The 446,709-nt window shown below is 65.2% G+C and carries 442 protein-coding genes, 13 tRNA genes and 7 pseudogenes (2 of these 462 running past the window's edge); 178 read left to right on the top strand and 284 right to left on the bottom strand.

Going from position 1 to position 446,709, the window contains the following annotated elements:
* Both GGR03_RS03390 and GGR03_RS24565 read right to left on the bottom strand, forming a co-directional pair.
* Window positions 1–23 carry the beginning of a D-alanyl-D-alanine carboxypeptidase family protein gene (locus GGR03_RS03390; RefSeq protein ID WP_183206137.1) on the bottom strand. It extends 1,159 nt beyond the left edge of the window, so 23 of the gene's 1,182 nt are visible here — the first part of the coding sequence; the start codon lies at window positions 21–23; the stop codon falls past the left edge of the window.
* Between the two features lie 101 nt (window positions 24–124).
* Window positions 125–1,246, bottom strand: a complete 1,122-nt coding sequence (locus GGR03_RS24565) for a septal ring lytic transglycosylase RlpA family protein (protein WP_281378950.1) — start codon at window positions 1,244–1,246, stop codon at window positions 125–127.
* 694 nt (window positions 1,247–1,940) lie between these two features.
* Between GGR03_RS24565 and GGR03_RS03380 the strand changes: the two genes are divergently transcribed.
* The 4 genes from GGR03_RS03380 to GGR03_RS03365 all read left to right on the top strand — a co-directional run bounded on the left by GGR03_RS03380 (window position 1,941) and on the right by GGR03_RS03365 (window position 3,649).
* Window positions 1,941–2,165 (top strand): hypothetical protein, encoded by a 225-nt coding sequence (locus tag GGR03_RS03380; protein WP_183206136.1) that lies wholly within the window; start codon window positions 1,941–1,943, stop codon window positions 2,163–2,165.
* A gap of 110 nt (window positions 2,166–2,275) precedes the next feature.
* Window positions 2,276–2,566: a hypothetical protein gene (locus GGR03_RS03375; RefSeq protein WP_183206135.1), complete on the top strand. Its 291-nt coding sequence runs from the start codon at window positions 2,276–2,278 to the stop codon at window positions 2,564–2,566.
* A gap of 304 nt (window positions 2,567–2,870) precedes the next feature.
* Window positions 2,871–3,335: a hypothetical protein gene (locus GGR03_RS03370; protein WP_183206134.1), complete on the top strand. Its 465-nt coding sequence runs from the start codon at window positions 2,871–2,873 to the stop codon at window positions 3,333–3,335.
* Window positions 3,336–3,379: 44 nt separating this feature from the next.
* Window positions 3,380–3,649, top strand: coding sequence for a helix-turn-helix transcriptional regulator (locus GGR03_RS03365; protein WP_183206133.1), 270 nt, complete (start codon window positions 3,380–3,382; stop codon window positions 3,647–3,649).
* Window positions 3,650–3,671: 22 nt separating this feature from the next.
* On the opposite strand, the gene GGR03_RS03360 is transcribed toward GGR03_RS03365, so the two are convergent.
* Window positions 3,672–4,112: a helix-turn-helix domain-containing protein gene (locus GGR03_RS03360; protein WP_183206132.1), complete on the bottom strand. Its 441-nt coding sequence runs from the start codon at window positions 4,110–4,112 to the stop codon at window positions 3,672–3,674.
* A 181-nt stretch (window positions 4,113–4,293) separates the two neighbouring features.
* On the opposite strand from GGR03_RS03360, the gene GGR03_RS03355 reads away from it, so the two are divergent.
* Window positions 4,294–4,650: a hypothetical protein gene (locus GGR03_RS03355; protein WP_252920103.1), complete on the top strand. Its 357-nt coding sequence runs from the start codon at window positions 4,294–4,296 to the stop codon at window positions 4,648–4,650.
* Between the two features lie 32 nt (window positions 4,651–4,682).
* Here the strand turns inward: GGR03_RS03355 and GGR03_RS03350 are convergent, their stop codons facing one another.
* On the bottom strand, window positions 4,683–4,937 hold the full coding sequence (locus GGR03_RS03350) for a hypothetical protein (protein ID WP_183206131.1): 255 nt from the start codon (window positions 4,935–4,937) through the stop codon (window positions 4,683–4,685).
* A 214-nt stretch (window positions 4,938–5,151) separates the two neighbouring features.
* On the opposite strand from GGR03_RS03350, the gene GGR03_RS03345 reads away from it, so the two are divergent.
* Complete coding sequence (locus GGR03_RS03345) at window positions 5,152–5,412, top strand: hypothetical protein (protein WP_183206130.1); 261 nt, start codon at window positions 5,152–5,154, stop codon at window positions 5,410–5,412.
* A 387-nt stretch (window positions 5,413–5,799) separates the two neighbouring features.
* The gene (locus GGR03_RS24165; protein ID WP_183206129.1) at window positions 5,800–6,159 is read left to right on the top strand and encodes a MarR family transcriptional regulator; all 360 of its coding nucleotides are present in this window, start codon (window positions 5,800–5,802) and stop codon (window positions 6,157–6,159) included.
* A gap of 1,063 nt (window positions 6,160–7,222) precedes the next feature.
* Here the strand turns inward: GGR03_RS24165 and GGR03_RS03335 are convergent.
* Complete coding sequence (locus GGR03_RS03335) at window positions 7,223–7,882, bottom strand: SOS response-associated peptidase (protein WP_183206128.1); 660 nt, start codon at window positions 7,880–7,882, stop codon at window positions 7,223–7,225.
* Window positions 7,883–8,469: 587 nt separating this feature from the next.
* Between GGR03_RS03335 and GGR03_RS03330 the strand changes: the two genes are divergently transcribed.
* From GGR03_RS03330 to GGR03_RS03320, 3 genes are all read left to right on the top strand, one after another.
* A complete protein-coding gene (locus GGR03_RS03330) occupies window positions 8,470–8,706 on the top strand; it encodes a DUF6894 family protein (protein WP_183206127.1) in 237 nt (78 codons plus the stop codon).
* 221 nt (window positions 8,707–8,927) lie between these two features.
* A complete protein-coding gene (locus tag GGR03_RS03325; protein ID WP_183206126.1) occupies window positions 8,928–10,484 on the top strand; it encodes a PAS domain-containing sensor histidine kinase in 1,557 nt (518 codons plus the stop codon).
* 351 nt (window positions 10,485–10,835) lie between these two features.
* The gene (locus GGR03_RS03320; protein ID WP_183206125.1) at window positions 10,836–11,084 is read left to right on the top strand and encodes a hypothetical protein; all 249 of its coding nucleotides are present in this window, start codon (window positions 10,836–10,838) and stop codon (window positions 11,082–11,084) included.
* Window positions 11,085–11,124: 40 nt separating this feature from the next.
* Here the strand turns inward: GGR03_RS03320 and GGR03_RS03315 are convergent, their stop codons facing one another.
* Window positions 11,125–11,388: a WGxxGxxG family protein gene (locus GGR03_RS03315; RefSeq protein ID WP_183206124.1), complete on the bottom strand. Its 264-nt coding sequence runs from the start codon at window positions 11,386–11,388 to the stop codon at window positions 11,125–11,127.
* Between the two features lie 131 nt (window positions 11,389–11,519).
* On the opposite strand from GGR03_RS03315, the gene GGR03_RS03310 reads away from it, so the two are divergent.
* The gene (locus GGR03_RS03310; protein ID WP_183206123.1) at window positions 11,520–11,849 is read left to right on the top strand and encodes a hypothetical protein; all 330 of its coding nucleotides are present in this window, start codon (window positions 11,520–11,522) and stop codon (window positions 11,847–11,849) included.
* 712 nt (window positions 11,850–12,561) lie between these two features.
* On the opposite strand, the gene GGR03_RS03305 is transcribed toward GGR03_RS03310, so the two are convergent.
* The 4 genes from GGR03_RS03305 to GGR03_RS03290 all read right to left on the bottom strand — a co-directional run bounded on the left by GGR03_RS03305 (window position 12,562) and on the right by GGR03_RS03290 (window position 15,452).
* Complete coding sequence (locus GGR03_RS03305; protein WP_183206122.1) at window positions 12,562–12,918, bottom strand: hypothetical protein; 357 nt, start codon at window positions 12,916–12,918, stop codon at window positions 12,562–12,564.
* A gap of 229 nt (window positions 12,919–13,147) precedes the next feature.
* On the bottom strand, window positions 13,148–13,801 hold the full coding sequence (locus tag GGR03_RS03300; protein WP_183206121.1) for a DUF1236 domain-containing protein: 654 nt from the start codon (window positions 13,799–13,801) through the stop codon (window positions 13,148–13,150).
* Window positions 13,802–14,090: 289 nt separating this feature from the next.
* Window positions 14,091–14,498 carry a hypothetical protein gene (locus tag GGR03_RS03295; protein WP_183206120.1) on the bottom strand — a complete coding sequence of 136 codons (408 nt, stop codon included), beginning with the start codon at window positions 14,496–14,498 and terminating at the stop codon, window positions 14,091–14,093.
* A 69-nt stretch (window positions 14,499–14,567) separates the two neighbouring features.
* Entirely contained in the window at window positions 14,568–15,452 is an 885-nt protein-coding gene (locus tag GGR03_RS03290) for a lysozyme family protein (protein WP_183206119.1), read from the bottom strand.
* A gap of 203 nt (window positions 15,453–15,655) precedes the next feature.
* Between GGR03_RS03290 and GGR03_RS03285 the strand changes: the two genes are divergently transcribed.
* Complete coding sequence (locus GGR03_RS03285) at window positions 15,656–15,931, top strand: hypothetical protein (RefSeq protein WP_183206118.1); 276 nt, start codon at window positions 15,656–15,658, stop codon at window positions 15,929–15,931.
* 433 nt (window positions 15,932–16,364) lie between these two features.
* Here the strand turns inward: GGR03_RS03285 and GGR03_RS03280 are convergent, their stop codons facing one another.
* The 26 genes from GGR03_RS03280 to GGR03_RS03155 all read right to left on the bottom strand — a co-directional run bounded on the left by GGR03_RS03280 (window position 16,365) and on the right by GGR03_RS03155 (window position 35,680).
* The gene (locus tag GGR03_RS03280; protein ID WP_183206117.1) at window positions 16,365–16,718 is read right to left on the bottom strand and encodes a hypothetical protein; all 354 of its coding nucleotides are present in this window, start codon (window positions 16,716–16,718) and stop codon (window positions 16,365–16,367) included.
* Window positions 16,715–17,893 (bottom strand): hypothetical protein, encoded by a 1,179-nt coding sequence (locus tag GGR03_RS03275; protein ID WP_183206116.1) that lies wholly within the window; start codon window positions 17,891–17,893, stop codon window positions 16,715–16,717. The genes GGR03_RS03280 and GGR03_RS03275 overlap by 4 nt, the downstream gene beginning before the upstream one ends.
* Before the next feature lie 37 nt (window positions 17,894–17,930).
* Complete coding sequence (locus GGR03_RS03270) at window positions 17,931–18,287, bottom strand: hypothetical protein (protein WP_183206115.1); 357 nt, start codon at window positions 18,285–18,287, stop codon at window positions 17,931–17,933.
* A complete protein-coding gene (locus tag GGR03_RS03265; protein WP_183206114.1) occupies window positions 18,284–18,694 on the bottom strand; it encodes a hypothetical protein in 411 nt (136 codons plus the stop codon). The genes GGR03_RS03270 and GGR03_RS03265 overlap by 4 nt, the downstream gene beginning before the upstream one ends.
* Entirely contained in the window at window positions 18,691–19,086 is a 396-nt protein-coding gene (locus GGR03_RS03260; protein ID WP_183206113.1) for a hypothetical protein, read from the bottom strand. Before GGR03_RS03260 ends, GGR03_RS03265 begins: the two co-directional genes overlap by 4 nt.
* Window positions 19,083–19,559 (bottom strand): hypothetical protein, encoded by a 477-nt coding sequence (locus GGR03_RS03255; protein WP_183206112.1) that lies wholly within the window; start codon window positions 19,557–19,559, stop codon window positions 19,083–19,085. Before GGR03_RS03255 ends, GGR03_RS03260 begins: the two co-directional genes overlap by 4 nt.
* A complete protein-coding gene (locus GGR03_RS03250; protein ID WP_183206111.1) occupies window positions 19,560–19,982 on the bottom strand; it encodes a hypothetical protein in 423 nt (140 codons plus the stop codon).
* Window positions 19,983–20,007: 25 nt separating this feature from the next.
* Entirely contained in the window at window positions 20,008–22,671 is a 2,664-nt protein-coding gene (locus GGR03_RS03245; RefSeq protein ID WP_183206110.1) for a phage tail protein, read from the bottom strand.
* 3 nt (window positions 22,672–22,674) lie between these two features.
* Window positions 22,675–23,079 carry a DUF6950 family protein gene (locus tag GGR03_RS03240; RefSeq protein ID WP_183206109.1) on the bottom strand — a complete coding sequence of 135 codons (405 nt, stop codon included), beginning with the start codon at window positions 23,077–23,079 and terminating at the stop codon, window positions 22,675–22,677.
* The gene (locus GGR03_RS03235) at window positions 23,076–23,648 is read right to left on the bottom strand and encodes a DUF2163 domain-containing protein (protein ID WP_183206108.1); all 573 of its coding nucleotides are present in this window, start codon (window positions 23,646–23,648) and stop codon (window positions 23,076–23,078) included. The genes GGR03_RS03240 and GGR03_RS03235 overlap by 4 nt, the downstream gene beginning before the upstream one ends.
* On the bottom strand, window positions 23,645–23,956 hold the full coding sequence (locus tag GGR03_RS03230; RefSeq protein WP_183206107.1) for a hypothetical protein: 312 nt from the start codon (window positions 23,954–23,956) through the stop codon (window positions 23,645–23,647). The genes GGR03_RS03235 and GGR03_RS03230 overlap by 4 nt, the downstream gene beginning before the upstream one ends.
* A 302-nt stretch (window positions 23,957–24,258) precedes the next feature.
* Window positions 24,259–26,037 carry a phage tail tape measure protein gene (locus GGR03_RS03225; RefSeq protein WP_183206106.1) on the bottom strand — a complete coding sequence of 593 codons (1,779 nt, stop codon included), beginning with the start codon at window positions 26,035–26,037 and terminating at the stop codon, window positions 24,259–24,261.
* 339 nt (window positions 26,038–26,376) lie between these two features.
* On the bottom strand, window positions 26,377–26,586 hold the full coding sequence (locus tag GGR03_RS03220; RefSeq protein ID WP_246367571.1) for a hypothetical protein: 210 nt from the start codon (window positions 26,584–26,586) through the stop codon (window positions 26,377–26,379).
* Between the two features lie 80 nt (window positions 26,587–26,666).
* A complete protein-coding gene (locus GGR03_RS03215) occupies window positions 26,667–27,020 on the bottom strand; it encodes a hypothetical protein (protein WP_183206105.1) in 354 nt (117 codons plus the stop codon).
* On the bottom strand, window positions 27,020–27,448 hold the full coding sequence (locus GGR03_RS03210) for a phage tail tube protein (RefSeq protein WP_183206104.1): 429 nt from the start codon (window positions 27,446–27,448) through the stop codon (window positions 27,020–27,022). The genes GGR03_RS03215 and GGR03_RS03210 overlap by 1 nt, the downstream gene beginning before the upstream one ends.
* 2 nt (window positions 27,449–27,450) lie before the next feature.
* Window positions 27,451–27,846 carry a DUF3168 domain-containing protein gene (locus GGR03_RS03205; protein ID WP_183206103.1) on the bottom strand — a complete coding sequence of 132 codons (396 nt, stop codon included), beginning with the start codon at window positions 27,844–27,846 and terminating at the stop codon, window positions 27,451–27,453.
* A 2-nt stretch (window positions 27,847–27,848) separates the two neighbouring features.
* Window positions 27,849–28,310: an HK97-gp10 family putative phage morphogenesis protein gene (locus tag GGR03_RS03200; protein ID WP_183206102.1), complete on the bottom strand. Its 462-nt coding sequence runs from the start codon at window positions 28,308–28,310 to the stop codon at window positions 27,849–27,851.
* The gene (locus GGR03_RS03195) at window positions 28,310–28,645 is read right to left on the bottom strand and encodes a phage head closure protein (RefSeq protein ID WP_210291984.1); all 336 of its coding nucleotides are present in this window, start codon (window positions 28,643–28,645) and stop codon (window positions 28,310–28,312) included. The genes GGR03_RS03200 and GGR03_RS03195 overlap by 1 nt, the downstream gene beginning before the upstream one ends.
* Window positions 28,642–29,190 (bottom strand): head-tail connector protein, encoded by a 549-nt coding sequence (locus GGR03_RS03190; RefSeq protein WP_183206101.1) that lies wholly within the window; start codon window positions 29,188–29,190, stop codon window positions 28,642–28,644. Before GGR03_RS03190 ends, GGR03_RS03195 begins: the two co-directional genes overlap by 4 nt.
* A 2-nt stretch (window positions 29,191–29,192) precedes the next feature.
* On the bottom strand, window positions 29,193–29,354 hold the full coding sequence (locus tag GGR03_RS03185; RefSeq protein WP_183206100.1) for a hypothetical protein: 162 nt from the start codon (window positions 29,352–29,354) through the stop codon (window positions 29,193–29,195).
* 57 nt (window positions 29,355–29,411) lie between these two features.
* Window positions 29,412–30,623 carry a phage major capsid protein gene (locus GGR03_RS03180; RefSeq protein ID WP_183206099.1) on the bottom strand — a complete coding sequence of 404 codons (1,212 nt, stop codon included), beginning with the start codon at window positions 30,621–30,623 and terminating at the stop codon, window positions 29,412–29,414.
* An 18-nt stretch (window positions 30,624–30,641) separates the two neighbouring features.
* Window positions 30,642–31,505, bottom strand: a complete 864-nt coding sequence (locus GGR03_RS03175) for a head maturation protease, ClpP-related (RefSeq protein WP_183206098.1) — start codon at window positions 31,503–31,505, stop codon at window positions 30,642–30,644.
* Window positions 31,502–32,713 (bottom strand): phage portal protein, encoded by a 1,212-nt coding sequence (locus GGR03_RS03170; RefSeq protein ID WP_183206097.1) that lies wholly within the window; start codon window positions 32,711–32,713, stop codon window positions 31,502–31,504. Before GGR03_RS03170 ends, GGR03_RS03175 begins: the two co-directional genes overlap by 4 nt.
* Window positions 32,713–34,422 carry a terminase large subunit gene (locus GGR03_RS03165; protein ID WP_183206096.1) on the bottom strand — a complete coding sequence of 570 codons (1,710 nt, stop codon included), beginning with the start codon at window positions 34,420–34,422 and terminating at the stop codon, window positions 32,713–32,715. The genes GGR03_RS03170 and GGR03_RS03165 overlap by 1 nt, the downstream gene beginning before the upstream one ends.
* Window positions 34,391–34,786 carry a P27 family phage terminase small subunit gene (locus GGR03_RS03160; protein WP_183206095.1) on the bottom strand — a complete coding sequence of 132 codons (396 nt, stop codon included), beginning with the start codon at window positions 34,784–34,786 and terminating at the stop codon, window positions 34,391–34,393. Before GGR03_RS03160 ends, GGR03_RS03165 begins: the two co-directional genes overlap by 32 nt.
* Window positions 34,787–35,287: 501 nt before the next feature.
* Entirely contained in the window at window positions 35,288–35,680 is a 393-nt protein-coding gene (locus GGR03_RS03155) for a hypothetical protein (RefSeq protein WP_183206094.1), read from the bottom strand.
* A gap of 152 nt (window positions 35,681–35,832) precedes the next feature.
* Between GGR03_RS03155 and GGR03_RS03150 the strand changes: the two genes are divergently transcribed.
* Both GGR03_RS03150 and GGR03_RS03145 read left to right on the top strand, forming a co-directional pair.
* A complete protein-coding gene (locus GGR03_RS03150; RefSeq protein WP_183206093.1) occupies window positions 35,833–36,021 on the top strand; it encodes a hypothetical protein in 189 nt (62 codons plus the stop codon).
* A gap of 94 nt (window positions 36,022–36,115) precedes the next feature.
* Window positions 36,116–36,400 (top strand): hypothetical protein, encoded by a 285-nt coding sequence (locus GGR03_RS03145; protein ID WP_183206092.1) that lies wholly within the window; start codon window positions 36,116–36,118, stop codon window positions 36,398–36,400.
* 443 nt (window positions 36,401–36,843) lie between these two features.
* On the opposite strand, the gene GGR03_RS03140 is transcribed toward GGR03_RS03145, so the two are convergent.
* Window positions 36,844–37,020 carry a hypothetical protein gene (locus GGR03_RS03140; RefSeq protein ID WP_183206091.1) on the bottom strand — a complete coding sequence of 59 codons (177 nt, stop codon included), beginning with the start codon at window positions 37,018–37,020 and terminating at the stop codon, window positions 36,844–36,846.
* Between the two features lie 116 nt (window positions 37,021–37,136).
* On the opposite strand from GGR03_RS03140, the gene GGR03_RS03135 reads away from it, so the two are divergent.
* The 3 genes from GGR03_RS03135 to GGR03_RS03125 all read left to right on the top strand — a co-directional run bounded on the left by GGR03_RS03135 (window position 37,137) and on the right by GGR03_RS03125 (window position 38,913).
* Complete coding sequence (locus GGR03_RS03135) at window positions 37,137–37,322, top strand: hypothetical protein (RefSeq protein ID WP_183206090.1); 186 nt, start codon at window positions 37,137–37,139, stop codon at window positions 37,320–37,322.
* Window positions 37,323–38,065: 743 nt separating this feature from the next.
* Complete coding sequence (locus tag GGR03_RS03130) at window positions 38,066–38,479, top strand: hypothetical protein (protein WP_183206089.1); 414 nt, start codon at window positions 38,066–38,068, stop codon at window positions 38,477–38,479.
* Between the two features lie 293 nt (window positions 38,480–38,772).
* On the top strand, window positions 38,773–38,913 hold the full coding sequence (locus tag GGR03_RS03125) for a hypothetical protein (protein WP_183206088.1): 141 nt from the start codon (window positions 38,773–38,775) through the stop codon (window positions 38,911–38,913).
* A 164-nt stretch (window positions 38,914–39,077) separates the two neighbouring features.
* Here the strand turns inward: GGR03_RS03125 and GGR03_RS03120 are convergent, their stop codons facing one another.
* The 7 genes from GGR03_RS03120 to GGR03_RS03090 form a co-directional block, all read right to left on the bottom strand.
* Window positions 39,078–39,617 (bottom strand): DUF6456 domain-containing protein, encoded by a 540-nt coding sequence (locus GGR03_RS03120; protein WP_183206087.1) that lies wholly within the window; start codon window positions 39,615–39,617, stop codon window positions 39,078–39,080.
* Window positions 39,618–39,697: 80 nt separating this feature from the next.
* Window positions 39,698–41,464 (bottom strand): DnaB-like helicase C-terminal domain-containing protein, encoded by a 1,767-nt coding sequence (locus GGR03_RS03115; protein ID WP_183206086.1) that lies wholly within the window; start codon window positions 41,462–41,464, stop codon window positions 39,698–39,700.
* A 17-nt stretch (window positions 41,465–41,481) separates the two neighbouring features.
* A complete protein-coding gene (locus GGR03_RS03110) occupies window positions 41,482–41,703 on the bottom strand; it encodes a hypothetical protein (RefSeq protein WP_183206085.1) in 222 nt (73 codons plus the stop codon).
* Between the two features lie 76 nt (window positions 41,704–41,779).
* Window positions 41,780–42,235, bottom strand: coding sequence for a DUF1376 domain-containing protein (locus GGR03_RS03105; protein ID WP_183206084.1), 456 nt, complete (start codon window positions 42,233–42,235; stop codon window positions 41,780–41,782).
* Window positions 42,232–42,447 carry a hypothetical protein gene (locus tag GGR03_RS03100; RefSeq protein ID WP_183206083.1) on the bottom strand — a complete coding sequence of 72 codons (216 nt, stop codon included), beginning with the start codon at window positions 42,445–42,447 and terminating at the stop codon, window positions 42,232–42,234. The genes GGR03_RS03105 and GGR03_RS03100 overlap by 4 nt, the downstream gene beginning before the upstream one ends.
* On the bottom strand, window positions 42,444–43,055 hold the full coding sequence (locus tag GGR03_RS03095) for a hypothetical protein (RefSeq protein WP_183206082.1): 612 nt from the start codon (window positions 43,053–43,055) through the stop codon (window positions 42,444–42,446). Before GGR03_RS03095 ends, GGR03_RS03100 begins: the two co-directional genes overlap by 4 nt.
* An 86-nt stretch (window positions 43,056–43,141) precedes the next feature.
* Complete coding sequence (locus GGR03_RS03090; protein ID WP_183206081.1) at window positions 43,142–43,348, bottom strand: MerR family transcriptional regulator; 207 nt, start codon at window positions 43,346–43,348, stop codon at window positions 43,142–43,144.
* Window positions 43,349–43,665: 317 nt separating this feature from the next.
* Here GGR03_RS03090 and GGR03_RS03085 point away from each other — a divergent pair, with 317 nt between their 5' ends.
* From GGR03_RS03085 to GGR03_RS03075, 3 genes are all read left to right on the top strand, one after another.
* On the top strand, window positions 43,666–44,073 hold the full coding sequence (locus GGR03_RS03085; protein WP_183206080.1) for a hypothetical protein: 408 nt from the start codon (window positions 43,666–43,668) through the stop codon (window positions 44,071–44,073).
* Window positions 44,070–45,218 (top strand): tyrosine-type recombinase/integrase, encoded by a 1,149-nt coding sequence (locus GGR03_RS03080; RefSeq protein WP_183206079.1) that lies wholly within the window; start codon window positions 44,070–44,072, stop codon window positions 45,216–45,218. The genes GGR03_RS03085 and GGR03_RS03080 overlap by 4 nt, the downstream gene beginning before the upstream one ends.
* Before the next feature lie 79 nt (window positions 45,219–45,297).
* Window positions 45,298–45,387, top strand: a tRNA-Ser gene (locus GGR03_RS03075).
* Window positions 45,388–45,499: 112 nt separating this feature from the next.
* Here GGR03_RS03075 and GGR03_RS03070 read toward each other — a convergent pair.
* Window positions 45,500–45,871, bottom strand: a complete 372-nt coding sequence (locus tag GGR03_RS03070; protein ID WP_183206078.1) for a hypothetical protein — start codon at window positions 45,869–45,871, stop codon at window positions 45,500–45,502.
* Window positions 45,872–46,243, bottom strand: coding sequence for a hypothetical protein (locus tag GGR03_RS03065; protein ID WP_183206077.1), 372 nt, complete (start codon window positions 46,241–46,243; stop codon window positions 45,872–45,874).
* 241 nt (window positions 46,244–46,484) lie between these two features.
* Here GGR03_RS03065 and crcB point away from each other — a divergent pair, with 241 nt between their 5' ends.
* Genes crcB through GGR03_RS03050 form a run of 3 tightly spaced genes read left to right on the top strand, consistent with a single transcriptional unit; the run spans window position 46,485 to window position 47,708 of the window.
* Window positions 46,485–46,895 (top strand): fluoride efflux transporter CrcB, encoded by a 411-nt coding sequence (crcB, locus tag GGR03_RS03060; protein ID WP_183206076.1) that lies wholly within the window; start codon window positions 46,485–46,487, stop codon window positions 46,893–46,895.
* Entirely contained in the window at window positions 46,892–47,380 is a 489-nt protein-coding gene (locus GGR03_RS03055; protein WP_183206075.1) for a fluoride efflux transporter FluC, read from the top strand. Before crcB ends, GGR03_RS03055 begins: the two co-directional genes overlap by 4 nt.
* Window positions 47,367–47,708, top strand: a complete 342-nt coding sequence (locus GGR03_RS03050) for a DUF190 domain-containing protein (RefSeq protein ID WP_183207005.1) — start codon at window positions 47,367–47,369, stop codon at window positions 47,706–47,708. The genes GGR03_RS03055 and GGR03_RS03050 overlap by 14 nt, the downstream gene beginning before the upstream one ends.
* On the opposite strand, the gene GGR03_RS03045 is transcribed toward GGR03_RS03050, so the two are convergent.
* The 4 genes from GGR03_RS03045 to GGR03_RS03030 all read right to left on the bottom strand — a co-directional run bounded on the left by GGR03_RS03045 (window position 47,705) and on the right by GGR03_RS03030 (window position 52,252).
* A complete protein-coding gene (locus tag GGR03_RS03045; protein WP_183206074.1) occupies window positions 47,705–47,983 on the bottom strand; it encodes a hypothetical protein in 279 nt (92 codons plus the stop codon). The two genes, GGR03_RS03050 and GGR03_RS03045, sit on opposite strands and share 4 nt — an antisense overlap.
* Window positions 47,984–48,156: 173 nt before the next feature.
* Window positions 48,157–50,409, bottom strand: a complete 2,253-nt coding sequence (glgX, locus tag GGR03_RS03040) for a glycogen debranching protein GlgX (RefSeq protein ID WP_252920144.1) — start codon at window positions 50,407–50,409, stop codon at window positions 48,157–48,159.
* A 134-nt stretch (window positions 50,410–50,543) separates the two neighbouring features.
* Entirely contained in the window at window positions 50,544–51,518 is a 975-nt protein-coding gene (locus GGR03_RS03035; protein WP_183206072.1) for a quinone oxidoreductase family protein, read from the bottom strand.
* On the bottom strand, window positions 51,515–52,252 hold the full coding sequence (locus tag GGR03_RS03030) for a CDP-alcohol phosphatidyltransferase family protein (RefSeq protein WP_183206071.1): 738 nt from the start codon (window positions 52,250–52,252) through the stop codon (window positions 51,515–51,517). Before GGR03_RS03030 ends, GGR03_RS03035 begins: the two co-directional genes overlap by 4 nt.
* A 150-nt stretch (window positions 52,253–52,402) precedes the next feature.
* Here GGR03_RS03030 and GGR03_RS03025 point away from each other — a divergent pair, with 150 nt between their 5' ends.
* Window positions 52,403–53,617, top strand: coding sequence for a UbiH/UbiF family hydroxylase (locus GGR03_RS03025; protein WP_252920105.1), 1,215 nt, complete (start codon window positions 52,403–52,405; stop codon window positions 53,615–53,617).
* On the opposite strand, the gene GGR03_RS03020 is transcribed toward GGR03_RS03025, so the two are convergent.
* Window positions 53,585–54,547, bottom strand: coding sequence for an AEC family transporter (locus GGR03_RS03020; RefSeq protein WP_183206069.1), 963 nt, complete (start codon window positions 54,545–54,547; stop codon window positions 53,585–53,587). The genes GGR03_RS03025 and GGR03_RS03020 overlap by 33 nt on opposite strands.
* A gap of 124 nt (window positions 54,548–54,671) precedes the next feature.
* Here GGR03_RS03020 and hspQ point away from each other — a divergent pair, with 124 nt between their 5' ends.
* On the top strand, window positions 54,672–54,995 hold the full coding sequence (hspQ, locus tag GGR03_RS03015) for a heat shock protein HspQ (RefSeq protein WP_183206068.1): 324 nt from the start codon (window positions 54,672–54,674) through the stop codon (window positions 54,993–54,995).
* Between the two features lie 94 nt (window positions 54,996–55,089).
* Here the strand turns inward: hspQ and GGR03_RS03010 are convergent, their stop codons facing one another.
* Window positions 55,090–55,737 (bottom strand): invasion associated locus B family protein, encoded by a 648-nt coding sequence (locus GGR03_RS03010; protein WP_183207004.1) that lies wholly within the window; start codon window positions 55,735–55,737, stop codon window positions 55,090–55,092.
* 220 nt (window positions 55,738–55,957) lie between these two features.
* Between GGR03_RS03010 and GGR03_RS03005 the strand changes: the two genes are divergently transcribed.
* Window positions 55,958–57,811: an extracellular solute-binding protein gene (locus GGR03_RS03005; protein ID WP_246367570.1), complete on the top strand. Its 1,854-nt coding sequence runs from the start codon at window positions 55,958–55,960 to the stop codon at window positions 57,809–57,811.
* A 114-nt stretch (window positions 57,812–57,925) separates the two neighbouring features.
* On the opposite strand, the gene GGR03_RS03000 is transcribed toward GGR03_RS03005, so the two are convergent.
* From GGR03_RS03000 to GGR03_RS02990, 3 genes are all read right to left on the bottom strand, one after another.
* Window positions 57,926–58,675, bottom strand: coding sequence for a hypothetical protein (locus tag GGR03_RS03000; protein ID WP_183206067.1), 750 nt, complete (start codon window positions 58,673–58,675; stop codon window positions 57,926–57,928).
* A 102-nt stretch (window positions 58,676–58,777) separates the two neighbouring features.
* Entirely contained in the window at window positions 58,778–62,143 is a 3,366-nt protein-coding gene (gene mfd / locus GGR03_RS02995; protein ID WP_246367676.1) for a transcription-repair coupling factor, read from the bottom strand.
* Window positions 62,144–62,280: 137 nt separating this feature from the next.
* Window positions 62,281–62,577: an FAD assembly factor SdhE gene (locus GGR03_RS02990; protein ID WP_183206065.1), complete on the bottom strand. Its 297-nt coding sequence runs from the start codon at window positions 62,575–62,577 to the stop codon at window positions 62,281–62,283.
* A gap of 93 nt (window positions 62,578–62,670) precedes the next feature.
* Between GGR03_RS02990 and recG the strand changes: the two genes are divergently transcribed.
* Window positions 62,671–64,773 carry an ATP-dependent DNA helicase RecG gene (gene recG / locus GGR03_RS02985; RefSeq protein WP_183207002.1) on the top strand — a complete coding sequence of 701 codons (2,103 nt, stop codon included), beginning with the start codon at window positions 62,671–62,673 and terminating at the stop codon, window positions 64,771–64,773.
* Between the two features lie 23 nt (window positions 64,774–64,796).
* Here recG and GGR03_RS02980 read toward each other — a convergent pair whose 3' ends face one another.
* Together GGR03_RS02980 and GGR03_RS02975 are read right to left on the bottom strand one after the other, a co-directional pair.
* The gene (locus GGR03_RS02980; RefSeq protein WP_183206064.1) at window positions 64,797–65,495 is read right to left on the bottom strand and encodes a DUF502 domain-containing protein; all 699 of its coding nucleotides are present in this window, start codon (window positions 65,493–65,495) and stop codon (window positions 64,797–64,799) included.
* A 139-nt stretch (window positions 65,496–65,634) separates the two neighbouring features.
* Window positions 65,635–66,375, bottom strand: coding sequence for a cytochrome c biogenesis CcdA family protein (locus GGR03_RS02975; RefSeq protein ID WP_183206063.1), 741 nt, complete (start codon window positions 66,373–66,375; stop codon window positions 65,635–65,637).
* A gap of 180 nt (window positions 66,376–66,555) precedes the next feature.
* On the opposite strand from GGR03_RS02975, the gene GGR03_RS02970 reads away from it, so the two are divergent.
* Together GGR03_RS02970 and GGR03_RS02965 are read left to right on the top strand one after the other, a co-directional pair.
* Window positions 66,556–66,631, top strand: a tRNA-Lys gene (locus tag GGR03_RS02970).
* 371 nt (window positions 66,632–67,002) lie between these two features.
* Complete coding sequence (locus tag GGR03_RS02965; protein WP_183206062.1) at window positions 67,003–67,704, top strand: VIT1/CCC1 transporter family protein; 702 nt, start codon at window positions 67,003–67,005, stop codon at window positions 67,702–67,704.
* 126 nt (window positions 67,705–67,830) lie between these two features.
* Here the strand turns inward: GGR03_RS02965 and GGR03_RS02960 are convergent, their stop codons facing one another.
* Together GGR03_RS02960 and GGR03_RS02955 are read right to left on the bottom strand one after the other, a co-directional pair.
* Window positions 67,831–69,201 (bottom strand): ATP-binding protein, encoded by a 1,371-nt coding sequence (locus GGR03_RS02960; RefSeq protein ID WP_183206061.1) that lies wholly within the window; start codon window positions 69,199–69,201, stop codon window positions 67,831–67,833.
* A complete protein-coding gene (locus tag GGR03_RS02955) occupies window positions 69,198–69,863 on the bottom strand; it encodes a response regulator transcription factor (protein ID WP_183206060.1) in 666 nt (221 codons plus the stop codon). The genes GGR03_RS02960 and GGR03_RS02955 overlap by 4 nt, the downstream gene beginning before the upstream one ends.
* A gap of 110 nt (window positions 69,864–69,973) precedes the next feature.
* Here GGR03_RS02955 and dsbD point away from each other — a divergent pair, with 110 nt between their 5' ends.
* The 7 genes from dsbD (at window position 69,974) to GGR03_RS02920 (ending at window position 75,644) form a co-directional block, all read left to right on the top strand.
* Window positions 69,974–71,851, top strand: a complete 1,878-nt coding sequence (dsbD, locus tag GGR03_RS02950; protein WP_183206059.1) for a protein-disulfide reductase DsbD — start codon at window positions 69,974–69,976, stop codon at window positions 71,849–71,851.
* A gap of 1 nt (window position 71,852) precedes the next feature.
* The gene (locus GGR03_RS02945) at window positions 71,853–72,653 is read left to right on the top strand and encodes a TlpA disulfide reductase family protein (RefSeq protein WP_183206058.1); all 801 of its coding nucleotides are present in this window, start codon (window positions 71,853–71,855) and stop codon (window positions 72,651–72,653) included.
* Between the two features lies 1 nt (window position 72,654).
* Window positions 72,655–73,335 (top strand): L,D-transpeptidase, encoded by a 681-nt coding sequence (locus GGR03_RS02940; protein WP_246367569.1) that lies wholly within the window; start codon window positions 72,655–72,657, stop codon window positions 73,333–73,335.
* A gap of 34 nt (window positions 73,336–73,369) precedes the next feature.
* Window positions 73,370–74,077, top strand: coding sequence for a L,D-transpeptidase (locus GGR03_RS02935; protein WP_183206057.1), 708 nt, complete (start codon window positions 73,370–73,372; stop codon window positions 74,075–74,077).
* Window positions 74,078–74,079: 2 nt separating this feature from the next.
* Window positions 74,080–74,688 carry a DsbA family protein gene (locus tag GGR03_RS02930; protein WP_183207000.1) on the top strand — a complete coding sequence of 203 codons (609 nt, stop codon included), beginning with the start codon at window positions 74,080–74,082 and terminating at the stop codon, window positions 74,686–74,688.
* Between the two features lie 247 nt (window positions 74,689–74,935).
* Window positions 74,936–75,166: a hypothetical protein gene (locus tag GGR03_RS02925; RefSeq protein ID WP_183206056.1), complete on the top strand. Its 231-nt coding sequence runs from the start codon at window positions 74,936–74,938 to the stop codon at window positions 75,164–75,166.
* Between the two features lie 160 nt (window positions 75,167–75,326).
* A complete protein-coding gene (locus tag GGR03_RS02920) occupies window positions 75,327–75,644 on the top strand; it encodes a DUF1236 domain-containing protein (RefSeq protein ID WP_183206055.1) in 318 nt (105 codons plus the stop codon).
* 94 nt (window positions 75,645–75,738) lie between these two features.
* Here the strand turns inward: GGR03_RS02920 and tgt are convergent, their stop codons facing one another.
* From tgt to coaD, 5 genes are all read right to left on the bottom strand, one after another.
* On the bottom strand, window positions 75,739–76,869 hold the full coding sequence (gene tgt, locus GGR03_RS02915; protein ID WP_183206054.1) for a tRNA guanosine(34) transglycosylase Tgt: 1,131 nt from the start codon (window positions 76,867–76,869) through the stop codon (window positions 75,739–75,741).
* The gene (queA, locus tag GGR03_RS02910; RefSeq protein WP_183206053.1) at window positions 76,866–77,945 is read right to left on the bottom strand and encodes a tRNA preQ1(34) S-adenosylmethionine ribosyltransferase-isomerase QueA; all 1,080 of its coding nucleotides are present in this window, start codon (window positions 77,943–77,945) and stop codon (window positions 76,866–76,868) included. The genes tgt and queA overlap by 4 nt, the downstream gene beginning before the upstream one ends.
* 106 nt (window positions 77,946–78,051) lie before the next feature.
* Window positions 78,052–78,522: a peptidylprolyl isomerase gene (locus GGR03_RS02905; RefSeq protein WP_183206052.1), complete on the bottom strand. Its 471-nt coding sequence runs from the start codon at window positions 78,520–78,522 to the stop codon at window positions 78,052–78,054.
* Between the two features lie 133 nt (window positions 78,523–78,655).
* On the bottom strand, window positions 78,656–79,210 hold the full coding sequence (locus GGR03_RS02900) for a peptidylprolyl isomerase (RefSeq protein WP_183206051.1): 555 nt from the start codon (window positions 79,208–79,210) through the stop codon (window positions 78,656–78,658).
* A gap of 39 nt (window positions 79,211–79,249) precedes the next feature.
* Entirely contained in the window at window positions 79,250–79,720 is a 471-nt protein-coding gene (coaD, locus tag GGR03_RS02895; protein WP_183206050.1) for a pantetheine-phosphate adenylyltransferase, read from the bottom strand.
* 165 nt (window positions 79,721–79,885) lie between these two features.
* Here coaD and GGR03_RS24560 point away from each other — a divergent pair, with 165 nt between their 5' ends.
* On the top strand, window positions 79,886–80,014 hold the full coding sequence (locus GGR03_RS24560; protein WP_281354618.1) for a hypothetical protein: 129 nt from the start codon (window positions 79,886–79,888) through the stop codon (window positions 80,012–80,014).
* 141 nt (window positions 80,015–80,155) lie between these two features.
* Here GGR03_RS24560 and gyrA read toward each other — a convergent pair whose 3' ends face one another.
* Window positions 80,156–82,906 (bottom strand): DNA gyrase subunit A, encoded by a 2,751-nt coding sequence (gene gyrA, locus GGR03_RS02890; protein ID WP_246367672.1) that lies wholly within the window; start codon window positions 82,904–82,906, stop codon window positions 80,156–80,158.
* 335 nt (window positions 82,907–83,241) lie between these two features.
* Between gyrA and GGR03_RS02885 the strand changes: the two genes are divergently transcribed.
* On the top strand, window positions 83,242–83,889 hold the full coding sequence (locus GGR03_RS02885; RefSeq protein WP_183206999.1) for a MarC family protein: 648 nt from the start codon (window positions 83,242–83,244) through the stop codon (window positions 83,887–83,889).
* A gap of 104 nt (window positions 83,890–83,993) precedes the next feature.
* Here GGR03_RS02885 and ssb read toward each other — a convergent pair whose 3' ends face one another.
* On the bottom strand, window positions 83,994–84,524 hold the full coding sequence (ssb, locus tag GGR03_RS02880) for a single-stranded DNA-binding protein (RefSeq protein ID WP_183206048.1): 531 nt from the start codon (window positions 84,522–84,524) through the stop codon (window positions 83,994–83,996).
* 281 nt (window positions 84,525–84,805) lie between these two features.
* Between ssb and uvrA the strand changes: the two are divergent.
* The 3 genes and pseudogenes from uvrA to GGR03_RS02865 all read left to right on the top strand — a co-directional run.
* Window positions 84,806–87,655: pseudogene (gene uvrA, locus GGR03_RS02875) on the top strand (excinuclease ABC subunit UvrA); the annotation flags it as partial.
* A 74-nt stretch (window positions 87,656–87,729) separates the two neighbouring features.
* The gene (locus GGR03_RS02870) at window positions 87,730–88,356 is read left to right on the top strand and encodes a glutathione S-transferase family protein (protein WP_183206046.1); all 627 of its coding nucleotides are present in this window, start codon (window positions 87,730–87,732) and stop codon (window positions 88,354–88,356) included.
* Window positions 88,357–88,376: 20 nt separating this feature from the next.
* Window positions 88,377–89,186 carry a DUF72 domain-containing protein gene (locus tag GGR03_RS02865; protein ID WP_183206045.1) on the top strand — a complete coding sequence of 270 codons (810 nt, stop codon included), beginning with the start codon at window positions 88,377–88,379 and terminating at the stop codon, window positions 89,184–89,186.
* Between the two features lie 22 nt (window positions 89,187–89,208).
* On the opposite strand, the gene GGR03_RS02860 is transcribed toward GGR03_RS02865, so the two are convergent.
* Window positions 89,209–90,744 (bottom strand): NAD(P)H-hydrate dehydratase, encoded by a 1,536-nt coding sequence (locus GGR03_RS02860; protein ID WP_183206044.1) that lies wholly within the window; start codon window positions 90,742–90,744, stop codon window positions 89,209–89,211.
* 288 nt (window positions 90,745–91,032) lie between these two features.
* On the opposite strand from GGR03_RS02860, the gene GGR03_RS02855 reads away from it, so the two are divergent.
* The 4 genes from GGR03_RS02855 to GGR03_RS02840 all read left to right on the top strand — a co-directional run bounded on the left by GGR03_RS02855 (window position 91,033) and on the right by GGR03_RS02840 (window position 95,780).
* Window positions 91,033–91,371 (top strand): P-II family nitrogen regulator, encoded by a 339-nt coding sequence (locus GGR03_RS02855; protein WP_163044999.1) that lies wholly within the window; start codon window positions 91,033–91,035, stop codon window positions 91,369–91,371.
* Between the two features lie 52 nt (window positions 91,372–91,423).
* Window positions 91,424–92,833: a type I glutamate--ammonia ligase gene (gene glnA, locus GGR03_RS02850; RefSeq protein WP_183206043.1), complete on the top strand. Its 1,410-nt coding sequence runs from the start codon at window positions 91,424–91,426 to the stop codon at window positions 92,831–92,833.
* 315 nt (window positions 92,834–93,148) lie between these two features.
* On the top strand, window positions 93,149–95,173 hold the full coding sequence (gene parE, locus GGR03_RS02845; RefSeq protein ID WP_183206042.1) for a DNA topoisomerase IV subunit B: 2,025 nt from the start codon (window positions 93,149–93,151) through the stop codon (window positions 95,171–95,173).
* Window positions 95,174–95,219: 46 nt separating this feature from the next.
* Window positions 95,220–95,780, top strand: coding sequence for a hypothetical protein (locus tag GGR03_RS02840; RefSeq protein WP_183206041.1), 561 nt, complete (start codon window positions 95,220–95,222; stop codon window positions 95,778–95,780).
* On the opposite strand, the gene GGR03_RS02835 is transcribed toward GGR03_RS02840, so the two are convergent.
* Window positions 95,753–96,502, bottom strand: a complete 750-nt coding sequence (locus GGR03_RS02835; protein ID WP_425486696.1) for an alpha/beta fold hydrolase — start codon at window positions 96,500–96,502, stop codon at window positions 95,753–95,755. The two genes, GGR03_RS02840 and GGR03_RS02835, sit on opposite strands and share 28 nt — an antisense overlap.
* 143 nt (window positions 96,503–96,645) lie before the next feature.
* Here GGR03_RS02835 and GGR03_RS02830 point away from each other — a divergent pair, with 143 nt between their 5' ends.
* Window positions 96,646–98,187, top strand: coding sequence for a DEAD/DEAH box helicase (locus GGR03_RS02830; protein ID WP_183206039.1), 1,542 nt, complete (start codon window positions 96,646–96,648; stop codon window positions 98,185–98,187).
* A gap of 88 nt (window positions 98,188–98,275) precedes the next feature.
* Here GGR03_RS02830 and hflX read toward each other — a convergent pair whose 3' ends face one another.
* The 8 genes from hflX to dusB all read right to left on the bottom strand — a co-directional run bounded on the left by hflX (window position 98,276) and on the right by dusB (window position 108,907).
* Window positions 98,276–99,664, bottom strand: a complete 1,389-nt coding sequence (hflX, locus tag GGR03_RS02825; protein ID WP_183206038.1) for a GTPase HflX — start codon at window positions 99,662–99,664, stop codon at window positions 98,276–98,278.
* Window positions 99,665–99,913 (bottom strand): RNA chaperone Hfq, encoded by a 249-nt coding sequence (gene hfq / locus GGR03_RS02820; RefSeq protein ID WP_163044993.1) that lies wholly within the window; start codon window positions 99,911–99,913, stop codon window positions 99,665–99,667.
* A gap of 197 nt (window positions 99,914–100,110) precedes the next feature.
* Window positions 100,111–101,487: a Trk system potassium transporter TrkA gene (gene trkA, locus GGR03_RS02815; protein WP_183206037.1), complete on the bottom strand. Its 1,377-nt coding sequence runs from the start codon at window positions 101,485–101,487 to the stop codon at window positions 100,111–100,113.
* A 102-nt stretch (window positions 101,488–101,589) separates the two neighbouring features.
* Entirely contained in the window at window positions 101,590–102,954 is a 1,365-nt protein-coding gene (ntrX, locus tag GGR03_RS02810; RefSeq protein WP_183206036.1) for a nitrogen assimilation response regulator NtrX, read from the bottom strand.
* 18 nt (window positions 102,955–102,972) lie between these two features.
* The gene (locus GGR03_RS02805) at window positions 102,973–105,192 is read right to left on the bottom strand and encodes a sensor histidine kinase NtrY-like (protein WP_183206035.1); all 2,220 of its coding nucleotides are present in this window, start codon (window positions 105,190–105,192) and stop codon (window positions 102,973–102,975) included.
* Window positions 105,193–105,270: 78 nt separating this feature from the next.
* Window positions 105,271–106,713: a nitrogen regulation protein NR(I) gene (gene ntrC / locus GGR03_RS02800; RefSeq protein ID WP_183206034.1), complete on the bottom strand. Its 1,443-nt coding sequence runs from the start codon at window positions 106,711–106,713 to the stop codon at window positions 105,271–105,273.
* A 10-nt stretch (window positions 106,714–106,723) separates the two neighbouring features.
* On the bottom strand, window positions 106,724–107,866 hold the full coding sequence (locus GGR03_RS02795) for a two-component system sensor histidine kinase NtrB (protein WP_183206033.1): 1,143 nt from the start codon (window positions 107,864–107,866) through the stop codon (window positions 106,724–106,726).
* 3 nt (window positions 107,867–107,869) lie between these two features.
* Window positions 107,870–108,907, bottom strand: a complete 1,038-nt coding sequence (dusB, locus tag GGR03_RS02790; protein WP_183206032.1) for a tRNA dihydrouridine synthase DusB — start codon at window positions 108,905–108,907, stop codon at window positions 107,870–107,872.
* Window positions 108,908–109,031: 124 nt separating this feature from the next.
* Between dusB and GGR03_RS02785 the strand changes: the two genes are divergently transcribed.
* Both GGR03_RS02785 and GGR03_RS02780 read left to right on the top strand, forming a co-directional pair.
* On the top strand, window positions 109,032–110,261 hold the full coding sequence (locus GGR03_RS02785; RefSeq protein WP_183206031.1) for a bifunctional 2-C-methyl-D-erythritol 4-phosphate cytidylyltransferase/2-C-methyl-D-erythritol 2,4-cyclodiphosphate synthase: 1,230 nt from the start codon (window positions 109,032–109,034) through the stop codon (window positions 110,259–110,261).
* Window positions 110,258–110,752 carry a nicotinamide-nucleotide amidohydrolase family protein gene (locus GGR03_RS02780; protein ID WP_183206030.1) on the top strand — a complete coding sequence of 165 codons (495 nt, stop codon included), beginning with the start codon at window positions 110,258–110,260 and terminating at the stop codon, window positions 110,750–110,752. The genes GGR03_RS02785 and GGR03_RS02780 overlap by 4 nt, the downstream gene beginning before the upstream one ends.
* Here the strand turns inward: GGR03_RS02780 and GGR03_RS02775 are convergent.
* The 16 genes and pseudogenes from GGR03_RS02775 to tpiA form a co-directional block, all read right to left on the bottom strand.
* Window positions 110,749–111,225, bottom strand: a complete 477-nt coding sequence (locus GGR03_RS02775) for a type II toxin-antitoxin system RatA family toxin (protein ID WP_183206029.1) — start codon at window positions 111,223–111,225, stop codon at window positions 110,749–110,751. The two genes, GGR03_RS02780 and GGR03_RS02775, sit on opposite strands and share 4 nt — an antisense overlap.
* A gap of 24 nt (window positions 111,226–111,249) precedes the next feature.
* A complete protein-coding gene (lipA, locus tag GGR03_RS02770) occupies window positions 111,250–112,224 on the bottom strand; it encodes a lipoyl synthase (protein ID WP_183206998.1) in 975 nt (324 codons plus the stop codon).
* Window positions 112,225–112,262: 38 nt separating this feature from the next.
* A complete protein-coding gene (locus tag GGR03_RS02765) occupies window positions 112,263–112,529 on the bottom strand; it encodes a GlsB/YeaQ/YmgE family stress response membrane protein (protein WP_183206028.1) in 267 nt (88 codons plus the stop codon).
* Window positions 112,530–112,653: 124 nt separating this feature from the next.
* A complete protein-coding gene (gene lpdA, locus GGR03_RS02760; protein WP_183206027.1) occupies window positions 112,654–114,108 on the bottom strand; it encodes a dihydrolipoyl dehydrogenase in 1,455 nt (484 codons plus the stop codon).
* 135 nt (window positions 114,109–114,243) lie between these two features.
* Window positions 114,244–114,891: an SGNH/GDSL hydrolase family protein gene (locus GGR03_RS02755; RefSeq protein WP_183206026.1), complete on the bottom strand. Its 648-nt coding sequence runs from the start codon at window positions 114,889–114,891 to the stop codon at window positions 114,244–114,246.
* A gap of 3 nt (window positions 114,892–114,894) precedes the next feature.
* Window positions 114,895–116,298, bottom strand: a complete 1,404-nt coding sequence (locus tag GGR03_RS02750; protein WP_183206025.1) for a pyruvate dehydrogenase complex dihydrolipoamide acetyltransferase — start codon at window positions 116,296–116,298, stop codon at window positions 114,895–114,897.
* A 12-nt stretch (window positions 116,299–116,310) separates the two neighbouring features.
* Entirely contained in the window at window positions 116,311–116,814 is a 504-nt protein-coding gene (locus GGR03_RS02745) for an SRPBCC family protein (protein ID WP_183206024.1), read from the bottom strand.
* Between the two features lie 4 nt (window positions 116,815–116,818).
* On the bottom strand, window positions 116,819–118,243 hold the full coding sequence (locus tag GGR03_RS02740; RefSeq protein WP_183206023.1) for a pyruvate dehydrogenase complex E1 component subunit beta: 1,425 nt from the start codon (window positions 118,241–118,243) through the stop codon (window positions 116,819–116,821).
* A gap of 10 nt (window positions 118,244–118,253) precedes the next feature.
* Window positions 118,254–119,372, bottom strand: a complete 1,119-nt coding sequence (pdhA, locus tag GGR03_RS02735; protein ID WP_418885042.1) for a pyruvate dehydrogenase (acetyl-transferring) E1 component subunit alpha — start codon at window positions 119,370–119,372, stop codon at window positions 118,254–118,256.
* 199 nt (window positions 119,373–119,571) lie between these two features.
* Entirely contained in the window at window positions 119,572–119,892 is a 321-nt protein-coding gene (locus GGR03_RS02730) for an FtsB family cell division protein (protein WP_183206022.1), read from the bottom strand.
* A gap of 118 nt (window positions 119,893–120,010) precedes the next feature.
* On the bottom strand, window positions 120,011–121,285 hold the full coding sequence (eno, locus tag GGR03_RS02725) for a phosphopyruvate hydratase (RefSeq protein WP_183206021.1): 1,275 nt from the start codon (window positions 121,283–121,285) through the stop codon (window positions 120,011–120,013).
* Between the two features lie 595 nt (window positions 121,286–121,880).
* Window positions 121,881–122,720 carry a 3-deoxy-8-phosphooctulonate synthase gene (kdsA, locus tag GGR03_RS02720; RefSeq protein ID WP_183206020.1) on the bottom strand — a complete coding sequence of 280 codons (840 nt, stop codon included), beginning with the start codon at window positions 122,718–122,720 and terminating at the stop codon, window positions 121,881–121,883.
* The gene (locus tag GGR03_RS02715) at window positions 122,717–123,586 is read right to left on the bottom strand and encodes a VOC family protein (RefSeq protein ID WP_183206019.1); all 870 of its coding nucleotides are present in this window, start codon (window positions 123,584–123,586) and stop codon (window positions 122,717–122,719) included. The genes kdsA and GGR03_RS02715 overlap by 4 nt, the downstream gene beginning before the upstream one ends.
* Window positions 123,587–123,675: 89 nt before the next feature.
* Window positions 123,676–125,304 (bottom strand): CTP synthase, encoded by a 1,629-nt coding sequence (gene pyrG / locus GGR03_RS02710; protein WP_183206018.1) that lies wholly within the window; start codon window positions 125,302–125,304, stop codon window positions 123,676–123,678.
* Between the two features lie 306 nt (window positions 125,305–125,610).
* Window positions 125,611–126,078: pseudogene (gene secG / locus GGR03_RS24710) on the bottom strand (preprotein translocase subunit SecG); the annotation flags it as partial.
* Window positions 126,079–126,175: 97 nt separating this feature from the next.
* Window positions 126,176–126,937 (bottom strand): triose-phosphate isomerase, encoded by a 762-nt coding sequence (gene tpiA, locus GGR03_RS02700; protein ID WP_183206016.1) that lies wholly within the window; start codon window positions 126,935–126,937, stop codon window positions 126,176–126,178.
* A gap of 173 nt (window positions 126,938–127,110) precedes the next feature.
* Between tpiA and GGR03_RS02695 the strand changes: the two genes are divergently transcribed.
* From GGR03_RS02695 to lexA, 6 genes are all read left to right on the top strand, one after another.
* The gene (locus GGR03_RS02695) at window positions 127,111–128,991 is read left to right on the top strand and encodes a peptidylprolyl isomerase (protein ID WP_183206015.1); all 1,881 of its coding nucleotides are present in this window, start codon (window positions 127,111–127,113) and stop codon (window positions 128,989–128,991) included.
* Entirely contained in the window at window positions 128,988–130,019 is a 1,032-nt protein-coding gene (trpD, locus tag GGR03_RS02690) for an anthranilate phosphoribosyltransferase (protein WP_183206014.1), read from the top strand. Before GGR03_RS02695 ends, trpD begins: the two co-directional genes overlap by 4 nt.
* Complete coding sequence (gene trpC, locus GGR03_RS02685; RefSeq protein WP_183206013.1) at window positions 130,016–130,831, top strand: indole-3-glycerol phosphate synthase TrpC; 816 nt, start codon at window positions 130,016–130,018, stop codon at window positions 130,829–130,831. The genes trpD and trpC overlap by 4 nt, the downstream gene beginning before the upstream one ends.
* Window positions 130,828–131,319 (top strand): cyclic pyranopterin monophosphate synthase MoaC, encoded by a 492-nt coding sequence (moaC, locus tag GGR03_RS02680; protein ID WP_183206012.1) that lies wholly within the window; start codon window positions 130,828–130,830, stop codon window positions 131,317–131,319. Before trpC ends, moaC begins: the two co-directional genes overlap by 4 nt.
* Window positions 131,316–132,527, top strand: a complete 1,212-nt coding sequence (locus GGR03_RS02675; RefSeq protein ID WP_183206011.1) for a molybdopterin molybdotransferase MoeA — start codon at window positions 131,316–131,318, stop codon at window positions 132,525–132,527. Before moaC ends, GGR03_RS02675 begins: the two co-directional genes overlap by 4 nt.
* A gap of 65 nt (window positions 132,528–132,592) precedes the next feature.
* Window positions 132,593–133,324, top strand: a complete 732-nt coding sequence (gene lexA, locus GGR03_RS02670) for a transcriptional repressor LexA (RefSeq protein ID WP_183206010.1) — start codon at window positions 132,593–132,595, stop codon at window positions 133,322–133,324.
* Here the strand turns inward: lexA and GGR03_RS02665 are convergent.
* On the bottom strand, window positions 133,315–135,639 hold the full coding sequence (locus tag GGR03_RS02665) for a ComEC/Rec2 family competence protein (RefSeq protein WP_183206009.1): 2,325 nt from the start codon (window positions 135,637–135,639) through the stop codon (window positions 133,315–133,317). The genes lexA and GGR03_RS02665 overlap by 10 nt on opposite strands.
* Before the next feature lie 222 nt (window positions 135,640–135,861).
* Between GGR03_RS02665 and gltX the strand changes: the two genes are divergently transcribed.
* Entirely contained in the window at window positions 135,862–137,280 is a 1,419-nt protein-coding gene (gene gltX / locus GGR03_RS02660; RefSeq protein WP_183206008.1) for a glutamate--tRNA ligase, read from the top strand.
* 149 nt (window positions 137,281–137,429) lie between these two features.
* Window positions 137,430–138,719, top strand: a complete 1,290-nt coding sequence (gene gltA, locus GGR03_RS02655; protein ID WP_183206007.1) for a citrate synthase — start codon at window positions 137,430–137,432, stop codon at window positions 138,717–138,719.
* Window positions 138,720–138,773: 54 nt separating this feature from the next.
* On the opposite strand, the gene lpxB is transcribed toward gltA, so the two are convergent.
* The 14 genes from lpxB to GGR03_RS02585 form a co-directional block, all read right to left on the bottom strand.
* On the bottom strand, window positions 138,774–139,934 hold the full coding sequence (gene lpxB / locus GGR03_RS02650; RefSeq protein WP_183206006.1) for a lipid-A-disaccharide synthase: 1,161 nt from the start codon (window positions 139,932–139,934) through the stop codon (window positions 138,774–138,776).
* Window positions 139,931–140,800, bottom strand: a complete 870-nt coding sequence (locus tag GGR03_RS02645) for an LpxI family protein (protein ID WP_183206005.1) — start codon at window positions 140,798–140,800, stop codon at window positions 139,931–139,933. The genes lpxB and GGR03_RS02645 overlap by 4 nt, the downstream gene beginning before the upstream one ends.
* 2 nt (window positions 140,801–140,802) lie before the next feature.
* The gene (lpxA, locus tag GGR03_RS02640) at window positions 140,803–141,609 is read right to left on the bottom strand and encodes an acyl-ACP--UDP-N-acetylglucosamine O-acyltransferase (protein WP_183206004.1); all 807 of its coding nucleotides are present in this window, start codon (window positions 141,607–141,609) and stop codon (window positions 140,803–140,805) included.
* Between the two features lie 3 nt (window positions 141,610–141,612).
* Window positions 141,613–142,080, bottom strand: a complete 468-nt coding sequence (gene fabZ, locus GGR03_RS02635) for a 3-hydroxyacyl-ACP dehydratase FabZ (RefSeq protein WP_183206003.1) — start codon at window positions 142,078–142,080, stop codon at window positions 141,613–141,615.
* Window positions 142,073–143,131 carry a UDP-3-O-(3-hydroxymyristoyl)glucosamine N-acyltransferase gene (gene lpxD / locus GGR03_RS02630; protein WP_183206996.1) on the bottom strand — a complete coding sequence of 353 codons (1,059 nt, stop codon included), beginning with the start codon at window positions 143,129–143,131 and terminating at the stop codon, window positions 142,073–142,075. The genes fabZ and lpxD overlap by 8 nt, the downstream gene beginning before the upstream one ends.
* 40 nt (window positions 143,132–143,171) lie before the next feature.
* Window positions 143,172–145,628 (bottom strand): outer membrane protein assembly factor BamA, encoded by a 2,457-nt coding sequence (bamA, locus tag GGR03_RS02625; RefSeq protein WP_183206002.1) that lies wholly within the window; start codon window positions 145,626–145,628, stop codon window positions 143,172–143,174.
* Between the two features lie 207 nt (window positions 145,629–145,835).
* Window positions 145,836–146,975 carry an RIP metalloprotease RseP gene (rseP, locus tag GGR03_RS02620; protein ID WP_183206001.1) on the bottom strand — a complete coding sequence of 380 codons (1,140 nt, stop codon included), beginning with the start codon at window positions 146,973–146,975 and terminating at the stop codon, window positions 145,836–145,838.
* Window positions 146,976–147,092: 117 nt separating this feature from the next.
* Entirely contained in the window at window positions 147,093–147,944 is an 852-nt protein-coding gene (locus tag GGR03_RS02615) for a phosphatidate cytidylyltransferase (protein ID WP_183206000.1), read from the bottom strand.
* Between the two features lie 4 nt (window positions 147,945–147,948).
* Window positions 147,949–148,635, bottom strand: a complete 687-nt coding sequence (locus GGR03_RS02610; protein ID WP_210292020.1) for an isoprenyl transferase — start codon at window positions 148,633–148,635, stop codon at window positions 147,949–147,951.
* 88 nt (window positions 148,636–148,723) lie between these two features.
* Entirely contained in the window at window positions 148,724–149,281 is a 558-nt protein-coding gene (frr, locus tag GGR03_RS02605; RefSeq protein ID WP_183205998.1) for a ribosome recycling factor, read from the bottom strand.
* A gap of 35 nt (window positions 149,282–149,316) precedes the next feature.
* Entirely contained in the window at window positions 149,317–150,036 is a 720-nt protein-coding gene (gene pyrH, locus GGR03_RS02600) for a UMP kinase (RefSeq protein ID WP_183205997.1), read from the bottom strand.
* Window positions 150,037–150,240: 204 nt separating this feature from the next.
* Window positions 150,241–151,167, bottom strand: a complete 927-nt coding sequence (tsf, locus tag GGR03_RS02595) for a translation elongation factor Ts (RefSeq protein ID WP_183205996.1) — start codon at window positions 151,165–151,167, stop codon at window positions 150,241–150,243.
* Window positions 151,168–151,302: 135 nt separating this feature from the next.
* Window positions 151,303–152,160 carry a 30S ribosomal protein S2 gene (gene rpsB, locus GGR03_RS02590; RefSeq protein ID WP_183205995.1) on the bottom strand — a complete coding sequence of 286 codons (858 nt, stop codon included), beginning with the start codon at window positions 152,158–152,160 and terminating at the stop codon, window positions 151,303–151,305.
* Between the two features lie 213 nt (window positions 152,161–152,373).
* Complete coding sequence (locus tag GGR03_RS02585; protein ID WP_183205994.1) at window positions 152,374–153,153, bottom strand: EipB family protein; 780 nt, start codon at window positions 153,151–153,153, stop codon at window positions 152,374–152,376.
* Between the two features lie 177 nt (window positions 153,154–153,330).
* On the opposite strand from GGR03_RS02585, the gene GGR03_RS02580 reads away from it, so the two are divergent.
* From GGR03_RS02580 to GGR03_RS02565, 4 genes are all read left to right on the top strand, one after another.
* Window positions 153,331–153,798 carry a RidA family protein gene (locus tag GGR03_RS02580; protein WP_183205993.1) on the top strand — a complete coding sequence of 156 codons (468 nt, stop codon included), beginning with the start codon at window positions 153,331–153,333 and terminating at the stop codon, window positions 153,796–153,798.
* Window positions 153,798–154,523: a glycerophosphodiester phosphodiesterase family protein gene (locus GGR03_RS02575; protein WP_183205992.1), complete on the top strand. Its 726-nt coding sequence runs from the start codon at window positions 153,798–153,800 to the stop codon at window positions 154,521–154,523. The genes GGR03_RS02580 and GGR03_RS02575 overlap by 1 nt, the downstream gene beginning before the upstream one ends.
* A gap of 39 nt (window positions 154,524–154,562) precedes the next feature.
* The gene (locus GGR03_RS02570) at window positions 154,563–155,804 is read left to right on the top strand and encodes a GNAT family N-acetyltransferase (protein WP_183205991.1); all 1,242 of its coding nucleotides are present in this window, start codon (window positions 154,563–154,565) and stop codon (window positions 155,802–155,804) included.
* Between the two features lie 69 nt (window positions 155,805–155,873).
* Window positions 155,874–156,296, top strand: coding sequence for an HIT family protein (locus GGR03_RS02565; RefSeq protein ID WP_183205990.1), 423 nt, complete (start codon window positions 155,874–155,876; stop codon window positions 156,294–156,296).
* Window positions 156,297–156,338: 42 nt separating this feature from the next.
* Here the strand turns inward: GGR03_RS02565 and GGR03_RS02560 are convergent, their stop codons facing one another.
* The 5 genes from GGR03_RS02560 to GGR03_RS02540 all read right to left on the bottom strand — a co-directional run bounded on the left by GGR03_RS02560 (window position 156,339) and on the right by GGR03_RS02540 (window position 161,016).
* Window positions 156,339–156,701, bottom strand: coding sequence for an AzlD domain-containing protein (locus tag GGR03_RS02560; RefSeq protein ID WP_183205989.1), 363 nt, complete (start codon window positions 156,699–156,701; stop codon window positions 156,339–156,341).
* Window positions 156,698–157,435 carry an AzlC family ABC transporter permease gene (locus tag GGR03_RS02555; protein ID WP_252920109.1) on the bottom strand — a complete coding sequence of 246 codons (738 nt, stop codon included), beginning with the start codon at window positions 157,433–157,435 and terminating at the stop codon, window positions 156,698–156,700. Before GGR03_RS02555 ends, GGR03_RS02560 begins: the two co-directional genes overlap by 4 nt.
* A 65-nt stretch (window positions 157,436–157,500) precedes the next feature.
* The gene (clpA, locus tag GGR03_RS02550; RefSeq protein WP_183205987.1) at window positions 157,501–159,999 is read right to left on the bottom strand and encodes an ATP-dependent Clp protease ATP-binding subunit ClpA; all 2,499 of its coding nucleotides are present in this window, start codon (window positions 159,997–159,999) and stop codon (window positions 157,501–157,503) included.
* Between the two features lie 8 nt (window positions 160,000–160,007).
* Entirely contained in the window at window positions 160,008–160,373 is a 366-nt protein-coding gene (clpS, locus tag GGR03_RS02545) for an ATP-dependent Clp protease adapter ClpS (protein WP_183206995.1), read from the bottom strand.
* A gap of 235 nt (window positions 160,374–160,608) precedes the next feature.
* Window positions 160,609–161,016: a phasin family protein gene (locus tag GGR03_RS02540; protein ID WP_183205986.1), complete on the bottom strand. Its 408-nt coding sequence runs from the start codon at window positions 161,014–161,016 to the stop codon at window positions 160,609–160,611.
* Window positions 161,017–161,350: 334 nt separating this feature from the next.
* Here GGR03_RS02540 and GGR03_RS02535 point away from each other — a divergent pair, with 334 nt between their 5' ends.
* Together GGR03_RS02535 and GGR03_RS02530 are read left to right on the top strand one after the other, a co-directional pair.
* Window positions 161,351–162,850, top strand: coding sequence for an SPOR domain-containing protein (locus GGR03_RS02535; protein WP_252920110.1), 1,500 nt, complete (start codon window positions 161,351–161,353; stop codon window positions 162,848–162,850).
* Window positions 162,851–162,919: 69 nt separating this feature from the next.
* Window positions 162,920–163,192 (top strand): hypothetical protein, encoded by a 273-nt coding sequence (locus GGR03_RS02530; protein ID WP_183205984.1) that lies wholly within the window; start codon window positions 162,920–162,922, stop codon window positions 163,190–163,192.
* A gap of 9 nt (window positions 163,193–163,201) precedes the next feature.
* Here the strand turns inward: GGR03_RS02530 and GGR03_RS02525 are convergent, their stop codons facing one another.
* Together GGR03_RS02525 and GGR03_RS24555 are read right to left on the bottom strand one after the other, a co-directional pair.
* Window positions 163,202–163,639 carry a DUF1489 family protein gene (locus GGR03_RS02525; RefSeq protein ID WP_183205983.1) on the bottom strand — a complete coding sequence of 146 codons (438 nt, stop codon included), beginning with the start codon at window positions 163,637–163,639 and terminating at the stop codon, window positions 163,202–163,204.
* A 140-nt stretch (window positions 163,640–163,779) separates the two neighbouring features.
* Complete coding sequence (locus GGR03_RS24555) at window positions 163,780–163,905, bottom strand: hypothetical protein (protein WP_281354616.1); 126 nt, start codon at window positions 163,903–163,905, stop codon at window positions 163,780–163,782.
* Between the two features lie 255 nt (window positions 163,906–164,160).
* Between GGR03_RS24555 and GGR03_RS02520 the strand changes: the two genes are divergently transcribed.
* Window positions 164,161–164,838 (top strand): DUF599 domain-containing protein, encoded by a 678-nt coding sequence (locus GGR03_RS02520; RefSeq protein ID WP_183206994.1) that lies wholly within the window; start codon window positions 164,161–164,163, stop codon window positions 164,836–164,838.
* 28 nt (window positions 164,839–164,866) lie between these two features.
* On the opposite strand, the gene GGR03_RS02515 is transcribed toward GGR03_RS02520, so the two are convergent.
* Together GGR03_RS02515 and GGR03_RS02510 are read right to left on the bottom strand one after the other, a co-directional pair.
* On the bottom strand, window positions 164,867–165,481 hold the full coding sequence (locus tag GGR03_RS02515) for a YdcF family protein (RefSeq protein WP_246367568.1): 615 nt from the start codon (window positions 165,479–165,481) through the stop codon (window positions 164,867–164,869).
* Window positions 165,482–165,698: 217 nt separating this feature from the next.
* Window positions 165,699–166,529: an aldo/keto reductase gene (locus GGR03_RS02510; protein WP_183205982.1), complete on the bottom strand. Its 831-nt coding sequence runs from the start codon at window positions 166,527–166,529 to the stop codon at window positions 165,699–165,701.
* Window positions 166,530–166,624: 95 nt separating this feature from the next.
* Between GGR03_RS02510 and GGR03_RS02505 the strand changes: the two genes are divergently transcribed.
* Window positions 166,625–167,596 (top strand): heparan-alpha-glucosaminide N-acetyltransferase domain-containing protein, encoded by a 972-nt coding sequence (locus GGR03_RS02505; RefSeq protein WP_252920111.1) that lies wholly within the window; start codon window positions 166,625–166,627, stop codon window positions 167,594–167,596.
* 35 nt (window positions 167,597–167,631) lie between these two features.
* On the opposite strand, the gene GGR03_RS02500 is transcribed toward GGR03_RS02505, so the two are convergent.
* The 3 genes from GGR03_RS02500 to GGR03_RS02490 all read right to left on the bottom strand — a co-directional run bounded on the left by GGR03_RS02500 (window position 167,632) and on the right by GGR03_RS02490 (window position 169,799).
* Window positions 167,632–168,033 (bottom strand): MerR family transcriptional regulator, encoded by a 402-nt coding sequence (locus GGR03_RS02500; protein WP_163044942.1) that lies wholly within the window; start codon window positions 168,031–168,033, stop codon window positions 167,632–167,634.
* Window positions 168,034–168,134: 101 nt separating this feature from the next.
* Window positions 168,135–169,547: a magnesium transporter gene (gene mgtE, locus GGR03_RS02495; protein ID WP_183205981.1), complete on the bottom strand. Its 1,413-nt coding sequence runs from the start codon at window positions 169,545–169,547 to the stop codon at window positions 168,135–168,137.
* Window positions 169,548–169,619: 72 nt separating this feature from the next.
* Window positions 169,620–169,799 carry a hypothetical protein gene (locus GGR03_RS02490; RefSeq protein WP_183205980.1) on the bottom strand — a complete coding sequence of 60 codons (180 nt, stop codon included), beginning with the start codon at window positions 169,797–169,799 and terminating at the stop codon, window positions 169,620–169,622.
* Between the two features lie 63 nt (window positions 169,800–169,862).
* Between GGR03_RS02490 and GGR03_RS02485 the strand changes: the two genes are divergently transcribed.
* Window positions 169,863–170,975: a DUF475 domain-containing protein gene (locus GGR03_RS02485; RefSeq protein WP_183205979.1), complete on the top strand. Its 1,113-nt coding sequence runs from the start codon at window positions 169,863–169,865 to the stop codon at window positions 170,973–170,975.
* Window positions 170,976–170,988: 13 nt separating this feature from the next.
* Here GGR03_RS02485 and GGR03_RS02480 read toward each other — a convergent pair whose 3' ends face one another.
* Together GGR03_RS02480 and GGR03_RS02475 are read right to left on the bottom strand one after the other, a co-directional pair.
* A complete protein-coding gene (locus tag GGR03_RS02480) occupies window positions 170,989–171,900 on the bottom strand; it encodes a lipid kinase (RefSeq protein ID WP_183205978.1) in 912 nt (303 codons plus the stop codon).
* A gap of 658 nt (window positions 171,901–172,558) precedes the next feature.
* Complete coding sequence (locus tag GGR03_RS02475; RefSeq protein ID WP_183205977.1) at window positions 172,559–172,882, bottom strand: hypothetical protein; 324 nt, start codon at window positions 172,880–172,882, stop codon at window positions 172,559–172,561.
* 124 nt (window positions 172,883–173,006) lie between these two features.
* Between GGR03_RS02475 and GGR03_RS02470 the strand changes: the two genes are divergently transcribed.
* Window positions 173,007–173,567, top strand: coding sequence for a phosphatase PAP2 family protein (locus tag GGR03_RS02470; protein WP_183206991.1), 561 nt, complete (start codon window positions 173,007–173,009; stop codon window positions 173,565–173,567).
* 41 nt (window positions 173,568–173,608) lie between these two features.
* Here the strand turns inward: GGR03_RS02470 and GGR03_RS02465 are convergent, their stop codons facing one another.
* Window positions 173,609–174,823: a GNAT family N-acetyltransferase gene (locus tag GGR03_RS02465; RefSeq protein WP_210291982.1), complete on the bottom strand. Its 1,215-nt coding sequence runs from the start codon at window positions 174,821–174,823 to the stop codon at window positions 173,609–173,611.
* Between the two features lie 422 nt (window positions 174,824–175,245).
* Here GGR03_RS02465 and GGR03_RS02460 point away from each other — a divergent pair, with 422 nt between their 5' ends.
* Window positions 175,246–176,103, top strand: a complete 858-nt coding sequence (locus tag GGR03_RS02460; RefSeq protein ID WP_246367567.1) for a tyrosine-type recombinase/integrase — start codon at window positions 175,246–175,248, stop codon at window positions 176,101–176,103.
* Between the two features lie 80 nt (window positions 176,104–176,183).
* On the opposite strand, the gene GGR03_RS02455 is transcribed toward GGR03_RS02460, so the two are convergent.
* Window positions 176,184–176,268: transfer RNA gene (locus tag GGR03_RS02455), tRNA-Leu, on the bottom strand.
* Window positions 176,269–176,433: 165 nt separating this feature from the next.
* On the opposite strand from GGR03_RS02455, the gene lipB reads away from it, so the two are divergent.
* The gene (lipB, locus tag GGR03_RS02450; RefSeq protein ID WP_183206990.1) at window positions 176,434–177,210 is read left to right on the top strand and encodes a lipoyl(octanoyl) transferase LipB; all 777 of its coding nucleotides are present in this window, start codon (window positions 176,434–176,436) and stop codon (window positions 177,208–177,210) included.
* Here the strand turns inward: lipB and GGR03_RS02445 are convergent.
* On the bottom strand, window positions 177,194–179,206 hold the full coding sequence (locus GGR03_RS02445) for an acetyl-CoA carboxylase biotin carboxylase subunit (protein ID WP_183205974.1): 2,013 nt from the start codon (window positions 179,204–179,206) through the stop codon (window positions 177,194–177,196). The two genes, lipB and GGR03_RS02445, sit on opposite strands and share 17 nt — an antisense overlap.
* 170 nt (window positions 179,207–179,376) lie before the next feature.
* Between GGR03_RS02445 and GGR03_RS24160 the strand changes: the two genes are divergently transcribed.
* Window positions 179,377–179,733 carry a helix-turn-helix domain-containing protein gene (locus GGR03_RS24160; RefSeq protein ID WP_252920114.1) on the top strand — a complete coding sequence of 119 codons (357 nt, stop codon included), beginning with the start codon at window positions 179,377–179,379 and terminating at the stop codon, window positions 179,731–179,733.
* A 9-nt stretch (window positions 179,734–179,742) separates the two neighbouring features.
* Here GGR03_RS24160 and GGR03_RS02435 read toward each other — a convergent pair whose 3' ends face one another.
* Entirely contained in the window at window positions 179,743–180,696 is a 954-nt protein-coding gene (locus GGR03_RS02435) for a DMT family transporter (RefSeq protein WP_281378949.1), read from the bottom strand.
* An 81-nt stretch (window positions 180,697–180,777) separates the two neighbouring features.
* Here GGR03_RS02435 and GGR03_RS02430 point away from each other — a divergent pair, with 81 nt between their 5' ends.
* Together GGR03_RS02430 and GGR03_RS02425 are read left to right on the top strand one after the other, a co-directional pair.
* The gene (locus GGR03_RS02430) at window positions 180,778–181,227 is read left to right on the top strand and encodes a YaiI/YqxD family protein (RefSeq protein ID WP_183205971.1); all 450 of its coding nucleotides are present in this window, start codon (window positions 180,778–180,780) and stop codon (window positions 181,225–181,227) included.
* A 246-nt stretch (window positions 181,228–181,473) separates the two neighbouring features.
* Window positions 181,474–182,436, top strand: a complete 963-nt coding sequence (locus GGR03_RS02425; protein WP_246367666.1) for a sensor domain-containing diguanylate cyclase — start codon at window positions 181,474–181,476, stop codon at window positions 182,434–182,436.
* Window positions 182,437–182,452: 16 nt separating this feature from the next.
* On the opposite strand, the gene GGR03_RS02420 is transcribed toward GGR03_RS02425, so the two are convergent.
* From GGR03_RS02420 to GGR03_RS02180, 50 genes are all read right to left on the bottom strand, one after another.
* On the bottom strand, window positions 182,453–183,985 hold the full coding sequence (locus GGR03_RS02420; protein WP_183205970.1) for an acyl-CoA carboxylase subunit beta: 1,533 nt from the start codon (window positions 183,983–183,985) through the stop codon (window positions 182,453–182,455).
* Window positions 183,986–184,075: 90 nt separating this feature from the next.
* The gene (locus tag GGR03_RS02415; RefSeq protein WP_183205969.1) at window positions 184,076–184,801 is read right to left on the bottom strand and encodes an ATP12 family chaperone protein; all 726 of its coding nucleotides are present in this window, start codon (window positions 184,799–184,801) and stop codon (window positions 184,076–184,078) included.
* A 66-nt stretch (window positions 184,802–184,867) separates the two neighbouring features.
* The gene (locus GGR03_RS02410; RefSeq protein ID WP_183205968.1) at window positions 184,868–185,575 is read right to left on the bottom strand and encodes an HAD-IA family hydrolase; all 708 of its coding nucleotides are present in this window, start codon (window positions 185,573–185,575) and stop codon (window positions 184,868–184,870) included.
* Window positions 185,575–186,555, bottom strand: coding sequence for an RluA family pseudouridine synthase (locus GGR03_RS02405; protein WP_183205967.1), 981 nt, complete (start codon window positions 186,553–186,555; stop codon window positions 185,575–185,577). Before GGR03_RS02405 ends, GGR03_RS02410 begins: the two co-directional genes overlap by 1 nt.
* A gap of 224 nt (window positions 186,556–186,779) precedes the next feature.
* Entirely contained in the window at window positions 186,780–188,387 is a 1,608-nt protein-coding gene (locus GGR03_RS02400) for a BCCT family transporter (protein WP_183205966.1), read from the bottom strand.
* A 244-nt stretch (window positions 188,388–188,631) separates the two neighbouring features.
* A complete protein-coding gene (locus GGR03_RS02395; protein ID WP_183205965.1) occupies window positions 188,632–189,981 on the bottom strand; it encodes a replication-associated recombination protein A in 1,350 nt (449 codons plus the stop codon).
* A gap of 1 nt (window position 189,982) precedes the next feature.
* Window positions 189,983–191,545 (bottom strand): Do family serine endopeptidase, encoded by a 1,563-nt coding sequence (locus tag GGR03_RS02390; RefSeq protein ID WP_183205964.1) that lies wholly within the window; start codon window positions 191,543–191,545, stop codon window positions 189,983–189,985.
* A 118-nt stretch (window positions 191,546–191,663) separates the two neighbouring features.
* Window positions 191,664–191,795 (bottom strand): hypothetical protein, encoded by a 132-nt coding sequence (locus GGR03_RS24550; RefSeq protein ID WP_255696820.1) that lies wholly within the window; start codon window positions 191,793–191,795, stop codon window positions 191,664–191,666.
* A 289-nt stretch (window positions 191,796–192,084) separates the two neighbouring features.
* Window positions 192,085–193,149, bottom strand: coding sequence for an NAD-dependent epimerase/dehydratase family protein (locus GGR03_RS02385; protein ID WP_252920115.1), 1,065 nt, complete (start codon window positions 193,147–193,149; stop codon window positions 192,085–192,087).
* A 44-nt stretch (window positions 193,150–193,193) separates the two neighbouring features.
* On the bottom strand, window positions 193,194–193,616 hold the full coding sequence (gene rplQ / locus GGR03_RS02380; RefSeq protein WP_183205963.1) for a 50S ribosomal protein L17: 423 nt from the start codon (window positions 193,614–193,616) through the stop codon (window positions 193,194–193,196).
* Window positions 193,617–193,757: 141 nt separating this feature from the next.
* Window positions 193,758–194,786 (bottom strand): DNA-directed RNA polymerase subunit alpha, encoded by a 1,029-nt coding sequence (locus GGR03_RS02375; RefSeq protein ID WP_183205962.1) that lies wholly within the window; start codon window positions 194,784–194,786, stop codon window positions 193,758–193,760.
* A 205-nt stretch (window positions 194,787–194,991) separates the two neighbouring features.
* A complete protein-coding gene (gene rpsK / locus GGR03_RS02370) occupies window positions 194,992–195,381 on the bottom strand; it encodes a 30S ribosomal protein S11 (RefSeq protein WP_163044851.1) in 390 nt (129 codons plus the stop codon).
* 80 nt (window positions 195,382–195,461) lie between these two features.
* Window positions 195,462–195,830, bottom strand: coding sequence for a 30S ribosomal protein S13 (gene rpsM / locus GGR03_RS02365; RefSeq protein WP_183205961.1), 369 nt, complete (start codon window positions 195,828–195,830; stop codon window positions 195,462–195,464).
* Window positions 195,831–196,028: 198 nt separating this feature from the next.
* Window positions 196,029–196,676: an adenylate kinase gene (locus GGR03_RS02360; RefSeq protein WP_183205959.1), complete on the bottom strand. Its 648-nt coding sequence runs from the start codon at window positions 196,674–196,676 to the stop codon at window positions 196,029–196,031.
* Window positions 196,673–198,016: a preprotein translocase subunit SecY gene (gene secY, locus GGR03_RS02355; RefSeq protein WP_183205957.1), complete on the bottom strand. Its 1,344-nt coding sequence runs from the start codon at window positions 198,014–198,016 to the stop codon at window positions 196,673–196,675. The genes GGR03_RS02360 and secY overlap by 4 nt, the downstream gene beginning before the upstream one ends.
* A 142-nt stretch (window positions 198,017–198,158) precedes the next feature.
* Window positions 198,159–198,629 carry a 50S ribosomal protein L15 gene (gene rplO, locus GGR03_RS02350; RefSeq protein ID WP_183205955.1) on the bottom strand — a complete coding sequence of 157 codons (471 nt, stop codon included), beginning with the start codon at window positions 198,627–198,629 and terminating at the stop codon, window positions 198,159–198,161.
* A gap of 121 nt (window positions 198,630–198,750) precedes the next feature.
* Window positions 198,751–198,954, bottom strand: coding sequence for a 50S ribosomal protein L30 (gene rpmD, locus GGR03_RS02345; protein ID WP_163044856.1), 204 nt, complete (start codon window positions 198,952–198,954; stop codon window positions 198,751–198,753).
* A 51-nt stretch (window positions 198,955–199,005) separates the two neighbouring features.
* On the bottom strand, window positions 199,006–199,563 hold the full coding sequence (gene rpsE, locus GGR03_RS02340; RefSeq protein ID WP_183205952.1) for a 30S ribosomal protein S5: 558 nt from the start codon (window positions 199,561–199,563) through the stop codon (window positions 199,006–199,008).
* A gap of 107 nt (window positions 199,564–199,670) precedes the next feature.
* Window positions 199,671–200,033: a 50S ribosomal protein L18 gene (rplR, locus tag GGR03_RS02335; RefSeq protein ID WP_183205950.1), complete on the bottom strand. Its 363-nt coding sequence runs from the start codon at window positions 200,031–200,033 to the stop codon at window positions 199,671–199,673.
* 8 nt (window positions 200,034–200,041) lie between these two features.
* Window positions 200,042–200,575 carry a 50S ribosomal protein L6 gene (gene rplF / locus GGR03_RS02330; RefSeq protein ID WP_163044859.1) on the bottom strand — a complete coding sequence of 178 codons (534 nt, stop codon included), beginning with the start codon at window positions 200,573–200,575 and terminating at the stop codon, window positions 200,042–200,044.
* A gap of 44 nt (window positions 200,576–200,619) precedes the next feature.
* Window positions 200,620–201,018, bottom strand: a complete 399-nt coding sequence (gene rpsH, locus GGR03_RS02325; RefSeq protein ID WP_163044860.1) for a 30S ribosomal protein S8 — start codon at window positions 201,016–201,018, stop codon at window positions 200,620–200,622.
* A 12-nt stretch (window positions 201,019–201,030) separates the two neighbouring features.
* Window positions 201,031–201,336: a 30S ribosomal protein S14 gene (gene rpsN, locus GGR03_RS02320; protein ID WP_183205948.1), complete on the bottom strand. Its 306-nt coding sequence runs from the start codon at window positions 201,334–201,336 to the stop codon at window positions 201,031–201,033.
* 25 nt (window positions 201,337–201,361) lie between these two features.
* Window positions 201,362–201,925 carry a 50S ribosomal protein L5 gene (gene rplE / locus GGR03_RS02315; RefSeq protein WP_163044862.1) on the bottom strand — a complete coding sequence of 188 codons (564 nt, stop codon included), beginning with the start codon at window positions 201,923–201,925 and terminating at the stop codon, window positions 201,362–201,364.
* Window positions 201,918–202,232 (bottom strand): 50S ribosomal protein L24, encoded by a 315-nt coding sequence (gene rplX, locus GGR03_RS02310; RefSeq protein ID WP_183205947.1) that lies wholly within the window; start codon window positions 202,230–202,232, stop codon window positions 201,918–201,920. The genes rplE and rplX overlap by 8 nt, the downstream gene beginning before the upstream one ends.
* A gap of 13 nt (window positions 202,233–202,245) precedes the next feature.
* The gene (gene rplN / locus GGR03_RS02305) at window positions 202,246–202,614 is read right to left on the bottom strand and encodes a 50S ribosomal protein L14 (protein ID WP_163044864.1); all 369 of its coding nucleotides are present in this window, start codon (window positions 202,612–202,614) and stop codon (window positions 202,246–202,248) included.
* Window positions 202,615–202,678: 64 nt separating this feature from the next.
* Window positions 202,679–202,927 carry a 30S ribosomal protein S17 gene (gene rpsQ, locus GGR03_RS02300; RefSeq protein ID WP_163044865.1) on the bottom strand — a complete coding sequence of 83 codons (249 nt, stop codon included), beginning with the start codon at window positions 202,925–202,927 and terminating at the stop codon, window positions 202,679–202,681.
* A 10-nt stretch (window positions 202,928–202,937) separates the two neighbouring features.
* Window positions 202,938–203,138 carry a 50S ribosomal protein L29 gene (gene rpmC, locus GGR03_RS02295; protein WP_163044866.1) on the bottom strand — a complete coding sequence of 67 codons (201 nt, stop codon included), beginning with the start codon at window positions 203,136–203,138 and terminating at the stop codon, window positions 202,938–202,940.
* A 12-nt stretch (window positions 203,139–203,150) separates the two neighbouring features.
* Window positions 203,151–203,564, bottom strand: coding sequence for a 50S ribosomal protein L16 (gene rplP, locus GGR03_RS02290; protein ID WP_163044867.1), 414 nt, complete (start codon window positions 203,562–203,564; stop codon window positions 203,151–203,153).
* A 25-nt stretch (window positions 203,565–203,589) separates the two neighbouring features.
* The gene (gene rpsC, locus GGR03_RS02285) at window positions 203,590–204,297 is read right to left on the bottom strand and encodes a 30S ribosomal protein S3 (protein WP_163044868.1); all 708 of its coding nucleotides are present in this window, start codon (window positions 204,295–204,297) and stop codon (window positions 203,590–203,592) included.
* Window positions 204,297–204,686, bottom strand: a complete 390-nt coding sequence (rplV, locus tag GGR03_RS02280; RefSeq protein ID WP_183205944.1) for a 50S ribosomal protein L22 — start codon at window positions 204,684–204,686, stop codon at window positions 204,297–204,299. The genes rpsC and rplV overlap by 1 nt, the downstream gene beginning before the upstream one ends.
* Before the next feature lie 2 nt (window positions 204,687–204,688).
* Window positions 204,689–204,967: a 30S ribosomal protein S19 gene (rpsS, locus tag GGR03_RS02275; RefSeq protein WP_183205942.1), complete on the bottom strand. Its 279-nt coding sequence runs from the start codon at window positions 204,965–204,967 to the stop codon at window positions 204,689–204,691.
* 11 nt (window positions 204,968–204,978) lie between these two features.
* The gene (gene rplB, locus GGR03_RS02270) at window positions 204,979–205,815 is read right to left on the bottom strand and encodes a 50S ribosomal protein L2 (RefSeq protein WP_183205940.1); all 837 of its coding nucleotides are present in this window, start codon (window positions 205,813–205,815) and stop codon (window positions 204,979–204,981) included.
* A gap of 21 nt (window positions 205,816–205,836) precedes the next feature.
* Entirely contained in the window at window positions 205,837–206,130 is a 294-nt protein-coding gene (locus GGR03_RS02265; protein ID WP_163044872.1) for a 50S ribosomal protein L23, read from the bottom strand.
* The gene (gene rplD / locus GGR03_RS02260; RefSeq protein WP_183205938.1) at window positions 206,127–206,747 is read right to left on the bottom strand and encodes a 50S ribosomal protein L4; all 621 of its coding nucleotides are present in this window, start codon (window positions 206,745–206,747) and stop codon (window positions 206,127–206,129) included. The genes GGR03_RS02265 and rplD overlap by 4 nt, the downstream gene beginning before the upstream one ends.
* Entirely contained in the window at window positions 206,747–207,475 is a 729-nt protein-coding gene (gene rplC / locus GGR03_RS02255; protein ID WP_183205936.1) for a 50S ribosomal protein L3, read from the bottom strand. The genes rplD and rplC overlap by 1 nt, the downstream gene beginning before the upstream one ends.
* Window positions 207,476–207,500: 25 nt before the next feature.
* Complete coding sequence (gene rpsJ / locus GGR03_RS02250; protein WP_007066362.1) at window positions 207,501–207,809, bottom strand: 30S ribosomal protein S10; 309 nt, start codon at window positions 207,807–207,809, stop codon at window positions 207,501–207,503.
* A gap of 168 nt (window positions 207,810–207,977) precedes the next feature.
* The gene (gene tuf / locus GGR03_RS02245) at window positions 207,978–209,153 is read right to left on the bottom strand and encodes an elongation factor Tu (RefSeq protein ID WP_183205902.1); all 1,176 of its coding nucleotides are present in this window, start codon (window positions 209,151–209,153) and stop codon (window positions 207,978–207,980) included.
* Between the two features lie 63 nt (window positions 209,154–209,216).
* On the bottom strand, window positions 209,217–211,307 hold the full coding sequence (gene fusA / locus GGR03_RS02240; RefSeq protein ID WP_183205935.1) for an elongation factor G: 2,091 nt from the start codon (window positions 211,305–211,307) through the stop codon (window positions 209,217–209,219).
* Window positions 211,308–211,338: 31 nt separating this feature from the next.
* A complete protein-coding gene (rpsG, locus tag GGR03_RS02235) occupies window positions 211,339–211,809 on the bottom strand; it encodes a 30S ribosomal protein S7 (protein ID WP_183205933.1) in 471 nt (156 codons plus the stop codon).
* A gap of 32 nt (window positions 211,810–211,841) precedes the next feature.
* Complete coding sequence (rpsL, locus tag GGR03_RS02230; protein ID WP_183205931.1) at window positions 211,842–212,213, bottom strand: 30S ribosomal protein S12; 372 nt, start codon at window positions 212,211–212,213, stop codon at window positions 211,842–211,844.
* Between the two features lie 306 nt (window positions 212,214–212,519).
* Window positions 212,520–213,071 carry a GNAT family N-acetyltransferase gene (locus GGR03_RS02225; protein WP_183205929.1) on the bottom strand — a complete coding sequence of 184 codons (552 nt, stop codon included), beginning with the start codon at window positions 213,069–213,071 and terminating at the stop codon, window positions 212,520–212,522.
* Between the two features lie 96 nt (window positions 213,072–213,167).
* A complete protein-coding gene (gene rpoC, locus GGR03_RS02220; protein ID WP_183205927.1) occupies window positions 213,168–217,364 on the bottom strand; it encodes a DNA-directed RNA polymerase subunit beta' in 4,197 nt (1,398 codons plus the stop codon).
* A gap of 136 nt (window positions 217,365–217,500) precedes the next feature.
* Window positions 217,501–221,643: a DNA-directed RNA polymerase subunit beta gene (gene rpoB / locus GGR03_RS02215; protein ID WP_183205925.1), complete on the bottom strand. Its 4,143-nt coding sequence runs from the start codon at window positions 221,641–221,643 to the stop codon at window positions 217,501–217,503.
* A gap of 304 nt (window positions 221,644–221,947) precedes the next feature.
* A complete protein-coding gene (gene rplL / locus GGR03_RS02210; RefSeq protein ID WP_163044882.1) occupies window positions 221,948–222,322 on the bottom strand; it encodes a 50S ribosomal protein L7/L12 in 375 nt (124 codons plus the stop codon).
* Between the two features lie 51 nt (window positions 222,323–222,373).
* Entirely contained in the window at window positions 222,374–222,892 is a 519-nt protein-coding gene (gene rplJ / locus GGR03_RS02205; protein ID WP_183205923.1) for a 50S ribosomal protein L10, read from the bottom strand.
* Between the two features lie 364 nt (window positions 222,893–223,256).
* Window positions 223,257–223,958, bottom strand: a complete 702-nt coding sequence (gene rplA / locus GGR03_RS02200; protein ID WP_183205921.1) for a 50S ribosomal protein L1 — start codon at window positions 223,956–223,958, stop codon at window positions 223,257–223,259.
* A 4-nt stretch (window positions 223,959–223,962) separates the two neighbouring features.
* Entirely contained in the window at window positions 223,963–224,391 is a 429-nt protein-coding gene (gene rplK, locus GGR03_RS02195) for a 50S ribosomal protein L11 (protein WP_183205918.1), read from the bottom strand.
* A gap of 140 nt (window positions 224,392–224,531) precedes the next feature.
* Window positions 224,532–225,062, bottom strand: coding sequence for a transcription termination/antitermination protein NusG (gene nusG, locus GGR03_RS02190; RefSeq protein ID WP_163044886.1), 531 nt, complete (start codon window positions 225,060–225,062; stop codon window positions 224,532–224,534).
* Window positions 225,063–225,093: 31 nt separating this feature from the next.
* Window positions 225,094–225,291 carry a preprotein translocase subunit SecE gene (gene secE, locus GGR03_RS02185; RefSeq protein WP_163044887.1) on the bottom strand — a complete coding sequence of 66 codons (198 nt, stop codon included), beginning with the start codon at window positions 225,289–225,291 and terminating at the stop codon, window positions 225,094–225,096.
* Window positions 225,292–225,430: 139 nt separating this feature from the next.
* Window positions 225,431–225,506: transfer RNA gene (locus GGR03_RS02180), tRNA-Trp, on the bottom strand.
* 250 nt (window positions 225,507–225,756) lie between these two features.
* On the opposite strand from GGR03_RS02180, the gene GGR03_RS02175 reads away from it, so the two are divergent.
* The 3 genes from GGR03_RS02175 to GGR03_RS02165 all read left to right on the top strand — a co-directional run bounded on the left by GGR03_RS02175 (window position 225,757) and on the right by GGR03_RS02165 (window position 227,931).
* The gene (locus tag GGR03_RS02175; protein ID WP_183205916.1) at window positions 225,757–226,395 is read left to right on the top strand and encodes an HAD family hydrolase; all 639 of its coding nucleotides are present in this window, start codon (window positions 225,757–225,759) and stop codon (window positions 226,393–226,395) included.
* Between the two features lie 11 nt (window positions 226,396–226,406).
* Window positions 226,407–227,144 carry a 3-deoxy-manno-octulosonate cytidylyltransferase gene (gene kdsB / locus GGR03_RS02170; protein ID WP_183205914.1) on the top strand — a complete coding sequence of 246 codons (738 nt, stop codon included), beginning with the start codon at window positions 226,407–226,409 and terminating at the stop codon, window positions 227,142–227,144.
* Window positions 227,145–227,217: 73 nt separating this feature from the next.
* Complete coding sequence (locus GGR03_RS02165) at window positions 227,218–227,931, top strand: hypothetical protein (RefSeq protein ID WP_183205913.1); 714 nt, start codon at window positions 227,218–227,220, stop codon at window positions 227,929–227,931.
* Window positions 227,932–227,949: 18 nt separating this feature from the next.
* Here GGR03_RS02165 and GGR03_RS02160 read toward each other — a convergent pair whose 3' ends face one another.
* From GGR03_RS02160 to tuf (GGR03_RS02140), 5 genes are all read right to left on the bottom strand, one after another.
* Window positions 227,950–228,783: a 3-deoxy-manno-octulosonate cytidylyltransferase gene (locus GGR03_RS02160; protein WP_246367564.1), complete on the bottom strand. Its 834-nt coding sequence runs from the start codon at window positions 228,781–228,783 to the stop codon at window positions 227,950–227,952.
* 48 nt (window positions 228,784–228,831) lie between these two features.
* Entirely contained in the window at window positions 228,832–229,524 is a 693-nt protein-coding gene (locus GGR03_RS02155) for a glycosyltransferase (protein ID WP_183205908.1), read from the bottom strand.
* 131 nt (window positions 229,525–229,655) lie between these two features.
* Window positions 229,656–230,327 carry a hypothetical protein gene (locus GGR03_RS02150; RefSeq protein ID WP_183205905.1) on the bottom strand — a complete coding sequence of 224 codons (672 nt, stop codon included), beginning with the start codon at window positions 230,325–230,327 and terminating at the stop codon, window positions 229,656–229,658.
* Window positions 230,324–231,274 carry an ELM1/GtrOC1 family putative glycosyltransferase gene (locus GGR03_RS02145; RefSeq protein WP_183205904.1) on the bottom strand — a complete coding sequence of 317 codons (951 nt, stop codon included), beginning with the start codon at window positions 231,272–231,274 and terminating at the stop codon, window positions 230,324–230,326. Before GGR03_RS02145 ends, GGR03_RS02150 begins: the two co-directional genes overlap by 4 nt.
* A gap of 216 nt (window positions 231,275–231,490) precedes the next feature.
* On the bottom strand, window positions 231,491–232,666 hold the full coding sequence (gene tuf / locus GGR03_RS02140; RefSeq protein WP_183205902.1) for an elongation factor Tu: 1,176 nt from the start codon (window positions 232,664–232,666) through the stop codon (window positions 231,491–231,493).
* Window positions 232,667–233,236: 570 nt separating this feature from the next.
* Between tuf (GGR03_RS02140) and GGR03_RS02135 the strand changes: the two genes are divergently transcribed.
* From GGR03_RS02135 to GGR03_RS02110, 6 genes are read left to right on the top strand one after another with little or no spacing between them, the layout of a single operon-like run.
* A complete protein-coding gene (locus tag GGR03_RS02135; RefSeq protein ID WP_183205900.1) occupies window positions 233,237–233,326 on the top strand; it encodes a potassium-transporting ATPase subunit F in 90 nt (29 codons plus the stop codon).
* Window positions 233,327–233,336: 10 nt separating this feature from the next.
* A complete protein-coding gene (gene kdpA, locus GGR03_RS02130) occupies window positions 233,337–235,046 on the top strand; it encodes a potassium-transporting ATPase subunit KdpA (RefSeq protein ID WP_183205898.1) in 1,710 nt (569 codons plus the stop codon).
* A gap of 10 nt (window positions 235,047–235,056) precedes the next feature.
* Window positions 235,057–237,093: a potassium-transporting ATPase subunit KdpB gene (gene kdpB / locus GGR03_RS02125; protein ID WP_183205896.1), complete on the top strand. Its 2,037-nt coding sequence runs from the start codon at window positions 235,057–235,059 to the stop codon at window positions 237,091–237,093.
* Window positions 237,094–237,104: 11 nt separating this feature from the next.
* The gene (gene kdpC, locus GGR03_RS02120; protein WP_183205894.1) at window positions 237,105–237,722 is read left to right on the top strand and encodes a potassium-transporting ATPase subunit KdpC; all 618 of its coding nucleotides are present in this window, start codon (window positions 237,105–237,107) and stop codon (window positions 237,720–237,722) included.
* A 5-nt stretch (window positions 237,723–237,727) separates the two neighbouring features.
* Window positions 237,728–240,445 (top strand): sensor histidine kinase, encoded by a 2,718-nt coding sequence (locus GGR03_RS02115; protein WP_183205892.1) that lies wholly within the window; start codon window positions 237,728–237,730, stop codon window positions 240,443–240,445.
* The gene (locus tag GGR03_RS02110; RefSeq protein WP_183205890.1) at window positions 240,442–241,131 is read left to right on the top strand and encodes a response regulator; all 690 of its coding nucleotides are present in this window, start codon (window positions 240,442–240,444) and stop codon (window positions 241,129–241,131) included. Before GGR03_RS02115 ends, GGR03_RS02110 begins: the two co-directional genes overlap by 4 nt.
* 95 nt (window positions 241,132–241,226) lie before the next feature.
* On the opposite strand, the gene GGR03_RS02105 is transcribed toward GGR03_RS02110, so the two are convergent.
* A tRNA-Gly gene (locus GGR03_RS02105) sits at window positions 241,227–241,300 on the bottom strand.
* 22 nt (window positions 241,301–241,322) lie between these two features.
* Window positions 241,323–241,407: transfer RNA gene (locus tag GGR03_RS02100), tRNA-Tyr, on the bottom strand.
* A 161-nt stretch (window positions 241,408–241,568) separates the two neighbouring features.
* Between GGR03_RS02100 and GGR03_RS02095 the strand changes: the two genes are divergently transcribed.
* On the top strand, window positions 241,569–242,414 hold the full coding sequence (locus GGR03_RS02095) for a TrmH family RNA methyltransferase (RefSeq protein ID WP_183205888.1): 846 nt from the start codon (window positions 241,569–241,571) through the stop codon (window positions 242,412–242,414).
* Window positions 242,415–242,468: 54 nt separating this feature from the next.
* Here the strand turns inward: GGR03_RS02095 and GGR03_RS02090 are convergent.
* Window positions 242,469–242,543 (bottom strand) — tRNA-Thr (locus GGR03_RS02090).
* Between the two features lie 274 nt (window positions 242,544–242,817).
* On the opposite strand from GGR03_RS02090, the gene GGR03_RS02085 reads away from it, so the two are divergent.
* Together GGR03_RS02085 and GGR03_RS02080 are read left to right on the top strand one after the other, a co-directional pair.
* A complete protein-coding gene (locus GGR03_RS02085; RefSeq protein ID WP_183205886.1) occupies window positions 242,818–243,690 on the top strand; it encodes a hypothetical protein in 873 nt (290 codons plus the stop codon).
* Window positions 243,691–243,840: 150 nt separating this feature from the next.
* Complete coding sequence (locus GGR03_RS02080) at window positions 243,841–244,614, top strand: NAD kinase (RefSeq protein ID WP_183205883.1); 774 nt, start codon at window positions 243,841–243,843, stop codon at window positions 244,612–244,614.
* 11 nt (window positions 244,615–244,625) lie between these two features.
* On the opposite strand, the gene GGR03_RS02075 is transcribed toward GGR03_RS02080, so the two are convergent.
* The 3 genes from GGR03_RS02075 to GGR03_RS02065 all read right to left on the bottom strand — a co-directional run bounded on the left by GGR03_RS02075 (window position 244,626) and on the right by GGR03_RS02065 (window position 247,089).
* On the bottom strand, window positions 244,626–245,765 hold the full coding sequence (locus GGR03_RS02075; protein ID WP_183205881.1) for a DUF2336 domain-containing protein: 1,140 nt from the start codon (window positions 245,763–245,765) through the stop codon (window positions 244,626–244,628).
* A gap of 116 nt (window positions 245,766–245,881) precedes the next feature.
* Entirely contained in the window at window positions 245,882–246,502 is a 621-nt protein-coding gene (locus GGR03_RS02070) for a flavin reductase family protein (RefSeq protein WP_183206987.1), read from the bottom strand.
* Window positions 246,503–246,504: 2 nt separating this feature from the next.
* A complete protein-coding gene (locus GGR03_RS02065) occupies window positions 246,505–247,089 on the bottom strand; it encodes a nitroreductase family protein (protein ID WP_183205879.1) in 585 nt (194 codons plus the stop codon).
* 184 nt (window positions 247,090–247,273) lie between these two features.
* On the opposite strand from GGR03_RS02065, the gene GGR03_RS02060 reads away from it, so the two are divergent.
* Window positions 247,274–248,419 (top strand): hypothetical protein, encoded by a 1,146-nt coding sequence (locus GGR03_RS02060; protein ID WP_252920117.1) that lies wholly within the window; start codon window positions 247,274–247,276, stop codon window positions 248,417–248,419.
* Window positions 248,420–248,431: 12 nt separating this feature from the next.
* Here the strand turns inward: GGR03_RS02060 and GGR03_RS02055 are convergent, their stop codons facing one another.
* Both GGR03_RS02055 and thrS read right to left on the bottom strand, forming a co-directional pair.
* Window positions 248,432–249,268 carry a lysophospholipid acyltransferase family protein gene (locus GGR03_RS02055; RefSeq protein ID WP_183205877.1) on the bottom strand — a complete coding sequence of 279 codons (837 nt, stop codon included), beginning with the start codon at window positions 249,266–249,268 and terminating at the stop codon, window positions 248,432–248,434.
* Between the two features lie 107 nt (window positions 249,269–249,375).
* A complete protein-coding gene (gene thrS / locus GGR03_RS02050) occupies window positions 249,376–251,352 on the bottom strand; it encodes a threonine--tRNA ligase (RefSeq protein WP_183205875.1) in 1,977 nt (658 codons plus the stop codon).
* A gap of 146 nt (window positions 251,353–251,498) precedes the next feature.
* On the opposite strand from thrS, the gene GGR03_RS02045 reads away from it, so the two are divergent.
* On the top strand, window positions 251,499–251,990 hold the full coding sequence (locus GGR03_RS02045) for a LysM peptidoglycan-binding domain-containing protein (protein ID WP_183205873.1): 492 nt from the start codon (window positions 251,499–251,501) through the stop codon (window positions 251,988–251,990).
* 24 nt (window positions 251,991–252,014) lie between these two features.
* Here GGR03_RS02045 and yidD read toward each other — a convergent pair whose 3' ends face one another.
* Window positions 252,015–252,377, bottom strand: a complete 363-nt coding sequence (yidD, locus tag GGR03_RS02040) for a membrane protein insertion efficiency factor YidD (RefSeq protein WP_183205871.1) — start codon at window positions 252,375–252,377, stop codon at window positions 252,015–252,017.
* Window positions 252,378–252,390: 13 nt separating this feature from the next.
* Window positions 252,391–252,837: an iron-sulfur cluster assembly scaffold protein gene (locus GGR03_RS02035; RefSeq protein WP_183205869.1), complete on the bottom strand. Its 447-nt coding sequence runs from the start codon at window positions 252,835–252,837 to the stop codon at window positions 252,391–252,393.
* Between the two features lie 243 nt (window positions 252,838–253,080).
* On the opposite strand from GGR03_RS02035, the gene folE reads away from it, so the two are divergent.
* The 3 genes from folE (at window position 253,081) to GGR03_RS02020 (ending at window position 255,211) form a co-directional block, all read left to right on the top strand.
* Window positions 253,081–253,701 (top strand): GTP cyclohydrolase I FolE, encoded by a 621-nt coding sequence (gene folE, locus GGR03_RS02030; protein WP_183206985.1) that lies wholly within the window; start codon window positions 253,081–253,083, stop codon window positions 253,699–253,701.
* A complete protein-coding gene (gene hisI, locus GGR03_RS02025) occupies window positions 253,698–254,129 on the top strand; it encodes a phosphoribosyl-AMP cyclohydrolase (RefSeq protein WP_425486695.1) in 432 nt (143 codons plus the stop codon). The genes folE and hisI overlap by 4 nt, the downstream gene beginning before the upstream one ends.
* 86 nt (window positions 254,130–254,215) lie before the next feature.
* The gene (locus GGR03_RS02020; protein WP_183205865.1) at window positions 254,216–255,211 is read left to right on the top strand and encodes a patatin-like phospholipase family protein; all 996 of its coding nucleotides are present in this window, start codon (window positions 254,216–254,218) and stop codon (window positions 255,209–255,211) included.
* A 25-nt stretch (window positions 255,212–255,236) separates the two neighbouring features.
* Here GGR03_RS02020 and GGR03_RS02015 read toward each other — a convergent pair whose 3' ends face one another.
* Window positions 255,237–255,665, bottom strand: a complete 429-nt coding sequence (locus tag GGR03_RS02015) for a CBS domain-containing protein (RefSeq protein ID WP_183205864.1) — start codon at window positions 255,663–255,665, stop codon at window positions 255,237–255,239.
* A gap of 75 nt (window positions 255,666–255,740) precedes the next feature.
* On the bottom strand, window positions 255,741–256,490 hold the full coding sequence (locus GGR03_RS02010; RefSeq protein WP_183205862.1) for a rhomboid family intramembrane serine protease: 750 nt from the start codon (window positions 256,488–256,490) through the stop codon (window positions 255,741–255,743).
* Window positions 256,491–256,858: 368 nt separating this feature from the next.
* Here GGR03_RS02010 and GGR03_RS02005 point away from each other — a divergent pair, with 368 nt between their 5' ends.
* The gene (locus tag GGR03_RS02005; RefSeq protein ID WP_183205861.1) at window positions 256,859–257,467 is read left to right on the top strand and encodes a PilZ domain-containing protein; all 609 of its coding nucleotides are present in this window, start codon (window positions 256,859–256,861) and stop codon (window positions 257,465–257,467) included.
* A gap of 348 nt (window positions 257,468–257,815) precedes the next feature.
* Window positions 257,816–258,418 carry a transglutaminase-like cysteine peptidase gene (locus GGR03_RS02000; protein WP_183205859.1) on the top strand — a complete coding sequence of 201 codons (603 nt, stop codon included), beginning with the start codon at window positions 257,816–257,818 and terminating at the stop codon, window positions 258,416–258,418.
* Window positions 258,419–258,555: 137 nt separating this feature from the next.
* Here the strand turns inward: GGR03_RS02000 and GGR03_RS01995 are convergent, their stop codons facing one another.
* The 3 genes from GGR03_RS01995 to GGR03_RS01985 form a co-directional block, all read right to left on the bottom strand.
* Window positions 258,556–258,765 carry a DUF3126 family protein gene (locus GGR03_RS01995; RefSeq protein ID WP_183205858.1) on the bottom strand — a complete coding sequence of 70 codons (210 nt, stop codon included), beginning with the start codon at window positions 258,763–258,765 and terminating at the stop codon, window positions 258,556–258,558.
* Between the two features lie 71 nt (window positions 258,766–258,836).
* Window positions 258,837–259,661, bottom strand: a complete 825-nt coding sequence (cysE, locus tag GGR03_RS01990) for a serine O-acetyltransferase (RefSeq protein ID WP_183205856.1) — start codon at window positions 259,659–259,661, stop codon at window positions 258,837–258,839.
* 161 nt (window positions 259,662–259,822) lie between these two features.
* Window positions 259,823–260,581, bottom strand: a complete 759-nt coding sequence (locus GGR03_RS01985; RefSeq protein WP_183205854.1) for an alpha/beta fold hydrolase — start codon at window positions 260,579–260,581, stop codon at window positions 259,823–259,825.
* Window positions 260,582–260,720: 139 nt separating this feature from the next.
* On the opposite strand from GGR03_RS01985, the gene GGR03_RS01980 reads away from it, so the two are divergent.
* The 3 genes from GGR03_RS01980 (at window position 260,721) to GGR03_RS01970 (ending at window position 264,397) form a co-directional block, all read left to right on the top strand.
* Window positions 260,721–260,966, top strand: a complete 246-nt coding sequence (locus tag GGR03_RS01980) for a zinc-finger domain-containing protein (RefSeq protein ID WP_183205852.1) — start codon at window positions 260,721–260,723, stop codon at window positions 260,964–260,966.
* On the top strand, window positions 260,854–262,131 hold the full coding sequence (locus tag GGR03_RS01975; RefSeq protein WP_183205850.1) for an FAD-dependent oxidoreductase: 1,278 nt from the start codon (window positions 260,854–260,856) through the stop codon (window positions 262,129–262,131). The genes GGR03_RS01980 and GGR03_RS01975 overlap by 113 nt, the downstream gene beginning before the upstream one ends.
* A 229-nt stretch (window positions 262,132–262,360) precedes the next feature.
* Window positions 262,361–264,397, top strand: coding sequence for an OmpA family protein (locus tag GGR03_RS01970; RefSeq protein WP_183205848.1), 2,037 nt, complete (start codon window positions 262,361–262,363; stop codon window positions 264,395–264,397).
* 316 nt (window positions 264,398–264,713) lie between these two features.
* Here GGR03_RS01970 and GGR03_RS01965 read toward each other — a convergent pair whose 3' ends face one another.
* The 5 genes from GGR03_RS01965 to GGR03_RS01945 all read right to left on the bottom strand — a co-directional run bounded on the left by GGR03_RS01965 (window position 264,714) and on the right by GGR03_RS01945 (window position 270,628).
* On the bottom strand, window positions 264,714–265,886 hold the full coding sequence (locus tag GGR03_RS01965; protein ID WP_210291979.1) for an AI-2E family transporter: 1,173 nt from the start codon (window positions 265,884–265,886) through the stop codon (window positions 264,714–264,716).
* Between the two features lie 121 nt (window positions 265,887–266,007).
* The gene (locus GGR03_RS01960) at window positions 266,008–266,793 is read right to left on the bottom strand and encodes an amino acid ABC transporter ATP-binding protein (protein ID WP_183205846.1); all 786 of its coding nucleotides are present in this window, start codon (window positions 266,791–266,793) and stop codon (window positions 266,008–266,010) included.
* A gap of 11 nt (window positions 266,794–266,804) precedes the next feature.
* Window positions 266,805–268,298 (bottom strand): amino acid ABC transporter permease, encoded by a 1,494-nt coding sequence (locus GGR03_RS01955; RefSeq protein ID WP_183205844.1) that lies wholly within the window; start codon window positions 268,296–268,298, stop codon window positions 266,805–266,807.
* Window positions 268,299–268,316: 18 nt separating this feature from the next.
* Window positions 268,317–269,507, bottom strand: a complete 1,191-nt coding sequence (locus GGR03_RS01950) for an amino acid ABC transporter permease (protein WP_183205842.1) — start codon at window positions 269,505–269,507, stop codon at window positions 268,317–268,319.
* Between the two features lie 101 nt (window positions 269,508–269,608).
* On the bottom strand, window positions 269,609–270,628 hold the full coding sequence (locus GGR03_RS01945) for an amino acid ABC transporter substrate-binding protein (RefSeq protein ID WP_183205839.1): 1,020 nt from the start codon (window positions 270,626–270,628) through the stop codon (window positions 269,609–269,611).
* 259 nt (window positions 270,629–270,887) lie between these two features.
* Between GGR03_RS01945 and metC the strand changes: the two genes are divergently transcribed.
* A complete protein-coding gene (gene metC, locus GGR03_RS01940) occupies window positions 270,888–272,030 on the top strand; it encodes a cystathionine beta-lyase (RefSeq protein WP_183205838.1) in 1,143 nt (380 codons plus the stop codon).
* 168 nt (window positions 272,031–272,198) lie between these two features.
* Here the strand turns inward: metC and queF are convergent, their stop codons facing one another.
* The 4 genes from queF to GGR03_RS01920 form a co-directional block, all read right to left on the bottom strand.
* Entirely contained in the window at window positions 272,199–272,666 is a 468-nt protein-coding gene (gene queF, locus GGR03_RS01935) for a preQ(1) synthase (protein WP_183205836.1), read from the bottom strand.
* Window positions 272,667–272,799: 133 nt separating this feature from the next.
* A tRNA-Arg gene (locus GGR03_RS01930) sits at window positions 272,800–272,875 on the bottom strand.
* 43 nt (window positions 272,876–272,918) lie between these two features.
* Complete coding sequence (locus GGR03_RS01925) at window positions 272,919–273,224, bottom strand: ETC complex I subunit (protein ID WP_183205833.1); 306 nt, start codon at window positions 273,222–273,224, stop codon at window positions 272,919–272,921.
* 45 nt (window positions 273,225–273,269) lie between these two features.
* Window positions 273,270–273,346 (bottom strand) — tRNA-Pro (locus GGR03_RS01920).
* Window positions 273,347–273,711: 365 nt separating this feature from the next.
* On the opposite strand from GGR03_RS01920, the gene GGR03_RS01915 reads away from it, so the two are divergent.
* The gene (locus tag GGR03_RS01915) at window positions 273,712–274,386 is read left to right on the top strand and encodes an OmpW/AlkL family protein (protein ID WP_183205831.1); all 675 of its coding nucleotides are present in this window, start codon (window positions 273,712–273,714) and stop codon (window positions 274,384–274,386) included.
* A gap of 260 nt (window positions 274,387–274,646) precedes the next feature.
* Window positions 274,647–275,669: an alcohol dehydrogenase AdhP gene (adhP, locus tag GGR03_RS01910; protein ID WP_183205829.1), complete on the top strand. Its 1,023-nt coding sequence runs from the start codon at window positions 274,647–274,649 to the stop codon at window positions 275,667–275,669.
* 332 nt (window positions 275,670–276,001) lie between these two features.
* Here the strand turns inward: adhP and GGR03_RS01905 are convergent, their stop codons facing one another.
* Both GGR03_RS01905 and GGR03_RS01900 read right to left on the bottom strand, forming a co-directional pair.
* A complete protein-coding gene (locus GGR03_RS01905; RefSeq protein WP_183205827.1) occupies window positions 276,002–276,466 on the bottom strand; it encodes a DUF192 domain-containing protein in 465 nt (154 codons plus the stop codon).
* Window positions 276,467–276,481: 15 nt separating this feature from the next.
* Complete coding sequence (locus tag GGR03_RS01900) at window positions 276,482–277,054, bottom strand: cold-shock protein (protein WP_183205825.1); 573 nt, start codon at window positions 277,052–277,054, stop codon at window positions 276,482–276,484.
* A 234-nt stretch (window positions 277,055–277,288) separates the two neighbouring features.
* Between GGR03_RS01900 and GGR03_RS01895 the strand changes: the two genes are divergently transcribed.
* From GGR03_RS01895 to GGR03_RS01825, 15 genes are all read left to right on the top strand, one after another.
* Complete coding sequence (locus GGR03_RS01895; RefSeq protein WP_183205823.1) at window positions 277,289–277,729, top strand: VOC family protein; 441 nt, start codon at window positions 277,289–277,291, stop codon at window positions 277,727–277,729.
* Between the two features lie 201 nt (window positions 277,730–277,930).
* Window positions 277,931–278,983 (top strand): YcbK family protein, encoded by a 1,053-nt coding sequence (locus GGR03_RS01890; RefSeq protein ID WP_246367563.1) that lies wholly within the window; start codon window positions 277,931–277,933, stop codon window positions 278,981–278,983.
* A gap of 141 nt (window positions 278,984–279,124) precedes the next feature.
* Window positions 279,125–279,199, top strand: a tRNA-Glu gene (locus GGR03_RS01885).
* Between the two features lie 670 nt (window positions 279,200–279,869).
* The gene (locus GGR03_RS01880; protein ID WP_183205820.1) at window positions 279,870–280,772 is read left to right on the top strand and encodes a substrate-binding domain-containing protein; all 903 of its coding nucleotides are present in this window, start codon (window positions 279,870–279,872) and stop codon (window positions 280,770–280,772) included.
* Window positions 280,772–282,223 (top strand): sensor histidine kinase, encoded by a 1,452-nt coding sequence (locus GGR03_RS01875; protein ID WP_183205817.1) that lies wholly within the window; start codon window positions 280,772–280,774, stop codon window positions 282,221–282,223. Before GGR03_RS01880 ends, GGR03_RS01875 begins: the two co-directional genes overlap by 1 nt.
* Window positions 282,213–283,520: a sigma-54-dependent transcriptional regulator gene (locus GGR03_RS01870; protein ID WP_183205815.1), complete on the top strand. Its 1,308-nt coding sequence runs from the start codon at window positions 282,213–282,215 to the stop codon at window positions 283,518–283,520. Before GGR03_RS01875 ends, GGR03_RS01870 begins: the two co-directional genes overlap by 11 nt.
* A gap of 173 nt (window positions 283,521–283,693) precedes the next feature.
* The gene (locus tag GGR03_RS01865; RefSeq protein WP_183205813.1) at window positions 283,694–284,221 is read left to right on the top strand and encodes an arsenate reductase (azurin) small subunit; all 528 of its coding nucleotides are present in this window, start codon (window positions 283,694–283,696) and stop codon (window positions 284,219–284,221) included.
* A gap of 12 nt (window positions 284,222–284,233) precedes the next feature.
* Window positions 284,234–286,780: an arsenate reductase (azurin) large subunit gene (locus GGR03_RS01860; protein ID WP_183205811.1), complete on the top strand. Its 2,547-nt coding sequence runs from the start codon at window positions 284,234–284,236 to the stop codon at window positions 286,778–286,780.
* 62 nt (window positions 286,781–286,842) lie between these two features.
* Window positions 286,843–288,123 (top strand): molybdopterin molybdotransferase MoeA, encoded by a 1,281-nt coding sequence (locus GGR03_RS01855; protein WP_183205809.1) that lies wholly within the window; start codon window positions 286,843–286,845, stop codon window positions 288,121–288,123.
* A 265-nt stretch (window positions 288,124–288,388) separates the two neighbouring features.
* Complete coding sequence (gene phnD / locus GGR03_RS01850) at window positions 288,389–289,354, top strand: phosphate/phosphite/phosphonate ABC transporter substrate-binding protein (protein ID WP_183205808.1); 966 nt, start codon at window positions 288,389–288,391, stop codon at window positions 289,352–289,354.
* A 130-nt stretch (window positions 289,355–289,484) separates the two neighbouring features.
* Complete coding sequence (gene phnC / locus GGR03_RS01845) at window positions 289,485–290,324, top strand: phosphonate ABC transporter ATP-binding protein (protein ID WP_183205806.1); 840 nt, start codon at window positions 289,485–289,487, stop codon at window positions 290,322–290,324.
* The gene (phnE, locus tag GGR03_RS01840; protein ID WP_183205804.1) at window positions 290,321–291,136 is read left to right on the top strand and encodes a phosphonate ABC transporter, permease protein PhnE; all 816 of its coding nucleotides are present in this window, start codon (window positions 290,321–290,323) and stop codon (window positions 291,134–291,136) included. The genes phnC and phnE (GGR03_RS01840) overlap by 4 nt, the downstream gene beginning before the upstream one ends.
* A complete protein-coding gene (gene phnE / locus GGR03_RS01835; RefSeq protein WP_183205802.1) occupies window positions 291,136–291,951 on the top strand; it encodes a phosphonate ABC transporter, permease protein PhnE in 816 nt (271 codons plus the stop codon). The genes phnE (GGR03_RS01840) and phnE (GGR03_RS01835) overlap by 1 nt, the downstream gene beginning before the upstream one ends.
* 257 nt (window positions 291,952–292,208) lie before the next feature.
* A complete protein-coding gene (locus tag GGR03_RS01830) occupies window positions 292,209–292,385 on the top strand; it encodes a hypothetical protein (protein WP_183205800.1) in 177 nt (58 codons plus the stop codon).
* Between the two features lie 57 nt (window positions 292,386–292,442).
* A tRNA-Cys gene (locus tag GGR03_RS01825) sits at window positions 292,443–292,516 on the top strand.
* A 175-nt stretch (window positions 292,517–292,691) separates the two neighbouring features.
* Here GGR03_RS01825 and GGR03_RS01820 read toward each other — a convergent pair.
* The 10 genes from GGR03_RS01820 to GGR03_RS01775 all read right to left on the bottom strand — a co-directional run bounded on the left by GGR03_RS01820 (window position 292,692) and on the right by GGR03_RS01775 (window position 302,964).
* The gene (locus GGR03_RS01820) at window positions 292,692–292,871 is read right to left on the bottom strand and encodes a hypothetical protein (RefSeq protein ID WP_183205798.1); all 180 of its coding nucleotides are present in this window, start codon (window positions 292,869–292,871) and stop codon (window positions 292,692–292,694) included.
* Window positions 292,872–293,114: 243 nt separating this feature from the next.
* Window positions 293,115–294,758, bottom strand: coding sequence for an MFS transporter (locus tag GGR03_RS01815; protein WP_183205796.1), 1,644 nt, complete (start codon window positions 294,756–294,758; stop codon window positions 293,115–293,117).
* Entirely contained in the window at window positions 294,755–295,207 is a 453-nt protein-coding gene (locus GGR03_RS01810; protein ID WP_425486694.1) for a DoxX family protein, read from the bottom strand. The genes GGR03_RS01815 and GGR03_RS01810 overlap by 4 nt, the downstream gene beginning before the upstream one ends.
* Window position 295,208: 1 nt before the next feature.
* Complete coding sequence (locus tag GGR03_RS01805) at window positions 295,209–297,161, bottom strand: amidohydrolase (protein ID WP_183205792.1); 1,953 nt, start codon at window positions 297,159–297,161, stop codon at window positions 295,209–295,211.
* 10 nt (window positions 297,162–297,171) lie between these two features.
* A complete protein-coding gene (locus GGR03_RS01800) occupies window positions 297,172–297,444 on the bottom strand; it encodes a DUF1427 family protein (protein ID WP_183205790.1) in 273 nt (90 codons plus the stop codon).
* 97 nt (window positions 297,445–297,541) lie between these two features.
* The gene (locus tag GGR03_RS01795; RefSeq protein WP_183205788.1) at window positions 297,542–298,471 is read right to left on the bottom strand and encodes an alpha/beta fold hydrolase; all 930 of its coding nucleotides are present in this window, start codon (window positions 298,469–298,471) and stop codon (window positions 297,542–297,544) included.
* Between the two features lie 68 nt (window positions 298,472–298,539).
* A complete protein-coding gene (locus GGR03_RS01790; protein WP_183205786.1) occupies window positions 298,540–299,193 on the bottom strand; it encodes a hydrolase in 654 nt (217 codons plus the stop codon).
* A 262-nt stretch (window positions 299,194–299,455) separates the two neighbouring features.
* Window positions 299,456–300,067 carry a response regulator transcription factor gene (locus GGR03_RS01785; RefSeq protein WP_183205784.1) on the bottom strand — a complete coding sequence of 204 codons (612 nt, stop codon included), beginning with the start codon at window positions 300,065–300,067 and terminating at the stop codon, window positions 299,456–299,458.
* On the bottom strand, window positions 300,060–301,649 hold the full coding sequence (locus tag GGR03_RS01780; protein WP_183205782.1) for an MASE4 domain-containing protein: 1,590 nt from the start codon (window positions 301,647–301,649) through the stop codon (window positions 300,060–300,062). Before GGR03_RS01780 ends, GGR03_RS01785 begins: the two co-directional genes overlap by 8 nt.
* A 271-nt stretch (window positions 301,650–301,920) precedes the next feature.
* Window positions 301,921–302,964: a helix-turn-helix domain-containing protein gene (locus tag GGR03_RS01775; RefSeq protein ID WP_252920120.1), complete on the bottom strand. Its 1,044-nt coding sequence runs from the start codon at window positions 302,962–302,964 to the stop codon at window positions 301,921–301,923.
* Window positions 302,965–303,086: 122 nt separating this feature from the next.
* Between GGR03_RS01775 and GGR03_RS01770 the strand changes: the two genes are divergently transcribed.
* The gene (locus GGR03_RS01770) at window positions 303,087–303,698 is read left to right on the top strand and encodes a TetR-like C-terminal domain-containing protein (RefSeq protein WP_183205780.1); all 612 of its coding nucleotides are present in this window, start codon (window positions 303,087–303,089) and stop codon (window positions 303,696–303,698) included.
* Window positions 303,699–304,179: 481 nt separating this feature from the next.
* Here the strand turns inward: GGR03_RS01770 and GGR03_RS24150 are convergent.
* The 9 genes and pseudogenes from GGR03_RS24150 to GGR03_RS01725 form a co-directional block, all read right to left on the bottom strand.
* Window positions 304,180–304,420 (bottom strand): annotated as a pseudogene (locus GGR03_RS24150) (thiamine pyrophosphate-binding protein); the annotation flags it as partial.
* Window positions 304,389–305,987, bottom strand: a complete 1,599-nt coding sequence (gcvPB, locus tag GGR03_RS01760; protein ID WP_183205776.1) for an aminomethyl-transferring glycine dehydrogenase subunit GcvPB — start codon at window positions 305,985–305,987, stop codon at window positions 304,389–304,391. The gene gcvPB and the pseudogene GGR03_RS24150, both read right to left, overlap by 32 nt.
* Window positions 305,984–307,360 carry an aminomethyl-transferring glycine dehydrogenase subunit GcvPA gene (gene gcvPA / locus GGR03_RS01755; RefSeq protein WP_210291977.1) on the bottom strand — a complete coding sequence of 459 codons (1,377 nt, stop codon included), beginning with the start codon at window positions 307,358–307,360 and terminating at the stop codon, window positions 305,984–305,986. Before gcvPA ends, gcvPB begins: the two co-directional genes overlap by 4 nt.
* Before the next feature lie 55 nt (window positions 307,361–307,415).
* A complete protein-coding gene (locus tag GGR03_RS01750; protein ID WP_210291976.1) occupies window positions 307,416–308,525 on the bottom strand; it encodes an ATP-NAD kinase family protein in 1,110 nt (369 codons plus the stop codon).
* Between the two features lie 529 nt (window positions 308,526–309,054).
* Entirely contained in the window at window positions 309,055–310,026 is a 972-nt protein-coding gene (locus tag GGR03_RS01745; RefSeq protein WP_183205770.1) for a zinc-binding dehydrogenase, read from the bottom strand.
* Between the two features lie 283 nt (window positions 310,027–310,309).
* Window positions 310,310–310,768 (bottom strand): nuclear transport factor 2 family protein, encoded by a 459-nt coding sequence (locus tag GGR03_RS01740; RefSeq protein ID WP_210291975.1) that lies wholly within the window; start codon window positions 310,766–310,768, stop codon window positions 310,310–310,312.
* Window positions 310,765–311,049, bottom strand: a complete 285-nt coding sequence (locus GGR03_RS01735) for a MoaF-related domain-containing protein (protein ID WP_183205768.1) — start codon at window positions 311,047–311,049, stop codon at window positions 310,765–310,767. Before GGR03_RS01735 ends, GGR03_RS01740 begins: the two co-directional genes overlap by 4 nt.
* Before the next feature lie 238 nt (window positions 311,050–311,287).
* Window positions 311,288–311,638 carry a nuclear transport factor 2 family protein gene (locus GGR03_RS01730; protein ID WP_183205766.1) on the bottom strand — a complete coding sequence of 117 codons (351 nt, stop codon included), beginning with the start codon at window positions 311,636–311,638 and terminating at the stop codon, window positions 311,288–311,290.
* Window positions 311,639–311,722: 84 nt separating this feature from the next.
* Window positions 311,723–312,376 (bottom strand): hydrolase, encoded by a 654-nt coding sequence (locus GGR03_RS01725; RefSeq protein WP_183205764.1) that lies wholly within the window; start codon window positions 312,374–312,376, stop codon window positions 311,723–311,725.
* A 378-nt stretch (window positions 312,377–312,754) separates the two neighbouring features.
* Here GGR03_RS01725 and GGR03_RS01720 point away from each other — a divergent pair, with 378 nt between their 5' ends.
* The 3 genes from GGR03_RS01720 (at window position 312,755) to GGR03_RS01710 (ending at window position 316,099) form a co-directional block, all read left to right on the top strand.
* Window positions 312,755–313,690 carry a pirin family protein gene (locus GGR03_RS01720; RefSeq protein ID WP_183205762.1) on the top strand — a complete coding sequence of 312 codons (936 nt, stop codon included), beginning with the start codon at window positions 312,755–312,757 and terminating at the stop codon, window positions 313,688–313,690.
* Window positions 313,691–313,714: 24 nt separating this feature from the next.
* Window positions 313,715–314,986 carry a DUF5996 family protein gene (locus GGR03_RS01715; RefSeq protein WP_183205760.1) on the top strand — a complete coding sequence of 424 codons (1,272 nt, stop codon included), beginning with the start codon at window positions 313,715–313,717 and terminating at the stop codon, window positions 314,984–314,986.
* A 108-nt stretch (window positions 314,987–315,094) separates the two neighbouring features.
* Window positions 315,095–316,099, top strand: coding sequence for a zinc-dependent alcohol dehydrogenase family protein (locus GGR03_RS01710; protein WP_183205758.1), 1,005 nt, complete (start codon window positions 315,095–315,097; stop codon window positions 316,097–316,099).
* Window positions 316,100–316,667: 568 nt separating this feature from the next.
* Here the strand turns inward: GGR03_RS01710 and GGR03_RS01705 are convergent.
* Window positions 316,668–317,477: a c-type cytochrome gene (locus tag GGR03_RS01705; protein WP_183205756.1), complete on the bottom strand. Its 810-nt coding sequence runs from the start codon at window positions 317,475–317,477 to the stop codon at window positions 316,668–316,670.
* The gene (locus tag GGR03_RS01700; RefSeq protein ID WP_183205753.1) at window positions 317,474–318,181 is read right to left on the bottom strand and encodes a c-type cytochrome; all 708 of its coding nucleotides are present in this window, start codon (window positions 318,179–318,181) and stop codon (window positions 317,474–317,476) included. Before GGR03_RS01700 ends, GGR03_RS01705 begins: the two co-directional genes overlap by 4 nt.
* 428 nt (window positions 318,182–318,609) lie before the next feature.
* Here GGR03_RS01700 and GGR03_RS01695 point away from each other — a divergent pair, with 428 nt between their 5' ends.
* Both GGR03_RS01695 and GGR03_RS01690 read left to right on the top strand, forming a co-directional pair.
* Window positions 318,610–319,119, top strand: a complete 510-nt coding sequence (locus GGR03_RS01695; RefSeq protein WP_210291974.1) for a DUF2306 domain-containing protein — start codon at window positions 318,610–318,612, stop codon at window positions 319,117–319,119.
* Between the two features lie 243 nt (window positions 319,120–319,362).
* The gene (locus GGR03_RS01690) at window positions 319,363–319,500 is read left to right on the top strand and encodes a hypothetical protein (RefSeq protein WP_183205751.1); all 138 of its coding nucleotides are present in this window, start codon (window positions 319,363–319,365) and stop codon (window positions 319,498–319,500) included.
* Between the two features lie 93 nt (window positions 319,501–319,593).
* Here GGR03_RS01690 and GGR03_RS01685 read toward each other — a convergent pair whose 3' ends face one another.
* Window positions 319,594–320,520: a LysR substrate-binding domain-containing protein gene (locus GGR03_RS01685; protein ID WP_183205749.1), complete on the bottom strand. Its 927-nt coding sequence runs from the start codon at window positions 320,518–320,520 to the stop codon at window positions 319,594–319,596.
* A gap of 144 nt (window positions 320,521–320,664) precedes the next feature.
* On the opposite strand from GGR03_RS01685, the gene GGR03_RS01680 reads away from it, so the two are divergent.
* Window positions 320,665–320,946: a hypothetical protein gene (locus GGR03_RS01680; protein ID WP_183205748.1), complete on the top strand. Its 282-nt coding sequence runs from the start codon at window positions 320,665–320,667 to the stop codon at window positions 320,944–320,946.
* Window positions 320,947–321,304: 358 nt separating this feature from the next.
* On the opposite strand, the gene GGR03_RS01675 is transcribed toward GGR03_RS01680, so the two are convergent.
* Window positions 321,305–321,643, bottom strand: a complete 339-nt coding sequence (locus tag GGR03_RS01675; RefSeq protein ID WP_183205747.1) for a hypothetical protein — start codon at window positions 321,641–321,643, stop codon at window positions 321,305–321,307.
* Between the two features lie 173 nt (window positions 321,644–321,816).
* On the opposite strand from GGR03_RS01675, the gene GGR03_RS01670 reads away from it, so the two are divergent.
* The 5 genes from GGR03_RS01670 to GGR03_RS01650 all read left to right on the top strand — a co-directional run bounded on the left by GGR03_RS01670 (window position 321,817) and on the right by GGR03_RS01650 (window position 327,538).
* Window positions 321,817–321,891 (top strand) — tRNA-Asn (locus GGR03_RS01670).
* Window positions 321,892–322,019: 128 nt separating this feature from the next.
* On the top strand, window positions 322,020–323,480 hold the full coding sequence (locus tag GGR03_RS01665; RefSeq protein WP_183205746.1) for a cryptochrome/photolyase family protein: 1,461 nt from the start codon (window positions 322,020–322,022) through the stop codon (window positions 323,478–323,480).
* A 170-nt stretch (window positions 323,481–323,650) separates the two neighbouring features.
* Complete coding sequence (locus GGR03_RS01660) at window positions 323,651–323,923, top strand: hypothetical protein (protein ID WP_183205745.1); 273 nt, start codon at window positions 323,651–323,653, stop codon at window positions 323,921–323,923.
* Between the two features lie 85 nt (window positions 323,924–324,008).
* Entirely contained in the window at window positions 324,009–324,197 is a 189-nt protein-coding gene (locus GGR03_RS01655; protein ID WP_183205744.1) for a hypothetical protein, read from the top strand.
* A gap of 143 nt (window positions 324,198–324,340) precedes the next feature.
* The gene (locus GGR03_RS01650) at window positions 324,341–327,538 is read left to right on the top strand and encodes an ATP-binding protein (RefSeq protein WP_343058604.1); all 3,198 of its coding nucleotides are present in this window, start codon (window positions 324,341–324,343) and stop codon (window positions 327,536–327,538) included.
* Here the strand turns inward: GGR03_RS01650 and GGR03_RS01645 are convergent.
* Together GGR03_RS01645 and GGR03_RS01640 are read right to left on the bottom strand one after the other, a co-directional pair.
* Window positions 327,521–328,234, bottom strand: coding sequence for a methyltransferase domain-containing protein (locus tag GGR03_RS01645; protein ID WP_252920123.1), 714 nt, complete (start codon window positions 328,232–328,234; stop codon window positions 327,521–327,523). The genes GGR03_RS01650 and GGR03_RS01645 overlap by 18 nt on opposite strands.
* A gap of 9 nt (window positions 328,235–328,243) precedes the next feature.
* Window positions 328,244–328,711, bottom strand: coding sequence for a hypothetical protein (locus GGR03_RS01640; RefSeq protein WP_183205742.1), 468 nt, complete (start codon window positions 328,709–328,711; stop codon window positions 328,244–328,246).
* A 322-nt stretch (window positions 328,712–329,033) separates the two neighbouring features.
* Between GGR03_RS01640 and GGR03_RS01635 the strand changes: the two genes are divergently transcribed.
* From GGR03_RS01635 to GGR03_RS01610, 6 genes are all read left to right on the top strand, one after another.
* Window positions 329,034–330,077 (top strand): cysteine synthase A, encoded by a 1,044-nt coding sequence (locus GGR03_RS01635; protein WP_183205741.1) that lies wholly within the window; start codon window positions 329,034–329,036, stop codon window positions 330,075–330,077.
* Window positions 330,078–330,115: 38 nt separating this feature from the next.
* On the top strand, window positions 330,116–330,820 hold the full coding sequence (locus GGR03_RS01630) for an alanyl-tRNA editing protein (RefSeq protein ID WP_183206979.1): 705 nt from the start codon (window positions 330,116–330,118) through the stop codon (window positions 330,818–330,820).
* A 118-nt stretch (window positions 330,821–330,938) separates the two neighbouring features.
* The gene (gene sseA / locus GGR03_RS01625; RefSeq protein WP_183205739.1) at window positions 330,939–331,784 is read left to right on the top strand and encodes a 3-mercaptopyruvate sulfurtransferase; all 846 of its coding nucleotides are present in this window, start codon (window positions 330,939–330,941) and stop codon (window positions 331,782–331,784) included.
* Window positions 331,785–331,788: 4 nt separating this feature from the next.
* The gene (locus GGR03_RS01620) at window positions 331,789–332,334 is read left to right on the top strand and encodes a GNAT family N-acetyltransferase (RefSeq protein ID WP_183205738.1); all 546 of its coding nucleotides are present in this window, start codon (window positions 331,789–331,791) and stop codon (window positions 332,332–332,334) included.
* The gene (locus GGR03_RS01615) at window positions 332,331–333,269 is read left to right on the top strand and encodes an ornithine cyclodeaminase family protein (protein WP_183205737.1); all 939 of its coding nucleotides are present in this window, start codon (window positions 332,331–332,333) and stop codon (window positions 333,267–333,269) included. Before GGR03_RS01620 ends, GGR03_RS01615 begins: the two co-directional genes overlap by 4 nt.
* A 95-nt stretch (window positions 333,270–333,364) precedes the next feature.
* The gene (locus GGR03_RS01610; protein WP_183205736.1) at window positions 333,365–334,345 is read left to right on the top strand and encodes an alpha/beta fold hydrolase; all 981 of its coding nucleotides are present in this window, start codon (window positions 333,365–333,367) and stop codon (window positions 334,343–334,345) included.
* A gap of 6 nt (window positions 334,346–334,351) precedes the next feature.
* Here the strand turns inward: GGR03_RS01610 and GGR03_RS01605 are convergent, their stop codons facing one another.
* The 4 genes from GGR03_RS01605 to GGR03_RS01590 all read right to left on the bottom strand — a co-directional run bounded on the left by GGR03_RS01605 (window position 334,352) and on the right by GGR03_RS01590 (window position 339,170).
* Complete coding sequence (locus GGR03_RS01605; RefSeq protein ID WP_183205735.1) at window positions 334,352–335,527, bottom strand: MFS transporter; 1,176 nt, start codon at window positions 335,525–335,527, stop codon at window positions 334,352–334,354.
* Between the two features lie 60 nt (window positions 335,528–335,587).
* A complete protein-coding gene (gene ilvA, locus GGR03_RS01600) occupies window positions 335,588–336,841 on the bottom strand; it encodes a threonine ammonia-lyase IlvA (protein WP_183205734.1) in 1,254 nt (417 codons plus the stop codon).
* A gap of 300 nt (window positions 336,842–337,141) precedes the next feature.
* Window positions 337,142–338,884, bottom strand: a complete 1,743-nt coding sequence (gene ade / locus GGR03_RS01595) for an adenine deaminase (protein ID WP_183206978.1) — start codon at window positions 338,882–338,884, stop codon at window positions 337,142–337,144.
* A 200-nt stretch (window positions 338,885–339,084) separates the two neighbouring features.
* Window positions 339,085–339,170: transfer RNA gene (locus tag GGR03_RS01590), tRNA-Leu, on the bottom strand.
* Window positions 339,171–339,316: 146 nt separating this feature from the next.
* Here GGR03_RS01590 and GGR03_RS01585 point away from each other — a divergent pair.
* A complete protein-coding gene (locus tag GGR03_RS01585; RefSeq protein WP_183205733.1) occupies window positions 339,317–339,520 on the top strand; it encodes a hypothetical protein in 204 nt (67 codons plus the stop codon).
* Between the two features lie 115 nt (window positions 339,521–339,635).
* Here the strand turns inward: GGR03_RS01585 and wrbA are convergent, their stop codons facing one another.
* The gene (wrbA, locus tag GGR03_RS01580; RefSeq protein ID WP_183205730.1) at window positions 339,636–340,235 is read right to left on the bottom strand and encodes an NAD(P)H:quinone oxidoreductase; all 600 of its coding nucleotides are present in this window, start codon (window positions 340,233–340,235) and stop codon (window positions 339,636–339,638) included.
* A gap of 224 nt (window positions 340,236–340,459) precedes the next feature.
* Between wrbA and GGR03_RS01575 the strand changes: the two genes are divergently transcribed.
* Window positions 340,460–341,215, top strand: a complete 756-nt coding sequence (locus GGR03_RS01575; protein ID WP_246367562.1) for a competence/damage-inducible protein A — start codon at window positions 340,460–340,462, stop codon at window positions 341,213–341,215.
* 10 nt (window positions 341,216–341,225) lie between these two features.
* On the opposite strand, the gene GGR03_RS01570 is transcribed toward GGR03_RS01575, so the two are convergent.
* The gene (locus GGR03_RS01570) at window positions 341,226–341,996 is read right to left on the bottom strand and encodes an LssY C-terminal domain-containing protein (RefSeq protein ID WP_425486702.1); all 771 of its coding nucleotides are present in this window, start codon (window positions 341,994–341,996) and stop codon (window positions 341,226–341,228) included.
* 152 nt (window positions 341,997–342,148) lie between these two features.
* Between GGR03_RS01570 and gpt the strand changes: the two genes are divergently transcribed.
* The 3 genes from gpt to GGR03_RS01555 all read left to right on the top strand — a co-directional run bounded on the left by gpt (window position 342,149) and on the right by GGR03_RS01555 (window position 350,154).
* Window positions 342,149–342,646: a xanthine phosphoribosyltransferase gene (gpt, locus tag GGR03_RS01565; protein ID WP_183205726.1), complete on the top strand. Its 498-nt coding sequence runs from the start codon at window positions 342,149–342,151 to the stop codon at window positions 342,644–342,646.
* A 468-nt stretch (window positions 342,647–343,114) separates the two neighbouring features.
* Window positions 343,115–346,990, top strand: coding sequence for a vitamin B12-dependent ribonucleotide reductase (locus GGR03_RS01560; protein ID WP_425486701.1), 3,876 nt, complete (start codon window positions 343,115–343,117; stop codon window positions 346,988–346,990).
* 287 nt (window positions 346,991–347,277) lie between these two features.
* The gene (locus GGR03_RS01555) at window positions 347,278–350,154 is read left to right on the top strand and encodes a TrlF family AAA-like ATPase (RefSeq protein WP_183205722.1); all 2,877 of its coding nucleotides are present in this window, start codon (window positions 347,278–347,280) and stop codon (window positions 350,152–350,154) included.
* A gap of 49 nt (window positions 350,155–350,203) precedes the next feature.
* Here GGR03_RS01555 and GGR03_RS24860 read toward each other — a convergent pair whose 3' ends face one another.
* Together GGR03_RS24860 and GGR03_RS01545 are read right to left on the bottom strand one after the other, a co-directional pair.
* Window positions 350,204–350,413 (bottom strand): integrase core domain-containing protein, encoded by a 210-nt coding sequence (locus GGR03_RS24860; RefSeq protein ID WP_183206976.1) that lies wholly within the window; start codon window positions 350,411–350,413, stop codon window positions 350,204–350,206.
* Window positions 350,414–350,439: 26 nt separating this feature from the next.
* Window positions 350,440–351,165, bottom strand: coding sequence for a hypothetical protein (locus tag GGR03_RS01545; RefSeq protein ID WP_183205720.1), 726 nt, complete (start codon window positions 351,163–351,165; stop codon window positions 350,440–350,442).
* A gap of 15 nt (window positions 351,166–351,180) precedes the next feature.
* Here GGR03_RS01545 and GGR03_RS01540 point away from each other — a divergent pair.
* Window positions 351,181–352,370 (top strand): IS3 family transposase gene (locus tag GGR03_RS01540; RefSeq protein ID WP_425486693.1). Its coding sequence is split into 2 segments (ribosomal slippage): window positions 351,181–351,430 and window positions 351,430–352,370, totalling 1,191 coding nucleotides; the frame shifts between segments, so codons are not numbered across the junction.
* Window positions 352,371–352,385: 15 nt separating this feature from the next.
* Here the strand turns inward: GGR03_RS01540 and GGR03_RS01535 are convergent.
* The 3 genes from GGR03_RS01535 to GGR03_RS01525 form a co-directional block, all read right to left on the bottom strand.
* A complete protein-coding gene (locus GGR03_RS01535) occupies window positions 352,386–353,444 on the bottom strand; it encodes a hypothetical protein (protein WP_183205716.1) in 1,059 nt (352 codons plus the stop codon).
* A 129-nt stretch (window positions 353,445–353,573) separates the two neighbouring features.
* Window positions 353,574–359,189: a DUF3320 domain-containing protein gene (locus GGR03_RS01530; RefSeq protein WP_183205714.1), complete on the bottom strand. Its 5,616-nt coding sequence runs from the start codon at window positions 359,187–359,189 to the stop codon at window positions 353,574–353,576.
* 601 nt (window positions 359,190–359,790) lie between these two features.
* Entirely contained in the window at window positions 359,791–360,183 is a 393-nt protein-coding gene (locus GGR03_RS01525; protein ID WP_183205712.1) for a hypothetical protein, read from the bottom strand.
* A gap of 622 nt (window positions 360,184–360,805) precedes the next feature.
* Between GGR03_RS01525 and GGR03_RS01520 the strand changes: the two genes are divergently transcribed.
* From GGR03_RS01520 to GGR03_RS01500, 5 genes and pseudogenes are all read left to right on the top strand, one after another.
* Window positions 360,806–361,189 (top strand): hypothetical protein, encoded by a 384-nt coding sequence (locus GGR03_RS01520; protein WP_183205710.1) that lies wholly within the window; start codon window positions 360,806–360,808, stop codon window positions 361,187–361,189.
* A 72-nt stretch (window positions 361,190–361,261) separates the two neighbouring features.
* Window positions 361,262–361,606 (top strand): hypothetical protein, encoded by a 345-nt coding sequence (locus tag GGR03_RS01515; RefSeq protein WP_183205708.1) that lies wholly within the window; start codon window positions 361,262–361,264, stop codon window positions 361,604–361,606.
* Between the two features lie 137 nt (window positions 361,607–361,743).
* Complete coding sequence (locus GGR03_RS01510) at window positions 361,744–363,723, top strand: AAA family ATPase (RefSeq protein WP_183205706.1); 1,980 nt, start codon at window positions 361,744–361,746, stop codon at window positions 363,721–363,723.
* Between the two features lie 79 nt (window positions 363,724–363,802).
* Window positions 363,803–364,189 (top strand): hypothetical protein, encoded by a 387-nt coding sequence (locus GGR03_RS01505; RefSeq protein ID WP_183205704.1) that lies wholly within the window; start codon window positions 363,803–363,805, stop codon window positions 364,187–364,189.
* Between the two features lie 189 nt (window positions 364,190–364,378).
* A pseudogene (locus GGR03_RS01500) lies at window positions 364,379–364,806 on the top strand (NmrA/HSCARG family protein); the annotation flags it as partial.
* Between the two features lie 42 nt (window positions 364,807–364,848).
* On the opposite strand, the gene GGR03_RS01495 reads toward GGR03_RS01500, so the two are convergent.
* From GGR03_RS01495 to GGR03_RS01480, 4 genes and pseudogenes are all read right to left on the bottom strand, one after another.
* On the bottom strand, window positions 364,849–365,154 hold the full coding sequence (locus GGR03_RS01495) for a DUF7673 family protein (protein ID WP_246367561.1): 306 nt from the start codon (window positions 365,152–365,154) through the stop codon (window positions 364,849–364,851).
* 35 nt (window positions 365,155–365,189) lie between these two features.
* Window positions 365,190–365,566: pseudogene (locus tag GGR03_RS01490) on the bottom strand (SOS response-associated peptidase family protein); the annotation flags it as partial.
* 270 nt (window positions 365,567–365,836) lie between these two features.
* Window positions 365,837–366,841, bottom strand: coding sequence for an IS110 family RNA-guided transposase (locus GGR03_RS01485; RefSeq protein ID WP_210292012.1), 1,005 nt, complete (start codon window positions 366,839–366,841; stop codon window positions 365,837–365,839).
* A gap of 102 nt (window positions 366,842–366,943) precedes the next feature.
* A complete protein-coding gene (locus GGR03_RS01480; RefSeq protein WP_183205700.1) occupies window positions 366,944–367,357 on the bottom strand; it encodes an ion channel in 414 nt (137 codons plus the stop codon).
* Between the two features lie 248 nt (window positions 367,358–367,605).
* Between GGR03_RS01480 and GGR03_RS01475 the strand changes: the two genes are divergently transcribed.
* Window positions 367,606–368,913: a cation:proton antiporter gene (locus GGR03_RS01475; RefSeq protein WP_183205698.1), complete on the top strand. Its 1,308-nt coding sequence runs from the start codon at window positions 367,606–367,608 to the stop codon at window positions 368,911–368,913.
* A gap of 55 nt (window positions 368,914–368,968) precedes the next feature.
* Here the strand turns inward: GGR03_RS01475 and GGR03_RS01470 are convergent, their stop codons facing one another.
* A complete protein-coding gene (locus tag GGR03_RS01470) occupies window positions 368,969–369,769 on the bottom strand; it encodes a diguanylate cyclase (protein ID WP_252920125.1) in 801 nt (266 codons plus the stop codon).
* Between the two features lie 392 nt (window positions 369,770–370,161).
* Between GGR03_RS01470 and ligD the strand changes: the two genes are divergently transcribed.
* Complete coding sequence (ligD, locus tag GGR03_RS01465; protein WP_183205694.1) at window positions 370,162–371,298, top strand: non-homologous end-joining DNA ligase; 1,137 nt, start codon at window positions 370,162–370,164, stop codon at window positions 371,296–371,298.
* A gap of 200 nt (window positions 371,299–371,498) precedes the next feature.
* Here the strand turns inward: ligD and GGR03_RS01460 are convergent, their stop codons facing one another.
* Window positions 371,499–371,891, bottom strand: coding sequence for a GFA family protein (locus tag GGR03_RS01460; RefSeq protein WP_183205692.1), 393 nt, complete (start codon window positions 371,889–371,891; stop codon window positions 371,499–371,501).
* Between the two features lie 188 nt (window positions 371,892–372,079).
* Between GGR03_RS01460 and GGR03_RS01455 the strand changes: the two genes are divergently transcribed.
* Window positions 372,080–372,397 carry a hypothetical protein gene (locus tag GGR03_RS01455; RefSeq protein ID WP_183205690.1) on the top strand — a complete coding sequence of 106 codons (318 nt, stop codon included), beginning with the start codon at window positions 372,080–372,082 and terminating at the stop codon, window positions 372,395–372,397.
* A gap of 168 nt (window positions 372,398–372,565) precedes the next feature.
* Here the strand turns inward: GGR03_RS01455 and GGR03_RS01450 are convergent, their stop codons facing one another.
* Entirely contained in the window at window positions 372,566–373,675 is a 1,110-nt protein-coding gene (locus GGR03_RS01450; RefSeq protein WP_183205688.1) for an SDR family oxidoreductase, read from the bottom strand.
* Window positions 373,676–374,079: 404 nt separating this feature from the next.
* Window positions 374,080–374,466, bottom strand: coding sequence for a helix-turn-helix transcriptional regulator (locus GGR03_RS01445; RefSeq protein ID WP_252920150.1), 387 nt, complete (start codon window positions 374,464–374,466; stop codon window positions 374,080–374,082).
* Window positions 374,467–374,640: 174 nt separating this feature from the next.
* On the opposite strand from GGR03_RS01445, the gene GGR03_RS01440 reads away from it, so the two are divergent.
* Window positions 374,641–375,081: a MarR family winged helix-turn-helix transcriptional regulator gene (locus GGR03_RS01440; protein ID WP_183205687.1), complete on the top strand. Its 441-nt coding sequence runs from the start codon at window positions 374,641–374,643 to the stop codon at window positions 375,079–375,081.
* A 69-nt stretch (window positions 375,082–375,150) separates the two neighbouring features.
* Complete coding sequence (locus tag GGR03_RS01435; protein ID WP_183205685.1) at window positions 375,151–376,836, top strand: FAD-dependent monooxygenase; 1,686 nt, start codon at window positions 375,151–375,153, stop codon at window positions 376,834–376,836.
* Window positions 376,837–376,884: 48 nt separating this feature from the next.
* Here GGR03_RS01435 and GGR03_RS01430 read toward each other — a convergent pair whose 3' ends face one another.
* The 3 genes from GGR03_RS01430 to GGR03_RS01420 form a co-directional block, all read right to left on the bottom strand.
* Complete coding sequence (locus GGR03_RS01430; protein WP_183206974.1) at window positions 376,885–377,361, bottom strand: response regulator; 477 nt, start codon at window positions 377,359–377,361, stop codon at window positions 376,885–376,887.
* Window positions 377,362–377,411: 50 nt separating this feature from the next.
* Window positions 377,412–378,506, bottom strand: a complete 1,095-nt coding sequence (locus tag GGR03_RS01425; RefSeq protein WP_252920126.1) for an HWE histidine kinase domain-containing protein — start codon at window positions 378,504–378,506, stop codon at window positions 377,412–377,414.
* 326 nt (window positions 378,507–378,832) lie between these two features.
* On the bottom strand, window positions 378,833–379,009 hold the full coding sequence (locus tag GGR03_RS01420; protein ID WP_183205683.1) for a hypothetical protein: 177 nt from the start codon (window positions 379,007–379,009) through the stop codon (window positions 378,833–378,835).
* Window positions 379,010–379,143: 134 nt separating this feature from the next.
* On the opposite strand from GGR03_RS01420, the gene GGR03_RS01415 reads away from it, so the two are divergent.
* On the top strand, window positions 379,144–379,353 hold the full coding sequence (locus GGR03_RS01415; RefSeq protein ID WP_183205681.1) for a cold-shock protein: 210 nt from the start codon (window positions 379,144–379,146) through the stop codon (window positions 379,351–379,353).
* Between the two features lie 366 nt (window positions 379,354–379,719).
* Here the strand turns inward: GGR03_RS01415 and GGR03_RS01410 are convergent, their stop codons facing one another.
* The 7 genes from GGR03_RS01410 to GGR03_RS01380 all read right to left on the bottom strand — a co-directional run bounded on the left by GGR03_RS01410 (window position 379,720) and on the right by GGR03_RS01380 (window position 387,409).
* Entirely contained in the window at window positions 379,720–380,061 is a 342-nt protein-coding gene (locus tag GGR03_RS01410; protein ID WP_246367649.1) for a MarR family winged helix-turn-helix transcriptional regulator, read from the bottom strand.
* 254 nt (window positions 380,062–380,315) lie between these two features.
* On the bottom strand, window positions 380,316–381,344 hold the full coding sequence (gene lov, locus GGR03_RS01405; RefSeq protein WP_183205679.1) for a blue-light-activated histidine kinase: 1,029 nt from the start codon (window positions 381,342–381,344) through the stop codon (window positions 380,316–380,318).
* A 308-nt stretch (window positions 381,345–381,652) separates the two neighbouring features.
* Entirely contained in the window at window positions 381,653–383,668 is a 2,016-nt protein-coding gene (locus GGR03_RS01400) for a diguanylate cyclase (RefSeq protein WP_183205676.1), read from the bottom strand.
* Window positions 383,665–383,937, bottom strand: coding sequence for a Rossmann-fold NAD(P)-binding domain-containing protein (locus tag GGR03_RS24855; RefSeq protein ID WP_183206971.1), 273 nt, complete (start codon window positions 383,935–383,937; stop codon window positions 383,665–383,667). Before GGR03_RS24855 ends, GGR03_RS01400 begins: the two co-directional genes overlap by 4 nt.
* A gap of 50 nt (window positions 383,938–383,987) precedes the next feature.
* Entirely contained in the window at window positions 383,988–385,316 is a 1,329-nt protein-coding gene (locus tag GGR03_RS01390; protein WP_343058670.1) for a carotenoid oxygenase family protein, read from the bottom strand.
* A gap of 683 nt (window positions 385,317–385,999) precedes the next feature.
* A complete protein-coding gene (locus GGR03_RS01385; RefSeq protein WP_183205672.1) occupies window positions 386,000–386,473 on the bottom strand; it encodes an AtaL-like protein in 474 nt (157 codons plus the stop codon).
* Between the two features lie 66 nt (window positions 386,474–386,539).
* Window positions 386,540–387,409 (bottom strand): SDR family oxidoreductase, encoded by an 870-nt coding sequence (locus GGR03_RS01380; RefSeq protein ID WP_183205670.1) that lies wholly within the window; start codon window positions 387,407–387,409, stop codon window positions 386,540–386,542.
* A 102-nt stretch (window positions 387,410–387,511) separates the two neighbouring features.
* Here GGR03_RS01380 and GGR03_RS01375 point away from each other — a divergent pair, with 102 nt between their 5' ends.
* Window positions 387,512–388,405 (top strand): LysR family transcriptional regulator, encoded by an 894-nt coding sequence (locus GGR03_RS01375; RefSeq protein ID WP_183205669.1) that lies wholly within the window; start codon window positions 387,512–387,514, stop codon window positions 388,403–388,405.
* Window positions 388,406–388,489: 84 nt separating this feature from the next.
* Here GGR03_RS01375 and GGR03_RS01370 read toward each other — a convergent pair whose 3' ends face one another.
* Window positions 388,490–388,882 (bottom strand): winged helix-turn-helix transcriptional regulator, encoded by a 393-nt coding sequence (locus GGR03_RS01370; protein ID WP_183205667.1) that lies wholly within the window; start codon window positions 388,880–388,882, stop codon window positions 388,490–388,492.
* Between the two features lie 81 nt (window positions 388,883–388,963).
* On the opposite strand from GGR03_RS01370, the gene GGR03_RS01365 reads away from it, so the two are divergent.
* Window positions 388,964–389,695: an SDR family NAD(P)-dependent oxidoreductase gene (locus tag GGR03_RS01365; protein WP_183205665.1), complete on the top strand. Its 732-nt coding sequence runs from the start codon at window positions 388,964–388,966 to the stop codon at window positions 389,693–389,695.
* 290 nt (window positions 389,696–389,985) lie between these two features.
* Here GGR03_RS01365 and GGR03_RS01360 read toward each other — a convergent pair whose 3' ends face one another.
* Together GGR03_RS01360 and GGR03_RS01355 are read right to left on the bottom strand one after the other, a co-directional pair.
* Complete coding sequence (locus tag GGR03_RS01360) at window positions 389,986–390,843, bottom strand: alpha/beta fold hydrolase (RefSeq protein WP_183205663.1); 858 nt, start codon at window positions 390,841–390,843, stop codon at window positions 389,986–389,988.
* 302 nt (window positions 390,844–391,145) lie between these two features.
* On the bottom strand, window positions 391,146–391,814 hold the full coding sequence (locus tag GGR03_RS01355; RefSeq protein WP_183205661.1) for a TetR/AcrR family transcriptional regulator: 669 nt from the start codon (window positions 391,812–391,814) through the stop codon (window positions 391,146–391,148).
* 104 nt (window positions 391,815–391,918) lie between these two features.
* Between GGR03_RS01355 and GGR03_RS01350 the strand changes: the two genes are divergently transcribed.
* A complete protein-coding gene (locus GGR03_RS01350) occupies window positions 391,919–393,340 on the top strand; it encodes a cytochrome P450 (RefSeq protein WP_183205659.1) in 1,422 nt (473 codons plus the stop codon).
* Window positions 393,341–393,404: 64 nt separating this feature from the next.
* Here GGR03_RS01350 and GGR03_RS01345 read toward each other — a convergent pair whose 3' ends face one another.
* Together GGR03_RS01345 and GGR03_RS01340 are read right to left on the bottom strand one after the other, a co-directional pair.
* A complete protein-coding gene (locus GGR03_RS01345; protein ID WP_183205657.1) occupies window positions 393,405–393,569 on the bottom strand; it encodes a hypothetical protein in 165 nt (54 codons plus the stop codon).
* 255 nt (window positions 393,570–393,824) lie between these two features.
* Window positions 393,825–394,745: a LysR family transcriptional regulator gene (locus tag GGR03_RS01340; RefSeq protein WP_183205654.1), complete on the bottom strand. Its 921-nt coding sequence runs from the start codon at window positions 394,743–394,745 to the stop codon at window positions 393,825–393,827.
* 104 nt (window positions 394,746–394,849) lie between these two features.
* On the opposite strand from GGR03_RS01340, the gene GGR03_RS01335 reads away from it, so the two are divergent.
* The 4 genes from GGR03_RS01335 to GGR03_RS01320 all read left to right on the top strand — a co-directional run bounded on the left by GGR03_RS01335 (window position 394,850) and on the right by GGR03_RS01320 (window position 397,494).
* A complete protein-coding gene (locus tag GGR03_RS01335) occupies window positions 394,850–395,656 on the top strand; it encodes an oxidoreductase (protein WP_183205651.1) in 807 nt (268 codons plus the stop codon).
* A gap of 1 nt (window position 395,657) precedes the next feature.
* On the top strand, window positions 395,658–395,978 hold the full coding sequence (locus GGR03_RS01330; RefSeq protein ID WP_183205649.1) for an antibiotic biosynthesis monooxygenase family protein: 321 nt from the start codon (window positions 395,658–395,660) through the stop codon (window positions 395,976–395,978).
* A gap of 15 nt (window positions 395,979–395,993) precedes the next feature.
* Window positions 395,994–396,746, top strand: coding sequence for an SDR family oxidoreductase (locus tag GGR03_RS01325; protein ID WP_183205647.1), 753 nt, complete (start codon window positions 395,994–395,996; stop codon window positions 396,744–396,746).
* Window positions 396,747–396,852: 106 nt separating this feature from the next.
* The gene (locus tag GGR03_RS01320; RefSeq protein WP_183205645.1) at window positions 396,853–397,494 is read left to right on the top strand and encodes a hydrolase; all 642 of its coding nucleotides are present in this window, start codon (window positions 396,853–396,855) and stop codon (window positions 397,492–397,494) included.
* Window positions 397,495–397,924: 430 nt separating this feature from the next.
* On the opposite strand, the gene GGR03_RS01315 is transcribed toward GGR03_RS01320, so the two are convergent.
* From GGR03_RS01315 to GGR03_RS01305, 3 genes are all read right to left on the bottom strand, one after another.
* Window positions 397,925–399,499: a GMC family oxidoreductase gene (locus GGR03_RS01315; RefSeq protein ID WP_210291973.1), complete on the bottom strand. Its 1,575-nt coding sequence runs from the start codon at window positions 399,497–399,499 to the stop codon at window positions 397,925–397,927.
* A gap of 357 nt (window positions 399,500–399,856) precedes the next feature.
* Window positions 399,857–400,507, bottom strand: a complete 651-nt coding sequence (locus GGR03_RS01310) for an NADPH-dependent F420 reductase (RefSeq protein WP_183205643.1) — start codon at window positions 400,505–400,507, stop codon at window positions 399,857–399,859.
* An 82-nt stretch (window positions 400,508–400,589) separates the two neighbouring features.
* Window positions 400,590–401,555: an SDR family NAD(P)-dependent oxidoreductase gene (locus GGR03_RS01305; RefSeq protein WP_183205641.1), complete on the bottom strand. Its 966-nt coding sequence runs from the start codon at window positions 401,553–401,555 to the stop codon at window positions 400,590–400,592.
* Between the two features lie 171 nt (window positions 401,556–401,726).
* On the opposite strand from GGR03_RS01305, the pseudogene GGR03_RS01300 reads away from it, so the two are divergent.
* Both GGR03_RS01300 and GGR03_RS01295 read left to right on the top strand, forming a co-directional pair.
* A pseudogene (locus tag GGR03_RS01300) lies at window positions 401,727–402,302 on the top strand (TetR/AcrR family transcriptional regulator); the annotation flags it as partial.
* Window positions 402,303–402,567: 265 nt separating this feature from the next.
* Entirely contained in the window at window positions 402,568–402,777 is a 210-nt protein-coding gene (locus tag GGR03_RS01295; RefSeq protein ID WP_183205632.1) for a hypothetical protein, read from the top strand.
* A 130-nt stretch (window positions 402,778–402,907) separates the two neighbouring features.
* On the opposite strand, the pseudogene GGR03_RS01290 reads toward GGR03_RS01295, so the two are convergent.
* Together GGR03_RS01290 and GGR03_RS24705 are read right to left on the bottom strand one after the other, a co-directional pair.
* A pseudogene (locus GGR03_RS01290) lies at window positions 402,908–403,041 on the bottom strand (IS3 family transposase); the annotation flags it as partial.
* A 164-nt stretch (window positions 403,042–403,205) separates the two neighbouring features.
* Window positions 403,206–404,435, bottom strand: a complete 1,230-nt coding sequence (locus tag GGR03_RS24705) for a hypothetical protein (protein ID WP_183205630.1) — start codon at window positions 404,433–404,435, stop codon at window positions 403,206–403,208.
* Window positions 404,436–404,917: 482 nt separating this feature from the next.
* On the opposite strand from GGR03_RS24705, the gene GGR03_RS01280 reads away from it, so the two are divergent.
* The 7 genes from GGR03_RS01280 to GGR03_RS01250 all read left to right on the top strand — a co-directional run bounded on the left by GGR03_RS01280 (window position 404,918) and on the right by GGR03_RS01250 (window position 411,494).
* The gene (locus GGR03_RS01280; RefSeq protein WP_246367559.1) at window positions 404,918–406,984 is read left to right on the top strand and encodes a TonB-dependent receptor domain-containing protein; all 2,067 of its coding nucleotides are present in this window, start codon (window positions 404,918–404,920) and stop codon (window positions 406,982–406,984) included.
* Between the two features lie 84 nt (window positions 406,985–407,068).
* Entirely contained in the window at window positions 407,069–408,004 is a 936-nt protein-coding gene (locus tag GGR03_RS01275; protein WP_183205628.1) for a siderophore ABC transporter substrate-binding protein, read from the top strand.
* On the top strand, window positions 408,001–408,963 hold the full coding sequence (locus GGR03_RS01270) for an iron chelate uptake ABC transporter family permease subunit (RefSeq protein ID WP_183205626.1): 963 nt from the start codon (window positions 408,001–408,003) through the stop codon (window positions 408,961–408,963). The genes GGR03_RS01275 and GGR03_RS01270 overlap by 4 nt, the downstream gene beginning before the upstream one ends.
* Complete coding sequence (locus GGR03_RS01265) at window positions 408,956–409,900, top strand: iron chelate uptake ABC transporter family permease subunit (RefSeq protein WP_183205617.1); 945 nt, start codon at window positions 408,956–408,958, stop codon at window positions 409,898–409,900. The genes GGR03_RS01270 and GGR03_RS01265 overlap by 8 nt, the downstream gene beginning before the upstream one ends.
* Window positions 409,897–410,655 carry an iron ABC transporter ATP-binding protein gene (locus GGR03_RS01260; protein ID WP_183205609.1) on the top strand — a complete coding sequence of 253 codons (759 nt, stop codon included), beginning with the start codon at window positions 409,897–409,899 and terminating at the stop codon, window positions 410,653–410,655. Before GGR03_RS01265 ends, GGR03_RS01260 begins: the two co-directional genes overlap by 4 nt.
* 13 nt (window positions 410,656–410,668) lie before the next feature.
* Window positions 410,669–410,947, top strand: coding sequence for a DUF2218 domain-containing protein (locus GGR03_RS01255; RefSeq protein WP_183205607.1), 279 nt, complete (start codon window positions 410,669–410,671; stop codon window positions 410,945–410,947).
* A 145-nt stretch (window positions 410,948–411,092) separates the two neighbouring features.
* Window positions 411,093–411,494 carry a VOC family protein gene (locus GGR03_RS01250; protein WP_183205605.1) on the top strand — a complete coding sequence of 134 codons (402 nt, stop codon included), beginning with the start codon at window positions 411,093–411,095 and terminating at the stop codon, window positions 411,492–411,494.
* Window positions 411,495–411,724: 230 nt separating this feature from the next.
* Here GGR03_RS01250 and GGR03_RS24000 read toward each other — a convergent pair whose 3' ends face one another.
* From GGR03_RS24000 to GGR03_RS01220, 7 genes are all read right to left on the bottom strand, one after another.
* Window positions 411,725–411,919: a hypothetical protein gene (locus GGR03_RS24000; RefSeq protein ID WP_210291972.1), complete on the bottom strand. Its 195-nt coding sequence runs from the start codon at window positions 411,917–411,919 to the stop codon at window positions 411,725–411,727.
* Window positions 411,919–412,374, bottom strand: a complete 456-nt coding sequence (locus GGR03_RS01245) for a zinc-binding dehydrogenase (RefSeq protein WP_210291971.1) — start codon at window positions 412,372–412,374, stop codon at window positions 411,919–411,921. The genes GGR03_RS24000 and GGR03_RS01245 overlap by 1 nt, the downstream gene beginning before the upstream one ends.
* Before the next feature lie 68 nt (window positions 412,375–412,442).
* Window positions 412,443–413,726 carry a TRAP transporter large permease gene (locus GGR03_RS01240; protein ID WP_183205602.1) on the bottom strand — a complete coding sequence of 428 codons (1,284 nt, stop codon included), beginning with the start codon at window positions 413,724–413,726 and terminating at the stop codon, window positions 412,443–412,445.
* Between the two features lie 7 nt (window positions 413,727–413,733).
* On the bottom strand, window positions 413,734–414,234 hold the full coding sequence (locus tag GGR03_RS01235; protein WP_183205600.1) for a TRAP transporter small permease: 501 nt from the start codon (window positions 414,232–414,234) through the stop codon (window positions 413,734–413,736).
* 27 nt (window positions 414,235–414,261) lie between these two features.
* Window positions 414,262–415,260, bottom strand: coding sequence for a C4-dicarboxylate TRAP transporter substrate-binding protein (locus tag GGR03_RS01230; protein WP_183205597.1), 999 nt, complete (start codon window positions 415,258–415,260; stop codon window positions 414,262–414,264).
* A 53-nt stretch (window positions 415,261–415,313) separates the two neighbouring features.
* A complete protein-coding gene (locus GGR03_RS01225) occupies window positions 415,314–416,366 on the bottom strand; it encodes an Ldh family oxidoreductase (protein WP_183206968.1) in 1,053 nt (350 codons plus the stop codon).
* A gap of 44 nt (window positions 416,367–416,410) precedes the next feature.
* The gene (locus tag GGR03_RS01220) at window positions 416,411–417,154 is read right to left on the bottom strand and encodes an SDR family oxidoreductase (RefSeq protein WP_183205595.1); all 744 of its coding nucleotides are present in this window, start codon (window positions 417,152–417,154) and stop codon (window positions 416,411–416,413) included.
* Here GGR03_RS01220 and GGR03_RS01215 point away from each other — a divergent pair.
* Both GGR03_RS01215 and GGR03_RS01210 read left to right on the top strand, forming a co-directional pair.
* Window positions 417,087–418,361, top strand: a complete 1,275-nt coding sequence (locus tag GGR03_RS01215; protein ID WP_183205593.1) for a GntR family transcriptional regulator — start codon at window positions 417,087–417,089, stop codon at window positions 418,359–418,361. The genes GGR03_RS01220 and GGR03_RS01215 overlap by 68 nt on opposite strands.
* Before the next feature lie 71 nt (window positions 418,362–418,432).
* Window positions 418,433–418,651: a hypothetical protein gene (locus GGR03_RS01210; RefSeq protein WP_183205591.1), complete on the top strand. Its 219-nt coding sequence runs from the start codon at window positions 418,433–418,435 to the stop codon at window positions 418,649–418,651.
* Between the two features lie 471 nt (window positions 418,652–419,122).
* Here GGR03_RS01210 and GGR03_RS01205 read toward each other — a convergent pair whose 3' ends face one another.
* Complete coding sequence (locus GGR03_RS01205; RefSeq protein ID WP_183205588.1) at window positions 419,123–420,091, bottom strand: DMT family transporter; 969 nt, start codon at window positions 420,089–420,091, stop codon at window positions 419,123–419,125.
* Window positions 420,092–420,096: 5 nt separating this feature from the next.
* Complete coding sequence (locus tag GGR03_RS01200) at window positions 420,097–420,798, bottom strand: SDR family oxidoreductase (protein WP_183205587.1); 702 nt, start codon at window positions 420,796–420,798, stop codon at window positions 420,097–420,099.
* Window positions 420,799–420,914: 116 nt separating this feature from the next.
* On the opposite strand from GGR03_RS01200, the gene GGR03_RS01195 reads away from it, so the two are divergent.
* Complete coding sequence (locus tag GGR03_RS01195; RefSeq protein WP_183205584.1) at window positions 420,915–421,805, top strand: LysR substrate-binding domain-containing protein; 891 nt, start codon at window positions 420,915–420,917, stop codon at window positions 421,803–421,805.
* 269 nt (window positions 421,806–422,074) lie between these two features.
* Here GGR03_RS01195 and GGR03_RS01190 read toward each other — a convergent pair whose 3' ends face one another.
* Window positions 422,075–422,779 (bottom strand): RES domain-containing protein, encoded by a 705-nt coding sequence (locus GGR03_RS01190; protein ID WP_210292059.1) that lies wholly within the window; start codon window positions 422,777–422,779, stop codon window positions 422,075–422,077.
* A complete protein-coding gene (locus tag GGR03_RS01185; RefSeq protein WP_183205580.1) occupies window positions 422,776–423,189 on the bottom strand; it encodes an MbcA/ParS/Xre antitoxin family protein in 414 nt (137 codons plus the stop codon). Before GGR03_RS01185 ends, GGR03_RS01190 begins: the two co-directional genes overlap by 4 nt.
* A 2,875-nt stretch (window positions 423,190–426,064) precedes the next feature.
* On the opposite strand from GGR03_RS01185, the gene GGR03_RS01180 reads away from it, so the two are divergent.
* The 10 genes from GGR03_RS01180 (at window position 426,065) to GGR03_RS01135 (ending at window position 438,917) form a co-directional block, all read left to right on the top strand.
* Complete coding sequence (locus tag GGR03_RS01180; RefSeq protein ID WP_183205578.1) at window positions 426,065–427,273, top strand: hypothetical protein; 1,209 nt, start codon at window positions 426,065–426,067, stop codon at window positions 427,271–427,273.
* Between the two features lie 1,441 nt (window positions 427,274–428,714).
* Complete coding sequence (locus GGR03_RS01175) at window positions 428,715–429,566, top strand: hypothetical protein (protein ID WP_183205576.1); 852 nt, start codon at window positions 428,715–428,717, stop codon at window positions 429,564–429,566.
* 16 nt (window positions 429,567–429,582) lie between these two features.
* On the top strand, window positions 429,583–431,790 hold the full coding sequence (locus GGR03_RS01170) for a Mu transposase C-terminal domain-containing protein (protein WP_183205573.1): 2,208 nt from the start codon (window positions 429,583–429,585) through the stop codon (window positions 431,788–431,790).
* The gene (locus GGR03_RS01165; protein ID WP_183205571.1) at window positions 431,787–432,914 is read left to right on the top strand and encodes an ATP-binding protein; all 1,128 of its coding nucleotides are present in this window, start codon (window positions 431,787–431,789) and stop codon (window positions 432,912–432,914) included. Before GGR03_RS01170 ends, GGR03_RS01165 begins: the two co-directional genes overlap by 4 nt.
* A gap of 2 nt (window positions 432,915–432,916) precedes the next feature.
* A complete protein-coding gene (locus GGR03_RS01160) occupies window positions 432,917–434,749 on the top strand; it encodes a TniQ family protein (protein WP_183205569.1) in 1,833 nt (610 codons plus the stop codon).
* 279 nt (window positions 434,750–435,028) lie between these two features.
* A complete protein-coding gene (locus tag GGR03_RS01155) occupies window positions 435,029–435,214 on the top strand; it encodes a hypothetical protein (RefSeq protein WP_183205567.1) in 186 nt (61 codons plus the stop codon).
* A 439-nt stretch (window positions 435,215–435,653) separates the two neighbouring features.
* Complete coding sequence (locus GGR03_RS01150; RefSeq protein ID WP_183205565.1) at window positions 435,654–436,151, top strand: hypothetical protein; 498 nt, start codon at window positions 435,654–435,656, stop codon at window positions 436,149–436,151.
* Window positions 436,152–436,314: 163 nt separating this feature from the next.
* Complete coding sequence (locus GGR03_RS01145; protein WP_183205563.1) at window positions 436,315–436,932, top strand: hypothetical protein; 618 nt, start codon at window positions 436,315–436,317, stop codon at window positions 436,930–436,932.
* 266 nt (window positions 436,933–437,198) lie between these two features.
* Complete coding sequence (locus GGR03_RS01140) at window positions 437,199–437,906, top strand: L,D-transpeptidase (protein WP_246367558.1); 708 nt, start codon at window positions 437,199–437,201, stop codon at window positions 437,904–437,906.
* Between the two features lie 330 nt (window positions 437,907–438,236).
* Complete coding sequence (locus GGR03_RS01135) at window positions 438,237–438,917, top strand: L,D-transpeptidase (RefSeq protein ID WP_246367557.1); 681 nt, start codon at window positions 438,237–438,239, stop codon at window positions 438,915–438,917.
* Window positions 438,918–438,970: 53 nt separating this feature from the next.
* Here GGR03_RS01135 and GGR03_RS01130 read toward each other — a convergent pair whose 3' ends face one another.
* Window positions 438,971–439,633, bottom strand: coding sequence for a DUF502 domain-containing protein (locus tag GGR03_RS01130; RefSeq protein ID WP_183205561.1), 663 nt, complete (start codon window positions 439,631–439,633; stop codon window positions 438,971–438,973).
* Between the two features lie 185 nt (window positions 439,634–439,818).
* Between GGR03_RS01130 and GGR03_RS01125 the strand changes: the two genes are divergently transcribed.
* The gene (locus GGR03_RS01125) at window positions 439,819–440,118 is read left to right on the top strand and encodes a hypothetical protein (RefSeq protein WP_183205559.1); all 300 of its coding nucleotides are present in this window, start codon (window positions 439,819–439,821) and stop codon (window positions 440,116–440,118) included.
* 45 nt (window positions 440,119–440,163) lie between these two features.
* Here GGR03_RS01125 and GGR03_RS01120 read toward each other — a convergent pair whose 3' ends face one another.
* Complete coding sequence (locus GGR03_RS01120; RefSeq protein WP_183205557.1) at window positions 440,164–441,099, bottom strand: FAD-dependent oxidoreductase; 936 nt, start codon at window positions 441,097–441,099, stop codon at window positions 440,164–440,166.
* 293 nt (window positions 441,100–441,392) lie between these two features.
* Here GGR03_RS01120 and GGR03_RS01115 point away from each other — a divergent pair, with 293 nt between their 5' ends.
* Window positions 441,393–442,571, top strand: coding sequence for an efflux RND transporter periplasmic adaptor subunit (locus GGR03_RS01115; RefSeq protein ID WP_183205555.1), 1,179 nt, complete (start codon window positions 441,393–441,395; stop codon window positions 442,569–442,571).
* The gene (locus tag GGR03_RS01110) at window positions 442,568–445,753 is read left to right on the top strand and encodes an efflux RND transporter permease subunit (protein ID WP_183205553.1); all 3,186 of its coding nucleotides are present in this window, start codon (window positions 442,568–442,570) and stop codon (window positions 445,751–445,753) included. The genes GGR03_RS01115 and GGR03_RS01110 overlap by 4 nt, the downstream gene beginning before the upstream one ends.
* 8 nt (window positions 445,754–445,761) lie before the next feature.
* On the opposite strand, the gene chrA is transcribed toward GGR03_RS01110, so the two are convergent.
* Window positions 445,762–446,709, bottom strand: partial view of a chromate efflux transporter gene (gene chrA, locus GGR03_RS01105; protein ID WP_183205550.1) — the 3' portion only. 276 nt of this gene lie beyond the right edge of the window; only the last 948 of its 1,224 coding nucleotides appear in the window; the start codon falls outside the window, past its right edge; it ends in the stop codon at window positions 445,762–445,764.

Here is a 446,709-nt window from a genome sequence, read left to right as displayed (position 1 = left end):
GTGATGATGGCTATCCGGAACATGAGGCGGACCTTCGGCCTGGCGCCGGACACAAGCATTGCGTCCGCGGAACGAGCCCAAACTAGGCTGTCAGGCCCCGTGACGGCAAGATCGATCGTGTCGGTCAGTCGCGGATGACGAAGGCGTCGCCCGCCCCGACCTGCCACAGGCGCTGCAGCACCGCGTCGGCGGAGGCGTCGGCATCGACGCGCAACGATGTGGATATCATCGCGGTGCCGGGCACCGTCTCGGTTTCCAGCGCGCCCTCGCCTAGCGTCACGCTGCGGACCCGCTCCATCAGGGCCGGATCGATGACGCCGATCTGAATCCGCTCGGCGGCCGGCACCTGCCCCATGGCTGCTGCCTGCTGGACTGCCGCAAGCGCACCGCCCTCCGCGGTTGCGCCGGCATAGGATGAGCTGAACGCCGGGATGCGGGCGGCGCCGAGCAGCCGGCCGAGGTCGATGCCGCCCGTGCGGCCGGCATCGTCGGCGGCGCGGCCCTGCGGGCGCACGCCGGGCAATCCGGCCGCGCCGGCAAAGGCCATGAGCGAGCCGCCTTGGCGCGTTGCCCCCTGCCCTTCGGCGACCATGACCGGTGCTTCGCCGGCAGCCGCGCCGGGCTGATAGCTCGCCATCAGCACCGCTGTATCGTCGCCCTCCAGTGGCGCGCGGCCGACATATTCGACCTTCACATCGGCGATCCCGGCATTCTTGAAGCCGAGCAGTTCGGCGGCCTGCGACGAGACGTCGATCTCGCGGCCGTGCGAGAACGGGCCGCGATCGTTGACGCGGACCATCACGCGGCTACCGGTCTCAACGTTGGTGACCATCGCATAGGACGGCAGCGGGAACGTCTTGTGGGCGGCCGACAGGCCATGCATGTCGTAGATTTCGCCGTTGGCGGTCAGCCGGCCGTGGAAATTCGGCCCGTACCAGGAGGCCTGGCCCTCGCCGACATAGCCCGGCTCGTCCTTCGGGTAGTACCACTCGCCGCGGACCTTGTAGGGCTTGCCGACATGGGCGCGGCCACCGCCCTTTGGAACGCGCTTGAGATTGGTGACGCGGGGGCTGGCGGGGACGCCGAAGGTCTTGGAGTCGAATTTCACTGCGGTGCCGATCTCGGCAAGTTCGTCGCCCGATGTGTCGGCGCTGGTCCCCTGGCAGGCCGGCAGAACCAGCCCTGCGGCCAGAACGACCCCGAGGGCCGTCATCCGACGCCCGTAATCCGCTGCCACGATGGCCATGCGGTCCCCCTTCCCCATGCGATGCTCTGCACCGAGGCGCAACGAACGCTCCCCAGCGCCCGAACCCCTGAAGCGGCCGAGTTAACAGCGTATGAATCTGTGAATCAACGTGACCGAACGTGAAAAACTGGCGCCGTCGTCGCTTCGCTCTCTTGACAGTGGCACACTTGCACCGGGCGTATTTCAGTTCTCAGCCCGGTCATTCTGCCGGCACCGCGTGCGTGCCCGGCTGCGCCAGCCGGCAAGCGGTTGCCCCCGCATCCAAATCCGCGACGAGACTACGACACGTGACCCCGCAGCAGACCTCTGAACCGGATAAAAGCCGCATTTCCGCTCGGTTAATGCCGTATTCGAATTCCGATCACGAATTGTTTCGATGAAGCGTCCAATGCATCGCCGCCGATCCGCGCGCCCTGCCCGACCCTTGTCATGGCGACGCCGCGCAGGTAACTCGGCAGGCAGCGGATGGGTGGCCGAGCGGTTGAAGGCACCGGTCTTGAAATTCGGTCATAGGCGTATTCGACCGTATCAAGCCATGCCGCGAAAGCCCTGATTACAAGGCGCCCTACCCTCCCGCCGTGCGGCTCTGTCCGTGCCTATATCGCTCTGTGCTACCGAGTTGGGTAGCAAAATGGTAGCAGTCTGTTCTCACGGCGTTCCGCCATCATGGTAGATCGCCAAGTCGGATTTACACATGACAGCCAAACATATCGGTACCGCTCAGTTGATATCCGAAGACGGCACAATCCTCACGGCCTACCAGTTCGAAAACGTTGCCACGCCGGAACTGATAAGCGGAACGCAGGCCGTCGGCGGAACTACGTTCTGGGAATTTCCAACCGGCAAGCCTCTCAACACGGATGACGACGCTGAATTCACCGACCTCGACGGTAGAGTTTTCCGCCTCGTCAGTCCCTAAGCCGCCGCTAAAAGTGCGCCGCTGGACCTCGGCAGATCCATGCGACATGCTCGCAACATGGAAGGGAGACGAAGCGTGGGCCACTCCGGCCCGAGTGGAGGTTCCGTTAGATGAAACCCATCAAGCAATTGGCTGGTAGGGGTAATCTCAGCAGCGCCGATGCGTCGATCGCCGTGGATTACGAGCTGACTGTTTGGCACGATGCGCGCACCAATTCCCGGTGGGCAGACGGCAGGCTCATCAGCGATGAGCTGTTGCCGCACCAGGTCGATTTCATGAAAGTACCGCCACCGAAGCTGACGCTTTCAAATGGTGATCAAGTTGAGGTCGTTCTTCGTCACGTGAACGCGTCTGGCGGGACATTTGGGGTCAATGGTCCAGTACCGGGCACCTCATACTGAGAGTGCCACCTCATGACCGACGGGTAAGAGGTGGGCTAAGCTACCTCAGGCAGGGCGTCCGTCGCCGTTCCCAGCCCGGCTGGTCTTCCAAACCTCGTATGCATCCACCACAGGAGGAGCATCAGCCTCAGCTTTGTGAATGAAGATAAGGCGTCCGTCGGGCATGATCTCGGTCCGCAGGATCTCCAGGCCGCTTGCCTGGAGCGCTTTAGCCGCTCGAACGACATCGGACTGTTTGAAAGACGACGGGCCACGTCCCATGATCGACCTTTCTTGAGCTTCGGCTCTGGTTGTGAGGCCACTGATGCCGTCAATGCCCCGCGCGCAGAAGGGACGAAGTAGCGTCCAATACGATGTACGCCTTACCGACTGGAGATGGGAATATGGCTTTTCGGTCGGCGCGCCGCTCGGACACGGTCTGCCACTGGAACCCTACTTCGATAATCGGGAGATCGAGTTGTTCGGGGCCCCCATCCGGCCCAGCGGCCTGAAGGCGGAGGCGGCTAAAATCCGGCTTTCGTTCATCGTCGATTTGAAGGAGATGATAGGTCGGACTCCGCCGCCGACGATCGGGGAGCTCTATCTGCGCAACGGATTGCTCCAGGCCTACGTGTTCATGCCGACGGATGTCCTTCCGTCCATGCTCGTGATGCTGACGGCGGATCGGTTCAAGCGCGTGTCGATCTTGGCGCCGAAGCTTCATTATCGGACGTCCCAGATCCAAGGGTTCCACTTCCATCGAAACATAGAGGATGCGATCGTCGATTAGGCTAAGTCGCTACTTAATAGACCTCGATGCGTCAGGAGTTTTTCATGAAGGTCGCTGACGTGGTCATCGTTCCTCGAGGTCTGTCCCGCTCTCAGGCTGCGGCCTACGTGGGGATCGGAACGACTTTGTTCGACCGTTTGGTCACCGCCGGCAAGATGCCGCATCCTCGGGAGATTGGCGGCCGGCGGATCTGGGATCGACACGAAGTCGACATGGCCTTTGACGATCTGCCGCGGCTCGGTGAGGCAGAGCCTGCGCAAAATCCTTGGGACGTTGCATTCGGATTCGTTTCCCCTGCCGGAGATAGGAGATAATGGCCCCAAAGCCTGGCGATGCCTAGGTTCCTGCTTTAGGCACCACCCTTGCTGCAGCCTCGTACGCCACGACGCTCTTGTGGCTGACGCGAATGAGCTTGCCGCCAAATTTAAAGCTCTCCAGCTCCTTCCTTCTGATCAGGTTTCTCACAAGCGTTTCCGAGCAGTTCCAGCGCTTGGCGAGCGTCGCAGGCGTATAAGCGTTCGGCTGCATCACCGCACTCACCTCAGGCTTTTTGGTGGCCTCCGCTACTTCAGCAGGGAGAGACACCAGCCATCGATCGAGATGCACCCGAAGATAGCGGTGTCCCTCTTGCCCGAAGCTCAGCGGCGGAACCGGACATAGGCTGCGGAATCCGCTTTCGGTGAGGCCGCAGTATGCAGCAGCCAGACGAACGGTCAGAGCGGCAGGCCAAGACGGTAGGTCTGCCTGATCCGCGACATCAGCGCCGGAAATTCCCATTGGCTCGAGCCTCTTCTGCCTAAGCGGCCCTGCACTGGACCTGATCGGTGTTCGCAAACTCAGCAGCAAGCTCAATCGCCAGGGCGAGGCATGCCGCGCTTGATGAGGCCGGGATCGTGAGACGGTTGACTTCATCCTGGCCCAGCCACAGTCTCGCCATATTGTTAATCGGGAGACAAGTGTGAAGCGAGTTTTGATGACTGTTTGTGCAGGCTTGGCTGTGACTGCCTGTGCCAAGCGTCCCGATGCCATCCTCCCGGTCGAGGTGCCGATGGCCGCATACAGCAACTTAAGCTGCGAGGCCCTATCGCAGGAGTACCTCCGGGAGCAGTCTGCTCTCGCTGCAGTCTCCCAGCAGCAGAACCAAGCGGCCACCGGCGATGCGGTGGGAGTGTTCCTGCTCGGCGTACCAGTCTCTAGCACCTTCGGCGGTGACAAGGAGGGTCAGGTCGCGGTGAACAAGGGTAAGGTCAACGCTATCGATGCCAACTTGCGCGCGAAGGGCTGCCGATCGCCCTCCGCTGTCGCGGCTGGCTAAAACTCCCGGCGCCGCGTCAGCAGTGGCGCCGGCTAGCCAGCCTTAGGCAACAGCGCGCTGGGGTTTGTAGGCGCCGGAGCGAGCCGTTCGCCAAACGGCTGCTCGGCAATCACGAAGTGCCGCTCCACTGCCGCGGCGATCGCCTCCGCCATCTCCGCCTGAGCAAGGTCGTGATCCTGCCAGGAGACGCGTGGTCGCTTCTGTGCGCATCGCTGCCGCGTCTCTGGTGGCACTGCGGCGAGAGCGAGCTTGATAATGGTCCGGAGTTGGCGGGCGGTGTGCGACATGAAATCCTCGTCAAGAATCAGGGTCGATGGTCTGCCGCAACAGGAGTACCTCCACCTCACCGATGGCCAGCGTCAAGCCGCGACGGGCTTCGCCGTTGACGCCGGCCACAGCAGCCACAAATCAACAAGATGATCCGCCGACTGCTCGCCCGCCTCTTCCGACGATGCACCGAGGTGGGAGGATCGCATTGACACGAGCAGAGGTTAGTCCGTGATGTCAGGAAAGCCGGACATTCGCCATTCAGGATTTGCTACTTCCCATATCGCCCTTATGCACCGGCTGGGCGATGGACCGGTGGAGGACTCAGTTGGTCTGGAGATGAACGAAATGACCGGGCACGAATTGCGGGTAGCGGACCATCTCACGGGTGCGAAGCTCGCCGAGGTCGTGCCGGGCTGGCGGAATACATTCTGGTACCGTCTTACCCCACAAGGCCGTGAGATGCTGCAGCTGCTTTCATCAATCGGGCTGTGAGAACGTTGCGGATAGTCGGGTGTACCGCCGGCCTATCGCTGCCGAATGTGACGTGGGGCCCCGTCGACAAATGATGCGCCACCTTCTCACCCGCATTTTCGGTGCCTCTCGCAAGATGCAGCAGGACGCCAGGGATCTCATCATTCTCCACGGGCCTGAGAAGGCGTGGCGAAGGGCGCGCGACAAGCGCCGGATAGCGGGTGTGGTAGATGCACAAGATGCCCGCGTTCATTGGGATGGAGTCATGCGCGAGATCGAGCGACGCTCAAGCTACCGGCACCAGCCGGACAGGGACGGGATTGAGGAGCGGTAGCAGCCGGTGGCAGTGCTATCTCCAGGAGCTAGTTGCAGCCTCCCGCTTCCAGGGCCTGCGTGGAGAATTCGTCCGTGACCGAGACACCGTCGAACATCAGGCTCCTGCCAAACCTCCTCTCTATCAGCAAGTCCCTCCGAGCGCTGATGGGCCTCAAGCTGGCTGAACTTGGCCTTCATCCTGGGCAGGATGAGCTGCTTTTGGCTCTCTCGCCGAATATGGGCACGGGGGTCTCGGTTCTGGCTAACCGATTAGGAGTGCGTCCCTCGACAGTGTCCAAGATGGTGGATCTCCTTGTCCAAGCCGGCCAAGTGGAACGCGCAGTGAATCCAAGAGATGCCCGCCGCACCGTCATCTGCATCACTCCTTCTGGAATCGAAATGCAGGGCAGGATCATTGAAGTGTGGCTACGGCTTGAAAGCGAGTTCCTGTAGATCAATAACCGGGTACGTGTGGAGCAGGACCTCAAGCGGGTCCAAGACATCATGGCTGCACATCTGAGAAAGCGTCGATAAGATGACGATGTTACCCGCCCCCGCCGCCGCTACTGGAACAGCGTTCGAACGCCAGTCCGGATACGCGCACCAGCCCGACACCGCGACGCGCTATCTGGAGCCGTGACTTGGGGGTGACACTTTGTGGAAGAGAACCGGCAGATGCGCGCACGGTTGCAGCGTTCCCAGCTTCGCTCAATCCGATCGGGTTACCTAATCGAGATTGAGATGGCACGACGCTGACGGCGGTCGACCCGCAGATCGGTGTCAACGGTGTGGAGCGAAGGGCATGACCACGCTTTCGATGACACTGCCCGCCCTCGTTTTCCTGTGCGGCCTGATGGCCTTCTACGTCACGGAAAACTAGTAAGGAGCCTTGGGCTCGTGCTCTCGGTGTCAGTAGTAGCGATCCCGGTATCGGTAGCCACGATCCCACCGCTCACGATGATGTGGATGCCAAGCTCTGTGACGATAATGCTCTCGGGGGCGATATCGCGGCCAGTCATCGATCACGTATACTGGTTCGGCGTAAATCGGCTCTTCGTAGATCACTGAGTAGGACCCGCTGTAGTAGCCTGTTTCGGCGACACAGCCGCAGAGCATCACAGCGCTGAGCCCTACTACAGATACTCGCAGCACCTGCTTCGCTAATTCCATTGAACCTCGGCTCCCGGTAGCGCTACGCACCGTTCTCGCCACTTCCGGTTTTATGGCACGAAGATGAGGTATGAACACGCAACACACCATATCGCGGCGGCGGTGTAGCAGCCATACACGACAAGGTCGTGGGCGTTTTCTTTTTTGCGATCTCGAATAGATTGGGTGCGCATTGTGGATGCTCCCGGTTGGTGAAGAAGGCAGTAAGCGACAATGGTCCGGCGCAATTTTGGACGCTAGGTCGAATCTTATTTTTGTGGTTAGCAAGCCGCTAAATATAACAGTGGCCGGGCATGGCCTCTGCTGAAGGCTCCCTGAATTTAACCTGGGCTTTGAAAGGCCTATCCTATGCCGCCTCCCCGTCCTTCCGCTCCCCGCGCGCCACTATCCGCAGCACGTCATCCGGCAGCGGCCGCTGAAGCGCCGACGCCTCCGCCCATTCCGCCCGCATCCACACGTCGATCTCCTCCGGCTCCGTCAGGATCACCGGCATCGCCTTCGGGTGAACCGGCGCAACGACTGCGTTCGGCTCGCAGGTGAGGAAGCCGTAGAGGTCGGCATTGACCTCCCCCTCCTTCACCTTCCGCACGCTGGTCCAGTTCGTCCAGATCCCGGCGAACACCATCAGGGGCCGGCTCTCGTCCCGGGCGAACCAGGTCGGCACCTTCTTGCCATCGATCGTGTCGTATTCGCAGAACGACGTCAGCGGCACGACGCAGCGGTTGGCCGGCCCGAGCCAGCGGCGCCAGTGCGGGCTGTTGGTCCGCCGGATGTTCGTCACTCCGGGGTCAGTCTTCTTGCCCTCGAGCACGAACTTCGGCGAAGGCATGCCCCAGCGCGCCATCGTCAACTCACGCACGCCGTCCTCGCCGTTCCGCACGATCGGCGCGGTCGTGTCGGGAAAGACGCCCGGCAGTGGCGGCATGTTGCCTGTCCGGTCCCGCATGGCTCGGGTGAACTCGAGAATGGCCGTCTGGCCCTTGGTGATGGAGTAGAGGTTGCACATCACGGAAGGAGAGCACGGGCTTTGGTAGGCGTCGAGATGCGCCCAATCATGCAGACTCTTAGCTTCGTCCGTCGCTGCATCCCCCTCGCGTTCATGTTGCAGCCGGTTCCCTTGCTTTGTAGGGGTTCTCCGTTAGCTTCCGCTACTCCACGTGGCATGGGGTGCAACATGACTGGTGCCAAAAGAACCACGGTAGCGTCGTCGTTGAACAGCGCTGATTGCCAAGCTCGGGCAGACATCGCGAAGGCCGAAGCTGCGGACGCCGCGACAGCCGGTCAACGACAGCGGCTAGAGGAAGCGCACAGAAACTGGCAACGCCTGGCCGATCAGGCGCGCGTTATCGAAACCGCAAAGGCGCAGCGGTTGATGAACGAGCCAAGTTGAAGTGGCGCGGCCTGCAGTATCAGGCATGCCGGCAGGACGCGCGCCCTCCACAACGCCAGAAGGCCGCCGCACCGTCCGTCGAGATAGCCGGACCGCAGCCCACGGCTGCTAGACGACCAAGTACATTCCATCGACGCAACCGGATCAGATGGAGAGCGAAAGCGTCGGCTATGGTAACTGGCGCCATTGCCGCGGAGACATCTATGGCCCGTTACTATTTTGACATCGATGACAATGGTCTCACCGTCCCAGACGACGAAGGCATCGAGTGCAGGACATTGGCAGCGGTACGCGAAGCTGCCATCGATGCCCTTCCCCGGATGGCCTGCGACGCCAGACCAGGCGGCGACCACCACGTGATCAGCATCAGCGTACGTGATCAGGCCAATATGCTGGTCTTCCACGCGTCGCTGACCCTCGAGGCCGGGTGGCGGCAGTAAACTCATCCCCCTCGACGAAAGCCGCCGCCGGCGCAGGGACGGCGAGTTTTGTGCATTCCTGGAGAAGGTTCTACCGCGAACCATTTATAGATGTGGCGATGAGCCTCCGACACTCGCTGTAACTGGACAAGTCGGGACGTCTGCGACACTTAGCAATTTCGCTTGCGCTTCCGGTGGCCTTCCACCGCCTCAGCAGGGCGGCGACACGCAGAGGGTTTTGAATGGAACAGGTCGAACGGTTCTCCTCCTCCCTCACGGAGGACGGGCGCTACCGGATCTTGATCGAGGCGGTCACCGATTACGCGATCTACATGCTCGACCCCAGCGGCATAGTCACTAGCTGGAACCCCGGGGCCCGGCGGTTCAAGGGATACGAGGAAGCCGAGATCCTCGGAGAACATTTCTCTCGCTTTTATACCGAAGAAGACAAGGCGGTCGGGCTCCCGGCTCGCGCCCTTAAGACGGCGGCTTTGGACGGAAAGTTCGAGAGCGAGGGCTGGCGCGTGCGCAAGGACGGCTCTCGCTTCTGGGCCTATGTCGTGATCGATCCCATCCGCGACATGAATGGTAGCCTCGTCGGCTTCGCCAAGGTCACGCGGGACCTAACCGAGCGCAAGGAACATCAGGAAGCTCTGGAACGGGCACGCGAGGCTCTGTTCCAGTCGCAGAAGATGGAGGCGATCGGGCAGCTTACCGGAGGCATGGCGCACGATTTCAACAACCTTCTGATGGCGATCCTCGGCAGCCTCGAAATGGTGCGAAAGCGGATTCCTGAGGATCGACGGATCACGCCACTGCTAGACAATGCGATTGCTGCAGGCGAGCGAGGCGCTGCGCTGACCCAGCGCATGCTGGCATTTGCCCGCCGCCAGACCCTGGAGTTGGCGCCGGTTTCGCTACCCGCTCTCGTCGCCGGTATGGCTGGCCTGCTGGAGCGATCGGTGGGACCCGGGATCGAGATCCAGACGCAGTTCCCCTTGATCCTGCCGCCAGTCCTGACAGACGCTAATCAGTTGGAGTTGGCACTGCTAAACATCGCGGTGAATGCGCGAGACGCCATGCCCGGTGGGGGGACAATCACCATCTCAGCGCGCCGAAAAGAGGTTTCCGCCGACGAAGATGCAAGCCTGAGCCCCGGGAGCTACGTCTGCCTGGCAATTACCGACACTGGTGAAGGTATGGACGAGACGACGCTTGCACGCGCGACGGACCCCTTCTTCACCACCAAAGGCGTCGGCAAGGGAACTGGCCTTGGCCTCTCCATGGTCTACGGTGTTGCAGAGCAGTCGGGCGGCTGCCTCACGCTGAAGAGCCGTAAGGGAAAGGGCACCTCGGCGGAGATCTGCCTACCCGTCGCCGCGGCCGCGCCCGTTCAGCAGGAAGTGTCGGTTCGGGCACAGCCGGCGGAGCCAGCCACGTCATCCCTGACGATTCTCGCCGTGGACGACGATCCGCTGGTGCTGATGAACACGGTGTTGATGCTGGAGGACATGGGGCACCGCGTGTTCGAAGCGACGTCAGGGGCCGAAGCACTCGACATTCTCAAGCGCGAAGAGGCTGTAGATCTGGTGATCACCGACCACGCCATGCCCCGCATGACCGGTGCGCAGTTGGCCACAGCCATTAGGGCTGAATGGCCAAACACTCCGATGATCCTGGCGACGGGCTACGCAGAACTGCCCCCGGGTGCGGATGAGGGACTACTGAAACTCGACAAGCCGTTTCGGGCGGCGAAACTTGCCGCCGCCGTGGCCCAAGCCGTTGGAGTAGTGCATTAGGCGAACCGCCGAGCTCGTTGAGGCTCAATCGCCTCCAATACGAGGAGGGCTTTACCGTGATCTCCTGTCCCTCACGTCCACTGCGAAATTCGTTGATCAAGCTGGTCTTGCTTCTGCAAGGAACGCCGCCAATCCGTCATGATCCACGGCGGTCATCTGCATGAGCTTGGCAGGTCACGCGGGGGAGCAGGTCGACGAGCGCGTGTTCCGGCTCAACCGCGGACGGCCCTATTCAAGATGAAAACGCGGCGCGGCGAACTGCCAGAATCGGTTGTTGCTCGCGAATGTCGGTTTCCGTTAGCATCACTCGATAGAGTCACAGAGGTGACGTCCCTTAGAGGGATGACTTCCATGATCGCACCACTGACATCATCTGCAAATGACCCTGTCCCGGCGGAAACAGCCACACCCGCTGACGGCGAGGCGACGCTTCGTCCAGGGTCTGTCTTCATCAGCCAAAACGAAGTGCGCTTTGCGCTGGATGGCGGATTCTCCGTGGACGAGGTGGCGTTCATGCTCGACCTCCGCGTTCCGTCCCCAGAGGGGACAATCAACGGCGAATCTCATGTCCAAAGCCAAAAAGAGCCGCCGCCCCGGTGAAGGGACGGCGGCTTTGCATCGCGTAACGAGTAGGTGACGCCTAAACGCGCGGGCGGTTTGCCGGATCGATCGGCCTGTTGACGGTATCAACGTGCGTGGTCCGCTTGCGCCCCGCAAGCCCGGCCAGACCCAAAAGGCCGATTAACCCCAGCCAACCGAGATCGAAGCCGTCGTCATCGTTCTGATTCGTCGTCGGCTGCACCGTTTCAGTATCTGGCGCTGTCGCCTGAGCGAGAGCAGCAGTGCTCGTCGCGGCGAGAAGTCCAGCAGCAAGAGCTGCGGCATAGAAAGGATTGCGTAGCATTTGATGTCTCCAGTGATCACTGGAAGCTGCAATGCCAGGAGGGTGTGAACGTTCCCGTGAGCGTGCCGTGAAGTGTGAACAAAAAACCTTTATGCACGCTGGGTGAGCATGAATGCTGGGAGGAATTGCACATGGCTGAGAACGCCCGTGACTGGGCTCAATACATAACGAGCCGACTCGAGCGGCGGAACGCCGCGGCTGTTGGGGATCTGCGGAAGAACCTGAACGCATTCATCGCCAACACGCTGGCATGCGTTGAGCAGGGACCTGAGGTAAACCAAGCCGCCGCGTCGGTTCGAACGGCCACGCAGCGATACCTCTCCGCTTCCCTCAGCGCTCCTGGATTGTACGACAGATCCGCCAACAGCGAGCCGCTCAGAATCGCGGCAGTGCAGGCCGCACAGGCCTTTGAAGAGACCGTCGTGGCGGCCCCGGCCTCCCAAGGGGTGAAAGACCTGTAAGCGGTGCCGGCAGGAGAGCATAGCAGCGGGCGGGGGTTGAGATCGTAAGGCAGCCGATCACGCGGAAGTCGTTCACCTGCAGCCGGCAGATGTCCGGCCTGTTCCACGGCGAGGCCCACTGGCCGAGACGACGCTAGCTGTCCACGTGCACGGGGCGCGAGCTGCTCCCCCCGGCGAAAAAGTCCTTGTAGTACCTTGCTGCCTTCGGAGCTTCCTGCAGGTTCAATCGTTTCCTCCTGCGATAGGGACGTCAGGCGGAGGAAGAGCCGTGCTGAAAAGTTTGGTTATGGGAGTAGGGTTACTGGCGGCCGGTGCGGTTCCGGCTGGGGCTGGGCACCTCCAAAGTGATCCCTCGGTCCAGCAGTGGCATGACGCCCGCTACGTCTGCAAACTAGGCAAAGATCGCCAAGGAGCCCGCGTGCCAGAACATGAGCGAGACGCCATCTGTCATACGCTTGAGCGGTTCAGCATCATTCTTCAGGAAGGTGCCCACTGCTGGAGCGCAACGAAACAGGAGTGGCTCCCATCCGGGCGGGCCAACGGCTTGTGCGATCACATTGCTACGGCGCGCTAGGGTCGGCACGGCGCCGCTGCGTTGTGGTCCGCTCACGGCAGTTCGCTGCTGACAACCGCATGAAAAGTGCGAGATAAGGCGAACGCAAAACAGAGGCCCCGGAAGGGGCCCCTATTCAGTCCTGCGGGTTTACCGCAATTAACCGTCAATCTGCTTCTGAACGGCCTGGGCAAGGGCTTGGGACGAAGACGTCGCCTCGCACGTTGCCTCGCCGGCTTTCTTCTGCTCGGCCAGGACGTTGGCATTTACGTCGCAGACCGTTGCCGCCACGCCCACCGGAACCTGAACCTGCGTGACGTCCACCAAGTCGGAGACCTCGACATTCAGATCGTTGGCGATTTCCTGAAGCACGACGTCGCCCAGAGAAACCGTTACGAGGCCTTCCGAGGTGCTGTTGTTGCCGCCGCCGCCAGCATTGGCGGAGTTGCCCTGTGCGAAGGCAGAGCCAGCAAGAGCGAGGACGAGAACGGCTGCGGATGCTGTGGTCTTGAACATGGTATTATTTCCTAGTGCTCTTCGTCCCTGTCGAGCACCATAACCTTTCGAAGGCTAATCCGTTCCGGGAAAACCGGCCCGCGCAGAAGTGGGCCCAAGCCATCGAAACAGCGGCTACCTGCCGTCGCTGCACTCTGTCCGACGAAAGTTTCGCCAGCAGCAAAGAAAGCCGCCGCCCCGGTGAAGGGACGGCGGCTCCGCGTAATGTGTTACGGCGATCGTGGTCGGATTACCGGACGACGTATACTACCTGTCGGTTGCTCGGATCAACGAGTACCGGCTGTCCATTCACATAGACATACTGGTATTCGTAGTCAGGGATAGTCTGCAGTTCCACCGTCTCCGGGAGCTGCGAGCCCACCACGGCCTCTCCCTCGAGGTACACCGGATCAACGGGGTTCGATCGGACATACTCGATCCGCTCATCCGGCGGATTGATTGCCGCACCTGCTACAAGCCCGGCAGCGCCTCCGATAGCGGCACCGATAGGGCCACCAACGATCGCGCCAGCCACGGCGCCGGTCGCCGCGCCGGCAACCTCGCCCGTGCCGCCGCTATCCTCGTACGTGACGACCGGATACTCGGTCCGCCGTTCGGTGACGACCACAGTCTCGCCGCCCACATCGGCAGTCAGGTACTGGCTGTAGGCCCAGCCGGTCGTGCCGTCGACCGTGACCCGGCACCAGGCGCCGCTGTCGGTGCAGCCTTCGAGCGTGACTGTATCATCGGTGCTCATCGCGCCGACAATCTCATAGTTTGGGCCAGGCCCCGCGCGAACGTTGAGATCGGTCGTCGCAGAGACAGTCGTCTGCGCATAAGCAGGAATGGCCGTCGCGGTGATTAAGGCAGCAGCGCCGGCGCTGAGGAATGTCTTCAGTTTCATGGTTCATCTCCCGTTATTGGCACGCGCTTCTCAACGGATGAAAGCGCCCATCCGTGCAGCTAACAGAAGACACAACCGCAGAGTTCCAGAGTTCCCCCGCCCTGGCTTTTCAACCAAAACGTCGTTTATCTGAGGTTCATCAACATGGCGGCTGGTGGCATAGTAAATGCTTGATATCGATGACACTTTGAAGGTCTGGCGATCCACCTTGTCCGGCTTCAGACAAGAAATGACCTAGATTCAAACGCGGAGGCATCGGCGGCTGATGCATGACAACGGTCTCAGACGGTCAGGACGCCCGGCTCTCCCGAGCGGAAAGCTCCTTCCGCAGCTCGGCGACCTCCTCCTGCAGCGTGTCGACCTTGCGGGTCAGATCGTGAATCGTCTCCTGCAGGTTCATCTCGCGATGGGCTGCCTCGGCAAGTGCAGTGCGAAGGCTGATACCCCGGTCGAGCTCGCTCTCGTACAGTTCGCGCATCCGGACGACTTCGGACTTGATGTCCGCGTAGAAGGCTTCGCGCTGGTCGACCATCTCCTCCCGCTCGGCTTTGCGGGACTCCCTGGCCGCCTGAAGCTCGGCCTGATGGTTCGCGTCCCGCCGCCTCACAATGGCCCACAGGCCCACTGCGAGAGCCGTGGCGACGGGGAGGAGATAGACGGCGAGGTCTGCGTATTCTCGGTACATGTCATTCGGCATGGGGCGCTGCTCGGTCCCAGCTTTCAATGCGGTGGACGAGCGGCGCGGAGCCGGCGAATTGGGCACGGATCACGCCGGCGCCGTGAAACGCTTGTCACGGGCGAGGTAGCTGGCGATGAAATTGGCAACGAGGCCGGAGAAGGCTGAGGCCACCACCGTAAGGGCAATGGCCGCTTGCGTGTCGTTCTGCCATGCCGCAGGGAATGCCTCAGTCGTCGACCAGAGGTAGAGCAGCGCCCCGGTCACGCCGCTGGTCGCGAAGCCCGCCTTGGCCCCCTGGACAGGCTTGTTCATCTGCTCGATCGGCGAGAGTTCAGGGCCGCCATTGTGGCCGATCGGTGCGGGCATGGTGGGCTCCTCTGTCTGTTCAGGCTTCGGAATGGGGACGGGAGCAGGCGCCGGCATCGCGTTGCCGAGTTCCTTCACCTCGTCGATGACGCGTTCGACCTCCTCCGGGCTGACCAGCGCCTTGTTGAGCGGGTCGCCAGTGTAATAGCTCTGCCCCCGCGCAACCTGCCGGTGGGGGCCCTTCACGCTGGCGAGGACAGGGAAGCTCGCCCACTCTTGCGCCAGGCGCTTGCCGAACTCGGTGCGGCTGATCTGCCCCGCCATGAACGCCTCATAGCCGCGGCGCTTTAGCAGGTGGAATGCGAGCCGGTCCTGCAGGTCCTCGTCGAGGATTTCTGTTCCCCGCAGCCCCAGCTCGCGCTTCAGGTCGGTGAGCGTGGCGCGCATGAACTGATAGCCAGCGGCGGCCGATGAGCCGAAGCGCTTCGACCAAGACGCCTGAGCGCCCAGAACCTCGTCGATCGTCATCTGCGTGACCGGCTTCGGGAGCTTGTCCTGGTTGAAGCCGAAGATCACGTTGTAGCCGGACGGGCCATCGGTGCCGACTTCCGTGGCGCGCACGAAGTCGAGCATCCGAGCCGCGGCGAGCGGGACGGTGCGGTCCATTGTCGGTCTCCTGTGGTGGCAAGAAAAAGCCCGCCGCGGCAGGACCGGGCGGGCGGGAGTCACAGTTCTTTGGGCGACCTGCGCGATCCGTTGAGCTTGTGCGATCGGGGCGAGCCGCCTACTGGCAGCGGGCCAACAGGGAGGCGCTCGCGACAGAGCGCAGGTGCGTCATTCCGTTTCTATACGAGCTCAAGCAATCTCTCGTGGCCACTACGGGCGTGTACGAGCCAACTCTGCACGTGATTATCGGCTTGATGATTTTCCTCGCTGCACTCGCAGCGTGGCGGTCGCCCCGCATTGCCCTTCTCATCGTCCTTGCTGTGCAGTGCCTCAATGAACTCAATGACTTCTACGTCAAAGGTCAGCCGGCCATGACCCTGATCGCACAGTCGATTGAGGACACGGGCTACACGATGGCGCTGCCCCTGTTGATCGGCTGCTGTCTGCTGGCGTTCAGTAGGCTGAAGGTACAGAAATAAGAATGCAGCATAAGGAGAGCACGTCCCTGTGAAGTGCGTTGCATGGTGGTTCTCCTGTGGGTGACGGGCGCAAGAAAACGGCCGCTCAAGGCGGCCGTGTGGGTGGTGGCATGTGCAACCAAAGAGAGAGCCGCTTGCCTGACATAGAGGGAGGAGCTGGTCATGCTGGGTTCATCCGTCGCGGCTACCCTGTCTATGCGTTACCCGAAGGTGCGCTTTGGAATGCAGGAGCATGCATGGCGCTGACGACGCACGACGTAATTGGATATTACTCGCTCATTCTGGGGGAGAAACCCGAGCCGATGGAGGTCGCCTACTATCTCCAGATGTTCGAGGACGTTTGGTCATTGCGGCAGCGGCTTGAGTTCATCGCCAATTGCCGAGCGTCGTCTGCCCTAAGCGCCAGGACTCATCAGGCAGCCCCTGCGGAAAATCACGCGACTGCGTCGATAAAGAACTGATCAAGCTCCGCCTCCGTCTTGCCGAGGAAGGCAGCACAGGCGGCGACGAGCGGGTCAGATCGATCGATTTGCGTGGCGTACTCCCAAGCATCCTGCGCCGCCTCCCTGGCTAGAGTGTCCTCGATCTCATCAAAGAACGCGCTGATCTCGGTTCGACCGATGCCCCACTCTCTAAGGCCGTTGCGAGCCTGCAGAGGTGTAATGAAAGCCGGCACCAGTGGCGGGGCGTCGGCCAACGCGGCTTCCGCTGCCGCGAGCGCGGCGATCTCCGCCACGGTCAGTGGAATGACCTCGTTTTCTTCCATTCTGAAAGGCGCGCTGATCATTCTGGAATACCTTTCAGCACGATGGTCCCGCCACCGAGGGTTCCCGCTAGGGGTCTGACGCGGAATGCGACGATCCGGGAGTTGCTGAGAACTTGCCCGGAAGCGCCGACAGACTGAGGGATGCCGGCGCCGTTCCAATGGAAGACGCTGGAAATGAGCGAAGGCCGAACTCCGCCCCCGCCGGGGTAGATATTCAGCCGCCCTGAAATGCCCTCGGACACGGTGGCGGCGACGCCTGCAGAGATTTGGAATGCAGAGCCGTTGCTGATCGTAGTCCTAGAAATTGTGCTCGTGGCCGAGCTAAAGGTGATGTCCCCGTAGTAGCCTGTCTGCGCCAAGGCGCTGTCGACCCAATAGCCGACGAAAAAAGCATTTGTCGTCGAAGGGAACAGCCCCGTAATGTCCGCTTCGAAGGAGCTGTAGCCGGCGGGCACATTGATATCCAAGAAGGACGCCCCGGCAACAATTGTCGTGGTCGAGATGACGTGGGTGGGCCTGCCCAACGCCGTTCGGGCCGCCGCAGCGCTTGCCGCCGTCGCAAGAGCCACACCCGTCCCAGTAGCCCCGGTTACGACCGATGATCCGTTGGCTGTTATTCCCGCCGCCGTTCTTGCCGCTGCAGCATCCGCCGCCGTGATGAGCGCCGAGCCCGTAGTGGTTGCACCCACCGCCACCCGCGCGGCGGCAGCATTTGCGGCAGTGATCAGCGCGGAGCCCGTAACCGTCGCCCCGATAGCTGCCCTGGCTTGCGCGGGAGTCGTGGTCGCAAGGATCTCCGCGCCAGTAGCTCCGGCCGAAGCCGATGCAAGCACGCCGAGCGACGCACGAACCGCCGCAGCATCGGCATCATCGAACAGCGACCGGACGAATGGGCTGATGTCTGCCAATTGCGCGACCAGCTCGGCCAGCCGCTTGTTCGCCTCGATCGCTGAGGCCGACGCAGCATTGCCCAGCGAGATTGCATAGGCGCCGGTCGACGTGGCGCCGGGCCATGGGTAGGCCAGCGTCAAGGACGTGTTGCTGTTGATCGCCACGATCGGGATGCTAAGCCCCTGCCGCGAGAACTCACCGCCGTTGATGACTTGGATTGCCCACGCCGTGCCGGTCCCGGTCACGGTCTCGCTGCCGCTCGTCACCGTGGCGGTGCCGGTCGCGTAGAAGGGTTGCACCGGCATGGGGCGCTCCTGCGATGTGTGAGAATGCTGAAGGGTGTCAGCCGCCGTGAACGGCGAGGATACTGTCGAGTTCGGCTGGAGACTTGGCCGCGGCTATCTCTGCCTGTGCGTCCTGACGCTCCGCTTCGAGCAGGCCGAGTATGGCTGACTGGCGGTTCGCCCGGATCAAAACCTGTGCCGCGAGGGTCTTCTCGGAGACGCCTCGGCGCTTGGCCTCTGGTGCCAGCAGGAGGGACGAGACGTCGGACGCAACAACGCAAGCGGCGTCGGCCGCCTTGCGTGCATGGACGGCGTACAGGGGTCCGAGAATGGCCGCGTGACGCTCTGCGAAGATCTTGTTGAGCCGCGCCTCTGCCACGGCCCGGAATGCCGTCATGTCCTTGGTCATCTTCATGTGGCGACGATCTCCGCTGACCACGGCAGGTAGGGCCAATGGTCGACCTCGACTCGGTACGTGGCCGGCACGTCAGCGGTCAGGGTGATCGTCCCGCCCTTCCGCTCGATGGGCTGCCCGTCGATGCGCACGACGCAGGGCCTGGGCAGGCCGCGAATGACGGCCTTGTGCTTGCCATCCGCCTTGATGTCGCTCTTCGACACCAGGGCTTCCATGACCGGACGCTTCGTCAGGCAGCCCTCGGAGATGTGGTGGCCGGTGAAGAGATCGATCAGGCCGTCGAACTGGTCCGGCGTCACGCGGACATGCCGGACGCCGGCTCGTTCCAGACCGTCGATCACTTCAGGCGTCACCGGGTCGTCAATGGTCTGGGTGATCCGGCCGTCCTCGTTGTAGATCACGATCACGCAACGTCCCTCCGATAGATCATGTAGTCGAAAATGGCGTTGTAGGAGGCGGTCACGTTCAGCTGGATGTGCGTGCCTTCCGGGATGATCCGTGCGAACCAACCGCGAATCCCTCGCCCGTACTCGGCATAGGTCTGGTCGATGTTTCGCTGCCAGATGAAGTAGACCGGGATGCCGGTGCCCGGCGGCAGGAGGATGAAGCTGTCCGTCGGATCGTGGAAGCCGTTGCTTCCGATCGGCCCCGGGGTGGTGACCACGGTTCCTTTGATGCCGCCACCATGGCCGTAGAAGTTCGATGAGAAGACCAGGTGGAGTGGGTTCCCGCTGGTCGCGTCGAACCCCGGCTTGGACACCTGGACGAATGTTGGTGCAGCGTAGACGCGCAGGCTCATGACCAGGGCCAGTTGTAGACGATGGCGGTATGGATCGGCGGGTAGTCGATCGTGTTGGCGGCGCTAAGGACGAAGACCAGCCGCGACGTCAGCTGAGACCCGTTCGCGGTGACAAACATCTCGGCGCGCGTGTTCGAGTTTGCCGTTCCCCTGAACACGTCGGCTCCCCCATTGAACGAGGCGTCGTAGGACATGACGATCAGCGGCACGAACGGCAGGGCATAGGGGAAAGCGACTGTCGCTGTGGTGGTGGCGTTGTAGCTCAACCCGATGAGGCCGTACGGGGTCGGCGTTGCGCGAGCCGTCACCGTCGTGGTCGTCGGATAGCTGAACCGGAAGATCGGCTGGAGCTGGGCGATGTTGGTATCGAAGAGGCGGGCAGCACCCGGGTTGTCGACGTCCGCTCCTGGCGGCGATATCCTCAATCCGAAGCTGCCGTCCACGTGACGCCCCAGCGAAACCCGCTTCGCCATCTAGGCCCCCAGAATGACGAAGCCGCGCGGTGCTGTGAAGCGCTCGTAAGCATTGCTCGGCGGGTTGTTGACGCCGTTCGTCAGGATCTCGAATTTGCGCGGCGAGGTCAGCGTGTTGGCAGTCGCGAAGAACGCCGGCAGCACGTCGATCCGCTGTTCGCCCAGCGTGTTCAGCCACATGAAGATCACCGCCAGATGGGAGTAGGCGTTCGCTATGCTCTGCCCGATCACCAGCGTTCGCGGCGTGGCGGTGGCAGACCACTCGGGCGTGACGTTGCCGTTCGGCCGCGTGAGCGGGGGCGCAGGGTCGGAATAGCTACCGCTCCCTACGACCAGACCCGCGAACGGCCAGTTGCTGTCGAAAGCCTTGCCTGCCTCCTGCATCCCCGGCACGGCTTCATAGCCGACGCGGCTGATCAGCAATCCGGCAGGGCCGGCATAAAGTCGCCTAGTCATAGATCGAAATAGTCCCGCCCGACCCGTCGATCAGCATCTTGCCATTGTCGGAGATGAGCTGCTGGAACCGGGCAATGGCGAGCTTCACGATGCCGCCCTGCACGACGAACGGAAAGACGTTCGGGTTCGCGCCGTCGGTGATGATGAAGCGGTTCGCGTCGATCAGGACGGTTCCAACGCCGTTAGTGATGTCGAGGAAGATGCCTGTCTGAGTGTAGCCTGACCCGGCGGTGACGCGAGCCAGGAGCGCAAGCCGAACGCTGCCGCCGCTTCCCCCTGCCACGACCTGCGTGCTGAACAGCCCCTGCGCCGAGACTTCGCCCACCGTCGCCTGCACGCCGCTGATGAGATTTGCCTGCGCCGTAATCGAGTTGCCCTGCTGCGTCACCGAAGTAGACAGCGAGTTGAGCGCGTTGGCTTGGCCGAGGTTGACGCCCTCGACGCTGTCGATCCGGGACTCTACTATTTCCTGACGCTCGGCAGCGACTGCAAGCCCCTCCTCTGTGAGGGTGACACGCCCCTCCATCGTTTCAACAACAGTCGCGGTCCCGGTGGCAAGCGTGGCGACGTCAGTCAGTTCCGCCACCACCCCGTCGGTGCGCCTGGCCAGAGCCTCGGTCTCTGTCGCTCGCGTGGTGCGTTCCTCGATGAGGGAGGCGTTGGCGTTTTCGGCCTCGCTGTGCTGGACGACATTGGTCGTGGCGATCGTTGCCGCGAGGCCTTCGAGAAGCTCCTCGAACCGCGCGAGGCTCTCCGGCCCGAACCGCAGGATCTCCTGGATATCCTCCTGCAGGTCGGCGAGCTCGGCCGCCAGGTCCTCCGTCAGCGTCGTGACGATCTGCGGCGCCGAGAAGAACGTGTTGCGCGGCGGGTTGGTCACCACCGTTCCCTGCAGCGTGTAGGAGGTCCGCGGCACCAGACCCTCAGCCACCACACCGCTGACAGATGCTCGATCGAACGTCGCCTGAATGCGACGCGCCGGATCGTCCGACTTCCAATATTCGATGACAACGGCATCGACCGTCACGTCGTCGATCAGATCCCACTGCACCGTGATCGCAGGCAGCGCCCTGCCCGCTGCGTTGGTGACCTGGCTCGCATAGGCGATGAAACCCTGCAGCGTAGACAGCCGCACCGGGAAGCCGGGCGATATGCGCGGAGGCCGCTCGGGAATGACCACCGAGCTGTCGTAGATGCCGTTGCCGACCTCATCGAGCGTCAGAGTCACGTTGCGGGCGCCATTGGCGTTCAGCGCGCCGAGCGAGCGGCCAACCACCTGATAGGTCCGCGTGCCGTAGCGGGCGCTGGCGAGCGAGATCCAGTCGCCGGGCTCCAGAACGATCCAGCGCGGCCGGACGATGACCGTCTCGGACGCCTGATAGCGTGCCCGGCGCAGCGCCGCCTCGGCGAGGTCCGACGCCTGGCTGGCGACGAACACCGCCCCGAAGTTAAGCGCCTTCGCATGGCGCTCGCGATCGGCCGCAAGCGCCGGCGCCGAGGAGCGGGGGTCGTAGGACGTGGCCGCCCACAGATCGTCCGGTGAGTTGTAGGTGCCGAAGACGGTGTTGACGAGATCCGAGCGCGACCGCTTGGCCCGGAACTGCCGCGGGCTGCCGACAATGATGTCGTCGTCGGTGAGTGTCGCGACCACCGGCTGGTTGGCGCCGACGATCGGATGGTCGCCGTCGACCAGGTAGAACAGGCCGCCGCTGCACGCCTCGAGCACAGGAGCGAGATTGTCCGAATGCGTGACGCCATCGCTGGTGGAGAACAGCGCCCCTGCCCGGTAGCGGAGCGACCGGGTGGGCGTGCTCTCGTCGCAGACGTTCGCAGCCGACATCCATGGCGCAGCGGGAAGATCCGCCACCGGCACGCCCTTGCCGACCAGCAACTGGCCGTTGGCGAAGAAGCCGCGCTCGTAATTGTAGGCCTGGACGATCGGGTTCTCGGAATACTCCCACGTCGCCACATCGTTCCAGCGTTGCGCCCCGGCGCCGCCGGCGGTCGTATCCTTGCGCACGTCATAGAGCGGCGCCCCCTGGAACTCGAACAGGAACTGCGGCAGCGAGGCCATCTCTTCGTCGTCGAAGCGGGCGTTGACGACGACGAACGAAGTCGCCTTGCCGACATGGTCCGCCGTCCATCGCCCGGCCGGGTTGGACGAGCCGACGAGGCCGTGCTCGCCGAACTCGGCCGCCTGCAGCGCGGTGTGCCGCCCGTCGTAGAACCGGATGCGCAGAACGTCCTTCTCGAACCCGGTGACCTGTGCGCCCCGACCCTCGACGTTGCCCCAATTGATCGCGCGCCACTCGCCGTTGACCGCAATCCGCGTTAGCGCCGTGACCGGAAAGTCCGACAGCACGAACACCTTCTGCATGTACTTGTTCGAAGCGCCGTAGGTGTTCGTGTAGACATCATGCCCCGCGACTGCGACCAGCCCGACTGCGACCTCACGCGGCCGATCGGCGCCGTACTGCACCTGCAACTGTGTGCCGCTGACAGGTTCCTGCTTCTGGTCGCCCCGGAGCGCGCTGACAGCGAAGTTGAGCCCGATGCCGAGCAGCGCCTGACCGACGATGCCGAGCCCGCCAACGAACGATGCAATGCCGGTGGCCGCAGCGCCGATGGCCGCGATGGCTGGTGCGATGAATGGCATGGCTTATCCGATGCGGAAGGCTCGGGAGAGCGCCGTGATCGGCTCGTAGCCGACCCCGTGCTCGGTCTTGATCGCGACGCCGAAAGAGGTCACGACCGCGGCGCCGACCTTGCCGTCACGCTCGATCGTGCCGACATCGCCGCGCTGCGCCAGGGCCGGTGGGATCGCGTCATAGGCGGACGCGAACAGGTCGCCGATATCGTCGAAACCGGCTTTCAGCAGCTTCTTCGCCGCGCCGGTCTCGGTCCTGTAGCCGCGGAACGTCTTGAACGGCACCTTGCCGGTGATCGCCCCGATGCAGTCGGTGGCGAGGTAGCCGCAGTCGCTGGCGCCCCAGGCGAACGGCAGCGCTGCGTGCGCCTCGATCGCGCGAACCAGCGCCTCTTCCCAGCCGGGTATGCGGGTCATGGCTTGTCCCTCCCCCAGAATATCTCCTGCTTGCCCGAGACCTCCGCGTGCTCGTAGAACCGATCGCCCGGCCATATGGACTGCTGGTCGGCCGTTGAGCGCACCCGGAAGCCCGGCTTCACGTTGTCCAGCGCCCGGCCCTCGCACTGGATCACCAGCGCGGACTGCTCACCCGACTCGTGGTCGATGACGTCGACCAGGCCGCGATAGACCGGCTCGACCAACAGCAGGGCGTTGGTGTCCGGATGGAAATAGGCATCCGAGATCGTGACTGGCCGCTGGTGGTAATCCTCCTGCTCGATCGTCGCGAGCACCGCCGGCGTCAGCCCGTCGTCTGGCGCCTCGGCCAGGCGCATGGTGAGCCCAACCGCTTCGGAGCCGTAGCTGCCCTGGATGTCGTCTACCTCGATCACGCCGCCCGGCAGGTAGGTACGCCCCTCGAATTCGAACGGCGCCGAGCCTTTCCAGAAGCAGTAGATGCCTGTGCCGAAATCGAAGCGGACCATGCCACGGATGACGGCCCGACCCGCGTCGAGCAGGGTGAGCGTGTCTGCGTTAAGGGGCCTCACGGCAGCCTCGTCTCGATCAGCTCGAACGAAGCCTGCTGAAACAGGATGTCGCCGGACTTCTGGAATGACCCGGCCACCGGGCGCATGTAGAGGCTCGGATTGGCGAAGTGGACGGCTGCGCCGGTAAACGCCGATCCTGGCGGGAACGGCGGCTCGAACTCGATCGTCCGCGTCGTGCCTGCGCCAGAGGTGTCGGTCACCTGCGCTAGATGATGGATGCCGTTGAAGAACGTCACGTAATCGCCGCGGCTGATGATCAGCCCAGCGGCAAGGCCCGTGGTCGAGACGGTTCCGCTGTTGACGATCACCGCGACCGTCCCGACCGTCTGCGCTGGCGTCAGGTCGTCCCTATTTGCGCGAGGCCCCGGCCATGCGGGATGTCGGAAGATGGCGCTGCGAAGGCCGCCCCTGAGAGAATTCCACCATGCCTCCACTTCCGTGAAAGCCTCCCGGCGGATCGGGATCGTCTTGAGCGTCACTACCCACACGGGATCTGCGGTCTCGATAATGTTCGTCAGGCGATTACCCGAACGCGATTGCGAAACCGAGAGCTCAAGCCTGAGGTTGATGTCAGCCCAATTAGTGGGCGGCAGCTCGCGAGGATAAGTCGTCACCGCCTCACCTGCCCCCGACGCGCCGCCTCGCCTTGCACCGTCTTGAAGTTGTCCTGCATGGTCTTCACCGACACCTTCACGATCTCGCCAGCGCGGGTCTGGATCTGATTGTCAGCGATCTCGGCGACCAGGCCCGTATCCATCCGAAGGTTCAGCTCAATCGTCTGCTTGCCGGATGCCGCGCCGAGGTTGTCATTGGCGATGATCGAGCCCGACCGCCCCGGCGAGAACAGCTCAGGCCCCCGCTCACCGACGATGTAGCTCTTGCTGCTGGACACAGGCCCGCCTGCAGCGCGGAACCCGCCGAAAATGGAACTGAGGATGCCGCCCAGGCCACCGCCGCCGGCACCGCCTGCAGGGCTGAACAGCGACTGAAACGCGCTGTTGATCAGCATGTCCGACAGGCTCGACAGCACGTCCGTCAGCGCATCCTTGACGCCCTTGGAGCCGTCGATCAGGCCTTTGAAGGCGCTGCCGATGGTTCGCCCGATCGACTGCCCGACGTTGCCCAGCTCGGACAGGCTGGCCTTGCTGGCGTCAGTTTCCTTGCGAAGGCCCTTCCATGCGTCGGCCGCTTTCTTGCCGGCGCCAGCCAGACCACTGCCGCCGCCTGCCTCCCCGCCAGCCGCAGTAGAAACGCTGTTGAGTGCCGCGGTCAGACCCGCCGCCGCATCAGAAGCCGACCGCATGGCGTCCTCGCCAACGCCAACCGAACCCGAGAACAAGTCTCGCCCCATGATCGACTTGGCATTGGCGCCCATTGTCTCTTGAAGCGCCGCATAGGCTCCGGGGCCTTGGCCCCCATAGCGGCCGAGTTCGGTGGGACCGATCGGGGCGATCTGCAGCCCGTCGCCCCCAGGCACCAAAGCCGTCACGCTATTGGCGAGGCTCGTCAGCTCGTTAATGCGGCGCTTGGTGTCATTGATCATGTACTCGATGCCGGCAATGACAGCGTTCACCACGTCGGTGACGATCTCGCCCATCAAGGTCGGAAGCGCCGACCAGGTGGCCTTGATGTTCTCGTATGCCAGCGTGAAGGCGTTCGCGACCGTGTTGGCCGCCCCCTTCACGATCCCGACGACATCGACACCGATGGCCTGCTGGATTTCGTCGCGGAAGTGGTAAGCCGCCGTGACCGCGATCGTGATGCCGACGACGAGCGCGCCGAGAGGGTTCGCCGCCGCTGCCAGAGCGACAGCCTGCAGAGCCCCGACAAGGGCCGTGCCGAGCGCCGTGGCCGCCGCGTAGATCGAGGCGATGATCTGAGGGCTGATCATGATCGCCAGCGCGCTGCCAGCCACAGCCGCATATTCCGCGACAGTCGGCAGATAGGCCAGCATCTCGACCAAGCCCCGCGCCATCGCCACCAGCGCCTCAGAGACAACCACCATGGCCGGCAGAAGGGCGGCAGCGAGCGAGGTGGCAACGCCGGTCGCCGCATAGCCCACGCGGGCAAGGTTGTCGTTGAAGGCCTCGGCCGCGCGGCCCGTCTCGGCGCTGATCGTCAGGCCGAATGCGTCGGCCTCGTCAGTCAGAGCCTTGAGCCCGGCGGCACCGCCATTGAGCAATGGGATGAGATCCGCGCCGGAGCGGCCCATCAGTTCCATCGCCAGGGCAGTCTTCTCCGCCCCGTCCGGCATGGTGGCGAAGCGGTTGCCGATCTCGCCCATAATCTCGGTGGCGGACTTCAGGTTGCCGTCCGCGCCCTTGACACTGATGCCGAGCTGCTGGAACGCCTTTGCCCCGGTGCCCGTGCCAGCCGCCGCGTCCTTCATATTGCGGGACAGCCGGGACACGCCCGTCTGAAGCTGGCCGATGGAAACGCCGGAGAGATCCGCCGCATACTTCAGCCGCGACAGTTCCTCGATCGGAATACCGATCTTGCTCGCCGTCTTGCTGAGGTCGTCGGCGTCGTTGATGATGCCGCGAATGGCAAGGCCGATACCGGCGATAGCCGCGACCGCCGCAGCCGCAGCTGCGACGAAAGCACCCTTCATCATCTGCCCGACCTTGCCGAGCGATCCCTGCGCGCCCTGCAGGCCCTTGTCGAAGGCGGCGGTGTCGATCCCCAGATTGACGCGGAGGGCGCCGATCACTGCATTACCGGCCATACGTCACCTGTTCCGTCTGCCCGACAACCACGACCGAACGACTTCCTCGATCTGTTCGGGGAGCATCTTCTGCGGTCGCTTCGGCTTGTCCGAAGGCATGATGTCTTTGAGCTTGGGGAACTTCTTGGAACGGTAGAGCGCGGCGGTCGTCCACGCCTGCCAGGCGCGGCCTTCCTGCTCTTGCTTGGCTTTGCGCGCCCGCCCGTCGATCACCGCGGCGAACGTCCGTGGCGTCTGCCGCCAGAACTCGTCAGGCGGTAGACCGAACTCGCCGGCCCATGTCCCGTAGAGCGCTAGCCAGTCCGGCGCCCCTTCGCCTTCTGAGGGCGGGCATTGGTGTTGCCTGCCTCCGTCGCCGGGAACGACGCCTGAAACGCGCGGGTGATAAGCTGGCTGGCTTCGGCCGTGCCCACGGCGGTGATGATGTCGCCGGCCTCTTCCTCTGTCACGTCATCATGGAACCGCTGGAGCCCGATCTGAAAGACCTTGCGGAATGAGGAGGCTTTTGCCCCCATCACCTCGCCGAGGTCTTCCATCTTGATGTCGAACTCCTCCTCGATCGCGACGATCGCATTGAAGTCGAACACCAGCTTGTAGGGCGTGCCGTCAGCGTCGAACGCGATCTCGCCTTTGATCGGGTTCGCCATTAGGCGGCCTCCGTCCACGTTTCGGCGCCGGACGGGGCAACCGTGATGGTGGCCGTCATGCGGTCGTCGATCGGCATGGACTTGCTGTAGGTCAAGACAGAGGCCTCGAAGGTGACGGTGACGCCATTCGGAAACGTGATCTTGTGATCGCGCTTGTCGCCGCTCGCCTGAAGTTCACGGAGGAGAATATCGGTCTCGCTGCCTGGAACCCAGTTGATGGTGAACGACGCTTCGCCCGGATCGATCAGGCCGCTGATGAATTCGCGGCGCCGGTCGGGGCTCTGCATGTGGGTAACGTCCACTCGGTCGGTGGATTCTTCGCCGGGTGTGATCTCAGTCACTTCGCCGATCTCGGTGAAGACGCCAGGGTCGGCACCGTCATGGATTGCGTAGGTGCTGAGGTAGCCGATCATTGCCTCGGTGGCCATTGTCAGGTCTCCTTGTGCCAGATGATGAAGTCGAGGCTGACGCGGTGGAACTCTTCCCCGCCTGAGCCTTGTTCGAAGGATTGTCTCTCGCTCTCAAGGAATGACCCTTGGAACATGATGGCGCCGACCGTGGCGCTGAAGCCGCTGAGGACCGTCTTGACGGCGCGTGAAACGCCGATGGCCGATGAGTAGGTCTTGCCCCAGGCGTCGATCTGGACGCGCGTCTCGACCAGCCCGGAGGCACCGGCCATCGTGTAATCCGGCGTCCCGCCAACTCTGGTCAGGACAACCGACGGCGTGGCCGAAGCCTGCGGCCTGGCGTTCCAGTTGACGCGATTGCCGACAAGCGCTGTCAGCCCGGCGGTGGCCAGGAGGTGAGCGGCTAGAGCCTCTTCCATGATCAGCCCTTCGCGGCTAGTCGCGCCGTCTTGCGGGCGTGGCGCTTGGCGGCCTTCTCGATCTCAGCCCAGAGATCCGCCTTGATACTGTCGAGGACGCCATCTTTGTGGGCATCCCACGATGGCCGTAAGAACGCCTGCGGCCCGTGGTCGACGGTGCCGAACTCTTGCGTGATCGCCTGAGGCAAACCACCCGCGCCGACGAATATCTCGACCGACGCCTTGTCGTCCTTGAACATCTTCTTGTGCACGCCACGCTGGCGGCGGGTCAGCTTGGTCCCTACGCCAATGCTTGCTTGAAGATTGCCCTCGTCGCGCGGTGCCTTGGCGGTTGCCGCGTCGGCCACTGGTTGCGCTGCCTTGCGCAGGACTCGCCGGAGCGCTGCCTTGCCGGTCGAGCGAGGCAACTGCTCAAGCGCAATCTCAAGCTCTTTCAGGCCCTCGACCTTGACGGTTGCCGCCATCAGTCGGCCCTCGCGCTCGCGGTGATCTCCTGCCCCTCGCGGCGGCCGATCTCTTTCACAGCCACGATGTCGTAGGTGCGACCGCCGAACTGTACGCGATCCTTCGGGTTGAGATCGGCGGTCACGGATGACCATCGCACCCGAAACCGCGTCGTCACCTCGGCGCCGACTTCCTGTGCAGACCATCGCTCGCCGTCGCGGATGTCTTCCTTGGAGGCCCACACGGTGGCGAGCGGTGCCCATGTCTGGACGGGTTCGTTGAAGGCGTCCCGCGTCTCGGTGAACCGCTCCAGCGTGATGCGGCGGTCCATCTTGCCGATGTTCAGCGGCTTCATGACCAGACCCGGTACGTGTTCAGAAGCGCCTCGACCGCCATCGGCAGCTCAGCCGGGGCGCCGTCCTCGGCCACGTTCGAGCGGAAGGAGAACCATTGCGCGATCAGCAGAAGCATCGCCTGTTTGATCGCCGCTGGCGGCGTCTCCTGCCCGGTCACGTAGCGAATGCGGACAGCCTCATCGTCGCTGTAGAGCCACGGCCACGAGGTGCCGGTGGCAGGCAGCAGATAACCGTTCCTGATCTCGTAGGAGGCGGGGTCGATAACCTGCTCTTCGCCGTCCCGGTCCAGATAGGTGACACTCTCCACGGAGACGATAGGCCTATATGGCAATAGATCCCGGGAGAACCCGCAGGCGCGAAACTCAAGAGTCTGCAAGCCCACCGAACGGCCTAGCCAGCCGTCAGGGCCGTCAATCCAGCCCTGCGCCGCGGCGATCAGGCTTTCGACGTAGACGCGCTCTTCGTCGTCATCGAGACGCAGATGCGCCTTGGCCTCATCCCATGACAGGATCGGCTCGGGTGGCGTGATGACGACGACGCGCATGCTCAGTCCTTGGCCTTCTCGGCCTTGGGCTTCGGCGCCTTGATCTCTTCGACAAGGCCGCGAGCGACGTGCTCCTTTCCGCGTGCCTCGGTCATGGTGACCTTCGCGCCGCGACGGACGTTCTCGTTGCCATGCCGGAAGGTCTTCAGTGCTTTCAGGTCCATTGCCGTATCCTCAGTTGAGAGAAAGGCCGCCCCAGAGATCCAGGGCGGCCGATGCCATTACGGGGTCGGGACGGTGAACGGCCCGGTGACGAACGCTTCCGGCCGCTTGACGGCGAGCGCCAGCCGCTCCTCGCAGCGGATCGAGACCATGTTCTTCTCGAAGTCGTCGACGTTCTCGGTGGAGACCACCACGTTCGCGTCCTCGCGATCGAAGATCTGAGCCGCCGTCTGGAAAGCGCCGGTCAGGAACTCACCCTGGAACTCTGGTGCTTCGGTCGCCACAACAGGCAGACCCCAGAGGGTCGGGCCAGCGAGGGACTGCGGGTTGCCGATGATGTACCGGCCAAGAGTGTCCTTGGTCAGTTCGATCTTCGCCCAGTCGACGAAGTGCAGGACGAAGCCGGTCGCCGGGAGGCGAGCCAGCTGCGACTGCAACATTGCGAGACGGAGGTCGTCGATCGGCGTCTGCGCATCGACCGTGAACGCCGGGGCGTATGCGGTCGCCTGCGGGACGATACCCTCCAGGTGGCCGCCGAGACCCGTCCCGAACAGGATCTCCTGCTCCTCGACATACTTCAGACCGTAGCGCATCTCCGCGTCGATCATCGACTGGAGCTGCGCGAAGTCATCGAGGATCTGCTTCGACGCCTTGAACATGTGCGCGATCGTGGCGACCGGCGTGATCTTGGTGGCGAACTCGATATCGGAATACGGCTTTGCCGTGCCTTCCGCCGCGATCACTGCCGCGGCGTTGGTGAAGCCGGTCTGCTGCACCCAGAAGATCGCAGGGGAAGTGGTGCGCCCAGGTGCGATCAGGTTGCGGATGAACAGGCGCTGCTTCGGCGCGACGTCGATGCCCGGCAGACGCTGCGGCTCGACGACGCCCTCGGCGATGTCGACCGACGTGGTGACGTTCTTCACCGGGACGCTGATGCTCTTGCCGCGGCCGATGCTCGACGTAACGCCCTTCAGCGCCTCGCCTTCAACGACCTGCTGGCCGAAGGACTTCGGCCGATCGGCATTGCCACCGGCACGACGGGCGCCGCTCTGTTCGACTTCGCCGAGGCGAGCCTTGAGGTCGTCGACGGCGCCGGTCAGCGCCGACTGCGTGGAGGCCAGTTCATCGACGACGCCCTTGGTCTCTTCCGAGAGCTTGCCGTAGTTCTTGACCTCGGACATCGCTGCCTCGGCCTTGCGGGAGAACTCGTCGCTGACGCGCACGAGCTCGTTGGAGACCTCCGAAAGGAGCTCCTGCGTGGTCTTGCTCATAGTGGGTTGTTCCGTTCTTTACGCCCGCGCGAGCTTCAGTCGCGCCAGTGCGAGGGACAGGTCGGTGCTGTCTTCGACAGCGGCTTCGCCAGCGCCCGGCTTGGCGTTATCGAGAGCAGCGCTCGGCATGCCTTCGACAATCTCTTTCATCAGCTTGCGGCGCTCCGAGCGCGGCACAGGCTTCCCGGCGGCAAGGGCCGCCTCCAGTCGGTAGAGCGCGGTGGTCGAATTGCTGACCTCCGCCGGCTCTACCTCGAAATCCGCAGTGCTGTCGGCGAAACCCTTATCGACGGCGCCCTGCCCCGCCAGCCAGGTCTCGGCGTCGAGCATCGCCTTCACGGCATCGACATTGTTGCCGGTCCGCTCAGCGTACATCTCGGCTGCCGCCTGATCGAAGACGGCCATGATCTCCGCCGTCTCGTTCATGACGTGGCGGTCGCCGGCTGCGACCCACTGCGTGTTGTGGATCATCATGAAGCCGAGCTTGGCGATCTGGATCTCGTCGGCAGCCATGGCAATCGCCGAAGCCGCTGACGCCGCAATGCCAAGGATCTGCACCGTCACCTTGGCTGGGTGAGCGCGCAGCATGTTGTAGATCGTGACGCCCTCGAAGAAGTCTCCGCCAGGGGAATTGATCTGGACGGTTACCGGCTTCTCGCCGATCGACCGGAGCGCCGCCCCGACGCGCTTGGCGGTTACCCCGTCGCCCGTCCAGAAATCGTAGCCGATAACATCGAGGATGGAGATCACGTCGGACCCATCCGCAGCGGCAGCGCGGGGCGTCTCGATCGGCGTGTACATCCGAGCAGCTTTTTCGGTGAGGTGGATGGACCCTGTGAGCCCGTCCGGGCACCGAAGCTCCGGGAGTTTACGTAGGCTCATGGCTGGTTCTCCTGTGCCGCCGCATCGGCCTGATCGATCGGCACGTTCTGCATCTGCGTGCGGATCTCATCGCCGCCATCAACGGGCTCATCACCCTCCAGACGACGGACCTGATTGATGGTCTTGAAGCCTGCGCGGATGGCGACCTCATAGGCCTTGTATCGGGCCTCGGTGTCCGTCCGCAGCAGATCCTCGTAGTTGAACTTCACCGCGAACCGGCGCCGCTCTTCCGGCGTCATGATCCGCTTGGTGATCGCCTGCTCGATACGCTTCAGACGGTTACGAAGACTCAGATTGAGCCAGTTCTGCATGATGGCGGAGACACCGGTCCCCCACATCGTCTGACCTTCAGCCGCGTGCCCAACGAGGATCGGCGGAAGCCCAAGCCAGCGGCAGACATCCTCGACGTTGAACCGGCGATTCAGGATCATCTCCGCATCGCGCATCGACAGGCTGATGGTCTTGAAGTCCATGCCGCCTTCCAGCAGCATGGCCCACGGCGCATTCGGCCCGGAGTTCGCGTCCACGAAGTTCTTCTTCGCAGAGGCACGGGCCTCATCGTTGAGCTTTGCGCCCGGAGGCATCACGAAGAAGCCCTTGGAGCGAAGTCCCTTGGAGAAGGCCTGCCCGGCCATCTTCTCCGTGGCGATCGTCAGGCTCAGGGTCTGGCGCGCATACTCCACCGGAGAGAAGCCGACATCACCCTCACCGAATGCCTTTAGGTGGAACACCTTCTCCGCCGGCAGGACGATTTCCTTGCCGCGGTCCGGAAACCGAAACTCCAGCTTGCCGCTGCTATTGCGGACCACGGCGGTCTCAGCCGGCATCGGATTGAGCGCCACCAGCCGAGCACCGCTGTACGCCTTCTCCGCGAATGCATTTCCAGTAGTACACAGCCCCAGGACGCGCTCTTCCCAGAACTCGATCGCCGTTTGTTCAGCGTTCGGGCTCTCGTCCAGCAACGCCTGCAACGGGTGATCCGTCACTCGGACCTTCACGCCGTCAGAACGCTTCTCCATCACGTCCAGCGACAAGCTGGCGACTGTCTCAGCGGTTATGCGGGTGCCTGCCCAGAACGCGGAGAGGTTCAGCGCGCCCTTCGGCGTGACACTCTCGCCTGCCCATGTGTCGTCGCCGCCGAGGAAGTCATAGAGGGCGCCGTCGCGGGCCGTGAGGCGCTTGCCGAACCATCGGCTCCAGACACCCATCAGGCGCTCACGACATTCTCGAAGATGTCAGACCAGTTCATTCCGACCTCCTCGGCTGACATCCAGCGGGCCTGCGCCATCATGTGCGCAACCGGCCCGTCGATCTTGTTCTCGGCGCGGTTCTTGCGGGGATAGACGTTGTCCTTCGCGTCGGCTTTGGCGACGACGTTGGACAGCATCCATGTGAAAACGGGATCGCCGTTGTGGGCGATCTTCCGGGAGCGGATCAGCCCGTCCATCTGCTTCATGGCCGGCGAGAAGTTCAGCACCAGCGGCCGAACCTCGATCGTCGGGACGCCCTCTTGCGCCAGTTCCGACATCATCATCATCGCCTGGTGGGGATCGAAGGCGACTTCCTCGACCTGATAGTCCGCGGCGAGCTTCAGGAGTTCGTCACGGATCGTCACGTAGTCGATCATGTCGCCGTCGGTCTGCGTGATCCAACCGGCCTTTTCCCAGCCCCGATAATGCTCGTTCTCACCCTGCTCAATGGTGGCTTCTGGTAGGTAGTAGCGGCCGAACCGCGCGAACCCGTCGCCGTGCCTGAACGTGATCTCGACCGCGGCGATGTCTATCGTCGAAGCAAGGTCGACGCCGATGCGGCACGGCTTGCCCGCGAAGTCCTCGATCTTCAGCGAAGGGTCTGCGCTCTCGTTCCAGCGCTGGATATTGAAGTAGGCGTCCCGCGCCTGGACCCAGAGGTTCAGATGCTTTGTCTTGAAGATGCCGACCTTGCGCGGATTGTTGATCGCGTCCCGCTGGCGAGCCCGCAGGAACTCGCCCTTCACGCTCACGTCGAGGTTCGGGTTGGCCTTCCGAAGCGCGTCCTCGCCTGTCCAGTCATCCTCGGGGTCGACCGTGTAGATCAGCGCGAACAGCTCGTCGTTCTCGACCAGCCCCTCCAGAACCTTCTGCGCGTCTTCCATCGCCGCGAAGCACGGGCCGGCGAGATTGTCCCCTGCGGTCGTGATAATCAGAAGCAGGGGCTGCTCTCTGGCGCCCATGCCGGTTTCCATCGTGTCGACCTGAACGTCAGTGTCGTGCTCGTGGTACTCGTCGATGATCGCGCATGTCGGCGACGAACCATCGCCAGGCTTGCCAATCACGGGCTCGAACTTCGACCCGTTGCCGAGGATGTGCAGGTTGGAAGCGTTAACCGAGAGCCCGAAGGCCGATTGCAGTGCCGGCGTCTTCTGCGCCATCAGCCGAGCCGGGCCGAAGACCTCCCATGCCTGGCGCTCTGTCGTAGCGCCGGAATAGACCTCTGCCCCATGCTCACCGTCCGCAGTCAGCATGTAGAGGCCAATCCCGGCCGCCCATGTCGACTTCGCGTTCTTCCTCGGCTCCAGGATCAGCGCCTTGCGGAACCGCCTCAGGCCATCGCGCTTGCGAACCCAACCAAAGAGCGCCGCCGTCTTGAAGCACTGCCACGGCTCGAGCTGTAGCTTGAGCCCTTTGCGCGCCCACTCGCCTTTCGAGTGCGGCAACAGCTCAAGGAACCGACAGACCTTCTCCGCCTTCGCCCTGTCGAACCGGAACGGAAACGCCTTGTCCTTCTGCCTCGCGAGATCGTCCAGATGGCGCTGGCACGCGAGCCGCACCCACTTGCAGGCGAGGATCTTGCCGGAGACTACATCCCGCGCATAGCGGTTCGCGCTGTCGATGTAGTTCGTCGGGCTAGCCGAGCGCCTTGAACGGGTTGTCTTCATTGCGCTTCGATGCCGATACCCTGGATTTGGCCGCCGGCCCGAGACCCAATTCCGCACGCAACGACTGCGCCCGCTTCATCGCATCCGACCGCATCGCCACTTCCGGTCGCGGACGGAACATCGTGTCGCCGGTCTGCGTGGTCGTGGTGTAGGTCCGCCCCAGATCCTCGATGATGCCCGTGGTGATCTCGACCTCTTCGACGCACGAGGCGTAGTCGGCGATCACGTTGCCCCACTCGAGGCTCAGCGTGCCCATGCGCTCCATGGAGGCGCAGGTCTCGAAGAAGATCACCGTCGCCCGCTCCGAAAGCCAGTCCGCCGGCTGCGGCGTGCCAACCTCAGCTTCCGGTTCGTTCGGATTCATCCGGCACTTCTGCGCCGTGCCAGAGACCACCTTCAGGTGCGTCGGCTTGCGTGGTCGTCCACCGGCCATGTTTGGAGTCCAGTTTTGCACGTGTAGGAAATTCACGAGACCGCCGGTGCACTAGGAGGAGCGGCTGGACTTTTCAGCCCCGCCCCCTGGCCTCCTCACGCTGCTTCACACGCGAATGGCAGCCGGTACAGAGGCTCTGTCGCTCTCCGTGCCAGAAGATGACCGGATCACCACGATGCGGCTCTACGTGGTCGCAGACGGTTGCTGGAGTGATGCGTCCGTTGCGCTCGCACTCAGCGCATAGTGGATGCTCAGCCAGTTGTGCCTTGGCTATCCGGCGCCATGCTGCTGTCCAGTACCAGCGGCGCCATGGCTGCTCTTGGGTGCGTTGGCGGTCGTATTGTCTGTTGGCCTCGCGGTTCGTGCGCTGGCCTTGAGAGCGATGGATTGGCGGTCGGAGGGGCAATATCAGCCTCCTTGCGCAATCTGGTTCTAAGCCTGCCCGCTTATGCGCCGCGCTACCTCGACGAGATCAACGCCGGCCATGCGGGCATAGCGCTGCACAGCCAGCACTGCGGCTTCCTCAGCCTGCCAGTGTGGCCAGTATCTGCCATCTGCTACGCCCTTGAGGGTCGGCGAGTGCGGAAGGCCCATGACACTGGCGAGGATGGCGTGCCCTGCCTCGTGCTCCCGGCTCATCTGCACCAAGCTATCCCGCGTCAGGGATGTATCGTTCCTGGCGTAGCCGAGAGAGACGGCGCGGGCACGGTCCTCGGCACTGTCGCCGGGCCATGCCTTCACGAATGAGCCATCGCCATAGAGCGTGGTGGTGAGCCCGGAGGCGTCCATCTCGATCGAGGATCCGGCGAGGTGAAGGGTTAGCATCAGCGCTTCGTCCTTGATTGCGTTGCGGATGGGTCGGTTAGTGGCGCACTTCATCGAAAACGCAGAGCCTCTCCCGAGGCTGCGGTGCAGCAGGGCCTTTCGCGCGGTGGTGAACACTTTTCAGGGATCGAGAACGGGATTAACCTCAGGCCATGCCCGACGATCGCTACACGCTTCGCAAGGACCCGGACGGCACATGGCGCGTCGTCGACATCTTCACCGATCTGCCTGCTGTCGTGCATAGCCAGGTGATGATCCTGATGGACATGGAGGAGGCTGATGACATCGTCGACCTGCTCAACACGTTAGATCGCAAAAGGCGAGCCGAGCAGGCCCCGTGATGGCCGCGACGAGCAGGGTGGCGCCGAGGCGCTTGAGGGACAATTCGCCTCGCACCCTCGACCAGAGTGGACACCATTGAACGGGGAAAGAGCAGTGCAGAGGATCTTGGTGGTCTGGTTTGGCGTTTTGGCGATCGGCCCGGCCGGAGCAACAGACCTCCAGCATGATGAGGTGATCGAGCGATGGCACACCGGTCGATACGTCTGCAAAATGGGCCAACGTCCCGACGGAGGGGACTTGACGGAACAGGAAGTCGAGGTGGCGTGTCAGTCGGTCAACGAGATCGGAAAGATCTTGGTTGAAGACGGCTACTGCTGGAGCCGATCAGAGCAGGAGTGGTTTCCGGCCAGGACTTATGCCGGCTTGTGCAGCAAGTAACGCGCCACGATCCGGGAGAGCCGGGCCTTGATGCTCCTGCCCGCCGGAGTAGGCTGCCGACTGAACAGCGGAAGGGACGATCATGTTCAGTACGGCGAAGTGCGGACATTGCGGCAAAACGGGCACGAAGCTTGAAATCATAGAGCCACAAGGAGCGCGATATAAACTCAATGCCGTCGTCTGCTCGTCGTGCTCGTCAATCCTCGGCGTAACGAGCTTCTACGATGCCAGCACGCAAATCAGAGCGCTTCAAGAAAAGGTCGAGGGCCTACGAAGCCAGACGGATCGGGTGAGCGCGCTTCTGTCAGACATTTTGTTCCACCTTGCGCGATAGCCCGCAGCGGCGCGAACAGATCGGCGTCCAGACCCTTTGGTATTCGGCAGTGTGTTTCTTCCTTTTCCGGCGAAAACAATCTGCATGGCGCGACCTATTGCCCCGCCGCCTAGAGAATGCCCACCGCCAGGTGAGCCCAGATCGCCAGTGTGACTACGAGGACGGCGACGCCCAGAAAAACCCGCCGCAGTTGGCTGTGCATGGATTCGTAGATGAGAACCAGAGCGATCCCGGCCGCGCCCAGAAGCGCCGCTGCCGCCGCGAAGTCCTCAAAACCCCAGTTCATGACGATAACGCTCCAAGCAGCGATGAGATGTAGGCCGCGAGAGCAGCGGCGCCTTCCTTCTTTACCGCGATGACGCGTTGCGTCCTAAGAGCCGCTCAGCTGGATAAGGACTCCCCATGGCCGCTTCGCCCGGGCGACAGCATTTTGTCGACACCAACAATCAGAAGATCATCGTGGTCGTCCAGATGATCACCCACCTGAAGCAGGCGGGCGCGGAACGGGCCGAGGTCTTCTTCGTCGGCGGAAACAGCGTGGTGGTCCAAGGGACGGTCGACGAGGTCTTCGGGCGGCTTTGGCCCTGAGCCGCGCGATTTGTCCGATGCGGTACCTAATCGCGCAATATACGGTCGCAGCGAGGGATAAGCTGAATGCACCAATACGAACCAGTGACCCTATGGCATCTCGCGGATCAAATGCTCCTGCACAACGCGTGGATTGGGAAAGGCTACGCCGACACTTTCTCCGAGTTACAGGAAATGCCTGGTTTGTCTGACGTTACAACCCGCTATGCGTTTCATACCTCGCAAGCCGATGAACGCTCTAGCAAAGAAGACGCCTGGGAAACTGTCCGTCGGGAGCAGTTCGATCATCTGCCTTCGAGGCGGAAGGCACTTTTTGCGTTCATGTCACGAGAGGACGCGGAAAGAGCGGCCCTTACATGGGGCGGAGACTTGCGAGACCGCGTACCGGTTCGCCTGCATTACCTGCCGAACACGCTCATCCACGTTGCCGACAGTCGGCTCCTAGACTGTCAACCAGTGGATTGGCGCCAGCGCGCCCTCATATATTGGCGCGGCGAATGCTCAGCCAATCCTTTGAAGGAAGTGATCCTTCATGGCCGGGTCTACTTCCCAGACTGGGAGAGTTCACCCTTCGGTTTGATGGAAACGAAGACTCCAGGGAAGCCTTAAGACCGTGACGAGCAAAGCCCGTTGGGGCTGACCACGCGGGAATGGTGGAAAAGCCAGCCGGCTCCATCTCGGTCGAGGACCCTGCGACGTGTAATATGCCGTTGGCACCTGCGGACCAGGCTGAGGACAAAGCCATGAAGGACGAGCCGACCGCTTCAACGATGGCTGCAGGACTAGCCAAGCTTATTCGCGAAGTGAGGCAGTTGCAGACGGAAGTCACCAAGCTCCGAGCAGACCTAAGGGGCTTTACCGGCGGTCGGAAACAATTTCCGCACTGGCGGTCCACGCCGGTCCTTCCTCCCGAGACCGGCGGCGCCTACGAAGCCAAGGCCGAAAAAGATGAACCACAATCTGCGATCATGTTGGCTCGGTATGAATACGGAGAGAACCCAAACCTCGAAATTCCGACCCGAACACTGCTGGCGATAGCCAAGGAATTAGACGGAACCCTACGCGATGTTCGCGCGGCAAGGCTGGACATCAAGGCGATCGCTGACGATTCAGACTTGAGAAACGATTTCAAGGAATGGCAGAGAAACCAACGCTAGCCACTCATTTCAGCCAGATCCGCAGCATCGGCCTCCTCGCAAAAATCTCTGGTAGTCCGTCCACCGGCCCTCGCTGTTTTCCGGCCGGGCGCTTCAACTCTTCAAATGATGACTAGCCGGCTTTCGCACTCGACGATCGTCTCGATCGGGCCGTCGCCAGATGACCGCCGTTAAAACAATCGGGTGGGCTGAGTAGGTGCTCATAACGGTGGACAACCAAACCGGTACCAAACATTCCCTTGCGTCCCCTTCTGGCACAATTGATCCTCATGCAGCGACCATAGGAGATGCGAATGGCCAAGAAACAATCCAGTTCGAGCACATCCACTCTGGCATCGAAGGTGCTCAGCGGATCGAAGAAAGCTACGGCAGCTGATGCCAAGAAGCTTGCTGCCTCAGTCCTGTCTCAGGATGAGAAGAAGGGACAGAAATAACTCTGCAACGGGCTGATGCTATGCGAGACGCAGCTTCTCTCTGAGCCTGCGCTCGCCATCCAGAGAAGAAAAAGGCCCGCCGCAGCGAGCCCGAAACAACGAAGGCGGGAGCCCTGATCGGACTTCCGCCTATTCGTCTATCTGCTCCTAAGTGGGCCCCGATGTCAAGCAGCCCGGCGGTGCGCGGCCACTGTCCCCTTCGAGGCCAGGTTCCACACCTCGGCCAGGCGGTCCAGAGCATGGCGCAGTGCCACTGCCGCTGACGGTCGGCGCACTTTCGTCCTCATCGCGATCTCGCGCAGCGACTGTCCTTCGCCGCAGACTGACCGAACGAGCCAATATTCAGCCCGCCCTATCTCCCGCGCCGCCAGAGCCAGTTCCCGTCCCGCCTGCATCCGGCTCTCGCTCATCGCGTCTGCGCGCCCACCGCCGCCGTCGACCCGCTCCCGGATATCACCGGGAGAAGGCGGTCCGGCCATGACGCGCTCATACAGCATGCGAAAGCGCAGGCCGGCAGCAGCCTGCAATGGCGTAATCGTCCCCCTCGATTCCATGAGAACGAGCGGGCTCTCGTTTGCATTCCGAAGCGCATGGACCTTCCGCGGGTTCGTACGGTCCTTAGCGTGGGCAGGTGTCCAGTAGGGATTGTCCACCTCGGCCATCTCGACATCGAGGCGCGGCGAGCGCGCTGCCCGCTTCATCATCCGGGCCGCGTATCTCGCGCCGCTCGCCGTCTGCGTTCCAGCCCTTGCCGTCATGCCCTGCCCTTCACTCTTCGTTCCCATCAGGCCGCCTCCGCCGAGGTGCCGAGCCGGGCGTATGTCTTCGGGATCTCCTCGAACCGCCGGCAGGCGCCGAGGAACTCGAACTTCACCGTGCCAGGCTCTCCGCACCGCGGCTGGAACCGGATCTTCTTCGAAATGACGAGCGTCTGATCGCGCGCATAGTCGCGGTAGACGACGAGTCCGGCATCCGCCTTGTTGCGCCAGTGGGCGGAGCCGGCGAGATCGTAGAGCGTCGGGATCGGCTCTCGGCTGTCACCCGGCGCGGCCCGGATCTTCGTCGGGTGGACGATGATCCAGACAGTGACGTCGTGGTGCGCGGCGAAGCGTTTGCACTTCGAAATGAACTGGCTGATGAACTCTGTCTCCGTGAGCTTGGCAGGGCGGCTTGCCTCGATTTCGTTGTACGGGTCGATGATCAGGTGCCGGACGCCCTGACGAATGACGGCCGCCTTGGCGCGATCGAGCACCCAGTCGATCGCCGGCGTGTGGTCCTTGGCGTTGATGAAGACGAAGCGGTCCCTCACCCACGCCATGGCATCGGCGAGTTCCTTGGCTGTCATGCGCGGAGTTGGTCCCTCGTGGAAAGGGAAGCCCGCCCAGATCTCGCAGAGGTCCGCGATGTGGTTGGCGTCGCCCGTCTCCGGTGAGAAGACTGCCCAGCGGTCACCGTTCATGCGCGCCGTCTGGACTGCCACCTGGTCGAGCCAGCGGCTCTTGCCGTGGTTCGGGATGCCCGTGACGACGATGAACTGCCCTGGTTGATACCGAAAGGCACGGTCCATCTCGGGGAAGCCCGTGGACTTCGGCTGCGGGCCGCGGCCGTGGTAGAGGTCCAGCACCTCGTCGGCAAACTCCGAAGCATCGTGCAGGCCGTCGATCGGCCATGGCTCCGCATCCTTCACGCATTGCCGGACTGCATCAGCGCCTTGATGCATCAGCGTGTCGTTGGCGTCCTTCTCCTGGACGTCGTCGCGGTTCGGAAACCGCACCCGCCAGCAGCGATCCTTGCCCAAACGCCGGGCCAGTTCGTTCGCCAGCAATTCGCCTGGCCCGTCCATATCGGTGGCGATGTAGACGCGGCTCACGGCCTCTAGCGCGTCCGCATGGGTCGCCAGCGGCTCGTAGCGCCGTTCGCTCGTCTCGGGTTTTGCCGGGGCGCCGTTCGGCAGCGACACGACGCGCTGGAAGCCGGCCTCGATAAAGCTCAGCGCGTCGATCTCGCCTTCGCAGATGATCAGATCCTGCCCGGCGATGATGCTGTCCGCGTTGTAGAGGACAGGCTCCGGGTCCTTCTCCTGGCGGAAATGCTTCTCCGCCGAGCGGTATTTCACGTTCCGCAGCGAGCCGGCCCATTCGTACGGGAAGGCGATGCATTCCAGCTCCCCGTCCGTCTGCGGGAACCAGATGCGGGTCCGATAGATGCCGGCCGCCGTGACGGTCTCCGCCGAGATGCCGCGCCCGGCGAACCACTCCAGCATCTTGTCCGGCCGCTGCGGATTCTCCACCGGCGCTGGACGACGGTAGCTGCGCGGCCCCCGAGCCTGATGCGCCGGACGATGATCCCTTCCGCCGACTGCTCCAGCGAAGCCGCAGTGGTGGCAATTCCAGACCGCCCTGCCCTCCGGCTCGACCGTAACCGACAGGCACGGCTCGGTCTTCTTGCGCCGCTGGTGCGAGCATGCCGGGCAGGTCGTCTTGTGGTCGCCGGCAGCCGCTGAGCGGAGCCAGATGCCCTGCTCGCCAAGGGCGCTGATCACGTCTGTCATGGGGATTATCGCGCCGTTCAAAACGATTGCCGCATCTGGCGTTCGACCGGATCTGTCGACCACGCCGGTTTGATCGCTTCCCCGATCCACGGCACCGGATCGGCGATCCGATCCACCTCCGCCTGCCGGATTTTCGTCAGGACGACACGGCAGTCGTCACGGCTGGATTTCAGCCATTTGCCGATCAGCGCCCGGCAGCTGGTCGCTGGCTTGCCGGTCTGCCGGCTGAGGGATTTCACGCCCTCCTCGAACAGCTCTTTCCGAATGTCCGGCGGCGCGTTTGCGCCCGATCCGTCAGGATCGGAATAAGAACCGTCAGGTTCTTCTCTGGCTTCTGGCTTCTGGCTTCTGGAACGCGCGCGTATAGCTTGAAGTTTGCTGTAGCTCTTGCTGAGCAGGCACCCTGATATCGTTGCGCTTTTTCCGGACTTCGGCGGATTTTGCTCCACCTCTCGATCCGTTTTCGGCGCGTTTTCGAGAGGTTTTCGAGGAGTTTTCGCGCTCTTTTTCAAAGCGGGCATTGGTCAGCCGACCGTCGTCGAGCCGGATAATCTTGCCGATCTTGATCAGCCCGTCGCGCAGGATCCGATACCGCCGGAGCGAGACCTGCATCCACCCGGCAACAAGGCGCTCGTTATCAACGACCGGCTCGCCGCTCTGGTACATGAGGTCGAGGAGCGTGGTGTACGCCCCCCGCTCCTCCAGGTTGAGGCCCATGTAGCCGTTGAGCGCGTCCGAGTGGTAGCGCTTGTGCCAGGGGTTGCTGCTCATGGCCGCGCCTCCGGATGCTGAACGGAAAGGACGGCGCAAGCCGCAGGCTCGCCCAGCCGCCGGTCAGTCGGGAGGTAGAGGTCGAGGAAGCGGCGCCATGCTGCACCGGCCGCTCGTGCATCCTCGAAGGACGCAGTCTGCTCGACAAGAGCCTTCGCTGCGAGATACTCGTCGAACGCCTCGCGCTGCCTTTGATCGCTGTTGGTGATCATGCCGCCGCCCTCGCCTCTGCTTCGTCGAATATCGCCCGAACATGATCTGCAGCGGCCTGTAGGTCCGCGTCGTTGACCTCGTCCGGTGCGAGCCGTTCGCGGATGCTCGCCGCGATTTGCTCGCGCTCGGTAAGCCCGTCATCGACAATCGCGTTGACGATCAGCTTGCCAATTTCGCTGATATGGCGGCGCTGGCGCTTGGCGGTGTCCTGCGCCTTCACCATCTGCGCCGTCTGGTCGAGGAGTTCACCAACCGGCTCGCCGCACTCGACGAGATAGGCGACGATGCAGCGGATGCGTTCGTCGTCATCATGCCCGCCGTCGAAAGGCCGGCGCTGCATTTCTTCCATAGCCATTTCGCGGATTGCGCCAAGGCGCTCCATCTCGTAGTCGAGCCAGCAGTGTGAGGGGCTGTCCTCTTGGCACCGGGGCATGTTCACGATGGACAAGTAGGCGTCCATGGCCGCGATCAGGCCATCCACTAGGATGATCAGCTCGCCGCCTTCCATCGCGCGGATCTTCGTCGCTTCCGCCGGGTACTCCGCCTCGAAGCGAAAGGGATTCGTTGCGGGCTCTCGAGCTGCCGTGGTATGTGTTGAGACGTTCATATCCTTATCCTTGCTGGGGTAGGTGGAACCGTGGCTCGGCGAGGTTGCACCCTCGGCCGGGCCTTCCACGTTCTGAGCCGCCCTTGTCATGCCGCGGTCCCGATGGTGCTGCGCAGGCCGACCCGTTCGGCCAGCGGCGCCACGGGGACGACAATCCGTCCGCCAATGCGAATGGTCGGGATCTCGCCGCTTTTTGCCGCGTCGTAAGCTGCGTTTCTCCCCAACCCGAAGAACAGAGCGCCTGCGTCCGGGACCGAGATGGTGGGTCTTGCCAAGGCTTCGTCGATCGTCATGATGTGCTCCATATCGTGCGATACGTGCACACCTTATCAGCCGTTAACCGCTTGGCAAGCGTTTCGTGCGCACATAACGTACGAAAACTGGGGATTGTTTGATGGCGCGACCGAAACTCGGCGAGGGCGACACTGAGCGCCTACACGTCAAAATCAGCAAAGAAGAACTAAAGAGTATCGATGATTGGCGGTTTGAGAACCGGATTAGCTCGAGATCCGAGGCCGTAAGGCGACTTTGCCAAATAGGGATATTTTCTCATGGCCGGATGAAGATCATCTCGGACCAGTCCGACGTACTCTTGAGGAATATGAGATCCTTGTACGAGGCCGTGGAGGAAGAAATCGATCAGACTTACCTGACCGACAACCCCGATAAGTCTCAAGTACTTATATCTGATGCATTCGACGCCGCAGAGACGCTAGCCATGGAGGTGGAGGTGCTTTCCAAAGCGACCGCACCATTGCTCGGGGAACGAAATTTTTCGGTCGCAGCGGAGAAGTCAAAGGACCTAATTTATGAAACAATCTTGTCTCTCAGCGAGGCGCTTCGCCGACGAAAGAGTCGAGATGATCGTCGCACCTTGTTTCTAGCCATTCAGTCTTGGTCTGATGCCACTCACGACTCATTCGAAAAAATGGATGATGAGGAACAGGATCAGTTTCTTGCAGACGAGATCGCTCGCATCCTCGCGAAGCGAACGAAGTCGGAAGGAGAGGGCGAATGAAAGGTCACATCCGCGAACGATCGCCGGGCAAGTGGGCCATCATTGTCGACCTGCCCGACGCAGGCGGTAAGCGACGCCGAAAGTGGCATTCCTTCGCCGGGACGAAAAGGCAGGCGCAGGAGGAATGCGCGCGGATCATTACAGCCATCCGACACGGCGGATATACCGAGCCGACGAAGACGACGGTCGCCGCCTACCTCGATCGGTGGCTCGATCACGAGAAGTCGGCCGTCTCGCCGAAGACACTGGAGCGCTATGCCGAGATCGCGCAGAAGAACATCGTCCCGCTGATCGGCGACGTCCTGCTGTCGAAGCTGAAGACGGAGAGGATAGACGCGGCCTGGACCTCAGCCCTCGCCAGCGGCCGTCGCGACGGCAAGGGAGGCCTTGCGCCGCGCACCGTTCATCATATGCGGCGCGTGCTGATCAAGGCTCTCAGTCAGGCAGTGGTGTGGGACATGCTGCCGAAGAACCCTGCGACGGCATCGAAGCCGCCCAAGGTCGAGCGAAAGGAGATGCGAGCGTATGAGGCCGGCACCACCGCCGAGCTGCTGGACGCCGTGCGAGATACCCGGATCTTCGTGCCGGTCCTCCTGGCTGTAATGTGCGGCTTGAGGCGCGGCGAGATCGTCGCGCTGCGCTGGCGAAACGTCGACCTCGTGAACTGCCGCCTCGCCGTCGTGGAGACCGCTGAGCAGATCAAGAGCGTGGTCCGGCTGAAGGAGACCAAGAGCGGCCTGTCGCGCGTCGTGAGCCTCTCCTCGACCGTTGTGGAGGAACTGAAGGCATATCGCGCCCGGCAGGCGGAGGAGCAGCTGAAGCTCGGCATCCGCCCCGACGATCGATCCTTCGTTGTTTCGCAGATCGACGGCGCGCCGCTTCAGCCGAGGTCCCTCACCCACGAATGGACGCGGATCCTGGCGAAGACGAAGCTGGAGCGCATCCGCTTCCATGACCTCAGGCATAGCCACGCCACCCAGATGCTCGCGGCTGGCGTCCATCCGAAGATCGCGCAGGAGCGGCTCGGACATTCGACGATCGCGATCACCCTGGACCTCTACAGCCACGTCATGCCGGGGATGCAGGCCGATGCGGCGGAGCAGGTTGACGCGGCGATCCGGCGGGCTGTAAAGCCAGCATCTTAGACCGTTCGGTAGCAATCCGGTAGCAGACGGCCCTCAGGCCCCTGCCCTCAAGCCGGAAAAGCTAGCGATTACAAGGCACGGATGGGTGGCCGAGCGGTTGAAGGCACCGGTCTTGAAAACCGGCGGGCGGGAGACCGTCTCGTGGGTTCGAATCCCACCCCATCCGCCATTTGCCGATAACCCCAGTCGGCTCCGCCCCTAGGGAATTTTGCCTGGGTGCACTGAACGCTGCGCGTCTCGCGTACATCTTTGCGTGACGAACGAAGAGGCAATCGCGCCCGTCATCCCAGCGCGATGATCACGTCATCCGGTTCGGTCTTGTGGTTCGTCCAGATACGCACCCGTGTCCGCACGTCGGGGACCGTCATCGCCAGGATCTCCGGGATGTTCGCGTCAAACAGAACCACGCGATGCTCGGGCGTATCGAGAATGCCGTCAAACTTCGGCGGCCTCGCCTGCGTCGGCAACTCCGCGAACCGTCCCAGCGTGATCGTAGTGTCGCCATCGTTCCAGTAGAGACAGCCGACATTGATGCATTGCTCCGACGCGACGATCCCGACGCGCTCGTGGTCCAGCGGAACCCTGACGGCGTCCGTCCCGGCGATGTAGAAGCCGAGATATTCGGGCGCGACGGCAACCCGTCTGATCGGCATTCATCCCACCGCGATGATCACCTGGTCCGGACAAAGTGGACGGTTGGTCCAGATGCGGACTCGCGTCCGCTCGCCGGGCACATCGATTGATAGGATCTTCGGCAAGTTCGCGTCGAAGAGTACGAGGCGATGCAGGGGCGTGTTCAGCAGACCGTCAAATCGGGGCAGTTCGTCTTTCGGACCAAGCTCCGCGGAAGCTCCGAGCGTGATGGCCGTTTCGCCCTCATTCCAAGGTGACGCGGTGACATTGATGCAGTCATCGTTTGCGGTTACGCCATCTCCGTCATGGTCGACGGGAACTCGGACGCCGTCGACGCCGGTGATGTAGAAGCTGCAATAATCGAGCAGTACCGAAGTGCTACTGATTGTCACTGAAAATCCTCCCAACGGTAGCCCTCGCATTGATCCAGTTCCGCGCCCTCCTCGCAGGCTGACAGTCTATGTTCACTATTTGTTCGACTTTCGTCGGCGGTATCGAAATTTTCCTCATCGTGGCCCTTTGCGTCTCATGAGGGTATCCCAGCCGCGTGTGAGGCGAGCGGCGTGCGCTTCTGTCGGCGCCAAGGACAGCAGGCGAATGTGAGGAGGTGTCGGTGACGAGCAGGCCGGCAGTATGACCGAGCATCTCTGGCTGACGATCGCCCTCGTCGCCGCGGGCAGCGCCGTTGGCGGAATGGCGCGGTTCTTCGTCTCCGGCGCGGTGGCGCGGGCGGTCGGCGAGATCTTTCCCTGGGGGACGATGGTCGTGAACGTAACCGGCGCGTTCACTATCGGCGTACTCGCCGTGCTGGCGCGCAGCCGGACGCCGTTCGCGGATCCGGAGGTGTGGTTCCTCGCCGTTACCGGATTTCTCGGCAGCTATACGACGGTGTCGTCGTTCAGCCTCCTGACACTCGCTCTGGCCCGCACGGGCGACATGCGGCGGGCGGTGGCCAACGTCGTCCTGTCGCTGGGGCTGTGCCTTTCGGCTGTGGCGATCGGCATGCTGCTCGCCTGTACCTTCACGGCGACGGCGCCCGCATGAGCCGGGACAACGCCGCGCTTCCGTGGTGGCGTGGCGCGGGCGACAGTATCGGGCTTTACGGCCTCGTCGGGCTTGGCGCGGCGATCGGCGGTGTCGGACGGATGCTGGTCTCGCTGGCGCTCGCCGGCCCCGGCTTTCCATGGGGCACGCTCGTCGCCAACGTCGTGGGTTCTTTCGTCATCGGCTTCTTCGCGACGCTCAGCGAGCCCGGGGGGCGCCTGATGGCGAGCGCCGGGGTCCGGCAATTCGTCATCGCCGGCCTCTGCGGCGGCTTCACGACGTTCTCGGTGTTCAGCCTCGAAAGCGTGCGGTTCCTCGCCGCGGGGCATTATCTGATGGCGGCCACCTATGTTGGCGTTTCGGTGGTCACCTGGCTGGTCGCCGTCTGGCTGGGCTTCGTCATCGCCACGCGGCTCAACGGCATCGGCGGACTTGGCGCCCTGAAACGGGAATTGGAGAATTCGGATGGCGATGGACATAGCTGAGCAGGCGCGCATCCTACGCATCTTCATCGGCGAAGGCGACAAGAGCGACGGTCGCCCCCTCTATGAGGCCATCGTCTTGAAGGCGCGGGAGATGCATCTGGCGGGCGCCACCGTGCTGCGGGGCGCACTCGGCTTCGGCCATTCGAGCCGCCTGCACACGATGAACGTGCTGCGGCTGTCGGACGATCTGCCGCTGGTCGTGGAGATCGTCGACGGCGAAGCCGCCATCGACGCTTTCCTGCCGGTGCTGGACCAGCTGATGACCAGCGGACTGGTGACGGTCGAAACCGTCCAGGTCCGCCGGTACGGGCCCGGCAAAGAGGCCTAGTCGGCCGGAAAGAAGCGCGGCCCGACGAGGCGGATGCCTTCGGCCGTGCGGCGGATCTCGACGGGTGCCACTGCCGGGGCAGATGCCTGCTCGATCGCCGCCGGGCGCGGAGTCGGCACCGGCACGAAGCCAGCGTCTTCGTTGGTCCGAAGCTGGCTCGTGTCCAGCGATGCCATCTCGTAAAGGGCATCGGCGCCCTGATCCTGGGCCGAAACCGGGGTCGACAGGAAGCCCGCGGCGGCCACGAGGGCGCCGGCAATGACAGTGAATTTCATGTTATTTTTCCGCATCTTGTCAGATCTGCGGGAATAATGGCGGAAAGGTGAAATCGTTCCGAGGCGAACATGAAAATGCCGCCGTCGCGCGTGCGACGGCGGCCAGGGCCAATAACGAATGACGCCGGCGCGATGCGCCGGCGTCATTCGTTTGTCGTTCGAAAGACTGCGGTCTAGATCGGCAGCCGATCACCGGCTGCCCGGGCCAGGGCTTCCGAGACGTAGGCGAACGAGCGAGCAGCATCGGGGCTCGCGTCTTCGCCGTCTTCCGGCTCCAGCATGAAGACCAGGAACGAACGGCCTGTCGCCATGTACTGCTTGCCGAACTCGAAGGGCACCAGCTCCTCGCGCTCCGGCAGGTTCGTGTCGATGACGCAACGCCAGCGCAGGCCTCCATTCGCAGGGGGAAGCGTGAAGTTCACCACGTCGTCATGGGCATTCATGACGATCAGCATCGTGGCGTCGGTACCCTTCCGCCGGATGCCGGTCGACTGGGCGCGGCCGTCAAGCAGCACCCCGAAGCAGCGCGCCCCGGTATCGTCCCAGTTCTCCTGCTCGAACTCGGTGCCGGCGGGCGTGATCCAGGCGACGTCCTTGACGCCCAGTTCCTCGTCGAAGGTGCCATGCAGGAACTTGCCGCGACGCAGCATCGGCAAGGACTGGCGGAGCATGATCAGCTTCTGGACGAATTTCGCCAGGTTCCGGCTTTCGCCTGTGACGTGCCAGTCGATCCAGCCGATCTCGTTGTCCTGGGCGTAGGCATTGTTGTTGCCGCCCTGGGTTCGGGCAAACTCGTCGCCGGCGAGGATCATCGGCGTGCCGCGAGAGAACAGCAGCGTCGCGAAGAGGTTGCGCAGCTGGCGGTAGCGGGTGTCGGTGATCTCCGCGTCGTCGGTCGGCCCCTCGGCGCCGTAGTTGTTGGACAGATTGTGCGAGTGGCCGTCGCGATTGTCCTCGCCATTGGCCTCGTTGTGCTTCTCGTTGTAGCTGACGAGGTCGTTGAGCGTGAAGCCGTCATGGGCGGTGATGAAGTTCACCGAAGCCCAAGGCTTGCGGCCGCGCTGGTCGAAGATGTCGGCCGAGGCCGAGATCTTGTTCGCCACCGCGGGCACCTGACCCTCGTCGCCGCGCCAATAGGAGCGGATGATGTCTCGATAGCCGTCGTTCCATTCGGCCCAGCCGGGCGGGAAGCGGCCGACCTGGTAGCCGCCCGGCCCGCAGTCCCAAGGCTCGGCGATCATCTTGACTTCACTCAGCAGCGGATCCTGCTGGCAGGCGTGCAGGAAGCTCGATTCCTCCGAGAAACCTGACGGCTCGCGGGCAAGGATGGTCGCGAGATCGAAGCGGAAGCCGTCGACGCGCATCTCGCCGGCCCAGTAGCGCAGGCTGTCGGTGACCATCTGCATGACGCGCGGATGGCTGGTGTTCACCGTGTTCCCGGTACCGGTATCATTGATGTAGTAGCGCTTCTGGTCGGGCAGCAGGCGGTAGTAGGTCGCGTTGTCGATGCCCTTGAAGGACAGCGTCGGACCGTTCTCGTTGCCTTCGGCGGTGTGGTTGTAGACGACGTCGAGGATGACCTCGAGACCGGCATGGTGGAAGGCCGACACCATTTCCTTGAACTCGTTGACGAACGGACCGGCGAGATAGCGCGGGTCCGGCGCGAAGAAGCCGAGCGAGTTGTAGCCCCAGTAGTTCCGCAGGCCCTTCTCGACCAGATAGCTGTCGTCGACGAAGGCGTGGATCGGCAGCAGCTCGACCGAGGTGACCCCGAGGCTGCGGATATAGTCGACGATCTCGCGTGTCATCAGGCCGGAGAACTTGCCGCGATCGGCCTCGGCGACGGCAGGATGGCGCTGGGTGAAGCCCTTGACGTGGGTTTCGTAGAAGATCGTACGCTCCCAGGAAACGCGCGGACGGCGCTCGTCGCCCCAGGTGAAGGCGGAGTCCACGACCCGGCATTTCGGGACGAAGGCGGCGCTGTCGCGCTCGTCATAGGAGAGGTCGCCGTCGGCGTGGCCGATCGTATAGCCGAACAGCGCGTCGTCCCACTTCACTGCACCCAGATGCTGCTTGGCGTAAGGATCGAGCAGCAGCTTGTTGGGATTGAAGCGGTGACCGGCGTCCGGCTCGTAGGGACCGTGCACCCGGTAACCGTAGACCATGCCGGGGCGCGCCTCGGGCAGGTAACCGTGGAATACCTCGTTGGTGTATTCCGGCAGTTCGATCCGCTCGAGCTCGGTCTTGCCTTCGGCATCGAAGATGCAGAGCTCGACCTTGGTGGCGTTGGCGGAGAAGATCGCGAAATTGACGCCGAGCCCGTCCCAGGTGGCGCCCAGCGGATAGGGGCGGCCCTCCTGAACGCGCGAGCGGCGAAGCCCCGGCCGGGGCAGATTGCTCTGTGTCGTGTTGGGCGTAATGTGGATCGTCACGTGCGGGCTCGCGTGTGGAGGAGGATGATGTCGCAACAAGTCGCCAGCGGCCTCGCACGTTCCGCGACTGCGAAGAGAAAGGATGTTAGGCGAAGGTCGATCCGTAGTCCGGGCCGACCTCGCGATGCTCAGACCGTCAGGACACTGGCTCCAACCGTGCGGCGGGCATCGAGGTCCCGATGGGCCTCGGCAGCCTCCGACAGCGGATAGGTTTGTCCGACTGTTATCCTGACCGCACCCGACCCGACGATGTCGAAGACCGCTTTCGCCGAAGCGTCCAGCTCTTCCGTCGTGCTGTTGTAGCTGTAGATACTGGGTCTGGTGGCGAAGAGCGAGCCCTTCTGGTTGAGGAGGCTGATTTCGAACGCCGGCGCCTTGCCGGAAGCGTGCCCGAACGACGCCCACAACCCCCTCTTTCGCAGGCAGTCGAGACTGCCGGGGAATGTGTCCTTGCCGACAGCGTCGTAAACCACGTCGCATTTGCGGCCGTCGGTGATTTCCGCGACGCGTGCGACAAAATCGTCCGTGCGATAGTTGATGACGTGGTCATAGCCGTTGGCCAGCGCCAGCTCGCACTTCTCCTGCGACCCAGCCGTACCGATCACCGTCGCACCGAGATGCTTGGCCCACTGACCCGCGATGAGGCCGACGCCGCCAGCCGCCGCATGGAACAGCAGCACCGTCTCGGGACCGACCTTGTATGTGCGGTTCAGAAGGTACTCCGCGGTCATGCCCTTCAGCATGATCGAAGCCGCAGTCGCATCGTCGATCGTTTCGGGGACGGCTACGGCGAGATCGGCCGCGATGACGATGCGCTCGGCATAGCTGCCATTGGCGCTGATATAGGCGACGCGATCGCCCGGCTGGAAGCGCGCGACCCCCTCGCCCACTTCGGCGACGATCCCGACGCCCTCCTTGCCGAGCACGAAGGGCATCTTCGCGGACGGATAGACGCCGGTCCGGAAATAGACGTCGATGAAATTGATCCCGGCGGCTGTCTGCTCGACGAGTATCTCGCCTCTGCCGGGCCGGCCGGGATCGTGATCCTCCCATTTCAGTACGTCGGGACCACCGGTCTCGTGGACGAAGATCGCCTTGCTCATGCCTTCCCCCTGCGCCTCGACGCGAGGCGTGCGCTAACCAGAGCCTGCACGACGCCGCCGATCATGAAAAGATAGAGGCTGGTAGCAATCAGCCCGGCCTTGACCCAGGTCGGTGACGCGAAATTGTAATACAGGGAGATGACGCCGAGGATCGACCAGAGCGCCACCACCGACATGGTCAGCGGACGCAGGCGACGCACCCGAACCGGGTGGACGAAGTTCACCGGCGCGAACGTAGCCGCCGAGCAGACCACGACGACCGCAAATACGGTCCATCCGGTGAGCTCCGTCGCGAACAGCACGAAGACGACCATGTTCCAGCAGACCGGGAAGCCGCGGAAGAAATTGTCCTTCGTCTTCATCCGCAGGTCGGCGTAATAGACCGCGCTCGATATGACGATCAGGGCCGCGGCGACGAACGACCAAGGCTCGCCGATCTTGTCGGACAGATAGAGCGCAACCGCCGGGATCATGCAGAAGGTCGCATAGTCGATGATCGAATCGAGCAGGTCGCCCGACCAGTTGGGCAGAACCCGCTTAATATCGATCTTCCGCGCGATCGGACCGTCGATCCCGTCGATGAAGAGTGCCGCGCCGAGCCAGACGAACATCGCCACCCATCGCTGCTCGGCAGCCGCGATGAGCGCCATGAACGCCAGAAACGCGCCACTGGCCGTCAGCAGGTGCACGCCGAAGGCGCGCCATTTGTCGAAGGAAGTGACCGAGTCTGACATGAAGCCCCAGGGTGCTGTGCCGCATTCCGCCGCACGCGGCGCATGGGCATTGCCATCCGCTGTAATGGTCGTATGTGCGTTTTCCAAGCGAAACGAGCATGGCTGCCTCGGTGTTGCAATCGCAACGCCCGGCCTTCCGGAGGAGTGAGAGTGTCCAGCAAGCGCAGGGAGATCGTGGTGGTCGGCGGCGGCCTGGCGGGAACGGCGACCGCGATCGGCTTTGCCGCGGCCGGTTTCGACACGGCGTTGATCGCCCCCGAAGCGGCACCCGATCAGCGCAGCACGGCACTGATCGGGCGGTCGGTGGCTTTTCTCGATGAGATCGGCGTCATGGAGGAACTCGGCAATGCTGCCGAGGCGCTCGTCGTCATGCGCCTCATCGATGACACCGGACGCCTTCTGCGCGCGCCGACCGTGGAATTCAACGCCGCCGAAATCGGGCTCGATGCCTTCGGCTACAACGTCCTCAATGCCGACCTGCATGCCGCCTTGCAGCGTCGGGCGGCAGCGCTCGACCGGCTCGAGATCGTCGAGGATCGTGCCGTCGGCCTTTCGACCACGACGGACCACGCGCTCGTCGAGCTGGCCGATGGCGGACACTACGCGGCCGATCTCGTCGTGGCGGCAGATGGTCGCGGCTCGCCGATGCGCGAAGCGGCGGGCATAGGCGTGCGCCGGTGGACGTATCCGCAGAGCGCCATCGTCCTGAACTTCGACCACGCAGTGCCCCACGGTTCGGTCTCCACCGAATTCCATACGCGTAGCGGGCCGTTCACGCAGGTCCCCCTGCCCGGACGCCGCTCGTCCCTCGTCTGGGTGGAAGAACCGCGCCTTGCCGATCTCTATGTCGACCTGCCGGCTGACCGCCTGGCCCGGATCGTCGAGGAGAAGCTGCATTCCATCCTCGGCGCCGTCGACATCGAGATGCCGATCCAGCGATTCCCGTTGTCGGGCGCGTCCGTCGCCCGGCTGACCGGCGAGCGCCTCGCGCTGGTCGGAGAGGCAGGCCACGCCTTTCCGCCGATTGGCGCCCAGGGCCTCAACCTCGGCCTGCGCGACTGCGAGGCGATCATCCGGGTGGCCCGCGAAAGCCGTGACGATCCGGGCCGGCCATCGGCGCTACGGCGTTACGAGGCGGCGCGGCGTGGCGACGTCCGGTCGCGCACCCTGGGTGTCGACCTGCTCAATCGCTCGCTGCTGGCCGATTTCCTGCCGGTCCAGTTGGCGCGGTCGGCCGGGCTTGCGGCGCTGGAGGCGATCCCCTTCCTGCGGCAGTTCGCCATGCGCGAAGGCGTGGCGCCGGGCTCCGGCCTCGTCGGCCTGCCCCGCACCCTACGGGAACGGGTCGGCCGGAATCGCCCCTGAGGCGATCAGATAGAGCAGCAGCGTCACCGTCCCGACGGACAGGACCGTGGTGACGAGGACGCTGGCTGACGCCCGCTCGACCCAGACACCGTATTGCTGGGCGATCACGAAGACGTTGGTCGCCGTCGGCAGGCTGGCCAGCAGCATCGCGCTCTGCACCCACACGGGATCAAAGCTGCCGAAAAGGCCCAGCATCAGCCAGACGGCGAGCGGATGGACGACCAGCTTGAGCGGTACGATGAAGGATAATTCGGGCGGCACGCGCTTCAGCGGCCGGAGCGCCAGCGTCACGCCCATCGCGAAGAGCGCGCAGGGCGCGGCGGCATTGGCGAGCAACTGCAGGAAGCGATCCACCGGATCCGGCAGGACGACGTGGAATATCGCCGCCGTCACGCCGACAATCGTCGCGATGATGAAGGGATGGGTGAAAATCCGCACCAGCACGCCGCCGGCGATCTGCAGCACCGTGCCGCGACGGTCGCCGCCCAGCGCCATCATCAGCGGTGCCATGACGAAATGCAGCGTGTTGTCGAAGCAAAAGATCAGCGCGACCGGAACTGCTGCCTCCGGGCCGAGCGCGACCAGGGCCAGCCCTGGTCCCATGTAGCCGATGTTGCCATAGGCGCTGGCAAGGCCCTGCACCGTCGCCGCCGGGACATCGCCCCGGCTGCGGATCATCGCGAACGCAAAACCTGCGGCAAAGATGACGAATGTCGCGATGGTGGTCGCCGTGACGAAACCGGGACTGGCCAGTTTTCCGACGGGAGTCTTCGCCAGGAGCTGGAAGAACAGCGCCGGAAGGGCGATGTAGATGATGAAGACGTTGAGCCAGGTCAGCCCCTCGACGGGGTGCCGGACGATCCGCCCGGCCCCGAAGCCGAGCGCGATGAGCCCGAAGAACGGCGAGATCAGCCCTACGATGGCGATCAAGCGGGCAATCCGGACTGGTCTTTGCGGTTCATGATGATGGGCTTCGACAGATGCGACGACGGCGCGCTTGCTTTGCCGCTGCCGGATTGGCTAGTTGCCGTCGCTTAAGGGAGTCAGGAGAGCGATGCAAACCGCCCGCTTCTACATCGGCCAGGTCGTCCGCCACCGGAAGTATCCGTTCCGCGGCGTGATCTTCGACGTCGATCCGGAATTCGGCAACACCGAGGAATGGTACCAGGCCATCCCGGAGGACGTGCGGCCGCGCAAGGAGCAGCCGTTCTATCACCTGCTCGCGGAAAACGCGGAGAGCGAATACATCGCCTACGTGTCGGAGCAGAACCTCGTGCCGGACGACAGCCGCGACCCGATTCGCCACCCGCAGGTCGGGGAATTGTTCGACGGGCCGGTCGATGGCGCCTATCGGCTCAAGGGCGCGCACCGCAATTGATACCGGCTGACGGCCGGTCCTTCCCCAAAACGCAGAACGGCGGCTCGCGCCGCCGTTTCATTGCCTGTCCAAGCCGTACAGCGGCCCGAGAAACCTACTGAGCAGGCGTCTCCGGCGCAGCCTTCGCCGCGTTCTGTGCATCCTCGAACTTCTTCCGGCGCTCCTCGGCCTGCTTCTGCAGAGCCTCGTTAAGCTCCTGCTGGCGCTGCGCCAGTTCCGGCTGGGCGGTCGGCGGGCCGTCATAGGCGCCGGTGAAGCCCGACAGCGTGATCGGGATCGGATTGGCCTGGCGCTGGAAGTTGATCGAGGTGACCGTCAGCTGGCCGCCTTTCTTCATCGAGGCAACCAGCGCGTCCGTCAGCTCGGCCTCGGCGATGCAACGGTCCGGGAAGCAGACCGAGTAGTTCAGCGTGACGGGGGCGTTGGTGTCGATCTTCATCTGGACGCCGGCGGGAATGACCCGACCGGTGGGAACGACCGCCTGAACGACCTTCTGGTTCACCTTGCCCTTGACGTCGATCAGGTTGATCGCAGTGATCAACTGACGCGTGTCCGCGACCATCGTGTACTGGGTGTTGCAGATCTCGTTCTCGCCCTGGCTGGAGCAGACCTTGAACCATTCGGCGGGAACGGGGGAACCGGCTGCCTGGGGAGCCGGCTGGCCGGCGGGAGCGCCCTGGGCATTCGCGCCGGAAACGCTGAGGCCGAATGTCGCGAAGCCGACGAGCGCAGCGGCGAGCATCGAAGTGGAAGCGTTGATCAGACGGTGCGTCACAGGAGACAGATCCTCTCGGCGTGAATCAGTGTGGAATTCGTTCGTTCCATAGCGAGCCCCGACGTCATGCGCAAATAAGGCCGTTTGAAGGCCCCCGGCCACCACCGCTTCCGGCCGTAGGTGGTAGGCAAGACAAGGGTTTGCGGGTAGAATCGAACACAGACGAAACGGCGGAGACGATCAGTACATGCGGCCATTCCCGATCACCGGGCGACCCCAGTTGCGCCTTCTCCCGTTGGTCCTAGCCGCTGTCCTCGCCATGCCGTGCGGGTTCGCCGCCGCCGAGCCGACGCATGCGCTCGCGATGCAGGGCGAGGCCGCCATGCCCGCTGATTTCGACCACTTTCCTTTTGTCGATCCGGACGCGCCGCAAGGCGGCACGATGCGCTACGGCGTCTTCGGCACCTTCGACAATCTCAATCCGATCATCGTCCGCGGCGCGATGACAACGGCGCGCGGGATCTGGTTCGATCCGGAGTTCGGCAATCTCGTCTTCGAGCCGCTGATGCAACGATCGCCCGACGAGGCATTCACCTTGTATGGCCTGCTCGCCGAAACGGTGGAGACCGACGACGCCCGCTCGTTCGTGGAGTTCACTCTGAACGAGAAAGCCCGCTTTTCGGACGGCAAACCGGTGCGCGTGGAAGACGTGCTCTTCACCACGGAAATGATGAAGATCCCGGGCGTCGTGCGTCCGCAGTACACGAACTGGCTCAGCAAGGTCGACCGCATCGAGAAGGTCGGCGAGCGAGGCGTGCGCTTCACCTTCAACGACGAAGCCGACCGGGAGCTGCCATTGCTGCTCGCCGGCCTTCCGGTCCTTCCCGAGCACGGCTTCGATCGAGCCACTTTCGAGCGCACGACCCTCGAGCCCGTCATCGGATCCGGACCCTACGTCATCGACCGGGTCGAGCCGGGCCGCCGCATCGTCTATCGGAAGAACCCGGATTACTGGGCCAAGGACTTGCCCGCCAAGCGGGGTACCGACAATTACGACGGGATCGTCATCGAATATTTCCGGGATGCGAACACGCAGTTCGAGGCGTTCCAGAAGGGGCTCTTCTACGTGCTGGCAGAGGGTAACCCGCGCCGCTGGGAGACCGTGTACGATTTTCCGGCCGTGCAGGACGGGCGTGTCATCAAGGAGACATTCCAGACCGGTCGTCCGGCAGGCACATATGGGTTCTTCTTCAACACGCGCCGGCCGGTCTTCGCCGATCGCGACGTGCGGGCGGCGCTGAGCCTCCTGTTCGACTTCGAATGGGTCAACCAGAACCTCTATTATGGCGGGTACAAGCGTATCAGCGGGTATTTCGCCAACTCCGAACTTTCGAGTGTCGGGCTCCCGGCGAGCGACGCGGAAAAAGCGCTGCTGGCACCCTTTCCCGAAGCCGTAACGCCCGATGTCATGGCGGGCGAGTGGCAGCCGCCTGTCAGCGATGGCTCCGGATCGGACCGACGCCTGATGCGTCAGGCGGTCGATGCCCTGCAGGCAGCAGGCTTCACGTTCTCGGGCGGACGGATGATCGGCGCCGATGGGAACCCGCTGCGCTTTGAAATCCTCACGCAGAACGCTGACCAGCAGCGGATTGCCCTCGGCTATGCGCGCACGCTTTCACGCGTCGGCATCGACGCGGAGGTTCGGCAGGTCGACGACGCGCAGTACCAGTTGCGCAAGCAGAGCTTCGACTACGACATGCTGATCGCGCCCTTCAACGGCACCTTGTCGCCGGGCGCCGAACAGCGCGGGCGCTGGGGCTCGGTCTCCGCCGAAGCGCCGGGATCCTTCAACTATGCGGGCGTCGCGAGCCCGGCGGCCGATGCGATGATCGATGCGATGACTTCTGCGCGCACCCGCGAAGCGTTCGTGACAGCCGTACGGGCCTACGACAGGGTCCTGATCTCCGGCCAGTATCTCGTGCCGCTGTTCTATCTCGGCGAACAGCGGCTTGCGCGTTGGAGCTTCGTGAAGCACCCCGACGTCATACCGCTGACGGGCTACCACCTGCCGGCCTTCTGGATGGACCCGGCGCGGGACTGAGATGTCGCTCCGGCCAGGTTGAACAGGCCGCGGCGCCTTCCAGGCAGTTCGCACCAGCCGGGCCACACGCCGCTGCGGCGTAGCCGCTGCGGCCGTCCTTCAGCGAGACGATGCTTAGCCCGGATCGGTGACCGTCGCGGCTCCCGGCTCTGCCGCGTCCGGCTCGGCAGAAGGTGTCACCGCCAAAGGCGCGTCGCCCATGGCTGGACCCTCCACCACGGGCGGCTGCGGCGGTTGTGCATTCGCCGGCCGCGTCGGTCCGAAGGGTGCGACGACCTCGCTGACCGGCACCGCGAGATGCATCGGCAGAAGCCGGCCGACCTTTTCCGACAGGCCGATGATGTTCTTCGACAGGAAGCGGCCGACGCGGCCCTCGGGCTCGCACACGAGAGTGTCGAGGCTGCCGTCGCCCGCCCTTTTGCCGGTACAGGCAACCGCGTCCGCCAGGCGAAGCGATTCAGGCTTGAGGCCGACGAATTCGAGGACGGCGCCGTTGCTGCTCGGCTGGCAACCCATCTCGAAGTCGAGGACGACCTCCTCCGGTGTCGAAGCGAAGCGCGTCACTTGATGGCGGCTCTGGTCCCAGCGCAGACTCGTGTCGATCGGAATGAAACTCGGGATCGGTACGCCGACCAGCGCCGACACGATGCGCAGGTCGAAGGCCAGTGGTGTGCAGATGCCGGCCTCGTCGAGCCGGCGCTCGATCGTCCCCAGCGTGATCGGGTCGGCATCGACCATGCCGGTCTCGGCGGTCTCCTGCGCAACCGTCGGCGTGCAGGCGGTGGCAATCGCCCCGAAGGCGGCGGCGATCAGTGATACACGGGGTCGGCAGCGGGCGGATCGGAAAGCGAGGCGGAAGGACATGCCCGGCTTGAACGCCATCCGCGCGGCGGAATTATGGGTGGCCGTTGCAGTCCTTGGCCATTTCGGCCCTCGCGCCGCCCTCCCTCCGACGGCGGCCGGCGGTCAGGCTGCCTTCTTCTCCGCCTCGCCGGCAAAGCGCGCCAGCTGCGTGGCAATCGTTGCAGCCCCGTTCAGCCGCTTCTCCGGCGTCGGCCAGTCGCGGATGAGCACGATCGACTGGTCCGGCCGGATCTTGGCCGCAGCGCCCTGCTCCGAGATGTAGCGGACCAGCGCGCCCGGGTTGGCGAAATTCTTCTCGCGGAAGTTGACCACCAGCCCCTTTGGCCCGGCATCCAGCTTCTCGATGTTCGCCTTGCGGCAGAGCGCCTTGATGAAGACCACCTTGAGCAGATGGTCGACCTCGGTCGGCAGCGGCCCGAAACGGTCGATCAGCTCGGCGCCGAAGGCGTCGATCTCCCGCGCGTCCCCAAGATCGGCAAGCCGCCGGTAGAGCGTCATGCGCAGCTGCAGGTCCGGCACGTAGCTCTCCGGGATCATCACCGAGGTGCCCAGCGTGATCTGCGGCGACCACTGGCCGTCGCTCTCGCTCTCGACGCCCTTCATCTCGGCGACCGCCTCCTCCAGCATCTGCTGGTAGAGCTCGAAGCCGACCTCCTTCACATGGCCGGACTGCTCGTCGCCGAGCAGGTTGCCGGCGCCACGCTGGTCGAGATCGTGGCTCGCCAGCTGGAAGCCGGCGCCGAGCGTGTCCAGCGACTGCAGCACCTTGAGGCGCCGGTCGGCGCCCTTGGTCGGCGTCTTGTTCGCCGGGATCGTCAGCAGCGCATAGGCCCGCAGCTTCGATCGGCCGACGCGGCCGCGCAGCTGGTAGAGCTGCGCCAGGCCGAACATGTCGGCGCGGTGGACGATCATCGTGTTGGCCGAGGGGATGTCGAGGCCGGATTCGACGATCGTCGTCGACAGCAGCACGTCGTACTGGCCCTCGTAAAAGGCGTTCATGACGTCGTCGAGCTCGCCGGCCGGCATCTGGCCGTGGGCGACGGCGACCTTCAGCTCGGGCACCTCGCGGTCGAGAAACTCCTTGATGCCCGCGAGGTCGGACAGGCGCGGGCAGACATAGAAGCTCTGGCCGCCGCGATAGCGCTCGCGCAGCAGCGTCTCGCGTACCACCAGCGGATCGAACGGACTGACGAAGGTCCGCACCGCCATTCGGTCGACCGGTGCGGTGGTGATCAGCGACAGTTCGCGCACCCCGGTCAGCGCAAGCTGCAGCGTGCGCGGGATCGGCGTCGCCGACAGGGTCAGCACGTGCACGTCGGATTTGAGCTCCTTCAGCCGCTCCTTGTGCTTGACCCCGAAATGCTGCTCCTCGTCGATCACCAGCAGCCCGAGATTCTTGAAGTTGACGCCCTTGCCCAGCAGCGCGTGGGTGCCGACGACGATGTCGATCGTGCCGTCGGCGGCGCCCTTCTTGGTCTCCGCCAGCTGCTTGCCGGTCACCAGGCGTGAGGCCTGCGCCACGTGTAGCGGCAGGCCGCGAAAGCGCTCGCTGAACGTCTTGAAGTGCTGGCGGGCGAGCAGCGTGGTCGGCACGACCACCGCCACCTGCAGCCCGTGCATCGCCGCGATGAAGGCGGCGCGCAGCGCCACCTCGGTCTTGCCGAAGCCGACATCGCCGCAGATCAGCCGGTCCATCGGGCGGCCGAGCGACAGATCGTCGACGACGGCATCGATCGCCGCCATCTGGTCCTCGGTTTCCTCGTAGGGGAAACGCGCGGCGAACTCGTCCCAGAGCCCGTCCGGCGGCAGCAGCTTCGGTGCGCCGCGCGTCGCGCGTTCGGCGGCAAGCCGGATCAGCCCGGCGGCCATGTCGAGCAGGCGCTTCTTAAGCTTCGCCTTGCGAGCCTGCCAGTTGCCGCCGCCGAGCTTGTCGAGCATCGCCTCGGAGCCCTCGCCGCCGTAGCGCGACAGAAGCTCGATGTTCTCGACCGGCAGGAACAACCGGTCGTCGCCGGCATAGCGCAGCTCCAGGCAATCGTGCGGCGCACCCGCCGCCTCGATCGTCTTCAGCCCAACGAAGCGCCCGATGCCGTGATCGACGTGGACGACGATGTCGCCCTCGTCGAGGCCGGTCACCTCGGAGATGAAGTTCGAGGCGCGCTTCTTGCGGCCGCGCCGCACCAGCCGATCGCCGAGAATGTCTTGCTCGCCGACCACCGCCAGGTCGGGCGTCTCGAAACCCGATTCGATTCCGAGAACGGCGGCGAGGACGAGGTTCTTCGGCGCCTCGTTGACCTTCTTCAGGCTGTCGACGGGCTTCAGCCCTTCGAGGCCGTGCTCCTCGACGACCTGGGCGAGGCGCTCGCGCGAGCCTTCCGTCCAGGCGGCCAGGACGACGCGTTTGCCGTCGGCGCGCAGCTTGCCGATATGCTTGACCGCCGCCTCGAAGACGTTGGTGTCGCCGCTGGTGCGCTCGGTCGAGAAATTGCGGCCGCGGGTGATGTCGAGATTGTGGACGTCGTGGTTCGGCGCGTCCGGCACGCGGTAGGCCGAGAGCCGGACCGGATCGGCGATCGCCAGGCCCGCCGCCATCTCGTCGGCCGTCAGATACAGTTCGCCCGGCTCGACCGGATGATACGGTACCGATTCGCCGCTGACCTGGCCGGCGCCCTCCTTGCGGGCCTCGTAATGGTCCTCGATCGTCGTGCGCCGCTCGCCGACGGCTTCCGCCACCAGATGGTCGAGAACCATCGGAAAACCGTCGCAATAGTCGAACAGCGTGTCGAGCTTCTCGTAGAACAGCGGCAGCCAGTGCTCCATGCCGGAGAAGCGCCTGCCCTCGCTGATCGAGGCGTAAAGCGCGTCGCCGCGCATCGGGGCGCCGAAGCGTCGGACGTAGCCGGTGCGGAAGCGGCTGATCGTGTCCTCGCGCAGCGTGATCTCGGAGACCGGCGCCAGCTCGAAATTGCGCAGCTGCCGCGTGGTGCGCTGGGTGGCAGGGTCGAAGGCTCGGATCGTCTCCAGCGTGTCGCCGAAGAAGTCCAGCCGGACCGGCTCCTCCTCGCCGGGTGCGAACAGGTCGAGTATGCCGCCGCGCACCGCGAACTCGCCGCGCTCGCGCACCGTCGCGACCCGCTCGAAACCGCCGCGCTGTAGCGTGCGGACGATCTCCTCCATCGCCACCCGCCCGCCGACATTGGCGACGATGGTCTCCTCGGCGAGGACGCTCGCCGGCGGCATCTTCTGCAGCAGCGCATTCGCCGTCGTCAGGATCAGCGCCCGGTGCGGATCGCGCCTGAGGGCGGCCAGCGCCGCCATGGCCGAGAGCCGGCGCGCCGCCGCATCCGACGACGGGCCGACACGGTCATAGGGCAGGCAGTCCCAGGCCGGCAGCGTCAGGACCGGCAGTTCGGGTGCGACGAAGCGCAGCGCGTCTTCGAGCTCGCCGATCCGGTTGCCGTCGCGCATGACGAAGACGACGGGCTTCTTGCCGCCTCTCAGCCGCGCGATGTCGGCGAGCAGGAACGCCTCGTAGCCCTCGAGGACGTTGCCGATCTCGATGCTCGCACCGCGCTCCAACGCCTTCTTCAGTTTGGGGGAGATCGTCACTTCAGCTCCTCCCAGGCGCCGCCATGGAAGTCGCGGACGCGGCGGAAGATCGCCGTGTCGTGTTCGGCGGGCGTTTGCACCTCGCCGGTCATCCACTGGAACAGGTCGCGGTCGATCGCTTCCATCAGATGCTCGTACTCGCCGAGCTCCGCGTCGGTGAGGCGATCGATTTCGGAATCGGCGAAGCGGCCGAGCACCAGGTCCATCTCGCGGGTGCCCCGGTGCCAGGACCGGAAAAGCGCCTTGCGACGACGGACATCGAGATCGCTCGAGGAGCGCTGCATACCAGTCATGACGGTCCTGTGGTGTGAATGCCGCCTCTATATAGGGAGGCTTCGAGACTGTCAGCCTTGCCTTCGGTCGGAACGCAGCTAAACCTCGCGCGGATGCGCCCCTCGATCCTTGATCCGCTGTTCGCCGCCGTCACCACGCTCGAAGGCGTCGGCCCGAAAGTCGCGGCCCAGTTCCAGACGCTGCTCGCCGGTGCCGGCGAGACGGTCCGCGTCCGCGACCTTTTGTTCCACCTCCCGACCGGGCTGATCGACCGCCGCAAGCGCGCGGAGATCGCGCTGGCGCCCGAGGGCTCGATCGTGACGCTGACCGTGCGCGTCGACCGGCACCAGGCGGCCGGCCGAGCGCAGCGCTCTGTGCCCTACAAGGTCTTTGCCCAGGACGAGACCGGCGAGATCGCCCTTACCTATTTTCGCGGCCAGTCGGGCTGGCTGGAGAAGCTGCTGCCGGTCGGCGAGACGATGATCGTGTCGGGACGGGTCGAGTGGTTTAACGGCCGGCCCTCGATGGTGCATCCGGACTTCGTTGCGCCGGTCGCCGAGGCCGAGACGCTGACGCTGGTCGAGCCGGTCTATCCGATGACGGCCGGGCTCTCGCCGAAGATCCTGCGGAAGGCGATCACCCAGGCGCTGGAGCGGTTGCCGGAGCTCGGCGAGTGGATCGATCCCGGCGTCATGCGCCGCGAGGGTTTCGCCGCTTTCGGTCCCTCGCTCAGCGGCCTGCACGATCCGGCGGACGCGGTGGACCTTGCGCCGGAGGGGCCGGCCTACCGCCGCCTCGCCTATGACGAGTTCCTGGCCAGCCAGCTGGCGCTCGCGCTCTCCCGGCAACGGATGAAGGCCAGCCGCGGCCGCGCCATGGCCGGCAACGGAGTATCCTCGCGCCGCGTCGTCGACGCCCTGCCCTTCACGCTGACCGAGGGCCAGGCGCAGGCGATCGCCGAGATCCGCGCCGACATGGCATCGGGCGAGCGGATGCTGCGGCTCCTGCAGGGCGATGTCGGCGCCGGCAAGACCGTCGTCGCGCTCATGGCGATGGCGACGGCAGCCGAATCCGGCGCCCAGTCGGTGCTGCTCGCCCCGACCGAAATCCTGGCACGCCAGCACCATGACGGCCTGTCGCGGCTCTGCGAGTCGGCGGGGCTCAGCCTGACGCTCCTCACCGGCCGCGATACCGGGCGCATCCGCACCGAAAAGCTCGACGCCATCGCCTCCGGCCGGACGCAGATCGTCGTCGGCACCCATGCCGTCTTCCAGGAGGCCGTCGCCTATCACGATCTCGGCCTCGTCGTCGTCGACGAGCAGCACCGCTTCGGGGTCCACCAGCGGCTCAGCCTGACCCGCAAGGGCGCCTCGCCCGATCTTCTCGTCATGACCGCGACGCCGATCCCGCGGACGCTGGTGCTCGCCGCCTTCGGCGACATGGACGTCTCGCGCCTGACCGGCAAGCCGGCCGGCCGCAAGCCGATCACCACCGTCGCCGTGCCGATGGAGCGGCTGGACGAGATCGTCGCCCGGGCCGGCAAAGCGATGGAGGCCGGCGAGCGGCTCTACTGGGTCTGCCCGCTGGTCGAGGAATCGGAGAAGAGCGACCTGATGGCCGCCGAGGAGCGGTTCCGGCAGCTGAGCCAGCTGTTCGGCCCGGCCGTCGGCCTCGTCCACGGCCGCATGACCGGCGAGGAGAAGGACCGGGCAATGGCCGACTTCAAGGCCGGCCGGACGAAGCTGGTCGTCGCGACGACCGTCATCGAGGTCGGCGTCGACGTGCCGGACGCGACGATCATCGTCATCGAGCATGCCGAACGCTTCGGCCTGTCGCAGCTGCACCAGCTGCGCGGCCGGGTCGGGCGCGGCGCCAAGCCGTCCTCCTGCGTGCTGCTCTATCGCGCCCCCCTGGGCGAGACCGCCGCGGCGCGGCTGGCGGTCATGCGCGACACCGAGGACGGTTTCCGCATCGCCGAGGAGGACCTGAAGCTGCGCGGCGAAGGCGACCTGCTCGGCACGCAGCAATCCGGCGCGCCGTTCTTCCGGATCGCGCGGATGGAGCACCACGCGGATCTGATGGAGGTCGCCCGCGACGACGCGCGGTTGATCCTGGCGACGGACCCGGAGCTGACGACGCCGCGCGGCGAGTGCCTGCGGGCGCTGCTCTATCTGTTCGGCAAGGACGAGGCGGTGCGGCTGCTGCGCTCCGGCTGAGCGGGGCGCGCTTCAATCGCGCTTCAGTCGACCGGCTCCGGCTTTTCCCGCGCCCGCAGCCGCTCCGCCACGAGGCGCGAGGCCTGCCGGGGCGACAGCGGCCCGGCCGGGTCGTCCTCCGGCGAGACGAGTCCTGCCGAGATCACCAGCTTCAGCGCCGCCTCGATGCTCATGTCGAGCACGCGGACATCTTCGCGTGGCACGAAGAGCAGGAAGCCGGAGGTCGGATTGGGTGTCGGCGGCAGGAACACCGCAAGCATCTCGTCGCCCTGGTCGGAGAGCACTGAGGCGATCTCGCCGCGCGCCGTCGTGGCCACAAACACCAGGCACCACAGGCCCGGCCGCGGATATTCGATCAGCGCCGCCGTCTTGAAGGAAGACGACCGGTCGGCCAGCACCGTCTCGAAGATCTGCTTTAGCGCGGTGTAGACCGAGCGCACCAGCGGCATGCGTCCGAGTACGTTCTCGCTCCAGCCGATGAGCGTGCGGCCGATGAAGTTCGCCGTCAGGAAACCGATGAGGGTGATCAGCACGAGCGCGACGACGAGGCCGAAGCCCGGCAGCGCGAAGGGCAGATAGGCGTCCGGCGTGTACTGCGACGGGATGTAGGGCTTCACCCAGCCATCCACCCAGCCCATGAAGGACCAGGTGATCCAGGCGGTGATCGCTAAGGGCGCGCAGACGATGAACCCGGTCAGGAAGTAGTTACGCAGCCGCGCCATCGCTCAGGAGACCTCCGGCGTCGCCGCATGCCGGTCCGAGCCGGTCGACGTCCGCGCCGGAATCATCTTCGCCGCCAGCGTCATTTGCAAGCTGCATCTTCGCGCCTGCGAAACGGCCGGCAAATCCGCGGTCGCCGGCTCAGCCGATCGTCTGCAGCGCCGGAAAGGTCTCGAGCAGCCAGAAAGACATGGCCTGCATGCCGCCGGTCAGGAACAGGATGCCGGTGACCACCAGCAGCCCCCCCATTGCTTTCTCCACGGTACCGAGATGCGCCCGAAAGCCGCTCAGCCAGCGCAGGAAGGCGCCGGAAAATGCCGCCGCGAGAATGAATGGAATGCCGAGCCCGGCCGAATAGAAGCCGAGCATCAGCGCCCCCTCGCCCACCGTCGCCTGCGTGCCCGCTAGGCCGAGGATCGCCCCCAGCACTGGCCCGATGCACGGCGTCCAGCCGAAGGCGAAGGCGAGGCCCATCAGATAGGCGCCGCCCACGCTGTGCGGCCGGTCCGGCGCGCGCATCCGCAACTCGCGGGACAGGAAGTTCAGCCGGAAGACGCCAAGGAAGTTCAACCCCATGACGATGATCGCCAGCCCCGCGACGATGCCCAGCCAGTCGAGATTCTGCCGCAGCATCTGGCCGATCGAGCTGGCGCCGGCGCCGAGCATCACGAACACCGTCGAAAAGCCCAGCACGAAGCTGACGGCGGTCGCGAGCAGGCGCGTATGGCGGGCGCTGCCCGCGATCTGACCGCTGCGCAGGTCCTCGGCCGATACCCCGGCCATGTAACAGAGATACGGCGGGACCAGCGGCAGGACACAGGGCGACAGGAAGGACAGCGCTCCGGCGAACACCGCGGTCGGATAGGAAAGGTCTGAGAGCAATCGGCTCGCCTTCGATGATGGCGTTTCGCTGGATCCGGGATCGCGCCGGTTTCTAGACCGCGCGCCGCGCGGCGGCAAATCGCAATCGCGTCACGAGATGCGACGGAATTTCCGGTTGACCGCCAGAGGGCCCCTACCTATGGTCCGCCGCGTCTCCGACGGGATCTTTTCCGGCGGCGCGAGCGCGTAGCTCAGTTGGTAGAGCAACGGACTTTTAATCTGTAGGTCCAGGGTTCGAGTCCCTGCGCGCTCACCAATTCCCCTCTGAAATCGTTGAGCTTTTGGACACGCGCGCGCCGGCCAGGGCGTCGACCGAGGTTCGGTAGCAGTGCCCCGCGTTAGTCGGTGCGGGCGAGGATCGCGAGCAGCATGTTCGCCAGGATCAGCAGCCGACGGCAAGGGGGCCATGGAAGCGCTCTTTGATCCCAGGTGCGAGGGCGAGCCGCTGACGACGCGCGACACGACCTTCGCTGGCGCCATCTCTTCGCAAGATCGGCCAGCCTCGCCGCCATCAGCCAATCGGGACATCCAGGGCCGACCTCGATCGGATGGGTGGTCGCCGCGCCGTTCTGGTACCACATCCACAGCAGTCCCGGCGATCACCGTCACCTTGTCTGGAGAGAACCCATGCCTCGATCGCTGTCGCACCCGGAGAATCATCTCGTCGCGCGCATCGGCTGGCTTCGCGCCGCCGTCCTCGGCGCCAATGACGGCATCGTCTCGACGGCGAGCCTGATCGTCGGTGTCGCAGCGTCTGCAGCGGCAACGCCCGAGATCGTCATTGCCGGCGTCGCAGGTCTCGTGGCCGGTGCGATGTCCATGGCGGCCGGAGAATACGTCTCGGTCTCTTCCCAGTCCGACACGGAGAATGCCGACCTTGCGCGCGAGACGGCGGAGCTCCGCGACGACCCATCCGGAGAGCTCGAGGAGTTGACGCAGATCTATGTCGGTCGTGGCCTCGAGTTGAGCCTTGCCCGTCAGGTCGCCACCCAGCTGACGGCGCGAGATGCGCTCGGCGCCCATGCCAGGGACGAGCTCGGCATATCCGAGGTGACGGCCGCTCGTCCGGTCCAGGCGGCGCTGACCTCCGCGGCGACCTTCGCCGTCGGCGCCGCGATGCCGCTGCTGATGGTCTTCGTCGCACCGGCGGATCTTCTCATCGTCTTCGTTTCCGGCGCTTCGCTCGTCTTCCTCGCATTCCTTGGCGCGATTGGCGCCAAGACCGGCGGGGCTAATGTCTGGCGCGGCACTGCGCGCGTCGCCTTCTGGGGTGCGGCGGCCATGGCGCTGACCGCCGGGATAGGCGCCCTCTTCGGCCAGACGATCTAACCTCGACCGAAACCGGCAGGCGACAGCGAACGCCAGGGCAATGGTGCTGGGGTCGCGGCCGGCAGTGCCATGGCCGGGCCGGTGGGGGCGGCGTCTCGCCTGAGCCCGTCCAACCGCCCCTCGCCGCTAGGCGTCCTCGCGCGGCGACGCCGCTCCGGCATGCAGGCCGGGGATAGTCAGGCGCGCTGCCAGTCCCCCTCTGGCGCGGTTCGCAAGTTCGACGCTTCCGCCGAGCTTTTCAGCGCAGAGCTTGACGATGCTGAGGCCCAAGCCGCTCCCGACGGTGGCGTGATTCCGGCCGCGGAAGAAGCGCTCCGTTGCCCGGGCGATCTCGTCCGCCGGGATGCCGGGCCCTTCGTCTTCCACCAGGATCGATGCACCGCAGCGACGCAAGACCACCGTCCCGCCTTGTGGCGAGTGACTGACGGCGTTTTCGACAAGGTTCCGCAAGGCCAGGCAGACCAGCGTCTGGTTGGCTACGAGGGCGCGATCCACCGAAGCGTCGATGACGAGATTTCCGCCTTTCGCTGCCAGCCGCGCATGCTGGTCGCCGAGAAGGTCGTGCAGCAGCGGCGCCAGCGGGACCGGCGAAACGTCCTCCTCGGCGGACACCGCCTCGGCCTCCGCCGTGGCGAGAAGCTGCCGCACCAGGCGCGAGGTCCGGTCGACGGCCGTGACGATCTGGACGAGCGCGGCGGCGCGGACCGCGACGTCATCGCTGCGCGTCGCGATCTGCGCCTGGGTCTTGAGGCCCGACAGCGGCGTGCGCAGCTCGTGCGCGGCATAGGCGAGGAACTGCCGCTCGCGGTCGCGGACCTTCGCCACCCGTTCGAACAGCCCGTTCAGCGCGGCGACGACCGGGCGGATCTCGGAGACGGTCGCCTCGATCGGCAGCGGGTGCAGCCGGTCGGCCTCGCGCTCGCCCAGCGTCGCGGCAAGCCGGTCGAGCGGCCGCATTCCCCGCCAGACCGCGAGCCAGATGATGCCCGCCAGCAGGGGCGCGATCAGCAGCATCGGCAGGAGCAGGCCGGTGACTATGTCGCGCACCAGGCGCGCCCGCATCTCGAGATTGTCCCCGACCAGAACCTCGACGCCGCTGGTCGGGTCGCGCACCGCAAAGACCCGCCAGGTCTCGCCGTCGACGACCTGTTCGGCAAAGCCGTCGGCGTGGTCGGAGAGCCGCTCGGCGGGTGCCCCGTCGGAGCGGCCGAGCAGCGAGCCCGAGAGCGACCAGATCTGGCAGGACAGATGGCGCTCGTAGGGGCCGCGCTCGGTCTCCCTTGCCGGGGCGGCGATCCGCGCCGCTGCATCCATGTCGATATCCTGGCTCTGGACCAGCGACGACACCATCCTCGCCGCTTCCATCAGCCGGGCGTCCAGCACGCGCTCCACCTCGGCCCGCGTGCTGGCGTAGATCCATGCCGTGGCACACAGCCAGACGACCCCGGTCGTGACCAGCAGCAGCAGGAACAGTCGGCCTTTCAGCGAGCCGGTCATTGATCGGGCCTGCGCAGCCGGTAGCCGACGCCGCGCAGCGTCTCGATGAAGCGGCTGCCGAATTTGGCCCGCAGATTGTGGACATGCACCTCAACGGCATTGCTCTCGACGCCCTCGTCGAAGCCGTAGAGCTTTTCCTCCAGTTGCGGCTTTGACAGGACGGCGCCCGGGTGCTGCATCAGCGCGTGCAGAACGGCGAATTCGCGCCGCGACAGACGGGTCTCGTCGCCATCCTGGAAGGCCGTCATCGTGGCGGGATCGAGCCGTACGCCGCCCCACTCGAGAAAGCTGTCGGCGCGCGCGGTGGCCCGGCGCAGGAGCGCCCGCAGGCGCGCGGCGACCTCGTCCAGCTCGAACGGCTTGCCGAGATGATCGTCCGCCCCGCCGTCCAGCCCCCGCACCCGGTCGGGCAAGGTGTCGAGGGCGGTCAACAGCAGTACCGGCGTCGTGTCGCCGCGGCGGCGCAGCCGCGCCAGCATGTCGTGGCCGGACCCGTCGGGCAGCATGACGTCGAGCACCACGGCGTCGAACCCGCCGACCGCCAGCGCCGCCTCGCCGGCCTCGCAGCAATCGGCGAGGTCGGCGGTAAAGCCGCTCATGCCGAGCCCGACCTTCAGGCCGTTGCCGATGATGTCGTCGTCCTCGACGATCAGTATGCGCATGCCTGCTCCCGTCCATTGCCGCCGACGACTGCGATCCTGCCGACCCAGCTTAAGGCTGCCTTAAGCTGGGCGGCCGACCACCCGGTTCGAGCAGTCGACCGGAGAGGTTCATGGCGATCAGAAACATCCTGGCCGCGGCCATCATGGCCGTCAGCATCGGCGCACCCGTCGCGGCCCGTGCGCAGACGGAGCCGCTGCCGGTCGAACAGGCCTTTGCCCTGACCAGCACAGCGAACGCCACCGGCAGCACCGAACTTCGCTGGGCGATCGTAGAGGGTTACTACCTTTATCGCGACAGGATTGCGGCGGCGACCCCGTCGGGCGAAGCCGTCGCGCTCGACATGCCGCGCGGCGAGACCAAGGACGACCCCAATTTCGGCCCGATGGAGGTCTTCCACGACGCGGCGACGGCGGCGCTCGGTCCGGTTCCGGCCGGGACGAGCGCAATCGCGGTGTCGTATCAGGGCTGCCAGGAAAACGGCATCTGCTACCGGCCGGTGACGCGGACGATCCAGCTGGCGGCGCAAGGCGACCCGGCCGCGCCGGGACAGTCCCTGGCGGATCCCGCCAATGGCGGATCCGAGCGGCCGACCCAATCCGGGGTCCGCGGGGCCTTCGCCGCGGCCGACGCCGGCACCGTGGTCACCAATTTGCCCGCAGCGACCCCTGTCGCCGGCTCGGGTATCCGGATCGACGGCGCTTCCGGCGGCCTCGTCGCATCGCTGCTCGACGACGGCGGTGCGGCCTTTGCGGTCGCCATGTTCTTCCTGCTCGGCCTCGGCCTCGCCTTCACCCCGTGCGTCTTCCCGATGTATCCGATCCTCGCCGGCCAGCTCGGCCGACAGGCGGGCCGTCCCTCGGCGAGGCGCGGGCTGGCGCACTCCTCGGTCTATGTGCTGGCCATGGCGTCGGCCTTCGGGCTGCTGGGCGTCGCTGCGGCCTGGTCCGGACAGAACCTGCAGATGGCGCTGCAATCGACGCCGGCGATCATCGCCGTGTCGCTGGTCTTCGCCGGGCTGGCGCTGTCGATGTTCGGCCTGTTCGAACTGCGGCTGCCGAGCGCCTGGACCAATGCCGTTGCCGGCGCCACGACCGGGCGCGGCGGGATCGGCTCGACCGCGGCGCTCGGCTTCACCTCGGCGCTGATCGTCGGCCCCTGCGTCACCGCGCCGCTCGCCGGGGCGCTCATCTATATCGGCCAGACCGGTGACGTCGGCCTCGGCGCCGCGGCGCTCTTCGCGCTCGGCCTCGGCCAAGGCGTGCCGCTGATCGCCTTCGGCACGTTCGGTGCGGGAATCTTGCCCAAGGCGGGACCCTGGATGCAGGTGGTCACCCGCGCCTTCGGCATCGCCTTCCTGGCGCTGGCGATCTGGATGATCGGCCGCATCCTGCCGCCCGTCGTCTCGCTGTGGCTCTGGGCCGCGCTGCTGATCGGCGTCGGGGTGGCGCTGGGCGGGCTCGGCGGCCGCAGCGGCCCGCGCGGCGTCGTGCGCCGGCTCGGCCAGACCGCCGGCATGCTGGCGCTGATCTATGGCGGCACGCTCGCCGTCGGCGCGGTCGCCGGGGCAAACGATCCCCTGCGCCCGCTTGCGCCCCTGGCCTCGAACGGCACGGCACGATCCGCCGGAACTCTCCGCTTCGACACGGTCGCGGCGCCCGAGGCCGTGGCCGAAGCGATCGCCGCCGGCGACCGGCCGACGCTGCTGTATTTCACCGCGGACTGGTGCGTCAGCTGCGACGTCATCGAGCGCGAGGTGTTCGACGATCCGCGGGTGCAGGCACGGCTCGGCGGCTACCGGCTGCTGAAAGCTGACGTTACCGACGAGCGGCCGGGAACCACGGCACTGATGTCGGAGCTGTCCGTCGTCGGGCCGCCGACCATGCTCTTCCTCGATCCCGATGGCGCGGAGGCGCCCGGCTCGCGCGTCGTCGGCGAGATTGCCGCCGAGGACTTCCTTGAGCGCGTCCGCCTAGCGGGGGGCAACTGACATGACCGCTTTGACGCTCGGGCCGCTGGTCTTCGCTGGAGACCGTCTGGCGGCGATCATCGGCTTCGTCGCCTTTCTCGCCGTCGCCGCCATCCTCTCGCGCCGCGTCGACGACCGGCTGGGCAACTGGTCGCTGGCGATCGTGCCGATCGGCCTGGTCGCCGCCCGGCTCGGGCATGTCGCCCTGCACTGGGAGACCTTCGCGCCCGAACCGCTCAGGATCTTCAGCATTCGCGAAGGCGGCTTCTCCCTATGGGCCGGCCTCGCCGCCGCGCTGCTCACCACGCTCTACGTCTTCCGGGACGTTCGCCTGCGGGCCTGGTCGATCGGCGCGCTGGCCGGCGCCTTCGTGGTCTGGAACACCGCCTGGCAGCTGGTCGCTACCACCACCGCGCTCGCCGCGCCGGCCGAGAGCTTCGCGATGCTGGACGGCGCCGAGCAGCCTCTGTCGGACTTCGCCGGCAAGCCGGTCGTTATCAATCTCTGGGCGACGTGGTGCCCGCCGTGCCGGCGCGAGATGCCGATGATGGCGACGATGGCCGCGGAGCGCGACGACGCGGTGTTCGTCTTCGCCAACCAGGGGGAAAGCGCGCACGCCGTGTCGCAGTTCATGGCCGACGCCGCGCTCTCCATCAACCATGTCCTCCTGGACCAGGGGTTTGCGCTGGCACGGCATTACAGCGTCGCGGGCTATCCGGCGACGCTGTTCCTCGACGCGAGCGGGACCCTCCGCTCGCTGCATTTCGGAGAGATCTCGCGCGAAGCCCTCGCGGCGGGAATCGACAGCGCCAAGGCGAACTGACATGAATTTCACCAGCATCCACCGCGCCGGCGTCCTCGCCGTGACGCTGCTCACGATGGCGGGGTGCTCGACCGTCGGGGACATGTCCCGCTCGGCGCTCGGCTATGCCGCCCCGGCTGCCGTCGGCGACCCGCGCTATGCCGCGTTCGAGGATGACGGGCGTGCCATCCCCGCGATCCCGGCGGCACACCTCACCGAAGAGAACCAGCGCCAGATCATCGACTTCACCGGCCCGGAAGCGCCCGGCACGATCGTCGTCGATCCGGCGGCGCATTTCCTCTACCTCGTCGAGGCGGACGGCAAAGCGATGCGCTACCGGGTCGGCGTCGGCAAGGCGGGCTTCGCCTTCGCCGGCAACGCCACAGTCGCCCGCAAGGCCGAATGGCCGGGCTGGACGCCGACACCCAACATGCTGAAGCGCGAGCCGGAGCGGTTCGGCCCCTATGCCGGCGGCGTCGATGGCGGGCTCGGCAACCCGCTCGGCGCCCGCGCCCTCTATCTCTACCGCGGCGGCCGCGACACCTACTACCGGATCCACGGCACCAACGAGCCGTCGACGATCGGTCGCTCGGTCTCGTCCGGCTGCATCCGGATGTTCAACCAGGACGTCATCGATCTCGAAAACCGCGTTCCCGTCGGGGCCGAGGTGGTCGTGCGCAGTGCGCCGAACCCCCTCGCCTAGCCACCGTCCCTCGACCAGACCCAGGAAGACAGACATGCTCAAGACATTGCCGCGAGCCGCCATGCTCGTGGTCGCGGGACTGGCGCTCGCCGCCTGTTCCACGACCGACCCGGCGCCGATCGCCTACGCCCCGACCCCGCCGCCGACCGACCCGCGGATCGCCCAGATGTACGGGGCGGTGGAGGACGACGGCTGGGACATTCCCGCGGTCGACCCGGCGCGCATGGACCCGCGCAACATAAGGCAGGTGGTCGACTACGCCACCGACGAGCCGGTCGGCACGGTCGTCGTCGATCCGCACGCCCGCTTCCTCTATCTCGTCATGGAGAACGGCCGGGCGATGCGCTACGGCGTCGGCGTCGGCCAGGCCGGCCTCGAATTTACCGGCGAGGGCATCATCGAGCGCAAGGCCGAATGGCCGCGCTGGACCCCGACAAAGGGAATGATCGAGCGCGAGCCGGAAAAATACGGCGGGGAGCTGCGCCAGGGCATGGAGGGCGGCATCGAAAATCCGCTTGGCGCCCGCGCCCTCTATCTGTTCAAGGGCGGGCGCGACACGCTCTATCGCATCCACGGGACCAACCAGGAATGGTCGATCGGCCAGGCCGTCTCGTCGGGCTGCATCCGCATGCTCAACCAGGACGTCATCGACCTCAACCGGCGGGTACCGCCGAAAACCCGGATCGTCGTGCTCGGGCCGGATGGCCAGCCGCAATCCAACGCCGAAGGAAACCCGACATGACCATGATCGACCGCCGCAGCCTGCTGATCGCCACTTTCGCGATCGGCGCGACGCCGCTGATCGCCCGGGCCGCGTCCGCTGCGCCCGATCCGATGTCGAAGGAGGCCGTGCTGTTCGACCCCGAAGTGCCGGTGCTCGGCAACAAGGATGGCGACGTCACCATCGTGGAGTTCTTCGATTACCAGTGCCCCTACTGCAAGCAGTCCCATCCCGACGTCGTCAAGCTGGTGCGCGAGGATGGCGGCATCCGCCACGTGATGAAGGACTGGCCGATCTTCGGACCGGCCTCGCTCTACGCCTCCCGCCTGACGCTTGCCGCCGGCGCGCATCACCCGAAGGCGCTGGCGGCGCTGATGGCCACCCCCGGACGGCTGACGCCGCAGCAGGTCGAGACGACGCTGACCGAGGCCGGCTTCAAGATCGCGGCCCTCAACGCCGCCTACGATGCCGACAGCTACCGGATCAACGGCATCCTCGAGCGCAACAGCGCCCAGGCGGAGAATTTCGGCCTGATGGGAACGCCGGCCTACGTCGTCGGGACGGTGCTCTTCCCCGGCGTGGTGGCGCCGGCCGACATGAAGCAGGCCATCGCCCAGGCGAGAGCCGGCTGAGACGCCCTGCACCGAGACTGCCGCGGACGGAAGGTTGCGGAGTTGGACGTGGCGCAGCTTGCCGGAACTGGCTTCACGCGCCCGCTCGACGGATCCCCTCTGGCGGCGGTGACCCTTCTCGTGGACTCCGGAATAGTCGTTTGCCCCGGGCAGCGGCTCCCGGGCGGGCCCGTGAAGCCGAGTTGCGGCCGCAGTGGCCACGCTGCCGAGTGCTTGCCGAAGCCCGCGTCCGGTCCATGTCTGGTGTATGGACCATCATCTGAACGAACCCGCCGCCAGAGCGGCGATTAATGCCGTCGAGGCGAGCACTGCAGCCCTCAACGACGCGCTCCAACGAGCGGCCGAACTCGGCGTCCCCATGGAAATCGACATTATCCAGGCGGACCACGCCACGGGCCGGCGCGAGGTCGTGGCGCGGGTCGTGAGGGCCGAAACGGGACGCCGGCCCGAGGACCTCAACTCGTCCAACGACGACTGAGTCCGCCGACGTCGGCCTGAGACGAACGCCGCAAGGAGCGAGGACGGCGCTTGGCCCGGCGACCGGTGCAGCAAGCGGTGGCGCCCCAGCTCCTGCGGTGCAGCGGGAACGGTTCCCCGGCCCCACCGTTAGCCTGACCACGCCAATGAGGAGAACCACGATGAAAAGTCTTCTGATCGCGGCCGGACTCGCCCTTCTTGCCGGCAGTGCAACGGCACAGACCACTACGACCGTGACCACCACAACGATCGAGGAGCCACAGATCGATTCGATCCGTACCTACGTGACCCGGGAGCAGACCACCTCGATAGTGGCCCCGGACGGCTTTGACGTGATCGTCGGTGCGCCATTGCCGGAGCCGGTGCCGCTGTACCGGCTGCCGGAAGAAGTCGGCGTCCCAGCCTACCAGTACACGGTGATCGACGGCCACACCGTCCTGGTCGACGAGAATCGCAACATCGTGCAGATCATCGACTGACCGCACAGATCCGAGCAGGACGATGGAAGGGAGGCCTATGGCCTCCCTTTTCTTTTCTTTCCACAATGCAATTGCTGTGACGGAGCGTGCCTCCTCACAGCGCCGGCAGGTCGCCCTGCGCCCAGGCTTCCTCGGTGCTCGCGGCGAACGCCTCGAACGTGCCGGATTCGATGGCGGCGCGGATGCCGGCCATCAGCGACTGGTAGTAGGCGAGATTGTTCCAGGTCAGCAGCATCGAGGCGAGCGCCTCGTTGGAGCGGACGAGATGGTGGAGATACGCCCGCGAATAGTCCCGCGAGGCAGGGCAGTCAGAGGTTTCGTCGAGCGGGCGCTTGTCTTCAGCGTGGCGGGCGTTCTTCAGGTTGACCTTGCCGAAGCGGGTGAAGGCAAGGCCGTGCCGGCCGGATCTGGTCGGCATCACGCAGTCGAACATGTCGATGCCACGCGCCACCGATCGCAATATGTCCTGCGGCGTGCCGACACCCATCAGATAGCGGGGCTTGTCCGCCGGCAGCACCGGCAGGGTCTCGTCGAGCGTCGCCAGCATCACCGCCTGCGGCTCGCCCACCGCCAGGCCGCCGACGGCATAGCCCTTCAGATCCATCGCGGCGAGACGCTGGGCAGACCGTATACGCAGGTCGATGACATCGCCGCCCTGGACGATGCCGAACATCGCCTTGCCAGGCTGGTCGCCGAAGGCCACGGCGCAGCGCTCGGCCCAGCGCAGCGACATCTCCATCGCCCGCTCGATCTCTGCCCGTTCGGCCGGCAGCCGGATGCATTCGTCGAGCTGCATCTGGATGTCGCTGTCGAGGAGCCCCTGGATCTCGATCGAGCGTTCCGGGGTTAGTGCATGTTCCGAGCCATCGAGATGCGAGCGGAACTTAACGCCCTTCTCGTCGAGCTTGCGCAGGGCCGCGAGGGACATGACCTGGAAGCCGCCGGAATCCGTCAGAATCGGATGCGGCCACCGGGCGAACTCGTGCAGGCCGCCGAGCCGCGCGACGCGTTCCGCACCCGGCCGCAGCATCAGATGGTAGACATTGCCGAGGATGATGTCGCAGCCGAGGTCGCGAACCTGGTCGAGATACATCGCCTTGACCGTGCCGGCGGTGCCCACCGGCATGAAGGCCGGGGTACGCACGGTGCCGCGCGGCATGGTGATCTCGCCGCGCCGGGCCTTGCCGTCGGTTGCCGTCAGCTGGAACTGGAAATGCTGGCTCATGCGCCCGTCCGATCGAGAAGGCAGGCATCCCCGTAGGAATAGAAGCGATAGCCGCCGGCGATCGCGTGGGCATAAGCCGCCTGCATCGTCGCCAGTCCCGAGAAGGCGGAAACCAGCATGAACAGCGTCGAGCGCGGCAGGTGGAAATTCGTCATCAGCCGGTCGACGGCCTTGAAGCGGTAGCCGGGGGTGATGAAAATTTCCGTCGATCCGGAAAACGGCGAGATGCTACCGTCCTCGGCCGCCGCGCTTTCGAGCAGCCGCAGCGAGGTCGTGCCGACGGCGACGATGCGGCGGCCGGCGCGCTTCGCCTCGGTCAGGCGCGCGGCGGTTTCGGCGTCGATATGGCCGGTCTCGGCGTGCATGCGATGGTCCTGCGTGTCGTCGGCCTTCATCGGCAGGAAAGTGCCGGCGCCGACATGCAGCGTCAGGAATTCGGTCGCGACGCCGCGTTCCGCTAGGCGCTCCATCAGCGACGGGGTGAAATGCAGCCCCGCCGTCGGCGCCGCGACGGCGCCAGCCTCCCGCGAATAGATGGTCTGGTAGTCGCGCCGGTCGTCGTCGTCGACCGGTCGGCGGGTGGCGATGTAGGGCGGCAGCGGGATCGAGCCGACGGTGGCGATCGCCTCGTCGAGCGCGGCCCCGTGGAAGGCGAAGGCGAAGGTTACCTCGCCCCCCTCGCCCTTTTCCCGGACGACGGCGTCGAGCGTGCCGAGGAGGCAGACACGACCTTCGGCGCCGAAGCGGACCGTGTCGCCCGGCTGCAGCTTGCGCGCGCCACGCACGAACGCTTTCCAGGTGGAGGCGTCGAGCCGCTGATGCAGCGTTACACCCACGACGGGCTCTTCCGCCCCGCGGCCGATGCGGCGGCCTTCGAGCTGCGCGGGGATCACGCGGGTGTCGTTGAAGACCAGCACGTCGCCGGGCTGGACCAGCGACGGCAGGTCGTCGACCATGCGGTCGGCGAGCGCGCCTTCGGCCGACACGGTCAGCAGCCGGGCGCTCTCGCGCGGCGACGCGGGGCGCAGGGCGATCAGCTCGTCGGGAAGCTCGAAATCGAATTGGTCGACGCGCATCGCGGCAGTCCATTCATGGGAAATCCCGAGGCCCTTGCGGACCCCGGGATCAATTAAGCGAAGCCGATGCGGGAAATGCCGGTCAACCGGGTCGCCCGGCAGCCGCTCAGACGTCGGCGGCGACGCGCATCGTGGTGATGGAGTCGGGATCGGTCACCGGCTCGCCGCGCTTGATCTTGTCGACATTCTCCATGCCTTCGATCACTTCGCCCCAGATGCTGTACTGCTTGTCGAGCCAGGGGGCCCGATCGAAGCAGATGTAGAACTGGGAATTGGCCGAGTTCGGATTGGCCGTGCGGGCCGCCGACACCGTGCCGCGCTTGTGCGGCTCGGCGGTGAATTCGGCGACGAGGTCGGGCTTGTCGGATCCGCCGGCGCCGGTGCCGGTGGGATCGCCGGTCTGCGCCATGAAGCCGTCGATGACGCGGTGGAAGACCACGCCGTCATAGAAGCCTTCGCGCGCCAGTTCCTTCACCCGGGCGACGTGCCGCGGGGCCAGGTCGGGGCGAAGCCGGATGACCACGCGTCCCTTGGTCGTCTCCAGGATCAGCAGATCCTCGGGGGTGTCCTGCGCCATCTTGTTCTCCTTGGAAGATCGGCTCCATGCCGAAGCGCCCCGCGAGACACGCGAGGCGCAATATGGGCCCTTCCTTGGGGGAATTTGCCGCCTCCGACAACCCCCAATGCGGGCCTGGCCGTCCTGGCGGCTGCTATTCCTGGCCGGCGAGACGGACCTTCACCATCTTGTCGGGGTCCTCGACGGTGCCGTTCTGGGCCGCGTCGCCCTTCTTGATCTTATCGACATTTTCCATGCCTTCGACGACGTCGCCGACGATCGTGTACTGGCCGTCGAGGAAGTCGCCATCGGCGAGCATGATGAAGAACTGCGAATTGGCGGAGTTCGGATCCTGCGAACGCGCCATGCCGAGCGTGCCGCGATCGAAGGTCTCGTCGGAGAATTCCGCCTCGAGGTCCGGCATGTCGGAACCGCCCATGCCGGTGCCGGTCGGATCGCCGGTCTGCGCCATGAAGCCGTCGATGACGCGGTGGAACACCAGGCCGTCATAGAAGCCGTCGCCTGCCAGCGCCTTGATCCGCTCGACATGCTTGGGGGCGAGATCCGGCCGCAGCTGGACGGTGATGTCGCCTGAAGCGGTGGTGATCACCAGCGTGTTCTCGGGATCCGATGCCTGCGCGGCGGCGGGGCCGGCAAAGGCCGCTGCGGTCATCGCGGCAGCGAGGCCGAGCGTTGCGAATAATTTCATGTGGTTTCCATCCCAGACCTTGCGCCCGCGCATCTCGCGTCAGGCGACTTTCCTTCGGATCGCTTGCGCGACGTTGGCAGGCACGAACGATGAGACGTCGCCACCCATGACGGCGATCTGGCGAACCAATGTGGCGGTTATGGGCCTCGTGGCCGGAGACGCGGGAAAGAAGACGGTGACGATCTCGGGGCGCATCGCCCCGTTCATGCCCGCCATCTGCATCTCGTAGTCGAGGTCGGAGCCATCCCGCAGGCCCCTGACGAGAGCGACGGCGCCGGCCCTGGCGGCGGCGTCGACCACCAGCCCGTCGAATGAGAGCACCTCGACCGGCGTCTCGAGACAATCGGCGATCAGCGCCGCCCGCTCGTCGAAGTCGAACATCGGCTTCTTGCCGGGGTGGATGCCAATGCCGACGACGACTTCGTCGAACACCGCCCTCGCCTGACGGAGGATGTCGATGTGGCCATTGGTAATCGGATCGAAAGATCCCGGATAGAACGCGCGCTTCATCCGATCCGCCTACTCTTTCGGGGTCCCGGAAGCAATTCCCGGCCATCGCAGCGGAGCTGAACGCCTCATGACCACCGACTTCATGCTGCGTTACGGCCGCACCAGGCAAGGTGGAACAAAATCAGACTCCGGCAGTTATTCAGCCGAATTGATGGAGAATTCCATATGCTCGTCTTCGCACTCTCGCTGGCCATGGTCGTCACGCTCGTCACGGCTACGGTTGTCACCCTCCACAACGAGTCGCAGCGCGCCCGCGTCAAAGTCACGGCGAACCGCTCGCGCCTGATGCGCTGATCGCGTTTCGTCGCGGCCTTTGCGCTGGCGACGAAGGAGACGAGTGGAGCCGACAGCCAGCCGACTGTTCGCGAAGCTGGACCGCCATTTACCTCGATACCAAAAGGCCACCCAGCATATGCGGGGCGGCCTTTTCTCTTTCTATTCCGGCGGCAGATCGTCGTCGGGCGTGTCAGGCGCTTCCGACGTATCGGGCGCCTCGTCGGACGGGGGTATGTCTTGGGTGGTGTCGGCTTCCGCCTCCCCCGCCTCGTCCTCACCCTGGTCCGGGATGCGCTCGACAGAGACGACCCGCTCGCCGTCCGCGGTCCGGAAGATCGTCACGCCCTTGGTGGCGCGGCCCTTGAAGCCGATGCCCTCGACCGGCACGCGGATCATCTGCCCGCGGTCGGAGATCAGCAGCAGCTCGTCCTCAGACTCTACCGGGAAACCGGCAATGAGAGGCCCGATATCGGCGAGGCGGGAGACGTCGGTGGCCCTGATGCCCTTGCCGCCGCGACCGCTGGTGCGGAACTCGTAGGACGATGACCGCTTGCCGTAGCCGAATTCGCTGACGGTCAGGATGAATTCCTCCGCAGCACCGAGATAGGCGTAGCGCTCCTGATCGATGGAGACGTCCTCGACGCCTTCCTCCTCGACCGTCGGCTCGCCGGAGGCATCGCCCACCGCTTCGCCTTCGACCGCGCGGCGCATCTTCAGGTAAGAGACGCGCTCCGCCGGCGTGGCGTCGACATGGTTCAAGATCGCCATCGAGATGACGCGCTCGCCCGAGCCCAGCGAGATGCCACGGACGCCGACCGAGTTGCGGCCCGCGAACACCCGGACGTCGGTGACCGGGAAGCGGATGCACTGGCCGGACGAAGCGACCAGGAAAACGTCGTTCTGCTCCGAGCAGGTGGCGACGGCGAGGATTTCGTCGCCCTCGTCCAGCTTCATCGCGATCTTGCCGTTGCGGTTGACCTGGATGAAGTCCGACAGCTTGTTGCGCCGCACCGTGCCGCGGGTCGTGGCGAACATCACGTTCAGTTCGGCGGCGGCATCCGGATCGCTCGGCAGCGGCAGGATCGAGGTGATGCGCTCACCCTTCTCCAGCGGCAGCAGGTTGATCAGCGCCTTGCCGCGCGACTGCGGCGTAGTCAGCGGCAGGCGCCAGACCTTTTCCTTGTAGACGATGCCGCGCGAAGAGAAGAACAGCACCGGCGTATGCGTGTTGGCGACGAACAGCCGCGTGACCGAATCCTCGTCGTTCTTCAGCGACATGCCGGAGCGGCCCTTGCCGCCGCGGCGCTGCGCCCGGTAGGTGGCGAGCGGCACGCGCTTGATATAGCCGCCGTGGCTGACGGTGACGACCATGTCCTCGCGCGGAATCAGGTCTTCGTCATCCATGTCGGCCGCGCCCTCGCTGAGGACGGTGCGGCGCGGCGTGGCGAACTCGTCGCGGATGGCGGTGAGTTCGGCCTTGATGATCTCGCGAACCCGCGTGCGGGACGACAGGATCTCGAGATATTCCTTGATCTCGGCGCCGATCTTGTTGAGCTCGTCGCCGATCTCGTCGCGGCCCAGCGCCGTGAGGCGCTGCAGGCGCAGGTCGAGAATGGCGCGGGCCTGCGCCTCGGAGAGTCTGTAGGTCTCCTGCTCGGAGATGCGGTGACGCGGATCGTCTATGAGCCGGATCAGCGGCGCCACGTCCTTGGCGTCCCAGTGCCGCTCCATCAGCTGCTCGCGGGCCGTCTGCGGATCCGGCGCCTGGCGGATCAGCTTGATGATCTCGTCGATATTGGCGACGGCGATGGCGAGGCCGACCAGGACGTGGGCGCGCTCGCGCGCCTTGCGCAGCAGGTACTTGGTCCGCCGGTTCACCACTTCCTCGCGGAAGGAGATGAAGGCCGCCAGCATGTCCTGCAGCGTCAGCTGCTCGGGCTTGCCGCCGTTCAGCGCCACCATGTTGGCGCCGAACGAGGTCTGCAGCGGGGTGAAGCGGTAGAGCTGGTTGAGGATGACGTCGGCCGTCGCGTCGCGCTTCAGCTCGATCACCACGCGGTAGCCGTCGCGGTCACTCTCGTCGCGGATGTCGGAGATGCCCTCGATGCGCTTGTCACGCACGAGCTCGGCCATCTTCTCGATCATCGAGGACTTGTTCACCTGGTACGGGACCTCGGTGATGACGATGGCTTCGCGGTCATTGCGGATAGCCTCGGTGTGCACCTTGCCGCGCATCAGGACCGAGCCGCGGCCGGTCGAATAGGCCGACAGGATGCCGGCCTTGCCGAGCACGATGCCGCCGGTCGGGAAGTCCGGACCGGGGATGATCTCCATGATCTCTTCGAGCGAGATCGCCGGGTTGTCGATCGTCGCGATGCAGCCGTCGATCACCTCGCCGAGATTGTGCGGCGGAATGTTGGTCGCCATGCCGACGGCGATGCCGCCGGAGCCGTTGACCAGGAGATTGGGGAAGCGCGCCGGCAGGACCACCGGCTCCTGCTCGCGTCCGTCGTAGTTCTCCTGGAAATTGACGGTTTCCTTGTCGATGTCCTCGAGCAGCGGGTCGGAGATCTTCTCCAGCCGGCACTCGGTGTAGCGCATGGCTGCCGGGGGATCGCCGTCGATCGACCCGAAATTGCCCTGCCCGTCGATCAACGGAGCCCGCAGCGACCAGTCCTGCGCCATGCGGACCAGGGCGTCGTAGATCGCGGAGTCGCCGTGCGGATGGAACTTACCCATCACCTCGCCGATAACACCGGCGGACTTGCGGTAGGACCGGTTATGGACGAGCCCCATTTCGCGCATGGCGTAGAGGATGCGCCGATGCACCGGCTTGAGGCCGTCGCGCACGTCGGGCAGCGCGCGGCTTACGATCACGCTCATGGCGTAATCGAGATAGCTGCGCTGCATTTCCTCGATGATGGAGATGGAATCGATGCCGCTCGATCGTTCCGGCGGCGTCGTCTTGTCGTCTGTATCGGCCAAGAATTCGTCCTGAAGGGCTCGGAAATCGCTGCCCCGCTATAGCGCGGATGGCATCAAGGGTGCAAATCGGCGAGGCTTTTCAGATGGGGTTTTTCGTCAGTCTTTTCAATTCCTTGCAACCGGCCGAAAAGAAACCCGTGCGGACCTCTCCGCAATGCCCGTCCTCGCTTGCCGAATCGGCCGGAATGCCGGCTTCCGCAGGGCGAGGTTGACCCCGCATCGGCAACTGCTACGCAGAAGCTCCAGTGGCTTTCTCGCGAGTGCGCATGGTCGACATCCTCCTCAGCGGCTTCGTGACGATCTTCGTGATCATCGACCCGCTCGGGCTGGTGCCGCTGTTCCTGGCCGTGACGCCCGATGCCAACGCGGTGGAGCGCCGCTCGATCGCCGTGCGCGCCTGCGTCATCGCCTTCGTCATCCTCGTCCTCTTCGCGCTGGCCGGCACGGCCTTGCTGGAGGGCCTCGGCATCACGCTTGGAGCGTTCCGCGTCGCCGGCGGGCTGTTCCTGTTTTGGATCGGCTTCGAGCTGGTCTTCGAGCGCCGCCAGGAGCGCCACCAGCGCAGCGCCGACCGTGCGGTCGATGATCCGGAGGTGGCCGACGTCGCGGCATTTCCGCTGGCGATCCCCCTGATCGCCGGGCCGGGCGCGATCTCGGCGGTGATCCTCCTGTCCGGCAACCTGCCGACGGTGACGGGCCGGGCTGGCCTCGTGGCCATCCTGTTCGTCACGATGGTCATCACCTTCGGCTTCCTTGCCGTCGCCGACCGGATCGACCGGTTCCTCGGCGTCACCGGCCGGGCGGTGATCTCCCGGCTGCTAGGCGTCCTGCTTGCCGCGCTGGCGGTGCAGTTCGTGGCCGATGGTGCGGCGCTGCTGATGGTCTCGAGCCGCGCTGCTACGCTCTGATGGCCGGGCCAGGGCTTTCGTAAACGCATGAGGCGAGCGGCGCTTCCGCGCCGCCCGCCCCTGCGATCCGCTTTATATATCGACCCGAGTGCGGTCGGCAGGCCTCAGAACGGGATCTCGTCGTCGAGATCGCGGGAGGATCCACCGCCGCCGTAGCCGCCACGATCGCCACCGCCGGATGCGCCGCCGCTCGGGCCGCTGCTGCCACCGCCGCGCGAGCCGCCACCACCGCCGCCTTCGTAGCCGCCGCCGGAACCACCCGAGCCGCCACCGCCGCCTTCGCCGCGACCGTCCAGCATCTGCAACTCGCCGCGGAACTTCTGCAGCACCACCTCGGTCGTATAGCGCTTCTGGCCGGTCTGGTCCTCCCAGCTCCGGGTCTGAAGCGCGCCCTCGATGTAAACCTTGGCGCCCTTCTTCAGGTACTGCTCGGCGACCTTCACGAGATTCTCGTTGAAGATCACCACGTTGTGCCACTCGGTGCGTTCACGCCGCTCGCCCGACTGGCGATCGCGCCACATCTCGGACGTAGCAATCCGCATGTTGACCACCGCGTCGCCCGAGGTGAGGCGGCGCACTTCCGGATCGGCTCCGAGATTGCCGACCAGGATGACCTTGTTCACGCTGCCTGCCATGAGGAACTCCAAACTTTTCTGACGGCGGCGACCATACCGGACCCGCTCTCCCGGCGAAACCGCAGGCTGGACCCCGAGCGGCTTATCCAGCGGTAGTTTTCTGCGAGCGCCGGACCCTGCCGCCCAAGGACATCGTCGCCCGCCTTGTGAAACGACACGGGACGATATAGAACAAAATAGGAACATGCAAGCGCGAGCCGAATCGACGCGGCCGCTTGGAACTGCGATCGGGAAGACATAGATAACCGCGTCTTCCCACGACAAGGACTGCCGAGCGCTTCATGGCCGAATTGAAGACGATCTCCATTCGCGGCGCCCGCGAGCACAATCTCAAGAATGTCGATCTCGACCTGCCGCGCGACAGGCTGATCGTCATGACCGGCCTGTCCGGCTCGGGCAAGTCATCGCTGGCGTTCGACACGATCTATGCCGAGGGGCAGCGCCGTTACGTCGAGAGCCTGTCGGCCTATGCGCGGCAGTTCCTGGAGATGATGCAGAAGCCGGACGTCGACCAGATCGACGGCCTGTCGCCCGCCATCTCCATCGAGCAGAAGACGACGTCGAAGAACCCGCGCTCGACCGTCGGCACCGTCACCGAGATCTACGACTATCTGCGCCTGCTGTTCGCGCGCGTCGGCATCCCCTATTCGCCGGCGACCGGCCTGCCGATCGAGAGCCAGACGGTCAGCCAGATGGTCGACCGAGTGCTGGAGCTGGAGGAAGGCACGCGCCTCTATCTGCTCGCGCCGATGATCCGCGGCCGCAAGGGCGAGTACCGCAAGGAACTGGCGGAGCTGCAGAAGAAGGGCTTCCAGCGGGTTCGGATCGACGGCGAGTTCCACGACATCGCCGAGGCCCCGGCGCTCGACAAGAAATACAAGCACGACATCGACGTGGTCGTCGACCGCATCGTCGTGCGGGCCGATCTGTCGGCGCGGCTGGCGGATTCGATCGAGACGGCGCTGGGCCTCGCCGACGGCCTCGCCGTCGCGGAATATGCCGACGGGCTCGACGAGAACGGCAAGCCGCGGCAGCTGGTGTTCTCCGAGAAATTCGCCTGCCCGGTCTCCGGCTTCACCATCCCCGAGATCGAACCGCGGCTCTTTTCCTTCAACAACCCGTTCGGCGCCTGCCCGCGCTGCGACGGGCTGGGGTCGCAGCAGGCCGTCGATCCGAAGCTGGTGGTGCCGAACGACGCGCTGACGCTGAAGGGCGGCGCCATCGCCCCCTGGGCGAAATCGAGCTCACCTTATTACGGCCAGACGCTGGACGCGCTTGGCCGCGTCTACGGGTTCAAGCAGACCGATCGCTGGAGCGAGCTGCCGGAAGCCGCACAGACGGCGATCCTCAACGGCACCGGCCGCGAGAAGATCGAGTTCCGCTATAATGACGGGCTGCGCTCCTACAAGACGACCAAGGCCTTCGAGGGTGTCGTCACCAATCTGGCGCGCCGCTGGAAGGAGACCGACTCGGCTTGGATGCGCGAGGAGATCGAGCGCTACATGTCGGCGACGCCCTGCCCCGCCTGCGCCGGCTACCGGCTGAAGCCCGAGGCGCTGGCGGTGAAGATCGCGGGTCGGCATATCGGCGAGACGACGGAACTGTCGATCCGCGCGGCCCGCGAATGGTTCGAGGCGCTGCCGGAACAGCTCAACGCCAAGCAGAACGAGATCGCCGTCCGGATCCTCAAGGAGATCCGCGAGCGGCTGCGCTTCCTCGACGACGTGGGGCTGGAATATCTGACGCTGTCGCGCGCGGCAGGGACGCTGTCCGGCGGCGAGAGCCAGCGCATCCGCCTCGCCTCGCAGATCGGCTCCGGCCTGACCGGCGTCCTCTACGTTCTCGACGAGCCGTCCATCGGCCTGCACCAGCGCGACAACGAGCGACTGCTGGTGACGCTGAAGCACCTGCGCGACATCGGCAACACGGTGATCGTCGTCGAGCACGACGAGGACGCCATCCTCGCCGCCGACTACGTCGTCGACATCGGTCCCGCTGCCGGCATCCATGGCGGCGAGGTCATCGCCGCCGGCACGCCGGCGGAGATCATGGCGCATCCGCGCTCGCTCACCGGCCGGTACCTGTCGGGCGATCTCGGCGTGCCGGTGCCAGCCAAAAGGCGCAAGCCGCAGAAGGGCAAGCGGCTCAAGGTCGTCGGTGCACGCGGCAACAATCTGAAGAACGTCACGGCCGAGATTCCGCTCGGCCTGTTCTCCTGCGTCACCGGCGTCTCCGGCGGCGGCAAGTCGACCTTCCTGATCGAGACGCTCTACAAGGCCGCGGCGCGGCGGATTTCCAACGCTCGTGACGTGCCGGCCGAGCACGACCAGGTCGAGGGGCTGGAACTGCTCGATAAGGTCATCGACATCGACCAGTCGCCGATCGGCCGGACGCCGCGCTCGAACCCCGCGACCTACACGGGCGCCTTCACGCCGATCCGCGACTGGTTCGCGGGCCTGCCCGAGGCAAAGGCGCGGGGCTACCAGCCCGGCCGCTTCTCCTTCAACGTCAAGGGCGGGCGCTGCGAGGCGTGCCAGGGCGACGGCGTCATCAAGATCGAGATGCACTTCCTGCCGGACGTCTATGTCACCTGCGACGTCTGCCACGGCAAGCGCTACAACCGCGAGACGCTGGAGGTCACCTTCAAGGAGAAGTCGATCGCCGATGTGCTCGACATGACGGTCGAGGAAGGCGTCGACTTTTTCGCCGCGGTGCCGGTGGTGCGCGACAAGCTGGCGACGCTCAAGGAGGTCGGGCTCGGCTACATCAAGGTCGGCCAGCAGGCGACGACGCTCTCGGGCGGCGAGGCGCAGCGCGTAAAGCTCGCCAAGGAACTGTCGCGCAAGGCCACCGGCCGCACGCTCTACATCCTCGACGAGCCGACCACCGGCCTGCATTTCCACGACGTCGCCAAGCTGCTCGAGGTGCTGCACGACCTCGTCGACCGCGGCAACACGGTGGTGGTGATCGAGCACAATCTCGAGGTCATCAAGACCGCCGACTGGCTGGTCGACATCGGTCCCGAGGGCGGCGACGGCGGCGGCGAGATCGTCGCCGCCGGCACGCCCGAGGACGTGGTGAAGGTCAAGCGGTCCTACACCGGCCACTTCCTGAAGGAACTGCTGGAGCGGCGACCGGGCATCAAGCGCGAGGCGGCGGAGTAGCCGTCGCTCCTGACCTGTCGCCAGTATCGTCGGAGAGACGCATGATCCTCATCGGCCAGTACGACTCCTCCTTCGTGCGTCGGGTCGGCATCGCCCTGACGCTCTACGACATCCCGTTCGAGCACCGGCCGTGGTCGGTGTTTGGCGACGCCGACAAGATTGCCGCGTTGAACCCGCTGACGCGTGTGCCGACGCTGGTCCTCGACGATGGCGAGGTGCTGGTCGACAGCTATACGATGCTCGATCATCTGGATTCGCTGGTACCCGCCGAGAAGGCAATGCATCCGCGCTCCGGTCCGGCGCGGCGGCAATCGCTGAAGGTGACGGCTCTCGCGAGCGGACTGGCCGACAAGGCCGTGAGCCTGTTCTACGAAAAGCGGCTGCACGACGCCGCGTCGCCGGTGTGGGAGGAGCGGTGCCTGCAGCAGATGCGCGGCACGCTGGCTGCGCTCGAGGCCGACCGGGCCGGACGCGACGGCCCGTTCTGGTTCGGCGACCGCATTGGCCACGCGGACATCGCCGTGGCGGCATCCATCCGTCACATGGCCGATTCCCATCCGGAACTGGGGGGACTGGAAGACTACCTGGCGCTTGCGGCGCATTGTGCGGCGATGGAAGCCTTGCCGGTCTTCCGACAGATCTCGCAGCCTTTCATTCCACCGACCTGAGCGAGCAAAGGGAAACCAATATGGCCAAGGCAGGCACGATCCGCGCAGGCATCGGTGGCTGGACGTTCGAGCCGTGGAACGAGACCTTCTATCCGGGCGATCTGCCGAAGAAGCGCCAGCTCGAATATGCCGCGTCGAAGCTGAAGACGATCGAGGTCAACGGCACGTTCTACCGCAGCCAGTCACCGGCGACCTTCGCGAAATGGGCGAGCGAAACACCTGAAGACTTTGTTTTCTCGTTGAAAGCACCGCGTTTCGCGGTGAACCGGAAGGTGCTGGCGGAAGGCGGCGAGTCGATAGAGCGTTTCGTCACGTCGGGGATCACCGAGCTCGGCGACCGGCTCGGCCCGATCCTCTGGCAGTTCGCCGCGACGAAGCAGTTCGATCCCGACGATTTCGCCGCTTTTGTGAATCTGCTTCCCGAAAAGGCCGGCGATCTGCGGCTGCGCCACGTTGTCGAGCCGCGGCACGAGAGCTTCGCCTGTCCCGAGGCGGTCGCGATCTGCCGCAAGGCCGGCGTCGCCATTGTCTGCGCCGAGGCCGAGGATTACCCGCAGATCGCCGACGTGACGGCGGACTTCGTCTATACGCGCCTGCAGATGGGCGACGAGGCCAATCCCACCGGCTATCCGGCCGACGCGCTGGATGGCTGGGCCGCGCGGGCGCGAAAATGGGCGGACGGCGGCCAACCGGAGGATCTGCGGCGAGCCGATCCGGATAATGCGCCGCCGAAGCAGCCGCGCGACGTGTTTCTTTACTTTATCCGCTCCGGCAAGCCGCGGGCGCCGCATGCGGCCATGGCCCTGCAGGAATGCCTGGACGCCGGTTGATCTGCCGACGCCGCCATCAGACTCAGCCTTTCCGGCCGGACAGCGCCTGTAGCTCGGCATGGACCTTCGGCAGCGTCGCCGGCAGGTCTTCCGAGATCAGGCCCGGCCCGAACAGCTCTGCTGCCCGCCCGTGCATCCAGACGCCGGCGCAGGCGGCTTCGAAGCTCGGCATGCCCTGCGCCAGCTGCGCGGCGACGATGCCGGCGAGGACGTCGCCGGTTCCGGCGGTGGCGAGCCACGGCGTGCCATTGGCGTTGATCGTCGCGCGGCCGTCGGGCGCGGCAATCACGGTGTCCCGCCCCTTCAACACGACGATCGCGCCGGAGCGCCCGGCGGCGTTCCTGGCACGGTCGAGCTTGGAATGGCCGCTTTCAGCGGTGATCTCCGGGAACAGCCGCTTGAACTCTCCCTCGTGGGGCGTCAGCACGAGCAAGGGCTCCGCCAGCCCGTGCCGGCTTGCCGCCTCCTTCGCCGTAGCGAACAGCAAGTCCGGCGTCTCCTGAAATGAGCTGATGGCGTCCGCGTCCAGCACCAGGCGCCGGCCCTTCGCGAGGATCGCGGCCGCGAACAGCCGCGCGCGCTCGCCGACGCCGAAGCCGGGGCCGAGGATGAAGGCGTTATAGCGGGCGTCCTCGATCAGCGAGGCAAGGTCGGCGTCATCGTTGCAGCGCTTCAGCATCACCGCCGTAAGGTGCGACGCGTTGACCTGCATGGCGGCCGCCGGCGAGAACAGGGTAACGAGCCCGGCGCCAGCACGCAGCGCCGCCTGGGCAGAGAGACGGCCCGCGCCGGTCTGGCTGGGGCCGCCGGAAAACACCACGGCATGGCCGCGATCGTATTTATGCCCGGCATCGGCGGGGCTCGCGAAGGCCTCCAGCCACAAGGACGGCTCGTTGGCGAAGGTTTGCGGCTTGATGTGGTCGAGTACCGCCTCCTCGATGCCGATATCGGCGACGATTGTGCTGCCGCAAAGGCTGCGCCCCGGCTCCAGCAGATGGCCGGGCTTGCGGCGGAAGAACGTCACCGTCAGGTCGGCGCGGACAGAGGCGCCAAGCACCTCGCCCGAAGCGCCGGAGACGCCGGACGGAAGGTCGATCGCGATAACCGGCGTCGCGACGTCGTTCGCGCGGGCAATCGCGACAGCCGCGTCTCCGTCGACCGGACGTGCGAGCCCCGCGCCGAAAAGTCCGTCGACCACGAGATCGGCATCTTCCGGCTCGAACCCGTCGAGTGAAAGGGTTGGTTCCCGCCATGCCGATGCTGCGGCAGCAGCGTCACCGGACAGGCCGGAAGGGTCGACGAGACCGTAAAGTCGCACGTCCCGTCCCGCATCCCGGAGCAGCCGCGCGACGACGTAGGCGTCGCCACCATTGTTGCCGGGACCGGCGAGCACGGCGATCCGTCGCGCGCCGGCAAATCGGGCGAGTGCAGCTTTCGCCACGGCCGCGCCGGCGCGTTCCATCAAAGCCGTTCCCGGGACGCCGCCTTCGATCGTCAACCGATCGGCTTGTCCCATCTCGCGGGGCGTCAGCAGGGCATGGAGGTACTTATCGGTCATCGGGCGCCTAATATTACAGCTTTATGCCTAAGTGTTGTGCATGCAGTGTGATTTCCGGTCGCGCTCGGTGTAGCCGGTATGGGCAGAGAACGATCAGCAGGGTAACGATAGATTCGATAGGGCGCTCCCGCCGCGGCCCTGATGGTGTATCCATCCGAGCGACCGGGGGACGATAGCCACTATTTCGGGTGTCGCGGCTCGAAGCCATGCCTTTGGCACGCCTCCTGCATTGGGCGGGGGGACGGGCCGGCGGCCCGTGACGGGGGACAACGTCGTGAAGGAATGTCGATGAAGAAGGTCGAGGCGATCATCAAGCCGTTCAAGCTGGATGAGGTCAAGGAAGCGCTCCAGGACGTGGGGCTCCAGGGCATCACTGTCACCGAGGCCAAGGGTTTCGGGCGTCAGAAGGGCCACACCGAGCTCTACCGCGGCGCGGAATACGTCGTCGACTTCCTGCCGAAGGTGAAGGTCGAGATCGTGCTGGCGGACGAGAACGTCGCCGCCGCCGTCGAGGCCATTCGCAAGGCTGCCCAGACCGGGCGCATCGGCGATGGCAAGATCTTCGTCTCCAATATCGAGGAAGCCATCCGCATCCGCACCGGCGAAGCCGGCACGGACGCCATCTGACCCCTCGCCGTCTCCCAACAAAACATATCATTCAATATCAGGAAGGACCGCTATGACGAGCGCCAACGACATTCTGAAGCAGATCAAGGACAACGACGTAAAGTTTGTCGACCTGCGGTTCACCGACCCCAAGGGCAAGATGCAGCACGTCACGATGGACGTGGGCATCGTCGATGAAGACATGTTCTCGGAAGGCTCGATGTTCGACGGATCGTCGATCGCCGGCTGGAAGGCCATCAACGAGTCCGACATGGTCCTGATGCCGGATCCGGAGACGGCCTACATGGACCCGTTCTTCGCCCAGTCGACCATGGCGATCGTCTGCGACATTCTCGATCCGATCTCCGGCGAGGCCTACAACCGCGACCCGCGGTCGACCGCCCGCAAGGCGGAAGCGTTCCTGACCCAGTCCGGGACCGGCGACACGGCGTTCTTCGGCCCGGAAGCCGAGTTCTTCATCTTCGACGACGTGCGCTACAAGGCCGACCCCTACAACACCGGCTTCAAGCTCGACTCGACGGAACTGCCGTCCAACGACGACATGGAATACGAGACCGGCAATCTCGGCCATCGGCCGCGCATCAAGGGCGGCTATTTCCCCGTCCCGCCGATCGACTCCTGCCAGGACATCCGCTCGGAAATGCTGACCGTGATGGCCGAGATGGGCGTCGAGGTCGAGAAGCACCACCACGAGGTCGCCGCGGCGCAGCACGAGCTTGGCATCAAGTTCGACACGCTGACCCGCAACGCCGACAAGATGCAGATCTACAAGTACGTCATCCACCAGGTGGCGAACGCCTACGGCAAGACGGCGACGTTCATGCCGAAGCCGGTCTTCGGTGACAACGGCTCGGGCATGCACGTGCATCAGTCGATCTGGAAAGGCGGCAAGCCGACCTTCGCCGGCGACGAATATGCTGGCCTGTCGGAGAGCGCGCTGTTCTACATCGGCGGCATCATCAAGCACGCCAAGTCGCTGAACGCCTTCACCAACCCGTCGACCAACTCCTTCAAGCGCCTGGTTCCGGGCTACGAGGCGCCGGTCCTGCTCGCCTACTCGGCGCGCAACCGTTCGGCTTCCTGCCGCATCCCCTTCGGCCAGTCGCCGAAGTCCAAGCGCGTCGAAGTCCGGTTCCCGGATCCGACGGCCAACCCCTATCTCGCCTTCTCGGCGATGCTGATGGCCGGCCTCGACGGCATCAAGAACAAGATCCATCCGGGCGAAGCCATGGACAAGGATCTCTACGACCTGCCGCCGGAGGAACTGAAGGAAATCCCGACCGTCTGCCGGTCGCTGCGCGAGGCGATGGAATCGCTCGACGCCGATCGCGATTACCTGAAGGCCGGCGGAGTCTTCGACGACGACCAGATCGACGCCTTCATCGACCTGAAAATGGCCGAGGTGCTGCGCTTCGAGATGACGCCGCATCCGGTCGAGTTCGACATGTACTACTCGGTCTGACGGCCCCGTGCCGGAGGTCTCCGGCACACACGGAAGCAATCAGGGGCGCCTTTCTTGGCGCCCCTTTCTTGTTCTGCAGGCGCGACGAGCGGGGCGCTCACGCGAAGACAGGTCGCCGCCGCGTGGACTGCCCAGCGGGACTGTCTCCGGCCACCCCCGTATCGTCCGGAAACCGTGGATAAAGATGGGAAAAGGCCAGTCGGCCCGGCTCTCCGGGCGGTGCGGGGTTGAAGAACATTTCGTGAAAGTATAGGCAGGTCCCATGTTCGATTGGCGCTCGATCTTCCTGTTTTCCGGCCCGGACGCGACGGCGCGATGAGCGACGACCTGTTTTCCGGCAATGCCGCACGCCAGCCGGCGGCGCCCAAGGCCGCCGGCCGCACACGCGCTGCACCTGCCACGCCACCGCCGCCCGCCGAGTACACCGCTGCCGATATCGAGGTGCTGGAGGGGCTCGAGCCGGTTCGCCGCCGTCCAGGCATGTATGTCGGCGGCACCGACGAGAAGGCGCTGCACCATCTCTTCGCCGAGGTCATCGACAACTCGATGGACGAGGCGACCGCCGGCCACGCCAATTTCATCGAGGTTTCGCTGGAAGCGGACGGCACTCTGTCCGTCGCCGACAACGGGCGCGGCATCCCGATCGACCCGCATCCGAAATACAAGAACAAGTCGGCGCTCGAGGTCATCATGACCACGCTGCACGCCGGCGGTAAGTTCGATTCCAAGGTCTACGAGACGTCCGGCGGCCTGCACGGTGTCGGTGTCTCGGTGGTCAACGCGCTGTCGGAGAGCCTCGAGGTGGAGGTGGCGCGCAACCGGCGCCTCTACAGGCAGACCTATGCGAGGGGCGTGGCGACCGGCCCGCTGGAGGAGGTTGGCGAGGTTCACAACCGGCGCGGCACGAAGGTGCGTTTCCGGCCGGATCCCCAAATATTCGGCGCTGGCGCACGCTTCCGGCCCGAGCGCCTCTACGCCATGGCGCGCTCCAAGGCCTATCTGTTCGGCGGCGTCGAGATCCGCTGGTCCTGCGACCAGGAACTGCTGACGCCGAATGGCGACATCCCGGCGCGCGACATCTTCCACTTTCCCGGCGGCCTGAAGGACTATCTCGACACGACGCTCGGCAAGGACCGGGTGACGTCGCAGATCTTCGCCGGCCGCACCGAGAAGCAGACCGGCCACGGCGCGGTCGAATGGGCGGTCAGCTGGACGCCGGACGACGGCTTCGTCCGCTCCTACTGCAACACCATCCCGACCGGCGAAGGCGGCACGCACGAGGCGGGCCTGCGCTCGGTCCTGCTGCGCGGTCTCAAGGCTTTCGCCGAGGTCTCCGGCAACAAGCGCGCCTCGGTGATCACCGGCGACGACGTCATGCTGACCGCGGCCGCGATGCTGTCGGTGTTCATCCGCGAGCCCGAATTCGTCGGCCAGACCAAGGACCGGCTGGCGACGGCCGAAGCGCAGCGCATCGTCGAGCAGTCGATCCGCGACTCCTTCGACATCTGGCTCGCCTCCTCGCCGCAAGATGCGGCCAAGCTCATCGACTGGGTGGTTGAGCGGGCCGACGAGCGACTGCGCCGCCGCCAGGAAAAGGAAGTCAGCCGCAAGACGGCTACGCGCAAGCTGCGCCTTCCCGGCAAGCTCGCCGACTGCTCGCAGACCGGGGCGGCTGGCGCGGAACTGTTCATCGTCGAGGGCGACTCGGCCGGCGGCTCGGCCAAGCAGGCGCGCGACCGCAAGGTGCAGGCGATCCTGCCGCTGCGCGGCAAGATCCTCAACGTCGCCAGCGCCGGGCGCGACAAGCTCGGCGCCAACCAGCAGCTCGCCGATCTCGTCCAGGCGCTCGGTTGCGGCACGCGCTCGAAATACCGCAGCGACGATCTGCGCTACGAGCGCGTGATCATCATGACCGACGCCGACGTCGACGGGGCCCATATCGCCTCGCTGCTGATCACCTTCTTCTACCAGGAGATCCCGGAGCTCGTGCGCAGCGGCCATCTGTTCCTGGCCGTGCCGCCGCTCTACAAGCTGACGCAGGGCGGCAAGACGGTTTATGCGCGGGACGAGCGCGATCGCGAGCGGCTCGTAGAGAAGGAATTCAAGGGCCGCGGCAAGGTCGAGGTCTCGCGCTTCAAGGGCCTCGGCGAGATGCTGCCCTCGCAGCTCAAGGAAACCACCATGGATCCGCGCAAGCGCACCTTGCTGCAGGTCGTGGTGGACGAGACGCCGGAAGCGGGAACCGCCGGCGCCGTCGAGGCGCTGATGGGCAACAAGCCCGAGGCGCGCTTCCGCTTCATCCAGGACCGGGCGGCCTTCGTCGAGGATCTGGACATCTGACGCCGTCCGTCCGAATGCTGCGCGCAAAGCCATCGGAGAATCGACCGTGACCCGCATCCTGCCAGCCGCCGCCTTGTTCGGCACCGCCCTGCTGATCGCCCTGCCCGCCTTCGGTCAGTCGACCGAGGCGCCGGCATCGAACGAGCCTGCCGCCGGCTCGGCATCCCCCGCGGTTCCCGACACGCAGGCAGCAGCAACTCCGGCCGAGACAGCGACAGATCCGGCCGTGGCGGCGGCCATCGAAGCCCTCTCGCCGCTTGTGGAAGACGTGCAGATCGTCGGCCCCTGGTCGGAAGGCGAGCGCCAGGGCGTTTGGCGGACCGTCATGGTCCAATCACCCGCCGACGAGACGGGGTATCATTTCTTCGTCCAGCAGCTCGAAGGCTCGGGCACCGACCATACAGTGCGGGCGACCACCGAGATCACCGAGATCAACCAGGTGGACGGCGCCATCGTCGGCTATCGGGCGGACGAGCCGAGCCCCGACGCGCCGAGCGGCCTGACGCTGTTCTTCGACATTCTGCCGGCGGACGGCGAGATCGCCGAGACCTACGAGCTGCATTTCGCGCCGGATGCGCCTTACATGTTCGGCCCGGCATCCAACTGAGCCGCCGCTGGCTGGAGCGCCTGAGACCCTGCCGACAGCAACTCGCCGAGTAGTCGCGTCAAAACGTCCGGCGCCTCCATCGAGAGAAGGTGGCCTTTTCCCGGGATCGTCGTGAGGACGGCTTGCGGGATTGCCGCCGCCAGTTCCTGCGAACATTCGACCGGGATGATCTCGTCCGCCGTCCCCACCAGGACCTGCGTCGCCATGGCAAGCTGCGGAAGCGTCGGGCGCTGGTCGGCGCGGCCGATGATCGCCGCCTGCTGGCGCGCGAAGGTCTCGATGCCGACGGCTTGCGCCATCGCCACCACCCGATCTCGCAGGTCCCGATCGTTTCTGGCTTCCGGGCCCAGCAGGCGCGGACACAGCGCCTCCGCCACCGCTTCGATCCCCCGGTCGTATCCGAGCGCGACCAGGCGCCGCCGAACCGCGGTCTGCTCCGGGCTGTCGGGCCGGGCACTGGTCGCGACCAGCGCCAGAGCGGCGACGCGCTCGGGCGCGCGCCGGGCGACTTCCAGCGCCACGTAACCACCCATCGACAGACCGCACAGGACGAAACGCTCCGGTGCGTCGGCAAGCAGGCGGCCGGCCATCGCCTCAATGCTGTCGTCGCTCACCGTGTCCGCGACCGTAACGGTCCCTGGTGGAAGCGCCTCGATCTGCGAGCGGTAGAGATCCGCCGTACAGAGCAGACCCGGAATCAGCACCACGGACGACCTATTCACCATCTTGACCCTGTAAATCGCCGGTTTGAGCGCCATATGGGAGCTTATGGTTGACTCGGAAATGCTATCGCCCTACTGCCCCGCAGTAATGGGCCTTCGAAGTCGTAGACCGTAAACCCCATTATCCAAAGAGAACCTGACGCTTGAAACCATTTTCCGAACTCGGCCTCAGTGCCAAGGTTCTGGCCGCCGTCGAGGCTGCCGGATACAGCGAACCGACGCCGATCCAGGAACAGGCCATCCCGCACGCGCTGGAGCGCCGGGACATTCTGGGGATCGCGCAGACGGGGACAGGCAAGACGGCGTCTTTCGTCCTGCCGATGCTGACGCTCCTCGAGAAGGGGCGCGCCCGGGCACGCATGCCGCGCACGCTGATCATCGAGCCGACGCGCGAACTCGCGGCGCAGGTCGAAGAGTCCTTCGTGCGCTACGGCCGCGACCAGAAGATCAACATTGCCCTCCTCATCGGCGGCATGTCCTTCGGTGACCAGGACAAGAAGATCGACCGGGGCGTCGACGTCCTGATCGCGACCCCGGGCCGGCTGCTCGACCATTTCGAGCGCGGCAAGCTGCTGATGAATGCTGTCGAGATCCTCGTCATCGACGAGGCCGACCGGATGCTCGACATGGGCTTCATCCCGGACATCGAGCGGATCTGCAAGCTCCTGCCGGTCACCCGCCAGACGCTTTTCTTCTCTGCCACCATGCCGCCGGAGATCACCCGCCTCACCGAGCAGTTCCTGCAGAACCCCGTGCGCGTCGAAGTCGCCAAGCCGGCTTCCGCCGCGCTGACGGTGACGCAGCGGCTGGTCGCCTGCCAGAAGGTCGATTCCGAAAAGCGCGAGGCGCTGCGCCGCGTCATTCGCGAAGAGACGGACCTGACCAACGCCATCATCTTCTGCAACCGCAAGCGTGACGTGGCGACGCTCTTCCGTTCGCTCGAACGGCACGGCTTCTCCGCCGGCGCACTGCATGGTGACATGGACCAGCGCTCGCGCACGGCGATGCTGCAGAGCTTCCGCGACAACAAGATCCAGCTGCTGGTCGCCTCGGATGTCGCGGCCCGCGGTCTCGATATCCCGGCGGTTTCCCACGTCTTCAATTTCGACGTGCCGATCCATGCGGAAGATTACGTCCACCGTATCGGCCGCACGGGCCGGGCCGGTCGTTCGGGCAAGGCCTTCACGCTCGCCACCAAGGCAGACAAGAAATATCTCGACGCGATCGAGAAGCTGATCGGCACCGAGATCGAGTGGCAGGGTGCCCCCGCCGCGGCACTGCCCGAAGAGCCGGCCGACGCCGCCCCGAGCGCCCGTCGCAGCTCGCGCCGCACCGATGCCACCGGCGCCGGGCGCACCCGGGTGCGCAAGGAGCGTCCGGCACGCACGGCCGAAGCGGGTGACGAGGCGGCCGTGCCTGTGGTCGAAGCTGAAGCTCAACCTGTTGCCGAGCCGGTGGCTGCCGTCAACGACGAGCCGGAAGTCCGGGCAGCCCGCCCGCCGCGCCGCGCGCGCAGTGAAAGCACGCCGCGTCCGGCGCCGGTCGAACGCGCGAGCGCCGCCCCGGCACCGCGCGCCGCCCCCGTCGACCAGAACCGCGGTCGCGGTGGTGACGATGGCAAGGCGCCGATCGGCTTCGGCGACGACATCCCGGCCTTCATGCTGATCGGCACCGGAGCCCTGTAAGAACCGCCGTCGACAACGCTCGATGCTCATACGAAAAAGCCGGCCCGAGGGCCGGCTTTTTGCTGTCTAGTGCGTCCGGTGCCGATGGTCAGCGGATGGTGACGTCCGGCAATTGCTGCGCCAGCCGGCGCAACTCGGTGCGCGCCTGCGTAGTGATCTCTACGGTCAGCGACACGGCACCGTCCTCGCGGTCCTCGCGGCCGCTCACCGAGGCGTTCTCGTAGAGCCAGGGCAACATGCCCATGCCGTCCGGGCCGACATCCAGCGTCATCTCGCAGAGCGTGCCGGCAATCCGCCGCTCGACATCGTCGAGGAGCGGCGCGATGCCGGTGTTGGCGACGGCGGACACGATATGCGCCGCGCGCGGGTCCGGCAGGCCTTCGCGCACCGCCTCGATATGGCTGAGCGACGCCTCGTCCAGCAGATCGGCCTTGTTCCAGATCTCGATCACGTGCTCGCTGTCGTCGACGTCGATATCGAGGTCGCGCAGGATCTTGCGCACGTCTTCGGCCTGGGAAAGCGTGTCCGGATCGGCCATGTCGCGCACATGCAGGACGAGGTCGGCTTCGATGACCTCTTCCAGTGTCGCCCGGAAAGCTGCGACGAGATGCGTCGGCAGGTCCGAGACGAAGCCCACCGTGTCCGAGAACCGCACTTCCGTGCCGTGCGGCAACGTGGTTCGGCGGACCGTCGGGTCGAGCGTCGCGAAGAGCAGGTCCTGCGCCAGGACGTCGGCGCCGGTCAGCCGGTTGAACAGCGTCGACTTGCCGGCATTGGTGTAGCCGACGAGCGCCACGACCGGATGCGGCGCCTTCTTGCGCTTGGCACGATGCAGCTGGCGGGTGCGCCGGACGGCTTCGAGGTCCTTCTCGAGACGCTTGATGCGCTCCTGCAGCTGTCGCCTGTCCGACTCGATCTGCGTCTCGCCCGGGCCGCCGAGGAAGCCGGCGCCGCCACGCTGGCGCTCGAGGTGGGTCCAGCTGCGCACGAGACGGCCGCGCTGGTAGTTGAGATGTGCCAGCTCGACCTGCAGCCGCCCCTCCTTGGTGCGCGCGCGCTGCCCGAAGATCTCCAGGATCAGCCCGGTGCGGTCCAGCACCTTGGCGTCGAGCTCGCGCTCCAGGTTGCGCTGCTGGACCGGCGTCAGCGGATGGTCGAAGATGACCAGACCGATTTCCTCGGCCGCAACCACCCCCTTGATCTCCTCCAGCTTGCCGGCGCCGATCAGGGTCGCGGGCCGCGGACGCGGGCCCGGGACGACGCCACTCGCCTTGATGTCGAGACCGATCGCCGCCGCCAGTCCCAGCGCCTCCGCGAGCCGCGCCTCGTCGCTGCGCCGTACGAGTTCGGCGCCCGGCGCAATGCCGTCCTCCTTGGCCGAGAACTGCTTGAACACCGGCACGAACACGGCCGCGCGCGTGGCGACGCTCTCGTGCTCGATGGGGCCCTTGGGGTGATTTTCGCGAGGTTCAGTCAATCAGTCTGTCCTGTCGTCGTCCCCGCCGTCATGCATATGGACTGGCTGGGAGGGCATGATGGTGGAAATGGCGTGCTTGTAGACCAGCTGTGAGTGGCCATCGCGGCGCAGCAGGACGCAGAAATTGTCGAAGGAGGTCACCACGCCGGTCAGCTTGACGCCGTTGACCAGGAAGATGGTCAGCGAGATCTTCTGCTTGCGTACGGTGTTGAGGAAGAGGTCCTGGAGGTTCTGCGTCCGTTCCGGCATCGTTGATTCCTTGTTCTATTCTTATTGGCGAAGCGTCGCCGGTCGGCCGGCCCTCGCATCGCACATGGTTCATCACCCGCCCTGCGGCAGCGCCGCATGACGAGCTTGCGGTCTCGTTGCCCAGAGGAATAGAGCCCCGTGGGGCTTTTCCCAAGATGATCCTGCGACGAGGCGTCAAAAAAGCCGTCCGGACGCCGTCAGAAGAACTCCAGGCTGACGCGGAACAGCTGTTCGACATGGCGGACGGCATTCGCGGCCGCAAAGATTACCACCCTGTCCTTCGCCTTGATCTTCGTCAGTCCGTTCGGCCGGACATACTCGCCGTTACGATAGATCGCTCCGATCCGCAGATTCTCCGGAAGATCCAGCTCGCGGAGCGGCTTGCCGACCAGCGGCGATGTTTCCAGCGCCTCGGCCTCGATCACCTCGGCGAGACCGTTCTGGATCGAATGAACGGCACGAATCCGGCCGCGTCGCACGTGCTGCAACACCCGGGATATGGTGACGGACCGCGGGTTGATAAAGGCATCGATCCCCAACGTATGGGTAAAACCTTGGTAGTCCGCGTTGTTCAGCAGCGTGAGGTTGCCGCGGCAGCCAAGGCGCTTGGCCATGACGCTGGCGAGAATGTTGACCTTGTCGTCGTTTGTCAGCGCGACGAGGAGGTCGCTTTCGGAGATATCCGCCTCATCGAGGATGACCTGGTCGAGGCCGCTGCCGTGCAGCACGATGGTCCGCTTCAGCTCGTCCGAGATCGCCACGGCCCGATCATGGTTCGCCTCGATGACCCGGATCCGCGCGCCGAGATTGCGCTTCTCCATCTGCTTGGCGACATAGAGGCCGATATTGCCGCCACCGACAATGACGATCCGCGCCGCTTCCGGCTCCTCGTGCCCGAACAGGCCGAGCGTCCGGCGCACCTGACCGCGCTCCGCAACGACATAGGCGACGTCTCCCGGCACCATCTGGTCGCCCGAGCTCGGCACGAACAGTTTGTCGGCGCGCCAGATCCCGACCACGGTGGCGTTGAGATCGGGAAACAGCTCCGTCAGCTGCTCCAGCGGCGTGTTCACCACCGGACAGTCTTCGCGGCACTCGATCGCCACCATCACGATCGTGTCGTCCGCGAAGCGCACGGCATCCATCGCGCCCGGCAACGCGATGCGCCGCAGCACCATCTCGCCGACCTCGAGCTCGGGCGAGATGATCACGTCGATCGGCATGTTGTCGGTCGAAAAGAGATCCTGCCAATGGGGCCGCAGATAGCTCTGGGCCCTTATGCGGGCGATCTTGGTCGGCACGTTGAACAGCGAGTGGGCGACCTGGCAGGCCACCATGTTGACCTCGTCGTGAAGGGTCACGGCGATGATCATGTCGGCCTGTTCGGCGCCGGCCTCGGCCAGCACGTCCGGCTGCGCGCCGTGGCCGACGAAGCCGCGAGCGTCCAGATTATCCCGGATCGCCTGCACCAGCGACGGCGAGGTATCGATGACCGAGACATCGTTCCGCTCGGAAGCGAGACGTTCGGCAATCCCGTAGCCGACCTGGCCCGCCCCGCAGATGACGACTTTCATGCTGTGCAATCCCTCGCCGACGTGCCGGCAAGCCGTTTCTTAACGGCTTCCCGATGCCGGTGCAAAGCCATGGCGGATGCGGCCCGTGGCGGCGCCCCGAACTCAGATCCCCAGCGACTTCAGCTTGCGGTGCAGGGCCGAGCGCTCCATGCCGACGAACTCCGCCGTCCGCGAGATATTGCCGCCGAAACGGTTGATCTGGGCGACCAGATACTCCTTCTCAAACACCTCACGGGCGTCGCGCAGCGGCAGCGCCAGGATCTGGCCGTTCGACTGGCTTGGCGTGCGCGGCAGCATGTCGCCGACCTCGCTCGGCAGCATGTCCGCCGAGATCGGCGTATCGCCGTCGCCTTCCCGCGACAGGATCATCAGCCGCTCGACGTTATTGCGAAGCTGCCGGACATTACCCGGCCAGTCGCTCGACTGCAGCACCGCCATGGCCTCCGGTCCGATCACCCGCGGCTTGATGCCGGTCTGTTCGCTGATCTGCGCCATGAAGGCATCGATCAGCGTCGGAATGTCCTGTCGGCGGTCGGCCAGCGGCGGCACCGCGATCGGCACTACGGCCAACCGGTGGAACAGATCCTCGCGGAAGCTGCCGTCGGCGATCATCGATTCGAGGTTTTGCGCCGTGGATGAGATCACCCGGACGTCGACCTTGACCCGCTTCGACCCGCCGACCCGTTCGAAGGTCTGGTCGGTCAGCACGCGCAGGATCTTGTTCTGGGTCTCGCGCGGCATGTCGCCGATTTCGTCGAGATACAGCACGCCCCGATGCGCCTCCTCGAGCGCGCCCACCTTGCGCTCGACACCGGGAGGCGTTTCCGTGCCGAACAGCTCGACCTCCATCCGGTCCGGGGTGATGGCAGCAGCGTTCAGCGCCACGAACGGCCCGTCCGCACGACTCGAGCCGGCGTGAATCGCCCGTGCGACCATTTCCTTGCCGGACCCCGATGGGCCGAGGATCATGACGCGGCTGTTGGTCGGCGCGACACGCTCGATCAGCGTCCGTAACTGATTCATCGGATGCGACTTGCCGATCAGCTCGGTGAAGTCGGAGGAACGGCGCCGCAGCTCCGAGACCTCGCGTTTCAGCTTCGACGTCTCCAGCGCCCGCTCGGCGATGAGGATCAGGCGATCGGCCTTGAACGGCTTCTCGATATAATCATAGGCACCGCGCCGAATGGCCGAGACGGCGGTTTCGATGTTGCCGTGGCCGGATATCATCACGACCGGCACCTCCGGATGCTGCGCCTTGATGGCGTCGAGCAGGTCGAGCCCGTCCAGCCGGCTGCCGCGCAGCCAGATGTCGAGGAAAACCAGCCGCGGCAGGCGCTCGGCGATGGACTGCAGCGCGGCGTCGGAATCGCCCGCCGTCCGCGTCTCGTGGCCTTCGTCCTCGAGAATGCCCGCCACCAACTCCCGGATGTCGGCTTCGTCATCGACGATCAGGATGTCCGATGCCATTGGTCTCACCAGTCCTTTCTACGCTCCGTCCCCATGCCGCCCATCCTTCTCCGAAGGCGGAGCGGCGGGCAGAGTGATGCGAACCATGGCGCCGTGCGGCTGGTCGGGAGCATCGTCCAGCGCGATGGTGCCGCCATGGTCTTCGATAATCTTGCGCACGATCGCCAGGCCAAGGCCCGTGCCCTTCTCGCGCGTGGTCATGTAGGGTTCGAGCAGCCGATCTCGATCCTCGGTCGGAAAACCGCGGCCGTTGTCGATGATGTCGATCCTGTGCCGGTCGGTGCCGGCTTCGGCCCTGATGGTGATCTTGCCACCGCTTGTCCCGGCGGCTTCAAGCGACTCCACGGCATTCTTCACGAGATTGCCGAAGGCCTGCGACAACAGGCGGATGTCGTAGGCGCCGAGCATCGGCTCGGTGGGAATCTCGGCCGCGAAGTCGATGCCGTGATCGCCCATTTCGCGCATGAACACCGCTTCCCGCAGGGCCTCGCGCAGATCGATGGTCTCCATCCGCGGCTTCGGCATCCGCGCGAAGGTCGAGAACTCGTCGACCATCCGGCCGATGTCGGAGACCTGCCGGATGATCGTCTCGATGCAGCGGTCGAAGACTTCGCGATCGTCCTCCACGCGCTTGCCGTAGCGGCGGCGGATCCGCTCGGCGGAAAGCTGGATCGGGGTCAGCGGATTCTTTATCTCGTGCGCGATGCGGCGTGCCACGTCCGCCCAGGCCGACGTCCGCTGGGCATCGACCAGATCGGTGATGTCATCGATCGTGACGACGCTCGACTGGGCGCCCTCCGCCTCCTCCGACGAGGTGATCCGGACCGCGAGCGCGCGCTCGCGCTGGCGGATCCGCAGCTTCACCTCTTCCTGGTATTCCTGCCGATGCGACGTCGTGGCGGCGCGGTGGATCTGGCCGATCTCGGGGAAGATGTCGACCAGCCGGCGTCCGACGATCCGTTCCGATTCGACGGCGAGGATGCGCTGGGCCGACGGGTTCAGCATCGACACCGTGCCGTCGCGTTCGACGCCGATGACACCGACGGTGACGCCGGACAGCACCGCCTCGATGAAGCGCCGCCGTTCGTCGATCACGTCCTTCGCATGGACCAGTTCCGAGCGCTGGCTGCGCAGCTGCAGGATCATGTTGTTAAAGGTGTTCGACAGCGAGCCGACGTCGCCGTCGGAGACCCGCACGGGGACCGAGACGGCGAGATTGCCTTCGCTGACCTCGTCCGCGGCGCTCATCAGGAGACGGATCGGGCGCACCAGCCGGTCGGCGACGCCGATGCCGGTCCAGATTGCCGACAAGAGCACGATGAGCATGATCCCGAGATAGAGGATCGCGAAGGCGACCTGCAGGCCGAATCGGTTCGACTGGAGGCTGGAATACTCCGCCGATCGCTCTTCCATCAGCCGGAGGGCCGCAATCACCTCCGGGTCGACGGCCCGCACCGTGTAGAGATAGGCGTCGGAGATCTGCCGCAGCTGGATGATCGCCCCGACGAGATTGGTGACCCCCGGCGGGATGAACACCAGATTTCCGTCGGCAGCTTGTGCGAGGGCATCCTCGGGGGGCACCGGCAAGGGTCGGTCGACCTCGACCTGGGCCGCAAGAAACGGCGTTCCGTCCGGTCTCAGCAACTGCGCTCCGAGCAGCGAACGTCCCCTCGCCTGCTCGGTCATCAGCTGCTGGAAGCCGGTCCGGTCAAGGTCGTAGAGCCGCCGCTGCTGGTCCAGGTCGTAGGCCATGGAAAGCGTGGAGCCCTGCAGGTTGCGTGCGTTCTCGTTGACATAGGCGCGGGCGACGCTGATCGAGGATTCGACGATGGTGCGGGTGCGGATCTCGAACCAGCGGTCGAGCCCGAGATCCAGCGTGATGCCCGCCACGATCGCCACGAGCAGCGCCGGAAGCGCTGCGACGATCGAGAACAGCAGGACGATGCGCACATGCAGCCGAGACGCCGCCTTGCCCTGCCGCCGGGCCCGGACCATCCGCAGGACTTCGCGTCCGATGAGCACGCACAACAGCAGCACGAAAGCGCTGTTGACGATCGTGGCGATCGTCACGATCGTGTCGCTCGGCTCGATCGGCGTCAGGCCCATCAGGACGACGAACGAGATCGCGCCGGTCACCAGCGCGCCCACGACCGCCAGTAGGCCGGGCACCAGCATGAAGCGCCGCCGCTCGAGCAGGAACGGCACCTCGTGGTCTGACTGGATCGGTTGCGACGTCATCATCCGCTGCGTTTGATAGGCCCGTTGCCACACAGCAACAGAATGTGTCCAAACTGCAACGAGCGCTGCTTTATTGCATCATCTTATCGAGCGGATCACGGAAATGTCGAGGTCACGGATTTTTTTGCGCAGCGTGTTACGGTTGACGCCGAGCAGATCAGCCGCCTTGACCTGATTGCCGCGGGTCGCTGCCAGCGCTGCGGCGATCAGTGGATATTCCACTTCGCGCAGAATGCGACCGTGGAGCCCGGGCGGCGGCAGGTCGTCGCCGAACGAGGCGAAATAGTCCGACAGATAGCGCTCCACCGACGCGTTCAGCTCCACAGGCTTGCCGCCATCCGACTCGATGCCCGGCGAGCGAGCACTGTCGTTGTTGAGCTCGTGCTCGACCAGTTCGGCCGAGATTTCGTCCTGCGGATAAAGTGCCGACAGACGGCGGATCAGATTCTCTAGCTCGCGGACATTGCCGGGCCACGGATAGCGCCGCATTACGTCCAGCGCGCCCTGGCTCAATGTCTTGCGGGGCAGGCCCTCCTTCTCGGCCTGGGCGAAGAAATGTCGGGCCAGATCCGACAAATCCTCGATCCGCTCGCGCAGCGGCGGCAGGCGCAGCGGCACGACGTTCAGCCGGTAGAACAGATCCTCGCGGAACAGGCCGCGGCTGATCAGCTGGCGCAGATCCTTGTTGGTCGCGGCGACGATGCGGACATCCGTGGTGATAGGCGTACGGCCACCCACGACCGTGTATTCGCCCTGCTGGAGCACGCGCAGCAGCCGGGTCTGAGCCTCCATAGGCATGTCGCCGATCTCGTCGAGGAAGAGCGTGCCGCCTTCCGCCTGCTCGAACCGGCCACTGGTGCGGGTCTGTGCGCCGGTGAAGGCACCCTTCTCGTGGCCGAAGAGCTCGGATTCGATCAGGTCACGCGGGATCGCTGCCATGTTGATGGCGACGAACGGTCCCTTGCGGCGGCGTCCGTAGTCGTGGAGCGCCCGGGCGACCAGTTCCTTGCCGGTCCCCGACTCGCCGCTGATCGTCACGGTGAGGTCGGTCTGCATCATCCGGGCGAGGGCCCGGTAGATGTCCTGCATGGCCGGAGAGCGACCCACCAGCGGCATCGATTCCTGCAGGTCGTCGGGCGCGGCACGCGTGCCGCCCTTTGGCTCCGCCAGCGCCCGCCGCACGATCGAGACGAGCTCGGTCAGGTCGAAGGGCTTGGGAATGTAGTCGTAGGCGCCCTTCTCCGATGCCTTGATCGCCGTCATGAAGGTGTTCTGCGCGCTCATGACGACCACCGGCAGGTCGGGCCGCGAGTTCTTGATCTTCGGCAAGGTGTCGAAGGCGTTGCCGTCGGGCATCAGGACGTCGGTGATGACGAGGTCGCCGTCCCCGGCAGCAATCCAGCGCCAGAGCGTCGCGATATTGGAGGTGACGCGGACCTCGAAGCCGGCGCGCATCAGCGCCTGCGAGACTACCGTCCGGATCGCGGAGTCGTCGTCGGCGACGAGGATCTGCATGGTCATGTTGTCTTTCTCAGCCTTCGCTTCCGAAGTTGTAACGGGCCTCGCCCTCGCCCAGCTCCTCCCGCCAGGCCGGCATCAGGATGCGGAAGACCGTGTGGCCCGGCTGCGAATCGCATTCGATCACCCCGCCATGGTCCCCGACGATCTTTGCGACCAGCGCCAGGCCAAGGCCCGAGCCGCTGGGCTTGGTGGTGACGAACGGGTCGAAGATGTATTCGCGGATGTCGTCCGGCACGCCGTCGCCATTGTCCTCGACGCAGAATTCCAGCGGCAGCGTCACCCGGTCCTTGGTGCCGGGCACGGAGAGCCGCACGCCCGGGCGGAACGCCGTCATCAGCTTGATCTCGCCGTCCTCGCGGTCGCGGACCGCTTCGGAGGCGTTCTTCAGGAGATTGAGGAACACCTGCACCAGCTGGTCGCGATTGGCGAAGACCGGCGGCAGCGACGGGTCATAGAGTTCGCTGATCTTGATACCGCGGGCGAAGCCGTTCTTGCCCAGCGTCTTCACGTGCTCGAGCACCGAATGGATGTTGACCGCCGAGCGCTCGATCGGACGCTGGTCCGAGAACACTTCCATGCGGTCGACCAGCTTGACGATGCGGTCGCTCTCCTCCTGGATCAGCCGCGTCAGGCCGCGATCCTCGTCGCTGGCATTCGTGGCCAGCAGCTGCGCCGCGCCCTTGATCCCCGACAGCGGGTTGCGGATCTCGTGCGCCAGCATCGCCGCCAGCCCGGTGACGCTGCGCGCCGCAGAGCGGTGGGTGAGCTGGCGGTCCATCTTGTCGGCGATCGACCGCAACTGGATCATCACGACGACCAGCTCGGGCGCATCGGGCAGAGGCGAGACGTAGAGATCCACCATCCGTTCGGTACCAAGCCGTGGCGACGACACATCCACGCGGTACTCGCTGATGCGGGAGTTCTCGTCGCGGACCTGTTCGATCAGCGCGAAGAGCGGGCTGTCGGCGGGCACGAAATCCTGCAGGCGCCGCTTCGCGAGATAGGCCATGCCGGCGGAGAAGAACTGTTCGGCGTCCGAATTGGCGAAATGGAAGCGGCCGTCGCGATCGACCACCACCACAGGATGCGGCAGGGCGTTCAGAATCTTCATCTGCGCGGCAGTCGCCGACATCACTTCGTAGACATTGTTCATGGGTCAGGCCGCCCGCTGCAGCGGGCGGCGCCGGAAGGCCGGTTCCACCTCGGAAATCTGCGTCGTGCCGATAAGGTGGCGCAGTCGCAACCGGATCGCGGACGTGTCGCTGCCGCCGAGGATCGCAGCCCGGTCGGATGGCGCGACGGTCGCAGCCGCCGCGAACCGATCGAGGTACCAGCCGAGATGCTTGCGGGCGCGACGAAGACCGGCCTCGGCGCCGTAATGGGAGAGCATCGCCTCGTAGTGCTCCTCGACCAGATCGGCGAGGTACAGAGCGCGCAGCCCGGTCTCGCCGATCGCGCCGGCCAGCATTCCGGGCAGCCAGGGGCGGCCCTGGCTGCCGCGACCCACCATGACGGCGTCGGCACGGCTTGCGGCGAGCATCGGAGCGAGATCTTCCGGAAGGGTCACATCGCCATTCGCTATGACCGGGACGCCAACGACTGCGCGCACTGCGCCGATGGCAGGCCAGTCAGCCCTGCCCTCGTAGAATTCCGACCGGGTCCGCCCGTGCACCACGATCGCCTGCACACCGGCAGCTTCGGCACGCGCTGCAAGCACGGGCGCGTTCATCGTGGACCGGTCCCAGCCCAACCGCATCTTCAGCGTCACCGGCACGCTGCCCGCGCCTGCGACTGTGGCTTCGACGATCCGGAGCGCCAGGTCCGGCTCGCGCATCAGCGCCGAGCCGGAAAGGCCACCCACGACCTTCTTGGCCGGACAACCCATGTTGATGTCGATGATGTCGGCGCCGGCTTCCGAGAGCTGTTCGGCAGCCTGGCTCATCCACGCCGGATCGCGGCCCGCGAGTTGGACGACATGAAGGCCGGGGCCGTCACGCATCGCCCGCATTGCGCTTTCCTGGTCGCCTTTGACCAACTCGCCACTGGCACCCATTTCCGATACGACCATGCCGGCGCCGAACCGGCGGGCGAGCCGGCGGAACGGCACGTCGGATATGCCGGATAGCGGTGCCAGAAGTACGCGGTTTCGGAGCCGGGCTTCGCCGATGGTCAGGGGATCGCGCAGATCGGGCATGCCGGAACTTTCACCGCCTATTCCTTGTGCGCCTTCAAAAGATGGCGATTCATGCATCAATGATTTGTACCTTATCGGGGCATGCTCAAAAGACAAGCATATTGCACCGCGATGAGTCGGTTCGATGAATGATCGGACGGTCTCGTCGAAAAGAAAGGCAGCAGCAGTGAAACGGAGCGTCGCAGCAATCATCGTAGCCGCGGGACGAGGCGAACGGGCGGGTCACTCCGCCGAGGGCCCGAAGCAGTATCGCTCGATCGGAGGAGTGCCCGTGCTGCGGCATACGGTCGAAATGTTTCTCGGCTATCCCGATGTCGACCATGTGACAGTCGTGGTACATCCCGACGACCGGGATCTGTTGTCCATCGCGCTGGGCAAGCAGTCGAGTCAGGTGAAGGTTGTCGACGGCGGGGCAACGCGGCAATCGTCGGTTCGGCTAGCGTTGGATGCGCTGGCAGAACGCGGGGCGCCCGAGATCGTGCTGATCCATGACGCGGTCCGCCCTTTCGTGGACGCCGCGCTGATCGGCCGGACGCTGGCTTCCATCGACGCCGTGACAGGCGCCATTCCGGTCATCCCGGTCGCCGACACGCTGAAGCGCAGCCGGGGTGACGATACGGTCGAGACGACGGTCGACCGGAAGAACCTCTACGCGGCACAGACCCCTCAAGGATTTCCCTTCGCGGCGATTCGCGCTGCCCATGCGGCGGCAGCAGAGCTGGACGCGTTTACCGACGACGCTTCGATCGCCGAATGGGCCGGCATGTCGGTACGGCTCGTTGCGGGTTCCGTCGACAATGTGAAACTGACGACCGCCCGGGATATTGCCCTTGCCGACGAACGACTGAGAAGAAGGCACCAGATGATCGATGTCAGGACCGGCAATGGCTACGACGTGCACCGTCTGACGGCGGGGGACCACGTGACGCTATGCGGCGTGCGGATTCCCCATGACGGCGCGCTCGACGGACACTCGGATGCGGATGTGGGGCTGCACGCTTTGACCGACGCGCTGCTCGCGACCTGCGGCGCCGGCGACATCGGCGATCATTTTCCACCCAGCGATCCGCAATGGCGCGGCGCGGCGTCGCGCATCTTCGTCGAGAAGGCCGTCGCGATCATCCGCGACAGAGGCGGGCGGATCATGAATGCCGACATCTCGCTGATCTGCGAAGCACCGAAGATCGCCCCGCACCGCGAAGCGATGCGGCAGGCGATGGCGGCGATGACCGGCCTTGCCCTCGACCGCGTGTCGGTGAAGGCGACGACGAACGAGGCGATCGGTTTCGTCGGTCGTCGCGAGGGAATCGCCGCTATCGCCACTGCCAGCGTCGCCTACGGAGAGTCGGCGTGAGCGGTGAGGCGGCGAAAAGCAGCCTCGTTGCCGCGATCGTCGAACGATACGCGGCTGCCAACGGGACGATCGCGACAGCCGAATCCTGCACCGGCGGGATGGTGGCGGCCGCCCTCACCGATATTGCCGGCTCGTCCGTCGTGTTCGATCGTGGCTTCGTCACCTATTCCAATGCGGCGAAGATGGCGATGCTGGGGGTCGGCGAGGCGACGCTGGCCACATTTGGAGCCGTGTCGGAAGAAACGGCGCGGGAAATGGCCGAGGGCGCCCGGAGCCGCTCGGGCGTCGATGTAGCGGTCTCTATAACCGGAATAGCGGGCCCCGGCGGCGGCTCGGCTACGAAGCCCGTCGGCCTCGTCCACTTCGCCTGCGCCGGGCCGGCCGGCACCAGCCATCGCAAGGAGTTGTTCGGCGACCCAGGCCGCGCCGCGATTCGGCTAGCGAGCACCGTCGTCGCACTGGAAATGCTGCTGGAAGCCTTGCCCGGCTAGCTCGCCGCGACCGCTTCAGGCGTAGGCCGGCCGTAGATCACGTCCGCCCGCTCCTCGAAGGCCTGCGAGAAGCGCCGGAAGGCGAAGTCGAACATCGATCCCATGAGCAGTCCCAGCGTGCGGCTCTTGAAGGCGTAGTCGATGAAGAACTTCACGTCGCAGCCGCCATCCTCCGCCGGGAGGAAATTCCAGCGGTTGTCGAGATAGCGGAACGGCCCGTCGATGTAGCTGACGTCGATCTGGTGTTCGTCAGGCTTGAGGAGCACCTGCGAGGTGAAGGTCTCGCGGACCATCTTGTAGGCCACCGTCATGTCGGCAACGAGCAGCTTCCGGCCGTCCTTCTCCCGCTCCGACTGGATGACCAGGCGCTGGCAGAGCGGCAGGAACTCCGGATAGCGCTCGACGTCTGCAACGAGCGCGAACATCTGCTCGGGCGTATGGCGAACGTGGCGCGTGGTCTCGTGTTGGGGCATGGGCTCTGAACTGGCGGGGACGGGTCAGGCGGCCGCCTGGCGGGCGAGCCGGGCAACCTTCAGGCGGTCGAAATCCTCGCCGGCATGATGCGACGAACGGGTCAGCGGGCTCGCCGCGACGACGAGGAAGCCCTTGCTCAGCGCGACCGTCTCGAACGACGCGAACTCCTCCGGCGGCACGTAGCGGATCACCGGGTGATGCTTCTTCGTCGGCTGCAGATACTGGCCGATGGTGAGGAAGTCGACATCCGCCGAGCGCAGATCGTCCATCAGCTGCAGCACCTCGTTCCGCTCCTCGCCGAGCCCGACCATGATCCCCGACTTGGTGAAGATCGTCGGATCCAGTTCCTTTACCTGCTGCAGCAGCCGGATCGAGTGGAAGTAGCGGGCACCTGGTCGCACCGTCAGGTAGTTCGACGGCACGGTTTCGAGGTTGTGGTTGAAAACGTCGGGCCTTGCCGCCACGACAGTCTCGAGCGCGCCGGGTTTGCGCAGGAAGTCGGGGGTCAGGATCTCGACCGTCGTCCCGGGCGCGGCGGCGCGAATGGCGCGGATCGTGCGGACGAAGTGTTCCGCTCCGCCATCGGGAAGATCGTCGCGATCGACGGAAGTGATGACGACGTGGTTGAGGCCCATGGCCGCGACGGCGCGACCGACGCTCTCGGGCTCGCTCTGGTCGAGCGCATGCGGGCGCCCGGTGGCGACGTTGCAGAACGAGCAGGCGCGCGTGCAGATGCCGCCCATGATCATGAAGGTCGCGTGCTTCTTCTCCCAGCACCCGCCGATATTCGGGCAGCCGGCCTCTTCGCACACGGTGACGAGGTTGTTGGACCGCGCGATGGCGCGAGTCTCGTGATAGCCCTGCGACGTGGGCGCTTTGACGCGGATCCAGTCGGGCTTTGGCACCATCGTCGCGTTATCGGGACGATGGGCTTTTTCGGGATGCCGCGGCCGGGGCAATACCCCGGCCGGCTGGCGATTATCGAGCACCGTTACCATGGACGTCATTTAGCCATGGAGTGCCGGTGATGCAAACGTCAGGCGCGGCCGCGACCGCGGAATGCCCGGAAGATGAAGATCAGCAGGCAGGCACCGATGAAACCGGTGATGAGGTAGGCGATCCAGCCCGAGCCCAGCGACACGCCGATCGCGGCGAGGATGGCATTGAGAACGACGGCCCCGACAATGCCGAGGATGATGTTCATCAAGAGGCCCATGTCGCTCTTCATGAATTGCTCGGCGAGCCAGCCGGCGATACCGCCGACGATGATCGCTGCAATCCAGCCCACTCCGTTAACGTCCATGTCTCAGTCCTCTTGTGATGATCGTGTCACGGAAATTGGGCGGAAAGCGCTTTCGACAAGGCGCAAAAGAATAAAACTTTCAGACGCAACTAACGGCAGCGTATCGCGTTTTTGCCTGTTGCAATCACATGTGTATGACCCGGCCATAGGCATCGAGCACGCTCTCGTGCATCATTTCCGATAGTGTCGGGTGCGGGAAGACGCTGTGGAACAGCTCTTCTTCCGTGGTCTCCAGCCCCATGGCGATGACGAAGCCCTGGATCAGCTCGGTCACCTCGGCCCCCACCATGTGGGCCCCGAGAAGCTCGCCGGTCTTCGCATCGAATACGGTCTTCACCAGTCCTTCCGGCTCGCCAAGCGCGATCGCCTTGCCGTTGCCCTTGAAGGGGAAGCGGCCGACCTTGACCTCGCGCCCTGCCTCCTTGGCTTTCGCCTCGGTCAGGCCGACGCTGGCGACCTGCGGCTGGCAATAGGTGCAGCCCGGGATCTGGGTCTTCTGCATCGGATGGACGTCGAGGCCCTTGATCGCCTCGACGCAGATCGTGCCTTCATGCTCGGCCTTGTGGGCCAGCATTGGCGGACCGGCAACGTCGCCAATCGCGTAGATGCCCTCGACATTGGTCCGCCCGAACCCGTCGATCGTAACGATGCCGCGCTCGATCGCGACGCCGGCCTCTTCCAGACCCAGCCCTTCGGTGTTGCCCTGGACGCCGACCGCCGAGATCAGCCGCTCGGCCGACAGCGTCTGCGACTTGCCATCCTTGGTCTCGACCGTCACCTCGACGCCGTCGCCGCCTTTCGTCACCTTCGACACCTTGGCGTCGGTCAGGATGCGCATGCCCTGCTTCTCGAACTGCTTGCGCGCCAGGCCGGCGATCTCGGCATCCTCGACCGGCATGATCTGCGGCAGCAGCTCCACCACGGTCACGTCGGCGCCCATGGTACGGTAGAACGAGGCGAACTCGATGCCGATCGCGCCGGAGCCCATGACGATCAGTGATTTCGGCATCGCCTTCGGCTTCATCGCCTCGAAATAGGTCCAGATCCGGTCGCCGTCCGGCTCGATTCCCGGCAGGACGCGCGGGCGGGCGCCCGTCGCAACGATGACGTGCTTGGCCTTGTAGGTCCCCTCGCCCAGCACGCCCTTCGGCACAGGGTTCTGCGGCTCGACCACGGGCTTGCTCATCTTGCCGACGGAGACCTCGACCGGCCCGCCCTTCCCCGCCTTGGTGATCTTCGCTTCGCCCCAGATGACGTCGATCTTGTTCTTCTTCATCAGGAAGCCGACGCCGCCGTTCAGCTGCGCCGAGACACCGCGCGAGCGCTTGACGACGGCCGCCATGTCGAAGCCCGGCTTCTCGATCGTCAGGCCGTAATTCGCGGCGTTCTCGGCGTAGTGGAAGATCTCGGCCGAACGCAGCAGCGCCTTGGTCGGGATGCAGCCCCAGTTGAGGCAGATGCCGCCCAGGTGCTCGCGCTCGACGACGGCCGTCCTGAAGCCGAGCTGCGCCGCGCGGATCGCCGCGACATAGCCGCCCGGGCCGCCGCCGATGATGAGAATGTCGTAGGTGTCAGCCATGGGTCATCGTCTCCTCGGACGCGATATCGTCGGGGGCCGGTGGCGCTGCGTCGAAACAGCCGGGCCACACAGCGGAGATAAGTCGTGCCGACCGGTCCTGCCCTGCCACAGACGCATGGGAGGCCGGTCGTTCGGTCATGCCGTCTCGGCAAGCAAAGCCCTCACCGGCTCGACCAGCGCTTCGCCCAATGCCCGCGTATGGGTTGCGTCGAGATGCACGCCGTCGAGCGGGGTCGTCTCGCACACTTCCGCAGCATCGAAGATCGCACAGCCATATTCCTCGGCGACCTTCGTGCAAGCCGAACGGAAATGCTGCGATTCTTCGATCCCGTGGCCGAACAGAAGCGAAAAGTCGGGTTCCGTCGTCTGGCAGAAATGCGGCGGAGCGACGATCAGGATCTTCGGGACGGAATAGCCGCGCTGATACGGGTAGGTCTGGATGATCTCGACCAGCCTCTCCATTCCCTGGCGCGACTCGAACACGCGGCCGCCGCCGGTGTGGCGCTTCAGGTCGTTGGTACCGAGCATCAGCACGACGAGATCGAGCGGCTGATGCGCCCCCAGCGCCGTGGGCAGCGTCTTCGCGCCGTTGCGCTCGCCCATCACCATGTGGTCGTCGAAGACCGTGGTGCGCCCGTTGAGCCCGTCGGTGATGACGGCAACGTCCTCGCCGAGCGCCCTGGCGAGGACATTCGGCCAGCGGTCGTCGAAAGCGTGCCGCAGCCCCGTCTCCGCGTCGTAGCCCCAGGTCAGCGAGTCGCCGAAGCAGAGAATCGTCTTCATCGCCTAGACCAGCATCGACATGGGATTCTCGATCAGCTGCCGGAACGCGCCAAGGAGTTCGGCGCCGAGGGCGCCGTCGACGGCCCGGTGGTCGGTGGAGAGGGTGACGCTCATCACCGTCGCAACCACGACAGCGCCGTTCTTGACCACGGCCCGAGGCTCGCCGGCGCCGACCGCCAGGATCGTCGCATGGGGTGGATTGATCACCGCGGCGAAATCCTTGATCCCGAACATGCCGAGATTGGACACCGCGGTGGTGCCGCCCTGATACTCCTCGGGCTTCAGCTTGCGGGCCCGAGCGCGCTTGGCAAGGTCCTTCATCTCGTTCGAGATCGCCGAAAGCGTCTTTTCCTCGGCGCGGCGGATGATCGGGGTGATCAGCCCACCCTCGATCGAGACGGCGACGCCGACATCGGCGTGCTTGTGGACGAGCATCGCAGACTCCGTCCACGAGGCGTTGGCGGCAGGCACCGCCTTCAACGCAAGAGCCATCGCCTTGATGATCATGTCGTTGACCGAAAGCTTGTAGGCCGGGCGGTCGCCGCTCTCGCCCTTCACCATCGGTGCCGCGGCGTTCAGCTGCTGGCGGAGCGCCAGGAGCGCGTCGAGTTCGCAGTCGATCGTCAGGTAGAAATGCGGGATCGTCGACTTTGCCTCGACCAGCCTGCGGGCGATGGTCTTGCGCATGCCGTCGTGCGGGATGGCTTCGTACGATCCCTCGGCGAAGAGCTTGCGGATCTGCTCGTCGCTGGCGCCCTTCGGCGCGGATGCCGCCGGCGCCGCAGCCGTTGCGGGCGCGGCCTTGTCAGGCGCTGCTGCGGGTGCGGGCTTGCCGCCGTCCTTCGCGGCTGCCTCGACATCCGCCTTGACCACGCGCCCGTGCGGGCCGGAGCCGGCGATCGTGGTGACGTCGATCCCGGCTTCCTTCGCCAGCCGGCGCGCCAGCGGCGACGCAAAGACGCGCTCTCCCTCGTTGCGAGCCGGCGCCGGTTTTGGCGAATCGTCGGTTGCCCCGGTGCGCGGACTCGGCGGCGCTTCCTTCGCCGGCGCGGTGCTACTCGATGCGGCGTCGGCCTTCGGATCTGCCGCTATGGCACCGCCGTCCGCGGAGGCTGGAGCAGAACCGCCCGACCCCTCGCCCTTGGCCGCGGCCGCGGCATCCTCGCCCTCCGCCGCCAGGATGGCGATCACGTCGTTGACCTTGACCCCCTCGGTGCCGGCCGGGACCAGGATCTTCGCGACCGTCCCCTCGTCCACGGCCTCGACTTCCATCGTGGCCTTGTCGGTCTCTATCTCGGCAATGACGTCGCCGGAAGCGACCTTGTCACCCTCCTTCACCAGCCATTTGGCGAGGTTGCCCTCCTCCATGGTCGGCGACAGCGCGGGCATCGTGACGTTGATCGGCATCCGGGCGTCTCCTCAGTGGCCGTTGCGCAGGTTGCCCTTGCGCCGGGCGTGATGTTCTTCCGCGTGGGTGGCCAGCCCGGCGAGATGCCGCTGCCAGCCGTCGCGATGATCGAGCAGGAGCGTCGCCCGGTCGGGTTCCGGCGCTTTCTCCCAGCCCTGGTGTTCGATGGTCACGTGCGTGCCGTCACCCGAAGGCTCCAGGGACACCGAGACGATCGTGTCGAAGTCCCAGTCCTCGTCTGCCCAGACCATGACGAAGCCCTTCGGCGGATGAAACGCCGTCACCTCGGCCGTCGTCGTCTTCCGGCGCCCGGACGGATCGGTCCAGGGCTCGGCGAAGCGTCCGCCGAGCGCCGGCTCGAATTCAAGATTGTCGCGCCACCAGGCCTTGAAGCAGTCCGGCTCGGTCAGGCATGCCCACACGGATCGCGGATCAGCGCCGACCGTCCGGGTGATCACGAGCGTGCCGCCATCCGCGGGCGGCTGCCGGTCGTCGTGAGCAGCTTCTGCGGCCATCGCCTCAATCCCGGTAGCAGACCGCCTTGACCGCATCGATCACTTCCTTGACCGATGGCAGCGCCAGCTTCTCGAGATTGGCGGCATAGGGCATCGGGACGTCCTTGCCGCTGACCTTGAGCACCGGCGCGTCGAGATGATCGAAGGCCCGGACCATCAGTTCCGAAGCGATATGCCCGCCGACGGAATTCTGCGGAAAGCCTTCCTCGACCGTGACGCAGCGATTGGTCTTCATCACCGAGCGAACCACCGTGTCCATGTCCAGCGGCCGGATCGTGCGCAGGTCGATGATCTCGACGTCGATGCCTTCCTTGGCCAGTTCCTCGGCAGCCTTGATCGCGTAGGTCATGCCGATGCTGAAGGAGACGATTGTGCAGTCCTTGCCCTTGCGGTGGATACGAGCCTTGCCGATCGGCACCGTCCAGTCATCGAGCTTCGGCACGTCGAAGGCGTGGCCGTAGAGGATCTCGTTCTCGAGGAAGATGACCGGGTTCGGATCGCGGATCGCGGATTTCAGCAGACCCTTGGCATCGGCCGCCGTGAACGGCTGCACGACCTTCAGCCCTGGGATGTGGCTGTACCAGGCCGAATAGTCCTGGCTGTGCTGGGCGCCGACCCGTGCCGCTGCGCCGTTCGGCCCGCGGAACACGATCGGACAGCCCATCTGGCCGCCGGCCATGTAGAGCGTCTTGGCCGCCGAATTGACGATCTGGTCGATCGCCTGCATGGCGAAGTTGAAGGTCATGAACTCGACGATCGGCTTCAGACCGGCGAATGCCGCGCCGACGCCCAGGCCGGCAAAGCCGTGCTCGGTGATCGGCGTGTCGACCACGCGGCGGGCACCGAACTCTTCCAGCAGCCCCTGCGTGATCTTGTAGGCGCCCTGGTACTCGGCGACTTCCTCGCCCATCACGAAGACCGTCTCGTCGCGGCGGAGTTCTTCCGCCATCGCGTCGCGCAGCGCCTCGCGGACCGTGGTCGAAACCATCTCCGTGCCTTCCGGCACCTCCGGGCCGATGTCGCCATCGGGATCGGCCGGCTCGGGGTGCTTCATGCCCTCGGCCGGCACCTTGCGGTCGGCAGCCGGCTTTTCTTCCTGTGCGTCGGCGGCTGGCGCCTCGGCCTTCGGCTCTGCAGCCGGCTTCGGCGCCGGCGCCGCTTCCTTTTCGAGCGCGCTGGCGTCCTCGCCCTCGGCGAGCAGCATCGCGATCGGCGTGTTGACCTTCACGCCTTCCGTGCCGGCCTGGACCAGGATCTTGCCCAGCGTTCCCTCGTCGACCGCCTCGACTTCCATCGTGGCCTTGTCAGTCTCGATCTCGGCGATGACGTCACCGGCGGCGACGGTGTCGCCTTCCTGCTTTAGCCACTTGGCCAGCGTGCCTTCCTCCATCGTCGGAGAAAGGGCGGGCATCAGAATTTCGGTCGCCATGGTCGTCCCCTTACTCGGCCGCCTGCGGAACGGCGTCCGCGTAGATATCCGTCCACAGCTCGGACACGTCGGGCTCGGGATCGTTCTGGGCGAAGTCGGCCGCATCGGCGACGATCTCGCGCACGTCCTTGTCGATCGCCTTGACCTCGTCCTCGCTCAGGCCGTGCGGCCCGAGAAGCCGCTGCTTCACCTGCTCGATCGGGTCGGACTCGGCGCGCATCTTCTGCACCTCGTCGCGGGTGCGGTACTTGGCCGGATCCGACATCGAGTGGCCGCGATAGCGATAGGTCATCATCTCGAGGATGATCGGCCCGTCGCCCTTGCGGCAATGGGCGGCGGCGAGATCCCCGGCAGCCTTCACCGCCCGCACGTCCATGCCGTCGACCTGGATGCCGGGAATCTTGAAGGACAGGCCGCGATGGGCGAAATTCGTCTCCGCCGAGGCCCGGCTGACCGACGTGCCCATGGCGTAGCGGTTGTTCTCGATGACGTAGACCACCGGCAGCTTCCACAGCGAGGCCATGTTGAAGCTCTCGTAGACCTGGCCCTGGTTGGAAGCGCCGTCGCCGAAATAGGTGATCGAGATCGAATCGTTGCCGTTGTAGCGGTTGGCGAAGGCGAGGCCGGTGCCGATCGGCACCTGGGCGCCGACGATGCCGTGGCCCCCGTAGAACTTCTTCTCTTTCGAGAACATGTGCATCGAGCCGCCCTTGCCCTTGGAATAGCCCGAGCGGCGGCCGGTGAGCTCTGCCATCACGCCGCGGGCCTCCATGCCGGTGGCGAGCATGTGACCGTGGTCGCGATAGCCGGTGATGACCTGGTCACCCTCCTTCATTGCCATCTGCATGCCGACGACGACAGCTTCCTGGCCGATATAGAGGTGGCAGAACCCGCCGATGAAGCCCATGCCGTAGAGCTGGCCGGCCTTTTCCTCGAAGCGGCGGATCAGCAGCATGTCGCGATAGGCCTGCAGTTCGGCCTCGCGGGAAAACTCTACCGGCAGCGGCGGGACGTATTGCTCCAGCGTGGCGACGATTCCGGTGGACGATTCCGGCGTGTCGGCCGCCATCGTTCCGGCGCCCTGCGTTGCCCCGCCGGGAGCGGGTGACTTGTTCTGCCTGGTCGCCATGGGTGCTCCGGGTCTTGATCGGCCGACAGGCGGCCCCAAATTCTTGCCGGGAGTATAGTGACCGTCGCGCCCCCATCAAGCGAACGAGCGGCCTTTCGGCCGCGGGGACCGCATTTTAATCCGTATTCAGTTAATCTGCTGCGGAGCAGCAATTTAACCGATTTACGGTTATGATGTTTTTGGCAGTCGTTCTCGCAGGTTAGCGGAAATCGTTGCGCAGGATGACGATTTCGTCCTCCATCGCCACGTTGAGGCTGCGACGCGCGCGTTCGTCGATCATGTCACGCTCCAGCGTCCCGTCATGCAGCAGCTGCACCCGCTGCTCCAGCGCCTCGCGCTCGCGCGTCAGCTCGTCGAGATGCGCTGAACGAACCGCCAGCTCGCGCGTCAAGGAAGCCCGCGCCTCGAGCCCGTATTTGCCGCTCTGCGCGTGGATTGCGAAATAGGCGAGGAAGCTGGCGGTGATCGCCGGAACGATCAGCCGTCCGATCTGGGTGGGTCGTTTCTGAATCGTGCGCATCGGGCCCTCCGGGAGCCCGACACTCTCACGAGCGGGATTAAGAGCGCGTAAACCACGCGCGCAGCTTCGTCAGCCGCACCGCTCTCGCAAAGGGGCGGCGCGGCCTCGGGGGAACCTCTCAGCCGCGCAGAATCGAGCGACCGGCGTAGACGGCCTGGTCACCGAGCTCGGCTTCGATTCGCAGGAGCTGATTGTACTTGGCGAGCCGGTCGGAGCGGGCCAGCGAGCCGGTCTTGATCTGCCCGCAGTTCGTCGCGACAGCGAGGTCGGCGATGGTCGAATCTTCGGTCTCGCCGGAGCGATGCGACATCACCGCGGTGTACCCGGCCCGGTGCGCGACGGAGACGGCGTCGAGCGTCTCGGACAGCGTGCCGATCTGGTTGACCTTGACGAGGATCGAGTTGGCGACGCCCTTGGCGATGCCTTCCCGCAGCCGCTCTGAATTGGTCACGAAGAGGTCGTCGCCGACGAGCTGCACCGTGCCGCCGATCTGGTCCGTCAGCGTCTTCCAGCCGGCCCAGTCGTCCTCGGCCATGCCGTCCTCGATCGAGATGATCGGATAGGAGGCAGCCAGCTCGCCGTAATAGGCGGCCATGTCGTTCGGGGAAAGCTTGCGACCCTCTCCCGCCAGATCGTAGACGCCGTCCTTGAAGAATTCGGTCGATGCCGGATCGAGCGCCAGGAAGATGTCCTCGCCGGCCTTGTAGCCGGCCTTCCCGATCGCCTGCATGACGAAGTCGAGCGCCTCCTTGGCGGAGCCGAGATTCGGCGCGAAACCGCCTTCGTCGCCGACATTGGTGTTGTGCCCGGCCGCCTTCAGCATCGTCTTCAGCGTGTGGAAGACCTCCGCGCCCATGCGCAGCGCGTCCGAGAAGCGCTCGGCGCCGACCGGCATGATCATGAATTCCTGGAAGTCGATCGGGTTGTCGGCATGGGCGCCGCCATTGATGATGTTCATCATCGGCACCGGCAGGACATGGGCTGAAGGCCCGCCGACATAGCGGTAGAACGGCAGGACACAGGCCTCCGCGCCGGCCTTGGCGACGGCGAGCGAGACGCCGAGAATCGCATTGGCGCCGAGGCGGCTCTTGTTGGCGGTGCCGTCGAGCGTGCGCAGCACCGAGTCGATCCGCAGCTGGTCCTCGGCCTCGTAGCCGCCGAGCGCCTCGAGGATCTCGCCATTGATCCCGGCGACGGCCTTCTCGACGCCCTTGCCGAGATAGCGCGACCCGCCATCCCGCAGCTCGACCGCCTCGTGGGCGCCGGTCGAGGCGCCCGACGGCACCGCGGCGCGGCCCATCGACCCGTCTTCCAGGATGACGTCGACCTCCACCGTCGGGTTGCCCCGGCTGTCGAGAATTTCGCGTCCGATGATGTCGATGATGGCGGTCATGCGGTCAGGTTCCTGTCTTGAACTACGGCCCTCTTATCGCAGCCGCAGCACAAGGGAAACGTTGGGCAGTGTGAACAAAGTGCGATTCGACACTTCCAATCAGCTAGGAAAGGCACCCCAAACCACTGCCATAACCAGAATGAAGGTGCCAAACCCGTAAAGGGAGCGAAAAATCCATCGGTTTACGCGCTCCGTAAGCGAAGCATTTGAGAAGGTCTGGATCTCCCAGCCTTTCATCGCCAGTGTCGCCCAAAGGAGAACGCCGGTCCCGACTACAGCAAGCGCTGTCACAGCGGCCTTGGAGTACCCAAGGAAAGCGCCTGCTCCTAAGCCTACGACCGCACCGGCTAATGCGGCAATCGCGGCCAGGCAAAAGGACTGCCAGAGCGCATCCCTAACGAGGCTTATTCTTGGTCTAGCGGGTAGGTCTGGCTGGCGATGCAGTCGATCACTATCCACTACCTCTTCCTCGTCGAATGCCGCGGGATTCGTGAACGCCAACCAGCAAAGCCATATCGCTCGTCCAAGGCTGACGGCCGTTGGTGTCTTCAAAGCCAATATGCGTCCCCCTCGGCGAACGTTCGAGCCGTCGACGTTAAGCGTCAAACCCCTTCGCCACTGCATCCAGCGCCTGCAGGCGCTTCAGCAACTCGGGCATGCGGTCGAGCGGCACCATGTTCGGCCCATCCGACGGCGCGTTGTCGGGGTCGTCGTGGGTCTCGATGAACAGCCCGGCGACGCCGACGGCGATCGCGGCACGCGACAGTGTCTCGACGAAGCGGCGTTCCCCGCCCGAGGAGCCGCCCTGCCCGCCCGGCTGCTGGACCGAATGCGTCGCGTCGAAGACGATCGGCGCGCCGGTCTCCGCCATGATCGGCAGGGCGCGGAAGTCCGAGACCAGCGTGTTGTAGCCGAAGGAGACGCCGCGCTCGGTGAGCAGCACGTTGGCGTTGCCGCTCTCGGTCACCTTGGCGAGGACGTTCTTCATGTCCCAGGGCGCGAGGAATTGGCCCTTCTTGATGTTGACCACCCGGCCGGTCTCGGCCGCGGCGATCAACAGGTCGGTCTGGCGGCAGAGGAAGGCCGGGATCTGCAATATGTCGCAGATCACCGCCGCCTCGCGGCACTGCTCCTCGGTGTGGACGTCGGTCAGCACCGGCAGGCCGAAGGTCCGGGCGATCTCCTCGAACACCGGCAGCGCGGCGGAGAGGCCGATACCGCGTCGGCCGGACAGGCTGGTACGGTTGGCCTTGTCGAAGCTCGCCTTGAAGACGAAGCCGATGCCGAGATCGTCGGTGATGCGCTTCATCCGCTCGGCGATCATCATCGCGTGGTCGCGGCTCTCCATCTGGCAGGGGCCGGCAATCAGCGCGAAGGGGCGGGCATTGTCGAACACCGCCTGTCCGGCGGCGACGCTCGTATTGGTGACGGTCATGCGGGGGTTTCCTCGAAGGTGATGAAGGCAGAGCCGCCGGCGTCGAGCGGGACGGTCAGCCGGCCTGGCTGATCCGAAAGAACCGCAGAGCCGACCGCGGCGCGGGTTGCCACCAGGTCCGTGACTGACAAGACAATCCCAGCGATGACCAGGCCGCGTCCGTCCTTGCGGCATGAACCGTAACGCTCGGCCGCGATGTCGTCGGTGACGATCTCGAGCGCCGATTCAGCCAACGCCAGGCGCAGGGTCCCGGCACCCTCTGCGGTCGGCAGCACGCCGGACGCGGACTCCAGCAGCAGACGGGTGGCGGGGGAGACCTCGCCGACAAGCACGATCCGCGAAAGACCGGTGACCCCGTTCGGGTGACAGGTCAGCGCGGCGCGGTCCGGGGCCATGCGATGCAGCTTCTGGCAGAAGAACAACGTCGCGCCGAAATCGGCGGGCGAGCGCGCGAAGGTCAGGCGGAAAGACAAGGTCGCGCTGGTGCCGTCGGGAGAGACGAGATCGCGGGAGAACTCGACGACGCCGTCCTCGCCCAGCCCGTGCTCGGCCAGTGTGTCGCGATCGACCAGCGCGTCGTCCGAGCGGAGCGCGAGGCCCGAGAAGGCGGGCAGCGGATTGGCGCTGCGGAAGGCCGCATCATGCTGGACAAAGAGATTGCCCTCGCCGAGCGCATCGCCGTAAGCGCCGTGGTCGACCACCGCCAGCGGCTCCAGATAGGCGCCATCGGCGAAGAACACGCAGGCATTGCCGGTGCCGAACGGATGCACCGCATCCGGCGCCACCGTGAAGCCCAGAGCTTCAAGACGGGATCGGGCTGACGGCAGATCCGGGAACGGTAGGACGACATGGTCGATGGGTCGCATGGCTTGGCCCTATGGCAACTGCAAAGGCATGACCAGTTCCGCCCAGAGCAACCGTCAACACCGCCGGGCTGCCTCGCCCGACGCCGCGGTCAGACCAGGCGGCTCTGTTCCAGCGCCGCGGCGATGAAGCTGGCGAAGAGCGGGTGCGGATCGAAGGGCCGCGACTTCAGCTCGGGATGATACTGGACGCCGATGAACCAGGGATGGTCGGCAAGCTCGATCGTCTCCGGCAGCAGCCCGTCCGGCGACATGCCGGCGAAGTCCATCCCGGCGGCCTCCAGCACGTCCCGATACGACCGGTTGACCTCGTAGCGATGGCGGTGACGTTCCTCGATCTCGGTCGTGCCGTAGATCTCGGCGATCTTCGAGCCTGCCTTGAGCTCGGCCTTGTAGGCGCCCAGCCGCATCGTGCCGCCGAGATCGCCGCGCTCGGCGCGCTGCTCGAGCTCATTGCCCTTCAGCCATTCGGTCATCAACCCGACCACCGGCTCGGACGTCGGCCCGAATTCGGTGGAGCCGGCATCCTTGATGCCGGCCAGCGAACGCGCCGCCTCGATCACCGCCATCTGCATGCCGAAGCAGATGCCGAAATACGGCACCTTGCGCTCGCGTGCGAAGCCGGCGGCGAGGATCTTGCCCTCGGCGCCCCGTTCGCCGAAGCCGCCGGGCACGAGAATGCCGTGGACGCGCTCCAGATACGGTGCCGGGTCTTCTTCCTCGAAGACCTCCGACTCGATCCAGTCGAGCTTGACCCGCACCTTATTGGCGATGCCGCCGTGCTGCAGGGCCTCGATCAGGGATTTGTAGGCGTCCTTGAGGCCGGTGTACTTGCCGACCACCGCGATGGTCACCTCGCCCTCGGGGCTGCGGATGCCCTCGACGACCTGCTGCCAGAGCTGAAGCTTCGGCTTCGGCGCCGGGTCGATGCCGAAGGCAGCCAGCACCTCGGTGTCGAGGCCTTCATTGTGATAGGCGATCGGCACGTCATAGATCGTCGCGACGTCCAGCGCCTGGATGACGGCGGTCTCGCGGACGTTGCAGAACAGACTCATCTTGCGACGCTCTTCGGCCGGAACCGGCCGGTCGGCGCGCACAAGCAGGATGTCAGGCTGAATGCCTATGGCACGCAGCTCGCGCACCGAATGCTGGGTCGGCTTGGTCTTCAGCTCGCCCGCCGTCGGAATGTAAGGCATCAGCGTCAGGTGGATGTAGACCGCCCCGCCGCGCGGCAGGTCGTTGCCGAGCTGCCGGATCGCCTCAAGGAACGGCATCGCCTCGATGTCGCCGACCGTCCCGCCGATCTCGCACAGGACGAAGTCAAAGTCCCCGTTGCCGTCGAGGACGAAGGCCTTGATCGCGTCGGTGACGTGCGGGATCACCTGGACTGTGGCGCCGAGATAGTCGCCGCGGCGCTCCTTGGCGATGATCTCCTGGTAGATCCGGCCAGTGGTAATGTTGTCCATCCGGTTGGCGGACCGCCCGGTGAAGCGTTCGTAGTGGCCGAGATCGAGATCGGTTTCCGCCCCGTCGTCGGTGACGAAGACCTCGCCGTGCTGAGTCGGGCTCATCGTGCCCGGATCGACGTTGAGATAGGGGTCGAGCTTGCGCAGACGGACCCGGTAGCCCCGCGCCTGCAGCAATGCGCCGAGAGCCGCCGAGGCAATACCCTTGCCGAGAGAGGAGACCACGCCGCCGGTAATGAAGATGTATCGCGCCATGGGCCTTCCCGATAACCCCACGAGGGAGATTCTGCCAGTCGTTTTTGATCGCCAACGAATTCGGCGGGACGCCTGAGGCGCCCCGCCGCTGCGATCACGAGGATTAAGAGCCTGTGTCTACTGCTGGTTCGTGCCGGTCGTGTTGCCGGTGGCCGGGCCATCCGTGCCTGCCGGCGGCGCTTCCGCCGGCGGGACCGTTGGCTCCTCGGCCGCGTTCGGCACGCTCTCGCCTGGATTGGCCCCGGTCTCCCCGACAGGCCCGGAGCTGCCGTCGGCGTCCGGAACATCGAGGGGAGCGCTCTGCGGCTCGTCGGTCGAGGTCGGCGCCTCGGGCGCAACCGGCGCCGACTCGCTGGCGGCAGGCGCGGACTGTGTCGCGGCCGGCGGGGTCACCCCGTTCGGAACCGTGAGCGGCTGGTCGCCTTCGACCGCTGCCCCGTCCTCGGCCGGCAAGCCGCCGAGCTGGTCGAGCAAGCTGCCGCCCTGGTCACCGTCATTGGTCGTGCTGCCCTGGTTGACGGGCAGCCGGTCCAGAATGTCCGTCGGCTGGGCGCCATAGCGGGCAAGCAGGCCGAGCGACAGCGAGGTGATGAAGAAACCAGCCGCCAGAATGGCCGTCAGGCGAGTCAGTGCACTGGCCGCGCCGCGCGCCGTCATCATGCCGCCGCCACCGCCGCCGATACCGAGCGCGCCGCCCTCGGAACGCTGCAGCAGGACAACGATCACGAGCGCGATGACGATCACCAAGTGGATGATGATGAGAATTGTTTCCATTGGACTTTCGCAACGCGTCTTTTCGGGAGTTGCGCGCCTTCTATAGAAGCTTGGTCAGCTTTCCAACCGGATTCGGCAGGCGCGCTCCATGCGTCGCTCAGGAAGCGACGCGCGCCCTGCATATCGCGACGAAGTCCGCGGCCTTCAAGCTGGCGCCACCGACCAGTGCTCCATCGACATTGTCGACGCCCAGCAGCTCGGCGGCGTTCGAGGGCTTCACGGAGCCGCCATAAAGGATGCGAACGCCGCCGGCGACTTCGTCGCCAAAGCGCTCCGCGAGCGTGCGGCGGATGAAATCGTGCACCTCGCGGACATCGTCGACCGTCGGCGTCCGACCCGTGCCGATCGCCCAGACCGGCTCGTAGGCGACGACGGTCGACGCCGCCCGCACGCCCTCCGGCAACGAGCCGTCCAGCTGGGCGCCGAGGACATCGAGGGTCTGGCCGGCCTGGCGCTGGGCATCGGTCTCGCCGACGCAGACGATCGCCACGAGTCCAGACGCCCAGGCCGCCTCGGCCTTGGATTTGATGAGAGTGTCGCTCTCGCCGTGATCGGCCCGGCGCTCCGAATGGCCGACGATGACGTAGCGGGCGCCGACATCCGCCAGCATGGCCGCCGAGATGTCACCGGTGTGGGCACCGGACGCATCCTCGTGGCAATCCTGGCCGCCCACGGCAACGGCATCGCCCAGAATGCCATGGCTCGCGGAAAGCAGGGTCGCCGGCGGGCAGATCAGCAGGTCGAGGCCCTCCCCGGCCCCATCCCGCACTGCCGCGGCGATCTCCGCGAGTTCCGGCAGGGAGCTCAGCGTCCCGTTCATCTTCCAATTGCCGGCAATCAGTGGCTTCGGTCGCGTCATCTTTGTTCCTCCCCGGGTGTGCCAGCGCGGACGTAACGGGCCGGCCATGCTAAATCAAATCCGGACGGCTGCTTGCGCAGGGCCTACCGTCTTTCCTAAGAACGCGTCCAAGGACTGTACCGGTTCGATCTCGCCGCAACGGCGCCGATTGCCGGCCTGCTCGGGAGACCGGAATGCTCAATACCCTCCGCGACAGCGTCAAGGGCTGGACCGCAAAGATCCTGCTGGGTCTCCTGGTGCTCAGCTTCGCGGTCTGGGGCATCGGCGACGCCTTCCAGACCGGCAAAGCCACCACCGTCGCCAGCGCCGGCGACACGGAGGTGTCGCTACAGGATTACGCGCTCGCCTACAGTCGCGCCTCGCAGCGCCTGGCGCAGCAGCTCGGGCGGCAACCGACGGCCGAGGAAGCGCAGATGTTCGGCATCGACCAGGGCGTCATCAGCCAGCTGGTCGCAGGGGCCGTTCTCGACGAGCAGGGTCGCAACATCGGTCTTGGACTCTCGGAGGAGCAACTTGCCCGGCTGATCGCCGAGGATCCAAGCTTCCACGACGCTTCCGGCAATTTCTCCCGCAATGCCTTCCGCAACATCCTCGCCAATGCCGGGATGAGCGAGCAGGACTATATCCGGACCAAGGCCGACGAGGCGGTGCGTACACAGATCATCGACGCGATCGCCGAGGGAGTCGAAACCCCCGCAGCCTTCGCGACGGCGCTCGGCCTCTATAATGGCGAGCGCCGTACGGTCGAGTATGTGACCCTGTCCCCCTCGATCGTCACGCCGGTCGCCGATCCCTCGGACGAGGTGCTTGCGACCTATTTCGAAGAGAACAAGGCCAATTACGCGGCGCCGGAATATCGCTCCTTCGCCTACGCCCTGCTGACGCCCGAAGCCCTCAGCGACCCCTCAACCATCGCGGATGAACAGGTCGCTGCCGATTACGAGCAGCACCGGGCGAATTACGTCACGCCGGAACAGCGCCGGGTCCAGCAGGTCGTGTTTCCGGACCGTGCCGCGGCCGATGCCGCACAGGCGCAGCTCGAAGCGGGAACGGCCTTTGAGGTAGCGGCAGTGCAGGCCGGGCGGAGCATCGTGGATCTCGGGCTCGTAGCGCGGAGCGCAATTCCGGACCAAGCTCTTGCCGATGCGGCCTTCGCGCTGGCCGAGGGTGAGACGTCGGCCGTCGTCGACGGACGCTTCGGACCGGTGCTCTTGCGGGTGAGCGAGATCCAGCCGGAGGGCGCTCGCCCGATGGAGGAGGTTTCGGAGGAGGTTCGCAACGAGCTGGCGCTGGTCGCCGCCAACGACGCCGCGGCTGCAGCCTACAACGCCTTCGAGGATGCCCGCGCCGGCGGAGCTGACTTCGAGGAAGCCGCGCGCGGTGCCGGACTCACGGTCGTCACCGTCGAGGCTGACCGCCAGGGCAACGACCGCGACGAAACGCCCATCGCGAACCTTCCGGCCGAACAGGAACTGCTGGCCGGCGTCTTCGAGACCGAGCCCGGGCTCGACAATGTGCCGATCAATTTCGGCTCCAACAGCTACGTCTTCTACGACCTGCTCTCCATTACACCGGCGGGGGATCGTAGCCTCGACGAAGTCCGCGACCGCGTCGTTGCCGACTGGAAGGCTGCCGAGACCCAGCGTCTGCTCGCCGAACGCATCGAGGGCCTGCGGGCCGAACTAGAAGCCGGCGGCAGCCTCGACGCGATCGCAGCGGAGGCCGGGGTGGCGAAGCAGACGGCTCCTGCCATCTCGCGCCAGTCCGGCGCCGGAGAACTGGGGCAGGCAGCTGTGGCGGCAGCTTTCGGCGGCGGTAACGGCACCGTCGCCACGGCGCCCGGTCCCACTCCCGGGACGCAGCTGCTGCTGCAGGTCACCGAAGTCGCACCGCCCGCCGACCCGGCTTCGAACGTCGCGGCGAACGAGCGCCAGCAGATGGCGGCGATGCTCCAGGACGATCTGCTGCAGAGTTATGTCACCCTGCTCCAGAATACCTACCCGGTCAGCATCAATGCGGCCGGCATCGAGAACGCAAAGGCCATGCTGCGGTGAGCCAGACGCTGAAACCCTTCCTCGCCAAGGTCGCTACCGGTGCGGCCCTCGATCGGGAGGAAGCCGAGGCGGCGTTCGGGGTGATGATGGCCGGCGAGGCGACGCCCGCACAGATCGGCGGGTTCCTGATGGCGCTCAGGGTGCGTGGCGAGACGGTCGACGAAATGGCCGGCGCCGTGTCGGTGATGCGCGCGAACATGCTGAAGGTGGCGGCACCTGCCGGCGCCATTGACATCGTCGGCACGGGCGGCGACCAGGCCGGCACGGTCAACGTCTCGACCTGCTCGGCCTTCGTCCTGGCCGGCTGCGGCCTTATCGTCGCCAAGCATGGCAACCGGGCCCTGTCGTCGCGATCCGGCGCGGCCGACGTGCTCACGGCGCTCGGCGTCAATGTCGAGATGAAGCCGGAGGCGATCTCCCGTACCATCGCGGAAGCCGGCATCGGCTTCATGTTCGCGCCGACCCATCACGCCGCCATGCGGTTCGTCGGTCCGAGCCGGGTGGAGCTCGGCACGCGGACGATCTTCAACCTGCTCGGACCGATGTCGAACCCGGCGGGCGTCAGGAAACTCCTGCTCGGTGTGTTCGCGCCGGAGTGGCTGGTGCCGCTGGCCGAGACCCTGCGGGCGCTGGGCGCCGAGTCGGCCTGGGTCGTGCATGGCGACGGGCTCGACGAGATGACGGTCACCGGCCGCACCGATGTCGCGGCGCTCGCGGATGGCGAGATCCGGACCTTCAGCATCGAGCCCGAGGACGTCGGCCTGCGCCGCTGGACACTTGCCGACGTGCGGGGCGGCGATGCCGAAGCCAATGCGGCGGCGCTGCGCGCGGTGCTGGACGGGGCGCATGGCGCGTATCGCGATATCGTGCTCCTTAACAGCGCCGGTGCCCTGGTGATGGCCGGCGCCGCGGATGACCTTCTGACCGGCGTCCAGGCGGCGGCCGACGCGATCGACAGCGGCCGCGCCGGGGCCGCGCTCGACCGGCTGGTCACTGTCACGCAGAACGTTGTCGGAGGCACGCCATGAGCGACATCCTGCGCGAGATCGAGATCTACAAGCGCGAGGAGATCGCCGCGGCGAAGCGCGCCCGCCCGCTCGCCGAAATCGAAGCGGCCGCGGCACGGGCCGATCCGCCGCGCGGCTTCGTCGACGCGATCCGCCGCAAGCTCGCGCTCGGCGATCTGGCCCTTATCGCCGAGGTGAAGAAGGCGAGCCCGTCCAAGGGCCTGATCCGGGAGGATTTCGACCCGCCTGCCCTCGCCGCCGCCTATGAACGCGCCGGCGCCGCCTGTCTCAGCGTTCTGACGGACGCGCCGTCCTTCCAGGGCGCGCCGGAATTCCTGACGGCCGCGCGTGCGGCGACGGAACTGCCGGCACTGCGCAAGGACTTCATGCACGACACCTACCAGGTGGCGGAGGCCCGAGCCTGGGGTGCCGACGCGATCCTGATCATCATGGCGGCGGTCGACGACGCCTTGGCGGCCGACCTTGAGTCGGCGGCGGAGAGCTACGGCCTCGACGTTCTCGTCGAGGTGCATGACGAAGCCGAGACCGAACGCGCTTTGCGGCTGCGCTCGCCGCTCGTCGGCATCAACAACCGCAACCTGCGGACCTTCGAGACCAGCCTGGAGACTGCCGAGCGCTTGGCGCGACTGGTGCCGGCGGACCGGATCCTCGTGGGCGAAAGCGGCATCGTGACCAATGCCGACTGCCTGCGCCTCGCCGATCACGGCATCCGGACCTTCCTCGTCGGCGAGAGCCTGATGCGCCAGGAGGACGTGGAGGCGGCGACGCGCGCCCTGCTCGGCAAGCAGCGGGTCGCGGAGGGCGCGGCGTGAGCGAGGAGCCCCGCCTGACCCATCTGGATGCCTCGGGGGCGGCCACGATGGTCGATGTCGGGGACAAGGAGGCGACGGTGCGGGTCGCCGTTGCCGAGGGCCTGGTGATCATGGAGCCGGCAACGCTCGAGCTGATCCTCTCCGGGCAGGCGAAGAAGGGCGACGTGATTGCCGTCGCGCGGATCGCCGGGATCATGGCAGCCAAGCGGACGCACGAACTGATTCCGCTCTGCCATCCGCTGCTGATCGACAAGGTGGCGGTCGAGATCGAGGCAGAACCGGCTCTGCCCGGTCTGCGGGTCACGGCGACGGTGCGGGTCGGCGGCCGCACCGGCGTCGAGATGGAGGCGCTGACGGCGGTCTCGGTCGCATGCCTCACCATCTACGATATGGCCAAGGCAGTGGACCGCTCCATGGCGCTGACCGGGATCCGGCTCCTGTCGAAATCCGGCGGCCGATCCGGCGAATGGGTGGCCGCGGGCCCATGAGCCTCATCTCGGTCGATGCGGCCTATCGGCTACTCCTGCAGGATGCCGCGCCCATCGGCCGGATGGAAGACCTGCCGCTGAGCCAGGCAGCAGGACGGGTTCTTGGCACCGACATCGTCGCGCTTCGCACCCAGCCTTCCTTCGACGCGTCAGCCATGGACGGATACGCCGTCCGCTCGGCCGATCTTGCCGCCGGGCTCACGCCGCTGCGCCTGATCGGCGAAGCCGCCGCGGGACGGGCCTTCGACGGCGCGGTCGGCGCGGGCGAGACCGTCCGGATCTTCACCGGCGCGCCCGTACCGGCGGGTGCCGACGCCATACTCATCCAGGAAGATACGACGGTCGAAGCATCCGGCCGGATCATGCCCTGCGCGACGGTGGCCGAGCGGCAGCATGTGCGGTTTGCCGGCGTGGATTTCCGCGAGGGCGACAAGCTGCTCCCCGGCGGCTGCCTGTTGTCGCCCGGCGCCATTGCGCTGGCCGCGAGCGGCGGCCACCCAACACTGACAGTGCGCCAGCGCCCGCGCGTGGCGGTTCTGGCCACCGGCGACGAGCTGGTGTTGCCGGGCGTCGCCCCCGGTCCCGCCCAGATCGTCGCGTCCAACGGCTTTGGCGTCGCGGCGATGGTGGCGGCGGCAGGCGGCGAGGCGCTCGACTACGGCATTGCCCCGGACGACAGCGGCGCGATCGCGGCGCGGCTGGACCAGGCGCTGGCGGAGGGCGCCGACATTTTCGTCACGATTGGCGGCGCGTCGGTCGGCGACCATGATCTCGTCGGGGCAGTCTTCGCGGAACGCGGCGTCGCCTTGGACTTTTGGAAGGTCGCGATGCGGCCAGGCAAGCCTCTGATGGCGGGTCGTCTGCGCGACATGCGCATCGTCGGATTGCCCGGCAACCCTGCCTCCTCGATGGTTGCCGCCAAGCTCTTCCTCGCCCCGCTGGTCTCCCGGCTCGCCGGACGGCCCGAGCGTCCGCTCACGCGCAATGCCATTCTTGGCGCGGCTGTGCCCGAAAACGGCGAGCGAACCGACTTCGTCCGGTCGGTGGTCGAGCTTGCCGATGACGGGACCGCTACCGTGACCCCGCTTCCCCGACAGGATTCGTCGCTACTTTCGACCTACGCCCATGCGCAGGGCCTGCTGGTGCGGCCGCCCGGCGCCGCACCAGCGGAGGCGGGACAGCCTTGCCAGTATGTTCCGCTCGACTGACGGGCTTGCAGAACACAACTAGAACAGATAGCTTTGTTCAGGTTTTGTTTTAAGGAGTCGCCCCGATGCTGACGCGCAAGCAGCACGACCTTCTGATGTTCATCAACGGACGGCTGAAGGAAACCGGGGTGCCGCCTTCCTTCGACGAAATGAAGGATGCGTTGGATCTTCGGTCGAAATCGGGGATCCACCGGCTGATCACCGCGCTCGAGGAACGGGGCTTCATCCGCCGCCTGCCCAACCGGGCGCGTGCCCTTGAGGTGCTGCGGCTGCCCGAGTCGATGCAGGCCGTCCCCTCCGCGCCCGTCGGCCGCCCCGGCTTCCGACCGAGCGTCGTGGAGGGACGCGGTGCCACGGCGCAGAAACCTGCCGAGCCGGCTCGCGCCCCACAGGGAAGGAGCGGCGCCGACGCGATGATCTCGATCCCGGTCATGGGCCGGATCGCAGCGGGCGTGCCGATTTCCGCCATCCAGCACAACACGCATTCGCTCTCGCTGCCGCCGGACATGATCGGCAGCGGCGAGCACTACGCGCTGGAGGTGAAGGGCGATTCGATGGTCGAGGCGGGCATTCTCGACGGCGATACCGTGGTGATCCGGCGTTCCGACACGGCCGCGCCCGGCGAGATCGTGGTGGCGCTGGTCGACGACGAGGAGGCGACGCTCAAGCGCTTCCGGCGCCGCGGCGACACGATCGCGCTGGAGGCCGCCAATCCGGCATACGAGACGCGGATCTTCGGTGCCGACCGGGTGAAGGTCCAGGGCAAGCTCGTCGGCCTGATCCGGCGCTATTCCTGAGCGCCCGCCGGCGCGGCAAAGCTGTCGACCGCATCTGACAGGGGCGTCGCGATGTCCGGTGGCGGTGTCCCGGTCTCGGGGTTCACGATCACTGGCGTTGGGGGAGCGACGAAGGCTGGCGGGGGAGCCACCGGCACGGCGCTGACGCTGGGCACTTCGCCCACCACCGGCTCGTCCTCCACCGGCTTTCGCCAATATTCCGGCCACGGCGCAGCCCGGTGGCGGTTCCACTCGACGAATGGCTCGGCAATCGCCTTCTCGACGACCGGCCTTGCCGTCCCCGGGGCCGTGCTGACGGCCAGCGAGCCGCTACGGCGCAGCGTCCGCAGGGTGACGAGTGCCGCGCCTGACTGGCACCTTGTCAGCCGGATGGCCCTGGCGACGATCGCGACATCGGCTTCGTCGCAGGCCATTCCGGTCTTCTCGTAGTCATTCGTCCACGCGATCCTCAGTCCACCACGGGTCGCAAAGCGGCAAAACCCTTCGGCGCAGTCGGCCGGCAGCCGGATTCTCTGAGCGCTGCCAGGCCGAATCTGCGGCGCGAAGGCTCGCTCCCACTGCTCGGCCACGAAGTCGTTCGGCAGGTCGCGGAGGAAAGCGAGATCCCCAGCTTCGCCGACCGTGGCGAGTTCCTTGCCGTCCTCGAAGATCAGGAGTTCAGGCAGCGGTGAACGGTCCGGGAACAGTAAGAGACCGAATGTCGTCAGCGGCACCGCCAGCCATCTGAGACCGCTCGTGAAGAACGAGCCGGCAATGATCGCCGCGGTGAGTAGCAGCAACCCCTCCGCCGTCATTAAACCTACTCCGCGGTCCGGCAGGCGAAGATGGACCTCGTAGGCGATATCCAGCACGAGCGAAACGCCGGCGCCCATCAGCTGAAGGAACCAGCCATCCAGGCCGAACGGCATCAGCAGCGTGCCGATCAGCGCCAGTGGCATGATCCAGAAGCTGAAGAGCGGCATCGTCAGGAGGTTCGCGACGAAGCCGAACAGCGCCATGCGGTGAAAATGGTATGCCGAATAAGGTGCCGTGGCTGTGCCGGCAAAGAGCGAAGTGGCAATGATGGCCGCAAGCCCGACCAGCACGGCGCGCCCGATCCCGCCCTTGCGCCGCGCGACGGCCTGGCCGCGCCGCCGTTGCCGCGAATTCCACGCCGCATAGCCGCCGATCAGCGCCGCCGTCGCGGCAAAGCTCATCTGGAAGCTCGCCGTCATGACAGCGTGGGGACGAAGTGCCACGACGACGATTGCCGCGATCGAGAGGTTGCGCAGGGTCAGCGCCGGCCTGTCGAACAGCACGGCCAGCAGCATGACCGCCAGCATCACGTAGGCGCGCTGGGTGGCGACGTTGGCGCCGGAAATGCCGAGATAGAACGTCGCGACGGCGAGCGCGGCGACGGCGGCGATCTTCTTGGTCGGCAGCCCGAGCGCGACAGGGGCAATCAGTGCCAGAAGCGAGCGGACCAGCACGAGCGCAAAACCGGCGACGATCGCCATGTGCAGCCCTGAGATCGACAGGACATGCGCAAGACCCGTGCTGCGCAGCCACTCCTCGGCGTCCTCGGGAATGGCGGCCCGCTCCCCGGTGATCAGCGCCGCCGCAATGGCGCCGGCAGGGCCGCCGATCGTGTCCTGGATGCGCTCGGTCATCGCCAGGCGGATGAGCGCGAGCTGGGTGCGGATGCGCTCGGCGATCCCCGGCCTTGGCCCCGGGGGCGCGTCGCCCACCATGCCGTCAGGCGCGCCTAGACCGAAACCGTAAGCGCCGACCCCGTCGAAGAAAGGCTGCAACGCGAAGTCGTGGCTGCCCGGATAGGCCGGCCCGGAGGGCGGCCGCAGCCGCACGAGGCCGGCATAGTTTTCGCCGGGCGCGATCGGCTGGTGGCGGCTGCCGACGAGGATCCGCACGCGCTCGGGCGGGCGCGACAAGACTGGCCGGTCGGTGGCAGCGACGTCGATCATGTAGCGGTAGCGGTCGCGATCGTCGCGTTCCCGGGCGACCACCGTTCCGACAACGCGCACCGTTGCCTCGCCGGAGAAGATGGTCGTCGCGGTTCGCGTGATCTCGCTTGAGGCGAGGCCAGCGCCGGCCATGCCCATGCCGGCAACGAGAAGCGCGCCGCGCCATAGGGGGCGGCCGCCGAAGCCCCAGGCGACCATGAGCAGGATCGCGCTGGTGCCAAAGGCGAGGAGGAGCGACGGTCGCCACCCGAGCGCATGGACGAGGACGCTGCCGCAGATCAGCGAGATCGGGACGAGGTGGAAGCCGGAGCGCGCCCGGGTTTCCGCCTCCAGCTGCGCGGTCAACCAGGCCAAAACGGCTTCGTAGGCGTTGCGGCGCCGTCGGGTGAAGCGGGACAGGACACCATCGCGCCGTTCCGCATCGCGCGAGGCAGGCGCACTCGGCGGGTCATCACGATCCGCGGTGGCCTCCATCGCCCTCCCCCGTCGCCTTGTCTCAGCCTTCGCCTATGCTACACAGCCGCGACGCGAATGCGATATCGATCGCGATCCCTTTTCTGCTTGATCGGAGAGACCATGGCGCAAGGCGTCGTTACCCGTTTTGCCCCCTCGCCGACCGGCTTCCTGCACATTGGCGGAGCCCGCACGGCACTGTTCAACTGGCTTTATGCCCGCGCCATGGGCGGCAAGATGCTGCTGCGGATCGAGGATACCGACCGCGAGCGCTCCACCGAGCCGGCGGTACAGGCGATCATCGACGGGCTGGAATGGATGGGACTCGCGGCTGACGAGCCGCCGGTATCGCAGTTCGAGCGGGCCGCGCGCCATCGCGAGGTGGTCGAACAGCTGCTGGAGGCAGGCCAGGCCTATCGCTGCTACGCTTCCCAGGCGGAGCTCGAGGAAATGCGCGAGCGCGCCCGTGCCGAGAAGCGCCCGCCCCGCTACGACGGCCGCTGGCGCGACCGGGATCCGTCCGAGGCGCCCGAAGGGGTCAAGCCGGTGATCCGGCTGCGGGCGCCGCTCGAGGGCGAGACGATCGTCGATGACAAGGTCCAGGGCCAGATTCGCTTTCCCAACAAGGATCTCGATGATTTCGTGCTGCTGCGATCCGACGGCAATCCGACCTACATGCTGGCCGTCGTGATTGACGACCACGACATGGGCGTGACGCATATCATCCGTGGCGACGATCATCTGACGAATGCCGGGCGCCAGACGCTGATCTACCGGGCGCTCGGCTGGGACGTCCCGGTCATGGCGCATATTCCGCTGATTCATGGCTCCGACGGCGCCAAGCTTTCCAAGCGCCACGGCGCCCTCGGCATTGAGGCCTATAGGGCGATGGGCTACCTCCCCGTCGCGCTGCGCAACTACCTCGTGCGGCTCGGCTGGAGCCATGGCGACGACGAGATCATCTCGACCGAGGACATGATCCGCTGGTTCGACGTCGACGAGATCAACAAGGGCGCGGCGCGTTTCGATTTCGCCAAGCTCGAAGCCCTCAACGGCCACTGGATCCGCCGGACGGACGACGCCGATCTGGTCGACATGCTGATGACCGAACGGGATTTCCTGCCGAACGGTGCGATCCTGAAGTCGCATCCCGACGCCGAAATCCGCGCCAAGCTGTCGGCCGCCATGCCCGGACTGAAGGAGCGCGCCAAGACGCTGGTCGAGCTGACCGAGAGCACCGCCTATCTCTTCGCGTCACGGCCTCTGCCGCTCGAAGAAAAGGCCGCGGCGATTCTCGACGACGGTGGTCGCGACATTGTCGCCGCGATAATGACCAAGTTCGCCGAAGCGAACTGGACTGCCGAGGACCTCGAGGCCGTGGTGCGTGACTATGCCGAGTCCGAAGGACTCAAGCTTGGAAAAGTGGCCCAGCCGTTGCGCGCGGCCCTCACCGGACGCACCACGTCGCCGGGGGTTTTCGACGTTCTGGCGGTGCTCGGCCGCGACGAATCGCTTGGCCGGCTATCGGATCAGCTCCGCTAAGGCTACCTTACTGGGGTTCCGATTTCGCGACGCAGCATGCTCCCTTCCGACAACTTGTGGCCTCAATGGCTTTGGAGTAGGCAGGTGGCTGAGCAAACCTTGTGCGCTGCGAAGGGTAAGCCTGCCGCCGCTTTTGGAAGGGGAAACGCATGACGGAACAGTCTTCGAGAATCATCGTGGGCGAAACGGAAGCGGATCTGGAGCTTCGCAGCGGGACGATCGGCCCGGACGTCGTCGACGTCACGTCGCTCTATAAGAAGACGGGCCTGTTCACCTACGATCCCGGTTTCTCGTCGACGGCGTCGTGTGAATCCAAGATCACCTATATCGATGGCGACGAGGGCGTGCTGCTGCACCGCGGCTATCCGATCGACCAGCTTGCCGAGCGTGGCGATTTCCTCGAGACCTGCTATCTGCTGCTCTACGGGGAACTGCCGACGGCCCGCGAGAAGGAAGACTTCGTCTACCGCGTGACGCGGCACACGATGATCCACGAGCAGATGAGCCGCTTCTACACCGGCTTCCGGCGCGATGCGCACCCGATGGCCGTCATGGTCGGCTCGGTCGGCGCGCTGTCCGCCTTCTACCACGACTCAACCGATATCGCCGATCCGCACCAGCGCATGGTGGCCAGCCTTCGGATGATCGCCAAGATGCCGACGATCGCGGCGATGGCGTACAAATATCATATCGGCCAGCCGTTCGTTTATCCGCGCAACGACCTCGCCTATGCCGAGAACTTCCTGCACATGTGCTTCGCGGTGCCGTGCGAGCCCTACCGGATCAATCCGGTGCTGGCGCGGGCGATGGACCGGATCTTCATCCTCCACGCCGACCACGAGCAGAACGCCTCCACCTCGACCGTACGCCTCGCCGGTTCCTCGGGTGCCAACCCGTTCGCCTGCGTCGCCGCCGGCATTGCCTGCCTCTGGGGCCCGGCGCATGGCGGTGCCAACGAGGCAGCGCTGAACATGCTGACCGAGATCGGTACCGCCGACCGGATCCCGGAATTCATCGCCCGGGCCAAGGACAAGAACGATCCTTTCCGGCTGATGGGCTTCGGACACCGCGTCTACAAGAACTACGATCCGCGCGCCAAGATCATGCAGCAGACCTGCCACGAGGTGCTCGACGAACTCGGCATCAAGGACGACCCGCTGCTGGAAGTCGCGATGGAACTGGAGCGCATCGCGCTGACCGACGAATACTTCATCGAGAAAAAGCTCTACCCGAACGTCGACTTCTATTCCGGCATCACGCTGAAGGCGCTCGGCTTCCCGACCGCGATGTTCACCGTGCTGTTCGCCGTCGCGCGGACCGTCGGCTGGATTGCCCAGTGGAAGGAAATGATCGAGGACCCGAACCAGCGCATCGGCCGGCCCCGGCAGCTCTACACCGGCGCGCCGATGCGCGACTACGTTCCGGTAGACGGCCGCTGATCGCTCGAGGGCGTCTTTGACATTGCAAGGAAACGGGCGCTGCGGCGCCCGTTTTCATGTCCGGCGGGAAATGAGATCGAGGACGATCGCGGCGGCCGAATCTCCAGGCGCCCGGTCGATCGCCATGCGGTCGCGGATCTGTGCGAACCCGGCGAGCTGCGCGTGCCGCTCCGGCGTCTCGGTAAGCAGACGCTCAAGTCGACGGGCCAGAAGCTCGGGCCGGATGATCTCGTGGAAATGCTCCGGCACCAGCGGATGGCCGGCGATGAAGTTCGGCAGGGCCGCCGTCCAGGCGGTGATCAGATGGCGGAAGCGGTAGCCGACCGGGTCGAGCCGGTAGGTCAGCGCCATCGGGATATCGGCCAGCGCCAGCTCGAGCGACACGGTGCCCGAGGCCGCCAGCGCCGCATCGGCCGATGCAAAGGCCGCCCATTTGGCATCTTCGCCCGTGACGACGCGGGGTTGGATTTCCCAACGGGAGACCTTCTCCCGCACCATCGGCGCATGCCGTTCCAGCGTCGGCAGCACAGACTTCAAACCCGGGACCCTTCTGCCGAGCCGTTGCAGCGTCTCGCCGAAATCGTCGATCAGGCGCACGATCTCGCCGCGCCGCGAGCCGGGCAGCAGCAACAGCGTCGGTGGCTGCTTCGCGCGGCGGTCGGCGCCCGGTGCCTCGACCCGCTCGATGATCCGCTCCAGCGCCGGGTCGCTCATCAGCGGATGGCCGACATAGGTTGCCGGCGGGCCGCCGAACTCTTGCATGGTCGCCGGCTCGAAAGGCAGCGCGCAGATGGCGTGATCGACATAGGCCCGCATCTTTCCGGCCCTGTTCTCGCGCCAGGCCCAGATCGTCGGCGGGATGTAGTTGGCGATGGGCAGTTCCGGCAGGCGCGCCCGGACACGCCGCGCGACGCGATGCGAAAAGGTCGGGCTGTCGATGATCACCAGCGCGTCCGGCCGCGCCTTGACGATGAAGTCGCTGGTCTGCAACAGGCGCCGCACCAGCTGCGGTAGCCGCGCGACGATGGCACCGATGCCGATGATCGACAGTTCGTGGATATCGAAGAGGCTATCGAGCCCCTCGGCCTGCATCGCCTCGCCGCCGAGCCCCACGAAGGCAATGTCCTCACCCGTACGCACTCGGAGTGCGCGCATCAGGTCCGCACCGATCCGATCGCCCGAAGGCTCTCCCACCACGAAGGCGATCGTCGTCATGGCCGGCCCTCTTCCTGTTCGTCGGCGAGTCCCACCAGCGCGATGTCGGCTCGGTCACTGGCCGCCACCACGTCCTCGAGCCCGAGAATGAGGCTGCGTCCGGCACTGACGCCGATGGCGGTGATGCCCGCTGCAGCGGCCTCGGCAATCGTCGCTTCGCCGATACTGGGTAAATCGAAACGGGAATCCTGCTGCGGCTTGACGCTCTTGACGAGGACGCATCGCTCCGACGGGGTCACCCGCCCGCGGCGCCGCAGGTCGCCAACCCTCGCGAGCATCTCCCGCGTGCCTTCCACGCCCTCGACCGCGATCACCCGCTCGGCAGAGGCGACGACGGCCTGGCCGATGTCGAGCTCGCCGAGGCGACGGGCCGCCGTGGCGGCGATGGTCATCGCCCGGCTCTCGTCCTCGCGAAGCGCCCGGTTCGAGAGAAGACCAGACGGGGCGAGCAGCTCCGGCACGATTTCCTGGACGGCGAGCATGGCGAAGCCATCCCGCTCCAGATAACGCGAGACGCCCCGCAGCAGATGGTCGTCGCCGCCGCGCACCATGCGGATGGCCGCCGGCAAGCGGACCAGGGTGCGAAAACTGGGAAGCAAGGAGCGGAAATCGGGGCGCCTGGTGACCGTGCCGCAAAAGATCACGCGGCGTACCTTGTGGCGCTTCAGATAGGCAATCGCATCGCCGCTCCGGCCCCAGGCAAAGGCTTCGCCCTCATAACCCGTCCAGTCGTCGGTGACGCCATCGCCGATGCGGACGACGAGGGGCGCCCACCCTGCCGCGCGGGCCGCTGCCGCGACGATCCTCGGCAGCGAACCGCCGCCGGCGAGAATGCCGAGCTTCTCGCCCGGGCGCTCGGGTTCCATCCTCACCCCGGCAGCGACAGCCGCGGCGTGACCAGCGAGCGATCGCCGCCGGACCGGATGAAACCCAGGAGATCCTGCACCAGCGGATCTTCGGGAAACTCGGACTGGACCTCGTCCATGTTCTCCTTGAACGTCAGGTCAAAGGAGAACAGCATCCGGTAGGCGCGCCGGACGTTGCGCACGGCTTCGCGGCCGAATCCCGCCCGCTTCATGCCGATGACGTTGAGGCCCGACAGGTAGGCGCGGTTGCCCAGCACCATGCCGAATGGAATGACGTCGCCTTCCACGGCCGCCAGGCCACCCACGTAGGCGTGGTGGCCGATGCGGGTGAACTGGTGGATGCCCGAGCCGCCGGCGATCGTGGCGTACTCGCCGATCGTGCAGTGGCCCGCCAACATGACGTTGTTGATCAGCGTGACATTCCGCCCGAGAACGCAGTCATGGGCGACGTGGGCGCCGGTGAAGAAGGCGCAATCGTCGCCGACGGTGGTTTCGGAGCGGCCCTGCACTGTCCCGGCGTTCATCGTCACGTGTTCACGCACGAGACAGTTGCGCCCGATGATCAGGCGCGTGTCCTCGCCGCGATACTTCAGGTGCTGGGGCGCATGGCCGAGCGAGGCGAAGGGCCAGATCTGCGCGCCGTCTCCGATCTCCGTGTTTCCCCACAGGACGACGTGCGAGCGAAGCCGGCTGCCGGCGCCGAGCCGCACCTGCGGCCCGATATGGCAGAACGGACCGATCTCGCAGCCCTCGCCGATGATGGCACCGTCCTCGACGATGGCGGTCGGATGGATGACGGATTCACTCATCGTTCAGGACGGGTCACGCGCCACCAGCATCGCACTCACGCTGGCCTCGGCAACCTTTGCGTCGTCGACCTTGGCGACACAGTCGAACTTCCAGATATTGCCGCGCTTCTTGGTCTGGACAACGTGGTACTCGAGCCGGTCGCCCGGCACGACGGGCTTGCGGAACTTGGCGTTGTCGATGGTCATGAAATACACCAGCTGCGGTATGCCCTTGCCGGTGGCACGCGTACAGATGGCGCCCGCGGTCTGGGCCATGCCCTCGATGATCAGGACGCCCGGCATTACCGGGGCGTTCGGAAAATGGCCGAGGAAATGCGGCTCGTTCGCGGTGACGTTCTTGATGCCCACGGCGCTGCGGTCGCCATCGATGGCGATGATACGGTCCACCATCAGGAACGGATAGCGATGTGGAAGGAGCTCGAGGATCGCCATGATGTCGACGCTCTCGAGAGCTGTCACCGCTTCATTCATCGCCAGACCTCTGCGATCGCCCTTTAAGGGCCTGCTCGTGTAGATACGTCACTTCGCGAAACCACTCCCGCACCGGTCGCGCCGGTGTCCCGCCCCAACGAGCGCCGGGCGGTACGTCGCCGTTGACACTCGACACGGCAGCGATCTGCGCTCCGTCGCCGATCGTCACATGGCCGGCCACGCCGCTCTGTCCGCCGATCATCACCCGATCGCCGACCGTCGTGCTGCCGGATATGCCGACCTGCGCGACAATGGCGCAATGGCGCCCGATCCGCACGTTGTGGCCGATCTGAACCTGGTTGTCGATCTTGGTGCCCTCGCCGACGACGGTATCGCGAATCGCGCCGCGGTCGATGGTCGTATTGGCGCCCACCTCGACGTCGTCCTGAATGATCACCCGGCCGATCTGAACACTCTTCGACAATCCCGTCGCACCCGCAGTGTAGCCGAAACCATCCTGGCCGATGCGCACGCCGGGGTGCAGGATCACGCGGTTGCCGAGCAACGCATTGGTCGCCACGACCCCGGCGCCGATCCGGCAGTCGCGTCCGATCCGGCAGTCGGCCCCAATGACGGCCCCTGCCGCAATCAGTGTACCGCGCCCGATCCGCACCCGCGGCCCGATCACGGCGAAGGCCTCGATCGTGGCGCCATCCTCGATTTCAGCGAGGGGATGAATCTCGGCACGCGCCGACAATCCCTCGATGCAGGTGGGCGCCGTGGGCGCGGCTGCCATCGGGAAAAGCGCCCGCCCAGCAGCCGCGAAAGCGTTCGCGGCATTCTTGACGATCACGGCGGGGATGCCCGCCGGGACCAGGGCATGGTGCTTCTGCGCAACCACGACGCATCCGGCCCGGGTTTCGGAGAGCTCTCCGGCATAACGAGGTGAGTCGAAGAAGGTGAGATCGTCGGGCCCGGCTTCGCCGAGGGCAGCAATGCCGGTGACCGTACGGGTCGCGTCGTGCTCCGCGCCGATCGAGCCGCCAACGAGATCGGCAACGGCCTGAAGCGTCAGGCCGTTGCCGCGAGGAAAGAAAGTCGGATCTTGCATCAGTGACGGCGGGGGCATGAACGCCCCCACCCCTTCCGCATCAGAAGCGCGAGGAGAAGCCGAACGAGAACTCCTGGGTCTCGTCGAAATCTTCCTTCATGAACGGGTGAGCGTAGTTGACCCGCAGCGGACCGAAGGGCGAGGCCCAGATCAGGCCGACGCCGGCCGAAGCACGCAGCGCCGCATCGGTCCCTTCGACGCCCGGGTCATTATCGAACTCCGAGCCCCAAAGCGAACCGGCATCGGCGAAGACAGCGCCGCGGAAGCCGAGATCGCGGGAGATCAGCGGCAGCGGGAAGGTCGCTTCGGCCGAAGCGTTGGCGAAGTTCGTGCCGCCGATCGACACACCGTTCTGCCGTGGGCCGATGCCCTTGTATTCGAAGCCGCGAACGATGTCCTGGCCCTTGAAGAAGTTGTCGAATACCCGCAGGCCGTCGCCGCCCAGCGTCGAGACATTGCCGCCGCCGCCGCTGAGCGAGCCGATGACGTCGAACTCCTCGTTCAGGAGATGGAAGTAATTGCCCTTGGCCGTGGTCTTGATGAAGTTGGCATCGCCGCCAAGACCGGCAAACTCCTGCCCGGCCTGAAGGAAGAAGCCTTGCCGAGGATCCCGGGCGTTGTCCAGCGTGCTGTAGGTCAGCGAGTAGGAGACCGAAGACGTCAGATACGGGCTGTCGCAGATCGCCTCGTTGATGATGGGTGAGTTGGTGTAGAGCGGCGCGACCGCCGGATTGCCGTTCCGATCGAACTGGTTGCCGATCGGGTTCGGGTCGCCACAGGTGCTGGACGTGTCGACGTAGTTGTCCTGGCCCGGATTGACGCCGTTGATGTCAGTGATCCGGAAGCCGTTGTCGTCGCCGAACTTTTCCTCTTTGTAGTTGTAAGCGATCTGCGCCGTTAGGTTTTCGGTGATCGGCGCCGCGATGCGCACGTCGCCGCCCGTGCGCTCGGTGTCGTAGTCGCCCGAGGTACTGGTGGCGTGGTAGACGTCGAAGCCGGCGGCCAGGCGGCGGCCGAGGAAATACGGCTCGGTGAAGGACAGCGTGTAGTTGCGCGTATCCTGGCCGAAGCCGGCGGACACCTTGATGAATTGGCCGCGGCCGAGGAAGTTGCGCTCGGTGACGCCGATCTCGGCGACCGGTCCCTCACTCTCGCCGCCGGTCGTATAACCGCCGCCCACCGACAATTCGCCGGTCGCCTTCTCGACGACGTCGACGATGACGATCACCCGGTCGGGCTCGGCGCCCGGGGCGGTCGAGATCGAAACCGTCTCGAAGAACTGCAGGTCCTCGAGCCGCTGCTTGGCGCGCTGGACCAGAACCTGGTTGAAGGCGTCGCCTTCCGAGACATCGAACTCGCGGCGGATGACGTAGTCGCGGGTCTTGGTGTTGCCACGGATCTCGATACGCTCGACATAGGCGCGGGGCCCCTGGTCGATGACGTAGTCGATGGCGATCGTACGGTTGGTGAAGTCGCGATCACCACGCGGCGTGACCTGGGCGAAGGCAAAGCCCGCATTCGCCACCCGGTTGGTCAGGTTGACGAGCGTGTCCTCGACCTTCTTCGCACTGTAGACCTCGCCCGGCTGCGTCTCCAGCTCGCTGTAGAGCGAGTCGGTGTCGATGCCGGGAACGCTGCTGTCGATAGCAACCTGTCCGAACGTATAGCGCTCGCCCTCGTCCACCGTCACGGTAACGAAATAGGCGTTCTGCGCCGGGTCGAGTTCGGCGACGGACGAGACAATGCGGAAATCGGCGAAGCCGCGATTGTAGTAGAAGCGCCGCAGCGATTCCTCGTCGGTCCGCAGCCGGTCCTCGGCATAGATGTCGTTGCGCTGGATGAAGCTGAGAAGCCCGGATTCGCGCAGAGCGATCACCTGCTTCAGGCGCGCGTCGCTGAAGGCGCTGTTGCCAACGAAGCTGATTGAGGCGATCTTGGTACGGTCGCCTTCCTGGATGTTGAAGATGACGTTGACGCGGTTCTCGCCGACAGTCTGCGTGCTGACGCTCACCACGGCGTCGCTGCGGCCGATGGCCGTGTAGGCATCGCGAATGGCCTGAACGTCAGCTTCCGTCGTCGCGGAGGAATAGGCGCCGCGCGGTGCGGTCTGGACGCCCGCGATGAGCTGCTCGTCCTTGATCTTGGAATTGCCCTGGAAGAGCACCTGGTTGACGATCTGATTCTCGTCGACCTGCACGATCAGCGTACCACCGGACTGGCTGATCCGAACGTCGGAGAAAAGGCCCGTAGAGAACAGGCGACGTACGGCCGCGTCCTGGTCGGCCTCGCTGACGTTCTGTCCCGGCGTGATCTGCATGAAGCCGCGAACGGTGTCGGCCTCGACGCGCTGGTTTCCCCTCACCTCGATCCGATTGACGACGGCGGCCTGCGCAATACTGACTGCGGAAAGCTGAGCACCGAGAGTCGTTGCAGCGAGAACGGTCGAAGAAAGCGCGATCGCCGAAGCAGCGCGCAGAATTTTCGTTCTAGCCATCATAGGCTCAACCACCTTTTTATTTCCAAGTCGCGGCCTTCTAGGCAGCGTACTCGTCGATGTCTTTTACCGGCTTTCCGGGTCCGTTCAAGCAAACTGGACCGAGTCCGTTGAGGAATTGGAAAAGCCGTTGCAACGGGGCCACGGCCTTCATCGCCATGGTTAATTTTTTGCAAGTCCCCCAAGTCCCCCGACCCGGTCGACCCTCGTTCAGACGAGGCCCGAAATATCGTTCCAGAAGGCGAATACCATAAGCAGCATCACGAGGGCGAGACCAATTCTGAAACCGATCTCCTGGATCCGCTCGCTAAGCGGGCGCCCCCTGACCGCTTCGTAGGCGTAGAAGAGCAGATGGCCGCCGTCCAGCATCGGAATCGGTAATAGATTCAACAGCCCGATGGACACCGACAGGAGCGCCGCCAGATTGAGAAGGGCGCTGAAGCCGATCGTCGACACCTGTCCCGAAACCTGCGCGATGCGGATCGGCCCGCCGATCTGGTCGGCGCTCTGTTTCCCGGTGACGATCTGTCCGAGGAAATCCACGGTCCGTTCCGTGACGAACCAGGTTTGGCTGACGCCATAGCCCAGCGATTCGAGCGCCGACATTTCCTCGACCCGGAACGACGAGCCGTCATTGGTCGCGACCAGGCCGATGACGGGGGTCTCGAAACTGTTGCCGAAGCGATCCGTTTGGGTTTCCACCCGCGGAGTCACGGTCAGCTCGACCGGCCGGCCAGCACGCTCGACGACCATCGCGATCGGCGTGTCGGGCCGCGCGGAGACGTAGCGCTGCAGATCGGAGAAATAGGCGATCGGCTGCCCGTCCGCGGAGACGACCCGATCGCCGGGCTGGAAGCCGGCATCAGCCGCAGGCGAGCCCGCCCTGACGTCCGACACGACCGGATCGCCTACGACGCGGCCCTCGACGAAGGCGACGCCGGCGAAGATCACGATCGCCAGAATGAAGTTGGCGATAGGGCCCGCAGCGACGGTCGCGGCACGACGGCCGACGCTGGCGGTCGGGAACGCTCCGGCGCGATCGGCGGCATCCATGCGTGCCATTGCAGCATGGTCCGGGACGGACGCGGCGTTCTCGTCGCCGAGGAACTTGACATAGCCGCCCAGCGGAATGGCGGCCAGGCGCCAGCGCGTGCCATGGCGATCATTGAAGCCGAAGATCTCGGGGCCGAAGCCGACCGAGAAGACCAGCGCCTTGATGCCCGACCAGCGGGCGACGAGATAGTGGCCGAGCTCGTGGAAGAACACGATGGTGGTCAGGACGAACAGGAACGGGATTATATAGATGAGGCCCCCGCTCCAGAGACTGGCAAGGCCAACACCGAAATCCATTGTCGTCACCTACTGATTGATTGCGTCGGCGCCAGACACCAGCCTGGCTTCGACGCTGTCATAGCATTTCAAGATCGCGTCGCAATGATGGCGCGAGGCCGCGGGTAGCTAGTGCCGTCAGAGGGGAAAGATGCCGCGGGCGGGATGATCGAACCCTGCGAGGAGGAGCCCGACGAGCCAGGCGACGGCCGTGGCGATGATCAGCCCGTCGATCCGGTCCATCAGACCGCCATGCCCCGGGATAAGCCGACCCGAATCCTTCACGCCGAAACGGCGCTTGATCCAGGATTCATAGAGATCGCCAGCTTGCCCAAATATCGACAGCAGCGCCGCAAGGACGACGATGAACAGTCCTGCCGATCCTGCCACCCATTCGGCGAACAGGACGCCGAAGACCACGCCGGCGACGAGGCCGCCAAGGGCGCCCGAAATGGTCTTTTTCGGCGAGACCCGCGGCATCAGCTTCGGGCCACCGATGCTGCGACCCGTGAAGTAGGCGAATATGTCGGTCGGCCAGACCACCGCGATGATCAGTCCGAGCGCCGCGAGTCCCGCGGCATCGTCACCGCGCAGCATGCCCGGCGGCAGCGAGGCGACCGCCGCGTAGAACAGCCCGCCCAGCACCCAGTCGGCCTTCCGCTCGCCCCGGTCGACATAGGAGATGAACGCAGCACCTCCGGCCACGATCGCGATCGCCGCCAGGTCGAACCCGAAGATGAAGGCGATGAGCGAGAGATACAGCGTGCGCCGGGCAAAGCGGAAGATCGGACCCGCCTGCTTCGCCCGCGTCATCCGCGACCACTCTTCGAAGACGATCACACCCGTGGCCCCACAGAGCAGTCGGAACGGCCAGCCACCGAGCATGGTCAGCGCAAGGACCAGGAGGCCAAGTACGATGGCCGAAATCAGCCGCGAGCGGAGATCGGTCCAGGTCGGTGCTGCGAGGAGCCGTCGGAGACCGAGACCCATCGGCTCAGGATGCTATTTCGCGGGACAGTCCGCCGTAGCGGCGTTCGCGGCTTGCATATTGCGTGATGGCTTCCTCGAAGGCCTTGCGATCGAAATCCGGCCAAAGGCACGGCAGGAAGACGAATTCGGAATAGGCCGCCTGCCACAGCAGGAAATTCGACAGCCTCAGTTCGCCGCTGGTGCGGATGATGAGATCCGGGTCGGGTATTCCGGCGGTATCGAGATGACTGTCCAGATAATCGGCCGTCAGTGCCTCCAGCGGCACTTCGCCCGCGGCGAACTTCGTGGCAACCCGGCGGACGGCGCGGGCGACCTCGTCGCGGGCGCCATAGTTGAAGGCGACCACCAGCGTCTGGCGCTCGTTGGCGCGTGTCAGATTCTCCGCTTCCTCGAGCAGCGAGCGGATATCGACGGATAGGTTGTCGCGAGCCCCGATGACGCGAACCCGGACGCCTTCCTTGTGCAGGTCGGCAAGATCACGGCGGATGAAGTGCTTCAGCAGGCCCATCAGCTCGTCGACCTCTTCCTGAGGCCGCCGCCAATTCTCCGAGGAGAATGCGAACAGCGTCAGGTAGTCGATGCCGAGTTCCCCGGCGGTACGCACCGCCTGGCGGACGGCTTCCACGCCGCGACGATGCCCGATGCTGCGGGGCAACCCCCGCGCATGGGCCCAGCGTCCGTTGCCGTCCATGATGATGGCGACGTGTTGGGGATGCCGCACCGTATGATCCACCTTCTCTCGAGAGTTCCGTCGCCAGCCGGCCCGGATCTGGGCGATCCTAGACCTGCATGATTTCGGCTTCCTTGACCGAGAGCATCTTCTCGATCTCGGCGATGGTGTCGTCGGTCAACTTCTGGACGCGATCGGAGGTCTGGCGGCTGTCGTCCTGCCCCATCTCCCCGTCCTTCTCCAGCTTCTTCAGCGTCTCCATGCCATCCCGGCGCACATGACGGGCGGCGATCTTGGCGCCTTCACCATATTGCTGCGCCACCTTGACCAGCTCCTTGCGCCGCTGCTCGTTGAGTTCGGGCAGCGGTATCCGCAGCGTCTGGCCGTCGGTGATCGGGTTGAGGCCGAGACTGCTCTCGCGAATCGCCCGCTCGACCTTTCCGACCATCTGCTTGTCCCACACGGTGACGGCGACCATACGTGCTTCCGGCGCCGTCACGTTGGCGACCTGGTTCAGCGGCATCTGGTTACCGTAGGCCTCGACCGTGATCGGGTCCAGCAAGCTCGGCGATGCACGTCCGGTCCGCAGGCCGGCGAGATCGCTCTTGAGGCTGGAAATCGCGCCATCCATGCGGCGCTTGAGTTCGTTCAGGTCGAGTTCGGCCATCGGTTCCTCTTTCGGCAATACTTATGCAGAGCGACTCAGTCCGAGACTATCGTCGCCCGGCCTCCGCCAGACAGTATCTTGGCAAATTCACCCTTCTCGTGGATGGAGAACACCACGATGGGGATATGGTTCTCCCGCGCCAGTGCCACGGCGGCAATATCCATCACCGCCAGTCCCCTGCCGAGTACTTCGTCATGGGTCAGCCGTTCGAAGCGGGTCGCGTCGGGATTGCGTTTGGGATCTTCGGAATAGATCCCGTCGACCTGCGTACCCTTGAACAGGGCTGCCGCCCCCATCTCCGCGGCGCGCAACGCGCCGGCGGAGTCGGTCGTGAAGAACGGGTTGCCGGTGCCGCCGGCGAAGATCACCACGCGGCCTGCCGCCTGATGGGCGAGCGCCGTGCGCTGGGAAAAGCTCTCGCATATCTCAGGCATGGCGATCGCGGACAGGACGATCGTGTCGATGCCGAGTTTGGTCAGCGAGGTGCGCAGGGCGAGCGCGTTGATGACGGTCCCGAGCATGCCCATGTGGTCGCCGGTCACGCGGTCGCCACCCTTTGACGCGACTGCGACGCCACGAAAAATGTTGCCGCCGCCAATGACCACGGAGATCTCGACGCCCAGCCGGCGCGCTTCGGCAATGTCGGATGCGATGCGGTCGGCGACAGCGACGTCGATGCCGAATCCCTGGCTTCCCATCAGCGCCTCGCCGGACACCTTCAGAAGCACACGCCGGTAGCGGATCTCGGACGTCATCGTTCACCTTGCTTGCGTCCGCAGTTCCCCTCCGCCAGCCGCGAAGCCGACGCAGAAACACTGGAACGAATACGGGCCACAACTGCCGCAGCGAGCCGATGAAGGCGCGTGGACGGCCCATCGCGCCCCCGTTCGGTCGGCCTGCGATACAATAAGGGCGCCCGCTTGTGAAGCGGACGCCCTCTCGCTCGTCGGAACGGGATCTTACTTCTTGCCGGCGGCCGCGGCCACTTCGGCGGCGAAGTCGCCTTCTTCCTTCTCGATCCCCTCGCCCAGGGCGAAGCGAACGAAGCCGGTGATCTTTGCCGGCGCGCCGAAGGAAGCTTCGGCCTCGGCCAGCGCCTTCTCGACCGTCAGGTCCGGATTGATCACGAATCCCTGCTTCAGGAGCACGACCTCTTCGTAGAACTTGCGCAGCCGGCCCTCGACCATCTTCTCGATGATATTGTCGGGCTTGCCCGACTGCCGTGCCTGGTCGACGAAGATCGCCTTCTCCCGCTCGACCGTCGCCGCATCGATCTCATCAGCGGTCAGCGCCAGCGGGTTCGTCGCAGCGACATGCATCGCAACCTGGCGTCCGAACTGGGCCAGGGCAGCCTTGTCGCCGGTCGACTCGATCGCCACCAGCACGCCCAACTTGCCGAGGCCGTCGGCGACCTGGTTGTGGATGTAGGTGGCGACGACACCGTCGCCGACCGTCAGCATGGCGGAGCGGCGAAGGCTCATGTTCTCGCCGATCGTCGCGATCGTGTCGCGGATCGTGTCGGAGACCGACTTCGAGCCGCCCGGATAGGCGGCCGAGCCGACAGCCTCGACAGAACCGTCGGTCGTCACCGCCACCGCCGCGACGTTGCGGACCAGCGTCTGGAACGCATCGTTGCGGGCGACGAAGTCCGTCTCGGAATTGACCTCGACGACCACCGCACGGGTTCCCTCGGATGCCGCGCCGACGAGGCCTTCGGCTGCCGTGCGGCCCGACTTCTTGTCGGCCTTGGCGATGCCCTTGGTGCGCAGCCAGTCGACCGCCGCTTCCATGTCGCCGTTGGTCTCTGCAAGAGCCGTCTTGCAGTCCATCATGCCTGCGCCGGTCATCTCGCGCAGTTCTTTTACCATCGCAGCGGTGATTGCCATGTTTGCCTCTTCAGAAATCATTGGGCGCACCGGTCCGGTTCGAACGGGTGCGCCAGAATTGTGACGCCGTCATTACGTGACGCCGCAGGATGACCCCAGGCGCGGGCGGGTGCCAATGGCTCCCGCCCTGCCGGATCAGGCGGCGGTTTCGGCGGTCTCGGCGGCTGGCTCGGCCGGAGCAGCCTCGCCTTCCGGCGCTGCTGTTTCGGCGGTTGCTTCCTCGGCAGACGCTTCCTCGGCCGGGAGATCCTCCTCCACCGGAGCTTCCTCGAGGGCGCCGAGGTCGACGCCGGTGTCGCCCTGCTGGCGGGCGATGCCGTCGACGGCGGCACGGGCGATCAGATCGCAGTAGAGCGTGATCGCGCGGGCGGCGTCGTCATTGCCCGGGATCGGGTAGTCGATCGGCAGCGGATCGCAATTGGAGTCGACGACGGCGACGATCGGGATGTGGAGGCGCTTGGCTTCCTCGATCGCGATCGACTCCTTGTTGGTGTCGATGATGAAGATCATGTCCGGCACGCCGCCCATGTCCTTGATGCCGCCGAGGGCCCGGTCGAGCTTGTCGCGCTCGCGCTGCAGCGTCAGACGCTCCTTCTTGGTGAAGGCGCGGGCCTCGCCACCGGCGAGCATCTCGTCGAGCTTGCGCAGGCGCTGGATCGAATTGGAGATGGTCTTCCAGTTGGTCAGCATGCCGCCGAGCCAGCGGGCGTTGACGTAATACTGGGCCGAGCGCTGTGCGGCATCGGCGACGATGTCGGAAGCCTGGCGCTTGGTGCCGACAAACAGCACGCGACCGCCGCGGGCGACCGTGTCGGACACGGCCTGGAGCGCGCGGTGCAGCAGCGGCACCGTCTGGCCGAGGTCGAGAATGTGGATATTGTTGCGGGCGCCGAAGATATACGGCGCCATCTTCGGGTTCCAGCGATGCGTCTGGTGGCCGAAATGGACGCCCGCTTCGAGCAGCTGGCGCATGGAGTAGTCTGGCAAAGCCATCGGATGTTTCCTTTTCCGGTTGAGCCTCCACGGAACGAAGCGGCCTTGTGGCCGCCACCGGTGGATCGCGTCGACCGAGCTGGAGCCCAACCGTCGAAACCCGACTTCCGTGTGTGGAATGGACGCGCGAATAACGCAAAAGCGGGTCCAGTGCAAGCTTCGGAGGGCTTGCATCGGACTCCGGGCGGCCGATCGTCGGTCACCCGGAAAGGTTCACGGGCAGTCGGGACGATCCAGCAGATCGAGGCTGGCGAGGCTGCCTGACAGCGCGTAGCCGTCAAAGCGCAGCACCAGGTCGTCGGAGACGCCATTCTCGTAAAGCGTATAGGCGGTCTCGAAGACCGGCATGCCGTCCGCGTCACTGTCGGAGTTGTAGAAGGACTCGCTGACGCGCCACGACCGCAGCCCGGCAAGCGGAGCGCCGCGATCTGCCGCTGCTCCTTCGCCGCTTGTCGCAGCCCGTGCATCGGGACCCGTCGCATTTGCCGGCGCTCCGGGACCGATGATCGCCGTGCTGGTCAGTTCCTTCTGCGGGTCGTCGTCGCCGTCGAAGAGGGCCGTCTCGACGATCCGCTCCCCCGCCTCCGCCTTCTCGATCAGCGAGCGCGTGTGCTGCATCGGAAACAGCGCCCGCGGGACTTCGACGCTGTGCTCGCCGGGCTGGGTAAAGGTGACGGTGGTGCGCCCGCCATCGGTGGCGGCGGTGCCGCTGACCGTGTCCTGCGGGCTCGAGTCGACGAAGGTCTTGGTCTCGAACTCGAACCACGAGCCGTCCCGTGCTTCCCGCGATTCCGTCTGCTGGTCGGTGACGATCAGCTCCTGCTCCTGCTGAAAGCGCGCGACGAAGCGATAGTCGAGATCGTAGGCGTCACAGTCGCCGGAGATTTCCACCGCTATCCGCCCCTCGGCGCCGACCATGTCGCTGGCGTCATCCGACAGCGCAAGGTCGTAGGAAGCGCGATGCAGCGCGAGTTCGGCGGATGCGGCGTGCATCGTGCCAGCCCCGAGCATCAGAAACGCAATGGACGAAACTCGCATGTCGGCTCGATCTTTCGTTGGAACGGCGGATGGGCTACCGCTCGACGTGAATTCGGGACACGGGACCATTTGGCCGGTGAGGCGCAGTGGCACCGGACGCTGGTATCCGTCACGGCAAAGGAAGACAACATGATGTCCGACACGATCGAATCCCGCCTGAGCGCCGCGGGCGTCGTTCTTCCCGAGGCCGCGGCGCCCGCGGCGAACTACGTCCCCTACGTGGTGACGGGCAGTCTCCTCCAGACCTCCGGCCAGCTGCCGCTGGAGGGCGGCACGATCGCGGTGGCCGGCAAGCTCGGTGGCGGCGTCAGCCTCGAGGACGGCCAGCGCGCGGCGCGCCTCTGCGCGGTCAACGTGCTGGCGCAGGCCAAGGCGGCGATGGGCGGCGACTGGTCGCGCGTCTCCCGCCTCCTCAAGCTGACGGTCTTCGTGGCGAGTGCGCCCGAGTTCGTCGAGCAGCACAAGGTGGCGAACGGTGCCTCGGATTTCCTGGTCGAGATCCTCGGTGATGCCGGCCGTCACGCGCGTTCGGCGGTCGGCGTGCCGGCCCTGCCGATGGATGCGGCCGTCGAGATCGAAGCGCTGTTCGAGCTCGCCTGATGTTCGGTGGGGGGCTGGAATGGCTCGTCCGGCGTCCGATCGCCCACCGCGGCCTGCACGACGGCAACCGGTCGATCGCCGAGAACTCGCTTCCGGCCGCCAGGGCGGCCATCGCCGCGGGTTACGCCATCGAGTGCGACGTCCAGCTCTCGGCCGACGGCACGCCATACATCTTTCATGACGACACGCTGGACCGGCTCACGGGCCGGGCCGGCGCCTTCCGCGAAACAGACGACACGACACTGGGCGGACTGGCATTGATCGCCGGCGGCGCCGCCATCCCCCCGGTGGCGGATTTTCTGGCGCTGGTCGACGGCGCGGTGCCCGTCGTCATGGAGCTGAAGGGCATTTCCGCAGAAGCCGATGCCGGCTATGTCGAGCGCCTCCGGCCGGCGCTCTCCGGCTATTTGGGCGAGCTGGCGCTGATGTCGTTCGACCCATGGCTCATCGATCAGCTGCTCGAGGCCGGATTGTCGTATCCGGTCGGGCTGACGGCGGAGGGCACGGAACCGGAGGCGCTGCGCCGGCACCAGGAGGTGGTCGAACGCGGCTGCGACTTCGTGTCCTACAACGTCCACCATCTGCCGAACGAATTTGTCCAGTGGGTTCGAAGCGAGCGGGGCGCGCCCGTCATCACATGGACCGTACGTTCGCCGGCCGATGCTGCGCAAAGTGCGCGCTACGCCGACCAGATCACTTTCGAAGGCTTCGCGCCGCAGCACTGACCGCTTGCGCTGCGGCACGGACGGCATAAGTCTCAGCGCATGAGAGAGACCGCGCAGAACCCGGCAAAAGAGAGCGAACGGACTTTCGTGGTCCGGGTCGTCGACAGCGTCACGCATGTGGATAGATCCACCTGGGACGAACTGGCTGGCGCTGGACCGGCGGCCACCGGCGAAACGACACGAAGCGTTTCTGCCAACCCGTTCGTATCACACGCCTTTCTCAGCGCGCTCGAAGACAGTTCCTGCGTCGGCGAGCGTGCCGGCTGGCTGCCGCAGCACCTGATCCTCGAAGACGAAGCGGGCCAAGCGATCGCGGCCGCGCCGGCCTATCTCAAGAGCCACAGCCAAGGAGAGTATGTCTTCGACCACGGCTGGGCAGACGCCTTCCAGCGCGCCGGCGGGCGCTACTATCCCAAGCTGCAGATGTCCGTGCCGTTCACCCCGGCCTCGGGACCCCGCCTGCTCGTAGGCCAGGCGCCGGGCGCGGACGTGCGCCGCCAGGCGCTGGCGGAATCCGCCAAGACCTACGCGGAGCGAACCGGCGTCTCATCCGTCCACGCCACCTTCCTGATCGAGAAGGATCTTTCGGTCCTCAAGGACTCGGACTGGTTGCACCGGACGGACCAGCAGTTCCATTTCCTCAACCGCGGCTATGACAATTACGAGGCGTTTCTCGACACGCTCGCCTCGCGCAAGCGCAAGACGCTCCGCCGCGAGCGGCGCGAGGCGCTGGAAAACGACATCGAGATCGTCTGGCTGACCGGCAGCGACCTGACCGAGGCGGCGTGGGACGCGTTCTACGCCTTTTACCTCGATACCGGCAGCCGCAAATGGGGTCGCCCCTATCTCAACCGGCGCTTCTTCAGCCTGATCGGCGAGCGCATGGCGGACCAGACTCTGCTGGTCATGGCTCGCCGCAACGGCCGCTTCATCGCGGGGGCGCTCAACTTCATCGGCGGAGACACGGTGTACGGCCGCAACTGGGGCTGCATCGAGGACCACCCGTTCCTGCATTTCGAGGTCTGCTACCACCAGGCGATCGATTACGCGATCGCGCACAAGCTCGCCGTAGTCGAGGCTGGCGCGCAGGGCCAGCACAAGCTGGCGCGCGGCTACGAGCCGGTGACGACGCATTCGGCTCACTGGATCGGCCATCCGGGGCTTCGCCGCGCCGTCGAGGACTATCTGGAAAGCGAGCGCGAGGAGGTTGCGCGGGTGTCGGAAATCCTCGGTGAGCACACGCCCTACAAGAAGGGCGACGGCGGCGCGTCGCAAAGTTAGCCGCCCGGCTTGGACAAGCGGGTGCCGGCCCCTATCCTACGGCGCACCATCAACGAGGGCCGAGCCTCCATGACCAGCTACGACGACGGCAACATCTTCGCGAAGATCCTGCGCGGCGAGATTCCGAGCCTCAAGCTCTACGAGGACGACACGGCGATGGCGATCATGGACATCATGCCGCAATCGAAGGGCCACTGCCTCGTCATTCCGAAGGCCCCGTCGCGCAATCTTCTTGATGCCGACGATTCCACCCTTGCCGCCGTCATGCCGATCGTCGGCCGGCTGGCCCGTGCCGTTCGGAGAGCCTTCGGGGCGGACGGGGTGCAGGTTGCGCAGTTCAACGAGGAGCCGGCGGGCCAGACGGTGTTCCACCTGCATTTCCACGTCGTGCCTGTCTATGCAGGCGTGCCGGTTGCGCGCCACGGCGGCGGCAGCGCGCCTCAGGCGGAGTTGGAGGAGCAGGCCGAGCAGATCCGCGCCGCACTTGCCTGAAGCGCTGCCGCGCCAGTCTCGCGCGCGGCGGCAACCCTCAGTTCAGATCAGCGACGCCGCGCCGAGAAGCACCGCTTCCGCGACGATGATTGCGGCCAGCACCCGCCGGCCGCACAGGAGATAGGCGGCGAACCCCGCGCCTATCGCGCCGACCCGGGCAGCGGTCGGAATCGCCGCGAGCGAGCCTGCAGGGAACAGGACGAGCTGAGCAATCACCGCCGCCACCATCGACGTCGCGATTGCCCGGGTCAGGGAGGCGGTCGGGGAGTTCTCGTCCATGCGGCCGGCGGTCAGCACGCCGAGGTAGCGCCAGACATCCGTCGGCAGCCACCCGGCGAGCAGAATGAAAACGAACGGCCACCACTCGCCCCACGGGGCGTCGAAGCTGAGGTCGAGCCCGGTCACGTGCGCCGGCGCCCCTCTGCCCACTGCCCGGCCGCGTAAGCAACCAAGCCGCCGACAATGCCGGCTACCAGCAGCTCGAACTTCGGCCAGAAATAATGGGCGGGCGGCAAGGCCGCCATGCCGGTGAAGAGGGCGAGGCGTCCTGACAGGTCCCGAGCCGATCCGAACAATGAGACGAGAAAATAGACCGGCGTCAGGAACGCCAAGGCACCCGTAACCAGGGCCGGCAGCTGTCCCATCAGATTGAAGGCGACGGCCACGATGACCGTGTTCGCCGCCGTCAGCGTCACGGCAAAGCCGCCGAAGAACGCCGTCCGCTGCGCGCGGGGGACGTGCCGGGCCCGCTCCATCGCAAAGACCCAGCCGGTGATCGCGACGAAATGCGACAGGAACAGCAGCGTCGTCCGTCGCGTGCGCGCTCCAACGATCTCCGGCATCAGCGCGACCACCATCGGCATCATCCGGATCGACGACAGGCCCACCGCCAGCGCCGCAGCAGGCAGCGACGCGCCTGCGGTGATGGCGCCGACGAGAATGATGTTGGCCGGCAGAGCCCAGACCACCGCCGTCATGAAGGACGCTTCGACCCAGGTGAGGCCCGCGTCGCGTGACAGCCCGGCGAAGCCGACGAAGGCAGTGATGAGGATGAGCGCCGGGGCGCTGGCAATGCCCTTGACGCCTTGCAGCGCCCAGTACGCCGAACCGCGAGGGTCGACTGGATCGAGATTCTCCACCGTTGGCTCCGGCAAGCTTACCGTCATACTGAAAGGGCCGCCCTGGCGGACGGCCCTTTCCTGGATCAGTTCAGCTTGCGCGGGACTTTCGGCACCGTCGCCGGCCGCTTCGAGGTCGACTTGGTTGCGGGCGCCGCGATTTCTGCCGCGTCGTCATCATCGTCCTCGTCGGCTTCGAGCGTCTCGCCCTCGTCCAGCTCCTCGATCTCCGCGCCGTCCGCGGTGACCTTGCTGCGACGGCGCGACTCCGCCTTCTTCGGCTTCGGCGGCACCTCGTCGGCGATCGCCTCGAGGGCCAGCGTCTTGGTGCCGTCCTCGGCCGTGTCCACGGTCACCTTCACCGTGCCGCCGCGCTTCAGCTTGCCGAACAGTACCTCGTCAGCCAACGGCTTCTTGATGTACTCCTGGATCGTCCGGCCGAGCGGGCGGGCGCCCATATTCTCGTCGTAGCCCTTCTCGGCGAGCCAAGAGACCGCCTCCGGCGTCAGTTCGAAGGTCACGCCGCGTTCCGACAGCTGTGCCTCGAGCTGCATGACGAACTTCTCCACCACCTGGTGGATGACCGGCGTCGGCAGCGACCCGAACGGGATCACCGCGTCGAGGCGGTTGCGGAACTCCGGCGTGAACAGGCGGTTGATCGCCTCCTCGTCCGCGCCGCTCCGCCGCGAATGCCCGAAGCCGATATTGGCCTTGGCCATTTCCGATGCGCCGGCATTCGTCGTCATGATCAGGATCACGTTCCGGAAGTCGATCTGCTTGCCGTTGTGATCCGTCAGCTTGCCGTGGTCCATGACCTGCAACAGGATGTTGAACAGGTCCGGATGCGCCTTCTCGATCTCGTCGAGCAGCAGCACGCAATGCGGATGCTGGTCGACACCGTCGGTCAGAAGCCCGCCCTGGTCGAAGCCGACATAGCCTGGAGGCGCGCCGATCAACCGCGAGACGGTATGCCGCTCCATATACTCGGACATATCGAAGCGCAGCAGCTCGACGCCGAGCGACGACGCCAGCTGGCGCGCGACCTCGGTCTTGCCGACACCGGTCGGACCCGAGAACAGGTACGAGCCGATCGGCTTGTCCGGTTCGCGCAGGCCGGCACGAGCCAGCTTGATCGCCGAGGCAAGGTTCTCGATCGCCGCATCCTGGCCGTAGACGACGCGCTTCAGCTGCTCGTCGAGATGGGCGAGCACTTCCTCGTCGTCCTTGGAGACGGCCTTCGGCGGAATCCGCGCCATGGTGGCGACGGTCGCCTCGATCTCCTTGACGCCGATCTGCTTCTTCCGCTTGGCCTCCGGCAGCAGCATCTGCGACGCGCCGGTCTCGTCGATCACGTCGATCGCCTTGTCCGGCAGCTTGCGGTCGTTGATGTAGCGGGCCGACAGCTCGACCGCCGACTTGATCGCCTCGTTTGTGAACTTCACCCGGTGGAAGTCCTCGAAATAGGGCTTCAGGCCCCTGAGGATCGACACGGCATCCTCGATCGAGGGTTCCTTCACGTCGATCTTCTGGAAGCGCCGCACCAGCGCCCGGTCCTTCTCGAAGAACTGGCGATACTCCTTGTAGGTGGTCGAGCCGATGCAGCGGATCGCGCCCGATGACAGAGCCGGCTTGAGCAGGTTCGAGGCGTCCATTGCCCCGCCCGAGGTCGCGCCGGCGCCGATCACCGTGTGGATCTCGTCGATGAACAGGACGGCGCCCGGATACTCCTCGAGCTCCTTGACCACCTGCTTCAGGCGTTCCTCGAAGTCGCCGCGATAGCGCGTGCCGGCCAGAAGCGTGCCCATGTCGAGCGAGAAGATCGTCGCATCGGCCAGCACGTCCGGCACGTCGCCCTCCACCACGCGCTTGGCGAGGCCCTCGGCGATCGCCGTCTTGCCGACGCCGGGATCGCCGACATAGAGCGGATTGTTCTTGGAGCGGCGGCACAGGACCTGAATGGTCCGGTTGATTTCTTCGGCCCGCCCGATGAGGGGGTCGATCTTGCCGTTGCGCGCCTTCTCGTTGAGATTCACGCAATAGGCAGTCAGGGCGTCCTGAGCCGTCTTGCGCTTGCCGTCGTCATCCTGGCCCACGGTCGATTGGTCGTCCTCGGCGCCTCTGAGCGGCCGGCTTTCTGATGCGCCCGGACGCTTGGAAATCCCATGCGAAATGAAGTTCACTGCATCGTAGCGGGTCATCTCCTGCTCCTGCAGGAAATAGGCTGCATGGCTTTCGCGTTCGGCGAATATGGCGACGAGCACGTTGGCGCCGGTCACTTCGTCGCGACCGGAAGACTGCACATGGATCACAGCACGTTGGATGACGCGATGGAAGCCTGCGGTCGGCTTTGAATCCTCGTCGTGCCCGGTGACCAGGTTGGTGAGTTCGGTGTCGATGTAGGAGATCAGGTTCTTGCGCAGAAGGTCGAGGTCGACGCTGCAGCCCCGCATGACGGCAGCGGCGTCCTTGTCCTCCAGCAGCGCAAGCAGCAAATGCTCGAGCGTCGCGAATTCCTGCCGGCGCTCATTGGCGAGCGTCAGCGCCTGATGCAGCGACTTCTCAAGGCTTTGCGAAAATGTCGGCAAGCTTCACCTCAATTCTTTTCCATCACGCATTGCAGCGGATGTTGGTGCTGGCGCGCGAAATCCATGACCTGCGTGACCTTCGTCTCCGCTACCTCGTAGGTATAGACCCCGCATTCGCCAACGCCGTGGTTGTGCACATGCAGCATGATCCTGGTGGCCGCCTCGGCATCCTTCTGAAAGAACCGCTGGAGCACGTGGATCACGAACTCCATAGGCGTGTAATCGTCGTTCAGAAGGAGCACTCTGTAAAGGCTCGGCCGCTTCGTCTTCGGCTTCGTGCGGGTGATGACGGACGTGCCGCGATCGGTGTCGCCGTCGCGGCCGTCATCCTTCCCCGCCTGTCCGCGCCCCGGGGCGAACCCGCCATCGGTCATGCGCTTCTCGTCGGTCAATTCAGCCACCATTCTCATCGCACCGTATGTATGTGCCGTGCGGAGGATTTTAAGACGCAACGGGCGTGCGGCAAAGCATTCTCCTGTCATCCCTCCGTCATTGAGACGGCGAGCGGCGCTCCGAACTCTTCTGCGACGCAAAAGGCCCGGCAAATGCCGGGCCTCGAATATCAATTCGTCGAAGGGGGCCAGGGACCTGGCGGCTTCCCGGCGAGCCTCAGGCGGACGCCTGCGCGTCGACGACCTTGGCCGTCTTCGCCGGCGCCTGCGGCGTCTCGCGGGTGTACTCGACGCCGCCGCCATAAGAACCCAGCGCGATCTGTTCGAACGGCTTGTAGGCCTCGCGGGACATGTCCGCGTAGATCTCCCCGAGCTTTGTCGCCTGAGAGACCCAGCTCTGGTAGATCGACTTGGCGAAGTCGTTCTGCAATTCGAGGGTCTTGTCCATGGACCTCGCCTGCAGGAGCTTCTCGAGCATCGTCATCTGGTGCTCGTAGGAGCGCTTGCCGAATTCCGACGTCTCGGTCGCAAGCTGCTGCAGACCCCTGCTGACCACCGTAAAAGATTGCAGGGCACTGTCCGCTACGCTCCTGCTGGTGCGCGTCGCATCTTCGTAGATATTCATCGTCGCGTTCCCTTTGCTGGATTTCTCTCGCGCTGAGGACGCTGCCCGCCGTCAGCGGCCCATTCATGCCAACCAAATATATTGCACTGCACAATTCACTTCAATGTCCGGAGCCGGTCTCTGAACGGCCTCCGCATTGATGCCGGCTTTCTAAGCCACTGATATTTGCCCGCGCTATGGAAGGGTTCGGCAACCATAAACCGATTGGTAAGCCCGTCCGCCTAATCTGCATTGCAACGGGGCGCTCGGCGCCGCCGGAATCGGAAGTGCCTGCGACATCATGCCCGGTATTCGGCGGCAGGTTCGCAGCAGGACAGATCGAGAGAGTAGCCGCGTGCGCAAGATTCTTCCCCGTCTCAGAGCCGTCACCGTCGCTTTCGGCAAATCGCTCGGCTTCGTCGCCCTCGGAGGCGCGCTGTGCCTTTCGCAGATGTCCGCGGCCCACGCGAACCCGCGCTATGCCGGATTCGTGATCGACGCGAACAACGGCAAGGTCCTCTACGAGGACAGCGCGGACGCCTACCGCTATCCGGCGTCGCTGACGAAGATGATGACGCTCTACATGACGTTCGCCGCCCTCAAGACCGGCCGTATCTCCAAGTCGAGCCAGATGCCGGTGTCGAAATACGCTGCCGCGCGGCCGCCATCGAAGCTGGGTCTGAAGGTCGGTTCGTCGATCACCGTGGAGGAGGGCATCAGTGCTCTCGTCACCAAGTCGGCCAACGACGCCTCGGTGGTCATGGCCGAGTTCCTCGCCGGGTCGGAGGCACGTTTCGCCGAGCAGATGACGGCGACCGCCCGCAAGCTCGGCATGTCTCGCACCACGTTCAAGAACGCCAACGGCCTGCCGAACAGCGAGCAGCGCACGACTGCGCGGGACATGGCGACGCTGGGGATCGCGCTTCGCGAGCATTTCCCGGAATATTACGGCTACTTCTCGACCCGCTCCTACAATTTCCGCGGCACGCGCCTCGGCAACCATAACCGCGTCCTCGGCCGCGTCGAAGGTACCGACGGCATCAAGACCGGCTACATCAACGCGTCCGGCTTCAACCTCGTGTCGTCGGTCAAGCGCGACGGCAAGAGCATCGTCGCCGTCGTGATGGGCGGCCGCTCGGGCCGTTCCCGCGACGACCACATGGTTAAGCTGCTCAACCAGTATTTGCCGCAGGCCAGCACCCGTGGCGGCGGCGCCCTGATCGCCTCGCGCGCCAGCGTCCCGACGCCGATGCCGGTTGCAACCTCTGCACCTGCGGCCACGACGGTCGCCTCCCTGCCCGCCAGCGGTCCGGTGCCCGGCTCGCGCCCGGCGGTCGTCAATGTCGACGAGCGCATTGCGCTGGCCTATGGCTCGGACGCCGCCGGCGCGATCGCCCGGCTGCCGCAGCCCGATGCTCGCCCCATCGTCGGCCGCGACGCGCTGCGCGCCGCCCTCGTCGAGGAGCGCCCGGCATCGCACATCCCCTTCCCGGCCGTTTCCCGCCCGGCTCTGACCGGCGGTGTACCCATGCCGCAGGTCGGGATCCCGGGTGCCGTCGACCACGAGACGACGGGCTCCGTCCAGTCGGCTTCGGTCTCTCGCCCAAGCTCGCCGTGGGTTGTGCAGATCGCGGCAGCGCCCGCCGCGGCCGACGCCATGAACATGCTGTCGGAGGCCAAGCGAAAGGTCGGCGGACCGCTCTCCGTTGCCGAGCCGTTCATCGAGCCGGTCAGCAGCGGCTCGCAGACGCTGCATCGCGCCCGCTTTGCCGGCTTCGCCAGCAAGGACCAGGCATGGGCCGCCTGCGCCGCGCTGAAACGTAACGACTACAATTGCTACGCCGTCGCCAACTGACATGCCCGCCGCGGGCGAAAGCCCGCGCGGTTCAAATCCTAGTGTACTGCGTTTTGAGGGGATTCAGGCATGTCGATCGAGCAGCATGGTCTCGGGCAGGAGAGTGTGGAGGCACCCTTTCCGCGGGCATTCAACCAAGGCGGCGCCCATCCGCTGCATCAGGCAGCCATGCGCCTCGCCGAAGTGCGCGACGGACGCTCGCGCCTCAAGGCAAAGGATCTGGTAGCGCTGCTGCTCTGCCACGGGGCGCGGGCCTGGCGCTCGTCCCAGCCGATCTCGCACACCCGGATACGGGTCGCCGGAACCTCTGGGACGCCCGCCGTACGGCTGCGCTTTCGCTGATCTGGTGGTTCAGAGCAGGCCGAGTTCGAAAAGCTCTCGGCTCAAGGCTGGCGGCAGCGCCTCGTCCGGCGTGTCGCCCCCGCCAAGATCCATCGGGGCGTCCTCGGCTTTCAAGTAGCGCCAGCCCTGGAATGCCCGACGCGGCTGCCAGGCGGTCCGGGTGAAGACCGGCTCCAGGACCAAGCGGCATCGCCCGATCCCCGCCTCGTCGACGAAGGGGCGTATGGCGAGCAGACGCTGCCGAACCTGGGTATGCCCCTTGATCACCCAGTAGAGCGAACCGCCATCGGCGAGTTCGGCTGCACGCTTCGGGACCATTCGCGTCGTGTGGATCTGTTCGACGGCCGCGCCGGTAGCGCGGGCGTGGTCGAGGCGGGCGGCGACATAGGCCTCGAGTTCATCGACCGTCTCGACGCCCACGCAAAGCTTGATGAGATGGAGCGGCATCAAGTGCCTTTCAGGCGATCGGCGTCCTGATAAAGTCCGATCGGGATCCGAGCTGCACTGCTTTCAAGCTTCACGGGACAGCCGGCCAGCGCGAGGCGCTGCAGCGGCCGGAGAAGCTGAAGCGGCCAGCCCGCAAGGGATCAGTTCGCGGCGATCGTCACCGTCTCGGCGCCGGCAAAAAGAAAGCCCAGCACGAGGAGGGCTGAGAAAACGGCGACCGTCCATACGGTCACGCCCCAGCACGACTTCTGCACACTGTCATCCATATATGAAACTGCCCTGAGTTGAATTGCTGCAGACCCATCATGACCCCCGTCCCGGTCTGCAGGCGTTAAATATCCGTTAAGCCGGCGCCGTACAAGGCACCCCCCGGATGATTCATCGAGCCATCCTGTCGGCATGGGCTTGAGCCGGACTTGCGCGGGCCCTTCGAACCCTGTCACCTCCCGACGAAGTCGATATGCAGCCCGCTCGATCCGAACGGCGTGGCTTGCGGTGTAGGAGGTGGCCCGGTGCTGACGATGGAAACGGCTGACGGCGTCGCCCTGGCGATCTTTCTCGTCGTGTGGCTCGGGTACAACTGGCTCAACGACCATGGACCCCTGGCCGGGAAGGGACTTTCCAGCGCCATGAACGTCCAGCGCGGACGCTGGATGGAGGTGATGTCGCGGCGCGACCTGCGAATGATCGACACGGCGATCATGGCCGGCCTGCAGCAGGGAACCGCCTTCTTCGCCTCGGCCTGCATCTTCGCCATTGGCGGCTGCTTCGCGCTGCTCGGCTCAGCCGAGCGAATCGCCACCATATCCGCCGATCTACCGTTCTATGCTGGTCTCGACCGGGCGCTCGTCGAGCTCAAGCTGCTCGGGCTGGTGCTGATCTTCGCCTACGCCTTCTTCAAGTTCGGCTGGGCGTATCGGCTGTTCAACTATTGCTCGATTCTCATCGGCGCGGTGCCGATGCCGTCGGACACCACCGTCGACGCGGCGACTCGGGAACGGGCGGTGCTGAAGGCGGCGCGGCTCAACCAGATCGCCGGCCGCAACTTCAATACCGGCCTGCGCGCCATCTTCTTCGCCCTCGCCTATCTCGGCTGGTTTCTGGGGCCCTACGCGCTGGTCCTGTCGACGACGCTCGTCGTGGCCATCATCGCACAGCGGCAATATCGCTCCCCTGCCAGGGCCGCAGTGCACGATTGACGCTGATGCACCGCCTCCGCCGCTGCGGTCAGCGGGGCGCCGGGAACATCGCGTCGGTGCGACCTGCGACATGATAGGCGACGAGACCGACATACTCCCGAATGGCGAAGTGCACCTTTTCGAGATTTCGCGTCGTCGCGGTCGAGGGCCGCCAGAGGGCGGGCCCCTTCGGCGTCCGGTAATCCACCGGATAGGGGATCACGTCGAAGCCGGCGACCCGGAAGCAGCCGACTGCGCGCGGCATGTGCGACGCCGAAGTGACCAGCAGCCAGGTCTCGCCCGGCTGCGGTCGCGCCAGTTCCTTGGCGTAGACGGCGTTCTCGAATGTGTCGCGGGCGCGGTCGTCGAGTAGCAGGCGATCAGGTTCGAGATCGAGCGAGGCGAAGAACGCTTCGGCGACATCGGTCTCCGGGATATCCTCTTCCAGCACCGCTGCGACGCCGCCGCTGAACAAAACCTTTGCCTCCGGGTAGCGGAACGCGAGAGCCCGGGCGACGGTGACCCGATCCCCCGCCTCGTTCAGCTCCGGTTCCCCGCGTGTTCGACCCACACGCGTGTCGAACATGCCGCCCAGAACGACGATGCCATCGACATCGTCGGGCAGCGCCGGGCGCGGAAAGCGATCCTCCAGCACTGCCATCATGACCAGGCCGGCCGGGGTCAGGCTGCACAGGACGAGCGCCAGGCCGGCAAGACCGTAAAGGGCGCAGCCCAGCCGCCGATAACGCAGCCGGCGAGCCAGGAAGCCGAGGCCGGCGATCAGGATGATGGCGACCAGCGGCTGCAGGACGAACCAGCCGAACTTCGCGATGTAGAAGAACAGTCGAACCTCCTGCTGTCAGGTCACGGGCCCCGTCGGGCTAGGCGCGATCCCAGTGCGGCGCGAAGGACGGGTCGACGAGGCGCGCCCGGCGCCGCGTGAGTTCGGTGATCGCCGCGTGCTCGGCCTCGGTCAGGGAGAAGTCGAAGATCTCGAGGTTCTGCTGCAGCCGCTCCGGGTTGGACGTCCGGGGGATCGCGCCGACCATGTCCTGCTCGATCTCCCAGCGCAGCACGATCTGTGCCGGCGACTTGCCGTGCCGCTCCGCGGCTTCGCGGATGACCGGATGGTTGAGAACCTCGCCGCCCTGGCCGATCGGCGAATAGGCGATCATCGCCATCTCGTTGCGGCGGCAAGCCGAAAGCACGTCGTCCTGCGAGAGGAAAGGGTGATACTCGACCTGATTGCAGACCAGCGGGCGGGACGACATGGCGCACGCCTCGTCGACCATGGCGCTGGTGAAATTGGCGACGCCGATGTGATGCGTCAGCCCGTCGGCGACGGTGCGGTTCAGCGCGTCGATCGACTCTTCCAGCGGCACGTCCCGGTTCGGCCAGTGGATGAGCATGAGGTCGGCCGCCCCGATGCCCAAAGCTTCGATGGCCTTGTGGGCCGACGCGGAAAGCGCGTCCTCGGTCAGGTCGGTCCACCAGATCTTCGTCGTGACGAACAGCTCGCTCCGATCGATGCCGCTGCGCCGGATGCCCTCGCCAACCTGCACCTCGTTGCCGTACATCCGTGCCGTGTCGATGTGGCGGTATCCTACCTCGATCGCCTTCGCCACCATATCGACGCAAGTCTCGCCTTCGAGAGTGTATGTGCCCAGGCCGATCGACGGAATGCGAGCGCCGTGCGCCTCGATGATCTTCATGACGTACCTCTTCGGGGATGGACCGCCGCGCGAAACGGCGGCATTGCCGTTCAACATAGGAAGCCGCCGTGGCTGTCCAGCATCAAGGAACACGCGTGTCCCCAGCAGCCGGTCCAGCCTCCACCGGGCGCATCGAGATCGTCGACATCGCCCGTGCCGTCGCCCTGCTCGCCATGGTGGTCTACCATTTCACCTGGGATCTCGAATTCTTCAACTATCTTGACCGGGGTTTGACCGGTGAAGGCGGCTGGCGCATCTTCGCCCGGGTCATCGCCTCGAGCTTCCTGTTCCTGGTCGGGGTAAGCCTGGTTCTCGCGCATGGCAACGGCGTGCGCCGGCGCCCGTTTCTCGCCCGGCTCGCCCAGGTCGCGGCGGCGGCGGCGGCCGTCTCGGTCGCCACTTACTTCGCCACGCCGAACAGCTTCGTGTTCTTCGGCATTCTCCACCACATCGTGATCGCGAGCCTGATCGGCCTCGTCTTCCTGCGACTGCCGTGGGTCTTCGCGGCGCTGGCGGCAACGGGCACAGTCGCCCTGCCCTGGTTCGTCGCCAGCCCTGCCTTCGACTCCCGCTGGCTGGCCTGGACAGGCCTTGCCGAGTCGCCGCCGCTGTCGAACGACCTGGTGCCGATCTTCCCCTTCTTCGGTGCGGTGCTCGCCGGTATCGCGGCCGCGCGACTGGCACAGGCGGCCGGTCTCTTCGAGACGATGCGCCGCTGGAATTCGTCGCTGCGCTCGCTCGCGCCGCTCGGCCGGCTCGGCCGCCACTCGCTGTTGTTCTATCTGGTGCACCAGCCGGTGCTGATCGGCATCGTCTACGTCTTCGCCTTGATCGCGCCGCCGGACCGCGAGGCGGTGTTCCGCTCCGATTGCAGCAGGGCCTGTCTTGCGCAGCAGGACGAGCGCTTCTGCCAGGCCTATTGCGACTGCGCGCAGCGCGAGATCGTCGCCGCGGATCTCTTCGACGCGCTGATGGCCGGCGACACCGACGAGGCGCAGATGACGCGGATTCGCGACATCATCAACGAATGCACGTTCCGGACGGTGGACGAGATCGGGCCGCAGTAGGTGTCTTGATGGCGTGGGCGAAGCGGGCGCGGCCGCTACTCGGCCCGCGCCGTCTGCCCGACGCCCAGTTCCGCCATGCGGGTCAGGCAGGCCTCCTCCGCGGCGTCGAGCTCACGCAGCAATTCCTCTATGTCCCGGCGCTTCTGCTCGAGTTCCTGCCGGCGGTCGCCGACGCGTCGCACGATGGCCCGCAGTTGGGCAGCCTCGCCCGGCGGGCTCTTGTACATGTTCATGATCTCGCGGATCTCGGCGATCGAGAACCCCAGCCGCTTGCCGCGCAGGATGTTCTTCAACAGCTGACGGTCGGAGTGCCGGAACAGCCGCGTCCGCCCCCGCCGGATGGGCGCGAGCAGACCCTCGTCCTCGTAGAAGCGGATCGTCCGGGTCGAGATGTCGAACTCCCGGGTGAGCTCGGTGATCGTGTAATAGTCGCGCATGAAGCGGGATCCCCGACAGCGGTGCCACAGCTGCATGATCCCAGACTTACGTAAAAGTCAATCCACGCACCGCAGCAGAACGGACTGAGCAGGGTGGCGCGTCAGCCGATGCCGAACCAGAATGCAGCCAATCCGAGGAACGAAAAGAACCCGACGACGTCGGTCACCGTGGTCACGAAGGTGCCGGAAGCAATGGCCGGATCGACGCCGAAGCGGTCGAGGACCAGCGGGATCAGGATGCCGGCCAGCGCCGCTGCCAGCATATTGACGATCATGGCTATAGCGATCACCTCGCCCAGGCCGCGATTGTCGAACCAGAAGGCCGCGACAAGGCCGATGATCACCGCGAAGAGGACGCCGTTAAGCAGCCCGATCAGCGTCTCGCGCCGAATGACCCGCCCGGCGTTGTAGAGGTCGATGTCGCGGGAGGCGAGCGCCCGCACCGTCACCGTCATCGTCTGCGTTCCCGCATTGCCGCCCATCGAGGCAACGATCGGCATCAGCACGGCGAGCGCCACCATCTGCTCGATGGTGGCGTCGAACAGACCGATGACCAGCGAGGCGAAGATCGCCGTCACCAGATTGATCAAAAGCCAGGAGAAGCGCGAGCGGGCGGCGGTGAAGACGGTATCGGAAATCTCTTCGTCGCCGACGCCGCCGAGACGCTTGATGTCCTCGTCGGCTTCCTGCTGCAGAATATCGAGGACGTCGTCGATGGTCAGAACGCCGACCAGCCGCTCGCTCTCGTCGACGACGGCGGCCGAGAGCAGATCGTACTGCTCGATGATCTGCGCCGCTTCCTCCTGGTCCATCTCGGCCGGGATCGCGTAGCGCGTCTCGTGCATGATGTCTTCGATCTTCTCGGGCCGCTTGGCGCGCAGGATACGGTCAAGGTCGACCGCGCCGAGCAGCTTGAAGGCTGGATCGATGACGAAGATCTGGGCGAAGGATTCGGGAAGGTCCTCGTCCTCGCGCATGTAGTCGATGGTCTGGCCGACCGTCCAATAGGGCGGCACCGCGACGAACTCGGTCTGCATCCGCCGCCCGGCGGACTCCTCGGGATAATCGAGAGAGCGGCGCAGCCGGATGCGTTCGCGGAACGGCAGACGCTCGAGAATGTCCTTGCGGTCCGCCTCGTCGAGATCTTCGAGAATGTAGACCGCATCGTCCGAATCGAGTTCGCGGACGGCTTCGGCGATCTGTTCGTTCGGCATGGCGTCGACGATCGACATGCGGATCGCTTCGTCGACCTCGGTCAGGGCGGTGTAGTCGAACTGGTCGCCCATGAGCCGGACGAGGGACTGGCGCTCCGCGTCATCGAGAGCTTCGAGAAGGTCGCCGAGCTCCGATTCGTGCAGATGACCGATTTCCTTCTGCAGGAAATCGGCGTTCTCCGCCTCGATTGCCGCCTCGACCGTTTCGCGGAACGGCTGCGCGACGAAGCCGTCCTCGTCGTAGACCTCGTTCCGCATGCCGTCTGCGGGCGCGTCGCTGGTCAGCTGCGGATCAGCCATGCACCCTCCCCGACTTGTGGTGAAACGGACGGACCTGCCCATAAGGGCAGTCGCCCCGCGTCTAGAGGATTTTCACCCGGTTCGAAAGAAGTCTGACGCGATCGTAACGACCGGCGACGGGAAATCTGCAGCGGTCCACCAAAAGAATCCGGAACGGGCGAGACGCACCTCGTCTCGATCGACCTGATCGGTGTTCCCGACGTAGCCGACTTGCGGTTCGGCGATGGCAAAAGCCTTGGCAGTGGCGTACATCGCGATGTCGCTGCCGAAGCGTCGCCTCTTCCGTCTGGCGTGACAGCGGAGGCCGCCGACGTCATGCTCACGAACGGACACAAAATGGCGAGCCTGCATTACTTCACGTGGTCGTTCATCGTCACTGCGGTCGGCCTCGCGCTCGGCGCCTGGCTCGGCTGGAACGCGACCGGCACGATCGGCGGGGCGTTTTCGATCTTCTTCATCTGTGCGGTCCTCGCCGTTCTCGAGATCTCGCTGTCCTTCGACAATGCGATTGTCAACGCCAACAAGCTGAAGGAGATGACGCCGGTCTGGCAGCGGCGCTTCCTGACCTGGGGCATCCTCATCGCCGTCTTCGGCATGCGGGTCCTGTTCCCTCTGGTGATCGTGGCGATCGCCGCGAGCATCGGGCCGATCGCGGCGATGCAGCTGGCGATCAACGAGCCGGACGAATATTCGCGCATCATGCTGGACGCCCACCTGTCGATCGCAGCATTCGGCGGCACGTTCCTGATGATGGTGGCGCTCAGCTTCTTCTTTGATGAGCACAAGGAAATTCACTGGGTCCGCTTCATTGAGGAGCGCGTGACCCGCTACGCCAGCATGCGCGGCGCCGAGATCACCTTCGTCCTCGTCCTCATGATGATCTTCGCCCATCTGGTCGACCCTGCCGAAAAACTGACATTCATCCTCTCGGCCGTTTACGGTCTGATCACCTTCCTGTTCGTCGACATACTGGGCAAGGTCCTCGATAAGGCCAACGAGGCCATGGTCGGGGCCGCTAAGGGAGGGCTCGGCGCGTTCCTCTATCTCGAGGTTCTCGATGCAAGCTTCTCCTTCGACGGCGTGATCGGCGCGTTTGCGCTGACGCAGAACCTGTTCGTCATCGCCATCGGCCTCGGCATCGGCGCCATGTATGTTCGCTCGATGACCATCATGCTGGTCGAGCGCGGGACACTCCTGGAATACCGCTACCTCGAGCATGGTGCCTTCTACGCGATCCTCGCCCTGTCGGTGATCATGTACGCGCAGGCCGTCGTCCACGTGCCCGAGGTGCTGACCGGTCTCGGCGGCGCCACCGTCATCGGCATCGCCCTGTGGTCGTCGATCCGCTACAACCGCCGCCGTCCGTTCGAGATCGAGGAGTCCGTGCCGCCTCGAGCAACGGCCGAGGCTCCCGTGGAGCGGCACTAGCCGCCTTGGCCGGTCATGCGCTCTGGCGACCCGGCACGAATACACTCAGCGCCTTGCGGTGGATGCGGAAGCTCGCCGGCGTACTCGATGCGAGGTCTCCGTCGGCATTGACATCGTGGGGACGCCTGGTGCTCAGCGACAGGGCGGTCGTCTGGAAGGTCCTCACCTTCTTCCATCGACCCTGCGTCCCGAACCGCAGCGAGGGCGCGAGGGCGACCAGTTCCCACCAGTGTTCAACCTCCAGGCTGTAGACGTCGAGCAGGCCATCATCCGGCGCGGCGTTTGCCGCGACGGCCATGCCGCCGCCGTAGAAGCGGCCATTGCCGACCGAGATCTGTACTGTCCGCACCCGTTCCGTCACCCCGTCATGCTCGATCTCGACCGAGAAGGGGCGGCTCTGGCGCAGCAGCTTGAAGGCCGCGATGGCGTAGCCGAGCTTGCCCCAGCGCTTCTTCGCCGCTGCCGTCAGGCTGCGGGCGAGGTCGGCCGAAAAGCCGATGCTGGCGACGTTGAAGAACAGCTGGCCGTTGACCTCGCCGAGATCCACGGCGCGCCGATGATCCGCCGCGATGACAGCGGCGGCCGCGGTCACGTCGGTCGGAATGGTCAAGGTCCGCGCGAGGTCGTTGGCTGTTCCGAGCGGCAGGATGCCCAGCGGCAGACCCGCTTCCATGAGCGCCGCCGCCGAGGCTCGAAGGGTCCCGTCGCCGCCGCCGAGCACCACCAGATCCGCCTGCCCTGCATATTCGCGGATGATCTCTCGGAACGGCCGCTCTCCTGGTTCCGGGTCGAGCAGCCGCATGCCGGCCTGCCGCAGCACGTCGAGCGCCGACGCGGCGGAGCCGTCGCTGCCGCTCCGGGCCCTGGCATTCAGGAGGACGAGGGCCCGCTTCGGCAACGTGCCGCCGAGATTTTCCTGACTCATTCTTAGATCCGCCGCGCCATGTGATGCCTGCTGCACTCGTCCGGGGCGAAGTGGCGTCGGCGAGATCGTGGCACAAGGCGCCCCGACGCGGACGAGGGGAGCCACGGCCTGACCGCTATGTCGGCCACGCGCGCGCTAGCCCGCCGCAACCGCTGCGAGGAAGCTCGATAGAAAATTCTGTCGTGGGTCTGGTTTGAGCGTTCAACCGCCGCATCCTGGTAGGAGATGCGGGAGACGGCCGGGAGGCCTTGACGCTCGTAGCCGTGAAGGAAGGCTGGTGCGGTCGAGAAAGGTGCTAGTTCCTTGGCAAATCAAGCGGTTAGGAAAAGGTGCGGGGAATTCGGTCGCTTTGATTAGATTGACATATTTTCCGCTGTCCCCGCACCCCGCACCCGCGGTTACTCGGTCTGAAATGCACGAATGTGGACGGACGGATGGTGACATACGGAGGTCCCGACACTGGTCCTGCCTTATAAATCTCCATTGTCAGGCTTGTACGCTCCCGCGTGAAAGCGCGATGGCGGACAAGACAGAGGCTGCACCAACAGAGAGCCCCTCAATCGCAGCGAAATCTTTGAGACTGGATTGATCGTCCAAGTCTATCTATTCTCGCTCCTCCTTGTTAACTATAGGTACATCTTTCTCCAGAGAACGTGCTTTAATGAATTATTGGCAACCATCGCGCGGTAATTTCCTCTTCGCTCTTCTGCGACGGATTACCGATGACGATCAATCCAGCCTTACCTAATCGGCCAAGAACGAAGATTTTCAACTCGATCCGCTCTGAAAACTGGGCGGTGATCAGAGCCCAGGGCTCTTGATTGCTACCATTGGGCTCCAGATCGCTATCGTCATTGCTTTCCGGCTCGCCTATCCCAACATGTCGGCTTTCGATCCCTTCAGCCTCGTCGCCGCGGCTATGGGATTTGCGGCGATCGTCGGCCCATCGTGCATCTTCATCGTAGTTGCGATCTGCTTCCACCGCGTCGTCCGATCACGGCCGGAAGGCTCCGCAAGCGTCGCTCTAATTCGCGAGATCTGGGGGTGTAAGTCTTTGCGGCCCGGCTCAGCAATGGCTTGCCGGTCATCGCCATCTTCGTTTTTTCATCACCCTGTTCGGCTACCTCAAAACCAACATTCCGCTGATACAGCCATTCGCATGGGACGGAACGTTCACCGAGTGGGACCGCGCAGTTTTTCTCGGTTCCCTCCCGTACGCGTTCCTTCAACCGGTTATGGGTATCCCCTTCGTGGTCTTTCTCACGAACGTTGCCTACAACGTCTGGTCCTTCCTTATGTGGGGGTTCCTAACCGCCTTTGCCTTCAGCACTGCACGATCGGAATTGCGAACCCGCTACCTGCTCAGCTACTTTCTCACTTGGATCGTGGTCGGAAACTGTCTGGCGCTGGCCTTCTCGTCCGCCGGGCCCTGCTTCTATTCAGCCATTGGCCTGCTACCCGACCCCTACCAGCCGCTGATGGACAGCCTGCGTAAGGCAGACACCGTTTATCCGATTTTCGCACTAACGACGCAGGATATGCTCTGGGACGGATATATCGGCGAACGGAACCCCCTCGGGATTTCCGCCATGCCTAGCATCCATAATGCGACCGCGATCCTGATGGCGCTGGGGGCATGGCGGTTCGGACGCGCCATTGGCCGTTAATCTGGATTACCGCTTGCCGTCGCGCCGGAGGAGCCGATGGGTCAGGAGGCCGGCCAGCCCGCGGGCCGCCTGCTACGCAAGCGGTGGCGAAAAGCCTTGATCGTGTTCCAGGTCGCGGATTCGCGCAGCCGGTCGGCGGCGAACCGCCGCGCGTTGAAGGCGAGGCTCCAGAGCTGGCCGATAGCGGTCATCGGCAGCACGGCCTCGTTGAGCGACCAGTGCTGATCGCAATACGCCGCCTTGTAAGGCTCATCACCGCAGCCGAAGTCGAAGATGGCGAGACCTTGTCGCGTGCTCCACTCGATCAGGTGTTCGTTGAGCAGTCGGCCCGGGGCGTAGAACCGCCACTCCTCGTCCTCAAGGAAGGTTGGCATCAGCTGGTAGAATCGGTCGTCGAGCACGTAGCCCCAGTGAGCCGCGAGAATCTGATCGTCGAGTCGCAGCGCCGACAGATGCACGGCTCCGCCGGCGAACAGACGGCGGGTCGCTTCAACATAGTAGTCGACGTAGCCGGGGCGGGCGTCGAACGGATCGACGCCGGTGATGCGCAGCAGTTGCCTGCGCTTCATCGAGATCATCGCTTCAAGGATCGCGGATGCCTCCTCGGCGGTCTGGGCCGTTTCGATCGAGACTGCGCCGCGCTCGGCGAGCTTTCGCAAACGCCGACGCGAGTCCCTGAAGTTGGGCAGACGTTTCTTGCCGTCGCTCTCCCAATCAGCCGGCAGGGTCATCCCGTGCGCGCCGACGCAACTCGGTCCGGTGGCGAGGAACCGCATCGGGTTAGGCCAGTCCTTGACCATGTCCGGCATCTTTTCCAACACGGCGACGTCGAACGGGGGCAGGCTCGCGACGATGTCGTGCCAGACTCGCCGCATCGTCGCGACGTCGAAATCGCGGGCGCCAGCGAAGACGACGGGCGCGTTGTAGTCGCTCACCGTCTCGTCGAGGAAGACGAGCTGGCGAACGCCGCCGCGCGACCGTATGCCCAGCGGCAGCAGGAGCAGCGGCTGGTCGCGTGCATCCAGCACCGCGACGAAAAGCGACTCGATCCCCTGCGCCATGCCGAGCGAGGGGCACCAGGCCTCGATCACGTCGGCGCACTGGAACACCCAGTAGCGCCCCGGCGTAGTGGTGGTGGTTCGCGGCCAAAAGCCCGGCAGCGCGGCTGGATTGCGTTCGATGACGACCCTGACTGTCCCGGACGTGATGTCAGGAACGAAACCGAACTCTCCTGAATCCTTAGCCGTCATCTTCATGCGCTCTGCCTGATTCCTTTGAGCCGAATCGTTCGCGTCGGAATTCATGTCTTCCCGTTTTGAATTTCAGGAGGACGTCGACTTCAACCTGACCGTCGGCAATCATTGCCGCCAGATCAGCATCGGTCACATCAAAGTTGCGAGAATGCTCTGGCTTGCCGGTTGACGTTCAACATGCGGCACTTGCTCCCCACCCAGACCTACGCCAGCTGGGTGCTCGGCTGCCTGCACCTCCGTAAGGCTGGACAGACTCAACCGCGCCGTGGTCGCGCGCATGTGCTCCGAACTGGGAATTCTGGTTTCTAGGATGAGCCGACGGTCCTGAGGTAGGATCTGCGCGCTTCGTTGAAGAAGCCATGTCAGGTGAGTCTCTAAGCCCTCACATCTGCTCCCCGTTGTACAGCCGGTGGATGACGTTGGCTTTGCCGAGGCAGCCCATACACTCGCTCGAGTGGCTGATTGCGCGTCACCGGGAGACGGGCGGCTGGCTCACGCTCTCGGCTGCCACACGGCGCCAGCGCGAGAACATCTTCAAGGGCGTGATAGCCAATGTCGGAAAACAGCCCTACCAGGCGATGACGAAGGCCGTCATCGTCGCCGGTCGGGAGAAGCGCGCCGCCACGCCTGCCCGGGCGCGCAACTTTCTCGACGCCATGCGGGGCTTGTTCCGATGGGCACTCGAGGCGGGACACGTCGCAATCGATCCGACCGCCGGCGTCAAGAACCCGGCCCGGCCGAAGACCGACGGCTTCCCGGTCTGGACCGAGGACGACGTCGACCGCTTTGAGGCCCGATGGCCGGTCGGCACCCGTCAGCGCGTCAGGTTGGATGTTCTGCTCTACACGGGTCTTCGCCGCGGTGACGCTGTGCGTGCCGGGCGTCAGCATGTCAGCGAAGGCGTGATCACGCTGAAGATCGAGAAGAGCCGCTACACGATGGAGGTCACGATACCGATTCTCCCGGTCCTCGCCGCGACGCTCGCGGCGGGGCCCTGCGGAGATCTTGCCTTTAGCTGCGGCGAGCGCGGCCAGCCTTTGACTAAGGAAACCTTCGGCAACGATTTCCGCGAAGCCTGCCGCGAGGCGAAGGTCCAGAAATCGGCCCATGGCGTCCGCAAGATCGGCGCGACGCGCGCTGCGAACGCCGGCGCAACGGTGGCCGAACTTGAAGCGATTTTCGGATGGCAGGGAGGCGCCATGGCCTCGCTCTACACCCGCGCTGCCGATCGGCGCCGACTGGCCAAAGGCGCCATCAGCAAGCTCGATCGGAACGCCTGGTGAACACTCTATCCCCGCACCCTGGTAGCAGGTGCGGGGTTGACGGGAAAAACTGCTTTCCCATCAATGCCTTATAAATAAGGTGGTGCGGTCGAGAAGACTCGAACTTCCACGGGTTGCCCCACAGCGACCTCAACGCTGCGCGTCTACCAATTCCGCCACGACCGCACGCCGTGTACCGAAAGCCGCGAGGCCGTCGGTGGCGGGCATGTAACAAGACTTCCCGGGGGGCACAAGGTCTTTCGCCGTATGTCGCCGCGAATTCCCCCGGATCGGGTCCGCCTGCAGGAAATGCCGCTTTTCCCGGTGCTTACGGATCGCTACATGAAGCGCATGGATGTCCGGACCGACAGAGACTACGCGAAAACACGACTCGCGACCGTTGCGGAGCGATTCACCGCCCCTGAAGGATCGCCGCCGGTCGAGTGGGTGATTCTTGGTGGACTGACTTCCTACCCCGATGCCGTGGCTGCCATGGAGGAGCGGGCGAAGGCGATCGCTGCAGGCACGGCGTCGGAGGCCGTGCTGCTTCTCGAGCACCCCCCGCTTTATACGGCCGGCACCAGCGCCCAGGAGGCCGATCTGGTCGACGCCGGCGGGCTGCCTGTCTTCGCGACGGGTCGCGGCGGCGAATATACCTATCATGGGCCCGGCCAGCGGGTCGCCTACGTGATGCTGGATCTGACACGCCGCCGGCAGGACGTGCGTGCCTTCGTCGCCGCTCTGGAAGCGTGGATTATCGCCACGCTCGGTGAGTTCCAGATCACCGGCGAGCGCCGCGAGGACCGGGTCGGCGTCTGGGTCCGCCGGCCGGAGCGCGCCAGGCGCGTCGATGACGCCGTCGCCGAGGACAAGATCGCTGCGATCGGCATCCGCGTGCGCCGCTGGGTGACTTTCCACGGCATCTCGCTGAACGTCGACCCGAATCTCGACCATTTCGCCGGCATCGTGCCATGCGGCATCCGCGGCCATGGCGTCACCAGCCTCGCCGATCTCGGGATTCCGGTCACGCTGCCGGAAGTCGACATGCTGCTGCGCCAGAACTTCGAGCGCGTGTTCGGCCCGACCCTCGATGGCCCTCAGCCGCTGACGATCAAGCAAACTCCATGATGACGGCGTCGACCGCAAGGCTGTCGCCCTGCCGGACCTTGAGGCTCGCCACGGTGAGATCGCGCTCGGCCCTGAGGATGTTCTCCATCTTCATCGCCTCCACCACGGCCAGCGTCTCCCCGGCCTTCACCGCCTGACCTTCGGCAACGGCGATCGAAACGACCAGCCCCGGCATCGGGCAGAGAAGCATGCGCGAGGTATCAGGCGGCAACTTGACCGGCATGAGCCGGTCGAGCTCGGCAATCCGCGGTGTCATCACGCGCGCATGCAGCCAGAGGCCGTCGAGGAACAGGAGCGTTGCTTCGCGGGCCGGACGGACCTGCGCCGTTATGGCGGTGCCGTCGATCGACCCGGACCAGGGCGAAACGCCGGGACGATACGCGGACATCACGCGGCTGGTCTCGCCGTCGAGGCTCATCCGGAAGGCCGCCTGCCCGCCTTCCCGCGCCTCCGGGTCGACCGCGACCGAATAATAGTCGTCGTCGATCCTAACGACCCATTCGCGGCGTGTCGTGCCGGGATGCTCCCGGAGGCGGTCGACATGCTTGTCCAGCCGAGCCTTCCGGGCGATCTCGATCGAGATGGCGATCAGCGCCGCGTTGCGCCGCGTCGCCTCGGGGACTGCCGGCCGCTCGAAGCCATCTGGATACTCCTCGGCGATGAAGGCGGTCGAAATCCGCCCTTCGCGCCAGCGCGGATGCTGCATCAGCGCGGCAAGGAACGGGATGTTGTGCTCGATCCCCTCGATCTCGAACGCGGCGAGCGCCGTGCCCATCGCCTCGATCGCCGTCGCCCGGTCGGGTGCATGCGTACAGAGCTTGGCGATCATCGGGTCGTAGTACATCGAGATCTCCGAGCCCTCCCGCACACCGGTGTCATTGCGAACCGTCACCTCGCCGGAGGCGCCCTCCTGCGGCGGCCGGTAACGGGTAAGCCGGCCGATCGAGGGCAGGAAGCCACGGAACGGATCCTCGGCGTAGATCCGGCTCTCCACGGCCCAGCCGTTCAGCCTGATGTCTTCCTGGGCGAAGCGCAGCTTCTCGCCGGCCGCGACCCGCAGCATCTCCTCGACCAGATCGATACCGGTGACGAGTTCGGTCACCGGATGCTCCACCTGCAGCCGCGTGTTCATCTCGAGAAAATAGAAATTGCGGTCGCGATCGACGATGAACTCGACCGTGCCGGCACTCTGGTAGTCAACGGCTCTGGCAAGCGCGACGGCCTGGGCGCCCATCGCGGCACGCGTTGCGGCGTCGAGGAACGGCGACGGCGCCTCCTCCACCACCTTCTGGTTTCGCCGCTGGATCGAGCATTCGCGCTCGCCGAGGTGGATGGCATTGCCATGGGCATCGGCGAGCACCTGGATCTCGATGTGGCGCGGGTTGACGATGAATTTCTCGATGAAGATCCGGTCGTCGCCGAAGGAGTTCCTGGCTTCGTTCGCCGATGACTGGAAGCCTTCGCGCGTCTCCGCCGCGTTCCAGGCGATGCGCATGCCCTTGCCGCCGCCGCCGGCGGAAGCCTTGATCATCACCGGGTAGCCGATCTCGTCGGCGATCCGGACTGCGGTCTCGGCATCCTCGACGACGCCCAGGTGGCCCGGCACGATGCTGACACCTGCCTCTCGCGCAAACAGCTTCGATTCGATCTTGTCGCCCATGGCGCGGATCGCGCGCGGCTTGGGCCCGATGAAGACGATACCGTTGTCTTCCAGAAGTTCACAGAACGAGGCGCGTTCGGAGAGGAAACCGTAGCCCGGATGCACCGCTTCGGCGCCGGTTTCCCGGCACGCATCGAGAATCTTCTCCGCGACCAGATAGCTCTCCGCAGCAGGCGCCGGGCCGATGTGGACGGCCTGGTCGGCCAACTGGACATGCACCGCGTGCCGGTCGGCGTCCGAGTACACGGCGACCGTCGATACGCCCATTGCCCGCGCCGTCTTGATGACCCGGCAGGCGATCTCGCCGCGATTTGCGATCAGGATCTTCTTGAACATGGCGCGACGCTCCGGCGTGTCAGATGCGGGCGATCGTTTTGACCTTTGCGCAAAGTTCCTGCAAGCCAAGGGTCGGCACCGCCGCAAGACGTTTGCCCGACGACGCTCATCAGACAGCAGCTTGGGGCTGTCGATGCGATAGATGGGGTTACCCGACCGGAGGGGAAAAAGTGGATAACATCACCGCACGCAGGGATCACGATACGCTGGGCGGCCGCATCCAGCGCAGCCGCGAGACGCTCGGGATGGCGACGTCGCAGCTGGCAGCGCGGCTCGGCGTAAAGCCGGAGACCATGCGCGGATGGGAGCGTGACCGGGCGGAACCGCGCGCCAACAAGCTGATCACCCTCGCGGGGATCCTCGGCGTCAGCCCGGCCTGGCTGATCGGCGGCTATGGTGCCGCACCGGAAGACGAGCCCGTGCCCGGATCCGACCATGCCGATCGCCTGGCGGCCCTCAGATCTCGCCGCGACGGGCTCGATCGGGAGATCGCGCGGCTCGAAGAGCAGGACTCGGCCGCGGGCTGACACAGTCGCTCAGTGGACCAGCGGCGGCGGTGGAAGATTGCGGGCGAGACGCTTTTCACGAGCGTAGATGAAAAGCCCGGAGCCGACGATGATCGCCATGCCGAACCATTTTGCGCCGTCCGGCACTTCGCCGAAGATCAGGTAGCCGAGAAGAACCGCCGAGACGATCTCGACATAGCCGAAGGGCGCCAGCACCGACGCCGGCGCCAGCCGGTAGGCGAGAATGAAAAGCAAATGGCCGATCGCCCCGATAAGGCCGGTGAGCAGCAGCAGCTGCCATATCGCTGCCGACGCCGGCCAGGCGAGGCGCAGGGCGGGAATGTCGAATGGCAGGGTTACGACCATCACCGCCGACAGCACCACGCTGCCCCCGAGGCCCGAGTAGAACAGCATCGTAAGCGGCTTGGCACCGTGCGAAACCTTGCGCGTCACGATCATGTACAGTGCGGCACAGACGGCGGCGACCACCGGAAACAGTGATGGTACGCCGAACACCGCATAGCTGGGACGGACGATGACGAGAGCGCCGATAAAGCCGACGGCGGCGGCAGCGATTCGCTGCCAGCCGATCCGCTCCTTCAGCAGCACGCCGGATAATAGCGTGACGATCATCGGCTGGATCAGGAACACCGCCGAGGCATCGGCAAGCGGCATGAACTCGAGCGCCGCAAAGAAGGCGACGCCGGAGAAGGCAAGCAGCGCACCTCGCAGCAGGTTCAGCCAGAGATGGGTGGTGCTAAGACCACTGCGCCCGCGGGCCAGCAGCAGGACGGGCAGAATCAGCCCGGCCTGGAGGACGAGACGGACCAGCGCGACCTCGCCCGCCGATACGCGATACGTCATCACGAGGATCTTGCCGAAAGCGTCCAGCAGCGGAATGAATGCCGCGGCGGCAATCATGATGGCTATCCCGCGCAGCACTTCGGCCGGAGTGTTTTCAAAGGTTCTGGCAAGTGACGTCATGGTGCTTCATGGCATGTTGCGATCATCCCCGTCGCCGAGGATCGTTTGCCGGCGAACGGCGACAGGCGAGTGGAAAACTTGATGCCCCGTAAAGTACTGATCGATGCCGATGCCTGCCCGGTGAAGGACGAGGCGATCGAGGTGGCCCTGCGCCACGACGCCGAGGCATTCCTCGTGTCGAACGGCGGGATGCGGCCGTCGCGTTATCCCGATGCCCGAATCGTGGTCGTGGCGGAGGGCGCGGACGCTGCCGACGACTGGATCGCCGAAGCGGCAGCGCCGGAAGACGTCGTCATCACGGCGGACATCCCCCTCGCCGCCAGGGCGCTCGAAGCCGGCGCCGCCGCCCTTGGTCCGACAGGGCGAGAATTCACGCCGGAGTCGATCGGTGCGGCACTGTCCATGCGCGCGTTCAAGCAGCATCTGCGCGAGACGGGCGAGAGCAAGGGCTACAACGCCTCCTTCACCGCCGCCGACCGGTCGCGATTTCGACAGGCGCTGGAGTTGATCCTGAGACGGTCGCGGGCGTAAGCCCCGGCTGCGTCGCGAGCGACTTCACAGAATTCATCCAGACTGTCGACACCAAGGATGTCCCGCTCCACGGGTCCATATCATATCTTCCCAAGCGAAAACCCCAAAAACTCTCAATCTTTCCTTGCGCTGCGCTTTTGCCATCAAGATATGATGAGTCTTGCAACAGTGAAACAGAATTCGTTAAGATCTCTGTTCCAATAATGGCGATGCAACGTTTCAGATGGAATGGGAGGGTTGAATGCGATGATGCGCGAGGCGAAATACCACACCTTCGCCGTTCAGTTGATGGAGCATCTCGTCGTCCCCACCTTTGTGCTCGACGCCGCCGGCCGGGTGATCATCTGGAATCGCGCCTGCGAACGGATGACCGGGGTGCCGGCATCAGCGGTTCTCGGTACGCGCCGTCACTGGACCGGCTTCTACCAGCAACAGCGCCGTTGCTTGGCCGACCTGGTACTTGAGGGAGCGTCGGCGCGGGTCGCCGAGTTCTACGAGATCGACCGGAGCCTGGACTGCCAGACCGGCGCCCTGTCTGCCGAAAACTGGTGCGTATTTCCGACGGGCCGCGGCCGCCGCTATCTGGCGATCGATGCCGGTCCCATCTACGCCGACGATGGCACCCTCATCGCGGTCGTCGAGACGCTGCGCGACATCACCGCACAGAAGGAGGCACAGTCGGCGCTCGAGCTTCTGGCGAGCCTGGACGGGCTGACCGGCATCGCCAATCGCCGGGCCTTCGACGTGCGTTTCGAGAGCGAATGGGAGTTGGCGGCCCGCTCCGGCCAGCCGCTTTCGCTGCTGATGATCGATATCGACCATTTCAAGATATACAACGACCATCTTGGCCATCAGTGTGGCGACGACTGCCTGAAGCGGATCGCCCAGATCATCGTCGGAGAGACGCGCGGCGACGTGGATATCGTGGCGCGGTACGGCGGCGAGGAGTTTGCCGTCGTCTTGCCGCATGCCGGCCTCGACGGGGCGCTCTCGGTAGCGCACAGAATCCTGGAGGCGACGGACCGCGCAGCCATCCCCCATCACGAGGCCTCTTCTCAAGACCGGGTGACGATCAGTATCGGAGCTGCCAGCCGGAATTCGGAGATGACCTCGCCCGCCGATCTCATCGCGGCTGCGGATGCCTCGCTCTACGCCGCCAAGCAGCGCGGCCGAAACCTCATCGTCGCGCAGCGCTCCGTCGCCGCCTGAAACGACGACGCGCCGCCTATAGCGGGATGTTGTCGTGCTTCTTCCAGGGGTTCTCGAGATCCTTGTTGCGCAGCATCGCCAGCGCCCTGGCGACGCGGCGCCGCGTCGAGTGCGGCATGATCACCTCGTCGACATAGCCGCGCTCGGCGGCGACGAACGGCGACAGGAAACGCTCCTCATATTCCCGCGTGTGCTGCGCCAGCTTCTCAGGGTCCGCCGCGTCCCGCCGGTGGATGATCTCCGCCGCCCCCTTGGCGCCCATCACGGCGATCTGCGCCGTCGGCCAGGCATAGTTGATGTCGCCGCGAAGGTGCTTCGAGGCCATGACATCGTAGGCGCCGCCGAAGGCCTTGCGGGTGATCACCGTAACCTTCGGCACCGTCGCCTCGGCATAGGCGAAGAGCAGCTTGGCGCCGTGCTTGATCAGGCCGCCCTGCTCCTGCGCGGTACCCGGCAGGAAACCCGGCACGTCGACGAAGGTCAGGACCGGGATGGAGAAGCAATCGCAGAACCGGACAAAGCGCGCTGCCTTGCGCGAGGCGTCGGAATCGAGGACGCCGGCCAGCACCATCGGCTGGTTGGCGACGATGCCGACGGTTCGGCCCTCGATGCGGCCAAAACCGGTGACGATGTTCTTGGCGAACGCCGCCTGGATCTCGAAGAAATCGGCCTCGTCGACCGTCTTGGCGATCAGCTCCTTGATGTCGTACGGCTTGTTGGCATTGTCCGGCACGAGCGTATCGAGCGAGGGGTCCTCCTCCGTCACCGATTGGCTGAAGCTCAGTTCCGGCACCGGCGACGTGTTCGAGGCGGGCAACAGGTCGATCAGCCGGCGCATCTCGGTCAGCGCGGCGATGTCGTTGTCGTACGCGCCGTCGGCGATCGAAGACTTCACCGTGTGGACCGACGCACCGCCGAGCTCCTCGGCCGTGACGGTCTCGTTGGTCACGGTCTTCACGACGTCCGGGCCGGTGACGAACATGTAGGACGTATCGCGGACCATGAAGATGAAGTCGGTCATCGCCGGGGAATAGACGTCGCCGCCGGCGCAAGGGCCCATGATCACGGAGATCTGCGGGATGACGCCGGAGGCGAGGACGTTGCGCTGGAAGATCTCGGCATAGCCGCCGAGCGCGGCGACCCCTTCCTGTATGCGGGCGCCGCCGGCATCGTAGAAGCCGATGATCGGCGCGCGATTGCGCAGCGCCATGTCTAGGACCTTCTGGACCTTCTCGGCATGCGCCTCGGACAGCGAGCCGCCGAAGACGGTGAAGTCCTTGGCGAAGACGAAGACGGTGCGGCCGTTCACCGTGCCCCAGCCGGTGACGACGCCGTCGCCGGGAATGGTCTGTTCAGCCATGCCGAAATCCGTCCCGCGGTGCTGGACGAACATGTCGAATTCCTCGAACGAGCCCTCGTCGAGAAACACGTCGAGCCGCTCGCGGGCGGTGAGCTTGCCCTTGGCATGCTGCGCGTCGATGCGTTTACGGCCACCGCCTTGTCGGGCCTGCTCGCGCCGTGCCTCGAGTTCCCCCAGCATGTCCCGCATTTGCTTCCCTCCTCCCAGTCACCCTGTCACGGGCGCTGCCCGATGGCCGTTAGCACACCCACGGAGGAACTTCACCGCCCGCGGTCTGGCTCAACGACCGGCGAGGATCAGCGCCGCCGCCTGCATCTCTTCCCATCGCAGTGCCCGCCGTATCTCGGCTTCTGCATCGGCGCCCCATTGCTCGATGTTCCAGTCTTCATCCAGATGCGCCAGCGACCACGCCTCCTCTGCCGTGACGTGGCCGTCCGCCAGCGCCAGTGCCAGCAGTGCCGAGCCGGTCAGCGTGGTCACCTGGTGTAATGCCGCAACGGCGAAGGGATCGGCGAAATCGGCGACGTGCCTGGCAACCGCGCGCAGGGAGGGCTCCGGCTGGGCGACATGCATCACGCCTTCCGCGAGCAGAAAGCGCGCGCCCAGCCGCTGATGCACCCATTCGAGGATCGGATCCCAGCGGTCGCGCTGTCGCTCGACCAGCCGCGCCGGGTCTCCGGCGCGATAGAACAGCAGATCCGTCTCCGCATAACGCGCGACGTCGGTCCGCACCGGATCCGGATCGTCGGCGATGGCGTCGACGACGGTGTTGACGAGGCGGGTCACGGGCATCGTCGCCGGGTCAATACGTTCCCCTTGCGCCTCCCATTCGGCCGCCACCGCGTCCGCGACGGCCCGACTGGGGATGGCCAGCGGGCGGCGCGCGGGCGTCTTGACCGGCCGTCCGTCGAGGAGGATGGCGTGGCCGCCCTCGCCTTCCGACACGGTGACTTCCGCGTAGAAGCGCTTCGGCAGTTCCGGGCGAGGGTTGATCGACTTGCTCATTGCGTCACTCGTCGGGATGGTGGACCAACGGGATGGAAGCAATGCTCCCGCGCCCGGCACGATCCTTCAGGAAACGGCGCTCAGCACTTCCCGGCGGGCGGTGGCAAGGCCGCCTTCGCGCCACTGGTCGATCAGCAGACCGAGTTCTCCAGGCGTGCCGGCCACCTCTGCCGCACCGGCTGAGAAGAGCATGTCGGGTCGATGGGTTCCCCAGGCGACACCGATTGCCGTCGCGCCGGCAGCGCGAGCCATTTCGACGTCGTAGATCGAATCGCCGACCACCAACGTATCCTGTGCACCGACCCCAAGGGCCTCGCAGCATTCGAGTACCATCGCCGGATGCGGCTTGGACGGGCAGTCGTCGGCCGTGCGAACCACCGAGAACGCAGCCGCCATATCGTGCTCCGCGCAAAGCGCTGCGACACCCCTGCGGGATTTTCCGGTGACCATGCCAAGAAGCAGGGAATCGCGCGCCGAAAGCCGATCGATCAGCCCCCTCATCTCGGGGAACAGCATTTCGCGGAAGCCCGGTTCCACACGCGCCGCGCGGAACTGCGTCCGGTAGCCGGTGACCAGGGAGGCAAGCAGCGAGGCCTCCACGCCCGGGTGCAGGCGGGCGATGGCGACATCGAGCGAGAGGCCGATGATGTCCCGCGTCGCCGCGTCTGCCGGAGCATCCAGGCCATGAGCCACGAAGGTGCGCCGCATGATGTCGCAGATCACGCCGCAGGAATCGGCGATGGTGCCGTCGCAGTCGAAGAGGATCGCCTTCATCAGTCGCCGAGCTCCTCGTCGAAGCCGAAGAGGTTGAAGGTCTGCACCATGTGCGGTGGCAGCGGCGCCACCTGGTCCACCAGGCCGCCATCGGGATGCGGGATCACGATCCGCCGCGCATGGAGATGCAGCCGCTTCTGGACGCCGCCGGGGAAGTCCCAGTTGGTGTCGTGCTCGAAATATTTCGGGTCGCCGAGGATCGGATGGCCGAGATGCAGGGCATGGACGCGCAGCTGATGGGTGCGGCCGGTATAGGGCTCCATCTCCAGCCAGGCGAAGTTCTGCGCCAGGTTCTCGATCACCCGGTAGTGCGTCAGGGCGTGGTCGGCCCCCTCCTCACCATGCTTGGCGACGCGCATCCGGTCGCCGTCCTCCGTCTGCTCCTTCACCAGATAGGTGGAGATGCGGCCGTCGTGGGGAACCGGGACTCCCTTCACCACGGCCCAGTAGGTCTTCTTGGTGTCGCGTTCGCGGAACGAGCGGGTCAGTGCCGTGGCGGCGCCGCGCGTGCGGGCCACCACCAGGACGCCGGACGTGTCGCGGTCGAGCCGATGTACCAGCCTGGGCTTCTCGCCCTTCCGGCTGCGCCAGGCCTCGAGCATCTTGTCGACATGGCGCGAGACGCCCGAGCCGCCCTGCACCGCCAGCCCTGCCGGCTTGTTGAACACCAGCACCTTGTCGTCCTCGTAGATCAGCATCTGCGAGAGAACGTCGCCGTCGTTGCGGTCGCGCATCGTGTTGGGTGTGAGCGGACCGACGCGGCGCGCGGCATCGCTGCCCATGGGCGGGACGCGGATCATCTGGCCCGGCGCGACGCGCGTGTCGGACTTGGCGCGACCGCCGTCGACCCGCACCTGTCCGGAGCGCAGGAGCTTCTGCAGGTGGCCGAAGCCGAGGCCCGGATAATGCAGCTTGAACCACCGGTCGAGGCGCAGCCCGGCCTCGTCGTCTTCAACGCGCTTCTGTTCTACCGATGCCATGATCCGGCTTATCCTTCCCGACGCGTCGGACGGATCATACCGCCACAAACGTCAAGCAGCCCCGCAAGCGGGGCCGCGACACCCGGACGCCGGCGGTGCGAGGAGCACTCCGCCGGCAGCGACCGGGTCATTCCATCATTGCGCCTCTATACCGTCAGCCGCCCGGCGGGGATAGTCGGCACACAAGCGCCGACCCTGCTCCGCCGACGTGGCGGCTGTGAGGCCTAGCTTGCTTCGGCCCGTACGTTTTCCAGGAAGGGCTTGCGACGCTCGGCGCGCAGGCCGAGGAAGGTCGACCAGCACAGCGCGATCAGCAGGAAGGCAAACGGAAAGCCCGTGGTGATGGCCGCTCCCTGCAAGGCCGCAAGGCCGCCGCCTGCCAGCAGCGCGATCGCCACCAGGCCTTCGAAGGATGCCCAGAACACCCGCTGCGACACCGGCGCGTCGATCTTGCCGCCGGCGGTGATCGTATCGATCACCAGCGAGCCTGAGTCCGACGAGGTGACGAAGAACACGATTACCAGCACGATCCCGACGAACGAGCTGATCATCGACAGCGGCAGCTGGTCGAGCATGACGAAGAGCTTCACCTCGAGCGCGGCATCGACGATGCCGTCGAAGCCGGCGATCGTCTGGGTCAGCGCAGTGCCGCCGAAGACGGTCATCCAGATCACCGACACGATCGTCGGGATCAAGAGGACGCAGGTGATGAACTCGCGCACCGAGCGACCCCGCGACACCCGGGCAATGAACATCCCGACGAAAGGCGACCAGCTCATCCACCACGCCCAGTAGAACGTCGTCCAGCCGGTGCGGTAGTCATCGTCGCCGCGACCGAAGGGATTGGAGAGCGGCACCAGCTCCCTGATGTACTCCCAGCCATTGCCGAAGAAGCCGCGAACCAGCACGAGGGTAGGACCGACGGTGAAGATGAAGACCAGGAGCAGCAGCGCCAGGCCCATGTTGATCTCCGACAGCCGCTTCACGCCGGCATCCAGCCCCGCGAGCACCGAGACCAGGGCGACACCTGTAATGAGCACGATCAGCACGATGTTGCTGAACAGCGTATCGGGCACGCCGAACAGGTAGCTTAGGCCGGCAACCGCCTGCTGGGCCCCGAGCCCGAGCGAGGTCGCAAGACCGAAAAGCGTCGCGAAGACAGCCAGCGTGTCGATGATGTGGCCGGGCCAGCCCCAGACGCGTTCGCCGAGCAACGGGTAAAAGGCCGAGCGCATGGTCAGCGGCAGGCCCCAGTTGTAGCTGAAGAAGGCCAGCGCCAGCCCGACCACCGCGTAGATCGCCCAGGGATGCAGACCCCAATGATAGATTGTCGCGGCCATGCCGAGGCGGCGCGACGCCAGCTCGTCGCCCACGGCGCCGCCGAGCGGAGCGGCGCTGCCGCCCTCCAGCGAGGCGGTGAAGTGGGTGATCGGCTCGGAGACGCCATAGAACATCAGGCCGATACCCATGCCGGCGGCGAACAGCATCGAGAACCAACCGAAATAGCCGAACTCGGGGAGTGCGTCCTTGCCGCCGAGGCGGATCTTCCCGAGCGGAGACAGCACGAGATAGAGGCAGAACAGCACGAAGATGTTGCCGGCCAGGATGAAGAACCAGTCGAAGGTCGAGGTGATGGCCGGACGAAGCCAGCCGAAGAAGCCGTCGACGGCGTCGGGAAACAGCAGCGTCAACGCGACGAAGGTAATGATCACCGCAGCCGAGATCGGAAATACCGGATTGTGAATGTCGAGGCCGAACCGCTGGACATTGTCCTGGCCGACTTCGTAATTCGTCACCGATTCTTCGGGAATCTGCGTCTCTTCGGTGCTCATCGCTTCCTCGTCTCGGTTTGGGCGGTAGGCCGGGCGGCGCTAGAGGCCACGGCAAGCAACCGCTTTGACGGGACAAAGCGGTGCGATCAGCCAGAGAAAATCGGCGGCGGCCTTGGTGGCTGGCGCGTCTCGCGGCGGCCCGAAGAACCGGCCACCCAGGGCGTCATACACGATTTCAGGCGAGATTGTGGCTCGGCAGCGACATTTTTCGTTCGCGAGGGGCGAATTCGAGCCGACGGACGTCCTAGCGGCGGCTTTTCTTCGTCGCTTCGCGCAGATCTGCCCAATGCGACATCCGTTCGCGCAAGGCCGCTTCCCTGCCGCGGTCGGTAGGGCGGTAAAATTCCCGGCGGCCCATCTCTTCCGGGAAATAATCCTGACCCGAGAACGCCTCCGGCGCATCGTGGTCGTAGGCGTAGCCCGAGCCGTAGCCCTCGTCCTGCATCAGCTGGGTGGGCGCGTTGAGGATGTGCTTCGGTGGCAAGAGCGAGCCATGCTCGCGGGCCGCACGCATCGCCGCCTTGTACGCGACATAGACGGCGTACGATTTGGGCGCGGCCGCGAGATAGACGGTCGCTTCGGCCAGTGCCAGTTCCCCCTCCGGCGAGCCCAGGTAATCGTAGGCGTCCTTGGCGGCGAGCGCGATATGTAGTGCGCTTGGATCGGCGAGACCGATGTCCTCCGCCGCCATGCGCACCAGGCGCCGCCCGAGATAGAGCGGGTTCTCGCCGGCATCGAGCATGCGGCAGAGCCAGTAGAGAGCCGCGTCCGGATCGGACCCCCGAACCGATTTATGCAGCGCCGAGATCAGGTTGTAATGGCCGTCCTGACTCTTGTCGTAGACCGGCGCGCGCCGCTGCACGACGTCCTGGACAGTCGCCGCATCGAATATCTCGCCGGTCTTCGCCGCGCGCCAGACCTCCTCGGCGAGCGTCAGGATCGCCCTGCCATCACCGTCCGCCATCCGCACCAGCGCGAGCCTGGCCTCCTCGTCGAGCGGCAACGGCCTTGCTTCGGCCTCTTCGGCACGCTCGAGCAGCCGCGCCAAGCTCTCCGGCCCGTGCGACCGGAAGGTCAGGACGCGGGCTCGCGACAAGAGCGCGGCGTTCAGTTCGAAGGAGGGGTTTTCGGTAGTTGCCCCGACCAGCACGACGGTGCCGTCTTCCATCACCGGCAGAAACGAATCCTGCTGAGCACGGTTGAAGCGGTGGATCTCGTCGACGAAGAGCAGCGTGCGCGTGCCGTTGGTGCGACGCAGCCGCGCCGCCTCGAATACCTTCTTGAGGTCAGCCACGCCGGAAAATATCGCCGAGATCTGCTCGAAAGCGTAGTCGACCTCGCTCGCGAGCAATCGGGCGACGGTGGTCTTGCCGGTCCCGGGCGGGCCCCAGAACACCATCGAGCCAAGGCTTCCCGCATCCAGCATGCGCGACAGTACCCCGTCCGGGCCAGTCAGATGCTCCTGGCCCACCACCTCGCCCAGCGTCCGCGGCCGCAGCCGGTCGGCAAGCGGGCGCGAGCCGTCGTCGAACGGAACGGAAGCGCGTCGAGATCCGCGGGGCGCTGCAGGGGCTTCGCCGAAGAGATCGCTCATCTCAGCGCACCAGTTGCGACATGCGGCGGCCGTCACGCTCAAGCTCGAACCGCCAGCCAAGAAAGCGGCCGGCGAGCATCGCTTCCAATGCCTCGGTCGATTCGATCGGCTGGCCGTTCAGCGCCAGCAGGATGTCGCGGGGACGCAGGCCGAACCGGGCAGCATAGGAGCCCCGCGCGACTGCCGTCACCACGACCCCGGTCTTGTTCATCGGCAGATCGAGTTCGGAGGCGACGCGCGGCGAGAGGTTGAGCACGGTCGCGCCGGCAAACGGAGTCTCTCCGCCGAGGACGCGCTCGTCGCGCGGCGGCGTCTCGGGTGCCGGCTGCAGCGGCAGATCCACCGCGAGGCGCTCGTTGCCACGCAGGATCTGCAGCCTCGCGACGCCCCCGATGCCGGTCGTAGCAAGCCGGTAGCCAAGCGCATCGGGACTGTCGATGGCGACGTCGCCGACCCCCAGGATGACATCGCCGACCTCCAGCCCCGCCTCGGCAGCCGGCGTGTCGCCGCCGACCTCATGAACGAGGGCGCCGGTCGGCCGATCGAGCCCCAGCGCCTCGGCGATGTCCGGCGTGACCGGCGCAAATCCCGCGCCGAGGAAAGGCTGCTCGAAGCGATCGCCTTCGCGGGCTGCGCGAACGAAACTCGCCACCATGTTGGACGGAATGGCAAAACCGATTCCATTGGAGCCGCCGGAGCGGGAGAAGATCGCTGTGTTGACGCCCACCAGTTGCCCCTGCATGTCGATGAGCGCGCCGCCGGAATTGCCGGGATTGATCGCCGCGTCCGTCTGGATGAAGAAGCCGAAATCGTTGACGCCGATATGAGTACGGGCGAGCGCCGAGACGATGCCGTTGGTCACGGTCTGGCCGATCCCGAATGGGTTGCCGATCGCCAGCACGAGGTCGCCGATCTCCAGCCCGTCGGAATTGCCCATGGCCAGAGTCGGGAACGGGCCCTCCCCCTCGATCTTCAGCACCGCCAGATCGACCTTGTCGTCCTTCAGGAGGACGGTGGTCTGGAACTCCCGCCCGTCGGCAAAGGCGATCTTCACCTCGTCGGCGTCGGCAACGACATGGTTGTTCGTCACGACGAGCCCCATCCTGTCGACGATCACCCCGGACCCCAACGAGGATTCCATGCGCGGGCGGGAATCGAAACGCTGGCCGAAGAACTGGCCGAAGAACGGATCGTTGGCGAAGGGCGACTGGCGTGCCGGCACGGCGCGCGCCGCGTAGACGTTGACGACGGCGGGTGCCGTCTCCTTCACCAGAGGCGCGAAGGACAGCTGAATCTGGGCTTCGGCTGACGGAAGGCGGCGTTCGGGTCCGACCGCTTCGGCCGGAACCGGCGCCGTCGCGAGCGAGTCGCCTGCGAGTGGCTGGCCGTCGCTACCGGGAGCCGAGGGCCGGGTCGCGTCGTTCGCCGCGCCATCCCCCTGGCCGAACAGCCCCTGCACGAGACCGCGAAGGCTCCACCCCTCCTCCGCAACGGCGCCGTGAGGCGGCAGAGGAATCGCGATGAACGAGATCAGAAGGATTCTGAGAAGTCGGTTCGGACGCATGACCCGCCTGTCGTTATCCGGCGCCCCGCGTCGCTTGGGTCCGGCAGGAGCCGGAGACCGTCCACGAAAAAGGGGCCACGAAGGCCCCTTATCACACGCTTGGTCGGTTTTGTGGCTGCTATCGCAGATCGGTGGTGCCGGTGGTGATGGCGCTCGGCGCCTGCTCCGGCAGTTCCGCCGTCGCGTAGCTGGCGGTCAGGACGCCGAATGCGGCGACCGCACCGAGAAGCGTCAGCAGTGTCCGGCGCATGGAAGAAGGCCCCTTGAGGTTGTTCGTGGTCACATCGTGCATGGAAGTAGTTTAACCCGTGTAAAAGCTCGCCACTGTGACGCAGCGCACGTCCCTATGTTGGGGTCGAAAATGCCCGGGCGGCCTTTTGGTTGCCGCGTTTCCGCCGAATTTTCAGATTTTCTCGAACCGCGTGGTCCGTATGGCACGCCGAGCTGGCGGCAACGATGACTTTTCCGCCACACTCCCGGCTTTCGCACGCCGAGCGGTTAACGTGCCCGACGCTCCAAAAAACCGCGTTTTCAGCACGTTAACGAACGACGCCATAGTTCCGAAGGCTTGTCGCGGTAGCGGCTATCGCTTCCTCAGGCGATCTGAACACGATGTCGAGAGTCGTGCGGGCCAGATCGGTGTCGAGATCCTTGGGGCGGCCAAGCTCGGGCAGAAGGAGACGAGCCTGCCTGGACACCAGCGCCGCCGTCCTGACCACATAATCGGGCAGAACGAATCGCGGAACGCGGCGGCGGAGGGTGGGCTCGGCCGAGGCGAGATGGCGGCCGATCTCCATCAGCGAGCGTGTGCCCGCCGAGAGGATGAACCGGTGCCCGGCAGCCGAGGGCACTTCCATGGCTGCCACGTGCGCATCTGCCACGTCGCGGACATCAACGATGCCGAAGCTGACATCCGGAACCACCGGCGTCCGGCCGCGCATCATCATGGCGATCACCATGGCCGATGTTCCGGCATCGGCGTCGAGCAGCGGGCCGAGGACGAAGGCGGGGTTGATGACGGATAGTTCCAGCCCCGCGTCTCGCGACGCCTCCCAGGCGGCCCGCTCGGCTTCGGTCTTGGATACGGCATAGGCACCGACGGACGGACTGTCGACGTTCGACCAGTCCGCCTCGCCGTAGCGCACATCGGTACGGTCCTCGTGGCCCTGATAGACGGCAACGATCGACGAGGTCATTACCATGCGCTCCACCCCCGCCTTCCGGGCGGCGGCAATCACCCGCAGCGTTCCTTCCCGTGCCGCAGGCACCAGCGCGAACCGGTCCCGCGGCTGCGCCATCGGAAACGGGGATGCCGTGTGGATGAGGAAGCGACACCCGGCGGCCGCATCGGCCCAGCCCGCCTCCGCCAGGAGATCCGCTTCGACTAAGTCCAGCCGTTCGACGGCTGCGCCGTGTCTGGCGAGCGTGGCGCGGACCTCGGCGCCCTTGCCGGCGGACCGCACGCTGCCTCTGACCCGATAGCCGCGGTCGAGAAGCCGTAGCGCCACGTGCTTGGCAATGAAGCCGGAAACCCCGGTGAGCAGGACCGTATCGTCCGCTATTTTCGACTCCTCGCCAAACGCCGCACATGAAAAAGGGGCCACCGGGGCCCCTTCGTCGCTAACAGATTCCGGTCGAACCGGATGGATCAGGACGCGTCGTCCTGGCCCTCGTCCTCGAGACGCTCGCGGTCGATGGCGCCCCGGGCGTCCGGGTCACGATCGACGAACTCGATGACGGCCATCGGCGCATTGTCGCCGCGACGGAAGCCGGCCTTCAGGACGCGGCAATAGCCGCCCTGACGGTCAGCATAACGCGGGGCGAGCGTGTCGAAGAGCTTCGGGATCACCGAGCCGTCGCGCACCTTGGAGAGTGCCTGGCGGCGGGCGTGCAGGTCGCCGCGCTTGCCGAGCGTCACCAGCTTCTCGACGATCGGACGAAGGTCCTTCGCCTTCGGCAGCGTGGTCACGATCTGCTCGTGCAGGATCAGGGACGCCGCCATGTTGGCGAACATCGCCTTACGATGACTGGCGGTTCGGTTCAGTTTCCGTCCGGCTTTGCCGTGGCGCATGGGATTTTCCTCGGGAAGTCTACCGGCTCCAGGGCCGGGGGTCGGGATCTTTGCGTCCCTGCCGTCGATGCGACAGGCCGCCGTTCCTTTGAATGATTGAAAACGCTCCCGGCCGATGAGGCCGGGAGCGGCAGTTCATGCTCAGTACTGGTCTTCGTAGCGCTTGGCCAGATCGTCGATGTTCTCCGGCGGCCAATCGGTAACGTCCATGCCGAGGTGGAGACCCATGGAGGCAAGAACCTCCTTGATCTCGTTCAGCGACTTGCGACCGAAGTTCGGGGTGCGGAGCATCTCCGCTTCGGTCTTCTGGATCAGATCGCCGATGTAGACGATGTTGTCGTTCTTCAGGCAGTTCGCCGAACGGACCGAAAGCTCCAGTTCGTCGACCTTCTTGAGAAGCGCCGGGTTGAAGGCGAGTTCGGCGATCTGCTCGTCGGCGCCCGCGCCCGCCCGCTGGTCGCGCTGCGGCTCTTCGAAGTTGATGAACACGGACAGCTGGTCCTGGAGGATACGGGCGGCATAGGCCACCGCATCCTCACCCGTGATCGAGCCATCGGTCTCGATCGACATGGTCAGCTTGTCCTTGTTGAGATCCTGCCCCTCGCGGGTGGCCTCGACCTTATAGGACACTTTCTTGACCGGCGAGAACAGCGAGTCGACGGGGATCAGCCCGATCGGCGCGTCTTCGGCACGGTTCTGGTCAGCAGGAACATAGCCCTTGCCGGTGTCGACCGTGAATTCCATGCGGATCTCCGCGCCCTCGTCGAGGGTACAGATCTCGTGCTGGGGATTGAGGATCTCGATGTCGCCGACGGTCTGGATATCACCGGCGCGAACGACGCCCGGGCCGGACTTGCGAAGCACCATCCGCTTCGGGCCTTCGCCCTGCATGCCGATGTTGATTTCCTTCACGTTCAGGACGATGTCCGTCACGTCTTCGCGGACGCCCGGGATCGACGAGAACTCGTGCAGGACGCCATCGATCTGGACGGCGGTCACGGCCGCGCCCTGGAGCGACGACAGGAGAACGCGACGGAGCGCATTGCCGAGCGTCAGGCCGAAACCGCGCTCCAGCGGCTCAGCGGTCAGCGACGCCTTCGTCCGGCTTCCGCCGTTCTTGAAGACGACCTGGTTCGGCTTGGTGAGGTCTTGCCAGTTGCTAGCAATCATGACGGATGCCTTCCAGTTTCCTCGCCACTATCCAATCGTGGCGATGGTTCTGATGCCGGAGCCCGACGATCGGATCGCACTGGCGATCGGACCCGGCTTCTCGGCTCGAATTATGCTTCGGCGCAGTGCCCGAGGGGCGCCAGCCGACCGCCGCAACCTCGACCGGCCGCGAAACGGGCTGAAGGCCCGCCGCAGCCGTTTCGGATCAGACGCGGCGCTTCTTGCGCGGACGCACGCCGTTGTGCGGGATCGGCGTCACGTCGCGGATCGACGTGATGGTGAACCCTGCGGCCTGCAACGCGCGAAGCGCCGACTCACGGCCCGAACCCGGTCCGCACACCTCTACCTCGAGGGTGCGCATGCCGTGTTCCTGCGCCTTCTTCGCGGCGTCTTCAGCCGCGGTCTGCGCGGCGAACGGCGTCGACTTCCGCGACCCCTTGAAGCCCTGTGCACCGGCCGAGGACCAGGCAATCGTGTTGCCCTGCGCGTCGGTGATGGTGATCAGCGTGTTGTTGAAGGTCGAACTCACATGGGCGACGCCCGACGTGATGTTCTTGCGTTCGCGGCGACGAACGCGCTGTGCTTCTTTAGCCATATAAAATCGGTCCTGTTGATATCGACACCGCCGTCATTCCAGCGGCTACACCGACAGCGCGCCCGAAGGCGCGCCGCGAATTATTTCTTCTTGCCTGCGATCGCCTTTGCCGGGCCCTTGCGGGTGCGGGCATTGGTGTGGGTGCGCTGGCCGCGCACCGGCAGGCCGCGACGATGGCGCAGGCCGCGGTAGCAGCCGAGATCCATCAGTCGCTTGATGTTCATCGCGGTCTCGCGGCGAAGATCGCCCTCGACCTGATAATCGCGATCGATCATCTCGCGGATCTGCAGAACCTCGGCATCGGTGAGGTCGTTCACCCGGCGCTCTTCGCCGAGATTGACCTTCTCGACGATCTCTTTCGCGAACGTCGAGCCAATGCCGTGGATGTACTGCAGAGCGATGACGACGCGCTTGTTCGTCGGGATGTTGACGCCAGCGATGCGTGCCACAACCATACTCCTAGAATTAAATGGGCAGAGAAGCTGCCTCGCACAAGATGCGGGAGCCCTACGGCCGACAACGACCGAGACAGGACTTCCAAACGAAGGCCTGCGCCGATCGCAAAGGATTCGCGAATAGGCGCAGGCTATAGATCATCGGGGCTTGACAAGTCAACCGCCTGCCCCGGGGTCGTTGGTGGCGCAGCGTCAGCCGTTGACGATGCGCTCGATGCTCTGCGTCACCGCATCGACGTCCTGCATACCGTCTACCCAGCGCAACGTACCCTTGCAGTGGTAGTACCCGACCAGCGGCGAGGTATCCTTGTAATAGGACCTCAGACGGGTGCGCATGGTCTCGGCATTGTCGTCCGGCCGACGCTTGAATTCGGTCGACTGGCAGACGTCGCAGACGCCGTCCACCTTCGGCTTGCGGTCCTCGTCGTGATAGACCGCTCCGCACTTGGCACAGGTGAAACGACCGGAGACGCGCTTGACCAGCACGTCGTCGTCAACCCGCATCTCGATCACGTGATCGAGCGCCAGGCCCTTGGCATCCAGCATCGCCTCGACCGCATCCGCCTGCACCAGCGTGCGCGGATAGCCGTCGAGGATGAAGCCGTTGGCGCAGTCCGGCTGGTCGATCCGCTCCGAAACGATCGCGTTGACGATGTCGTCCGAGACGAGATTGCCGGCGTCCATTACGGCCTTCGCCTGCTTCCCTACTTCGCTCTGGGCGGCCACCGCCGCCCTCAGCATGTCCCCCGTCGAAAGCTGCGGTATGCCCAGTCTTTCGATCAGCCGATGGGCTTGGGTACCCTTGCCCGCGCCCGGCGGCCCCAACAAAATCAGTATCATTTGCCCCCTCGTCTCCCCCCTCTGAGCTTCGCCTTCTTGACCAGGCCCTCGTACTGGTGGGCCAGAAGGTGGCCCTGCACCTGGGCGACCGTATCCATGGTCACGCTGACGACGATCAGCAGCGAGGTGCCCCCGAGATAGAACGGAATGCCGGCAGCCGATATGAGAAACTCGGGCAACAGGCAGATCACCACCAGATAGATGGCGCCGATGACGGTAATCCGGGTGAGGACATAGTCGATGTAGTCGGCCGTACGCTCACCGGGACGGATACCCGGGATGAAGCCGCCATGCTTCTTGAGGTTGTCGGCGGTGTCCTTGGGACTGAAGACGACAGCCGTGTAGAAGAACGCGAAGAATGCGATCAGCGCGGCATACAGGAACATGTACAGCGGCTGGCCGTGGCCGAGCGAAGCGACCACCGTGGTCGCCCACGCCGGCAGCTGCGTCGTATCGGTGAAGTTCGCGACGGTGACCGGCAGCAGCAGCAGGGAAGAGGCGAAGATCGGCGGGATCACGCCCGAAGTGTTCAGCTTCAGCGGCAGGTGCGAGGTGTCGCCCTGGAACATGCGGTTGCCGACCTGGCGCTTCGGGTACTGGATCAGCAACCGTCTCTGCGCCCGCTCGAAGAACACGATGCCGGCGATGCAGGTGATCGCGACGACGATCACCAGCAGGATGATCGCGGTCGACAGGGCACCGGTCCGGCCGAGCTCCAAGAGGTTGGCAATGGCCGACGGCAGGTTGGCGACGATGCCGGCGAAGATGATCAGTGAGATACCGTTGCCGATGCCGCGCGCGGTGATCTGCTCGCCGAGCCACATCAGAAACATCGTGCCACCGACAAGCGTGATCACGGCGGAAACGCGGAAGAACCAGCTCGGGTCGACGACGATGCCCGGTTGCGACTCCAGCCCCGCGGCAATGCCGTAGGCCTGAACCGTCGCCAGGAGAACGGTGCCGTAACGGGTGTACTGGTTGATGACCTTGCGGCCCTGCTCGCCTTCCTTCTTCAGCGTCTCCAGCGACGGCACGACCGAGGTCATGAGCTGGATGATGATCGACGCCGAAATGTAGGGCATGATTCCGAGGGCGAAGATCGCCATGCGCTCGATGGCGCCGCCGGAAAACATGTTGAACAGGCCGAGAATGCCCGACGACTGCTGCGAGAAAGCCTGCGCCAGCGCATCGGGATTGATGCCGGGCATCGGGATGTACGTCCCGAGCCGGTAGACCAGAAGCGCGCCGAGCGTGAACCAGATACGCTTCTTGAGGTCCTCGGCCTTGGAAAAGGCGGAGAAATTCAAGTTAGCGGCGAGTTGTTCCGCAGCCGATGCCATGAAGGGGATGTCTCCGGGTTGTCGTCCCGCATGTCGGTCGAGAGACGCTCAGGCGAAACCCGCCGGCCCGGGTTGAAAGCGAGCCCCCTCGCCGAGGGAGCCCGAGAGATAGGCGGGTCGAACGTGGGGCGCAAGCCGCGGCTTAAGCCGCGGTGCTGTTCCCGGACGTCACCGAACCACCGGCCTTCTCGACCTTCTCGACCGCCGACTTGGAAGCGCCCGCGACGGTGATCGTGATCTTCGCGGAGAGTTCGCCGTCGCCGAGCAGACGGACACCGTCCTTCGTGCGACGAACGATCCCAGCTGCCTTCAGGGCAGCGACATCAATCGCGTCGGCGGCGTCGAGCTTGCCGGCGTCGATCGCCTGCTGGATGCGCCCGACCGACACAACGGTGAAGTCCTTGGCGAAAATATTCGTGAAGCCACGCTTCGGCAGACGCCGGAAGAGCGGCATCTGGCCGCCCTCGAAGCCATTGATGGCGACGCCCGAGCGGGACTTCTGGCCTTTCACGCCGCGACCGCCGGTCTTGCCGGTGCCCGAACCGATGCCACGACCGACGCGCTTGCGCGACTGCGTTGCACCGGGCTTGTCGGAGATCTCGTTCAGATTCATCAGTCTTCTCCTGGAGTATCCCCGGCCCGATGTCCCGACGGGTCGGGACGGCAGAGACGCTCTGGCAATGGGTTGTGCCTCTCGAAGCGACGCGGCCGGACGGCCGCGTCAGCATCGATGATCAGGCCTCCTCGATCACGCGAACGAGGTGGTGGACCTTGGCGATCATGCCGCGCACCGCAGGAGTGTCCTCGAGCGTGCGGCGGCGGTTCATCTTGTTCAGGCCAAGCCCGACCAGCGTCTGGCGCTGGGCGTCGGGGCGGCGAAGCGGGCTGCCGATCTGCTCGACGGTGATGGTGTTACCCGCAGTCTTCTTGTCGGCCATCGATTGGCTCCTTCACTCAAAGCGGCAAGGGTCGGACCCCTGCCCGTCCAATCAATCCTCGGCCGAAGCCGAGACGCCCGCGAGATCGCGGCGACGTGCCTGCAGGGTCGAGTACTTCAAGCCCCGGCGCGCCGCAACGTCCTTGGGATGAACCGCCTGTTTCAGCGCGTCGAACGTGGCGCGAACCATGTTGTAGGGGTTCGACGAACCGAGCGACTTGGCGACGACGTCGTGCATGCCGACGGCCTCGAACACGGCGCGCATCGGACCACCGGCGATGATGCCGGTACCGGCTTCTGCCGCGCGCAGGATGACCTTGCCGGCCCCATGGCGGCCTTCGGTGTCATGATGCAGCGTGCGAGCGTCGCGCAGCGGAACGAAGATCAGGTCGCGCTTGGCGGCTTCCGTCGCCTTGCGGATCGCCTCCGGCACTTCACGGGCCTTGCCGTGGCCGAAGCCGACGCGGCCCTTCAGGTCGCCGACCACGACGAGCGCGGCGAAACCGAAGCGACGGCCGCCCTTGACGACCTTGGCGACGCGGTTGATGTGGACGAGCTTGTCGACGAAACCGTCGTCGCGATCGTCATGTCTGTCATTGCGAGGCGCCATATCCTGTTCCTTGTTCTTTTCCGGAGGCGTCTAAGCGAAGACGGCCGCCTTGGCGACCGTCCGGTTCGTTTCCACTCCGCCGCCGCAATGCCGGCGGAACGACAGGCTCAGAAGTTGAGCCCGCCCTCACGGGCGGAATCAGCCAGAGCCTTGATGCGGCCGTGATAGATGAAAGCGCCGCGATCGAAAACCACGTCCGTGACACCAGCTTCCTTGGCGCGCTCGGCGACGAGCTTGCCCACGGCAGCTGCGGCGGCCGTATCGGCCCCCGTCTTCAATGCTTCGCGCAGATTGGCATCGAGGCTCGAAGCTGCAGCCAGTGTCCGGCCCGCCTCGTCGTCGATGATCTGCGCGTAGATGTTCTTCGACGAGCGGTGAACGGACAGGCGAGGCCTGCCATTCGCCACCTTCTTGAGCGAGCGGCGGACGCGCGAAGCACGGCGCCGCAGGTTTTCCTTCGGTGTAGCCATAACGAGCCCTACTTCTTCTTGCCTTCCTTGCGGACGATGGTTTCGTCCGCGTATTTCACGCCCTTGCCCTTGTACGGCTCGGGACCGCGGTATTCGCGGATTTCAGCGGCGACCTGGCCGACACGCTGCTTGTCGATGCCCGAGACGACGATCTCCGTCGGCTTCGGAACGACGATCTGAATGCCTTCCGGCACCGGATAGAGCACGTCATGGCTGAAGCCAAGCGCCAGCTGAAGGTTCTTGCCCTGCAGCGACGCACGATAGCCAACGCCGTTGATCTCGAGCTTCTTCTCGAAACCGGTCTTCACGCCGTTCAGGATGTTCGAGATCATCGTGCGGGACATGCCCCACTTCGACCGCGCATCCTTGGACTGGTCGCGCGGATCCACCTGGATCGCGCCCTCTTCCATCTTCACCAGCACTTCTTCGTTCACCACGAAGGAGAGCTCGCCCTTCGGTCCCTTGACCGTGACGGTCTGCCCATCGACGGACGCAGTCACGCCATCGGGTACGGCGACCGGCTTTTTACCAATACGAGACATATCGAAACCCTGTCCGTTCGTTGCGCTGGGAGGCTGCTACCGCGTCAGAAGACGCGGCAGAGCACCTCACCGCCGACATTCTGTTCGCGGGCGCTGTGATCGGCCATGACGCCCTTAGGCGTCGACAGCACCGAGATGCCCAGCCCGTTCGCCACCTGCGGGATGGTCTTCGCCGAAACGTAGACCCGCCGACCAGGCTTGGAGACGCGAGCGATCTCGCGGATCACCGGAGTGCCCTCATAATACTTCAGCTCGATCTGAAACTCAGACTGGCCGTTGACGAATTCGGTCTGCGTGTAGCCGCGGATGTAGCCCTCGTCCTTGAGGACGTCGAGCACCCGGCCGCGCAGCTTCGACGCCGGCGTCATCACCGACGACTTATTGCGCATGATGGCGTTGCGGATGCGGGTCAGCATATCGCCGAGAGGATCAGATAGTGACATGACGTGACCTCCTTACCAGCTCGACTTCACGATGCCGGGAATCTGGCCATTGTTGCCCAGGTCCCGCAGCGCGATGCGGCTCATCTTCAGCTTGCGATAATAGGCACGCGGACGGCCGGTGACTTCGCAGCGATTGCGGACACGCACCTTCGAGCTGTTGCGCGGAAGTTCCGCCAGCTCGAGCTGCGCCCGGAAACGCTCCTCCATGGGAGCGTCGGCATTCTTGGTGATCGTCTTCAGGGCGGCTCGCTTGGCGGCGAATTTCTTCACCAGCTTCTTGCGATGCTCGTTCTGCTCGATCATGCCCTTTTTGGCCATTGTCTCGTCCTTTGCTCGACTGCCGTTACTGGCGGAAGGGGAAGTTGAACGCCTTCAACAGCGCCCGGGCTTCCTCGTCATTGTTCGCCGTCGTACAGACGATGATGTCCATGCCCCACATCTGATCAACCTTGTCGTAGTTGATCTCGGGAAACACGATGTGTTCCTTGATGCCCATGGCGAAATTGCCGCGGCCATCGAAGCTCTTCGGGTTCAGGCCGCGGAAGTCGCGGACGCGCGGCAGCGCGATCTGCACCAGCCGGTCCATGAACTCGTACATTTTGTCCTTGCGCAGAGTCACCTTCGCGCCAATCGGCATTCCCTCGCGCAGCTTGAAGCCGGCGATGGACTTGGTGGCGCGGGTCACGACGGGCTTCTGCCCGGCGATGCGCGCGAGATCCTCGGCAGCCACGCTCGGCTTCTTGGAATCTGCCGTCGCCTCGCCGACACCCATGTTGATGACGATCTTCTCGAGGCGCGGGACCTGCATCTCGTTGGAGTACGAGAACTGCTCCAGCAGCGCCTTGCGGATTTCATCGCGATAGACGCGCTTCAGCCGCGGCTCGTAAGCGGTTGCGGTCTCAGCCATTGATCTGCTCTCCCGAGCGCTTCGCGACGCGCACCTTGGTGCCGTCGTCGAGGGTCTTGAAGCCGACGCGGGTTGCCTTGCCGTCCTTCGGGTCGGAGACCGCGAGGTTCGACAGGTGGATCGGGGCTTCCTTGGTGATGATACCGGCTTCCTGCGAAGCGGTCTGGCGCTGATGGCGCTTGACCATGTTGACGCCGCGCACCAGGGCGCGATCGTCCTTCGGCATCATCTTGATGACTTCGCCCGACCGGCCCTTGTCCTTGCCGGCGAGCACGACGACCGTGTCGCCCTTGCGGATCTTTTGCATCGTCCGCTCTCCTCTATAGAACTTCAGGGGCCAGCGAGATGATCTTCATGTGGTTCTTGGCGCGAAGCTCGCGCGGAACCGGTCCGAAGATACGGGTGCCGACTGGCTCTTTCTTGTTGTCGATGAGCACCGCGGCATTCGAATCGAACCGAATGACCGAACCGTCGGCGCGACGGATGTCCTTGGCGGTGCGTACCACCACGGCCTTCATCACGTCGCCCTTCTTGACGCGGCCGCGCGGAATAGCTTCCTTGATCGACACCACGATGATGTCGCCGACGGACGCGTATTTCCGCTTCGAGCCGCCCAGAACCTTGATGCACATGACACGACGCGCGCCGGAATTATCCGCGACGTCGAGGTTTGTTTGCATCTGAATCATGTCAGGCCGCCTTCAAAGCTTGTTGCCGGGAGGCGCCGCCGAGGCGCTTCACCGACCGTACCGATTAACTGGCTGCTGCCGCGTCGTTGGAAACGACGACCCAGCTCTTGTCCTTCGAGATCGGACGGCTCTCCTGGATGGAGACCATGTCGCCGATCTTGCACTGATTGTTCTCGTCATGCGCCTTGTACTTCTTCGACCGGCGCACGGTCTTCTTGAACAGCGGATGAGTGAAGCGACGCTCCACCAGAACCACCACCGTCTTTTCGTTCTTGTCGGAGACGACCGTCCCCTGCAGGATGCGTTTCGGCATTATCTGATCCTCAGGCCTTCGCCTCGGCCGCCTTGGAGCGGTTGATCGTCTTGATCCGTGCGATGTCGCGACGCACCTGGCGAACGCGGGCGGTATTCTCAAGCTGACCGGTGGCACGCTGGAAGCGCAGGTTGAACTGCTCCTTCTTCAGCTTGGCGAGCTCGTCGGTGAGTTCGTCCTGGGTCAGCGTCTTGACGTCGGAAGCTTTCACTTCAAACTCTCCTTACTCGGCGATGCGCTGGATAAAGCGCGTGCGGATCGGGAGCTTCGCAGCTCCCAGCCGCAGCGCTTCCCGCGCGATGTCTTCGGATACGCCGTCGATCTCGAACATGACGCGACCGGGATGAACCCGGGCGGCCCAGTAGTCGACGGAGCCCTTGCCCTTGCCCATGCGGACTTCGGTCGGCTTCGACGTGACCGGCAGGTCCGGGAAGATCCGGATCCAGACGCGGCCCTGGCGCTTCATCTGACGGGTGATCGCGCGGCGAGCCGCCTCGATCTGCCGGGCGGTGACCCGCTCCGGCTCGACCGCCTTCAGACCGAACGAACCGAAATTGAGGCTCGTTCCACCCTTGGCCGTGCCGTGAATGCGTCCCTTGAACGCCTTCCGGTACTTCGTGCGCTTTGGCTGCAGCATCTTTCGTTACTCCGAATTCTGGCCGTCAGGCGTGCTCGCGACGACGACCGCCGCCGCCCTGGGCATCACCCTCGATCTGACGGCGCTCGGAGGCCATCGGATCATGCTCGAGGATTTCGCCCTTGAAGATCCACACCTTGACGCCGCAAATGCCGTAGGCAGTCTTGGCTTCGGCGGTGCCGTAATCGATGTCGGCGCGCAGCGTATGCAGCGGCACACGGCCCTCGCGGTACCATTCCGTCCGGGCGATCTCGGCGCCGCCGAGGCGACCGCCGCAATTGATCCGGATGCCTTCCGCGCCAAGGCGCATGGCCGACTGGACCGCACGCTTCATCGCCCGACGGAACGCCACGCGGCGCTCCAGCTGCTGGGCGATCGACTGGGCCACCAGCGTCGCGTCGATCTCCGGCTTGCGGATCTCGACGATGTTGATGTGCGTCTCGGCGTCGGTCATCGAGGCGAGCTTCTTACGAAGCTTCTCGATGTCGGCGCCCTTCTTGCCGATGACGATGCCCGGGCGTGCCGAGTGGATCGTGATGCGGCACTTCTTGTGCGGACGCTCGATGACTATCTTGGAGACCGCAGCCTGCTTCAGCTCTTCGAGCAGATAGGCGCGGATCTTCAGATCCTCATGCAGGAGCTCGCCATATTCGCCGGTGTTGGCGAACCAGCGCGAGTCCCAGGTACGGTTGATCCCGAGGCGGAAGCCGGTCGGGTTGATTTTCTGACCCATTATGCGGCCTCCTCGAGTGCGGCGACCTCGCGAACGACGATCGTCAGATGCGAGAAGGGCTTCTCCACCCGGCTCGCACGACCGCGGCCGCGGGCATGGAAACGCTTCATCGTGATCGACTTGCCGACATAGGCTTCCGACACGATCAGCGCGTCCACGTCGAGATCATGGTTGTTCTCGGCGTTCGCGATGGCGCTTTCCAGCGTCTTCTTGACCGTCTCGGCGATCCGCTTGCGCGAGAAGGTCAGGTCAGCCAATGCGGCCTCGACCTTCTTGCCGCGGATCATCTGCGCGACGAGATTGAGCTTCTGCGGGCTGACACGGATCGTCCGGGCGACAGCTCTCGCTTCGTTTTCGTTAAGCCGGCGCTCGGCCTTCGCCTTACCCATCGTTACTTCCTCTTCGCCTTCTTGTCGGCGCCGTGGCCGTAATAGGTACGGGTCGGAGCGAACTCGCCGAACTTGTGTCCGACCATGTCCTCGTTGACCGAGACCGGAATGTGCTTGTTGCCGTTGTAGACGCCGAACGTGAGTCCAACGAACTGCGGCAGGATCGTCGAGCGACGGGTCCAGATCTTGATCACATCATTGCGGCCGCTATCGCGTGCCTTCTCGGCTTTCTTGAGAAGGTAGCCATCGACGAACGGACCCTTCCAGACGGAACGTGTCATGAAAAAACCCCTTACTTCTTACGCTGATGGCGCGAGCGCATGATGAACTGGTCGGTCGCCTTGTTCTGGCGTGTCCGCTTGCCCTTGGTCGGCTTGCCCCAGGGCGAGACCGGATGACGACCGCCCGAGGTGCGGCCTTCGCCGCCGCCATGCGGGTGATCGACCGGGTTCATCGCGACACCGCGAACATGCGGGCGCCGGCCCAGCCAGCGCGAACGCCCAGCCTTGCCGAGATTGATGTTCGAGTGGTCAGGGTTCGACACCGCGCCGACCGTGGCGAAGCACGAGGACGACACCAGCCGCTGCTCACCCGAATTGAGGCGCAGGATCGCCATGCCCTGGTCGCGACCGACCAGCTGGGCATAGGACCCGGCCGAGCGGGCGATCTGGCCACCCTTCATCGGCTTCATCTCCACATTGTGGATGATGGTGCCGACGGGGAGCGACGACAGTGGCATCGCATTGCCGGGCTTGACGTCGACGCCGGTCATGCCCGCGACGATCTGGTCGCCGGCAGCCAGGCGCTGCGGCGCCAGGATGTAGGCAAGCTCGCCGTCGGCGTACTTGATCAGCGCGATGAACGCGGTCCGGTTCGGATCGTACTCGATCCGCTCGACCGTCCCGACGACATCCAGCTTGCGCCGCTTGAAGTCGATCTGGCGATAGGTCCGCTTGTGCCCGCCGCCCTGGTACCGAGCCGTCACGCGGCCGGTATTGTTGCGGCCGCCCTTCTGGCTGAGGCCCTCGGTCAGATGCTTGACCGGCTTGCCCTTCCAGAGGCCCGAGCGATCGACGATGACCAGCTGGCGCTGGCTCGGCGTGTTCGGTTTGAAATTCTTAAGTGCCATTGCCTAATCCTCCGGTCCCGATCAAAGACCGGTCGAGACGTCGATCGACTGGCCTTCGGCCAATGTCACGACGGCTTTTTTCTGATCGCTCTGGCGACCGATGCGGCCGCGGAAGCGCTTGACCTTGCCCTTGCGGACCAGCGTGTTGACGGCGGTGACCTTCACCCCGAACAGTGCCTCGACGGCCGCCCGGATCTCCGGCTTGGTAGCCGTTTTGGGGACGTTGAAGACCACCTGGTTCGAATCCGACAGCATGGTCGACTTCTCGGTGATCACCGGGCTGGTGATGACGTCGTAGTGGCGAAGATCGTTCATTTGAACCGCTCCTCGAGAGCCTCGACGGCGGCCTTCGACAGAACGAGGGTCCGGCGACGGAGAATGTCGTAGACGTTGATGCCCTGGACCGGCAGCACGTCGATGTTCGGGATGTTGCGAGCCGAGCGCGAGAAGTTCACGTCGAGCTCGGCACCGCCGATGATCAGTGCGTTCGCCAGGCCGAGATCGGCGAAGTTCTTCACCATGCCCTTGGTCTTGGCATCGGCGCTCTTCAGATCGTCGATGATCATCAGGCCGCCGGACTTCGCCTTGGCCGACAGAGCGTGCCGCAGCGCCAGTGCCCGGACCTTCTTGGGAAGGTCGTGAGCATGGCTGCGCGAGGTCGGGCCGTGGGCCTTGCCACCGCCGCGGAACTGCGGAGCGCGTGCCGAACCGTGACGGGCACGACCGGTGCCCTTCTGGCGGTAGAGCTTGGCGCCGGTCCGTGCGATCTCCGCGCGGCCGAGCGTCTGGTGCGTGCCCTGCTGGCGCTTGGCCAGCTGCCAGCGAACCATGCGCTGCAGGATGTCCTCACGCGGCTCGAGACCGAAGATCTCATCCGCGAGCGTCACCTTGCCGGCGTCCTTGCCGTCGAGGCTCTTGATCGTGAAATCCATTATTCCGCTCCCTCGGAAGCGTCCGCGGTCTCCGCAGCAGCACCGTTACCGGCAGCCGAGCGCAGCGCAGCCGGCTTCGGCGCGTTGTCGGGCAGCGCCGCCTTGACGGCGTCGCGAATTTCGATCCAGCCGCCCTTGGAACCCGGAACCGCACCGCGGATCAGGATCAGGCCCTTGTCGGGATCGGTGCGGACCACTTCGAGGTTCTGCGTGGTGACGCGAACCTGACCCATGTGACCGGCCATCTTCTTGTTCTTGAAGACCTTGCCCGGATCCTGACGCTGACCGGTCGAACCCAGCGAACGGTGCGAAACCGAAACGCCGTGGGTCGCCCGCAGGCCGCCGAAATTGTGGCGCTTCATGCCGCCGGCGAAACCCTTACCGATCGAGGTACCCGTCACGTCGACCTTCTGGCCGGGGACGAAGTGCTCGGCCGTGATCTCGGATCCGACGTCGATCATGTTCTCGTCCGTGACGCGAAACTCGACGAGCTTGCGCTTCGGCTCGACCGAGGCCTGCGCGAAGACGCCGCGCATGGCCTTGGACGTGTTCTTCACCTTGGCGAGACCGGCGCCGAGCTGAACGGCACTGTAGCCGTTCTTCTCGCGGGTCCGCTGGGCGATGACCTGGAGGTTTTCAACCCGCAGGACGGTAACCGGCACGTGCTCGCCGACGTCGTTATAGACGCGGGTCATGCCGACCTTCTGTGCAATCACACCTGAACGCATGGGCGTTGTCCTTCCCGTGCTCGTATCAGAGCTTGATCTCGACATCGACGCCAGCGGCGAGGTCGAGCTTCATGAGCGCATCAACCGTCTGCGGCGTCGGATCGACGATGTCGAGGAGCCGCTTATGGGTGCGCATTTCGAACTGCTCGCGCGACTTCTTGTCGATGTGCGGCGAGCGGTTGACGGTGAACTTTTCAATTCGCGTCGGCAGCGGGATCGGACCACGGACATTGGCGCCGGTGCGCTTGGCAGTCGAAACGATCTCGCGCGTCGAGGCGTCGAGGACCCGGTGGTCGAACGCCTTGAGGCGGATGCGGATATTCTGGCCGTTCATTTCATTCGTCCTCTCGTCGGACCACACCGGCCTAGCGGCGGTTTCCGAGCGCTTGTCTTCTCAAGGCAGCCATGTCGTCGCGAGGACTGGCCCCGCCTGCCCCGTGGGGCGAATTCGAAGGGCGCGGCGGGCCGGATTGCTCCGGCGCCGCGCCCGATTGTCTCGTCGCTACTCGATGATCGAGGCGACGATGCCGGCGCCGACGGTGCGGCCGCCTTCGCGGATGGCGAAGCGCAGGCGCTCTTCCATCGCGATCGGCACGATCAGCACCACGTCCATCGTCACGTTATCGCCCGGCATCACCATCTCGGTGCCCTCGGGCAGCGTGCACACGCCCGTCACGTCCGTCGTGCGGAAGTAGAACTGCGGACGGTAGTTGGTGAAGAACGGCGTATGACGGCCGCCCTCTTCCTTCGTCAGGATGTACGCCTCGGCCTTGAACTTGGTGTGCGGCTTCACCGAACCCGGCTTGCACAGCACCTGGCCGCGCTCGACGCCCTCGCGATCCACACCACGGATCAGCGCGCCGATGTTGTCGCCCGCCTGGCCCTGGTCGAGCAGCTTGCGGAACATCTCGACGCCCGTCACCGTCGTCTTCTTGGTGTCGCGGATGCCGACGATCTCGACTTCCTCGCCGACCTTGACGATGCCGCGCTCGACACGGCCGGTCACCACCGTGCCGCGACCCGAGATCGAGAACACGTCCTCGATCGGCATCAGGAACGGCAGGTTGATCGGACGCTCCGGCGTCGGGATGTAGGCGTCGACTTCGGCCATCAGCGCACGCACCGCGTCCTCGCCGATCTTCTTGTCGCTGTCTTCCAGCGCCGCAAGCGCCGAACCCTTGACGATCGGGATGTCGTCGCCCGGATACTCGTAGCTCGACAGCAGCTCGCGAACCTCGAGCTCGACAAGCTCCAGCAGCTCCTCGTCGTCGACCTGGTCGACCTTGTTGAGGAACACCACGATCGCCGGAACGCCGACCTGACGGGCGAGCAGGATGTGCTCGCGGGTCTGCGGCATCGGGCCGTCGGCTGCCGAAACCACCAGGATCGCGCCGTCCATCTGCGCAGCGCCGGTGATCATGTTCTTCACGTAGTCGGCATGGCCCGGGCAGTCGACATGCGCGTAGTGCCGCGCTTCCGTCTCGTACTCGACATGCGCCGTCGAGATCGTGATGCCGCGCGCCTTCTCTTCCGGCGCCGCGTCGATCTGGTCATACGCACGGTATTCGCCGAAATACTTCGTGATCGCCGCCGTCAGCGACGTCTTGCCGTGATCAACGTGACCAATCGTCCCGATGTTCACATGCGGCTTGTTGCGCTCAAATTTACTCTTGGCCATCGTGGCGCTCCATTATCTCATCGCGGCTCAAGGAGCCGAATTTCTGTTCCCGGACGGATCCGATCAGGCGTATTTCTTCTGGATCTCGTCCGCGACCTGGTTCGGGACCTGCTCGTAATGATCGAACTGCATCGTGTACTGCGCCCTGCCCTGCGACATGGAACGAAGCGTGTTGACATAGCCGAACATGTTGGCGAGCGGGACCATGGCGTTGACCACCTGGGCGATGCCACGCGGCTCGGTACCCTGGATCTGTCCACGCCGTGAATTCAGATCGCCGATGACGTCACCGACGTAGTCTTCCGGCGTCACGACCTCGACCTTCATGATCGGCTCGAGCAGCTTCGGACCAGCCTTCTGGATGGCTTCGCGGAAACCTGCACGGGCCGCGATCTCGAAAGCCAGGACCGAGGAGTCGACGTCGTGGAAGGCGCCGTCGATCAGTTCCGACTTGATGTCGACCATCGGGAAGCCGGCGAGCGGACCCGAAGACAGCACCGACATGATGCCCTTCTGGACGCCCGGGACGTATTCCTTCGGCACGGAACCACCGACGACCTTCGACTCGAAGGTGAAGCCCTGGCCGATCTCGGCCGGCTCGAAGACCATCTTGACGCGGGCGAACTGGCCCGTACCACCGGTCTGCTTCTTGTGCGTGTAGTCGACCTCGGCGCGACGGGTGATCGTCTCGCGATAGGCAACCTGCGGCGCACCGATATTCGCCTCGACCTTGAACTCGCGACGCATGCGGTCGACGAGGATGTCGAGATGCAGCTCGCCCATGCCGGCGATGATCGTCTGGCCGCTTTCCTCGTCGGTCTTGACGCGGAAGGACGGATCCTCGGCTGCCAGGCGGTTGAGCGCGAGGCCCATCTTCTCCTGGTCGCCCTTGGTCTTGGGCTCGATCGCGATCTCGATGACCGGATCGGGGAATTCCATGCGCTCCAGGATCACCGGCTTCAGCGGATCGCAGAGCGTGTCACCCGTGGTGGTCTCCTTGAGACCGGCGAGCGCAACGATGTCGCCGGCGAAGGCTTCCTCGATGTCCTCACGGGAATTGGAATGCATCTGCAGCATGCGGCCGATGCGCTCCTTCTTCTCCTTGACCGTGTTGGTCACGGAGGTGCCCTTGGTGAGCACGCCCGAATAGATGCGGGCAAAGGTCAGCGAGCCGACGAAGGGGTCGTTCATGATCTTGAACGCCAGCATCGAGAGCGGCTCGTCGTCAGCCGAACGACGGCTGATTTCGGCGTCGGTCTTCGGGTCGATACCCTTGATCGACGGCACTTCGACCGGCGACGGCAGGAAGTCGACGACGGCGTCGAGCAGGGGCTGAACGCCCTTGTTCTTGAAGGCCGAGCCGCAGAGGACCGGCGTGAACCAGACGTCGCAGGTACCCTTGCGGATCAGGCGACGCAGTTCCTCGTTCGAAGGCATCTCGCCCTCGAGGTACTTCTCCATCGCGCCTTCGTCGATTTCGACGGCGGCCTCGATCATCGCCTCGCGATACTCCTCGGCCTGGGCCTGGAGGTCGGCGGGAATCTCGACGATGTCCCACTGCGCGCCGAGCGTCTCGTCGCGCCAGATCAGCGCCTTCATCTCGATCAGGTCGACCAGGCCGACGAACTCGTTCTCGGCACCGATCGGCAGCTGGACGACGACAGGCCGCGCACCGAGGCGCGACTTGATCATCTCGACGCAGCGGAAGAAGTCCGCGCCGGTCTTGTCCATCTTGTTGACGAAGATCATCCGCGGGACGTGGTACTTGTCGGCCTGGCGCCAGACCGTCTCGGTCTGCGGCTCGACGCCGGCATTGGCATCGAGCAGCGCGATGGCGCCATCGAGAACGCGCAGCGAACGTTCGACCTCGATGGTGAAGTCGACGTGGCCTGGGGTATCGATGATGTTGAAGCGGCGCTTCTTGCCATCACGGCCTTCCCAGAAGGTCGTCGTCGCGGCAGACGTGATGGTGATGCCGCGCTCCTGCTCCTGCTCCATCCAGTCCATCGTCGCAGCGCCGTCGTGCACTTCGCCGATCTTGTGGGACTTGCCGGTATAGAAGAGAATCCGCTCGGTCGTCGTCGTCTTGCCCGCATCGATGTGGGCCATGATGCCGAAATTGCGGTAGTCTTCGATCTTGTACTCGCGTGCCATAGGGGCGTCGCCTTTCGGACGGAAGCTTGAATTACCAGCGATAATGCGAGAAGGCGCGGTTCGCTTCCGCCATGCGGTGCGTGTCTTCGCGCTTCTTCACTGCGGTACCGCGGTTGTTCGCGGCATCCATCAGCTCGCCGGACAGGCGATCAACCATCGTGGTCTCGTTACGCTTGCGCGCCGCCGTGATGAGCCAGCGGATCGCCAGCGCCTGACGGCGCTCCGGACGAACGTCGACCGGGACCTGGTAGGTGGCACCACCGACACGACGCGAGCGAACCTCGACGTGCGGCGAGATGTTCTCGAGCGCCTGGTGGAAGACCGCGACCGCATCCTGGCGGGTCTTGTCGTGCACGGCGTCGAACGCGCCATAGACGATGCGCTCGGCGACCGACTTCTTGCCGTCATACATGACGGCGTTCATGAACTTCGACACGACGAGATCGCCGAACTTCGGGTCCGGGTTGATTTCGCGCTTTTCGGCTCTGTGACGGCGGGACATTCTATCGTCTCTTCAACTTGTCGGCGTGGGGCTTATTTCGGACGCTTGGCGCCGTACTTCGAACGGCGCTGTCTGCGGTTCTTGACGCCCTGCGTGTCGAGCACGCCGCGGATGATGTGATAGCGCACACCGGGAAGGTCCTTGACGCGACCGCCGCGGATCATCACCACGGAGTGCTCCTGAAGGTTATGCCCCTCGCCCGGAATGTAGCCGATGACTTCGAAGCCGTTCACGAGGCGCACCTTGGCGACCTTACGAAGTGCCGAGTTCGGCTTCTTCGGGGTCGTGGTGTAGACGCGCGTGCAAACGCCGCGCTTCTGCGGGTTGGCCTCGAGTGCCGGAACCGTGTTGCGCTCGACGGGGCGAACGCGCGGCTTCCGAACCAGCTGGTTAATGGTCGGCATTCCAACCTTCCCTCTTCTTCCAAATCCAGGTTCTGAACAAAACGCTCCGCCCGCGAGAGGAGTGTTCCTCATGCGCGAAACCGGGCAGTCGATCCGCTTGAACTGCGGACTGCCCGGAATGATGCAGAGGACCGTTCATACGGTCATGCAGCCAGCGATGTGTCGTCTCGTTGAACGAAGCCTTGTTTGAAGCGCTGGATCCCGGACGTGGCGTCCATGGGAAGATTCGGCTTCACATCGGCTCTGTTGGCGGGTGTTTAACGATTCTGATGGCCCTCGTCAACCCCGCAGACCCGGACACGCGCCTTACGATGCCCGCGGGCCGGACGCTTGTGCCGCGTCGTCAACGCAATCAATTGGCCGTGCCAGATAGCGGACCGACTTGGCGCCACCCTTTATCGCGGCACAGCCGATTTCGGCAAATCCCATCGTCGCGTGGAAAGCGTCGGAGAGCGGGTTCGGCGGCACGCGGTTGACCTCGCAGACGACACGGACGTGGTCCGACCGCCCCGCGGCAGTGAACACGGCGGCGTAGAGCTGCCTCGCCAGTCCGCGTCCGCGCGCTTCCGCCGCGACCACGACACGGTCGATGTACACGAAGCGTTCGAAGCGCTCGCGCATCCAGAGGAAATTGGGACTGGCATAGGCGGCGCCCTGGTCGAACGCCAAAAGGAACGCGGCTGCCGTCTCGGACCGGATGGCGAGGAAGGCCGAGTCCACCAACTCGGCCAACTCTCCCGCCGTCAGCAGCGACAATTCCTCTGCATGGGTGTTGTTGAGCGCCAGCAGCCCCGGCAGGTCGTCGGCGCGGATCGCCCGGAGCGCTGCTGCAGATTTCTCCTCGGAAGGTACGGTCATCGTCGGTGTCTCTTATAATGCCCCCGCGGAGCCGGAACGACGAAGGGCCGCTCTTGCGAGCGGCCCTTGATCATGTCGTGCGGTTCGAGGCGGCCGTTACTCGGCGGCGTCGTCGACCGAGGTTAGCATGCGGTCGGTGGCAGCTGCGTTGGCGGCCCGGCGGCGATCCTCGATGATGAGGTCGTCGCGCGACGTCGCGATGCGGCGCACCTGCGTCATCATTCCACCGGTACCGGCAGGGATGAGACGGCCGACGATGACGTTCTCCTTCAGGCCCTGCAGCGTGTCGGTCTTGCCGGCAACCGCTGCCTCGGTGAGCACCCGCGTCGTCTCCTGGAAGGAGGCGGCCGAGATGAAGGACGGCGTCTGCAGCGAGGCCTTGGTGATGCCGAGCAGCACGGGGTTGCCGGAAGCGGGCTTCTTGCCCTCCTCCTCCAGCCGCTCGTTCAGTTCGGCGAGCTCGATCCGGTCGACATGGTCTCCCGGGATGTAACCCGAGTCTCCCGACTCCACGATCTCGACCTTCTGCAGCATCTGCCGGACGATGACCTCGATGTGCTTGTCGTTGATCAACACGCCCTGCAGCCGGTAGACTTCCTGGATCTCGTTGACGAGGTAGCTCGCAAGAGCCTCCACGCCGCGGATCGCCAGGATGTCGTGCGGTGCCGGATTGCCGTCGAGGATGTAGTCGCCCTTCTCGATGACGTCGCCTTCCTGGAGGTGGAACGGCTTGCCCTTCGGGATCAGGTACTCGACCGCCTCCTCGCCTTCCTCGTGCGGCTCGATGACGATGCGGCGCTTGTTCTTGTAGTCGCGCCCGAACTTCACCGTGCCGTCGATCTCCGCGATGACCGCGTTGTCCTTCGGCTTGCGGGCCTCGAACAGCTCGGCGACGCGCGGCAGACCACCGGTGATGTCCTTGGTCTTCGCGCTTTCCATCGGAATACGCGACAGGACGTCACCCGCCTTCACCCTTGCGCCCGGCTCGATCGACAGAATGGCGTCGACCGACTGGTAGTAGCGGGCGTCGGAACCGCGCGCCAGCTTCAGGATCTCGCCGTTGTCGCCCTTGATGACGATCGCCGGCTTCAGGTCCTGGCCACGCGGGCTTGCCCGCCAGTCGATGACGGCACGCTTGGTGATGCCGGTCGACTCGTCGGCCTGCTCGGTGACCGAGATGCCGTCCACCAGGTCCTCGAAGTCCGCGATGCCTTCCAGCTCCGTCAGCACCGGGCGGGTATACGGATCCCACTCGGCGATACGCTGGCCGCGGCGCACCGTGTCCCCGTCGTCGACGAAGATGCGGCTGCCGTAGGTGACGCGGTGCGAAGCGCGCTCCTTGCCGGCCTGATCGAGGATCAGGATCGCCATGTTGCGGCCCATCGCCACGAGCTTGCCGTCCGAGTCCCGAACCACGTTGCGGTTGCGGATCTGGACCGTGCCCTCGTAGGAGGCCTCGAGGAACGAGCTGTCGACGACCTGTGCCGTGCCGCCCATGTGGAACGTCCGCATGGTCAGCTGGGTACCGGGCTCGCCGATCGACTGCGCCGCGATGACGCCGACGGCCTCGCCCATATTGACGGGCGTGCCGCGGGCCAGATCGCGCCCGTAGCAGATCGCGCAGATGCCGGTCCGCACTTCGCAGGTCAGCGCCGAGCGGATCTTCACCGACTGGATCTGGGCCTTCTCGATGATCTCGACATCCGGCTCCTCGATCGTGACGCCACCCTTGACGATGACCTCACCGGTGAGCGGATGCACGATGTCCTCGAGCGCCGTACGGCCCAGGATACGCTGGCCGATGGAAGCGACCACCTGGCCGGCGTCGACGATGGGCTGCATCGTCAGGCCCTTGGGCGTGCCGCAGTCGGTCTGCGTGATGATGCAATCCTGCGCGACGTCGACGAGACGACGCGTCAGGTAGCCCGAGTTAGCGGTCTTCAAGGCGGTGTCGGCCAGTCCCTTACGGGCACCGTGGGTCGAGTTGAAGTACTCGAGCACGGTCAGGCCTTCCTTGAAGTTCGAGATGATCGGCGTCTCGATGATCTCGCCCGAAGGCTTGGTCATCAGGCCGCGCATCGCCGCCAGCTGACGCATTTGGGTCGGCGACCCGCGCGCGCCGGAGTGCGACATCATGTAGATCGAGTTCATCGGCTTCTGACGGCCATCCTCGTTGAACTCGATGGCCTTGATACGCGCCATCATCTCGTCGGCGATCCTGTCCGTGCACTTGGCCCAGGCGTCGACCACCTTGTTGTACTTTTCGCCCTGGGTGATTAGGCCGTCATTGTACTGCTGCTCGTATTCCTTCGCGAGCGCCTGCGTCTCCCCGATCATCTGGGGCTTGGTGTCCGGGATCAGCATGTCGTCCTTGCCGAACGAGATGCCGGCGGTGCAGGCATGCTTGAAGCCGAGCTGCATGATGCGGTCGCAGAAGATCACCGTCTCCTTCTGACCGCAGTGGCGATAGACCTGGTCGATCATCCGGGAGATGTTCTTCTTGGTCATCAGCTCGTTGCAGATGTCGAACGGCACCTTGGCATTCTTCGGCAGCAATTCGCCGATGAGCATGCGGCCGGGTGTCGTCTCGTAGATCTTCGAGACCGGCTTGCCGTCGGCGTCGACGGTCTTGAAGCGACCCTTGATCTTGGAATGCAGCGTCACCGCCTTGGTGAACACCGCCTGCTCGAGCTCGCCGATATCGGAGAACACCATCCCCTGCCCCGGCTCGTTCTCGTTCATGATCGAGAGGTAATAGAGCCCGAGCACCATGTCCTGCGACGGCACGATGATCGGCTGGCCGTTCGCGGGATGCAGGATGTTGTTGGTCGACATCATCAGGACGCGCGCTTCGAGCTGCGCCTCGATGGACAGCGGCACGTGCACCGCCATCTGGTCGCCGTCGAAGTCGGCATTGAAGGCCGTGCAGACCAGCGGGTGGAGCTGGATCGCCTTGCCCTCGATAAGCACAGGCTCGAACGCCTGGATGCCGAGACGATGCAGCGTCGGCGCGCGGTTCAGCAGCACCGGATGCTCGCGGATGACCTCGTCGAGGATATCCCAGACTTCCGGACGCTCTTTCTCGACCAGCTTCTTGGCCTGCTTGACGGTCGACGAATAGCCCTTGGCGTCCAGACGCGCGTAGATGAACGGCTTGAACAGCTCGAGCGCCATCTTCTTCGGCAGGCCGCACTGGTGCAGCTTCAGCTCCGGACCGGTCACGATGACCGAACGGCCCGAATAGTCGACGCGCTTGCCGAGCAGGTTCTGGCGGAAACGCCCCTGCTTGCCCTTCAGCATGTCGGACAGCGACTTCAGCGGACGCTTGTTGGCGCCCGTGATGACGCGGCCGCGACGGCCGTTGTCGAACAGGGCGTCGACGGCCTCCTGCAGCATCCGCTTCTCGTTGCGGATGATGATGCCCGGCGCACGCAGCTCGATCAGCCGCTTCAGGCGGTTGTTACGGTTGATGACGCGGCGGTAGAGATCGTTGAGATCGGACGTCGCGAAACGGCCGCCGTCCAGCGGGACGAGCGGACGCAGGTCCGGCGGGATCACCGGAACGACGCTCATGATCATCCATTCCGGCTTGTTGCCGGAATCGAGGAAGTTCTCGACGATCTTGAGCCGCTTCATCAGCTTCTTGGTCTTGAGCTCGGAGGTCGTCTCCGCGAGCTCGGCCCGCAGATCGCCCGCGATCTTCTCGAGATCCATCGCGCCCAGGAGTTCCTGGATCGCCTCGGCGCCGATCAGCGCGGTGAAGCTGTCCTCGCCGAACTCGTCGACCGCGAGCATGTAGTCCTCTTCCGACAGGAGCTGGTGCTCCTTCAGCGAGGTCAGGCCCGGCTCGGTGACGATGTAGTTCTCGAAATACAGGACGCGCTCGATATCCTTGAGCGTCATGTCGAGCAGCGTGCCGATGCGGCTCGGCAGCGACTTCAGGAACCAGATGTGCGCGACCGGCGCGGCCAGCTCGATGTGGCCCATGCGCTCGCGCCGCACGCGCGAGAGGGTGACCTCGACGCCGCACTTCTCGCAGATGATGCCCTTGTACTTCATGCGCTTGTACTTGCCGCACAGGCACTCGTAGTCCTTGATCGGACCGAAGATGCGCGCGCAGAAAAGCCCGTCACGCTCGGGCTTGAACGTGCGGTAGTTGATGGTTTCCGGCTTCTTGATCTCGCCAAAGGACCAGGAGAGGATCTTCTCGGGTGAGGCGAGCGAGATCCGGATCGAATCGAACGACTGCGCCGCAACCTGCGGGTTGAAGATGTTCATGACCTCTTGGTTCATGGATTTTCTCCTTCTGGGACGCGGAGCCCCGAGTCGCGGTGGCAGGGCCGACCGCTGAAATCTTCCTCGTAGAAGGACCGGCGCCGGCGGGCGCCGATCCGTTGCGCGGCCTTGTCAGGCCGCGCCTCGCAGAACGTCATTCGGCCGCGTCCGGCAGGCCATCGACGGGAGCCGGAAGCTCCACGGCGGTGTTGGCGAGATCGACGTCGAGACCCAGCGAGCGCATCTCCTTGACGAGCACGTTGAAGCTCTCCGGAATGCCGGATTCGAACGCGTCGTCGCCGCGCACGATCGACTCGTAGACCTTGGTACGGCCCGCGACGTCGTCCGACTTCACCGTCAGCATCTCCTGCAGCGTGTAAGCCGCACCGTATGCCTCGAGTGCCCAGACCTCCATCTCGCCGAAGCGCTGTCCACCGAACTGCGCCTTGCCGCCGAGCGGCTGCTGGGTGACCAGCGAGTACGGTCCGATCGAGCGGGCGTGGATCTTGTCGTCCACCAGGTGATGCAGCTTCAGCATGTAGATGTAGCCCATCGTCACCTGACGATCGAAGGCCTCGCCGGTACGGCCATCATAGGCTGTCGACTGGCCGCTGCTGTGAAGCCCAGCCTGTTCGAGCAGCTTGTTGATGTCCGCCTCGTTGGCACCGTCGAAGACCGGCGTCGCGATGGTGACGCCGTGCTTCATCTGGTCGGCAAGCAGCAGAACGCTCTTGTCGTCGTAGGTCCGGACCGGTTCGTTGCGGTCATTGTCCGGAATGATGTCCTCGATCGTCGCCCGCAGCGGCTTGATGTCGCCGTTGGCATTGTAGGCTTCGATGAGTTCACCGATCTTCCGGCCCATGCCTGCGCAGGCCCAACCGAGATGCGTCTCGAGGATCTGCCCGACATTCATGCGCGACGGCACGCCCAACGGATTGAGCACGATGTCGGCATGGGTGCCGTCCTCGAGGAACGGCATGTCCTCGACCGGGACGATCCGCGAGACGACGCCCTTGTTGCCGTGCCGGCCTGCCATCTTGTCGCCCGGCTGGATCTTGCGCTTCACAGCGACGAAGACCTTGACCTGCTTCATGACGCCCGGGGGCAGCTCGTCGCCGCGCTGGACCTTCTCGACCTTGTCCATGAAGCGCTGCTCGAGCGTCTTCTTCGCCTCGTCATAGACGTTGCGCAGATCCTCGAGTTCGGCCTGCAGCTTCTCGTCCTCGACCGCGAACATCCACCACTGCGAGCGCGGATATTCCCGCATCGCATCCGGCGACAGGCTCGAGCCCTTCTTGAAGCCCTTCGGCCCTGCCACGGCGGCCTTGCCGTCGAGCATGTCGATCAGACGGCCGTAGACGTTACGGTCGAGGATCGCCTGCTCGTCGTCGCGGTCCTTGGCGAGACGCTCGATCTCCTCGCGCTCGATCGCCATGGCGCGCTCGTCCTTCTCGACGCCATGCCGATTGAACACGCGCACCTCGACGACCGTGCCGAAGGCACCGGGGGGCATGCGGCTCGACGTGTCGCGCACGTCGGAGGCCTTCTCGCCGAAGATGGCGCGCAGAAGCTTCTCTTCCGGCGTCATCGGGCTTTCGCCCTTTGGCGTGATCTTGCCGACCAGGATGTCGCCCGGCTGCACCTCGGCGCCGATATAGACGATGCCGGCTTCGTCGAGGTTCTTCAGCGCTTCTTCCGACACGTTCGGAATGTCGCGGGTGATCTCCTCGGGTCCAAGCTTGGTATCGCGCGCCATGACCTCGAACTCCTCGATATGGATCGAGGTGAAGACGTCGTCGGCGACGATGCGCTCGGAGAGGAGGATCGAATCCTCGTAGTTGTAGCCGTTCCACGGCATGAACGCGACGAGCACGTTCCGGCCGAGCGCGAGATCGCCCAGATCGGTCGACGGACCATCGGCGATGATGTCGCCCTTCTCGACCCGGTCACCCACCGCCACCAGCGGACGCTGGTTGATGCAGGTGTTCTGGTTCGAGCGCTGGAACTTCATCAGCCGGTAGATGTCGACGCCCGAGCGGCCGGCCTGGAGGTCGCCGGTCGCGCGGATGACGATACGCGTCGCATCGACCTGGTCGACGACGCCGGTCCGCCGCGCGGCGATGGCAGCGCCGGAGTCCCGCGCGACGATGGATTCCATGCCGGTTCCGACGAACGGCGCTTCGGCCCGCACCAGCGGAACCGCCTGACGCTGCATGTTCGAGCCCATCAGCGCGCGGTTCGCGTCATCGTTCTCGAGGAACGGAATGAGCGCGGCCGCGACCGACACGAGCTGCTTCGGCGAAACGTCCATGAGGTCGACATTGTCGCGCGGCGTCATGAAGACGTCGCCGGAATGCCGGCAGACCACGAATTCGTTCTCGAAGTTCATGTCCTTCGTCAGCACCGCGTTCGCCTGCGCGACGTGGTGCTTGGACTCCTCCATGGCCGACAGATAGACGACCTCGTCGGTCACCTTGCCGTCCACGACCTTGCGATACGGGCTCTCGATGAAGCCATACTTGTTGACCCGAGCAAACGTCGCCAACGAGTTGATAAGACCGATGTTCGGGCCTTCCGGCGTCTCGATCGGGCAGATCCGGCCGTAATGGGTCGGATGCACGTCGCGCACCTCGAAGCCGGCCCGCTCGCGCGTCAGACCACCGGGTCCAAGCGCCGACAGGCGACGCTTGTGGGTGATCTCCGACAGCGGGTTGGTCTGATCCATGAACTGCGACAGCTGCGAGGAACCGAAGAACTCGCGCACGGCCGCGGCCGCCGGCTTGGCGTTGATCAGGTCCTGCGGCATCACCGTGTCGATCTCGACCGACGACATGCGCTCCTTGATCGCCCGCTCCATGCGGAGCAGACCGATGCGGTACTGGTTCTCCATGAGCTCGCCGACCGAGCGCACGCGGCGATTGCCGAGATTGTCGATGTCGTCGATCTCGCCCTTGCCATCGCGCAGGTCGACCAGCGTCTTCACGACGGCGAGGATGTCCTCCTTGCGCAGCACGCGCACGGTGTCCTCGGCGTCGACGTCGAGACGCATGTTCATCTTCACGCGGCCGACGGCCGACAGATCGTAGCGCTCCGCATCGAAGAACAGCGACTTGAACATCGCCTCGGCGGTGTCGATCGTCGGCGGCTCGCCGGGACGCATGACGCGGTAGATGTCGAACAGCGCGTCCTGGCGGCCTTCGTTCTTGTCGACGGCCAGCGTGTTGCGAATATAGGCGCCAACATTGACGTGGTCGATGTCGAGGACCGCGATCTCGTCGTGGCCGGCGTCGACCAGCACCTTGAGCGTCTTCTCGTCGATCTCGTCGCCAGCCTCGAGGTAGACCTCACCCGTCTCCGGGTCGACGATGTCTTCGGCCAGGTAGTTGGTGTAGAGGTCTTCCTCGGTCGCCCGGAGCGCCTTGACACCCTTTTCCTGCATCTGGCGCGCCTGGCGGGCGGTGACCTTCTTGCCAGCCTCGACGAGAACCTCGCCGGTGTCAGCGTCGATCAGGTCGACGACCGCGCCCTGGTTGCGGACGCGCTCGACCGAGAACGGCACGCGCCAGCCATTCTTGTCCTTCTCGAACTTCACGATGTCGTAGAAGGTCGAGAGGATTTCCTCGCCATCCATGCCCAGCGCCATCAGCAGCGACGTCACCGGGATCTTCCGGCGACGGTCGATGCGCGCATGCACGACGTCCTTGGCGTCGAACTCGATGTCGAGCCAGGAGCCCCGGTACGGAATGACCCGGGCGGCGAACAGCAGCTTGCCCGAGGAATGGCTCTTGCCCTTGTCGTGGTCGAAGAAGACGCCCGGCGAGCGGTGCATCTGCGAGACGATCACGCGCTCGGTGCCGTTGACGATGAAGGTGCCGTTGGTCGTCATGAGCGGCATGTCGCCCATGTAGACGTCCTGCTCCTTGATGTCCTTGATGGACTTGGAGCCGGTATCTTCGTCAATGTCGAAGACGATCAAGCGCAGCGTCACCTTGAGCGGCGCGGCGTAGGTCAGGTCGCGCTGCCGGCACTCGTCGACGTCGAATTTCGGCGCTTCGAACTCGTACTTGACGAATTCGAGCATTGCCTGGCCGGAGAAGTCGGAAATCGGGAAGACCGACCGGAAAACGGCCTGCAGACCCTCGTCGGTGCGGCCGCCCTGGGGCTCCTCCACCATCAGAAACTGATCGTATGAGGCCTTCTGGACCTCGATGAGGTTCGGCATCTGGGCAACTTCGGGAATCGACCCGAAGAACTTGCGCACGCGCCTGCGACCGCTAAACGTCGTCGTCTGAGACATCGTCGCTCCTTCTCGTGACATCGCCCTTGACCGAAGGGCTTCAACTCTTATTCCTCTCCGCCGAGAGGAGCCGTCGCTGTCCGGGACGGACAGGGCGGCCTTGACGAACTACCGGGACGGACCCCCGCGTCTCCGAAAGGCTCCGAGGAGCCTTCGGGACACGCGTGCACCTGCTTGCCGCAGGTCTTCCGATACCGGACCGGTGCCACCGATCCTGCCCGCCCTTGCAGCGAGCACGGAAGGCGGGACGGCAAAAGCCGCCCCGCCTACCGGATTTTCGTTGGCAACCGCGGCTACGCCGCGATTACTTGACTTCGACCGTCGCACCAGCCTTCTCGAGCTGGTCCTTGATCTTCTGCGACTCTGCCTTGTCGACGGCTTCCTTGACCGGCTTCGGGGCGTTGTCGACGAGGTCCTTGGCTTCCTTCAGGCCGAGACCCGTGATCGCGCGGACTTCCTTGATGACGTTGATCTTCTGGGCGCCGGCGGCGACGAGAATGACGTTGAATTCCGTCTGCTCTTCGGCGGCCTCGGCCGGAGCCGCGCCACCAGCGGCGGCAACGGCGACAGGAGCGGCGGCGGAAACGCCCCACTTCTCTTCCAGCATCTTCGACAGCTCGGCCGCCTCGAGGACGGTCAGGGTCGAGAGTTCGTCAACGATCTTGGCAAGATCAGCCATTTTGATTTTCCTTCAGGTTCGAACTTTGAGTTGAGCAGCGAGGAACCATCCTCACGCCGCCTCGTCCTTCTTGGCGTACGCTCCGAAGACGCGCGCGAGTTGCCCCGCAGGCGCCTGGAGAACTCCAGCAATGCGCGTGGCCGGTGTGCTGATCATACCGACCAGCTTGGCCCTGAGTTCGTCCAGCGACGGCATGTTGGCCAAAGCCTTCACACCATCGGCATCGAGCGTGGTCTTGCCCATCGCTCCGCCGAGGATCACGAGCTTGTCGTTCCCCTTGGCGAAATCGTTGGAGACCTTGGCCGCCGCGACCGGATCGCTCGAATAAGCGATCAGTGTCTGGCCCTCGAACAGGTTCGAGATGCCTTCGGCGTCCGTGCCTTGAAGAGCGATCTTGGCGAGGCGGTTCTTCGCGACTTTGACGGTGCCTCCCGCATCACGCATCTTCGACCGATAGTCGTTCATATGCGCGACGGTAAGACCGGCATAGTGGGCCACCACGACCGTTCCGGAGACCTTGAAGGTCTCTTGAAGCGCCGTGACGAATTCGCGTTTTTCCGCTCTGTCCACTGCCTCTCTCCATTTGACTGCAACGCCCGAGGACGTCGTAGCCGGTTGCCTTTTGCCGCCCGGACCATCCGGGCGACGCTCGGAGATCCTGTCCCCTCGGCTGCCCGGGCGATTCCGATGGAACCGACAGGCGACGCAAGGCATTCGGAGGTTCGAACCGAAGTCCCGGACGGACCGGAAAATTCGGAACACCCCGTCTCATGAGGGCTATCTGACGATTATGACCGGTCGTTAGACCAGTCGCCCCGCAATCTCGGACAGGCATTCAGGGAGCCCCGAGGGACTCCCACGCACCGGGGCAAGCCCCGGAACCTTTTTGAAGGTGAACGCCGCATATAGGCGCGCCGTTCACCAATTGAAAGTCTCAGGCGGAAGCCGCGAGAGACGACGGGTCGATCCGGACACCGGGGCCCATGGTCGAGGTGATCGCGACGCGCTGGACGTAGTTGCCCTTGGCGCCCGTGGGCTTGGCCCGCTGCACCGCGTCGGCGAACGCACGGATGTTCTCGGTGATCGCCTTGGAATCGAAGCTGACCTTGCCGACGCCGGCATGCACGATGCCGGCCTTCTCGACGCGGAACTCGACGGCGCCGCCCTTCGACGCCTTGACCGCGGCAGCGACGTCCGGCGTGACCGTGCCGACGCGCGGGTTCGGCATCAGGCCGCGCGGGCCAAGCACCTTACCGAGGCGGCCGACGAGGGCCATCATGTCGGGGGTCGCGATGGCGCGGTCGAAATCGATCGTGCCGTTCTGCACCTGCTCGACGAGATCCTCGGCACCAACGAGATCGGCGCCCGCGGCCCGGGCTTCGTCAGCCTTGTCGCCGCGCGCGAAGACCGCGACACGAACCGTCCGGCCGGTGCCGTTCGGCAGATTGACCACGCCGCGGACCATCTGGTCCGCATGGCGCGGGTCGACGCCGAGGTTCATCGACACTTCGACGGTCTCGTCGAACTTGGCGGTTGCCCGCTGCTTCAGCATCTCGACGGCCTCGTCGAGACCGTAGAGCTTGAGCCGATCGATGCCCTCACGGGCGTTCTGAATGCGCTTTCCAGCCTTTGCCATCGTCTCAACCCACCACTTCGAGGCCCATGGAGCGGGCAGAGCCCTCGATCATCGCCATCGCCGCGTCCAGATTGGTCGCGTTGAGGTCCTGCAGCTTCTTTTCCGCGATCTCGCGGACCTGGTCACGGGTGACCGATCCGGCGACGGACTTGCCCGGAGTCTGCGACCCCTTCGGAAGGTTGGCGGCCTTCTTGAGGAAGTAGCTGACCGGCGGGGTCTTCATCACGAACGTGAAGGACTTGTCCTGGTAGTAGGTGATGATGACCGGGATCGGCTGACCCTTCTCCTGGTCCTGCGTCTGGGCGTTGAACGCCTTGCAGAATTCCATGATGTTGACGCCACGCTGACCGAGCGCGGGTCCGATCGGCGGGGACGGCGTTGCCGAACCGGCCGGGACCTGCAGCTTCAGCTGGCCCTGGATTTTTTTAGCCATTGCTTCCTGCTTTCGTTTCTGGCGCCAAAAGCCCGTAACGACGGAGCCTCCGGCAGCTTTTTGCAGTTCGCGCGGTGCGGCATGATCGGCCGGCTAAGCCTCGATGCCTCCCGCACTGGGATCGGGCCGAAGCCCGGCGGTCAGACCTTTTCGACCTGACCGAATTCGAGATCGACGGGCGTTGCCCGACCGAAGATCGACACTTCGACCTTGAGCCGTGTGCGCTCCTGGTCGACTTCCTGAACGACGCCGTTGAACGAGGCGAACGGACCATCCGACACGCGGACGTTCTCGCCGATGTCGAAGGAGATCGTCGGCTTCGGCCGCTCGACGCCGTCCTGGACCTGCATCAGGATCTGCTCGGCTTCCTTGTCGGAAATCGCCACCGGACGATTGTCCGGCCCGAGGAACCCGGTGACCCGCGGCGTGTTCTTGATCATCGAGAACACGGCGTCGGTCAGCTCGGCCTTCACCAGCACGTAGCCCGGAAAGAACTTTCGCTCGGCGTCGACCTTGCGCCCGCGACGAACCTCGACGACCTTCTCGGTCGGGACGAGGATCTTCTCGAACTTGTCGGAGAGCCCCTTCTGCCGGGCCTGCTCCTCGATCGATTCCGCGACCTTCTTCTCGAAATTCGAGTAGGCGTGGACGATGTACCAGCGGGCGGTCATGATGCTGCGATTACTCCTGCGGTGTCTGGCGTCAGACGCTGACGTTCATGATCAACCCGACCAGATAGCCAAGGGCCTGGTCGGCGATAAAGAAGAACGCCGCGGCAAAGGTGACCATCACGAACACCATGATCGTCGAGATCATCGTCTCCCGGCGGGTCGGCCACGTGACCTTTGCGGTCTCGGTGCGCACCTGCTGGATAAAGGTGAAGGGATTGGTCTTGGCCATGCACCGCTCATAGCTAAAGCGCGTGAAGGCCGCTAACCAGCCCCACGCGCCACGTGTCTGTGAAAATCCATTTAAACGCCCTTGACGTGATTCACAAGCCCGGTCGCGTCAATTTCGGATGATCGGGGGCCGAGGGCTCTGGCAGGGGCAGTAGGGCTCGAACCTACGACCTGCGGTTTTGGAGACCGCCGCTCTACCAACTGAGCTATACCCCTTCGCGGGGTCCGAATATCGCCTCGCGGCAGGAACTGCAACAGCGATTTTCGCAACGCCCTCCGCCTGGCTCCGGCGGCGACACACGGCCGCCATGGAAAGGCTGGTGCCGTCCGTGTCTGCATCTCGCAGCCCGCGGCGTCCTGCGCCAGTTTGCAATGGACACCCCCATGGCGGATCGCTACATCCGCCGCGGCAGGGTTCGGACCGTAGCCGAGAGCAGCCGGCCACCAGATGATACCGGAGTCGGCCATGAACAAGACCACGGTGAACCGGCCAAAGTCGCTCATCCTGTTCGACCTCGACGGCGTGATCCTGGATTCGCGCCGGAATATGGAGATCGCCTGGAGCAGCGTTCGGGAGGAGCTCGGGATCGCCCTGCCCTTCGAGGCCTATTTCGCGGAGATCGGGCGACCGTTCCCCGACATCATGGCGCGGCTCGGGCTCGCCCATTCAGCCGGCGCCATCGAACGGGTGTTCCGGCGCGCCTCCAGCCAGTCGCTGCACGAGACACCTGTCTTCGAGGGGATCGACAAAATGCTGTCGACCCTTGCCGATAGTGGTCGGCAGCTCGGCATCGTGACATCGAAGGACGCGGCGCGGACCGAACTCGTCCTTGACCGCCTGCCCATCGGCTTCGCGGTGGTCATGACTCCCCGTGACGGGCTGCGGGGCAAGCCGGCGCCCGATCACCTCCTGTTTGCGATGGCCCGGTGCAACGTCGACCCTTCGAACACAGTCTTCATCGGCGACATGGATTCGGACGCGGAAGCCGCGCGCCGGGCGCGCGTCGACTACGTCCACGTCGACTGGGGTTACGGTGCACGGCCGGCCGACTGTCTCTTTGCGGCCAAAGCGCCGGCCGATCTCCAGACATTCCTGCTCAGTTGAGGACCCGCATCATGGCCCCGCGTATCGTCGCCGTCATTCCCTGCCGTTTCGGCGCTTCCCGCTTTCCCGGCAAGCCGATCGCCGACATCAACGGCAAGCCGATGCTCTGGCACGTCTATCAGCAGACGATCGCCGCCGAGGGCATCGATGCGGCGACGATCGCCACCGACGACGACCGGATCCGCAAGGTATGCGAGGTGCTGGATCTGCCTGTGCTGATGACCCGCAGTGACCACGCATCCGGCACGGATCGCGTGGCCGAATGCGCTGCACGCCTCGATGCCGATATTATCGTCAACGTCCAGGGCGACGAGCCGATGATCGAGCCGGAGGCGATTGCGCGCGTCGCCAGAGGCATCGCCGCCTGCGACGATCCGAATGTCCAGGCGTCCAACGGCTACAACGAGATATCCTCGCCCTCCGACGCGATCGACACCAACGTGGTCAAGGTGGTGATGACCGTATCGCGCCTGGCCATGGCCTATTCCCGCCTGCCGATCCCCTATCCGAAAGGCGGCGCCGTCCGCCATCTGCGCCAGCTCGGCCTCTATGCCTTCCGTCGCGAGGGGCTTGAGCGTTTCGCTTCGCTGAAGCCCGGACCGCTGGAACAGGCCGAGGGCGTCGAGATGCTGCGCTTCGTCGAGCACGGCTACGGGGTCCAGATGGTGCAGGTGCCCAACGACGAAGGCATTCCGGTCGACACGCCGGCCGATCTCGACCGCGTCCGCACGCTGATGGCCGGCCATTGAGTTTCGTCTGGTCCCGCCCCGTGCCAGAGCCTCGTGGGATCCGGACGCCAGCGCGTAAGCAGGAGCTCGTTCCGTGACCGAGACCGTGCGGCAGCCGTTCAATGCTGACGAAGAGCAGGTCATTGCCCGGGATTTTGCCCCCCTGTCGGCCCGGCACGCGGCATGGCTGGGCGCCAGAGGTCTGACGGACCGGCCGTGGTTCATCCTCGGCTCGGCGCCGGATCCGCATGTCCCGGATCCCTTCCCGCCGCGGACCGCCCATGTCCACGTCAAATATGCCGGGCACGCGGCGCGCCAGCATGGACTGCCATCGGGCGACCTCACCTTTCTCCTGACGAAAACAAAGCCCGAGGAGATCGCCGGGCTCTCCGTCGATTCCATCCTGCGGCTGTGCAAGCGCCAGAGCCTTCTGACACGGCTTCGTCGCGACCTGCCGTTTCTCAAGGCCAGGGAATGCGCCCTCACCGACCGCGAACGCGATGCCTTCATCATCGGCACGCTGGGCACGCTCTTCGGCGGCAGCGGCGACGAGATCAGGCCGTCCAACGGCGTGGCGCTGATCGCCTACGCTATTGCCGTCGGCATCCCGCAGATCATCGTCGCCGGCATCTCTCTCGACAGCGACGGCTATGCCTACGACCGCTCCGCGCGCACCAGGCGCCATCTCGCGGAGGATCGTGCAGCGCTCGCGGTCGTCGCCGAGCGCTATCCCCAGGTAACGACGACCGAACCCAGCCTCAGCCGGATAACCGGCCTCCCCCTGATGGCGAGCGTCGCCGCCGGCTGAGCGAACGGCGCGCCCGGTTCAGGACTTGCCGGGCGCCTCGGCGGCCGATTTCTCCGCCAGCTTCTGCTTGCGCGTCTTGGGCTTCAACGAGCGCAGGAACCCGCTGAACCAGCCCTGCAACCGGGTCAGGGACAGCAGCCGGTCGACCACGATGTTGGTGCCTTCCAGCCGTTCGGACAGCACCTCGGCCGAGACCAACGCCACGTCCGAGGGGGTAATGCCCGGCACGCGCTCGGCGATGCGGTCCCATCGACCGCCGCTGCTTCCGCCGTCCATCGTCAGCCGACCGTTTCGCACCAGCAGCCGGTTGACGATCTGCTCGAAGGTCCATTCGTGGTCGTGAAAGAGCTTCCACGCCTGCGACCGGCGCGCGGTGAAGCCGGCGAGGACGATCGGCAGATCGGGACAGGCTTCCGCCAGCCAGTAGGCCAGAGCGAAGCCGCTCGTCGGCACATGCGTCGGCGGATAGAAGTCCACGAAGACCGGGGTGAGATCGAGATAGCCGACCCTGGCGCCACCGAAATCGTTGGCCGGGCTGAAGACTTCCTGGTCGCCGGCGCTGAGGTTCAATATGCCTTGAAAATGCGCGCCGCGCAGGAGCCGCAGCACGTCGTCGACTTCCCGCCGATAGACGATGTTGGCCCCGGCCGCGCTACTGCGGGCAACCAGCAGCGACGGCCGGTCGAACGGCGCGTCGAGAACCTTGAAGACCTTGTTGAAGAAGACGAAGAGCGTGCCATCACCGTAACGCGACCCGAGCGATGCGATATCGACCGCGTCGCTGTTGGCGACGAGCACGACCCGCGCGAAACCGCCGAGATAATCCGCCCAGCCCTCGCGTGTGTCGGGCAAGCCTGACCCGCGATATTCGGTTGCGTTCAAGTGTCTGCGCCCCGCCCGTCAGCCGCCGCGCTGCTGCACGAAGAGCGTGCGCTCGCGCGCGGCGAACCACTCGTCGGCATAGTCGTCATTCTTGTATTCGTCGAAATACGGGCCGCCGTCGGTGAAGTGAACGTTGCGGGCGTCGGCGTTGAAGTCGTACTCGTTGACCAGCCAGTTCCACGCTGCCGGGATCTCGCCGATATTCTCGTCGCCCTCGAGCCACTTGAACTGGTGCAGCTCGAGCCCGGTGGCCGAGTTCACATAGTCGGTGGTCAGCGCACGGCATCGGGCATTATTGAAGAGCATGACGCTCGACCAGTTCTTCTTCTCGTACTTGGTCTGCGTCTGCCCGAGGAACTTGGTCTCGACCTTCGGCGTGTAGTCGTGCTTGACGACCTGCACCGCGTAGTTCTCATCCCGCAGCGCCCAGAGCTCGGCAATGTCGGCACGCATCAGCATGTCGCAATCCATGAACAGGCTCCAGCCCTCGAAATTGCTCAAGGCCGGCACGAGAAAGCGCGAGAAGGAAAATTCGGTGGACTGCAGCGCATTGCGCTCGCGGGTGAAGACCGACCCGAGATTCGGCAGATAGAGCGGAGAAAACAGGACCGGCACCGACGACCGCTCGAGAATGCTCTGGCAAAGGACGTGGTAGGCAATCACTTCCTTGGAGTCGAACCCTACGAAGACCTGGACTGGCGGGTGCTTCACGTGACGACCTCGTTGTTTGATAAACCGGAGGCCTCATACACCCCCGATGCGCAATGTCCAATTCCGAACGGCCGCCTGATACCGCGCCGGCGGCCGAAAGGGTCGACAGCGGCAGCTGAACCGCATCGCCGTCAGGGCTTCCACAGGCGCAGGCCGAGATCCTCCGCCAGTTCCGGCTCGCTGGTGGCGACCCGCTTGTCCTCCCGCAGGCGGGTCAGGGCATACCGGTCCTCGGCGATCTGCAGCCGTGGGCGGGCGAGCGTGTCGTAGGAATGTCCGGCGCGCGAAAAGGAAAAGCCAGAAAGGACGATTTCGGGAACGCCGAGGAAGAGCCCATAGCAGAGCGCCGCAATGCCGGTCGATGGCTTGCCCAGTTCACCCACCGTCAGGATTTCAGGCCCCAGCAGCGCCTGGTTGATCGCTTCCCGGTCATCGGGATCAAGCGAGACCAGCGCGCCGATCTTCGCCCGGCGCTGGCGGATCAGCTTCCAGCGCTGCCGCCATCTCGGCCGCGCATTGTACCACAGCAACGCCTTCGTCTCGAGATCGGGGAAGACCTTCCAGGATTCCACCGGGCGACGGACCGTCAGGTCGGCGGGATCCCAGCCGCGCTGCTTCGCCGCCAGGCCCGAATTGTTGATGTCGATGCGCGCATGGCTCGCCAAGAGGTCGGCAGGCATGGTCGGCTCCGGTGCGCCTCCCAGGAGCACCCAGGGGCGATGAAGGAGCCCAAGCCGGCCCATCGCCTCGCGCTGCGCCTCGCGCACCTGCAGCAGCCGCGCCGTCAGCGGGGCATCTGTCATCGACGCCGCGCCGCGTGGTGGATCCGGATCGCGTCAGCGATCGCCTCTGCCTGGTCGGCAAATCGGTAGTCGTAGGGATCGAGGGCTCCCCCAAAGCGTCGGGTCAGGCCCAGAGTTTCCTGCAGGTCATGATGGAACCACTCGAACTTCTCGAGCCGTTCGCCATCGACCGGAGCGAGGTCGAGACTGTAGACGGGACGACCCGACGTCAGTGCCTCGCAATGCATCGTCACCGTGTCCTTGCCGATGAGAAAGCTGTCCGCGGCGGCGAGATAGTCGTGATACGGGTTCTCGCCTGCCCGGTCCCAGATGTGGACACGCGGATCCTCGATCCGGAGCAGCGCCTCCAGCAGCGTCGGGCGGCTGCGGCGCGACGTCGTTACGAGCACGAGGCGGCCCTCCGCGGCCAGCTGCCGGGCAATCCCGACCAGACGCTGGACGGTCGCCGCATCGTAGTCATAGGCCCCGTTCGGCCCGCCGAGGAGCATTGCCACGATGTGGCTCTCGTCGCCGGCTGGCAGCCAGCGCGCGCGGGCGACAGGCCGCCGCTCGTCCAGCCATTGCCGGGTGATGCGATGCGGCACCCCGATCATGCTGCGATATTCGGTGCCTTCCAGCCTCTCGCTATTCCAGTCGTGCCGGGAGACAAAGGCAAGGTCGTAGATTCCCGCCGACGGCGGGGCCGGCGGCTGCAGGTGCACCGCGAGCGGACGCCCGCCGAAGCGCTCCTTGATCCGCGCCACGTGTCGCTCGGCGAACCAGCCGCAGGAGATGACGATATCGGGCTCCGGCTCCCGCACGCGCCGGTACGGTGACAGCAGGCCGCGCCGCCATTTCGCCAGGCGGTTTATCGTGTGAACCACCGGGTCGCTCGCGAGATGGCCGGCAACGCCGAGGCATTGGGTCAGCGTACCCGCCTTTTCCTCGCTCACCGTCCAGACGCGCACGCGTATCTCCCCGCAGATCTCGCCGGTCTCTAGCGCAAATCCCTCGGCCGGCGCCAGCCACCCGCGAGCCGATGCAGCGGCCGAAGGCCACGAGTTCCTCCATCGACCAGCGTCTAAGGTCGACTGACCCAGGAGTGTCCCCGGAAATGCAAACGGGCCCCGCGAAGGGCCCGTTTATCAAGTGTCTGCGGAAGGCTGCGCCGTGCGCGGCCGTCGTTACTCGATGATCGAGGCGACGATGCCGGCGCCGACGGTGCGGCCGCCTTCGCGGATGGCGAAGCGCAGGCGCTCTTCCATCGCGATCGGCACGATCAGCACCACGTCCATCGTCACGTTGTCGCCCGGCATCACCATCTCGGTGCCCTCGGGCAGCGTGCACACGCCCGTCACGTCCGTCGTGCGGAAGTAGAACTGCGGACGGTAGTTGGTGAAGAATGGCGTATGACGGCCGCCCTCTTCCTTCGTCAGGATGTACGCCTCGGCCTTGAACTTGGTGTGCGGCTTCACCGAACCCGGCTTGCACAGCACCTGGCCGCGCTCGACGCCCTCGCGATCCACACCGCGGATCAGCGCGCCGATGTTGTCGCCCGCCTGGCCCTGGTCGAGCAGCTTGCGGAACATCTCGACGCCCGTCACCGTCGTCTTCTTGGTGTCGCGGATGCCGACGATCTCGACTTCCTCGCCGACCTTGACGATGCCGCGCTCGACACGGCCGGTCACCACCGTGCCGCGACCCGAGATCGAGAACACGTCCTCGATCGGCATCAGGAACGGCAGGTTGATCGGACGCTCCGGCGTCGGGATGTAGGCGTCGACTTCGGCCATCAGCGCACGCACCGCGTCCTCGCCGATCTTCTTGTCGCTGTCTTCCAGCGCCGCAAGCGCCGAACCCTTGACGATCGGAATGTCGTCGCCCGGATACTCATAGCTCGACAGGAGCTCGCGAACCTCGAGCTCGACCAGCTCCAGGAGCTCCTCGTCGTCGACCTGGTCGACCTTGTTGAGGAACACCACGATCGCCGGCACGCCGACCTGACGGGCGAGCAGGATGTGCTCGCGGGTCTGCGGCATCGGGCCGTCGGCCGCCGAAACCACCAGGATCGCGCCGTCCATCTGCGCAGCGCCGGTGATCATGTTCTTCACATAGTCGGCATGGCCCGGGCAGTCGACATGCGCGTAGTGCCGCGCTTCCGTCTCGTACTCGACATGCGCCGTCGAGATCGTGATGCCGCGCGCCTTCTCTTCCGGCGCCGCGTCGATCTGGTCATACGCACGGTATTCGCCGAAATACTTCGTGATCGCTGCCGTCAGCGACGTCTTGCCGTGATCAACGTGACCGATCGTCCCGATGTTCACATGCGGCTTGTTGCGCTCAAATTTACTCTTGGCCATGCCTGCTCCCAGTCCGGAGGTCTGAAGTTCCGGCGCGACATAGCGAGTGCGGCCGCCAAAGACAAGCGTGCCGCACCGCACACCGCGATATGGCCTCGGCCGAGCGGCGCGTCTTTCGCCGAATCCGGACACGATTCCGACGATTCATGTCTCCGCCGGCGCGTTCGACCCGCAGCTGATCGATCACGTCGACGCAGAAGGCGCTCCAGCGGCGCAGTGACGGCAGGAGGTGTCGGGCACGGAGGACGGCCACTGCGCCCCAGCTATCGGGCGATACGCAGTCCCGCCCGTGCCGCGCGCCGTCACCTGCCCCAGGCCGCCTTGAGGATCACGCGTCCGAGCAGTCGCCGCGCCGGCCGAGGCATAAACAGAGCATCAACGGTCTATGCGATGTTTAGGGTCCCCACCCATACGGATAATGGCGCGTTGACGGCCCCCGGAAGCACATAGGCTGCATCCTCACACGGAGCGCAGTCATGCTCGACATTCTCTACATCCTCCTGGCAGTCGGTTTCTTCTTCGCCACGGCGTTCGCCGTCGGCGGCTGCGAACGGCTTTGAGGAGAAGTCCATGACCCTGGACCTCATCCTCGGCGGCCTGACCGCCATCGGCCTCCTCTTCTATCTCGGCTACGCGCTCGCGCGTCCCGAACGGTTCTGAGGGGCCTTCTATGTCATCGGACATCATCCAGTTCGCGCTCTATGGCGCGCTGCTGACGGCCCTTGCCTGGCCGCTCGGCATCTACATGGCCAAGGTCTTTTCCGAAGAGAGGACCTTCCTTACCCCCGTGCTGCAGCCGGTGGAGAGGCTTCTCCTCGGTGTTGCCGGAGTGGACCGGAACAATGCCGGACAGCACTGGACGCGCTATGCGCTCGCCGCGCTGGCGTTCAATCTCGCCGGCTGGGTGCTGCTCTATGCGATCCTGCGGCTGCAGCACCTGCTGCCGTGGAACCCGGAAGGCATGCCGCCTCTGTCGCCGGATCTTGCCTTCAACACGGCGGTCAGCTTCGTCACCAATACCAACTGGCAGGCCTATGGCGGCGAGACGACGATGTCGTATTTCAGCCAGATGGTCGGCCTCGCCGTCCAGAACTTCGTGTCGGCGGCGACCGGCATCGCCATCGGTGCCGCCGTCATTCGCGGTTTCTTCGGACGGGAGACCAGGTCGCTCGGCAATTTCTGGGTCGATCTCACCCGGTCGGTCCTCTACGTCCTGCTGCCGCTGTCGATCCTGGTCGGACTGGCGCTCGTCTGGCAGGGCGTGCCGCAGAACCTGACGGCCCATGTCGACGCCACGACGGTGGAAGGCGCCCGGCAGACCATCGCCCAGGGCCCGGCAGCATCGCAGATCGCGATCAAGCAGCTCGGCACCAATGGCGGCGGCTTCTTCAACGCCAACTCGGCGGTGCCTTACGAGAACCCGACGCCGCTCTCGAACCTCATCGAGATGGTCTCCATCCTGCTGATCCCGGCGGCCTTCTGCTTCATGTTCGGCCGGATGGGCCGTGACATGCGGCAGGGCGTGGCGATCTTCGCGACGATGCTGATCCTCTTCATCGGCGGCCTTGCCCTCACATACGCGCCGGAAATCCAGGGCAATGCGCTCTTTGCGGAGATGCCGGTGGACCAGTCCGCCGGCAACATGGAGGGCAAGGAAGTCCGCTTCGGCACCGGCAATTCCGCGCTGTGGGCTGCCGCGACCACGGCCGCGTCCAACGGCTCGGTGAACTCCATGCACGACAGCTACACCCCGCTGGGCATGCTGGCGCCGATGCTGCAGATGCAGCTCGGCGAGATCGTCTTCGGCGGCGTCGGCTCGGGCTTCTACGGCATGCTGCTGTTCGTGGTGCTGACGGTGTTCCTCGCCGGCCTCATGGTCGGGCGGACGCCGGAATATCTCGGCAAGAAGATCGAGGCGAAGGAGGTCAAGCTCTCGATCATCGCCTTCCTGGTGATGCCGCTCGGCGTCCTCGTCTTCGGCGCCATGGCCGCCATGATCCCGACGGCCCTCGCATCGCTTCAGGATAGGGGTCCGCACGGGCTTTCCGAGATCCTCTACGCCTACTCCTCGGCGACCGGAAACAACGGCTCGGCGTTCGCCGGCTTCAATGCCAACGTCCCGTATCACAACGTGATGCAGGGCATCGCGATGCTGCTCGGGCGCTACGCCTTCATCGTGCCGATGCTGGCCGTTGCCGGGTCGCTTGCCGCCAAGAAGACCGTTCCGGCTTCGTCCGGGACCTTCCCCACCCACACGCCGCTGTTCGTGACGCTGCTGATCGCGGTGATCCTGATCATCGGCGGCCTCACCTTCTTCCCGGCCCTCGCGCTCGGACCCATCGCCGAACATTTCGCGATGCTGTCCGGCCAGACCTTCTAGGGAAGCTCGCATGCCCAAGACCAAGGAAATGTCCCTGCTCGACCCGGCGATCGCCGGGCCGGCGCTTCGGTCGGCCGCCGCGAAACTCGATCCGCGGCGACTGATCAAAAACCCGGTGATGTTCGTCACCGAGATCGTCGCGGCGCTCTCGACCCTGCTGTTCCTGCGCAACCTGGCGCTCGGGATGGAAGGCTCGCTCGTGCTCGGCCAGATCGCGCTCTGGCTGTGGTTCACCGTCTACTTCGCCAATTTCGCCGAGGCGATGGCCGAGGGCCGCGGCAAGGCACGGGCCGACTCGCTCCGGTCGGCCCAGACGGAGACCCCGGCGAAGAAGCTGCAGACGGCCGCCGAGCACCGTTTCGAGACGGTGCCGAGCACCAGTCTGAAGCCGGGCGACCTGATTCTGGTCGAGGCCGGCGACATCATCCCGGGTGACGGCGAGGCTGTGGACGGCGTCGCCTCGGTCGACGAATCCGCCATCACCGGCGAATCCGCGCCGGTTATCCGGGAGGCAGGCGGCGACCGCTCGTCCCTGACCGGCGGGACGCGCATCGTCTCGGACTGGCTGGTGATGAAGGTGACGGCGAAGTCCGGCGAGAGTTTTCTCGATCGCATGATCGCCCTCGTCGAAGGGGCCGAGCGCCAGAAGACCCCGAACGAGATCGCCCTCAACATCCTGCTCGTCGGCATGACGATCATCTTCCTGCTGGTCGTCGCGACGCTCGAGCCCTTCGTCATCTACTCCGGCGGCTTCGTTCCGGTGGTATTCCTCATCGCGCTCCTGGTGACGCTGATCCCGACGACCATCGGTGGCCTGCTTTCGGCCATCGGCGTCGCCGGCATGGACAGGCTGGTCAAGGCCAATGTCGTTGCCAAGTCCGGCCGGGCCGTCGAGGCCGCGGGCGACGTCGACACGCTGCTGCTCGACAAGACAGGAACGATCACCTTCGGCGCACGAAGAGCCGACGCCTTCCATGTCGTTCCGGGTGTCGCCGAACGCACGCTGGTGGAGGCTGCCTACCTGGCCTCGCTGGCCGACGAGACGCCGGAGGGCCGCTCCATCGTCGAGCTTGCCCAGAAGCAGCTGCCGTCGTCGCCGGAACGCGATGCAGCAACCGGCGAAACCATACCCTTCTCTGCGCAGACCCGCCTGTCGGGCATCGACCTCGCGGACGGATCGTCCCTGCGCAAGGGTGCGGCAGACGCGGTGCTTTCCTGGTGCGGCGTTGCCGCATCGCCGGAACTGACCGCGATCGTCGAACGGATCGCCCGCTCCGGCGGCACCCCGCTGGTCGTGGCGCGAGACCGCCAGCCGCTCGGCGTTATCCATCTGAAGGACATCGTCAAGCCCGGCATACGGGAGCGTTTCGCCGAGCTCCGGCGGATGGGTATCCGCACGGTGATGGTCACCGGCGACAACCCGCTGACCGCCGCCGCGATCGCCGCCGAGGCCGGCGTAGACGACTTCCTCGCCGAGGCGACGCCGGAGCGCAAGCTGGAGCTGATCCGCTCGGAGCAGGCGGAAGGCAAGCTCGTGGCGATGTGCGGCGACGGCTCCAACGACGCGCCGGCGCTCGCCCAGGCAGATGTCGGCGTCGCGATGAACACCGGGACGCCGGCGGCGAAGGAAGCCGGCAACCTGATCGACCTCGACAGCGACCCGACCAAGCTCATCGAGATCGTCCTCGTCGGCAAGCAATTGCTGATCTCACGGGGCTCGCTGACGACCTTTTCCATCGCCAACGACGTCGCGAAGTATTTCGCGATCCTCCCGGCCCTGTTCGTCGCGGCCTATCCCGGCCTCGGCGCGCTCAACGTGATGGCCCTGTCCAATCCGGGGAGCGCCATCCTCTCGGCGGTGATCTTCAACGCGCTGGTCATCGTCGCGCTCATCCCGCTCGCCCTTCGCGGCGTGAAGTACACGCCGGCCTCCGCCGCGAGCCTCTTGCGGCGCAACCTGCTGATCTACGGCCTTGGCGGCCTGATCGTTCCGTTCCTGGGCATCAAGGCCATCGACATGGTCGTGACCGCCCTCTCGCTGGCTTGAGGAGACTTGCCGTGCTGACCTTCCTTAGACCCGCGCTGGTGATGCTGGCGTCGATGACGCTGCTGACCGGCTTCGCCTACCCGCTCGCCATGACAGGCCTCGCCCAGATGCTGTTTCCCGAACAGGCCAATGGCAGCCGGATCGTCCGGGACGGCACCGTGATCGGTTCCAGCCTCGTCGCCCAAGCCTTCGAGGGCGAAGGGTATTTTCACCCGCGGCCGTCCGCGGTGGAATACAACGGCGCCGGCACCGGCGGCAGCAATCTCGGCCCGACCAGTGGCGATCTCATCGCACGGGTCGGGGCCGAGGCCGACCGCCTCGCCGCGGAAGGAGGCGGCGCGCCGGTGCCGATCGACCTCGTGACGACGTGGGCCAGCGGGCTGGACCCGCATGTCTCTCCCGCCGCCGCACTTTTCCAGGCGGAGCGTGTCGCAGGGGCGCGCCAGATACCGGTGAGCGATATTCGTGATCTGGTGCTGTCGCAGGTCGAGCAGCGCACGTTCGGTCTCCTGGGCGAGCCCCGGGTGAATGTCCTGCAGCTCAATCTGGCACTCGATGCGATGGCGCCCGATCCGGCCGTCCGCGACGGCGGCACGCCGGTTGCGGCGGAAGCGCCGGCGCGGCAATAAGGACCATGCCCGAGACGGAGACACGACCGGAACCGGAAGCCCTTCTCGCCGCAGCCGGGCGAGAGGGGCGCGGCCGTCTGAAGATCTTCCTCGGCGCCGCCCCCGGGGTCGGCAAGACCTTCACCATGCTGGAGGCGGCGCGCCAGCATGTCGCCGAAGGGCTCGACGTGGTCGTCGGGATCGTCGAGAGGCATGGCCGGGCCGATACGGAACGGCTGCTGGCCGGGCTGGAAATCGTGCCGCGGCGGCATCTGTTCTACCGCGGCCGCGCCATGCCCGAGATGGATGTCGACGCGATCATCTCGCGGCGGCCGAAGCTCGTCCTCGTCGACGAGCTCGCCCACACCAATGTCGAGGGCAGCCACCACGCCAAGCGCTGGCAGGATGTCGAGGATCTGCTGGAGGCCGGGATCGACGTCGACACGACGCTGAACATCCAGCATCTGGAAAGCCTCAACGATATCGTCGCGAGGATCTCGGGCGTGCGGGTGCGCGAGACGGTCCCCGACACCGTGCTGGAACTCGCCGACGACATCGAACTGGTCGACCTCGCGCCGGAGGAACTGCTCAACCGCCTCCGCCAGGGGAAGGTGTATGTGCAGGAGCAGGTCGGCCGAGCGATCCAGAACTTCTTCTCGAAGGGCAACCTGACGGCGCTGCGCGAACTTGCGCTCCGCATCGCGGCCGACCGCGTCGATGCGCAGATGACCGCCCACATGCGGACCCATGCCATTCCCGGGCCCTGGCCGGCGCAGGAACGGATTCTGGTCTGCGTGAACGAGGCGCCCGTCGCCAAGGCGCTGATCCGCGTCGGCAAGCGCATGGCCGAGCGCAACCGGTCCGCCTGGCTCGTCGTCAGCGTCGCCACGCCGACCACCGAGGCCCTGCCGGACAAGGCCAAGGATTCGCTGGTCGAGGCGCTCCGCCTCGCCGAGACACTCGGCGCGGAAATCGTCAGCCTCAACGCCGGCGCCGACATTGCCCAGACCATTCTCGACTTCGCCCGATCGCGCAACGTCAGCCGGATCCTGATCGGCCGCGGCCGACCACGCGGGTTCCTGCCATCGTTCCTGCGCGAAACGGTCGCGGACTCGCTCATCAAGCAGGCGACCGACTTCGAGATCACCATCGTGTCGCCGGACAGCCGGACCGCCGGGTCGGACACGTTGAAGATGGCGCTGCCCAAGCCCGAGCGGCAGCCGGCGGCCTACCTGTGGTCGCTGCTGGCGGTGGGCGTGGCCGCGGTCGTTGCGCAGTTCGTGCTGTCGCTGACGATCATGCCGGTCGAGGGGCTGGCCCTGCTGTTCCTGCCGGCGGTGCTGTTCGCGGCGACGCGCTACGGTCTCTGGCCCTCGCTGTTTTCCAGCGTCGCGGCCTTCCTCGCCTATAATTTCCTGTTCACCGAGCCCTATCACACCTTCACCGTGTACCGGGAAAGCGAGATCCTGACGCTGTTCCTGTTCCTCGTCGTGTCGATCGTGACGGGTAATCTCGCCGCGCGGCTGCGGATGCAGGCGACGGCCCAGCAGGCGATCGCCGAGCGGACCGCGCGACTTTACGAGTTCAGCCGCAAGGCCGTCAGCGCAGCCTCTCTCGACGACGTCATCTGGGCGTCGGTGCATCACGTCGCCTCGACGCTGAAATGCGATTCGCTGATCCTCGGGCCAGACCCGCATGGCAGCCTGTCGATCCTCGGCGGCTTCCCGCCCGAGGACAATCTCGACGCCAAGGATTGGGGCGCGGCGGAGTGGGCGTTCGAGCACCACGAGCCGGCCGGGTGGAGTTCGGTCACGCTGCCGGCCTCGTCCTGGCTGTTTCTCCCCATCGGCGCCAGCGCACCCGCGTGGGGCCTCGTCGGCGTGCGGTTCCGGCAGGGCGCCTACCCGACGCCGGCGGACCGGCGGCTGCTGGAGGCACTGGTCGACCAGATCGGCGTGGCTATCGAGCGGACGCGGCTCGCCAGCGACATGGAGGAGACACGGGTGCTCACCGAGACGGAGCGCCTGCGCGCCGCGCTTCTTTCCTCCGTCAGCCACGACCTGCGCACGCCGCTCGTCTCCATCATCGGCGCGGCATCCAGCCTGGTCGAGGCGGGGGAGGCTCTCGGCGAACAGGGCCGCCACGCCATGGCGGAGGCGATCCTCGAAGAAGGCGAGCGGCTCAACCGCTACGTCCAGAACCTTCTCGACATGACCCGGCTCGGCTATGGTGCCTTGCAGGTTCGGCACGAGCCGGTGGACATGCGCGAAGTCGTCGGCGCTTCGATGCGCCGTCTCAAGAACGTGCTGAAGGCGCACCGGGTGGAACTGGACCTGCCGGCGGACCTGCCCGTAATCAGCGGGGATTCCGCGCTGCTCGAACAGGTGGTCACGAACATTCTCGACAATGCCGCCAAATACGCCCCGGCAGGCACGACCCTCGCCGTGACCGGCCGCGCCGTCGGCAGGCGGCTGGTCATGTCGATCGCCGACGAGGGACCGGGCATTCCGGCCGCCGATCGCGAGAAGATCTTCGACATGTTCTACCGTGTCCGTGCCGGTGACGCCCAGCAGGCAGGGACCGGGCTCGGCCTGTCGATCTGCCGCGGCATTCTCGAAGCGCACGGGGGCGCGATTCGCGCCGAGGCGGCCGAACCGAACGGCACCAGCATCGTCATCGAGTTGCCGATCCTCGCGGACAGCGAAGACACCGTCACCGCACGGCGGCGGGAGGCGGCGATTTGAGTCAGCGCATCCTCGTCGTCGACGACGAGCCGCAGATACGGCGGTTCCTGAAGATCGCGCTGGAAGCGCACGGTTTCGAGGTGGTCGAGGCGGTCCGCGGAGAAGACGGCGTCGCCAAGACTGCGACGACCCAGCCGGATCTGGTCGTGCTCGATCTCGGCCTGCCCGATTTCGACGGCAAGATGGTAGTCCAGCGCATTCGCGAATGGTCGCAGGTTCCGATCCTGATCCTGTCCGTCCGGCAGGCTGAGTCGGAAAAGGTAGCGGCGCTCGACGCCGGCGCCAACGACTACGTGGTCAAGCCCTTCGGCATCGCCGAACTCCTGGCGCGCATGCGCGTGCTGCTGCGGACACGGGACGGCGCGGCGCCGGTGACGGACGTCTCCGAGTTGCGCTTCGGCGGGCTCGAACTCAATCTGGCGACCCACGAAGTGACGCTCGACGGCGAGTCGATCCGGCTGACCCGCAAGGAGTTCGAGCTCCTGCGTTATCTCGCCGCCAATGCCGGGCGTATCGTCACGCATAACCGCCTGCTGACCGAGATCTGGGGGCCGGCGCATGGCAACGACCTGCAATATCTGCGGGTGTTCATCGGCCGGATCCGGGCAAAGCTGAAGGACGACCCCGCCGACCCGCGTTTCATCCTGAACGAGCCCGGCGTCGGCTATCGCTTCCTGGAATCGTGAGAGCGGTTCCCGAGAGCGCATTCCCCTTGAACCAACTTCCGGCCGCTTTTCGCGGGGGGCGATTCCTAAGCGAAGTTGGGAACCGATCGAGAGCTTGGAGCGGGTAGCGGGAATCGAACCCGCATATTCAGCTTGGAAGGCTGCTGCTCTACCATTGAGCTATACCCGCGCCTGCACTGCGTGGACGGCGATGGTGGAGGGGGCTGGATTCGAACCAGCGTACGCTAAGCGAACGGATTTACAGTCCGTCTCCTTTAACCACTCGGACACCCCTCCGGCACCGCATCGACCGGTCTGAACACGGTCTTTGCCGGACACATCGGGTCGACCAGCAACCCGACGCGCATCCGAGCGGCCTTATGAAAGTCTCGGACCGATCTGTCAACGCCGCAGGGCTTGCTCTTTCGCCCGAACCCCGGCTCCGGTAAGCAACGCGGATGAGCGACGATACCGCAAGCCCCAAAGATACCCATTACGCCAAACTCCGCCGCGCCCATCGCGACCGCAAGCGCGCCGACGGTGGGTTGCCTCCCGCCGTGGCGCCGCGCCAGGCACGGCCCGGCAAGCCCTCCCCCGCCGGACGTATCCGACTTTACGGCCTGCACAGCGTGGCGGCGGCGATCGCCAATCCGAAGCGCAAGCTGCACCGCCTGCTGGTCACCCGGAACGCCCTCGCTCGCCTCGAGCTCGACTCGGCGGCGATCCCCTGCCCGGTCGAAATCGTCGAGCCCAAGCTGCTCGACGCCGAACTCGGCAGCGAGGCGGTGCATCAGGGCGTGATGCTGGAAGCCGATCCGCTGATTCCCGGCCGGCTTGCCGGGCTTTCCGACGCGACCTTGGTGCTGGTCCTCGACCAGGTCACCGATCCGCATAATGTCGGTGCGGTGTTCCGCTCGGCCGCGGCTTTCGCGGCGGACGCGCTGATCACCACCGCCCGCCACTCGCCGCAGGAAAGCGGCGTGCTGGCGAAGGCGGCCTCCGGCGCGCTCGAGCACGTGCCGCACCTGGAAGTGGTCAATCTCGCCGAGGCGCTGGCGGAACTCTCGGCGCAAGGCTTCCAGACGATCGGCCTCGATTCGGAGGGGGACGAGCCTTACGAGGCGTCTCTCGCCGGCGAACGCATCGCCATCGTGCTGGGCGCGGAAGGCAAGGGATTGCGCCAGAAGACCCGAACGACCGTCGATCGCCTGGCGCGGCTCGACATGCCCGGAACGATCAAGTCGCTGAACGTTTCCAACGCCGCCGCCATCGCGCTGTACGCGGCAAGGCGGCACCTCGGCTGAGGCCGGCGATCGCCGAAGATGATCTGCGGTAGCAAGGCGAATGGGAAGCGAGGCTGGTGCCGGATGAGGGGATTGAACCCCCGACCTTCGGTTTACAAAACCGCTGCTCTACCGCTGAGCTAATCCGGCGCCTGCTCGAATCTCCTAGCGAGCGGGGACTTTCGGCGCAACCGGAAAAGGAGACCGGATCAGTGGCGCCAAGCCGGCACCGTCGCAGGTCGACTGGTGACGTCGGAATGCGCCCGAGGCAGGGTTCCATTCCCGAGCTGCTTCCCGCGCCGGTTTCTCGGCGGCCGCCCGAACCCATCGTGTCCGGCCGATCATCCGGCTGGGTGAGGAAGCAATGTCGTAAGGCATCGGGCAGCTGTAGATCGTGGCCCGGCCCGTGCTATGCCGATTGCTGATGTCCACCACGACATCGCGCTCGATATCATGGCAGCGGGCGCTGCCCCTCGTTCCGCAAGAGCAGTTGCCGATGGACGGTACGATCTATTTTCTCCACATCCCGAAGTCCGGCGGCATCAGCGCGACGAGGTATTTCGAGGAAGCAGCCCCGAGCGAGGCAGTGTGTCCGCACAAGCTCTGGGATGAGCTCGTAAGTTCCGGGCCCGATCCGCGATGGCGCGTCTACCACGGTCATTTCGGCGGATTGTTGCCCGTGTGGCTGAGGGCATGGCCGACGACGGTCAGCCTTTTGCGCGACCCGACATCACGGACTTTCAGCCATATCAAGCATGTCCTGCGGACCCCAAGCCACCCGTTTCACGAGATGGCCCAAGGCCTGTCGGTCGCCCAATATTGCGCGCACCCGATCCTTTCGCGGTCCGTGGAGAACTACCAGGCCCGCTATCTGTCGAGCCTCGCCCTTAGCCGCGAGCTTGTCGCGCAGGAATCGAGCGCCTACGCCGCCGTTCAGCTTGCCTTCGAGAACAGCATGTACGGGCAGGATAGCGCCGCCGATTTGCTCGAGACTTCGTGCAAGGCGCTGGAGGCGCTGGCCGCGGTCGGGGTGACGGAGAAGCACCAGACGAGTCTTCGGCTGTTTTCGAAGGTGACGGGGCTGCCGGAGCCGAAGGCCGACTTCCTCGCGAATGTCGCCCCGGCGGGGCAGCAGACCAGCCTGAACCTCACGGCCGACGATTACGCCGCCGTCCAGAGCGTCACGGAGATCGATCGCAAGCTTTACGAGCGGGGGCTCGAGCGCTTCGCCCGGCAGTGCCTGGAGCACGGCGTCGCGGAAATACTGCCCGACATCGAAGGGTCGCGAACCAGCTGACAGCTCCGGGTGAAGAGACAAAGCCCTTCCGCGGCAGGCTTTTGTCGCTGGGGCATTGTTCCCGTGCTTGGCCTTCAGGCCCATCCGCGCTAGCTGAGCCATTCCATGACGCGGCCCTGGCCCGCGTCGTCACCCGGGCCAGGCGGCGTCATGTCACGTGAACTCCAGTCGATCAGTTTTCTCGCCAGCAGCACGCCGGCGGCCCAGGAAGCGGCACGGCGGCTGAGCGCCCTCTACGGCAACGACAAGCCTGAGAATGCCGACGTAATCGTCGCGCTGGGCGGCGATGGCCACATGCTCAACACGCTGCATCGCTTCATGGGAACGGGCGTGCCGATCTACGGCATGAACAAGGGGACCATCGGCTTCCTGATGAACGAGTACCGGGAGGACGGGCTGCGCGAACGTCTCGCCGCGGCGACCCGCAACGTCATCCACCCGCTGACCATGACTGCCATCGACGCCGAGGGAAACACGCACAACGCCCTGGCGATCAACGAGGTGGCGCTGTTCCGCCAGTCCTATCAGGCGGCCCGGCTGCAAATCGCCATCGACGGGACCGTACGGCTGGAGGAGCTGGTGTGCGACGGCGTCATGGTCGCGACGCCGATCGGCTCGACGGCCTACAATCTGTCGGCGCAGGGACCGATCATCCCGGTGGAAGCGCCGCTGCTGGCCCTGACGCCGGTGAGTCCGTTCCGGCCGCGGCGCTGGCGCGGCGCCCTCCTGCCGAACCACCAGACGGTGGACATCGTGGTGCTGGAGCCGGAGAAGCGGCCGGTAAACGCCGTCGCCGACGCGACGGAGGTCAAGTCGGTGCGCAAGATCACGATCCGGGAATCGGCCACCGATACCGGGCTGATCATGTTCGATGTCGAGCATTCCTGGGACGAGCGGATCCTTGCCGAGCAATTCCGCTACTGACACAGCGCAATTCAGGCGGCGAGGCGTCGAGCCCGCTCGCGTGCGGCGTCGAGCGCGGCCTCTCCCGCCAGGCGGTGCAGGAACCGCGTCACCTCATCGGTGTCGGCCGGCCCCCGCTCGGCATCGTGATTGGCCGCGACGCGCCGCATGATCATCTGGGGAACCTCTTCCGGCCGCGCAATGCGCTTGCCCGCCGCGATCTCCCGCCAGACCGTGACCGCCACCCAGAAGAGCGGGCCCATCGACGCCGGCAGCCCGCACTCGACGATCAGGGCCGTCACGGCCTTCTGACGACCGCCGGCGAGCACAGCTGCGACCCGCCGCTCCGACGTCTGCGACAGGCGCGCCAGTGCCGCGCCCAGAAGGTCGATATGGCCGGTCGAGACGGAGCGCAGCAGGAAAGCTGCTGTGAGCTGCCCGCTGGCCCGCAAATGCTCGACCAGAGCGGGAATCTCCCCTGCGGGCGCGATTTCCGCCAGTCTGGCCGTGGCTTTCTCGCAAGCGGCGTGCGCGACATCCTCCGCTCGCTTCGGTCCCACCAGCGAGCGCAACAGGGGAAAGTCGGCGAGCGCCTGCCCCGCCGCAAGGATCAACGTCTGGCGTACCGTGGCCGGCAGATCCCGTCGTGCCAGCAGCGCACCGCGGACATCGGCATCCTGGCCGTGGCGTTCCGCGAGTCGCTGGTAGCTGACGCCGGCAATTGCCGCGCCTTCATTGTCCAGCAGCGCGACGCAGATCGATGGGTCGGCTACCTCCGCGATCGCCGCCGAAACCCGCACCGACAGGACAGGCCGTGCGACGACCGCCCGCCGCACCGCGTCGGATCCGATCGCCACGAGGGTGATCAGGTCCTCGTCGGTCAGCATCGGCGAGCCCTGGGCGACCGGACAGGCGATGGCGTCGCTATCCTCGCAGAGCGCCTGCAGGATGGCCGGTGGAACGCCCCTCGCCGTCGCGAGACCTTCCGCCAGCGCCTGGCGCACCTTGGGTGACGGGTCGTCGAGCATCAGCGTCAGCGTCGCCTCGGCCTCGATCCGCTCCGCGGCGCAGAACCGGCCCTCGACAAAGGCTTTCGCGACAGCGCGGGCTGCTTCCGCCCGCCCTGCGCTGTTGGCCGTCTCGCGCCACTGGACGAACCGCTGGACGATCATGGAACGCGCAACCCCTCTGCGACGACACCGGAACACGTGTCAGAATGTGCCGGGCAAAGGTTTAGGTTTCGTTCACCATGATGGCGCGGCCGACGGGCACGAAGCAGCGCCCCTGATCAGACGTCGCTGGCGTCGGGCATGCGCGGCCGCGACATCTGGAAAACCTCCTCGGTGACCGCGTAGTCGAGATAGCCGAGGCGCGACAACGGCCGTGCCAGCGACATGTCGAGCATGCCGTCCGTCAGGATCGCCTCGTCGATATGGACGGCTACGACTTCCCCGATCACCATGAAGTATGGCGAGGGCGTGCCGTCCAGGCCCTTCGGACGGAAGCTCTCTGTGACCCGGCATTCGAGCGCCGCGGGACTTTCCGCAACGCGCGGCGCGGTAACCAGCCGGCAGGGCGCCTCGGTGAGCCCGGCCAGCGCGAATTCGCTTACTCCTCGCGGCGCCTGCGCCGACGTCCGGTTGAGCTGGCGCGCAAGGTCGCCGGTTGCGAGGTTGGCGACGAACTCGCCGGTCTCGATCGCGATGCTGGCCGAATCCTTCATGCCTGCCGAGGAGAACATTACCAGCTTCGGCGAATCGCAGACAGCATTGAAGAAGCTGTAGGGGGCCAGATTGACCGAGCCGTCCCTGGCCCGGGTGGAAATCCACCCGATCGGCCTTGGCGAGACGATCGCCTTGAACGGGTCGTGCGGAAGGCCATGCTCGTTGCGGTCGGTGGTGTAGAACAACATCAGCGTGCCACCGGCGCGACGGCCTCGGTCACGATGTCGGCCAGTGCCGGCCGCGGACGTTCGCTCGGTGGCTCCTGCGGCGTTCCGACATGGATGAAGCCGATCACCTGCTCCTCGGGCGCGACCCCGAGTAGGGCCTTGGCCTCGTCGTCGTAAGCCATCCATTCGGTCACCCAGTTGGCGGCATAGCCCATGGCATGGACGGCGTTGACGATGTTCATCGCCGCCGCCCCACCCGACAGCACCTGCTCCCACTCCCGGATCTTCACATGCTCTTTCGCCGTGGAGACCACGCCGATGACAAGCGGCGCCCGGGTCAGCCGTGTCGTCTCGACGCGACGGCGGCCTTCCGACAGCGGCGCGCCGTCGCGCGTCTCGATCAGGGCGGCAAGAGCTTCGCCGATCGCCTCGGCGGGCGCGCCGCGATAGAGGATGAAGCGCCAGGGCGCGAGCTTGCCATGATCGGGAACCCGCGCCCCGATCGTCAGGATCGTCTCGAGCTCGGCGCTCGAGGGCGCCGGCAGGCCGAGCATCGGGATCGGAACGGAGCGGCGGGTGGAGAGCAGCGCGATCGCATCTGGCAAGACGGCATCCTTCGGCTTGATGAGCTGCTTCTGCTATCGCTTCGGCGGCCGCATTTCAAACGCACGCGCCTTCCAAGCGGGCGCTTCTGGCCGACATGACGCCACGCGCCTTGAAATTGTCCCGCATCTGCGTGCATGAAGCAGCAGGGGACAGAGAGCCGACAGGCCGGAGGGAAGCACAACGGTGCCCATCGACACGCGTGTTCTGATGGCCGTGGGCATCGCGCTCTGGATGCCGGCACCTGCCGTTGCCCAGGATATCCCGATACCGTCGCTGCTCGACCGTGGCGTGCGGGGGGTCTTCGGCGGCGGAGACAAGGAGCGCGAGCCCGGCGCATACGTGTCGCCGTCAGCCGCCGACCTGGTGCCCGACGCCAGGGAGGTCGGCGCGCCGTCGCTACGCTCGCTGCAGCGCTTCGACCCGATCGCCCTGCCCGCCGACCCCGGCCAGTTGCGCGCGCCCTCTATCGACCTGCCGGGACTGCCGGCCTACGCGCCGCAGAACATGCCGAGCCAGGACATGATCCGTTCGCGCGCGACGCTCACTCTCGAGGCGCGGCTGACGGAGGACGGCGAGAGCATACCGCACGGACTGATCTGGCGGCTGTTCTCGGCGATCCCTGGCCTCGATGGACGCCCGAGCCTGATCGCCTCGTCCGAAAGCAACATCGCGAATTTCGAGGTGCCGACAGGGTCCTATATCCTGCACGTCGCCTTCGGCCGCGCCGGACTGGTGCGGCGGATCGACTTCACCGGGGTCAAGACGCGCGAGGTGGTGGTCCTCGATGCGGGGGGCCTCCGGCTCGACGCCCTGGTCTCCGACGGCTCCGAGATCGACGCGAGCAAGCTGACCTTCGACATCTACACCGACGCCGAGATCGAGTCCGAGCGTAACCTCGTCGCCGGCGACGTCCCGCCGTCCAAGATCGTCCGGCTGAATGCCGGGACCTATCACGTCGTCTCCAACTACGGCTCGATCAACGCCCTCGTACGGGCCGATATCCGCGTTGAGGCCGGCAAGGTCACCGACGCGACGCTGCAGCACCGCGCCGCGCTGATGACGATGAAGCTCGTCAGGGAGCCGGGGGGCGAGGCGCTCGCGGACACCGCCTGGTCGGTGACCACCGCGTCCGGCGACATCGTACGGCAGAGTGTCGGGGCTTTTCCGTCGATGGTGCTGGCCGAGGGCGAATATGTCCTCATCGCCAAGAACCGCGACAAGGTCTACCAGCGCATTTTCGAAGTGCAGTCGGGGCACAATGTCGATGTCGAGGTGCTGACCTCGAGCCTTTCGGACGCACCCGATGCGCTCATCGGCTCGGGCGACTAGCCGCCGCGGCGATCAGGCCGCCCGCAAGTCCGCCGCATCCTGCGAGGCCAGCCCGAAAACCATTTCCCGCAGCCAATCTGTCAGCGCCCGTCGATCGATCGCGGCAATCTCCTCATAGAAGATCATGTCGCCGATCGTGACCGTGATCGCCCGCCCGTAGAGCCGCCGGAACTCGCCGATCAGCAGACCCAGCCGGAGCGTCAGCGACCATCGGCTGACGAGATGGAACAGCGGACCGTTCTGGCCGCAAAAGTGGACCGGCAGCACCGCGGCCCGGGACGACTGGACGAGGCGTGCGGTAAACTGCTTCCACGGCAGGTCATCGGCGGCACCGAACACCGTCGGTGCGGTCGCGACGCCCCCGGCGGGGAAGATCACGATCGTCGTGCCCTCGGACAGGAGGCGCATCGCCTCCCGGCGCGTGGCGAGATTGAGCGCCTGCGCCTGCCGCGTCTCCTCGAAGGAAACCGGCAATCCGTACGCCGCCATCTCGGGGATCTTCATCAGGTCGTTGTTGACGAGGATCCGGTATGGCCGGCCGAGGCGCTCGGCCAGCGCCAGCATCGCGATCCCGTCGCCGATGCCGAACGGATGGTTGGCGACCATCACCAGATGCGGCGGCAGCGACGCCGTCTCGGGCAGCGTGCCGCGGCAGTCGAGTCGGATGCGCATCACGTCGAGCATGGCGTTGAACGCCAGCCTGTCGCCCGCGGCGACGCGGCTGCGCCAATTGCCGTAGAGCCGGGCCAGCAGGCGCCGTCCGGAGACATCCTCGATCCAGCCGATCGCCAGCCGCTTCAGCAGGCGGTCACCGGGGCGGGCATAGGTGAGCTCAGGGTATGGTCGCATGAAAGGCCGCGAGAGTTTTCCTCCCACGGCCTTTGCTCTTCGTCGATGACAGCCGGATGACGTCAGGCTTCACGGTCGCGAGACTGCCGCAACCACATCCGCCTGCCTCAAGCGGCAGTGGCGTCGTCCTGCCGGATCCTGCGGAGATCCGGCGGCACCGCTTCGTCGACCAGCGCGGCAAGTGCCGCCTCGAGCGTCGCCGATGTCTGGTCGCGCGAGCCGAGCCGCCGGATGTTGACGGTGCGCTCCTCGGCCTCCCGCTTGCCGCAGACCAGCATGACCGGGATCTTGGCCACCGAATGCTCGCGGACCTTGTAGTTGATCTTCTCGTTGCGCAGGTCCGTCTCGACCTTCAGGCCGGCGCGCTTGAGCAGATGAGCCACTTCCATCGCGTAGTCGTCAGCGTCGGAAGTGATCGTCGCGACCACGACCTGCACCGGCGACAGCCACAGCGGCAGATGGCCCGCGCAATTCTCGAGGAGAATGCCGATGAAGCGCTCCACCGAGCCGAGCATCGCCCGGTGCAGCATCACCGGCGTCTTCTTCTCCGAATCACGGTCGATGTAGAAGGCGCCGAACCGGCCGGGCAGGTTGAAGTCCACCTGGTTGGTGCCGACCTGCCATTGCCGGCCGATCGCGTCGCGCAGCGTGTACTCGTATTTGGGTCCGTAGAAGGCGCCTTCGCCTTCGGCGATTCCCGTGGTGACCTGGCCGCCGCCTTCCTGCTCGATGATCGTCAGGACCTCGCGCATGGAAGCTTCGGCCCGGTCCCACATCTCGTCGGAACCGACGCGCTGATCGGGACGGGTCGAGAGTTTCACCAGCACGTGGTCGAAGCCGAAATCTCGGTAGATCGACAGGATCAGTTCGTTGATCTTCAGGCTCTCCGCCGCGATCTGCGCCTCGGTGCAGAAGACGTGGGCGTCATCCTGCGTGAAGGCGCGAACCCGCATCAGGCCGTGCAGCGCGCCGGATGGTTCGTAACGGTGGACCATGCCCAATTCGGCAAGCTTCAGAGGCAGATCGCGATAGCTCTTCAGGCCATGCTTGAAGATCTGGACGTGGCCGGGACAGTTCATCGGCTTCAACGCGAACACCCGTTCGTCCTCGGTCTCCGTGACGAACATGTTCTCGTGATACTTCTCCCAGTGGCCCGACGTCTCCCACAGCGAACGCTCCAGCAGCTGCGGCGCGTTCACCTCCTGGTAGCCCTCGGCTTCCTGGCGTCGGCGGACGTAGGACACCAGCGTCTGATAGAGCGCCCAGCCCTTGGGATGCCAGAACACCGTTCCCGGAGCGTCGTCCTGGAAGTGGTAGAGGTCCATCTCCCGCCCGAGCCGTCGGTGATCGCGCTTCTCGGCCTCTTCCAGCATGTGGAGATAGGCCTTGAGCTCGTCCTGTGTCGCCCAGGCCGTGCCGTAGATGCGCGTCAGCATCGGGTTGTTGGAATCACCGCGCCAATAGGCGCCGGCGACTTTCAGCAGCTTGAAGGCGTCGCCGATCTGGCCCGTGGAGGCCATATGCGGTCCACGGCAGAGGTCGAACCACTCGCCCTGGCTGTAGATCTTGAGATCCTGGTCGGCCGGAATCGCGTCGATGAGCTCGACCTTGTAATTCTCGCCCTTGGCGGCGAAGACCTCCCGCGCCTTGTCCCGCGACCACACCGTCTTGGCGAAGGGCGCGTTGCGGCGAATGATCTCCGCCATCTTCTTCTCGATGACCGGCAGGTCGTCGGGCGTGAAGGGCGTGTCGCGGGCGAAGTCGTAATAGAAGCCGTTCTCGATGACGGGGCCAATCGTCACCTGCGTGCCGGGCCACAGCTCCTGCACCGCCTCCGCCATCACATGGGCTGCGTCGTGGCGGATCAGTTCGAGGGCGCGCTTGTCGTCGCGCAGGACGATCTCGATCGCGCCGCTGCGACCCACCGGATCGGCAAGGTCGCGAAGCTCGCCGTCGAGCGCGTAGGCGACGGCCTTCTTGAGAAGGGATTTCGAAATCCCGCCCGCGATTTCGGCGCCCGTCAAAGCGGCGGGATATTCGCGCTCGGAGCCATCGGGAAAGCGGAGGGATACGGCGTCGGCCATCGGATCGGTCTTTCTGTTTCCAGTCCCGCCTACGATCGCGGGTGGTTTGCATGTTTCGGCAGTGCTGGTGCCTTGCGGTTCGATTGCCGGCAATGGCGGGTTGGGATATATTTGAGGCGGCTGTTCCTGCGCAAGGGAGGCGCGCCATGAACATCGAAATTCTGCAGCCGAAGCCCTTCGATCTTGTCGGAAGTCCCATCCTCATCGCCGGCAATGCCGTGGGTTTCGAGAGCCATCTGACCATCCGCGTCAGTGACGGGCACGACGAGATTGTCGTCGCCGCAACCGCCGGGTCCACCTCGATCAGGCAGTTCCAGGCAGCCGTCGCCATCCCGGACTCGGCGGCTTTCACGCTCAGCCGCCTCTTCGTCACCGTCACTGATGACAGCGGCGGCGAGGACGGTGTCGCGCCACCCGCGGTGACCGTGCCGGTGCTCTACGGTCCGATGATCCTGCCGGGTTTCGGCGGGTACTGGCTGCATACGGTCGCCCGCGGCGAATCCCTATCGGCCATCGCCCGGCGCTATTACGGCAGCGCCTCGCGCTACCCGATCATCCAGGAAGCGAACCAGCACATCGTCGCGGATGCCAACCTGGTATTCCCCGGTCAGGTACTGCGGATCCCGCGGGAAGCGTGATAGCCGCCGTAGGAAACGGCCACGCTAATGCGGTTTGCCTGCCCTTCCCGCGCCATGGTGCCATAGCGCCCATGGCTTCCAGCCGACCGTCCGCGGCTCGATCTCCGTCGGGACGCGATCAATTCCGCAGGTCCCGCCAGGGCCGCATCGCAGGACGCGGAAACAAGCGAGCCAGCCACCGACCCACAGGCCATGACGCGCGATCGCCTCGTAACCGTATTCGGAGCAGGTCGGCAGATGCCGGCAGGCGTTGCCGATGAAACCGGACAGGGTCAACTGATAGAGTCGCACCACACCGACGCCCAGCACCCGGCCCGGCGTCCGCCGCCAGCTGCCGGTCCAGTTCCGGGAGTGGCCGCGCGGCCGATGCAGGTGAGCGCCGCCCATTCGTTTGCCGGCCCTACGCCGCGGCGCTCTCGCGCTTCACGGCGATCTTGTCCAGCGCTTCCACCACGGCGTCGAAAGTGAGCATGGTCGATGCGTGCCGGGCTTTATAGTCGCGGACGGGCTCCAGGTACTTGAGGTCCGCAAAGCGACCCTCGGGCGGCGCGCCGTTCTCTTTCAGCATCTTCCGCATGGTTTCGCGCAGCTCACGCAACTCTGTGGTGCCCGCGCCAAGGATGTTGCGTGCCATCACGGAGGACGACGCCTGGCCAAGGGCGCACGCCTTCACCTCATGGGCGAAATCCACCACCTTGCCGTCCTCGACCCGGACGTCGATCGTCACCGTGGAGCCGCACAGCTTGGAATGCGCCGTGGCGCTGGCGTCCGGATTCTTCAGACGGCCGATGCGGGGGATATTCCCGGCAAGCTCGAGTATGTGCGCGTTGTAGACGTCGTCGATCACTGGACACCCGATCCCGGCGCGTTGCGCCCTGTCATTTCGTCTTGCCGCCAACTATATAGGAGCCTGGGCGCCGGATCGAAAGACGTCCCCCGCCTCAACTGCGCGCGGGACAGCGAAGGCGGGAGCGCATTGGCCTTGAAGAAGATTTCGACCGTGGGTCTGCCGGGTTCGCAAGGGCAGGCACCGGATCATCATTCCCTCTGGGTCGCCGCCCGCATTCCGACCCGCACGGAGCAGGACAGCATGGATGCCGTCGTCAAGAAATTCCCCGAACCGGCCGACAGGAGCGACGTCCGCCCGAGCCGCGAAGAAGCCGAGGCCGCTGTCGGCACGCTTTTGCGCTGGATCGGCGAGGACCCCTCCCGCGAGGGTCTGCGTGAGACGCCCGCGCGCGTGGTGAAGGCCTATGAGGAACTTTTCGGCGGCTACAATCTGCAGCCGGGCGACGTTCTCGGCCGGACGTTCGAGGATGTGTCCGGCTACGAGGACATGGTGCTGGTCCGCGACATCGACTTCCACTCCCACTGCGAGCACCACATGGTGCCGATCATCGGCAAGGCGCATGTCGCTTATCTGCCCGACGACCGCGTCCTCGGCTTGTCGAAGATCGCCCGGCTGGTGGATATCTTCGGTCGGCGCCTGCAGACGCAGGAGTCGATGACGGCCCAGATCGCTGCGGCGATCGAGAGCATGCTGCGGCCTAAGGGCGTCGCGGTCATGCTGGAGGCCGAGCATATGTGCATGGCGATGCGCGGGATCCGCAGCAAGGGTTCGACCACCGTCACCACCGCCTTCCATGGCGCGTTGCGCGAGGATCGCGACCTGCAGGAGCGCTTCCTGGCCATGGCCAGTCGCCGGCCGTGAGCGGCACGTCGTCCGTTTCGGTGCCGTTCCTGGCCCCGTCGCCCATCGCGGCCGAACAGGAAGAGGGAATGCAGTTGCGTCCCCGCTTCGACGCCGCCGGGCTGGTTACCGCAGTGGTGACCGATCACGCCAGCGGCGATCTCCTCATGGTCGCCCACATGAACGCCGAGGCACTGGAGCAGACGCTGGCTTCCGGCTTTGCGCATTACTGGTCGCGCTCGCGCTCGGCGCTGTGGAAGAAGGGCGAAACCTCCGGGGCGTTGCAGGCGGTCCGGGAGGTCCTGGTCGACTGCGATCAGGATGCGATCTGGCTGAAGGTCCAGGTCGAGAAGCCGGAAGATACCTGCCATACCGGGCGCGCCACCTGCTTCTATCGCCGCGTCGGGCCGCACGGTCACGGTCTGTTGCCCGCCCTCGACAGGGCGTGACGATCGTTCCTACTTTAAAGGTATGATCAAGGATTGCGTCCATCCTTCGGGAGGGGACGACGCATTGGCAGCCGGGACAGTGCAGGATGTTCGATCGAGTTTTCGGATGGCGGGAAGAGCCCCCGGTGGGGGTGGAACCGCCCATTGTCATTCCGGCACCCCGGCAGACCCGAGGCATTGCCCTGGCCCTCGGCGGCGGCGCTGCCCGCGGCTGGGCCCATATCGGGGTGCTGAAGGCTCTCGACGAGAGCAACGTCCGCGTCTCGATGATTGCCGGAACATCGATCGGGGCGCTTGTCGGGGGCTGCTATCTCGCCGGCAAGCTCGATGAACTGGAGGCGTTCGCACTCTCCCTGACCAAACGCGGGCTGCTGCGCTTTCTCGATTTCCGCTTCGGAGCGGACGGCCTGATCGGCGGTATGCGGCTGAGCCGCCGCCTGTCGCAGGACCTCGAGGGAATCCGGATCGAGGATCTCGACCGTCCGCTCGTCTGCGTCGCCACGGAGGCGCGCAACGGCCACGAGGTCTGGATCGATTCCGGCTCCCTGATCCTTGCCATGCGCGCGTCCTACGCATTGCCGGGCGTGTTCGAGCCGGTCGAGTGCGGCGGGCGGCGGCTGATGGACGGGGCACTGGTGAACCCGGTTCCGGTCAATGTGTGCCGCGTCTACGAGGAGCGGCATGTGATCGCCGTGAACCTGCATTACGACCTATTTGGCCGGGCGGCCATCGTCCGGCTCTCGGCCGGCGGCAGCGACAACGAGAGCCAGCAGGATCTCGGCCTGACCGACCCGGTCATGGCCGCCGCGGGCGGCAATCCCGCCTTGCGACGTGACCAGATGGGGATCGCCCGGACGATGGTCGACGCGTTCAACATCATTCAGGACCGGATCTCCCGGGCGCGCCTCGCCGGCGACCCGCCGGACCTGTCGCTGCAGCCGCGGGTCCGCGACATCGGCCTGTCGGAGTTCTTCCGCGCCAAAGAGGCGATCGCACTCGGTTACGAGGCGACGATGAGCCAGATCAGCGAGATCCAGCGCATGGCCGAGATGGGCGAGGAGCGGCCCAAGTTGCCCGCCTGACCCTCCGGCGCGATCAGCAGGAGGTTCAGCTCGCGATATACTCGCGCATCTCAGCCGCCTCGCGCTCGACGTCTTCGATCCGCCGCTTCACCACGTCTCCGATCGAGATGATCCCCGTCAGTTTGCCGTTTTCGCAGACCGGGAGGTGACGGAAGCGCCCCTCTGTCATGATCTGCATCGCCTCGTCGATCCCGGTGCTGCCCGTGCAGGTCTTGACGTCCATGGTCATCTCGTCGCGCACGCCGTGGGCGAGCGCTGCAACGCCCGCGGTGCCGATCACCCGCACGATGTCGCGCTCGGACACGATACCTGCGACGCGACCGCTATCCTCCAGCAGAACGATCGCGCCGATCCTCTTTCTTGCCAGGACCTGGGCGACCTCTTCGAGCGTCACGTCGGGATGGAGTGTGACAACATCCCTGCCCTTACGCTCCAGTATCTGGTTGACGGACATCTCCCAAGGCCTCCTTCTCCCGCCGGTGCCATGCCCAAAGGTGAGCCAGTCCCGCCCGCATCGCAAGAGGCGAGTTCAGACCCTGGCACGCGAACGCGGGTCGAAGAAGCTGAAGAGCAGGAAGCCGAACGCGAAACCGCCGAGATGGGCTTCCCAGGCGACGGTGCCGCCACCGAGGAAACCGCCTGCGGCGCTCCCGATCAACAGATTGGTCCCGAAGAACACGGCGACGAAGATGAGCACCGTCCGATTGGTCAGCGCCGCCCGGATCGACACCACTGGCAGATAGGGCTGCATCAAAGGCGACATGGTCGCGCCCGATCCCCCGAAGGCGAAGCGGCAGGCGCCGCCCATCAGCGCTGACACGACGCCCGACGCACCGATGACCGGCGCCACGATTTCCGGGTTGAGCAGATAGAACGCCGCGGCGCCGGCCACCGCGCCGCAGCACGAGAACACCAGGAACCGAACGGCGCCGAGCCGGCGTGCCACGGGCGTTCCGAAGGCGAGGAGCCAGACCGAATTGACGGCAAGATGCATCCAGTCGCCATGAAGGAACGAATAGGTGAGCGGCGACCACAAGCCTGCGCCGGGTCGCTGGTAGGCGCAGAACTCGGCCGCGGCCTGGTAGCAGCCGGGAATGAAGGCGAAGTCGACCAGCACGAACGAATCGACGAGCGGGCTGAGGGCGAACATGCGGACCGCATGCACCGCGATGTAGACGCAGATCAGCCCCAGCACGATCCCCGGGACGTTGAAGGCCGGCGGCGGGCGCTGGCGCCGGAACACGGGCTCCGCCGCTTCGTCGAGATCGTTCTGGGTCATGGCCGCCTTGTCGATGGGTCTGAGGGTTCACACCGGTCGCCACGGGCACATGGGACGACCTCGACCGATTTTCACCGCCGGGCAAAAAAAAGCCGCCCCACAGGACGGGGCGGCGAGTAACTAGGCGATGCCCGACTGGAGGTCGAGATGCGCTCGTTTGTGCTGACGACAGGAGCCATGTCTGTCCTTACAATGCGTTAGACCGATGCTGGCCCCCGCGCAACGCGAACTCTCGGGAACGGTTAATATCGCTGGCGAATCTCCGCCAGTGCTTTATTTTGGTTATCGGTTCCATCCCCCCTTAAGCTTCCGGGTGTATAGAAGCACGGCACGGCGCGCATTCGCCGCGACCTTTCGAGCGACGAACGATGACGCAGGCTCCGAAACAAGCGCCGACCGAGGAATATACCGAGCGACGGCGGTTCAGCCGCTTTTCCGTGGATATCCTCGGCCGCTTCATGCGCGAGGATCATTCGGAATATCCCTGCAGCGCCGAGAACATGTCGCCCGGCGACGTGGCGATCGCCACGCCCGTGGAGCTTCGCGAAGGGGAGAACATCATCCTCTATCTCGATCACATCGGTCGGCTGGAGGGCGTAGTCATCAGGGCTTCCCCCGGCGGCTTCGCGCTAAAGCTGAAGGGCACTGACCGCAAGCGCGAGAAACTGGCCGCGCAGCTGACCTGGCTGGTCAATCGCCACGAACTGGACCTGCCCGAAGATCGCCGGCATGAGCGCGTCGCGCCGGAGAACCCGTTTGTCGACGTGGTGCTGGAGGATGGCCGCCGCTACCAGGTCCGCATCATCGACCTGTCGCTTTCGGGCGCCGCGGTGTCCAGCAAGGTCCGCCCGGCGATCGGAGCGCGCGTGACGATGGGCACGACGCACGGTCGCGTCGTCCGGCACCTCGAAGACGGCTTCGCCATCGAGTTCGGCACCGTCCCCGCAGGGGAAATGTTCGGGCGCAGCGCCGACTGAGACGGCGGAACCAGCGCGGGTCATTTCCGCGTGCGTGCCGCAGAGTAGGGTCGCAGTCTCCCCGGAACTCTCTCGCAGGCTCGCCGAAGCTCTTGCGAGCATGCATTCCCGACCCGTCCCGCCTTCCTTGAGCATCCGCGCATGATCCGGGCCCTGACGCTTATTCGGTTTCGCCCTCGTGGTTGACAAATGATCAATGCCGACGATGCAATTCGTCGTCGCAAGTTCAACTTTCGCAAGTAAAGATATGAACGTTTCTATAAAACATTGACGCGAATGCGCGCGTGACATTTCGCTTCAAAGTAAAACGATCATGCCATTCTCTCTGTACAGACGGGGAGACGGGAAATGCAGAACTTCATCGGAAAGACGATCGCAGCTGCGGCGCTCATGGCGGCAGCCATCACGGCCACACCGGCCGCCGCTAACGACACCGCGATGCTCACCACCGGCGCCACCTCCCAGCCGGTCGGCCACTACGAATTCTGCAAGGTCTACCCTGAAACGTGCCGTCGCAACGACGCCGTCGGCGTGGTTCGCATGACCCGGGACAGCTGGTCCAAGCTGGTCGAGGTCAACACGGCCGTCAACAGTGCCATCTTCGCCCGTACCGACCAGGACATGCATGGCGTCCCCGAACTGTGGTCCTACCCGACGGTTCAGGGCGACTGCGAGGATTTCGTTCTCCTAAAGCAGTACATGCTGGCTCGCGAAGGCATCCCGGCGTCGGCTCTCCTGATCACCGTCGTCCGCCAGCCGAACGGCGAAGGCCACGCCGTGCTCACGGTGAAGACCGACCAGGGAGACTACATCCTCGACAATCTCGACGATCGGGTCCTCGCCTGGAGCGACACCGACTATCAGTTCCTCAAGCGCCAGTCGGAACGCCACGCCGGCAAGTGGGTCGGGATCGCCGACGATCGCAACATGCTGGTCGGTAGCGTCCGCTAACTCCGCTCCGCAGGAGGCCTCTGCTCCCGAGCCCCTGCCCGAACAAAAAACGAGCCGTGCACCGGAAGGCGCACGGCTCGTTTTCCTTTGTCTGTCGAAGAAGCTGCCAGCGACGGGCCGCGGCCGGCAGCGGAGACCTATTCGAGGTCGATATCGAGGATCGTCATGGTGAAATGATACGACAGCTCGTCCTCGTCGGTATCCTTGGCGAGAAGTCCAACGAACTCCTTGTTGAGGTAGACCTCGGCCGAGTCGGATTTGCGGGCCAGCGGACGGACTTCGAGGTCCGCGGCCTTGAAGCTCTTCCTGAGATAGGCCTCGACCTTGCGGATTTCGTCAGGCTTCACGGGGCTCTCCTGCACGTGTTCGGGAGCCTTAAGCTAGGCTATGGCTGACGAAATCAATCCTCGCGCCCGCATCAATCGCCGCGTTCGAGACTCTGGTCCATGGCGCGGGCGGGTTCGTGGCAGTCGCCGGGCGTGCCGATGATCTTGGCTGGAACGCCCGCCACCGTCGTGTGTGGCGGGACGGCCTTCAGCACCACGGAGCCCGCCGCGATCTTCGAGCACTCGCCGATCTCTATATTGCCGAGGATCTTTGCCCCGGCCCCGATCAGGACGCCGCGGCCGACCTTCGGATGCCGGTCGCCGAACTCCTTGCCGGTTCCGCCAAGCGTGACATTCTGCAGGATCGAGACGTCGTCGCCAATCGCGGCGGTGAAGCCGACGACGAGGCCCGTCGCGTGGTCGAGAAAAATCCCGCGCCCCATGCGCGAAGCCGGGTGGATATCGGTCTGGAACACCGCAGACGAACGCGCCTGGAGATAAAGCGCAAAATCGCGGCGCCCTTCGCTCCAGAGCCAATGCGCCAGGCGATGCGTCTGGATCGCGTGGAAGCCTTTGAAATACAGCAATGGCTCGATGTAGCGCTCGCAGGCGGGATCGCGGTCGAAGACGGCCTGGATGTCGCTGCGCAACGTCTCGCTGAAACTGCCTTCGGCGTTCAGAAGGTCGTTATACGCCTGCGCGATCAGCACCGCCGGAACGTCCGGATGGTCGAGGCGCTGCGAGACGCGGTGGATCAGCGCCGTTTCGAGGCTCGGCTGATTAAGGATCGTCGCATGGATGAAGCCGGCGAGCACCGGCTCCCGCGACGCGACGCCCTCGGCCTCACGCCGTACCTGCGCCCAGATCGGGTCGACCGGATGCAGCTTCTCCTGGGTCTGTGAAATTCGGATGTTCATCGCGCTCTCCCGAACGGGCACCGACACGCATCGAGCATGCGCCTCTAGAATAGGACTATGGGTGGGCGAGTAAAAGATGCCACCGGTGGATCGCCTCGTCCGCCGCTTGCCGCTGGGCTTCACCAGCTGCGTTTCTTGCAAGCTTCTCGCGCGATCGACGCTCAGTCGCCTTCGTGGAGGAAGCGGATGACCTCGTCCTTGAACGTCCGGTCACCCACGGCCAGCATGTGATCGCGGCCGGCTATGTCGAAGGCCCGTGCGTTGGGCATCAACTCCGACAGCGCCTCTGCCGAGCCGGCGAGATCGTCCCGCGTCCCGACGCCGATCAGCGCCGGCTGAAAGATCCGAGAGACGTCGGCGGGCGACAGTTCCTCACGGGCGGCGGAAATGCAGGCGGCGAGCGCAGCGCGATCGCTCTTCGTCCGGTCGGCGAAGGCCCGGAACATGCGGCCACGCGCATCCGTCACGTCGTCGAGCGAGGGCGCCAGCAAGGCATCGGCGATCGTGTCCCAGTCGCCCACCCCCTCGACGAGTCCGATGCCCAGGCCGCCGAAAATGATTCGCGAGAAGCGGTCGGGCGCCGCGAGCGCGGCGAAGGCAGCGACGCGCGCGCCCATCGAGTAGCCGAATACGGCCGAACGCGCGATGCCCAGATGGTCGAGCAAGGCTACGGCGTCGCCTGCCATTTTCGCGGGTCGGTAGGCTTGCGGATCGGTCGGCTTGGCGCTGCCCCCATGGGCACGATGGTCGAAGGCGACGACGCGGTATCCGGCCTCGCCCAATCGTGCCACCCAGCCGGTGTCGATCCAGTTGACGCGCATCGAGGAGGCAAATCCGTGCAGGAGCAGGATGCTATCGCCTTCCGGGTTGCCCTCGTCGATGAAGGCCAGTTCCAGACCGTCGCTGGTGAAATGGTTCATGTGGCGTCCTGTCCTGGCCCGCGAATTCATTGTCCCGCACGGGATTAATGGCGTCGAAGCGCCTGCGCCACCCCTGTTCAATGCTGGTCGCCGACAGTATGGTCCGCCGCGTTGCCAACGAGAGCCAGGGTCTATCGCGATGGCCGGACACCGGATTCCGCATTTCCAGAACGATATCGGCGCCGACATGATCGAGATCGGCGTGACGGAATTCATGTGCTGCGGCGCTACGCCGCCTTACGACCATCCGCATGTCTATCTCGACATGGGCGATGAGCGGGAAATCGTCTGCGGCTACTGCTCGACGCTCTATCGCTACGACGCTGCGCTGGCGCCGGAAGAGACGCGGCCGGCCGGCTGCCGTCTCGTCGAAGCGGCTGCGTAAGTCCCTGCCCGCCATCTCCGCCGGCCAGGACATCGTCATTGTCGGTGCTGGTATTGCCGGGCTGACGCTGGCGCTGGAACTGGCACGCCGCGGCATCGGTTCGACCATTCTGGAACGGGCCCACCGACTGGAAGAGGTCGGCGCAGGATTGCAGCTTTCTCCCAACGCGCTGCGGGTGCTCTGGCGCCTCGGCCTCGGCGGTGTGCTGAACGCGGTCGGCACCAGCGCCGCATCGGTCACGTTGCGCGACGGGAGAAGCGGCCGACGGATAGCGGACGTCCCGGTCACGGCGGACGACGGCACACCCTATCTCGCTCTGCATCGTGCCGACCTGCAGGGCGCGCTTCTGACCAAAGTCGTGCAGACGGAACTGACCAGCCTGCGTCTCGACTCCGCTTTCTCCGATCTCTCGCTGGATGGCGACCGCGTCCGTCTACGGCTACATGCTGCAGGCGGGGCTCAAGACCTGGCCGCCGCTCTCGTGGTGGGCGCGGACGGCGTGGGCTCGGCTGTTGCCGCCGGGCTCGGCCTGCAAGATCCGGCTCCTGCAGAGGCTGTCGCCTGGCGGGCGACCCTGCGCGGCGACGAACAGACGGCCGTATCGGGTGGCGTCGAAGCCTGGCTCGGACCGCGGCGCCATGCCGTCGCCTACCCGATCTCGAGCGGTCGCCGGACCAATCTCGTGCTCATCGAGCCCGCATCCGATGCGCAGGATCCTGATGGCCTCAGGCGACGCTTCGCCGGTTGGGACGAGCGGCTCGTTGCCATGATCGCCCGCTCCGCCGGCTTCACCGCCTGGCCCCTGCGGACGGTCGTTTCCGACCGCGTCTGGCGCCATCTCGATGATCGCGTGGTGCTGATCGGCGACGCGGGCCACGCAATGCCGCCTTATGCCGCCCAGGGTGCAGGCATGGCGATCGAGGACGCCGCCGTCCTGGCCGCATCACTGGCCGAAGCCCCCGATCTTTATGCCGCCCTCGCCCGCTACGAATCGGAGCGGCGACCGCGGATCGACCGGTTGCGGCGCCGGGTCGCCTTCCATCAACGCGTCTATCATCTGCCCCGACCGCTCAGCCTGGGACGCGACGTCGTGCTGGCCCTGCGAAAGTCGGACCAGCTGCGCCAGGACCTCGCCTGGCTCTACGACTGGCGTCCGCCCGCCTAGCCGCCGGCAGAGCTGTCGATGGCGGAACGCGACCCCGGCGCCGGCGTTCATGTGAGGCTGGCATCCAACTGCTGCCACGCAGGAATGGTCGCGCGGCGGCACAAATGGGTTCAGGCTCGGTTCATCCAGACGAACTGATACATGCCGGACAGCAGGTCCGGGCGCCCGCGCGGTGATGCCGCGCGGCTGCTGCCAAGACTGCAAGGGACAGATCAACGAGGTGAAGAACATGCCGAATTTGAAACGAACAGGCCGGTTTGTGGGCGTCGCGGCCCTGGCTGCGTCCACGGCCCTTAGCGGACCGTTCGCGGCCTACGCCCAGGACGCCGCGCCCTACCGGCTGGCGCAGGCGGAGGAGCCGGCGCCCGTGGTCGTCCCTGATGTCGCCGCGCCGGAGGCGCCGGTGGTCGAAGAGCCGGCACCGGCTCCCGAGCCCGTGGCGCCCGCAGTAGAGGAACCTACGCCTGCGCCGGAAGCGCCGCCGGTGGAAGAGCCTGCGCCAGCTCCCGAGCCGGCGCCCGAGCCGGAAGTTCCGGCAGAGGCGCCTGCCGTCGAGGAGCCGCCGGTCGAAGAGCCGGCCGCGGAGGCGCCGCCCGCAGAGGAGCCTGCTCCGGAAGCGCCGGTCGAGGAGCCTGCTCCGGAGGCCCCGCCGGTCGAGGAGCCCGCTGCAGAAGCGCCGGTCGAAACGCCCGCAGAAGCGGCCCCGGAACCCGCACCCGAGCCGGAAGCTGCTCCCGCCGCCGAGACGCCGGCAGTGGAAGAAGCCCCGGCTGCGGAGGAAGTCGCGCCTGCGGCGCCGGTCGAACCGGCTCCCTCAGCTGAAGAGGCTGCACCGGCTGACGCCGTGCCGGAGACGCTGGAAGCGCCGGTCGAGTCGCCGGCTGGCGAGCCTGCGCCTGTACCCGAAAGCGAGGCGCCGGCAGAGACGGCTCCCGCAAACGCCGTGCCGACCGACTCCGCTCCCGCCGCTGACGCACCGGCAGATGCCGCAGCCCCGACGCCGGATGCGGCAGCACCCGCACCAGCCGACGCGCCCGCGCCAGCCGGCGATGTGGCTGCGCCTTCTCCCGAGGCCGCCGCTGCCCCTGTCGCGCCCCCGCCTCCGGTCGAAGCGGCCGAGCCCGTTTCCGCCGAGATCCAGAACGAGCCCGTTCCTGAAGGTGGCGTCAGCCAGAGCGATGCCCGCGTCCAGCAGCTGGCCGAGCCGGTGGAGGTCCGTTCGGCACGAAGCGAGGCTGGCGAGCGCATCGAGGCACCCGCCGGATCGACGACGATCAACAACAGCTCCGTCACCAACAACACCGTGGTGAACAACACCACGACCAACACCACCAACACGGTCGTCCAGCAGGCACCGCTGCCGCCAGGCGCAGAAGTCGTCGAGCGCGTGGGCAACCGGGACATCCTGTCCATCGTCGGAGCGGGTGTCGCCGGCGCTGTCGTGGGTGGCGCCGCAGCTTACTTCATCCGCGGCAATGACGACGACCGAATCGCCGTCGATGCCGAGGAGCGCTACTACGAACGCCTGCCCCGCGAGCGGACCCGCCAGACGGTGGTGCGCGATAACGGCGTGCAGATCGTCACGATCACCAACCGCTACGGCGACGTGATCCAGCGTTCGCGGGTCATGCCCGATGGCCGCGAGGTCGTCCTCTTCTACGACCCGTACGAGCGGGACTACGACGACGATGACTATTACGAGGATCCGGCTGCCGGCTGGGACCCGGTCGATCTGCGTATCCCGATGGACGAGTACATCGTCGACACCCGTGAGCCTGACGAAGATCTCTACTATCGTACGATCGTCGCGCCGCCGGTCGAGCGGGTCGACCGGATCTATTCCGTCAATGAAGTGCGCCGGTCCGAACGCATCCGTGACAAGGTGCGCCGGATCGATCTCAGCACGATCAATTTCGCCTTCGGTTCGGACGCTATCTCGCAGGAACAGGTACCCAACCTGCAAGCGCTGGCTGACGCGATTGCGCGGGTGATCGAGCAGAATCCGGCAGAGACGTTCCTGATCGAAGGCCACACCGACGCTGTCGGCAGCGATTTGGCCAACCTCGCGCTGTCCGACCGACGGGCAGAAGGCGTCGCGTCCGCCCTCACCGACTATTTCGACGTGCCGCCGGAGAACCTGGTCACACAGGGCTATGGCGAGCAGTTCCTGAAGGTCGACACGCAGGAGGAGAATGCCGAGAACCGGCGCGTGACCGTCCGGCGCATCACCCCGCTGGTCAAGCCGGTGGAGAGCGCGGCCCGCTGAGGGGGCCGCAACAGGCATCGGAAAAGACGACGACGGCGGCCTTGGGGCCGCCGTTTCCCTTTGGACTAGCGCGATGCTGCTGACTGGACCGCCGCGATCCTGCTAATCCGCTCTATGCGGCGGACCAGATGCGTTGCCCGAGCGCCGCTTCCGGCACTACCGGGGCGTTGTTCCAACGGGTGAGCATGAGAGCGCGAGAGCGCGAACGAGCATGGGCGCGCCGCTCCTGACAGAGCCCTTCCCGGACAAGGAGAAGGACCCGGCAATTCGGCCAGCGCCCCTCCCGGCTGACCCGGGGATTCCCCCTTTAGCCCTGTCAGCTTTCCTCGTCGTCCGCCGGCAGTGGTTTGCTCTCGACTGAGAGGAAGTCGCCGAGCGGCCCGAGCGGCTCGATGTAGCTGGCGAAGACCTTGATCGCCACCATCACCGGCACGGCGAGGAACATGCCCACCACGCCCCAGATCCAGCCCCAGAAGGCGACGGCGAGAAAGATCGCCGCGGCGTTCATCTCGAGCCTGCGGCCGACGATCAGAGGGGTGACGAACTGCCCTTCCACCGTCGTGCAGGCGAGATAGAGCAGGACCGGCGCGAGCGCTGCCGCAAGACTTCCGAACTCCGCCAGCGCGATCACCCCGACGAGCGCGATACCGAGGAGCGAGCCGATATAAGGAATGAAGTTGAGCAAGGTGGCCAGCGCGCCGAAAATCATCGGCGTCGGCATGCCGACCCACCAGAGCGCGCTTCCCACCGCCACGCCAAGGCCAATATTGATCATGGTGATGGTGAACAGATAGCGCGACAGTTCGCGTTCGATGTCGTGGGCGATATGCAGCGCACGCTTCTTGTCAGAGAGCGTCGGCATCGACTTGATGAGCTTCTGGTAGAACAGGTCGCCGGAGGCGAGCAGAAAAAACAGAAAGATCAGGGAAAAAGCGATCGAGGCGGCAATCTCCGGCAGCGCGGTTGTGGCGCTGTCGAGCAGGTCGGGGTTCTTTACCACCACTTCCTGCGGCTGATCGTCCGCAGCCGGCGCGTCCTCTTCGACGGAGGTTTCCGCCTGCTGCTGTGCCGAGCGCAGTCGGTCGATGCGATCCTGGACGGAGCGCATTTCCGCATCGACAGCTTCGACATACCGGGGCGCGTTGCTGACGATCTGCGTAATCGGATCGCTCAGCATGTAGAAGCCGGAGATCAGCGTGGCCAGGGCGCCGATGACCAGCAGGAAGGCCGAGATGGGTTCCCAGACCTTCAAGCGGCGGCGCAGGAAACGCACCACCGGGCTCAACACCAGCGCAAACAGCAGGGCGATGACCACCGGCAGCACGAAGCTGGCGGCCAGATACAGCGCGCCGAACAACAGGATGAAGAAGATGCCGATGATGGCCCATCGCGGGCCACTCTGGGAACTCTGGGGACTGACCAGTCCTATGGTCGGAGAGATCGTCGTCGTGCGCTGTTCAACCCGACTCTCGCTGGCACGTTCGGACAATGCGCTCAATCCTAGTGAGGAACCCGCACAACGGCCGCATCAGGGGGAAGTTCCGGCCTGACGGCCGGATCGGAGCGCTATTAACGGCGGATCTGCCGGACGCCCGCCCCGACGGACCGGATCAGTGCAGGATCTGCGACAGGAAGAGCTTGGTCCGCTCGTGCTCCGGGTTGGTGAAGAACGGCTCGGGTTCATTCTCCTCGACGATCTGGCCGGCATCCATGAAGATGACGCGATTGGCGACCTGACGCGCAAATCCCATCTCGTGGGTGACGCACAGCATCGTCATGCCCTCCTCCGCGAGCCCGACCATGACGTCGAGCACTTCCTTGATCATCTCCGGATCGAGCGCCGAGGTCGGCTCATCGAACAGCATGATCTTCGGGCTCATGCAGAGCGACCGGGCGATGGCGACGCGCTGCTGCTGGCCGCCCGAAAGCTGGCCCGGATATTTGTGGGCCTGCTCGGGGATCTTCACCCGGGTCAGATAGTGCATGGCCACTTCCTCGGCCTGCTTCTTCGGCATCTTGCGAACCCAGATCGGGGCCAGCGTGCAGTTCTCCAGGATCGTCAGATGCGGAAACAGGTTGAAGTGCTGGAACACCATCCCGACTTCGCGCCGGACCTCGTCGATCTTCTTGAGATCGTTGGTCAGCTCGATGCCGTCGACGACGATGCGGCCCTTCTGGTGCTCTTCCAGCCGGTTGATGCAGCGGATCATCGTCGATTTGCCGGAGCCGGAGGGGCCGCAGATGACGATGCGCTCGCCACGACGGACGGTGAGGTTGATGTCCCGCAGGACATGGAACTCCCCGAACCATTTGTTCACGCCGAGCAGTTCGACGGCGATCTCCTCGGAAATGTTTCCCGACAGGCGGGCGCGCGGCTGGGTTTCGGTGGCGGTCATGATCAGGTCCTTCAGCGCGTGTGCCCGGTGTCCAGCCGACGCTCGGTGTAGATCGAGTAGCGGGACATGGCGAAACAGAACAGCCAGAAGACGAACGCGGCAAAGACGAGGCCGGTCGCTGGCGTCGATGGGGTGATCCAGTTCGGGTCGTTGAAGCCGCGCCTCACCGTGCCGAGCAGATCGGCGAGCCCGATGATGTAGACGAGGCTGGTATCCTTGAAGAGGCCGATGAAGGTGTTGACGATCCCGGGGATCACCAGCTTCAGCGCCTGCGGCAGGATGATCATGCGCATCTTCTGCCAGTAGGTGAGCGCCATCGCATCGGCGCCCTCGTACTGGCCCTTGGGAATCGCCTGGAGGCCGCCGCGGATCACCTCGGCCATGTAGGCCGCCGAGAAGAGCGCCACCCCGACCAGCGCGCGCAGCAGCTGGTTGAAGCTGACGCCCTCCGGCAGGAACAGCGGCAGCATGAAGTTCGCCATGAACAGGACGGTGATCAGCGGCACGCCACGCCAGAACTCGATGAACACGATGGACATGAGCTTGACCGCCGGCATGCGCGACCGCCGGCCGAGCGCCAGCGCGATGCCGAGCGGCAGTGACGCCGCGATGCCGCTGAGCGCGACCACCAGGGTCAGCATCAAGCCACCCCACAGGCTGGTCGGCACGTAGGAGAGCCCGAAATTGGCGGTCATCACGGCGACGAAGCCGATGACCACCAGCGTCGGCACCAGAGCCCCCCACAGGCTGCCATTGCGCGAGCGGATGGCTGTAATGCAAGCGGCGGCGATGGATGCGGCGGTGGCAAGGAACGCGATCAGCGTCAGCACCGAGAACCGCAAGCCGAGGAAGTCGGCGCGACCGCTGTTGACCGTGTTCGCCAGCAGCAGGACGAGCAGCCCGACGATCGCGAGGATGACCGCCGCCTTCAGCGCCACGGACGAGAAGCCAACATCGGGACGCGCCGCGACGCCGGTGATCGTCACAGCCGCCGCCACGAGCAGGAAGAACGTGACCTCGCCGCCCGAGAAGGAAAAGCGGCCGCCGGTGAGCAGGATCAGCGCCACGACCGGGAAGACCGCGAACAGCAGGATCGCGTTGATCCGCTTGTACGGAACGCTAGGGATCGCCAGCGCCGCCACCAGCACGGCGAGAAGGACGAAGACGATGTCGACCCGCCAGCGCTCGTCGAGCGGATAGATACCGTACATGAACTGGCCGAACTTCGCCTTGACGAAGGCCCAGCAGGCACCGCCATGCCCGCCCCCTTCAACGAGGCAGGCTTGCCTGTCGTCGCCGTAGAAGACGGCGTCCAGCCACGCCCAGTTGAACAGATTCCATGCCGCCCACACGACAAAGAGGCCGGCGACGATGCTCAGAACCGAGTCGAGTGGTGTCGCGAACAAATTGCGACGGATCGTGCCGACGATGCCGACCTCGCTGCCGGGGGGCGGCAACTGCTGCTTCTGCTCGGTCGAAACGTAACGGGCGAAATCTTCTTCCATGTTCTCAAGCGCCCTTCATCAGCGTTCGACCAGCGCCATTTTCGAGTTGAACCAGTTCATGAACAGCGACACCGTCAGGCTGATGCTGAGATAGACGACCATCCAGATCACCACGACCTCGATCGACTGGCCCGACTGGTTGAGGACGGTCGAGCCGACCGCGACGAGCTCGGGATAGCCGATGGCCAGGCCGAGGGAGGAATTCTTGGTCAGGTTCAGATACTGGCTGGTCAGCGGCGGGATGATCACCCGGAATGCCTGGGGAACGACCACCAGCCGCAGCACATGGCCGCGCTTGAGCCCGAGCGCCGATGCCGCTTCCGTCTGTCCGCCCGACACCGAAAGAATGCCGGCTCGCACGATTTCGGCGATGAAGGCAGCGGTATAGATCGCCAGCGCCAGGAGCAGCGCAATGAATTCCGGGCGCATCTGGAATCCGCCGACCAGATTGAACCGCGTCGCTTCCGGAAATTCCAGCACCGCGGGCAGGCCCGTCAGCAGGAATACGGCAATCGGCAGTCCGATGATCAGGCCGAGGCTTGGCCAGAGCAGCGGGCGCCGTTCACCGGTCGCCAGTTGCCTCGCCTTGTTGCGGCGCGCCAGTACGAAGGCGCCGACGATCCCGACGGCGAAGGCGACGACGGTCGCCCAGGCCAGGGGATCGAACAGGATGGTGGGAACCTGCAGGCCGCGATTCGTCAGGTAGATGCCAAGCGGGTTCACGTCGACGCCGCGGGGACCGCTGAGAACGGACAGGACGCCGAAATACCAGAACAGGATGACCAGCAGCGGCGGGATGTTGCGGAAGGTCTCCACGTAGACCGTGGCCAGCATGCGGACGAGAAAGTTCTGGGACAGCCGCGCGATGCCGACAATGAAGCCGATGATCGTCGCGACGATGATGCCGCTCCCTGCGACGAGAAGCGTGTTGGCGATCCCCACGAGGAGGGCTCTGCCGTACGTGCTGTTGCTCGAATATTCGATCGGCACCTGCGCGATGTCGAAACCGGCGCGGGAACCGAGAAAGCCGAAGCCGGAAGCGATGTTCGCGGCGGCGAGATTGCGGGCGGTGTTGTCGATGATCCACCAGGCGAACGCCACGATGGCGATGATCAGCGAAACCTGGATGACGATGCTGCGCACCGTCGGATTGGTCAGCAGCGAGTCGGTGCTCGATCGTCGGGGCAGATGATGTGTCTCGGCGGTCATGAACTATCCCGGGCGCTGTCGGCGAAGCCAGCGCAGTTGCAACCGGATGAGAGGGGCAGTGACGTGGCGGGCGCCGGAAGAGCGCCCGCCACGGTTCGCCATCAGCGGATGGGCATGCCGTACTGGAGGCCGCCCTTGGTCCAGAGGGCGTTCTGGCCGCGCTGGATCTGGAGCGGCGTGTTGACGCCGATGTTGCGCTCGAAGATCTCGCCGTAGTTGCCGACGGCCTTGATGATGTTGACCACCCAATCCTGCGAAACGCCGATCGACTCGCCGAAATTCTTGTCCTGACCGAGCAGGCGCCGGATTTCCGGATTCTCAGACTCCAGCATCTCCTCGACATTGGCCTGGGTCACGCCGAGCTCTTCGGCGTTGAGCAGCGCGTTGTGCGTCCACTTGACGACGTTGAACCACTCGGTGTCGCCCTGGCGCACGGCAGGTCCGAGCGGCTCCTTGGAGATGATCTCCGGCAGGATCACGTGCTCGTCCGCATTGCCCATCTCGAGGCGCGAGGCGGCAAGGCCCGACGCATCCGTCGTGAGCACGTCGCAGCGACCGCTGTCATAGGCCGAGTTCACGTCCGACTGCGACTCGATGACGACCGGGTTGTAGTCCATGTTGTTGGTGCGGAAGTAATCCGCGAGGTTGAGCTCCGTCGTGGTGCCGCTCTGCACGCAGACCGTCGCACCGGAGAGCTCCAGCGCCGAGTTAACGTTCAGGTCCTTCTTCACCATGAAGCCCTGGCCGTCGTAGTAGTTGACGCCGGCGAAGGTCAGACCGAGCGTGGTATCGCGGTCCATCGTCCAGGTCGTGTTGCGGGCGAGGACGTCGATCTCGTTGTTCTGAAGCGCCGGGAAGCGCTGAACGGCCGAAAGCGGCGAGTACTGGACCTTGGAGGCATCGCCGAAGACGGCTGCGGCGACGGCCTTGCAGTAGTCGACGTCGAGACCCTGCCATCCACCCTGGTCGTCCTGCGAGGCGAACCCGGGAAGGCCGGTGTTGACGCCGCAGCGCAGCGTGCCGCGATCCTTGACCGTCTGGAGGGTCTGCGCGGAGGCAACGTTCACGGTCAGCCCCGCGACCGAGAGTCCGAGCACGGCGGTCAAAAGCTTCAATTTCATCAGGATACCTTCCCAAGTTGGGTTTTCGGTGCAGCTTGTTCTTCTCGAACCAGAACCCGCCCACGGGCGGCCACCGGCCAGCCGGTACACCAATGGTTCTGTTCGGCCGGGCAATGACATGTCATAAAAATGTGCAGGTCAAGAAGCTGACACTTTTTTCCCTGCGCATTTGGCCGATCGAACCCCCCGCATCCCAGAATCCCATCAGAAAGCTGACGAATTGAGCACTGAACGACCAAAACCCGATCAAAAGGTCGGTGTGAACACGCGCCTCGCCCACGGGCCCTACGACCCGCGTTCACAGCATGGATTCGTCAATCCTCCCGTCTTCCATGGCTCGACGGTGCTGTTTCCTGATGTGGCGACGCTGCGCGATCGGGCCCGTCAGCCCTTCAGCTACGCGCTGTCAGGGACCCCCACGACGAAGGCGCTGGAAGACGCGCTGAGCGAACTCGAAGGCGCGGCCGGAACGATCCTGCTGCCGTCGGGGCTCGCCGCCGTCACCGTGCCGCTGCTTGCCTTCCTCTCGGCGGGCGATCACTGCCTGGTCGTCGACTCCGTCTATTTTCCGACGCGACGCTTCTGCGACGGAACGCTGACGCGGATGGGCGTGACGGTGGAATATTTCGATCCACATGTCGGCGCCGGAATCGCCGAGCTGATGCGGCCCGAGACGAAAGTCGTCTTCGTCGAGGCCCCCGGCTCCCACACGTTCGAGATCGTCGATGTCGCCGCCGTCGCCGAGGCCGCCCGCAAGGGCGGTGCTGTCACCATGATGGACAACACCTGGGCGACGCCGCTCTTGTTCCGGCCGCTCGATCACGGCGTGGATCTGTCGATCCATGCGCTGACCAAATATCCCGGCGGCCATTCCGACGTCATGATGGGCAGCGTCTCGGCGACACGCGAGACCTGGCCGCAGCTGCGCGCAACGCAGTTGCAACTCGGCGTCAACGCCGCACCGGACGATACCTATCTCGTTCTGCGCGGCCTCAAGACGATGGGCGTGCGGTTGGAACGGCACGGCCGCTCCGCGCTCGCCGTCGCCGAATGGCTTGCAGCGCGCGACGAGGTCGCCGCCGTGCTGCATCCTGCCCTCCCCGCCTTTCCCGGCCACGAGATGTGGCGCCGGCAGTTCAGTGGCGCAAGCGGCCTGTTCGGCTTCGTCCTCAAGGGGGATGCCAGTACCGGCGAGGCCTTCCTCAACGCGCTGAAGCTATTCGGGCTCGGGTTTTCCTGGGGCGGGCATGAAAGCCTGGCGGTGCCATCCGACCTCTCCGATCGGACGATCGCCAGGGGACCGGCGAACGGCACGCTGATCCGCCTGCAGATCGGTCTGGAAGACGTGGACGATCTCTGCACCGACCTCGAGCGCGGCTTCGCGGCGGCTCGCGCGGCGTGAACCGAGCAAGATCCGCTGGGTGATCCTGCGCGCGAGTAGCGGCCGGAAACTTTGCACATAGCGCGTTGCGCCGCAGATGCGGCGATCGAGGCGCCAAGGACAGGGTTCAGGCTCGCCTCAGCGCGCAGCGCAGGCCGACGGCGGACGGTCAGGGCGATTGGACAGACCCTATCCCCGTCCCCGATAGGGCGGCACGCCCTGATCAGGTATCCACACATCCGCGGGGCCGGGACCGGTCTGGTAGAAGACGTCGATCGGAATACCGCCGCGCGGATACCAGTACCCGCCGATGCGTAGCCATTCCGGCTCCAGCAGCTCGGCCAGGCGCCGTGCGATGGAAACGGTACAGTCCTCGTGGAAGGCGCCGTGATTGCGGAAGGACGTCAAATAGAGCTTGAGGGACTTGCTCTCCACCAGCCACGCGGCGGGAACGTAATCGATCACCAGATGGGCGAAATCGGGCTGGCCGGTCATCGGGCAGAGCGAGGTGAATTCCGGGGCCGTGAAGCGAACGGCGTAGCGGACTTCGGCCTGCGGGTTCGGCACGCGCTCCAGCACCGCGTCCTCGGGCCTGGCCGGTATGGCTGTTGCCTGCCCCAGCTGGGTCAAGCCGGCGTAGATGTCGTCTTGCGACAATGTCGAAAGCTCCCGAAGTTCCTGGGTGAGACTGCCGCACCGGTTGCAGGGTGGCGACTTGGCGAGCCGCTTTCCAAACGCTGAAACGACTGATAAGCCGTCCCAGGAACTGGCGCCAAATCGTTGAAATCGTTGGTGACCCCGGCAGGATTCGAACCTGCGACCATCGGCTTAGAAGGCCGGTGCTCTATCCTCTGAGCTACGGGGCCGTTGCCGGCGAGAGCAGTCTTGCCTGACGGCCGACCGAAGCCCTCAATGCGTCCAGGGCTGGCGCCGATCGTAGCGGAAATTGTCGGCGTACGCGACCTTCACCGGCTTGGTGATGCGAGGCTCCTCGACCCGGTAGGCGATGGCATTGCGCTCGGCGTACTCGACCGCCTGCTCACGGGTCTCGAAGGACAGCTTGATCTGCGAGCGCATGTCGCCCGAGGAAGTGTAGCCCATCAGCGGCTCGACGCGCTTTGGCTCCTCCGGCTCGTAGACCAGCAGCCACTCGCGTGACTTGGCCTTGCCGGACTGCATGGCGTTGCGGGACGGACGATAGATTCTGGCGACCATCTCTGCCTCGTCTGGCGATACCGATGCGGCTTGCGCCAACGGCGATGGTCGGAGCGGCAGGATTCGAACCTGCGACCCTCTGGTCCCAAACCAGATGCGCTACCAGGCTGCGCTACGCTCCGGACACGCCTGTGGCTTGCCTGCTCGGGGGTGTGGAGGGTTGTCGGGGCAAAGTCAAGGCGCGGGAAACCGCCAGAATGGCCGGAACGAAACGGAACTTGCCGGAGAGGTGTCCTGCAGGAGAATGTTCGCGGGCCGTTCGCGTGCAGCTGTTGCGGCTCTGGCGAGGAGCCCAATGGCGCGGCAATCCGGCCTGAGGTGGCTAGCCCTGCGATAAAAATATCACGCCCTCTCCCGTGGAAGCAGCCAGACCGCCGGTCGGCAGGTTTTTGAACCGCCATTTGATCTGACGCAAAGAAGCTCTCTCACGCTGCTGTGATCGGTTCCTCCGCGGCATGAGGCCGGTTGCATTGCGAAGGAGAACCACATGGGGAAAACGACGAAGCGGAGCTGGGCCATTCTGGCCGCGCTCCTCCTGACGGCAACACCCGCCGTCGCCGCGGATGTGTTCGCGCCGACCGCGCCAGACGCCGCGACCGCGCACGGCCCCTGGCAGATTCGCGTCCGGGCGCTTGGCGTCATCACCGAGGACGCGGGCAGCGTCGACGGCATTCCCGGCTCTGATCTGTCCTATTCCGACACCGTCACGCCCGAACTCGACATCAGCTACTACTTCACCCCGAACATCGCCGCCGAACTCGTGCTGGGCACGACCTACGCCAATATCCACACGGACGGTTCGATCGCCGGGCTCGGCAAGGTCGGCAAGACCTGGGTCCTGCCCCCGACGCTGACGCTTCAGTATCATTTCACCAATTTCGGTGCCTTCAAGCCCTATGTCGGCGCGGGCTTGAACTACACCATGTTCTACAGCCAGTCGGATGCCGGCGCCTTCACCAACCTGGACGTCGAGGACACGTTCGGCGCGGCGCTGCAGGTGGGCTTCGACTATATGCTCGATGAACATTGGGGCATCAATCTCGACGCCAAGAAGCTGTTCTTGGAGCCGGACTGGACCGCCAATCTCGGCACGACGAAGCTTTCCGGCACCGCCAAGCTGAACCCGTGGCTAATCGGTACGGGCATCACCTATCGCTTCTAAGGGGGCGTGCCGCCCTACGCGCCAGGAGCGCTTCCGGTCTTCGGATCGGCGCAGCGGCCCGGAACCGGTAACGATTTCCGGGCTGCAACCCAGGTCTTGCGGGTTCGAGAGACCTTTCATTCGGACGTTCGCGCAAATGCCATGGTGTTGGAAGCTTATGGCCTCGTTCCTGTCGGCGACGGGGCAGGACGACCCATGGTGGACGCTCGAATACCCGGTCCTCGCTACGGGGGCCGGCAATTCCACATAGGAGGGCCAAGATGGCTACGATGAAAGCAGCTGTTGCGAAAAGCTTCGGCGCGCCGCTCGTAATCGAGGATGTGCCCGTGCCCGTGCCTGGAGCTGGCGAAGTGCTAGTGAAGATCGAGGCGACCGGGGTCTGCCACACCGACATTCATGCGATCGACGGCGACTGGCCGGTCAAGCCGATCATGCCATTGATCCCCGGGCACGAGGGCGTCGGCTACGTCGCGGCGCTGGGGGCCGGTGTCACCGACCTGAAGGAGGGCGACGCGGTCGGCATACCTTGGCTGCACGACGCCTGCGGCCGATGCGAGTACTGCCAGACCGGCTGGGAAACCCTGTGCGAAGCCCAGCATAATAGCGGCTACGGTGTGCATGGCACTTACGCAGAGTACGCCCTCGGCAGCGCGGCCTATGTCGGCCATCTGCCGCCCAATCCAGATTTCGCTGCCCTGGCGCCGATCCTTTGCGCTGGCGTGACAACCTACAAGGGCCTGAAGGAGACAGAGGCAAAGCCCGGCGAGTGGGTGGTTATCTCCGGGATCGGCGGGCTCGGCCACGTTGCCGTGCAATATGCCAAGGCGATGGGCCTGCATGTTGCTGCCATCGACGTCGCCGATGACAAGCTCGCTCTGGCGCGGGAGCTCGGGGCGGATGTGACGGTCAACGCCGCGACCGAGGATGGCGTGGCTAAGATCATGAGCGCGACCGGGGGCGGCGCGCATGGGGTGCTGGTGACCGCCGTTTCGCCAGCGGCGTTCTCGCAGGCGATCGCCTGCACCCGCCGGCGCGGAACGGTCGCGCTGGTCGGGCTGCCGCCGGGCGAATTCCCGACGCCCATTTTCGATGTGGTTCTGAAGCGGATCACCGTGCGCGGCTCGATCGTTGGTACCCGCCGGGATCTGGCAGAGGCGCTGTCCTTTGCCGCCGAAGGCAAGGTCCGGACCAAGGTGACCGTCAAGCCTCTGGCGGCAGTCAATGAGGCGCTGGACCAGCTCCGCCATGGGCAGGTCGATGGCCGCATCGTTCTTCGTCCCTGATGTCTGGAGAGAGCTTCCACGATGTTCCAGGTCAGCCGTGGCCTTCGCCTCAACGCCGGGCTCGGCCTGATGAGCACGACGTCGAGATGATCGCCGGCGCATCCGGGTGTGGATCAAGGCCAGAGGCTGCGATGGGTGCCGAACTCGAATGCCGGGGCGGCGCCGATCGAGGTGGACGATGAAGAAGTCGAAGCTGTCGAAGGTCTGCACCATGAGGCGCAGCGCGGCCCCTCAGACGTCCTAGGCCAGATGCGCTACGCGCCGGACGGCGCGATCGCCGATCCGACTGCGCATGGCTGCGGACGCGAAGCAGGAATTTCGGCGGCTGTCCCTCAGCGCGCCGGAATGATCTCGTGCTCGAGCCGGTCGCCCCTCGCCACGCCGTAGCGCGAAGCCGCGCCGCCGTTGAGCTCGAGGACATAGCGCACCGGGGCCCCGGAGGGGATCGTGTCCAGCGACAGCGGCTGGGCGTTGGTCTTGATGCTCGCCACAGTGCCGGTATCGTCGATGAACAGCATGTCGAGGGGGATCAGCGTGTTCTTCATCCACATGGAGACCGGACGCGACTCGCCGAAGTCGAACAGCATGCCCTGCCCGGCCGGCATCGACTCCCGGTTCATCAGTCCGGTCGCCCGCGTGTCGGGGGTGGTGGCAAGTTCCACGTCGATGGCGTGGCGGCCGGAAGCGGTCACGAGCGTCGCCTCGGAGAGATCGTCTCCGGCGACGGCGAAATAGCCGGCGCCGAGAACGGCGGCGGCTGCAACGATGGTGGCGAGTAGCGGCTTGCGGAGCATCATTCGGGTTATCCGGCGTCAGTGAGAGGCTGGTTGCACCGGCCCGGTGCCGGGATGCACCTCGGCGGCCATCAGGCCCTTGGCCCCGTCGCCGTAACGCACGAGGACCTCCTGACCCGGCTGCAATTCGGTCAGTCCGTAGCGGCGCAGCGTCTCCATGTGCACGAAGATGTCTTCGGTGCCCTCGCCCCGCGTCAGGAAACCGTAGCCCTTGGTCCGGTTGAACCATTTCACCACGGCCGGCACGAGATCGCTGTGCGGCGTCACCGCGACGTGGGTGCGCGTGGGCGGCTGCTGCGAGGGATGCACGGCCGTCGACGAATCCATCGAGAGGATCCGGAACGCCTGCAGCCCGCGGTCGCCCTGCTGCACCTCGCAGACGAGGCGAGCCCCTTCCAGGGCGGTCGAGAAACCGTCCCGGCGCAGGCACGTGACATGCAGCAGGATATCGGGACCCTGGCCGTCGGGAACGATGAAGCCGAACCCCTTGGACACGTCGAACCATTTTATGTGGCCGGAAACGACGGTGATCTCGCCGCTGCTCGAAGCATCGCCTTCGCTGCGCATGTGTGCAGAGAGTCTCTCGGGCATGCGGGAGTCCTGCGCTTACACCAAACCGAATCGCGGCAGCCAAGCTTAGCATTAACGGTGCCGATCTCGGCAAGAGGCACGAGTGGTCGGCCGGTCGAAATATCCGTTTGTCACCAGGAGCCGCGAGGTCTTCGCATTCGGGCGGTCGGTATTGCGGGGACCTGGACGAGCCCGCACTTGGCGGCACGGATCCCAACCCTACCCTGTTGCCAACCCTTCAACCGGAGCCGAATCATGCGCTATCTGCACACGATGGTCCGCGTCACCGACGTCGACCAGTCCCTCGATTTCTACTGCAACAAGCTGGGGCTGATGGAGACCCGCCGGATCGAGAGCGAACAGGGACGGTTCACGCTGATCTTCCTCGCCGCACCGGGCGACCAGCCGGGGGCTGCGGAAAAGGCCGCACCTTTGATGGAGCTGACCTACAACTGGGACCCGGAGGAATATTCCGGCGGACGCAATTTCGGACATCTCGCCTACGAGGTCGACGACATCTACGCGACCTGCCAGGCGCTCATGGACAAGGGCGTGACGATCAACCGTCCGCCGCGCGACGGCCGCATGGCGTTCGTCAAGTCGCCCGACAACATCTCCTTCGAACTGCTGCAGAAGGGCGAGTCCAAGGCGCCGGCCGAACCGTGGTCCTCGATGCCCAACACCGGCACCTGGTAGACTTGGTAGGCGGCGGCCAAGGCTGCCGCCACCATTCTGCTGCCGCATTCTGGCCATAGGGCTTCAAATAAGCTTTACTAAGGGTGCTTCGCATCGCGCGCTTGCGTCATGTCCGTGGGGATTGGACATCGGCAACGTGCAGCCGGGATGTTGCAAGGCAAGGCAGGCCTCCAAGACCTGCTGCGAGAGGGGTGGTGTCCATTGACGACGCAATTCGCCGGCGCACGCGCCGCGACGCTTCGCACACGATTGCTGGCGGCGGCGCTTTTGGCGACCGCGCCGATCCTGTCATCCTGCGTGTCCGCCGTGGACGACAGTTCTGCCTTCGGTTTCTCCAGTCTCGGCGCTGACTCGGTCGGTACGGACGCAGCAGAGCCGCTCGTTGCCGATGCTGCGGCGGCCGAAGCGGTTGGCGAGACGGCACAGCCAGTTGAGACCGCGCAGGCCGCTCCTGCCGATGCAACAGACGCCGTGGCCGCAAGCCAGCCTGCCGCCGCTGCGTCGTCCCCGCCGGCCGCCGCGGCGGCCAGCGCCGCCTCCCTCGTCCAGCCGACCGCGATCGACGGCAAGGCCGTCGCCGCCTATGCCGGCGGATCCGTCACCGAGGGTGACCAGGTGGCCTCCCTCGCCGGGCGTGAAAAGGAAGCGTCGCTGTTCTCTTCGCTGTTTGCGCGGAGCAGCGCCAAGCCGCCGGTCGCCAATGCCGAAAGACGCAAGAGCCAGCGGGTCGTGCTCCGGCAGGAAGGCGCTCCCGTCGCGGACGGCGACTTCGCCCTACCCGGCGTCGACCCCAAGTCCCTGTTCGAGATCGGTCAGCGGGCATCGGCCGAGGACGAGGATCTCATGGAAGATTCCGTCATGAGCTACCAGGTGGCATCGCTCAGCGGCCTTGCCCGCCTCAGCCCCAACGGGTTGCGGGTCCAGCGCGAGGACGTCGATACGTCCTGCTTCCCGTCCAAGCTCGTCGGCATCCTGCGCTCGATCGAGCGCAAGTTCGGCAAGAAGGTCGTCGTCACTTCCGGCTATCGCAGCCCGTCCCATAATCGCCGCGTTAACGGTGCCACGCGCTCCCAGCACATGGGCTGCAAGGCCGCCGACATCGTCATCCCGGACGCCGACCGATTCGTGGTGGCCGCGTATGTGCGTTCGCTGCCCGGCCGCGGCGGCGTCGGGACCTATTGCAATTCGGCCGCGATCCACGTCGACGTGGGCCCGCAGCGCGACTGGAACTGGCGCTGCCGCCAGCGCAAGTAAGGCCGAACGCCAGCATCAGCAGGCGGTTGGCCGGAGTTCTCCTCGATTTCGGGGCCCTGAACGTCGCTCCCGGCGAACCCGGCAAAAAGTCGCTTCCCGTGCTTGCGATCACCGGCGAAGCAACTTATACACCGCGTCGCTGCGCCCATCGTCTATCGGTTAGGACGCCACCCTTTCACGGTGGAGAGAGGGGTTCGATTCCCCTTGGGCGTACCAATTCCCCCTGGTGAGCTGCTCGTCAGCTTAGCCATCAGTCACTACCTCCTTCATGCATGGCCCGCTTGTCAGGCCGCTGCATGACGTCATGTGCAACATGGCGGCAGAAGTGGCGATCTCGAATCATCTCACTAAACGCATTGGCGTCTGGCAGTCCGACGCGTGCCTGAAGACCTGCGCGGCTGCTTCCCCTTCGCACGCATTCGGAAGTCCATCAGGACGTCGGTCGAGCGCCACACTCGCGAGGCGGCGCTCGACCTCGACGGGATGTGGGATTGCCAGCGAGCGTATCGTTATGCGCGGCACGACGGGGAGTTGCCGGTGATCAGCACTGACCGCTGGGCGTAGCCGGACTGCTAGGCGCTTGCAGCCTGGTTCAAAGCGAGCCTTCCCGAGGAGGACTGGCAGGCGCGGCTGTCTGAGATCACCGGATACGCGCCATCGACCGATGCTGACTTCTCCCGCATCCGGTGGCGCGACGGAGGCGCTGAAGCGTCGGCGGGCTCTCGGCGGAACCAAGCTTCGGCGGCATCGCATCAAATGAACGACCGGCTCCGCTTGCTGAGGGTCTCGCCGGTTGCCATGACGCCGAGCCGCCACCCATTGACCATGCGAGTGGATCGGACGATGCTTTCCTGGAACAATTACAGGAAATGTCGGTGATGGATCGATGCGGCTGGTGAGAAGCAGCCCCGCCAGCCATGTCCCCACAATTGCCCGACGGCGGCTGCTCCAAGGGCTTGCCTCGGCAACGCTGGCATCGGCGTTGCCCCGCCCGGCGATCGCCTCGACGCGCTCCGGCCTCGCCTTCGGACTGACCCCGGTCTTTCGCGATTCCGATCTCGATCTCCTCGACCGGCTCCGGGCCTATCTGGAAAAGTCCACCGGACTGCCGGTCGACCTCGTCAGCCGCCGGACCTACCAGGAGATCACCGCTCTGGTGGTTTCCGGCCAGGTCGATGCCGCCTGGATATGCGGCTATCCCTTCGTGCAGTACGAGGAAGAACTCTCCCTCGTCGCCGTCCCGGTCTGGCGCCAGCAGCCGCGCTACCAGTCCTATCTGATCGTCGATCGCGATCGCCCGGGCAGCGACTGGCGGATGCTTCGCGGCGACGTCCATGCCCTGTCGGATCCGGACTCGAATTCCGGCTACCTGGTCACGGCGGCGCTGCTGGCGGAAGCCGGCGAGAGCGTCGGGAGCTTCTTTCGCAGCAGCTTCTACACCTACGGGCATCGCAACGTCGTGCGGGCGGTGGCCTCGGGGTTGGCCGGTTCGGGCAGCGTCGACGGCTATGTCTGGGAGGTGATGCAGGAGCTCGAGCCGAAATTGACCGGGCAGACGCGGGTCCTGCGGGCCTCGGAATGGCTGGGCTTTCCACCGATCGCCAGCGCCAGGGGGGCCGCCGGCAGTGCCGCAACGCAGTTGCTGCGCGACGCGCTGCTCGCCATGCAGACCGATCCGCTCGGGCGCGAGGTGCTGTCCATGCTACGGCTGGACGGTTTTGCGGCCGCGGAGCCCGATCTTTATGCCGGCATTGCCGGAATGGTCGACCAGCTGCGGCGCGCGACCTGATGGCGCGGCGTTTCGCATCCTCGTGGCCGTTGACCGTCAAGATCCCGACGCTCGTCGCGATGCTGATGGTGGCCGTCAGCGTCCTCGTCTCGCAGCAGGTGCTGAGCCGCCTCCAGGCGACGCAGGAAAAGCACCTTCAGGAAATGGGCAACGCCTATCTCGACGGCCTCTCCTCGTCGCTGATCCCGGCGCTGCTGCGGCACGACGTATGGGAGGCGTTCGACACGATCGACCGGGCGAAAGGCATGTATCGCGGGCTCGCCCCCGCCGGCACGATCGTGCTGGACGCGCAGGCGATGGTACTCGCGGCCTCCGATCCGCGCGCCGTGCCGACGGGCCTTTCCCTGCCGGCGAACGTGGCCGCCCGCTTTCCCCCGGGCGGCGGTTTTCTCGCCGAAGACGACGGCTCACGCGCCTATCTCAGCCGCGACCTCGTCTTCCAGGATCGCACCCTCGGCAGCGTCTATGCCAGTTTCGACACGTCGCACCTCGCCGCGGAGCGCCGCGAAGTGCTTCTGACGCTGATCGCATCGAATGCCTTCATCACGCTCATCCTCGCCATTCTCGGCTACCTGGTCGTCAAGCGCATGGTCCGACCGATCCGCCTCCTCAGCGACCACCTCCAGCAAAGCGCCAGCTCCGACGTCGTGCCGGTCCCTGCCGAGTTCCAGGCCGCCCGCGGGGAGACCGGGCGTCTGTTCCGATCATACGGCCGGCTCGTCGACGCGGTTCGCGAACGCGGGGAACTGGCGCAGCGCCTCGCCGACGAGCAGCGCCTGGCCAGCCTCGGCCGACTGGCGTCGGGCATGGCGCACGAGATCAACAACCCGCTCGGCGGGCTGTTCAACAGCCTCGACACGCTGAAACGCCATGGAGACAAGCCGCTGGTCCGCAAGGCGACGATCGCGCTGTTGGAACGCGGGCTCGGTGGTATTCGCGACGTGGTGAAGACGGCCTTGGTCAGCTATCGGACCGGCGGGGAGTGCCGGCCGCTGCAACCGGCCGATCTCGCCGATCTGCGGCTGCTGATGCGTCCGGAGACGGAACGTCGCGCGATCACCCTCAACTGGACGAGCGAACTCGCCGATAGCGTCGCCGTGGATGCGACGAAGATCCGGCAGACCTTCCTGAACCTGCTGCTGAACGCCTGCGCTGCCTCGCCCAACGGCTCCGTGGTGCTGTTCTCTGCCCGGCAGGCAGGCACCGCACTCGTGGCATCGATCGACGACAGCGGGCCGGGACTGCCGGCAGAAGCGGCCCGGTTCCTGACATCGCCGGACGAGCCGCGATCTCCCTACGAGCCCGAGGCGGGCCTGGGCCTCTGGCTGGTCCGTCGGCTGGTCGCGGAAATGAGCGGCGAAATGGAAGTCGAAACGAGTGCGCTGGGGGGCACGCGGATCGTCCTGCGCATCCCGCTTCGAGAGCAAGAGACGTTGTCCGATGTTGCTTGAGCGCCGCCGGGTCGCCCTTGTCGAGGATGATCCGATCATGGGAGAGTCGCTGCTCCAGCGCCTGACGCTGGAAGGCGGCACCGTCAAATGGTGGCGGGACGGCACCGCGGCCGCCCGGGAAGTCCCAAAGTTCAAGCCGGACATCGTCATCTGCGACATCCGCCTGCCGCAGATGACGGGCGAAGACCTGTTCCGGCAGATGTCCGACAAGACTGCGGCGCCCTTCCTGTTCATCACCGGCTATGGCGACGTCGATCAGGCGGTTCGACTGATGCGGGCCGGGGCCGGCGACTATCTGACCAAGCCCTTCCCGATGGACGAATTCCTCGGGCGCCTCGACGGCCTGTTGCGGCCGATTGAATCGGAAGCCAGCGGCGTTCTGGGCCTGTCGCCCGGCATGCGGGCGATCGAGACCCTCTTGCTCCGGCTCGCCGACCGACCCGCCCCGGTACTCGTCACCGGCGAAACCGGGGTCGGCAAGGAAGTCTGCGCCCGCTTCCTTCATGCAAGGTCCGCCAATGCCGAGGAGCCGTTCGTGGCGGTGAACTGCGCGGCCATCCCGGACGACCTCATCGAAAGCGAGATCTTCGGTCACGAGCGCGGCGCCTTCTCCGGCGCCGTCGACAAGCATCTCGGCTATGCCGAACGCGCCGGTGGAGGCACTCTCTTCCTCGACGAGATCGGCGAGATGCCGCTGAAACTGCAAGGCAAGTTGCTGCGCCTTTTGGAGAACCGCGAGATCGACCGCGTCGGCGGGGCGGCCCCCGTGCCGTTCCGTGCCCGCGTCGTCACGGCGACCAACCAGGCGCTGCCGAGGGCGGTTGCCGACGGGCGCTTCCGGGAGGACCTCCTCTACCGCATCAACGTCGTCTCCATCGAGGTGCCGCCGTTGCGCGATCGACCCGAGGACATCCCTTGGCTGATGCAGCGTTTCTTCGATGCGCTGACGCAGGACGGCACTTCCCTGCGCGGCATCAGCTCGCTCGCCGAAGAGGCCGCGATCGTTCATGCCTGGCCGGGCAACGTCCGGGAACTGCGCAACCGGGTGGAGCGCGCCGTGGCGCTCGCCGACGGCGACTGGATAGCGCCGGTCGATCTGTTTCCCGAGCAGCCGGCGCCGGCGGACACAACGTCTGTCGTCGCCTCGTTGGCAACCGCGAGGGATGCCGCCGAACGCCGCGAGATCGTCCGGGCGCTGGGGGCGACGAGCGGCCAGATCGGTGATGCCGCCCGGCTGCTGTCGGTCTCCCGCACCACGCTTTGGGAAAAGATGCGCCGCTTCGGCCTCGGCTCCTAGAGCCGAGGCCGCGCGCGCTGCGATGTTCGGGATCGCGGACGGACGGCAGTGCAGCATGTCCGGAAATCCGCACACGGGCCGACCCGTCCGGTGTTCCGGCCCCGGTCCTTAGGGGTGTTCTAAACTGGCACGCGTCCTGCAACGGCCCTTCCTGATTTCAGAGGGAGGTTTCAATGCAGAGATGCGACAAGAAGGTCGATATCGGCCGCCGCCAGTTCCTGCGCGGTAGCGCCGTTGCCGCGGCAGGCGCCGCCGCGACCGCCGCAATGCCGGCGCAGGCCCAGACTGCCGTGCCGGCCCAGCTCGCGCGAGTGTCCTACCCGTCGAACCGCCTCGGCAATGTCAGCGAGCTGACGGAAAACGACCCGCTCTACGTCGCCTATCCGGACGACGACGCGCCGGGCGTGCTCCTGAAGCTCGGCAAGGCGGTGCCCGGCGGCGCCGGCCCGGACAGCGACATCGTCGGCTTCACCACGAGCTGCCCGCATCAGGGCTTCCCACTCTCCTACACCGCCGATTCCCGGACCTTCAATTGCCCCGGCCACTACTCGGTCTTCGATGCCGAACAGGGCGGCATGCAGGTCTGGGGACAGGCGACGCAGAACCTGCCGCAATACGTGCTGCGCGTCGACGACAAGGGCGACATCTACGCCGAGGGCGTCGATGAGCTGCTCTACGGTCGTCTGTCGAACGTTCTCTAAAGGGAGGGTCACATGGCTTACAAAAGACAGATCGATCGCCTGCCGATCATCCCCGCCGAGGCCAAGGTGCAGACCGTCGTCTGCCACTATTGCATCGTCGGTTGCGGCTACAAGGCCTATAGCTGGGACATCAACCGGCAGGGCGGCGTCGCCGCCGCGGACAACGCTTTTGGCGAGGACCTCTCGGTTCAGCAGCCACCGCAGACGGCCGCCTGGTATTCGCCGTCGATGTACAATGTCGTCAAGCAGGACGGCCGCGACGTGCATCTGGTGGTCAAGCCCGACCATGAGTGCGTCGTCAATTCCGGCCTCGGCTCGCCGCGCGGCACGCGCATCGCCGAGATGAGCTACAGCCGGGCCCGCCAGACGCAGATGCAGCGCCTCACCGACCCGCTGGTCTGGCGCTACGGCCAGTTGCAGCCGACGAGCTGGGACGACGCGCTCGACCTCGTCGCCCGCGTCACCGCGCGGATCGTCAAGGACCGCGGCGAGGACGCCCTCGTCGTCTCGGCCGCCGACCATGGCGGCGCCGGCGGCGGCTACGAGTTCACCTGGGGCACCGGCAAGCTCTATTTCGAGGCGATGAAGGTGCGCAACATCCGCATCCACAACCGCCCGGCCTACAATTCCGAGGTCCATGCCACCCGCGACATGGGCGTCGGCGAGCTCAACAACTGCTACGAGGACGCCGAACTCGCCGACACGATCTTCGTCGTCGGGGCGAACCCGCTCGAGGCGCAGACCAACTACTTCCTCAACCACTGGATCCCCAACCTGCGCGGCAGCACCGCCAGCCTCAAGGACAGCGAGACCCCCGGCGAGGAACACCCCGCCGCGCGCATCGTCTTCGTCGACCCGCGGCGCACCGTCAGCGTCAATGCCTGCGAGGTCGAGGCCGGGGCCGACAACGTCCTGCATCTTCCGGTGAAGGCCGGCACCGACATGGTGCTGCTGAACGCGATGTTCACCTACATCGCCGACCAGGGCTGGGTGGACCAGGAATTCATCGACGCCCACACCGCCGTGGCGGGCACCGAGGCCGGCGCCGACCAGTCCCAGATGCTGCCGCGCAAGCCCTCCACCAAGGGCCAGCCGGCGCCGCTGACGACCTTCGCCGACGCGGTGGAGCGCAACCGCACCAGTCTCGAGCAGGCGGCGGAAATCACCGGCCTTTCGGTCGACGACATCCGCAAGGCGGCCGAATGGATCGCGCAGCCGAAGGGCGACAATGCGCGCCGGCGGACGATGTTCGCGTACGAGAAGGGCCTGATCTGGGGCAACGACAACTATCGCACCAATGGCGCGCTGGTGAACCTCGCGCTGGCGACCGGCAATGTCGGCCGGCCCGGCGGCGGCGTCGTGCGCCTCGGCGGCCACCAGGAGGGCTATGTGCGTCCGAGCGACGGCTTCATCGGGCGCCCGGCACCTTACGTCGACCAGCTCCTGATCAATGGCGAAGGCGCTGTCCACCACATCTGGGGCTGCGACAACTACAAGACGACGCTCAACGCCATGCAGTTCAAGCGCACCTACAAGGAGCGCAGCGACAAGGTGAAGGACGCGATCAACTCGGTTCCCTATGGCGACCGCGAGGCGCTGGTGAACGCCATCGTCGCGGCCATCGACGATGGCGGCCTGTTCGTGGTCGATGTCGACATCGTCCCGACCAGCATCGGCGAGGCGGCACACGTCATCCTGCCCGCAGCGACCGCCGGCGAGATCAACCTGACGTCGATGAACGGCGAGCGCCGCATGCGCATCACCGAGCGCTACATGGACCCTCCCGGCCAGGCGATGGGCGATGCGATCATCGCCGCGCGGCTCGCCAACAACATGGAGCGTGTGCTGCGCGAGATGGGCGACGCGGCCTATGCCGACAAGTTCCAGGGCTTCGACTGGCAGACCGAGGAAGACGTCTTCGAGGATGGCTACCGCAAGAACGCCGCCGGCGGCGAGCACGTCACCTACGACCGGCTGCGCGCCATGGGCACCAACGGCTTCCAGGAGCCGGCCACGGGCTTCGAGGACGGCAAGATCGTCGGCACCAAGCGGCTCTATGCTGACGGCAAGTTCGGGACGGACGATGGCCGGGCGCTGTTCCTCGTCGCCGAATGGAGCGGGCTCCAGGCCGAGGGCAAGGAAGCCGAGCGCGAGCGCTTCCCGTTCCTGATCAACAATGGCCGGGCCAATCTGGTGTGGCAGTCGGCCTATCTCGACAAGGAAAACGAGATGGTCATGGACCGCTGGCCCTATCCGTTCATCGACATGCATCCCGACGACATGGCGAAGCTGTCGGTCGCCGAGGGCGACCTGGTCGAGGTCTGGAACGATGTCGGCTCGACCCAGGCGATGGTCTACCCGACGCCCTCGGCACGCCCTGGCGAGACCTTCATGCTTTTCGGCTATCCGAGCGGCGTGCAGGGCAACGTCGTCAATGCCGGCGTCAACGAGCTGATCATCCCGAACTACAAGAATACCTGGGCAAACATCCGCAAGCTGGCGGACAAGCCGGCCTCGGTCGGCCACCTCACCTTCAAGTCGAAGGAATACCGGGTCTGACGAAGCAAGGGCGGCGCGAGCCGCCCTTGCTCCACGGCAACAGGGCAATCGGGATGGCGAGCATGGCACGAAGCGAGGACCCGGGCGCCGACATCTGTTCGGATGCGAGGCGCCTGCTGACACCGGCGGAAGCCGCGGCCCGGGTGCTGGCGACGCTGGTGCCGATCGCCGGCGTCGAAACGGTTCCTCTGGGCCAGGCGCGCGGCCGCATCCTGCGCGGCGCGATCGCGGCGCCGCGCAGCCTGCCGCCCTTCGACCATTCCGCGGTCGACGGCTATGCCCTCGCCTTCCGTTCCGCACCCGATGAGGATGCCAGCTACAGGCTGGTCGGCCGCGTTGCCGCCGGCCGGCCGTTGAGCGGCGAAGTCCGTCCTGGCGATGCCGTGCGGATATTCACCGGGGCCGCCGTTCCGTTCGGATGCGACGCGGTGGTGATGCAGGAGCATGCGGACGTCGTTGACGGTGTCGTCATGCCCCGCCGAAGCTACCGGGCCGGCGACAACATCCGGCTTGCAGGCGAGGACGTCCCGGCCGGTGCCGACCTGCTGCCCGGCGGCACGGTCATCGATCCGCGGCATCTGGCGCTGCTCGCAGCGTCCGGCCTTTCGCGTGTCTCGGTCGGACGGCGGCTGCGGGTCGCCGTCCTCTCCACCGGCACCGAGTTGCGGGCGCCGGGAGAAACCCTTTCCGAAGGCGCGATCTACGATTCCAACCGCGTCATGCTGCTGGCGCTGTTCGATCATCCGGCGATCGAGACGATCGACGCCGGGATCGTCCCCGACGACGCCGCGGGGATCGCCGCAGCAATCCGGGACGCGGCAGCAAGGGCCGATCTGGTCATCACCTCGGGCGGCGTCTCGGTCGGCGAGGAGGACCTCGTCCGCGGATCGGTGGAAGCGGCCGGTGGCTTCCTCACCCCCCTCAAGATCGGCATGAAGCCCGGAAAGCCCCTCGCCTTCGGCCGGATCGGCCATGCTGCCATTCTTGGCCTGCCTGGCAATCCGCTGGCGGCGCTGGTCGGCGCCATGATCATCGGCCGGCAGGTCTTGGCGGTGCTCGCCGGCATGCCCGCGCCAGTCTTGCGTACGTTGCCCGCGACCGCAGGTTTCGAACGTCGCGTTACGCCGGGTCGTATCGAATTCGCCCCCGCTTGCGTCACGGGGCGCGAGCGCGACGGCACGCTTGTCGTCGAGACGCTGGGGCGGGGCGGCTCGGCCCGACTGATGCCGCTCACCGCCGCCGACGGGTTCTGCATCATCCCGGCGGACATCGAGCAGGTGTCGCCGGGCGACCGCTTGAGCTTCCTGCCGATGGATCGCCTCGGCCTCTACGGCAGCGTCTGAGCGCAGGCCGTCGCGCCGCGCCGCCGAAGCGTCCGGGCAATCGGCAACGCCGGCGTCTCAGCGTCCGCTGCCATTCCGGTCGCATCCCCACGGGGGGCAGTAAGCTACGGTCGCCTTCCCAATAACGTCAGATCCGTCAGCGGCCCGGACATTCATTGTTCTGTCATCCGGTTGTTGCGTCGCTGTCATTCGCGCGGGCTATCCGCCCTCAGGGGTCAATAAAACGCCGCAGCCCCTCGGCTCTCCTCGACAGGGAACGCGACCCATGAACCTCAGGAAGCTCTCCGCTCACGCCTTCGCCACGGCTGGCGCCCTTGCCCTGCTGCTCGGGACCGCGCAGGCGCAGTTCGCCCTCGACAGCCGCTTCACCGACAGCGACGGCGACCTCCTCGCCGACATCCCGACCGAGGCGAGCGAACTCGTCGATCCCGACACGCTGGTCTTCGCCTACACGCCGGTCGAGGACCCCGCCGTCTACGCCGGCGTCTGGGAGGGCTTCCTCGAGCACCTTTCCGAAGTCACCGGCAAGGAGGTGCAGTTCTTCCCCGTCCAGTCGAACGCCGCGCAGCTCGAAGCGATGCGCGCCGGCCGCCTGCACATTTCCGGCTTCAACACCGGTGCCAACCCGATCGCCGTCGCCTGTGCCGGCTTCCGTCCCTTCGCCATGATGGCGGCCAAGGACGGTTCCTTCGGCTACGAGATGGAGATCATCGTCCCCGGCGATTCCGAGGCCACCGAAGTCGAGGATCTGCGCGGCGGCCAGATCGCCTTCACGCAGGAAACCTCGAATTCCGGCTTCAAGGCGCCATCGGCGATCCTGGCCAGCGAGTTCGACATGGCCGCAGGCGAGGACTTCGAGCCGGTCTTCTCCGGCTCGCACGACACTTCGATTCTCGGCGTCGCCAACAACGACTATCCCGCCGCGGCGATCGCCAACTCGGTGAAGACCCGCATGGTCGAGCGCGGCGCTGTCGAGGCGGACGCGACCAAGGTCGTCTACACCTCGCAGACCTTCCCGACCACCGGCTACGGCACCGTCTACAACCTGACGCCGGAGCTTCAGGAGAAGATCCGCGAAGCGTTCATGTCCTTCCCCTGGGAAGGCTCGAAGCTGGCGGAGGAATTCGGCAAGTCCGGCGAGGAGCAGTTCATCGAGATCAGCTTCAAGGACGACTGGTCGGTGATCCGCCAGATCGACGAGGCCAACGGCGTCTCCTACTCCTGCCAGTAAGGTCTGTTCGCACGTCGAACCGACCGGACCATCCTGAGACGGCGTGGACCCATCGTCCGCGCCGTCCTTTGCCGCCGGTCGGACGATCCGGTGGCCCCCAAGCCCGCCGTTTGCGGAAAGGCGAAACGACATGCTGACGATCGAGGCCCTCGAGAAGCGCTACAAGACCGGCGATCTCGCCCTGCGCGGCGTGTCCTTCTCGGTCGCGCCCGGCGACGTCGTCGGGCTGATCGGCCCGTCCGGCGCCGGCAAGTCGTCGCTCATCCGCTGCATCAACCGGCTGGTCGAGCCAACCGCCGGCAGCGTGCGCCTCAACGATCTCGACGTCACGCGGCTCGGCCGCGGCGAGTTGCGCAAGGTGCGCCGCCGGATCGGCATGATCTTCCAGGAATTCGCGCTGGTCGAGCGGCTGACGGTGATGGAGAACGTCCTCTCCGGCCGCCTCGGCTACGTGCCCTTCTGGCGCTCCTTCACGCGGCGCTACCCGCAGGCCGACGTCGACACCGCCTTCGCGCTACTCGACCGGGTCGGCCTAGCCGATCATGTCGACAAGCGCGCCGATGCGCTCTCGGGCGGCCAGCGCCAGCGCGTCGGCATCGCACGGGCGCTGGCGCAAAACCCGGAGCTGCTGCTCGTCGACGAGCCGACGGCCTCGCTCGACCCGAAGACCTCGCGGCAGATCATGCGGCTGATCGTCGAGATCTGCCGGGAGCGCACGCTGCCGGCGATCGTCAACATCCACGATGTCATGCTGGCCCGCATGTTCGTCGGGCGGATCATCGGCCTGCGCGCCGGCGAGGTCGTTTTCGACGGACCGCCCGAGGCGCTCGACGACGCGGCGCTGACCCGGATCTACGGCGAGGAAGACTGGACGCAGATGCGCGCTGCTGCCGACGAGGATGCCGAGGACTCGGCCGCTGCCGCAGCCTTCGCCCAGTCGCATGAAGAGCGCCTGGAGAGCCTGGCGTGACGGCGGCAGCTTCCGGTCCCGGCCGCCGGACCTGGCGGCGGCCACCGGTCCTCATCCCCGACCGCCGCTGGCGGATCGCCATCTATGGCGGCGCGCTGGTCTATCTCGTTGCGGCGCTTGCCACCGTCGACGTCGACTGGATGCGGGTGACGGAGGGTATGGACCGCGCCGGCCGGTTCATCCAGGGCTTCCTCGTCCCGGATTTCACCACCCGCGCCGGGGACATCTGGAAGGGCTTCGAGGAAAGCCTGACCATGACCGTCTGCGCCACGATCGTCGGCATCCTGCTGTCGGTCCCCGTCGGCATCGGCGCCGCCCGCAACATCGCGCCGATGCCGGTCTATGCGGTCTGCCGCGCGATCATCGCCGTCTCGCGCGCCTTCCAGGAAATCGTCATCGCGATCCTGTTCGTCGCGATGTTCGGCTTCGGGCCGTTCGCCGGCTTCCTGACCTTGTCCTTTGCCACGATCGGCTTCCTCGCCAAGCTCCTGGCCGAGGACATCGAGGACATCGACGAGGCCCAGGCCGAGGCGATCCGCGCCACCGGCGCATCCTGGTGGCAACTGGTGAATTACGGCATCCAGCCGCAGGTGATGCCGCGGCTGATCGGCCTGTCGCTCTACCGCTTCGACATCAACTTCCGCGAGTCGGCGGTGATTGGCATCGTCGGTGCCGGCGGCATCGGCGCGACGCTCAACACCTCGATGCAGCGCTACGACTACGACACCGCCGGCGCGATCCTCATCCTGATCATCCTCTTCGTCATGCTCGCCGAATACGGCTCGAGCTATATCCGCAAACGGGTGCAGTGATGCCGGTCTCGCACGGACTCGACGGGCGGATCTGGCGCCGCCGCACGCGGCGGTCCGACTGGGTGCGCTACGCCGCCTGGGTGGCGCTGGCGATCCTCTTCGCCTTCTCCTGGGAAGTGATGAACCGCGGCACGCTCTGGGTCTTCGTCGAGGACGCGCCGCGGCAGGCGGCCGATCTCGCCGCTCGTTCCTGGCCGCCGCGCTGGGAATACCTGCCGCGGCTCTGGCAGCCGCTCTGGGACACGATCAACATGGCGACGCTCGGCACGCTGATCGGCACGATCATCGCCGTCCCCGTGGCGTTCATGGCCGCACGCAACACGACACCCAGCGCTATGGTGCTGCGGCCAGCGGCGCTGTTCATCATCGTCGCCTCGCGCTCGATCAACTCGCTGATCTGGGCACTGCTGCTGGTCACCATCGTCGGGCCGGGTCTTCTGGCCGGCATCATCGCCATTGCGCTGCGCTCGATCGGCTTCATCGGCAAGCTGCTCTACGAGGCGATCGAGGAGATCGACCCGGGACAGGTCGAGGCGGTGAAGGCCACGGGAGCGAGCCAGGCGCAGGTCATCGACTATGCGATCGTGCCGCAGGTCCTGCCCGCCTTCGCCGGCATCACCGTGTTCCGCTGGGACATCAACATCCGCGAGAGCGCCATTCTCGGCCTCGTCGGAGCCGGCGGTCTGGGCCTGAACCTGCAAGCCTCGCTCAACATGCTGGCCTGGAGCCAGGTGACCGTGATCTTCGCGCTGATCCTGATCACCGTGCTGGTCAGCGAGTGGGTATCGGCCAAAGTTCGCCACGCGATTATCTGAACGCTTAGCGGACGGGAGCGTCGGCTAAGCGAGATGTCTCCTTTCAGGCGGGCTTGAATGCACGCCCTACGGCTGACATGGGCGCAATACACGGCTCGGGGAGAGCCCCTTCGTCCGGGCAAACCGCGCCATATCTATCTGCGCAGAGAACTTTCGCGCGATCGTCGCTGGTGCGGGCCGGAACTCGGACGCTCCCTTGATGCTTCCTGTCTCTTCAGGCGAGGCATCTGCTTCGTCATGATATCGGGAGATGTCAAATGAGCGACAAGAAGGTCGAATCCCCTGGCGGTTGGGACGCCAAAATCAATGCCGGGACCGAAGCGAAGGACGCGGCTGGCAAAGCGATGGGGTACGAGGACCAGGAAACGCAAATGCGAGAGGACCATCTCGAGCACGAGAAGGGCAAGAAGCCGGACGCTCGTTCCCCGCGGTAATTCGGGCGATCCGGGCCTTGCGGGCCGCCGCCCGAACCAGTAGGAACGCGCCACTGGGGCCTCGTGGCGGAGTGGTTACGCAGAGGACTGCAAATCCTTGCACGGGGGTTCGATTCCCTCCGAGGCCTCCATCTTCTAAATCAAATACTTACGCCAGATTGCGACTGCCGCCGAGGGGTGGCCGTTCTGCTTGTGGGGACACGCTCGGGACACTTCGCGTCCGATACGACGAAACAGCGTCCTCCCGGAGCCACTTTAATACCGGTCACATTTGATTCCTTTCGCGCGGTGGTCAATTACGCCTACTCACGCGGCCCGCCGCGCCGCGAAGCGACCATCGGTGAGCGATGTCACGTGACCGTAGCGCGCCAGCGCAGTCAGCGCCTGCTGGACCCCTGGCTCAATGCGACTGCCGCCGCGTTTGAAGGCGCGGGCAATCTCTGCAGCGTTCATCGGCTGGCCGCTCGCGGAAAGATCCGCGTCCACCTCAGTGGCTGCTCGGTGCGTTCGCTCGGGAAGACCCTCGGCCGAGTATGGGGTTCGTAAAACACGGCATCGTGCGAGTACGATTCGCGTCTAGCAGCGAGGCGCCGCTCCGAAGACCTTTCGCCGAAGACGCGGGCAGGATTGCCCTGCATGATAAAATCAAATCCATGGCGATACCCGGTAAAATTATGGCTCGATGGCGAAACGAGCTCTGTCCGGACTGCCCAATCATTTTCACTCAGTCTAATCCTTGAACCTGGCGATGTCCGAACTTGGAAAGTTGGACGAAGCCGGAGTGGCGGCGAGGTAGTGCCGCACGGTCGGCTCTGGATCACCTTTTTTAAACCTCCGAACCTCGGCATGGAGGTCGATGTCAGCCAGCGAGGTCCGACGGTGCTGGCGCAGATGTTCCGCCCAGGACTCGGTCATGAACCATTCCAGGAACACGCTGGGATCGGCGGCATCCTCGGTGATGCCCCAGTTGAATGCTCCGTCCCGCAACCGCGTCTTGGCGAGTTTCGAGATCGCGGCGAGGAACGGTTCACGATCGGTCGGATCGATCCGGTATTCGATCTGGATGAGGACGGGTCCCCGGTCCCCGACAACCGGGGCCGCGACGATGGGTTCGGGCCAATGATTGGATGGTGCCAGGTCATCGTCGCCCGAGGGCAGCGGGATGCTGCGGGCGAACATGGCGGCCGCGACGAGCGCGCCTGCCGAGATCAGCAGCGTCGACTTGATGCCAACCTCCTGCGCGACAAGGCCCCAGAGGATACTGCCGCCGGCCATCGCGCCGTTGAACACCATGAGGTAGACGGCCAGTCCCCGCCCCCGCACCCAGTTCGGCAGGACCGCCTGGGCCGTCGCGTTCAGTGTGGTGAGGGCAGCGATCCAGGCACCGCCCATCACGAGAAGGATGACGACGGCCGACCACCGCGGCGGCGACAGCGCGAGAGTGGCCGATGCGGCCGCGATCACGAGCGCTGCGCCGAGCATCACCCCGTCGGCGCCCCAACGGGCCCGGATTCGCGGCAGCACCGTTGCGCCCAGGATCGCTCCCGCTCCGATGGAGCCGAGCAGAAGCCCGTAAAATGACGCGCCACCAGATAGAAGCTGACGCGCGATCAGCGGCAGAAGCGCCCAGATGGCACTGGCGAAGGCGAAGAAGAACAGGGCGCGCCAGAGCACGACATGCAGTTCCCGGCTATGGCGGGCATAACGATAGCCAGCACGCATGGCGCCGCCGAAACTCTCGGCCAGGCCGTCGTCCACGCCGGGCGCGCGCTTCCACCAGACAAGGGCGGCGATGACGAGCGCGTAACTCACCACGTCGACACCATAGGTGACCGCGGCCCCGACGGTGGCGATGAGGAGCCCGCCGACCGCAGGTCCGATAGCGCGGGCGATGTTGATGCCCAGCGAGTTCAGGGCCACCGCACCTTTCAGTTCCGACCGAGGAACCAGTTCGGGCACGATGGACTGCCAGGTCGGGCCCATCAGTGCCGCCCCGATTCCGCCGACGAACGTGAGCGAGAGGAGTGCCGGAACCGACATCAACCCGGTCAGCGCGAGGATGCACAGCGTGAGGCTGACGCAGCCGAGCATGAGCTGGATCGCGATGAGAAAGCGCCGCCGGTCGAGGATGTCGGAGAGGACACCGGCGGGTATCGAGAGCAGGAAGATCGGCAGCGTCCCGGCCGCCTGGATCGCCGCGACGGCGGCTGGGGAAGCCGAAAGATCGGTGACGAGCCAGCCGCTCGCCACGTCTCGCATGAAGGTTCCGGTGTTGCCCATCACGGTCGCCGCCCAAAGGACCGCGAAGACGGTATGGCGCAGCGGCGCGAAGGTGCTAGGGGACGACGGAGACGCGGCGGGAACGGTCGTCACCTTGGTGCCTCCGGGCGTTCCAGGTCGAACCACGCGACCAGCAGTAGCGCGCCGATCAGTCCGATGTGCTCGAAGAAGGCGTTGGTGGCGGCAAAACGATCGGGCGACGCCATCTCCCAGAAGCGGTTCGCGAGCAGGGTCGCAACGAGCGTGAAAGCCGCCAGCGCCAACGCACCGAACCAGCGGTAGATCCCGGCCAGCACCATCATCGACCCGACGAGTTCCAGCGCGATCGTGCACGCTGCGAAAAGGGGCGCCGGCTCCAGCCCGAAATGTTGCATTTCGGCCAAGGCGCCGGGCCAGTCGAACGCCTTCTGCAAGCCCCCTTGAAGATAGGCGGAGCAGAGCCCGAGCAACGCCAGCCAACGGACGACCGGACGGGACAGGAGGTAATGCACGGCCCGCCCTGCACCATCGGCCGCGCGCGTCAGGGTGAACGGCGCGGCCACGTCAGACCGCCCAGCAGGCGCAGCCGAGTGCGCCCCAGAAGCTTCGATTGTCCGCGACCGGGACGGATGCTCCCCAAGCAGCCGCGTGGGCGTGTCCATGCAGGGAGCAGAGGCTCGCGCATCCGCAACCTGTCGCCATCTGGGCGTATTTCGTCCCGAGCGAGGCACGGCGCTGCTGGTAGCCCCCGAAGGTTGCCACAGGCGACCAGTCGGGCATCGGGGGCGGCAGGTCGGGAGCCAGGTCGGCGAACTCGTCGGCACCATGAACGGGGCGCCCGCCAAGAATGGTCAGGACGGACGCAACGTCCTGGATGCGCTCCTCGGGGACTGAGAAGTAGTCGTCGCTCAGCACCGCAAGATCGGCCAACTGCCCGGCGGCGATCTGGCCCTTCTTCCCGACTTCCCCCGAGAACCAGGTGTTCTCGTGTGTCCACAGGCGAAGAGCCGTCTCGCGGTCGAGGCGGTTGGCGGACGGGTAGAGCGTCAGCCCCCCCAACGTCCTGCCGGTTACAAGCCAGGCCAGAGATACCCACGGGTTGTAAGAAGCGACGCGGGTCGCGTCGGTGCCCGCACCCACACGAACCCCCATCTCGAGCATGCGGGCGACGGGCGGCGAGTGTTCTGCGGCCTGCTCTCCGTAGCGCTCGACGAAATATTCCCCCTGGAAAGCCATGCGGTGCTGGACGGCGATGCCGCCGCCGAGCTTTGCCACACGCTCGATGTTTCGGTCGCTGATGGTTTCCGCGTGGTCGAAGAACCAGTTGAGGCCCTCGAACGGCACGTCGCGGGCGACGTTCTCGTAGACGTCCAGCGCACGGGAGATCGTCTCGTCGTAGGTCGCGTGGAGACGCCAGGGCCAGCGGTTCTCGGCCAGAAGCCGGATGACCGGCTCGAGGTCAGCCTCCATGCTGGGCGGCATGTCCGGCCGCTCGACGCGGAAGTCCTCGAAGTCCGCGGCGGAATACACCAGCATCTCGCCGGCGCCATTCGCCCGGTAGAAATCGTCTCCCTGACCCGGCACGACCTGTTTGGACCACTGAGCGAAATCCGCCAGTTCGTCCTTCGGCTTCTGCGTGAACAGGTTGTAGGCGATGCGCACCGTGAGGAGGTTCTCTCGGTGCAGTTCGTCGATGATGGCGTAGTCGTCCGGATAGTTCTGGAAGCCGCCCCCGGCGTCGATCACGCCGGTGACCCCGAGACGGTTCACCTCGCGCATGAAGTGCTGCGTTGAATTCTTCTGATACTCCTTCGGCAGCCTGGGTCCCTGCGCCAGCGTCGAGTACAGGATGGTCGCGTTGGGCTGGGCCAGCAGGAGGCCGGTGGGGTTGCCGGCGCCGTCGCGGACGATCTCGCCTCCCGGAGGATTGGGCGTATCACGGGTGTAGCCGACGACCCGCAGGGCCGCGCCGTTCAGGAGGGCCCGGTCATAAAGGTGCAGGATGAAGACCGGCGTGTCCGGCGCCACCGCGTTGATCTCGTCGAGTGTCGGCAGCCGTTTCTCTGCGAACTGGTGCTCGGTGAAACCACCGACGACGCGAACCCATTGCGGCGGCGGTGTGCTGGCGACCTGGCGTTTCAGCATCTCCATCGCCTGGGCGAGCGAGCGGACGCCGTCCCAACGCAGTTCCATGTTGTAGTTCAGCCCGCCCCGGATGATGTGCATGTGGCTGTCGATCAACCCGGGCACGACGCGGCGGCCGCCGAGGTCGACCGTCGGCGTTTGGGACCCGGCCAGCGCCATGACCTCGTCGTCCGCACCGACATGGAGGAACCGCCCCTCTCGTATCGCGATCGCGCTGGCTTGGGGATTCGAGCGGTCAAGTGTCGTGACCTTGCCGCCGCGAAGCACAAGATCCGCATACTGGTCCATGCCCTGCGCTCCTGCTGTTAGGGCAGTGAGGGGCCCTGCCGCCGCCGCGGCCATACCGATCATGACGTCGCGACGCGTGGTCATTTGAGCACCCTCATTCTGCGTTCGGGATTTGGGATTCCTGCTTGATGGCCGTGCCGGGAAGTTCGCCGAACACGTGGCCGCGGCAGCCAGCCTGATCGACCGCTTGGCGAAATCCGCATCCGACGATCATCTGCCGCGCGACCGGCACGATCTGCTCGCCGAGTAGGATGCCGAGCAGTCCGATCAGCGCCACCACCGGCGGCGCGGGAGACCGTACGGCGAGGAGGCTGTAGACGACGCCGACGAGGACTCCTGCGCCCAGCGATGCGAGGTACAGCTTCATGTCCGGGGTCCCGTGGCTTCGACGTCGTCTTTGTGAAATCGCCGTGGCCGCTCCGCCGACACCGCCGCGGAACGCCGTGGAACGCCTCTGTGAGGACTTAGCCCTTCACGAACGCCAACAGGTCCGGGTTGAGCACCTGAGCGTGAGTGGTGAGCATGCCGTGCGGATAGCCGGCGTAGACCTTGAGGGTGCCGTTCTTGAGAAGCTTGATTGACTTCAGGGCCGCATCCGCGATCGGAACGATCTGGTCGTCGTCACCGTGCATGACCAGCGTCGGGACATCGATCGCCCTGAGGTCCTCCGTCTGGTCGGTTTCGGAGAAGGCTTTGATGCCGTCATAATGGGCCTTGGCGCTGCCCATCATCCCCTGCCGCCACCAATTCTGCACCACGCCCTGGGAGACCTCGGCGCCCTCCCGGTTGAAGCCGTAGAAGGGGCCGGCGGCGACATCGAGGAAGATCTGAGCCCGGTTGTTCGCGGTTCCCTCCCGAAACCCGTTGAACACCTCGATGGGAAGCCCCTCGGGGTTCGCCTCGGTCTTCAGCATCAGCGGCGGCACCGCACTCAACAGCACCGCCTTGGCGACGCGGCCGCTCGGCTGTCCGTGCCTGGCGACATAACGTGCCACCTCCCCGCCTCCGGTCGAATGACCGATGTGGACGGCGTTCCGCAGGTCGAGATGCTCTGCGACCGCAAAGGCGTCCGCGGCATAGTGGTCCATGTCGTGGCCATCGCTGACCTGCGCGGAGCGTCCGTGACCGCGGCGATCGTGGGCGACGACGCGGTAGCCGTTGCTCAGAAAGAACAGCATCTGCGCATCCCAGTCGTCGCTCGAGAGCGGCCACCCGTGATGGAAGACGATCGGCTGGGCATCCTTTGGACCCCAGTCCTTGTAGAAGATTTCCACACCGTCCGAGGTGGTGACATAGGCCATGGTCATGGCTCCTTCTGCGGTCACTGTTTCTGTGGCTCCGGCCAGCCTCGGAAGGGCCAGGGAGGCGGCAAGCGCCGCCGCGCCGAGCTCCATGACCGTCCTGCGGGTGGGCAGGATCAGGCGGTCGTGCTCTCCTTCCCGGGTTGCCATGTCGGGCTCCCTCAGTGGCCTTCGGAGGCGCCGAACATCGTCTTGGCGTAGATGATGCCGAGGCCGTAGGAGCCGCCAAACTTCTTCGCGATGCCGGTGGTGAGGTCGTAGGTTTCCGATCTTGCCCAGTCGCGCTGGAGCTCCAGCAGATACTGGAGAGAGGTCATGGGGACGGCTCCGGCTTCGACCATGCGCGTCACGGCGCGTTCATGGGCCTCGCTGGAGACGTCACCGCAGGCGTCGGAGATGAAGTAGACCTCGAAGCCCTGATCGAGGGCGGAAAGCGCGGGGCCGACGATGCACACCCCGGTCCAAAGCCCGGCGAGAACAATCCGGCCACGCCCGATCTCGTTGACCCTGGCGATCACGGGAGCATCCTCCCATGTGTTCATCGACGTGCGATCGAGCATCGCCTGACCGGGATAGGCGTCGACGATTTCCGAGAACATCGGCCCGGAAAAGCTCTTTTCCGCGACCGTGGTGAGGATGGTCGGAACCTTGAACCCGGATGCGCCATGCGCGACCAGCGCGGCGTTGTTGCGCAGCAGAACCGCGTCGATCGACTTGGTCGCGAAAGCCATCTGCGACTGGAAGTCGATCATGATCAGCGTATGGTTGGTCGGGTCCAGAAGCGTCTTGCTCGGGGTCGCGGTCGCGGTCGCCATCTTCCCTCCTTGCGCCCTTGCGGCAGCTCGCGTGGACGTGGCCCAGCAGCCGCGCCAGGGCGGATTGGTTTGATCGAACATGCTTGCCTGCGGACGGCTCGTGCTCGTCCAACCGGCTTCAACGTCGCGCTTGCGGTCCCGTCGAATGCCAAGACTTTAGCGGCCGCTTCCGGTCCGCCGCTATTGTTCGTTCGGATCGCCGAATTGTACCTTCCGGTAACCCGGCCGGTCGTTCCGCGGTTGGACGTTGTCTCCGCGCGGATCAGAGATCGGCGGCGCGATCCGCCAGCCGCACAAGATCCGCAAAGCTACGAGCTTGCAGCTTCTGCATGACCTGCGCTCGATGAACCTTGACCGTCACCTCGCTGAGCCCGAGCTGATGGGCGACCTGCTTGTTCATCAGTCCCGTCGCCAGGAGTTCCATGACTTCCCGCTCCCGGGGGCTGAGGGTGCCAAGGCGTTCCCGGAATGCCGCCGAGGCCTGCTCCTGGTCGCGGCGTTCCCTCGACCGCTCGAGACCGGCATTGACGGCATCAAGGATGTCCTGTTCCCGAAACGGCTTGGTCAGGAATTCCATCGCGCCGGCTTTCATGGCTGCGACGGACATCGGCACGTCACCATGTCCCGTGATGAAGATGATCGGCACGTCCGGCGCGCTGCGCACCAGTTCCCGCTGAAGCTCCAGTCCGCTCCGCCCCTTCAGCCGGACGTCAAGGATCAGGCAGGCGGCCGAGGCGTCGACGGGAGCCCGCGAGAACGCCTCCACAGACTCGAAGCTACGGACGCTGTAACCCACCGAGGTCAGCAGGCTTTCCAGCGAAGAACGGATACCGGCATCGTCGTCGACCACGTAGATCGTCGCGTCGTCAGTCATCGGCCTGTCTCCCGGAGACCGCGGTGGCGGAGTTGGGGGCGGGAAGCGTCAGATGGAAGATGGCCCCCCGGGGCTGGTTCGACGAGAGCCATAGTCTTCCACCATGGGCCTCGGCGACGCTTCGGCAGAACATCAGCCCCATGCCCATGCCGTCCGTCTTGGTGGAGAAAAACGGCTCGAACACCCTGTCTGAGAGGGCGGCCGGAACGCCCGGGCCGTTGTCGGCGAAAGCGATCTCAACCTCGCCCGGCTCGCGGCGTCGCACGGATATCGTCAGGCACCTGTCGGCCTCGCGCGCGCCGTTGCTCCCATCGGCGGCGTTCTCGATGAGGTTGATGCAGACCTGAAGGATTTGCAGGGCGTTGCAGTTCACCTCGATGCCCTCCGCCGGATAGACACGCCTGATGTCGATCGGGCGGACGGACTCCGACTGGCAGTGCGAAACCGCGTCGTCGATCACGCGCCGCACGTCGACCGCGGCTCGTTCCTGCACTCCTTTCAGGAACATCGTCCGGATGCCGGAGACGACCTTGCCGGCCCGATGCCCGTCCTCGACGATACGCGACAAGGCCGCCGCCGCCTGCGCCATGTCCGGGTTCTCGCGCTTCAGCCATCGAAGCCCCGCATCCGCGTTCGTCACGATGCTGGATAGAGGCTGGTTTATCTCGTGGGCGATCGAGGCCGAAAGCGCTTCCATCGCAGTCATCCGATTGCGCCGGGAGCGCAGATCGAGAGCCGCCGCTTCCGCCAGGCGAACGTAGTTCCCGGCGGTCTCTGCCAGCAGCACCACGAGGATGATCGCCGCCGCGACCAGGCCGATGATCCGCCCGGACCACCAGCCGACGCTCAGTCGGACGCCCTCCGCCCAATAGGACAGCAGGAGAATCTCCCCCAGCAACGAGAACAGGACCACCGCCATCCAGATATCGAGTGCCGAGTGCCGACGGCGAAGCAGCAGGAGGATGCCCAGGACATAGAGAGCGATCGTCGTCGGCGGCACGTAATCCCATCCCCCGGCGGGAACCCGTTCGTCGGCCATCAGGGATGGCAGTCCGTCGGCTTTGTGCAACGCGATCCAGAGGCTGGCCGCGAGGCAGGCGGTCACGGCCGCGAGGCTCCAGGCCATCCAACGGCGTGGAGAGGCGGCCTTCCGCTCGGGATTGCCGACAGCGAAACCCAGAACGGCCAGGGCGAATCCGATACGCCGGATCGCCGCGATCCATGCCGTAGCCTGAAGGTTCTCGTTGGAGCCAACCACGTCGAAGATGCCGGGAAAGGTAAGGGCCCACGGCGGCAGGAGGGCTCCGGAAAGGAGGTATCCGAAGCTGAGGAAAAGCAAGCCTATCGAACGCTGCACGCGGAAGGTCGCGAGCAGGAGTATCGCCGTCGTGATCTCGATCACGCAGACGGCTCCCGCATAGGCAGACAGAAAGCCTTCCGTGCCGGATGTCGGATGACTTGCCAGCGGCGCGGTGGCGCCAAGCACGACGATCAGCACGACGACGATCGCGAACATCAGGGTCAACTGCCCGTGGGTGGGCAGGGACGTCGATACCAGGCGTTGCTCGGATCGCAGCGACATCACTCGCCTCATACTGTCGTCACGCAAAGCAGCGGCACGCAACGCAAGAAGACCGAGTTCTAACCGCCTTTCCGCCAGCCATGCTCGCGAAATTCCGTGCTGTCTAGTGAACTGGCCACCGCAGGCATTGATCCGGAACGGTGCCCCCGTGATCAGCTGCGATATGCGACCTCGAAGAGGTTGACGCGGGGATGCTGGCCCGCCTGGCTGTCGCAATTGACGCGCGGACCTGATCGGCCATCTGCGGACCGCACGGCGCCGCCACCAGAAGTCATTGCCGCGCGAAGGAAGGTACCGGGCCGCGGGCCGCCCGGCGATAGTCGGTCGGGCTCATGCGTCGATGCTTGCCGAACACCCGGGCGAGGACCTGGTTCGATGAATATCCCACCTCCTGCGCGATCTCCGTGACCGGAAGGTCCGTCGTCTCCAGGAGTTCGCAGGCCTTCTCCAGTCTCAGTTGTGTCAGATAAAGCCTTGGCGGCACGCCGACACTCTGCTTGAACATGCGCGCGAAATGGAATGGAGACAGTCGCGCCTCGGCGGCCAGCTCGTCGAGGCTGATGTCTTCCGAAAGTCGCGCCCGCATGAGCTCCATGCAGCGCCTCTCTGCCCACGGGGCAAGGCCGCCGCTGACTGGCCGGAACGCCGCTCCGCCCAACCGCGAGAGTTCGGCCAGAATCTCGCAGCCTGCGGCCCGCGCCAGCAGACGCGAGGGCGCTCCCTCGTCCTCACAGATAGCCCACAGGTTGCGGAACGCCGAGCGGATCGTCGACGAGACGAACACACGGCCGTAGATGCAGGAGGTTTCGAACGAGAACCGGCCGTCGGCCGCCTCGTCGAGCACGTCCTGCCAGTGCGCCAGAGGAAACGCCAGGCTGCGAAGCAGATGGCTTTCTTCGTTGATCACCGTCGTCGCGAAATTCGGCGCAGCGACGGCGAGGGCGCCTTTTCCGGTGGCCACATCGAAGCGCCCTCCCCCCAGGTCTCCCCTGACACGCCGGCACCCAAGCATGTCCTCCATCAGGACGATGTCCGGCAGGGCCGGGCGGGACATGTCTCCGGCTGGGCGCTGGACCTTGAGAAGGTCGAGAATTCCGCCTGCGGATTTCAGCGAGCGCAAGTAGGGCGCATGTCGGCCGTTGCTGTGCCACTGGGTAAAAGAGGGATAGGCCGGCACCGTCATCCTGTGTCTCCTACGCTTCTCGTGTAGCCCCCTAATCCGTGCCGGTCGCACGCTTCGATCGCCGCAGATCGCTCGGCGCGCGCTCGATTGGATAAAGCAGGCATTTGCATCCAGGTTGCGCGCGAAGGGCACCGAGGCGACCCTCGTCTCCCGCCAGCCGCTACCATCCAAAAATACCGGTGGAGCGACGTTCCAGTCCCTTTCAAGGTGACGGTCGAAACGGTACCGTCTCGACCATAATGGAGGGCATCTGGATGGAACGCAAGAGTATCGACCGTGAAAAAAAGCGGAAGCCGAGTGGGGCGGCGGTCATCCGGCCCGAGCTGACGACGGCCCTGTTCAGGGCGTTGTTCGAAGAGTGGGCACAGTCGGGCTACGCGGCGCTGAGCCTGGAGCGCGTGGCGGCACGGGCGGGCGCCGGCAAGGCGGCCATCTACCGCCGATGGCCGTCAAAACGGGAGTTTGTCCGCGACGCGGTACAAAGCGTCGGAATCAACCTGTCTGACTTTAGTGACCACGGCTCGCTAGGTGCCGATATCAGCGCTTATCTTCGTGCGACGCGGGTGGCGTTCCGGCATCCGTTGATCCGCAAGATTATTCCGGATGTCGTTGCCGAGCGCATGAGGACACCCGAAGTGTCGGAGATGCTGGACAGCCTGACCGCCGCACGTCGGGAGTTTGGAAAACAGATGCTCGATCGCGCCGTTGCCCGCGATGAGCTGCGACCTGCGCTCGACAGGGAGCTTGCGCTCGATCTCCTGATATCTTCTCTCTACATGCGGATGATCGTGCATTCGAAGAACCCGACGATGGCTGAGATCGACAGGCAGGCAATTGCGATCGAAGCCGCAATCAAGGCCTGCTGACGGGCTTCCTTCTGCCGATCGGATATCCGCCATCGAAGCGCAGATCGGCATCCTCGCAGCATGGATCGCCGCGCGGCGCCTGCAGCTCCATCACTATCAAGGACGGCGCCATGCGCTTCTTCGGCAACCGCCCGATGTCGATGCCTGTTACGAGCCGAACAGCTTCGGCGGCCCGGTGGCTGACCGCTTTTCCGTGAGCCACCGCTGCGCATCGAAGGTCCGGCTGCCCGGTTCGATCACGAGGAGAGCGTCGATTTCAGCCAGCCAAGGGCGGTTCCTGCCGTTCGACGAAGGACAGAAGGCCCGGCTTTACGCCAACATCGCCGCCGCGGCGAGCGGCGTTCCCGACTTCATCCCCGAACGCCGGATCGAGCTTTCCAGCGGTTCATCAGGATTTCGGCGTCTGCGCGCCGCTCGACGCGGTGGACCCACAATTCTGATCACGCCCGGCATCCCCGCCGGTGCGTGCGCCGGTGCGCATAGCCCCCAGCGAAAGGTTGATCGCGGCGGGGCCAAGCGACGAAAGGCAGCCGCCGGGCTCGCCCACCAGCCGCCCATGCGAGGCCGCCATGAAGGCGGCCTGCTCATGACGGGTCAGCATCAGTTCGACGCTGGAATCCGCAGCAACTCCAGGAGGTCGAAGCTGCTCCTCGCTCCCGCCACGCTGAAGATGCGTTCCGCGCCTTCCTCTCAAGCGCTGCGACGAGAAGGTTCGGTCCTTCGGCTTTGTTCGATGCCTTCCGCCTGCACCCGCTTCTTTTGGAACGCGCGCCACGTCATGGCTCGTTTGGAAGGATCGTCGATCATGCCTAGCTTCAGACGGTGGATTGCCTGGTTATGGGGCGAAGTCTTGACGAGCTCCGGATTGCTGTAGGCCTCGTCGGAGATGCGGCTAAGCACAGCGATCCATTGGTCCAGCGCCTCCTTGCCGTACATCTCGCCGGCTTCGGGCGTGAAGGGTTCGGGCAGGAGCCAAGGTTCGTGGCTTGCCCACAACGGATCAATCCCAAAGTCTGTCATCCGGTTCTGAACGTCGTGGATGTCGACGCCCGTCTCCTCCTTCATCGTCTGGAACGAGTAACGCGTCATCTCCATTCTGGGGGTCGTCTGCTCAGGATGGGAGCGGGTCACGCCCCTGATCGCGAGCAGCCCCTTCTCCATGTAGTTGTTGGACATGACCGAAATGTCGGAGGCCTGGGAAACACCGTCGGCGCCCATAGAGCGGGTCCACGCGTAGGCCTTCAGGACCACCTGAACGTTGCCCAGGAATTCCCGGATCTTGCCGACGCTCTGCGGTCGGTCAGCGTCGAGGCGATAGCGGTCTCCATCACGCACCACTAGAGGGGATGGAAGGAAGGGCGCGAGTTCAGCCGAGCACCCATAGGCGCCGGTCGCCGGTCCGCCGACACCGGTCTTCGGCGCGCCGAAGGTTTTGTGCAGCATGAACATGCAAGCGTCAAATCCGAGCTCGCGAGCTCGGAGTTTCGACATGGTGCCGTTGAAGTTCGCGGCGTCGTAGAAGGCCAGACCGCCCGCTTCGTGAACGATGCGCACCCATTCCTTCATGTCGGGATTGTAGACGCCCATGTCATCGGGGTTGTTGACCATGATTGCGGCGGTGCGGTTGGACACCACCGCCTTCAGCGCGTCGAGCGACGGGTAGCCGTTCTCGTCGAGCATCAGGGTAATGACCTTGAAACCGGCCGCCGCGGCGGTGGCCGGATTGCAGGGGTGGGTCTGGATCGTCACGATGACTTCGTCGCGCTGTTCCAGCTCGCCCCTTGACGCGTGATAGGCGCGTGTCACCGCGCAGTTCAAATAGGCCGCCTCGGACCCGCCCCCCGCCTGGAACACGAACTGGTCCATCCCCGACAGTTCGCGTAGCATCAGATCCATGTTGTGCACGATCTCAAGTGCGCCCTGCATCGTGTCTTCATGCTGCAGGGGGTGGAGTTCCGTGATCTCGGGACGCCAGGCCATCTGCTCGTTAATCTGGGGGTTGTACTTCATGGTGCAGGTGCCGAAGAGGCTAATGCCCATCATGCCCAGTGTCTGCTGAGAGAGACGCAGATAATGGTAGAGAACTTCGGGCTCCGACATTTCGGGCAAGGCCGGTTTGTGCTGCCTGCGCATGCCGGACGGGATCAAGTCCGACACGTCGCCGACACGCCGCCGGATCTCGGGTTCCGCGGGCGGAAAGAGCACGCCGCGGCGACCGGGATATCCCATCTCCATGATGACCGGCTCGTTCCAGACGGGGGCCTGATACTGCTTAAGTTCGAGGTTCATAGCGAGATCACCTTCTGAAGGGCGCCAGCCAGGCGCTCGATATCGGAATGGGTATGGATCTCGGTCACGCAGTAGAGAGCGCTCTGGCCGAGTTCGGGGAAGTCGAGGGAGAGGTCGTGGCCGCCGAATATGCCCTCGGCGCGCAGGGCGTCATTGATCTCGGAGACGCTCTTTCCGGCTTCGTCGAAGTTGACGACGAACTCCTTGAAAAAGCCCGAGGGGAAGCTGATCCTGACGCCCTCGAGCTCGCCAAGGCGGTGCGCGGCATGGTGAGCGCGCTGTAGAATGATTTCACCTACCTCGGCGAAGCCCTGCGGCCCCATCATCGCCATGTAGGCTGTCGCAGCGACCGACCACAGGTAGACGGAGTGACCGATCCAGTCCTTGCCTTTTTCGCGTTGGTCGTAGGAAGACTGGTGGAGCATGGCGCGCCCGAACCCAAACTCGCCTGGCTTGATGGTCTCGGCGATACTGATGCACAGCGTCGGATACTCCCCGGCGTAGCGAGGTTCGTCGCGCGTCGCGATGAAACCGCCGACCCCGCCGCCGGCATGGAGGTGGACGCCCAGGGGCTGAATGGTGCCGACGACAATGTCGGCGCCGTAGGCGGACGGCGCGGACAGCACGCCCAGTGAGATCGGGTCGACGCCCACGATGGTCTCGGCGCCGGCCGCGCGGGCGATGGCGGCGATCTCCGCAGCCTGATGGTCGATCACGCCAAGGTAACACGGCACTTCGAAATAGACGGCTGCTGTCTGCTCGCCGACCGCGACCCGCAGATCCCCGAGATCGATCAGCCCAGTCGCTGGATCGTAGTTTACGAGGCGGATGGCGATGTGGTTCGCCATCTCCGGCGGCTCGCAATAGTTGCGGATGATCGAAAGCCGCTCCGGATCGATTGCGCGAACGATCGCCACCTCGTTGCGTCCGGTCAGCCGGGCCGCCATTCGAAGGGCGTGGCCTGCGGCGGTGCCCCAGCTACGCACGGGCATGCCGACCAGATCGAGGTCCAGCAACTCGCCAAGTTGGCTGCAGAACTCGAACCAGGCCTGGTAGAGGCCATGGTCGGAACTGGGCTCGCCATAGATGGAGGTAAGCCATTCGTTGCGTCGGACGATCTCGTCGACCGCCGCCGGAACATGATGTTGCCAGATGCCGGCGCCAAGGAAGCTTAGATTATCCTCCGTGGTCCTGTTCTTCGAGAGAGTCTCGATGAGATGGCGCCGTAGTTCTCGCTCGCTCAAGGCGGGAGGAAGGTCGAGCGGGCGGCTTATGCGGTGGTCCTTGGGGATCTGAACGAACAGGTCCTCGATCGTCTTGACGCCGATCGAATCCAGCATCTCTCGCTGAATTGCCGGCACCGAATTAGCCATGTAGGGATGTGCTAAGACGTCTCTCATCGGGAATACTCCTTGGTGAGGGATTTTATTAGGCCCGAACCTTGACCAACACGGTGCGGTGAGGACCGGTGATGACGGGGATATGTCCCGTCAGCATGGCGTCGACTTCGGGGTCGCCGGTGTCGACCTGCAGGGCGCCGGCGGGCAAAGCGATCAGCTTCTCAATAGTCGAAATCACCGTGATATTGTCGCGTCCCACCCGGCGGATTACCGCAGCGCTGATCTGCTGGTTGCCGCGCCCGAACAGGCTCCCCTGCCCGCCGAGCACGCTGACGAGGATCTCGGCTCGACGCCCCTCGATGATGCGCAGAAGCTCTTGCTCATTGAGATCGAGGCCAATGGCCTTGCGGTCCAGGACCGCATCGACACCCAATAGCGTTGACGGGATGCCAAGGGCGCCTGCCACGCGGCGGGTGGTCGTTCCCGGCCCCAATATGTAGATCCTGCCGTCCCGCATGCCCTCGGCCACTTGCCGGGCCACCGCGTCGAGTGTCTCGTTTTCACCTGGGACCGAGCCCGCCTTGGCATTCTGTACAAGGCGGCGTTCGAACGGGCTGCGCGCATAACCATAAAGCTGCGCCGAGACCGTGCCGGTACGGACCGCATCCTCGTCCAGGTCCATTATTTCGGCATCGCGCAACTGCGCGCGCAGGCTGCCAGACAGGAACAGCGCGGCGACGTGACCGGCGCTGGCGGGCGTCGTGCCGAAGACGGCCGAATGCATCTTCACGCCTGCAGGCACCCCCAACATCGGTACCTGTCGGCCACTCGCGCCGAGTATATCGCGTGCGGTGCCGTCGCCGCCCGCAAAGAGGATCAGGTCGACGCCCCGGTCCGCCATGGATTTGGCGGCCATGCGCGTATCGGCGCTAGTGGGCGATCCCGTGTGCGAAAGATCCAGCACGCGGGGTTCCGTCCCTGCCTCGCGCGCGACCTGCTCACCCATCGGCCCGGCGACGGTCAGGACGTTCACTTGCGGCAACGATGCCTTCAACCGGACGATCGCCTTGGTGGCTCTTTCCCCTGCTGTGGGACGGGCACCGCGACGCATGGCCTCGTGGACGATCGCCTCCCCATCCGTACCCTTCAGGCCGACGCTCCCGCCCATTCCCGCGACGGGGTTGACGATGAACCCCAACAGGGGCGCTCTCCGGCTTTGAACGCTTGTACGATCGGTATCGACCACCCTGCACCTCACTCGCCGTCGTTCGCGTGCGCCGTGCGCGCCCCGTAAGAGCCGGCGTCGGGAGGCCACCTTAGGGAAGGCTTTTGCGAGCTGCGGCGCAGACATTGCCGCGGGGGTGCCAATCTTGCGTTCAATCGCGGCACAAGAGGACGGCCGACGCTTTGCGTTCGAAGCAGGTGCGGTTGGGGCGGGGAGCAGCGCGGGACGGAGGGCGTGCGGTGGCCCCGGTTCCGAGACAGGGTAGCAGGGTGGATTTTTCGGTATCAGGTAGCCAAGCCACCTCCAACGGACGGCAGCTCACGACCCGGTCCAGTCGACCGTCATTTCAAAAGCGAACGTTCGAAAGCGGTTGAACGCGTTCGGGCTGTCGTTGCCGATGTTGATCCGCTGGGAAGCAGGCACCGTGGACCTGCAAGCCCTGATGCTCTTGGCATCACAACGACGCTCGGGCTTCGCGGCCATGCGGCCATGGGCCAGCTGTCTAACTCTGATCGTCGAGGAGAAGAACCGCCTTGCCGACGAACTCTCGACGCAGCAATGCCTTGGCCGTCGTGTCGACGTCATGCCATGGGCCAGTCCACCCGATCACTGGACGTAAGCTTCCGCTTGCCAGCCGCCCGGCCAGATCGGCCAGCAGGTCCGATGCGCTCGCCAGCCTGTCGCTCCGGGTCAGTTCCTCGATCAGGAAAAAGCCGTAGAGCACCGTTCCTCCAAACGCACCGCCCGACCCGAGGCGGAAGCGGCTAGCGTCGAACGTCGTCAGCTTGTCCTCGGAGGCGTCGCCGAAGAGGACGCATACGCCACGCGGTGCCAGCCACATCAGCGCCTCGCCAAGCAAGGCACCTGCAACGCCCTCAAGGATCAGATCGAAGGGTTCGGCAGCCTGAGCCGCTTCCACGCCGACCGCGACCGCGCTAGCCCCGAGTCCCCTCAGGAAATCTGTTTGGGAGACGTCGCGCGTGAACGCGGTCACGTGGGCGCCCGTCGCGGCCGCGAGCTGGATCGCGTAGACGCCGACACCGCCCGTCGCCGCAGTTACGAGAACCCGACTTCCCGGACCGATAGGCTTCTTCCGGAGGGCGATGGCCGCTGTCAGTCCGGCGACGGGCAGCGTGGCGGCCGCTGCGAACGAAACCTCGTCGGGGATCTTCGCCAACCGATCAAGCGGCACGGCGACGCGCTCGGCCCATGCCCCGCTCCAGACTAGTCCCACCACCCGGTCACCAGCTCGGAAGACCGAATCTTCGGGCGCCGCCTCTATGACCCCTGCCAGATCCCAGCCAGGTCGGTCCCCATCCGCTGCCCCGTTCAGCGCACCGCGAACCTCGCCGTTGTTCAGAGAGATCGCTCGGACCCTTACGAGCGCCTCATTCGCGTCTGCTTCCGGCGCGGGCCGCTCGGCTAGAACGAGCCGAGACCCAGCTCCCGCTTTCGAAACGATGACAGCCCGCATGGATTGTCTCCTGTGACCTTAGGATTCCGGCTCCGAGCATGTCCATGACGAACCACGCCGGCCGTCGGCCTCGATTCGGGCGTAGCCCCCGGGGGGGGGCGGCCTCGTTGCAATCCGACAGGAAGGCCGGTCCCGAGCCCGAGGCAATGGTGCAACTGGCGGCGTAGAAACGAAACCGATCCACCTGAGCGAGGCCGCCAAACCATCTCGCTAGGCGGGACCACCTCTGCGAGGCGCTGGACGCATCGGCCCAGGAGCCGGTGATGGACAGCGTGGCTCGCGACTACGCCGGCTCCGGCCCGTCGCGACGCCCCCCTTCTGAGGGTTCGAACATCGGGACGCCACCATGGACCGTGACCGAGACCTCGTTCTGCAGGACGTCCCAGTGCTCGGCCAGCCTGCCGTCCTCGATCCGGAAGATGTCGACGACGATCTGGGGTTCGTCCGCCCAGCCGCGAATCCGGCCGTGGATGGCGACGAGGTCGTCGCCGGCGACGATCAGTCCCGGCTCGTAGAAGACGTGTTCCGGCAGGCCGGCGACGATCGCCTGCAACGCGTCCCGACCTTGGGGAATATTCGGGTTGTGCTGGATGTAGTCCCGGGCGTAGAGCCGTTCCACGGCCGAAGCGTCGTGACGCTGGAAAAGCGAGGTCATCGCCTCGAGGACGAGTGCCTTGTTGCGCCGCGGCCGATCGTCGAAGCTGAGACGTTCGGGCCGTGTGACCACCATCTTCCCGGTCATTCGCAGGAACTGTCCATCGGCAGCGTCGCGAACGAATAGACGAGGCCGCGGTCATAGTCCTGGACGTTGGTGACCGTCGCGCCGTCCTTTTCCCGCCAACTCATGATGAACACGCCGTTCCCGAGCGGAAGCACCTCGATAACGACGATCTCGGTCCGGGCGAATGGGCCTTCCTTGATCTCGAACTGCAATAGCGACGCCGAAAGCAGGCTCAGGCTGACATGGAAGTTCGGATAGGAGACGTCGATCTCCAGTCCGACAGGCAGGCAATGCTTGGTCATTTTCAGCGTCTCCTTCGACGTGGCGGTCAGGGAAGACCAGCCCGGTATCTCATGCGCGGGTCTGGCTCGTTCGGGAGGATGCGACGAGGCGGCCCTTCCGTGCCGGTCGACCTCGACGCGTGGAACCGCGGAACCGGCAAAACGGAGACGCCGCCTACGGACGCAAAGGTCCAGCGGCCGGCCACATGGCGAACAGCGCGAGCGCCACTCAGCGCTTCATCTGCTTTCACGCATCCGGTTAGTCGAGGAAGACGTGCAGGGTTCGGATGAGCCCGCCTTCGACATGCGCGACGTCCGTACCCGTGACCGCAATCGGACCTCCAGCCGGGCCGGCCCGCCACTGCAGGCGGCCGACGCCGTGGTGGCCGGATGCCGGCCTCAACGCGGTGAACACGAAGTCCGGCGGCAGATGCCGCAGAAGGTCCGACACGGCCTGTGAGATCGCTTCGTGCCCCCGCGCCGAACGCTCGGGTTCGTGAAGCTCCGCATTCTCATGGTAGATGTTCCGGATCGCCGAGATGCGCCGTGTGGGGTCGCGTTCGCCGAACACCAGATCAAGATTGGCCTGCATGAGCTTCTCGAAATCCATCCGTGCCTCCTTTGAGTAGCTCCGGTCGGCGCCTTGGAGTACGGGGCCTGGACCGTTCCACGCCGACTCGCCACCCTGCCCAAATCAGCCCGCCGGGCTTGGCACCTTCGTGTTGAGCAGTTGCTGCTCCCACAGATAGGCGATGCCGCTGCCGGCGGCATGCTGGATCATCACCTCGTTCAGCGGCCCGGCGGTCTTGGCCCGCGCCCAGTCGCGCTGCCATTCCGCCGCCAGCGCCATCCAGGTGATTATGTTCACGCCGGCCGCGATCATGCGATGGATGGCGACTTCATGCGCCTCCGTCGAAACGGCGCCGGATGCATCGGTGACGACGGTCACGTCCCAGCCCTCGCCGGCCGCCTGGATCGCCGGCATCGCGACGCAGACCTCGGTCCACAGGCCGGCCAGGACCAGTTGTTTGCGGCCGGTCGCCTTGACCACGTCGACCACCTTGGGATCCTCCCAGGTGTTGATCAGCGTCCGGTCTATGATCTCCTGGGCGGGAAATAATTCGGTGATCTGCGGAAAGATGTGACCGCCGCGATCCGCGACGACGCTGGTCAGGATGGTGGGCACGCCGAAGACCTTCGCGGCCTTCGCCAGCGCGGCCGAGTTGTTGACCACCATATGCGGGTCGTGGCTGTTCAGGTTCGCCAGCTGGTATGGCTGATGGTCTATCAGGACCAGTACGGAATCCTCGGGGCGAAGAAGCGAGGCAAGTCCATTACGAAAAGTCATTCCGGTCTCCAGATATCGGGGAAAGCGCTCGTCGGCTGCTTGAAACTACCGGATGCTCCCAGGCGCTGCGGTGCAGGTCCTGCCCCCTGGTGCCGTTCTTGCTCCCAATCGGGCTCGTCGCTCCGCGAAGACTTGAATTCGTTCGGTTTCCTGGAAAAGCTGCGACGATAATCGCCGACCGAACTGCTGATCGAGTGCCCGGGGACAACCGGCGCCTCGCGGCTGTCGGGCGCTAGCCATGGACAGTCGCGCCGCCATCCCGGTGTTCCGCTTTCTGCGACACAGCTTGGCGGATCGTGGGTCTAGCTGCGGGGTCGGCTGCCGATTAGCACGAGCCTTCGGTGGGATCAGGCGATCCCACAAGAAAGGATGACGCGCATGAGCTGGAACCCTGCCATCGAACCTGGCTGCCCCGACGAGGTCGGGGTCGACGCGATCGAGACCCTCATCGTCCCGCGCTCCCGCGACCTCGGCGGGTTCGAGGTCCGGCGTGCCTTGCCGGCGCCGAAGCGCCAGATGGTCGGGCCGTTCATCTTCTTCGACCAGGCCGGACCGGCCGAGCTGCTGACCGGACAGGGCGTCGACGTCCGACCGCATCCGCATATCGGCCTCGGCACGGTCACCTACCTGTTCAAGGGCGACTTCCATCACCGCGACAGCACCGGCGCCGACCAGATCATCAGCCCCGGCGCCCTGAACTGGATGGTCGCCGGTCGCGGTGTCACCCATTCGGAGCGCACTTCTGCGACGGCGCGGACCGGTCCGAACAGCCTCTTCGGCATCCAGACCTGGCTGGCCCTGCCGGAAAGCCACGAGGATGTCGCGCCGAGCTTCGAGCATCACGGCAAGGAGACGCTGCCGGTCATCGAAGACCGCGGCGTCTCGGTTCGCCTCATTCTCGGGAACGCCTTCGGGGAGGTCGCGCCTGCAACGATGCTCTCCGAGACGTTCTACGCCGACGTCAGACTCGAACCGGGAAGCCGGCTGCCGATGCCGGACAACCACGAGGACCGCGGCATCTACATCGTCGAAGGCTCGATCTCGGTCGCCGGACAGGAATTCGAGGCCGGACAGATGATGGTGTTCCGGCCCGGCGATCGCATCACGGTGGCCGCCGGCGACCGGGGCGCCCGGATGATGATCCTCGGCGGTGCGACCTTCGACGGACCGCGATTCATCTGGTGGAACTTCGTCGCCTCGTCGCAGGAGCGCATCGAGCTCGCCAAGGCCGAATGGCGCGCCGCCAACTGGGGCAAGGGACGCTTCGATCTGCCCGTCGACGACCGCAACGAGCACATTCCCCTTCCCGATTGACCGGAACGAGCCTGGAGAACCGACATGACCAAGTGGCCCGACCTCGATTACCTCAGCTGGCGCGAGACGTGTTCAGCGCTGCATCTCTACCTCCAGATCGCCGGCAAGTATCGGCTCGCCCACACGCCATGGCTCAACCATTCGTGGAACGCGACCTTCTACGTGACGCCGCGCGGACTGGCATCCTCGCCCATTCCCGATGGCCCGGGCATCGAAATCCTGTTCGACCTGCGCGATCACAGGGTGGTGGGCACCTGCGGCAACGGCCAGCGGGCATCGTTCGACCTCGAGCCGATGACCGTCGCGGCGTTCCACGCCAGGTTCGTCAGCCTGATCACCGAGCTTGGCGGCACGCCAACTTTCCACGGCTCGCCGAACGAGGTGCCCTACCCGGTTGCCTTCGCCGAGGATGAGCGCGACCGGCCCTACGACCGCGAAGCCGTGCAGCGCTACCATCAGGCCCTGGTGGCGGTCGACAGGGTGTTCAACCGGTTCCGCACGTCGTTCCTTGGCAAGTCCAGCCCCGTCCACCTGTTCTGGGGCGCGCTCGACCTCGCCGTGACCCGGTTCTCGGGCCGGCGCGCGCCGCTCCATCCGGCGGGCATCCCCGCCCTGCCCGACGACGTGGCGCAGGAGGCCTATGACCGCGAGGTGTCCTCGGCGGGTTTCTGGCCGGGTGGCAACGGCATCGACTATCCCGCCTTCTACGCCTACGCCTATCCGGCCCCGGCCGGCTACCGGGCGGCGGCGGTCCAGCCCGATGCGGCATTCTGGCATGAAGGCTTGTCGGAGTTCATGCTGCCCTACGACGCCGTCCGGACGGCGGCCGATCCCGACGAGGCGCTGATGGCGTTCCTCGTCTCAACCTACGAGGCCGCCGCCGACTTAGGCGGATGGGACCGCGACCTCCTCGAATGCGCGCAGGGAGCGCCGCGGCAGATCCGCCGGCCAGACGCCGGGACGGTCATGCCCGCGGCCTCGAGCGGCGACGAGACGGTCGAGCGGGAGGATGGCGCGTCGAAGGGACGCTACCGCCTCGTCGCCGACGGCGTGGAGGCCGAGATGACCTACAGCCGCGCCGGCGAAGGCCTGATCATCATCGACCACACGGAAGTGCCCGCGGCCTTGCGGGGCCGCAAGATCGGCGAGCGACTGGTGCGCCAGGCGATCGAGGACGCCCGCCGCGAAGGGATCGCCATCATGCCGCTTTGCCCCTTCGCCAAGGCCCAGATCGGACGGCATCCGGAATGGCAGGACGTGGTGCGCCAGCGACAGGAGGGTGGCGGCGCTAGCTGATCGGCCGCCCCGTGGCTCTCGGGAAGATCGCCGCAAGGAGATCCCGGCAATGATTGTTTGGCTGGTCCCAAGGAGCCTGCCACTAGTTGGATTTGATGAGGTGAGATCATGGCCGATACCATGAAGGCAGTCGTCCTGGAAAAATTCGGTGGCTACGATGCGTTCGTGCTGCGCGATGTTTCCGTACCGGCTGTCGGACCGCGACAGGTCCGGGTGCGCGTCCACGCCACCGCCATCAATCCCCTAGACTATCAGATCCGCCGTGGCGACTATGTCGATTACGTGCCGCTCCCCGCCATCATCGGCCACGACGTTTCCGGAGTCGTGGAAGAGAAGGGAGCGGACGTGAGTGAGTTCGAGATAGGCGACGACGTCTACTACACGCCCAAAATCTTCGGCGGCCCCGGCTCATATGCGGAGCAGCACGTTGCCGATGTCGATCTGGTCGCTCGCAAGCCGCGCAATATCAGCCATCTGGAGGCCGCCAGCCTGACGCTGGTCGGGGGTACGATCTGGGAGGCGCTGGTGACCCGCGCCCAGCTAGCCGTCCATGAAACGATCCTGATCCACGGTGGCGCCGGCGGTGTGGGCACGGTGGCGATCCAGCTTGCCAAGGCGATGGGTGCACGGGTCATCACGACGGCGCGCTCCGGCAACCACGACTTCGTCCGTTCGCTCGGAGCAGACGAGGTCATCGACCACACCTTAGATGACTACGTCTCGGCCGTGGGGGACCTGACGCATGGGCACGGGGTGAACGTCGTATTCGACACGATCGGCGGCGACACCTTGGCGAAAAGCCCAATCGCGCTTGCAGATGCCGGACGGGTGGTCAGCATCGTCGACATCGCACAGCCACAAAACTTGATCGAGGCGTGGGGCAGGAATGCCGCCTACCATTTCGTGTTCACCCGGCAGAACCGCGGCAAGCTCGACGCGCTGACCACCCTCGTCGAACGCGGCCTGATCAAGCCGGTGATCGGTGCGGTGCTGCCTTTGGCCCGCGTCGGCGAAGCGCATGAATTACTCGAAGCCGGAAGCTCCCGTGGGCTTCGAGGCAAGGTGGCGATCGATGTTGTGGGCCAGACCGTCGAGCTTCCCACGCAGCGATAGGTAGGACAACGCGACCATAGCGCGCGTATGGCCCCTACTCGACAGAGGATCGCCCGACCGCGCCCGACATGATGGCAAGGCTTGGCGACACGCGCCGCCACGAGCGCGCGGCCAGCTCGAGGCCAACTGCTTGGGCAAGCCGCTCCACCTGGTTGTGGACGTCCCCAATGGGCAGGCGAGCGTGAACAAGTCGCTCCCTCCATGGCTGAGCAATCGCTGCCACTTGGCCGCGCTCCGAGCCTCGTCCTGGATCGTCTCGGAGGTGTCGCGTTGGCAACCCCAGGGAAGCGAAGCGCGAGAGCGGGAAGATGGCGAGCGGCGTCACAACAGCACCTGCGAGGCCGCCACCGGGTAATCAACGAACATCGTGGCCAACACGACCGTCTCGGCGGCAATCACGGGCTCCGCGAGCCGGTGCCGCATCACCCTCCATTATCTCCCTGCGACTTCCATATCTTGGGTCGTCCAGGTCACCCCTCCATGCAAGTCGGATCGTGTGTGCGCTTTGATCCCTGCGGATGGGGGCTCATAGTTGCAGCAAGCGAACCTCTCCAAGCAGGGCTAGCGGTTACCGGCCGTGTGAGGAGGATGTCGGCTCCTGCGCCAACATCCTCTGCGTGCGCTCCTGGGGTGCGGGGGGTCGGGTCTGGCTGTTGATGAACGCACCGACATCCCATGCGTCCTGCGGGGGAAGCGTGCCACCCTGTCCAAGCGGCATGTTCGCTGCGACGAAGGCTGCGGCGGTGCCAGTCCGCGCCATGCCTGCCCCCGCGTTATAGGATTTCTCGCCCCACAACGGCGGGAAGACCACCGTGCCTTCCGCGCCCTGTCCGCCGCCATCCGCTCCGTGGCAGATCGAGCAGCGGTTCGCGTAGACCACCGCGCCCCGGGCCGGGCTCGGCGGAAGCGGGGCCGCATCCAATTCGGGAAAGCCGCGCGTCAGGACGACGGCCTCTCGGACCGCGTTCTCCGAAAGCCGACGCGCATAGGCTGTCAGTGCCGTCACGACATCGCCATCCGCTGGCGGAGCCACGCCGTTCAGACTGAACTCGAAGCACTCCTGCAGACGCTCGCCGAAGGTGATGTCGCGCTTGTCCCGGGCGCTGTAGGCCGGGAAATGGGGATAAGCGGCTGAAATGGGCGCGGCGCCGGCATGCCGGCCTGCATCGATGTGGCAATTCGAGCATGAGAGATCGTTTCCCACATACGCGGCCGCGTACCGTTTCGTCTGACGGAAGATGTCGCGTCCGTGGCTGACCAGGGCATCGCCATCCGCCATAGAACCGTTATCGGGGTGTAGCCAGGAGCGGCCGGCGAGAACGGCAACGACCGCCGCCAGAGCGACAAACAAGACGGCGGCGCCGACCCGGGTCCTCATCGCTGCGCGTCCTGCTCGACGTTTCGAACGGGCAAGCTTGCATAATACGCAGCGACCGCTCGTATATCGGCTTCCTCCAACCTGACCGCGACGGTGCCCATGAGGCTCAGCGGATCCCCCGACCGATGGCCTTCTCGCCACGCTCTCAATTGGTTCTCGATGTACTCGAAGCGCTGGCCGGCCAGTCGTGGGAACACCTCACCGACACCGACGCCTTGTGGCCCGTGACACTGGTTGCAGGCAGGAAGGTTGTCGGCCCAGCGACCTACGGAAGCGAGATGCTCGCCGGTCGCGAGAAACGAGGCCTCGAACATTTCGTAGTCGTCCGGCTTGGGCGTGGCGAGACCGGCATAACACGCCGCAAGCGCTCGGCCGGCGTCGTCCGTCAACTGCCGCGCGACCTCCCCCATCTCGCTGTTTTGTCGCTCCCCATCGCGGAAAAGTCGCAACTGCCTTTCCAGATACGCCGCGCTCAAGCCCGCTAGCCGCGGATAACCGTCGGTGGCCCGCCCGACCCCTCCTTCTCCGTGGCAGCGCGAACAGTCCGGCACGGCGAGATCCCTTGCCGCGATCGTGCAGGGCCCCTCAACCGGCTGGGCCATCACTTTGGGCACGAGCAGCAGAAGCAACGTCGCCAAGACGGAAGAAGCAGGCATGAACGTGACTGACCGGCGTCTCCGCACGACATTTTCCATCGACGTCATCGATCCTCCAGCGGCCTATAGCGCCGCAACAAGCGGGAGATGCTCGGTTCAATAGGCAAGCTGAGATGACCGGTCGCCTGGATACAGGCCGAGCTCGCTGAAGGGCTTGCGGCGCGTTGATCTCGGCCCTGCCGTCATTCCACTGCCCTCTCGCCGCGACCTTCAGCTTGCAAGCCAGCGATATGACTACATTCGACAAAGAATTTCACAAGACATCGTGCAACGGGTTAATGCACCGGACATCACTACTTCCACATGCTCGCCGCTCCTTGGGCAGGGCGTGTCGACGGCGTGACGTCGCTCACCAGCGTGCTTCAACTGGCGCAGGGATGGCGCAAGGGCGCTGGGCGACTTCCGCTCGCCGACAGATCCATGCTAGCGACGAAGCGTGAATTTCCATCAGCATCGTGACCTGACGGGGGCTGGCGATGAGCGCGACTGCGCCGGAAATGCATGTTCATGGAACGGCGCGTGCCAGCGCGTTCGATCGCGGCCTGTCGCTGACCGCGCTCGGCCTCTTGTGCGTCGTTCTCGTCGCGATCGGCCGCGGCCGCCCGCATTGGAGCGAAGCGCCCTCGCTGGTCTGGGCGCATCTCCTGACGATCGTTTTGGCGCTGATCCTGACCGTCATCCAGCTCTGGCGCCCGAAAGGCGGCCCCACGCACAAGGCTATCGGCCGCGTCTGGGTGGCGCTGATGTTCGGCACGGCGCTGATCACGCTATTCATCGTCGGTGCTGACGATGGCGGCTACAGCGTCCTCCACATTCTATCGATCTGGGTGATGATCCAGGTACCGTTGATCGCGATCGCCGCTCGCAAGGGACAGATCGAGCGCCACCAGCGCGCGGCCCGGGCGATGGTCGTCGGGGCCCTGCTGATCGCCGGCTTCTTCACCTTCCCCTTCCACCGCCTTCTCGGAACGTGGCTCTTCGGCTAGCAGCTTCCGGGCCCGTCGGCTTGGTGCCCGCGCCGGTCGTCGCCTGGCGTTGATGCTGCAGGTGCCGCTGTGCCTGTTGGTGGCTGATGTCACGCTGCGTAAACAGCATTCACGAAGTTTGTCCCCTAAAAACCGGAGTTTGTGCGGCATTCGGCTGATGTGTGACGGAGCTAACACCATTCGGGCGGCCGACAGGCGTAGAGGAGAGGAACGAGAGATAACCAACACGAGCGGGCCACGCCCATGCAGACCGATAATTCCAAGATCGAAGCGCCGCGCAAGAAGCCGCCCTTGCGCCCCGAGGACCGCCATGACCCGTTCGAGAGCCGGTCGAAGTCATCTGCCAACGATGATGGCTGGTACGACAGCTTTGACCACTGACGCACGTCGGTAGTCGCTGCGCCGCAGGTACAGCGCCGCGCCTATAGGGACTGACTTCGCATCACTGTCCGCCGGCGAGAGGGCTCAAGCCGATCAGGACGCCAGACTCGCCCGCCTCAGACGCATCGCTTCCGGCAGCGTGGCGATCAGGTGGTCGACGAGCGCTTTGACGGCGGGAAGCATGCCGCGACGCGAGGTGAAGAGCAGGTGCATCGTCGTGTCGCCGGCATGAAAGTCCGGCAGCACCCGTCTGAGCCCGCCGGCGACAAAGGCGTCGAAAGAAAGCGCTTCGGGTAGCATGGCGACGCCAAGCCCCTGGATCGCCGCCTCCCGCATGACCGCGAATTCGTTGCAGATGATCCGGGGCTCGTGGCGAACCCGCGTCGGCGCGCCCTGCTGATCATAGAGTTCCCAGATATCCTGATCGGCGGCCTTCGGGTAGGTGATGGTGGGCAGCGCTGCGAGGTCCGCCGGCGCCGTTACCGGCGGATGGGCGGCAAGAAACGCCGGGCTGGCTACCAGCACCATGCCGACAGGCCCCAGCCTCCGCGCGATCAGGTCGCGGCTTTGATCCAGACCGGGATTTGCCCGGATCACTACGTCCACGCGCTCGGCAAGGAGATCGACTTGTTCCATCGAGACGAGTAGCTGCATCCGGACTTTCGGAAAAGCTGCAAAGAACGCCGGCATCACTCCGGTGAGAATTTCCTCGCCGAAACCCGGTGGGCAGCCGACGCGCACAAGGCCCCGCGGTTCGGCGTGGAGGGCTTGGGCCACCTCTTCGGCAGCCTCCACCTCATTCAGCGCCGCGCGGCAATGGGCATAGAACGCCTCGCCGACTGCCGTCATGTCCAGGCGCCGCGCCGAGCGTTCGAGGAGGCGGACGTCGAGCCGTTGCTCCAGTCCCGCCACCCGCCGACTGAGCTTGGATTTCGGGATGCGCAACGCGCGACTTGCGGCTGCAAATCCGCCGTGCCGCACGACGGCTTCGAAGTAGAACAGATCGTCGAGACTGGTCATGGCATCGTTCTGCCAGTGGAACGGCAAGTCCCGCAAGCCATGGCTACCTGGAAGATTCGAGCTCCATTACCTGTGGTGCACCGCACATGATCGTTCAGCGGGACGCAGCAACCGATCGCCAGTGTGAAACGAAGGGATGATAGTATGAAGACGCTTCCACTCCTCGCAACCGGTCTCGCCCTTTCGATTGCCGCCGCGACTCCGGCCGCGGCCCAGTTCGCCTCGACCGGCGACGGGATCTTCGGCAATTTCTACAGCACAGACCGAAACGTCGCGACGAAAGACCGCCCGCAGATCCAGCCGCTGCCCTACCAGTCGCAGCCGAAGGCAAAGGCCCCAGTGTGGAAAAAGAGCCGGCCACCGCTCGACACCGCCGGCGCCTCGACGCCGTCCGGGAAGCACGCGAACCACAAGATCGCTCGCTGAAGCACGCCGCCCGGGCGGTACAGGCGCTTCGGGGACCAAGGCCGGAGCGCCTATTTCGGCTTGACGATGTTCGTTGTTTGTTCCAATTCGCAGGGATGGTGGCGAAACGAACTGTGGGCGAAGCCGCCCAGGCGGAAATGCTGGTGACGGCGCGGTGTCGGGGGTGCGGGCACGCCGCCTCTTTCTTGGCAAGCGACCTCGCTAGCGTCACGGATCCCTGCCTCCCCCTCGACCGCCTGCCGTTTCGATGCCGCGAGTGCCGGCTACGCGACTGCGAGGTGAACGCCGAGGAGATCGAGCGCGACCGTAGGCCGGGTATCGTCATATGGCGGCCAACCCGGCTGCGATGACTGGTTGATCAGCCCCTCGGGGGCTCGCCCGTCGACGTCTTGTCGGTGCCGGCCACCGGATCGCCGTCCTTCGTTCTGCCGTTAGCACGCCATCGGCCCCACTTTACTGCCGTGCGGCGCCTTGCGCGTCGCACCGCGGCGAAATCCACCGACAGGATGATGAGGCCGAGCGGGATCATCCAGAAGCCCAGAATCGGCAGGAATCCGAAAACACCGCCGACAATCAGGACCACGCCCAGACTGACGCGAGTCGCGCGATTTGCCGGCAACGTGAAGTTTCTGCCGAACAGCCGGATACTCTGCGGCCCGTTGCCGGCGACCGTCGGCTCTTCCTCGCGATCAGACATGCGTTGCGCCGGGCGCTGCCCGTCCTTCAAATTGTCAGAAGCACTCACATGGTGTCTGCAAGCGTCAGGACAAAACATCCGACGCCGCACCCATGGCCGGTTTTTTGCCCGGTGCGGCTTGGCAAGCCGGGTGTAGCTTTGCTATAGGCTCGCCAACGCTGAGACATGCGTATTCCCCGGTAGCTCAGTGGTAGAGCACTCGACTGTTAATCGATCGGTCGCTGGTTCGAATCCGGCCCGGGGAGCCACCGTCCAACTTCATCACCTGATCGAACAGGCAAGCTGCGATGCCGCCGGCCCCCGGCAACGCTTTGTCGCACCCGCCTCGCCCCGCCGAGCGCCTGCCACAGCTAAGGCGGCGACGAGAGGGACCGGCATGACTGAACACCGACAGACGGACGACCAACGCCCCATCGTCGTATGGCTGCGGGACGATCTGCGGCTCGACGACAATCCAGCGCTGGCGGAAGCCGCGAACTCGGGTCGGCCGGTCGTACCGCTCTACGTCCTCGACGAAGAATCGCCCGGCCTGCGCCCGATCGGCGGCGCGCACCGCTGGTGGCTGCATCATTCGCTGGCGGCATTTGCACGATCGCTGCAGAAAATCGGCGCGGATCTCGTGCTTCGTCGCGGCAAGGCAGCGGTCGAGGTTCCGGATGTCGTCAACTCGGTCGGCGCCGGCGCTCTCCTGTTCAACCGCCGCTACGACCAGGCCGGGCGCGCAGCCGATCAGGCCGTGGCCGATGCCCTGGGAGACAACGTAGCGGTCAGGGGCTTCACCGCCAACATTCTCCACAAGCCGGAGCGCGTCGCGACCAAGACCGGCGGCTACTACAAGGTCTACACGCCGTTCTGGAAGAACGTGTCGGAGGCCGAGCCGCGCGACCCGATCGATGTACCCCGGAGCCTGCGCCCGGCGGCGAAACCGCCCCGCTCCGACACGCTCGACAGCTGGGGGCTGCGGCCGACGAAGCCCGACTGGTCCGCAGGGCTGGCGTCGTTCTGGGACATCGGCGAGGTCGCGGCTCACCGCCGCTTCGCGGCGTTCTGCGACGAGCGGCTCGGGACCTATGACGACGGGCGTGACCGGATGGCGATCGACTCCACGTCTCGCATGTCGCCGCATCTGCGCTGGGGCGAGATCTCCCCCTACCGGCTCTGGCATACGGCGACCGTCCGCGCTGCCGAGGACGAGACGGTCCGGCCGGAGGCGCTGCGCACCTTCCGCAAGGAACTCGTCTGGCGGGATTTCAGCTACCATCTGCTCTATCATTTCGGGCCACTCGGCAGCCGGAACTTCAACGCCCGCTTCGACCGTTTTCCCTGGGAGACCGACAGTGGGGTGCTGCGGGCCTGGCAGAAGGGCCAGACCGGCTATCCGATCGTCGATGCCGGCATGCGGCAGCTCTGGCAGACCGGCTGGATGCACAATCGCGTGCGGATGATCGTCGGCTCGTTCCTGACCAAGGACCTGCTGATCGACTGGCGCGCGGGCGAGGCATGGTTCTGGGATACGCTGGTCGACGGCGACGTCGCGTCCAACAGCGCGCAATGGCAGTGGATCGCAGGCTCCGGCGCCGATGCGCAACCGTTCTTCCGGATCTTCAATCCGGTCACCCAGAGCGAGAAGTTCGACCCGGCGGGCGACTATATCCGCCAATATGTCCCGGAACTGAAAGACCTGCCGGCGAGCGCCATCCACGCGCCCTGGACGGCGGCCGCCGGCAAGCTGGAGGAGGCGGGCGTGGTCCTCGGAGAAACCTATCCCCTGCCCGTCGTCGACCACGGAAAGGCGCGCGACCGCGCGCTCGCCGCGTATCGGTCGGTTCGCGGCTGAGCTATTTGGGCAGAGCCGGCCGATGGGCCCCCGAGGCGAGTCTGTTACCGGCGAGTTCGAAGCTCCGCTTGCGGGCGAACGCGACAATGCGGCACGGGTCCCCTACATAAGGAATGATCCGGCGCGTCGCTCAGGTGAGTCGAGCGTGTCGCCAACAGCAGGATGCCCGAATGGACGACATCGACTTCACCCTCCCCGCCGACATCTTCTGGGCGCGATCCGCCCGGCGCGTCCTGCCGAAGGGTGGCCTGGCGCATCAGCGTTTCGACACGCTGGCCGACGCGATCTGCCACGTGATGCAAGGCGACGAGACGCCGCGCTACAGCCTGTCGATCGATACGGACGATGCGTCCTTCACGCTGTCGGAGATCGAGGAGATCTTCAAGAGCGAGCCATTCGCGCCTTACCGGCAGGGGCAGGACGCGGTCGCCGGCGCCAAGTAGAAAGGCCGATCGCGGCCGATCACGTGATGCCGGTTTCGGCGGCCGCGACGGCAGCGGGGACCGTCAGAAAGTACAATCGATCGCGATGGACATGGTCAAACCGCGCCTCTTCGACAGCTATTCCGGCGACCATATCGCCCATGTGCTGGATTCGCTCGAACAGCGTATCGAGGCAGAGTCGCATACGGCGCCGGGCAGCGAGTTTCACAAGGGACGGCTCGCGGCAGTGGTCGAGCTGCGGCGGATCCTCTCGGAAGCCCACTACCGGGAATAGTTCCCGGCGCAGAACCGCGCCTCACGCTCAACCTGTGGTTCTTAAGGTGCCAGGAGAGAGCGCTGCGGTGTGAGCTGCGACGTTGACAGGCCCGGGTCAAAAGCGTCATTTGCCCGGGGTTACGTTTCGTCACGCAGCAAGAAATGATGCGCTGCTCCAGCTGTAGCACCGAGAACCTGGCCGGCCGCACCCACTGTGAAGACTGTGGCGAGCCTCTCGTCGTCTCGTGTCCGAGCTGTGCGGCGGAGAGCCCGCCGGCGGCGACCTTCTGCAGCGCGTGCGGGACGCGGCTTTCCGGGCGACCGCAGGCTGCCGCCGTGCAGCTGGCCGCGGGGGGCGAGTTCAAGCAGGCCACCATCCTCTTCGCCGACATCGTCAGTTCGACCCGGCTGCTGGCCCGGCTCGACCCGGAGCAGGCGATGGATCGGCTCAGACCGGCGATCGCGGCGATGTGCGACGCGGTGACGCGCTTCGACGGGACGGTCGTCCAGACGATGGGCGACGGCATCTTCGCGCTGTTCGGTGCGCCCCGCGCCCAGGAGGGGCACGCCTTCCTCGCCTGCGAGGCGGCGCTCGCGCTGCAGCAGGCCTTTGCCCAGCGCGAGGACGGGCTGAAGATCCGCGTCGGGCTGCATACCGGCGAAGTGGTCTTCGGCCCGCCGGGCGCCGATCCGCAGGGCCGGCGGGATGCGCATGGCGTCGCCATCCACCTCGCCAGCCGGCTTCAGGCATTGGCCGATGCCGGCGGAATCTGCATTTCCGAACAAAGCTTTCGCCTCATCCGCTCGAGCTTCGTCACAGGCTCGCTCGGCGCCCGAAGGCTGGAAGGCATTCCCGAACCGGTCTCGGTGTTCCAGTTGCTGGCGCGTCGGCGCGGTCCCGCCAGCCGCGAGTTCCGCGGCGCCACGCTCACCACCTTCTGCGGCAGGACGGCCGAGATCGCCGCTTTACGCGAAACGCTTTGCGCCATCGAAAGCGGCGAGACGCGGATCACCGGCATCGAGGGCGCGCCGGGCAGCGGCAAGAGCCGCCTCTGCTACGAATTCGCAGAATGGTGCCGCGAACGCGGCCTGCCCGTCTACGAGGCTCGCGCGCAACCCTATGGCCACGCGACGCCGCTGCAGCTGGCGCTGGATTTCCTGCGGATGATCCTGCAGGTCTCCTCGTCCGACGATGCCGCCTTGACGCGGGACCGCATTGCCGAGCGGCTCACGGAGATCGGCGCGACGTTCGAGGCCGACCGGGCGTTACTGTCCGAGTTCCTCGGCCTCGCCGACGAGCCACAGCGCTCCCTGCCGAGCCCTAAGGCACGGCAGGCGCGCCTGTTGGACATTCTGCGCGATCTGGTCAGGCAGATCGGCCGCCAGCCCTCGGTGATCATCGTCGAGGACCTCCACTGGGCTGACGCCGCGAGCGGCGAGTTCCTCGCCACGCTGGTCGAGGCGGTCGAAGACACGCGAACCATGCTGATCTTCAACTACCGGCCCGGCTATCGCGCGCCGTTCATGCGCACGCCGCACTATCGCTCGATGTTCCTGGCCGAACTCAGCAACACCGAGACCGACGCGATCCTCGACACGCTGGTCGGCACGCGGCCGGAACTCAAGGACATCCACCGCCGCGTCGCCGAACGCAGCGGTGGCAACGTCTTCTTCATGGAAGAACTGGTGCGCTCGCTGTCGGAGAACGGCACGCTGCTCGGTGCGCCGGGAAGTTACACGCTCGGCTCGCCGGCCAACGACAACGCCCTGCCCTCGACCGTCCAGGACGTCATCGGGGCCCGCATCGACCGGCTCGATCCGGTCGAGCGCGCCGTGCTGCAGATCGGCGCGACGATCGGCAAGCAGTTTCCGCTCAACGTGATGGAGAGCGTCGCCGAGGTGCCGCCTGAGGAGGTCCATGCGGCGCTCGATCGGCTGAGCGAGGCGGAGATGATCGAGCCGCAACAGGGCGCCGGCGGCCGCTGCTATGCCTTTCGCCATCCGCTGATCCAGGAGGTCGCTTACCGGACGCAGCTCAAGGCGCGCCGCGCCGTGCTGCACGCCGCGGTGGCGGAGGCGCTGGAGCGCTACTCCGCAAGCCGGCTGGACGAGGACGCGGCCCTGATCGCCTTTCATCACGAAGCGGCGGGCCACACCCTCCCTGCCGCGGTGTTCGGCGCAAGGGCAGCGCGCTGGGTCGGCGCGACCAGTACCGGTGAGGCAATCAAGCGCTGGCGCAAGGTCCGCACGATGCTGCTCGGCGAACTCCGCTGCCCCGAGGTCGACCAGCTGCGCATCATGGCGAGCGCCCAGATCGCCTGGCTCGGCTGGCGCGAGGGGGTGACCGTCGAGGAAGCGCGGCCCTATCTGGCCGAGGCGCTGCAGATCGCCCGCGAGACCGACGACGCGATGGTCGCGCTACTGCTCTTCGTCGAGGCACGGCTCGCCGGGGCCAGCGGCGGCCCGGCCGACGACTACGCCGCGCAGATCGAGCGGGCGCTGGCCCTGGTGGAGCCGACCGGCGACCGCGGCCGTGAAGCGACGCTCAACGCCTCGCTCAGCCAGGCCTATGGATGGGCGGGCCTGTTCACCAAGGCGCTGGCGGCCAACGACGCCGCGCTCGAGCGGATCCCGGCCATCGAGCCCTTCGACCACCAGTTCCTCGGCTACAATGTCGAGCACTGGGTGCTCAGCCTCAGGGGCCGCATCCTCGTCCATCTCGGCCGCCCGGACGAGGCACGCGCCTGCTTCGACCAGATGCTCTCCCTCGAGCCGGCCCTCGTCGATCCGACCGTGCTGTTCATCTCGCATCTCGGCATGATCGATCTTGCCTGGTTTCAGCATGACGCGTCGCTGGCGGCCGAACACGCCGCTTCCGTCGCCGCGCTCGCAGAGCGGCATGGCAGTCCGTATCTGTTGGTCTTTCGCCATTACTGCAGCGGTCTTGCAGCGGCGATTGCGGGCTATCACGCGACAGCCCTCCAGGAACTTGAGAGAGCGCTCGATTTGATGGGGTCGCTCAAGGCGGCGCGGGATTTCAAGGCCGACGCCTTGGCCGCTTACGCAGAATGTCACCTGCAGGCCGGCCACGAAATCGAGGCCATTGCTGCCGCAGATCGGGCGATCGCTGCTGCCAGAGACCTGACAGCGCGCATGCCCGAGGTTCGTGCCACGCTGGTCAAGGCGATTGCCCTGCTGACGCTCGGGAATCCGGCGGAGCTCTGGGAAGCTGAAACTCTTATCGGTCAAGTCGATGACATGATCCAGCAGACCGGTGCCCATTGCTTCGAGCCGGGACTGGGACTGGCATTGGAGCAGATCGCCAGAAGTCGGGACGTGCCGCTATACGGACACAAGTAGAGTGAATTCGCGCATTCCGTACGCCGTTACCAGTTCAACGCGGCCGGCCCCTAATTCGGACTCGCAGTAGGATATCCATCGATCGGGGCACGTTCGATAAAGGCCCGGCTTCAGCGATCCCGTCGACGGCTCAGCCGCGACGAAATTGACCGCGAAGCCGATCCGGCTGGTCGCCCGCAGATGGCTGAGGACGGAGCCCACATAGGCCTCCCAGCGTTCTCGCGGCGCATCCAGCGCGACGTTGAAGATGCCGCTGGCGACCGAATAGTCCGCGACGCGCGGGCACTCGCTGCCGGTTGCGAAGGCGATCCCCGCCTGGCCGCGCCACAGGCGTTTCGCCTGCGCGATCATCGCCGCCGACAGGTCGACGCCGAGATAATCGAGCGCGACGCCGGGATGGCGCCAGCCGAGATAGGCCAGTAGCGCCCCATAACCGCAGCCAAGGTCATTGAGGACGAGCTTCCGAGAGGTCGAGAAGTCGCACAGCTTGAGTAGCTGCACGAACCGCATTTCCTGCGTCGGCACGCAGCTCCAGTCGACCCCGAGCGGGGTGGGACCGAAGCGCGCGAGCCGGCGGGAATAATAGGCGTCCACCGTCTCGCGAAGATCGGCGAACGCGTCTTCGCGTTCGGCGCCCGGTCCGGTGTGCGGTGGCAGGCCTTTCCTGCCACCGGGTTCGATAGCGGTGACGTCCACCCGACCGACCTAGGCGGTTCGCGGCTTCATGGGCAGCGAGATGATGAGGTAGTCGGCCTCGATGAAGAACCCCTTCACCGGGCCTTTCTCGATCAGGACCCGCTTCTGTCCCTCGACGCGGGAATCGTGGGCCTTGAAATAGACCGGTAGCGGTTTTGCGGAAGCGAGATTTTCGATCAGCGAGGATACGATCGCCTCGTCGCCGTTCATTCCCTCGATATTGGACTCGTAGGAATTGAGATCCGCCAGCATCTGGTACCAGCGGTTCTTCGACCGGGCGTTCCAGAAGCCCCCGAGATTCATGATGGCGGCGCTTTTCTGGAAGCTGCGGCCCTTCTGGAAGATCGCGAATTCCTGTTGCAGCGCGACCATTTCCTCGATCCCGCCGTATTCCTCGGGCGCCCCGCTCTGCGCCGGTGCAAAGCGAATATTCAGTAATTCGAAGAGGTTGTTGATGTAGACATCATCCTCTCCCATGATCCTTCCCATTGGAAATCCTCTTTCATAAGCAGCATTGACAGATACCAGAAGGCGAAGACTACCTACCATGACGCAAGGGCATATTAAAGACTGTCGGATGATTTTTGTTACGAACGTACGATGAAATCTTCCTTCAGACGGAAAGTCCTGGGAGGGACACCGCCGGGGCGACAGGCTGCGCTGCGGCCGCAGACACACCGTCATGACGACCGCCATCTGCACCCGGGACGTGCTGTCGATGGTTCGTCGGCTTGCCTCGCCTCGCGCCCGACCATAGGTTCGCGGCAGCGTTCCTTGCCCCACGATCTCCGAGTCCCCCATGCCCCGATACAATTCCGTCCTCGATGCCATCGGCAACACGCCGCTGATCCGTCTCCAGCGCGCGTCGGAGGAGACCGGCTGCGAGATCTACGGCAAGGCAGAGTTCCTCAATCCCGGCCAGTCGGTGAAGGACCGCGCCGGGCTCGCGATCATCCGCGACGCCGAGGACAAGGGCCTGCTCGACCCGGGCGCGATCATCGTGGAAGGCACGGCGGGCAACACTGGCATCGGCCTGGCGCTGGTCGCCAATGCGCTCGGCTACCGCACCGTCATCGTCATTCCGGAAACCCAGAGCGAGGAAAAGAAGGACGCGCTGCGGCTGATGGGCGCCGAGCTGATCGAGGTCCCGGCGGTCCCCTACAGGAACCCCAACAACTACGTGAAGCTGTCGGGGCGGCTCGCCGAGCAGCTGGCCCGCACCCATCCGCAGGGCGCCATCTGGGCGAACCAGTTCGACAACGTCGCCAATCGCGACGCGCATGTCGTGACCACCGCCGAGGAGATCTGGCATCAGACCGCCGGCGAGGTCGACGGCTTCATCTGCGCCGTCGGCACCGGCGGCACGCTCGCCGGCACGGCGATCGGCCTGAAGCGCCGCTCCGGCCGCATCAAGATCGGCATCGCCGACCCGATGGGCGCCTCACTCTACAATTACTACGCCCATGGCGAGCTGAAGGCGGAAGGCTCGTCGATCACCGAGGGTATCGGCCAGGGCCGGATCACCGCCAATCTCGAGGGTTTCAAACCGGATTTCGCCTACCAGATCCCGGACGAGGACGCGCTGCGCATCGTCTTCGCGCTGGTCCACGAAGAAGGCCTCTGCCTCGGCGGTTCGTCCGGCATCAACATTGCCGGCGCGATCCGCATGGCCCGGGAGATGGGCCCCGGCCACACGATCGTGACGGTGCTCTGCGACTACGGCAACCGCTACCAGTCCAAGTTGTTCAACCCGGCCTTCCTGAAGGAAAAGGGTCTGCCGACGCCGGGCTGGATCGAGGCAAAGCCCGCCGAGTTCGACATTCCCTTCGAGAGCGTGTCGTGACCGAGCGCGTCTACCAGGAGGATTCCTACCTCTCGACGATGGAGGCCCGGCTCGAGCGGATCGAGCCGGCAACTGATGGCGGCCTTGTGGGACTGGTCTTCCCCCGCACCAATTTCTTCGCGGCCGGCGGCGGCCAGCCGGGCGACAGCGGCTTCGTCGAGACCGAGGACGGGCGCCAGATCAAGGTCGTCGACACGGTCTATGCGCCGGACAAGGCGACGGTGTTGATGCTGACGGAAGCCGGCGCCGTCCTGCCGGAGTCGGGTTCGACGCTGGTGCTGCATGTCGACTGGCAGCGCCGCTACAGGCTGATGCGGATGCACACGGCCTGTCACCTCCTCAGCGTCGTCTGCCCGTTCCCGATCACCGGCGCCGCCGTCGGCGAGGAGGAGAGCCGCGTCGATTTCGACATCCCGGACGCCTCCGCCGACAAGGCCGAGGTCACCGCCAAGATGATGCAGCTGGTGGCCGAGAACCACCCGATCTTCACGCGCTGGATCACCGATGCCGAACTCGACGCCAATCCCGGCCTGGTGAAGTCGGCCAACGTCCGCCCGCCGCGCGGCACCGGGCGGATCCGGCTGGTCTGCATCGGCGTGGACGGCGCGGTCGACACGCAGCCCTGCGGCGGCACGCATGTGCAGGAGACCGGCGAAGTCGGCGAGATCCACATCGGCAAGATCGAGAAGAAGGGCAAGATCAACCGCCGCTTCCGGATCCGCTTCGGCCCGCTCCCGGCTTGAGATTTCGCCAGAACGATATGCCCGCCTTGCCTTCCGCTCCCGCCCCGGACGGGACTATGCTGACGTGCTGCGCCGGCTGTAGCCGACGCCGCCGCGCACCCGACACGAGACCATCGCCATGACGCAGAATCCCTTCCTGATAAGCCCCGAACGGCTCGCCGAGACCCTCGGCCGGCCCGGCATCGCCGTGGTCGACGCCTCGTGGTACCTGCCGGCGCAGAACCGCTTCGCCCGCGCCGAGTACGATGCGGCGCACATTCCGGGCGCCGTGTTCTTCGACCAGGATGCGGTGGTGGATCCCGCCTCCAGCCAGCCGCACGCGCTGCCGACGGAGACGGTGTTCGCCGATGCCGCCGGGCGGATGGGCATTTCCGACACCGACACGATCGTCGTCTATGACGGCATGGGCCTGTTCTCGGCGCCGCGCGTCTGGTGGCTGTTCCGGGTATTCGGCGCGAAGGACGTGCGCCTTCTCGACGGCGGATTTCCGGCCTGGCAGGCTGCCGGGCTGCCGGTCGAGACCGAGGTTCCCTCGCCCGCTCCGGCCCAGTTCAATGCGCGGCTCGACCGCGACGCCGTCGCCTCGCTGGACGAGATGCAGACCTGGGTCTCGAACGGCGGGCGGCAGATCGCCGACGCCCGTCCCGCCGACCGCTTCGCCGGCGAGGCACCCGAGCCCCGCGCCGGCGTCCGCGCCGGCCACATGCCGGGCGCAGCCAGCGTGCCGATCGGCCTCGTCACCGAGGGCGGCAGGCTGAAGTCGCCGGAAGCGCTGCGCGACACTTTCGCCGCGGCCGGCGTCGATCCGGACGCGCCGGTGGTCACCAGCTGCGGCTCCGGCGTCACAGCCGCGGTGCTGAACCTGGCGCTCGCCAGCCTCGGCAACGCCGACGTCAAGCTCTATGACGGCTCGTGGACCGAATGGGGCTCGGCCGCCGACACGCCGGTCGAGACCGGGCGCTGAATCGATGGCGCTCCTCACCACCACCGTCACCAGCCTGCAGATGAGCAGCCGGCCCGAAGACATGACCCCGGCGCCGGTCTTCCCCGAGCCGATCGTCGTGCAGGAAGAGCCGCGGATGCCGCTGGAGCGCTACCGCGCGCTCTACCGGGCCGTCGGCGAGGCGCATCACTGGACCTCACGGCTCCTGCCCGACGATGATCTGCGCCGCGAGATCCACAGTCGGGCCATCCGCCTGTTCGTCGCATCGAGCGGATCGGCGAGCGTCGGCTGGTTCGAAATCGAGACGCGGCCGGCGATCGGCGAGTCGCGCATCGTGCATCTTGGCGTCATGCCGGAATTCCGTGGGCGCGGGGTCGCGGGTTTCCTGCTGTCGCAGGCGATCCAGGCGGGTTTCTCCGACGGGATAAGCTGCGTCTCGATCGAGACCAACACGCTCGACCATCCGGCGGCGCTGCCGCTCTATCTGAAGCACGGCTTCAAGCCCTATGCGACTCGGCGGGTCCAGACGCCCGCCATCGAGACGAGGCCGGCCCGCGCGACCGCGACATGAGGTTTATCTCCTTCCCCGACGCCGACAGGCTGTTGACATGGACCATGGTCGCCGACGCGATTGAGGCGGGCCACCGCCTGCCGGCGCCGGAGATCGGCGACATGCTGCTGTCGAGCGATGGCAGGAGCCTCTTGAACCGGGCAGCCTGGGTTTCCGGCCTCGGCATCGCGCTGAAATCGGTCACCGTCTATCCGGATAACCCCCGCAGGGATCCCCCGCTGCCGACGGTGCAAGGCAGCGTGCTGGTGTTCGACGAGGCGAGCGGGGCGCCGGTGGCGCTGGTCGACGGCATCCTCGTCACCAAGTGGAAGACCGCCGGTGATTCCGTCCTCGGCGCACGTCTGCTGGCCCGGCCGGATTCCCGCAAGCTGCTGATCTGCGGCGCCGGCACGCTGGCGCGGTCGCTGGTCGAGGCCTACCGGGAAGTATTTCCGGGGCTCGAGGAAATCCGCATCTGGAACCGGACGCCGGAAAAGGCGGCGCAGCTTGCCGCCGAATGGCAGGCGCAGGGCATCGCGGTCCGTGCCGTCACCGACCTTGCCGCCACCGTCGCCGAGTCGGACATCGTCTCGACCGCGACAATGGCTGTAGCGCCGTTCCTGCAGGGCGATTGGCTCCGCCCAGGAACGCATGTCGACCTGATCGGCGCCTATCGGCCGGACATGCGCGAGGCGGACGACGCGGTGCTGGCACGCGGCGAACTGTTCGTCGACTCCCGCCGCACCACGATCGGCCATATTGGCGAGATCGAGATTCCCCTGCAGCAGGGCGTGATAGACGCCAGCGACATTCGCGGCGACCTGGCCGAGCTCGTGTCGGGGGCCGTCGGCCGCACCGGTCCTGAGGCGATCACCGTATTCAAGAATGGCGGCGGCGCCCATCTCGACCTGATGGTCGCCGACCTCATCCGTCGCACCGTCGCAGCCAAAGGCTGAGCGGGGACGTTGACGCCGTTCGTCGCGGCGGCGGTTTCGCCGAGGCGCGAGACGCGATAGAGCTTCGGCCTTCCGCGCCAACCGGACGGTAACCCGTGATCCTTCGCCTCGTCCTCGCCTTCGTCTTTCTCCTCGCGCTCGCCATCGCGGCCGTCTGGTTTGCCGGGCCGCGCGAGCCCGCGGACCTCACCGTGACATTCGATCCTTCCGTCATCGGCAGCGATCCCGAAGCCTATCTCGCCCGCACCGAGGCGGACGTGCCGAATCTGCGGCCGAACGCGCAGAAGGAGATCGTCTGGGCGTTTCCGGCGTCGCGGGCCCGCACGCCCTTGGCGATCGTCTATGTCCACGGCTTCTCGGCGGCAAAAGGCGAGACGCGCCCCCTTGCCGACGAGGTGGCGCAGGCGCTCGGCGCCAACCTTTTCTACACGCGCCTTGCCGGCCACGGCCGCGACGGCGCCGCCATGGAACAGGCCAGCGTCAACGACTGGATCAACGACCTCGCCGAGGCAGTCGCCGTCGGCCGCACCATCGGCAACCGCGTCATCGTCATCGCGACGTCCACCGGCGCGACGCTCGCCGCCACCGGTGCGGCCAAAGGCGGCTTCATGCAGGACGTAACCGGCCTGGTGCTGATCTCGCCGAACTTCGGTCTGCTCGACCGCTGGTCGTTTGCGCTGGACCTGCCCTTCGTCCGAGAGATCCTGCCGCTGTTCGGCAGCGACACCTACGGCTTCGAGCCGGCCAGTCCGGCGCAGGCCGAGAACTGGACGACACGCTATCCGATCGGTGCGCTTGCTCCGATGGGTGCGCTGGTCCGCGCCGCGCGCTCCGCCGACCTCCAGGCCGTGCTGACGCCGCTGCTGGTGCTCTATTCGAGGAGCGATGCGATCGTCGACCCTGCCGCTACCGAGGTGGTCGTCGCGGAATGGGCTGGGCCGGCGGAGGCGGTGGAGATCAGGGGCAGCGGCGACCCGGCCAATCACGTGCTCGCCGGCGACATCCTCTCGCCGCAGACGACGGCGGACGTCGCGGCGCGGATCACCGCGTGGATCAAGGCCCTGCCGGCCGGTTGAACCGACCTAGCGCGTCCGCATGTCGCGGCTGAACGAGTACGCCGTCAAGCCGGCGGCGAGCAGCAGCGCATAGAAGCCGAACAGGACGGCGTAGGCGCTCTCCGGCGACGTCCGGCCTGCGGCGGTCGCAAAGACGGTGCCGGACAGGAACTGGATGACCCCGGCGCCGCCGATCGAGAAGAAGTTCATCAACGTGACGCCGCGCCCGATGAGATGGGCCGGCACCATCGCCCTTGCATGCGCCATGATCAGCGCGTAGCCGGCCCCGAAGAACGTCACCGCGGTCATCAGCACGACGGCGATCGTTGCGGAGCCGCCGCTGGTCGCGGCCAGCAAAGCAAGGCAGAGGCCGGTCACGGTCACGCCGACGAACGGCACCCGTTTGCGCGTATTGAACAGCACGTCGAGCGGTCCGTAGATGATCGTGCCGAGGATCAGGGCGATCGCCATCACCAGGGTCGCCCGGCCGATGGCCTCGATGTCGTAGCCGTGGACGTCCGCCAGGAACGGGCCGGCCCATAGGCCCCGTAGATTGGCGGCAGGCGCGTAGGCGACGAAGGCGATGGCCATCAGCGGCCAGAGCTGACGCATCTTGAGGAGTGTAAAAAGGGAACCGCTCCCCTGCGGGGCGCTGGCTGCCGGCGGATCGCGGACCAGGGCCGCGACGGCCAGCGCCGCGACCAGCGTGACGCCGGCAAGCCCGGCCATCACGACGCGCCAGCCGAATGCCTCGGTGGCGAGGGCCAGCGGCGCGGATCCGAGGACGCCACCCGACAGGCCTGATGCCACTATCCAGGAGGCGAACATGGCGAAGCGCTGCGGCGGAAATTGCCGCGCCAGAAGGTAGAACGCCGCCATCAGCACAGCCGAGCAGCCGATGCCGATCAACGCCATGGCCGCGATGATGGCCGCGGGTCCCTCTGCCAGCGCGAACAGCAGGGCACCAGCCACGGCCGCGAGCAGCAACAGCGACGTCGTGCGCCGCGGCCCGTAGCGATCGAGCGACCAGCCGACCGGAAACTGCATCAGGGCAAAGGCGATGAACCATACGCCCGACGCCGTCGCCAATGCCGCCTCGCCAACCCCGAGATCGGTAGTCAGCACGGGCGCGAGCACGGCAAGAAACGACCGGAAGAACTGCGACAGCACGTAGGTGACGGCGAGAACGACGATGGCGCTCACGGCCGCACCGCCCGCCCCCGCTGCCGCCCGGCTTGCTCGATGGTCATCCGTCTCGCCCCGTCAGATCAGGAGATCCGCCAGGATCTGGTTGTCGGTGATGTCCTGATAGCTGACACCGCCTGCGTCGAACCGCGCCAGCAGGCTCGGGAAGTTGGCCGCGTCCTTGGTCTCGATGCCGATCAGGATGGATGCGAAATCGCGGGCAGACTTCTTCAGATATTCGAAGCGGGCGATGTCGTCGTCGGGTCCGAGATAATCGAGAAAGTCCTTCAGCGCGCCGGGGCGCTGGGCAAGCCGCAGGATGAAGTACTTCTTCAGCCCCTCGTAGCGCAGCGCCCGTTCCTTGACGTCGGGCAGGCGTTCGAAATCGAAATTGCCACCGGAGACGACCAGGACGACCGTCTTGCCGCGCACGGTCCCGCCGAGATCCCGCAGCGCGTCGATCGCCAGCGCCCCGGCGGGCTCCAGCACGATTCCCTCGACATTCAGCATCTCCAGCATCGTCTGGCAGAGCCGGCCTTCCGGCGAGAGCAATACGTCGTCGGGCTTGAAGCCCGAGAGCGTCGTATAAGGCAGCGCGCCGATTTCCGCGACGGCGGCACCGTCGACGAAGCCATCGAGCTGCGGCAGCCGCACGCGTTCCCCGCTGACCAGGCTGCTGCGCAGGCTGGGCGCGCCCAGCGGCTCGACGAAGCGGAATTGCGGCCGGATCTCGCCCTGGAAATAGCGCACCAGTCCCGATGCCAGCCCGCCGCCCCCGACCGGCAGCACCAGCATGTCGGCGATCTCGCCGTCCAGCTGCGCGACCATCTCGAGGCCGACGCTGGCCTGGCCCTCGACGATGTCCTCATGGTCGAAAGGTGGCACCATGGCAGCCCCGGTCTCGGCCGAATAGGCCCTCGCCGCGGCATAGCAATCGTCGAAGAAGTCGCCGACGAGTTCGATCTCGACGGCGTCGCCGCCGAACACCCGGGTCTTGTCGATCTTCTGCTGCGGCGTCGTCACCGGCATGAAGATCCGACCGTTCAGGCCGAAATGGCGGCAGGCGAAGGCAAAGCCCTGGGCGTGGTTGCCGGCCGAGGCACAGCAGAAACGGCCGGTGGCGGTGCCCTCGTCGATGCGCTTGCGCATGAAGTTGAAGGCGCCGCGGATCTTGTAGGAGCGGACCGGCGTCAGGTCCTCCCGCTTGAGATAGATGCGGGCACCGTAACGGGCCGACAGATGCTCGTTGAGCTGCAGGGGCGTCGGCGGAAACAGCGCGCGAAGGGCCTGTTCCGCGGTGGCGACGCGGCTGCGGAATTCGGACTGGGACATGGACTGATACTTTGACAACGGTGGCGGACCGCGACGCGGCTGCCTAAAAACTCAATGCCGGCGAAACGGCGACAAGGAGCGGCGGCCCTTTCGGGACGCCGCGGGCCGGACGCGCTAACCGACGGAGCGCTGCGAGGCAGCGAACGCGGCACACGCGCCGGCGCCGATAATCGAGGCGGCAACTCCACCGATCGATGTCGTCATAGCCATCGCACGCCCCCTTCTCTAGCAGTTGACCATCGTTCACCGGCAGCCATCGGCCATTGCCGGCATTTTGTAAAGTCGCGACCTATTGAGAGGTCAGACGAAGAGATCGACGAGCTCGAACCGGTCCACGTCGACGATGCCCTTGTCGGAGATCCGAAGGCTCGGAATGACCGCCAGCGCCAGCAGCGAGTGCTGCATATAGGCGTTGTTCAGCGTGCAGCCGGCCTCCTTCATGGCGGCGATCAGCCTGTCGGCCTTGGCCGCGACGATCTCGGCGCGCTCGTTCGACATCAGGCCCGCGATCGGCATCTCGATCAGTGCCCTTTCCTCGCCGTCGGCGAAGAACACCACCCCGCCGCCGACCTCGCCCAGCCGGTTCGCGGCCAGCGCCATGTCCTCGTCCGATGTGCCGACGACGATCATGTGGTGGCAGTCGTGCGCCACGGTCGAGGCCATGGCGCAGCTTCCGCGATAGCCGAAGCCGGAGACGAAGCCGTTGACCACGTCCCCCGAACCGCGATGCCGCTCGACCAAGGCGATGCGGCAGATGTCGGCGGCGGGATCGGCCAGGGCCACCCCGTCCTCCACCGGGACATGCGCCGTCAGCGCACGCGTCGGTGCCTGATTCTCGACCACGCCGATGACCCGCGCCGGGACGGTCGCGCCAGCCCCCGCCGGGGCTTTCACCCGGAAATCGTCTGCAACGAGGGCTCGCCCGAGCCGCACGGTGTCGGTGGCGCTGGCGGGATAGGCGTAGGACGGCATGTCGGCTTCGAGCCGTCCCGCCGATGCCAGGCGGATGCCCCGGCCGTAGACCGTGTCGATCTTCAACTCGGCCAGGTCGGAGACGATCAGGAAGTCGGCGCGGCGGCCCGGCGTCACAGACCCGATCTCGCGCTCAAGCTTGAAATGCTCGGCGGTATTGATCGTCGCCATCTGGATCGCGGTGATCGGCTTCAGCCCCCGGCCGATCGCGTGGCGCACGGCCCGGTCCATATGGCCGTCGCGCACCAGCGTGCCGGAGTGGCAGTCGTCGGTACACAGGATGAAATGGCGCGAGTCGAGGCAGAGCTCAGTGATGGCGCGAACCTGGGTTGCGACGTCGTACCAGGCCGAGCCCAGCCGCAGCATCGCCTTCATGCCCTGGCGCACGCGCGCCACCGCATCCTCCATGCGGGTGCCTTCGTGATCGTCCTCGGGCCCGCCGGCGACATAGCCGTGAAAGGCGCGGCCGAGATCGGGCGAGGCGTAGTGGCCGCCGACGGTGCGGCCGGCGCGCCGTGTCGCGGCGATCTCGCCGACCATGGTCGGATCGTTGGCGGCGACGCCCGGGAAGTTCATCACCTCGCCGAGCCCGATGATCCCCGGCCAGCCCATCGCCTCGGCGACGTCCTCCGGGCCGAGCACGGCTCCGCCCTCCTCCAGCCCCGGCGCCGACGGCACGCAGGACGGCATCTGCACCCACACATTGACAGGCTGCGCCAGCGCCTCGTCATGCATCAGCCGGACGCCGGGCAGACCGAGGACGTTGGCGATCTCGTGCGGGTCGATGAACATCGAGGTGGTGCCATGCGGGATGACCGCCCGGCAGAACTCGGTGACGGTGACCATGCTACTCTCGACGTGCATGTGCGCGTCGCAGAGCCCGGGCACGACGTAACGTCCCGCCGCGTCGACGACCGTCGTCGCCTCGCCGATCGTGTGCGAGGCGTCAGGGCCGCAATAGGCGAAGCGGCCGGCCGCCACGGCGATGTCCGTACCGGGGATGATCTCGCCGGAATGAACGTTCACCCAGCGTGCGTTGCGGACGACGAGGTCAGCAGGACGACGGCCCATGGCGACGTCCACAAGGACCGATGCCACTGCCTCGAAGGGTGGAAAAGGATCAGCCACTGTTTCGCCTCCGTCCGCGCCCGCCAATCTCAACAAACTTTCGTGATCGCGCGCCAAGGTTGTGTTCCTCTTGGCGTTACCACGCCGTCAGCGATGCCGTCACTGAGCAGATTGAGCCGAAGTCTTGCAAATCGGGCCCTGGCTGGTGCGGGCGGCGGGACTCGAACCCGCACGGGACGAAGCCCGAGGGATTTTAAGTCCCTTGCGTCTACCATTTCGCCACGCCCGCGCACCGCGGCAAGTCATCCGAGCCGAAGGTTGCTGTCAAGTTCTGTGGGCTTGCGGCAACAGGACGCGAAGATTCCGATAGCGAATTACGGCGAAAATGCGTAGGGTCAGGTCAGTCAAGAAGCCGGCACGGCCGAGACAGGGGGCATGGAAATGGCAGGCAGTTTCAGCCGTCACGACGGACCTCACCCGATCGAGGACCTGCCCAATACGGAGATGCCGGAGATCGGCGGCACCGACCTGCTCGCGCGGCTTCGGAAGCAGAATTTTGCCCTCGAGCGGCTGCGCAACGCGTTGGATTTCGAGGATGACATCGCCAGTCCGCTGCAGCGTGAACCGCTGCCGGTGTGAGGCGCTTCCGGTCGGGGTCTGGCTCACCCGTGCAACGTAAGCGGCCCCTGCGGGCCGCCCACGTCTTCGAGGCTATGGAACAAGACTGCTCTCGGCGTATGCCGAGTTTTCCGCCTCAGGCGGTGAGCTTGGCAGCAATCTCGGCGATGTGCTTGCCCTGGAAGCGTGCGCCGTCGAGTTCGATCGTGCTTGGCATCCGCGAGCCGTCGCCCTTGGCCATGGTCGTCGCGCCATAGGGCGATCCGCCGACGATCTCGTCCATGTTCATCTGCCCGGCAAAGGAATAGGGCAGTCCGACCACGACCAGCCCGTGATGCAGCAGGGTCTTGTGCGCCGACAAGAGCGTCGCCTCGTTGCCGCCATGCTGGGTCGCCGACGAGGCAAAGGCGCCGCCCACCTTGCCGATCAGTGCGCCCGTCGCCCAGAGCGGGCCGGTCCGGTCCCAGAAGGCCTGCATCTGCGAGGCCATATTGCCGTAGCGGGTGGGCACGCCGATGATGATCGCGTCGTAGTTCGGCAGTTCCATCGGATCGCAGACCGGATAGGGGTGGTCGGTCTTGAAGTGCGCCGCCTCGATGACCTCCTGCGGCGCCGTCTCCGGGACCCGCTTGATGTCGACGTTCGCGCCGCCGCTCTCGGCGCCCTCGGCCACGGCTTTCGCCATTGCCTCGATATGTCCGTAGCTCGAATAATAGAGAACGAGAACCTTCGCCATGAAGCGCTATTCCTTGTCTTGAGAATTCATTCAACCAACCGTCCGGCGGCCACGGAATGCATATCGCACTTCGCCGTGGAATTGTCCGGCGCCCTTCGGTGACGAACCGTCACCTTCGGCGAAACGATATCGCGGGCCGCATGGCACCGATCATCGTTTCTGCCACCTTGCTTTCGGCGTCTCCTGGACCTTCTTATGGTCTAACAGTCGCCCCGGAGTTCAGAATGATCCCTGCCACCGCCGCCATGCTCGCCATTGGCGATGAACTTCTTTCCGGCAGGACGAAGGATCGCAATATCGGCTATCTCGCCGAAATGATGACCGTTGCCGGCATCGACCTGAAGGAAGTGCGGATCGTCGGCGACGAGCCGCATCTCATTTCCGACACGCTCAATACGCTGCGCCGGCAGTACGACTACGTCTTCACCTCCGGCGGCATCGGCCCGACGCATGACGACATCACAGCCGACGCGGTGGCGGCTGCCTTCGGTGTGCCGATCGACGAGCATCCCGAGGCGATGGCCCGGCTTTCAGCTCATTATACGGCGCGCGGGCTGGAATTCACCGATGCCAGGCGGCGCATGGCACGGACGCCCGAGGGTGCGAGCCTGATCGACAATCCGGTGTCCGTCGCGCCGGGGTTCCGGGTCGACAACGTCTTCGTCATGGCCGGCGTACCGAACGTCTTCCAGGCGATGCTCGGCAATGTCGTGGAGAGCCTGCCGGCCGGCAAGGCGATCGAGAGCGTCGCCGTCGCCTGCCCTTATGGCGAGGGCGATATCGGCGATCCGCTGCGGGCCTTGTCAAAGCTGCATCCCGGCGTCGCCATAGGATCGTATCCCCGCTTCGACGGCGAGCGCTTCTCCACCGAGATCGTCCTGCGATCTCGGGATCGAGCCGCCCTCGATGCCGCCGCGGCTGCGGTGTCCGCCATGCTCGCCGGCAAGGCCAGCGGCGCCACGACCGCCACGCCGGGCTGAGCCACAGGGCCTAAGGGTCCGGCGCGAGGGCGTCGTTGACGGTGCGCCATATCGCGCTGCGCAGATCGATCAGCGGCGGGTTCGCCAGTTCCTCGGGCGGCGCGGTGCGTCGCTCGCCGTCCGGGACGAGCACAGAGACCCTGATGTCGCCGTCGGTATGGTACGGGTCCCCCTCGCCGTTGCGCCCGAACAGGGTCGGGCCGACGCCGGGCAGTTCGTAAGTCACCGCCACCATGCCGGCGGCAGCCAGATCCGCGGCGAAATCGTCGCGGGCCTTGTCGACGTCGGGGCCGATCCGATGGGTCACCTGACCGGTATAGTGACTGATGCCGACACCGGCATCGTAGGTCACCGCACCCAGCCATAGCGGCCGCCCCTCCTCCGCCTTCCGCAGCACCTGCCACAGCCGCACATGCAGCCGCCGGTCAGCGCTTCTGCCCACAGGCAGCTCGAAGGCGAGGTCCTCGCGGCGGCCTTCCAGGAAGAGCGGGCTGACCGGCGCCTGGGGATAGGGACGATCGAGGATGACGCTGCCGACGATGTCGATACTGCTGCGCAGGGTAATCGGGTCGGCGGCGAACCAGCCGGCGGCATGCATGGCGAGCACCACGTCGCGTCGCGTGCCGACCAATCCGACATTGAGCGGATCGCCGGCAATGCCGTCGCCGGTGCGCGTGACCATCTCCTTTTCCGCCAGTCCCGGCTGCCTGTCGTGGCGCGCCCAGGCGAGCGGAAGCAGCACATAGGCGGCAAAGGCCCAGACGGCCGCCAGGCCGAGCATGGCGAGCAGAATGCGGCGAAGCCGGTGCCGGGGGCCGCGTCTCCTGGTCACTTGCCTGTCCTGCATCGATCTCGGGCCACCTGGGTCACCTTGCGCCGGGACGACGATTCGGCCTATCGAAACCGCTCTTTCCCGCAGTCCGAAAGCGCGTCATGTCCACGGTCGAAAAATCCTTCCCGGTTTCCTGGGACCAGTTCCACCGCGACGCGAGGGCGCTCGCCTGGCGGCTGGCGGGCCTGCGCAGCGACTGGAAGGCGATCGTCTGCATCACGCGCGGCGGTCTGGTGCCGGCGGCGATCATCGCCCGCGAGATCGGCACAAGGCTGATCGAAACCGTCTGCATTGCCTCCTATCACGAGTATACCGAGCAGGGAGAGCTGAAGGTCCTGAAGGAAGTCGCCCCCTTCCTGCTCGAGGATGACGGTGAAGGCATCCTGATCATCGACGACCTGACCGACACCGGCAAGACCGCCGGCCTGGTCAGGGCGATGCTGCCGAAGGCGCATTTCGCCACCGTCTACGCCAAGCCGAAGGGCCGGCCGCTCGTCGACACCTTCATCACCGAGGTCAGCCAGGACACGTGGATCTTCTTCCCCTGGGATCTCGGCCTGACCTTCCAAGCGCCGATCAGCAAGGGCACGGCGGGCTGAACCGTCCCGATTCGGCCCCGGTCAGGCCGATTCTCGCCGATGGCCACGCGGTATTCCGCGATAGCGATGGCGACCTGCGAGGACGCGCCAAGTTATCCTCGTTTTCCTCCGGTCGCCCGACCGGATCACCTCAAATTCGGCTCTTCCCCAATCGTCATTTGACCGTCTGACCGGACTCGCCATAGCCTCGGGCTAGGCGTGTTTTGGCCGGCTGGCGGAGTGCTGGCGCGTGGCTTGCCGATCCCTGACGGCGGTCCGGGAATAGCGGGGAAAACCTGGGCCCGTTCCGAATTAAGGTTCGCTTAAGCACCCTGAATGCACTATATCTAGTGTCGTTGGGCCGCCGTCATACAAGATGCGTGATTCTGACGATTTCAGGGGCCGGACCGGCTGGAGGGGGAAACTTCGCCGGTTTGGCGACCCTTCGCGGCAACAAATTTGCGATACGAGGATGGGACCGTCATGGGAATGAAGATCGAGCGCCGCTACACCAAGGCCGGCGAAAGTGCCTATGAGTCGGTCGCCTTCCGGAAGGCCACGAGCGAGATCCGCAATCCGGACGGCTCGGTGGTGTTCCGGCTCGCCGACATCGACGTGCCGGCGCAGTTCAGCCAGGTGGCATCCGACATCCTGGCGCAGAAATATTTCCGCAAGGCGGGTGTTCCGGCGAAGCTGAAGAAGGTCGAGGAGAACGACGTTCCCTCCTTCCTGTGGCGGTCGGTCGCCGACGAGGCAGCGCTCGCGGCGCTGCCCGAGGACCAGCGCTACGGCTCCGAGATGGACGCACGGCAGGTCTTCGATCGCCTCGCCGGTACCTGGACCTATTGGGGCTGGAAGGGCGGCTATTTCGTCTCCGAGGACGATGCCCGCGCCTTCATGGACGAGCTCGCCTTCATGCTGGCGACTCAGAAGGTCGCGCCGAACTCGCCGCAGTGGTTCAACACTGGCCTGCACTGGGCCTACGGAATCGACGGTCCGAGCCAGGGCCATTTCTACGTCGACTACCGCACTGGCGAACTCACCCGCTCGGCGACCTCCTACGAGCACCCGCAGCCGCACGCCTGCTTCATCCAGTCGGTGGCCGACGACCTCGTCAACGAGGGCGGCATCATGGATCTGTGGGTGCGCGAGGCGCGCCTGTTCAAGTACGGCTCGGGCACCGGCTCGAACTTCTCGCATCTGCGCGGTGAAGGCGAGAAGCTGGCGGGCGGCGGCAAGTCGTCCGGCCTGATGAGCTTCCTGAAGATCGGTGACCGCGCGGCCGGTGCCATCAAGTCCGGCGGCACGACGCGCCGGGCCGCCAAAATGGTCGTCGTCGACATCGATCACCCCGACATCGAGACCTACATCAACTGGAAGGTCCGCGAGGAAGAGAAGGTCGCAGCCCTCGTCACCGGCTCGAAGACCGTGTCGAAGCACCTCAAGGCGATCCTGTCGGCCTGCGTCAATTGCGAAGGCCCGGACGGCGACTGCCACGACCCGATGAAGAACCCGGCGCTGAAGCGCGCCGTCAAGGACGCCAAGCGCGCCCAGGTGCCGGAAAACTACATCAAGCGCATCATCCAGTTCGCACGCCAGGGCTACACCGACCTCGAATTCCCGGTCTACGACACCGACTGGGACTCGGAAGCCTATCTCACCGTCTCCGGTCAGAACTCCAACAACTCGGTCTCCCTGACCGACGACTTCCTGCGGGCGGTCGAGCAGGACGGCGACTGGAACCTGATCCGGCGCACCGACGGCAAGGTGGCGAAGACGCTGAAAGCCCGCGAGCTGTGGGAGCAGATCGGCTACGCCGCCTGGGCCTCGGCCGATCCCGGCCTGCACTTCAACACGACGATGAACGACTGGCACACCTGCCCGACGGCTGGCCGCATCCGCGCGTCGAACCCGTGCTCGGAATACATGTTCCTCGACGACACGGCGTGCAATCTCGCCTCGCTGAACCTCATCCAGTTCCAGGAGGAGAAGACCGCCGATGGCCTGCGCCGCTTCGATGCGCCGGCCTTCGAGCATGCCGTGCGACTGTGGACGATCGTCCTCGAGATCTCGGTCTTGATGGCGCAGTTCCCGTCCAAGGAAATCGCCCAGCGCTCCTACGACTACCGCACGCTCGGCCTCGGCTTCGCCAATATCGGCGGCCTGCTGATGACCGCCGGCATCCCTTACGACTCGAATGAGGGCCGCGGCATCTGCGGCGCCATCTCGGCGCTGATGACGGGCGTTGCCTACCGCACCTCGGCCGAGATGGCCGGCGAGCTCGGCGCCTTCCCGGACTACGAGCGCAACGCCGAGCCGATGCTGCGCGTCATGCGCAACCATGCCCGCGCCGCGCACGGCATCGCCAATGGCTATGAGGGCCTGGCGGTCGATCCTGTGCCGCTCGACCACGCATCGGTGAAGGACAAGCGGCTGTCCGGCCGCGCCAAGGCAGCCTGGACGGAAGCCGTCGAGCTCGGCTCGAAGAACGGCTTCCGCAACGCCCAGGTCTCGGTCATCGCGCCCACCGGCACGATCGGCCTGGTCATGGATTGCGACACGACCGGCATCGAGCCCGACTTCGCCCTGGTGAAGTTCAAGAAGCTCGCCGGCGGCGGCTACTTCAAGATCATCAACCGGGCGGTGCCCGACGCGCTGCGCACGCTCGGCTATTCGGAAAGCCAGATCGCCGAGATCGAGGCCTATGCGGTCGGCCACGGCAATCTCAACCAGGCGCCGGCGGTCAATCCGTCCTCGCTGCGGGCCAAGGGCTTCGGCGACGCGCAGATCGAGAGCCTGAACGCAGCGCTGGGCGCCGCCTTCGACATCAAGTTCGTCTTCAACAAGTTCACGCTCGGCGAGGAATTCTGCCGCGACGTGCTGGGCTTCACCGATGCCGAGCTGAACGACTTCTCCTTCGAGATGCTGCCGGCGCTCGGCTTCAGCCGCAAGGACATCGACGCCGCCAACATCCATGTCTGCGGCGCGATGACGCTCGAAGGCGCGCCCTTCCTCAAGGACGAGCACCTGGCGGTGTTCGACTGCGCCAATCCGTGCGGCCGGATCGGCAAGCGCTACCTCTCGGTGGACAGCCACATCCGCATGATGGCGGCGGCGCAGCCGTTCATCTCGGGGGCGATCTCCAAGACCATCAACATGCCGAACGACGCGACGGTCGAGGACTGCAACGCCGCCTACATGCTGTCGTGGAAGCTGGCGCTGAAAGCCAACGCGCTCTACCGTGACGGCTCGAAGCTGTCGCAGCCGCTCAACGCCTCGCTGATCGCCGACGAGGATGACGAGGACGAGGACGTCGTCGAGATGGCGACCGCCGCTCTCATCGCCGCGCCGCCCGTTGCCCAGGCCGCGCAGGTGGCCGAGCGCATCGTCGAGCGCATCGTCGAGAAGGTGGTCCGTGACCGCGAGAAGCTGCCGAACCGGCGCAAGGGCTATACCCAGAAGGCCATTGTCGGCGGCCACAAGGTGTATCTGCGCACCGGCGAGTTCGACGACGGACGGCTCGGCGAGATCTTCATCGACATGCACAAGGAAGGCGCCGCCTTCCGCGCGATGATGAACAATTTCGCCATCGCCATCTCGCTCGGCCTGCAGTTCGGCGTGCCGCTGGACGAATATGTCGAGGCCTTCACCTTCACGCGCTTCGAGCCGGCCGGCATGGTCCAGGGCAACGAGGCGATCAAGAACGCCACGTCGATCCTCGACTACATCTTCCGCGAGCTGGCAGTATCCTATCTCGACCGGCACGATCTCGCTCACGTGCAGCCGGAGGATTTCGGTGCCTCGACCATCGGCCGCGGCGTCGATGGCGACAAGCCGGCGCCGATGCCGGTGTCGCACGGCATGGTGCGCGGCCAGACGTCGCGCTTCCGGCTGGTGTCCTCGAGCGAGCCGCAGGGCTCGGCCGGCGGCGCAGCACCGGTGGCGAGCGTGAAGAGCGTGGTCACCGCCGCCAACACGGCCGGCCGCCCGGCGACAACCGCCGGCACCGTCCGCGCCCCGGCGGCGACCACTGCCCGCGCCCCGGTGGCTGCCGTCACCGCAGGCGCCACGGCGTTCAAGCGCGAGTACGAGCAGGCGCCGATCGACGAGCCGGCGCCGATCGCCGACGTGACCCCGGCGCAGGGCCTGTTCGACCAGCCGCTGGCCTTCCCGGCCAGCGACCGCGACACGGCCAACGTCGCGCAGGGCACCGCGCCCAACGTCTCCAGCGCCGAACGCCGGACCATCGCGATGATGAAGGGCTACACCGGCGAAAGCTGCTCGGAATGCGGCAACTTCACCATGGTGCGCAACGGCACCTGCCTGAAGTGCGATACGTGCGGCTCGACGAGCGGCTGTAGCTAAGGCGCTAAAAGCAGAAGCCTGAAAATACCGAGTGTTGCGTTGATCTCAGCGGCACGCTGGTTTGCCTCAGGGCACTGAAATGACACCATCGTGGCACGATAGGTGTGTCGCAGTTCTGGTCGGTCTTGAAAGCGGCCTCCAGACAGGATTTCGGAGGATCTGACTACCTCCAGTGACGACGACCAAAGGCCTGGGCGGGCTACGATCTGCCCGGGCCTTTTCATTGAGGGTTGGCGCCGTCGGGCGAAGCAGGTGCGGTCAGATGATGCGATGCAGGAGGATCACTGATGACTGAGACCGTTGGATGCCATCCTGGCGCGGTTTGGATGAGGATCGACGTTCAGTGCCATTCACCACGCGACTATGGCTGGTCCGGATCGCCAGACCTCCCCGGAGGAACTCCGGAGCTTGAAGAGGCACGGCGCAACTGGGCAACGGACTTCGTCAGCGCCGCGCGGGGAAAAGGCCTCGCTTTGGTGGCGCTGACCGACCATCACGACATGGCCATGGTGCCACATGTTGTCTCGGCGGCAGCAGCACTCGATGCGCGGGATTCGTTGATCGTCCTACCCGGTGTAGAGGTTACGTGCCAGGATAGCGTCCAATGCCTGGTTCTATTCGAGCCGACATCCTCGAAAGACGTGTGGGACCGGATGCTCCATCACCTTCCCGGGATCGCTCGTCATGATGACCATGCGGCAAAGGGACCGCGGGCGAACGACTGCGGCCTGACGTTGCAGGACCTCATCGAGAAGATCGCGAACGAGCCGATCTTGAATTCGGCGACCCTTCTTCTGCCGCACTTCAGTCGGCCGGACGCACACAAATCTCTGAACCGAGAGGGCTTCAGCGCGCGAGCGAAAGACATACCTGTCGACGGCATCTATATCGAATGCCCACGTTCCGAGTTGGACAGCGTCACCGTCGACAAGATCGAAGGCCGACTCGTTGATTGGGGGAACCGTCGCCGAGCCATTCTGGCGACCGGTGACAACAAACGCGCAACTTGGGACCGACTCGGCCATCACGAGTGCTGGATAAAGCTTGGCGAGAACTCTCTCGAGGGCTTCAGGCAAGCGTTCCTCGCGGACGAGGCCCGGATCACTCACTCGGCTCCGCAGGTCCCGACCGACCGAGTTGTCGAGATGGAGGTCCAGTCGACGCTCACCGGCTCCGCTCCAGTACGCCTCACTTTCAACGACGGCTTCACGGCCCTCATCGGCGGAAGAGGCTCAGGCAAGAGCTCAATGCTCGAGTACCTCCGCTTTGGCCTTGGAAAGTCGGAAGGCGACATCTCCAGTGCCGACTCAAACACCAAGAAGAGGCGGGATCGAGAGGCGAAGCTCATTGAGGACACGCTGGTGCACGGCTGGGTCCGAGTGGTGCTGGAACGTGGAGGCGTGACGGAGACTTGGTGTCGAAAGGGCGAGCGGCCGGAAGAGATCCAGGTCACCTATGCCGACGGCACCGAGGACCGCATCACCGTCGCGGCGGCTCAACTTCACTTTCCCGCCCGTGCGTTTCACCAAAAGGAACTTTCGACGACGATGCTCGATCCGCAGTCTGCTGCGGACAACATCACGGGCATCGCCGCCGCCGAAGTGATTGAGGACAGGCGTCGCATCGAAAGGGAAATCGTCAACGCGAAGAGAGTTCTCACGACCGACCTCCAGGGGGTTGCGGGCCACTGGCAGGCCGAACTCGAACTAGCCCAAGCGAGAAGCGTCGTCGAGGACATCAAGCGCCGCTTAGAAGTATCGCGGATAAAACTGCAAGACGGCGGAGTTCAACAAGGCGATATCGACGTGCTGGCGGCCGCCCCACGTTATGGTCGCGCCCGAAATTTTCTGGAAGAGATCGGTCGTTCCGTTGCCGAAGACAGGAAGACGGTCGAGGAGACGCTCTCTTTGGTTCTTCATGTCGATTCGTCGCGATACGCGGACGCATTTGAGTTCGACGAGCTGGAGGCTTTACGCGGCTCGGTCATTGGAGCGAAGTCGAAGATAGCCGAGGCCGCGCGAAGCGCCTTGGGCGCGCTGGACGACCTCCTCAAGGTTCGTCAGAGCGTCTCGCTCGCCTATGAGCAACGGGAAGCGGAGTTCAAAGCGCGCTACGACGAGTCCAAGCAGCGGCAGATCGAACACGGGTCCCTCATCGCCGAAAGCGAACGGCTTGCAGCTCAGCTTAAGGATGCTGAGGCGAGCGGCGGACGGGCTTCTGACAACGAGCAGAAGACGAGGCCGGCCGTCGAGCGGCTGGCGCTGTCGAGAAACAGACTATTGGAATTGCTGGACGAGCGTCAGCAGCTCCTTGCGCGGACCGCGGACGAGGTTCGCGACAAGTCCGGCGGAATGTTGAAGGCACGGGTTAAGCGCGATCGCAAACCGAGCGATCGCGTCACCTCGTTGATGTCATTGTTCGAAGGAAGTCGGCTTCGTGACGCCGAACAATTCTGCTCCGAGAGAGTAGCCCAGATTCACAACGAACGAACTGAAGGTGACTGGGCGGAATTCACTGAAAAGTGGATCGACATCTATCGTTCGAAGGTCAAAGCGGGAAGCCCGGCTGAGCCAGGACCGGAAGTTATCGAGGCTATCCGAGAAGCCGTTGGAGGCGACCGCACGTCGACGCTAACCGCCCAGCAAGCCACTAAGGTCTACGCGAACCTCACGGATCAGAGCATAGGACTTCTTCTTTCGTCGACACCCCAGGACAGGATCATCCTAACCTACGTCAGCGAGGGAACGGATATACCCTTCGAACAGGCTTCGGCAGGTCAGCAAGCATCGGCGCTTTTGAGGCTCCTTCTCAACCAAGAGGCGGGTTCCCTCATTATCGACCAGCCGGAGGACGATCTCGACAACCGCGTGGTAATGGACATCGTTCGACTGATAAGGACATCGAAGTCCCGACGACAGCTCATATTTGCGACCCACAATCCGAACCTCGTTGTGAACGGGGATGCGGACAAGATCGTCATGATGGTCGCGTCCGTAGCCGAGGACCGCCCTCGGGAGGATGCGCCGCGAGTTAGGATTGGTGTCGATGGGGCGATCGAGACGCCGAAGGTTAGAGATGAGATTACGCGTGTGATGGAGGGAGGCGCGGACGCCTTCGACCTGCGCGCGCGAAAGTACCGGGTGAGCGGGATCCCCGTTGCATGAATCTTTGGACTTCGTCTACGTCTACCGAGGGTGACGTTGTCCCGAAGATTTATCCAGTCGTGAGTTCACTTCCGGCAGTTTTGCTGAGTTCTTTGGCGGGTTGAGCGACGGGCGTCGGCGCGGAGCCCTTGCCGAGGCACAGCGTCGGCGCCCGTTGCGGATGGAAGCTGGCGGCGTAGGCGGACGGGGTGCTCCAGCCGAGTGCGGAATGGGGACGGGTGGTGTTGTAGTCGGTCTGCCATCCGGCACCTAGGGTGATCGGCTAAGTCGCGCTGCCGCCATCCCTTAAACGGCTGATGTCTTCCGGAGTGAGTTCGAGTAGTGGTGGCCCGCCTCGCCACCGAATGTCTCCAGCTTCAGGCCGAAGGATAGGCAGAAGCGGGCGTACTCCTCCGCATCGCTCGACCGGGGGGCCGGCCTGAACAGATCCGGGACAGCAGTGAAGCTTTCTTCGCTGCTGACGTAGCTGAACCCCGTCCGCGCACGGTATAGAAAGTATGCAGTCTCGCACGCCCATACACGCTGCGCCGCCCATCCAAGGTCGTCCCCGTCTTGGGACGGGGCGGTCGACAGAAAGTCCCGGTGGTACTCGAGCTGCTCGGCGACATTGGACGACGCTAGCGCTCCCTTGTCGTAGAGGGCGACGAAAACCACTTCCTCCCCTAGCTGAAAGAACAACGTTCCCGATTGCAGGTTGTGTACGAAGTCGAAAGAAGGCGCTCTCGTGAGCGCCCTCGAGCGCAGCACCGTACCGAACGGATCCGGGCAAATCGTCCCTCCCATGGACCAAACTTGGTACAGGCGTCGGAACAGCCAGATCTCCGAACCGAAGTCGCCGATTTCCCAGAAGAACGGGGAGGACGGTGAGCGGATGTCGACCTTCAGAGACGCGTTCCGGTGTATCAGGCCAATATGGACCTTGAAGGCCCAAAGATAGATTTCCTGAGGCGTCGCGGAGCCTATGACGTTGCCCCCTCTGCCTAATCCAGTTTGAAGTTCGTTCTGGCCCATCGAGAGGACCAGGACATGAAGCGCAGTCGTTTTTCGGAAGAACAGATCATCGGCATCCTGAAGGAGCACGAGGCGGGAGTGCCGGTCGCCGAGCTATGCCGCAAGCATAGGGTCAGCGATGCGAGCGTCTACAAATGGAAAGCCAAGTTCGGCGGGATGGACGTCAGCGAGGCGCGGCGCCTGCGAGCGCTTGGGGATGAGAACGCCAAGCTGAAGCGGATGCTGGCGGACGCGATGTTAGACAATGTCGCCCTGAAGGATCTTCTGGGAAAGAAGTGGTGACGCCCGCGGCCAGGCGGAGTGCCGTCGCCCATCTCATGGAGCGCCACGAGATGAGCGAACGGCGGGCGTGTAAAACCATCGGCTGCTGCCGCATGACGGTCCGCTATCGCTCCATCCGACCACAGGACGAGGCCCTGCGCGAGCGCATGGTCGCCCTTGCCCGGGAGCGTCGGCGTTTTGGATACCGGCGCCTGCATGTCCTGCTGAAGCGGGAGGGACACGCGGTCAACCACAAGAAGCTCTTCCGTCTCTACCGCGAGGAGCGATTGGCGGTGCGCCGCCGCGGCGGTCGCAAGCGGGCGATCGGAACCAGGGCGCCGATCCGGCTGCCTCTGGCGCCGGGCGAGCGCTGGTCGCTAGACTTCGTTTCCGACCAGTTTACCGATGGTCGCCGCTTTCGGATCCTGGCGGTCGTCGACGACTGCTCCCGCCAGAACCTGGCGCTCATTGCCGACACCTCGCTCTCCGGAACTCGCGTCGCACGCGAACTGGAGCGGCTGATCGCCCGCCATGGCAAGCCGACAATGATCGTCTCGGACAACGGCAGCGAGTTCACCAGCAATGCCATCCTCGCCTGGGCCGACAAGACGCATATCGAGTGGCACTACATCGCCCCGGGCAAGCCGACGCAGAACGCCTTCATCGAAAGCTTCAACGGCCGTCTTCGCGACGAGCTTCTGAACGAGACGCTGTTCTCGTCCCTGCACCATGCGCGAGCGATGCTGGCCCGATGGCAGGCCGACTACAACACGACCCGTCCCCATTCCGCACTCGGCTGGAGCACCCCGTCCGCCTTCGCCGCCACCTTCCATCCGCAACGGGCGCCGACGCTGCGCCTCAGCAATGGCTCCGCGCCTACGCCCGTCGCTCAACCCGCAAACGAACTCAGCAAAACCGCCGGGAGCGAACTCACGACTGGATAAAAATTAGGGGCAACGTCAGTACGTATCCTTGGTCACTTCGGCCGCTCCACCGAGTTGCGGACCCACGGCAGCGAAATCCTCGACCAATCTGTCGGAAGCGTATTCCCCAGCGCTGTTGCGGGTCGCTGACAGGAACAGCCCGACCTCGTTCTTCCGCATGTCACGGTAGACGGTCAGCCAACTGCTTCCACCGGGCGCGGGCATCATGACATTCAGGTATCCCTGCCTCGGGGCACGTGGGATCGGCTGTTCTGGATCACGAATTCGAAGGACGGCGAGGAACTCCTTCCAAAACGCCTGCTGGATATCACCGAGGGCTTGGCGGTCGGGATCGACCTCGTGGCTTTCCCCGTCCGAGGCGTCGTCCTGTACGACGTGACCGTCGGGTACCGCAACGACATTGCGCGTCACAATCGCCGTCCGGACGAGCACGCGCGGAACGACCAACTTGTCGCCGTTCGGCATTACATAGACGGGCATCTCCACGAGACCGAGTGAGAAATGGAGACCCGCGTGGCGTTGCAGGTATTCGGCAATGGCCTCGACGCCCTCGCGGATCCCATCACCGACGATTAGAAGGAGGAACCGCCCGCGGCGTAGGTTTAGGGAAAGGGCGTCGTTGAACTCAATCTCGTCGACGGACGCGTCCGCCGACCGCACGAGGTCGAGAACAGCGTTGCCCTGTCTACCAAGCCGACGCCCTACCTCACGCTGGAGATCGGCAGACGTCCAGCGGCTGAGCTCCTTGGCATAGTCAAGGATCTGTCCGACGACCTCGCGACGTCCTTCCGGATTTCGCCAGAGTTTGCACTCGACGAGGATCGGCAACCCGGACGGGGTAACCAACAAGTTGTCGATCGCGCCCGCAGGAGTCACCAACTCTCGGCAAATGGAGACCGCGCCCGCGAACATCGGGTCGATCTCTGCAACGGGAAGCGATCCCGGGAAATCATGAACGAGGCTTTGGATGTCCGCCTCACTGACTGCCCCCGCACCGCTTCCGAAGCTCAGGGGTTTGAGCGCAACCGCGGATGATCCCGCGATTAGGATGGGAGCACTGTGCTGGCGTGACATGAACGGCACTCGATTCAGGAGGACGACGGATCGCGCAAGAACACACACGGGCGACGCATATCGGAAGACCGGGTATGCTTGCTCCTGCACTCGACCGAAGCGCGCCATAGCGTGCTTCGGTGTCCGTGCTTAGAGTGAAACCTGCGCCGTTTCCTGGGGCGTCGCGCCATCGCCAGCGAGAGCGGGCGAAGGCACGAGCATCCGGTCTTGACGTTGCAGCCGTCCCTTTTTCAGCAAGACCTCGACGGCGGAACCGATAACCGCACGTAGCTGGGCGCTGGTCGCCTTGAAGCCGAGCTGGCGCGACAGCGTCGCCGCCACCTCGTCGTCCGTCGCGCCGAAGTTGTCGGTGACGATGCGCAAGATACCGACACTCAGTTCGGCGGGCGGGAGAGTTTCCGGTTTCCGCAAACCAGGCGACAGCACATTCCGCCGATCCCGGACGGTCGCTTCGGTGTCTGGAAGGGAGAGAACCCCCCCTTCCCGCACGATCCCGCGATGGGCCGCCGCCCGTTCGACGCCCTGTTCCACCGCGGCCTGGATTCGCGCCCCGGCGCGCTGGAGCCCGAAAGCGTCGCGGACGCGGGCGACGACCTCGTCGACGTGGACGGGCGACTCGACCTGGACAACCTGAGCCACGAGATCTGCCATCCTACCGACCGGCGTCTCGTGCAGCTCGTATAGTCCCGGGCGGGTCAGGGTAGCCTCAATATAAGCGGCCGTGGCCGTACCGTCTTCGGGAACGGCGTCTCCGAGCCCGACCTCGGTGACCTCGCCTCGGTCGACCGTGACAATCTCGATGGGCACCGCGCGATGGGCGGCAATGCCCCGCTTCATCCGATCGTCGAGCTCCGCCTTTGCCGCCTCGATGGCGGCAACGGTACGCTCGAGTTGCTCCTGTGGCCGCTGAAACCAGTCGGTGCTCCAGATGCGGTGGATGATCCAGCCGTGGTCCTCAAGCACCGCTTGGCGCAGGCGGTCGCGGTCGCGGGCGGAGCGTGAGGAATGGTAGGACGCGCCATCGCACTCGATGCCAATGAGGTAGCGTCCCGGGCGCTCGGGGTCCGACACGGCGAGGTCGATGAAGAACCCAGCAATGCCGACCTGCGGATGGACCTGGTAGCCCTTCGCCTGAAGCGCGGATGCCACCTGCTCCTCGAAAACGCTGTCCATCTCGCGCCCGCTTGCCTGCGCGATCGAAAGCCGCCCCGTGCGGGCGTAATGAAGGAAGAGCTTGAAGGCGAGGATACCGGCGCCCTTACCACGCTCGAGGTCGATGTCCTCGTCGGTGATCGACGCGTACACCTCGCACCGCCGCTTCGCGCGGCTGATGAGGACGTTCAGTCGCCGCTCGCCGCCCTGTGCGCCGAGGGGACCAAATCGCATGGCCATGTACCCTTGCGCGTTCTTGGCGTAGCCAACCGAGATCATGATGACGTCGCGCTCGTCTCCCTGCACGTTCTCAAGGTTCTTGACAAAGAACGGCTCCGATGGATGGGCGTGGAAAAACTCCTCTGTGTCGGGGTTCAGGCGTCGAAGAAATTCGAGCTCATCTTGGATCGCCCGCCTTTGAGATACGGAGAAGGTTGCGACACCGAGCGACTGCTCGGGATGCGTCTTCGCATGCCGGATGACAGCTTCAGCGACCGTACGGGCCTCGACCGCGTTTACGGACGTGCCGCCGGAATCGAAAATGCCGTCGGGGACGTGATGAAACTGCAAGCCCATACCCGCTTCGGTCGTGTAGGGGCTCGGCACGATGAAGAGCTTGTTCTGGTAGAATTGCGTGTTGGAAACCGCGATCAGCGACTGGTGACGGCTGCGGTAGTGCCAGCGCAGCATGCGCTGCGGCAGACCCCGGGCGGTGAAAAGGCCAAGGATGCTCTCTATGTCGGCGACCTGCGCACCCTCTTCCTCGTCGTCGCTCTCTGATCCGCCGGTCATCTTGGAGAAGAACTTGGTTGGCGGGAGCTGGCGTTCGTCGCCGACTACGACGACCTGCCGGGCGCGGGCGATGGCGCCGAGCGCGTCCACGGGCTGGATCTGCGAAGCCTCGTCCATGACGAGGAGGTCATAGGTCATTTTGCCGGGCGTCAGGAACTGGGCGACCGAAAGCGGGCTCATCATCATGACCGGCTTCAGTGCCTGGACAGCCGGTCCCGCCCGCTGCATGAGCTGGCGGATCGGCATGTGGCGGCTGCGCTTGGCCATCTCACCCCGAAGGATCCCCACCGGGCCGACGCCTCCGTCGCGAGGCGGGATCCGACGATGGTGGGCACGGACGACCTCGAGGCTCGCCGACTTGATGCGCTCGAGATCGAGGTTGGCGAACTCGCGCACATGCCGTCCGTGTAGGTTTCCGTCGAAGCGTCCGAGTTCCGGATCAGCTCGGATCAGCTCGGACAGGATCGCCTCATGGTACGCCATTTCAAACGACGGGAGTGCAGCAGGCGTAACGAGACGCCCGTCTTCCAAATTGTCGACAAACACGGACAGGCCGTCCATTCGCGCCCGGTCCGCCCGCTCGCGGTAAGAGACCCACTTCGAAAGCTGCTCTGAGTTGGCTAGCCAAGTCTCTATGCGTTCCCGGCACCGCGCGAGCCGCACATTTCCGTAGCCGTCGGCGCCGAACAAGCTTCGGGGATCTGCCAAGAGGATGGATGCGACGTCGGCCAGCGCGTCTTGCGCGTTGGCCGACGCGGCGACGGCCCGCCCGGCCCGCTCGGCAATCCCAGTCCGGTCGGAAAGACGTGCGGCGAGATGCCGAAGCTCGCCATGCGCGCCGATCCATTCAACGGCCGCGGCAAGCTCGTCCCAGTTCGAATCCTGACCCTTCCATACGAGGCCGAACGCCTCCGCCCCGAGAGCCGTGCGCTCGTGGAGTGACTGGGCCGCCGCCTGCCAGGCTGCAACACGTGCAACAGCGTCGAGGCGCTCGGACAGTGCGTCAGGAACGGAGCGCATGATGGTGCGGCAGAGGCCGTCGGCCCATGCAAGGTTCCGCGCCCGCGCCTCTACCATGTCAAGTTGTGCGCGGTCGGCGGACACCGCATTGTCGAGCGCGGGGGCGGCCACCGTGCCAAGGTCGGACCATAGGGCTTCAAGCAAAGGCCTGGCAGCATCGACGTGGCGCAGGACGAGCGCAGCGTGCTCGCCGACGACCTGCCGCTCTGCGAGCCTGCCGGCGATGAGGCGCGGCTCGGCGCCAAGACCGCGCAGCGTGCGCATCCATGCTACCAGGGCGAGAAGCGGAGCGGATGCGGAGCGTTCCCCGCGCCAGTCGGCGCCGAACGCGGAGCGCCCGAAGGCATCGTCGCCTTGGACGTGCTTGGCTGCGGCCTGTCCCTTCATCAGCGTGTCGAGGAGTTCGACGACCTCCTGCGTCGGCATGTCCGGGTTGCGCAGGATCGAGCGCATCAGCGCCTTCGCTTTCCGGTAATCGCCGTTGAGAGCCTTCAGGAATCCGGTGTTGGTCGCCAACGCCTGGCGGGCGTACGAGATCTCGGTCGTCCAGGCGACGTCGAGTATTCGGTCGCCCATGGCCGCACGTGACCGCTCGAGCGTCTCAACCGCCTCCGCGAGGTCCCCGGCCTGCTCCACGCCCTGATCCCACACCGTGGCCGCAAAGGCCTCGGGACTCGCGTCGGGCGCTGCCGCCACCCGCTCGCCCGTCGTTACTAGGCGCGACACCGCGGCGAACGTGTCGACGGGGCCCGGCACGCCGAGTTCAGTGGCGAGGCGGTCTGCCTCGGCGCGAAGGCGCGGGAGCGATTCCGCAAGTTCGGCGGCCCGCCCGAAAGCAGCGGCCGGAAACTCGCGCGGCAGCCAGGCCAGTTGAACCTCGAGCCCCTCAATCGACGTGCCGAGCGCCGACGGATGAACGGACCCGGCCAAGGACTCGCCATGCTGACGAAAGTCCGCGCCAGCCCCGACTAGTTCTGCCACGGCCTCTCGCCGGTCATTCCACGCGTCCGCTCGAAAGGCTTCCGGCGACAGGTCCGGCGCGCGGGCAAGGATGTCCGCGCGCTCCCGGAGTATCGCGGCATCGTCGAACGTGACGGGCTCCGGCTCCACCTCCAACGCCTTCGCCAACGATCCGTACTCGGCCTCCAAATCCGAGATGGCCGACCGAAGAGACTCGATCCGAGGGAGCAACCGCTCAAGCGTCGTGGGCAGGACAAGGTCGAGGCCGACGCCGTGCCACGGATGGTTTCTCGGAAGCCCGATCTCGTCGACGCGCTGGGTAAGCTCGACGAGAAGGCGGCGGCGCGACGTCAGATCGTCCGGTGACCAAAGCGTCGGGGTATCGAGGGCCAGGTCGACGGGTCGTTGCCCCTCTTGTCGAAGTTTCGTCAGTGCACCGAACACTTGGTAGGGCGTCAGGCCGGAAGCCTCGTGCGGCACGTGCATCCGCTCGGCGTGGAGGTTCAGGACGTCTCGAGCCGCACGCAGTTTTCCCGTGAGGCTCGACGGGAATTCACCGCGCGGAGAGCCAAGCTCCCACGTCCGGCGTAGCTCCTCGAGGAACCCGCGCTTATTCGCCTTGTTGCTGTGAAGCTCAATGCATGCGTCGCCGACCCCGGCGTTATCCAGGCGACGCTTAACGACATCGAGGGCCGCCATCTTCTCAGCGACGAACAGGACCGTCTTCCCGTCGGCGATGGCGGACGCGATGACGTTGGCAATCGTCTGAGACTTGCCTGTTCCCGGCGGTCCCTGGATGACGAGGTCCCTGCCGCGACGCACGTCGTGGACCGCGAGCGTCTGCGAACCGTCGCTGTCGACGATATGGAGCATGTCCGAGGGGTCGATGTGGCGGTCGATCCTCTCGTCGTCGGACAGGAGCGGTTCGCCCGCGTCGAAGCCGTCGGACAGGAGCGACCGGATCGTTGCTTGGTCGGTGATGCGCCCGTCGGCTGGCCAGTTTTCGGGATCGAGGTCCCGGTACATCAGGAACTTCGAGAAGGAGAAGAAGCCGAGCACGATGTCGTCGTGCAGCACCGACCAGTCGGCCTTCGTGGAGACGGCGTCCGCGACCTCGCGGAAGTACGCTTCGGGGTCGAACTCGTCTCCGCCCTCGAAGGACGGCAGGCGAAGGGCGTGAACCCGGTCGAGGTAAGCCTCCAGCGAAAGGTTGGAAGTCTGGTCCTCGGGACGGACCCGGAGGCGAAAACGCTCGCCGGCCGTGCCGCGCTCGAGCTTGACCGGCACGAGGACGAGTGGGGCGTGGCGGATGTTCTCCTTGTTGTTTGGATCGACCCACCGCAGCATGCCAAGCGCTAGGAAGAGGACGTTGACGCCCTGCTCCTCCTCCAGTGTCCGGGCGTCGTGGTATAGGTCGAGAAGCCGCTTCTGGAGCCCCTTCGGCGTCATCCGAGTCTGGAGCTTGGTGTCGAGGTGGCGCTTCGCCCTGCCCCGCTCGTCGAGTTCGTCGTCCGCTTCGTCGGGCTGCGCGAGATCGACGGCGGGAAGGTCCTCGTCCTCCTCTGCGGCGCCCTCGCCGCCCGCCCTGTCCGCTCTCCCCGCGGTGAACGTGAAAGCCTTCGTTTCCTTCGCGAGGAGGCGGTAGATCTCGGCAGAACGCTCGTCGATGATGTCGATCGTCCGTGCCGCCTTCGAGAGGCGGGGAACGTTGAGCAGGCGGTTCCTTGCGGAGAGGTCTAGGAGCTCGGTCCGGGCGCGCTCTAGTTTAGCCTCGATTGGCAGATCGCTTTGGTAGATCGAGGCAGTTTCGGCTTCTGACATTGAATCGCCTTGGGCATATAAAAACCGACCGACTAGATCGCATAGAAACATTCGACGCTGTCTTCGGCCAACGTGGCACATCTGCTCCATGGTTTCCTAGTGCCGGACGGGATGAATGGGACGCGCCAAGTCTGCTACACCGACGGGACGCGACAAAGCTCTTAGCCACCGCCCTCCCGTCTGAGCGCTTCGGGTAGAGGGTGAGGTCATCGCAATAGGGGAGAGTGCGACTCAAGAAGCTCGCACGCCCTCCCGCACCGCTTGCAGACCCAAGTCCAATGTGGCCTCGCCGTTGTCGAGGGGTCGGCTTCCTTCTTCGAACCCACACATGACACTGTCGGCGACAGCATAAACCTGTAGGGCGCTCCGGCGCTGGTGGCGATGCCAGCGGTTCACGAAGGCGTCGCGGACCTTTGGAGTGTGGTCGGGGAAATTGCGAGATTTGAGGGAGTTGTCCGGATATCGGTTCTCAAGGGACAAATAGCGTCTACCATGTCGACCCGGAACGCCGTATCTTGATTTGGCTCCAGTTGCCTGACCATGGGCCCGACGTCCACGTCCTAGGCAGCTACAGCCGTTCGGATGGACATTAACGTAGGACTTACCTGCGCGAGGAGTCCGTCAGGCCCCACTCTTTCACAAAGTCTCTTTCCTCGTCTGAGTCATCGGCGCGTGGCGCGCCGTAGTCGGTCGGTCCGATGATGTCCACGGCTGTTTCGGCATCCTCCTTTTCGATCCCCTCCTCCCGCAGAATCCCAACGTGCTGTTTGCGGCGCCTTTCCCTTTCATGTTCATCGACTTGGGCATCGCCGAGCGACGGCTCGGACAGTCCGATATGATGGTACATCTCGCCCCAGTCGCGAAAACCCATCATCTGCGCGACAAGCCTTTGGCACTGGGACAGCTTCATGTCGTACCCCACCGCCTCCAAAGTCTTCTTGAGCTGCTTAGCCCGGCGTGCCGGCCCGATTTTCGATTCCACGTAGAAGCGCATGCCGCATTCCCCCGAAATTCAGGACTCGCTCGGTAGCACCACCCTGGCCCATGCGGCAACATGGAAGCTTGCCGATGACCGGTTGCGAAAAGGTGATCGTTGAGACCGGTCACTCCGATGGCACCACGGACGTCAGAGACGGGATCCAGAACGGCCGCCCGCTGGGCAAGCAATTTTTCGGTTGACGCCGAAAGGAGAGGTTCGGTATTTGTTCGCATATGAGCATGTGTCTGCCCCTCGACCACCAGCCGAAGCGCGTTATGCGCAACGCGGCTGTGCGCTCCTCGTCCTTCCTCATATCGATACGCTGACCATCCGACCTTCACGAGGTTAGCGGACGCGAGGCCATGCCCGTCCGCGATGGACAGGCGTGCCGATGCACCAGCTTCCTTCCACTGACATCCCAGCTTTCCCGCAGGGTCCAAGTTCGCCCACTGAAGAACGTCGGTCACCCCGCTTCGCTCCGTCACAGACGGTTCGATGCATCGGTGAGCGACGCTTCCGGACACAGTCCGTCCGCGACGCGGGTTGTCTCCTCGACGTTGATCCGGGCGTCCTGTCATGGACGTGCGGGCCGGCGCCGCTGTCGCATTGCGGCAGCACGTTCCTTCCAGATTTCGAGGTGGTGCGCGAGACCGCGGTCGAGCTTGTCGCCGTCATCGAAGACGGGGAGCGGGTGCCGGATTGGGCGATCGCCGTGGCGGCAGCCAGGGGCACGCCGATCCGTTGCGTGCCGACGTCTGAACTCACGGGCGTCCGACTCGAGAACGCCCGAGAGATCCTGCGCTACGCCAATTGGCGGGTGACCCTCTCCGACCGTGTCCGGCTACTGGCGGCGCTCGATCAGGAAGGCAGCCTCGCGCTGGCCGAGGCCATGACGACGATCCGGAACGGCGTCGACCCCATAGCCGCGCTCGCCGCGCTGGCTCTGCGGCGTTTCGTGGACCTCGACCTCGATTCCGGTCGCATCGGTCCCGAGACCCGCGTCGCCCGCTGGCGGGACTGACCCGCCACCATTCGCTCCTCTTTCGACAACCGCGCGGCTCGCCACGGCGACCCGCGAACGGGAACCCGTGTCATGACCATCCAGATCACCCGCTCCGGCGATTTCATCCAGCTCGACGAACACCTTGAACGCATTCGGCGCCTCGCTGCCGATCTTGAGAACCTCAAGAAGGGTCAGGATCCCGATCCGGCCGTCATCGAGGGATCGCCACACATCCACCAATGGGTTCTTGACACCCGCCCGGTGCCTTGCCTGCGTGGCTACATCCAAGGCCATCCCGACGTCCGCGCCGGTCGCATGGCCGTGACGTCGGATCTCTGGGTGTGGGCCCCCGACCACGGCTACGCCCGAACGCTGAGCCGCTGGTACAGGCTCGGAGCGCAGGGCAACGCGTTCGAGGGGAGCGGACGTCGATGATCACCCGTTACCTCTTCGAGGAAAAGCAACGTGTCGATGCCAGGAAGAGCCGCGTCCCCCGCGATCCCCTGGCGCCCTCCGCCATGATTGCTCGGGGGCTGATCGTCCGCGCCCTTCGCCGGGCTGATCTCCACCACGTGCTGCACAACGTGCCCTGCACCATCGGCATCGTTGGCGTCGACGAGGGGTCGATCACCGCGATCACCTACGGCGCGCGCGACATCCTCGGTGCCTGGGTCGTCGGCAGCCTTGGCCACGACGTCTCTATCTACGACCGCACCGGAAGCCGGCGGAGGAACCTGGACAAAGACCTCCGGTCGCTCATCGTCGAAGCCGCGAAGGGTGGCGACCGTAGCGCCGTCCTGCTCGACACCATGGATGACGTCTCGCCGGCGTTCTCCGCCTCCGCCGAGGGCATCGTGGTGCTCGAGCCGGTGGATCGTGCCCTAGTTAGAGCCGCATTCATGGTGACCGCCAAGCGGGCGCCTGGTCCGGAAGGGCTCGACCTCGTCGCGTCGCTGCCGCTCGACCTGATCGACAGCGTCATTGCCCCACGGCGTAGCGTCGAGAGGAGTCTCGGCATCGCAAAGCGGCTGCTGGCGGCTGTGCGAAGCGAAGGTCACCCGGTCGATGATGCAGCCGAGGTTCCGGAGGAGCCCGTCGACGGCCCGCGGCTGGAGGATCTGTCCGGCCTTGGCGAGGTGGGCGAGTGGGGCAATGATCTGGTCCGGGACCTCGCGGACTACCGGAGCGGCGCGATCCCTTGGTCGGACGTCGACCGCGGTGTTCTCGTCGCCGGACCGCCGGGCGTTGGCAAGACGATGTTCGCCGGCGCGCTGGCTCGGTCCTGCGGGATCCCCCTCCATATCCACTCTTGCGCGAGCTGGCAGTCGCGCGGGCATCTCGGTGATCTCCTCAAGGCGATGACGAGGGCGTTCGACGAGGCTCGCCGCGCCGCTCCCTGCATTCTCTTCCTCGACGAGATGGACGCCTTCGGCTCGCGCACCGATCCCGGCGACCGCTACGCCGCCTACTCCCGGCAGGTCATTGACGGCCTGCTCGAGCAGTTGGACGGGGCGAAGGGCCGCGAGGGCGTCGTGGTGGTCGGCGCGACCAACCATGCGAACTTGATCGACGAGGCTATCTTGCGCCCGGGGCGACTGGAGCGGGTGCTCGTCATCCAGCACCCCGACCGCACGGCGCGCGTCGGCATCCTGCGGCACCATCTCCGGGGCACGCTGGAGAGGGCGGACTTGCGCCCGGTTGCCGAGCGCCTCGAGGGATCCACAGGCGCGGAGATCGAGCTGCTTGTGCGCGATGCCCGCCGACGAGCCCGCAAGAGGCGTGAGGAGATGAGGCTCGCGGACATCGAAGCGAGCGCCCCGTCGACGGAAGAATGTTCCGACGCCCTCTTCCGTCGCATCTGCGTGCATGAGGCAGGCCATCTGGTCGTGGGCGCATTGCTGGCGGACATCTCCGGCAGTGACCCGATCGAGGCGAAGGTCGACCGTCGGCTCTATGTCGGTGTCGCCAATCGCACCGACTTCGTGCGGCGCTCTGGCTTCGACCTGACCCGGGACAGCTTCCTTGCGGAGATCACAACCCTATTGGCCGGGTTGGCCGCTGAGGAAGAGGTCCTAGAAAGCCGCGGTAGCGGAGCGGGCGGTGTAAGCGCCTGCGATCTTCGATCCGCAACCGAGCTTGCCACGGCCATGGAGGTAGCCCACGGTTTGGGAGAAGCGCTGCTGCACCGCGCCAAGGCACGGGAGCGTCTTGACGCCCTGCTGGACAATGATGGCGACCTGCGGCGCCGCGTCAGCCGGACTCTCGACGAGTGCTTCGGTCGCGCACGCGAACTCGTCGAATCCGAGCGCCGCGTCATCGAACGAGTTGCGCAAGAACTAGCGAGCTTCGGAATGTGCTCGGCCTCCATCATCGACCGAGCAACACGGCAAGATTTGGAAACTGGAACGTCGCGCGAGCGAAAGGGAAGTTACGTTCGCCAGACCGGCACGAGGGCGGGCTCGCGGACATTCCCGATCGCGCTGCGACCACGAACCGAGGACCAAGCAGGTTCAGCAGCGGTCGGTCAGAGCGCGCCGCCGAGAGAGAGCTAGGAACGGCTGGAAGACACTGAGGCCTCCAACGCGGGGTCTCCACCTCACCTGATCCCGCGCGGAAACTGACGAGGTTGCAATGAGCAAGATCACGACGACCAGCCTCCTAACAGAACGGTTGCGAAAGGCAGTCACCTTAGGTCCGACCGATGCGTTGGTGATGGTGGCCGACTTCCTCATCGAAGTGACGGGGGCCAAGCTGACGGCGCAGGCTGCACGGGACAATCTTCCGGAGCTGTTGGACCGGGTCAGGAAGGGCGAGATACAGACGATTGGCACCGCCCCGGAGGAAATGGTGTTGTTGGTATCGGTCAGGGACCTTACCGGGATCATCCGATCCGTTTCCCAGCCCGAGACTCTCGGCGACCCTCTGGATGCAATTGGATTCTTGCCATCCGACGAACATCGCCTGACCGTACGCTCCGGCCGCCCCCGGAGGAAACCGAGGATCCAAAACGATGGATGAATCCATCCATCTCATTACGAGCTCGGTCATCGCCGCAATGAGAAGCGCCTCACTGCGTGCGAATGCCACCACGGTCTCTCGAAAGAGGCTGACCGGGGCACCGTCGGCACCGCGGGCCACGATGAGCTAATGTTGGGGAGTGCAACATGGAAGTTGCGGAGCACCAGCGAATCTCGGCCGACGAACTTCTGGAATGGGTACCCGATGCCGATCGGAGCCAAGGACTTGGCTATGGTCGACGCTCGCGACATCGGCGAGATCGCGGCCATAGAGCTGCTCCGCCGCGAGAACTCGGCAACGGCGCTCCCCCTCGAGCGCATCAACGTTGTCGGTCCCGACACGCTCACCGGCCCGAATATCGCCGCCATCTGGACTGACGTGCTCGGCCGCCCGATCAATTACGGCGGCGACGACACCGCCGGGTCGAGCAGAACAGCCGTCAGTTTATGCCGTCTTGGATGGCCTACGACATGCGGCTGATGGCCGAGCGGTTCCTCACTGACGGCATGGTGCCCGAGGCAGGCGACGTCGACCGCCTGACCGCGCTCCTCGGTCGCCCGCTGCGCACCTACCGGGACTTCGCCGACGAGATCTGTAATCCGGCATGCGATTTTTGAAGGCTGTTTGACACCGGGCCACCGAATGGGTGCAGGCCACGATCAACGACTGGCTTGCCAGACTTCGGGCCGCCATTGAGCGATCACGGCTTCGATATCACTGCGATATTCGGTCGGGTAAAAGGCTTCGTCATTGCGGGCCAGGCACACAACAATCGTCGCGATGTCGGATGAAATGGCGTTGTCGAGCAAGAACAGCTCGGCCAGATTGAAGCCGCCAAGCGAACCGGCATTCCACCATGCGAGGATGAAGTTCGCAACGATCCGGCTCTGGCCGGTGTCATCCTTGGCGATGTTCAAAAGCCGTTCGCATGCGGCACGCTCGAAGTCGTTCATCTCGAGTTGCATCATTCCTCTCAAGGATCTTGCGGGCTGCCGCCGTGGGGCCGGCTCTCGTCCAGGGCAAACCAGGTCGGCACCTTCTTGCCGTCGATCGTGTCGTATTCGCAGAACGAGGTCAGCGGCACGACGCAACGGTGCGCCGGGCCGAGCCAGCGCCGCCAGTGCGGGCTGTTGGTCCGCCGGATGTTCGTCACGCCAGGGTCGGTCTTCTTGCCCTCCAGCGCGAACCTCGGCGACGGCATGCCCCATCGCGCCATCGTCAGCTCGCGCACGCCGTCCTCGCCGTTCCTGACGATTGGCGCCATGGTGTCGGGAAAGACGCCGGGCAGCGGCGGCAGGTTGCCGGTCCGGTCCCGCATGGCGCGGGTGAACTCGAGGATCGCCGCTGACCCTTGGTGATGGAGTAAAGGTTGCAGATGTGGACGGCCTCCACTTGTCAGGATCGTAGCAGACTTCTGACCTGATCGCTTGCTATCAGATGTCCGGCCTGTTTGCGCGGCCGAAGCCGCTGGCCAAGATGGTGTTCGCTACGCACGTTCCAAGCACATGGGCGACATCGGGTGCCAGTGTAACCTTCGGAAGCCCGCGCGTATCGACCGACCGGTCATTCCATCTACTGCGTCCTGCAAGTTCGTAGGGCTCGTAGGGCTACTGCCGAGCAGCCTCGCTCGTCGGCGCCGGTCTCGGATCAGGTAGGCATGGCGGCTTCCGGCCGGTTGTAGACGCCGCCCGAGACCATCAGTCGCCAGGCGATGCGGGCGAACTTGTTGGCCAGCGCTACCGCTACCAGTTTCGGTGGCTTTCGCTCCAGCAGGGCGGCGAGCCATGGCGAAGGCTTATGGCGTCCCTTGCGGATGTGCCTCAGCACGGCCGTCGCACCGACAATCAGCGTCGAGCGGAGCGCTGAATCCCCAGCCTTCGTAATGCCTCCGTGTCGCTGGCGGCCGCCTGTCGAATGATCCTTGGGCGTTAGCCCCAACCAAGCGGCGAAGTCGCGACCGGACCTGAACGTCTCAGCCGGCGGAGCCTTCATGCTCAGCATGCTCGATCCAATGAGCCCGACGCCGGGTATCGTTGCGATCCGCCGGCTGACGTCATCCTCACGGTGCCACTTCATCAGCTTGGCCTCGATCTCCTTGAGGCGCCTCTCGACCGTGGCGTACTCCCGGGCCTGGAAGCGAAAGAGATCCCGCGCCATCTCGGGCAAGGTGTCATCCTCGAGCACGCGCTTGATGAGCGCGTTGACGTTCTGTCTTCCTGCGGGACCGATAATGCCGAACTCTGCCGCATAGCTCCTGAATGCATTCGAGAGCTGCGACTTCACACTGACCAGGCGCTCCCGCACGGTCATAAGCATGCAGGCGGCCTGCCGCTCTTTCGACTTCACGGGCACGAACCGCATGCTTGGCCGAGTCACCGCTTCGCACAGGGCCTCGGCGTCGGCCGCATCGTTCTTGCCACGCTTCACATAGGGCTTCACGTACTGCGGTGGGATCAGCTTCACCTGGTGACCGAAGGATTGCAGCAGCCGCGCCCAGTGATGCGAGCTGCCGCAGGACTCGATGGCAACAAGAACAGGTGGGAGCCGCTCGAAGAAGCGGATCATCTCGGCGCGCCGGAACTGCCGGCGGACAACCACGACCTCGTTCTCGTCAACTCCGTGGAGCTGGAACACCGACTTGGAGGTATCCATGCCAATGCAGACGGGAATGTTCACGGGACTCTCCTCTCATCTGGTTGTGACGCTTGCGACATCATCAAACGCTTGGGGTGAGAGGCCGTCCACACCAGCACATCAGCGGAACGCCCTGCCCCATGCGGAATAGATGAACGTTGCCGACCACGTCAGGATCATGAAGCCGCCGAGCGACTGCATCATGCTGACAAGGCGGATCGGGCCCTGCGCTTCGATCTGCGTGTACCCGAGCGTCGTGAAGTTGATGCCTGAAAAGTAGACGAGCGACTCCCAGTCGGCATCAAAGTCGCCGGCCAGCGCCCCCATTTCCGGCCACGCGAGGAGCACGGCGTAGGCTCCGGCATAAAGCAGAATCTCGCAGGTGTGGATGACGAGTAAGCCCAGAAAGATGGAGATAACCGTCACGTTCGGGCGGACCAAGTCTCGACCTGTCAATCGGTCGAGAACTCGAAGTGCGTTGTGGTGAACTATGCCCAGGAGGCTCACCAGCATCAGCCCGATTAACAATGCCATGACCGCTCCTCGGCGCTTACATATCGAACGATGCGAATAGCCATGCCGGCAGGACTGCGCGGGCGCAACTGCTGTCGTGGCCCCCTGGAAGCGGCGAGCGTCTCCGCAATCCCTTGTGCGTCGGCAGCATACTTTCGGCGGATGTGGCGGATCGGTTTCCGCACCAGAGCGTCTAACCGGAGAACGGGCGCCGTCGCGAGGAGATGTACATGACCCACCCAATTTCAAAGACCGGACGATCTCGCTGAATGCTCGATCTCAACGAGTGGTCGCCCGATCCCTACATCGTGGTGCTGACGGGGATGGGCTTCCTCATTGCGCTGGTCGCCTGGCTGCCGTTGGCGTTAAAGCGCTTGCCGCTGTCGCTGCCCATTGTCTGCATCGCCCTCGGCGCCGCCGTGTTCCTGATCCCGGGGGTCACGGACAAGCCGCTGCCCATGGCCTATCCGCAGATCACCGAACGCTTCACCGAGTTCGTCGTGATCATCGCTCTCATGGGCGCGGGGCTGAAGCTCGACCGGGTGTTCAGTTGGCGGCGTTGGTCGGTGACGTGGCGGCTGCTCGCCGTCACCATGCCCCTCAGCATCGCGGCCATCACCTTGATCGGCGGGTGGTGGCTGGGTCTGCCGTGGGTCATCGCGCTGCTGCTGGGAGCGGCGCTGGCGCCGACCGACCCTGTCCTTGCCGCCGACGTGCAGGTCGGACCGCCGAGGTCCGGCGAGGAGGACGAGGTGAGGTTCGGGCTCACGTCCGAGGCCGGGTTCAACGATGGTTTTGCCTTTCCGTTCGTGAACCTCGCCATCGCGCTCGGCCTTGCCGCCTCGACTGGCGAGCCATGGGCTGTGGAATGGCTGACACACAGCGTCCTTTGGGAAATCGGTGCCGGCGTCGTGGGCGGGTGGCTGATCGGGCGCGCCTTCGGATGGCTGACGTTCCATATCCCGGCTGACACCAAGCTCGCCCAGACCGGTGACGGCCTGATCGCGATCGCGGCAACCTTCGTCTCCTACGGCCTCACCGAGATGATCCAGTGCTACGGGTTCCTCGCCGTGTTCGTCACGGCCCTGACGCTCCGCCATGCCCAGCGGGACCACGACTTTCATCGCGAGATGCACGACGTCACCGAGCAGATCGAACGGCTGGCGATGATGATGCTGCTCGTCCTGTTCGGCGGAGCGCTGGTCACCGGCCTCCTCGCCCCGCTCACCTGGGGCGACGCCCTCGCCGCCGTGGTGATCTTGCTCGTCGTCCGTCCGGTGACCGGCCTAGTCGGACTTGTCGGACTGAATCCCTCGTGGAGCGAAAAGCTCACCCTCGCCTTCTTTGGCATCCGCGGGGTCGGCTCCTTCTACTATCTAGCCTACGGGCTGAACCACATGGAGGTCGCGGGAGTTGAGCGCCTATGGGCGATCGTCGGCCTCGTCGTCCTGATGTCGGTCCTACTGCACGGGCTGACGGTCACTCCGATCATGCGGATGCTCGATCGGTTGAGGGGGCGAGATCCGGATGCCGAGGACGCCATTCCTCCGCCCGGCTTTCAGGGCCCCGCCGCCTGAACGACAGGGTGAACCCGGACTGGAGAACCAATCCCCGTCGGCGCCGTGATCTCAGTTACGATGGCGTCTCACTGGTCACGTGGAAGTCGTCGTCCCGCTGGCGGCGTCTTCTCGGAAACGGCGTCGGGGAAAGATCCCCGGACGATCGCGCTTTGAAGGCTCCCATACGGACCTGGTCGCGCCCGCCGGCCTTGGCCAGGTAGAGATTGGCGTCAGCGGCGGCAAACAGCTTATCGTATGACGCCCACTCCTCGAACGTCACGCCGCCGATGCTCGCCGCGAGCGGCCATGCATCCCCCATCGTCGTGAACTCGATAGTCCCGATGGCCGCTCGGATTCGCTCCGCGGCGCTGTTCGCTTCCGCGATGTCTGCCCCGGGCAGCAGGATGCCGAACTCCTCGCCGCCGATGCGGCCGACGATGTCCCCACTGCGCAACTCCCCCATCATGACGTCGGCCATCATGCGAAGCGCCAGATCCCCTCGCTGATGGCCGAGTTCGTCGTTGATGCTCTTGAAGTCGTCGGCGTCGACGATGAGGAGTGCGCCGGCGCACGGGCGTTCGCTCTTTCGGTTCAGGAATGCCTCAGCCCGCGTGGTGAAGGCGACCCGGTTCGGGATCTGTGTCAGGCCGTCGGTCGTTGCGACGACAAGCAGCTCTGCATAGGCAATCGCAAGTTCCCGCATCTTGTAGGTCAGGAGAAACAGGAGAGGTGCCGCGAGTCCCATGGGCAGTGCGATGTCCACCAGAACCGCTCTCCGGATCGCCGCCTCGCTCAAATTGTGAAAGTTGAACGAGTCCACGAACAAAGCGGCGGCGACGCAGAACACCGTTCCTGCGATCGTCGTCAGGATCACCCTCGCCCAGCCAGTGGGAGATAGCCTCAATCGTCTCCGGGGCGTGAAGCCGCGCTCGCTCAAGACTGCGCCAGTCGGCCGCTCATCAACGACGCGTTTCTGTCGCGGCCGAGAGGCGCAACGGCGATCAGCCTCGACGCTTCCAGACGGAAGTCATCCTCGCAGGGAAACATGGGAGCCTTGGAGCACGCGCAAGGGCCATGAACAGGGCGGCGTGCATCCTCTCTAGGCACCACCATAGTGCCTCGTCCTGAAGTTGGCGAGGAAGCATTTCATGCTCCGGCACTGCTTTGGTAGGTCCGGTATCACGAAGGCCGACGTTCGATCGTTCGCTACTGAGCGCCCATCCGCCCCCTCACCGTCCCTTAAGCACTTTCTGGCGCAATGACCGGATGGCAAACCGCTCCCAGACCCCAAAATCTGTCGGCCTCCAGCAGGAGTCGGACATCATTGCCCGCGGCCGGGCGCCGACATCGCGCGATCCGCGTCAGCCACAGCTCCCCTTCGATCCCATGCCGGATCGGATCGAGCCCTGCCTTGCGCTCCTCGCGGCAAAGCCGCCCGCGGGGCCGGAGTGGGCCTACGAGATCAAATGGGACGGCTACCGGTTGGCGGTCCATGTCGACGACGGGCATGCCCGCATTCTCACCCGCGGCGGCCATGACTGGTCTCACCGCTTTCCCGCCATCGCCAGAGCAGCCGTCGCACTCGACGCCCCTGCCCTCATCCTCGACGGTGAGGCGGTGGTCCTCGACGACCAAGGGCGCTCGGACTTCGCCGCACTTCAGCAGGCTCTCGGCGGACGCGGCGGCAAACGGGTCGCCGGCGATGAGGTCATCTTCTACGCCTTCGACATGCTCTATTTCGACGGGCACGACATTACGAGGATGGCGCTCGTCGAACGGCGTCACCTGCTCGAGGATCTGCTCCGGGACGAGACGGGTACCATCCGGCTGTCGGAGGAGGTTCAGGCTGAGGGTGCGGATCTATTGCGGATCGCCTGTCAGCACGGGCTGGAAGGGATCATCGCGAAGAACCGCGAGGCGCCCTATCGGAGCGGTCGCCGCGGCGACTGGCTGAAGATCAAATGCATCCAGAGCGACAGCTTTGTCGTCTTCGGCTACGAGCCCTCAAGTAAGGTCCGCGGCGCGATCGCCAGCCTGCTCCTGGCAGCGCAGAGCGAGAAAGGCCTCGTCTATGTCGGCTCGGTCGGCACCGGGTTCAAAGGTGACCAGGTGCGCGAGCTGAGGCAACAGCTAGATGCGATGAAAACCGAACGCCCGCCCTACGCGCCGAGGGAACGCAAGCTCGTCATCGCGCGCCCCGAGCTGGTCGCCGAGATCGAATATCGCGGCTGGACCGGCGACCGAAAACTCCGACACGCCTCGTTCAAGAGGTTGCGGGAGACGGCGGATAGCGCCGACGTCTTTCGCCTGTCGTCGCCCCCAGGTAACTCGGCCGAGCAATGTTCCGAGGGCGGCGACATTTCGGTTCGTCGCGCAATACCCGCCGTCCAGTCAAAGAATTGATCTGACCCGCTTCGACAGGTGAGAGCGGAGGGTTTCGATTTGGCTACATAGAAATGGCCTAGACTGCGGGCTGCCAGTTCGGCTCTTCCACGTACGGCATCGGGGGGACGGAATTCCGGCTCTCGGGAGCAATTTGTTCGCCGACCCCGGCGAAGACAGGGCAACATCGCGCGCGCTCGGGATTGAGTGCGAGATCTCCATCAGGCGTTTCGATCCCGCTCGTTTTGTCCGGCTCCCGGCAGCTCCGGAAGCCAACTCTCCCGATGGACGACCCAGTTCTCGTAGGTCGGCGCCAGATCCGTCGGCGCGGCATCAAGGCACCCGAGGCGCACCTCGACCTCGCCGTTGCCCTCGACGCTGAAGAGCCTCGAGCCGCAGGTCGGGCAAAAGTGGCGTCGTACGAAGTCGTCGGCCCAGCTCCGGGTCTCGCCATGGGCAGTGACAGCCGCCTCCGGGAAGACGACGAAGGCGAGATAGGGACCTCCTGTCTCCTTGCGACAGACCGTGCAATGGCAAAGGCCGACGCGGATCGGCTCGCCGCGTATCTCGAGGCGGACCGCGCCGCAGTTGCAACCACCTGTCCTGACCGTCATGCCACCTCTCCTTGCCCCAAGGAGGTAGCAACGGGAACGAGGATTGGAAGCGCCGAAAGTCCGCCAGTCGCGAGGGCTTCTATCGCCTCAGCTCCGCCATACGACTGACAAGCTGTTTGCCCAGACGACGCCTGTACAATTCGCGGCCGACGCTAGGGCTGCGCCGACCGCCGCCAGGGAACTCATTGATGCGCCTACTCCTAATCGCCCTTCCACTCCTGCTGGCGGCAACTGCCGCGCACGCGTCGTCCGACGATGCCTGGGCAAGTCTCAACTTGGCGGTCGCCGAGAAATGCGCTACGGCCAGCGGCCTGAAGCACGTGCACGTGTCCGAGCTGGTGCTCTTCGACGACACGTTGAACAAGGTGGCAACGCTGGTCACCGGCGTTTTTCCTCAGAAGGCTCTCAACGGGGCCAAAGGCAATATGCTCTGTATCTACGACAAGCGGAGCACGAAGGTTTGGGTCGACGAGGCTACTGGCTGGAGCGCGCCGGACCTCCGCTGATAAGACTCCGGCCGCTCTCAGGCAGCCTTGTCGGGGATCAATCCGCTCGCCAGAACCGTACCGACGAGGCCGACAGCGAACAATCAATCGAGGACGGGCGCAGCAGCCGTGAATGGCCGTCTCCGGCACGACATGCTTCGCCGGCTGCGCCCTCCGGACGCCCGAGCATTAGCGCCGACTGCGAGCCGCAGCGATCCCCCACGCCGCCGCTCCGACCGCCAGCGCAATGGTGGCAGCCATCACGGGACGCTTCTGGGCGGCCGTGTAAGGGCTTACGGGCAAGCCCGGAAAATACCGATAGTGGGTTTCCGCACCGCCTGACGGCGACTCCAGGTTATCGGTGAGCGTGCGCGGATGGCTGGACTTCGAGAGCTGCGGCACCGTGATCGCCAGCACCCGATCAACCAGCCTCGGGAACAACGCCTGCGGTATCGAAAGCGCCGGTCCGACGGCGCCGACGACGATCTCGCGGGAGCCGTGCGCGGCAGCGTGGACGATGGCGTCCGCGACGATCTCCGGCGCATAGAGCGGCGGCGCGACCCGCGGCTCGGCGTCGAGGAAATTCCTCGCGTGCTTGGGAAAGGACGTCGCGATGCCCGAAGGCTTGATCAGCGTCACCGACACGTCCCGGTCGGAGGTGAGCAGCTCGCGCCGGAGCGCGTCGTTGAAACCCTTTACCGCGTGCTTCGTCGCGGAGTAGGCGCTCAGGAAGGGGATCGCAACATCAGAGTTCACGGATCCGATATTGATGAGCCGGCCGCCCCCGGGGCGGCTCCGGAAGTGCCGGACGGCCGCGAGCGAGCCATACACGACGCCCCAGTAGTTGGTCTCGAACAGGCGGCGGTGAACCTCGATCGGCAGGTCGACGAGCGTGCTATAGGCGGCGATCCCGGCATTATTCACCCACGTGTCGATCCGACCAAAGCGCGCGACCGAGGCCGTCACCACGGCCTCGACGTCGCTCTCCACGGAAACGTCAGCCGTGACCGCCAGTGCCCGTCCGCCGTCGCTCTCGATCTCGGCAGCAATCCGAGCGAGCACAGCAGCGTCCCTGGACACGAGGACGACCGACGCTCCCTCCGCCGCCGCCTGCCTGGCCGCCAGCAACCCGATACCCGAGCTCGCGCCCGTTATGACGACGACCTGTCCGGCAAGTCGACGTCCGGCGGCCGATACCGATCGCGTCCTCCGCGGACGAGCCTCTCTGGGCAATGGACCTGTAGGGTCCCTCCACTCACCGGGCTCCGTCCCGATTGCGGCTGGGATGGCGTTCTCCATTCACTGGCTCCCGTCTCACCCGCGGATCGAGTGCTCGGGTCGTCGAACGGGGTGTGGCGGGTGCCGTTCCGGCGCAGCCCTGCGACCAATGAGCGCCTCCGGCACCGGTTGGCGTTGAGGAGAACACTGTGAACTAACGCGTCCCTTCAGATTGTGTGGTGTGGGCAGCCCAATCGATACCAAGGTGGGTTCCGGTCAGAACTGCCGTCTGCGGACGGACGGCTGACTACCCTTCTACGCGTAGAACCACTTCCTAGCGCCTCAAGGGCGGACATAGTTCGCGGGCCTAGCCTATCTTGAACCCGCCTTGGCGTGCGAACTGTATCGGTGGGACACTCACAAAGCGGGTGAACGCGACGCTGAAGGTGCTTGCGGATCCGTAGCCCACTGTCTCGGCGTTCGCCTTAACACCTTCCCCGCGCTCGCATTTTTCGCGCGAGAGCCATGCTCCAGGACAGCAGGTATTCCAGCGGCGCGACGCCGACCTCCCTGCGAAACCTGTTGAAGAACACCGATCGCGACATCGACGCCTCATTGGCCAATCGCTCCACCGTCCAGCCATGGCGTGGGTCGCCGCGGATGCAGCGCATGGCGCTCCCTAGCCGGGCATCAGCCAGCCCGCGGAGAAGTCTCGGCGGGGCGGCGTTGTCCGCCGCCGCGCGCAGCGCCTCTATGAGCAGCACATCAAGCAGGCGCCCGAGAACCATCTCCCAGGCGGCTCTCTCGTCCTGCGCCTCGTTCCTCACGAGCTGTACCAGCGTAGCAATCCTCTTGAGTCCGCGGACGTGGATGAACTCCGGAAGGAGTGAGAGGAGCAGCCGGCATCCGGCGAGCCGAAGGCAAGGCAGTCGACCAGCATGCGCACGTTCGCCGGCCCCGCAGGATCGCCGTCTCGTCGACGAAGCGGAACCAACAGTCCATCAGTTAATTAGACAGTCTCTTGTCAAAGTGACGATAGGCTGTCGATGCTCGCGGACGATAACACCACTCTGGTTCGACAACTCGCCATCGCTGTCTTTGAAGCGAACGGTCGTCTTGTCGAGACGGGCAATGCGCTCGTCCGCCCCATCGGCCTTAGCACGGCTTGGTGGCAGGTCCTGGCTGCGCTCGGTTATGCACCAATGCCCCTGCCTGTCGCCCATATCGCCCGCAATATGGGCCTGTCCCGTCAGGCCGTGCAGCGTGTCGTCGATCTCCTGGCAAAGCAGGGGCTCGTCCGTCTCGAACCTAATCCTCACCACCAGCGTGCCAAGCTCGTCGTTCTGACAGAGTCGGGCCGAGAGGCGCTGGCGGCCGCGGAGCAAGCCGTTGCGCCACTCGACCGTGACCTTCTCGCCAAGATCGGCGCCGAGCGTCTGTCTGTGGCCATCGCGGTCCTGCGCGAGATGAACGACGCGCTCCCGTAGACCCAATCTCCCCGCAGCATTCTCCCCGTCGAACTCACAGCCGCGACGACCGTGGCCAAAGGATCCGTCATGCCCGCTTCCCAGCCCAGCAACTTCGACACAGACGTCATCATTATGGGTGGCGGCCCGATCGGCCTCACCGCAGCCTGCGCGCTCGCCCACCACGGCGTCGACTTCCGGATCTTCGAGAGCCGGACCGAGCCGAAGCCGTATTCCCGCGCCAACAACTTATGGGCCCGCCCGCAAGAGCTGCTCGCCAGCATCGGCATCCGCGATGCCATCGCGGAGAAGGCCTACGCGATCACGAAGGTGAACACCTTCCTGAACGGGCGGCCGGTCGACCCGATTGCCATCGCAGAAGTCGCGAGCCCCTTTGGACCCGTCCTCTACAGCGGTCAAGACGTGATCGAGACGACGTTGGGCGAGCAGATAGAGGCCAACGGCGGTCGGCTGGAGCGCGGGCGCAAGGTCGTCAGCTTTCAACAGGACGACGAAGGCGTGAGCGTGGATGTCGTGTCCGTCGACGGGGACGGGAATGCCTCCGGCGACCCCGAGCCCCTGCGATGCCGCTACCTCGTTGGGGCAGACGGCGGCGCAGGGTTCGTGCGGCGTGAGCTCGGCCTCGACTTCGAACCGGAGAAACTACCGAACTGCATGAACCGCCAGCTCGACGCCAAGCTGTCATGGCGGCGCTCGACCGACCACGACCACCTCTGGTTCTTCTACTATCCGCGTGGCTTCTGCGGCGTCCTGCCCGTCTGGGGCGGCTACCACCGTTTGTTCTTCCTCGCCGACGACACCGGCATTCCGGACCGCGACCCGACGCTGGAGGAGATGCAGGCGATCGCCCGCGAGGTGACCGAGGACGAGACCCTGACGCTCACCGATCCGATCTGGCTGACGCATAGCCGCTTCCAGCACGGTGTCTCGCCGCACTACCGAAAGGATCGTGTTTTCCTGGTCGGGGACGCCGGACACATGACCCTGCCGGCGGGCGGACAGGGCATGAACGCGGGGCTGCACGATGCGGTCGGTCTCGCCTGGCGGCTTGCCACAGTCCTTCAGGGCCGGGCCGAGCCCGTGCTCCTCGATTCCTACGACACAGAGCGCGGCGGCGAGCACCAGCGCCTCGACAAGCAGCAGGTGCAGGGGTTCCAGAACAGCGTCTACCGCGGCCGACTCAAGGACGCGGCGGTGACTATCGCCGCGGCCGTCAGACCCGACATCGGCTCCCTCCTTCAGGGTACGGATGATCTCCAGCAGCTCACTGTCGCCTACCCCACGAGCCCGCTGAACAAGGACGGTTTCGGCACGCTGCAAAGGCTCTTGCACCGCGACGCTCTCAAGCCCGGCGACCGCGCGCCCGACGCCCCGGTGATCGCGGCCGACGGCACTTCGACGACGCTCTTCCAGCACATCTACAATCCGGACGGCCGGACCTTCGGCTGGGCGCTCCTGGCCTTCGACGGGCGCCAGCGCGATGCGCTCGCCGATCTCCGGCAGGCTGTCGATGAGGTCCGGGGATGGGATCTGGTGCGCCCGAGGCTGGTCCTTGGTGCGGCAGTCGCCGAAGCGGCGGCTCCGCTCGCCCTCTCAGACCTCGATGGGGAGGCCCATGCCGCTTACGGAATCGGGTCGTCGCCCGCTCTGGTCCTCATCCGTCCCGATGGGCACATTGCGTTCCGGGGTCTGGCTGATCAGCTCGAAGCGCTCGGCGCTTATTGCCAGAAGGTCTTCGGGCCGGCCGCCGGCTAAAGGAGAGGCAGGCGACAAGCGGACTGCGTCTCTATTGTTTCCCTCGCACTAACCAGAGGGGGGCGTCGTTCGCTTCGAGGCCGACGTCGGCTTTTCATCCCGCAGCTCCGGATGCGAAGGCGGGGCCGCGATGCCGCAGGTCAAGACATCGGCTGGGATATCGCGGAGGGCGGCGATCATACCTTTGGGCGGATACGGCTTGGGGAAGAAGATGCCGTCAGCGGGCAGTTCCCCCTGCGCCGGACGGACATGGCCCGACGTCACGATGATCGCCACGGAAGGCCAGTGGTGACGGACGGCGTGGGCGAGCTCCAGTCCGTCCATGGCGCCCGGCATGTCCACGTCGGTGAAGAGGACGCGGATATCGGGCTGGCGCTCCAGTATCCGGATGGCCGCGTCGGCGTTCGCGGCACCGAATGCAATGAAGCCCGCGTCCTCGATCAGGTCCATCGCATCCATGAGAAGGAGAGGCTCGTCATCCACGACAAGGACGGCGAACAGCGGTGGTTCAGAGGATTGGGCCATGAGCACCTAAGTCGCCTGGGAGCGAAGGGTTCACGGGCAACGGAGTTTTTTCACTCGCCGCCCTTCAGCTTCCCGTGCATGACGTAGCGGACCCCGTCCGAATGGTACTCGAGGGACGCCGTCCCACCGAAGTAGGCTGGCACCACTCGCTGGGTCAATCGGGACCCGAACCCCTGCTGCACGGGCGCGACCACGGCCGGTCCGCCACTTTCGGTCCACACAAAACGAAAATCGTCTTCGGACGTCCATTCGATGTCGACATGCCCGCCTTCGTTAGAGAGGGCACCGTATTTGGCGGCGTTCGTCGCCAGCTCATGGATCGCCAGCGCGAGACCCATCGCCTGCTGGGCTGTCAAATGCACCGAGGGGCCGTCGATCGTGAAGCGGCCTCCCCTGTCGCGGTGAGGGGCGATCGCCGCGGCGACAATCGCCAAGATATCGGCCGTTTCCCAGTTGGTATCGGTCAGCATGTCCTGGGCACGGCCAAGGGCTTGGATGCGTTCGGTCGCACGATGCGCCGCGTCGTCGAGGGACGAAGCATTCCGCAGGCTTTGGGTGACGACAGCCTGTACCATGGCCAGCGTGTTTTTCATGCGGTGCGTGAGCTCGCGTTGGAGAACACGCTGCGTGCGCTGCCAGGTCCGCTGTTCCTCCAGAATGCGCTGCATGGTCGAGAGCTTGAGGGCAGAGTCGATGTGGCTCGCGATGAGCTCCGCAAAAAGCTTGAACGTTCCGATGATCTCGGGCGTCTTCAGGCGCCGCGGCTGGGGGTCGATCGCGCAGAGCGTGCCGAAGAACGATCCGTCGGGCAGGATGAGGGGGAAAGAGATGTAGCTCTGGAAGCCGTACTTCGCGGGTGTCGGATGCAGACAGTAGGTCTCGTCCTCGGCAACGTGCTCTATGACGACCGCCTCGGGCCTCTGGCGGATCTCATGACAAATCGTCGTGTCGACCTCGAGCTCATCCCTTGGTTTGAGGCCGAAGCCGATCTCATCCCGGGTCGAACAGGCAATCCAACGCTCCGACGTCACCCTGGCGACGACGCCGAAGCCCATGCCGGTGAGTTGGCACATCGTGTCGAGTATCGACGGAACGGCTGGGATGCTCTGAATCAGATCGATGTCCGACTGGAAATCGTGGCTCACACTCACTGCCTGCAAAAGCCTCTACTTAACGTGATGCGGGTTAGCACGTTACCATGCCGAAGCGCGACCACGCGCCTTCTTGTCTCGAACACCCAGTCGCGTCCGTCTTCCTGCCATTGATCAACATCCAGTCTCTTTCAAAGTGGACAGACCTCATGTTGCCGTCCCCGGGGAACCCGTCATACCTCCCCGGGAACTGCATCTTGCAGTCGTGATGGGCTCAGCGGCTCCGGAGGCCAGTCGATACGCGGATCGACCCTTTGGGTCTTCAGAAGGCGGAAGTCCCTCCTGATCATCAGACGATGGTGCTCGCCAACAGAGCGATTTCAGGAACTCTCCTCCTCACCCGGAACGTCCGTATCCTCTCGCAGCGCATCGCGGACCCAGAGCTTATTGACGAGCACGAACACGACCACCGTCATGGGCGTTGCGAACAGCACGCCGAGCTGTCCAAACTGAACGCCGAAGGCCACGATGGCGAAGATCGTCAGTGCCGGCGGCAAGTCGACGGTCTTTTGCTGTACGAGCGACCTGCTTCAGGTTTTAGACTGCCAATCATTGCCAGTTTGCCATTAAGCCGCGGGCGGCCCATGGTCGCCTTGGCAATTTCGCCCATGGTCTCTTCAAGACAGGTTCTATGGCAACTGGTACCGTAAAATTCTTCAATGCCGACAAGGGCTTCGGCTTCATCACACCCGATGATGGTGGGAAGGACGTGTTCGTACATGTCTCCGCTGTGGAGCGATCGGGCATGTCCACCCTAAGCGAGAACCAGAAGGTATCGTTCGACACCGAGCCCGACACCCGGGGCAAGGGCGACAAGGCTGTCAATTTGCAAGCTATCTGAGCGCGCTCGGCAAACGTAGTGAGTGAACCCCTGTCGCGGTCGGGGTTTTCGATGAGAGTTTTATGGATCCCGCTGAATCCTCCAACACGGATATCCTCAAGTAGCCGCAATCAGGTCAGACTGCGACTAACGGACCTCTGACGGATAGGCAAATTGAAGGTGTCGTCATGAAGATTGTGGTCGGAACGATCGTAGCTCTCCGTCGATCGATATTCGACCACCGCTTGGGTGTTGGCCGCTCGCCCGATGGCAGCCCGCGACGCGGAAATCAAGACGGCCGCGCCCACGACGGCTTCTACAGTGCCGGGTTCGCGAATAGAGCAGCGACGACGATGGACCCGGGGGTCTCGCGGGAGAGGCTAGTACTCAACGCAAGCGCCTGAGTTTGGCGCTGAGGACACGCTGTAGTTCCTGAAGGCTGTGTGTCACTACGCTTCGGTCCGGAACATCCTGAAGCTCGTTCTCCACTTCCTGCCATACCTCCCGGAGCCGGCCCTGCATATCCACCCCGGAGGATGTCAGTCGAACGACGGTACGGCGAGCGTCGCGTGGATCTTCGGCCCGCTCAACAAGTCCCGCAGTCACGAGACGGTCGAGCATCTTCGAAACTGTCGAAGGGCGCACAGCCAAAGTGTCAGCCAAGCGGGAGCCGGATACCGTCCCCTCTGGGACCAGAGCCAGGAGCAGTTCGTCTTGCCCTGCATGCATGCCCAGATCAGCCAGCCTAAGGCCCATCATTGCGCGAATGGATTTGGCGATCGAGAGCAGCTTAGGAACAAGGGCCGCCTCAGCAGCGTCCATACCGTTGGTCGCCACTGCCTCGGTTGGCATCTTTGAGTTAACCATGAAAAGCGATTGAATCCTGAAACACCGAACGTCTCCCAAAACCGAAACATGCCGGCGCCGTCGGTCCCGGTGATCCCAGTTCACGAGAAGAGTGAGCTTTACTCCCGCTGTCCAGTCTATTCGGCGGTTTCCAGCGGTACTTCCAACTCCACGCAAACACCGCTACTCGGCCAGGACCACTTCACGGCTCCGCCAAGTTGGCGCGTCACGACACCCTCGAGCATCCGAATACCGACGCCAGCCTGAGTCGGTTCAGCGACATCATGCGCTCCTGTCTCGCGCCATCTAATGAGGAGGGACTGCGACTGGAGCACCCATTCGACTCCCACGGTTCCGCTTGGGTCCCGAAGAGATCCGTGACGTCTCGCGTTCGTCATGAGCTCGTGGAGAACCAGCGCTATTGGCTGGACCAGCGGCGTGGGAAGTTGAATGGGCGTCCCGTTCGCGCCGACGCATTCCCTGATTTCCTCCGGCGTCTCCGCCGCCAGCAGACAGGCAAGATCAACCCCGGACCATCCCGCTTCGCCGAGAAGCCGATGCGCACGAGCAAGCGTCTCCACCCTTTCCCGGATCGCTGTCGCATAGCCAGTGGCGGTATCGGCCTTGCTGAGGTTTACGAAGCTTTGCACGAGAGCGAGCGCATTCATCGCCCGGTGGTCCACCTCCCTTAGCAGGAGCCGCTCCGTCGCCTCCATCTGCTCTGCCCGTCTGCGGGCAGTGACGTCTTTTTGAGATGCGAAGTAGTAGATCACCTCTCCCATCTCATCGATGACAGGGCTGATGGCTAGCTGGTTCCAGAAGGCGCTGCCGTCCTTTCGGTAGTTGAGGAGCTCCACCTCGAGATCTTCAGTTCCCGCCCGCAAACCCTGGCGTATGGCTTCGACATCCGAGGGATCGGTGTCCGGTCCTTGAAGAAACCGGCAGTTCCGCCCGATCACCTCTTCAGCCGAGTACCCCGTCAAGGCAAGGAACGCTCGGTTGGCCAGCACGATCGGGCAGTCCGGCTGCCTCGCATCGCTGACCACCATCGGCATGCGGGTGCGCTCGACGGCAACCAGGGCCAACTCCCTGCGATCCGGAAGCACGACCGCTTGCGATGCCGCAGGTGCATCTCCCTTGAATGCTGCTCCGACCACCGCGTCCATCTGCATCTCCCGAGTTCGACGGGGTAACGCTCGCTGACGAAGAAGTTTCCCGGAAGCTAACGCGGTCCGTCATCGCGCCCATCGCTGCCGCATCGATCGCCGGTTCCGCGTCGCGCTCGATAAGCAAGCCGCTAGCGCTGAGGCTGGTGGGACGGTTGTTCAGCCTACGGTCTTCAGCAGGTGACGAAACTTGATCTGGAAAAGGCGACTTAAACCTTCAGCGCGCATCCGACGCCTGCTTACGCCGTGGAAGGCTCCAGCGCCGACGGTCTCCTTTCCAGCCAGACCGAAAACGTGCCACGACGCTGCTAAGCGGCCGCGGCGACGACGCTATCTCGGCCGCTGGCCTTGGCTTTGTAAAGTGCCACATCCGCCGACTGGATCAACCCGGCGAGATCCCGGAGTTCCGCTCCCGCCCCTGCCGTCAACGTCGCAACGCCGGCGCTGATAGTCACGACACCGTGGCTGCTGCCAGAGTGCGGGATCGCCATATCCCGGATTGCTCGACGCACGACCTCGGCTCGCTCGAATGCTCCGGCCGAGCTCGTGGCGGGCATCACCGCTGCAAGCTCCTCTCCGCCATAGCGTGCCGTGAGGTCTCCTGGACGTCGGAGGTTTTCCTCAAGCGCCCCGGCGATCCGGCGAAGGCATTCGTCTCCGGCTGGGTGCCCGTAGGTGTCGTTGAAGGCCTTGAAGCTGTCCACATCGATCAGGAGAAAGCTGAGGTCGGTCTTGGCGCGGACCGCGCGAGCGAATTCGGCGTCCAACTGCTTGTCGAGGGCGCGCCGATTGGCGAGGCCGGTCAGGCTATCGGTGGATGCCAGCTTCTCCAGCTTCAGGTTCGCTTCCGCAAGCTGGCTCTCCATCATCTTGCGGGTGGTAAAGTCTCGCATGACGAAGACCGTCCCTGGACCGTCCTCCAGGGGCTTGCCAGCCACCTCCACCCAGCGAAACCCTCCGCCACGATGGGCGACGCGGTATTGAACCCCCGCCACAGCTCGGCCCGCCAGCACCTCGGCCATCATGGCATCTACGATCCCGACGTCATCCGGATGCGCAAGATCACGCGGCCGCATATCGATCAGCTCTACCGGTTCGCATCCAAGGACGTCGCGGCTGGCGGGAGAGACGTAGACGCGCCTTCCGGTTGCGTCGGTACATGTGATCAGGTCGGCCGTGTTCTCCGCGAGTGCGCGAAACCGAGCTTCGCTTGCGGCCACGACCAATTCGGCCTCACGCCCGATCGAGAGCTTCCTCGACATCGCGTCAAGGACGCGACCCAGCTTCCGGAGTTCCGGAGCCTGCCAAGACTCGAGACTTGCCGTAGCGGCGAAATCCCCCGAACCAATCCCCGTCGCCGCGTCCATGAGGCGTCGAAGCGGGCGCAATTGCATGCGCTCGCTGATCCACCACACGGCCGAGGTTGCAACAAGCAGCAGTGTCAGGAGTCCAACGGAGGACAGCATTAGCCGATGGCGAACCGGTGCCATCAACGCACTGCGATCCTCGCCGACCGCGAGAACGATGTTCCCTGCGCTCGAGAGGGGAGCGAACCCGAATACCTTCTCCACGCCATCCATCCCCGACACTTCGGCCGTCCCTCCGCCGGGCATGCCGCGGACTGCTTCCGTCAGTGGATGTCCCGGGAAAGGCGCGCCAAAGGGGACGCCGAGCAGCGGCGGATAGTGCACGATGATCCGACCGGAATCGGGCTCCAGTAGCAGAACCGTCCTTTCTCCGCCGTCAGACACCGCCTCGATCTCCGTGGTCATGCGGTCGAGGTTCAAGCTGGCGAAGACGGCGCCCGTGAAGCCGCCTTGAGCTTGGGGGAACCTGCTCGCAGTGATCACTGTCGGCTTGCCGCTCACCTTCCCGATGACGAAGTTCCCGACGAGAAACTGAGCTGCCCCCGGCGCCATCATCCTGTCCCGCAGATCGACATCGCTCAGAGCCTGTCGGACCGCCAGCGAGTTATGGCAGGTGATCGTCCCGGCGGCGTCAACGACCCCGACCGTGTTGTAAAGCGGATTTGCTGCTTTTATCTGCCGGATGAACGAAGAGCACTCGCTACCTCCGGACGGGACGACGGCGGGAACCAACGCCAGCGCCTCCAGGAGCGTCATCGTCTCGGCAAACACACGAGACTCGATCGCGGCAGCCAGCTTCGCGGCGGCGTATACGTCGTTCTTTGCCTTCGCGATCGTCTGGTTGTGATCGACCCACAGATAGCAGACGAAGGCGATCGTCAGCGGAATCATGGCGAATGCCACGAGCGCGATCAGCCTGCTGCGCATGCCGATCGAGCCGATGGTGGGCAGCTTCAAGAGGTCTCGATTTCGAAGATGAGGTGCCACCGCGGCACGACGATGCCTCTATGGGTAGCAGGTTTCCCGCCGATTAGCTTTACCCGAGGTGACTCATGCATCCACTCGTCGGCGTGCACCTGATCCAGAACGAACCTCGCGACGTCTTCCCGGGAGATCGTGCCGCTATGAAACGCGAGAGGTTCGTGAGTGCCCGCACCGGCCGGCCTTCGCTTGTCAATGAGAACCGGCGGACGCACGAGAACCCGGCTGAGATCGTTGGACCGCAGAGCCGCTGCCGCCCCGGATCAGAGCCGCGGTCATTCGCACCGACGGGGATTCATCCTGGCACCCACGCGCCGTGAAGTCCCTGCGGCACCCTCTGGGGCATGCGGATCACCGCCACCGGTGCCTCCTCGATGCGCGCGGCGTCCAGGAGGGCGAGGTCGCTGGTGCCCGTCTCCGGGTCGTAGAGGAACGTGGCGAGCCAGCCGGTGTCGTCGGCCGCTCCGCCCGGAATGAACACCGCTTCCCCGGCGACGCGATTGCCAAAATCGTGCCGGGTTATGCGACTGGTCTCGGTGTCGACCTTGAGGAGGCAGTTGAAGGTGGCGGAAGCCGGGTTCACGAGTTTCAGGCTTTCGGTCAACGTGGGGACATACACGTGACGGCTCGGCCGGGCGACCCGGCGGTCATCGATGCGAGGGAATTCGACGGCGCCGTCGAACAGGGACGCGTCGTTTAACGTGCCTGCCGCCGGATGGAGGAGAAGGCGGTGAAGGCGCGGCGGCGCGTGCCTGCCACCACTGTAGCCGAGCCGGAGCGCTTGATGGCGGACGTAGTCGATGACGATCTCGTTGCCGCGCTCGAAGCCGTTGGCGAAGTGGAAGACGAAGCAGGCACCGGTCTCGATCCAGCGAGGGTTGCCGCCGTCCAGGTCCATGACGCCGATGCGGGTGCCAAGTTCTGGGCGCCACTGTAGGAAAGACTCGCCCCTTGCCGCGGCCGCCATGTCGAAGACGGCCGGCCCGATCATCAGGACAAGGTGACGCTCGGTCAGGATGAAGTCGTGGATCATACTCGGCGCCGCAAGCGCGACGGGGAAGCTGCGCTTCCAGCGGCCGGTCTGGTCGAGGTGGTGTATGGTGACCGTCGGACTCGCCAGGTCGTAAGCGAGCCCGAATAGGTCGCCCGTCACCGGATGAACGCGGTTATGGGCACCAAGGTCGAGCGGCCGGTCGGTTTCGCCGGTCCAAGGGCCAAGGGTTTCGAGATCGGGAGAGAGCTCCCAGGCGGGCTCGACCTCGCCGAGCGCAAGCAGATGGCCGCCATGATGCATGACGCCGATGAAGGCGCTCTGCTTGTCGGGCCCGGCAGACCCGAGCCCCGCCGGATCGGCGGGCGTGGGATCCATCAGACCGCCGAATACGGTATGCTTGGCCCTGTCCTCGATCTCGAACGAGGCTGTGCGCACGAAGCGGTTGCGGTAGCGGGCGCGGCCATTGTCGAACCAGACCGCATGCACCATGCCATCCCCCTCGAGCGGGTAGGTGTAGGAGACCGGCTCGAAGCGTGGGTTGGGCCCGTTCCGCATGTAGGCCCCCTTGAGATCATCGGGTATCCGACCCGAGATCACTGGCAAGTCGTCTGCCGAAACCTCCGTGCCGATCGGCGCAAAATTGCCCGAGAGGTGCGGGTCGTCCGATGTCCAGTTGATCGGCGCAGCGAGTGGTTCGGGCAGCTCACTTCTCCCTACGAGTTGATGGCGAAAGCCAGAAGCAGGCCACCGATAAGACCGACATTAACCGTTAATCCCGGCAGCTCGGAACGGCTGTCACGCAGACCGGCGGGTGCCCGTGGCTCACGCCCTATCAGTCCCGAGAACGGGTGAGGGTCGAAGAACTCGACCTACTAGCGGCGACCCCAATCGGATAGCTTCGCCTTGTCCCGCAGACCGCCCTGCATCTCCACGCACAGATCTTCCGCTCTTGATCCCTGTTGGTTTCTCAGCTCAAAATGATTGGTGCCGGATGCTGACCTTCCCGAAACCTTCGCCACCATATCCCAGAAGTTTCTGCCCCTTCAACTGCGGCAAGCCCGAAGCTGCTCGTCTCGGCACGACCGTGGGCACCGGCCGACACTTGTTCACCCAAGCGCTTGCCAAAGTCGCGAGATCACTGTGCTCGGCCGAAAATGCAGGCAAGCGCGTCGCTGCTAAGGTCATCCTCGGCGACGCCCTCGACGAAGTGACCGTGCGCCCGCCGGCGGCTGATAACTGTTGCACAGTGTATTCCTATAGAAGTGGGACGCTCCGATTGGAGCGGTCCCGGCATTGATGGTTATCGTTGCAGTTCAGAGCCGGCCTTCGGCCACGAGGTCGCGGGTCCGCTTCAGCGTCGACAGCAAGGCGCTTCTGTATCCCTTGTCGCTGTCGAACTGCGCCTGTTCAGCTTGCTCCTCGGGCCCGTTCGGCTCCTTCCCGCGCAGGCCGAGATAGCAGTAGAAGCGCAGTTGCAGCTCGCCGGCGTCGTCATCAATGAGTTCGTTTACGATGGCGCCCTCACGCGGGCCCGTTGCTTGGAAGAAGGTGACCTTGGTCTGCGGCTCGAGGGTGATGATCTCGCGGAGATCGGCACCCGCGATGGTGGCATCGCGCACGAAGTGGGTCGTGCTTTCCTCGACGACCTCGCAGCGCGTGCAAAGGCCGAACGGCAGGAACTCGCGGGCATCGCGTGCCTTGAGCTCGAGGCCCGCCCAAACCTGTGCGCGGCTCAGCCTGGTCTCGCCCTCCGGGTTCACCGGGACGGTGGCGGTCGAGTAGATCATGGGAATGCTCCGTATTGTTCAGGGGCGATATCGCCCGGTCGTGTCTGGGGGTGTGCGGCCTCGCCGTCAGGCCGCGGTAGCGATCTCGGCGGCGAAGTTGCGATAGGTGCGCAGCGGACGTCCCAGGAGCGCGGTCAGGCGCTCGACGTCACCCGCCTCCGGAACCATGCCGTCGGTCAGGAAGCGCTCGGCCATCAGGCGCATGTCGTAGGCCATCCAGCCGGGCATGAACTGGCGCATGTTCTGCTCGAACCCGGCGGTGTCGTCGCCGCCGTAGCCGATCGGGCGGCCAAGCACCTCGGACCAGATGGCGGCAACATCTGTCCCGGTCAGCGTGTCCGGGCCGACCAGGTTGATGCGGGTGAGCGGGAGCGGCGTGGACGAGGCTTCGCGGTGTACGAGTTCGATGGCGGCGATCTCGCCGATGTCGCGCGCGTCGATCATGGCGATGCCCTTGCCACCGATCGGCATCGGGTAAATGCCATGGCCGGTCACCACGTCCTTGATGGTAACGTCGTTATTCATGAAGTAGGCGGGGCGCAGGATGGTGGCGTTGAAGCCCGTCTGCTCGATCATTCGCTCGACACCGAGCTTTCCGGCGAAGTGCGGCACGTTCACGTAGACGTCGCTGTGGATCACCGAAAGGTAGACGACCCGCTCGATGCCGGCATCCCGGGCCAGGCTAAGGGTGATCAGTGCCTGGATGAATTCCTCCGGCACGACGGCGTTGAGCAGGAACAGGGTCGAGACGCCCGAGAGCGCGCTGCGCATGGAGTCGACATCGAGCAGGTCGCCCTGCACCACCTCGACCTTCCCGGGAAGATCCGCCTTTGCGGGATCGCGGACGAGGGCGCGGACGTCGGCGCCGCGTGAGATGAGCTGTTCGACGACGTTGCGGCCGACTGTGCCGGTGGCGCCTGTGACGAGGATGGTCATCGGAGAAACTCCTGTTTGCGTTGGGTACAGTTGCAAGATCGATGATCCACCTTCATTCCAATAGCCGCGAACTTTGGACGCGCTGTCTCACAGGTGGAACAGATGGATCTTCTCGCCCTTGCTGACTTCAACCTCGTCGCCCGGCACGAAGGGTTCGGCCGGGCCGCACGTGCAACCGGGCGCCCGAAGGCGACGCTGTCGCGTCGGGTCTCGGAATTGGAGGCCAATCTTGACCTGCGGCTGTTCGAGCGCGGTGGCCGCGTACTGAAGCTGACCGAGGAAGGGCGGGCGCTCTACGAGCGGACGGGGGCGCTTCTCACCGACCTCGAGGAGACCGCGTCCGCCATCGCGTCAGGCGGGCATCGCCCACGCGGGCGGCTGCGCATCAGCGCGCCGCTGCTTTTCTCGCAGACCGCCATGGGCAGGCTCGCTGCGGGCTTCGCGCTGAAGCATCCCGAGGTCCGGCTCGAGGTGACGACGGAGGACCGCGCCGTCGACATGGTGGAGGAAGCGTACGACCTGGTGATCCGGGTCAACCCGGAGCCCGACGAAAGCCTCGTCGGGCGGATCTTCCTTCGCGATCGGCTGGTGGTCGTGGCGAGACCGGACCTGATGCCGCCGGCCGACGGATCGCCCGTCCCCGCCGTCGTCCGCGGCGTCGTCCGCTCGAGCGAGACCTGGAAGATGACGACGGCCGAAGGTGTGGCAAGCATCGGGGTCAGTCCCGTCCTCAGCCTGTCGTCGCTCATCATGGTGCGCGACGCGGTACGAATGGGGGTCGGCGTCGGCCGGCTGCCGATCTCGCTCGTCGGCCGCGATCTGGATGCGGGGCGGCTGGTTCGGTGGGGCGACGTCGAAGGACCGGAGATTGCTCTTTGGACGTTGTACCCGAGCCGGCGGCTACTCAGCGCCCGGGTATCCGCCTTTCTCAACCATCTGAGGGAAGCTTTTCCCAACGGGACGCCCGACGAGCTTGCGGCGCACGTCGGGCACTAAACGCTCCCGCTTCAGGTTCGCTCTCGACCCCTTCTGCCCGTGCGTGACGATACGCAGCGTCCCAGAAAGCGGTCATCCTGAACGCTAGGCCGCTGCCTTCGCGCGATCATGCGCTGCCTTGGCTTTTTCGATGTCGTCGCCATGGGCGAGCGCCCACGCACAGAGGGCCTCGAAAGGCTGGCGCAGCGAATGGCCAAGCGGCGTGATCGTGTATTCGACGCCGATCGGCGCCGTTGGCAGCACGGTCCGCGTCACAAGGCCATTGCGCTCCAACCGCTTCAGCGCATCTGCCAACGCCTTATGGGTAATGCCGTCGAGGCGTCGCTTAATCTCGTTGAAGCGCGACGGCTTCGGGCACAGCACCGTCAGGATCAGGATCGTCCACTTGTCGGCGATCTTGTCGAGAACCGGACGCACGCGTGCCATGTCGTCGAGCGCGCACTGCGATAGAGCCTCGAGGTCGATATCATCGGGCATATCTAGGCTATTCCAGGTGCGTTATTGCTATCAGATACACAGCGTATACCTCTGCGCCATCACCGACGAAAGGACATCGTGATGGTTGGAATGAGGGATAGGGTCGCACTAGTGGTGGGCGGCGCGAAGGGGATCGGTCTCGCCGTTTCGGAACGGCTGGCGGCCGAAGGCGCAATCGTGTTTCTCACCGGACGACGCGCCGATGAGGTGGAACGGGCCGCCGCTTCGATTGGCCGGGGAGCCACAGGAATTGTCGCGGACGCGAGTCGTCCGGAAGAGATGGTGCGGGTCGTGGAAGAGGTTCGGGCGGCGCAGGGCCGCATCGACGCGCTGGTACTGAATGCCGGCATCTCGGAACCCGCGTCCATCGCCGAGATGACGCCCGACCATGTAGATCGTCACTTCGCTGTCAACGTCCGGGGCGCCGCCTTCGGCTTGCAGGCCGCGCTCGGCGCGATGAGCGAGGGCGGATCCGTGGTGCTGATGGGATCGATCGCAGGTGTGGCGGGAATTGCCTCCTACGGCACTTACGCGGCGACGAAGGCGGCGCTGCGTTCCTATGCGCGCACATGGACGGCGGAACTCGCACCGCGGGGTATTCGCGTCAACGTCGTGGCGCCGGGCCCGACCGATACGGACATGATGGCAGCCGTGCCGGAAGACGTCCGTGCCACGTTGATCGCGCCGATCCCGATGGGCCGCATGGCGCGCCCCGAGGAGGTGGCCTCCGCGACGCTCTTCCTGCTTAGCGGCGAGGCAGGCTTCATCGCCGGAGCCGAACTCTGTGTCGACGGCGGCATGCGGCAGGTCTGACGCCCTCGTCATCAACCGACGGCAGCTTTCGGGGGAGCGAGACCCGAAAGCTGTCAGTCGGGTTTCCACCCGGATCAGAATAATTATGGTTGCCGTCTCGGGTCGGAAGGAGACGGTCCGCTTCAGGTGGCGACGGACCCCGAAAGCCGCCATTCGGTCCTCGACTCGTCTCAGCCGCTCAAGAGCGTCGGGGGTGATCATGGACGCGGTCACTCGTTGACCAGGCGAGTCATCCGAGCGCGGCAATGACACTGCGGCGGCTCACGTGACCCGCAGATCGTGTTCTCATCTCAGCCGCCCAGGAATGACACAAGAGACGCGTTGACCGCTGCCGTCTCCTCCCGATGGACCCAGTGTGTCGCCCTGTCAAAAGTCTCCAGGTAGCCGTTGTCGCAGAATGCCAGGCTGCGTTGGGCAAGGCCGAACTCCAGCGCCTGATCCTGCATGCCCCACAAGACAAGGGTCGGGGTCGCGATCCGCTCCTTCATGATCGGGCGGAAACGGAGGGCCCGGTACCAGTTCAGCATTGCCGTGAGTGAGCCCTGCTGCTCCCACGCCCGCCGGTAATCGGCCATATCCTCGTTCGTGAAGGCATTCTGCCTGCTGGTCCTCTCCAGCGCCTGGACCAGAACCGCCGAGCGACGCGCGCTTAAGATGATCTCGGGAAACAATGGGAACTGAAAGAAGCCGGCATAGCTGCTGCGCAGAAACTGCGTCGGCGATCGCAATGCGTGAGGGAACAGCGCCTCAGGATGCGGCGCGTTCAGGATAACGAGCTTGTCGACCCGATGAGACATTTTCGCCCCCGCCGCCCAGCCAACAATCCCACCCCAGTCATGGCCGACGAGGTGCAAGCGCTCATAGCCGAGCGCGTCGGCGAGGCCGGCAACGTCGCCCAGGAGCTTAGGCAATGTGTACTCGCGGATGCCCTTGGGCTTATCGCTGGTGTTGTAGCCTCTTTGGTCAGGGACGATGACCCGGTACCCTGCCGAGGCCAAGGCTTGGATCTGTTGGCGCCAGCCGATCCAGAAATCTGGAAAGCCATGCAGGAGCATGACCGGCTTGCCATCCGCCGGTCCAGCCTGGACCACGTGAAGCCGAGTGCTTGCGGCTGAAACGAACCGATGTTCGAGATCGAGCGAAATCATGGCCGCGTAACGCGGTTCTTGTAGAATTGATCCGGTGCCACGTGCCAACGTTGAGCGTCTCGGACGTCGATCGAAGACCTGAGGTCAGCCCTCCCCCCTCGCGCCAGGAGGCGCTTTGGTTTTAACGTAAAAGCCGGAACGGCCCGGAAGCCGACAGTCGGCCTTGGAACACGCGAACGGTAAAAGCCGCCGTTTCACTCGATGCCCATTGCAACCGCCTACATGGAGCTTCGCATCTCCGGAAAGCCGCAGTCACTTGGAAGACTGTGCGTCCTCAGTACTGGTTACCTTCAAATGCTATCCTAAGCCTCGTGTCTAGCGGACAGCGGAAACACGTCGTCGCCCTGCGTAGGAATGAGGAATGGCTTGAAAAGGTGCGAAACCTGATTGAGGCCCCAGTCCAGATGTCCGGCGTCCAGTTTCTCGATTCCCTCCTGAAGGTTGAGATAGACGGCCCAGTAGGTCGAGACGATCCAAACGTTCGCGAGAAGCGGCTCGATGTCTTCCTCAGGCACGTCGACGATCTGGTCCTCGATCATGCGCCGCAGGAGCGCTTCAACGACGCCGCGCATCCGGCCGCTCATATTCCTGATCGGGGTCGCCAGCGCCGGCATGGTGGCGGCAAGCGCGAGAAGATCGCGAAACAGGAAGCGATATGCCCAGACCAGCCGAAACCAGTCACTGAGAAGGTCCCCGTAGGCTCGCGCTTCACCCAAATCGCCACCGAGAGCCCTGACTGCAAAAGTTTCTGCATCAGCCTCGAAGCGATTGAACAGCGACAAAACCAAGCTCTCCTTGGTGCGGAAGTGATAGTAGAGGTTGCCCTCGTTGATCCCGACCGTCCGCGCGATCTCGGCCGTCGTGACCCGTTCGGGCCCCCGCTCGTTGAATAGCCCGAGCGTCGCTTCAAGAATCCTGTCCCGTGTCCTGCCGCGCGTCCGTAGCCCCTCGTTATTTCCTGCCGTCCTCATGTTCGGCCCGCCCTGAAAGAATCTGAGGTACTCACCTCAATTTCGCCTGATAAGGTATTCACCTCACGTCTCATGCTCGAGCCTCACTTGCAAACAGGGACACCATGTCTTCGAACGCGCTTCCTCGCCGCCGTCTTCCTTCCCTTGGTGCGCTGGTAGCTGCGCCGTACACGGTGCGTGCCCTAACCGCCATCGTCAGAAACCCGCTCGAGGCTCTTCCTCCTGAAATCTACCGTGAGCCGATGGTTGCCTCGCGCATGGCGGGAACGCCGCGGATCTACCTGGCCGATCCCGTCCTCATCCATGAAGCACTCGTCAAGAACGCCGATGCCCTCGACAAGGGCGAGGAAGTGCGGCGCGCCCTCGGGCCCGCGCTGGGAAAGGGCCTGCTGACGGCCGATGGCGCTCATTGGAAATGGCAGCGGCAGTCCGTCGCGCACGCGTTCCGGCACGAGAAGTTGCTGGCCCTCCAGCCGGCGATGATCGCGGCGGCTAAGGACACCGGACAGCGTTGGCGGGCGCAAGGAACAACAACCGTCGATATCGGCCACGAGATGATGCGCACGACCTTCGACATCATCGTGGAGACGATGATGACGGGTGGCGCGGGGATCGACGTGGGTCGGGTCGAGCAGGGCATCACCGATTATCTCAAGCCAAGCGGGTGGACCTTCGCCCTTAGCATCCTTGGTGCCCCGGACTGGATCCCCTACCCGGGTCGACGGAAGGCCAGCGCGGCGGTCGCCTTCCTGCGCTCCAGCTTGCACGCCATCATCGCCGATCGGCGCCAGGGCGCTGATCAGAGGCAGGACCTTGTCGCCATGCTGCTCGCCGCTGCGGATCCGGAAACGGGGCGCACGATGACCGACGAGGAGATCGTCGACAACTTGATGACATTCATCACGGCGGGGCACGAGACCACGGCGCTCGGGCTCGCGTGGACCTTCCATCTCCTGGCGCTCCATCCGGCAATCGAGACAAGGGTACTTAAAGAGATCGCCACTGTGACGGGCGGCCAGGCGGTCGCGGCGGAACACGTCGCCAAGCTCGCCTTTACGCGCCAGGTGTTCTCTGAGGCTATGCGGCTCTATCCCCCGGCGCCCATCATCACCCGAACGGCGATCCGGGACTTTGTCCTCAGGGAGCACTCGATTGCCGCGGGGACCATCATCTACGTGCCGATCCACGCGGTCCACCATCACACAGCGCTGTGGGACAACCCAGAAGCATTCGACCCTGATCGCTTTGCCCCGGAGGCCAGCACGGCCCGACATCGCTACGCCTACATGCCGTTCGGTGCGGGGCCGCGTGTCTGCATCGGCAACGCTTTCGCCGTGATGGAGGCCGTCGCCATGCTAGCGGTGCTCCTATCGGCCTTCAAGGTTTCTGCCGCGTCCGCGAGCCCTCCGCAACCGATCATGAAGGTCACGCTGCGTCCAAAGCAGAGCCTCGTAATGAGGGTCGAGGATCGGCACGGCTCAAGCTCCTGCATTCCGCGTGCCCGCCGACTGGTGCGAGAAGAATGACTGTTGATATGCTCATCCGTTAATGCACTCGCCGAAATGGTGATCGGCCTCTTCAAGACCGACGTTACATCGCCGCGAACCATGGCGGTCCTTCGAAGCCGTCGCCCTTCGTCTCGGCACCGGGCGGCATGGCCGAAGGACCGGTGGGCGCTGGTGCGAGCTGCCTGCCGAACGGCTGCTCGGTTATCACGAAGTGCCGCTCCATAGCCGCGGCGATGATCTCAGCCATCTCTTCCCGAGCGAGGTCGTCTATTAGTCTCTGAGCACGCTCTCGTCGACGCCGTGCGCTATCGCGAGCGCTTGCCGTTCCTCCGGCGTCGGCTCTTCTAAGCCGCCCTCGATGTACCAAACGCGCTTAGGCGTGAGCCCGGCATACTTGGTGACGAAATAGAACTCCAACTCATGATGCTGGCTGCGCGGACAGTCCGGCAACTCCCCGATCGCTCGATGTGTCGCTACGAGCCGCGTTCTGGATAGATTAAAGTCAGTCTTCGACTGACGGTCGTGCAATCGGACGATCCAAATGTTTCAGGACCTCGATGAAGGCGCGCAGTGCGGCCGGCACGTGACGCCTTCCAGGGTAGTAGAGGCAGAGCCCGGGGTATGCCGGACACCAATCCTCCAGCACGGTGACAACGCGCCCTGCCCGCAGCTCGGGCTCGGCGAAGGACTCCGCCACGAAAGCAATTCCGAGGCCGTCCGCCGCCGCCGCCGCCATCAGACGGCTATCGTCGAGCGTCAGCGAGCCGGGCACGTCGACAACGATTTCCTCTCCCCGCTTTTCGAACTCCCATCGGTAAAGTTTTCCGCTCGGCATACGATGGCGGATGCAGCGGTGTCCTCGCAAGTCGTCGGGCACGACCGGGTTCCCATGACTTTCGAGATACGCAGGGGCCGCGACCACCAGGAAACGGAAATTTCCGCCGAACGGGACTGAGATCATGTCCTGAGGCACCGCTTCGCGGAGGCGGACGCCTGCGTCGAAACCCGCCTCAACGATGTCGATCAGGCGTCCGTCGGTGACGAGATCCAGATCGACCCCAGGATAACGCTCGGCGAAGGTCGGAACGGCCATGCGGAGAAGCGTCTCCGTGGCTGCGGCGGGGCAGTTAATGCGCAGGATCCCGCCAATAGCACCCGCCTCCCCCGTGACCGCGTCCAGCGCCTCGTCGAGGTCCTGAAGCACCGGAACGATTCGGCGCAAAAGCTCGCCGCCCGCCTCGGTGGGCGACACACTCCGTGTCGTACGATTGAGGAGGCGCACCCCGAGGGTCCGCTCGAGCCCAATCAAAGTGTGACTGAGCGCGGAGCGGGACATGCCCAAAGAATCGGCCGCCTGCCGGAAGCTGCGATGGCGGGCGACCGTCGCGAAGGCCGTCAGTTCCGCAAGGCTTACTTTCGGCATTGGTGAAAGTTCCTCACGACGGCATGCGATTCAAGCAGCCTAATGCCACGGGTTGGTGGCCGCTAGATGTGGCCTCGAAACGATCAGCGAAGATTGGACAAACAATGAAGACAATCGTGATCACCGGGGTTTCGAGTGGCCTAGGACGCGTCATGGCTGAAGAGGCACTGTCGCGCGGCCATAAGGTGGTCGGCACCCTTCGACAGAAGGATCAGCAAGCCGCCTTCGAGGCAATCTCGCCGGGGCGGTCAATCGGCCGGATCATGGACGTGACGGACTTGTCTCAGGTCTCGTCGTTCGCACGTACCGTCGAGGACGAGGTCGGGCCAATCGATGTCTTGGTCAACAATGCCGGCTTCGGCCTTACGGGCGTCATTGAGGAATTGGATCTCGACGCGCTGCGCCGCCAGTTCGACGTCAACGTCTTCGGCCCAGTGGCGCTGATCCAGGCGGTGCTGCCTTTCATGCGGGAGCGGAAGGCGGGTCATGTCGTGAACATCGTATCCCAGGGCGGCATCATCACCTTTCCTGGCCTCGGTGCCTACCACGGCAGCAAGTTCGCTCTCCTCGGCATCAACGATGCACTTGCAAAGGAAGTCTCCGGCTTGGGTATCCATGTGACCGCGATCCTGCCTGGCCTCTACCGATCGGAATGGAGCGGGCGGTCGCAAGTGCAGACCGACCACAACATCGCCGACTACGACGCGGTCCTTCGGATGGACGGCGAGTTGAATTGGGGCGACCCGGCAGCATTGGGGCGGGTCGTGCTGGACGCCATCGAGATGTCTACCCCACCCGAGCACCTGCTCGTAGGTCCGTCGGCGATCAAGAACGTCAAGGAACGGCTGGCGCAGTGGTCGTCCGAAATCGAGCGCTGGCAGCCTCTCTCATTCGCGGACGGAGAGGGCTGAGATGATCGTAGAGAAAGCGAGCGATCCCCTACAGTCGATCAAGCTTCTTACGCGGTTTGAAGCGCCGGACGCCCAGGCGGCGGAAGCATTCCTACTTCAGCTTCAGGCTGTCCGAGCGTCGGTGGAAGAGGAGCCGGGGCATGTTGCGTATGAGGTGTATCGATCCCGCGAACAGTCGACGGTCCTCTTCGTGGTGGAGGAATGGCGAACGCAGAACGATGCCGATCTCCACGTCGCGACGGTAACGGCCGGCGAGGAGGCACGCTCGGCGCTTGCCCTCCTTTCCAAACCACCAGTCACCGTAACCCTCGTCGCCTGCTAAAGGAGCTGGACGGACATGAACATCTCGGGAAACACGATCCTCATCACGGGCGCCGGCACGGGTATGGGCCTAATTGCCGCTAAGGTACTTGCTGCGCGCGGCAACCGGGTCATCATGGTAGCCCGTGACGCGGAACGCCTCCGAAGGGAAGCGGAAGCGTTGCCGGGCACCCTGGCCTACGCCTGCGACATAGCCGATGCCGGGCAGGTCGACGGATTGCTTGACTGGGTCAGGGGGAACGCACCCGAACTGAACGTGCTGTTCCTCAATGCGGGTGTGACGCACACGTACCGCCTCTTCGACGGGACCGACGCCGCAAGGAACGCGCGCCTCGAGATGCTGGTCAATTTCGTATCCGCGGTCGACCTGACACACCGCTTCCTGCCTTTGCTGGAAAGCCGCCCGAATCCAGCCCTGATCGTGACTACGTCCGGCGTCGTGTATGCGCCCGATACGACGAACCCCACCTACAGTGCCACCAAGGCCGCCCTCCACTCCTATGTCCAGTCGATGCGGTATCGGCTGAAGCAGGTCGACTCGCCTGTGCGACTGTTCGAACTTGTATCGCCCCTGGTCGACACGCCGTTTGCATCTGGCGTCAAATCCGACGCCAAGGCTAAGCCCGAGACGGTGATCGCCGAGCTGCTGCGTGCACTGGAAGAAGACACGTTCGACATCCGCCCGGGGTCCAGCCAAGCCTTGTACGAAGCGTGGCGAGCTGATCCCGAGAAGGCGGCGGCCATGGTCAACGAGGTTACGGGCGCCTGATACCGTCGAGCATTAGCTTGGCTAGGGGGCCGCATATCGCTCGCTCCGTCCCCCCCCCCCCGCTCACGCGGACTCAAGCGGGCATCCAAGTCAGGAGAAATACAAAATGCCCAGTGAACCGATCCGCAGTCCGGAGGCCGATCATCTCCTCACGCCGCAGAACGCGGCCTTCATCATCATCGACTATCAGCCTGTCCAGGTGAATTCGATCGCCTCAATGGATCGCCAGCTCCTCGTCAACAACATCGTGGGCTGCGCGAAGGCGGCGGTGGCTTACGGCCTCCCGGTGATCCATTCGACGGTGAACGTCGACACCGGCCTGAACAAACCGCCCGTGCCGCAGGTTCGTAAGGCTCTCGAGGGCTATCCGACCTATGACCGCGCCACGATCAATTCGTGGGAGGATGTCGAGTTCAGGAAGGCTGTCGAGGCGACCGGCCGCAAGAAGCTGATCATGACGGCGCTATGGACCGAGGCGTGCCTCACCTTTCCGGCGCTGGACGCTCTGCGCGAGGGCTACGAGGTCTATGTGCCAGTCGATGCGGTCGGCGGCACGTCGGTCGCCGCGCATGAAGCGGCGTTGCGCCGAGTTGAGCAGGCGGGCGCCAAGATGATTAGCGTAGTGCAGCTCTTCTGCGAATTACAGCGCGACTGGGAGCGTGCCGACACCGTGCCGGCGTTCATGAAACTCTTCATCGAGACCGGTGGAACCGCCGGCCTTCAGTTCGCCGCTGACAAGGCAGGGTGAATAGGAGACGTCCTGCCGGCCGGGCAGGACGGTACTCCATCAGAAGGCTGTCTTTGCTCCACCGAGTCCGGCTAAGCCCAATCACGCAGGTCGGCCTCGACTATGCGCGATCTCCCCCGATACTTGCGCAGGTTTTGGCGCGCAAGCGCCAGAAGCCCGGGTCGAAGTCGATCGTGATCGCCTTGGCGTTCGGGAGTCTCGCAAGATGTAGCTTCGAGAACGATCTGAGCCCGCCTCCAAGGTCGAGAATGGTAGATGCGTCGGGACGCGCGTACACTCCCACGACGTGAGGAAGCAAGGGGAAGCGGCCGATCCCGCAGCAGATCCCCACGAAGGCGAGGACCGCAAGCACGGCGGAATAACCCGCGATCCAGATAAGAAACGTCCTCTTCTAACGCTCGAGCAAGGTGCGGCGGAGCGAGAACCCCAGTCATCCCTTGATCCATTGGCTGATACGCTCAGCCAGCATCACGACCGTCGGGTTGGTCGCGACAGATGGAACGTCCGGGAAGATCGACGCATCCGCCACGCGCAGGTTGGCAACGCCCCGCACACGGCCCTGGTAGTCCGTGACGGCGTTCGCATCGTCATCGCCGCCCATAGGCGCGGTCGAGGCGGGATGGTGATAGATGTCGAGCGCTGTGGGCAAAGCCGCTTCGAGATCCGCCGGGTCAACGATCGCTGCACCTGGGACGAGTTCCTGAGCGATGATGTCGGCGAGCGGCCCTTGGCTTGCGATGTTGCGGATCATCTGGATGCCTTCGACCATCAGCGCCCGGTCCTCCGCTTCGCCTAGAATGTTGAGATCGATGATTGGCGCTGTCTCGGGATTGGGATCCCGAAGTTTCAGCGTCCCGGTCGATCTCGGCCGCGTGACCGCCAGCGCCAGCATGAAGATTGCGCCAGTCGGTGAGTCTGCCGGATCGCCGTAGTGCACGGCGCTGACGTGGAGATCGCCGTCCTTTGATCCGCCCTTCGACGAACGTGCCCAAAGGATTGCGCCGACAGGTGGGATCGGCAGGCCCAGGCGGTCCGCATGCGCCGCCCAGACTGTAAAGAAGAACGGATGCTCCTGTAGCCGCTGGCCGACAGGCAGGTTGGCGACGACGGGGATGTTCAATGCTTCAAGTTCAGCAGCGGGTCCGATGCCTGAGCGGAGCAGGATTGCCGGCGATCCGTATGCGCCGGCCGACAGCACGATCTCGCTTCCGCTAATACGCTCGTTGCCGGCGAGGATGATTGCTACGGCTCGGCCGTTCTCGACTTCGACCCGATCGACGAGTGTCTCGCTGCGGATAGTCAGGTTCGGACGGGCGCGAACGGCATCCGACAGGTAGGTCATGCCTGTATTGAGGCGCTGTCCCGCACGATTGTTCATAGGATAGGGTCCGACACCGAACGGAACCTCGCCGTTGAAGTCCGTGACGCGTGCAAAACCCGCAATCTCGGCCGACGCGATGAAGGCGCGCTGCATGTCCGAGATCTCATCCTCCTGAAGCTGATGGATCGGCTCCGGTCCAAAACGGCCATGGCACTGGTCTGATCCCGACGCCGTCCGCTCGCTCGCCCGGAACGACGGCAACACGTCACTGATGGACCAATGCGGCAAACCCGCCTCCGTCCAACGCTCGAAATCGGCCGCCGGCGCCCGCATCCAAACCCCTGCATTCACAGCGGACGACCCTCCCAGCACTTTGCCGCGCGGCGCGGGAAACGACTTTCCACTCCAGCCCGGCTCGGAAACAAAACCCCAATCATGGTCCGGATTGCCTCCGATGACGGTCTGAAGGCGGACCGCATCGGGATAAGCATGCGGCGGATAAGACTTGCCGGCCTCGACCAGCAGCACACGGCGGGATGCATCTTCGCTCAGGCGACTGGCGAGAACGGCCCCCGCCGAACCACCGCCGACCACGATGTAATCGAATGCCGGATTCCTGTTCATCGCACCAGCAGATGAAAGACTACCTGTCTGCTCTTCGGTGCTTTCTATACTATTCTCCATGCATAACTCCATTTGATTATTGTGAGGGACCTAGAAAATAATGATAAGACGATGTTTAATTTTCTCAGGTCTCGTTGGTGGATCTGGAATGGACAGGTCGCGGGTCATCGGCGTCGGAAGGCTGGCCGGAAGGCATCCCGCACCGACCATCCCGAAAACGCCATCGAGAGACCGCTGCCCAGGCAGGCTGACGGGCTGTGTTGGCGTGGACGACATTGTAGTTCCCCTCTCGCACGGCGCCCTGAAGCAAGCCGCTGCGGCTGTGGTTCGAGATGTCACGAGGACCTGCCGGGGCTTGTTCGCGCATGCGCATCGTCAGGTCCCTCGCCTTCCTTCAAGCAAGGTCGGCCATCGAGTTCAGCCCGCGACGATGCGTCTGGCGGCGGCGAGGTTCGCTTCGAGTTCGGAACGGGTCTGTGCGCTTCGTTTCCAGGCGGGCTGGCCGGGGCGCGTCCTCCACGACTCCTTGAGCGGACTGTTGTCGACGGTATCGAAGCCGAACTGCTCGTAGAGGCGTGCCACGATCTCGACGGCTTCCGGAAAGTCGCTGGAAGCCGAAAGTGCCAGCCGATTGGCGGAGCCGACCGGCCTGCCCCACGTGAGGATGCGGGGTGCCTGAATATGCGTGAAGGCCTTTACGACCTTAGAGGACGGAAGCTGCTCCTGGCGCAGTTCGTGTTCCGTCTTCTCGCCCAAGTCGACGATCGCATAGTTGCCGTCTCGCCATGGCATGTAGTTGTTGGTGTCGATCACGACCTTGCCCGCAAGCTGATCAGTCGGCATGTCGTTCACGAGCCGGAGAGGAACTGCGACGACGACGACGTCCCCGGCTTTGGCGGCTTCGGCGGCCGTCGCTGCCCGTGCCGAGGGACCGAGCGCGGCAACGAGACCGCTCAGCGTTTGGGGTCCGCGTGAGTTCGCGATCACGACCTGGTAGCCGTTTGCGATTGCCGCACGGGCAAGATGGCTGCCCACCTCCCCCGCTCCGATGATTCCGATGGTCTTCATGAACGTGTGCCTCGGTTCTTGATCGATGGCGCGACAGCGTAGAGAAGGAGCGATGGCCACCGCCGCCGCCGCCTCGTTCACGCTATGCGGCGGCGACGAGCTGCTCGCTCTTCGCCCACAAGGCCTTGGCGTTGTCTTCGTCGAGCGCATACGAGCGCACGCCGTCCGCGAACGGGCTGGGCGTGTCGTTCACCGTCGCGACCGCGACGTCCTCGAGATACTGGCCGCCGATCTCGTCGGGATCCGCCACGACCGCCGCCCACACGCTAGTCGCGGCCGCCTGCGCGATGTCCTTCAGCTCCTGAGGCGGCAGTGCGGCGTCGGCACGGGCCTTGCCCACCGTGGCCAAAAGGGCTTGCAGTTCCTCCTCCGAGAAATGACGGGGAAGGTCCGTCAGGCTGTTGCCCGGCATGACCGACGATGCGCGTACTCCGCGCTGGCGATGACGACGGTCGAACTCAACGGCGAACAAGGCGTTTGCGGTCTTGGACCGGCCGTATGCCACGAACGGCTCGTACCCCTGCCGCTCGAAGTTCGGATCCTCGAGGTCGACGTCGGCGACTCGATGGGCCTGGGACGAGAGAACGACGAGGCGTCCTCCGTCGACAAGCAGGCGCTCGATACGAGTGACGAGAGCGAAGTGACCAAGGTGGTTGGTTCCGAACTGCGTCTCGAACCCGTCGACGGTCTTTCCTTCGGGGGTCGCCATCACGCCGGCATTGGCGATGATGGCGTCGAAGCGACGCCCATCCGCAAGGAGCTTGTCCGCGCCCGCCCGCACGCTCCGCAGCGAAGCAAGGTCGAGCTCGACGAATTCCAGTCCGCCGCCGCTCCGGGAGGCGGCGTCGCGGACCGCCGCCGTGGCAGGCTCCGCGTTCGCCAGGTCCCTCACGACGCCGACGACGCTGGCGCCCCGGGCTGCGAGCGCCCGGGCGGTCTCACGTCCGATCCCCGACGCCGCGCCTGTCACCAGGTAGCGCCTTCCCTTGAGGTCAAGGCCGGAGAGGACCTCGTCTGCTGTCGACTTCGCATCGAAAATGGCGGTCATGTTCGTGCCTTCACTTGTTGAGAGATGGCCGCCCGACGCTTTGTGCGTTCACCTTCCATCCGAGCCAGCCACAATAGATAACGTTCGTTATGGTAACGATTGTTATGCTTTATGGACGCCGGGTGTCAAGCACTATATAACGGTCATTATGGAATTTTCGGAGCTTTGGTAATGGGACGGCAGCGTACGTTTGACGTCGAAGAGGTGCTGGAGGCCGCGCTACGCGTGTTCTGGCGCAAGGGATATGAAGGGGCGTCCTATGCCGACCTGGTCGAAGCGGCGGGTGTGGAGCGCCCGGCCCTCTATTCCGCGTTCGGAAACAAGGAGGCGCTCTTCTTCAAGGCTCTCGCGCGGTACGACGAGCGGTACCTCGACTATTTCCCTGAAGCGCTGGCGCTTCCGACGGCGCGCGAAGTCACTTCCCATCACCTGCACAGTGCGCTCGAACTCAATACGCGCTTCCCCGACCGTACCGGCTGCATGGGCATCAACGGTGCCGTCGCCGGCTCCGACGAAACCGAGCCCGTGCGGCGCGCGCTGGCTGAGTTCCGGGCCGCCGGACAGGAGCGGCTCCGCGATCGCTTCGAACGCGCCAAGGCCGAGGGAGACCTGCCGGACTCGGCGAACCCTGGGTCGCTGGCCGCGTTCGTCATGACGATGGCGCAGGGAATCGCGATCCAGGCGAAAGCGGGAGCCAGTCGCGAGACGCTCGAGGAGGTGATCGAGCAGGCACTCGCCTCATGGCCCGTCGCAGACGACTTGCCCACCGGAGGGGCATTAGCCCGAGAACCTGAGGGCTTCGGTCAGGATGCCGCCCTTGGCGGCGCCACAGGAAAACCCGGCACCGCGCGCAAGGCCAGGACACACAAGTCGGCGGGAGAATCAGTTCTCGATCCGCTGTCCCAAGCGGAGAAGCCCGGAAGACGGAACGCGAGAGCGCCGAACTGAAGGTTCGTGCCGGGTCGTATAGAACGGTGGAATGACGTACTCCGATCGCCGCAGGACGCCGTCGGTGACGACCCTGTCCCGGTGTGACGCCAACGCACGCCTGAACGGCAGCGACGTGAGCGGTGATGTGTGTCAAACGGCCTTCAAAAAAATGCACGCGGATCACAGTGAACGGCTGCAAGATCGCCTCGGAGACGACCTGCCGTTCGCACATCGTGGGTGGCGAAAGCGCGACGCTCGCACCCTGAAGAACCGCCTCGATCATCGCGAGTGACGCGTCGAAGACGACGCCACTTCTGTGGCGGCGTAGTTCGGCGAACCCGGCGCCCCCAAACCAACTCGTCCACTCGCCCGTCCTGTGAATTTGCTCCGACGAAGTGGAGAGCGTTTTCAGTTTAGGCGGTCAACCGCTCCAGCTCCGCCGTCAAATCTTCCTGCCGATCGGGTGGTGACGCTTCCAGATAAGGCTCACGGCGTTTGTGGAGCCGGCGACGCAGCGTCGAAAGCCCGATGCCAAATCCTCCGCAATCTCACGCTGCACGAAGGCAGCGCTTCGGGTTCTGCTTGGTTCCTTGAGAACCAACCAATGCGGGGCGGCTTGCGCCGTTCACCCGGAAATCTGACAGCCACTTTCCGGCACTGACGCTCCGACGCGCCGAGGTCCGGTCGCGCTGCTGATCCTGAGATGTCGGACGCCACCTGTCATGCATCCTCTGCGGGCGACCACGTATCTATGGCAGCGATATGCCAGTCGTTAGCGGTGGCTATATCGATCCGGTCGACCAACTCGTTCCAACTCTGCGCCCTGAAGATGCGGCTTGCGGGCCCCTTTTCAGTCCAGACGCCGCAGACACGCATTTCGCCGCCCTCGTTGTAGACGCAGATATCCACGAGATGATATCCGCGGGCGTCGTACTCGGCCTTCCGGGCTTCGAACGACCCGAGGCGTTCGCCCACACGCAGCGCGTTTCCCGATCCCTTCTCATAAAGGCCGACGAGCCAGCGCTGGCGACCGTCATGATAGGTGTCGATGGCGATCAGCCGCTCGCCCCCCTTCGCCCGCTCGACCCATTCCCGCTCGAATTCGTCCCGAGGGGCGACCGCGAGGCGCGTGGGCTCGCCCGGCTCGAAGGTCCCGCCGATCATCGGCGTGCCGTTCTCGAAATAGGCGAAGATATCAACGATCCGGAGGCCCTCGCGTTCGTGCTTGTCGGCCTGCCGACGAAATTCTTCGAGCCCGAGCAGCCAGAACGGCGCGTTGCCCGACCCTTCCGCATAGACCCCGAGAAAAGTACGCCCGACGTTCTTCGAGAATGTGGGGCGTGCGGGATCCGACTGGGAAGCTGAGACGCGGCGCAGGCGGAGATTGGCCGCCTTCCACGTGTCATGATTTCTGGTGAAGCCTTCCCAGCCATCCACCCAGTAGCCGTAGTAATGTGTCTTGCGGCGGATCAGTGCGAGGTATTCACGGTTCTCTGGAATGGCATGCTGCGCCAACGGGCGGATCGAGAAAGCAAAGCCGAATGCCCCCTCCTTACCGGGGACCCAAGTTCCGTCGAGTCCCCCATGCGAGCCGCCATCCACCCACACATCGTTGGCGCCATAGGGAAAGAGTTCGGCTGGTCGAAGGGTGATCGTTCTCCCGTGGAGGGGCGTGTCGCCGAACGTATCCTGTTCGTAGCCGGTGATCTTGATCGTCAGGTTGCCATTCACCAATGGCACCCATGCAAATTCCCTTCCGACCCGATATTCCTTCCCGTCGGCGATCCCGGAGCGCTGCCACCAGGCGATCTGGCCATTCACCTCCAAACGCAGCAGCCACTCTGACGTGTCACCCGGCTCGCCACCAAGCTTACCGGTTCGTTCGGTGGCAGCCGCGTCATGGGCGATGATCCGCTCGATCCGCACGTAGGCGATGTCGCTGTAGGCCACGGTAACCTCCCGGTTGTTAGCTTTGTCAGTCAGCCAAACTATCCGGCCGCCAAGGCGCTGATTGTGATCCGTGACACACCTGATGAGCGGCGACGTGCCCTGCCCTTCCCGCCGTCGGGGTGCGAGGTCTCAGACGGACATCGCTGAAATTACCGGTGACGGAAACGAGGCTCTCGGCTTCCGGAGCAAGTGCCCCGATCCGCCTGCCTCGGCGGCCAGAGGGAGGCGAGGCCTTGTCTTCGTACCTTGGGGCCTTAAGGGCGTCGCCTTCTCTTACGCCGCGCGAAATGCCTTTGCGCTGTCCGTGCATAGCCTCCGGCATCGCGGGTCCCTCTAGGAACCGCTCGGCATGCGTAGCGAGGCAGAATTCGGCGAAATCATGTCATAACTTGATAACAATAGTCATGTTTGTTGAGAGAGGGGACGTGCCGTCCAGAGATGGCCTGCGGGGGCAGGCAGGGTGGGCGCCGAGTGGGGACAACATGACGATCAGAACTTTGCGGCGTGCCTGGTATCGCAGTGCGATCGCCATGTCGCTGGCGCCGCTCGCGCTGGCTGCGACGATGCCGGATCTGCGGGCGCAGGAAAGCGGTGCGCAGACAGCGAACCCCATGACGATCGATCCGGTGGCGGCTTCTCCCGCGACCGGCGATCCCGGCACGATCATGCTCGATGTCGTCACCATCAGCGGCGGATCGACGATCGGCGATTACGGGGTTTCCGACGGCAACACGCTGATGATCGTCGATCGCGAGACAATCGACACCTACCGTCCGACGACGGTGCAGGACCTGTTCCGGGGCGAGTCCTCCGTGACGGTCGGCGGGACCATCGCGACCAACCAGAAGATCTACGTCCACGGCATCGAGGAAACCAACCTCGCCGTCTCGATCGACGGATCACGCCAGAACAACAAGATCTTCCACCACAACGCCACGACCATCATCGATCCGCAATTGCTCAAGTCGGTTCAGGTAGAGGCAGGCGTCGCCGCCGCCGATGCCGGGCCCGGAGCGCTCGCGGGAGCGATTCTCTACGAGACCATTGATGTCGGCGACGTGCTCAAGGATGGGCGCAACTTCGGCGGCTTCGTCGATGCGGGCTACGATACGAACGGCCAGACATTCTCCAAGCGCGGCTCCATCTACGGCAAGATCGGCGGCTTCGAGTCGCTGCTTTATCTGAACGGCGTCGACGGCGAGAACTACGACGACGGCGATGGCAACGAGGTGCTGGGCTCCGGCGCCTCGCTCCTCAGCGGCCTTGGCAAGATCGCCTTCGAGGGCGAGGCCGGTGATCGCGTCGAGCTGTCCTACGAGCGCGTCCAGGACGATGCGGACCGCCCCTACCGCGCCAATATCGGTGCGGTTCTCAGCGGCAGACCGGTGCCTGAGACCCGCACCTACGATCTCGACCGGCAGAATGTCGTGCTCTCCTACGAGAACACGCTGGCAACGGGTCTTTGGGATCCGCGCGTCGTGCTCGCCTACAGCGTCACCGATCTGCGAACCGACGAAGAGCCCCTGCGTGCGCCAGGAACGTCGGTCACCTACGACGGGTCCAACGACAGCCTGAACGGCAAGGCCGAGAACACGTTCAACCTCGACATGGGCACCGTCACGGTCGGCTTCGACGCCTATGACGACGAAGCCGAGTTCGACGGCGACGGCTACCGCACCTCGGAGCGGGCACGCAACGTCGGAAGCTACGCGCAGGCGCGCCTCCAGCCGCTCGACCGGCTGTCTCTGTCCTTCGGCGGCCGGGTCGACCACCAGGTCTTCACCGGCACCGACGACAACGACCAGGACAACACGGGGCTCAGCGGCAACGTCTCGGCGGAGTACCAGTTGACCGACTGGTTCGCGGTCAAGGGCGGCTACTCCAACGTCTTCGGCGGCATCGTGCTGACCGAGCCGTTCATCATGAACCCAGGCTGGTCCTACGGCGACATCGACACGGCGCGAGCCGAGAACGTCTTCGCCGGCTTTGTCGTGCGCTACGAGGGCTTGATCCTCGACGCGCAGATCTTCGACACGGACATAAACGACGGGCGCGTCGCCACCTATGGCGGCGGCCCGGCCCTCGTCGAGGATTTCTCGTCAAAGGGCGTCGACATAGGCCTCGGCTACGACTGGGGCACCGGGTTCGGCCAGGTGAAGTTCACCAGCGTCGACACCGAGATCGGCGGCGACGTCGCCGATTCCTATCTCGGCAACTATTTCACGACGCCGATCGGCGACATCGTGACCGTCAGCCTGGTCCACCGCTTCGAGGAACTCGGCCTGTTGGTGGGCGGCGATGCCGAATACGCCTTTGAGGAGGATTCGACCACGATCAACGGCCGCGCGCTGGAGGACTACACGGTGGTCAACCTCTTCACCGAGTACCGTCCGGCCTTCAACCGTGACCTCAGCCTGCGCGCGGAAGTGAAGAACCTCTTCGACGAGGACTATTCCGATCGCGCTACCTACGGTCAGGATTTCGTCGACGTGCGTCCGCTGAAGCAGCCGGGCCGCTCCTTCGGGATCTCCACGCGCTTCCAGTTCTAAATGGACCATTGCGGCGGCGGTCGAAGGGCCGCCGCGGCGGCAAGCGCTCCTGGTGCATGCGCGTGCACGAAGGGAAGGAACGACATGAGCTTGTACAAGACGCTTGCCCGCGGGGGCGCGCGACATCGCGCCGCCTTCCTTGCCGTGCCACTGTTCCTCGCGTTGTGCACAACGCTTCAGGCCGCAGAGATCGAGACCGCCCGGGGTCCGGTCACGATTGACGCCGTCCCGGAGCGGATCGCCGTCTACGACATCGCCGCCATCGACACGCTGCTCCGCCTGGGCGTGGAACCGGACGGGATCCCCGACAAGCTCTATCTGCCCGAGCTCAAGTCGCTCGCGGGCACGGCAGAGACGGTCGGAACGCTCTTCGAACCCGATCTCGAGGCGCTGAATGCGCTAGCGCCCGACCTCGTCATCGTTGGCGGCCGCTCGTCTCTCCAGCTCGAGCAGGTCGCACGCGTCGCCCAAAGCATCGACATGACGATCGGCGATTCCGACCTCGTCGCCGCGGCGAAGTCCCGGCTGGCGGCCTACGGGGCGCTTTTCGACCGCGAGGACACGGCGCAGGAAGCCGCCGCCGAACTCGACGCGGCGCTGGAGCGAGCGCGCACGGCGATCGAGAGCAAGGGTACCGGCCTCGTCCTGATGACCAATGGCCCGAAGATCAGCGCCTATGGCCCGAACTCGCGCTTTGGCTGGATCTACACCACGCTCGGTATGCCACCGGCCGCGGCGGGTCTTGAGGCAGCCATCCATGGTGAGGCCGTCTCCTTCGAATTCGTTGCGAACGCCGATCCGGACTGGCTGATCGTGGTCGATCGCGCCGCGGCCATCGGCTCGGGCGAAGCCAATGCCCGGGCGACGCTCGACAACGCGCTGGTGGCGGGGACGAAGGCTTGGAAGGCCGAACAGGTCGTCTACCTGCCCGCAGCCGACGTCTATATCGCAGGTGGCGGCGTCCAGGCCCTCGGCCGCGTCGCCGACACGCTCGCGGAAGCTTTCGCGGCTGTGCAGTGACGCAGTTCGGGGGGCGCCGATCAGCCCTCTGGGCCCTGGCGCTCCTGACGGTATTGCTCGTGATCGCCAGCCTGTTCGTCGGTGCCGGAGATCTGCGGACGCAAGGGTCGACGTTGCTGATCGTCAGCCGCCTGCCGCGCTCGCTGGCCGCCATCCTCGCCGGTGCGGGGCTCGCTATCGCCGGCCTGGTCATGCAGACGCTGGCACGCAATCGCTTCATCGAACCGACGACGGCGGGAACGGGTCAGAGCGCCGAACTGGGCATTCTGGCCGTGACGCTCCTCTTCCCCTCCGCCTCGATCGCCGCCAAGGCGTTCGCCGCCAGCCTCACGGCGCTCGCCGGCACGGCGATCTTCCTGGCGGCCGCGCGGCGCCTGCCGCAGACACAGCCGGCGCTCCTGCCGCTCTTCGGCCTCATCTATGGCGGGGTCATCGGCGCCGGCGTGACCTTCGCGGCCTGGCAGGCAGACCTCCTGCAATATGTCGAAGTCTGGACGAGCGGCGAATTCTCCGGCGTGATGAGCGGTCGCTACGAACTCCTGTGGGTCAGCCTGCTGACGCTGGCGCTGGCCTGGTGGATCGCCGACCGGCTGACGCTGATGTCGCTCGGGCGCGATGTCGGGCTGGCGCTGGGGCTCGACTATCGCGCGACCATGCGGCTCGGACTGATCGTGGTCTCGGTCACCTCCGCTCTCGTCGTCACCGTCGTCGGCACGATTCCCTTCGTAGGTCTGGTGGTCGGCAACATCGTCACGCGCATGGTGGGTGACGATCTGAAGGGCGCGCTGCCGCTTGCCGCGCTCGGCGGCGCGGCGCTCACTCTTTTCTGCGACATCATCGCCCGCCTCCTGCGCTATCCGTACGAGATCCCGGTGGGCACCGTGCTCGGCATCGTCGGAGCCGGAGTCTTCCTGTGGCTGCTCTTCGGCCGTCCGTCGCCAAGGACGCGGCATGGCTGAGCGCCGGCGTCTCGTCCTTCTCGCCGGCCTGACACTGGCATCTATCGCGCTGTTCATGACGATGAACCTGCGCGGCGACCCGATTTTCGCGCTGCAACTTCGCGGCGTCCGCCTTCTCGTCCTCCTGGAGGTCGCCGTCGCGATGGCCGTCGCGACGGTGCTGTTCCAGACGGTCACCGGCAACGTCATCCTGACGCCCAGCGTCATGGGTATCGACGCGCTGTTCGTCATGCTCCAGACGGGTATTGTCTTCGTCCTCGGAACGCTCGGCCTCGCCGCCTTGGGACCCTGGTCGAAATTCGCGGGGGAGACGCTGCTGTTGACGGCATTCACCCTCGCCGTGTTCCTGCCGCTGCTGAAGGCGCGGATCGACCTCACCCGTATCCTGCTGGTCGGCGTCGTGCTCGGCTTTCTGTTCCGCAGCCTGTCGGCTCTTCTCGCCCGGATGATCGATCCGAACGACTTCGCCGTGGTGCAGGGAACGCGCTTCGCCGATTTCACCAGCGTCCGGGCCGACCTGGCCCTGGTCGCGCTGCTGCCTTTTGCGGTGGTGATCGCCTGCGCCTGGCGCTGGCAGCATGCGCTCGACATCCTTGCGCTGGGCCGGGACGCCGCAACCGGCCTCGGCGTCGACTGGACGCGGACGGTGTCCGGCGTGATCGTCCTCGTCGCCGTCCTCGTCGCGGTATCGACCGCCCTCGTCGGCCCGATCGCCTTCCTGGGTCTTCTGGCGGTGGCACTCGCCGAGCGCGTCATCGGAACCCGCCGTCACGGCCCGCTGATGCTCGGGGCAGCCCTCACCGCGATGGTTCTCCTCGTCGGAGGACAGGCGCTGTTCCAGCACGGGCTTGGCGGCGCCTCTGTCCTTGCCGTGGTCATCGAGTTCGCCGGTGGTCTGGTCTTCCTGATGCTTCTCCTGAAAGGGACGCGTCGATGATCGACATCCGCTCCGTCGCGCTCGACCTCGGCGGACAGCCCATCCTGCGGGATATCAGCCTGTCGATCGACGGCCCCGGGGTCACCGCCCTGATCGGGCCGAACGGTGCCGGCAAGTCCAGCCTGCTGCGCCTCGTCGGGCGGCTGGAGCCGTTGCAGACGGGCTCGATCCACGTCTGCGGCCTGCCCGTCGACCGGACGTCCGGCCAGCGCCTCGCCCGCTCGATGGCCGTCCTCAGCCAGGAGACGCCGGTCGCCAGCCGGCTGACGGTGCGCGAACTCGTCGGCTACGGGCGCTTTCCGCACAATCACGGCCGCCTGACCAGCGCGGATCGCGCCATGGTCGAAGCCATGCTGACGCGCTTCGAGCTCTTCGATCTGGCCGACCGCTTCCTGGAGACGCTGTCGGGCGGTCAGCGCCAACGCGCGCTGATCGCGATGACGGTCTGCCAGGACACGCCGGTGATTCTGCTGGACGAGCCCCTCAACAGCCTCGACATGCAGCATGCCCGCCACCTCATGCGCACGCTCCGCCGTCTCGCTGACGAAGAGCACCGGTCAATCCTCGTCGTGATCCACGACGTGAACCATGCGGCCGCCCATGCCGACCGGATCGTGGCCATGCGGCAGGGACGGATCGTCGCGGACGGGCCGCCTGCGAAGACCCTGACAGCGCCCGTTCTTCAAGCCATCTACGGCTTCCCGACGCAGGTCGAGATGATCGACGGCATTCCCTTCGTGCTCCATCACCGCTGACAGGAACCACCCCATGCTACAGAGCTGCGCCATTGTGCCCACCGCCCACGCGAGCCGCTATCTCCAGCAGCTCTGCAAGCACTGGTCGCACAAGTTTCAGACCGAGTTCACGGCAGACGCGGGCCGCATCGCCCTGCCGCTGGGCGAGGCCCGCCTCGCCGCAGAGGCCGACGCCTTAACGATCGACCTGAAAGCCAAGGACGACGCGGATCTTGCGGTTTTCAAAGACGTTGTCGCCCAGCATGTCGAGCGCTTCGCCTTTCAGGAAAATCTAGTGTTCGAGTGGAGCTGACCGCAGTCATTTCCGCCTCAGTCAGGCTCGCCGTCATTCCACCGTGCCTAGCATCGGAGTTCCGGTGTCAAAGAACGAACGATGAGAGGGGCGGAACGGTGTCGCCTCCGCTTTCCGGAACAACTATCGGCTATTGGAGCAAGCCATGCCAATCCCCGTCGCTATTGGCGCCTTCGCCATCATCCCCTGCAACGACCTCCCATCCGCGCTGCCTTTCTGGGAGCGCCTTGGCTTCGATCGGACAGGCGGCGATGATGATTACATCATCATGACAGGCTTGGGTTGCGAGGTGCACCTGACGCAGGCTGGGAAGGGTCCTTGGAGCGTCCCAAGCGAACACAACCCGTTCGGGATTTTCATCCGGATGCCGGATGTGGCCTCGGTCGCCGCCCGGGTTGAAGACCTGATCATTCGTCCCGGCGGCGTACTTCGACACCGCGAATGGGGTCTCTACGAGGTTGGGATCCACGGCCCGGACGGCCTCCTCGTTCGGATCGGTTGGCCGTCCCGCCATATGCGGAACAACGATGCCGATACGCCAACCTAGAATCGTATTTTGACGCTTCGCAGCCTGAGCCGCTCGTGGTCTGACGCTTGCCGGCACGCCTATCTCCCTACGACACCCTCGTCGGTCTGGCTTGATGTTCGCGAGACCGCTCGCGCTTCCCGGCTACAGCGGCAGACGTTGACTCATCCTTGTCGTTCTCGCTCGTGATGGGTCGTCTCTCAAGCGGACGCTGTCGACGGCTCTGGCAGAGATATCCTTGACGCCTTGCGTCACCCCATCATGTCGATCACCACATTGCCGAAAGGACCGCGCGCGAGATGCTCGAAAGCGGCCGGCAATTCGGCGAGTGGATAGCGCACGTCCAGCCCCGGGCGTATGCCGGCGCGGTCCACCGCCCGCACGAGGCGCTCCAGCGCCCGGCGGCTGCCGGTGCCGATGTCGTGGATGGTGATGTTCTTCAACATCAGGGGCATTTCGGGGAACTGAACTCAAAGCCGTCGAGAGCGCCGATCTGGCAGACATGGCCACCGCCGGCGGCGAGATCGACGGATTGGCCGAGATGCGCCCCGCCGATCACCTCCAGCACGATGTCGGCGCCGCGATCGCCGGTGATCCGATAGACAGCCTCCATCCAGTCGTCCGCACCGGCGTCCACGGAGTGATCGGCCCCGAGGGCTCGCACCCACGCTCCGTTATCGGGCTGGCCGCAGACGATGACCTCGGCACCGTTTGCTTTGGCGATCTGAGGGCCAAACGGTGCGACGCCGCCGGTGCTGAGGATCAGCACGACTGTGTCGCCGGCGCGCACGGCAGCGCTTTCCACGAGCGCAGACCCGGCTGTCAGCCCCGCCACCGGCAAAGTGGCCGCCTGCCAAGGCTCAAGGCTGGCCGGCGCCTTGTCGAACCAAAGCGCCGTCATCGCAACACATCCGCCAGGAAACCCGCGTAAACCGGCCGAGTGTCTGGTAGGCCGGAGTGCGGGCGGTGTCAGCCGCCAAAGATCAAATTGGGGATCAGCAGCACAAAGGACGGGACGAAAATCAATATCAGTGTCACCACCACGACCGCGAGGAGCAGAGGCGCGGATTCGCGCGTGTACTCGCCGATCGGGCAGCGCAGGATCGAGCAGACGGCGTACATTGCCGCACCGACCGGCGGGGTGAAGTTGCCGATCGTCGCGGCAACAATGAAGACGATACCGAAATGCACCGGATCCGCCCCCAACTCCCGCACCACCGGCAGGAGGATCGGCGTCAGCATGATGATCAGCACCGTCGCGTCGATGAAGAAGCCTATTACCACGACCGCAAGCGCAATCAGGACCATCGCCCCATAGACGTTATCAGTGATCCCGAGAATCAAGCCTGCGACGGTTTCCGGCACCCGCTCCAGCACGATGCCGTAAGTGAAGATCGCCGACAGGGCGATCAGGAACATCACCGAGCCAACATCGGCGAGGCTGCTTTCGAGCCCGTCGACGAAGCCTTGGCGCCGCATCTTGCGGTAGACGAGGACGCCGATGAGGATCGCGTAGATCACCGCGAAGGCGCCGATCTCGGACGGTGTGAAGATGCCCATCCTAAGTCCGACCAGCAGAAACACCGGGAATAGCAGCGCCCAGATTCCCCCGGTGAAGGCCCGCCCGACTTCGGTGGCGCTCGGGCGCGTCGCGCGCTCCGGCTGGTAGCCGCGTCGGCGCGCGGTCAGCCAGATCGCCAGCCCCAACCCGACCCACAGCAGAAGCGCCGGGGCGAATCCGGCGGCGAAGAGGCGGCCGATCGAGACCTGGCCGATCGTGCCGTAAAGGATCATGCCGATGCCGGGGGGAATGATCGGCGTCAGCACAGACCCGTAGGAAAGGACGCCTGCGGTGAAGCCGCGCGTGAAGCCGCGCCGCATCATCTCGTCGCCGAGCATGCGACTTTGCATCGCCGCATCGGCGATGGCGGAGCCGGAGACACCGCCCATCAGCGCCGACAGCGCCAGCGACACCTGCGCCAGGCCGCCCTTGAGCCGTCCGGTCATCACCGAGGCGAGTTCGAGCAGCCGCTCGGTGATGCCCGAGCGGTTCATGAAATTGCCCGCCAGGATGAACAGCGGGATCGCCAGCAGGGCGAAGTTCTGGGTCTGCGACACCGTGACCTGAGCCGGGATGGTGAACGGCAGTTCCGGATTCTGGAAGAAGAACAAGGCGCCGGCGATGCCGATGGCGAAGGCTACCGGCATGCCGATCACGAGAAGGACGATGAAGCCGAGCGTGACGATCAGCATAGCGGGATCAACCTTGCTCGGATGCCGAAGCGGCGACCCCAATCGGGTCGTTTCGCAACTCGGCCCGCAGTTTCACAATGGTGGTGATCAGCAGCAAGAAGGCCCCGACCGGTAGGCTCATCGTCACCCAGGAATAGCTGATGCCGGGAATGCCCTGAAAGCTGCGCGCCCGGCTGGTCCAGGCTAGCCAGAGGCCCGCATAGACGCCGACCCCGAGGAACGCCATGATGATCAAATAATTGCCGATCTGAAGAAGCCGCCGGAGCCCTTCCGGCAACCGCGCCTTGATCACGTCGATCGACATCAGCGCGTCCTTGCGCCAGGCGATGTCGGCGCAGAGGAAACACGCCCAGGCGAAGAAGCAGGTGGCGAAGTCGATCGTCCAGTTGATCGGGCTATGCATCATCCGGGCGACGCCGCCCGCGAAGATCAGCCCGACCATCAGCAGCAGCAACGTGCCGGCGAGGATGGCTTCCGCCCTGAGGACGGCATTATAGAAGGCGCGCATCGTCATCTCCCGCCGGACAGGAACCGCCTATTGCTGTCCGGCCATTTCGGACTGCACCTGGTTTTTCGCTTCGGTGAGACCGAGCGTCTCGTAGGCCTTCTCGCCCGCCGCGCGGAAGGCGTCGAGATCGACGTCCTCGACGATGGTCATGCCACCATCCCTAAGTGTCTGCCGCGCAGCTTCAGTCGCTTCGGCGACCACCTTGGAGGTTTCCTGGCCAGCGGTCCGGCACTCCTCGACCAAGGCGGTCTGGAATTCGGCCGGCAGGCCGTCAAACCATTGCGAACTTACCACCTGGAAGTTCACCAGCATGATGTGCTTGGTCTCGTTGGCGTGGGTCAGCACCTCGTTGAGATTGGCCGCGGTGATGTTGGGATAGACCAGTTCCGCTCCGTCGATCGCTTGCTGCTGTAAGCCGGGATAGACGTCGCCGAAATTCATCGCGGTCGGCTCGGCGCCCAGCGCCCGGATCGATTCCTGCCAGATCGGCGCTGGCGGCGTACGGATGCGCAAGCCGGCGAGATCGGCCGGGGTGCGAACTTCTTTGTTGGTGTAGAAGTTGCGGAACCCCTGCACCCAGTCGAAGCACACAACCTTCAGCCCATGTTGGTCGGCGAGTTCCTGCTGCCATTGCTGCATGGTGGGGGAATCGGCCAGCGCAAAGGCTTGCTCGTTGGACTCTACGAAGTACGGCCCGTTCACGATGGCAATGCCGGGGACGTAATTGCCAAGCCGCGCCGCGTCGGTATTTTGGCCGAAATTAGCGCCCTGGCGGATCTGCTCGATCATGTCCTCCTCGACGCCGAGCTGGGCGCTGTGGAAGACCTCGATGGTCAGGCCGCCATTGGTGCGCTCAGCGACGCGCTCAGCCCATTGCTCGAAGCCTTGGTGGAACGGCTCGTTCGGCCCGAGCACGTGGTTGAACCGCAGCGTGTGGGTGTCCTGCGCGGCAGCGCCGCCGAGCCCGGCTAGGCAGGCGCCGAGTGCGACCGACAATGCGTGGATGTGCCTGGTGAAGATGGTCATGCTGTTCCTCCCGTTAAGTTTAGTCGATAATCGGTTCGCCGAGCTGTCCCTCCTCAGGTGCCGCCGATTTCGATTGCCGGCGACGCCAGCCCGTAGCGCTTGGCGAGTTCTTGGAATTCCTTCATCGTCTCCGGGTCGACCGGGGCCCCCGTAGCCTCCCGCCGCGCGGCCTCCGCCCACTCGCGATCCCCCGGAGCCATCACCCGGCTGCCCGGCCGGGGGGGTGAGGCACGCAATCCCTCGACATAGCGCCGCATCCCCGCTTCGAAGACTTCGCGCCCGACGAACGCGTCCGGGCGCACCGCCATGACGAAGGCGCCGAGCCCGCGCGGCGTCGCCAGGTCTGGCCCCCCCATCGGCAGGATGTCGAAGCCCGGCGCCATGCCGCTCAGGATGGCACTGAATATCTCCACCATACCGGCGAGCCCGGCGCCCTTGAAGCCGAACGCCGCCCCAACCGGCGCCAGCATCTCCACCGCTTCGGCGTCGGTCGTGTCGCGACCTGCGCCATCGGAGGCGACGGCTTCCGGCAGTTCCCGTCCGAGGCTGCGATAGAGCTGCACGCGGTTGTAGGGGACGGCGCTTGTCGCCATGTCCAGCAGCCAGGGGCGCTCTCCGGCGAACGGCACGGCACAGGCGATTGGGTTGGTGCCATGAAAGCGTGCCGCACCGTCGTGCAGCCGCACGAAACTGTCGGAATTGCAGAGCACGACGCCGATCATCCCCTTTTCGGCAGCGGCCAAGGCAAACGCGCCGGCTGGTCCGAAATGCGAGCTGTTGCGAATCGAGACAGCGCCGATCCCGTTCGCCGCCGCGATCTCGGTAGCCCGCTCCATGCCGACATAGGCGGCCAGTGCGCCATGCGCGTGGTCGGCGTCGAGGGAAGCGGTCGCACCGTTTTCCCGGGAGACGGCGAGTGTCGGACGCCGGTTGACGCGGCCCTCGTTCAGTACGGTAACGTAATGCGGCAGCAGCCGCACACCGTGGCTGTCGACGCCGTGCCGCGTCCCGTGCAGCATCGCGCGTGCGGCCGCGTCCACCGTCGGGGCATCGGCCCCGACCGCCGCGAGCGCCGCCCGGCAGAACCGATCGAGTTCTCCCAGCATCACCCGGCCGCCGATCGCCGCCTCGGACGCCCCGATCGCCGCGCTCACAGCGTCTGCCCGCCGTCGACGACGAAGAGCTGCCCGGTGGTGAAGCTCGATTCGTCTCCGGCGAGATAGAGCGCCGCGGCCGCCATCTCCTCGACCGTGCCCAGCCGTCCGATCGGCTGACGCTCGGCAAACTCGCGGCGCGTCTTCTCGGGATCCGCTGTCGCGGCGATCCGCTCCTCCAGCGACGGGGAGCTGGTCGTGCCCGGGCAGAGCGCGTTCACCCGAACGCCGCTGCGGATGACGTCGCGCGCCACGCCCTTGGTGAGGCCGATTATCGCTGCCTTGGCGGCGCCGTAAGCGGCGCGGTTGGCGACACCGGTGACGCTGGAGGCGACAGAAGCGACATTGACTATGGAACCGCTGCCCCGCCCGGTCATGCCGGGCAGGACGGCGCGGATCGTGTGAAAGCATGAGGTGACGTTCTGGTCGAGGCTCCTGGCCCAGTCGGCATCGTCGCAATCGAGGATGGTGCCGCTGTGCACCCAGCCGGCGCAATTGACGAGGATGTCGATCGGCCCAGCTTCCGTCACGGCGCTTCGCACCGCGGCGCCATTGGTCACGTCGAGCGCCACGGGACGGACCGACGACGCCCTGCCCGGCAGGTCTTGCATCTTCGCCAAGGTGCGGCTGGCGGCGACCACCGAGGCGCCTTCCGCCGCGAAGGCGAGAGTGATGGCGCGGCCGATTCCCTGGCCCGCACCCGTTACGAACGCCCGTTTACCTGCGAGCCGTGCCGTCATGAAATGGTCGACCTCCCAATCAGCCATGTTCTTCGTGTACACTAGACATTATCAGTTCCGGCGCAATCCCCTCGGCAGAGTCGACGTCGGTCCGCCTGAGATGGCGGGTCGCCGTTTGACGACAGCGACGGCATTGGAAAGAGTACGCTCCCGCCACCCAGCAGGATTGACGATGCCGCACTGCGGAGGCACCAGACCGACCGGGAATGCCGCCGAGACCGTGTCGGGGACCGCGCCGCGGCTTTACGAGCGGGCTGCCGCGTCGCTAGCCGGCCAGATCGCTTCGGGCGCGCTGGCTGAGGGCAGCTATCTCACCGAGTCGACGGTGGCCGTGCGCTTTGGGATCAGTCGCCCCCCGGCCCGCAGAGCGCTTGCCGAACTTGCGAGGGCAGGCTTGCTGAAACAGGCCAAGGGCAAGGGTTACGTCGTTCTTGCCCAAGCGGCGACGGCCGAGGCCCCTTCTGCTTTCGCCGAACCGCAGGCCGCAGCGGGGGACCCTGCCCGGCTGAAGTCATTGGCGAGCTGGGAACGGATCTATGACGAGATCGAGGATCAGATCGTCGCGCGGATCTCATTCGCAAGTTGGCGGGTCAACGAGGCAAGGCTCGCACGGCACTATGGCGTCAGCCGCACCGTCGCGCGCGACGTGATCGGGCGGCTCCAACAGCGCGGCATCTTGCGCAAGGACGAGCGGTCGCGCTGGTATGCTCCGGCACTGACACCCGGGTACATCGGCGAACTCTACGAGTTACGGGCGATCCTGGAGCCGGTGGCCCTGGTCAAGGCGGCAGATCGGCTGCCTGACACGCTGCTGCCGCAGATGCGTGCCCGTCTCGACACGGCGATCGCGGCCGACGAGATCGGTGGCGCGACCCTCGACGCGCTGGAGGAAGATCTTCACGTCACCCTGCTCGGCCATTGCGGAAACCAAGCGTTGATGCAGGCAATCACGCTGCCCCAGTCGCTGCTGATCGCTCACCGGTTCCTCTATCGATGGACTCCGCGGCTGTTCGTTTCCGAGCCGTTCCTTCCCGAGCATCTCGCCATTGTCGAGTGTTTGGGAAGCGGCAAGGCCGAGGCGGCCGCAGCGGCATTGGAACGCCATCTCGGCGTCTCGCGCGAGCGGGCCATCGCCCGCGTCGACCTGATCCGGCGCGAGTTCAACGCCGAAGGCCTGCCCTACCTAGAGCGGTTGGTAGCGGACTAGCACGAAGGGCCCTTGGTACTGGTCTTTTGCTGCCGCGACAGACCTTTGCTCTCGATCGATTGGCACCCAGCATGAAGATGAATTGCTGGGAGGAAAAGCCGTCGGCCCTCGGCATCGTCATGCTGACGCTTGCGGTTTCGCTCGCGCTGAGCACTTTCGGGGTGACCCGCCATGACCTCCGCGATCTACTCGTCACCCCTGCTGGCGCCCGGCGGTGGTTCGAGGGCGTGCTCGCCCTCTTCTTTGCAGGCATCAGACCGGCAGCAGGCCAGACATACTGGCGGCCGTGACCGACTACATGAACCGGATGAAGGAAGACGGGACCGTGCGACGCATCCTTGATCGCCATGGGATGGCCGAGGCTTCTATCCCGACCTGAGCAAGGAGCACGGAAGGCCAGGTAGCCTCCGCGGCTCCGCGAGGAGGGTTAACCAATCGACTTCCATTAATCGTCAGGTTGCCCCAAGTCTCATCCGGCAGGAAGTTCATTTCCGGCCGTTAGAATGCTCGCACTCGCGGATATTTCAGAGGTTCGCCGTCCGCAGCGCGCTTTGGCTGAAGCGAGATCCGGACGCGACGGGCACCGCCCCTGGCAGCCTGGTCTCGCGCGACCTGCGCCGATAGCTCCTCACCGTTTGCCCAAGGCTGAACCAAGCATAAAATAGTGTACGCAACCAAGCTTGAAGGCAGTTTTCGACCCTTCCAAGCCACTCCCTTGTACGACGCCCGCACTTGAAAGCGGACGTCGTAGGATAGACCGCTCACGCTTCAGATGAAGACACGGGCTTGTTCGCGAGCTGACGTGCACGACCAGACTGAAGCACGGCGACGCCGACGAGGATCGCCCCCATTGCCACGATGTCGAGCGGCTTGACGGGCTCGCCGACAAGCATGGCCCCGATCGCTAGCGACACGACGGGCGGGATGTACGTCACCCCAGATGCCGCGACAGCGCCGAGGCGGTCGACGATCCGATAGTAGAGAATGTAGGCAAGCCCGGTGCCGCAAAGGCCGAGGCCGAGCACCAGCCCGAGCGAGGCTCGCGTGTCCCCAATCACCGCGCCAATCCCATCGAGGTCGGTCGTGGCCACGAGCAGCACAAGGGCGATGCCGATCTGGTAGGTCGTCAGCGCCAGCGGCGTCAGGCCGAGCGGGCTGATGAACCTCTTGGCGTAGACGAAGGACGCGCCGACGCTGAAAGAGCCTGCGATCATCCATAAGATGCCGACCGGGTCGACGCCGCCGAGGTCCTGGTTCCAGGGACGGGCAATCAGGAGGATGCCGAGGAACCCAAGCAGCGTGCCCACGACTGAGCGGGCGTTGATCGGCTCGGAGCGCAGGAACGCCAGCGCCGTCACGAAGGTGAAGAGCGGAATCGCGCCGCTCAGCATCCCGGCGACGCTCGACAAGAGCAGTACCGTGCCTTTGGCAAAGGCGACGTAGTAGAAGGTCGTTGCCAGCACAGACATGACCACGAAGTGGTGGGCGTGCCGCCAGTCCCGCCATTGGAGCGCCCTGGTTGCGACGCTCGTCACGAGGAGGGGAAGGAATCCGAACAGGACGCGAAGGAGCACGATCTGGCTTGGAGAAATCCACTCAGCCGCCCACTTCACGAAGATGAAGTTGGAGCCCCAGATCAACCCGAGGGCGACGAAGGCAGCATAGGCTAGACCGAGGGCGGACGCGGCCTGCTCTCCGGCCGCGGTGCTGCGGATCGTCGTCGCGGCCATGTCCGTCAGACCGAGCGTGTCACGCCGCCGTCGACGCGGATGTTCTGGCCCGTGATGTAGCCGGCGCCGTCCGAGGCGAGGAAGGCGATCGTGGCCGCGACTTCCTCCGCGGTGCCGTAGCGCCCCATGGGCACGCCCTGTCGCCGCTCCTCTGTCGCCGGCAGACTATCGATCCAGCCCGGCAGGACGTTGTTCATGCGCACGCCGTCCGACGCGTAGGCGTCGGCAAAGATCTTGGTGAAGGCGGCCAGTCCCGCCCGGAACACACCAGAGGTCGGGAACATCGCACTCGGCTCGAAGGCCCAGGCGGTGGAGACGTTGACGATCGCTCCGCCCTTCTGTGCCTTCATGATGGGCGCGACCAGGCGGACGGGACGGACGACGTTCAGGAGGTAGACGTCCATCCCGATATGCCACTCGTCGTCGGTGATATCGAGGATGGGTGCCCTTGGGCCGTGCCCCGCGCTGTTCACGAGGACATCCACCCGACCCCAGCGTTCCATCGTGCCGTCGACCAAGCGCTTCAGGTCGTCGTTCGACTGGTTCGATCCCGTCACCCCGTAGCCGCCGAGCTCGGCGGCCAGCGCCTCGCCCTTGCCCGAAGACGAAAGGATGGCGACCTTGTAGCCATCCGCGGCGAGGCGCCTGGCGGCGGCGGCACCCATGCCGCTGCCCCCTGCGGTGACGATGGCGATCCGGTCCGCCATGGCTAGCTCCTGTGATGCGGGAAGGCCGATCCCGGCCCCAACATCCAAGCTATGGCATCACAGGGGACGAGGGACTATGGAGAAGCTCGCTCTTGATACTGTAGGAAATCTACTGGGTGACTCGCTCCCCGCACCGCCTCCCTCCGCTGAATGCATTGCGCGCTTTTGAAGCGTCGGCGCGGCACCTCAACTTCCGTATCGCCGCGGAGGAACTGGGCGTCACGCAGGGCGCCGTGGCGCAGCACGTCCGGGCACTCGAAGCCGACCTCGGCATCCGCCTGTTCGAGCGCCTGCCGCGATCCCTCGCCCTGACCGCTCCGGGCCGAGGCTACGCGACTCAGTTGCGCCGGGCCTTCGAACTGATGACGGAGGCTACAGCGGCGCTGCGCCCCGAGCCGGAGCGGCTGACGATCAGCGTCACGCCGACCTTCGCCTCGAAGTGGCTCCTGCCACGCCTACCTGATATCGCCGAAACCCATCCCGAGATCGAACTTCGCATTCTCGCCACGGAGGGCCTGTCGAACTTCCAGACGGACGGCGTCGATGTCGCGGTTCGCCAAGGCCGCCCGCCGTTCGGACACGGCCTCGTCGCGGACCTGCTGTTCGAGCAGGAGGTCGTGGCCGTGTGCAGTCCGTCCGTCCTTGGTGCCGGGGTGCGCAGTTTGGCCCCGGGGGAGTTTGACCGCGTCACGTTCCTGAACGACGCGCACGACCTCTGGCCGGAGTTCGCCGAGCGCGTCCTGGGACGCAACGTTCCCCCGACCGCCCGACAGGTGCGGTTCAGCCAGACCTCGCTTGCGATCGATGCTGCGGCCGCCGGGCAAGGTGTGGCTGTCGCTAGCCGTTTCCTCGTGGAGGGCGACCTTCAGGCCGGCCGCCTTGTAAAGGCATTCCCCACTGTAATGCATGGAGGCTTGAACGCCTACGTCGTCACCCTTCGCAAGCCTCGCCATCCCATTCCGACGGCAGTGGTGCGGGAATGGCTCCTGGGTCATCGCGGGAACTGAGTAGCGATGCATCTGACGGCTGATGGCTTGGCGACCAAGACGGCAGCTTTCCCACGTATCCGGATCGAAAGCGGCCCGACGGCTTTCCACCCAAATCGGAAATAATTGCCGATCGGCGGGAGCGGCGCGGGCTGGTGTTTTACTTAGGCCTCGGACGGCGCCACTCAACGCACTACTAGCCCTGGCCGTGGGCCACCTCTCGAAGGACACTTGATAGAAGCACGACCATCCTCTCCGGCGTGTACAGTAGCCGCTCCTCGCGACGCCAACTATCGAACGACGCGGAACACCCTTACCTTCGTGTGGTCCCGCACGAGATCTACCTCCCTCCCGTTCCAGTGATAGTCCAGGTGACGGCCCTGGACGGCATTCGACGCGAGGTCGGGGCGGAACAGCGCCGCGCATGTCCCGCCGACGCACCTGACGCTGGGGTAGCGGATGCCATCCGAGCGCGCCGAGCGCATCGCCACCGCGAAGGCCTGGCTTTGGGTGTAGTCGTCCAGCCAGAGAAGCTCCCGATGGGAGACCTCGTCTACGCAATGAAGCTTGGCGTCGACGTCGAGGACGATCTCCCGGAACTGGCAGTCCCAGTTCTCCGGCTCGTCTGTGGCTGCCATGAAGGCGGCGTGGTGATGGATGGTTTCCGAGAGGGCGACATCGAACGTGCGTCCGACATAGAGGACCCCGAAGCTCCCGTCGGAGAACCGGCTCGCCCGGTCGGAAGACACGTGCGTGAACGGAGCCATCAGGTAGCTCGACCCCGAGCCGCCGACACGGTGCGCGGGATCGACGCGGTCCAGCTCCCCGACCGACTCCATGAGCCGCGGGTTGGTCTTCATCTCGGCAGAGAGGATCGCTGGCCAATCTTCGGGCTCTGCGATGTCCTCGAACAGGTCGATCGGCGGGAAGACGCTGCGGATGATGCGGCACGCCCGGTTCCAGGTCACCCTCTCGACGGGCACCGCAGCAGTCACCACGCCCCTCGCTCGGAATCCAGATAGCGGCGCACGCGGACAAGATCCGTCATCTCCCCGTTCAGCATGACGTCGATCGCCGTCCTGCCACCGAAGCGGGCGTTTGGAGCTCCGACCCATTGGTACACCCGCTCCGACTTCCCGAAGATGACGCGCAGCGCCTTGTGGATGCCCATGAGGATCGAGAGGCGGGTCCGGGTGTCACGGCCCATGGCGTTTGGCCCCTGCGCCTTCCATCGACGATAGGTCCTAACGTTCATGTCGAGGAGCGTCGCTGCCTGCTCGTCAGTGATCTCCCACCGCCCGAACAGGTTGACGGCCGCGCGGAAGGACGCCGCGCCTTCCACCTGAGAGATCGGCGCGGGAACAAAGTCGCTGATGTCCGAAGTGACCTCAATAAGGTTCACCATCGCTTATCTCCGATGACATTTGTCCTTAAGGTAGCAACAAATGGGCAGATGACAACCTGGGGCCTGCGAAGCCCAAGCCTGCCTCTGCGCTCGCCGGAACAAAAGGAGCTTCTGGCTCAGCATCGGCCGTCGAACCGCAAATTGTAAGCGGGCTTTTACGCCCTCCTCGTGGATGTGAAGCAGCGTGCTTCTCACACGCGCTCGTCGACGACGTTAGTCGGCACCTCGCCTGCATGCTCGACGGCGCGATCTGAAATTATGTCGCTGAGATCCGCGCGTGTTGCGCCTCTCGGCCATCAGCCTCGATCGCGGCTGCATCGTCAGCAAAGGCAGTATGACGGTACCCGCGGGCCACGTTATCCTTTGACCAAATCGGTATTGCGCTTACCCAAAACAGCGGCTTTGTAGACAGCTACCGATAATCTCCATTCCAAATATCGTCTGCCCCCGCCCCGGGGACAAGCCAAGACAACTGTGGCTCGCGAGTGGACTACGAGGCCTTCAGCTTGGGCGCAGTTGACGATCCGCATGGCACCCGTCGTGGTCGGTACAATCATTCGGGCCCCCCTTCACTTCAGTGTCGAGCGTGTCCTGCCACCTTGATTGAACGAGGGCTGCGCGTTCGAGCCACTCTGATCCCAACCCCGTTTCATCGAGTGGTCGCAACCGATCCGAAGTATTCGCGCGAACCCCGGAATCCGTGTTTCATCGATGTCCGAGCTGTCCAACTTGTCCCCGGGGACGCGCCTATTTCGCCTTTTTTGCTGACCGAGCCTCTATCACGCGAGGGCTCGACATCGTGAAAATTGTCTGCTTCCATCAGGTTATCGCAACGCCCAACCAATCTATCTCCGAATAAACGACCGAGAACGCAGCCAACGCGAATACACCCCTATGGCTATAGTATGTATTCCCTTAAATCACTCACGCTGATCTGGAAGTTTATGATTTTCATCTGGTGATAATCACTTCTGACGAACGACGATAAATTTTACATAGCATTCGGCATCGCGCCTCTCGACTCCCATTAAAGACCAAACGTGACGTGACTGTCCGGGTGAACGCAACTTTCAACTGCGTCCCCATGAAGGAGCCAAGCATGCATAGCATTCGAACCCCTTTTCCCAGATCTCCGATCGACCACGTTATCCGATCGATTTTCGAGCCTTGGCTGGGACTCCCATTGGACCACAAGCGGAACCAAGCCGAGGCGGCTCAGCCAATTCTTTTTCTCCTCGACACGTGCGTAGTCTCGCAATTCACGAAGCCCGTCCCGGATCCTGGAGTTGTCGCTTGGTTAAAGGAAGTACCGAACAGTGCCCTTCGCATTCCATGGAGTGTCGTGTTCGAGCTTCAGCTCGGCATCGAGCTCGCCAAGCGGAGGGGAAACAACAACGCTACGGCATTTGAGCAGCGGCTCGACGGTATCTTGGCCGACGGCCGTTACCAGATTATGCTGCCGACCGTAGACGCTGCGAGAGTCCGTGCGACCCTGTCCGCGCTCCCTGCTCTCCGCAACCTCGTGATCCCAAACCCTTGCTCCAATCGCATTGTGTCCTGCGAGAAACTGACCATCGCGGCCACAGCGATCTCTGCTGGCGCGGCTATCGCTACCCTTAACCGGCGTCATTACGCCGAGATCGCACGATGTTTCCCCTTACCTGGGGTGTTTTATCCAGACACCGGTGATTGGGATAATCGATGCGGTCGTCGCTCTGCCGAGTAGAAAAATTGCACCGTTAATCGCAAAATCTGGCGATCGTTAAAACTCCTGCCGCTTGGTTAGTAGTCGTTCACGCGAACCTGTCACGACAGAATTTCAACCTTGGTGAAGAACTCAGCTTGCCCGATCGATTCTACATAACGCCCTTCGGCGCGCGACAGGACCGTGGTGCAGGTACGCTCGCCGACGGGGCGACGGTCTCCACAGCGTAAAGCCAGCACCTCTCCGATCCGCCCGCCATCAGGACTACCGAGCCTACATCTGGCTCGCGAAGGCAGATCGATTCTCCAACTTCCACGACAACCGGCACGGATCCAAGTGGGACTCTGCCCCGAGCGGCCAACCAGCCGCGAATATCACCGCCCGCAATTCCGCGTGCGGCCCCTCGGGGCCCGTCCCAAGCAACAGCTCCCAGGACAAGGAGGCGAAGCCCATGACGCATGCGATCAACGATACCGCCTCCGGCGCTCGCCCCTCCTCACGCGTCCTCCTCATAGCCGGCTGACTCTGCGGACCTTCGTCCGCCTGTCACGGACGGTCGTGCTCCCACGAGAATGACCGGTGCCGCAAATGGTCCCATTCCGGGACATGGTCGAGAAGGACCGCGCCGTGCTCAATCTTATCATCCCCAAGCGTCGCAAGCGCCAGAAGGCCGAGGACGTTTCCGATGACAGCCTTTGGTCCGAGCTCGGGGTCCCGCCGCCCCGCGACCTGCCCGTCGTGACGGACAACCGGTCGGCTGGGTCCACTGGCACGAGTTCCAGTGCCTCTTGGTGCCCGAGTTTGACGAGTTGCCGGACCAGTTCTCGGTCCGCCGCTAGCCGACCTTCCCCGTATGCGGGGAACGTCATCGACGTAGGCGGGCACCACCGCCGCGTTGCTCAGACCAAGAAAAGTCGCCGGCAATCCCGCCGGAGCACCCTCGGATCACTCGCCAAGATCCCAGGAAAAAGGAGGCGACGATCATGATGCATCAGCTCAACACAATCGCCTCCCGCCGGCTCCGCGGTCTCCTGGTCCGCGACGTCACGCACCTCTCGCCCGTAGCCGGCGGACGCTTGCGTCCGCCCGTCGAAGGCGGTCGGGCCCCTTGCGAGCCCGGTCGATGACCCCGCGGCCAATGGTGGCGCGGGCGAGCAAAGGATTTCGCCTGTGAGCGAGAAGAACATCATTCAGCACCTGCACGAACGCCGTCTCGGCATCAGTTCCTACGACAAGCCCCTGCCCGAGTTTCCGGTGTACCTGGCTCCGGACATGAACTGCCCCGGGCGCTCTGAGACCGTCGCCGGAAAGCCGCTCGGGCGCACCATGCCGGGCGCCGGCGAGCGCGAGAACTTCGTCTGGTTCGGCTGCGAGCCGACCTCGGCGTCCCGCATCCCGGCGCGACGCACGAAGCGCTTCTTCCGCGTCCGGATGTCCGACGCACTGTTCCGCCGAGCGTGCGTTCACGAGGCCGGGCACTACGTCGTCGGCCTGGCACTCGCCGATCGGAGCGGGTGCGTTCCGATTGTCGCGAGCGTTGCCAGTGAGGTGACCGGACAAACGGGAGTTCTGACAGAGTTCGTTCGGGAGGAGGGTCTCGATCAGACGAGGGACAGCTACATGGCGGAGATCGCGATCCTCCTCGCGGGAGCAGCCGCCGAGGAACCCGTGGCGGGATGCCGAGGAGCCGGATGCGGCGGACCGATCGGCAGCGACTTCGATCCAACGACGAGGCTCGCCGTCCTGATCGAAGCTTCGTTCGGCCACGGGGGGAGCATGCTCCACGCCATCGCTTCCGATGAGTCGGACATCTCCCGCATTCTCGCCTCGGATGCCGATCTCGCGTTTGTGGTACTCCGTTACCTCATTCGCGCCTACGGGGAGGCCGAAAAAATCGGTGGCCAGGAATCTATTCGGCTAGGGTTCGTGCAGGCCTCGCTGGCTGCGACAGGGAGGTTCGAGGCGCAACATGGTCAGAGCGAGCCAACCACCGAGGCTCCGCCGACCGGGTTGGCGGATCTGTCAGCCGGGTCGGCGGATCTGTCGGCGGGGTCTGCGGATCTGTCGGCCAGCCGACCGCAGAACGTCAAGCACGACGTAGAAGTCGCGGACGGACGGCATACTCCGAGCTCGGGAAGAGAGCCGCTAGAGGGTGTCGAGGCGGCCTCTGTAGCGAGGTTCGCGATCGCACCGGCGCAGTTGATGAATCCTTTTAACCCGCTCGGACCGCCGATCTCGGTCCTGTCCCCACTCCCCAAGGCGAAGGTGATAAAAATAGGATTCGTCTTGCCCGTCTCGAACCACGTCGGGACGGATCGCGGACACATCAGGCGACAATCTATTCGCCTACGTCGTCGGCACTTTGAAGGACTCGATTAGTGGCCGGACCGGGAGAGGCAGCGTGATGTCCAGGATTGTTGACAGGGTAGGCGGAGGGGGCGACGCCCGCGATGCGTCCGCGGCGCCCGTTGGGGGCCGACGCGATTCCTTGAGACCCTGTTTGAGGCCCGAAGGTGAGGTCGCGCTAAATGGGCGACCAAGCGCGTCGGCGAGCTATCGGTGGAGACCTTCTCGCCACTCTCCGGCTTCACCGCCGGCATGCCTTGGAACGGCGATTTTCGACCGGATGAGCCGATCGTCAGGACCCTGCGCCCGCCGATCGATTCGGCCATCTCGCGCGAACACTCAAACTCGATCTAAGTCAATTTTTTCGAGGAATTTCCCGGTTTTCCGATGAGCGAGGTTGCTGTTGCAAGAAACGGCGGGGAGTGCGATTCCGATCGAGGCGGCACATCGTCGCCCGCCGCTCCATAGGGCAACAAGATGCGCCACAAGGAGCCGAGCGCCGGACCCGGCTGAACTACCGGGCCCGGACACAGAAGTTGCAGCCCCCATCGGGGGGCCCGAGAAGCGCGCCGACTACCAGGAAGATGCGCCTCTCTTCACCGGGCTTTCGCCCTTACGAGAACCAGCGGGACGCTCACGCGCCCGACAGGAACCCTGTGCCATGTCAGCACTATCCCGGGTCAACCCGGTAACGCAAGCGGCGCCGCCGCGCGACAGCAAGCAAACCCTTAGCCCCGCCCGGAATGAGGCTGCGCGCCGTCCGCCCGCGCCTATAGCCAGGCCCTCCGCTGGCCCTTAGCCGCCGGCCGACCGCCCTACGCCTCGCCGTCAGTGACCCGCCGCCCCTCAGGACGGCGTGACGGCGAAGCTTTGACCAAATCCGAACTCCGAAAATCCAGCCATCCGCCTCCCTCCGGGACGCGGAAACGAGGAGACTTGTCATGATTCGCCACTATGAGCAGACCACCTGGGTGCGGGTGCTATTCCCAAGCCGCTCTCCGTTCGCCGACCTGGAGAGGGTGATCCTCCTGCCCAGCGACGAGGACGACTTCCCGGACTTTCTCGATGAGAGGTTTTTCCGTCACCAGCTCCCGGCCGCCTCCCACATGGAGGTCGTGCCTGTAGGCACGCACGACCACATCCGGCGCTCGTCAATTGTGACACCGCCGCTGACCTCCCGCGCCACCATCCGTCCACCGCTCCGGTCGAAGGCCTCGTCCCGTAGCGCCTTTGTCGACGACGCGACGAACAGAGAAGTGGTCACGGCCAGCACCCGTCGTCGCTGTTGCTTCCCGTGGATGACGACGACTTCCCGACCCTCATCAACGGCCGCTGGCTCTGCCGCGAGTTGCCGACGGCTGTGTCCGATCGCGAGGTCGAGCCATGCAGCTAACGGAAACGTCACTTCCGCGGGACGGCGAGGACCTCTGCCTTCCCTGCTCCACCGCGACACTGCGAACCGGGGAGCACGGCATTGAGCGAGAGGCACGTCATCCAGCATCTCCGCGAGCGGCGCCTCGGCATCAGCTCGTACGACAAGCCGTTGCCGGACGGCCCGATCTACCTCGCGCCCGATCGAACCACGACAGGCCGTTTCGAGACGGTCGAGGGAGAAGTGGTCGACCACCTCCTTCTTGGACGGCAACGTCGCGACGAGCTGGTCTGGTTCGGCTGTGAGCCGACCTCCGCGTCGCGGATCCCCGTGCGCCGCACGAAGCGCTCCTTCAGGCTTCGCATGAACGACCTGATCGAGAACCGCGAGAAGGTCACGGAGTCGATGATCGAATTCGCGTTCCTGCGGATCAAGCGAGAGGAGAACCGTTTCGGCCGCATCTTCGACCAGCCGCCCGCTCGCCACTTTGTCCGTCCGGACGGCTCCGACGGTTCGCACACCTTCGACTTCCTGGTCGAGGAGCCGGACGGTTCTGTCATCGCCTATGCCGTGCGTCCGGAGGCAAAGGTCGACGAGAAGCTCGATATGGCGATCCGTTGCATCCGCGAACAGAGCCTCGCCGGGTTCGCCGACGCCGCAGTCATCGTCACCGAGCGCTTCATCACGAAGGCTCGGCTGCACAACGCCAACGAGATCCTGGACTCGCGGGAGCACCGCAACGCGTCCGACGTCGCCGTCGCCGGAGAGTTCGTGAAACGGATCCGCTGCGGCGTGATGTTCCATGACCTCGTCGAAGCACTGCGCCTCGGACCCCGTGGCCGCACGGCCATCCTGTGTCTCGTCGACGACGGGATCCTCGACTTCGTCCAGCGCGAGCGGCTGACAGCCGCCACGCTTTTGCGCCCTGCCCTCACTCCCACCGCGCTTAACTGAACCAAGGAGAACGACCATGAATGCGATCACCAAAATCCAAGAGGCCGTGCCGATCTACGACATCGCCCCCCGCAGCAGGTTGGTCATCGGCAGCGCCAACGGTGCCGGGAGCGTCGAGTACGTCTACGGCGAGCGCCTCCCCGGCGGTCACAAGATCACCCGGGTGGACGACCTGCTGTTTTGCGAGACGCTGACGCACGAGCACCTCGACCACCTCATCCAGACGGACGCGATCCGCATCAATGAGGGCTTCTTCGCGGAGGTCAAAGCGGCCCTCCGCCTCGCCGGCGGCAAGCGCAAGAGGTTTGGCGACCTCACCAAGCCGCAGGCGAAGGTGGTCATCAAAAAGAAGGCTTGGTGCGACGCCTACCTTGCCTTGGCGCACAAGAACCGAAGCATCCGCCGTTCCGACGCCAAGATGGGACTTGCCATCAAGCTGATCGAAGAGAAGTTCAAGGCCGACGCGGAAGCTGCCGACAAGCGCTACCGCGAGGCCAACAACTTGAAGAAGGCGCGTGGCGGCACTCCGACAGAAGGGACCAGTCCACCGAGCGCAACGCAGCTTCGCCGCTGGGTGAGGCGTTACGAGAAGGGCGGCTATACGCTTGACTGCCTGATCAACCAGTACAACGGACCCGGGAAGATGCGCACGGCGCTCTGCTCGGAGTCGTACACGTTGCATGCCAAGTTTGCGACCGAGTACGCCAGCAGGACCCGGCCGACAAAGGCCAAGCAGTTCGAATTGCTCGAGATCGCGCTCAACGATGAGGACGGTAAGCGTGCCGAGCGAGGCTTCGAGCCGCTCCGCCGCCTGAAGCGGCGCGCGTTCGAGATGATGATCGACGCCCTCGATCCTTTCTTCGTGGATCTCGGTCGTCTCGGTCCCGAAGTGGCACTCCGTCGCTGGGGCATCGTCACCACGGGCCTCGATGTCGAGAAGCCGTTCGAGCGCCTAGAGGTGGACGAGTGGATGGTCAGCCTGATGAAGATCATGGTCGACGCGGGCGTATGGGCCCTCCTCGACGAGGAGACCCGTGCGCTGGTCGAGCGCAAGCGCCTCTGGCTGTCAGTGGCGATCGACGCACGCACTCGCATGATCGTCGCCATGCGGTTCCTCGAGGGGGCTCCGTGCATCGAGAGCGCTCTGTCGACCATCGAGCTCGCGATGACCGACAAGTCGCGCATCTCCGACCATGTCGGGGCGAGCCGCACCTACCTCCACGCCAAGCCTCGCGGCATCGCGATGGACAACGGCATGAACCTCACCTCGGAAGAAATCATCTACCGCCTGGTCCAGCTCAACATCTTCCCCATCCACCCCCCTGCGGGGCTGGCGGAGATGCGGGCGCGAATCGAGCGCTTGTTTGGCACGTTGAAGACAAAGATTGCGGCCTTCTTCACCGGGCAGACCTTCTCAAACATCGTCGAAAAGGGGAAGTACGATGCCCAGGCGGATGCCTCGTTAAACGTGGAAGAGCTCAACCGATTCTTCCTGACGGGCGTCCTCGACCTCTACCACCACCACCCGCACGAGGGCCTGAACGGCGAGACACCGTATGACTGCATGCGCCGCCTGAGCGGCGTCTATGGCCTCCCCCTTCCTCCGGATCGCGACGTGATGCGCCACGTCATGGGCATCACGTGCGAGCGCCGCATCGGCGAGGAAGGCATCCGCTTCTTGGGCATCCGGTTCCAGTCGCCGGCGCTTCAGATCCTACGCCGCCAGATGGGCCAGAGACCGATCGAAATCCGCGTCGACCGCTGGGATTTGTCGAGCATCTCGGTGCGGAACGAGAAGGGAGGTTGGATCGTTTGCAACGCCCGGTTCGACGGTCTCCAGAACGTCAGCATCTGGCAGTGGGCGGAGACGGTGCGTGACCTCCGCGAGCGCAACGAGCATCTGGCGGCGCTGTCGCGCCACTACGTGCTCGGCGCCGTGCGGACGCTGAGCGGGGGTGCCGCCGCTGCGGTCGAGCGGGCGGAAATCGCCAATCCGATCGTCACTTCGCAGACGTTCGACCACTGGGAGAAGGTGCTCTTCCAGTCGTTCGCCTTCGCCGACGACGGTGCCTACGGCGATGACCTCCAGCTTCCCGAGGAACTCGCGCGCCAGGCCGAGACGATGCTCGCTCTCGGCTCAGACACGCACGCGGCGAGTGACGACGACTTCAGCAACGAAGAAGGCCGCGGCTTCGGTTCCGCAGACGACTGGTCCTCCAAATGATCGAAGGCATCCACACCATGGACGACAAGACTGACTTCTTCCCTGGCGACATCGAGATCGTCGACGCAGACCTTGCGGAGCGGATGAGCGATATCGCATTGCGCCGTGCGAAGCGCATGGCGAGCATCAACTCGCGATACCTCGCGACCAAGCGCGACAAGGAGATCAACAGCGAGGTGGATCTGCTCGTCGGGAACGCGTCCGTTTCCGTCGACGGATACCAGATCGAGCGGCGAGGACTTGCTCTCATCGGAGACACGGGGGCGGGCAAGTCCCGCCTCATCGCCCGCCTGATCGCGGAACGGAAGGAATTCCAGCCGCGGACGACAGGTATGACCGTCACCAAGCCGCTCGTGGCCATCAAGGCTCCGCGTCCGTCCGACCTGCTCGAAATCGCTTACGTGCTGCTGGAACAGCTTGAGTATCCTCTGGAGCGGGAGCTGAAGGCGCCGGCAGCGTGGCGGATGGTGCGCCGTCAGTTGAAGGTCCGCCAGGTTCGCTTCATCCACATCGACGAAGCGCAGCACATGCTGAACATGGGCGACCCCGATGCCATGGAGGAACTCGCCGATGCGCTCAAGATGGTCATGGAGCAGGCCGACTGGCCGGTCAGCTTTATCCTGACCGGGATGCCCGAGCTCGCGGACTTTATGACGATCTACGGCCAGATCTCGCGCCGCACCCACAAGGTCCACCTCGAGAACCTCTCGCTTCCGCGGGACAACGAACTTGTGGCCTGGATTGTGAAGACCATCGTCGAGAGCCATGCGGAGATGACGTTCGGCTTCACTGTGACTGACACCTACCTCGGACGTCTCTGCCACGGGGCAAACCGCCAATTCGGTGCCCTCACCCAGATCGTGCGCGGCGCCGTCGAGCAAGCTTTGGTCGACAACATTGAGGCCACGCAGGTGGACCACGGGCACTTCGTCCGCTCGTACGAGCTCTTTTCCGGCTGCAAGCCCGAGCAGAACGTCATGTCGTCTCGGACCTGGCACGAGATCCACCCGCTGAACGCGCTCTTGCGTGATCAGGAACTGGCCCGGGTGCAGGTGATGCAGGCTCTCGCCGAACGGGCCGCCGCGCTCCGCGGCCGTCGTCGTCGCAAGAAGAAGGAGAACTGACCATGGCCGCTCTCAGCATCACTGTTCCGCTGCACGACGGCGAGACCCCAGTAAGCTTCGGCTCGCGGCTCGCGCAGGCCAACGGCCGCGACCGCGTCCGGGACTTCGCTTTGGACGTTCGCCTCGACTTCGCGGGCGTCGTTGCCGGCCGACCGGCCGCCCTCGCTAGCCTCGCCAGGATGGGCGACTGCTCGCCGTCGGCCCTCGGGAGCTGGGCTGCTGTGACCGACGACGACCGCACGTCCCTCAGGGGCGAGCATCTTGGGTCGCGCACGCTGCGGCGAAGGCGGGTCTTCGCCTGCCCGTCTTGCCTTCTCGCCGACCTCGAGGACGAGTCTCTCGAGCCGGAGGTCAGGGCATGGGGCCGTGCCATCTGGCAGGTGCCGGTCCTCCGCACGTGCCGGATCCACGTGCAGGAACTGGTCGAGATCGCACACCCCGACGATTCGACGTTGCTGCACGACTTCGCCGCCCTCGCCTTCTCACGGGCCGACGACCTCGTCGGCATCGATGCCGCGAGTGAACGGCGGACGCCGTCCTCCTTCGAGACCCACGTGCATGACCGGTTGTGGGCCGGTCGTTCGGGCACAGGCTTCCTTAGCGCGCTTCCCCTCTACGCCGTAATGCGGCTGTCGGAGAACCTCGGCGCCGTCATGACGTTCGGGCCCAAGGTACGGATCGAGGACCTCGGCGAGCGCGACCTGCATGAAGCTGGTGCCCGTGGGTTCGCCTCGGCTTCTGCTGGCGAGGACGGCATCCGCACGGCGCTCACGGCGCTACAGGAAACGTTCTTCGACGGAAAGGGCGATTGGGGACCGAAGGCAATGTTCGGGCGCTTCTACGGGTGGCTGGCGCACGAGAACGTGGATCCCGTCTACGACCAGGTCCGCGACATCGTCGAGCGCCACGTCGTTGAGACGATGCCGATCGGCCCCGGCGAGACCATATTTGGCCGCGAGGTGACGGTTCGGCGGATCCATTCCCTGAACTCGGCGTCGATCGAATACGGCATGCATCCAAAGCGCCTGCGCAAGCTTCTGGCCGCCGACGGGATGATCAGACCAGAAGATGCCGGTCGGTCAGACGAGCGCGTCCTGTTTCCTGTCGAGGCAGTCTCTGCACGCCTCGCCACCCTGTCTGACACGCTGTCGCTGATCCGTGCCGGACAGTATCTGAACGCGCCGAGCCCCCACGAGCGCCTACTGTTCGACGCTGGCTACATCCATCCAGTCGTCACCGGCGGCACCGACGTCCTGAGGGAGCACGCAATCCGACGCGCCGACCTCGACGACTTTATTGCAAGGCTCACGGCGTCCGCCAGGCTAGAGCTCTCCGGCGGCTTGCCGATTCCGACTGCGGCCAAGCGGGCGAGCTGTTCCTCCATGGAGGTCGTGGGCCTGCTGCTCGACAGCCGGTTGGCGAACGTCGGGATCAACGGCGAAAGCCGGGGCTACCTATCCGTCCTTGTCGACCCCGATGAGGTTAAAGCACTGGTGCGGAGGAAGAACCACGGCGGGCTGTCGCTTAGGACTGTCGAGAAGCGGATGAGTTGGTCGACCAAGGTCGTGAGGGCGCTCATAGACCAATGCCTCCTCACCTGCACCGTCGCCGTCAATCCAGTGAATCGGTGTCCGCAACGCGTCGTGCTGGAGTCCGATCTCCTGGCCTTCGACAAGTCCTTCGTGTCGCTCTATTCCTTGGCGAAGCAGCGCGAGGTCCATTTCCGGAAGCTGAAGGCGGAACTGGTCGGCCGCGGCGTCGAGCCGGACCCGGCTTTCGCCTGCGTGCCGGCTAGCTTTTATCGCCGCGCCGACATCGGCAATCCGCCGACTTAGGCTTCTCCGACTTCAGATCACACCCGCCTGAACCCCGCCTTCGAGCGGGGTTTTTTGTTGCCCTAGTTGAACAGTTTGGACCGTCCAACTGCGGCACAGATATTGTGCCATCCCGTCCAATCTGAATGCGCTACTGAGGCTACGGCATAGTGAAAACAGTCACTTACGGGATGAACTGAGGCAAACCAAAATGCCGCTGAGAGTTGAGGTCAGCTGAAGCCTCCCACCCGCCGAAACCGGCGGGTGGGAGATCAAAAAACACCAACGAAGGAGACTCGAATGGCCACCAATCCTCCAACCGGCGACGGTCACCGCAAGGGCGCCGTCAGAGGTCGGTCACAAGTCCATAACCCGAAGACCGACACTTGGACTAAGCGCGACACCGGCACAGGCCAGTTCATGGACGGCAAGAAAGACGGGACACCTTTCAAGGGCGTTCGACGCGAGAAGCCACACGGCAACTAATCCGACCCAACTGGTCCGACTAACGGAATTCGACGCTGTCGGTGATGTTCTGGGCTGAGAGACCCGCTCAATGCGCTACGCGGTGGTGATCGAGAAGGCCGGCGGAACTATTCGGCCTATGTCCCCGATCTGCCGGCTGCGTCGCGGCGGGTGCGACGTCCGACGATGCCGAACGCGAGATTGCGGCGGCGATCCGGTTTCATCTGGAGGGACTGATCGCGGACTGGCTCCCTATCCCTGAGCCCATCAGCCGTGCCGCCTATGTTGATGTGTGAGGCTGCACGCATTCGCTTCCTGTCGTGACCGCTCGTAGCGACCGAGATCCGGTTTCCTGAATATCGGCGCCTAGCCTCGCCGCCAAAATGTCGCGGGAGCTGCCGCGCATCCATCCCATCCGCCCGACGTTCTGAGCCAAACCTTTGACTCGGGAGGAAAACCGATGACGGAGACGGCGGAGAAGAGCGATCCGAAGCTCTGGGAGAAGGTGAAGGCGAAGGTCACGAAGGGGTCCAAGGGCGGCAAGCCCGGGCAGTGGTCGGCGCGCAAGGCGCAGTTGGCGACGCATGAATACCAGGCGGCCGGCGGCGGCTATGTCGGCGAGAAGGATGGCGACAACAGCCTGCAGCAATGGACCGACGAGGACTGGGGCACGAAGTCCGGCGCCGAGAGCGCCAAGAGCGGCGAGCGCTATCTGCCGAAAAAGGCCCGCGCGCATCTGAGCGACGCGGAATACAAGCGCACCAGCGAGAAGAAGAAGCGCGACACGAAGAAGGGTCGCCAGTTCTCCTCCCAGCCGAAGGACATCGCGGAGAAGACCGCACAGGATCGCGGCGGGGGTGCGAGCAAGGCCGATCTCTATGCCGAGGCCAGGCGGCGCGACATCGCGGGGCGCTCAAAGATGACCAAGGCGGAGCTCGAGAAGGCGTTGCATCGATAAGCCTCGGCGAGACAGCCGAAGACCGCCCGCGATAATGGCTCGGCACTCATCCCTGAGCGCCGGGAAAGAGAACCTTCCGTTACATATCTTAATGTGAAGGCCAGAAATCGACCCCACCGCGATCGTAGCGTCCCCTCCATCGAATCGACGGGAGTAACTCGTGATGGGACGCTTGACGCTCAGCACAATGAAGGATCTCGGTCGCCGGCTGGCGATCCAGACGCTGATATCGGGAACCGTGATGGCGGGACTGAACCTTGCCGTGCAGGTCGATCCATCGTCCCTCGTCCTGCCGTGGCCGCTGGGCGGCGAGATGTACGTGCCGGAGGCTCCAGTCGCCGCGATGAAGCCGGGCGCCGCAAGAACACCGGCGATCAGGCATGACGAGCCGCAGGCAGCGATGGCAAGCGGCAAGGCAGAACGCCTGACCTCGCCGCCGAAGGCGCCGGCGGCCACGGCGGTCGGCCCCAAGGGTGCCGGGCCTGCACGAGTGGCCGTCGGCGCCGCGCCAAACGATGTCGTCCTGTTCGACGCATGCATGCCGCGCTGTGAGTCGCGCGATCCGTTGCTCGCGGCAAACCGCAGGATGGCGCAGGCGACGCCCCCCGCGCCGGCCGCCGCCCTTCAACTCGCACGATATGTCGATGACGCCGCGCAGAGCGCTGCGGTTCCGAGGGAGGAAACCGGCGTCATCGAAGCGGTTTCATCCCGCGTCGCCGCCGTGGGACAAGCGGGCTATCGCGCCGTCGCGGGCGGGCTGACCTCCCTCACGCCGTGGTGATGGCTGCCGGTATGCGCACCCTGCTCATCATCGACTCGGGCAATCGCCGTGTCCGTCCCTCGATGCGCTTCTGCAATGGCCGACGGCGAAGCCGATGCCTGAGGCTATTTTGCCACAAACCGTGGCCTCACCGACACGTGTCCGCCCTTTGCGCGACAATATTGTAAACGACTGACGGTCATGATCGGGAACACGAGTCGGGTCCCTGGCCTGACGACGCGCCCGGTTCGGCGCTACCGCCGAATGCATTGCAGGAGACCGTTTCCTTGTCCTTCCGAAACAGCGCCCTCTCCCGGCGCAACCTTTTGCTCGGCCTGTCCACTCTGGCGCTTTCGGGCTGCGTGAGTGCGCCGCGGACCGAGATGGTCGCGCCGAGTCCGGCGGTTGCGCCCCCGCCACCGCCGCGACCGATGATGTACGACGCCATGCCGAACGAGCAGTTCTTCGTGCCGGCGGTCGATGTTTCCAAGGTCGATCCGGCATTCTGGCGTACAGAGGTGCCCAACACCACCAACGAGCCCCCCGGCACGCTGGTCGTCGATACCGACGCGAAATATCTCTATTTCACCCAGGCCGACGGCTCGGCGATGCGCTACGGCATCGGCGTCGGCCGCGACGGCTTTTCCTGGTCGGGCCGCGCTCGGGTCCAGTACAAGCGCAAATGGCCGAAATGGACGCCGCCGGACGAGATGGTGGCTCGCCAGCCCGAGCTGCAGCCCTATTCGATCGCCAATGGCGGCATGCCGCCCAGCCTGACCAACCCGCTGAGTTCCCGGGCGCTGTACATCTTCCAGGACGGCGAGGACACGCTCTACCGCATTCATGGCACGCACCAGGAATGGTCCATCGGCCGCGCCGTTTCGTCCGGCTGCATCCGGATGCTGAACCAGGACGTCGCCGATCTCTACGACCGCGTGCCGGACGGCACGCCGATCGTCGTGCTGCCATCCCGCTCGACGCCGATGGCCGTCTGATCGGAGGCAAGCCTCAGGCACCCCGGCGGGACGATCCTTGCGGTCGTCCCGCGAAGCGCCGAGACATCGCGGAATGCCGAGTAAAACCGTTGCATGGCAACAACATTCCGCGCCTCATTGCAGTTTCGGGCAAAGCTTTCCGACGTTCCCCGACGACAATCTCGAATTCGACCATATCCTGACGGATCAGGGATTTGCGCTGGCACAGCGTAACCGCGCTGTCAGGCAACATCCCTCCCGACGCGGGCCGGTTGCCACGCTGCAATCCGGTACGGACCCGCGACAGCCCGCGGGTGAAGACTGACAGCGCCAAGGCGGAGCAGGACCGACATGATCGTCAACAACATCCACCGCGCCGGGCTCCTCGCCGCGACGCTGCTCATGCTCGGCGGCTGCTCGACCGTCGGCGACGCGCCGCGTGCCATTCTCGGCTACGCCGCGCCCGGCCTCGTGGGTGACCCACGCTACGCCGGGTTCGAGGATCATGGTCACGTGATCCCGGCCATTCCCGCCGCCTACCTCACGGAGGAGAACGTCCGTCAGGTCGTCGACTTCACCGGCTCGGAAGCGCCGGGCACGATCGTCGTCGATCCCGCGGCGCATTTCCTCTATCTCGTCGAGGAGAACGGCAAGGCCCTGCGCTACAGGGTCGGCGTCGGCAAGGCGGGTTTCGCCTTCGCCGGCAATGCCACCATTGCCCGCAAGGCCGAATGGCCCGGCTGGACCCCGACCGCCAACATGCTCCGGCGCGAACCGGATCGGTTCGGCCCCTATGCCGGCGGGCTCGAAGGCGGTCTCGGCAACCCGCTCGGTGCGCGGGCCCTCTATCTCTATCGCGGCGGCCGCGACACCTATTACCGGATCCACGGTACGAACGAGCCGGCGACGATCGGCCGCTCGGTCTCCTCCGGCTGCATCCGGATGTTCAACCAGGACGTCATCGATCTCGAAAGCCGCGTTCCCGTCGGCGCACAGGTTGTCGTGCGCAGCGCAGCAAGCCCGAGCGTCTAGGAGCCTTCGGGGCGAGACGGTCGAGCAGGGGCGGCTGCGATATCAACTCGGTGTCAGGATAGCGTCGCGGGCTCGACATGGCCGCTGAACGGCACCTGGTCCGGTGCCGTCGCACCGGCCGACACGATGAACTGCATCGCCTCGTCCGCCGTCCAGTCAACGTAGATCAGGTCGTCGACTGGTACGATCTCGATGAAGCCCGAGGTCGGGTTGGGCGCGGTGGGCACGTAGACCGCGGCGAGCAACCGATCCGGGTCGCCCGAATCGGCGAAGGTTCGGGTCACGAAGCCGAGCGTGCGCATGCCGGGATTGGGGAATCGGATCAGCACGACGCGCTGCATGTTGGCCTCCGTCGACTGGAACACCTCCAGCATGCGCCGAACGGAGCTGTAGAGGCTGCGCACGAAGGGCAGGCGCTCGATCATCCGGTTGACCAGCGAGATCACCTTGCGCCCGATGACGGCCTGGGTAAGGGCGCCGAGGACGTATAGACCGATCAGGACGAGGACGAGGGCAAGCACCGACTGGAACACGTCGGCCCGCAGCAGGTCGGCCACCGGCGGCGAGTAGGATTGCGCCCAGAAGGCCAGTCCCAGCACAAGCGGCCGCCCGAAGCCGATCAGCGTGGTGAGCACAAGGTTCAGGATCCAGATCGTTACCACGACGGGGATCAGCGTCAGGATGCCGGCAATGATGTTGCGCTTGACTGATTCCACCTGGGATCCCTCGTTGTTTTGCCGCAGCACAGCAAAGCCCGGACCGGTCCCCGCCGCAATCCCGCGCGAAGCAATCGACGCGGTGCCGGCTTGACGCCGAGCCGTCGCCCACTGGACCGCGGCCGCCGGAACGCCAGTTGACCAGATGCCGCACTTGCGGCCGAAGTCCGGGAGGCGAAGCTGCGATGAACACCGCCAATCTGCAACTCGAAGGGCTTTACACGGCCCTGCAGTCCGTCCTGTGCGCGCTGAGGGAGAAGGAACTGCTCACCGCGGACGAAGTCGACCGCGCGCTGTCCGAGGCCGAAGCAGTCGCAGGCGCCGATCCGCGCCGTCCCACCGAATTGTCCGGGTCGAACCGCGAGGCGGTACTGTTCCCCATCCGCTACCTGCGGGTCGCCAACCGGCTCTGCGGCGAAGGCTCTCGGCCGACCTTCAGCGAGGTGGCGACACTCGTGGGGCGCGAGAACAAGCCGGGCAACTAAGGGGCCGCCAGATTAGGCTACGCCCGGCTCCGCCGCCGCGGCCGCTCACTCGTCGTCGGTCGGATACTCGCAGCGATTATGGATATGCGTCGCGGCGAACGCGGCCTGGCCCATGCCGACGACGATCTGGTCGAGCCCGATGACGACGTCGCCGATGGCGTAGAGCCCCTTCACGCTGGTCTGGCAGTGCTCGTCGACCCAGAGCGCGTTGCGCTCGTCATGGCGGGCACCGAGGGCCAGCCCGAGCTCGGAGCGATAGCGCAGGCCGAGCGCCGAATAGAGGATGTCGAAGCACAGCTCCTGCTCCGCCGTCCGCATCGCGCCGATGGCGTCGCCCTTGTTTTCGAGCCCGACGACAGGGTCAGCAACGATCGTCACGCCCTTTTCGCGCAGATCCTCGGCCTGGCCCGGCTCCAGATCCAGCTGCTCGCCCAGCGTCAGAAGCGTGACGTCGTCGCTATAGGTCCGCCGGATGAAGATCGCCTCGCCGACGCCGTGATCGCCCCTGGCGATGACGGCAACGCGCTTGCCGATGGCCTCGTAGCCGTCGCAGATCGGGCAATAGCGCACGAGGCCACGACGCACGGCGTCGGGCACGTTCGGCAGGTCGGGCTCGACATCCACCGCACCGGTGGCCAGCACGACCCGGCGGGCCGCCACCTGGCGGCTGCCACCGTCCGGCGAATCCACCGTCGCCAGGAAGCCGCCCTCGGACTTCCGGACGACGGACACGCGGCCGGTTTCCGCGACCACATCGTAGCGGGCCGCATGCTCACGCTCGCGGGCGAGGATCTCCTTGCCGGAGATGCCATGCGAAAAGAACGGGATGTTGTGGCTTTCCGGGATCCAGGCGGCGCGGCTTTCGCCGCCGTCCACCACGAGGACCGAGCGGCGGAAACGCTTCAGGTAGAGCGCAGCGGTGAGCCCGGACGGGCCACCGCCGACGATCAGGCAGTCCACGATCGCGGGATCGTCGCTCACGGGGCACCTCTAAAGGACTGCCGGTTTCTCGGGATGGCACCGGTCGTGTCGTCGGGATAACGGTTCGCCACGGCAATGTCGATCAAAGCCGCGGGATAAGTCGGTCGTCGCGACGCGGCATCGCTGCCGGTCCGGCGTTGGCGCTAGCCGGAACGGCCTTCACCGGGCGGCTTCCTGCCAGGCGGAGCACCGCGCTTCGATTTTTGCGCTTGCTAACAGCAATCGGCCGGTGGATACATGCAGGCTTACATCGATGTGGCAGTACTTTCTCTTCCGTGCTCGGGTGCCTCATTATGAACGATTGTCTGCGCGGTAGACGCCGCCGCTCGTTGCTCTCGCTCCTCGCTTCCCTCCTCCTGTTCCCAACCGTTGCACAACCCGCCGCCGCTCAGGCGCCGGCTGCGCCGCCGCCACCCGTCACGGTCGCCAAGCCGATCGTCCGGGAGATCGTCGAGGATGACGAGTTCATCGGCCGCTTCGAGGCGGTCGACGAAGTGTCGATCCGCGCCCGGGTGGGCGGCTATCTCGAGACGGTGCATTTCCGCGACGGCGCCCTGGTCAAGGTGGGCGATCCGCTGTTCACCATCGACCAGCGGCCGTTCCAGTTTGCGCTCGAGCAGGCGCAATCGCAGCTGGCGGTCTCGGAGACCTCCCTCACCTTCGCCGAAAGCCAGTATCGGCGGGCCGAGGAACTGTCGCAGTCGGGTAACATCCCGGTCTCGACGGTCGACGACCGGCGGCGCGAGTTCCTGGCGGCGCAGGCGAGCCACGAGGGCGCCAAGACGGCGGTTGCCTCGGCACAGCTCGACCTCGAATATACCGAGATCACCGCGCCGATCGCCGGGCGCATCGACCGGCGTCTGGTCTCCACCGGCAATCTCGTGCAGGCCGACCAGACCATCCTGACCAGCATCGTCTCGCTGGATCCGATCGACTTCTATTTCGACATCGACGAGCGCGAGTTCCTCGCCTACGCCCGCGATGCCACCGAGCGTGGCGGCAACCTGCAGGAGGGCGCTGGCGGCCTTCCGGTGGTCGTGCATCTTCCCGACGGCGGGACGGACGCGATCAGCGGAGAGCTGAATTTCGCCGAGAACCGTATCGACCGGGAGACCGGCACGATGCGGGTGCGGGCGCGATTCCCCAATCCCGACCTGACGGTCCTGCCGGGCCTGTTCGGGCGGGTCAACGTGCCGGGCTCGCTCCCGCACCAGGGCGTTCTGGTGCCGGACGAGGCCATCGGCGCCGACCAGGATCGCCGGATCGTCTATGTGGTGGGCGAGGACAATACGGTGTCCGCCAAGCCGGTCCGCACGGGACCCCGCCTCTACGGCTATCGCGTGGTGCGCTCCGGCCTTACCGGCGAAGAAACGATCGTCGTCAACGGACTGATGCGCGTGCGGCCGAACATCAAGGTCGACCCGCGGCCCGAGACCCTGCCGCCGGAACGGGTGGCCGAGGGCGCACAATGAGGTTCGCCCACTTCTTCGTCGACCGGCCGATCTTCGCCAGCGTCATCTCGCTGCTGCTGCTGATCATCGGCGGCATTGCCTACACGCAGCTGCCGGTGGCGCAGTACCCGGAGATCGCACCGCCGACGGTCGTGGTGCGCGCGCAATATACCGGCGCCGACGCCGAGACCGTAGCCAACACGGTGGCAACGCCGATCGAGCAGGAGATCAACGGCGTCGAGAACATGCTCTACATGTCCTCGTACTCGACCAGCGACGGCGCGATGAGCCTGACGATCACCTTCCGGCTCGGCACCGACCTGGACGAGGCGCAGGTGCTGGTCCAGAACCGCGTCGCGGTGGCGGAACCCCGTCTGCCCGAAGAGGTCCGCCGGATCGGCGTGACGACCTTGAAGAGTTCGCCGGACCTGATGATGGTCGTCCACATGCTGTCCCCCAACGGCAGCTACGACCAGCTCTACACGTCGAACTATGCCCGTTCGCGCGTCCGCGATTCCCTGCTCCGGCTCGACGGCGTCGGCGACCTGATCATCTTCGGCGAACGCGAATACTCGCTGCGGATATGGCTCGATCCGGACAAGCTGTCGTCCTACGGCATGACCGCCGGCGACGTCGTCCAGTCGCTGCGCGACCAGAACGTTCAGGTTTCCGGCGGCGCGATCGGAGCGCCGCCAAATGACGGCGAGAACGCCTTCCAGTACACGGTGACCACGCAGGGCCGCTTCGAGGATGCGCGCGACTTTCGCTATGTCATCGTCAAGTCGACCACAGACGGGCGGCTGATCGAACTGCAGGACGTGGCGCGGATCGAACTCGGCGCCCGGGATTACGTCACCAACAGCTATCTCAACGGCCAGCCGGCAGTGGCACTGGCGATCTTCCAGCGGCCGGGCACCAATGCGCTCGCCACCTCTGAAGAGGTCATTGCCACGATGGAGCGGCTGTCGGCGGACTTCCCGCCGGGGCTCTCCTACCAGATCGTCTACAATCCGACGGAATTCATCTCGGAGTCGATCAACGAGGTCTACAAGACGATTTTCGAGGCCATCATCCTGGTGGTCGTCGTCATCATCGTGTTCCTTCAGTCGTGGCGAACGGCGTTGATTCCGATCGTCGCGATCCCGGTGTCCCTCATCGGCACCTTCGCGCTGCTGCTCGCCTTCGGTTTCTCGCTCAACATGCTGACGCTGTTCGGCCTCGTGCTGGCGATCGGCATCGTCGTCGACGACGCCATCGTCGTGGTCGAGAATGTCGAGCGCAACATCGCCGAGGGCATGACGCCGAAGCAGGCGGCGCACCAGACCATGGACGAGGTCGGCACCGCCGTCATCGCCATCTCGCTGGTGCTGATCGCGGTGTTCGTCCCGACGGCTTTCATCCCCGGCATATCGGGGCAATTCTACCTGCAGTTCGCGGTGACGATCGCGGTGGCGACGGCGATCTCGGCGTTGAACTCGCTCACCCTCTCGCCGGCGCTGGCCGGGATCCTGCTGAAGTCGCACGACCACCAGCCACCGCGGTCCCGTATTGCGCGGTTCGGCAGCAGCCTTGCCAATGGCTTCAACCGCGGGTTCGACCGCATGGCGAACGGCTACGCCAGGGCGGTGCGCTTCCTGGTCTCGACCCGGGTCGCGCTCGCTGCCATGCTGCTGATCTTCGCGGGCCTGCTCTACGCCACCTACCATATGGCGACGACGGTACCGCGCGGCTTCATCCCGACGCTCGATCAGGGTTACGCCATCACCGTCATCCAGTTGCCGGAGGGTGCCTCGCTTGCCCGTACGGATGCCGTGGTGCGCCGTGCCTCCGAGATCATCGAAGCAACACCTGGGATTGCCAACGCCGTCGCCTTCTCCGGCTTCTCCGGCGCAACGTTCACCAATGCGTCCAACGCCGGCGTGATCTTCGCCGCCTTCGACAGTTTCGAGCAGCGCGGAGAGGAAGGCCTGGGAGCGGACGCCGTCATCGGCTCGCTGTTTGGACGTCTCCAGGAGATCCAGGAAGCCTTCATCATCGCCATCCCGCCCCCGTCGATCCGCGGCGTCGGCAATGGTGGCGGCTTCAGGATGCAGGTCGAAGAACTCAACAGTTCCGACGTGCGGACGATCACCGGGCTCGCGCAGGAAATCGTCGGCGCGGCCAACCAGACGCCGGGCCTTGCCGGGGTATTCACGACGTTCTCCGATTCCAGCCCGCAGCTCTATCTGGAGATCGACCGCGACAAAGCCCGTATGCTCGACGTTCCGATCCCGAACATCTTTGAGACGCTGTCGATCAATCTCGGCGCATCGTACGTGAACGATTTCAACGCGTTCGGCCGAGTTTATCAAGTGCGGGCGCAGGCCGACGAGCGCTTCCGCGTCGAGCAGGAGGACATCCTGCGGCTGAAGGTCCGTTCGGCCGCGGGCGCGCTGGTGCCGCTCGGCACGCTGGTCGAGATCCGCGACGTCACCGGCCCGGCACTGGTCCAGCGCTACAACATGTACGTGTCGATCCCGATCCAGGGGAACCCCGCCCCCGGCACCTCTACCGGCCAGGCACTCGACAGCATGGAGTCCGTCGCCCGCAACATCCTGCCGCCGGGTACGACCTTCGAGTGGACCGAGCTCGCGTATCAGGAGCGCCAGACAGGCAACACCGCGATCTTCATCTTCGGCCTGTCGGTGCTGTTCGTGTTCCTCGCGCTGTCGGCCCAATACGAGAGCTGGACGCTGCCGCTGGCGATCATCCTGATCGTGCCGCTTGCCGTTCTCGCCGGGCTGCTGGGGGTCGCCTATCGCGGCTTCGACAACAACATCCTCACCCAGATCGGCCTGATCGTGCTGATCGGCCTCGCCGCGAAGAACGCCATCCTGATCGTCGAGTTCGCGCGGCAGGCGGAGGAGGCAGGCGCCAATGCGGTCGACGCCGTGGTCGAGGCATGCCGGCTGCGGCTGCGGCCGATCCTGATGACCGCCTTCGCCTTCATCCTCGGCGTCGTGCCGCTGGTCATCGCCAGCGGCCCGGGCGCGGAGATGCGGCAGTCGCTCGGCACCGCCGTGTTCTCCGGCATGCTCGGCGTGACCTTCTTCGGCCTGTTCCTGACCCCGGTCTTCTTCGTGGTGCTTCGGGCGCTGTTCAGCCGTCACCGCCGCGAGACGCCGCCGGAGCGGTCCGATCTGGAGGCGAGCCCGGCGGAATAGCGTTCAATTCAGAGGGCGACGAAGCCGGCCAGGCCGGCTGCGATGACGACTGCCCATGCCGGGACGCGCCACGACGCCAGCAGCACGAAGGCCACCGCGGCAATCGCCATCGTGCCCTTCGACGTGATGCCTTCGGTAAAGACCGGGTCGTAGAGCGCCGCGGCGAGAAGCCCGACCACCGCCGCGTTGACCCCGGCAAGCGCCCGCTGCGACAACGGCGCGCTGCGCAGCCGCTCCCAGAACCGCAGCGCGCCGACAATCAGCAGCGCCGACGGCAGGAAGATCGCGACGAGCGCGATGGCCGCCCCCGCAATGCCCGTCGGCGGCGCGTTCATGACCGCGCCGAGATACGCGGCGAACGAGAAGAGCGGTCCCGGCACCGCCTGGGCTGCGCCGTAGCCCGCCAAAAACGCGTCGCGGCTGACGAGGCCGGGGTCGACGACTTCCGCCTGGAGCAGCGGCAGGACCACGTGGCCGCCGCCGAACACCAGGGCGCCGGCACGGTAGAAACCATCGAACAGCGTCACCGCGCCATTGCCGGTCGTTGCGGAGAGGATCGGAAGGATCACGAGCAGCGCGGCGAAGAGTGCCAGTGCCCCGAGCGCCACGGCGCGGCTGACCGGCACCGCCAGGCCGCCCGAATCCGCCACCCCCGGTGCAAGACCGCGCAACCACGCGAGGCCGAGTACGGCGCCGATGCCGATGACGAGCACCTGGCCCCAGGCCGTCGGGATCAGCAGCGCCAGCACCATCCCGGCCACGGCGATGGCGGCGCGCTCTCGATCCGGGGTGAGGCTTCGTGCCATGCCGAGCACGGCATGCGCGACGACCGCGACGGCGGCCGCCTTCAACCCCTCGATCCAGCCCGAGCCTCCGTCCGCGCCCAGCGCCGAGGCGCCATAGGCGAAGGCGACGAGCAGGATGGCCGACGGCAGGGTGAAGGCCGTCCAGGCCGC

This window comes from Aurantimonas endophytica (assembly GCF_014196845.1).
Lineage (GTDB): Bacteria > Pseudomonadota > Alphaproteobacteria > Rhizobiales > Rhizobiaceae > Aurantimonas > Aurantimonas endophytica.
This window is presented reverse-complemented; position numbering and strand designations above follow the sequence as displayed.

What these genes read in the sequence shown, in the direction of transcription:
- GGR03_RS24565 (WP_281378950.1), bottom strand. Translation starts at nt 1,246, where the DNA reads ATGGCCATCGTGGCAGCGGATTACGGGCGTCGGATGACGGCCCTCGGG.
- GGR03_RS03380 (WP_183206136.1), top strand. Translation starts at nt 1,941, where the DNA reads ATGACAGCCAAACATATCGGTACCGCTCAGTTGATATCCGAAGACGGC.
- GGR03_RS03375 (WP_183206135.1), top strand. Translation starts at nt 2,276, where the DNA reads ATGAAACCCATCAAGCAATTGGCTGGTAGGGGTAATCTCAGCAGCGCC.
- GGR03_RS03370 (WP_183206134.1), top strand. Translation starts at nt 2,871, where the DNA reads ATGCCGTCAATGCCCCGCGCGCAGAAGGGACGAAGTAGCGTCCAATAC.
- GGR03_RS03365 (WP_183206133.1), top strand. Translation starts at nt 3,380, where the DNA reads ATGAAGGTCGCTGACGTGGTCATCGTTCCTCGAGGTCTGTCCCGCTCT.
- GGR03_RS03360 (WP_183206132.1), bottom strand. Translation starts at nt 4,112, where the DNA reads ATGGGAATTTCCGGCGCTGATGTCGCGGATCAGGCAGACCTACCGTCT.
- GGR03_RS03350 (WP_183206131.1), bottom strand. Translation starts at nt 4,937, where the DNA reads ATGTCGCACACCGCCCGCCAACTCCGGACCATTATCAAGCTCGCTCTC.
- GGR03_RS03345 (WP_183206130.1), top strand. Translation starts at nt 5,152, where the DNA reads ATGTCAGGAAAGCCGGACATTCGCCATTCAGGATTTGCTACTTCCCAT.
- GGR03_RS03335 (WP_183206128.1), bottom strand. Translation starts at nt 7,882, where the DNA reads ATGTGCAACCTCTACTCCATCACCAAGGGCCAGACGGCCATTCTCGAG.
- GGR03_RS03330 (WP_183206127.1), top strand. Translation starts at nt 8,470, where the DNA reads ATGGCCCGTTACTATTTTGACATCGATGACAATGGTCTCACCGTCCCA.
- GGR03_RS03325 (WP_183206126.1), top strand. Translation starts at nt 8,928, where the DNA reads ATGGAACAGGTCGAACGGTTCTCCTCCTCCCTCACGGAGGACGGGCGC.
- GGR03_RS03320 (WP_183206125.1), top strand. Translation starts at nt 10,836, where the DNA reads ATGATCGCACCACTGACATCATCTGCAAATGACCCTGTCCCGGCGGAA.
- GGR03_RS03315 (WP_183206124.1), bottom strand. Translation starts at nt 11,388, where the DNA reads ATGCTACGCAATCCTTTCTATGCCGCAGCTCTTGCTGCTGGACTTCTC.
- GGR03_RS03310 (WP_183206123.1), top strand. Translation starts at nt 11,520, where the DNA reads ATGGCTGAGAACGCCCGTGACTGGGCTCAATACATAACGAGCCGACTC.
- GGR03_RS03305 (WP_183206122.1), bottom strand. Translation starts at nt 12,918, where the DNA reads ATGTTCAAGACCACAGCATCCGCAGCCGTTCTCGTCCTCGCTCTTGCT.
- GGR03_RS03300 (WP_183206121.1), bottom strand. Translation starts at nt 13,801, where the DNA reads ATGAAACTGAAGACATTCCTCAGCGCCGGCGCTGCTGCCTTAATCACC.
- GGR03_RS03295 (WP_183206120.1), bottom strand. Translation starts at nt 14,498, where the DNA reads ATGCCGAATGACATGTACCGAGAATACGCAGACCTCGCCGTCTATCTC.
- GGR03_RS03290 (WP_183206119.1), bottom strand. Translation starts at nt 15,452, where the DNA reads ATGGACCGCACCGTCCCGCTCGCCGCGGCTCGGATGCTCGACTTCGTG.
- GGR03_RS03280 (WP_183206117.1), bottom strand. Translation starts at nt 16,718, where the DNA reads ATGATCAGCGCGCCTTTCAGAATGGAAGAAAACGAGGTCATTCCACTG.
- GGR03_RS03275 (WP_183206116.1), bottom strand. Translation starts at nt 17,893, where the DNA reads ATGCCGGTGCAACCCTTCTACGCGACCGGCACCGCCACGGTGACGAGC.
- GGR03_RS03270 (WP_183206115.1), bottom strand. Translation starts at nt 18,287, where the DNA reads ATGAAGATGACCAAGGACATGACGGCATTCCGGGCCGTGGCAGAGGCG.
- GGR03_RS03260 (WP_183206113.1), bottom strand. Translation starts at nt 19,086, where the DNA reads ATGAGCCTGCGCGTCTACGCTGCACCAACATTCGTCCAGGTGTCCAAG.
- GGR03_RS03255 (WP_183206112.1), bottom strand. Translation starts at nt 19,559, where the DNA reads ATGGCGAAGCGGGTTTCGCTGGGGCGTCACGTGGACGGCAGCTTCGGA.
- GGR03_RS03245 (WP_183206110.1), bottom strand. Translation starts at nt 22,671, where the DNA reads ATGCCATTCATCGCACCAGCCATCGCGGCCATCGGCGCTGCGGCCACC.
- GGR03_RS03240 (WP_183206109.1), bottom strand. Translation starts at nt 23,079, where the DNA reads ATGACCCGCATACCCGGCTGGGAAGAGGCGCTGGTTCGCGCGATCGAG.
- GGR03_RS03225 (WP_183206106.1), bottom strand. Translation starts at nt 26,037, where the DNA reads ATGAAGGACGCGGCGGCTGGCACGGGCACCGGGGCAAAGGCGTTCCAG.
- GGR03_RS03215 (WP_183206105.1), bottom strand. Translation starts at nt 27,020, where the DNA reads ATGGCGAACCCGATCAAAGGCGAGATCGCGTTCGACGCTGACGGCACG.
- GGR03_RS03210 (WP_183206104.1), bottom strand. Translation starts at nt 27,448, where the DNA reads ATGGCCACCGAGGCAATGATCGGCTACCTCAGCACCTACGCAATCCAT.
- GGR03_RS03205 (WP_183206103.1), bottom strand. Translation starts at nt 27,846, where the DNA reads ATGGAAGAGGCTCTAGCCGCTCACCTCCTGGCCACCGCCGGGCTGACA.
- GGR03_RS03200 (WP_183206102.1), bottom strand. Translation starts at nt 28,310, where the DNA reads ATGGCGGCAACCGTCAAGGTCGAGGGCCTGAAAGAGCTTGAGATTGCG.
- GGR03_RS03195 (WP_210291984.1), bottom strand. Translation starts at nt 28,645, where the DNA reads ATGAAGCCGCTGAACATCGGCAAGATGGACCGCCGCATCACGCTGGAG.
- GGR03_RS03190 (WP_183206101.1), bottom strand. Translation starts at nt 29,190, where the DNA reads ATGCGCGTCGTCGTCATCACGCCACCCGAGCCGATCCTGTCATGGGAT.
- GGR03_RS03185 (WP_183206100.1), bottom strand. Translation starts at nt 29,354, where the DNA reads ATGGACCTGAAAGCACTGAAGACCTTCCGGCATGGCAACGAGAACGTC.
- GGR03_RS03180 (WP_183206099.1), bottom strand. Translation starts at nt 30,623, where the DNA reads ATGAGCAAGACCACGCAGGAGCTCCTTTCGGAGGTCTCCAACGAGCTC.
- GGR03_RS03175 (WP_183206098.1), bottom strand. Translation starts at nt 31,505, where the DNA reads ATGAGCCTACGTAAACTCCCGGAGCTTCGGTGCCCGGACGGGCTCACA.
- GGR03_RS03170 (WP_183206097.1), bottom strand. Translation starts at nt 32,713, where the DNA reads ATGGGTGTCTGGAGCCGATGGTTCGGCAAGCGCCTCACGGCCCGCGAC.
- GGR03_RS03165 (WP_183206096.1), bottom strand. Translation starts at nt 34,422, where the DNA reads ATGAAGACAACCCGTTCAAGGCGCTCGGCTAGCCCGACGAACTACATC.
- GGR03_RS03160 (WP_183206095.1), bottom strand. Translation starts at nt 34,786, where the DNA reads ATGAATCCGAACGAACCGGAAGCTGAGGTTGGCACGCCGCAGCCGGCG.
- GGR03_RS03155 (WP_183206094.1), bottom strand. Translation starts at nt 35,680, where the DNA reads ATGCTAACCCTTCACCTCGCCGGATCCTCGATCGAGATGGACGCCTCC.
- GGR03_RS03150 (WP_183206093.1), top strand. Translation starts at nt 35,833, where the DNA reads ATGCCCGACGATCGCTACACGCTTCGCAAGGACCCGGACGGCACATGG.
- GGR03_RS03140 (WP_183206091.1), bottom strand. Translation starts at nt 37,020, where the DNA reads ATGAACTGGGGTTTTGAGGACTTCGCGGCGGCAGCGGCGCTTCTGGGC.
- GGR03_RS03135 (WP_183206090.1), top strand. Translation starts at nt 37,137, where the DNA reads ATGGCCGCTTCGCCCGGGCGACAGCATTTTGTCGACACCAACAATCAG.
- GGR03_RS03130 (WP_183206089.1), top strand. Translation starts at nt 38,066, where the DNA reads ATGAAGGACGAGCCGACCGCTTCAACGATGGCTGCAGGACTAGCCAAG.
- GGR03_RS03125 (WP_183206088.1), top strand. Translation starts at nt 38,773, where the DNA reads ATGGCCAAGAAACAATCCAGTTCGAGCACATCCACTCTGGCATCGAAG.
- GGR03_RS03120 (WP_183206087.1), bottom strand. Translation starts at nt 39,617, where the DNA reads ATGATGAAGCGGGCAGCGCGCTCGCCGCGCCTCGATGTCGAGATGGCC.
- GGR03_RS03115 (WP_183206086.1), bottom strand. Translation starts at nt 41,464, where the DNA reads ATGACAGACGTGATCAGCGCCCTTGGCGAGCAGGGCATCTGGCTCCGC.
- GGR03_RS03105 (WP_183206084.1), bottom strand. Translation starts at nt 42,235, where the DNA reads ATGAGCAGCAACCCCTGGCACAAGCGCTACCACTCGGACGCGCTCAAC.
- GGR03_RS03100 (WP_183206083.1), bottom strand. Translation starts at nt 42,447, where the DNA reads ATGATCACCAACAGCGATCAAAGGCAGCGCGAGGCGTTCGACGAGTAT.
- GGR03_RS03095 (WP_183206082.1), bottom strand. Translation starts at nt 43,055, where the DNA reads ATGAACGTCTCAACACATACCACGGCAGCTCGAGAGCCCGCAACGAAT.
- GGR03_RS03090 (WP_183206081.1), bottom strand. Translation starts at nt 43,348, where the DNA reads ATGACGATCGACGAAGCCTTGGCAAGACCCACCATCTCGGTCCCGGAC.
- GGR03_RS03080 (WP_183206079.1), top strand. Translation starts at nt 44,070, where the DNA reads ATGAAAGGTCACATCCGCGAACGATCGCCGGGCAAGTGGGCCATCATT.
- GGR03_RS03070 (WP_183206078.1), bottom strand. Translation starts at nt 45,871, where the DNA reads ATGCCGATCAGACGGGTTGCCGTCGCGCCCGAATATCTCGGCTTCTAC.
- crcB (WP_183206076.1), top strand. Translation starts at nt 46,485, where the DNA reads ATGACCGAGCATCTCTGGCTGACGATCGCCCTCGTCGCCGCGGGCAGC.
- GGR03_RS03055 (WP_183206075.1), top strand. Translation starts at nt 46,892, where the DNA reads ATGAGCCGGGACAACGCCGCGCTTCCGTGGTGGCGTGGCGCGGGCGAC.
- GGR03_RS03050 (WP_183207005.1), top strand. Translation starts at nt 47,367, where the DNA reads ATGGACATAGCTGAGCAGGCGCGCATCCTACGCATCTTCATCGGCGAA.
- GGR03_RS03045 (WP_183206074.1), bottom strand. Translation starts at nt 47,983, where the DNA reads ATGAAATTCACTGTCATTGCCGGCGCCCTCGTGGCCGCCGCGGGCTTC.
- GGR03_RS03035 (WP_183206072.1), bottom strand. Translation starts at nt 51,518, where the DNA reads ATGAGCAAGGCGATCTTCGTCCACGAGACCGGTGGTCCCGACGTACTG.
- GGR03_RS03030 (WP_183206071.1), bottom strand. Translation starts at nt 52,252, where the DNA reads ATGTCAGACTCGGTCACTTCCTTCGACAAATGGCGCGCCTTCGGCGTG.
- hspQ (WP_183206068.1), top strand. Translation starts at nt 54,672, where the DNA reads ATGCAAACCGCCCGCTTCTACATCGGCCAGGTCGTCCGCCACCGGAAG.
- GGR03_RS03010 (WP_183207004.1), bottom strand. Translation starts at nt 55,737, where the DNA reads ATGCTCGCCGCTGCGCTCGTCGGCTTCGCGACATTCGGCCTCAGCGTT.
- GGR03_RS03005 (WP_246367570.1), top strand. Translation starts at nt 55,958, where the DNA reads ATGCGGCCATTCCCGATCACCGGGCGACCCCAGTTGCGCCTTCTCCCG.
- GGR03_RS03000 (WP_183206067.1), bottom strand. Translation starts at nt 58,675, where the DNA reads ATGTCCTTCCGCCTCGCTTTCCGATCCGCCCGCTGCCGACCCCGTGTA.
- mfd (WP_246367676.1), bottom strand. Translation starts at nt 62,143, where the DNA reads ATGCGCGACGGCAACCGGATCGGCGAGCTCGAAGACGCGCTGCGCTTC.
- GGR03_RS02990 (WP_183206065.1), bottom strand. Translation starts at nt 62,577, where the DNA reads ATGACTGGTATGCAGCGCTCCTCGAGCGATCTCGATGTCCGTCGTCGC.
- recG (WP_183207002.1), top strand. Translation starts at nt 62,671, where the DNA reads ATGCGCCCCTCGATCCTTGATCCGCTGTTCGCCGCCGTCACCACGCTC.
- GGR03_RS02980 (WP_183206064.1), bottom strand. Translation starts at nt 65,495, where the DNA reads ATGGCGCGGCTGCGTAACTACTTCCTGACCGGGTTCATCGTCTGCGCG.
- GGR03_RS02965 (WP_183206062.1), top strand. Translation starts at nt 67,003, where the DNA reads ATGCCTCGATCGCTGTCGCACCCGGAGAATCATCTCGTCGCGCGCATC.
- GGR03_RS02960 (WP_183206061.1), bottom strand. Translation starts at nt 69,201, where the DNA reads ATGACCGGCTCGCTGAAAGGCCGACTGTTCCTGCTGCTGCTGGTCACG.
- GGR03_RS02955 (WP_183206060.1), bottom strand. Translation starts at nt 69,863, where the DNA reads ATGCGCATACTGATCGTCGAGGACGACGACATCATCGGCAACGGCCTG.
- dsbD (WP_183206059.1), top strand. Translation starts at nt 69,974, where the DNA reads ATGGCGATCAGAAACATCCTGGCCGCGGCCATCATGGCCGTCAGCATC.
- GGR03_RS02945 (WP_183206058.1), top strand. Translation starts at nt 71,853, where the DNA reads ATGACCGCTTTGACGCTCGGGCCGCTGGTCTTCGCTGGAGACCGTCTG.
- GGR03_RS02940 (WP_246367569.1), top strand. Translation starts at nt 72,655, where the DNA reads ATGAATTTCACCAGCATCCACCGCGCCGGCGTCCTCGCCGTGACGCTG.
- GGR03_RS02935 (WP_183206057.1), top strand. Translation starts at nt 73,370, where the DNA reads ATGCTCAAGACATTGCCGCGAGCCGCCATGCTCGTGGTCGCGGGACTG.
- GGR03_RS02930 (WP_183207000.1), top strand. Translation starts at nt 74,080, where the DNA reads ATGATCGACCGCCGCAGCCTGCTGATCGCCACTTTCGCGATCGGCGCG.
- GGR03_RS02925 (WP_183206056.1), top strand. Translation starts at nt 74,936, where the DNA reads ATGGACCATCATCTGAACGAACCCGCCGCCAGAGCGGCGATTAATGCC.
- GGR03_RS02920 (WP_183206055.1), top strand. Translation starts at nt 75,327, where the DNA reads ATGAAAAGTCTTCTGATCGCGGCCGGACTCGCCCTTCTTGCCGGCAGT.
- tgt (WP_183206054.1), bottom strand. Translation starts at nt 76,869, where the DNA reads ATGAGCCAGCATTTCCAGTTCCAGCTGACGGCAACCGACGGCAAGGCC.
- queA (WP_183206053.1), bottom strand. Translation starts at nt 77,945, where the DNA reads ATGCGCGTCGACCAATTCGATTTCGAGCTTCCCGACGAGCTGATCGCC.
- GGR03_RS02905 (WP_183206052.1), bottom strand. Translation starts at nt 78,522, where the DNA reads ATGGCGCAGGACACCCCCGAGGATCTGCTGATCCTGGAGACGACCAAG.
- GGR03_RS02900 (WP_183206051.1), bottom strand. Translation starts at nt 79,210, where the DNA reads ATGAAATTATTCGCAACGCTCGGCCTCGCTGCCGCGATGACCGCAGCG.
- coaD (WP_183206050.1), bottom strand. Translation starts at nt 79,720, where the DNA reads ATGAAGCGCGCGTTCTATCCGGGATCTTTCGATCCGATTACCAATGGC.
- GGR03_RS24560 (WP_281354618.1), top strand. Translation starts at nt 79,886, where the DNA reads ATGCTCGTCTTCGCACTCTCGCTGGCCATGGTCGTCACGCTCGTCACG.
- gyrA (WP_246367672.1), bottom strand. Translation starts at nt 82,906, where the DNA reads ATGCAGCGCAGCTATCTCGATTACGCCATGAGCGTGATCGTAAGCCGC.
- ssb (WP_183206048.1), bottom strand. Translation starts at nt 84,524, where the DNA reads ATGGCAGGCAGCGTGAACAAGGTCATCCTGGTCGGCAATCTCGGAGCC.
- GGR03_RS02870 (WP_183206046.1), top strand. Translation starts at nt 87,730, where the DNA reads ATGATCCTCATCGGCCAGTACGACTCCTCCTTCGTGCGTCGGGTCGGC.
- GGR03_RS02865 (WP_183206045.1), top strand. Translation starts at nt 88,377, where the DNA reads ATGGCCAAGGCAGGCACGATCCGCGCAGGCATCGGTGGCTGGACGTTC.
- GGR03_RS02860 (WP_183206044.1), bottom strand. Translation starts at nt 90,744, where the DNA reads ATGACCGATAAGTACCTCCATGCCCTGCTGACGCCCCGCGAGATGGGA.
- GGR03_RS02855 (WP_163044999.1), top strand. Translation starts at nt 91,033, where the DNA reads ATGAAGAAGGTCGAGGCGATCATCAAGCCGTTCAAGCTGGATGAGGTC.
- glnA (WP_183206043.1), top strand. Translation starts at nt 91,424, where the DNA reads ATGACGAGCGCCAACGACATTCTGAAGCAGATCAAGGACAACGACGTA.
- parE (WP_183206042.1), top strand. Translation starts at nt 93,149, where the DNA reads ATGAGCGACGACCTGTTTTCCGGCAATGCCGCACGCCAGCCGGCGGCG.
- hfq (WP_163044993.1), bottom strand. Translation starts at nt 99,913, where the DNA reads ATGCCGGAACGGACGCAGAACCTCCAGGACCTCTTCCTCAACACCGTA.
- trkA (WP_183206037.1), bottom strand. Translation starts at nt 101,487, where the DNA reads ATGAAAGTCGTCATCTGCGGGGCGGGCCAGGTCGGCTACGGGATTGCC.
- ntrX (WP_183206036.1), bottom strand. Translation starts at nt 102,954, where the DNA reads ATGGCATCGGACATCCTGATCGTCGATGACGAAGCCGACATCCGGGAG.
- GGR03_RS02805 (WP_183206035.1), bottom strand. Translation starts at nt 105,192, where the DNA reads ATGACGTCGCAACCGATCCAGTCAGACCACGAGGTGCCGTTCCTGCTC.
- ntrC (WP_183206034.1), bottom strand. Translation starts at nt 106,713, where the DNA reads ATGACCATGCAGATCCTCGTCGCCGACGACGACTCCGCGATCCGGACG.
- GGR03_RS02795 (WP_183206033.1), bottom strand. Translation starts at nt 107,866, where the DNA reads ATGAACAATGTCTACGAAGTGATGTCGGCGACTGCCGCGCAGATGAAG.
- dusB (WP_183206032.1), bottom strand. Translation starts at nt 108,907, where the DNA reads ATGCCCGATCTGCGCGATCCCCTGACCATCGGCGAAGCCCGGCTCCGA.
- GGR03_RS02785 (WP_183206031.1), top strand. Translation starts at nt 109,032, where the DNA reads ATGAATGATCGGACGGTCTCGTCGAAAAGAAAGGCAGCAGCAGTGAAA.
- GGR03_RS02775 (WP_183206029.1), bottom strand. Translation starts at nt 111,225, where the DNA reads ATGCCCCAACACGAGACCACGCGCCACGTTCGCCATACGCCCGAGCAG.
- lipA (WP_183206998.1), bottom strand. Translation starts at nt 112,224, where the DNA reads ATGGTAACGGTGCTCGATAATCGCCAGCCGGCCGGGGTATTGCCCCGG.
- GGR03_RS02765 (WP_183206028.1), bottom strand. Translation starts at nt 112,529, where the DNA reads ATGGACGTTAACGGAGTGGGCTGGATTGCAGCGATCATCGTCGGCGGT.
- lpdA (WP_183206027.1), bottom strand. Translation starts at nt 114,108, where the DNA reads ATGGCTGACACCTACGACATTCTCATCATCGGCGGCGGCCCGGGCGGC.
- GGR03_RS02755 (WP_183206026.1), bottom strand. Translation starts at nt 114,891, where the DNA reads ATGAAGACGATTCTCTGCTTCGGCGACTCGCTGACCTGGGGCTACGAC.
- GGR03_RS02750 (WP_183206025.1), bottom strand. Translation starts at nt 116,298, where the DNA reads ATGCCGATCAACGTCACGATGCCCGCGCTGTCGCCGACCATGGAGGAG.
- GGR03_RS02745 (WP_183206024.1), bottom strand. Translation starts at nt 116,814, where the DNA reads ATGGCCGCAGAAGCTGCTCACGACGACCGGCAGCCGCCCGCGGATGGC.
- GGR03_RS02740 (WP_183206023.1), bottom strand. Translation starts at nt 118,243, where the DNA reads ATGGCGACCGAAATTCTGATGCCCGCCCTTTCTCCGACGATGGAGGAA.
- pdhA (WP_418885042.1), bottom strand. Translation starts at nt 119,372, where the DNA reads ATGGCGACCAGGCAGAACAAGTCACCCGCTCCCGGCGGGGCAACGCAG.
- GGR03_RS02730 (WP_183206022.1), bottom strand. Translation starts at nt 119,892, where the DNA reads ATGCGCACGATTCAGAAACGACCCACCCAGATCGGACGGCTGATCGTT.
- eno (WP_183206021.1), bottom strand. Translation starts at nt 121,285, where the DNA reads ATGACCGCCATCATCGACATCATCGGACGCGAAATTCTCGACAGCCGG.
- kdsA (WP_183206020.1), bottom strand. Translation starts at nt 122,720, where the DNA reads ATGACCGTCACCAATACGAGCGTCGCCGCCGGACAGGCGGTGTTCGAC.
- GGR03_RS02715 (WP_183206019.1), bottom strand. Translation starts at nt 123,586, where the DNA reads ATGCGACCCATCGACCATGTCGTCCTACCGTTCCCGGATCTGCCGTCA.
- pyrG (WP_183206018.1), bottom strand. Translation starts at nt 125,304, where the DNA reads ATGGCGCGATACATCTTCATTACCGGCGGCGTGGTCTCCTCTCTCGGC.
- tpiA (WP_183206016.1), bottom strand. Translation starts at nt 126,937, where the DNA reads ATGACGCGACCGAAGCCACTGATTGCCGGCAATTGGAAGATGAACGGG.
- GGR03_RS02695 (WP_183206015.1), top strand. Translation starts at nt 127,111, where the DNA reads ATGCTCAATACCCTCCGCGACAGCGTCAAGGGCTGGACCGCAAAGATC.
- trpC (WP_183206013.1), top strand. Translation starts at nt 130,016, where the DNA reads ATGAGCGACATCCTGCGCGAGATCGAGATCTACAAGCGCGAGGAGATC.
- GGR03_RS02675 (WP_183206011.1), top strand. Translation starts at nt 131,316, where the DNA reads ATGAGCCTCATCTCGGTCGATGCGGCCTATCGGCTACTCCTGCAGGAT.
- lexA (WP_183206010.1), top strand. Translation starts at nt 132,593, where the DNA reads ATGCTGACGCGCAAGCAGCACGACCTTCTGATGTTCATCAACGGACGG.
- gltX (WP_183206008.1), top strand. Translation starts at nt 135,862, where the DNA reads ATGGCGCAAGGCGTCGTTACCCGTTTTGCCCCCTCGCCGACCGGCTTC.
- gltA (WP_183206007.1), top strand. Translation starts at nt 137,430, where the DNA reads ATGACGGAACAGTCTTCGAGAATCATCGTGGGCGAAACGGAAGCGGAT.
- lpxB (WP_183206006.1), bottom strand. Translation starts at nt 139,934, where the DNA reads ATGACGACGATCGCCTTCGTGGTGGGAGAGCCTTCGGGCGATCGGATC.
- GGR03_RS02645 (WP_183206005.1), bottom strand. Translation starts at nt 140,800, where the DNA reads ATGGAACCCGAGCGCCCGGGCGAGAAGCTCGGCATTCTCGCCGGCGGC.
- lpxA (WP_183206004.1), bottom strand. Translation starts at nt 141,609, where the DNA reads ATGAGTGAATCCGTCATCCATCCGACCGCCATCGTCGAGGACGGTGCC.
- fabZ (WP_183206003.1), bottom strand. Translation starts at nt 142,080, where the DNA reads ATGAATGAAGCGGTGACAGCTCTCGAGAGCGTCGACATCATGGCGATC.
- lpxD (WP_183206996.1), bottom strand. Translation starts at nt 143,131, where the DNA reads ATGCAAGATCCGACTTTCTTTCCTCGCGGCAACGGCCTGACGCTTCAG.
- bamA (WP_183206002.1), bottom strand. Translation starts at nt 145,628, where the DNA reads ATGATGGCTAGAACGAAAATTCTGCGCGCTGCTTCGGCGATCGCGCTT.
- rseP (WP_183206001.1), bottom strand. Translation starts at nt 146,975, where the DNA reads ATGGATTTCGGTGTTGGCCTTGCCAGTCTCTGGAGCGGGGGCCTCATC.
- GGR03_RS02615 (WP_183206000.1), bottom strand. Translation starts at nt 147,944, where the DNA reads ATGGGTCTCGGTCTCCGACGGCTCCTCGCAGCACCGACCTGGACCGAT.
- GGR03_RS02610 (WP_210292020.1), bottom strand. Translation starts at nt 148,635, where the DNA reads ATGGACGGCAACGGACGCTGGGCCCATGCGCGGGGGTTGCCCCGCAGC.
- frr (WP_183205998.1), bottom strand. Translation starts at nt 149,281, where the DNA reads ATGGCCGAACTCGACCTGAACGAACTCAAGCGCCGCATGGATGGCGCG.
- pyrH (WP_183205997.1), bottom strand. Translation starts at nt 150,036, where the DNA reads ATGACGTCCGAGATCCGCTACCGGCGTGTGCTTCTGAAGGTGTCCGGC.
- tsf (WP_183205996.1), bottom strand. Translation starts at nt 151,167, where the DNA reads ATGGCAATCACCGCTGCGATGGTAAAAGAACTGCGCGAGATGACCGGC.
- rpsB (WP_183205995.1), bottom strand. Translation starts at nt 152,160, where the DNA reads ATGGCTTTGCCAGACTACTCCATGCGCCAGCTGCTCGAAGCGGGCGTC.
- GGR03_RS02585 (WP_183205994.1), bottom strand. Translation starts at nt 153,153, where the DNA reads ATGCACGCCGCATCCGCCGAACTCGCGCTGCATCGCGCTTCCTACGAC.
- GGR03_RS02580 (WP_183205993.1), top strand. Translation starts at nt 153,331, where the DNA reads ATGTCCGACACGATCGAATCCCGCCTGAGCGCCGCGGGCGTCGTTCTT.
- GGR03_RS02575 (WP_183205992.1), top strand. Translation starts at nt 153,798, where the DNA reads ATGTTCGGTGGGGGGCTGGAATGGCTCGTCCGGCGTCCGATCGCCCAC.
- GGR03_RS02570 (WP_183205991.1), top strand. Translation starts at nt 154,563, where the DNA reads ATGAGAGAGACCGCGCAGAACCCGGCAAAAGAGAGCGAACGGACTTTC.
- GGR03_RS02565 (WP_183205990.1), top strand. Translation starts at nt 155,874, where the DNA reads ATGACCAGCTACGACGACGGCAACATCTTCGCGAAGATCCTGCGCGGC.
- clpS (WP_183206995.1), bottom strand. Translation starts at nt 160,373, where the DNA reads ATGACCGATGGCGGGTTCGCCCCGGGGCGCGGACAGGCGGGGAAGGAT.
- GGR03_RS02540 (WP_183205986.1), bottom strand. Translation starts at nt 161,016, where the DNA reads ATGAATATCTACGAAGATGCGACGCGCACCAGCAGGAGCGTAGCGGAC.
- GGR03_RS02530 (WP_183205984.1), top strand. Translation starts at nt 162,920, where the DNA reads ATGTCGATCGAGCAGCATGGTCTCGGGCAGGAGAGTGTGGAGGCACCC.
- GGR03_RS02525 (WP_183205983.1), bottom strand. Translation starts at nt 163,639, where the DNA reads ATGCCGCTCCATCTCATCAAGCTTTGCGTGGGCGTCGAGACGGTCGAT.
- GGR03_RS24555 (WP_281354616.1), bottom strand. Translation starts at nt 163,905, where the DNA reads ATGGATGACAGTGTGCAGAAGTCGTGCTGGGGCGTGACCGTATGGACG.
- GGR03_RS02520 (WP_183206994.1), top strand. Translation starts at nt 164,161, where the DNA reads ATGGAAACGGCTGACGGCGTCGCCCTGGCGATCTTTCTCGTCGTGTGG.
- GGR03_RS02515 (WP_246367568.1), bottom strand. Translation starts at nt 165,481, where the DNA reads ATGATGGCAGTGCTGGAGGATCGCTTTCCGCGCCCGGCGCTGCCCGAC.
- GGR03_RS02510 (WP_183205982.1), bottom strand. Translation starts at nt 166,529, where the DNA reads ATGAAGATCATCGAGGCGCACGGCGCTCGCATTCCGTCGATCGGCCTG.
- GGR03_RS02500 (WP_163044942.1), bottom strand. Translation starts at nt 168,033, where the DNA reads ATGCGCGACTATTACACGATCACCGAGCTCACCCGGGAGTTCGACATC.
- mgtE (WP_183205981.1), bottom strand. Translation starts at nt 169,547, where the DNA reads ATGGCTGATCCGCAGCTGACCAGCGACGCGCCCGCAGACGGCATGCGG.
- GGR03_RS02490 (WP_183205980.1), bottom strand. Translation starts at nt 169,799, where the DNA reads ATGTACGCCACTGCCAAGGCTTTTGCCATCGCCGAACCGCAAGTCGGC.
- GGR03_RS02485 (WP_183205979.1), top strand. Translation starts at nt 169,863, where the DNA reads ATGCTCACGAACGGACACAAAATGGCGAGCCTGCATTACTTCACGTGG.
- GGR03_RS02480 (WP_183205978.1), bottom strand. Translation starts at nt 171,900, where the DNA reads ATGAGTCAGGAAAATCTCGGCGGCACGTTGCCGAAGCGGGCCCTCGTC.
- GGR03_RS02465 (WP_210291982.1), bottom strand. Translation starts at nt 174,823, where the DNA reads ATGAAGATGACGGCTAAGGATTCAGGAGAGTTCGGTTTCGTTCCTGAC.
- lipB (WP_183206990.1), top strand. Translation starts at nt 176,434, where the DNA reads ATGGATGTCCGGACCGACAGAGACTACGCGAAAACACGACTCGCGACC.
- GGR03_RS02445 (WP_183205974.1), bottom strand. Translation starts at nt 179,206, where the DNA reads ATGTTCAAGAAGATCCTGATCGCAAATCGCGGCGAGATCGCCTGCCGG.
- GGR03_RS02435 (WP_281378949.1), bottom strand. Translation starts at nt 180,696, where the DNA reads ATGACGTCACTTGCCAGAACCTTTGAAAACACTCCGGCCGAAGTGCTG.
- GGR03_RS02430 (WP_183205971.1), top strand. Translation starts at nt 180,778, where the DNA reads ATGCCCCGTAAAGTACTGATCGATGCCGATGCCTGCCCGGTGAAGGAC.
- GGR03_RS02425 (WP_246367666.1), top strand. Translation starts at nt 181,474, where the DNA reads ATGATGCGCGAGGCGAAATACCACACCTTCGCCGTTCAGTTGATGGAG.
- GGR03_RS02420 (WP_183205970.1), bottom strand. Translation starts at nt 183,985, where the DNA reads ATGCGGGACATGCTGGGGGAACTCGAGGCACGGCGCGAGCAGGCCCGA.
- GGR03_RS02415 (WP_183205969.1), bottom strand. Translation starts at nt 184,801, where the DNA reads ATGAGCAAGTCGATCAACCCTCGCCCGGAACTGCCGAAGCGCTTCTAC.
- GGR03_RS02410 (WP_183205968.1), bottom strand. Translation starts at nt 185,575, where the DNA reads ATGAAGGCGATCCTCTTCGACTGCGACGGCACCATCGCCGATTCCTGC.
- GGR03_RS02405 (WP_183205967.1), bottom strand. Translation starts at nt 186,555, where the DNA reads ATGGCATCGGTAGAACAGAAGCGCGTTGAAGACGACGAGGCCGGGCTG.
- GGR03_RS02400 (WP_183205966.1), bottom strand. Translation starts at nt 188,387, where the DNA reads ATGAGCACCGAAGAGACGCAGATTCCCGAAGAATCGGTGACGAATTAC.
- GGR03_RS02395 (WP_183205965.1), bottom strand. Translation starts at nt 189,981, where the DNA reads ATGAGCGATCTCTTCGGCGAAGCCCCTGCAGCGCCCCGCGGATCTCGA.
- GGR03_RS02390 (WP_183205964.1), bottom strand. Translation starts at nt 191,545, where the DNA reads ATGCGTCCGAACCGACTTCTCAGAATCCTTCTGATCTCGTTCATCGCG.
- GGR03_RS24550 (WP_255696820.1), bottom strand. Translation starts at nt 191,795, where the DNA reads ATGCGCCGGACACTGCTGACGCTTCTCGGTGCGGTCGCCGCATTCGGC.
- rplQ (WP_183205963.1), bottom strand. Translation starts at nt 193,616, where the DNA reads ATGCGCCACGGCAAAGCCGGACGGAAACTGAACCGAACCGCCAGTCAT.
- GGR03_RS02375 (WP_183205962.1), bottom strand. Translation starts at nt 194,786, where the DNA reads ATGATTGCTAGCAACTGGCAAGACCTCACCAAGCCGAACCAGGTCGTC.
- rpsK (WP_163044851.1), bottom strand. Translation starts at nt 195,381, where the DNA reads ATGGCTAAAGAAGCACAGCGCGTTCGTCGCCGCGAACGCAAGAACATC.
- GGR03_RS02360 (WP_183205959.1), bottom strand. Translation starts at nt 196,676, where the DNA reads ATGATACTGATTTTGTTGGGGCCGCCGGGCGCGGGCAAGGGTACCCAA.
- secY (WP_183205957.1), bottom strand. Translation starts at nt 198,016, where the DNA reads ATGGCATCGGCTGCGGAACAACTCGCCGCTAACTTGAATTTCTCCGCC.
- rplO (WP_183205955.1), bottom strand. Translation starts at nt 198,629, where the DNA reads ATGAATCTGAACGAGATCTCCGACAAGCCCGGTGCAACGCAGTCGCGC.
- rpmD (WP_163044856.1), bottom strand. Translation starts at nt 198,954, where the DNA reads ATGGCCGACAAGAAGACTGCGGGTAACACCATCACCGTCGAGCAGATC.
- rpsE (WP_183205952.1), bottom strand. Translation starts at nt 199,563, where the DNA reads ATGGCGCCTCGCAATGACAGACATGACGATCGCGACGACGGTTTCGTC.
- rplR (WP_183205950.1), bottom strand. Translation starts at nt 200,033, where the DNA reads ATGGCTACACCGAAGGAAAACCTGCGGCGCCGTGCTTCGCGCGTCCGC.
- rplF (WP_163044859.1), bottom strand. Translation starts at nt 200,575, where the DNA reads ATGTCTCGTATTGGTAAAAAGCCGGTCGCCGTACCCGATGGCGTGACT.
- rpsH (WP_163044860.1), bottom strand. Translation starts at nt 201,018, where the DNA reads ATGTCACTATCTGATCCTCTCGGCGATATGCTGACCCGCATCCGCAAC.
- rpsN (WP_183205948.1), bottom strand. Translation starts at nt 201,336, where the DNA reads ATGGCCAAAAAGGGCATGATCGAGCAGAACGAGCATCGCAAGAAGCTG.
- rplE (WP_163044862.1), bottom strand. Translation starts at nt 201,925, where the DNA reads ATGGCTGAGACCGCAACCGCTTACGAGCCGCGGCTGAAGCGCGTCTAT.
- rplX (WP_183205947.1), bottom strand. Translation starts at nt 202,232, where the DNA reads ATGCAAAAGATCCGCAAGGGCGACACGGTCGTCGTGCTCGCCGGCAAG.
- rplN (WP_163044864.1), bottom strand. Translation starts at nt 202,614, where the DNA reads ATGATTCAGATGCAAACAAACCTCGACGTCGCGGATAATTCCGGCGCG.
- rpsQ (WP_163044865.1), bottom strand. Translation starts at nt 202,927, where the DNA reads ATGCCGAAACGCATCCTGCAGGGGACGGTCGTCTCCGACAAGAACGAA.
- rplP (WP_163044867.1), bottom strand. Translation starts at nt 203,564, where the DNA reads ATGCTGCAGCCAAAGCGCACGAAGTACCGGAAGGCGTTCAAGGGACGC.
- rpsC (WP_163044868.1), bottom strand. Translation starts at nt 204,297, where the DNA reads ATGGGTCAGAAAATCAACCCGACCGGCTTCCGCCTCGGGATCAACCGT.
- rplV (WP_183205944.1), bottom strand. Translation starts at nt 204,686, where the DNA reads ATGGGTAAGGCGAAGGCCGAGCGCCGGCTTAACGAAAACGAAGCGAGA.
- rpsS (WP_183205942.1), bottom strand. Translation starts at nt 204,967, where the DNA reads ATGACACGTTCCGTCTGGAAGGGTCCGTTCGTCGATGGCTACCTTCTC.
- rplB (WP_183205940.1), bottom strand. Translation starts at nt 205,815, where the DNA reads ATGGCACTTAAGAATTTCAAACCGAACACGCCGAGCCAGCGCCAGCTG.
- GGR03_RS02265 (WP_163044872.1), bottom strand. Translation starts at nt 206,130, where the DNA reads ATGAACGATCTTCGCCACTACGACGTCATCACCAGCCCGGTGATCACC.
- rplD (WP_183205938.1), bottom strand. Translation starts at nt 206,747, where the DNA reads ATGGATTTCACGATCAAGAGCCTCGACGGCAAGGACGCCGGCAAGGTG.
- rplC (WP_183205936.1), bottom strand. Translation starts at nt 207,475, where the DNA reads ATGCGTTCAGGTGTGATTGCACAGAAGGTCGGCATGACCCGCGTCTAT.
- rpsJ (WP_007066362.1), bottom strand. Translation starts at nt 207,809, where the DNA reads ATGAACGGCCAGAATATCCGCATCCGCCTCAAGGCGTTCGACCACCGG.
- tuf (WP_183205902.1), bottom strand. Translation starts at nt 209,153, where the DNA reads ATGGCCAAGAGTAAATTTGAGCGCAACAAGCCGCATGTGAACATCGGG.
- fusA (WP_183205935.1), bottom strand. Translation starts at nt 211,307, where the DNA reads ATGGCACGCGAGTACAAGATCGAAGACTACCGCAATTTCGGCATCATG.
- rpsG (WP_183205933.1), bottom strand. Translation starts at nt 211,809, where the DNA reads ATGTCCCGCCGTCACAGAGCCGAAAAGCGCGAAATCAACCCGGACCCG.
- rpsL (WP_183205931.1), bottom strand. Translation starts at nt 212,213, where the DNA reads ATGCCGACCATTAACCAGCTGGTTCGGAAGCCGCGCGTTCGCCCCGTC.
- GGR03_RS02225 (WP_183205929.1), bottom strand. Translation starts at nt 213,071, where the DNA reads ATGACCGTACCTTCCGAGGAGAAATCTGCAGCAGCGCTCCGGGCGATC.
- rpoC (WP_183205927.1), bottom strand. Translation starts at nt 217,364, where the DNA reads ATGAACCAAGAGGTCATGAACATCTTCAACCCGCAGGTTGCGGCGCAG.
- rpoB (WP_183205925.1), bottom strand. Translation starts at nt 221,643, where the DNA reads ATGTCTCAGACGACGACGTTTAGCGGTCGCAGGCGCGTGCGCAAGTTC.
- rplL (WP_163044882.1), bottom strand. Translation starts at nt 222,322, where the DNA reads ATGGCTGATCTTGCCAAGATCGTTGACGAACTCTCGACCCTGACCGTC.
- rplA (WP_183205921.1), bottom strand. Translation starts at nt 223,958, where the DNA reads ATGGCAAAGGCTGGAAAGCGCATTCAGAACGCCCGTGAGGGCATCGAT.
- rplK (WP_183205918.1), bottom strand. Translation starts at nt 224,391, where the DNA reads ATGGCTAAAAAAATCCAGGGCCAGCTGAAGCTGCAGGTCCCGGCCGGT.
- nusG (WP_163044886.1), bottom strand. Translation starts at nt 225,062, where the DNA reads ATGACCGCCCGCTGGTACATCGTCCACGCCTACTCGAATTTCGAGAAG.
- secE (WP_163044887.1), bottom strand. Translation starts at nt 225,291, where the DNA reads ATGGCCAAGACCAATCCCTTCACCTTTATCCAGCAGGTGCGCACCGAG.
- GGR03_RS02175 (WP_183205916.1), top strand. Translation starts at nt 225,757, where the DNA reads ATGAACAAGACCACGGTGAACCGGCCAAAGTCGCTCATCCTGTTCGAC.
- kdsB (WP_183205914.1), top strand. Translation starts at nt 226,407, where the DNA reads ATGGCCCCGCGTATCGTCGCCGTCATTCCCTGCCGTTTCGGCGCTTCC.
- GGR03_RS02150 (WP_183205905.1), bottom strand. Translation starts at nt 230,327, where the DNA reads ATGACAGATGCCCCGCTGACGGCGCGGCTGCTGCAGGTGCGCGAGGCG.
- tuf (WP_183205902.1), bottom strand. Translation starts at nt 232,666, where the DNA reads ATGGCCAAGAGTAAATTTGAGCGCAACAAGCCGCATGTGAACATCGGG.
- GGR03_RS02135 (WP_183205900.1), top strand. Translation starts at nt 233,237, where the DNA reads ATGACCCTGGACCTCATCCTCGGCGGCCTGACCGCCATCGGCCTCCTC.
- kdpA (WP_183205898.1), top strand. Translation starts at nt 233,337, where the DNA reads ATGTCATCGGACATCATCCAGTTCGCGCTCTATGGCGCGCTGCTGACG.
- kdpB (WP_183205896.1), top strand. Translation starts at nt 235,057, where the DNA reads ATGCCCAAGACCAAGGAAATGTCCCTGCTCGACCCGGCGATCGCCGGG.
- GGR03_RS02115 (WP_183205892.1), top strand. Translation starts at nt 237,728, where the DNA reads ATGCCCGAGACGGAGACACGACCGGAACCGGAAGCCCTTCTCGCCGCA.
- GGR03_RS02095 (WP_183205888.1), top strand. Translation starts at nt 241,569, where the DNA reads ATGAGCGACGATACCGCAAGCCCCAAAGATACCCATTACGCCAAACTC.
- GGR03_RS02085 (WP_183205886.1), top strand. Translation starts at nt 242,818, where the DNA reads ATGTCCACCACGACATCGCGCTCGATATCATGGCAGCGGGCGCTGCCC.
- GGR03_RS02080 (WP_183205883.1), top strand. Translation starts at nt 243,841, where the DNA reads ATGTCACGTGAACTCCAGTCGATCAGTTTTCTCGCCAGCAGCACGCCG.
- GGR03_RS02075 (WP_183205881.1), bottom strand. Translation starts at nt 245,765, where the DNA reads ATGATCGTCCAGCGGTTCGTCCAGTGGCGCGAGACGGCCAACAGCGCA.
- GGR03_RS02055 (WP_183205877.1), bottom strand. Translation starts at nt 249,268, where the DNA reads ATGCGACCATACCCTGAGCTCACCTATGCCCGCCCCGGTGACCGCCTG.
- thrS (WP_183205875.1), bottom strand. Translation starts at nt 251,352, where the DNA reads ATGGCCGACGCCGTATCCCTCCGCTTTCCCGATGGCTCCGAGCGCGAA.
- GGR03_RS02045 (WP_183205873.1), top strand. Translation starts at nt 251,499, where the DNA reads ATGAACATCGAAATTCTGCAGCCGAAGCCCTTCGATCTTGTCGGAAGT.
- yidD (WP_183205871.1), bottom strand. Translation starts at nt 252,377, where the DNA reads ATGGGCGGCGCTCACCTGCATCGGCCGCGCGGCCACTCCCGGAACTGG.
- folE (WP_183206985.1), top strand. Translation starts at nt 253,081, where the DNA reads ATGGATGCCGTCGTCAAGAAATTCCCCGAACCGGCCGACAGGAGCGAC.
- GGR03_RS02020 (WP_183205865.1), top strand. Translation starts at nt 254,216, where the DNA reads ATGTTCGATCGAGTTTTCGGATGGCGGGAAGAGCCCCCGGTGGGGGTG.
- GGR03_RS02015 (WP_183205864.1), bottom strand. Translation starts at nt 255,665, where the DNA reads ATGTCCGTCAACCAGATACTGGAGCGTAAGGGCAGGGATGTTGTCACA.
- GGR03_RS02010 (WP_183205862.1), bottom strand. Translation starts at nt 256,490, where the DNA reads ATGACCCAGAACGATCTCGACGAAGCGGCGGAGCCCGTGTTCCGGCGC.
- GGR03_RS02005 (WP_183205861.1), top strand. Translation starts at nt 256,859, where the DNA reads ATGACGCAGGCTCCGAAACAAGCGCCGACCGAGGAATATACCGAGCGA.
- GGR03_RS02000 (WP_183205859.1), top strand. Translation starts at nt 257,816, where the DNA reads ATGCAGAACTTCATCGGAAAGACGATCGCAGCTGCGGCGCTCATGGCG.
- cysE (WP_183205856.1), bottom strand. Translation starts at nt 259,661, where the DNA reads ATGAACATCCGAATTTCACAGACCCAGGAGAAGCTGCATCCGGTCGAC.
- GGR03_RS01985 (WP_183205854.1), bottom strand. Translation starts at nt 260,581, where the DNA reads ATGAACCATTTCACCAGCGACGGTCTGGAACTGGCCTTCATCGACGAG.
- GGR03_RS01980 (WP_183205852.1), top strand. Translation starts at nt 260,721, where the DNA reads ATGGCCGGACACCGGATTCCGCATTTCCAGAACGATATCGGCGCCGAC.
- GGR03_RS01975 (WP_183205850.1), top strand. Translation starts at nt 260,854, where the DNA reads ATGAGCGGGAAATCGTCTGCGGCTACTGCTCGACGCTCTATCGCTACG.
- GGR03_RS01970 (WP_183205848.1), top strand. Translation starts at nt 262,361, where the DNA reads ATGCCGAATTTGAAACGAACAGGCCGGTTTGTGGGCGTCGCGGCCCTG.
- GGR03_RS01960 (WP_183205846.1), bottom strand. Translation starts at nt 266,793, where the DNA reads ATGACCGCCACCGAAACCCAGCCGCGCGCCCGCCTGTCGGGAAACATT.
- GGR03_RS01955 (WP_183205844.1), bottom strand. Translation starts at nt 268,298, where the DNA reads ATGGAAGAAGATTTCGCCCGTTACGTTTCGACCGAGCAGAAGCAGCAG.
- GGR03_RS01950 (WP_183205842.1), bottom strand. Translation starts at nt 269,507, where the DNA reads ATGACCGCCGAGACACATCATCTGCCCCGACGATCGAGCACCGACTCG.
- GGR03_RS01945 (WP_183205839.1), bottom strand. Translation starts at nt 270,628, where the DNA reads ATGAAATTGAAGCTTTTGACCGCCGTGCTCGGACTCTCGGTCGCGGGG.
- GGR03_RS01925 (WP_183205833.1), bottom strand. Translation starts at nt 273,224, where the DNA reads ATGGTCGCCAGAATCTATCGTCCGTCCCGCAACGCCATGCAGTCCGGC.
- GGR03_RS01915 (WP_183205831.1), top strand. Translation starts at nt 273,712, where the DNA reads ATGGGGAAAACGACGAAGCGGAGCTGGGCCATTCTGGCCGCGCTCCTC.
- adhP (WP_183205829.1), top strand. Translation starts at nt 274,647, where the DNA reads ATGGCTACGATGAAAGCAGCTGTTGCGAAAAGCTTCGGCGCGCCGCTC.
- GGR03_RS01905 (WP_183205827.1), bottom strand. Translation starts at nt 276,466, where the DNA reads ATGATGCTCCGCAAGCCGCTACTCGCCACCATCGTTGCAGCCGCCGCC.
- GGR03_RS01900 (WP_183205825.1), bottom strand. Translation starts at nt 277,054, where the DNA reads ATGCCCGAGAGACTCTCTGCACACATGCGCAGCGAAGGCGATGCTTCG.
- GGR03_RS01895 (WP_183205823.1), top strand. Translation starts at nt 277,289, where the DNA reads ATGCGCTATCTGCACACGATGGTCCGCGTCACCGACGTCGACCAGTCC.
- GGR03_RS01880 (WP_183205820.1), top strand. Translation starts at nt 279,870, where the DNA reads ATGCGGCTGGTGAGAAGCAGCCCCGCCAGCCATGTCCCCACAATTGCC.
- GGR03_RS01875 (WP_183205817.1), top strand. Translation starts at nt 280,772, where the DNA reads ATGGCGCGGCGTTTCGCATCCTCGTGGCCGTTGACCGTCAAGATCCCG.
- GGR03_RS01870 (WP_183205815.1), top strand. Translation starts at nt 282,213, where the DNA reads ATGTTGCTTGAGCGCCGCCGGGTCGCCCTTGTCGAGGATGATCCGATC.
- GGR03_RS01865 (WP_183205813.1), top strand. Translation starts at nt 283,694, where the DNA reads ATGCAGAGATGCGACAAGAAGGTCGATATCGGCCGCCGCCAGTTCCTG.
- GGR03_RS01860 (WP_183205811.1), top strand. Translation starts at nt 284,234, where the DNA reads ATGGCTTACAAAAGACAGATCGATCGCCTGCCGATCATCCCCGCCGAG.
- GGR03_RS01855 (WP_183205809.1), top strand. Translation starts at nt 286,843, where the DNA reads ATGGCACGAAGCGAGGACCCGGGCGCCGACATCTGTTCGGATGCGAGG.
- phnD (WP_183205808.1), top strand. Translation starts at nt 288,389, where the DNA reads ATGAACCTCAGGAAGCTCTCCGCTCACGCCTTCGCCACGGCTGGCGCC.
- phnC (WP_183205806.1), top strand. Translation starts at nt 289,485, where the DNA reads ATGCTGACGATCGAGGCCCTCGAGAAGCGCTACAAGACCGGCGATCTC.
- phnE (WP_183205802.1), top strand. Translation starts at nt 291,136, where the DNA reads ATGCCGGTCTCGCACGGACTCGACGGGCGGATCTGGCGCCGCCGCACG.
- GGR03_RS01830 (WP_183205800.1), top strand. Translation starts at nt 292,209, where the DNA reads ATGAGCGACAAGAAGGTCGAATCCCCTGGCGGTTGGGACGCCAAAATC.
- GGR03_RS01805 (WP_183205792.1), bottom strand. Translation starts at nt 297,161, where the DNA reads ATGACCACGCGTCGCGACGTCATGATCGGTATGGCCGCGGCGGCGGCA.
- GGR03_RS01800 (WP_183205790.1), bottom strand. Translation starts at nt 297,444, where the DNA reads ATGAAGCTGTACCTCGCATCGCTGGGCGCAGGAGTCCTCGTCGGCGTC.
- GGR03_RS01795 (WP_183205788.1), bottom strand. Translation starts at nt 298,471, where the DNA reads ATGGAGCTCGGCGCGGCGGCGCTTGCCGCCTCCCTGGCCCTTCCGAGG.
- GGR03_RS01790 (WP_183205786.1), bottom strand. Translation starts at nt 299,193, where the DNA reads ATGGCGACCGCGACCGCGACCCCGAGCAAGACGCTTCTGGACCCGACC.
- GGR03_RS01785 (WP_183205784.1), bottom strand. Translation starts at nt 300,067, where the DNA reads ATGACTGACGACGCGACGATCTACGTGGTCGACGACGATGCCGGTATC.
- GGR03_RS01780 (WP_183205782.1), bottom strand. Translation starts at nt 301,649, where the DNA reads ATGTCGCTGCGATCCGAGCAACGCCTGGTATCGACGTCCCTGCCCACC.
- GGR03_RS01770 (WP_183205780.1), top strand. Translation starts at nt 303,087, where the DNA reads ATGGAACGCAAGAGTATCGACCGTGAAAAAAAGCGGAAGCCGAGTGGG.
- gcvPB (WP_183205776.1), bottom strand. Translation starts at nt 305,987, where the DNA reads ATGAACCTCGAACTTAAGCAGTATCAGGCCCCCGTCTGGAACGAGCCG.
- gcvPA (WP_210291977.1), bottom strand. Translation starts at nt 307,360, where the DNA reads ATGGCTAATTCGGTGCCGGCAATTCAGCGAGAGATGCTGGATTCGATC.
- GGR03_RS01745 (WP_183205770.1), bottom strand. Translation starts at nt 310,026, where the DNA reads ATGCGGGCTGTCATCGTTTCGAAAGCGGGAGCTGGGTCTCGGCTCGTT.
- GGR03_RS01740 (WP_210291975.1), bottom strand. Translation starts at nt 310,768, where the DNA reads ATGACCGGGAAGATGGTGGTCACACGGCCCGAACGTCTCAGCTTCGAC.
- GGR03_RS01735 (WP_183205768.1), bottom strand. Translation starts at nt 311,049, where the DNA reads ATGACCAAGCATTGCCTGCCTGTCGGACTGGAGATCGACGTCTCCTAT.
- GGR03_RS01730 (WP_183205766.1), bottom strand. Translation starts at nt 311,638, where the DNA reads ATGGATTTCGAGAAGCTCATGCAGGCCAATCTTGATCTGGTGTTCGGC.
- GGR03_RS01725 (WP_183205764.1), bottom strand. Translation starts at nt 312,376, where the DNA reads ATGACTTTTCGTAATGGACTTGCCTCGCTTCTTCGCCCCGAGGATTCC.
- GGR03_RS01720 (WP_183205762.1), top strand. Translation starts at nt 312,755, where the DNA reads ATGAGCTGGAACCCTGCCATCGAACCTGGCTGCCCCGACGAGGTCGGG.
- GGR03_RS01715 (WP_183205760.1), top strand. Translation starts at nt 313,715, where the DNA reads ATGACCAAGTGGCCCGACCTCGATTACCTCAGCTGGCGCGAGACGTGT.
- GGR03_RS01710 (WP_183205758.1), top strand. Translation starts at nt 315,095, where the DNA reads ATGGCCGATACCATGAAGGCAGTCGTCCTGGAAAAATTCGGTGGCTAC.
- GGR03_RS01705 (WP_183205756.1), bottom strand. Translation starts at nt 317,477, where the DNA reads ATGAGGACCCGGGTCGGCGCCGCCGTCTTGTTTGTCGCTCTGGCGGCG.
- GGR03_RS01700 (WP_183205753.1), bottom strand. Translation starts at nt 318,181, where the DNA reads ATGACGTCGATGGAAAATGTCGTGCGGAGACGCCGGTCAGTCACGTTC.
- GGR03_RS01695 (WP_210291974.1), top strand. Translation starts at nt 318,610, where the DNA reads ATGAGCGCGACTGCGCCGGAAATGCATGTTCATGGAACGGCGCGTGCC.
- GGR03_RS01690 (WP_183205751.1), top strand. Translation starts at nt 319,363, where the DNA reads ATGCAGACCGATAATTCCAAGATCGAAGCGCCGCGCAAGAAGCCGCCC.
- GGR03_RS01685 (WP_183205749.1), bottom strand. Translation starts at nt 320,520, where the DNA reads ATGACCAGTCTCGACGATCTGTTCTACTTCGAAGCCGTCGTGCGGCAC.
- GGR03_RS01680 (WP_183205748.1), top strand. Translation starts at nt 320,665, where the DNA reads ATGAAGACGCTTCCACTCCTCGCAACCGGTCTCGCCCTTTCGATTGCC.
- GGR03_RS01675 (WP_183205747.1), bottom strand. Translation starts at nt 321,643, where the DNA reads ATGTCTGATCGCGAGGAAGAGCCGACGGTCGCCGGCAACGGGCCGCAG.
- GGR03_RS01665 (WP_183205746.1), top strand. Translation starts at nt 322,020, where the DNA reads ATGACTGAACACCGACAGACGGACGACCAACGCCCCATCGTCGTATGG.
- GGR03_RS01660 (WP_183205745.1), top strand. Translation starts at nt 323,651, where the DNA reads ATGGACGACATCGACTTCACCCTCCCCGCCGACATCTTCTGGGCGCGA.
- GGR03_RS01655 (WP_183205744.1), top strand. Translation starts at nt 324,009, where the DNA reads ATGGACATGGTCAAACCGCGCCTCTTCGACAGCTATTCCGGCGACCAT.
- GGR03_RS01650 (WP_343058604.1), top strand. Translation starts at nt 324,341, where the DNA reads ATGATGCGCTGCTCCAGCTGTAGCACCGAGAACCTGGCCGGCCGCACC.
- GGR03_RS01640 (WP_183205742.1), bottom strand. Translation starts at nt 328,711, where the DNA reads ATGGGAGAGGATGATGTCTACATCAACAACCTCTTCGAATTACTGAAT.
- GGR03_RS01635 (WP_183205741.1), top strand. Translation starts at nt 329,034, where the DNA reads ATGCCCCGATACAATTCCGTCCTCGATGCCATCGGCAACACGCCGCTG.
- GGR03_RS01630 (WP_183206979.1), top strand. Translation starts at nt 330,116, where the DNA reads ATGGAGGCCCGGCTCGAGCGGATCGAGCCGGCAACTGATGGCGGCCTT.
- sseA (WP_183205739.1), top strand. Translation starts at nt 330,939, where the DNA reads ATGACGCAGAATCCCTTCCTGATAAGCCCCGAACGGCTCGCCGAGACC.
- GGR03_RS01620 (WP_183205738.1), top strand. Translation starts at nt 331,789, where the DNA reads ATGGCGCTCCTCACCACCACCGTCACCAGCCTGCAGATGAGCAGCCGG.
- GGR03_RS01615 (WP_183205737.1), top strand. Translation starts at nt 332,331, where the DNA reads ATGAGGTTTATCTCCTTCCCCGACGCCGACAGGCTGTTGACATGGACC.
- ilvA (WP_183205734.1), bottom strand. Translation starts at nt 336,841, where the DNA reads ATGTCCCAGTCCGAATTCCGCAGCCGCGTCGCCACCGCGGAACAGGCC.
- ade (WP_183206978.1), bottom strand. Translation starts at nt 338,884, where the DNA reads ATGGGCCGTCGTCCTGCTGACCTCGTCGTCCGCAACGCACGCTGGGTG.
- GGR03_RS01585 (WP_183205733.1), top strand. Translation starts at nt 339,317, where the DNA reads ATGGAAATGGCAGGCAGTTTCAGCCGTCACGACGGACCTCACCCGATC.
- wrbA (WP_183205730.1), bottom strand. Translation starts at nt 340,235, where the DNA reads ATGGCGAAGGTTCTCGTTCTCTATTATTCGAGCTACGGACATATCGAG.
- GGR03_RS01575 (WP_246367562.1), top strand. Translation starts at nt 340,460, where the DNA reads ATGATCCCTGCCACCGCCGCCATGCTCGCCATTGGCGATGAACTTCTT.
- GGR03_RS01570 (WP_425486702.1), bottom strand. Translation starts at nt 341,996, where the DNA reads ATGCTCGGCCTGGCGGCCGTCTGGGCCTTTGCCGCCTATGTGCTGCTT.
- gpt (WP_183205726.1), top strand. Translation starts at nt 342,149, where the DNA reads ATGTCCACGGTCGAAAAATCCTTCCCGGTTTCCTGGGACCAGTTCCAC.
- GGR03_RS01560 (WP_425486701.1), top strand. Translation starts at nt 343,115, where the DNA reads ATGAAGATCGAGCGCCGCTACACCAAGGCCGGCGAAAGTGCCTATGAG.
- GGR03_RS01555 (WP_183205722.1), top strand. Translation starts at nt 347,278, where the DNA reads ATGACTGAGACCGTTGGATGCCATCCTGGCGCGGTTTGGATGAGGATC.
- GGR03_RS01545 (WP_183205720.1), bottom strand. Translation starts at nt 351,165, where the DNA reads ATGGGCCAGAACGAACTTCAAACTGGATTAGGCAGAGGGGGCAACGTC.
- GGR03_RS01535 (WP_183205716.1), bottom strand. Translation starts at nt 353,444, where the DNA reads ATGTCACGCCAGCACAGTGCTCCCATCCTAATCGCGGGATCATCCGCG.
- GGR03_RS01530 (WP_183205714.1), bottom strand. Translation starts at nt 359,189, where the DNA reads ATGTCAGAAGCCGAAACTGCCTCGATCTACCAAAGCGATCTGCCAATC.
- GGR03_RS01525 (WP_183205712.1), bottom strand. Translation starts at nt 360,183, where the DNA reads ATGCGCTTCTACGTGGAATCGAAAATCGGGCCGGCACGCCGGGCTAAG.
- GGR03_RS01515 (WP_183205708.1), top strand. Translation starts at nt 361,262, where the DNA reads ATGACCATCCAGATCACCCGCTCCGGCGATTTCATCCAGCTCGACGAA.
- GGR03_RS01505 (WP_183205704.1), top strand. Translation starts at nt 363,803, where the DNA reads ATGAGCAAGATCACGACGACCAGCCTCCTAACAGAACGGTTGCGAAAG.
- GGR03_RS01495 (WP_246367561.1), bottom strand. Translation starts at nt 365,154, where the DNA reads ATGCAACTCGAGATGAACGACTTCGAGCGTGCCGCATGCGAACGGCTT.
- GGR03_RS01485 (WP_210292012.1), bottom strand. Translation starts at nt 366,841, where the DNA reads ATGGATACCTCCAAGTCGGTGTTCCAGCTCCACGGAGTTGACGAGAAC.
- GGR03_RS01480 (WP_183205700.1), bottom strand. Translation starts at nt 367,357, where the DNA reads ATGGCATTGTTAATCGGGCTGATGCTGGTGAGCCTCCTGGGCATAGTT.
- GGR03_RS01475 (WP_183205698.1), top strand. Translation starts at nt 367,606, where the DNA reads ATGCTCGATCTCAACGAGTGGTCGCCCGATCCCTACATCGTGGTGCTG.
- ligD (WP_183205694.1), top strand. Translation starts at nt 370,162, where the DNA reads ATGGCAAACCGCTCCCAGACCCCAAAATCTGTCGGCCTCCAGCAGGAG.
- GGR03_RS01460 (WP_183205692.1), bottom strand. Translation starts at nt 371,891, where the DNA reads ATGACGGTCAGGACAGGTGGTTGCAACTGCGGCGCGGTCCGCCTCGAG.
- GGR03_RS01455 (WP_183205690.1), top strand. Translation starts at nt 372,080, where the DNA reads ATGCGCCTACTCCTAATCGCCCTTCCACTCCTGCTGGCGGCAACTGCC.
- GGR03_RS01450 (WP_183205688.1), bottom strand. Translation starts at nt 373,675, where the DNA reads ATGGAGAACGCCATCCCAGCCGCAATCGGGACGGAGCCCGGTGAGTGG.
- GGR03_RS01440 (WP_183205687.1), top strand. Translation starts at nt 374,641, where the DNA reads ATGCTCGCGGACGATAACACCACTCTGGTTCGACAACTCGCCATCGCT.
- GGR03_RS01435 (WP_183205685.1), top strand. Translation starts at nt 375,151, where the DNA reads ATGCCCGCTTCCCAGCCCAGCAACTTCGACACAGACGTCATCATTATG.
- GGR03_RS01430 (WP_183206974.1), bottom strand. Translation starts at nt 377,361, where the DNA reads ATGGCCCAATCCTCTGAACCACCGCTGTTCGCCGTCCTTGTCGTGGAT.
- GGR03_RS01415 (WP_183205681.1), top strand. Translation starts at nt 379,144, where the DNA reads ATGGCAACTGGTACCGTAAAATTCTTCAATGCCGACAAGGGCTTCGGC.
- GGR03_RS01410 (WP_246367649.1), bottom strand. Translation starts at nt 380,061, where the DNA reads ATGCATGCAGGGCAAGACGAACTGCTCCTGGCTCTGGTCCCAGAGGGG.
- lov (WP_183205679.1), bottom strand. Translation starts at nt 381,344, where the DNA reads ATGGACGCGGTGGTCGGAGCAGCATTCAAGGGAGATGCACCTGCGGCA.
- GGR03_RS01385 (WP_183205672.1), bottom strand. Translation starts at nt 386,473, where the DNA reads ATGATCTACTCGACCGCCACCGTCCCGGTGAACCCGGAGGGCGAGACC.
- GGR03_RS01380 (WP_183205670.1), bottom strand. Translation starts at nt 387,409, where the DNA reads ATGACCATCCTCGTCACAGGCGCCACCGGCACAGTCGGCCGCAACGTC.
- GGR03_RS01375 (WP_183205669.1), top strand. Translation starts at nt 387,512, where the DNA reads ATGGATCTTCTCGCCCTTGCTGACTTCAACCTCGTCGCCCGGCACGAA.
- GGR03_RS01370 (WP_183205667.1), bottom strand. Translation starts at nt 388,882, where the DNA reads ATGCCCGATGATATCGACCTCGAGGCTCTATCGCAGTGCGCGCTCGAC.
- GGR03_RS01365 (WP_183205665.1), top strand. Translation starts at nt 388,964, where the DNA reads ATGGTTGGAATGAGGGATAGGGTCGCACTAGTGGTGGGCGGCGCGAAG.
- GGR03_RS01360 (WP_183205663.1), bottom strand. Translation starts at nt 390,843, where the DNA reads ATGATTTCGCTCGATCTCGAACATCGGTTCGTTTCAGCCGCAAGCACT.
- GGR03_RS01355 (WP_183205661.1), bottom strand. Translation starts at nt 391,814, where the DNA reads ATGAGGACGGCAGGAAATAACGAGGGGCTACGGACGCGCGGCAGGACA.
- GGR03_RS01350 (WP_183205659.1), top strand. Translation starts at nt 391,919, where the DNA reads ATGTCTTCGAACGCGCTTCCTCGCCGCCGTCTTCCTTCCCTTGGTGCG.
- GGR03_RS01345 (WP_183205657.1), bottom strand. Translation starts at nt 393,569, where the DNA reads ATGGCTGAGATCATCGCCGCGGCTATGGAGCGGCACTTCGTGATAACC.
- GGR03_RS01340 (WP_183205654.1), bottom strand. Translation starts at nt 394,745, where the DNA reads ATGCCGAAAGTAAGCCTTGCGGAACTGACGGCCTTCGCGACGGTCGCC.
- GGR03_RS01335 (WP_183205651.1), top strand. Translation starts at nt 394,850, where the DNA reads ATGAAGACAATCGTGATCACCGGGGTTTCGAGTGGCCTAGGACGCGTC.
- GGR03_RS01330 (WP_183205649.1), top strand. Translation starts at nt 395,658, where the DNA reads ATGATCGTAGAGAAAGCGAGCGATCCCCTACAGTCGATCAAGCTTCTT.
- GGR03_RS01325 (WP_183205647.1), top strand. Translation starts at nt 395,994, where the DNA reads ATGAACATCTCGGGAAACACGATCCTCATCACGGGCGCCGGCACGGGT.
- GGR03_RS01320 (WP_183205645.1), top strand. Translation starts at nt 396,853, where the DNA reads ATGCCCAGTGAACCGATCCGCAGTCCGGAGGCCGATCATCTCCTCACG.
- GGR03_RS01315 (WP_210291973.1), bottom strand. Translation starts at nt 399,499, where the DNA reads ATGGAGAATAGTATAGAAAGCACCGAAGAGCAGACAGGTAGTCTTTCA.
- GGR03_RS01310 (WP_183205643.1), bottom strand. Translation starts at nt 400,507, where the DNA reads ATGAAGACCATCGGAATCATCGGAGCGGGGGAGGTGGGCAGCCATCTT.
- GGR03_RS01305 (WP_183205641.1), bottom strand. Translation starts at nt 401,555, where the DNA reads ATGACCGCCATTTTCGATGCGAAGTCGACAGCAGACGAGGTCCTCTCC.
- GGR03_RS01280 (WP_246367559.1), top strand. Translation starts at nt 404,918, where the DNA reads ATGACGATCAGAACTTTGCGGCGTGCCTGGTATCGCAGTGCGATCGCC.
- GGR03_RS01275 (WP_183205628.1), top strand. Translation starts at nt 407,069, where the DNA reads ATGAGCTTGTACAAGACGCTTGCCCGCGGGGGCGCGCGACATCGCGCC.
- GGR03_RS01265 (WP_183205617.1), top strand. Translation starts at nt 408,956, where the DNA reads ATGGCTGAGCGCCGGCGTCTCGTCCTTCTCGCCGGCCTGACACTGGCA.
- GGR03_RS01260 (WP_183205609.1), top strand. Translation starts at nt 409,897, where the DNA reads ATGATCGACATCCGCTCCGTCGCGCTCGACCTCGGCGGACAGCCCATC.
- GGR03_RS01255 (WP_183205607.1), top strand. Translation starts at nt 410,669, where the DNA reads ATGCTACAGAGCTGCGCCATTGTGCCCACCGCCCACGCGAGCCGCTAT.
- GGR03_RS01250 (WP_183205605.1), top strand. Translation starts at nt 411,093, where the DNA reads ATGCCAATCCCCGTCGCTATTGGCGCCTTCGCCATCATCCCCTGCAAC.
- GGR03_RS24000 (WP_210291972.1), bottom strand. Translation starts at nt 411,919, where the DNA reads ATGTTGAAGAACATCACCATCCACGACATCGGCACCGGCAGCCGCCGG.
- GGR03_RS01245 (WP_210291971.1), bottom strand. Translation starts at nt 412,374, where the DNA reads ATGACGGCGCTTTGGTTCGACAAGGCGCCGGCCAGCCTTGAGCCTTGG.
- GGR03_RS01240 (WP_183205602.1), bottom strand. Translation starts at nt 413,726, where the DNA reads ATGCTGATCGTCACGCTCGGCTTCATCGTCCTTCTCGTGATCGGCATG.
- GGR03_RS01235 (WP_183205600.1), bottom strand. Translation starts at nt 414,234, where the DNA reads ATGCGCGCCTTCTATAATGCCGTCCTCAGGGCGGAAGCCATCCTCGCC.
- GGR03_RS01230 (WP_183205597.1), bottom strand. Translation starts at nt 415,260, where the DNA reads ATGACCATCTTCACCAGGCACATCCACGCATTGTCGGTCGCACTCGGC.
- GGR03_RS01225 (WP_183206968.1), bottom strand. Translation starts at nt 416,366, where the DNA reads ATGCTGGGAGAACTCGATCGGTTCTGCCGGGCGGCGCTCGCGGCGGTC.
- GGR03_RS01215 (WP_183205593.1), top strand. Translation starts at nt 417,087, where the DNA reads ATGGCGCGGCCGATTCCCTGGCCCGCACCCGTTACGAACGCCCGTTTA.
- GGR03_RS01220 (WP_183205595.1), bottom strand. Translation starts at nt 417,154, where the DNA reads ATGACGGCACGGCTCGCAGGTAAACGGGCGTTCGTAACGGGTGCGGGC.
- GGR03_RS01210 (WP_183205591.1), top strand. Translation starts at nt 418,433, where the DNA reads ATGAAGATGAATTGCTGGGAGGAAAAGCCGTCGGCCCTCGGCATCGTC.
- GGR03_RS01205 (WP_183205588.1), bottom strand. Translation starts at nt 420,091, where the DNA reads ATGGCCGCGACGACGATCCGCAGCACCGCGGCCGGAGAGCAGGCCGCG.
- GGR03_RS01200 (WP_183205587.1), bottom strand. Translation starts at nt 420,798, where the DNA reads ATGGCGGACCGGATCGCCATCGTCACCGCAGGGGGCAGCGGCATGGGT.
- GGR03_RS01185 (WP_183205580.1), bottom strand. Translation starts at nt 423,189, where the DNA reads ATGGTGAACCTTATTGAGGTCACTTCGGACATCAGCGACTTTGTTCCC.
- GGR03_RS01170 (WP_183205573.1), top strand. Translation starts at nt 429,583, where the DNA reads ATGAATGCGATCACCAAAATCCAAGAGGCCGTGCCGATCTACGACATC.
- GGR03_RS01165 (WP_183205571.1), top strand. Translation starts at nt 431,787, where the DNA reads ATGATCGAAGGCATCCACACCATGGACGACAAGACTGACTTCTTCCCT.
- GGR03_RS01160 (WP_183205569.1), top strand. Translation starts at nt 432,917, where the DNA reads ATGGCCGCTCTCAGCATCACTGTTCCGCTGCACGACGGCGAGACCCCA.
- GGR03_RS01155 (WP_183205567.1), top strand. Translation starts at nt 435,029, where the DNA reads ATGGCCACCAATCCTCCAACCGGCGACGGTCACCGCAAGGGCGCCGTC.
- GGR03_RS01150 (WP_183205565.1), top strand. Translation starts at nt 435,654, where the DNA reads ATGACGGAGACGGCGGAGAAGAGCGATCCGAAGCTCTGGGAGAAGGTG.
- GGR03_RS01145 (WP_183205563.1), top strand. Translation starts at nt 436,315, where the DNA reads ATGGGACGCTTGACGCTCAGCACAATGAAGGATCTCGGTCGCCGGCTG.
- GGR03_RS01135 (WP_246367557.1), top strand. Translation starts at nt 438,237, where the DNA reads ATGATCGTCAACAACATCCACCGCGCCGGGCTCCTCGCCGCGACGCTG.
- GGR03_RS01125 (WP_183205559.1), top strand. Translation starts at nt 439,819, where the DNA reads ATGAACACCGCCAATCTGCAACTCGAAGGGCTTTACACGGCCCTGCAG.
- GGR03_RS01115 (WP_183205555.1), top strand. Translation starts at nt 441,393, where the DNA reads ATGAACGATTGTCTGCGCGGTAGACGCCGCCGCTCGTTGCTCTCGCTC.
- GGR03_RS01110 (WP_183205553.1), top strand. Translation starts at nt 442,568, where the DNA reads ATGAGGTTCGCCCACTTCTTCGTCGACCGGCCGATCTTCGCCAGCGTC.